Here is a 461373-nt window from a genome sequence, read left to right on the forward strand (position 1 = left end):
TGCAGCAGGTATCCGTTGGCACCATGGACCTGCACGCCGTCAAACCCTGCGGTGATCGCGTTCTCCGCAGCCTGTGCGAAGCCTTCCACAATCTCTGGGATCTCCTCCGCCTCCAGTGCGTGCGGCACCGGGTGCTCCTGCTTGCCTTCAGGGGTGCGGATCTCCCCTGGTGCAGCGATCGCGCTGGGAGCGACGACCCTCCCGGTGCCGGTGAGGAGCCCGTGGGAGATGCGTCCGCCGTGCATGATCTGCAGCACGATGGTGCCGCCGGCGGCGTGGACGGCGTCGGTGACCTGCCGCCAGCCGTCGATGTGCGACTGGGTCTCGATGCCGGGCTGGCCGGTCCAGGTGCGGCCCTCCCGCACGGGCCAGGTCCCCTCGGCGATGATCATCCCCAGCGAGGCGCGCTGGGCGTAGTGCTCCACCTGCAGCGCAGTGGGGACCCCGTCGTCGTCGGCGCGAAGCCGGGTGAGCGGGGCCATGACGACTCGGTTGCGCAGCTCCAGCGCGCCGAGGGAGAGGGCGGAGAAGAGCTTCTCCTGGACGGCGAGGTGCATCAGCACGGTCCTTTCACCGAGACGGTTCGTTCCAGAAACCGGCAACGACGACGGCGGCGCGTTGATTCCTGCGCGTGCCAGACCTCACAGCCTGCCCCGGACTGGGCCCCGCCGCGCTGCCCCTCCTCAGCCCTCACCACCCGTTGAGATGGTGTGTTTCGGCCTCAATGGAGCCTCAGAGGGCCCAGTTCCGGCCGAAACACACCATCTCACCTCGGGAAAGGGCTCAGGCCAGGCTGATCGCCGTCCAGGACACAGGCTCCAAGCGGATGGTCAGCGCACCGTCGGACAGCTCGGCCTGGGCGTCACGCAGCCCGACGCGGTCAGGCTGCTCGAGGGTGTTCTTCGCGGAGAGGTCCTCGTCCCAGAGGGTGACGGCCTCAGCGATGGAGCTGCGCTCCAGGCCGGCGATGTCCACGGTGACCTCCACAGCCTCGCGGCTGCGGTTGAGCAGGAAGATCGCGGAGCTGTCGTCGCCGTCGGTGGCCACGCAGTCCACGGCGGAGCTCTGTCCGTAGACAGCGGACTCCACCGTCTCGGCGATGACCTCGGGACGCAGCACGCGCCCCTGGGCCAGCCGGGACGTCACAGAGAACGGGAAGAAGGTGGTCTGCCTCCAGGCCGGGCCACCCGGCTCGGTCATGATCGGGGCGATCACATTGACCAGCTGCGCCAGGGAGGCGGAGCGGACACGGTCATGCCGCTCCAGAAGGGTCATCAGCAGGGAGCCGAAGACGACGGCGTCGGCCACCGAGTAGACGTCCTCCAGCTGTCGCGGGGCGATCCGCCATTCATCGTTGACCTCGTCGGATGCCTGGTGCTCGTCCAGGTACCAGATGTTCCACTCGTCGAAGGAGATCATGATGGTCTTGTCAGACTTGCGGCGGTGCTTGACGTGGTCCGCGGTGGCGACCACCGTGTCGATGAAGTACCGCATGTCCTGCGCGGAGGCCAGGTAGGAGTCGAGGTCCCCGTTGCGCTCCTGGTAGTAGGCGTGAGCGGAGATGAAGTCCACGTGGTCGTAGGACTCCTCCAGCACGGTGCGCTCCCACTCGCCGAAGGTCGGCATGGAGGATCCAGAGGAGCCGCACACGACCAGCTGCAGGTCTCGCTGGGCGGACTTCATGGCCTGACCGGTGCGCGCGGCGATCTTGCCGTAGTCCTCGGCGGTCATGTAGCCCGTCTGCCAGGGGCCGTCCATCTCGTTGCCCAGGCACCACATGGTCACGTCCCAGGGCTCCGGGTAGCCGTGCTCGGTGCGCAGGTCGCTCAACGCGGTGCCGGAGGGGTGGTTGGTGTACTCGAGAAGGTCCAGGGCCTCCTGGATGCCGCGGGTGCCGAGGTTGACCGCGAGCATCAGCTCGCTGTCGAGCTGTTTGAGCCAGGTGGCGAACTCGTTCAGGCCCACCTGGTTGGTCTCCAGGGCGTGCCAGGCGAGGTCCCGGCGGACTGGGCGCTGATCGCGCGGGCCGACGCCGTCCTCCCAGCGGTAGCCGGAGACGAAGTTGCCGCCGGGATAGCGGATGGTGCTCACACCCAGCTCCTTGACCAGGGCGGTGACGTCCTTACGGAAACCGAGCTCGTCGGCCTCCGCGTGGCCGGGCTCGAAGATGCCGTCGTAGACATGGCGGCCGAGGTGCTCCACGAATCCACCGAAGATGCGGCGGTCCAGGGGCGCGACGACGGCGTCGGGGTCGATGCGGATGCTGGCGGAGGTCATGAGGTCCTTCCTGAGGGTCTGGTCAGCGCGTTACATCGTTGGAATTGATTTCAACGTTGAAATGCGGCTGAAGATATGGTGACCTGATTCACCCTTGGACGTCAAGGGGAGGACCGCAGAGGACCGGCGGGCACAACCGCCGCTCGGTGCCTCCACCTTCAGGCGCTGGACTCCCTGGACACCACGCGATAGCTGGTGGTGTGCTGCCGCCGCGGTGCACGCTCGGTGCCGGAGAGTCGCTCCTCGATGCGTTCGAGGAGCACCTGGACCGCCGTCTGAGCGATCTCCATCCGCCCCGGATCCACCGAGGACAGCGTGGGAGCCGTGTACCTGGTCTCCTCGAGGTCGTCGAAGCCGATGACCCTGACGTCGCCGGGGATGCCCAGGCCGGCATCCTGCAGGGCACGCATGGCTCCCAAGGCGAGGGTGTCGTTCATGCCGAAGACGCCGTCCACCTCCACCCCGGAGGCGAGCAGCTCGCGCATCGCCTCCGCGCCGTCGTGACGGTGCCACAGCCCCACGTAGGCGACCAGCTCCTCGTCCAGCGGCAGTCCCGCAGCCTGCAGAGCCTGCTGATATCCGCGCAGCCGCAGGGCGGCCGAGCCCTGATCCTCGTCCCGGTGGGCGCCGATGACGGCGATCCGGCGGCAGCCGGTGTCGATGAGGTGCGCCGTGGCGGCGCGCGCGGCGGCGACGTTGTCCATCACCACATGATCACAGGGGCCGTCGAAGATCCGCTCACCCAGCAGGACCAGCGGGTAGTCGACGTCGAGGAGGCCGACATCGGCCTGGGAGAGCGCCAGCGGGCTGAAGATCAGACCATCGGTCAGCTGCAGGCGCGGGCTGCGCAGCAGCTCACGCTCCGAGGAGACCTCCGCGCCGGTCTGCTCGATCAGCACGGTGTGCCCCCGCTCCTTGGCCTCGGTGATCACCGAATCGGCGAGCTCCGCGAAGTAGGGCAGCCGAACCTCCGGAAGCGCGAGACCGATGACCCCGGAGCGGCCGCTTCGCAGGCTGCGGGCGGAGAGGTTGGGCCGGTACCCCAGCTCATCGATGGCCGCCTGCACCACCTCCCGTGTGGAGTCCTTCACGTACTGCCGCTCATGCACCACGTTGGACACCGTCTTGATCGAGACTCCGGCGCGTTGGGCGACGTCGCGCAGTGTGACGGCCATGTGCTCCCTCCTGGGCCCGCCTCAGCACTCCTGAGACCGGCGTGAGACCACCGTACAACGCCGCGGGTCCGACGCTCGGATCACCGGGGGTCAGGCTGCCCGCCGTCCGGAGCCAGGAGGTGCGTCACTCGACCTGGAACTCGATCCGGTGGTGCCCCGTGGCGGCGTTGGGGATGGGATCTCTGCGCTCGCCGATCTGCAGGTCCCCGGAGACGGAGGTCGCCCGCACGGTCACGGCGTGCCTGCCGGGCTCCACACCGTCGAGAGGCAGACGCCACTGCCGCCACGTGTCCACCGTAACCTCGGCGGCCAGTTCGACCTCCTGCCAGTCGCCGTCGTCGACCCTGACCTCCACTGCGGCGACCCCGTCGTGCTGCGCCCAGGCGGTGCCGGCGACGACGACCTCGTCGTGGGGCACCGTGGCCAAGGGACGCGGCACGTCGATGCGTGAGGCGACGAGGACCGGACCCTTCTCGTCCCAGCCGCGATCGGTCCAGTAGGCGGTGTCCTGGTCGAAACGGGTGAGGTGGAGCTCCACGACCCATTTCGTCGCCGAGACATACCCGTAGAGGCCCGGTACGACCAGCCGCGCCGGGAAGCCGTGCTGCCTTGGCAGAGGCTCGCCGTTCATCCCCACCGCCAGAAGCGAGGCACGCTCATCGGTGAGCGCCTCCAGCGGTGTCGACGCGGTGAAGCCGTCGACGGATCGGGAGAGCACCATGTCCGCCTCAGGCAGGGGGCGCGCCCGGGCCAGCAGATCCCGCACGGGGAACCCCAGCCAGGTGGCGGTGCCCAGCAGGTCACCGCCGACAGGGTTGGAGACGCAGGTCAGCGTGACGTGATGCTCCTCCAGCGGCAGGTCAAGCAGCTCGCTCATGTCGAGGCTGACCTCCTCCTCCACCATGCCGGTGATCCGGAGGCTCCATTCCCCGGGCTCCAGCTCCGGGACCACCAACGCGGTGTCGATGCGGTAGAAGTCATCGTTGGGGGTGATGAACGGCGGAACCCCGTCGACGTCGACCGAAGCGGCGGCGGGGATCGGGGATGCCGCACGGGCAGGCTGCGGCAGGACCAGCTCGACCAGCCGCTCCCCCACCCCTCGGCCGAAGGCTCCGATGGATCGTCCGACGGCGAAGCAGGTGATGGCCAAGGCGGTGGCCCCGGAGGCGGCCGCCAGGAAAGCCCGCCTCGAACCGGGGCGGGAACCCGGCCACGGACCACTATGCGGCTCAGGATGAGGCTCACTATGGGGATCAGCATCGGGATCAGCATGCGGCTCTGGAGCCGGGTGCTCGGCTGCGGCGCCGCTCCCGGCGAGCCTCCAGAGGCCCAGCAGAGCGGCCAGCCCGACAGCGGCTCCCAGGAGTCCGGGGAGCAGATCACCAGCACCGGTCTCCGGCCGGCGGGCCACTGCCACCAGCAGCACCGCCGCGACACCGAGGAACACCCCGGAGGCGATCAGCGGACGACGCCGGCCGATCGCACCGATTCCTGCCGCGGCCGCCGCTCCGACCAGCCCCATACCCAAGAACAGCACAGGCTTGTTCAACGGGCCCAGCACCGAGATCGCCATCTCCTGGACCGCCGGCGGGGCGAACTCGATGACGGTGGACCCCAGTGCGACCAGCGGAGAGGCCGCCGGCAGGAAGAACCGGGCGACCACGTCCCCGATCGCGAGGAGCAGGGCTGCGGCGAGCACTCCGGCGACTGCGTGCCGCCGGAGCCCCCATGTCCTTCTCAGCAGGGCTGTATCCATGCTCTGTGTTCGGAGCCCTCCCGGGTTTGGATGGCCCCGCGGAGCTGCCAGGACCTCACAGCTCGGCCACGACCAACGGATCCGAGGTCGGTTCCTCCGAGCCGCCCTCGGGCTCCACGGTGATGCCGAACGCGGCATCAGCGGAGAACGGACGGCCGGAGATCACAGCCGGGCCCTCAGCAGTCATCAGGCCGGCGTCATGGGCGCCGTCCTGGTCGATGATCCACATCTGCAGGTCCTCGCCCTCGGCCGGATCATCCATGTCATGCGGAGTGACCAGGATCAGCTGCTCGGCGACCGAGAAGGAGACGGTCACGCTGGAGCCGTCACCCACCTCAACGTGCCGCGCCTCCAGATCCGGGGCGCCCAGAAGCTGCTCCGAATGCTCCTGTTCGGAGCCGAGTCCGGCCACGGTCTCCCGCAGCTGCTCGTTCTCCGCATGGATGCGCAGCGCCGTCCCTCCCAGGACCGCACAGAGGAGCAGGAGCAGCGAGGCCGCCAGGGCGAAGTAGAGCGCCGGACCGTTCCGCCGCGCTCGGGGACGACGGTCGGCATCGGGGCGCGGCTCAGTGGCGGGCGCGACGTCCTGCGCGGCAGCATCCGCGGATGGGCGCGGACCGGGGATGGCCAGGATGGCACGGGCCGCCTCCTCGGATGGTGCCACCTGGTCGTCGTCGGCGGCCACCAGCGCCATGGTCTCCTCGAAGTCCGCGACCTCACGGGCGAACCCGGCATCGTCCTGCAGGAGCTGCTCGGCCTGGGCGATCTCCTCGACGTCCAGGCCACCGAGCACATACCCTGCGGCGAGATACTCTCGATCAGCGTGCATCGGTCACCCCCAGTGAACTCCGTAGACGTCGCATGCCGTCCCTGATCCTCGTCTTGACGGTGCCCAGGGGGACGCCGAGATGGTCTGCGATCTCGACGTGCGTCATGCCGCGATAGTAGGCGAGCGCGATGGCCCGCGCCTGCTCCTCCGGCAGTCCCTTGACGGCTCGGGCCGCCCGGGCTGATTCGATGTTCTCCAACGCCTCGTGCTGCACGTCCGGAGCCGTCTCATGGAGCTGCCGCTCCCCATGGGCGGTGTCTCGTACGCGCTGCGCGCTGACCGAGCGTACCCGGTCGATCGCCCGCCGACGAGAGATGGTCACGAGCCAGGCGCGGCCGCTGCCACGGGACGATTCGAAGCGGGTGCAGTCCTCCCACACCTCGGCGAAGACGTCCTGCAGGACCTCTTCGGCCAGCGCGCGGCTGCGCACGATCCGCAGGATGACGGCCAGGAGCACGGATCCCTGGCTCCGGAAGAGCTCTTCGAACGCCCGCGTGTCTCCGGCCGCCGTGCGCACGAGCAGCTCGCCGCAGGGGTCGGGGCCGGCCGAGGGAGGGTTCGGCCCCCTCCGCGTCGGCCTGTCTTCGGGTTCGAGCATGCCATAAGCATGCCAGGTCAGCGCGCAGACAGGAACTGCTACCCCAGTCCGCCCCGCCTCTCCCCCACTGCGAACCCGCTGTGGGGGAAGCCTGAGACGACGACGGCGCCCGGGCGGAGGCCCCGCAGGACCACCTGCCCGGGCGCCGAAGCGACCTCGGAGCTGAGGAACCTCAGGGTCCCTCTCGAAGGCGCCTCATCACTGCTCGGCCATCTCCGGCATGAGCACCCCGTCGATCATGTAGACCGTGGCGTTGGAGGTCTGCACCCCGCCGCACACCAGACCGGCGTCGTCGAACATGAGGTCCTCGCCCTCGCCGGTGATCTCCACGATGTCGCCGTTGACGGTCTCGTGCTCACCGGCGATCTCATCGGGGCTCAGCTGACCGGGAATCACGTGGTACGTGAGCACCGAGGTCAGCGCGTCGGCATCCTCGGCCAGGGCGTTCAGGTCATCCTCGGGAACATCGGCGAAGGCGTCGTCAACAGGTGCCAGGACGGTGAACTCGTCACCGTTGAGGGTGTCGACCAGGTCCACGTCGGAGTTCAGCTCGCCGGACACCGCTGCGGTCAGCGTGGTGAGCATCGGGTTGTTAGAGGCTGCGGTGGCCACCGGGTCCTGGGCCATGCCCTCCACCGACCCGTCGCCGTCAGGCACCTGCTCGGCATAGTCGCCGCAGGAGGCCCCGACCAGCTCAGCGGCCGGGTCCGCGTCCTCGTCCATGTCCGCGTCCTCGTCCATGTCTTCGTCGGCCTCCTCCTCGGCCGTGGCGTCGTCTTCCGTGTCCTCGTCGGTCTCGGTCACGCCCTCGTCCTGGGTGGTCTCCTCCTGCTCCTCTTCCGGGGCCCCGTCCTCAGTGGTGTCACCGGCACAGGCGGTGAGCCCGAGAAGGGCGATCGCTCCGATCCCCAGGGCGGCGGAGGCGGTGGACTTCATCTGAGTCTTCATGGCTGGTCTCCTCGTAGTCGTGCGTCTCGCCGAGGATCGTCCTCGACCTGCCGACCGGGCCGTCCTCGGCCCGACCGTCACAGAAGATTCGGAGCGGACGCCGAGACGGATTGGACACATCTGGCCAGAGCCGATCAGATCTCAGATCCGAGAGTCCCCCTCCAGGTGCAGGAGCAGGGCGTCGCGGACGAAGACGGCGCTCTCGCGCCCGCCATAGGTGGCGGCGAACCGTTCGTCATCCACGTACATGTGCGCCAGGCATTCCAGATAGCGACGCCGGTCCGCGGGGTCCTGGGACTCCATCGGGGTGCCGGGCATCTGGCGCAGCCAGGCGACCTGCTCGGCGGCCAGCGCCTGACCGCGCTCGCCCCGCGGGTCGCCGTCGTCGGCCGCGGCCTGCGTCCAGCGCGTGATGAGGTCCTCAGCCTCCCGCGTGAGCTCCACCTGCTCCTGATAGGTCTTGGACTTCCACCACTCGTCGCTGCGACGGTGCGACGCCTCACCCCAGCGCTCGATCACTTCATCTTTGTACTGCGCGTTGAAGCCGTCCATCATCGCCTCCATCCTCGGGGAGCGCCCGTCGCTGCGGGCCTCCAGGGTGTGCCGCACGGCGCGGATCTGCGCGCCGAGCCTCTCCTGCTCCGCCTCGAGCCTCTCGACGAGGCGCTCCAGACGGTGGACCTCCGTGCCGGGCTGCGCCACGGTGTCCCGGATCTCCGGCAGGGCCATCCCCAGGTCTCGCAGGACGAGGATCTGCTGAAGCCGGGCGACGGCCTCGGCGTCGTAGTGACGCCTGCCGTCCGACCCCGTACGAGTCGGCACCAGGAGCCCGATCGCGTCGTAGTGACGCAGCGTGCGGCTGCTCACCCCTGCCCGTCGGGAGAGCTCCTGGATGCTCCATTCACGGTCTGTCATGTCCATAGGCTCCACGCTAGAGGTTGACGTCACGTCAACGTCAAGGGAAGCGCCTGCGAGCAAACCTTACATCTGTAATGTTTCGTGCTACGCTGGTGATCGTCCAGCCGCCCGGGCGCCGCCCACGGCTCGACAGGACGGCCCTGTGCCCTGCGCCGCCGATCTGCCCCAGGCGGCACGAACCAAAACTGACACCGCTGCGCCCGCCGTCCCGCGCAGCGATCGAAAGGTGAGGGACGATGTCCTCGCAGCTGACCGCGAGCGTCCAGACCCAGAACTCCGCACCACGAGCCGGTGCACGCGGCTGGCTCGGACTGGCCACTCTCGTGCTCCCCGTGGTGCTCATCTCCGTCGACATGACGGTGCTCGGCTTCGCCGTCCCGCATCTGAGCGAGGACCTGGCGCCCACCAGCGGCCAGCTGCTGTGGATCGTCGACATCTACGCCTTCATGCTGGCCGGCCTGCTCATCACGATGGGCTCCCTCGGTGACAGGATCGGCCGACGCCGGCTGCTGATGATCGGCACCGCCGGCTTCGGCCTGGCCTCGGCCTTCGCCGCCTTCAGCATCAGCGCCGAGATGCTGATCGCCGCCCGTGCCCTGCTGGGCCTGGCCGGCGCGACGCTGATGCCCTCCACGCTCTCCCTGATCCGGAACCTGTTCCCGGACTCACGGCAGCGCACGCTGGCGATCGCCATCTGGGCCTCCGCCTTCTCCGCGGGTGCGGCCCTGGGACCGATCATCGGCGGAATCCTGCTGGAGCACTTCTTCTGGGGTTCGGTCTTCCTGATCAACCTGCCGGTGGTCGCCCTGATTCTGGTCGCCATGCCGTTTCTGGTCACCGAGTCTCGCGATCCGAACCCGGGGCGCCTGGACCTGATGAGCGTGCTGCTCTCCCTGACCGGCATGATCAGTGCGGTCTTCGGCGTCAAGAAGCTCGCCGAGGGACGCGTCGAGGTCCTGCCGATCGCCGCTCTGGCGGTGGGCGTCGCACTGCTGGTGATCTTCGTCCGACGCCAGCGCACCCTGGATCATCCGCTGCTGGACCTCGAGCTGTTCTCCCGGCGCCGGTTCCGCGCCGGCGTGAGCGCCAATTTCATGCTGGTCTTCGCCATGGTCGGGTCGATGTTCTTCCTGCCCCAGCTGCTGCAGCTGGGCTACGGCATGTCCCCGCTGCAGGCCTCGGTGGCCCTGGTCCCTGGCCTGGTGATCTCCGTGATCGCGAGCTTCATCGTGATCCCGATCGCCCGCGCCACCTCGTTGCGCACCGTGATCGTCGGAGGCATCCTCATCGCCGCCTCGGGCTACGCGGTGCTGATGCTCACACCGGTCGAGACCGGCTGGGGCTTCGTGATGGTCTCGTTCTTCCTCATCGGTCTGGGCGTGGGCCTGGCGGAGACCATGACCAACGACGCCGTGCTCAGCTCAGCTCCTCCGCATCGCGCCGGGGCGGCATCGGCGGTCTCGGAGACCTCCTATGAGCTCGGGGGCGCGCTCGGCGTGGCCGTGCTGGGCAGCGTGCTGGCCTCCGGCTACCGCGGCGGCATCGAGCACGTCGACGGGGTGCCCGCCGGCACCATGGACGCCGCCTCCCAGACCCTGGGGGCCGCCCACGCGGCCTCCGAGCAGCTCGGAGGCGTCGCAGGGGATGCGCTCATGGACGCCGCACGTGAGGCCTTCGTCAGCAGTGTGCACCTGACGAGCGGGATCGCGGTGGCGATCGTCGTCGCCGCAGCCGTCATGGTGTTCCTCATGCTCCGCGGCGACAGCGAGCCCGGCGCCGACAAGGCCTGAGACCCAGGCGTCCGGCCACGATGGCGGTGAACCTCATGTCACCGAGAACGACACCGGCCCCCCGGATTCGCGCGAGGCGATTCCGGGGGGCCGGTGCTTCTGATGGTTCAGCTCACCGCCGGCGCGCAGAGCGCGTCACGGTCAGAGATGAGAGCTGGGGATCAGACGGGGCGGATGTTCTCAGCCTGCAGACCCTTGGGGCCGCGAGCCGTCTCGAACTCCACCTTCTGGTTCTCCTCGAGGGTGCGGAACCCGGAGGACTGAATCGCGCTGAAGTGCGCGAACACGTCGTCCGAGCCGTCGTCGGGTGCGATGAACCCGTAACCCTTCTCAGCGTTGAACCATTTCACGGTGCCAGTGGCCATTGTGTTTCCCTTACTTTCCTACGATGCACCGAATCTCACGATGCGTTTCCCGAGCCCGACCAGGCCGGACGGGCACGGAGTTCAATGAAGGCCACGGACTATCGAGAGTCTTGCTGTCCTTACATTCAGCGGGCGCATCGATACTCGATGTAGGAGCCGTCGAAGCACCCGCACATGCTTCAGCCTACGCCATCACCACCGAAGAGTCGACAGCAACGCCATCTTCACGTGAATCTGGTCCATCCTCGTGCGGTTCGAACCGGACCATCATCGCCTTGAATCCGGGCGTATTGGACTCTCTGGCCACCAGATCCCGATGCACCAGCGCGTTGGCCTCCGGGTAATACGCGGCCACGCAGCCGCGCACGGTCGGGTAGGCGACCAGACGGAACCGCGGGGCCCGGCGCTCCTCCCCCCGGAACATGGAGACGACGTCGACCAGGTCCCGATCCGCGAATCCGCTCTCGGCGAGGTCCTCCGGGTGGATGAGGATCACCCGACGCCCCCCGGAGATGCCGCGGTACCGGTCGTCCAGCCCGTAGAAGGTGGTGTTGTACTGGTCATGGGAGCGCATGGTCTGCAGCACCAGATAGCCCTCAGGAGGCTCCAGATACTCCAGATCCCGCACGGAGAACGCGGCACGCCCGTCGGCCGTGGCGAAGCTCCGGTGGTCCCGCGGCGGATTGGGGAGCACGAAGCCGTACTTCTGCCGCACCCGTCGGTTGAAGTCCTCCGTGCCGGGGATCACCCGGGAGGCATGGTCGCGGATGACGTCGTAGTCCTCGGCCATGGCCCTCCAGTCCACCTGGTGGTCCCGGCCCAGAATCGCCTCAGCCATGCGGGCGATGATCACCGGCTCGGCCAGCAGATGGTCCGAGACCGGCTCCAGACGCCCCTGGGTGGAGCTCACCACCGACATCGAGTTCTCCACGGAGAGGATCTGTGCCCCACCGGGGTGTTTGTCATCCCGGTCGGAGCGGCCCAGGGTGGGCAGGATGATCGAGGTCCGCCCATGCACCACATGGGACCGGTTGGGCTTGGTGGAGATGTGCACGGTCAGCCCGGTGCGGCGCAGCGCCTGCGCCATCAGTGCAGTGTCCGAGTTCGCCATCGCCAGGTTCCCGCCCAGAGAGACGAAGACGTCCGCCCGCCCGGCGGCCATGGCCGTCATCGCATCGGTGGAGTCGCAGCCGTGCTCCCGCGGGGAGGTGATACCGAACTCGGCGTCCAGTGCCGCGAGGAACTCCTCCCGGGGCTTCTCCCAGATGCCGAAGGTGCGGTCCCCCTGGACGTTGGAGTGGCCGCGCACCGGGCAGGCGCCGGCGCCGGGCTTGCCGAAGTTGCCCTGGAGCAGGAGCAAGTTGACGATCTCACGGATGGTGTCCACCGAATGCGGCTGCTGCGTGATGCCCAGCGCCCAGCAGAAGATGGTGGCCTTCGAACGGGCCATCAGACCGGCGATGTGCTCGATCTCCTCCCGACTGAGCCCGGTGGCCCGCTCGGTGACCTCCCAGTCGAGCTCGGCGCGGGCCTCGCGGTACTCCTCGAACCCGGAGGTGGAGGATTCGATGAAGCTCGGGTCCAGCACCGTGCCGGGCTGCTCCTCCTCCGCCTGGATGAGCAGATGCCCCAGCGCCTGGAAGAGCGCCTGATCCCCGCCGACCTTGATCTGCAGGTACTCGTCGGAGATGCGGTCCCCGCCGCCGACCAGTCCCTGCGGCGTCTGCGGATCCTTGAACGTGAGCAGCCCCGCCTCGGGCAGCGGATTCACGGCGACGACCTTGCCGCCGTTCTTGCGGCAGTCCGCCAGGGAGCCGAGCATGCGCGGGTGGTTCGTGCCCGGGTTCTGCCCCACCACGAAGATCAGCTCGGCCTGCTCCAGGTCTTCCAGGGTGACGGTGCCCTTGCCGATCCCGATGGTCGGGCTCATCGCCGTCCCGGAGGACTCGTGGCACATGTTGGAGCAGTCCGGCAGGTTGTTCGTGCCCAGCGAGCGGGCGAGCAGCTGGTACATGAACGCGGTCTCGTTGGCGGTGCGCCCGGAGGTGTAGAAGACGCAGCGCTCCGGCGTCGTGGCCTGCACGTGCTCGGCGATGGTGCGGAAGGCCTCGCCCCAGCCGATCGGCCGATAGTGGGTCTCTCCCTCGCGGATGATCATCGGGTGCGTGATGCGCCCGGACTGACCCAGCCAGTATTCGGTCTTCTGCTCCAGCTCGGCGATGGAATGCTCGGCCCACCACTCAGGAGTGACGACCCGCTGGGTGTTCTCCTCGGCGAGCGCCTTCGCGCCGTTCTCGCAAAACTCCAGCTTCTTGCGGTGCCCGGTGGTGGACTCCGGCCAGGCGCAGCCGGGGCAGTCCACGCCGTCGGGCTGGTTGACCCGGAGGAACGACCGCGCGGTGCGGCTCATCCCTCCCTGGTGCAGACCACGCTCGAAGGAGACGGCGACGGCCTTCAGGCCGGCCGCGGCGCGTTTCGGGCCACTGACGGTGAGGTCATCCTCGTCGATGTCCTCGAACTCCACCCGGTGGCCGTGGATCTGGTCCTCGCCACCCTTCTCCGTGCGGCGGGAGGTGCCGCTGTGACGCCCATTGATGAGTCCCATGTCTCCATTCTGGCAGAAGCGCACCCGGCTGTGACACTCCTCACGGGAATCGTCGGCAGGAGGTTCATCACCCCTGGTCAGACCGTGGCTGGGGCCAGGTCGCTGAGTCGCTCCGGGTGGGTGTAGATGTTGATGCTGTCGCGTCGGGAGAAGCCCGCCAGCGTGATGCCGGCCCGTTCCGCGAGGTCCACGGCCATCGACGACGGCGCCCCCACCGCTGCGAGCAGCTCGACGCCGGCGAGCGCGGCCTTCTGGACCAGCTCGAAGGAGGCCCGTCCGGAGACCTGCAGGGCGGTGCCGACCAGCGGGAACCGGCCCTCCATCAATGCCCACCCGACCACTTTGTCCACGGCGTTGTGCCGACCGACGTCCTCACGCAGGCACAGCAACGTGCCGTCTGCGTCGAAGAGCCCGGCGGCATGGACCCCGCCGGTGCGGTCGAAGATGCGCTGACTCTCGCGCAGCGTGTCCGGCAGGGTGAGCAGGTCCCCCACGGTGAGGCTCAGCTGCGGCCCTGCCGCCGGAGCCGGAGGCAGCGCCTTCTCCACGGCGTCGATGCTGGTGGTGCCGCAGATCCCGCAAGCCGAGGTGGTGAGCACCTGACGGTGCTGGCCGATGGACAGCCGCGCGACGCGTGGATCCAGGGAGGCGTCGATGACGTTGTAGGTCTGCTGTCCGTCCGGGCCGGTGCCCGCGCAGTAGCGCAGGCCACGCAGCTCCTCGGCGACGACCACCAGCCCCTCGGAGACGAGGAACCCGGCCGCCAGCTCGAAGTCATGGCCCGGGGTGCGCATGGTCACGGTGAAGGGCTCCCCGCCGAGCCGCAGCTCCAGCGGCTCCTCCACGGCGACGACGTCCCCGCGGTTGCGGACCGCCCCGTCGCGGCCCACCCGCATGATCCGGTGTCTCTGGGTCAGCCGTCCCATCATGTGCTCCTTCTGCTGAGCGGTGTGCTTCCAGCCTGCCACGCCAGCGGCAGGACCTCCACCGTCGCGCCCGCCTCCAGCCCGCCGGGCGGGACGAGGGCGAAGGCGTCGGCAGAGGCCAGCCCGCGCATCATATGGGGCTTGTCATGTCCGACCGGGCCCACGCCGTCGTCGTGGAGCTCCACCGGCAGCAGCCGCAGGCCGCGCCGAGCACCCTCCAAAGGCTGCGAGGAGGTGCTGCGAGGCAGGCCGACGGCGGCCTCGGCGGGCACCCCGCGCAGCGCGTCGAGAGCCACCTGGCCGAGGGCGGCGAGAGCAGCGAAGCCGGCCAGCGGGTTGCCGGGCAGACCCAGCACGAGCGTGCCGCCGACCCGGGCGAGGACTGCGGGATGGCCGGGGCGCATGTCCACCGAGTCCACCAGCGGCTCCGCTCCGAGGTCCTGCAGCGCCGCCCGCAGCGCGTCAGCCTCGGAGCGGGCGGTGCCACCGGTGGTGAGCACCAGCCCCACACCGTCAGCGATCGCCTCCCGCAGCCGCCGGGTGAGCGCCGAGGCGTCGTCACCCACCCGATGCACTCCCGCCATGCGCCCGCCCATGGCGGCGACGGCGGCGGGAACGGAGATCTCGAAGGCGTCTCGGACCTGGCCGGGGCCCGGCAGCCCAGAGGTGATGACCTCCTCCCCGGTGCAGATCAGTCGCACGCGCGGGAGGGGGTGGATGAGGACGGTGTCGTGACCGGCGACGGCGGCCATCGCGGCACGCGCAGGGGTCAGCCGCTCACCGGAGCTCAGCAGGACCTCTCCGTCGGCGGCTTCCGAGCCGGACGGGCGCAGATGGCGGCCGGGTTCGACGTCCTCGCTGCCAGGGTCGGCGTGCAGCAGCCTGTGCCCGTCGCTGCCCTGGTCCAGTCGGGCGTGTTCGCTGCGCAGCACCGAAGTGGTGCCCGCGGGGATCGGTGAACCGGTGACGACCGCGACCGCCTCTCCATCCTCGAGGGCGGGGCGCGGGTCGACAGGGCTCAGCGCAGTCCGTTCGCTTGACCCAGGGCCCGAGGGCGCTTCGTCGTGGGGGCGCCAGGGGCCTTCGCCGCGGATCGCCCAGCCGTCCATGGCGGAGGTCGCCGCATGCGGGATCGACTGCAGTGCGTGCACCGGCGCCGCCAGCAGGGCGCCATGTGCCGCGTCCAGCGGCGTGTCGACGCCTGGTCCACACAGCGCGGCGGCGGCCTCGGCCGCGCGGCGGCGAGCGTCGGAGAGCGGGGTGAGGCTCATCAGCCCTCGGCGCGGGCGCGACGCTCCAGCAGATTCTCGGCCACACGGGTGGCCGCGCGGGATGCGCGGGTGAAGTCAGCCTGTCCTGAGCCCTCGGCCAGGCCGGTGACGTATCCGATGAGGAAGGTCGTCACCGGGGCCGCAGGGCGGACCACGGTGTGCGCGGCCGTGCCCGCCAGGCTCAGCACGGCGTCGACGTCGATCTGCACTCCCTCGATCTCGAGGTGGTGGGCGAGCTCCTCGACCCACAGCTCGATGGACTCTCGGGTGATCTCCTGCTCGGATCGTTCAGCCATGGCCTCAGCATCTCACAGGCGCAGCTCCGGATCGGTGCCCGCCGGCGGAAGAGACACCCCATGGCGGCGGGCGTCCACCGCGGTGTCCACGTCGACGCCGAGCCCCTCCGGCAGGAGCGGCCTCACCACGGTTCCGGCGCCGGGAGCCTCCATCCCTTCGAGCAGCCAGCGGACGGGTCGCCCGACCTCCTCCCCCGGGACCAGGGAGAGCACCCGGCGACGCAGCGGCTCTGCCTCCACAGCGGCGGTGAGCATCTGCTCCCGACCCTCCTGGTCCTGCGGGATCAGAGTCCCATCCGCAGGCAGGTGGTCAAGCAGCCAGTCCAGGACGGGGCCGGGGTCGAGGGTGTCCACGGACAGCAGCAGCACGTGCTGCGGGCGGTGTGCGTCGGGAACCGATGCCCGGGCCTCCAGGGCGCGCACCCCGGCGCAGAGCGCCGCGGCGGGTCCGGAGTAGGGCGGGTCCTCACGGACGAGGTCGACACCTTCGGGAAGACTCGCACGCAGCCGGTCCGGTCCGACGACGACGGTCTCGATGCCACGGATCTCCAGAGCATCGGCCCAGGCCGTGATCAGGGGGACGCCGAGGTGGGTGAGCAGACCCTTCTGGACGCCGCCGAGACGACTGCCACGTCCGCCGGCCAGCAGGACCGCCGCCGTCGTCGTCGCAGCATCCTCAGGCGGCATGTTCCAGGAACGGCACCCACAGTTCGTGGGGCGCGTCGAGCTCGTGGGGAAGCCAGGCGTGATGAGCCGGGGGCTGCGGGGTCGTGCCCAGAGTCCAGCCGAGCTCATCGAGGGTCCTGTCACCCTTGGTGATGTTGCAGGTGCCGCAGCAGGCCACCAGGTTTTCCCAGCTGGAGTCTCCCCCGCGCGAGCGGGGGATCACATGGTCCACGGTCCCGGCCGGCCGGGAGCAGTAGGCGCAGCGTCGCTGATCGCGGCGCAGGATGCTGCGGCGCGAGGGCGCGCTGGGACCGCGCCGGACCACGCGCACGTAACGGTGGAGGAGAATGACCGCCGGGCGGGGCACCAGCGCAGTGGGCGAGGCGATCGGCGTGCCGTCCTCAGCAAGGATGCTGGCCTTGCCATGCATGACCAGCACTGCGGCGCGGCGGGAGGACACGACACCCAGGGGCTCGTAGCCGGCGTTGAGCACCAATGAGCGCATCGCGATCCCTCCGTACGTCCTGTGGCAGTACGGATCAGCGCCGCGGGGCGCCGTTCCGCGCCTGTACAGCCCTCAATATAGACGCTGAAGCGCCCTGAGCACACCATATGACGCGAATCACACCCAGTCAGCGGCATGGAGACCGCCCCACAGCATCGCAGACGACACGAGCCGTGGCTGCGCTCCGAATGTCTCGGAGTGCAACCACGGCTCGTGTGCAGCGCGTGCTAAGTGGCGATCAGCGCAGCGTCAGGTAGTAGTTCGTGGTGTTGCCCGTACGCTCGGCGCCGTAGAGGATGGTGCCGGTGCTGGGGTTCTGCGCACCGATCATCTGGCCGTTGCCGACATAGATCGACACGTGGCCGCCGCCGTTCTGGACGACCAGGTCGCCCGGCTGCGGGTTGCTGGTCTGCGTGAACTGGCCGGAGCCGCGGATGGCCGCAGTGCTGGACGGAATGCTGTGGCCCGCCTGGGCGTATGCCCAGGAGACGAAGCCGGAGCAGTCCCAGCCGCCCGGTCCCTTGCCGCCCCACACGTAGGGGGTGCCGACGCCGGAGTAGGCCGCGGAGACGACCCCGCCCAGGGAACCGGAGGACTCGACGGGAGCCTCCTCCTGAGCGGATGCCAGCTCCACCTCGGTGGTGCTCTCCTGCGAGGGCTCCTGAGTCTCAGCCTCCTGCTGGGGGGCCGGAGCCTCCTCCTGCTGAGGAGCCTCCTCCTGCTGCTGCTCCGGCTCGGGAGCAGCCTCCGGCTGAGGCTCTGGCTCCGGCTGTGCCTGCTGCGGGCTGAGCTCGGCCACGCGGGCGGCCAGCGCAGCGTGGTCCAGGATGCCGTTGTCGTCGACGAAGGTGCCGTCAGCGAAGAGCTGCTCGAAGAGAGCCTCGGCAGAGACACCCTCCAGCTCGGCAAGCTGCTCGACCAGGCCGCGCGTGCCGGGCAGGTAGTCGCTGAGCCCGTGGCTCAGGGCGACGGACTGCGTCTCGGTCTCGGGCGTCGACTCCGGAGCGGACTCCGAGCCCACTGCCGGACGGTCGAAGCTCAGCTCGACGCTGGGCGCCGCCGTGACGGTGACGGCGGAGTTGTTGCTGGCGCGCTCGACGGCCAGGTCGGACTGGGCCACCTGCTGAGTGGTGACCTCACGACCCTGCGAGTCCGCGGCGCTTCCCACGCTGGCGTTGGCTGCGGCACCGGTGGAGACCACCAGGCCGGTCGCTGCGACGGCAACTGCTGCTCCACGGCCGAAGGTGCCGGCGTTGTGGACCACAGCTCGCGCCAGGGACGCCTGACGACGCCGGTCACGGCGCGAGACACTCGTCATGTTGTCTGTCACTTGTTGAAAACCTCTCCCTGTGTCGGCGGGGCCTGCCTGCGTAGAGTCCGAAGCCGGGGAAGCTTCATATCCAGGTCCATACATGACCGCGTGCCCCGCCCTCTGCCGTGCGGTAGTTGTCGAACGGCTCCGGTCAGCGGCAGAGATGGTTCATCTGACCAGAGGCGCACCGGGCATTCGGACAGTCGCCCGGGCACGTCACCGACCGTATAACAGATCGGTATAAATGTCACGCTCAGGTCACGATGACCGCTCGTCCGGTCACGGCAGGACCACGTCGCGGCCCCTGCCGACCCAGGTCTTCTTGAGGGAACTGCAGGTCAAAGCGCAATCGAAGGAGCACCCCGGACGATTCGGCGCAAAATCACGATCCGTGACATCTCTGCGTGATGATCCGTGACACACCCGTGATGCAGAGGGCCTCCGCGGCCTCGACGCCACACGCCCGCCGTCGGCCGAGGCGTCAGCGCAGGGTGACGAAGATGTGCTGGGCGACCTCCAGCGGGATCTCCACCTCAAGGCCCTCGATGTCGTCGTGGGACACGGTGAGCGTCGTGTACGCCTGGTCCACCTCGCCCAGCTCGACGTCGGCTCCCGGGCGCAGACCGGCCTCGAGCAGCTGCTCGAGCACCTCGGGCTCCACCTGGATGGACTCGGCGAGACGCTGCACCCTCCAGGAGGAGGGGGCGTCGCCGTCGGCGGTGCGGTCCTCCGCGGCCCGGCGCAGCGTCACCAGCTGCTGGGCGGTGGGCGCGGACCTGTGGGGGACCCCGAGCTGCTCCAGCCCGGGGATCGGGTTGCCATAGGGGGACTCGACGGGGTCATCCAGGATCTCGACCAGGCGCCGCTCCACACGCTCGCTCATCACGTGCTCCCAGCGGCAGGCCTCCTCATGGATGTAGGGCCACTCCAGCCCGATCACGTCGGAGAGCAGCCGCTCGGCCAGCCGGTGCTTGCGCATGACCCGCACGGCGAGCTCGCGGCCGCCGTCGGTCAGCTGCAGATGGCGGTCCTCGGTGAGCACCACGAGCCCGTCACGCTCCAGCCGGGCGACCGTCTGCGAGACAGTGGGGCCGGAGTGCTCGAGCCGCTCGGCGATGCGCGCACGCAGCGGGACGATGCCCTCCTCCTCCAGATCCAGGATGGTGCGCAGGTACATCTCGGTGGTGTCGATGAGATCGGTCAACGATGACTCTCTTTCCTCTGCCCGGCCGGAGGGGGAGCCCCCGCACTTGATACCGTGATGCTCGGCATCCCCACAACACCCCCAGCATAGTGGCTGCCCCTGTCACAGGTGCTGACGATGTGAGCCTGTCCACACCTGTCCTGGCCGCCGCGCGTCCCAGAAGTCGAGGAGATCCCCCATGTCCGCTGAGCGCGTGACCATCCCCGCCGAGCTGCTTCCCGCTGACGGTCGCTTCGGCGCCGGTCCGTCCAAAGTGCGTCCCGAGCAGATCGCCGCACTGTCCGCGGCCGGCCGAGACCTGCTCGGCACCTCCCACCGGCAGGCCCCGGTGAAGAACCTGGTGGGCCGGGTCCGCCAGGGGCTCGCCGAGCTGTTCCAGGCACCCGAGGAGCACGAGGTGATCCTCGGGGTCGGCGGCTCCACTGCCTTCTGGGACGTGGCCGGCTTCGGCCTGGTGGACTCCCGGGCCCAGCATCTCTCCTTCGGGGAGTTCGGCTCCAAGTTCGCCAAGGCCACCGACAGGGCCCCTCACTTGAAGCCCTCCTCGATCCTCACCGCCGAGCCCGGCACCCGACCGACCGCGCAGGCGGAGGCCGGCGTCGACGTCTACGCCTGGCCGCACAACGAGACCTCCACCGGGGTGGCCGCCCCGGTGCGCCGCGTGGACGGAGCCGACGACGGCGCCCTCGTCCTGGTCGACGGCACCTCGGCGGCCGGCGGTCTCGCCGTCGACGTCGCCGAGACCGACGCCTACTACTTCGGACCGCAGAAGAACTTCGCCTCCGACGGCGGCCTGTGGCTGGCGATCATGTCCCCGGCCGCGCTCGAGCGGGCCGAGCGGATCGCCGCGCAGCGCTGGATCCCGGACTTCCTGAGCCTGACCACCGCGATCGACAACTCCCGCAAGGACCAGACCTACAACACTCCGGCGCTGGCCACCCTGGTGACGCTGGCCGAGCAGGTCGACTGGCTCAACGGCGCCGGCGGGCTGGACTTCGCCACCGCGCGCACCGCGGACTCAGCCTCTCGGGTGTACTCCTGGGCGGAGGCGCATGAGCTGGCGACCCCGTTCGTCCAGCGCACCGAGGACCGCTCGAACGTCATCGTCACCGTGGACTTCGAGGACTCGGTGGACGCCGCCGAGGTCGCGAAGACGCTGCGCGCGAACGGCGTGGTCGACGTCGAGCCCTACCGCAAGCTGGGCCGCAACCAGCTGCGCATCGCCACGTTCGTGGCGATCGAGCCCGACGACGTGACCCGGCTGCTGCGTTCGATCGACTTCGTGCTGGAGCAGCAAGGGCGCTGAGGCTCGATCGCTGAGCTGCGGACGGAGGCGGCTCAGCCGCCGGCGGATTCGGCCGCCGCCTCCTCCGCCGCCATCTGCTTCTTCTCCTGCTCGTCCATGCGCTCGGCCCAGGGGACCCAGGCCGGAGCGAGCAGCGAGTCGTTGCCGGGCAGCAGGCCGACCTCGCAGACCGTCACCTTCTTCACGCGTGGGGCTCGGGCGACCGCCACGAACCACTCCCAGCCGTGATATCCGGGCTTGACGGCGGCGAAGCGGTGGGTGTGCAGCCGGTCCTCCTCCGCCGTGACGGAGAGGTGCTCACCGACCTGCTCGTCCGGGGCGATCTCGCGCAGCGCCTCACGGGCGAGGTCGACGGCCTCGCTGAGCACGGCATCCTTCTTCGGCATGGTGACCTCCGGAACTGTCTGAAGCGGGTGGGCTGGGTGCGGGTCAGGCGTCGAAGTCGTCGGCCACGCGGCGCAGCAGCGCAGCGATCTTCTTCGACTGGGCGGACTGCGGGTACCGGCCCTTGCGCAGGTTGCCGGTGGTGGACTCCAGCAGGTTCACCAGGTCCTGGACCACCGAAGCCATCTCCTCCGCGGGCTTACGGGTGGCACGCACCACCGAGGGAGCCTCGTCCAGGATGCGCACCGAGAGTGCCTGCTTGCCGCGGCGCCCGTCAGCGATGCCGTACTCCATCCGAGTGCCGGCCTTCACATTGGAGACGCCGGCGGGCAGCGCCGTGGAGTGCAGGAAGACCTCCTGGCCGTCGTCGGAGGTCAGAAATCCGAAGCCCTTCTCGGCGTCGAACCACTTCACTTTCCCGGTTGGCACGTTCCTCTACCTCGTCCTTGAATAGATCTGGATCTCTGGGGTCGAGCGAGATCACGACGGCGCCTGCGGCGTCTCACCCGGGGAGGCCAGGCCTCCGCAGGGTCGTCCGGCGTCCGGCGACACCCTGCGGCATCGCCTCGCGCGTCATCTCGACTGTCCTCCAGAGTACCTGGGGCACGCGGTGGAGATAGAATCGCTTCCATGTCCACCACCCCCGCACATGCGGCCGCCCGGGCCGTCCTGTTCCTGGGCGTGGCGATCACCGCCGCCGCCTTCGTGGCTCTCGCACTGATCCTCGGCCTCTACTTCGCCCAGGCCGATCCGCACCCGGCCCTGTACTTCACGGCACTGTGGGGCTTCCCGCTGGGCTTCGCGCTGATGATCGCCCACGTGCTGCAGGCGATGGGCCGCCGCCGTCGCCGCCGCGCCATCACGGCCGACTGAGGATGCCTGACGCGCAGCTCGGCCTCGCCGCCCTGGCCCGACGTCTCGCCGCCCGCGACGACGCCGACCTGGCATCCCTGTTGCAGGCCCGTCCGGACCTGGTCCACCCGGCTCCGGGGGACTTCACCGGGCTGGCGGTGCGCGCCCAGTCGGACATGAGCCTGCGGCACTGCCTGCAGCGCCTGGATGCGGGCACGCTCTCGGTGCTCGGCACGCTCGCCGCCCGACGCCCGCTGACGCTCCCCGCCGAAGCGCTGGACCCCGTCCTGGAGCGTCTTCAGCGGCTGGGGCTGATCTTCCCCGACGACGACGGCGCCTCCCCCGCCCCGCCGAGCTCCCGCAGCTTCTCCGTGCCCGGCAGCCTCCCGGGCGTGATGGCAGGGCTGCACCTCGAGCTCACCTCCCCGGTGCTGGAGCCTCCCCGGGCCTCCTCCGCGGCGATCCCTGCGTCACTGGTCCGCAACGCGGCCCTGTCCGCGGTGGCCGAGCTGCTCGCCGAGGTGGGTGACCTGCTCTCCGCCCTGGAGGCCGAGCCGGCGGCGACCCTGCGCACCGGCGGCGTGGGGATGCGCGAGCTGCGCCGGCTCACCACCGTCCGCAGCGGCGCCCAGCGGCCCGCTGATGCGGACATCGGCGAGACCGGCTGGCTGCTGGAGCTCGCCGCGGCCGCCGGCCTGGTCGAGCTCGACGTCGACGCCGACCGCTGGCGACTGACGCCGACCGCACGTCGCTGGCGACGCGCCCCGCGTCACCGGCAGCATCAGCTGCTTGTCTCCGGCTGGCTGCTGGCACCGCGATCCCCTCTGCTGCTGCGCGGCCCTCACCCCACCGCCCGGCTCGCGCCGGCGCTCACCCCGGAGCGGCAGCGCGGCGACGCACCCGCCCTGCGCGCCCGGGTGCTGGCCACCGCCGCCGAGCTCGCCGCACAGGCACCCGCCGCTCCGGCGCTGTACACCCTGGCCCTGCCCGACGACGACGAGCCCGGGCCGCAGGCCCTCACCGGTGCGCTGATCGACCGCATGACCTGGGACCGTCCGGTGCTGATCACCCGCGTCCGTGGCGTGCTGCCGCCGCTGGTCCGTGAGGCCGAACGCCTGGGGCTGTTCGCCGCCGGCACCCTCTCGGAGGCCGGAGGCCTGCTGGCCCCGCAGGAGGGGACCGGCATCGCGGCGGGTGAGGAGCCGGCGGCGCGCCGGCTGGCGCGCACCGCCGAGCATCTGGCCGATGCTCTGCCCCCGCAGGTGGACCGCATCCACGTCCAGTCCGACCTGACGGCGGTGGCGGTGGGCGCCCTGGCCCCGGAGGTCGCCGCAGGCCTGGAGGCGATCGCCGAGAAGGAGACCCGCGGCGGGGTGCCGACTTTCCGCTTCACCGCCGATTCGCTGCGCCGCGGCATCTCCGCCGGCTGGACGGCCGAACGGATCCAGCAGTTCCTGACCTCGCACAGCCTCTCCGAGGTGCCGTCCTCGCTCTCCACGCTGGTCGACGATGCCGCCCGCACCTGGTACGGGGTGACCATCGGCTCAGCCGGCAGCTGGCTGCTCGAGCGTGACCCGCAGCGTCGGGCCGAGCTGCTCGGGCACCCCGCGCTGCGCGCACTGGGGCTGCGTGAGCTCACGGCGGAAGTGCTGGTCTGCGACGTCGACGCCGAGCGGCTCGCCCGGGCACTGGGCGGCCTCGGGCTGGAGACCCGCAGCGCCGACGAGCCCGGGGCTCCCGGACCCTCGGAGCAGGCTCGCGCCTCGGCCCGGCTGGAGGACGACCTGGCCGAGGCGGCCGAGGCCTGGACCCTGCCGCAGTCCCCCTGGCAGCAGACCCCTGTGCGCACCGTCTCCGCCCAGGAGGCGGACCCGCAGCTGGTCTCCCGCACGGTGACGGGTCTCCGCTCCGGGGCCGGCTCCCGTGCCGGGGCCGCGCTGGCCGGGGGCCCGGAGGACCGCGTCGCGGGCGACGAGCTGGAAGCAGGTGCGGTGGCCGGCTCCGACGTGATGAGCCTGCTGCGTGCCGCGGTGCGGTCTCGCCACCCGGTGTGGCTGCGCCGGGTGGACGCCGAGGGCCGAGAGCACGTGCTCTCGGGGCTGCCCACGGGGCTGAACGCCGGGCGGGTGCGGCTGCGCCAGCTCGAGGGCGGGGGCGAGTCCGTGCTCCTGGTCCATCGGATCACCGCTGTGCGACTTCTGGAGAACACGAGCGACGGAGAGGAGCCCCGATGAGCGGACCGCTGATCGTCCAGTCTGACAAGACGATCCTGCTGGAGGTGGGCCATGACCAGGCCGACGCGGCCCGCCGCGCGGTGGCCGCCTTCGCGGATCTGGAGCGCGCCCCCGAGCATGTCCACACCTACCGGGTCACCCCGCTGGGCCTGTGGAACGCCCGCGCCGCCGGCATCGATGCCGAGACCGTGGTGGACACGCTCCTGGAGTTCTCGCGGTTCCCGGTGCCGCACTCTCTGCTGGTGGACATCGCCGAGACGATGAGCCGCTACGGGCGGATCCGCCTGGAGAAGGACCCCCAGCATGGGCTGGTGCTCCGTGGCCAGGACCCGGCGGTCCTCGAGGAGGTCGCGGGCGCCAAGACCGTGACTCCGCTGCTGGGCCCGCAGATCGACGAGAGCACCGTGGGAGTGCACGGCCAGGCACGCGGCGAGCTGAAGCAGGAGCTGGTCCGTCTCGGGTGGCCGGCTGAGGATCTGGCGGGGTTCGTGGACGGCACCGCCCACCCGATCGCCCTGGTGCAGGAGGACTGGGCGCTGCGCCCGTATCAGCAGGAGGCGGTGGAGAGCTTCTGGGCGTCGGGCTCGGGCGTGGTCGTGCTGCCCTGTGGAGCGGGCAAGACGCTGGTGGGAGCCGCGGTGATGGCCACCTCGGCGACCATCACGCTGATCCTGGTGAACTCCACAGTGGCCGCCCGGCAGTGGAAGGATGAGCTGCTGCGCCGCACCACTCTGCAGGAGCACGAGATCGGCGAGTACTCCGGTGACCGCAAGGAGGTCCGGCCGGTCACCATCGCGACCTACCAGGTGCTGGCGGTCAGGCGCGGTGAGCTCTACCCCCACCTGGAGCTGCTCGACGGCCACGACTGGGGCCTGATCATCTACGACGAGGTCCACCTGCTGCCTGCCCCGATCTTTCGCCGCACGGCAGACCTGCAGGCCCGCCGACGGCTGGGGCTGACCGCCACTCTGGTGCGCGAGGACGGCCGGGAGCGAGAGGTCTTCTCGCTGATCGGGCCCAAGCGCTACGACACCCCCTGGAAGCAGATGGAGGCCCAGGGGTGGATAGCACCGGCCCAGTGCGTCGAGATCCGGGTGGATCTCCCCCGGGGCGAACGGATGACCTATGCCTCGGCCACTGACCGTGAGCGGCACCGGCTGGCGGCCGGCACCGGCGCCAAGGACGACGTCGTCGCGCGCCTGGTGGCCCGGCACCGGCACCGCGGGGAGCAGATCCTGGTCATCGGGCAGTTCGTGGAGCAGCTGACGGGCCTCGGGGAACGTCTGGACGCTCCGGTGCTGACGGGGACGACGTCGACCGCGCAGCGCCAGCGCCGCTTCGACGAGTTCCGCCGCGGGGAGCTGGACGTGCTGGTGGTCTCGAAGATCGCGAACTTCTCCATCGACCTGCCGCAGGCCTCGGTGGCGATCCAGGTCTCCGGGACCTTCGGCTCCCGGCAGGAGGAGGCGCAGCGTCTGGGCAGGCTGCTGCGTCCGGGCGCGCAGGACATGGAGAAGCGGGCACACTTCTACTCGATCGTCGCCCGGGACACCGTGGACATGGACTATGCGGCCAGACGTCAGCGCTTCCTGTCCGAGCAGGGCTACGGGTACACGATCCTCGACGGCACCGATATCGTCTGAGGCGCCCTGGACCGTGACAGGAAGGGCACCGGGAACCCATACTGGGCACACAGCACATGTCCAGCTGACTCCCAGACAACGGAGGGACACTAGCGCCGTGACTGACAAGACTCCCGAAGCCAAGCTGCTCGTCGTCGACGACGAGCCCAACATCCGCGAGCTGCTCGCCACCTCTCTGCGCTTCGCCGGATTCGAGGTCGCTGCGGCCTCGAACGGAAGGGAAGCACTGGACACCGCCGAGGAGTTCCACCCGGATCTCGCCGTGCTGGACGTGATGCTGCCGGACATGGACGGCTTCACGGTGACCCGCCGCCTGCGCGCGGCGGGGAAACACTTCCCTGTGCTGTTCCTCACCGCACGGGACGACACCGATGACAAGATCACCGGTCTCACCGTCGGCGGCGACGACTACGTCACCAAGCCGTTCTCCCTGGACGAGGTGGTCGCCCGCATCCGCGCGGTGCTGCGCCGCACCGCCCCGTACCAGGACGAGGACGCCGTCATGGTCATCGACAACCTGGAGCTCGACGACGACGCCCACGAGGTCCGGCGCGACGGCGAGATGGTGGACCTCTCCCCCACCGAGTTCAAGCTGCTGCGCTACCTGATGATGAACCCGAACCGGGTGCTCTCCAAGCAGCAGATCCTGGACCATGTCTGGGAGTACAACTTCAACGGGGACGCCTCGATCGTGGAGTCCTACATCTCCTACCTGCGCCGGAAGATCGACTCGGGCGCCGACGGAGCCCCCATGATTCAGACCAAACGCGGCGTGGGCTACGTGCTGCAGACCTGGGAGCGGAGGCAGCGCTCCCAGGGCCTGTCCCACTGAGCCTGAGGCATGGCGTTCACCCCGGTCCGTTCGGTCGCCCGCAAGTGGCGCAGCGCGTCTCTGCGCACCCAGCTGGTCTTCATCATCTCCGGCCTGCTGCTCCTCACCCTGGCGGTGACGACGTTCGTCTCGGCCTCGCTCTTCCGCCAGGAGCTGCTGCGCAACCTGGACGAGGATCTGTACACCAACCGGAACAACATCTCGATGTACCTCACCGAGATGGGCTCCGAGCCGGAGGACCGGGCCAACGCGCTGGCGATCCTGCGCTTCTACGGAGTGCTGCTGACCAACGACGGCGAGCCGCTGGAGTACAGCGCCACGCACCGTCGGGTGGAGGGCCAGGACCTGCCGGACATCCCGCAGCTGACCGCCGAGGACGTGCTGGCCCAGGCCGGACAGTCCTTCGAGGTGGCGGGGACCGTGGAGGGCTCGCGGGGCTGGCGGGTGCAGGTCTACCGGCTGGAGTCCGGAGAGGCCTCCCTGGCGATCGCCCTGCCCCTGGAGGACGTGGACACCTCTGTGGAGCGTGCGACGTTCCTGGTGGCCACGATCGGCCTGCTGGCCACCCTGGGGGCCTCTACGATCGCCTATGCGGTGGTGACCCGCGCGTTCCGGCCGCTGTTCCGTGTGGAGAAGACGGCTGCGGCGATCGCCGGCGGGGACTTCTCCCAACGTGTGGAGACCACCGCTCCCCCGGAGACGGAGATCGGCCGGCTCTCCGGCTCGCTGAACGTGATGCTGGAGCATATCGAGGAGGCCTTCCGCGCGAAGACGGCCTCCGAGCAGAAGATGCGGCAGTTCATCCAGGACGCCTCCCATGAGCTGCGCACTCCGCTGGTGACGATCCGCGGGTTCTCGGAGCTGTACCGCCAGGGCGGCGTCAGCGACAACCCGGAGGCCGTGGGGGCGGCGATGAGCCGCATCGAGTCTGAGGCCAAACGCATGGGCCAGCTGGTGGAGGACATGCTCACGCTGGCCCGGCTGGACGAACAGCGTCCGCTGCAGCTGGCTCCGGTGGATCTCAACCTCATCGCCCATGACACCGCCATGGACATGGGCGTCAACGCCCCGGACCGCATGGTGCAGGTGGTCGGCCTCGACGGCGGGGGCCCGACGTCGGCCCCCGTGCTCGGCGACGAGGGGCGGATCCGCCAGATCGTGACCAACCTGGTCACCAATGCGCTGCGCTACACCCCGGAGGGCTCCCCGATCGAACTGGTGGTGGGCACGGAGAGCCTGGTCGCCGGGCGCACTGACTCGGTGCTGCAGGTCCGCGACCACGGTGACGGCATCTCCGAGGAGGAGGCCGCGCGGATCTTCGAACGGTTCTATCGGGCGGACAACTCCCGCGGCCGGGAGACCGGCGGCACCGGACTCGGCCTGGCCATCGTGGCGGCGATCGCCGCCCAGCATGACGGCACGGTCCGTCATCAGCAGACCTCCGGCGGTGGGGCCACGATGACCCTGCGGCTGCCGATGGTGGAGCCCAGCGACCAGTCCGACCATGAGTCCGACGTCGAGGAGCATGAGCTCGCGGAGCTGGAGGGCGGGGCTGTTCCTCCACAGCACCGCCCACACGACGGCGACACTCCCGGTCTCTCCACAGATCGCTGATCGACCGCGGCGCCAGGGCCGGGCCCCTTCTAGCGTGGACAGCGTCCCGCACATCGACGGAAGGAGCCAGATCATGGCAGTGCTGCAGATCGACACCATGGACCTGATGGCCAAGAGCCAGACCGTGGAGTCCACCCTGACCCGCATCCAGACCGACGTGAACTCGATGGAGTCCCAGTTGCGTCAGCTGCAGGAGTCCTGGAAGGGCTCGGCCTCCACCGCGTTCCAGGAGGTCCTGACCCAGTGGCGCAGCACCCAGCTGCAGGTGGAGCAGTCGCTGGCCAGCGTCCGCCAGGCGATGGCCTCGGCCTCCTCGCAGTATGAGGAGACGGAGTCGGCCAACACCCGCATGTTCGGCCGCTGAGCATGGCTCGGCAGGCTCGCTGACCCTCCCCCCCTAGCGCGCGTCCCCCGCCATGACGAAGGCCCCGCAGGCAGATGCCTGCGGGGCCTTCGTCATGCTCAGCGGAAAGAGCAGGACATGATCACATCATGCCGCCCATGCCGCCCATCGGGTCCATGCCCTCGGCGCCCGCGCCGGCCGGGTTCTTCTCCGGCTTGTCGGCGACGACGGCCTCGGTGGTGAGGAAGAGGCTGGCGATGGAGGCAGCGTTCTGCAGGGCAGAACGGGTCACCTTCACCGGGTCGTTGACGCCGGCGGCCAGCAGGTCCTCGTACTCGCCGGTGGCGGCGTTGAGGCCGACACCGTCCGCGAGGCCCTTGACCTTCTCCGCAACCACGCCGGGCTCGAGGCCGGCGTTGAGTGCGATCTGCTTCAGCGGAGACTCGACGGCCACCTTGACGATGTTCGCACCGGTGGCCTCGTCACCCTCCAGGGAGAGAGTGGCGAAGGCGCGGGCACCGGCCTGGATCAGGGCGGCGCCACCGCCGGCGACGATACCCTCGTCCACGGCGGCCTTGGCGTTGCGCACAGCGTCCTCAATGCGGTGCTTGCGCTCCTTGAGCTCGACCTCGGTGGCGGCACCGGCCTTGATGACGGCCACGCCGCCGGCCAGCTTCGCCAGGCGCTCCTGGAGCTTCTCGCGGTCATAGTCCGAGTCGCTGTTCTCGATCTCGGCCTTGATCTGGGAGACGCGACCGGCGATCTCGTCGGCGTCGCCGGCACCCTCGACGATGGTGGTCTCGTCCTTGGTGATGACCACCTTGCGGGCGGTGCCCAGCAGGTCGAGAGTGGTGTTCTCCAGCTTGAGGCCGACCTCCTCGGCGATGACCTGGCCACCGGTGAGGATGGCGATGTCGGCCAGCATGGCCTTGCGACGGTCACCGAAACCGGGGGCCTTGACAGCCACCGACTTGAAAGTGCCCTTGAGCTTGTTGACCACCAGGGCCGCCAGGGCTTCACCCTCGACGTCCTCGGAGATGACCAGCAGCGGCTTGCCGGACTGCATGACCTGCTCCAGGATGCCGATGACGTCCTTGACCGAGGAGATCTTGGAGTTGACGATCAGGATGTACGGGTCCTCGAGGACGGCTTCCTGACGCTCCGCGTCGGTGACGAAGTAGCCGGAGAGGTAGCCCTTGTCGAAGCGCATACCCTCGGTGAGCTCGAGCTCGAGGCCGAAGGTGTTGGACTCCTCGACGGTGATGACACCTTCCTTGCCCACCTTGTCCAGGGCTTCGGCGATGAGCTCGCCGATCTGGATGTCAGCGGCGGAGATCGACGCGGTGGCGGCGATCTGCTCCTTGGTCTCGATCTCCTTGGCGGAGGTGAAGAGCTCTGCGGTGACCGCCTCGACGGCCTTGTCGATGCCGCGCTTCAGACCCATCGGGTCGGCACCGGCGGCGACGTTGCGCAGGCCCTCCTTGACCAGGGCCTGAGCCAGCACGGTCGCGGTGGTGGTTCCGTCACCGGCGACGTCGTCGGTCTTCTTGGCGACCTCCTTGACCAGCTCGGCGCCGATCTTCTCGTAGGGGTCCTCCAGCTCGATCTCCTTGGCGATCGAGACGCCGTCGTTGGTGATGGTGGGGGCGCCCCACTGCTTCTCCAGCACGACGTTGCGGCCGCGGGGGCCCAAGGTGACCTTGACGGCGTCGGCGAGGATGTTCAGGCCCCGCTCGAGGCCGCGGCGGGCCTCTTCGTCGAATGCAATGGTCTTAGCCATATCGGCACGTGTCCTTCCTGGACTGCGGGTGATGATGATTCAGACGTGTTCGCGTCAATCGGGTCGAACCTTGAGAGGTGCCCGCGACGGACGGCCACGCCCCCGCGTCACCGGGGTCGTAGGAAAATTGGCCTCACCTGTTCAGGTTCATCCCACTCGCCGCCGCAGGAGGCTGCTCCCGAGATCGGGCTGGCAGTCTCTGGGGGAGAGTGCTAGCTCAATATTTAGCACTCAGAGCAGGCGAGTGCAAACCCTTTCGAGTGCCCCGGGGAGCCTCTGCGCCCCGCATCCGCGGGCCTTCTGCACCGTGACCGGCCTCCGCTGATCTCACTCGGCGAAATCGGGCCCGACCACCACGGCCACGGAGGACCATGCTCCGCTCTCCTCGACCTGTTCGATGCCGAGGTTCTCCGCGAGGTCCTGGGCGTGGGCCTCGGCGTTCGGCGGATAGTAGATCACGGGAGTGTCGACGTCGTCGTAGGTCCACTCCGCCGCGTAGGTGACGTTGTAGTCCAGCTCCGTGAGCTGCTCGGCGATGTCGTCCTCCAGGCCGGCCGGGCCTCCGTAATTGAGGATCTGCACCGGGGACTCGGTGTCGGCGGCAGCCTCCGTGGGCTGGCCGCCGCCCTGCTCCGTGTCCTCCTCGCCGTCCTCGGCCCCGTCCTCCCCGTTCTCTTCGCCGTCCTCGGGGGCCTCACCCTGCTCCTGATCACCGGTGCCGGCCTCGGGGGAGTCCTCACGCAGGGTGGGCAGCACGAAGTAGCTGGCGACGCCCACCAGCAGCGCCAGCACGGCGAACAGACCGATCCACTTCAGGCCGCCTCCGCCGCGGGAGGAGCCGGCCGCGGCCGTCGGGGCGCGGTGCTTGCCCGCCTCGCCCTGCTGGTACGGGGGAACGTCGTCGAACTCATCGTGCGGGAACTTGCTCATGATGTGGAGATCCTCAGGCTCTGCGCATGCTGCGGACGGACGGTGGGGCGGGCCGCGATGCCCTGCCGGGGGCTCATCGGCGCGAGGCCCGAGCCCGCTGCCGCGCCTCGCGCTGACGGCGCAGACGCTTGACGAGCATGGGGTCGTGCACGAGGGCGGCTTCGGAATCGATGAGCTGGTTGAGCAGCTGGTAGTAGGCGACCGCAGAGATCTGCAGCTCGTCGCTGATCGCCTGGTCCTTGGCGCCGGCGTACTTCCACCATTGGCGTTCCATGGCCAGGATCTGCTTCTGCTGTTCGCTCAGCTGGCCGGCCATGCCGGCCGCGGCGTCGACTGCGTCAGAGGTGACGGTGTCGGCCGAGCTGGCAGAGCTCATCGATGCCTCCTGATGTCGACTCGGACCGGTGCGTCCGGACCGCTGTTCCTGCGCCCATCCTAAGGCCCGGGGACGGCACGACGGCGCATATGGCCCCTTGTGTGTTCGCCGCCACGGCAGCCGGAGCGGCCCGGCAGGGAGCGGAATGCCGGCGAAGATGTCTAGGGTGGTGGGTCATGGACCTCTCCGCGGACCTCATCGCACCTCTGGAACCTGGATGGCGACGGGCGCTGGCCCCGCAGCAGGAGCAGTTCGCCCGCCTGCAGGAGGAGCTCACCCGCCGCCGGGACGCCGGTGAGCACATCCTGCCCGCCCCCGCATCCGTGCTGCGCGCCTTCCGGCAGCCCTTCGACCAGGTCAAGGTGCTGGTGCTGGGCCAGGACCCCTACCCCACTCCCGGGCACCCGATCGGGATGTCCTTCGCCGTGGCCCCCGACGTGCGGCCGCTGCCGCGCAGCCTGCAGAACATCTTCCGTGAGCTCCACGAGGATCTCGGGATCGGGCCGGCGCCCCACGGGGACCTCTCCGCCTGGTCTGCGCAGGGGGTGCTGATGCTCAACAGGGTGCTCACCGTGACAGCGGGCAGCCCCGGCTCGCACCACGGCATCGGCTGGGAAGAGATCACCGAGGCCGCGATCCGCGCCCTGGCGGCGCGCGGGACACCGCTGGTCTCGATCCTCTGGGGCGCCGACGCCCGGCGCATGCAGCCGCTGTGCGAGGCCGGGGACCACACCGCCGCGATCACCAGCCCGCACCCCTCCCCGCTGTCCGCGCACCGGGGCTTCTTCGGCTCTCAGCCGTTCTCCCGGACGAACGAGGCGCTGCAACGTCTGGGCGCAGCACCGGTGGACTGGCGGCTGGCCCCGGCCTGAACCTCAGCGGCGGCGGCCGCGGGAGCGCTCGTTGGACTGCAGCCCGGCGGTGATCGGCCGCATCAGTACGTCACCGAGCACGATGCCCGAGGCGATGCCCAGAATGATGATCAGCGCGCTGAACAGCTCGGTCAGCCCGCCCATCATGGAGGCCACCAGATTGGTGTCCGGGTTCTCGAGGGCGATCTGGTACATGCCGCGGAACACCATGAGCCCCGGCAGCATGAACATCATGCCCGGCACAGCGATGACCAGCTGCGGGGCCCCCATTCGCAGCGCCACCACTCGTCCCAGCGCCCCCACCACGGTGGCCCCGAGGATCGGAGTCATCCGCTCCCCCAGTCCGATCGACTCACCGGCGTAGAAGAGCAGGAACCCCAGCGCGGAGACCAGCCCCGTGGGCAGCAGCATCTTCCACCGGGCCTGCTCGACGACGGCGGCGGCCATCGCGGCCACGAAGACGATCGCCACCAGGACGGCGGGATGATAGATGCGGGTCAGCCCCACGGCGATCTCCATCTGCGGGGCGCCGAGCAGGTCTGCCAGCACCACGCCGGCCATGATGCCCGCCGTCATGCCGGCGAAGGCGATCATCGCCGAGACCAGTCGCCCCGCTGAGGTGAGCGGGAAGCCGTTGATCGCATCCTGGATGGCGGAGACCACCCGGGCCGAGGGCAGCAGGATCATCAGCCCGCCGGCGACGACCATCGACGGGGTGATCGGGACCCCCAGCATGAACGCCCCCATGGCGATGAAGGTGGCCACGAAGCCCCCGGTGGCCAGGGTGAAGAACTCCGGAACCCTCCACACCGCGAGCTGACGGTTGATGCCCAGCACCACCAGGGTGGCAGCGAATCCGATCGAAGCGTCCAGAATCGGTGCCCCCAGGAAGCTGGCGAACAGGCTCGCGAAGACGGCACCGGCCAAGGTGACCATCCACCGCGGATACGGCTTGGGCTCCCGCGTGATCTCCTGGAGTCGCTCCGCAGACTCGGTGCGGGTCAGCCGCCCAGAGATGATGTCGGTCACGAGCTCGTGCACGGCGGCGAGCGCCTTGTAGTTCCGGGACCAGGACCGCACCACACGCACTCGCGAGTATGGGATCTTGTCATCGGGTGCCCAGTTGAGGCTGATCGACTGGTTGGTGATGTCGACGTCGGTGTTCTTCATCCCGAAGGCGGCGGTGACCGCGATGATCGAGGTCTCCACCTCCAGCGCGCCGGCCCCGTAGCGGAAGAGGGCCTCGCCGAGGTCCAGCACGAAGGCGATGGTGGCGAGCTCGTCGGAGTCCACCGGCTGCTCGGCCTGCCGGGGGTTCGCGTACGGGGTGCCGGCCAGGTGGTCCACCAGCGGGACGGACTGGGTGTGGGTGGTCTCGAGGCGCATGATGCGGCGCAGCACATCCTGCGGGCGCACCTTCTGCTCGAAGACGGAGCGGTCGAACAGCGGGGCGCGCCGAAGCGGCCCGGGGAGCTTCGCACCGGTGGGGCGCAGCACCGAACGCCGCCGGATCGGCTCACTGAGCGGCGAGACGGCCACCTCGTACGGGTCCGCCACAGGGGTCCGGTCGGTCGGGATCTGCGGGCCCAGCGCCTCGGTCTGTGCCCAGTCGCCGGAGGGCGTCCATTCGCCTGCGGCCAGCTCATCGGGCTGACGGTCGGCGGGAGGCTCGCGGAGCGCGGCGAAGCTGTGCGTGTGCGGGCGCGGGATCGGGGAGGTCGGCGAGGTGGCGGAGCCGACGTCGTGCTGGCCCGAATGCTGGCCCGGATGCTGGCCGGGGTCGGGTAGGTCCGCCGCCGGGGTGTCGTAGAAGGCGTCAGGGACGTACTCGTGACGCACTGCCTCGGCCTCGGCCTGGGCGGCCTCCTCCTGAGCACGTTCGACGGCCTCGGTGTCGAACTCCTCCCACTCCAGAGTGGCCTCCGCCTCACGGGCGGCCTGCCAGGACGAGGCGATGCTGCCGGTCAGGGCACGCATGAAGCCGGTGGAGGTGTCCTCGACGTCACCGTCGGCGGTGGGTCGGACCACCGGGATGAGGGTCACCTCGGCGTCCGGCTCGGAGATGACGGGGTCGATGGCCTCGACGGCGGCGTCGGCGGCCACCTGGCCCCCGGTGTGCTCCTGGCGTCGAGTCTCCTCGGCAGTCATTGACCCTCCCTCCGGGTGCGTCGTGGCGTCTCTCAATCTACGAGGCGCGGCCGCGCCTCGATGGTGGCATGGGGACTCGGATCAGCTGCCGGCGTCGAGCCCGCGGCGGGGGATGGGACAGCTCCGCCCCGCCGGAGGCTGGCCATGCAGGCCGCATCCCGACAGGGCGGTGACGTGTGGAGTGGTGGATCCGAATGGACTCGAACCATCGACCTCTCGCGTGTGAAGCGAGCGCTCTAACCATCTGAGCTACGGATCCGGGGCGACCACGCGGGCATGAAATCTGCCTGCGAGCGCCAGAAAAGATTAGCACCTCGGGTGCTGATTCGGAAAACCGATGGCCGAACTCAGGCCAGGGCCTCCTCGAGGGGAGTCTCGCCGTCGTAGAAGTTGACGGTCCGGCGCACCACCGCGCCGGCGGTCAGCACGTGGGTGATCGCCTCGGCCACGTTCTCCCGCGACGTGCCGACCTCTTCCCGCGCAGGCTGACGCCCATCGATCAGTCCGGCGCCGTCGACCACCTGCAGTGCGCGTGTGGCCGGCTCCCGGGTGAGCGAGCCCGGCCCGAGGATCGTCCAGTCCAGGCCGGTACCGCGCAGGTGGGCGTCGGCGTGATGCTTGGCTTCGGCATAGGGATAGAAGGAGCTGGACCGATCCAGGGTGTCCACATCGGTCTCGGCGCGCACATACGAGACCATCACATAGCGGCTCACTCCGGCCTTCTCGGCGGCGTCCATGGTTCGCACGGCCGCGTCTCGGTCCACGGCCCTGGTGCGATCCGGATTGCCGCCGCCGGCACCCGCGGCGAAGACCACCGCTGCGGCCCCGGAGAAGGTCTCGGCCAGCTGATCGACGTCAGCCTGCTCGATGTCCAGCACCACCGGATTCGCGCCTGCCGCGTCGATGTCGTCGCGCTGGCCGGGATCCCGGATCAGCGAGTCGACGCTCCAGCCGGCCGCCGCCAGCTTCGGTGCGGCGAGCAGCGCCACCTTGCCGTGGCCGCCCACGATGACGACGCGCTTGTTCTCTGCCATGACAGTCTCCTTCGGTTCGCCTCGATGCTCCCCGGTGCCGAGCTCCGCGCCCTGCACCCTCGTGAGGGCACAACGCCTGAAGCAGCCTGCTATTCCTGGGCAGCGCGACGGGCCTCGTTCGATGAATCGAACGACTGGTACTATATGGCGAACGAATGGAGGTGCCCGTGACCACGAAGGACCATCACGCGCTGCTGGCACAGATCGCCGCCGCTGTCCGGGAGGAGCGCCTGCGCGCAGGCCTGTCGCTCAGTGAACTGGCTCGCAGAGTGGGCATCTCGAAGTCCACAGTGTCCCAGCTGGAGACCGCCCAGGGGAATCCGAGCGTGGAGACGCTGTGGTCGATCGCCTCCACGCTGGGCATCCCCTTCGCGCGCCTGGTCGCCGCCCCCAGCCCTCGGCCGCAGATCATCCGCGCCGATGAGCGCGCCGCAGTGCCCTCCGCCACGGCGGACTTCCACGCCGCCCTCCTCCACAGCGGAAGCTCTCCGGCGCAGCGCGATCTCTATGTGGTGAGCCTGGAGCCCGGTGAGGTCCGAGAGGCAGAACCGCACCCGCCGGGCTCGACCGAGCATGTGCTCATCAGCTCCGGACGCGTCCGCCTGGGGCCCGCCGACGCCCCCTTCCTCCTCCATCCCGGCGACTACGCCGTCTTCCCCGGGGACACCCCGCACTCCTACGAGGCGCTCACCCCCGGCGCATGGTTCACCCTGCTCATGGAGCACCCCTCAGCAGAGCCCCGCTGGGGCGGCCACCGATGACCGCCTCCTCCGATCGCCAAGCACTTGGGCGCTCCCGCCTGACCCCCGCCACCCGCACGGGGCTCTCAATCGCCGCCGCCGTCTCCCTCTACGGCATCTCCTTCGGCGCCTTGTCCGTGGCCTCCGGCCTGACTCTGTGGCAGACCGTGGCACTGTCGGCGCTGCTGTTCTCCGGCGGCTCGCAGTTCGCGTTCATCGGGGTCCTCGCGGCCGGAGGGACCGGCGCCGCCGCGCTGGGCGCCTCGACCCTGCTGAGCGCGCGCAACACGATCTATGCGGTGCAGATGAAGGCGATGTTCGACCCGACCGGCTGGCGGCGGCTGGTCAGCGCCCAGCTGACCATCGATGAGTCCGCCGCCAATGCGATGAGCCAGACCGATCCGGCGGAGCGCCGCCGCGGATTCTGGGTCACCGGGATCGCCGTCTACCTCGGCTGGAACCTGGCGACGGTGGTCGGCGCCCTGCTGGGCGACTTCGTGGCCGAACCGGAGGCACTGGGGCTCGACGGCGCGGTCGTCGCCGCCTTCCTGGGGCTGCTGTGGCCGCGGCTGCGCGCGCGTGAGCCGTGGGCGTTGGCGGTGCTGGCCGCCCTGGTGACGGTGCTGACCATGCCGCTGCTGCCGGCCGGAGTCCCGGTGCTGCTGGCAGCCGTCGTCGCAGCGGCCTGGGGACTGCTCTGGCGACCCCGGTCCTCCGGGACGAGGACCGAAGTCCCCACCGCGGAGGCCGAGGGGGCCCGCCGATGACGCTCTGGACATGGGTGCTGATCGCCTGTGCTGCGGTGTACCTGACGAAGATCGCCGGCTATCTGGTGCCGGGCTCCTGGTTGGAGCACCCTCTGGTGGGGCGCATCTCCGGACTGATGACCGTGGCGCTGCTGGCCTCCCTGGTGGCGATGAACACCGCCTCCGGCGACGACGGCGTCGTCCTCGACGCCCGCCTCGGCGCCCTGGCGGCCGCCGCCGTCGCCCTGCTGCTGCGGGCCCCGTTCCTCGTGGTGGTTCTCGCCGGAGCAGGTGCGGCCGCCGGCCTGCGCGCCTTCGGTCTGGGCTGAGCCGGACAGGCTCGACGACACGTTACGTCAGACGCGTATTGCGTAATCCAGGACCTGACTGTAAGGTTGTCCTCACTTGGGTGCGACAGGGGCCCGCTCGGTGCGGGCGGGCCCCGCTTCCCACCCAGGGAGACCAGACACGACGCAGCACACGGCCGCACCAGACGGCGGCCGGACCTCACGCAGACACAGAGACGCCGGGCTCGGCAGGGATGATCAGTGCATCCCTGCCGAGCCCGGCGTCTCGTGCTGTGCGGCGCCGGTCAGCGCCACCCCGTCAGCGCGTGGTGGACGTGGCGGCCTCCTCCTGGCCGGAACGACCTTCGTCGGCGCCCTCGGCATCAGGCTCCGCGACGGGGTCGGACTCACCGGCCGGGGTGGCACGCAGCGTCAGCCCCAGCAGAAGAGTGCCCACGCTCATCGCGGCGGCAGTGCGGAAGGCGGTGCGGAAGCCCTCTACGGCGGCGGCTTCCGGGTCCAGGCCGTTCGACGCCGCGGCGGCGGCGCCCAGCCCCATCACGGTGACCAGCAGTGCGGTTCCGACGGCGGCGGCCAGCTGCTGCAGGGTGTTGAGCACTGCCGAGCCGTGCGAATACAGCGGCTGCGGCAGCGGGTTCATCGCCGTGGTGAAGGCCGGAGTGAACAGGCAGGCCAGGCCGAAGCTGAGCACCAGGTGCAGCGTCAGCACGGACCACACGCTGCTGTCCGGGCCGAGCAGGCTCATCAGGAACAGGGCCACGATCAGCAGCGCCGCGCCCGGGACCACCAGGGGCTTCGGGCCGATGCGGTCGTAGAGCCGACCGACGATCGGGGCCAGCAGCGCCATGAGCACACCGCCTGGCAGCATCAGCAGACCGGTCGTCAAGGTGTCCAGGCCGCGGACCTGCTGGAGGAACAGCGGCAGCATGATGATCGCACCGAAGAGGGCGATCATCATCAGCAGCATCATCAGCAGGGAGCGGGTGAACATCGTGTACCGGAACGGCTGGAGGTTCAGCAACGGGTTGCCGCCCTTCTGCAGGCGCAGCTGCAGCCATGTGAAGGCCGCCAGGAACAGCACCCCGATCACGAGCACCACGAGGGCGACGACGTCGACGCCGGCCTCCGCGGCCTCATCCACGCCCGCTCCCTCGCCGTGGCCGCCGCCCAGCTGGCTAATGCCGTAGACGACGCCGGAGAATCCGGGCACGGAGAGCAGCAGGGACGGCACGGAGAGCCCTCCGCCCTTGACCCCCGGGGAGTCGTCCAGGCGAGGCCGGCCCAGCACCATGGCGGCCAGGGCGATGGGCAGGATGAGGAGGAACAGGAAGCGCCAGTCGGCGATGTGCAGGATGAGCCCGGACAGCGCGGGCCCGGTGGCCGGGGCCACGGAGATGACGATGGAGATGTTCCCCATGACCACGCCGCGGCGCTGCAGCGGCACCAGGGTCAGCGTGGTGGTCATCAGCAGCGGCAGCATCATCGCCGTGCCGGCGGCCTGGATGATGCGGCCCACCAGCAGCATCGGGAAGCCGAAGGCGGCCGCGGCGATCGCGGTGCCGGCACAGAAGAGCACCAGGGAGATGGTGAACACCGCACGCAGGCTGAACCGCTGCATCAGGTAGCCGGTGGTGGGGATGATCGTGGCCAGGGTGAGCATGAAGGCGGTGGTCAGCCATTGGATGGTGGTCTCGTCGACCTGGAACTCGACCATGAGCGGCTGCAGCGCCACGTTCATGATGGTCTCGTTGAGGATCATGATGAACGCGGCCAGGAGCAGCGCACCGATGGTGAGCTTGTCCCCCCTGGGCATCTTGGGCGCCTCGACCCCGACAGAGGAGGCGGACGGTGGTGTGGGATGAGCGCTCATGGATACTCCGGAGACGATGACGGCCCTGCACCTCCCGATGCGAGGAGCACGGGCGTGACAGGGCTGGGCGGGCTGATTGATCAGGCGGCGACATCGCCCGCGCTGTGCTGAGGACGTGTCGGCCGCACGACATTCCCGCAGCGACGACGCCGACCGGGCAGGAATGCGCACTAGTTCGCTTCAGCCAACCGGCGGCCGAGCGGAAGTATTCCCCCGCAACGAAAAAATGTGGCGCCCCGCTGTGGCGAGTCCGGCACCGCACTGAGGGCGATGCCGGGCAGACGTGGAGCCCCCTGCCGGGTTCGAACCGACGACCTGCTGTTTACAAGACAGCTGCTCTACCAGCTGAGCTAAGGAGGCGTGGCGCCGAAGCGCCGGAGGCCCATCCTACCGGCGGACCTCCCTGAGTGACCAGTTGGTGGTCGGGCGGCCTCGCGGGCGGACGGCTGACGCCCGCCCGCGGGCCACGGGATCAGGACTCGTCGTCAGCGTCCTCGTCTTCTGCATCCTGATCGTCGCCGTCCTCACCGATGGCGGCTTCGACGAACTCACGGAAGCCCATCTCGGACGCGCCCCAGTCCTGGTCGTCCAGGTAGACGGTCGGGGTGCCCTGAACACCGTGGCCGGTGGCCTGGCGTGAGGTGTAGGTGACGAACGGACGGTAGGTGCCGTCCTCCACGCAGGACTCGATGTCGACGTCGTAGGCCTCGGCCCTCGCCACGAGCTCGTCGTTGGACAGCTCACCCTGCGGCTGGTGGCCGACGACCTCGGCAAGATAGTCGAGGTAGTTCTCCGGAGACTCCTCGGCTATGCAGACCGTGGCGTTGGCCGCCCGCGAGGAGTAGTTGGTGTTGGAGTTGCCGTCCAGGAAGCCGACCATGCGGTACTCGACGGTGATCTCACCGGCATCGGCCCATTCCTTGATCTGCTCCCCATGCTGATTCTCGAAGCTGGCGCAGTGCACGCAGTTCGCGTCGGCATAGACGATCAGATGCGGGGGCTCCCCGTCCTCCCCCGGCTCCACACCGAGGGGCAGCTCGGAATCAGATTCGGGCACTTCCGAGGCGTCGATCGTGCCGAGGTCGTCACCGTCGACGATCTCCGTGGCAGAGGTCAGCGTGATGCCTCCCTGCTCGTTCGCAGACGCCGGGGCCGGGCCCTCCGTCGCGGCGACGCGATCCTCGCCGGAGCGCTGGTTGACGATGAAGAGGGTGAGCGCCAGCACGACGACGAGCGCCACGACCACCACGCCGACGCGCAGCAGCACGGAGGTCCGACGCTGCTTGGCCTCCTCCTCCTGCTGGATCCGGCGGGCCTTGTCGCGGGCGTTGCCGCCCGAGGTCTGGGGGTTCTGAGCCATCAAGTCTCCGAAAGTGTCGTCAGGGGGATCCTCTGGCGGATCCGACGGGCAGAGTCTCATCCAGGGTAATCCCTCCCGGCTGGGTGTTTCCTGAAGGTCCGGCACACGACCGCGGCGCGTCAGGTCCGCACGCGGAGCCGGGAGTTCGACCTTCCTCACATTCCGGCCCGCCGGTGCGATGCTCCGGGTAGAGTTGCGAGACAACTGATGCGACGGGCGTCACAGGCCGATGCCGCCACGGACGCCGTCCTCGAGAGGAAAGGGGTTGGCGCTGATGCCTCAGCAGAGCGGATACGACTTCGTCGTGGTGGCCAACAGACTGGCCGTCGACAGGGTCACCACCGAGGACGGCGGAACAGGGTGGCGCCGATCTCCCGGCGGCCTGGTCACGGCACTGGCCCCGATCATGGCCCAGTCCGACGGCGCCTGGGTCGGCTGGCACGGCGCCGCAGACGAGCCCCTGGAGGCCTTCGACCACCAGGGCATGCACCTGGTCCCGGTGCCGCTGAGCGAGCAGGAGGTGGAGGACTACTACGAGGGATTCTCCAACGCCACCCTGTGGCCGCTGTACCACGACGTGATCGCCCGCCCCGCGTTCCATCGACACTGGTTCGAGGCCTACCGCCGGGTGAACCGTCGATTCGCGGAGGCCGCCGCCGACGTCGCCGCCCAGGGCGCGACCGTGTGGGTCCAGGACTATCAGCTGCAGCTGGTCCCGGCGATGCTCCGTGAGCTCCGCCCTGATGTGAAGATCGGCTTCTTCAACCACATCCCCTTCCCCCCGCCGGGCCTCTTCTCCCAGCTGCCGTGGCGCCACTCGGTGCTGCGCGGACTGCTCGGGGCGGACCTGATCGGCTTCCAGCGAGAGTCCGATGCGCGGAACTTCCAGCGGGTGGTCCGCCACCGGCTCGGCTACTACATCAAATCGGACCAGGTCTTCGTGCCCCTGGATGCGCCGGGACCCGGTGAGGACGCTTCGGTCAACGGCCTCCATGCAGACCCGGCCCGCGGCACCGCACCGCGGCAGCTCACCGCGCCGACCGAGGGCGGATTCCGGGTCGCCGAGGCCAAGGCCTTCCCCATCTCGATCGACACCGACAAGATCGTCGAGCTCTCCGAACGTCCGGACATCATCGCCCGCTCCCAACAGATCCGCCGCGAACTGGGCGAGCCGGACACCATCTTCCTGGGCGTGGACCGCCTGGACTACACCAAGGGCATCCGCCACCGACTCAAGGCCTATGAGGAGCTGCTGCGCGACGGCAAGCTCACGGTCGGAGAGGCCTGCCTGGTGCAGGTGGCCAGCCCCTCCCGGGAGGGAGTGGCCTCCTACCAGCGGTTGCGTGAGGACATCGAGGGGGCGGTGGGGCGGATCAACGGGGAGTACGACACCCTGGCCCACACGGCCATCCGGTATCTGCACCACTCCTACCCGGTGGAGGAGATGGTGGCCCTCTACCTGGCGGCCGACGTCATGCTGGTCACTGCGCTGCGTGACGGCATGAACCTGGTCGCCAAGGAGTATGTGGCCGCACGGAAGTCCGGGCAGGGGGTGCTGGTGCTCTCCGAGTTCACCGGCGCCGCCGACCAGCTGCGCCAGGCGCTCCTGATCAACCCCCACGACGTCGATGAGCTCAAGGCCGCCATCGTCAAGGCCGCCACGATCGACCCCGAGGACGCGCGCCGACGGATGCGCAGCCTGAGGCGTCAGGTGGTCTCCAACAACGTGCAGCGCTGGGCCGAGGAATTCCTCGATCGCCTGGCGGCGCAGCCCTGATCAGGAGATACTCGTCCCATGACCACTGACCACGTCCCTCAGGACGCCTCCGTGGCACCCCTGCTCGATGACGATCTGCTCGCCGCCCTGCGAGGCTTCGCCGCGCTGCCCCGGCTGCTGGTGTGCTTGGACTTCGACGGCTGCGTCTCCGAGCTGGTGGCTGATGCCTCCGAGGCCCGCCCCGTGCCGGCCAATGCGGAGGCAATCCGACGGCTGGCGGGGCTCGACGGCGTCCGCGTCGCCTATGTCTCAGGCCGTCCGCTGGAGTCTCTCCGGGAGCTGGCGGCCCCGCCGTCGGGAGCCCTGCTGATCGGCTCCCACGGCGCGGAGCGCGACGTCGCAGACCTGGCCCCGCACAGCCGTGGACTGACGCTGACCCCGGGCCAGCAGGCCGCACGGCGCGAGCTCCTGGAGGTCTTCGAGTCCATCGCCGCCGGCGCCGAGGGCGCCTGGGTGGAGCACAAGCCCGCGGGAGCGGCCATCCATGTGCGCAAGGTCCCCGACGCCGGCGAGGCCGAGCAGGTGCTCGTGGAGTCCCGTGCCGCCGTCGCGACCCTGGACGAGGTGCACCCCAAGGAGGGCAAGATGGTCCTGGAGGCCGTCGTCGTGCAGGCGGACAAGGGCGAGGGCATCAGTGAGCTGCGCCGGTTGGTCTCCCCGGATGCGGTGCTCTTCGCCGGCGACGACGTCACCGACGAGTTCGGCTTCGCGGTGCTGGCCGGGGATGACCTCGGCGTGAAGGTCGGCGAGGGCGAAACCCGCGCCGCACACCGGATCGAGGCTCCGGCGCAGCTGGCCGCGGTGCTGAACACGATCGCTGAGGCCCGCGAGGCCCGAGATGAGGAGCAGCAGTGAGCCCAGCACCAGGCCTGAGCCTGACCGCCTCCGGCACGATCCCCCAGGAGCTGCTTGACCTGCCCTGGCATCTGCCGCTGGTCGAGTGGCCCGAGCATGTCATCGCCGCGCTGCCGCGAGGCATCTCCCGACACATCGTGCGGTTCGCCTATCTGGGCGGCTCGGTGATCGCGATCAAGGAGACCTCCGAACGGGCCGCCCGGCATGAGTACCGGATGCTGCGGCAGCTGGGACGCCTCGGCGCACCGTGTGTGAAGCCGGTGGCGGAGGTGACCGGGCGCTCCCGAGAGGACGGCACGGAGCTGTCCCCCGCGCTGATCACCCGGCATCTGCGCTTCTCGCTGCCCTACCGTGCGGTGTTCAACCAGATGATGCGCAAGGAGACGCTGCACCGGCTCATCGACGCGCAGGCGCTGCTGATGGTGGAGCTGCACCTGATCGGCTTCTACTGGGGCGACGTCTCCTTGTCGAACACGCTGTTCCGACGCGACGCCGGCAAGTTCGCCGCCTACCTGGTGGACGCCGAGACCGGGGAGATCCATCCGACGCTCTCCGTCGGGCAGCGCGAATATGACCTGGAGCTGGCGCAGGTGAACATCGCCGGCGAGCTGATGGACCTCATGGAGGGCGGCATGGTGGACGAGGAGGTCGACCCAATCGCCACCAGCCACCAGTTCATCGACTCCTACCGCGGCCTGTGGCAGGAGCTCACCGGGGACACGGCTTTCAAACCGGATCAGCAGTGGCTCATCGAGGAGCGGATCCGGCGGCTCAACGAGCTGGGCTTCGACGTCGAGGAGTATGACATCCGCTCGGCGAGCGCGGAGGAGAAGCTGCTGCTGCGCCCCAAGGTGGTGGACCCGGGACATCACCAGCGCCGCCTGATGAACCTCACCGGCCTGGACGTCCAGGAGAACCAGGCCCGCCGGCTGCTCGGCGCGATCGACGCCTACCGGGCGCAGACGGATCCGCATGGGGACGAGTCCATCGCCGCGCACATGTGGACCCAGGAGGTCTTCCAGCCGATGATCCGGCAGATCCCGCGGGAGCTGCGCGACAAGCTGGAGCCCGCAGAGATCATGCACCAGATGATCGACCACCGGTGGAAGCTCTCGGAGCGGGAGGGCCGCGACGTCGAGCTGACGGACGCGCTGCCCAGCTTCATCGAGGAGGAGCTGCGCGGCAAACGCGACGAGGCGATCCTGATGATCAACCCGCCCACCGATGTGATCGAGCAGCTGGAGCGCAGCGAGCGGGATGATGACGACGACGGCCCGGTCAGCGAGGACGACTCCGTCTGGGCGGCGGACCCGGAACCGTGATTATCCATATATCGGATGACATTTTCCGCATCACGATAGACTGGTGCGGTCCCTGACCCCTTCACGAGGAGACCTCATCACCATGCTGCAGGTCGGCCAGCAGGCCCCCACCTTCACTCTGTCCGACGCCCACGGCCACCAGGTCAGCTCGGCCGACTACGCCGGCCGTCACCTGGTCGTCTACTTCTACCCCAGGGCCTCCACCCCCGGCTGCACCACCCAGGCCTGCGACTTCCGCGACAACCTGGCCTCGCTTGAGGCGGCCGGCTACGCCGTCGTCGGGATCTCTCCCGATGAGCCGGAGGCGCTGCGTGAGTTCAGCGACGCCGAGCAGCTGACCTTCCCCCTGCTCTCCGACGTCGGCCAGGCGGTGGCCCGGGCCTACGGCACCTACGGGACCAAGACCCTGGGCGAACGCACCATGAAGGGCACACTGCGCTCCACCTTCGTCATCGACCCCGAGGGCCGGCTCTCCCACGCCGCCTACGACGTCAAGGCCCAGGGCCACGTCGCCGAGCTGCGCAGCACCCTCGGCGTCTGACCCGGGCACACGGACTGCGGGATCACAGACGGCGGGGCCCCGACCAGATCTGGTCGGGGCCCCGCCGTCTGTGCCGGCGCTGAGCACCGGCGAGCTCAGAGCCGGGAGCTCAGGCTCCTGCCGGCTTCGCGCCCACCCGGCTGATCAGCCGCCCGCGCGGGGTCTCGAAGTCGATCTGCTCACCGCGCAGCAGGGTCGTCTCCACGACGCCGACCAGATCACGGCCGTCATAGGCACTGACCTTGTTGCGGTGCCAGAGGCTGTCGACCTCCACGCTCCAGGACTGCTCCGGGGAGAAGATCACCATGTCCGCGCTCATCCCCTCGGCCAGACGGCCCTTGTCCGACAGCCCGGCCAGGTCCGCCGGCGCGGAGGACATCCAGCCCACCACCTGCTCCAGCTCCAGGCCGCGGGCCTTCGCCTCGCTCCAGACCAGCGGCAGCCCCAGCTGCAGGGAGGAGATCCCTCCCCAGGCGGCGCCGAAGTCGCCGACGTCGAGCAGCTTCAGCTCCGCGGTCGAGGGCGAGTGGTCCGAGACCACGCAGTCGATGAGCCCTTCGCGCAGACCCTCCCAGAGCGCATGCTGGTTGGAGGCTTCCCGGATCGGCGGACAGCACTTATGGGTGGTGGCGCCGTCGCCGATCTCCTCGGCAGCCAGGACCAGGTAGTGCGGGCAGGTCTCCACGGTCAGCTTCACCCCCTCGGCTCGGGCCTGCCGGATCTCCGGCAGGGCGTCGGCCGAGGAGAGGTGCAGGATGTGCGCCCGGGCTCCGGTGCGCCGGGCGGCGTCGATGACCGCGCGGATGGCGACGTTCTCCGCCTCCCGGGGCCGGGAACGTAGGAAGTCCTCATACCGGCGGCCCTGAGCCCCGGGCGCCTGGGCCAGGGTGTCGTGATCTTCGGCGTGGACGATCATCATCGATCCCAGCTCCGCCAGGATCGCCATGTCCGCCTCCATCTCCGCCGGCTCCAGGGGCGGGAACTCCTCGACCCCGGAGTCCTCCAGGAAGCATTTGAAGCCGAAGACTCCGCGCTCGTGCAGGGGACGCAGCTGCTCGCCGTTGCCGGGCACCGCCCCGCCCCAGAAGCCCACATCCACGTGGGCGGAGGCAGCGGCGGCGGCCTGCTTGATCTCAAGCGCCTCCGGGTCCACCGTCGGCGGGATCGAGTTCAGCGGCATGTCCACGATCGTGGTGACCCCGCCGGCCGCGGCGGCACGGGTGGCCGAGGCGAATCCCTCCCACTCGGTCCGGCCCGGCTCGTTGACGTGGACGTGGGTGTCCACCAGGCCGGGGAGCAGCACCTGCCCCTCTCTCAGCTCACGTGTCTGCCGCCCCTGCAGCCCGGTGCCGTACGGGGCCAGGGCGGTGATCGTCCCGTCGTCGACGCCGATCTCCACGGCCTGCCATCCCTCGGGCAGCAGGGCCCTCCGGGCTGTCACCACGAGTTCATGGACCATGTCTGTGTCTTTCCTCTCTGGCTTCAGCGTGCCGGCCGGTCGGCCCGGCGGCGGCGTCCTGCGGGGTCGATCGCGAGACGACTTCCCACAGTGTGCAGCAGGTCACGCGCCTGCGTCATGGATTCTCTCTCATCGGCGGCCAGATCGCGCAACGCCCAGACCTGCTCCAGTCCGGCCGCCGCCCACTGATCCCTGTCCAGGCTGTTGCGTCCGCAGACCGCGATCACCGGCACCCCGTGGCGGGAGGCGCAGGCGGCCACCCCGACGGGCACCTTGCCCGCCAGGGACTGGGTGTCGAGGCTGCCCTCACCGGTGATCACCAGATCGGCGGAGGCGATCGTCGCCTCGAGCCCGACCAGGTCCATCACCACCTCCACCCCCGGGCGACGTGCAGCCCTGAGCAGGCCCAGCGCGGCGAAGCCGACACCGCCGGCCGCTCCGGCACCCGGCTGGTCCGCGGCCGCGACGACTCGCTCCGAGGCGGCGGCGCCCCCGCGCCGATAGGCGGCCTCGGCGAGGATCGGCACAGCGGATCGCAGCGCGGCAGCGGCCTGCCGCACCTGTCGCTCATCCAGGCCTTTCTGGGGCCCGAAGACCTCTGCGGCGCCTCGCGGGCCGATGAGCGGCGAGTCGACGTCGGCGGCGATGACCAGGCGCACCCGGCCCAGCCGTGGATCGAGGCCGCTCAGGTCTGCTGCGGCGAGCCCGGCCAGCCCGGCCGCACCGTCGGGGATCCGCCGGCCTGCTCGGTCCAGCAGCCGGGCCCCGAGCGCCGAGAGCATGCCTGCCCCGGCATCGGTGCAGGCACTGCCTCCCAGAGCCAGCACCACTTCCCGGGCCCCGCGGTCCAGCGCCGCGCGCAGCAGCTCCCCGGTGCCTCGGCTGGTCGCCCGGAGGGGGTCGGCGCACGGGTCCATGTCCCCCAGCCCGGAGGCCTCGGCCAGCTCCACCAGAGCCACCGGCCCGGCGTCACCGGGGCGGGTGCCCAGTCTGGCGCCCACCGGCCGGCCGTCCGGGCCGGTGACCTCCAGCACCTCGATCGTCCAGTCCCCGGCCGCACCACCCTCCGCGACCGCGTCGAGCGTCCCCTCTCCGCCGTCCGCCATCGGCACCTGCTCGATGACGTCCCCCGAACCCTGCTCACGTAAGCCTGCGGCCAGCGCGGCGGCCACCTCCCGGGCGGACACCGACCCCTTGAACGTGTCCGGCGCGATCACGATCCTCTCGCCGACGCCCCCGGCTGACATCTGAGCCATCGAGTCACTCGGAGACCACGAGCGGGGTCAGCGACGTCGGGGCGTCCTCGGAGCTCTCCGCCAGGGGCTCGAACTCGTTGACTGCGTCCAGGGCGGCGCCCATGGAGATGTTGGTGACCCGCTCGAGGATGACCTCGACGACCACCGGCACCTGATGCTCCTCGGCCTGCCGCACCGCGTCCTCCAGGGCGCCGCGGATATCCTCCGGGTCCTCCACCCGGACCGCCTGGCAGCCGAGTCCCTTCGCCACCGCCACGTGATCCACTCCGTAGCCGGCGCTCTCCCCGGTGGCGTTGATGTTGTCGAAGGCCAGCGAGACCTCATAGTCCATCTCGAAGGGCCGCTGCGCCTGACGGATCAGCCCCAGGTAGGAGTTGTTGACCACCACGTGGACATAGGGCAGACGGTGCTGAGCGCCCACCGCCAGCTCTTCGACCATGAACTGGAAGTCATAGTCGCCCGAGAGCGCGACGACGGTTGTGTCCGGGCGCGCCCGCACCACACCCAGCGCGGCCGGCCCGGTCCAGCCCAGGGGCCCCGCCTGGCCGGCGTTGATCCAGGAACGCGGGTGGTAGGCGTGAAGCATCTGCGCACCGGCGATCTGGCTGAGCCCGATCGTGGTCACATAGGTGACGTCCCTGCCGAAGACCGCGTTCATCTCCTGGTAGACCCGCTGCGGCTTGATCGGCCGCTCGGTGAAGTTCGTCTTGCGGTGCATCGTGCCCTTGCGGGCGGCGCAGGCGCGGGCCCAGGTCGAGAAGTCCGGGAGTCGGTCCTTCCGCGCCCGGGCCGCCTCAAGGAGCGCGGCGATCGCCGCGCCGGCGTCGGAGACCACGCTGTAGTCCGGCGCGAAGACCCGGCCGATCTGCGTGGGCTCGATGTCGATGTGGATGAACCTCCGACCGCGCCGGTAGGTCTCCAGGTCTCCGGTGTGCCGGTTGGCCCATCGGTTGCCGATGCCCAGAACCAGGTCAGACTCCAGGAAGCTGGCGTTGCCGTAGCGGGTGTGGGTCTGGATCCCGACCATCCCCGCCATCAACGGGTGATCGTCAGGGATCGCGCCCCAGGCCATCAACGTGGGAGTGACCGGGATGTCGAGCAGCTCGGCGAGCTCGACCAGCTGGTCGGTGGCGTCGGCGTTGACGATGCCGCCACCGGCGACGATGATCGGGCGCTCCGCCTCGGCGATCATGTCCAGCACCCGGTCGGCCTGGGCGCGGGTGGCCGCCGGACCCACGACCGGCAGCGGCTCGTAGGTGTCGATGTCGAACTCGATCTCGGCCTGCTGGACGTCCACCGGCAGATCGATGAGCACCGGGCCGGGGCGCGCGGAGCGCATCAGCTGGAAGGCCTTCTGGAAGGTTCCGGGGACCTGGGCGGCCTCCAGCACCGTCTTGGCCATCTTCGTCAGGGGTGCGGCGATGGAGGCGATGTCCACCGCCTGGAAGTCCTCCTTGTCCAGGACGGCCACCGGGGCCTGACCGGTGATGCACAGGATCGGCTGGGAGTCCGCCTGGGCGGCGTAGAGTCCGGTGATCATGTCGGTGCCGGCCGGGCCGGAGGTCCCCAGGCAGACGCCGATGTTGCCGGCGGCGGCTCGGGTGTATCCGTCGGCCATGTGGGACGCCCCCTCCACGTGACGGGCCAGCGTGTGCCGGATCCCTCCGTGGGCCCGCAGGGCCGAATAGAGCGGATTGATCGCCGCTCCGGGGAGCCCGAAGGCTTCGGTGGCTCCTTCCTTCTCCAGGATCAGGGCGACCGCATCAACAGCGCGCATCCTCGTCATGGCGCTTCTCCTTCATCTCGTCGTGTCTGGTGAGGCGGTCCGAACTCCGGGCCGCCGAATCTGGGCGGCGGCGTCACCGGGCTGAGGGGTCCGACGATCCGCCGGAGAGCTCCTCCAGGACGGTGAGCAGCCCGGAGTGGTCCAGCCCGCCGTCGCCCCGCTGCACGGTGGAGGCGATCAGCTGCGCCACGGTGGAGGCCAGCGGCGTCACGACGCCGGCCTCGCGGGCGGCCGCGGTGACGATCCCCATGTCCTTGTGATGCAGGTTCAGCCGGAAGCCGGGTTCGAAGGCGCGGTCCAGCATCTTCTGGCCCTTCTGGTCCAGGACCTTGGAGCCGGCCAGCCCGCCGCCGAGCACTGTCAGCGCGGAGTCGGTGTCCACGCCGTAGGCCTCGAGGAACAGGACGGCCTCGGCGAGCAGCCCGATGTTGCCGGCGACGATGAGCTGGTTGGCCGCCTTGACGGTCTGCCCGGAGCCGGAGGGGCCCACCAGCACGATGGTCTTCCCGACCCCCTCGAGGACGTCACGGACGGCGTCGAACTCCTCCTGCTCCCCGCCGACCATGATGGAGAGCACACCGTCTATCGCGCCCTGCTCCCCGCCGGAGACCGGGGCGTCCAGCGGCTTGAGCCCTGCCTCGCGGGCCTTCTGCGCGACCTCGGCGGCCACGTCGGGGCGGATGGTGGAGTGGTCGATCCAGGTGGCCCCGGGCTGGGCGTGGGCGAGGACGCCGTCCTCCCCCAGCATCACCGACTCCACGTCCGGGGAGTCCGGCACCATGGTGATGATGACCTCGGCGTCACGGACCGCCTCAGCCACAGACGACGCCGCGGTCCCGCCGGCCTGCGCGAGCTCCTGGCTCTTCTCGGGCGAACGGTTGAAGCCGGCCACGGTGTGTCCGGCGGCGACGAGGTTCTTGGCCATGGGCAGTCCCATGATTCCCAGGCCGATGAATGCGATCTTCGTGCTCATGTCCTCTGGTCCTCTCGTGTGGGGCGGTCGCCTCAGACCGATCCCGGTGTCTGTGTGCTGCGTGGGCAGCTGGTCAGCGGCTCGCGTCCGCAGCAGGGGCGGTGGCCGCGAGCCAGTCGAAGGCGGTCGCGGTGTCCTGCTTGTACTCCAGGGCCACCGAGCCGGGATAGCCGAGCTCACGGCTGCGGTCGATCCACGCCTGCAGGGGGAGCGCACCGGTGCCGGGGGCTCCGCGGCCGGGTGCGTCGGCGATCTGGATGTGGCCGAAGGACGCGGCGTGGGCCTCGATGACGGCGGCGACGTCGTCGCCGTTGACCGCCAGGTGGTAGAAGTCGGCCAGCAGAGCGACGTTCTGTGCACCGGCGGCGCGGGCCGCCTCGACCACGGCGAGCGCCTCGACGGCCGTCTTCAGCGGGTACCCCTCGGCGCCGGAGACCGGCTCCACGAGCACCACGCCCTCGATGACGGCGACGGCCTCGGCGGCGTGGACCAGGTTCTTCACGGCGAGCGCGTCCTGGGCCTGCTCGTCCTGCCCGTCCTGCCGCAGTCCGTAGAGGGCGTTGAAGGCTCGGCAGCCGGTGCGGCGGCCGATCTCGACGACGACCTCGACGTTGCGCTCGAACTCGTCCTGGCGGCCGAGGACGGAGACCATCCCGCGATCGCCCTGAGCCATGTCGCCGGCCCAGAAGTTCAGCCCGGCCAGGGAGACCCCGGCCTCGTCCAACGAGGCCACGAACGCATCGACCTCGGCCCCGGAAGGCGCGGGGTCACCGTCGAAGGGCCACCAGAACTCCACCGCGGTGAAGCCTCGGTCAGCTGCGGCGCGGGCCCTCTCCAGCACGGGCAGCTCGGTGAGCAGCGTGGAGCAGTTCAGCACGTAGGACTGCGGGGAACGGTGATCGGATGTGCCAGTCATCTGGTCCTCCTGTCGGTGGGCGGATGCGTGGCGAAGCTCCCGTCACCACGCCGCATGATTCCGTAAAGCGGAAACATGAATCCATCTTGTGGAAGATCAGCGTACGACGCCGCGGAAGGTCTCGTCAACGCCCAGGCCCACCGAGATCCTGCATGCACCCCAGAATCCCGGGTGCCCGAAGCCGACACGACGACGCATGGACTGCCGGAGGGCGAGCTTGACGGAACGTCTGTGATCGGGGTTACACTCATTCACGATGCGGAATATCGATGCCATATCCCGAAATAGTTCCGCATTGCGAAAAGCCACGCAGGACGCCGGGCGCAGCGGAGGACTGCCCCGCCATGACCTGGGTGCGGCCGCCACGGGCCGCACCCCGCCCCAGAGAGGCAGAATGAGGTGAGCTCCACCATGAAGAAGGCCACTGGTGACAGCGTGAAGAAACGCCGATCCATCCCCGCCGGCTCAGACCGGCCAGAAGACGAATGGCTCCCGATCAGCAAGCTGCTGACCTTCGGCCTGCAGCATGTGCTGACGATGTACGGCGGCATCATCGCCGTCCCCCTGATCATCGGCAGCGCGGCCGGGCTCCCCGCCGAGCAGACGGCGCTGCTGGTCACCGCCAGCCTCTTCATCGGCGGTCTGGCGACCGTCCTGCAGAGCGTCGGGCTCCCGATGCTCGGCTCGAAGCTGCCGATCGTGCAGGGCGTGTCCTTCGCCGCCGTCGGCACTATGCTGGCGATCCTCACCGGCCCCGGAGGCGACCTGAACACCGTCTTCGGCGCGATCATCGCCGCCAGCGTGATCGGCTTCATCATCGCGCCGTTCTTCGCCCGCATCATCCGGTTCTTCCCACCTGTGGTCACCGGCGTGGTCATCACCGCCATCGGGCTCACCCTCATCCCCGTGGCCGCCAACTGGTCGATGGGAGGCGACGCCGAGACCGACGACTACGGCTCACTCGCCAACATCGGCCTGGCCTTCCTCACCCTGGCCATCATCCTGCTCTTCTCCAAGGTCGGCTCCGCCACGCTGTCCCGCCTCTCGATCCTGCTGGGACTTGTCGTGGGCACCGCAGTGGCGGCCGCGCTGGGAATGGCCGACTTCTCCGACGTCGGCGGCGGCAGCGCCTGGGTGGCCGCGCCCTCGTTCCTGGGCTTCGGAGTCCCGACCTTCGACCTGGCCGCGATCATCTCCATGACGATCGTGATCCTGGTGATCAAGACCGAGACGGCCGCTGACATCATCGCCATCGGCGAGATCATCGACACACCGGTGGACCGTCGCCGCATCGCCAACGGCCTGCGTGCCGACATGCTCTCCTCCGCCGTCGCCCCGCTGTTCGGCTCCTTCACCCAGTCCGCCTTCGCACAGAACGTCGGTCTGGTGGCGCTGACCGGCGTGAAGAGCCGGTTCGTGGTGGCCGGCGGCGGCATCATCATGGTCGCCCTGGGCCTGCTGCCGATCCTCGGGCAGGTGATCGCCGCCATCCCCATGCCGGTCCTCGGCGGAGCCGGCATCGTCCTCTTCGGCACGGTGGCGGGCTCCGGGATCCGCAACCTGAAGAGCGTGTCCTACGAAGGGAACATGAATCTGATCATCGTCTCGGCCTCCCTGGCCTTCGCGATGATCCCTGTGGTGCGCGAGGACTTCTACCACGCCTTCCCCTCCTGGTTCCAGACCATCTTCCACTCGGGCATCTCCTCCGCCGCGATCATGGCTGTGCTCCTGAACCTGCTGTTCAACGAGCTGAAGCTGGGCAACTCGGAGAACCCCTCCGTCTTCGCGGCGAAGCCGATCCGCATCCTGTCCCCCACCGACCTGCGGGACCTCCGAGAGGGCGACGTGTACATCGACGGCCGATTCGTGGACTGCGACGGGGAGGAGATCCCCCTCGTGCCCGAGGACAAGGTCGAGGAGGTCCGAGACGCCATCGACCGAGGCGAGGTCACCGACACCAGTCAGGTGCAGATGATCATCGCCGGCCAGGATCCCCGCCAGGCGGCCGACCCCCGTGAACGGGAGCCCGACGCCGATGCGGAGCCCGGCAGTCCCGCGGAGCCCCAGGCACCGGCCGGCGTCCACAACGGGCAGCCACCGCGCTGACCGCCGTGCCCCGTCGGCACAGTGACAGAGAGGACCCCTGGACGCTTCTGCGGAGGCGTCCAGGGGCCCTCTCTCCTGCTGGAGCGCAGCCGACGTCCTGGACGCACCCCGCGACCCATCCCCACGCGCGGCCGAAACTCCCCGTGGGAATGCGTTCCCCCACCCCTGGGGAGCGGAAGAATCGGCCGAACGTCGCACCCAGCACGCTGCGACGGGCACGTGGGGCCGGGGCAGCGAGGTCGCACCTGACACGTCGCGCACACGACGACGCCGCCACAGTCCGGGACTGTGGCGGCGTCGTCGTGTGCGGTCGGCCCCGCCGATCAGCAGGATCGTCACCGGGGCCTCATCCGGGTCGGCTCAGAGCACGACCTGACGGTTGACGTCCTTGTAGAGCAGGTAGCGGAACGGGCCGGGCCCGCCCGCGTAGCAGGCCTGCGGGCAGAAGGCCCGCAGCGAGAGATAGTCGCCCTCCTGGACCTCGACCCAGTCGGTGTTCAGCCGATACACGGCCTTGCCTTCGAGCACGTAGAGCCCGTGCTCCATCTCGTGGGTCTCGGCGAAGGGGATCGAGGCGCCCGGCTCGAAGGTCACGATGTTGACATGCATGTCATAGGCCAGGTCCTGCGGGTCGAGGATGCGCGTGGTGCGCCACCGCCCGTCGGTGTCCGGCATCGGGCTCGGCTCGATCTCCTGCTCCTGGCCCACCACGGGCCGGGGGGTGTGCCCGGCGAGCGCCTGGTGGCGTTTGCGGATCCAGTGCAGCCGGGCGGCCTCCTCCCCGACGGAGCGGAGCGACCACTGCTCCCCCGCCGGGACGAAGCCGTATCCTCCCGGAGTCAGTCGGTGAGCCTCTCCGGCGATCACCAGCTCCACCTCTCCCTCCATGAGGAAGAGGAATCCTTCGACCTCGGGCTGCGGCTCGGGGGCATCGGATCCGCCGCCGGGGGCGACCTCCAGGATGGTCTGGGAGAAGGTCACCGCCCCGCCGGCCACCGGACGGTGCAGCACCCACGAGCGGGTGTCCCGCCACTCAGGGAGCACTGTGGTGACGATGTCGCGCAGGACTCCCCGCGGGATCACCGTATAGGCCTCGGTGACCATCGCGCGGTCGGTGAGGAGATCGGTCTGCGGCGGGTGGCCGCCGTGCGGCGCGTAGTAGGGGGTCCTGCTGGTCGTCATCGTTCAGCTCCTCTGTGGTCTTCTCGACGTGTCTTCATCATGCACCGGCCGCGGGCCGCTCGGCCCTTCTGGTGGGCCGACCGGCTCGCCTCACGCAGGTCGCCCGGTGCGGGCGAGGCTCGCCAGGCCCACGGCGTCGAGGCCGGTGGCCGCGACGACGTCGTCCGGCGTGACGGCCCCGCAGGTCAGCCCGCGCTGCAGATACCCTGCCAGCGCCTTCGCCGTCGCCGGCTCATCCAGCACGGCACCGGACTCCCCGGCCACATAGTCGCGGATGCGTCGGGCCGCGGCCTCGAATCCCTCCCGATAGAACAGGAAGGTCGCCAGAAAGCGCGTGGGCAGCTGGTGGGGGTGAAGGTCCCAGCCCTGATATATCCCGCGCTGCAGGTGCCGCCGTACGAGCCGACTGTGCAGGTCCCAGGCCGCGAACACGCTCTCGGCCTCGCCCACGGGGAGGATGTTGGTGGACCCGTCCGAGACATGGACTCCGGTCTCGGCGGCGGCCAACAGCATCTGCTGCTTGGCGAAGTCCGCGACCGGATGGTCCATGGACTGGTGCGCCGCGGCGATGCCCAACGAGGCGGAGTAGTCATAGGTCCCGTAGTGCAGGGAGGTCACCCTCCCCTCACCGGCGTGCACGGCCGCGGCCAGCGGGACGGTGCCGTCGGCGCCGAGGATCAGCTGCGGAGTCTCCACCTGGACCTCGAAGCCGATCCGGCCCGGCGGCAGTCCCAGGCCCTCCTCGAGGGCACCGGCCGCCAGCACCATGGCCCGCACCTGGTCCGCCGAGGTCACCTTCGGCAGGGTCAGCACCAGTCCCTCGGGAAGGCCGCCGGCGGCGTGCAGCTCGGTCAGGAACAGGTCCAGGGTGCGCAGCCCTCGACGGCGGGAGTCCGCCTCCAGGCATCGGAACCGGATGCCGATCCAGGCCGGTGCGACCCCGTCGGTCAGCGCCCGGGCCACCTGATGCGCGGACTGCACTGCCCAGGCGTCCTCCTCGGCGTCGTCGCGGAGGCCGAATCCGTCCTCGAAGTCGAGCCGGAGGTCCTCGATCGGCTCGTGCCGCAGCTTGGCAGTGACCACCCCGGCGAGGCCGGCGACGTCGCCGGCCAGCCCGATCCCGACCGTCCCGCCCGCCTGCTGGATGACCCGCTGGGCCAGCTGCTCCATGCCGCCGTGGGCCTCGACGGCGTCCAGGGCCTGGGAGCCCCAGTCTGCTGAAAGCGCGGGGGTCCACGCATCGGCCGGGACGTAGACGGTGTGCACGGGCTGTCGCACACCGCGGTCACCGGGATAGAGCCGCTCGAGAGCCTGGTCCGCGTCCTGCAGGAGCTCGTCGACGGCGCGGTGGAGCTCGGCGCCGAACACGGGGTGTCGGCTCATCGGTGCGCCTCCGCTCCGACGAGCGCCTCAGCAGCCCCGTTCCGGCTCGCGGTCTGCGCAGCGGCGGTCGCGGCGACCGCCTCGGCGACGTTGCTCGCCACTCGGGGGTCGAAGACCGAGGGGATGATGTAGCCCGGATTGAGCTCGTCGTCGCCGAGGGTCCCAGCGATCGCCTCCGCGGCGGCACGCAGCATCTCGTCGGTGATGTCGTGGCACTGTGCGTCGAGCAGGCCGCGGAAGAAACCGGGGAAGGCCAGCACGTTGTTGATCTGGTTGGGGTAGTCGCTGCGTCCTGTCGCGATGACCGCAGCGGTCCGGCCGGCGGCCACCGGGTCGACCTCGGGGTCAGGGTTGGACATGGCGAACACGATCGACTCGTCGGCCATGGCCGCGACGTCGTTCCCGTCGAGCAGGTTCGGCGCGGAGACCCCGATGAAGACGTCGGCGTCGACCACGGCCTCCTTCAGCGTCCCGCTGACCCCGCGCGGGTTGGTGTGCTCGGCGAGCCAGGCACGGTGCGGGTCGGAGTGGGTGCCGGCAGGGCTGAGCACCCCGTCGCGGCCGCAGACGACGACGTCGTGCGCTCCGGCAGCGAGCAGCAGCTTCACGATGGCGTGGCCGGCGGCACCGGCGCCGGAGACCACGATCCGCACCTCCCCCATGTCCTTGTCCACGACCTTCAGGGCGTTGGTCAGCGCCGCCAGAGTGACGATGGCGGTGCCGTGCTGGTCATCGTGGAAGACGGGGATGTCCAGCTCCTCGCGCAGGCGGGCTTCGATCTCGAAGCAGCGCGGAGCGGAGATGTCTTCCAGGTTGATCCCGCCGTAGGCCGGCGCGATGGCCTTGCAGACGGCGATGATCTCCTCGGTGTCCTGGGTGTCGAGCGCGACGGGCCAGGCGTCGACGCCGGCGAACTGCTTGAACAGCACGGCCTTGCCCTCCATGACGGGCATCGCGGCCTCAGGACCGATGTTGCCCAGGCCCAGGACTGCGGAGCCGTCGGTGACGACCGCGACGGTGTTGCGCTTGATGGTGAGCCGCCGGGCGTCCTCGGGGTTCTCGGCGATGGCCTGGCAGACGCGAGCCACTCCGGGGGTGTAGGCACGGGAGAGGTCGTCGCGGTTCTTCAACGTCACCTTGGAGACGGATTCGAGCTTGCCTCCCAGGTGCAGCAGGAAGGTGCGGTCCGAGCTCTTCTGCATCTCCACTCCCTCGAGTGCGGCCAGCGCGCCGCCGATCTCTTCAGCGTGGTCGACCCCCCGGGTGTCGCAGGAGACGTCGACGACGAGCCCTCCGCGGGTCGATTCGATGACGTCCAGAGCCGTCAGGGCAGCGCCCCACTCAGCGACGACGGCGGCGAGATCGGTGGACGCGGTGAAGCTGGCGGGCGTGGAGACGCGGTACGTGATGGAGTACCCGGGGCTGGGGGTTGCCATGGCTCTGCCTTTCGGTCGATATTCCGCAATGCGGACTACTTTGTCTACTATACGAAACTTTGGGCGTCGCGTCGACAGCCTCCCTCTCCCTGTGCCCTCCCGTGCCTGATCAGGCTTGGAGCCGACTACACTCAAGGGCGAGAGGGTCGCAGGCTGATGCTGCGGCCGGAGGAGGACTGACCGCGACATGGAAGGCCCCGAGACCATGACCACCGATCCCGCGGAGGCTCCGGACGCCGTCGAGAAGGACAGCACCGCACGCCGGCCCACCAAGGGTGGCGTCCAGTCCGTGGAGCGCACCTTCGACCTCCTCTCGGTCATCGCGGCCTCCGGAGGGCAGACGACGCTCAGCGAGCTGGCCGTCGCCGTCAACCTGCCGATGCCGACGATCCACCGCCTGCTCAAGACGCTGCTCGGCCTCGGCATCGTCCGCCAGCTCCCCGATCGAGGGTACGCCCTCGGCCCGGGGCTGATCCGCCTGGGCGACCTGGCGAGCCGCCAGCTGGGCGCGGTGGCACGCCCCCATCTGCGCACACTCGTGGACGAGCTCGGCGAGAGCGCCAACGTCGCCACCCTCGACGGCGACATGGTCGTCTACGTGGACCAGGTCCCCTCCCCACACCAGATGCGCATGTTCACTGAGGTCGGACGCCGCGCCCACACCCATGACACCGGCGTGGGCAAGGCCATCCTGGCCACCCTTGAGGCCGACCAGGTGCGCCGGATCGTGACGACGGCAGGGATGCCCGCCCACACCGAGCACAGCATCACCACCCCCGAGGCGCTCGAGGACGAGCTGCACACCATCCGGACTCAGGGCTATTCCGTGGACGAGCAGGAGCAGGAGCTCGGCGTCCGCTGCTTCGCCGTGTCCGTGCCGGAGGCGCCCGCACCGCTGGCCATCTCCGTCTCTGGCCCCACAAGCCGAGTGGACACGGCCTTCGCCGATCGCGCAGTACCCCTGCTGCGCCAGGTCGCCGCACGGATCTCCCGGGAACTGCGCAGCTCCTAGCGGGTGACGACGGCCGGCCGCACACCCGCACAGAGCCGCGGCGAGGCGATGCCCCTGGTTCACCGACCCTTGACTCGACCCACCTCACTGGCGATACTGATATCACTCCGTGGAAGCATTTTTCCGTATTGTGGACTTCCTGGGGGATCACTCAGAGCCGAAGGAGCGTGTCATGGGTGCTCACCGACCGACCGACGACGCACGGCCCCTCCCTCTCCCCTCACCGGCCGCCGAGGACGACGCCGCGTGGGACTTCGAGGGCGGGGACGACCCGGACTTCTTCATCCCGCCTCGACCTCTCGCGGAGACGCCCCTGATCTGCAGGATCCCGGGGCTCGGCAGCAGACTGCCGCAGTGCCGCTGACTCTGGTTCAGGGACACAGAGAAGGGGCCGCCATCCCGTCAGGACGGCGGCCCCTTCGCTGTGAGGCAGCGGCAGAAGCTCACCGGAGCGGCTGCCGCTGTTCAGTGGTGGTGGTGTGGTTCAGGCGTCTCCACCAGTGCTTCCAGTACTGCCCGCATTGACATCAGCAAGGCGATACTTGCGGATCGCGTCCTCAGGGACCCCGGCATCGATCTGGCCCTGCTGGACCAGCATCTGCAGCCCACGAATCACCATGGAATGAGCATCAATCCGGAAATGCCTGCGCGCGGCAGCCCGGGTATCAGAGATCCCGAAATCATCAGCACCTAGCGTGGCGAAGTCATGAGGCAGGAACTGCCGGATCTGGTCCGGGACCTGAGTAGAGAAATCAGTAGTCGCGATGATCGGACCCCGCGCCCCAGCCAGCTGCCGGGCCACAAAGGGCTCCCCAGGCTCACGATCGGGATCCAGCATCGCTGATTCCTGGACCCGCAGAGCCTCACGACGCAGCTCATTCCAAGAGGTCACCGACCACACATCAGCCCCGACACCCCAATCAGTGGCCAAGAGCCGCTGAGCCTCCAACGCCCACGGCACCGCCACCCCCGAGGCCAGCAGCTGAACCACCGGACCCTGATCAGCCGGACCCTCCGGGTCTTGGTTGTTGAGGTGTTCTCCCAGCCCGGCCGATTCCGCAGTGGCCAATCGATAGATGCCCCCGATGACACCTTCAACATCGAGGTCCTCAGGTTCGGGCAGATGAGTGACCGGCTCGTTATAGACCGTGAGGTAATACATCAGGTCATGATCACCGTCATGATCGCCATACATCTCGAAGAGTCCATGTTCGATGATATGAGCGATCTCGTAGCCAAAGGCTGGATCATAATGCTTCACCGCGGGATTGGTCCCGGCCAGGATCGGGGAATGCCCATCCAGATGCTGCAGCCCTTCCCCTGCCAGAGTGGTCCGACCCGCGGTCGCACCGATGATGAATCCTCTGGTCAACTGATCCGCTGCCGCCCAGAACGAGTCCCCAGTGCGCTGGAAGCCGAACATCGAATAGAACACATAGACCGGGATCATCGGCTCCCCATGAGTGGCATAAGAAGTCCCTGCCGCAGTGAACGCCGCAGTAGCACCGGCCTCATTGATCCCGGGATGAAGCATCTGACCCTGGGCAGACTCCTTATAGGCCAGCATCAGCTCACGATCCACTGCCAGATAGTTCTGCCCCTTGGGGTTATAGATCTTCGCGGTGGGGAAGAAGGAATCCATCCCGAAGGTCCTGGACTCATCGGGCACGATCGGCACGATCCGAGCCCCGATGTTCTTATCACGCATCAGATCCTTGAGCAGCCGCACAAAAGCCATCGTGGTCGCAGCCTGCTGCTTGCCCGAGCCCTTCTTAGCCTGGGCATATGCCTTCTCCCCGGGCAGCTCCAGAGTGTTCTTAGCCACCCTGCGTGCCGGCAGAGGCCCACCCAGAGCAGCCCGACGAGCCCGCAGATAGGTGATCTCCTCAGAGTCCTCACCAGGATGGTAATAGGGCACCTGATAGGGATCAGCCTCGATCTGTTCATCACTGATCGGGATCCGCAGGGTATCGCGGAAACGCTTGAGGTCCTCGATGGTCAGCTTCTTCATCTGATGGGTGGCATTACGACCCTCGAAGCTAGGACCCAGCCCATAGCCCTTGACCGTCTGGGCCAGGATCACCGTGGGCTTACCGCTGGTCTGCACTGCGGCCTGATAGGCCGAGTAGACCTTCTGATAATCATGACCACCACGCTTGAGTCCCCAGATGTCATCATCGGAGAGATCAGCGACCATCTCTTTGGTCTTGGCCGAACGCCCGAAGAAATGCTCCCGCACGAAGGACCCAGACTCGGCCTTATAGGTCTGATAGTCCCCATCCAGGGTCTCGTTCATGATCCGGACCAGCTCGCCATCCTCATCAGCGGCCAGCAGATCATCCCATTCCCGACCCCAGAGGACCTTGATCACGTTCCAGCCCGCACCCCGGAAGAAGGCCTCCAGCTCCTGGACGATCTTGCCATTGCCACGCACCGGACCATCGAGGCGCTGCAGATTGCAGTTGATCACGAAATGCAGGTTATCCAGCTTCTCATTGGCCGCGTGCTGCAACAGCCCCCGGGACTCGGGCTCGTCCATCTCGCCATCACCGAGGAAGGCCCACACGTTCTGATCACTGGTGTCTTTGATGCCTCGATGTTCCAGATACCGGTTGAACTGGGCCTGATAGATCGCGTTCATCGGTCCGATGCCCATCGAGACCGTGGGGAACTGCCAGAAATCAGGCATCAGCCGTGGATGCGGATACGAGCTCAGCCCCTCTGGGGCCTTAGAGATCTCTTGACGGAATCCATCCAGCTGCGCCTGACTCAGCCGACCCTCCAGATAGGCCCGGGCATAGTTGCCCGGCGAGGAATGGCCCTGGAAGAAGACCTGGTCCCCACCCCCGGGATGATCCGCGCCCCGGAAGAAATGATTGAACCCGACTTCATAGAGCGTCGCTGCTCCGGCATAGGAGGAGATATGCCCACCCACTGCTACACCATCACGCTGAGCACGATGGACCATCACCGCAGCATTCCAGCGCAGAATCCGGCGGAACCTGCGCTCGATGGCTTCATCACCAGGAAACTCTGGCTCCTGATCCACCGGGATCGTGTTCACATAATCAGTAGTGGTCACCATCGGGACCTCGATGGACTTCGCCCCTGCCCGCTGCAGCAGAGTCCGGATGATGTATTCCGCTCGCTCGGTGCCATGAGCCTGGACCAACTGATCAAAAGACTCCAACCATTCCTGAGTCTCTTCAGGATCACGATCCGGAAGCTGATTGGTCAGACCACTGCGAATATGCGAGATCTCTTCACCAGCGCTCACAAGCACCTCTCTCAAAAATCGAAGGACAACGCCGACACGCTGGAGCCGCAGCGATCAGCTCGGTGCGAGGCCAGTCGCCGGCGTCGCACATGGTGACGGCCCGGAAGGCGCCCACCCAGCACCCTCCGGGCCGTCATCCCGGCGGAGGCAGCACGGTCTCGCCCGCCCCCGTCAGGTTCAGCAGTATCCCGCGATGCCCGCCCAGGCGGACGGCGAGTCCGCCACGTCGTCGCGGGCCACAGTGGCTTCGATGAGGCCATAGGGGCGGTCGGCGGCGTAGAACACCTCGTTCGGGTTCTCCAGGCCGAACCGCTCGAGGTCATAGGCGAAGTGGTGCTTGTTCGGACAGGAGAACCGGATCTCCGCGATCTCCGGCACCTCCGCGAGGACCCGCTCCCCCATCTGGTACAGCGTGTGCTGCAACGCGTAGGAGTAGTGGTCGGTGAAGGTCGAGAGGATGATCTTCTTGACCTTCACGTACGTCGCCTCGAAGTCGACGCCGGTGGTGGTGGAGTATCGCCACCGCGTGGCGATGTCGGTGGCCAGGATCCGATCCTCCGTCTCAGGGAGGGTCGTGTACTGGTCCTTGGGATAGCCCACGAAACCGGACTCGGTGGTCTTCAGGACGGTGAGTCCGTGGAAGCCCGAGAGCAGGTGGTCCTGATCTCCCTCACGCTGGAGGACCGCAGTGCGCACCTCAGGCGCCGAACGGTAGAAGGAGTGGTCGTGGTCCTCGATCCTGGACCAGCCGTACTCCTCGGCCGCCCAGCGCCCCCCGGTGACCCAGTCGAACTCGGAGGTGAAGTGGTCGGCCAGAGCGAGCAGGAACTGCTCCGGCGATCTGATGCCCACCTCCTTGGCCTTGGCGAAGATGGTGTTCTTCTGGGTGTCGGTCGCCACCACATGCCCGTTGTCTCCTCGGGTGTGGGCAGCGTCGAAGTCTCCCCGCAGCTGTGAGGTGACGTTGAGGTCCCTCAGCTCGTGACGGGCCGTGTCCCGATAGACACGCACTACGCGGTTCTCCGCCTTGCCGTACTGGTTGGACGAGAGCCTCACTGCACTCATGGTCGCCTCCTTGTGATCGAGATGCCTGTTCGGCAGCCGCCGGTTCCCGCAGGTCGCCGCCGACTGGCGACACCCGGCGTCCCCGACTCCTGGGTCAGCTGCCGCGGTAGGTGGAATAGGCGAACGGGCTCAGCAGCAGCGGGATGTGATAGTGCTTCTCCCCCGCCTGGACGGTGAAGTCCACCGTCACGACGGGATGGAAGCTCTGCTGCCCCCGTGCTGTGAAATAGTCTCCCGTTCCGAAGGTGACCCGGTAGGCACCGGGCTCCAGGGTCTCTGGTCCGAGGTCCCCGACGCGGCCGTCATCATCGGTGATCCCGGTGGCCAGCTGCTCGCCGTCGGGGGTCAGCAGCTGGATCTCCACGCCGCGGGCGGGGACGCCCGCAGTGGCGTCCAGGACGTGGGCGGTGATATAGCTCATCGGAGGAGTCCTTCCAGTCTCAGGGCGGCGATCTGTTCGAGCTGCTCTCCGGCGATCTCGAGTTCCTCGGCGGAGTCGAGCTGGAGTCGGCGTTCCAGCTCGGCGAGGATCTCTTCGTGGCTGCGCCCCGCGGCGCGGATGAGGAAGACGCGGCCGAAGCGCTGCTCGTAGGCGAGGTTGCCGGCGGCGAGACGCTGCTCGACACTGGCGTCAGCCTCACCCAGTCCGGCCTGCTCACGGCGGGAGAACTCCGCTTCTGCGGATTCGGCCTGGGTGCGTTCGCCGATGCGGGGGTGATCGGCCAAGGCCTGATCGATCTCGCCGGGCGTGAGAGGGTGCGCAGCGTGGTGCGCCGCCTCCACGGCAGCGTCCACGGAGGGGAAGGGCCTAGCCTCGAGCAGGCGCTCGATCCATCGTGCGACGTTGAGGCATGAACGCAGCTGCGCCCTGGCCTGCTCATCGGGCGCCGAGTTGAATTCCGCCAGGGCCACGCTCATCGCCTCCATATTCCACATCGTGGATAGACTATTCCGTCTAGTGCAAGTGTGGCCTGCGCCTCAGGAGAATGTCAAGTGGCGAAGAGAGCGCCCCTTGCCTCCCCCGTGAGTCCACAATCTGGACAGTAGTTTTCGTTACGTGGATACTAAGGGGTACAACGGAATCGGAGACACCGTAGAGCGCAGAGGAGCAGCTCGCATGACGATCACCATCACAGAGCCGTACATGGTTGACGGAGCCACGGAGATCCTCTCCGACGAGGCGCTTGCCTTCGTCGAGGAGCTCCATCGCCGCTTCGTCGGCACCCGGGATGGGCTGCTGGAGGCTCGCCGCACTGCCCAGCGGGATGCCGCGGCATCCGGGCGGCTCGACTTCCTGCCCGACACTCAGGAGATCCGCGACGGCGACTGGACCGTCGCCGAGCACCCCGACTCCCTGCAGGATCGCCGCGTGGAGATCACCGGCCCTCCGGCACCGGCCAAGATGGCCATCAACGCCCTCAACTCCGGCGCGAAGGTCTGGCTCGCCTGCCTGGAGGACGCTCTGTCCCCCACCTGGTTCAACCTGGTGGACGCCCAGAAGAACCTCTACGAGGCGGCGCGCGGCACCCTGCGGTTCACCTCCCCCGAAGGCAAGGAGTACACCCTCCGCGACGACGTGACCCTGCCCACCGTCGTCGTGCGGCCCCGAGGCTGGCATCTGCCTGAGAAGCACCTCCAGATCGACGGCTCCCCTGCCGTGGGGGCGCTGGTGGACTTCGGACTGCACTTCTTCCACAACGCGAAGCTGCTCCACGATCAGGGTGCCGGACCCTACTACTACCTGCCGAAGATCGAGCACCACCAGGAGGCCAAGCTCTGGGACGACGTGTTCAGCTTCGCCGAGGAGCGCCTGGCCCTGCCGCACGGCAGTGTGAGGGCGACCGTGCTGATCGAGACCATCCCGGCGGGGTTCCAGATGGACGAGATCCTCTACGCACTCCGTGATCACGCATCGGGCCTCAACGCCGGCCGCTGGGACTACCTGTTCTCCCTCATCAAGTACTTCCGCGCCTCCGGTCATGAGTTCGTACTGCCGGACCGCGCCGAGGTGGGGATGACCCAGCCGTTCATGCGCGCCTACACCGAGCTGCTGGTCAAGACCTGCCACCGCCGGGGCGCCTTCGCCATGGGTGGCATGGCGGCGTTCATCCCGAACCGCCGCGAGCCCGACGTCACGCAGAAGGCCATCGGCAAGGTCCGTGACGACAAGTCCCGCGAGGCCGGCGATGGCTTCGACGGCTCCTGGGTGGCGCATCCCGACCTGGTGGAGATCTGCCGGGAGGAGTTCGACAAGGTCCTCGGCGACAGGCCCAACCAGGTGGACCGCCAGCGCGACGACGTCCAGGTGAGCCCCGAGGATCTGCTCGCGGTGGAGAAGGCCGAAGGCGATGTCACTGAGGCTGGCGTGCGCATGAACCTCTATGTGGCGGTCTACTACACGGCGATCTGGCTCTCCGGCAACGGGGCGGTGGCGATCCACAACCTCATGGAGGACGCCGCCACCGCGGAGATCTCCCGATCGCAGGTGTGGCAGCAGATCCGCAACAGCACCGTCACCGCAGACACCGGGGTCACCGTGACCGCAGAGCTGGTGGAGCGGCTGCTCGGCGAGGAGGTGGAACGGCTGCGCGGAGAGATCGGTGATGCCGACACCTTCGCCAAGTACTTCGAGCCCGCCGCCGGCGTCGTGCGTGAGCTGGTGCTCGACGCCGACCACTATGAGGACTTCCTCACGACGCCGGCCTACGAACTGCTGGACTGACTCCGTCCGGTCTGCTCAGCGCGCGATCTCACACAGGAGGCGCAGCCCCTCGTCATAGAGGGCTGCGCCTCCTGTCGTGTCCGGCCCCTGGCTCGGAGATTCCTGGGCGGCATGCAGCAGGGTGGCGTTCTGTTCGGCCGCGACAGCACCCAGGGCGAAGCGCATGAGGATATGTGCCCGCTGATCCGCCGACTCCTGTGTCAGGCCGCGCTCCTGGAGGCGGGTGCTCAGCGCGGGCACGGGGGGCAGGTCTGGATCCAGTCCGAAGGCGATGAGCATCAGATCCCCTCCATCCCGGATGGGCAGCACCGCGCGCCGGAAGCTGCGCATCAGGTCTTCGGCGGACGTGCTCTCTGCCGGGGCGGCGAGTGGGGCGAGGATCTCGGCGGCCACTCGAGCCAGAAGCTGCTGCTTATTGGGCACGTGATAGTAGAGCGCGCCAGGCCGCACGTCGAGCTCAGAGGCCAGCCGACGCATCGAGACGTCCTGGAGTCCGTACTCGAGCAGCAGACGCTGAGCGGCCTGGACGATGACGGGGGCTGAGAGCGGCATGGCGGAGTCTCCGGGTCCGGGACGGCTCAGAGGCCGTGATCGCGGAAAAGCTTCTCGTCGGGATCGGTGAGGGACTCTTCCAGCAGCCACCGGTTGGTGCGCAGAGCCTGCAGATTCTTCGCGACGACGGTGTCCCGCGTCTTGGCCACAGCTTCTGCCAACAGCCCGATCTGCTCCTTGAACTCCCCGGCGTGGGTGGGCTTGGCACTGTCCGGAAGCTCCAGGAACAGCTCGAGGGTGCGCGGCAGATGGCGGGTGATGGTCCGGCGCACGGCGTCCTGCTGCTCGGGCAGGCGTTCGAGGGTGGACCATCGGTCCACGATCTCCTCCAGACCCACGACCATCATGCGAAGCTGCCCCTGGGTAGAGGGCGGAAGCTTCGCGGCCCTGCTGCGAATCGTGGACTCCAGCTCTGCCAGGGATTCACGCAGCGAGCTCTGGTCATCGCTCAGGAGGCGGGTGCGCCGCTGCGAGGACTGGGCCATGCCGCTCATGGTCCCGTAGGTGGCGGCGGCTCCTGCTCCCCCGAACACGACACCGGCCAGCACAGCCCAGGCATTGGGCAGCATGATGATCAGAAGCGCGGTGAAGAGCAGGACGAAGACGCTCGCAGAGACGGCCACCTGGGCACGTCGACGGCGGTCCTCTCCCCCAGCCGGCGGGCCGATCATCTCGGAGCCGATGGCTTCCTCCTCCTCGTCGGGGATCGTCCGTGGAGTCCAGCATATCCAGAGACGACAAAGGGGCCCGATCTGGCGATCGAGCCCCTCATCTGGTGGTCGGGGTGACAGGATTTGAACCTGCGACCTCCTCGTCCCGAACGAGGCGCGCTACCAAGCTGCGCCACACCCCGGTGCTCTGCGACAAGCCGACACGCGACTTTCACAGGAGACCATACTAGCCAAGACGCCCACCACCTGCCAAAACGGCATAGTGAAGCTGCCAGGACTGGACACAGCTGACGCCCGTCACGTCGGCGCCATTGCCGTCGTGCGGGCGTCAGCTCTGTGAAGTGGTGTCCGGCGGTGACCTACTCTCCCACACACTCCCGTGTGCAGTACCATCGGCGCTGTGGGTCTTAGCTTCCGGGTTCGGGATGGGACCGGGCGTTTCCCCCACGCTATGACCGCCGTAACTCTCTCAACCCAACCACACACCACCACAAGCATGGCGTATGACGGGTAAACCTGTTACGAAACACTGTTCAATTCTCACCACCCACCCACACCACAACAAACATCGTCCATGTGGGGGGGGTAGGGCTTATTGGTCAGGGACCGCCTAGTGGACGCGAGCACGCTAGTGTTCTCAAATGATTCTTGCAGAGCACCCATACCAGACACACGAAGCATGCGTATCAAGTATGTAGGTGGTGTAAGTGGTCGGCTTATTAGTACCGGTCAGCTTCACACGTCTTTAGTCCGTGCTTCCACATCCGGCCTATCAACCCAGTAGTCTAGCTGGGAGCCTTCACACCTCAAGGGTGATGGAGATCTTATCTTGAAGCCGGCTTCCCGCTTAGATGCTTTCAGCGGTTATCCATCCCGAACGTAGCTAATCAGCGGTGCACTTGGCAGTACAACTGACACACCAGAGGTTCGTCCGTCCCGGTCCTCTCGTACTAAGGACAGACCTTCTCAAATCTCCAACGCGCGCAGCGGATAGGGACCGAACTGTCTCACGACGTTCTAAACCCAGCTCGCGTACCGCTTTAATGGGCGAACAGCCCAACCCTTGGGACCAACTCCAGCCCCAGGATGCGACGAGCCGACATCGAGGTGCCAAACCATGCCGTCGATATGGACTCTTGGGCAGGATCAGCCTGTTATCCCCGAGGTACCTTTTATCCGTTGAGCGACGGCCCTTCCACACGGTGCCGCCGGATCACTAGTCCCAACTTTCGTTCCTGCTCGAGATGCCTCTCTCACAGTCAAGCTCCCTTGTGCACTTACACTCGACACCTGATTGCCAACCAGGCTGAGGGAACCTTTGGGCGCCTCCGTTACTCTTTGGGAGGCAACCGCCCCAGTTAAACTACCCACCAGGCACTGTCCCTGGACCCGATCAGGGCCCGAAGTTAGATGCCTAACAACACCAGAGTGGTATTTCAACGATGACTCCACGATCACTAGCGTGACCGCTTCACAGTCTCCCACCTATCCTACACAAGTGATGTCAAACACCAATACCAAGCTATAGTAAAGGTCTCGGGGTCTTTCCGTCCTGCTGCGCGTAACGAGCATCTTTACTCGTAATGCAATTTCGCCGAGTTCACGGTTGAGACAGCGGGGAAGTCGTTACTCCATTCGTGCAGGTCGGAACTTACCCGACAAGGAATTTCGCTACCTTAGGATGGTTATAGTTACCACCGCCGTTTACTGGGGCTTAAATTCTCCGCTTCGACCCCAAAGGGTCTAACAGGTCCTCTTAACCTTCCAGCACCGGGCAGGAGTCAGTCCGTATACATCGTCTTACGACTTCGCACGGACCTGTGTTTTTAGTAAACAGTCGCTTCCCCCTGGTCTCTGCGGCCCCAACCCGCCTCCCCGCAGCAAGTGCGGTTCACGAGTGAGGCCCCCCTTCTCCCGAAGTTACGGGGGCATTTTGCCGAGTTCCTTAACCGTGATTCTCTCGATCGCCTTGGTATTCTCTACCTGACCACCTGTGTCGGTTTGGGGTACGGGCGGCTAGAACCTCGCGTCGATGCTTTTCTCGGCAGCATAGGATCACCGGATCCCCACCCAAATGGTGGGGCCCATCAAATCTCACCCTTCACGGCCCCCGGATTTACCTAGGAACCAGGCTACATTCTTAGACCTAGACAACCATCGCTAGGCCCGGCTACCTTCCTGCGTCACACCTGTTAATACGCTTGGCTCCCCGGTTCAGGTCCCACGCTCCCCATACACGCAGACTCAAAGAGCCTGTCCAGTATGGTTCGGGTGGTTAGTATCACCAGTTCACCATGGGCGGTTCTTCGCCGGTACGGGAATATCAACCCGTTGTCCATCGACTACGCCTGTCGGCCTCGCCTTAGGTCCCGACTAACCCAGGGCAGATTAGCTTGACCCTGGAACCCTTGGTCATTCGGCGGACACGTTTCTCACGTGTCTTTCGCTACTCATGCCTGCATTCTCACTCGAACACGCTCCACCACAGGCTTCCGCCGCAGCTTCACCGCTGTGTTCGACGCTCCCCTACCCAACCCTCACCACAAGGATGAGAATTGCCACGGTTTCGGCGGTGTGCTTGAGCCCCGCTACATTGTCGGCGCGGAATCACTTGACCAGTGAGCTATTACGCACTCTTTCAAGGATGGCTGCTTCTAAGCCAACCTCCTGGTTGTCTAAGCAACTCCACATCCTTTCCCACTTAGCACACGCTTAGGGGCCTTAACCGGTGGTCTGGGCTGTTTCCCTCTCGACCATGAAGCTTATCCCCCACAGTCTCACTGCTGCGCTCTCACTTACCGGTATTCGGAGTTTAGCTGACGTCAGTAACCTTGTAGGGCCCATCGGCCATCCAGTAGCTCTACCTCCGGCAAGAAACACGCAACGCTGCACCTAAATGCATTTCGGGGAGAACCAGCTATAACAGAGTTTGATTGGCCTTTCACCCCTACCCACAGCTCATCCCCCCAGTTTTCAACCTAGGTGGGTTCGGTCCTCCACGCGCTCTTACACGCGCTTCAACCTGGCCATGGGTAGATCACTCCGCTTCGGGTCTAGACCCAGCGACTCAAACGCCCTATTCAGACTCGCTTTCGCTACGGCTGCCCCACACGGGTTAACCTCGCCACTGAGCACTAACTCGCAGGCTCATTCTTCAAAAGGCACGCCATCACACACCCAAAGGCATGCTCTGACGGCTTGTAGGCACATGGTTTCAGGTACTATTTCACTCCCCTCCCGGGGTACTTTTCACCATTCCCTCACGGTACTGATTCACTATCGGTCAGCAGGGAGTATTCAGGCTTACCAGGTGGTCCTGGCTGATTCACACAAGATTCCTCGAGCCTCGTGCTACTCGGGATACACTCACAGGCCGGCGGAACGCATTACGACTACGGGACTCACACCCTCTCCGGTCACGCACTCAACACGTGTTCGTCTATACGCCCGCACCTCAACCCCCAGGACTGGTAGACCCTGGACGGAATGTCCCACAACCCCGCGCACGCAACCCCTACCAGGTATCACACGCACACGGTTTAGCCCCATCCGCTTTCGCTCGCCACTACTCACGGAATCACTCTTGTTTTCTCTTCCTGTCGGTACTGAGATGTTTCACTTCCCGACGTTCCCTCCAACCGGTCTATACATTCAACCGGCGGTCACACACCATAACAGCATGCGGGGTTTCCCCATTCGGAAATCCTGGCTTCAACGCTCGGTTATCAGCTCCACCAGGCTTATCGCAGATTCCCACGTCCTTCATCGGCTCCTGCTGCCAAGGCATCCACCATGCGCCCTTTAACACTTACACCCACCAACACCCTACAAAAGGCATTGGCAGACAAAATACTCTACCAAGGACAACACAACACGCCACCACTCACAACGAGCGATGACCATGCGATGCTTGACCACGTTTCACATTAAGAAACAAAGATGCTCGCGTCCACTATGCAGTTCCCAAACAACAAACCCCACCACCATCACCACACACCCGCAGAGCACAAGAGGCTCCGAAGAGCCCCTGTGACCACGTTGCGCATGCGGCTACCTGCAGCCAGGGCAACAGATCCAGAAACACCAGACCCCAACCGATCACCAACCAGCGACCGATAACGAGGGCCTGTTGTCCCAGGACCCAACAGTGTGCCAAGCACCATAACCACCAGAACCAGTCCCGACGTTCCCACAACCACCCTCCCCCCTCACGGAGGAAAAGCTTCATGCGTACTTATCAGGACCGACACAGCGACCATGATGACTGAATGTTGATATTCCACCCTTGAGCAAACCACCAGCTGAACGACTGCCAGCATCAGATGGCGGACCCGAACTCGGGTCCAGCTCCTTAGAAAGGAGGTGATCCAGCCGCACCTTCCGGTACGGCTACCTTGTTACGACTTAGTCCCAATCGCCAGTCCCACCTTCGACCACTCCCCCCGGTAAACCGGTTGGGCCGTGGGCTTCGGGTGTTACCAACTTTCGTGACTTGACGGGCGGTGTGTACAAGGCCCGGGAACGTATTCACCGCAGCGTTGCTGATCTGCGATTACTAGCGACTCCAACTTCACGAAGTCGAGTTGCAGACTTCGATCCGAACTGAGACCGGCTTTTAGGGATTAGCTCCACCTCACAGTATCGCAACCCATTGTACCGGCCATTGTAGCATGCGTGAAGCCCAAGACATAAGGGGCATGATGATTTGACGTCGTCCCCACCTTCCTCCGAGTTGACCCCGGCAGTCTCCCATGAGTCCCCACCATCACGTGCTGGCAACATAGGATAGGGGTTGCGCTCGTTGCGGGACTTAACCCAACATCTCACGACACGAGCTGACGACAACCATGCACCACCTGTGAACCAGCCCCGAAGGGAAACTACATCTCTGCAGCGATCCGGTCCATGTCAAGCCTTGGTAAGGTTCTTCGCGTTGCATCGAATTAATCCGCATGCTCCGCCGCTTGTGCGGGCCCCCGTCAATTCCTTTGAGTTTTAGCCTTGCGGCCGTACTCCCCAGGCGGGGCACTTAATGCGTTAGCTACGGCGCGGAAAACGTGGAATGTCCCCCACACCTAGTGCCCAACGTTTACGGCATGGACTACCAGGGTATCTAATCCTGTTCGCTCCCCATGCTTTCGCTCCTCAGCGTCAGTAACAGCCCAGAGACCTGCCTTCGCCATCGGTGTTCCTCCTGATATCTGCGCATTTCACCGCTACACCAGGAATTCCAGTCTCCCCTACTGCACTCTAGCCTGCCCGTACCCACTGCACACCCGGGGTTAAGCCCCGGGCTTTCACAGCAGACGCGACAAGCCGCCTACGAGCTCTTTACGCCCAATAATTCCGGATAACGCTCGCGCCCTACGTATTACCGCGGCTGCTGGCACGTAGTTAGCCGGCGCTTCTTCTGCAGGTACCGTCACAATAAAGCTTCTTCCCTGCTGAAAGCGGTTTACAACCCGAAGGCCGTCATCCCGCACGCGGCGTCGCTGCATCAGGCTTGCGCCCATTGTGCAATATTCCCCACTGCTGCCTCCCGTAGGAGTCTGGGCCGTGTCTCAGTCCCAGTGTGGCCGGTCACCCTCTCAGGCCGGCTACCCGTCATCGCCACGGTGGGCTTCTACCCCACCGTCTAGCTGATAGGCCGCGAGTCCATCCAAGACCGATAAAATCTTTCCACCAGCACCCCATGCGGGGACTGGTCGCATCCGGTATTAGACCCAGTTTCCCAGGCTTATCCCAGAGTCAAGGGCAGGTTACTCACGTGATACTCACCCGTTCGCCACTAATCCACCCGTGCAAGCACGGGCTTCATCGTTCGACTTGCATGTGTTAAGCACGCCGCCAGCGTTCATCCTGAGCCAGGATCAAACTCTCCATCAAAAAATGAGAAGAAACCAGAACACACACCGCACCAGTCCCCAAGACACTGATGGACGATCATGCCGGAAAAACACGATCACCACAGCATCCCTCACAGGAACCAGCCAGGCATGCGATCCAGATAAAACGATCCTTAGCTGATACGTGACACCACCACGGGGGTGGCAGCATCACGCCAACCAAATAATCAATACTTTGGTATCAACAAACTTGGCACACTATTGAGTTCTCAAACAACAGGCGCTCCCGGCACCACCGGAAGAAAACCACTTACCTAGAATATCATATCATATTCTGTGTTCTTAGTTTTCGTTTCCGGATCGCTCCGAAGCAACTTTTCCATCCTAGAACATTTCGTTTCCGGCTGTCAAACCCGGTCCCGATCCATCCTCTGGACGGCAACTTCTCTATCTTACCTGGCCGATCCTGCCTTGTCAAAACCACTCTGTGCGAGCTATTCGATCCAGCAGCATGACCTCAAGGACTTCGAAGTCTGCGCCTGGCCTCTCGGCTGTGCCGGTCACCCTGGCGCGGAATGAAACTCTAGCACCATCTCTGAGCGAATGTAAACTTCGCGTGAAGTCGGCCTCGGATCCTTCTCCTGACTGGGATCCAGGCGGTTCGAGCCCTTTGTCCTCGGGCTCTGTCCCATGTCTCTGCGCTCACATCTTGACGATGGCCTTCGGCCCTCAGAAGGACCGGCCAGCACTCAACTTCACCGGAGACGATTCCCTCGCGCCCACCTCACCCCTCAAGGGTGACCACGTATTAGGACTCAGCCTGCAGAAGCATCGAAGGTCGGAAGACCCACTGTCCCTGCCAGCGAGAGAAGAGCTCGAGCGCCTCCGCGAGCATGGCCGCACGGAAGAACACCGAATCGATCGCGGTGACATCGGCGTCGCTCTGCCGGTACCCCTCCAGGAACACCTCGGAGACGTCCTCGTACCACTGCCCCAAGTTCACCGGGCCGGCCTCGGAAGTCTTCCCTGCGGCGGGGTCCTCACTGGCCACCTCCATGACCAGATTCGCGAAGGACATCAACATGGTGACCACATCGCGAAGCGGCAGAGCATGATCGGACATCCCACCGTCCTCGTTGAAGATCCAGCGCTCCTCGTCACCTCCGGCCTGATGCGCATGTGCCAGGCCCAGCCCACCATGGACGCGCTGCAGCATCATCGGTTCGTCGACCTCGCGCAGCTGAGACCGCATCACGTCGATGACCTCACTCATGTCCGTGCGCTCGTCATCGTCGAACTCCTCGCGCACCTGCTCCCACTGCTCACCGAGCGCGGCCTTGGCGTTGCCGGACATCTCCCTGAGCTGATCGCGGGTCTGCGGGTGCGCGCCGAAGGCACCGGCGAGATCCGCATGGAATGTTCCCAGAGCAAGGCCCATCTGGCGGGCCAGACGTTTGAAGGTCTTCCCCTCGGTCATCGCCCTCTTCGCCAGGCTTCTGCCGTCGGGCGCCTGTCCGGTCGCATCACGGATGATCGCCAGGTCCCCGGTGATCCAGGTCTCCTCGCCGCCGTCTGCCAGAGCTGCCGCCCGGTCCTCCCAGGAACAGCTGACGATCCCCAGCACCTGCGAGATCGACGTCGCGTGGGCATCGGTCAGGGTCAGGGCGGTGTCCAGCTCCACGCCCCGTTCCGCGTGCGGCCGCCGCTGGAACTCGACCACCACACGCTGATCCAGGCGTGCGTCCTCGGCCACACCCTCCGGAGTGATCATAGTTCGCGTGACGGGGCGCAGCTTCGACTCGCTCGCGGTCCGCCGGAGCTGCACCGTGAAAGGTGCCCACTGGTCGAAGCCGCCGTAGGCCTCCCCGCGCGACCGACCGTTGCGACTGCCCTGGCGCCGTCGTGCCATCTCCAGCCAGGCCGCGAGGAATGCACGGTCCCGGGCGCCGTCGTAGAGCCAGACCTCATCACCGTGGGCCGCGGTCAGGCGTCCGATGAAGGCGTTCTTGCCCGCCAGCGCGGACGGGCGACTGCGGACAGCCACCGGCACCGCGACCCGGTCACGATGCCTCTCCCGGCGGCTGGCGACGTGGTCCACGTCGAAGATGTGCATCTCGAGGAAGAGCTGGGGGTCGGAATCCCCCGCAGGAGTGGGAAGGCGAAGTCCACCGACACGAGTCAGGCTGCGACGGCCGCGACGAGCCGGGAACCAGGGCTGATGGACCAACCAGCTCTCCATGACCTCCAGAAAGCCAGGCTGTTCCTCGCCGCGCACTCGCGTCATCCACGCCTCCTCCGCCACTGATCCGACTGCCGCTCTGCGTCTTCTCCGACGGTACCGCAGGACGCCGGCGATCCGGCGCTGATCCGACCCATCAGCCGTGAATCGCTCCGGCGGACCGCCAGAGAGACGGGATCACCCCTGACTGCGGCGGAGCCTCGCCACTTCATAGAGCGAGATCCCCACGGCCATGGAGGCGTTGAGAGACTCCGTGGAGGAGGCGATGGGGATCGAGACGATCTGATCGCAGGTCTCCCTGACCAGGCGCGAAAGCCCTCGACCCTCGGAGCCGACCACCAGCACGAGGGGTTCCCCCGCGAGTGCGAGCCCCGGCAGATCCACATCACCGTCACCGTCCAGCCCCAGCACGAAGTACCCCTGCGCCTTCGCCTCACGCAGCGCGACGGTCAGGTTCGTCGCCCGGGCGACCGGAATGCGCGCGGCGGCCCCGGCAGAGGTCTTCCAGGCGGTGGCCGTCACCCCGGCACTGCGCCGTTCGGGGACGAGCACGCCATCGGCGTCGAAGGCCGACGCCGCACGCAGGATCGCCCCCAGATTGCGGGGGTCCGTGATGGAGTCACAGGCGACCAGCAGCGGCTGATGCGGGATGTGGCCCTTCTGCGCCTTCTGCAGGAGAGACTCGATGAGCTCCACGGCGTCGGCGTAGTCATAGGGCTCCAGGACCAGAGCGATGCCCTGATGCACGGCGTCGCCGGTGGTGTTGTCCAGCTGACGACGCGAGACCTCCTTGATGCGCACGCCCTGCTCCGCGGCATGGCCCAGCGCCTCACGGACCCGCCCATCGGAGTCGACGTCGGTGGCCACGTGCATCTCTCGAGCGGGGACACGCTCCACGAGTGCCTCCAGCACCGCGTTGCGTCCGGCCACGACATCATCGGTGCCGTGACCTGAGCCCCGGCGCCCCCTCGAATGCTGCCCCTGCTGCTTCGACTGGGCGCGCTCGGCCAGCATCTTCTGCCGGTGCGCCTTGTGGTAGACGCGGTCCTCAGCCTTGGGAGTCGGGCCCTTGCCTTCGAGCTTCCGACGGCCCTGCCCGCCGGAGCCTGCGCTGGCCCCCTTCTTCTGCTTCTTCCGCACTGCGGCGGAACGGGGGCGAGAATCCTTAGCCATGAACGGCCTCCTTCTGGGACGCGCGAGTCAGCACCCAACGGGCGCCGTCGCGGGAGTCCTCGATCTGCACGCCGACCTCGGTCAGCTGGTCACGGATGGCATCCGCACGGGCAAAGTCCTTCTGCGCCTTGGCCTCGGCCCGCTCCGCGAGAAGCGTCTCCACCAGAGAGGACAGCGCCGCGTGGGCCGGGCCGCCTTCCGCAGCCTCCGGCTCGGGAACATCCAGGAGTCCCAGGACCGAGCTCATCGCGGCGACCTCCTGCGCCCGGGCGGTGGCCGCCTCGCCGTCCCCTGAGTCCAAGGCCGTGTTGCCGGCGCGGACCGTCTCATGGAGCACGGCCAGGGCGGCCGGGACGTTGAGGTCGTCATCCATGGCGGCGGTGAACGCCTGCGGCACGATGCCCTCATGGGTGATGCCCGCTCCTCCATCGGCACGCGCCAGGAAGGTCTCCACACGTTCGACCGCGGCCTCCGCCTCGACGAGGGAGCTCGGGCGGTAGTCCAGCTGGGAGCGGTACTGCGCCTGGCCCAGGAAGTACCGGACCGCCACCGGCCGGGCCGCGGCGAGCATCTCCTCCGGGGAGACCGTGTTGCCGAGGGACTTCGACATCTTCTCGCCCTGAAAGGTCACCATGCCGTTGTGCAGCCAGTATCGAGCGAAGCCGTCACCGGCGGCCGCAGACTGGGCGAGCTCGTTCTCGTGGTGCGGGAAACGCAGGTCCAGCCCGCCGCCATGGATGTCAAAGGTGGAGCCCAGGTACTTGGTGGACATCGCCGAGCACTCCAGGTGCCAGCCTGGACGGCCTCGGCCCCAGGGCGAGTCCCAGGAGGCCGTCTCCGGCTCACCGTCCTTGTGGCCCTTCCACAGTGCGAAGTCCCGCGGATCACGCTTGCCGCGCGGATCGGCGTCGGGCGCATCCTGCATGTCCTCCACCCGCTGCCGGGTCAGCTCCCCATAGGAGGGCCAGGACCGGACGTCGAAGTAGACGTCGCCGGAGCCGTCGGCCGCCGGATAGGCGTGCCCGGCGTCCAGGAGCCGCTGGACCAGGGTGAACATCTCGGTCATATGACCGGTCGCACGGGGCTCATAGCGCGGACGGCGCACCCCGAGGGCGTCATAGGCCTCATGGAATGCCTGCTCGAAGCGGTAGGCCAGGGCGAACCACGGCTCCTGCTCCGGGTAGTCCGGCTCCGCCGCGAAGTCAGGTGCAAAGGAGGCCGCCGACTTCTCCAGGATCTTGTCATCGATGTCGGTGACATTGCGGACCGAGAGGACGTCGTAGCCGCTGTGCTCGAGCCAGCGGACCAGGATGTCGAAGGCGACGGCGGAGCGCACATGTCCCACATGGGGGCGACCCTGGACGGTGGCGCCACAGTAGTACAGCGAGACCCGGCCCTCTTCGAGAGGCTCGAAGTCGCGGACGGTCGCCGTCTTGGTGTCATAGAGTCGCAGTGCCACGGGGAAAGCCTATCCGACCTGTGCCGTCAGGGTCCGTGCCCCTTCGTGCCGGGGGATCAGCACTGCGGTGGCGGTGGCCAGCACACCCTCGCCGCGGCCGGTGAATCCCAGCCCGTCCGACGTGGTCGCGCTCAGCGCCACCGGAGCTCCTGCCGCCTCAGTCAGCACCCGTTGGGCCTCCACGCGCCGCGGGCCGAACTTGGGCCGTTTGGCCACGAACTGCACGGAGATGCTGCCGATCTCGAAACCGGCATCCCGGACGATGCGGGCAGCCTCCTGCAGCAGCCGGGCTCCGGAGGCGCCTTCCAGCTCGGGGCGATCCGTGCCCAGAGTGTCCGCGCCGAAATGCACGCCCAGGTCTCCGACCCCCGCCGCGCTGAACAGCGCGTCGCAGGCTGCATGGGCCACGGCGTCACCGTCAGAATGACCGGTCAGCCCCTGCTCGCCCGGCCAGTGCAGTCCGGCCAGCCACATCTCGCGCGGTTCGGAGGCCGGGGCGACGGCGTGGACGTCGTGGCCGATGCCCACCCGCGGGGTGAGCACCATCGGGACACCCGGCCCCGTCTCAGCAGGGGCGGGCGCCGACACCGGCGCGAGGTCATCGTGAGCAGCTCCCGACGCCTCGGCGACAAGAGCCTCCGCGGCGAGCAGATCCGCAGGCGTGGTGATCTTCAGGGCCCGCGCATCCCCCGGCACCACGACGACGTCGACCCCGAGAGCCTCGGCGATCATCGCCTCATCAGTCAGTGCCTCGGCCTCTGCGTCAGCGATGTCCCCCAGGTGGGCGAAGGCCCGCTGCAGGAACGCCAGAGTGAACCCCTGCGGAGTCTGGACCGCGCGCAGCTCAGCGCGCGGCACGGTCTCGCGAACCTGCTCAGCCTGCAGCTCGACGCCTGCAGCGCGGGACTCCGTCTCCTCGACAGGAAGGACCCGCTTGATCGTGTCGGTGACCGGGAGCGCGGGCACTACGGCCTCCGAGCCCGCCTCGACCTGGCGGGCGACCCGGTGGGCGACATCCCCAGGGGTCAGCGGACGCGCGGCGTCGTGGACCAGCACCGTCAGCCTCTCCGCATCCCAGCCGTGCCGGCGGGCATGGTCGGTGACGGCGTCCATGCCCCGCGCCACCGAGACCGGTCGTGAGCTCCCGCCTTCGCAGACCACGACCTCCACCCCGGTCCGGCGAGCATGATCGGCGCCGAGGGCGGCGAGCTTCTCACGCGCCTCCGGCTCTCCGGGGAGCACCAGCACCAGCAGCTCGAGCTCCAGTCCGGGCGCGGCCTGGGGGCTCATCGCCTCCAGGGCGTGCGCCAGCAGGGGGCGTCCGCCGAGGTCCACGAGTGCCTTCGGCATCCCCTGCCCCAGACGCTGTCCGCTCCCGGCCGCCACCACGACGAGCGCCCGGTGCTGTTCAGCATCCGGGCGCTTCGTCTCAGCCGGTGCGACCTGGGGCCCCACCTGATGATTCACCTGTTCTGTGCCTCGCTGTGTGTTCGGGGCCGCAGGGTCATTTCTTCGCGGACGCCGGCTCGGCGTCCTTGGGCTTCGGAGCTTCGTCCAGGACGTCATCCAGAAGCTTCTCAGCCGCATCCTCCTCGAGCTTCTTCGCCAGTGCCAGCTCCGAGACCAGGATCTGCCGTGCCTTGGCCAGCATCCGCTTCTCTCCAGCGGAGAGGCCTCGATCGTTCTCCCGACGCCACAGGTCTCGAACGACCTCGGCGACCTTGTTCACGTCGCCGGAGGCCAGCTTCTCCAGGTTGGCCTTGTACCGACGCGACCAGTTCGTCGGCTCCTCGGTGTACTCAGCCCGCAGGACGTCGAAGACGTGCTCGAGGCCCTCCTTGCCGACCACATCCCGCACGCCGACCAGGTCGACGTTCTCTGCAGGAACCTCGATGGTCAGGTCACCCTGGGAGACTCGGAGCTTCAGATACATCTTCTCCTCGCCCCGGATCGTGCGCATCTTGACTTCCTCGATGGTCGCCGCGCCGTGGTGCGGGTATACAACTGTCTCGCCGACCTCAAAAATCATGTAATTGTTCCCCTTTCCCGCAGACAAGTTTATCACGGATCACACATGAGACAGCGTGTCGAAGCACACCTCTGTCGTCACGCGGCATAAGGTATGCCGCCGCAGTTCTTCGACAACGTGTAGAATCGCCGCAGACACCCGCCCACCGCGCGGGCCCGAGGTTGACGTCGATCTCGGGCCAGGTCAGCACCCTCCCCGGGGCGCCGACCCCCTTGTCCCCGCGCGGTCACCCTGCGGCGTGACGACTCCTGGCTCGGTCTGCGATGACGTAGTCTGGAATCGATCACCGTCGCACCGACATCGTGAGGAGACTCTCGACGTGAAGCTCGCCCCCTCCCAGGTCCGCCGTGCGGCCACGGCCTCCCTGGCGGCCATCGCCGTCATCGGCGTCACCGGCTGCAGCGCCGTCAACTATCAGGCGACCACGCACCAGTACTCCGGCTCCGACGGCGTGCGCGCGGAGATCGACGACGTGAAGTTCCGCCACATCGCCTTCGTGGGCGCCGAGGCAGGCTCGCCCGCCCGTGCCATCGGCACGGTGAACAACGGCGGCACCGAGGACGTCGAGATCGCGATCAGCGCCGACGGAGAGTCCCACTCCTTCACCGTCCCGGCCGGCGACGCCGTCTCCCTGGAGCACGATGAGGAGTTCATCATCGAGAACTTCCGCGGCGCCCCGGGCGACGTGCACGAGATCACCGTGAGCGTGGACGGAGAGGGCAAGGAGGTCGGCGCCTCCGTGCTCGACGGCGTCCTTCCCGAGTACCGCGCCCTGCTCCCCGACGGCTACGACGAGGCCGTGGTGGAGCACCTCGAGCACGGCCCCGACACCTGGGGCAGCGGCGCCGCGCACCACGACCCGGACGACGACGGCCACTGACCCGCCACCGGACGGAGCACGCCGCCACGACGGCCCAGACACCAGGGAGGGCCCAGCCGATCATCGGCTGGGCCCTCCCTGGTGTCTGGGCACTGTTCAGGCCTTCAGGGCCTCACCCAGCAGACGGCGCAGGCGCACCGGATCCACTCGCCAGAAGTCGCGCACCTGGCCGTCGATCCGCAGCACCGGGATCTCCTCGGCATGACGCGCCAACGTCTCGGGGTCCTCGGTCAGATCCACCTCCACAGGCTGGACGCCGAACTCCGCGCACACCTCGACGGTGACCGCCACAGCCTCCTCACACAGGTGACACCCCTGCTTGGTGAGCACCTCGACGAGCACCGACCGGTCGTGCTGCTGCCCCGGGGACGTCTTCTGGACCATCCAGTCCTCCTGCCACGATGAACGGATCTGCCGCGACTGCGCGCGGCGGGTACGGTCGGTCCGGAACCCTCTCAGGCCCGGACTGACATGCGTCGGAGACGACAAGACCCCGGGAGCGAAATCGCTGCCGGGGTCCATGTCAGCTCAGCGGAGCTCACTTCTTGTTGCGCCGCTGGTGACGAGTCTTGCGCAGGCGCTTGCGGTGCTTCTTCTTCGCCATACGCTTGCGGCGCTTCTTGATCACTGAGCCCATAGGGTGCAGATCCTTGTCTGTCGGTGAATAGTCGAAAGGTCTCGGAACAGTGTAGCGGTTCCGGGGCCCATGACTGGAATCGAGGGCAGCGCCCGGCCCTCAGTCGAACCAGGGGTCCAGGCCGTAGAGCGGGAAGAGCTCCCGGCGCGTCTGCATCACCGCGCGGTCCACCGCATCCGAGGGGTCGTAGCCCAGCTCCCAGGACCGCCACCACAGCTCGGCGTCGTCGTTCATCCGCTCCGGGGCCTCCACCCCGCAGGTGCGCCGGACATGCTCGCGCCACGGCTCCGGGACCAGGGTGCGCAGGGGAATCGGGTCCCCGGCGGCGATCGCCGTCAGATGGGTCCAGCTGCGCGGCACCACCCGGTGCACCGAGTATCCGCCGCCTCCGGTGGCGATCCAGCGGTCCCCACAGGCCTCCTCGGCCAGCTGAGCGATGTCGAGGGCCAGCTGCCGCTGCCCGTCGATGCTCAGCCGCAGATCCGTCAGCGGGTCTTCCTCATGGGTGTCACAGCCGTGCTGGGACACCATGGCATCGGGTTCGAAGGCCCGCACCAGCGCCGGGACCACCGCATGGAAGGCCCGCAGCCAGCCGGCGTCACCGGTCTGCGGCGGCAGCGCCACGTTCACCACGGTGCCCTCTGCGCTGGTGCCGTCCGGGGCCCGTCCGCCGATCTCTGCGGGGAATCCCGTGCCCGGATACAGCGAGACGCCGGTCTGGTGCAGTGAGATCGTCATGACCCGGGGATCGTCGTAGAAGATGTCCTGAGTGCCGTCCCCATGGTGGGCGTCCACGTCAAGGTAGACCACCTTGGACAGCCCTCCGTCCAGCAGCCGCTGGGTCGCGACGGCGGCGTCGTTGTACACGCAGAACCCTCCGGCCCTGGCGCGCGCCGCATGATGCAGGCCCCCGGCGAAGTTCACTGCGTGCACCGCCTCCCCGGCGAGGATCGCCTCGGCGCATTCCAGACTCCCCTGCGCGATGCGGGCGGCCCCGAGATGCATCTCCGGGAAGACCGGAGTGTCCTCGGTGCCCAGTCCGTGCACCGCGGAGGCCTGTCCACCGGAGGCGGCGGTCTTCACCGCGTCGACGTAGCCGGCGTCGTGCACGCTGAGCAGGGTCTCGTCCTCAGCGATGCCCGGGGAGATCATCCGGACCAGAGGATCATCGAGGATCCCGAACTCCCGACACAGCCGCTGGGTCAGGTCCAGCCGCACGGGATCCATCGGGTGGGTAGCGTGGAAGCGGTACTCCAGCAGCGCCGGATCCCAGACCACGGCGGTGGGCACGGCAGCTCGGAACGAGGTCGGCGTCACACCGCGAGCCTACGCCAGGGGCACCCGGCCCGGCGATCCGGGACGGGATGTGTCACGCTCAGGCGCTCTCTGCGAAATGCTCCAGCTTCGTGACGTCACCGGAGACGATGATGGTGTCCCCCGGAGAGACCAGGGTGTCCGGCTGAGCATAGACGAACTCGCGGCCCGGGGACTTCACCCCCACCACGTTCACGCCATGGCGGCGTCGCGGCTGGCACTGGTCGATGGTCTTGCCCTGCAGGTCCTTCGGGGGGCGCATCTTGACGATGGCGAAGTCGTCGTCGAACTTGATGAAGTCCATCATCTGCCCGGACACCAGGTGCGCCGCACGCACCCCGGCGTCATGCTCCGGGTAGATCACATGGTGGCAGCCGATCCGTTTGAGGATCTTCCCATGGGTCGGGTTGATGGCCTTGGCCCAGACATGCTTCACACCCAGGTCGACCAGGTTCACAGCGATCAGCACCGAGGACTCGATGGAGGTACCCACCCCCACCACCGCCGAGTCGAACTCGTCGGCACCGATCTGGCGCAGCGCCTCGATGTCGGTCGCATCGGCCTCCAGGACATGGGTCAGAGTGTCCGAGTACTTCTGCACCAGCCCGCGGTGCCGCTCGACGGCCAGCACCTCCTTGCCCTGCGCGATGAGCTGCTCGGCCAGGGCTATGCCGAACCTGCCCAGCCCGACGACCAGGACCGGTCGGTTACGTTGTTGGCGGCGATCACCCAAGGATCGGCCTCCCCTCCGGATAGCGGTAGCGCGTGCTGCGCTGACGCACGGTCAGCGCAGCCGCGAATGAAATGATGCCCACACGGCCGGCGAACATCAAGGCGGCGAGGATGTACAGGCCCGAGGGCGGCAGCTCCGAGGTCAGCCCTGAGGTCAGCCCCACCGTCCCGAACGCCGATATCGACTCATACAACGGCCGCTCCATGTCCAGCCCTGAGATGCTCATCAGCGCCAGCGTGGAGAGGAGCACCATGGTCGCACCCATCGCCACCACAGAGACTGCCACACGGACCGTCGAGGACGGGATGGTCCGGGCATGCGCCACCGATTCCTTGTGCCCCCGCGCCTCAGCCAGGAACGCCAGCCAGATCACCGCGATGGTGGTGACCTTGATGCCGCCTGCCGTGGACACCGAGCCCCCACCGGCGAACATCAGGGCGTCGGAGATGAGCATGGTGGTGGAGTTCTCCTCGTTGGAGGTCACCACCGAGAACCCTCCGGAACGCATGTTCACCGAGGCGAACAGCGAGCTCTGCAACTTCTCCCACATCGGCATGTCACCGATCGTGGCGTTGTTGTTCCACTCCATGAACGCGTAGATCGCCGCCCCCGCCACCATCAGCAGCGTGGTGACCTCCACGGTGAGCTTGGCGTGGATGTTCCAGCTGCGGAAGTGCCAGCGGAAGCGCCACAGCACATAGAGCACCGGGAAGCCCAGGCTGCCCAGGAAGACACCGATCATGATCGTCCACACCGAGATGGGGTCATAGCCGATGCCGGCCAGGCCGTCAGAATGGATCACGAATCCGGCGTTGTTGAACGCGGAGATGGCATAGAAGACCCCGTGCCAGAGGCCGGTGAGCACGTCACCCTCGATGGCGATCAGCCGCGGCACCAGCACCGCGGCCAGCGCCGCCTCGATCGCCAGAGAGATGATGATGACGATGCGGATCAGACTGGCGACCTCGCCGAGCTGGTCAGTCTTCCAGCCCTCCTGCGCCACCAGCTTGGTGCGCACGCCCAAGCTCCGCGAGACGCTGGCTGCCAGCACCGACGCCACCGTGAGGATCCCCAGCCCGCCGAGCTGGATGGCCACGATGATGATGATCTGCCCGGCCAGGGACCAGTGGTCCGCGGTGTTGACCGGGGTCAGCCCTGTCACCGAGACGGCGGAGGTCGCCACGAACAGCGCCTCGGGCAACGACGCGGACCGTCCGCTGGAGGTCGCCCACGGCAGCATGAGCAGGGAGGTGAAGACGGCGATCGCGAAGGCGAAGATCAGCAGCGCCGCGCGCGCCGGGGAAGCCCCGGCGATGCCCTTGAGCCAGCCCACGAAATCGGTCCGCAGGCCTCCCCCGGCCTGCGGCTGTGCGTCCCTCTTCATGGGTGAAAGCCTAGACCTGTTCGTTCAGTTCCGCGGTCATCTCTGCGGAGCGGTGCGCGCTGGCCTTCACTGCCGCCACCACTGCGGCGGCGACGCCGTGTTCGTCCAGCCGACCGATGGCCCGCTCGGTGGTGCCGTTGGGCGAGCAGACGGCCTTCCGCAGCGCCGCAGCGTCGGCCGCTCCGGTGTCATGGTTCTCCACCAGCATCCGGCCTGCCCCGTGGACCGTGTGGGCGGCCAGGTCGGCGGCCAGGGCAGGGTCCAGTCCGAGCTCGACCCCGGCGGCCGCCATGTGCTCGGCCAGATAGAAGGCATAGGCCGGCCCCGAACCGGAGATGCCGGTGAGGGCGTCGATCTGCGCCTCCTCGATCACGTGGACGGCACCGCAGGCCTCCAGCAGGCCCTGGACTGCGGCGACCTGCTGCTCCGTAGCATGGGCGCCGGGCACCAGCCCGACGACGCCGATCCCCACCGAGAGCGGTGTGTTCGGCATCGAGCGGATCACCGGCTGGTCCGCGCGCAGGGCCCCCTGGATCATCTGCAGGTCCACAGCGGCGGCCACCGAGACCACCACCGCCTCGGGCTTCACCGCCTCGCGGATCTCCTCGCACAGCGCCACGATCCCATGCGGCTTCACGCCCAGGAAGACGACGTCGGCCTCGGCCACCGCACGCCGGTTCGCCTCGGCGTCATCCTCCTCCGCGAGCACGGTGATGCCGTGCTGCTCGGCCCGCACCTGCGCGGAGGCCGCCGATCGGGAGGTCGCGACGACATGGTCACGGGCCACTCCCGAGGCGAGGAAGCCGGCCAGGATGGCTCCATTCATAGAACCGAGTCCGAGCATGGCGATGCGCATCAATGGGTCTCCTCATCCGTGTCATGGGCACTCCCCGAGACCTCGGCCCGGGACGCCCCTCGTGCCAGGTGGTGCCGGGCGAACTCCAGAGATTCTGCCAGCCATCGTTCCTTCTCGCCCACCTGCTTCGCTCCGCGGGTGGCCACCTCGACCGCGACGACGCCCCGGAAGCCCTCGCCGTCGGCGAAGTCCGGAGAGGCGATGAGCTCCAAGGTCTCGGCCACCGGCTGCTCCCCGTGGCCCGGGATGAGGTGATCGTCCTTGAACCCGTTGGACCAGCCGTCGGTGAGGTGGACGTGCTTGAGCCGACCGCCGAGCCGTCGGCAGGACTCCAGGGAGTCCGCCTCCGCCGTGGCCGCATGGGAGAAGTCCCAGGTCACATGGGGGTAGTTCTGATCCACCGGGTCCCAGTGCGGCAGGTACATCGCGGCAGTCCGTCCGCCGGCCCTCCACGGGTACATGTTCTCCACCGCGAAGCGGACGCCGGTGTCCTCCTCCAGCGTGGCGATGCCTTCGGCGAAACGCTCCGCGTAGCCCGCCTGCCAGCGGAAGGGCGGATGCGCCACCACCGTGTCGCACCCGACGGCGGCCGCGAGCTTGGCGCTGCGCCGCAGCTTCTCCCAGGCAGAGCCCCATACCTGCTGGGTGAGGAGCAGCGTCGGCGCGTGGATCGCCGTCACCGGCAGCCCGAAGCGCCAGGAGAGCTCGTTGAGCACCGCAGACTGCTGGGTCTCGGCGCGATGTGTGACCATCACCTCCATGGCGTCGTAGCCGAGGTCCTCCGCGATGGAGAATCCCTCGGCCACCCCGAGCGGGTAAATCGAGGAGGTCGACAGGGCCACCGGAATGCGATGCTCAGCGGTGGGCATGCTCGACCGCCGCTCGTGAGGCCGCGACGTCATCCCGCCTCGGCCGGTTCAGTTCACGGGCGAGGTCCACATGCCCCACTCCGGGAGCATGGGAGACCTCCACCGCGTTCTCCCGCACCAGCGCGTCCAGCCGACGCAGGATGAGCCCCTCGCGCAGGGCCCAGGGACAGATCTGCAGCTCCTCGACGCCGAACGCCCGCATCGCCGTCTCGGCCACCAGAGCTCCTGCGAAGACCTGCCGGGCACGGATCGTGGAGACGCCGGGCAGCTCCGCCCGCTCGGCCGCGCTCATCAGCCCCAGCCGCTTGACCAGCGCCTTGAGATCCTTGTGCGTCAGGACACGCGGTTCGTACGGACCGGCCGCCGAGGGGGCCGCGCCGGTCATCCGGGCCAGGGAGCGGAACGTCTTGGAGGTGGCGAGCACTTCGGTGTGCGAGTTGGGCGTCGGGAACTCCAGACGGGCCGCCTCGACCTCCTCCCGCACATAGGTCTTCAGCGCCTTGATCTGATCCTTGGTGGGCGGATCATCAGGCAGCCAGTCTCGCGTCAGCCGACCGGCCCCCAGCGGCACCGACATCGCGGAGGTGGGCAGCTCGTCCTGCCCGTAGGCGATCTCGAAGGAGCCGCCGCCGATGTCGAAGTTCAGGATGTGCCCCGCGCTCCACCCGCGCCAGCGGCGCGCCGCCAGGAAGGTCATCGCTGACTCCTGGGCACCGGTGAGCTCCATGAGCTCCACATCGGTCTGCGCGGCCACCCGGGCCAGCACCTCGTCTCCGTTGGTGGCCTCCCGGATCGCCGAGGTGCAGAACGACAGCAGGTCCTCGGCCCGATGACGGGCCGCGAAGCGGGCGGCCTCATCGATGAAGCCGATCAGCTCCTCCTGCCCCTGAACGGTGATCGCACCGTCGGAGTCCAGATGCCTGACCAGGGAGAGCGGGCGCTTGTGCGAGGCGAAGGCCTCCGGCTTGGCCCCGATATGGGCGTCCACCAGAAGCAGATGGACAGTGTTGGAACCGATGTCGAGCACGCCCAGACGCATGGTCCCCTACTTCCCCGAACCGGCGGTGGCCGCCTTCTTGGTGGAGGCCTTCTTCGCTGAGGAGCTCTTCTTCGCCGACGAGGCCTTCGAGCCGGAGCCCGCCGTGCGACCGCCCTTCTTCGCCGGCGCCTTGGCCCGCTTCTCGGCCAACAGCTCGAAGGCCCGATCCTTGGTCAGCGACTCCACCGAGGTGCCCCGCGGGACCGTCATGTTGGTCTCGCCGTCGGTGACATAGGGCCCGAAACGACCGTCCTTGACCACGACGGGCTTCTCCGACGTCGGGTCCTGCCCGAACTCGGCCAGCGGCTTCGCCGCCTGACGCCGTCCACGCTGCTTGGGCTGGGCATAGATCGCCTGGGCCTGCTCCAGCGTGACCGTGAACAGCTGCTCCTCGGACTCCAGCGAGCGAGAGTCGGTGCCCTTCTTCAGGTACGGGCCGAATCGGCCGTTCTGCGCGGTGATCTCCTCGCCGTCGGCGTCGACGCCGACCACCCGCGGCAGCGAGAGCAGCTTCAGCGCATCCTCCAGCGTCACCGTCTCCAGGGACATGTCCTTGAGCAGCGAGCCGGTGCGCGGCTTCACCTTCGCCGGCTTCTTCTTCGGCTTGGGCTTGCCGTTCTTGTAATACTCGGTCGGCTGCGCGTCCATGTGCGCCTGGACCTGCTCCTCGGTCATCTCCTCGACGACCTCAGTCACATAGGGGCCGTAGCGACCGTCCTTGGCGACGATCTCCCGGCCTGTCTCCGGATCATGGCCGAGCACCCGTCCAGAATGCTGGGCCTGCTCGAAGAGTTCCTCAGCGCGTGCGGCAGTCAGCTCGTCCGGGGCCAGCTCCTCCGGGATGTTCGCCCGCAGCGGCTGTGCCGCCTCGTCGCCCTCAGCGGCCGGACGCTCCAGATAGGGTCCGTAGCGACCCACTCGCAGCGTGACGCCCTCGGCGATCTCCATGGAGTTGATCGCCCGGGCGTCGATCTCGCCGAGGTTGTCGACGACATGTCGCAGGCCCTCTACGCCGCTGTCGGCACCGAAGTAGAAGCCCTGCAGCCAGGCCTCACGCTCGATCTCCCCGCGGGCGATCTGGTCCAGGTCGTCCTCCATCCGGGCGGTGAAGTCGTAGTCCACGTAGCGACCGAAGTGCTCCTCCAGCAGACGGATCACCGAGAAGGCGGTCCAGGAGGGCACCAGTGCGGAGCCGCGCTTCGTGACATAGCCACGGTCCATGATGGTGGAGATGGTGGGCGCATAGGTGGAGGGGCGGCCGATCTCCCGCTTCTCGAGCTCTGCGACGATGCTCGCCTCCGTATAGCGAGCCGGCGGTGTGGTCTCGTGCCCCTTGGCCCGGACGTCCTCGCCGGTGATGGACTCGCCCTTCTCCAGCTTCGGCAGGCGCTTGTCCCCGGATCCGGAGGCGTCGTCCTTCTCCTCGCCGTCACCGGCGGTCTTCTCCCGGATCTCCTCATAGGCGGCGAAGAAGCCCGGAAAGGTGATGACCGTGCCGGAGGCACCGAAGGTGGCCCTGCGCCCGTCCACGGCCTGCCCGGTGAGCCGCACTGAGGCGGTGAAGCCCTTGGCGTCGGCCATCTGCGAAGCGACCGTGCGCTTCCAGACCAGCTCGTAGAGGCGGAACTCCTCCTTGGACAGCTCCCCGGCCACCTGGCCGGGCGTGCGGAAGTGGTCACCGGCCGGGCGGATGGCCTCGTGTGCCTCCTGGGCCGAGTCGCTCTTCTTCGCGTAGTGGCGCGGCTTCTCCGGCACCGACTCCGGCCCGTACAGCTCGGCGGCCTGACGACGCGCGGCGGTGATCGCCTCCGTGGACAGCGTCACCGAGTCGGTACGCATATAGGTGATGTAGCCGTTCTCGTACAGCCGCTGGGCCACCTGCATGGTGACCTTGGAGGAGAAGCGCAGGCGCCGGGAGGCCTCCTGCTGCAGCGTGGAGGTGGTGAACGCCGGTGAAGGACGGCGGCTGTAGGGCTTCTCCTCGAGGGAGTCGACCTCGAAACTGGCCTTCGTCAGACCCTCGGCCAGCGACTCTGCCGCCTCTCGGTCCAGCACCGTGACCTCGGACTTCGAGCGGGTGGACTTCAGCTGCCCTCGATCATCGAAGTCGGAGCCGGAGGCCACGCGGGCGCCGTCGACGGCATACAGCTTCGCGGAGAAGGACTCGTCACCCTCCGTGGTGAAGGTGCCCGAGAGGTCCCAGTAGGAGGCTGGGATGAACGCCATGCGCTCGCGCTCACGTTCCACGACCAGGCGGGTGGCCACCGACTGCACACGGCCCGCGGAGAGTCCGCGGCCGATCTTGCGCCACAGCACCGGCGAGATCTCATAGCCGTAGAGGCGGTCCAGGATCCGACGGGTCTCCTGTGCGTCGACCAGGTCCTCGTCGATCTGGCGGACGTTGTCCAGGGCCCGGGTGATGCCCTCTCTGGTGATCTCGGTGAAGGTCATCCGGTAGACCGGGACCTTGGGCTTGAGCACCTCGAGCAGGTGCCACGCGATGGCCTCGCCCTCGCGGTCGGCGTCCGTGGCGAGATAGAGCTCGCTGGCCTCCTTGAGCGCGCGCTTGAGCTCGGCGACCTTCTTCTTCTTCGACTCGGAGATCACGTAATAGGGCTCGAACCCGCCCTCCGGATTGACCGCGAACTTCCCGAACGGACCCTTCTTCATCTCCGCAGGAAGGTCCGAGGGCTGCGGCAGGTCACGGATGTGTCCGGCCGAGGCGTCGACGATGAAGTCGTCACCCAGGTACTTGGCGATCGACCTGCTCTTGGCGGGCGACTCGACGATCACCAGCTTCTTGCCTGCTGCGGCCTTGGGGGGCACTGCTCTCCTCGACGTCGGGTTGGGTGGGCGGCGGTGCTCAATATATCAGTGCCCCGGATCGGTGCCCCCGCCCCCGTCCAGGGCCCCTCCGGCCTACGGGGACGAGGCGTCGGCCGGAGCGACGGGGGAAGCACCGAACTCAGGTGCCGCCCCGGAGTGTCCCCCGGAATCTGCCCCGGTGTCTTCCCCGGCATCTTCCCCGGCGTCTTCCGCGGCGTCTTCCCCGGAGCCCGCCTGGGCAGGCGTCGCGGCGGCGGAACGGACAGGCTCCTCGATGGCGGAGACGAAATAGTGCAGCCGCATGTCCGGGTCCTCCTCGGGATGCTCGTTGCAGGCCTGCTCGTACTCGGCCACCAACGCATACAGACGCTGTTTGAACTCCTGGGCCCGATCCCCGTCCAGCGAGAGGATCCCCGAAGAGAGGATCGGATGCAGCTCTTCCGAAGAGGGGCCGCGCTGCTCGCGGCGCAGGATCTCGTCACTGATGCGCCGTTGCAGCGACTTGATCTGCGCGTTCGCATAGGCGTTCTTGGCATGCGCCGAGGAGTCGAAGCCCGAGATCCGCAGCCGCCGGGCGGCCGCCTGCCAGTAGCGGTTCCTGCCGTCGCCGTGGCGTTCCACGCGGCGGATGTAGCCGTACTTCTCCAGGGCCCGCAGGTGGTAGCTCATCGCGGAGGGGGTGACGTCGCACTGCTCGGCCAGCTCAGTGGCCGTATAGACCCGGTGGGTGCCGAAGAGCTCGTCCAGGGCCGTCAGACGCGCCTCATGGGCGAGCGCCCGGATCGCCTGCACATCCTTGATGACGACCGCGGGCGGCAGATCAGCATGGTCGTGCCCTGCCTCCGGGGCAGGCGCACCCGTCGACACGTCGTCCTGATCTGCGAATGCGGCGCGAGGTGACATGCAGGAAGTCTAGACGAGCAGATGTGACGCACACATCACGGGACGTCACGGAACACCCCTGGACCACCTGTGAGGAGCGGCGGATCGACACGGCCGACCCTCTCGGGAGCACCCTCAGAAACGCCCCGCGCCCTCCCCAGACGCCTCGGTCAGGAACCCGTCCACATAAAGGTCCCGGATCTCGCCGCGCAGACCGGCGGTGAGCTCGGCGACGTCGACCGTGCCGTCGTCGAGCAGCGCACCCACTGCGGTGATCAGCTGCCCCACGGCGAACTCGCCATCGGCCGCCCCCAGCACCCCCGCCGCCCCGGAGGAGACCGGCCGGATGCGACGCAGCCCTCCGCCCTGCCGGGCGAGGATGACCTCCGGATCGGCGGCGCCGAAACGCTGGTGCCGCTCTTCGGTGACATCTTCGGCGACGACGAGCCTGAGGTCCAGCACGGCGTCCGGCTCCCGCGCCACGGCGAGCGCACGCTGGGTGGTGCACCCCAGCGCCGGGCCCAGCGGCTGGTCGACCGGGTGGGTGATCTCCTCCGCCCGGCACCAGGTCACCGAGGAGGAGCCATCGTCGCCCACCTCCGGACGATGCAGCCAGACCATGCCGAAGCCCACGGCGGAGACACCCCGGGCGGCGAAGTCCTCCACATAGTCGGAGTACCGGCCGCGGTAGTCGTCGAGATCTCGCTGCTCGGAGGCGTCGCGAAGCCATGTCTCCGCGTAGCCGGGGCCGTCCTGCAGATCCCGTTGGATGAACCAGGCGTCCAGTCCGGCCTCCTCTGCCCAGCGACGCGGCCGCTGCTGCCAGTCGACCTCGCCGTGGACCTCCCAGTTGCCCAGCATCTGGGCCGTCCCGCCGGGTGCCAGCACCGCCGGAAGCCCAGCGACCAGCTCTGCCATCAGCTCGTCCCCGGTGCGGCCTCCGTCGCGATAGGTATACCGCTCCCCCACCCTGGCCTCGGTGGCGCGCGGGGTGATGACGAACGGCGGATTGGAGACGACCAGGTCGAAGCGCTCGTCGGCCACCGGCTCCAGGAGGCTGCCCTCACGCAGCTCCACGCGAGCGTCCAACCGAGCGGGGTCCAGCCTCAGCGCCTCGGCGTTGAGCAGCAGGTTGAAGCGGGCGAAGCCCAGCGCACGCGAGGAGATGTCGGTGGCGACCACATGCTCGGCGTGGTCCAGCAGCTGGAAGAGCTGGATGCCGCAGCCGGTGCCGATGTCCAGGGCCCGCCGCACGGGCCGCCGGTGAGTGATCGAGGCCAGTGTCAGACTGGCCTGCCCGATCCCGAGCACATGCTCGGCAGGCAGCGCGCCGTCCACCTGATGCGAGGACAGATCAGAGGCGACCCAGAGGTCCTCGGTCGAGGACCCGCCCGCCACCTGGAAGGGGCGCAGGTCCACCGACGGCCGACACAGCGGACCGTCCCGGTGGGCCAGGCCCAGCCGGACCAGCCCCGCGGCACCGACGCCGGGCAGCGCAGAGTCGACGACGACGGCGGGCACCTCCACGTCCAGCAGCCACAGCGCGGCCAGCACCGCCCCGGGATCCGGCCGCTGAGCGGCGAGCAGCCGACCCACCTGCAGCTGCCCCGGGGCGATCTGCTCCCGACTCAGGGCCGCCACCGCGTCCTCGCCGAGCAGCTCGGCCACGTGCAGGTTGGTGAAGCCGGCGGCGAGCAGGTCGCCGCGCAGCGCGGCCACCAGGTCCAGATCTGCGGAGGAGGGGGCGGGCAGCGCCGCGGCGGACTCGCGGGACAGGCGGGGCATCGGTGTCAGGACCTCTCCAGGGGCACGGGAGCAGGGAGCTGCGAGGGCCGGGAGAGCCGGTCCTCACACGCCGCGCAGCGGGTCGTCTCAGGGATGTGGCGGCAGTCCTCGCAGTACAGCTGAAGAGTCGAGCAGCCGCGGTCGAGGCAGTTGTGGAGGGTGCTGGTGGGAGCCGCACAGCGCGTGCACTCTCCCACGGTGACGGAGTCCTGGCTGAATCGGGTGTTCATCCGCCCGTCGAACACGTACAGCTCGCCCTCCCAGAGGCCGGAGTCCCCGTAGGTCTCCCCGTAGCGCACGATGCCGCCGTCGAGCTGGTAGACCTCTTCGAAACCGCGGTTGCGCATCAGCGAGGAGAGCACCTCGCAGCGGATGCCCCCGGTGCAGTAGGTGACCACCGGCTGGTCCTTCAGATGGTCGTACTTGCCGGAGTCCAGCTCTGCGACGAAGTCTCGCGTGGTCTCGGTCTCCGGGACCACGGCGTCCTTGAACCGGCCGATCCGGGCCTCCACCGCATTGCGTCCGTCGAAGAAGGCGACCTCCACACCCTCGGCCCGGCGAGCGTCGACCAGCTCATGGACCTCATGCGGCGTCAGGTGCTGACCCCCGCCGATCACCCCGGACTCATCGACCTGCACCTCGTCCGGGACGCCGAAGGCGACCAGCTCCGGGCGGACCTTCACCGAGAGCCGGGGAAAGTCCTCTGCGCCGCCGTCGGACCATTTGAACTCCATGTCCCGGAACGGGCCGTAGGTGCGGGTCTGCTTCACATACTGCTTCACCGCGGAGAGCTCGCCGCCGACCGTGCCGTTGAGACCATGGGGAGACACGATGATGCGCCCCTTGAGCCCCAGTTCGCGGCACAGGGTGTGCTGCCACAGCCGCACGGCCTCAGGATCCGAGAGCGGGGTGAAGGTGTAGTAGAGGACGATCCGGGAGATGCTCACGGCAACCCAGGATACCGATCGGAGAGGCCTCCATCGGCGCAACTTTATGAACTCGTTGCCTCATCCCCTCCCACGGGCAGGCGTTTTATTCATATAGTCGTGACATGACTTCCGAGCTGAACGACGCACTCGTCCGCACCTGGGTGACCGGCTGGGCCAGGACCCACGACTATGACGTGGACCATGCCGGGTCGGTCCACTCGGCCCTGCGCTCCGGCGACTCGGATGAATGGGAGTACGTCCTGTACGCCCCGGACGAGGCCGACCTGCAGAAGGTCATCGCCGAGGTCACCAAGAGTCCCCGACGCCTGCTCACGCTGATCGCTGAGCCTGGCGACGTGCGCCTGAAGGACTCTCTGAACGGCCTGGAGCGGATCAGCGACGAGGAGAAGCTGATGGCCGTCGACATGGACACCCAGGACGTCGAGGACCCCATCACACCCGAGGGCTACTCCACGACCCGCGACGACCACGACGGGTGGACGCTGTTCACGGTCCTCGACGGCGACACCGTCGCCGCCCGGGGCCGCGTCGCCATCGTCGACGAGCACGCCATCCTCGACCGGATCTACACCAACCCCTCCCATCGGCGGCAGGGACTGGGCACCTTCGTGACCCGCGCGCTGGTGGCCATCGCACTGGAGGACGACGTCGAGGTCGGCCTGCTGGTCGCCAACGCCGAAGGCCTGGAGCTCTATGAGTACTTGGGCTGGACGCTGCTGGGCGACGTGTACGTCTACGGCTCGCCCGACAGTGACCGCACCCGCCCCTCGCACTCCCAGTTCGACGATCTCAAAGGCCAGGCCTGAGCAGCGGAGTCCGTCTCCGCGCCTCCGCACGACGTCCACCGACCGAGGGCCGTGCCCCCGCCGTTCCGCCCGCTCCGGGCGGTCTCCCCGGCAGGGACGCGGCCCTCAGCCGTGTCCGGGGAGACCCTGGATGACCAGCGCTGAACATAATCTTCCGCTGCGCTGATCATTCCTGTATTGTCATCGGCACTGCCACGACAGATTCATGCGCACGGCCGGTCCGTGCGCACGGCCGGACATGCGAGGCCTCGCCTCGGCCGCTCCTTCACGTGGCAGCTTCACGTCCCATGACTGAAAGGAGCGGTGATGACCGCCCACCCCTCGTTCACTGACCGTCTCGACGACGGACCGGTGATCTGCGCCGAAGGCTTCCTCTTCGAGCTGGAGCGCCGCGGATATCTCTCCGCCGGGGAGTTCGTCCCCGAGGTCGCCCTGGAGCATCCCGAGGCACTGCGCTCCCTGCACGTGGACTTCCAACGCGCCGGCTCGGACATCGTCGAGGCCTTCACCTACAACGGACACCGCGAGAAGATGCGGGTGATCGGCAAGGAGGAGCTGCTCGAACCGCTGAACCGAGCTGCCCTGCAGATCGCCCGCGAGGTGGCCGACGCCCGCCCAGGGGACCTCGTGGCCGGCAACATCTCCAACTCCAACATCTGGGATCCCGCTGACGCGGCGAAGCAGGCCGAGGTCCGGGCCATGTTCGAGGAGATGGTCGGCTGGGCCGCCGATGAGGGCGCCGACCTGATCGTCGGGGAGACCTTCTACTATGCCGGCGAGGCGCTGGCCGCCCTGGAGATCGCCCGCTCCGCCGAGCTGCCGGTGGTACTCACCCTGGCGCCGATGGCCTTCGAGGAGATGGCCGACGGCCTGGGCGTGGTGGAGACCTGCCAGCGCCTGGAGCAGGCGGGAGCCGACGTCGTCGGGCTCAACTGTTTCCGCGGGCCGGAGACCATGATGCCCTGGCTGCGGCAGATCCGGGCGGCTGTGTCCTGCCACGTGGGTGCGCTGCCGATCCCCTACCGGACCACCGAGTCGGAACCCACGTTCTTCAACCTCTCCGACGACAGCGCGGCCGTTCCCTCCCCCCACGGACGGACCTTCCCCACCGCACTGGACCCGCTGTTCACCAACCGCTACGAGATCGGCGCCTTCGCAGCGGAGGCCCACGCGCTCGGGATCAACTACCTGGGCGTGTGCTGCGGCGCCGCTCCGATGCACATCCGTCAGGTGGCCGAGGCGGTGGGGCGGACCACGGAAGCCAGCCGGTACTCGGAACGGATGGAGAACCACTTCATGTACGGCTCGCACGACCGGCTCCCGGGGCACATCGCGGAGCTCGGCTCCCGCGCCTGACGGGGCACGCCGGAGGACAGCGGCGGGGCGAGTACCCTGGCGGGATGACCCGCCCCGCAGCCGATCCCGCCGTCGATCCGTTCGCGCTGCTGCGCCGCGCCGGGCTGCCCTCCACGGTCAGCGAGTCCGGCCCGCTCCGTCATGTGCACACGCTGCCGGCCCGAGGGGAATCCCTCGCCGACTGGCCCGGATGGACCCCGCCGGCGCTTCGCGAGGGCTACGCCGCCGCTGGGATCGACCACCTCTACACCCATCAGGCGACCGCCGCGGAGGCGCTGCACGCCGGTGAACATACGATCCTGGCCACCGGCACCGCATCCGGCAAGTCGCTGGGCACCCAGCTGCCCGGGCTGGCCTCCGTGCTCGCCGAGGGCGGCACAGTGCTCTACCTGTCCCCCACCAAGGCGCTGGCCGCCGACCAGCTCGACGCGCTCACCGACCTGGCACGCCAGGTGGACCACGCCCTGGACTCTCCGGAGAACTCCGACCCGGCGCTGCGCCCCACCGACGGCGGAATCCGCCCGGCCGCCTACGACGGCGACACCGACCCCGAGGAGCGCCGCTGGGTGCGCCAGCACGCCAACGTGGTGCTGACCAACCCAGACATGCTCAACATCGGGATCCTCCCCAACCACCGGGCCTGGGCACGGTTCCTGTCCCGCCTGCGGCTGGTCATCATCGACGAGGCGCACAGCTGCCGCGGGATCTTCGGCTCCCACGTGGCGCTGCTGCTGCGTCGGCTGCGCCGGGTGGTGAGCCACTATCGGCACGGAGCCGAGCCCGTGTTCGCCGGCGCCTCGGCCACCAGCGGTGATCCGGCGTCATCGTTCGCCCGACTCATCGGCGTGCCCGCCGACCAGGTCACCGCCGTGATGCAGGACGGGTCCCCGCACGGCGCCGTCGACTGCTACCTGTGGGAGTCCACGCTCTCTGAACAGACCGGCGACAGCGGCGCCCCACTCAAGCGCAGCCTCACCGTGGAGGCCGCCGATGTGCTCACCGACCTCATGGTGGCCGGACACCGCACCCTGGCGTTCATCAAGTCCCGCCGCGGGGCGGAGACCATCGCCCGCATCGCCGCCGACAGCCTCGCCGAGATCGACGCGGACCTGATCGGCCGGGTGGCCGCCTACCGGTCCGGGTATCTGAAGGAGGAGCGTCGCGAGCTCGAGGATGCGCTGCGCGACGGCCGACTGTTGGGCGTGGCCTCCACTCCGGCTCTGGAGCTGGGCATCGACATCTCTGGGCTGGACGCGGTGATCATCGCCGGCTGGCCCGGGACCCGGGCCTCCTTCTTCCAACAGCTGGGACGAGCGGGCCGCTCCGGACAGCGCGGTGTCGCATTCTTCATCGCCGGGGACGATCCCTTGGACTCCTACCTGCTGGAGCACCCCGAGACGATCTTCGAGACCCGGGTGGAGGACGCCGTCATCGACCCCTCCAACCCGCATGTGGCGGCCCCGCACCTGCTGGCCGCCGCCCAGGAGCTTCCCCTGACCCTGGCCGACGTCGAGCTGTTCGAACCCGGTCGGTGGCTGATCGACGCGCTCACCGAGCAGGGACACCTGCGGCGTCGGCCGCGAGGCTGGTTCTTCGCCCACGACGACGCCTCCGCGGCCGGCTGGGTGCGGCTGCGCTCCGACGGGGGCGGGCCCTATACGATCGTCGACGCCGAGGACGGCTCGGTGATCGGTGACATGGGTGCCGCCCAGGCCCAGCCGCAGGCGCACCCGGGAGCGGTGTACGTCCACCAGGGACGGACGTTCATCGTGGAGGACCTCGCCCTGGACGACGGCGTGGTGCTCGTGTCCCGGGCCTCGCCGCCGTACTACACCCAGGCCCGGGAGACGACCTCGATCGAGGTGCTGGAGACCTCCTCCTCGGAGACCTGGGGGCGGTTCGAGCTGCACTTCGGGCAGGTGGAGGTGACCTCCGCCGTCGTCGGATTCCAACGGAAGGCGCTGGGCAGCTCCGAGGTGCTCTCCGACGAGCCGCTGGAGCTGCCGCCGTCGAGGCTGCAGACCGAGGCCGTGTGGATCACCGTCCCGGAGACCGCTCTCGCCGCCGCCGGCGTGGTGCCCGAGCACGTGCCCGGGGCGCTGCACGCCGCGGAGCACGCGATGATCGGGCTGCTGCCGCTGATCGCCTCCTCGGACCGCTGGGACATCGGCGGCGTCTCCACCGCCCTGCACGCCGACACCCAGCTGCCCACGATCTTCGTCTACGACGGCCACCCCGGCGGGGCAGGATTCGCCGAACGCGGACACACCGCCGCCTCTGCGTGGATCGCCGCGACCGCCCAGACCATCCGCGGCTGCGGCTGTGACTCCGGATGCCCCTCCTGCGTGCAGTCGCCGAAGTGCGGCAACCGGAACTCGCCCCTGGAGAAGATCTCCGCCCTGCATCTGCTCGAGGCCCTGCTGGCGGCCGCACCCTGAGAAGCACCCGCCCCGGAGACCAGTTGGCTCCGCGGTATGGGCCCTTATCCAGCGGAATTCCGTCTGATAAGGGCCCATACCGCAGAGCCAACGTTGAGGATGGGTGGAGAGTTCTCAGATCATTCGCAGAGGTTCAGCTCCGAGTCTTCCAGGGTGAGGTTCTCCGCCACGATGTTCTCTCCGCAGGGGCTCTCATTGATCGCGGTGTCCCGCAGCAGCAGGTTCTGGAAGGTGATGTCCGAGGTGTTGGCGAACTCGCTGCGCGCCGAGATGCGGATGTCGCCCGGGCCCTCGACCACGCCCTGATCGGTGGCCAGGGTGATGTTGTGGCAGTTCTCGATCAGCATCGCGTTGGAGCCGGTGTCGCGGATCTCCAGCTTCTCGATCTCCACCCCGCCGGACTCGGAGACGCAGAAGAATCCGCGGCCGCCGCCGTCGGCGATCAGCTCGCCCACCCGGATGTTGGTGGGGTACTCACCGTCGATCTGCCCGTTGCGGTTGGCGGTGCGGAAGGTGGCGTAGCCGGTGCCGGCGGCCGCGCCGTCGCCGACGACGCGTTCGATGTCGGCGTTGACGGTGTCGTTGAGCAGCAGCCCGGCATAGCCGGTGTCCACCGCGGTGACGGTGCCGACGGTCAGCCCGTCCACCCCGTAGGTCTCCACGCCGTGGGACTCGGTGCCCGAGACGTAGACGTCATCGATGGTGATGTTCCGTGCTTCTCGGACGAAGTCGTCGTCGCGGCTGTCGATGCGCATCCCGTGGCCGCCGGAGAGCTGCAGGTCCATCTGGCCGAAGTACACATCCGAGGAGGTGCGCAGGTAGACGCCGAAGTTCGGGTTGCCGGTGACGGACAGGAACGGCACGGAGACGTCCTCGGCGTGCCGGATCCGCACCACGCCGACATGCTCCTCGTAGCTGAAGTTCGACTCGTTGCCGGCCACGTGGATGGTCCCGCAGACCGAGAAGGACGTGTGGCTGGGCAGGTCGACCGCCGCATCGGCGGGCATAGTGCCCGAGCCGCGCACCACCACGGACTCCTGCTCGGTGCGACCCTCGGAGAGGCTGTCGACGGCGGCCTGCATGGCGTCGACCATGGCATAGCTCTGGTGGACGGTCTCCCCGCCGTTCATGGCCCGCCAGGTGTCGCCGTTGCGGAGCACCGTGGCGTCGGCGCCGTCCACGGAGCACTCCTCGAACGGGTTCCCGTTGCTTCCCCGCGCGGTGACCGGGGTCAGCAGGGGCTCGGGCTGCTCGGAGATGCCTCCGGCGTTGACCGCGAGGACCGTGTAGTAGTGGTTCACCTCGCTGGCGCCCTCGGCCGTGTAGCTGGTGCCGGTGGTCTCCGCGACCCGCTCGAAGCCGCGATCCGCGTTCAGCGAGCGATAGACGTGGTACTCCCACGCGGCGTCGTCACCGGTCCAGCTGATGGTGGTGCCCCGCGGGTTGGCCCGCTCCAGCCGCAGGTCCTGAGGGGCCGCGGGCGCCTCCACCGACGGGTCGACGACAGCGACCGTGTGGGCCTCGCTGTGTCCCGACTCCACCCCGGCGGCGCTGGTCTGGGTCACCACATAGTCGTAGGAGTAGCCGAGCTCGACGGCCTCGTCGGTGAGGCTGACGGTCTCGGTGGTGCCGACGGACTCGTATTCGCCGGCTCCGGCGTCGGAGCGATAGAGCGTGTACTCCGCGGCCCCCTCGGTGGGCTCCCAGGACAGGGTGGCAGAGGGCGGCTGGGTGCTCACCTCGTCGGCGTGAAGCCCGGAGGGCGGGGCGACCTGGGAGACCTCCACACCGTTGATGCGTCCGTCGCTGAAGACCTCGAGGACCAGCGAACCGTCCTCAACCGTGGTGTACACGCTGTGCTCAGCGAACTCACCGGAGCCGCGCGGCTGCAGACTGCCCTGATCCTCTCCCTGGACAGTCAGCTGGGTGTTGTTCGAGGCGATCTGGTCCCCTGAGATCACGGTGACGTGGTAGTCACCGTCGGGCAGATCCACCTGGAACTGCTCCCCGCCGGCCAGGACGAAGTTGCGGCGGACGTCGTCCGGAGCGCCGCGGTCCCGGCAGGCGGCCGGGGCGCTGAGTCCGAAGCCGGTGTCGACGTCGTAGAGCGTGGAGGCGGTGACCTCGAGGCTGCCCTCAGCGACCGGGTCCCCGGCGCAGCCGAAGTCGAAGGCCAGCACCTCACCGGGCGGGATGCCGTCGGACGGCGAGTAGGCGGTCTGGGTGGTGACCGTCTCGGTGGCGACTGCCTGGGTAGGGTCGCTGGGGCTCTGGTCGGTCGGGGTCGGGCTGGTCTGGGCGGCGCTGGAGGCGGCGCTGGAGGCGGCGCCCAGCGGTGCGAGCAGGGCCAGTGCGGCTGCCGTCGCGAGTGTGCTGCGGCGTCTGGTGCGAGACCGCGCTCCTCGAGACCTCGGAGGTCGGACAGGGGTCGTCGACATGCTCATCTCCCTCAGTGAGTGATTCGTGCGAGTGATTCAGATCACGTATTGAAACGTTGCAATAGAACCTACGGAATGCGCTCGCCACCCACAAGCTCGATGCGCGATGGGCATCACCGAGGGCTTCCCCGCACGTCAACGTCATCAAGTCCCACCCCGGCCGGGCCGATGTCGCATGATGGCCGCCGCTCCCCACAGACGAGGAGGGCCCCTGCACCAGACGGTGCAGGGGCCCTCCTCGTCAGCGGCTGAGAGTCAGAACGCCGGGGCGACCTCGCCGTCGGGCCAGGTCTCCTCGATGTAGTCGCGGACATCGTCGGAGTGCAGCAGCTCGTCGAGCTTCTGCAGGTTCTCATCGTCCTCGGTGCCCTCACGCACCGCCAGGAAGTTGGCGTATGGGCTACCCTCCGGGTCCTCGACCAGCAGGCTGTCCTGGGTCGGAGAGAGCCCGATCTCGAGGGCGTTGTTGCCGTTGATCACCGAGGCGTCGACGTCGTCCAGAGTGCGGGCCAACGAGGCGGCGTCAGCCTCGATGAACTCGAAGTCATGCGGATTCTCGGCGACGTCGTTGATGGTCGCCTCGGCCGGGTCGACACCCTCGGCGAGCTCGATCAGGTCGGCGTCAGCCAGCATCGCCAGAGCGCGGCCCTGATTGGAGGGGTCGTTGTTGACCCCGATCTGACCACCCTCGGGCAGCTCCTCGAGGGTGTCATGCCGCTCGGAGAACAGCGCGAAGGGCTCCACGTGGACGCCCTCATAGTGGGCCAGCTCGTAGCCCTGCCCCTCCACCTCGGACTCGAACCACGGCTGGTGCTGGAAGTAATTGGCGTCCAGCTCCCCGGCGACCAGCGCCGGGTTCGGCTCGGTGTAGTCCTGGTACTCGACGACGTCGAGGGCGAGGCCGGCGTCGGCGGCCAGCTCCTCATCGATGAAGCGCAGGATGTCGCCCTGCGGGACTGGGGAGACCCCGACCGTCAGAGTGGTGGTGCCGTCCTCGTTCTCGGTCCCGATGGGGAATTCGTCGTCGGCGAAGAGACCGCAGCCGGTCAGCGCGAGGGCGGAGACGCCGACGACGGCCGCCGCGGTGGAGAGACGCAGGGTGCGTCCGGAGTGTGCAAATGCCATGGATGTGCCTTTCTGGATGCGAGTAGAACGTGCAGAGTCAGGGTCAGCGGTGGTCGATGCCCCGGGCGATGCGGTCTCCGGCCCACTGGATCACCGCGACGATGATCACCAGCAGCACCACACAGGCGATCATGGTGTCGCCCTCGTACCGCTGGTAGCCATAGTTGTAGGCGAGCGCACCAAGCCCGCCGCCGCCGATCGCACCGGCCATGGCCGTGTAGCTGATCAGGGCGACCACGGTGACGGTGAATCCGCCGACGATGCCGGGCAGGCCCTCACGGACCTGGACCTGGCGGGTGATGTGGCCGGAGGAGGCACCCATCATCTTCACCGCTTCCACCTTGCCGGCGGAGACCTCCCGAAGCGCGTTCTCCACCAGCCGGGCGAAGAACGGGATCGCTCCGATGGACAGCGGCACGACGGCGGCCTGCCAGCCCAGCGCGGTGCCCACGATGAAGCGGGTCAACGGGATGAGGGAGATCATCAGCACGATGAACGGGATCGAGCGTCCGATGTCCACGACGAGGCTCACCACCCGGTAGACGGGCGCGTTCGGGGTGAGGCCCTTGGGGCCCAGATTATGGAGGAGGATCCCCAGGGGGAGGCCGAAGATCGCCACGATGATCGCGGTGGCACCGGTCATGAAGAGCGTCTCCAGGATCGCGGCGGGCAGCTGGTTGTGGAAGACCGGGTTGTCCAGGAACCGACCGGAGGCGAGAGGCATCGCGCCGTTCAGGGTGGCTGCGGTGGTGCTCACTGATTCTCCTCCTGCTGCTCGGCGCGGACGTCGTCCTCTTCATGGGCGGCCCGCTCGGCCTCTATCTCTGCTCCGGTGGTCACCTCGGCATGGATCCCGTTCTCCCGCAGCACCCCGGCGATCTGCTCCGCCTCGGTGCGAGTCTTCGGAGTGATGTGCAGACGGCCGACCTGACGACCCTGGATGGTCTCGATGGTGCCGGCCTCGACCCGTGCGTGCAGCCCGCGGGAGGACAGCAGCGCGAAGAGCTGGCCGACGTCGGCCACGTGGCTTCCCTCAGCCATGAGCACCTCCACCAGGGTGGCCCCGGGCTGCAGCGCCGCGGTCGGGGGCAGGGAGATCAGCTCCTTGGACAGCGAGGAACCGGTGTCCTGGATGACGTCGAGCAGCGCCCCGGTGCGCTCGATGCGCCCCTCGGAGAGCAGCGAGACGGAGTCACAGATCTCCCGGACCACCGACATCTCGTGGGTGATGATGATGACGGTGATCCCGAGGCGGTCGCGGAGACGGCGGATCAGGTCGAGGATCTGGCGAGTGGTGCCGGAGTCCAGTGCGGAGGTCGGCTCGTCACAGAGGAGCACCCGAGGCTCGGCGGCGAGGGCGCGGGCGATGCCCACGCGCTGCTTCTGCCCGCCGGAGAGCTGAGCGGGGTGGTTGCGGCGGCGGTCGGTGAGCCCGACCAGGTCCAGCAGCTCCTCCACCCGGCGCTTCCGCTCCTTGGCAGGCACCCCGGCGATCTCCAGCGGGTGGGAGATGTTCCTCTCCGCCGTCCGCGAGTCCAGCAGGTTGTGGTGCTGGAAGACCATGCCGATGCTGCGGCGGGCCTTCATCAGCTGGCCCCCACGGGCCTGGCCGAGGTCGACGCCGTCGACGCTGATGCTCCCCGAGGTGGCGGGGTCCAGGCCCGTCAGGCAACGGATCAGCGTTGACTTGCCGGCGCCGGAGCGGCCGACGATGCCGTGGATCTCTGCGTCGGGGATGGTCAGGTTCACCTTGTCGAGCGCGGTCACCCCGCCGGGGTAGACCTTGCTGACCTGCGTCAGTTCGATCATGCGGACTCCATGGGTCTGGGCGTGGGCGGACCGCCCTTGTGAGGCAGGAAGATCCACCCGGGGCGATGCGCTGCGGCATTCCCCGGTTTCTGGGCATGGGGGCGCCTCCGGGCCCAGGTCATGGGCCCACGGCGGCGCTGATGAGATGGAGTGGAGGTGGGAGCGGGCAGGACACCTGGCTGTGCCGGCCGCAGTCGTTCCTTTCGTCGCTGCTCTTGCCCGTTCCATCCAGTGCTGGGGACCAGCGAGAACGGGCCGCTTCTGTCGATCCGGACCACCCGTGAACATGGGGTTGGTGAGTGACCTGTGCTGGATCGGTCAGAGACGCGAAGTCTCCGGGTCACTGCTCGTGAAGCACTCCCAGCCTAGCCGAGGGGGCGGACACCGTCATGCTCGGCGCCGCGCCGTCGTCGCGCCGCGTCACAGATGATGTGCGGATCACAGCCGCCTGGCCGAACAGATCGTCCCCGGGACGCGACGGCAGGTGCGACTGGCGGCGGGTGCGACTGGCGCGCCGCTCCTCCACAGGCCCGCCGATGCGGCCGGGACACGCGCAGCTGTCCACAGAGCGCAGTGCGGGCATGGCCTTGGCCCTGGCCGGCGAGCAGGATCGACTCATCGCCCGGATCCCCGGGCGGCGCATCGAACCGCAGGACAGTGGAAGGACTGATCGCCATGCTCTCCGTCACCACCCGCCCCGTACCCCTCTCCCCCACCCCGGTACTGCCCGCCGCAGCGGACGGGATCACCGATGAGGCTCGCCCCTCGGGCGTGGAGGAGATGCTCCGCGATCTGCACCACGAGGAGGAGGGGCTCGCGACCGCAGAGTACGGGATCGTGATGCTGGCCGCCGTCGGCTTCGCCGGGCTGCTGGTGGTGGTGCTCTCCTCCGGTGAGGTCCGGGAGATGCTCGCCGGGATCGTCCAGCGGGCGCTGACCCTCTGACCATGCCTGCCGAGGAACAGATCGTGGCAGCTCCGGAAGGGCCAGCTCCCTCTGTCCGCGGGCAGCAGAGGAGGGTCCGTCGGAGTCCTCTCGCCGACGAACGCAGGGCCGAGGACGGCGGGGTCAGCGCAGAGTTCGCGGCTGCGCTGCCCGCCGTGGTCCTCGTGCTGGGCCTGCTGCTCAGCCTCGGCATGCATGCGGCCGCGCAGGTCTCCCTCGAAGGGGGTGCCCGTGCGGCCGCACGCGAGCTGGCCCGCGGGGAGTCGGAGTCCTCCGCCGTGGAGGCCGCGCAACGGATCTCCGGAGAATCCATCCACGTCGCGACCGCCTCCGAGGGGGAGTACGCCCGGGTGACGCTGACTCGCCAGGTGCGGCTCCTGGGACTGGTGGAGATCTCGGCCGAACAGACGGCCGCCGCTGTGGCCCGCGTGGAACAGCCTGCCCCCAGGCCGCCCTCCGGACGCTCCGCGCAGGGAGATCGGTCATGAGCGGCGCCCCCTTCCGTGAGGAACGCGGCTCCGGCACCGTGCTGGTCCTCGCCATGATTGCGGCATTGGTGATGCTCATCGGCGTGGTCCATGTGCTGGGAACAGCGGCGGTCGCAGCGGCGCAGGCCGCCCGCGGCGCAGACCTGGCCGCATTGGCCGGTGCGGACGCCGCCCGAGGCCTCACCCCCGGGGACCCCTGCACGGTCGCCGAGGCGGTGGCCGAGCGCAACGTGACCCGTCTGGACAGCTGTCAGGTCACCGGGCGGGACGGCACCGAGGTCTTCGTCAGCGTCAGTGTCGGCGTGCCGGTGCTCCCCGCGTCGCTGAGCGGGGAGCACCGGGGGCCATGGGAGGCCGCCCGCACCGCACGGGCCGGGCCACCCTCGACGGCAGAAATGTGACCCCGGCGACAGTGCACGCGCATAGAATGTCGACCATGAGGATAGAGGTCCTGGGCCCCATCGGGCTGCGGGCCTCCACGGGGGAGACGGTGGAGGTCCCCGAACGCAAGGTCCGTGCGCTGCTGGCCGCGCTCACCGCCGACCTCGGAGACGCCGTCCCCTCCGACACCCTCATCGAGCGCGTGTGGGGCGCCGACCTCCCCGCCCACCCGATTCGGGTGCTGCAGGCAAAGCTCTCGCAGCTGCGCTCCGTCCTGGATACAGCGCATCCCGGCGGACGAGCTCTGCTGAGCAGCGGCCCCGGAGGCCACCGGCTCGCCACCTGCCTCGATCGGACGCCCCACGTCGAGCCCTCCCGGCACGGGCCAGGGACCGACGCTCCCGACCAGGAGGAAGCACCTCCGGAGAGCTCTGAGATCCGGCTCGAGGTCGACGCTGAACACCTCCGCACTCTACTCTCGGCGGCCCGCGACCATGACGATCCGGCGGAGAGGGCTCCACTGCTCCGTGAAGCACTGGGCCTCTGGCGCGGTGAGCCCTACGCCGAGCTTCGTGACGCAGCATGGCTCGCCCCGACCATCCAGCAGCTGCGAGAGCTGCGCCTGGATGCCACGGAGATGCTCGGCGCCGTCCTCCTGGACCGGCACGAACCGCAGCAGGCCTCAGAGGTGCTGCTGCCGGCGTTCGCCCAGAACCCGCTGCGGGCCGAGCTCTGCCGACTGCTGATGCTGGCCCTGCATCGAGCACGCCGCCAGCCCGATGCGCTTGGGGTGTTCTCACGGCACCACCGGCACCTGGTGGAGGAGCTCGGAGCCGACCCCGATCAGGACACGGCCGCCCTCCACATCCGGATCCTCCAGCAGGACCCTTCCCTGCACAGCCCTGGCTCCGTGCAGGCAGGCTCAGCGTCCGACCTCCGCCCTTCTGACGCACCGACCGCTCACGCGCGGAGGGTCCTTCCGACCTTCGCCTCCAGCTTCCTGGGCCGCTCTCAGGAGCTGCGTGAGGTGGACCGTCGGCTCCAGCAGGGACCGCTGACCACGATCCTGGGCGTCGGCGGAGTGGGCAAGACCCGCCTGGCGGTCCGGGCCGCCGAGAGATTCATCGAGCACTCCGGCCACCCAGCACGATTCATCGACCTCACCAGCCTCGACCCCGAACCCCCAGCCATGGAGGAACCACCGGGAGATCCGGCCCTCGGCGACAACCGGGTCGCCCGCGCCATCGCCGAGGGCATGGGGCTCACCGTGCCCCGCCGCGAGGCTCCGGGCCTGCTGTCCCAGCTCGTGACGGCTCTCCAGGCGAGTCCAGGACTCCTGGTGCTGGACAACTGCGAGCACGTCGTGGGCCAGACCGCAGCCGTCGCCGAGGCGCTGCTGGCCGACGGTGCCTCGCTGCGCATCCTCGCCACCAGTCGCGAGCCCCTCGGCCTGCCCGGCGAACAGCGCATCCCCCTCGACCCTCTGCCGATGGCCGGGACGGTGGAGAGCGCCGTCGAGTTCTTCCTCACCCGAGCCCGGGAGGTCAGACCGGACCTCCCGGACGATCCGGCGGTCAGAGCATCCGCCGCTGAGCTGTGCCGTCGCCTGGACGGGCTGCCGCTGGCCCTGGAGCTGGCCGCCGCGCAGACCGGGGCGCTGGACCTCGACACGCTGCTCGCACGGATCAACGACCGACTCGATCTGTTGCGCCGCCCCGGACGCGGTGCGCCCCGCCGCCAGCAGACCCTTCGCGGAATGCTGGACTGGAGCTGGTCCCTGCTCGACGAGCCCGAGCAGATCCTGCTGCGGCGCTTGGCGGTGCACCCGGTCTCCTGGACGTTGGAGACCATCGAATCGATCTGTGCCGATGCCCCAGGGGATCCGTTGCGCTGCGGACAGGTCATGCCGACACTGATCAGCCTGGTCGAACGCAGCCTGGTGGTCGCCGAGGACGGCGACCACGGGCGGCGGTACCATCTGCTGGAATCCGTCTCTGCCTACGCCGCGGAGAAGCTGCACGAATCCGGGGAACGTGAGCACCTCGCCCTGATCCACCTGCGGCATTGGCGGGACGAAGTCGCCTGCGCCCAGGAGCACCTCTTCTCCGCCCACGCCAGAGACTGGGTGGTGCGCCTGCAGCAGGAGCGGACCCACATCATCCACGCCTTCGACGAGGCCGTGGAACAGGAGCGGGGTGACGACGCCGTCGGACTGGCCAATTCCTGGTTCTGGCATCGATGGATGACCGGCGCCGTCGTCGGACTGGGCGCGGAGCTGCGACGTGCCACGGACTGTCCCGGCCCGCGGGACGCCGCCCATGCCCAGGTGCAGCTCCTCGCGGAGATCACCGACGCTCGACGACCGGACCTCCATGGACGCATCCTGCGCGCCCTGGACGAGTTCTGCTCGCTGGAGGGCGGCGGTCCGCCCTTCCAACCCGCGGCCGAGGTTCGCCTGGCCCGCATGCAGGTCCAGTGGTTCGCCGCCACAGCGTTCCTGGCCTCCCGAAAGCGCCGGCCGCTGGGACGTCGACTGGCTGATGAGGCCGTAGAGCATCTGGTCGACGCTGGGGACCTCCGCGGCGCGGCCTTCGCCTCGACCCAGCGCGACTGGTTCCTCCTCGACGCCGGGGAGGCCGCCGTCGGGATGCCTGGACACCACGACGCGGAGCAGATCCTCCGCGCCCACGGAGATGCCTACGGACTCATCCAGATCCTCGGCATGAAGCACCTCCAGGCTGAGCGCGACGACGACCGAGGCGCCTCCGCCGCCGCTGCCCAGGAAGCCGCCGCACTGGCCCGAGAGCTCGGAGCCCTCGGCGAGGAGTCCTACTGGGAGACCGTGCGCGGCCTCCATGCACTCACCGACGCTGATCCGTCCGCCGCCCGAGCGCATCTGCAGCGAGCCCAGATGCTGAGCCTGCACTGCGGCTTCGGAGCCGAGGCCGCCTTCGCCGAACTCGCACTGGCCGAGCTCGCCGATCACGAGGGCGACGCCGCACAGGCTGCCCGGCACCGCTCCAAGGTCTCCTCACGGGCCCCCGAGAGGTGGGTCCGCCGGGTGTTGGAGGCGACGACGCCGGACGTCCGACCCTCAGACCGGCAGCGCCCTCTCAGCCCTTGAACCGGCGGCCGAACACCACGATGCCCACGGCCGTGAGCAGGACCACCAGGGAGAAGACCAGGTATCCGGCCTGAGTCGCCGCGGTGAGGCCGGCGTCGGCTGCATGGAGCAGAGCGTCAGCATCGGAGGCCTCCAATCCCACGGCCGCCGCCGGGGCCGCGCCGAAGCTCTCCCCGGCGGCGTCGACGACCTCAGGGTCCAGACCCCCCGGGGCCGCGCTCCCCAGCACGGTGCGATGGATCATCAGAGCACCGGCACCCATCAGCGCGATCGACGCGGCGCCCCCCAGGCTCGCCGCGACGTCCTGCAGCGCCGTGGCGGGCCCGGTCTTCTCCACCGGGGCGGCCCCGATGAGCCGCTGGGAGAGCAGCGTGATGTACGGGGCGACCATGAGCATCGTCACCGCCAGCAGCGCGGCGAGTTCGATCACTCCGCTCTCAGGCAGGCGCAGGGCCAGCACCAGCCCCGCAGCTCCGGCGATCCCGAGCAGCAGCCCGCCTGTCGCCCGACCGCCACGGGCGACCAGCGGCGCGGCCGCGGTGCCCACTGTGGCTGCGATCGCCGGAGCCAGCAGCACCAACCCGGCCTCCCAGGGGCTCAGTCCACGTACCATCTGGAGGTGCTGCGCCATGAGCATGTCGACGAACGTCGTGCCCAGCATCAGGAGGAAGAGCACCACCAGGAGCACGGAGAACACCCGGCTCCGGAACAGGGCGAGATCCAGCAACGGATGAGCCGTGCGTGCCTGGCGCCGCAGGAACACCAGCGTCAGGAGCGTCCCCAGCACCGTCGAGAGCACGGCGATCATGTCGGGACCGGATGCGGCGATCTCCTGCATCCCGTAGACCAGGGCGAGGATCGCCGCCACGGAGAGCAGCACGCTGGCCAGGTCGATGCGGACCGTTGCGTCCGCGTGGTTGCGGGGAAGCAGCAGCGGTCCGCCCAGCAGCAGGACCGCGGCGATGGGCACGTTGATGAGGAACACCGCACCCCACCAGAAGTGCTCCAGGATGAAGCCGCCCAACGGCGGGCCCGCGGCCATGCCTCCGGTGAACGCCGCCATGAACAGGGCGAAGGCGATCCCGTACTGCCGCTCATCCTGGAAGGTGGTCCGAATCATCACCAGCCCTGCAGGCGTGAACGCGGCGGCTCCGACGCCGAGCACGGCCCGGGCGAGGATGAGCATCTCCGCATCGGCCGCGAAGGCCGCCGTCAGCGACGCGAGACCGTAGGCGGCCACCGCCCACAGCAGGAGCCGTCGAGCACCGATCCGCCGGGTCAGCAGCCCGAAGGTGATCATGGTGGCCGCCGTGAGGAACTCCCCGATATGCAGGATCCACAGCGACTGGGAACCCGTGGGAGCAAGATCAGCACTGATCGCCGGCATCGCCAGGTACAGAGCGGTGACGTCGGTGGCGAGCATGAACAGCGGAACCACCATGATCGTGAGCCCGAGCCACTGCCGCACTGTGGCCTTCGGCGCCCGAGCCCCGCCTCCGGTGTGGCGTTCCCCCGTGACCGCGGTGCTCATTCGGCGATCCCCGCCGGGTACTCGCGCCGGGCCCGAGACTCCTTCAGAGAGAGCGCCCACCAGGTCAGCTGATCGAGCATCTTGTGCGCCCACCGACCCATCCGTTCGGCGTCGACGGCGCGCCCATCGTGGTCGAAGCGCTCCCAGAACCTCTGGAGCACGACCGCGTCACGCAGCGGGACCGCGTTGAACTCCACGAAGACGCCACGCAGGTGCTCGATGGGAGGGAAAGCCCCGAAGTGGCCGCCATAGGCGACGAAGCCGACCGGCTTCAGGCTCCACTCGGAGTAGAACCAGTCGATGGCTGTCTTGAGCACCGACGCGTAGCTACGGTTGTAGGTCGGCGTCACCACGACGAAGGCGTCGGCGCGCACCAGCCGACGTCCCAAGGCTGCGACGTCCTCGGGAAGCGCCGCATCCGGATCATTCCCTCCAAGTCCCGGCGGCAGATCGAACCCGGCCAGGTCGACGAGGTCGACGTCGAACCCGGCGTGCTTCTCCGCCTCCCGGGCGAACCAGGAGGCGGGGGTGGGCCCGAACCGGTCCGGGCGGGTGCTGCCGATGATGACGACCAGCCGCGGCCGCTCCTCGACGGTCTCGACGGCGTCGACGGTGCCACCAGGAGCGGCCTGAGGGCCTGTGGTCTCAGTGCTCGCAGTCATGGGATCCTCCTTCTCGGTGTGGATGGGTGAGGCCGCACGTGGTGTCGTGCGGCTCATCTGCGAGCGTGACGGACACCCGCTCCGAGAGTGCTCCGGTGATGCTCCGTGGATGCTCCGGCGGCGTCGAATCCCAGGCCTTCCGCCCCGTGCGACCGTCCAGTACCCTGCTGACCAGGAGGTTCCATGAACCATGCAGAGACCGACCGCCGGCCCAGCAGTCAGGTGTGGAGCGAAGCCACGGCCAGCCGGTACGACGACACGCTCGGCTGGATGGGCACCTCGGAGGCGGTGGAGCCTGTGGTGGACGCCTTGGCGAGACTCGCCGGGAGCGGGCGAGCCTTGGAGTTCGCCGTGGGCACCGGCCGGATCGCGGTGCCCCTCGCGGCCCGAGGCGTGCCGGTGGAGGGCATTGAGCTCTCGGCCCCTATGGTCGAGAAGCTGCGCACCAAGGCCGACGCCGGGACCGTGCCCGTGACACTCGGGGACATGGCCACGACGCGGGTGCCCGGGGAGTTCTCGCTGGTCTACTTGGTCTACAACACGATTTCGAACCTGTTGACGCAGCAGGAGCAGGTGGAGTGCTTCCGCAATGCGGCCCGGCATCTCATCCCGGGTGGTCGCTTCGTAATCGAGCTCGGGGTCCCGCCGCTGCGCCGCCTGCCGCCGGGCCAGCTGGCATGCCCCTTCGAGGTGACCGAGGAGCATCTGGGCTTCGACGTCGTCGACCCGGTCACGCAGCGGCTGACATCGCACCACCACTGGCCTGCCCGCGGTGTGCACGGGCAGAGCGAACATCGCTACATCTGGCCGGCTGAATGCGATCTGATGGCTCAGATGGCAGGACTCGCACCCGAGCACCGGGCCGCGGACTGGCACGGTTCCGAGTTCACCGCCGAGTCGGACTCGCATGTCTCCGTGTGGCGCCGACCGGCACCGAGCTGAACGGGGCACCTCACGCTCCCGCCCGTCACATGGTGGGCCCAGCTGCTGAGGCGGTGGACCTGTTCTCCCCTGCACGGCACGGGCTACCGTACCCCCGAAAGGGGTGCCCGATGACCGACCGTGAGCAGCGGACCGAGGAGTTCATCGAGCTGCGCCCTCTGCTGTTCTCCATCGCCTATCGGATCCTGGGCAGCGCCGCGGAGGCGGAGGACGTCGTGCAGGAGGCATGGCTTCGCTATGCGAGCGCCGACGCCGTCGTCGAAGCGCCTCGAGCATTCCTCACCACGGTGGTCACCCGGCTGGCCGTGGACGTGCTGCGTTCAGCCCGGGCGCGTCGGGAGCAGTATGTGGGGCAGTGGCTTCCGGAGCCGATCCTCACGGATGACCCTGACGGCCCCGAGGCCCGGGCCGAACTCACCGAGTCCATCTCCATGGCGTCGCTGCTGCTTCTGGAGAGGCTCACTCCGCTGGAGCGTGCGGTGTTCGTGCTGCGTGAGGTCTTCGACGTCGACTACGCCGAGATCGCCGAGGCCGTGGAGCGTTCCGAGGACGCCTGCCGACAGCTCGCGAGCCGCGCTCGGCGTCACATGGCCCGGCAGCGTCCGCGGTTCGACGCCGACCAGCACGATCGTCAGGCGCTGACCGAGAGGTTCATGGCCGCCTTCCGGGAGGGCGACGTGGAGGGGCTGCGGAGGCTGCTCGCCGCCGAGGTGACCATGGTCGGCGACGGCGGGGGGAAGGCTCCGTCGTTGCCCCGCCCGGTCGCCGGTCGGGAGAAGGTCGCGAGCCTGTTGGCTTCGGTCGGCCCGCCGATGGTCTCCATCGGGGTGACGCTGCAGCTGCGCGAGGTCAACGGGGCGCCGGGCCTGATCACCCGCGCCGAGGAGGGAACGATCGTCAATGTGGTGGTAATCGAGGTCGTCGACGGACACATCCAGACCATCCGGTCCATCAGCAATCCCGACAAGCTGAGGCATCTGGGCGCGGTCAGCGACATCTGGCGGCTGAAGGACGAATTCCAGAAGGCCCGCCGCGCCGCGCGTGAGGAGAGCGACACGTCCACCTGATCCTGCGGGCCCCGTCGGTTCAGGTGCCCGGATGTCCTGATGTCCTGATGTCACAGATGAGGTCATGTCACAGACCAGGTCCTCCTCTCGTCCTCAGAGGTGACAGGCGGCAGTCTCCCCGCCGCACCGCATCTGGGAGGACATCATGAAGACCACCGCTGACCGCAGCCTCAAGACCTCGCCCCGCTCTCTGCTGAGGGAAGGAACCCTCCTCGTGCTGGCCGCGACCCTGCTGAACCTCGGTCTCTACGCCGCCGCCCGGGGACTCGGGGCGACCATGCTGCTGGACCCGCCGGCTCAGGAGCCGAATCATCTCATCGTCTGGTTCGACGTGGCGTGGAAGACCGCCCTGCCGCTGATGCTGGGAGTCGCCGTCCTCGGACTGGTGCGCCGCTCACACTTCGGGCTGACAGCTCTGCTGATCGCCGTGCTGGTGATCTTCGTGCCGACCAGCGTCGTGCCGGCGGTGGTCGCCCATGACGCGATCACCAGCACCACGCTGCTGCTGTTCCATCTGCTGCCCACCGCGGGATTCGCCGTCCTGGCCCTGCGCGTCCGGCAGACTCAGCCCGAGACCATGCCCCGGGCGGAGCGGAGCGTCTCCACATAGTCACGGTGCCTGGCCGCGTCGTCACCGGGGATCAGGCCGTTGAGCTCAAGGCTGACCAGGCCGTGGGCCAGCGCCCAGATCCGCAGGGCGGCCTGCTCGGCGGAGCCTCGATCATCTGGAACGCCCAGCGCCCTGGCGACGGCGGCCCGCAGCACGAGGAAGGTCGGCGAGACCGGGGTGGCGGGACGGTCGAACGTCTCGTCCAGAGCATCGAACATGATGCGGTAGAAGTGCGGATCGGCCAGGGCGAACTCCCGGTAGGCGACCCCCAGGGCGAGCAGGTCTGCACCGGGGTCCGCAGTGTGGGAGACGTCGGCCAGCGCATCGCCGAATCGACGGAACCCTTCCTCCACCACAGCCTGGATGAGTGCGTTCCGGCCACCGAAGAGGGAGTAGACGGCGGCGGTGGTGGTCTGCGCGCTGCCGGCGACCCCTCGCAGAGAGAGTCCCTGCGGTCCGGAGGAGGCGATGACGTGGGAGGCCTCCTCCAGCAGTCGAGTCCTCAGCGACTCGTCATGGGTTCGGGGGCGGGCCATGGGGAGGAGTCTACTCTTGACACGAGGTTTTCTCACACCGTTATATAACAGTGTCACAGAACGTCGCCGTCGCCCATGGGTGCACCATGAATGGAGTCGACCATGCTCGACCTCTCCCCCGCCGCGCAGACCACCGCAGGCATCGTCATGCTCGCTGCGATCACCGTGGCCTTCGGTGGACACTTCCTCACCAAGGTGGTCCGGGGCCACGTTCCCGCCACGGATTTCCAGGTCTCCTTCTTCCGCGCTGGCCATGCACACGCCGGCGTCCTGATCATCCTGGGGCTGATCTGCGTACTGTTCGCCGAGACCACGAGCCTGCCCGGGGGCTGGCAGTGGCTCGCCCGGTCCGGGGTGCTCGTGGCGGCCATCCTCATGCCCGCCGGCTTCTTCCTCTCAGCTGCCGGGGCGGGGCGCACTGAGCCGAACCGACTGATCGTCCTGCTGTGGGTCGGCGCCACATTCCTGGTGGCCGGGCTCGCCACGCTCGGCATAGGGCTGCTGATCAGCTGACCCCACGGGCTGCGCCGCCGAGTGCCGCACCAGCACCGGACCGTGACCGGTGACCCGAGCCCCGCCGCTGACTACGCTGGGCCCATGGACACCACCTTGCCGCTCTACGACGACGCCGGACTCTCCCGGGTGCTGTGCGTGGTCGCACACCCCGATGACCTCGAATACGGGGCCTCCGCCGCCGTCGCCCGCTGGACCGCCCGAGGAGCCAAGGTCTCCTACCTGCTGCTGACCGCCGGCGAGGCAGGCATGCGGTCCCGCGATCCGGAGGAGGTCGCCGCACTGCGCAGCGCCGAGCAGCGGCGGGCCTGTGACATCGTCGGCGTCGAGGACCTGGTGATCCTCGATCTGCCCGACGGCATGCTGCAGGCAGACCTGGACACCCGACGCCTGATCGCCCGTCGGATCCGGCAGGTCCGCCCTGACGTCGTCGTCACCCAGCCGTGGGAGCTGAAGGTGGGGTGGGGGCTGAACCATGCGGACCACCGGGCCGCCGGCATCGCCGTCGTGGACGCTGTGCGCGACGCGGACAACCCCTGGGTGTTCCGCGAACTGCTCGAGCAGGAGCGGCTGGAGCCCTGGGGCGCGAAGGAGCTGATCGTCGTGGGCGCCGAACCCACTCACCTGGTGGACGTCACCGGGGAACCGCTGGAGAAGGGCATCGCCTCGCTGCAGGCCCACCAGGAGTACCTTGCGGAGCTGGGCGGGGACTTCGACGTGCGCGGGATGCTGGAGGGGTTCACCGCCGAGCTGGGAGCCTCCGCCGGCGTCGACGGCATCACCCACGCTCTCGGGGTGGCCGTCCACCCGATGGACTGAGGCCTGCCTCTGGTGCCGGCGCCGCTTCCGGGAACCGGACCCTTCGACGAGCCATCAGAAGCTCCCCGATCAGCGGCGGGATCAGGAAGAAGATCGCACTCACTGCCCCGAAGGCCACCCAGACGAGCAGCCCCACGTCGGGGTCGAGGATCCCCCGCGCGCGCCCGTCCACCCAGACCAGCGTGGCGGCCAGGCAGCCCCCGGCGAGCGACCAGGCGGACAGCCTTCTTCCTTCGGCCGCGAGGACGAGGGCCACCAGCATAGGTGGAAGCGTCAGTCCGAACTCGTAGCCGCTGAGGATGTACGCCACATAGGAGCCCGCGCAGAGGAGCGCCGCCGCCCTCGGTGCACGGGACAGGCCGAGCAGCGGCAGACAGCCTGCACCCAGCAGCAGCCACACCCCGACGTCGGGCTCCCGCGTGGCTCCCCAGCCTTCACCGAGAGCCACCGGGGAGCCGGAGAGGCTGCCGAGGAACGCCCCGAGCTCGAGGAGGATCGCCACCGGGACGCCGACCCTGAGCAGCACCGACGCCCGTCTCACCAGATCACCGCCGTCACGACGGCGAGCAGACCCAGGGCGCCGGCGGCAAGATCGGGCACCGCGGAGCGGACCTTGCGCCGCGAGGCCGTGGCCAGCACGACGGCGGCCGTCAGGAGAAGGGCATTCATGAGCAGTCCACCTCAGCATGGGAAGCAACAGTGAGTGAGTATTCACTCACCTTGGGTGAGACCCAGTATGCTGATCCCATGAGGAGAAGTCCAGACCAGGGCCCCCGACCGTCGGCCCGGGAACGCATCCTCGATGCGGCCGCCGACGTCATGCGCACGGACGGGTTGGCACGGGCGACCACCAAACGGATCGCGGGCGCAGCCTCCTGCTCCGAGGCCCTGCTGTACAAGCACTTCCCCGAGAAGCAGGACATCTTCCTCGCCGTCCTGCAGGAGCGATCCCCACGCCTGCCTCCGCTGGGGGAGGCCGCGGGCGCAGGCGAGGTCCGCGACATCCTCACGGCGATCACCGCTCGGCTGATCGCCTTCTACGCCCTGAACTTTCCCATGGCCGCCGCCCTGTTCGGCGACCATGCCCTGCTGACCGCCCATCGCGCCGCGCTGGAGACACGCGGGGCCGGGCCCCAGGCGCCGTCGTCGTCGATCACCGCCCACCTCCAGGAGGAGATCGCCCGGGGCCGGGTCTCTGCCACCTGCGACGCTGACGCCACCGCTCGGCTCCTCACCGGAGCTGCACTGCACGAAGGCTTCCTCGCCGGCTACACGGGCACACCAGTCGACGATGCTGAGGGCCTCGCGGCGCGGCTCGTGGACTCGCTCGCCCTCTGACGCCGCAGGGGCCCTCGCTGCCGCACAGCGCCGCACCGGCTGTGGTGAGATGGAGCCATGACCGATGCCACCCCCGGCCTGGACGACCTGCCTGCCCCTGTGCGGCGGCTGATGGACGGAGCCACCGCGTCCCTCGTGTGGACCAACGAGCTCGGCGGGCGGACCTTCCGGCTGGAGGACGGAGGCCGGACCCGGTACCTGAAGTGGCAGCGGCGCGCCGGGCTGACGACGCGGCAGCTGGCCGACGTCGACCTGGTCGAGGAGGCACGCCGTCTCGGCTGGGCCGGCCGATTCCTCGACGTGCCGCAGGTGCTGGCCTGCGGATCCGAGGACGACGGCGCCTGGCTGCTCACGGACGGGATCGAGGCGGAGAACCCGTTGGCCCAGCGGTGGCGGACCGATCCTCTCCTCGCGGTGCCGGCGATCGCCCGCGGACTGCGACGACTCCACGACACGCTGCCTGTAGCCCGGTGTCCATTCACCTGCCGCTGGCTCGACGGGCGGCTTGCCGACTCCCCTGAGCCGGAGCGCCTCGTGGTCTGCCACGGTGATCCCTGCGTCCCGAACACCCTGCTCGACGACCACGGCGACGCCGTCGCCCACGTGGACCTGGGAGGACTCGGTGTGGCCGACCGATGGGCTGACCTGGCGATCGCGAGCATGAGCATCGGCTGGGACATCAACTTCGGCCCCGGCCACGAGGAGCTGTTCTTCCAGGCATACGGGGTGGAGCCGGACCGGGAGCGGATCAGCTTCTACCGGAGACTGTGGGAGGGCTGACCGCCCTCGGGAGACTGACGACACCTGGAGTCCGCGTCCCCGGTAGACGACAATCGTTCCACGAGACCCCACGCTGGAGGAGCACGACGATGCCCGACGCCCGTGTGACCGTAAGCCTCAGCTCCCGCCTCGGTCCCGCCTTCACCGTGGCGGGCGCCGCCCTGGGCGGGGTGGCGGCCATGCTGATCCGCCCGACCACCAGCTGGATGATGGATCGGTTGGACGGCTCGCCTGCTCCGCTGCGGCTGCTCGACCAGCTGCCGCTGTCCTGGTCGGTGCCGCTGCTGGCCGTGCTGGGGGCCGTCGCCGGGTTCCTGATCTACGCGGCGTGGAACCACGACGTCGGCACCGTGACCGTGGATGCCCAGACGGTGACGGTGGACCAGAAGACGGGCGCCGCCGTCTTCCGGCATGCAGAGATCTCCGACGCGTTCCTCGACAAGGATGACCTGGTCCTGCTGGCCCGAGATTCCCGCGAGCTCTCCCGCACACCCTCCGAGAACGGGCTCGCCTCCGAGCTGAAGGAGGCCTTCGGCATGTTCGGGCTGCCCTGGTCAGGGACCACGGACCCTCGGGACGTCGAGTTCCACCCCTGGGTGGATCGCAGCAGAGAGCTGGACGCCGAGCTGCACACGATGCTGCGGGAGCGCCGCCGCGCGCTCGCAGACGGCCGGAGCGGGGAGGCAGAGTCACTGCGCGACCAGTTGACCGCCCACGGCGTCATCGTGCGCGATCGGGACGGGGCCCAGCAGATCCGGATCCTGCCGGACTGAGCCACACCCGCGGCGGCGGAGCACAGCGGTCAGGCACAGTCGGGGATCAGACCACCGGTCCACGGTGACCGATGCTGTGCGCGAAGTCGGCGCCCCAGGCGTCCATGGCGGCCACGATCGGGTCCAGACTGCGCCCGAACGAGGTCAGGGAGTACTCGACCTTGGGAGGGACCTCGGCGTAGACCTCGCGGTGCACGACACCGTCCTCCTCGAGCTCACGCAGCTGACGGGTGAGCGTCTTGCGGTTCGCCTCCGGCACCCGTCGGCCCAGCTCGCCGAAGCGGAGCGGGCCATCGGACAGCTGCTTGACGAGGGTGAGCTTCCAGGTGCCGCCGAGGACCGAGACGGCGACCTCGACGGGACAGACCTCCATGGCTCGCCGGACGGGGAGTCGCATCGCATTCTCCAGTTCTCCTCGGGCCTGGCCCACAGGGACAAAAATCTCCGTACTATCGCTCCCTACCCTAGCGAAGCAGACTGGTCTCATGAAGACTTCCTGGGACTCACCGACCTCAGCCCCGGCCTCGCGCACCGTGCTGTGGGTGAGCGCCCACCCGGAGCCCGACTCGCTCAACGGGCGGCTGCGCCGCGATGGCATCGCCGCGCTTCACCGACAGGGCCACACGGTGGTCGAATCTGACCTGTACGCGATGGGCTGGGATCCGGTGATCCGCCCGGAGAACCTGGACCGGCGCGGTCGGGTCTCCCCCACCCGCGTCTCCGCCGCTGGGCGACGGGCGCAGCTGGAGGACGCCCAGCCGGATGATGTCGCCGCAGAACAGCTCAAGCTTCGCCGGGCAGATGCCGTCATCGTGCAGTTCCCGCTGTGGTGGTACGGCATGCCGGCGATCCTGAAGGGTTGGTTCGACCGGGTGTTCGTCTCCGGATTCGCCTTCGGCACGGATCCGCACACGGGGCGTCGGCTGCGCTTCGAGCAGGGGCCCTTCCGGGGTGCGCGGGCCCTGACCGTCATCACGCTGGGGGACCGACCGGCGTCGATCGGACCCCGTGGCAAGAGCGGCGAGCTCCACGAGCTGCTCTTCGGACTGCTCCACGGAACCTTCGCCTACACGGGGATGGAACCGCTGGTGCCGTGGGCCCTGCCGAGCGCGGACTTCACCGATGCGGACTCCCACGCACGGGCCCGGTGTTCGCTGCGCGACCGGCTCGTGCGTCTGTTCGACGAGGAGCCGCTGCGCTATCGGGAACAGTTCACCGGAGACTACACGGACCAGTGGGAGCTGCAGCCCGAGGTGCTTCCTGGGCAGACAGGGCTCTCGGTGCATCTGCGGTGATGCGGCCCGAGGTGGGTGCAGCCCGGGGTTCCCGTCCGGCCCGATCAGCGGCATGCTGATCACATGCGGCTGTTCGTGTCCCTGACTCCACCGGACCACGTGCTGAAGCACCTCGACGGCGCTCTGGACTCGGTCCGGACCATGACTTCCCCGGAGTCCGGCAAGGGCCCCCCGGCGCTGCGGTGGGTGCCCGATGAGCTGCGCCACATCACCCTGGCGTTCTATGGGGAGATGCCCGCGGGCACCGTCGACGAGCTGATCGCCGGTCTGACCCTGGAACTGGCCACGCATCCACCGTTGGACCTGCGGCTTCGCGGGGCCGGGGTGTTCTCCTCTCGCACCCTCTGGGCCGGGGTGCAGGACCAGGCTCCTTCGACCCACAGTCGCCGAAACGGCCCGCTGGTCGATCTCATGATCGCCTGCGAGCTGGCCGGCCGAACGGCCGGCTCGAGTCTGTCACGGCACGAGCGACGCCGCGCCCACCTCACCCTGGCCCGGGCACGGGGGCGTGTCGGAGCGGACCGCCGCCACCGCGGGGGAGCCCGGCATCGGGGAGAGCGGGGCCACCGAGGAGAAACGGGACATCATCGACCGGCCGCGCCGGGGGCCGCGGTGCAGCTGCGTCAGTTCGCCGAGGCACTCGCTGTCTACGAAGGCCCGGTGTGGACCGCCGGCGAGGCCCATCTGATGCGTTCCGAGCTCGGCGCCGGGCCGGGTGGCGGGCCGCAGCACCGGTCCTTGGCGGTTCTTCCACTCACAGGCTGAACACCTGCGGCAGCAGACCCAGCACCACGGGGATGACGCCGAGCAGGATGAACGCCGGCAGGAAACAGGCCCCCAGCGGCAGCACCATCTTGACCCCAAGCTCCTCGGCACGTCGCTCTGCCGCATGACGACGCCGACGGCGCAGCTGACGTGCGCCGACCTGCAGAAGCTCCGCCGTCGGTGCTCCGGTGGCATGGGCGAAGGACAGCTGAGCGCCGAGTTCGGCAAGCTCCCCCGACTGCCCCGCCCAGGCCTGCTCCCAGTCTGCCCCGGCGACCAGCGACCGATGCACCGCCGCCAGCGGTGCCGCGCCAGGAATAGTGCGGGCCAGCCTGTCCAGGGCCGCCTCGATGCCGACGCCGGCGGTGAGCAGGGCAGCCGTGAGATCCAGCAGCATCGCAGCATCAGCCTCCCCGGGGGCCTCCCCGGCATCCATTGCAGACGCCGTGCCCGCTCCGCGGGTCGGGCCAGGGGCGATGGTGGCTCCATGTCCGCGACCGTGACGGTGAACAGGGCCGCTGCCCGAGCCTCGCCGCCGGCGGCGGCCCTGCACCCGGTCGGTGTCTCGGTGCTCTGACCACGGCCGCCGGGGACGGACCACGAGCAGCGGCGATGCTCGGGGCACCAGCAGGAGGACGGCCACGGCGGCCAGCAGGATGCCTGCAGTCAGAGGGCCCAGTGTCCCCTGCACGTTCGTCGACCATTCACCCATCGCCGGCCACCGCCCGGATCATCCCTCGGCTCCACCACACGCCGGCCAGCATGAGCGCCGCGCCCGCGCTCAGGCAGAAGAGTCCAGCGGGTGAGCCGAACAGCACCCCGAGCACATCGGCGCCGATGAGCTGGCCGACGAGCAGCCCACCCACCGGCAGCGCGGCCAACACCACCTGGGTGAGGCGCGGTCCGGCCACTGCGGAGCTGATCGCGGCGGCGACCTCGCCGTCGTCGTCGAGGGTGGAGGCGAGTTCCTCGGCCAGTCTGGACAGCGGCGCCCCGGTGTCCTCTGAGAGCCGGAGCAGCCCGGCCAGCCGGCTGGCCACGCGCAGCAGCCGCGCATCGTCGCGCCGGGATCCTGCCGGGGACGCAGAGCCTGAGACAGACCCCGAGCCCCAGGGCCACGCAGCCAGGTGGTCGAGCGCAGGCCTGCGGGGAGCACCGGTCCGGTGGAGGCGCAGAGCGCCGGTCCACAACGCCCTCGGCCCGATGAACCGCCTGAGCGGGCCGGCGGCGTCGAGCCGTTCGCGCAGTTCCGCCGTGAACCGGTCCAGCCCGTCGGCGGCACCTCTCCCGGCCCGATCCGCAGCGGCGGCGCGGGCACACAGCTGTGCCAGAGGATGCTCCATCGGGAGGTGCTCCACAGCGCCTCGCCGGGGGTTGGCCACCGAGGCGCCCTGGCCCTGTGCGGCCCACTGGTGCGCCAGATCCGCCCAGACCTGGCCGGGGCCGCGTCCCGACTGCAGCAGCGCCGACAGCTGGCGGAGCAGCATCGCCGCATCCCGAGTCACCCCGGCACCACGACCGCCGTCGATTCCGAGCATCCGCAGGGCGCGCCGGCGCGCGCCCTCGCGGCGAGCGCGCGGCATGGGCAGGGCAGTCTCCCGCTGGTCCGCGCCGCCCCGGATCGGCCCGCCCCGGATCAGTCCGCCGACGGCCGGTTCCGAGGACGGGCCTGCGAAGCCCCGACGCTGGCCTCTCCGGGGAGATCCGGAGACCAGCAGCAGCATCGCCGCCACGCCGAGCACTCCGGCGGAGAGGACGAGCAGCGCCATGTGCGTCATGATCCGTCCCTCCACGTCTGGCAGGCCGATCCCCCGCGTTCCGCCTGCCCGCTGCGCTCGGTGATCCCGGCACGGACCTTCAGCTCCTCCCAGGCGGGGCCCTGGGGGCCCACGGCGTCGTCCACCAGTGCAGGTTCCATGTGCAGGCGCCCCTCCCGGTGCCGGACCACAGATGCCGCCACGGGCATGCGTCGACCACCCCGCCGCTCCACGTGGATGACCACGTCCAGGGCGGCGGCGGCCTGCAGAGCCACCGACTCCGGCGCCATGCCGCCGAGCGCCCCCATCGCCGCCAACCGGGCGGGCACCGCTTCCGGGGAATTGGCGTGCACGGTCCCCGCGGCCCCCTGGTGCCCGGTGTTCATCGCCGCCAGGAAGTCTCGCAGCTCGGCGCCCCGGCATTCCCCGACGATGAGTCGGTCCGGCCGCATCCGCAGGGTCTGCCGGACCAGCTCGCCCATCTCGATCCGGCCGGCGCCTTCGACGTTGCCGGCTCGGCCCTGCAGGTGCACCACGTGCGGGTGGTCCGGCAGCATCTCGGTGGTGTCCTCCACCACGATGATCCTCTCGCCCGAGGGACAGGTGCCCAGCATCGCGGCGAGCAGGCTGGTCTTGCCGGAGCCGGTCGCCCCGGAGATCAGCACGTTCATGCGTTTCTCCACGATCCCGCGGATCAGGGCCAGCCACTGGTCACGAGCCGCCCACTGGCGGGCCAGGTCCTCTAGCCCAGCCTGGGCGCCTCGGGCGACACGCACGGAGATCAGAGTTCCTTCCACCGCCACCGGGGGGACCACGGCATGGATGCGGCAGGGGCCCAGCCGTCCGTCGGCACAGGGGTGGCCTTCGTCCAGGCGTCCGCCGGAGAGCGAGATGAGCCTCCTGGCCAGGCCACGCGCCTGCTCCTCGGATTCCAGACGCACTCCGGTGTCGGTCAGCCCGCCGGTCCCGTCGATCCATATGCGCCGCCGCCCGTCCACCAGGACGTCGGTCACGTCAGGCTGATCCACGAATCGCTGCAGCGGCCCCAGTCCCACCAGTTCATCCCGCAGGGAGGTCACCAGTCGGCGCGTGGTCTCGGCCCCCAGCGCCCGCCCGGAGGTGCGTACCACCTCGGCGATGCGCGCCGCGGTAAGCGGTTCCGTGCCGGCGGTCAGCTCCTCGCGCAGCCGTGCCAGCACCTCGTCGACGTCGTCCCGGAGCACGCCGGGCCGCTCAGCCATCCCGCTCACCGTCGCTGACCAGCCCGGCCGCCTCGACCAATGCGCCGGCGAAGGCCGCACCGCGTCGGCTGCGGAGAAGCTCATAGGCCTCCGCAAGCTCCCCGCTGCGGCGCAGCCAGCGCTGCTCAGCCAACTCGGCCGCGACCCGAAGCCCCAGCCGACGACCCACCTCCTTCGGAGTGATCCCGCCACGCGAAGTCCCATTGACCACCACGGACCAGTCGACGTCGTGACCTTGCAGCGGAAGCTCACCCACCGCTGCCACACCCCGCGGAGACGGTTCCGTGACCAGCAGCCCTGCCTCAGGCGGGCCTCCCAAGACGTCCAGGACGCCGACTCGACGTCCGGCGTCGACCACGACAAGGTCCACGGCACGACGCGCGGCGACGACCACCGCCGAGACAGCGGTCGGCACCGCGTCGTCCTCGGCAGGTTCCCCGGTGATCAGCGAGATGCCGTCCACTTCGGCGAGCGCTCCTGTCAGCTGGGCGGCGGAGAGGGGCCCATCCATGCGATCCAGCTCCTGCCAGTCCAGGGCGGCCGCCGCGCCGACCAGCGTCCCGGTCCGGCGAGCCTGGTCCCGGAGGGCGCGAAGCCCACTGCCGGCGTCCGGGTCGGCGTCCAGCAGCAGGACCCTCAGCCCACGAGCAGCGGCCTCGGCGGCCGTCAGATAGGCCACCGTGGAAGCACCTGCTCCTCCCACGGCGCCGAGCACCGCAAGCACCCGTCCGGGGAGTCGGTCCATCACCAGGGAGGCGAGGTGATCGGTGAGCCACTGCTCCCCCTGCGGCATCGGCACGGGCCGCAGCTGGGGATGCCGAGCCGCCAGCTCCCACAGGTCAGGATGCCCGGCACGCACCTCGCCCGGACGGACCGGAGCATAGGCAGGCCCTGCCTCCGGCGCCTCGATCGAGACCAGCAGGACCTCGCCGCGCCACGTCTCCGGCGGAGGCGCATCCGGACCGCAGAGCACCGCCGCCCAGCTCTCGGCTGAGATGGGAGCCTCACTCCAGATGGAGCAGACGTGCAGACGCGCTCCGACGACGGCCGCCATCAGGGCGACATCGTCTCGGATGTCCTGCTGAGCGGTGACCAGCAGCAGCTCCGGATCCTCTGCCTCCGCGGGAAGCAGGGAGAGGGCGGACCGGCTGAGATCAGGGGGACGGGGCGGCATGGCTCAAGCCTCGTCGACCGAGACCACCCGGACCAGGGGGCCTGCGGCGCCTGTGGAGAGCCGGGTGTGTCGGAGGATCTGTGGAGGAACGGCACCTGCGGCGGCGGCCCCTGCCGGCAGATCAGAACAGCGGCTGGTACTCCCGCGGGTCCACGCTGGCCTCCTGGTCCCAGGGTTCCTCCCAGCCGAGCCGGCTGAGGATCCGGTCCAGCAGGATCCCGGTGAAGCCCCAGATCAGCGTGCCGCCTACCAGGAAGGCCGGAGCACGATGAGTGATCCCGTGGCGATGGATCACCGAGGTGCTGCGATTGACCGGGTCCACCAGCTGAGGCACCGGCACGCGGATCACCGCTTCCACCTCGCCGACCTGCGGGACCAGGACTCCCGTCTCCCGGACCACCCCGACCACCGGAGTGACCATGAATCCGCTGACCGGCACGGGAGCCGGCGGAAGCTGCCCGATGACCTCCACCCGTGAGGGCTCCAGGCCGATCTCCTCGTGGGCCTCCCGCAGCGCGGCGGCCGTCGGGTCAGCGTCGAAGGCCTCGACGGCTCCACCGGGGAACGCCACCTGCCCGGGGTGCTTGGCGAGGCTGCGGGAACGCTCGGTGACCAGCACGTAGGGTGGCGCGACGTCGCCGGCCCCCGCAGCCGCCGTCCCGGCACCACCGCTCGGCCCCAGACAGAAGAGCACCAGCACTGCCGCTTCCCGCCCCTCGCCGGGGAGCATCGCCGGCTCGGCCGGCGGCGTCGTGGCCGGCTCGGGTGTCCACCACCAGCCTCCCAGCTCGGCCACCTCCGGCCATTTCACGGCATATTCGCCCGCGGAGGCCACGAGCCGGCTCAGCTCATCGACCACCGACGCGTGCACACCAGACTCATGCACTGAGCGGATGCCCTTCATCACGCAGCTGCCGGCGGGTCCACCCGGCGCGCATCTTCTCCAGCAGCTCTTCCCTGCCAGGGGCGAGCTCATACTTCAGCAGCTCGCGGGCCGCCTGCGGCTCCACCTCGCCGACCCCGTAGGACGGGCACCATCGGGCGATGGGGCAGGCGCCGCAGGCCGGGCGTCGGGAATGGCAGACCCGGCGTCCGTGGAAGACCAGTCGGTGAGAGAGCATCGTCCAGTCCTTGGGCTCGAAGAGCTCGGCGACGTCACGCTCCACCTTGACCGGGTCCTCCTGGTCCGTCATCCCCAGACGGCGGGCCAGCCGCCCGAAGTGAGTGTCCACGGTCAGGCCTGGTGTGCCGAAGGCGTTGCCCAGCACCACGAACGCGGTCTTGCGGCCCACTCCGGGCAGCTTGACCAGGGCGTCCAGTCGGCCGGGCACCGTGCCGTCGTGCTCCTCCACCAGCGCCTGGGACAGGCCCAGCAGGGAACGGGCCTTGGCGCGGTAGAAGCCGGTCGGACGGATCAGCTCGGAGAGCTCCCGCTCATCGGCCACCGCCATGGCGTGGGCGTCGGGGAAGCGCGAGAACAACGACGGCGTCACCTGGTTCACCCGCACATCGGTGGTCTGGGCGGAGAGCACCGTGGCGACCAGCAGCTCGAAGGGGTTCTCGAAATCCAGCTCCGCCACGGCGTAGGGGTAGGTCTCGCCCAGCACCCGGTTGATCTTCCGCACGCGGCGAGTGGTCGCCAGCGGGGTCTCCTCGCGCATCATCGAGGCCATTCTACGGGTGCCTCGGCAGGCGCGAGGGAGCCGTCCGGGAAACCGCTCGTCGCAGAATACCTACCGCTCATCACGACCGCTCGTGAAAAACTCCAGGTCAGCATGCTGTGTGCTGTGTCATACGGTGAGTGACACCTCGCCCTGGGCGCCCGCCGCGCGGTATTGTGATCGGCGACACAGGAAGGTGTCGGACGGCGTCGCGCGCACCGGCCGACCCGGGGGTCACCGGGCGGCACACCGCGTTGCGACGCACCTGGAGCACCCTAGGAGGACAGCGCATGACCCCCACTCCCCCGGCAGACAACCAGCTGGACAGCATGCTCAAGGAGAACCGCTCGTTCCCGCCGAGCGAAGACTTCGCCGCGAACGCCGTGGCTACGGCAGACCGTTATGAGAAGGCACAGGCAGACCGTCTCGGATACTGGGCCGAGCAGGCACGCTCCGTGCTGAGCTGGGACACCGACTTCAGCGAGACCCTCGACTGGTCCGAGGCCCCCTTCGCGAAGTGGTTCGTCGGCGGCGAGGTCAATGCGGCCTACAACGCCGTGGACCGCCATGTGGAGGCCGGCGTCGGGGACCGCGTGGCGATCCACTTCGAAGGCGAGCCCGGCGACACGCGCTCCATCACCTACGCGGAGCTCAAAGATGACGTCTCCCGCGCGGCCAACGCCTTCGAGTCCCTCGGCGTGGCCAAGGGCGACCGAGTGGCCATCTACATGCCGATGATCCCCGAGACCATCGTGACCATGCTGGCCTGCGCCCGCATCGGCGCCATCCACTCGGTGGTCTTCGGCGGATTCTCCTCCGACGCGCTGCGCTCGCGCATCGACGACGCCGAGGCCAAGCTCGTGGTCACCGCCGACGGATCCTACCGCCGAGGCAAGCCCTCGACTCTGAAGCCGGCCGTGGACGAGGCCCTCGCCGCCCCCGGCCACACCGTGGAGAACGTGGTGGTGGTCCGCCGCAACGGCGAGGACACCGCGTTCCACGAGATCGACACCTGGTGGCATGATCTGGTGCCGCAGCAGTCGCCCGAGCACCACTACGTGCCCCACGACTCCGAGCACCCGCTGTTCATCCTCTACACCTCCGGCACCACCGGGAAGCCCAAGGGCATCCTGCACACCACCGGGGGCTACCTCACCCAGACCGCGGTGACCCACCGGGACAGCTTCGACCTGAAGCCGGAGACCGACGTCTACTGGTGCACCGCCGACGTCGGCTGGGTCACCGGGCACTCCTACATCGTCTACGGGCCGCTGATCAACGGCGCGACCCAGGTGGTCTACGAAGGCACCCCGGACTCTCCGCACAAGGGCCGACTCTGGGAGCTCGTGCAGAAGTACAGGGTCACCCAGTTCTACACCGCACCCACGTTGATCCGGACCTGCATGAAGTGGGGCCGGGAGATCCCCGACCAGTACGACCTCTCCAGCCTGCGGGTGCTCGGCACCGTGGGTGAGGCCATCAACCCCGAGGCCTGGATGTGGTACCGCGAGGTCATCGGGGCGAACAACGGCCCCGGGAACGCACCGAAGGAGCACCCCGCCCCGATCGTGGACACCTGGTGGCAGACGGAGACCGGTGCCCACATGATCGCCCCACTGCCGGGCGTGACCGCGACGAAGCCCGGCTCCGCCCAGGCAGGGGTGCCCGGCGTGGAGATCGGCGTCGTCGACGAGATGGGCACCCCGCTGGGCAGGGGCGAGGCCGGCCTGCTGGTCGTCAAGGAACCGTGGCCCGCCATGCTGCGCGGCATCTGGAAGAACCCGGAGCGGTACCAGGAGACCTACTGGTCACGGTTCGGGGACGTCTACTTCGCCGGTGACGGCGCCCGCACCGATGACGACGGGGACATCTGGCTGATGGGCCGGGTGGACGACGTCATGAACGTCTCCGGCCACCGACTCTCCACTACGGAGATCGAATCTGCGCTGGTCTCTCACGAGGCGGTGGCCGAGGCTGCCGTGGTGGGCGCGAAGGATGCCACCACCGGTGAGGCGGTGGTCGCGTTCGTCATCCTGCGCGGCGACGCCGAGGGCGGTGACCCCGCGCAGACGGAACAGGAGCTGCGCACCCACGTGGGCAAGGAGATCGGCCCGATCGCCAAGCCGCGCAATGTGCTGGTGGTCCCGGAGCTGCCGAAGACCCGCTCCGGGAAGATCATGCGTCGGCTGCTCAAGGACGTCGCCGAGGGCCGCGAGGCTGGTGACGCCTCCACATTGGCCGACCCGTCGGTGATGCTGCAGATCGCGGAGGACATGCGCGCCAAGCACGGCGCCGCTACCTGAGCCTCAGCTGCGAGGCTCGCGGAATGCGGGTCGCAGGGTCAGGGGCCGTGCTGCTCAGCCGCCGCGCGCGATGCGCACCGCAAGACTGAGCAGCGCGGCGGCGTCGGCCTGGGTGCCCGCGAGATGGGGTGCCGGCGGCGCATCAGGTGGACGGCGCGTCGGGCCGCCGTCGAGGTGAACTCACCGTCGTCGAAGACCGCCGGGCCCCACCGACAGAATGCGGGCATCCTCGAGGGGCCGCTCGGAGGGCCAGTGCAGCTCGTCCAGCGGATCGATCTCCTGCTCGAACCGGGTGAACCAGCTGCCGCCGACGATACCCTGCTCCATGAGCCCGCGGGCCACCAGCCGGGCGACCGCCAGTGCCCCGGCGGCCTGGAGGTGGGTGTCGTCCTGGGCCCCGTCCGGGTGCTGCGGGTGGCTCCCGGGGGCCAGATGCATGAAATGCTCCAGGGTTCCCTCGGGGCCGAGTTGCTGCCACAGCGCCTTCGAGGAGGCGGTGAGATCGATCAGCGGGACCTCCAGCGTCTCGGCGAGCTCCCGCATGGCACGCGGGTATGCGCCGTGGGTGTCACGGGCCCGGCCGGCGTCGTCGAAGCGTCGGCGCTCCACGGGAGTCACCAGCACCGGGGTGCCGCCCTGCTCGCAGGCACCGTCCACATATCGGGTCAGGTACTCCCGATACGTGGTGTCGGGGTTCGTGCCGCGATCTGGGTCCTCCGTCTTGGAGTCGTTGTGGCCGAAGGAGATGAGCAGCACGTCCCCGGGCTGCATGAGGTCCAGGACGACATCGAACTTGCCGGCATCGTGGAAGCTCTTGGACGAGGCCCCCGACCACGCGTAGTCGAAGGTCCGTGCACCTCGTCCCATGAGCAGCGGCAGCGCCTGGCCCCAGCCGGCCCGAGGTCGGATTGCGTGCTCGTACACCGAGGCTGTCGAATCTCCGACGACGAAGACCACCGGGCCGCGGCCCTCAGGAGGGTCGGTGGGGGACATGGTCGAGTCTCCTCTGCGAACTCAGCGGCGGCACCGGCGGCGACTCCGCACCGGGTCCGCGACGTACGCCACTGCCTGTGACGTCTCGACAAGCTATCGGGATTCGGCCGCGTATGGCAGAGGTCATGCTGGATGGGCACAGCATGAGTCGCGTCAGGACTCAACGGCGCCGTCAGGCTCACATCCCGCCAGCCGTTAGGCTGAGGGCACCGGGCTGGGCAGGGCCTCGTCCTGCTGACCGGCCCGGCGCCTGACCGTGCGCGCCTCCCGCTGCGCACGCCACCCTTGAAGAGGAGCCGAAGATGAGTGCAGAGACCAGCGCCTCCGCCGAGACCGGTGCCGCTTCCGGCGCCGGACGTCTGCTGATCGTCAACGGGCCGAACCTGAACCTGTTGGGCACCCGCGAGCCGGAGATCTACGGTGCCGAGACCCTCGAGGACATCCACGAGCTCTGCAGGACCTCCGCCGCGGAGCTCGGCTTCGCCGTCGACGTCGTGCAGTCCAACCATGAGGGCGAGCTGGTGGACGCGATCCAGGCAGCCCGCGGAACGGCCGCGGGCATCGTGATCAACCCGGCCGCCTACACACACACCTCGGTGGCCATCGCCGACGCGCTGCGGGCGGTGGGACTGCCCCTGGTGGAGGTGCACCTGTCCAACGTGCACGCCCGCGAGGAGTTCCGCCGCCACTCCTACGTCTCCCCTCTGGCGCAGGCCGTGATCGCCGGCGCCGGAGTGCGCGGCTACAGGTTCGCGATCGAGCTGCTGGCCACGACGCTCCGCCGCTGACCGGGGCTCAGCGCTCCACGCATTGCCCGGTGGAGACCGTCTCGGTGTAGGCGTCCGGGCCGGTCAGCACCTCGCCGGCCTCCTCTGCGGTGAGCGCGAAGCCGACCGAGCTGCCCTCCATCGCGCGGGCGAAGACCACTCCGACGACGTCGCCGTCGCCGTCGATCAGCGGCCCGCCGGAGTTGCCCTGCCGGACGTCGGCGTTGAGCTGGTAGATCTCCAGCGCGGCGGGGGCGCTGCCGTAGATGTTGTTGACCTGTGAGACGTCGCGGGCCTGGACCACTGCCGTCCCCGCCTGGAACGGACCTCCGGCGGGGTAGCCCATCACGAAGCCGGAGTCGCCGGCGTCGAGGGGATCGCCGACCTCCAGGGGCGCGGCGTCCACGGGGTCCACAGCGAGCAGCGCGAGGTCCTCGGAGGCGTCGAAGTGCACCACCCGGGCCGAGACCACCTGCCCGTCACGAAGCTCCACGGTCGGCTCCACCACACCTGCCACCACATGCGCGTTGGTCACCACGCGGGTGGGTGAGACGACGAAGCCGGAGCCGGACTGACTCAGCCCGCACTGGTCGGCGACGCCGGTGATCCTCGCCACCGACTGGGAGGCGCGCTCGGCGTCTCCGCTGAGGTCCTGCGCGTCCGGGGTCTCGTCGCTCTCGGGCACCAGGGTCTGGGTGAGCTCGGGGATGTCCGACTCCATGACCGTGCTGCGGATCTGTGCGATCCACGCCTCAGCGCGCTCGGGCATCACCGAGGTGATGCCCATCAGCACCGAGGACTGCCGCATGTGCTGGTTCACCTGGGGGAACCCCATGGCGCTGATGGAGAGCGAGAGCGCGGCGATGACGACCACGGCGACGACGGCGTTGAGCGCCCCGCCGATCAGTGATCCCAGGGTGCGCAGCGCCGGTGAGCGGAACATCCGCTGCACCTCGGCGCCCGCGGTGGTGCCGAGCGCGTGGCCGGCGACGACCAGTACGATCGCGGCGGCGATCACCGCGATGATGCGCCACAGCGGGTCGGGGACCCACCCGGCGACCAGGGGGATCGCGAAGAACGCGGCGACGGCTCCCACCAGGAACCCGGCGATGCCGCCGACGGTGATCCAGATTCCCTTGTGCAGGCCGGCGATCAGGAATCCGAGGAGCACGAGCACCAGGATCACATCGAGCAGGGTGACACCCATCTCTGGGCTCCTCTCAGCAGGGGCTGGGCGGCAGCCACCAGGATGACACACCGGCCTGACAGGGCCTGGATGCGCGCTCGGAGCCGCGCCGAGGCTATCCTGGACGTTTCCCAGTTCGCCCCTGACCTGATACTTTCTTACCAGCGAGAAAGCATGCATCTCGGAGAGGAAGAACGGAAGACCATGGATCTTGAAGTACTGCGTCGCGCACCTCTGTTCGCGACTGTCGACGACGACGTCTTCGCCGCGCTGACCGCGGAACTCTCCGAGGTGGACCTTGCGCGTGGGAGTTCCATCTTCCACGAGGGTGATCAGGGCGACCAGCTCTATTTCATCATCTCGGGCAAGATCAAGCTCGGCCGCACCACTCCGGACGGCCGCGAGAACCTGCTGGCCGTGCTCGGCCCGGGGGAGATCTTCGGCGAGATGGCGCTGTTCAACCCCGCACCGCGCACAGCCACTGCCACGGCCGTCTCCGAGACCCGCCTGGCGGGCCTGCGGCACGAGAGCCTGCGCGAGATCATCACCTCCACCCCGGAGGTCTCGGTGCAGCTGCTCCAGGCCCTGGCCAAGCGCCTGACCCGCACCAACGAGTCGCTGGCCGACCTGGTCTTCTCCGACGTGCCCGGCCGTGTGGCCAAGGCCCTGCTGGACCTGGCGGACCGTTTCGGACGTCCGGCTCCGGACGGCGTGCTCGTCGCCCATGAGCTCACCCAGGAGGAGCTGGCCCAGCTGGTCGGCGCCTCCCGGGAGACGGTGAACAAGGCGCTGGCCGAGTTCGTCCAGCGCGGTTGGCTGCGTCTGGAGGCACGCGCCGTCGTGATCCTCGACATCCAACGCATCCGCCAGCGCTCCCGCTGACCACAGCGCCGAGGCTGCCGACGAAGAAGGGGACCGGATGATTCCGGTCCCCTTCTTCGTGCCTGATGTGTCTTCGCCCCTGACGTGCATGCCTCAAGGGCTCAGGACGGTTCAGCGGAAGTGCGCGATGACGTCCACCTCGACCGGAGTGTCCAGCGGCAGGACGGCGACGCCGACGGCGCTGCGGGCATGCTGACCGAGGTCGCCGAATGCCTGCCCGAACAGCTCGGAGGCACCGTTGAGCACCTTGGGCTGCCCGGTGAAGCTCGGGTCCGAGGCCACGAAGCCTCCGACCTTCGCGATACGCGTGATGCGGTCGAGATCACCCACGGCGTGCTTGAGCGCCGCAAGGCAGTTCAACGCACACTGGCGGGCGAGGTCGTGGGCCTGCTCCGCGGTGACCTCAGCGCCGACCTTCCCGGTGAACGGCAGCTCGCCGTCCACCAGGGGCAGCTGGCCGGCGGTGTAGACCACACCGTCGGCGACGACGGCGGGCTGGTAGGCGGCCACGGGAGGGACCACCTCGGGGACTCTGAGTCCGAGGTCGGCCAGCCGGGCTTCCACAGTGCTGGTGGTCTCAGCCATGGGTCAGCTCCTCTCAGCCGTTCTTCGCACGCTTGAGATAGGCCACAGGCGCATTGCCGTCCGGACCGGGCAGCACGGTGACGAGCTCCCAGCCGTCCTCGCCCCACTGGTCCAGGATGGCCTTGGTGTTGTGGATGATGAGCGGAATGGTCGCGTATTCCCACTGGGTCACTGAAGTCATGCGTCCAGCCTATCCTCCAGCATCCGTCCAGGGACGGAATTGACCATCCCGGCTACCATGGAGCCTATGGCGCCACGTAAGTCTCCCCTCTTCGACACTGCCACCACACTCGGCAAGATCATGTCCTTCCTGGGTGTGAGTGCGCTGTGCGGTGTGCTGGCCGCGGGACTCATCTTCCCCCTGGCTGCGACCGGCGGTGCGGCAGCGACTGCCGGCTCGCAGATGCTGGAGGAGCTCCCGGCTGAACTGCTGGAGGAGCCCCTGAGCGTGCCCTCGAAGATCCTGGCCGAGGACGGCACGGAGCTTGCGCAGTTCTACGCCGAGAATCGCAAGCCGGTCGGCATCGAGGACATCTCCGGGCCGATGCGTGACGCGATCATCGCCATCGAGGACGAGCGCTTCTACGAACATGGTGGTGTGGACGCCCGCGGTCTGAGCCGCGCGATGGTCCACAACGTCACCTCGGACTCGCAGCAGGGCGCTTCCACGATCACCCAGCAGTACGTGAACAACGTGCTCATCAACGCGCAGTCGCTCCGCGGGGAACGCACCACCATCTCCGGTACGAAGACCTACGCGGACAAGCTGCGCGAGATGAAGCTCTCCGTCTCCATCGAGCAGGAGATGACCAAGGACGAGATCCTCGAGGGCTATCTGAACATCGTGCTCTTCGGCGGCCGCAACTACGGCGTCGAGGCCGCCGCCCAGGCCTACTGGAGCGTCCCCGCCGCCGAGCTGGACATCGCCCAGGCCGCCACGCTCGCAGGCCTGGTGCAGAACCCCAACGGCTATAACCCCCTGGTGAACCCGGACGCGGCGGAGAGCCGCCGCAACACCGTGCTCTCGGCGATGCTCCGCAACGACTACATCACCCAGGAGGAGTACGACGAGGCCGTCGAGTCCGACCTGGGCCTCGATCCCGACCCGGAGAACGCCGGGTGTTACCACGCCGAGATGGGCAACTACTTCTGCGACTACGTCGTGGAGGCCTACCTCAGCAACTCGGACATCGCCCCGACCCGCGAGGCGCGCCAGCAGCTGCTCGAGCGCGGCGGGCTGCAGATCACCACCACCCTGGATCCTGACGCCCAGGAAGTCGCCGAGGAGGAGACGCGGAACGCAGTCCCAGCCGGTGACCCCTCAGGTGCCGCGTCGTCGCTGGTGTCAGTGGAGCCGGGCACAGGCAACATCAAGACCATGGCGCAGAACTCCGAGTACGGACCCGAGGACGACGGCGGCGTGCTCGTCAACTACAGCTCCGACTTCACCTTCGGCGGCAGCCGGGGCTTCCAGGGAGGCTCGACGCTCAAGCCGTTCGTGGCCGCAGCCTGGCTGGAGGACGGCAACTCGATGTCCGACATGATCGATGCAGGGCACGGAGAGTATCCGGCCTACACCTCATGGGACGCCACCTGCCTGGACAACGGGATCGCACGCAACACCGACCCCTGGGACCCGGCGAACGTCATCCGCGACATGCACCGGGAGATGACGGTGGACTATGGCCTGTACTGGTCCATCAACACCGCCACCGTGGCGACCGCCCATGAGCTCGACCTGTGTGACATCACGGATCTGATGACCCGCGTGGGGTACCGCAACGCCTACGACGGCTCGGAGCTGAACCCCGCCAACCCGTCCTTCGTCCTGGGCGCCTACGACGTCTCCCCGCTGGTGCAGGCCAACGCCTATGCGACCCTGGCCAACGACGGCGAGTACTGCCGTCCGCGGGCGATCACCGAGATCACCGACACCAGCGGCAACACCTACGAAGTCCCGGAGGCGACCTGCGAGCAGGTCATCGATGAGGAGGTCGTGGCCGAACTCAACGAGACCCTGATCCGCATCGCCGAGGACCGGACCGCCGACGGCGACCCGGAGTTCCCCATGGCGGGCAAGACCGGTACGAACAACACGGAGACCTCGACCTGGTTCATCGGATACTCCCGAGGGCTCTCCACCGCCAGCTGGGTCGGCAACCCCGAAGGCTCCCATGAGAGGTACTCGCTGAACGGCCAGACCATCGGAGGCGTGCTCTTCGAGGACGTCTGGGGCTCGCTCATCGCCGGACCGCTGTGGCTGGACTACATGAACCGAGTGGCCCCGGACTACTCCACCGACGAGTTCCCCGAGCCGGAGGACTCCCCCTGGGAGAACCCGGAGTCCTCGGACCGCTACTCCTGGGAGAACGACGGACGGGAGACCGGTGGAGAAAGCTCAGACAGCGATGACGTCCCGGACGTGGACGACGGAGATGCCGGGGACGACGATGACGACTCGGACTCCGGCTCGGACTCTGACTCCGACTCGGATTCCGACTCGGACGACGACTGAGCAGGGCGCCGCTGATGAGCCCGTCGACGCCTGAGGCGACCCTGCCCTCCGCGCTGCGCGTTCTCAGCAGATTCGGCCCCGGCGCGGCCGCAGCCGGCGCCGTCCTCGGCGTCGGCCTGGCGGGCTATGCGAATCGAGTAGGCCTGACCCGGTTCACCACTCGGTACGAGCAGCTGGAGATCCTGCAGGCCGGCCGCGGGCCGCTGCGGATCCTCCACATCTCAGACATCCACTATGTGCCTGGGCAGCAGAAGAAGTTTGCCTGGCTGCAGTCGCTGGCGGACCTGCAGCCGGACCTGGTGGTCAACACCGGGGACAACCTCTCCCACCCGGATGCGGTGGACGAGGTGCTGGAGGCGCTGGGGCCGCTGCTCCGGTTCCCCGGGGTGTTCGTACCGGGTTCGAACGACTACTACGCGCCCCGGCTGAAGAACCCGCTGGCCTATCTGGTGGCTCCCTCACGGCACAGCGAGGACCGCCCGGAGCTGCCGTGGCGCCGACTCTTCGCCGGCTTCAACGCCTCGGGCTGGGTGAGTCTGCGCAATCGCCACCACGCGATGACGCTCGGCCCGCATGCGGTGCTGATGAGCGGAGTGGACGACCCGCACATCGATCGAGACAGCTTCGCCGGGTGGCCCCGCGGAGTGGCCTCGCACCGGTCACTGCGACTCGGGGTCGCGCACGCGCCGCTCTCACGGGTGCTCAGCCGCTTCGCCGACACCGGGGCGGATCTGATCCTCTCCGGGCACACCCATGGCGGCCAGGTCTGTCTGCCGGGGGGACGGGCGCTGACCACCAACTGTGACCTGCCGACCGCCCAGGCCAAAGGGCTCTCCACGGTCACCTCCGCCACCGGGCGCGACGTGCCGTTGCACGTCTCGGCCGGTATCGGCACCTCGGCCACCGCACCGGTGCGCTTCAACTGCCCGCCTGAGGCGACGGTGCTCGACCTCTTCCCCCAACGCTGATCTGCCCCGTCCTCCCCCGGCGCGCGAGGTTCCGGGAACGACGGCGTCGCAGGTCCGAGCGATGCGGAAGCGTCTGTCACCGTCCAGGAGTAGGATGTGTCACACGGGCACTCCTGACGCGCGCTTGTTCTGCGAGGAACGGGACCACGCGCGGATCGACGGGAATGGATACGACGTCGCCAGCGCTGGGAGAAGCACCGGCGACATCGACCTCGCGGCGCCGACCCAGGCCACAGGGTGCGACGCAAAAACGCTCGCGGCGTCGGCCTCCGCCGTGAGCCAGGACCGCCTGCTGCTGCGCCCACGGGCGCACCCGAGCGGACCGACCGTGACGCCGTCGTCCTTGCCGCCATGGAGCGCAGCCCGCCACGGGGACAGTGCTGCGCCGCTGAAGTCGCCCGCGCACCACAGCGCCCCAGTCCCAGGAATGCTCCGCACGCGGAGGGTTCCAACGCCGACCTCCGTAGACTAGGATCAGTTGCCCGATGCAACGACAATCACGAGACCTGGAATCTGAGAGTTCCACACGCCGCCGCACCCTCTGGCAGGCGCTGGGGCGCCTCAATCCATACCTGCAGGGCATCCGCCTGCGCTGGACCCTGGGCCTGCTCTCCGCAGTCGGAGCAGGCATCGTGGCACTCACCATCCCTCAGGTGCTGCAGGTGCTGGTGAACTCCGTGCTCGCCGAGGGAGCGGAGACCGCCGCCGTCTGGACGGCGGCCGGAGTCATCCTCGCCCTGGGCATGCTGGAGGCGTTCCTGTTCTTCCTGCGTCGGTTCTTCGTGCTGCCGCCGGCCTCCGACGCCGAGAGCGCCATGCGCACCCGACTCTTCGAGAAGCTGCAGCACCTGCCGGCCTCCTTCCACTCAGCCTGGGGTGCCGGCCAACTCCAGTCCCGCGCCATCGCAGACCTGAATCTGCTGCGCCGCTGGTTCGCCTTCGGCTCCATCATGTTCGTCTCCTCGGTGATCAGCGTGATCGTCGGGTTCGCCCTCATGATGCGGCTCTCCCCGCTGCTGACCGTGGTCTTCCTCGCCGCAGCGATCCCGATCATCGTCTACGGGCCCACGTTCCGCACCCGGTTCGTGCACTACTCCCGGCGCGCCCAGGACCAGGCGGGCGACGTCGCCACCTCGGTGGAGGAGTCGGTGCACGGCATCCGGGTGCTCAAGGCCTTCGGCCGCGGCGAGCATGCGCTGAAGGGCTTCGTCCGCCAGGCCGACCGGCTGCGCGGCACCGAGGTCGCCAAGGCACGCACCCTGGCCCGATTCCTGCTGGTGATGATCACCCTGCCGGAGACCGTGCTGGGCATCTGCCTGCTCATCGGCCTGTGGCAGGTCGCCCACGAGGACACCACCGGGGTCACCGTCGGCGCCCTCGCGGCGTTCTTCGCCACCGCAGCAGTGCTCAAAGGCCCCATCGAAGGTGTCGGCATGCTGCTGGGCATGACCTTCACCGCGAAGACCGCCATCGACCGGCATGCCGACGTGATGGACACGACGAACACCATCACCTCCCCGGCGGAGCCGATCCGCGCCCCGGAGCACGGCACACTGGAGCTCGACGACGTCCACTTCCGCTACCCGGACGCCAAGCCCCATGAGCGTGACCAGATCGACGGCGTCAGCCTGCGCATCGAGCACGGAGAGACCATGGCGCTGGTGTCCCACACCGGCGGCGGGACCTCCACACTGCTGAACCTCATCCCCCGGCTCTACGACGTCACCTCCGGCACGGTGCGGATCGACGGCGTCGACGTGCGAGACTTCGACCTGGCCGACCTGCGCTCGCGGATCGCCGTGGCCTTCGAGGACCCCACACTGTTCTCCTCCTCGGTGCGGGCCAACGTGCTGTTGGGAACCGCCCACGACCGTGACGAGGACGACCCGCAGCACCCCGACCGGGACGGCGCTCCTCGTCCGGATCAGCTCGAGGAGGTGCTGGCCCGCGCCCTGCGCACCGCCGACGCCGAGTTCGTCGAGGACCTGCCCGGCGGCGTCGACACCGCCATCGGCGAGGAAGGGCTCAGCCTCTCCGGCGGCCAGCGTCAGCGCCTCGCGCTGGCCCGCGCCATCGCCGCCGCACCCTCGGTGCTGCTGCTCGACGACCCGCTCTCCGCCCTGGACGTGCGGACAGAGGAACGCGTCACCCACCGACTGCGAGAGGTCCTCGAAGGCACCACCACCCTCATCGTGGCCCACCGCCCCTCCACGGTGGCGATGGCCGACAGAGTGGCGCTGCTCCATGAGGGTCGGATCGCCGACGTCGGCACCCACGACGAACTGCTGACCCGTTCCGCCCTGTACCGGGATGTGATGAGCACGAGCCCTGAAGCTGAGGAGATCATGGACTCGATCCCTGCCGAGCAGAGCGCGATCCCTGCCGAGCAGAGCGCGATCCCTGCCGAGCAGAGCGCGATCCCTGCCGAGCAGAGGACGGACGACACCGAGGCAGACACCACCGGTGACACCGGTTCCATGGAGGAGGTGAGCACCCGTGGCTGAGACCCCCCGGAACGGACGCCGCGGCCCCGCCCGCCGCAATGAGCAGGTGCCGGACTTCGACGTCGACCCCGTCGCCGCGACGACCCGCACCAGCGTGCCCGAGGCGATCCGCCATGGCAGCTTCTCCCCGTCAGACCCGCGCTTCGACCATCTGCGGGGAACCGCCGGTGAAGAACAGATCGACATGGACAAGGAGGAGCGGAAGTTCATCCGACGCCGCTCCTGGAAGCTGCTGGTCCACCTCTCCCGAGGGGTCCGGCTGAAGCTGCTGATCACCGCACTGTTCGTGATGGTCGCCCAGGCCGCACAGGCCGCCACCCCGCTGATCATCGCCTGGGCCATCGACTGGGGCCTGCCCCGGATGATTGACGGCCAGACCTCCGGGATGATCCTGCCCGGGGTCAGCTATGTGGCCGCGGCAGTGATCGCCGGGGTGCTGACCTGGGCCTACACCCGGATGACGGCCGAGGTGTCGCAGCAGATGCTGTTCACCCTCCGCGGCGAGGTCTTCCGCAAGACCCAGCATCTGAGCCTGGACTTCCACGAGGACTACACCTCCGGGAAGGTCATCTCCCGGCAGACCTCCGACCTGGAGTCCCTGCGCGAGCTGCTCGACCAGGGCATCAGCTCGCTGGTCTCCGGCCTCATGTTCATGTCCTTCACCGCGATCTCCATCGTCATCCTCGACTGGCGCTCCGGGCTTCTGCTGGTCGCCGCGGCGGTGCCGATCGTGTTTCTGGGCCGCTGGTACCAACGCCGCTCCGAGGTCGCCTATCGGCAGACCCGCATCTCCTCGGCGCGGATGATCGTCCACTTCGTGGAGACCATGACCGGCATCCGCGCCGTGCAGGCCTTCCGCCGCGAGACCTCCCGCTCCCGGCAGTACGACCGGCTGGCGAGGAACTACCGCAACGACATGGTCCGTTCCCTGGGGCTCTTCGGCATCCTGCAGCCCGCGCTGCTGGCGCTGGGCAACCTCACCGTGGCCGCGGTGCTCGTCTGGGGCGGGTTCCGCGTGCTGCAGGGCGATCTGGAGGTCGGGGTTCTCGTGGCCCTGCTGCTGGCCACCAAGCGCGTCTTCCAGCCGCTGGACATGATCGCCATGTTCTACAACGCGCTGCAGTCCGCCACCGCCGCCTTGGAGAAGGTCTCCGGGCTGCTGGAGGAGAAGCCCACGATCACCGAGGACCCGGAGCCGGAGCATCTCGACGAGTCCCGCGGCGAGGTGGAGTTCTCCCAGGCGGAGTTCCGCTACTCCGCAGAGGGCCCGGTGGTGCTGCACGAGATGGACCTGCACATCCCGGCCGGACAGACCGTCGCCGTCGTCGGGCGCACCGGGGCCGGCAAGTCCACTCTGGTCAAGCTGCTGGCCCGCTTCTACGACGTCACCGCAGGGTCCCTGACCCTCGACGGCGTCGACGTGCGGAAGCTCGCCGTGGCCGACCATCACCGGCACGTGGCCATGGTGACCCAGGAGGCCTTCCTGTTCTCGGGGACGATCACCGAGAACATCGCGCTCGGCCGTCCGGAGGCCCCGCAGGAGGAGGTCGTCGCCGCGGCTCGCGCAGTGGGCGCCCACGCGTTCATCATGGACCTGCCCGAAGGCTACGAGACCGACGTGAACAAGCGCGGCGGTCGGCTCTCCGCCGGTCAGCGGCAGCTGATCTCCTTCGCCCGGGCGTTCCTCGCCGACCCGGCGGTGCTGATCCTGGACGAGGCGACGTCGTCGCTGGACCTGCCCAGCGAGCAGCTGGTCCAGCAGGGCCTGCAGCGGCTGCTGGGCCACCGCACGGCGCTGATCATCGCGCACCGGCTCTCCACTGTGGCGATCGCCGACCGTGTGCTGGTGGTGGACGAGGGCCGCGTGGTGGAGGACGGCTCCCCGGCCGAACTCATCGCCGACGGCGGCTACTACGCCAAGCTGCACGCCGCGTGGGAGGCCACGATGGGTTCGCCCAACTGACGCCTGGGGAACCCTCGTCGAGATGGTGAGTTTCCGCCCGAACTGGGCCCGTCAGATGGCCATTCGGGCGGAAACGCACCATCTCAACGGGCTCAGGGAGCGGCTCAGACTCACACCAGGGGCAGCACCTCAGTCAGATCCGCGCGGATCCCGGAGGCCGATACCCGGCCGGCGGCACGCGCTTCGGACCATCTCAGCCGGCCGGTGGCCAGCTCCAGCCAGGTGCGGGCGTCCAGCTCCACCACGTTGGGCGGCGTGCCGCGGGTGTGCGTCGGACCCTCGAGGCACTGGGTGACCCCGAAGGGCGGCACCCGGACCTCCACCGAGTTCCCCGGCACCCGCTCCGCCAGCTCCTCCAGGAGATGGCGCACCGCCGTGGCCAGGGTGCGGCGGTCGACGTCCTCCGGCGATGCGGCCCAGCGATCCAGCGCGGAGGCGCCTGCCTCGGCGGTGATGCGTCGTCGTGCCATGTCAGCTCGTCTCCGTGATCTGATCTCCCCCGGGTCCAGCCCGTGCTCAGAGCCGCTCGAGCACCGTGTGGGACAGCCGGATGCTGCCCACCTGGGCGTCGTCGACCCCTCCGGTGATCGGACGGATGATCTTCTTGAGCACCGCCCCCAGAGAGTCGACGTCGATGACGTCATGGGCGGCGAGCAGGCTCAGCGCCACCAGGTTGTTGGCCCGCTGGCTGCCGTCCAGGGTCTTCACCGCCACCGTGGTGCCGTCCGGAGCACCGATGACCAGCACCCCTTCGGCGCCGAGCTTGGCGAGCAGCCCCAGCTCCTCCATCACCACGGTGTTGACCTCGCCGCGGCCGTGGACCGCCCACGGATAGTCGAGCATCGCCTGGGAGACGGTGAAGGCGTGGACCTCTGCGTCACGACGGGAGGTGGCGGAGGCGATCTTGGAGAATCCACGCGCCAGGCCGGTGAGGCTCATCGACGGCGCCGGGGCGCCGCAGCCGTCCGTGCCGATGACTCCAGGGGTCTCTTCGCAGTACTCCTCCAGCACGGCCATCACCGCCTGCTGCATGGGGTGCCGGGCCTCGGTATAGGTCGCCAGCCGCCAGCCCTGCGTGCGGGTGGCGGCGAGGAAGGCGGCGTGCTTGCCGGAGCAGTTGAACGCCAGCGGGGTCTTCTCCCGGCCGGCGGCGATGTGGTCCACCAGGTCCCGTTCCCGGGAGGGGTAGGCCGCCGGGCAGCGCAGGTGCGACTCGTCGAGCTTCTCCTCGGCGAGCACCCCTGCGGCGACCTCCTGGTGCCGGCGGGACCCGTTGTGGGAGCCGCAGGCCAGTGCTACGGCCTCCTGGGAGATCAGCGCACCGGAGCGAAGGGAGGCGATGGCCTGGAACGGCTTGAGCGTGGAGCGTGGGAAGATCGGCCGCTGCGGGGCGCCCAGGGACTCGAGCACGGTGCCATCGGGACCGAGCAGCACCGCTGAGCCGATGTGCCGCGATTCCACGGCCCCGGCCCGGGTCACCCAGGCCAGCTCTGCCGACTCTGCGGCGGCCGCGGTGTGCGGAGCCGGAGTGTCCGGAGCGGGGGCTGCGAGGGAGGCGGCGGATGCGGTGCGGGCGGTGCGGAGGTGGTCGGCGCTCATGCGGCCAGTCTAGGGCGGCGGAAGGCGCCATGCCGTAGGCTTGACGACCGTGAAGGTACTTGTTGTGGGGCCGGGAGGCCGCGAGCACGCCATTGTCCGAGCACTCCTGCGTGACGACTCCGTCACCGATGTCGAGGCGGCCCCGGGCAACGCCGGGATCGCGCAGGATGTCCCCTGCCACCCGGTGGACGCCTCCGACGGCGAGGCCGTCGCCCAGCTGGTCACCGACCACGGCTATGACCTCGTCGTCGTCGGCCCGGAGGCTCCGTTGGCCGCCGGAGTCGCCGACGCCGTCCGCGAGGCCGGGGTGCCGGTCTTCGGCCCTTCCGGCGCGGCCGCCCAGCTGGAGGCCTCGAAGGCCTTCGCCAAAGAGGTCATGGAGGCCGCTCACGTGCCCACCGCGGGCGCGGTGCACGCCACCGAACTCACCGCCGCCGAGGTCGGCCTGGACCGTTTCGGCGCTCCCTACGTGGTCAAGGACGACGGCCTGGCCGCCGGGAAGGGCGTGGTGGTCACCTCAGACCGCGACGCCGCCCTCGCCCACGCTCAGGCCTGCTTCGAGGCCGGCGGATCCGTGGTGATCGAGGAGTTCCTCGACGGTCCGGAGGTCTCGCTGTTCGTGCTCTCCGACGGCGAGCACCTGGTCCCGCTGAGCCCCGCCCAGGACTTCAAGCGCATCTTCGACGGCGACGCCGGCCCCAACACGGGCGGCATGGGCGCCTACACGCCGCTGGACTGGCTGACCGGCTACACCGAGACCCACGACGACGGCGCCACGCGCGACTTCGTGGCCACGGTGATGGACCGCGTCGCCCGCCCCACCGTGGCCGAGATGGCCCGCCGCGGAACCCCATTCGTCGGCGTGCTGTACTGCGGCCTGGCCGTGACCTCCCGCGGGGTGCGCGTGGTGGAGTTCAACGTGCGCTTCGGGGACCCCGAGACCCAGGCCGTGCTCGAACGGCTCGCCACCCCGCTGGGCCGGCTGCTGCTGGACTGCGCCACCGGCTCGCTGGGGGCGGACCGCGAGCTGGACTGGCGTGACGGCTACGCGGTCGACGTCGTCATGGCCGCCGAGAACTACCCGGACGCCCCGCGCAAGGGCGATGTCATCTCCGGCCTGGACGCCGCGGAGGACCTCGACGGCGTGGCCGTGCTGCACGCCGGCACGGGCCGGGACGAGCAGGGGCGGCTGCTCTCCGCCGGCGGGCGTGTCCTGGCCGTGGTCGGCACCGGCTCCACGCTGGCCGAGGCCGTGCAGCGCTCCTACGCGGGCGTGGACCGCATCGGCTGGCAGGGCGCCCAGCACCGCACCGACATCGCCGCCAAGGCTCTGGCCGGGGACATCCGTGTGCACGCCCAGCTGCCCGGCTGGACCCACGCCGTCTCCGGGAAGGTCCGGGACCTCTACCGCCCCGCCCCCGGCTCCGCCTGGGACGGGCAGGACGTGGTGCTGGTGGTCGCCAGCGACCGGATCAGCGCCTACGACCACGTGCTCTCCACCCCCATTCCGGACAAGGGCCGCGTGCTCACCCAGCTGAGCCTGTGGTGGTTCGAACGGTTGCGCGAGGCCGGAGTGGCCACCCATGTGGTCTCCACCGAGGTGCCCCAGGCGGTGGCCGGCCGGGCGATGATCTGCCGCGATCTCCAGATGGTCGAGGCCGAATGCATCGCCCGCGGCTACCTCACCGGCTCTGGGCTGGCCGAGTACCGTGGATCCGGCACCGTCACCGGCATCCCATTGCCCGAGGGGCTCACCGACGGCTCCCGTCTCCCGGAGCCGATCTTCACCCCCTCGTCCAAGGCCGAGCAGGGCGGACACGACGTCAACATCAGCTTCGCGGAGCTCTCTGCGTCGGTCGGCGAGGAGCTGGCCGACCAGCTGCGCGAGGCCACGCTGCGGGTCTACCGCCTGGCCGAGCAGACCTGCCGCGAGGCCGGCGTCGTCCTGGCTGACACCAAGCTGGAGTTCGGCCACGACCGCGCCACCGGCGAGCTGGTGCTCGGCGACGAGGTGCTGACCCCTGACTCCTCCCGGTTCTGGCCGGCCGAGTCCTGGGAGCCGGGCACGGCCCAGCCCTCCTTCGACAAGCAGTTCGTGCGGGACTGGCTGACCTCGTCCGCCTCCGGCTGGGAGCGCGGCTCGGGCATCGCCCCGCCGGCGCTGCCCGAGGACGTCGTCGCCGCCACCCGCGAGCGCTACCTGGACGCCTACCGGCGGATCACCGGCGAGGAGCTGGGGCAGCGGACCTCCGGCGCCTGAGCACGCCGGACCGACCGCAGCCCGCGCGCGTTCTTCCGCCCCGTGCAGAGCCAGTAGACTGGAGTCCATGTCCTCCAGCGAGCAGCACCGTCGGGTGATGGTCCGCCCCACACCCCGGCTCGTCCCGTTCCTCGTGGCCGGTGTGGTCGTGGCGTTCGTGGCCGCCGTCGTCGTGGTCCTGGTGTCCGGCTCGGCGGAGGACTACACCGTGGCCGGGAACATCGGCTATCTGACCTTTGCGCTCTCCCTGCCGGGTCTGGCGCTTGCCGCCCTGTCCTGGCTGCTCCTCGAGCGCCGTTCGCGCCGGCTGACTCGCACGTATCGCGCAGTCCCCGCTGACCCCGCCCCCTCCGAGAGGACCGACGAGAATGGCCCGCGCTGACGGTCGCCTGAACTTCAATCTGCTCGACGACGACGCCGCCCCGCAGGACGAATGCGGCGTCTTCGGTGTCTGGGCCCCCGGCGAGGAGGTCGCGAAGCTCGCCTACTACGGCCTCTACGCCCTCCAGCACCGTGGACAGGAATCGGCCGGCATCGCCGCCTCCGACGGCAGCAGCATCCGCATCTACAAGGACATCGGCCTGGTCTCCCAGGTGTTCGACGAGTCCACCCTCACCGCTCTGAACGGCCACATCGCCCTCGGTCACTGCCGCTACTCCACCACCGGAGGCGGGCAGTGGTCCAACGGCCAGCCGACCCTCGGAGAGACCCCGCACGGCACCGTGGCCCTCGGACACAACGGCAACCTGACCAACTCCGCGGAGCTCTACGACAGGCTCGTGGAGCGCAACGGCGGGGTGACGCCGTCGTTCGGCGAGCTCGCCCAGGGCAACACCACCGACACCGCGCTGGTGACCGCACTGCTGAAGGACGAGGAGGGCGACAGTCTCGAGGAGCAGGCGATGGCGCTGCTCCCCACGCTGAAAGGTGCGTTCTGCCTGGTGTTCATGACCGAGAACACCCTCTACGCGGCGCGCGACCCGCAGGGCGTGCGCCCGCTGGTGCTGGGCCGGCTGGAGCGCGGCTGGGTGGTCGCCTCGGAGCAGTCGGCGCTGGCCACCGTGGGCGCCTCGGTCATCCGTGAGATCGAGCCCGGCGAGTTCATCGCCATCGACGCCGACGGCGTCCGTTCCCAGCGATTCGCCGCTGAGAAGCCGGCCCGTTGCGTCTTCGAGTACGTCTACCTGGCCCGGCCGGACGCCAACATCAACGGCCGCTCGGTCTATGAGTCCCGGGTCGAGATGGGACGCCAGCTGGCCCGGGAGGACACCCACGACGCCGAGATCGTCATCCCGGTGCCGGAGTCCGGGACGCCGGCCGCGGTGGGATACGCCGAGGCCTCCGGCCTGCCCTTCGCCCAGGGCTTCATCAAGAACGCCTATGTCGGACGCACCTTCATCCAGCCCTCACAGACGCTGCGCCAGCTGGGCATCCGGCTGAAGCTCAACGTGCAGGAGCATGTGGTGCGGGACAAGCGGGTGGTGGTGGTGGACGATTCGATCGTGCGCGGCAACACGCAGCGGGCGATCGTGCGCATGCTCAAGGAGGCGGGCGCGAAGGAGGTCCATGTGAAGATCTCCTCCCCGCCGATCAAATGGCCGTGCTTCTACGGGATCGACTTCGCCACCCGGGCAGAGCTGATCGCCAACGGAGCCAGCATGGACGAGATCCGGCAGGCCGTGGGGGCCGACTCGCTGTCCTACATCTCGGAGGCGGGCATGATCGCCGCCACCGAGCAGCCCCGCTCCACGCTGTGCACCGCCTGCTTCTCGGGCGAGTATCCGATCGAGCTGCCGCCGTCGAACCGTCGCGGCAAGCTGCTGCTAGAGCAGCCGGAGCTGCCGGGCATGGACCCCTCCGCAGCCTCTGCGTGCGAGCCGGGTCCGGATGCAGAGTTCGACATCGACGACCAGTCCCTTGCGGAGGCCACTTCATGACCGATCAGCCGGCACCGATCACCTATGCATCCTCCGGGGTCGACGTCGAGGCGGGAGACCGCGCCGTCGAGCTGATGAAGGCTCATATCGAGGCGACACACACGCCCGCCGTGATGGGCGGCGTCGGCGGTTTCGCGGGACTCTACGACGCGTCGGCGCTGAAGGCGCTGCCGCGGCCGCTGCTGGCCACCTCCACCGACGGGGTGGGCACCAAGGTCGCGATCGCCCAGGCGATGGACGTCCACGACACGATCGGCTTCGACCTGGTCGGCATGGTGGTCGACGACATCGTGGTCATGGGTGCCGAGCCGCTGTTCATGACCGACTACATCGCCACCGGCAAGGTGGAGCCGGCGCGCATCGCCGCCGTGGTCTCCGGGATCGCGAAGGCCTGTGCGGAGGCCGGCACCGCGCTGGTGGGCGGGGAGACCGCTGAGCATCCGGGCCTGCTGGCCGAGGATGAGTACGACGTCGCCGGGGCCGCCACCGGCGTGGTGGACGCCTCTGCAGTGCTGGGCCCGGAGCGGGTCCGCGCCGGAGACGTGGTGATCGGCATGGCCTCCTCTGGCATCCATTCCAACGGATACTCTCTGGTGCGCCGCGTGGTGTCCTCAGCCGGCTGGGGCTACGAGCGCGAGGTGCCCGAGTTCGGACGCACGCTGGGCGAGGAGCTGCTGGAGCCGACCCGCCTGTACACCACGCCCTGCCTGGACCTGGTGAAGGCGCTCAACGGCGACCCGGCTCAGGGCGAGCTGCCCGCGGACCTGCCGGTGCGCGGGTTCAGCCACGTCACCGGTGGCGGCCTGGCCGCGAACCTGGCCCGGGTGCTGCCGGCCGGCCTGATGGCGACGGTGGAGCGCTCCACCTGGTCCTGGCCGGCCGTGTTCTCCGTGGTGGCCGAGCTGGGGCGCGTGCCCCAGGCGGACTTGGAGCGCACCCTGAACCTGGGTGTGGGGATGGTGACCGTGGTGGCCCCGGAGAAGGCCGTCGAGGCCCTCACGCAGCTGAGCGCCTCGGGCCAGACGGCCTGGGTGATGGGCGAGGTCACCGAGTACTCCCCCGAGGACGTCGCTGGTGCCGGCGAGGACTTCGTCCAGGGCGCCAAGGGCGTCGACGGCGGCGGCGTGCTGCTCACCGGCGCCTACGCCTCCTGATCACCCCCCACCCCCCATCGAGTGGGGGAATCCACGACAGCTAAGCCGCTCGTGAGGCGATTTAGCTGTAGTGGATTCCCCCACTCGATGCGTGTCAGCGGGACTGGCCCGCCGTAAACCTCGCGACGCGCTCCTGGGCCTCGAGGCGGCGGGCCTCGGCGAGACGCTCGTAGACGCCGTCGTCGACGTTGCCCCGGTAGACCGCGTAGAACACCAGGGTCAGGACGTAGAACACCGTGACACCCGGCAAGGACAACCAGCGATCCCAGCCGTCGAGGGGCCCGCTGGTGGCGCGGCTCAGGAACGCGATGAGCTGCGCCGAGGCGATGAACAGACACGCCCCCACCTGAAACTTCACCTGTCCCGGTGAGACCGCGGCCGTGCCCAGGCCCCACCGGCGCCAGCCGCTCAGCCCGAGCCGGGCGGCGTCGTGCTCGGAGAGCCGGTGCCGCACCTCCTGCGGGGTCAGACGGGCCCCGGTGTGATTCAGTTCGACCATGACCAACCTCTCCCCGTCGTCGACGACGCCGACCCTCGCCGTGGGATCCATGGCGCCCTTGCTGTCACGCGTCAGCCTATCGGTGAGGGCAGGTCATGACCAGGGGTCGCCCTCATCGCCCTCGCCGCACCGTGGACTTCCTCCCGCGTGAGGCCTAAAGTGACATGCACCACGTCACCTGCGGCCTGCTCGGCAGCCTCGCCGCTCGACAGCGCCACGCCGGTGACCGCCGCATCCCGAGGCGCAGGAGGGCGACATGAGTGACACCCGGCAGATCCCCGAGTCATTCCACACCGGCCAGGCCCTTCTCCTCGCCTCCGTGGCAGCGCTGGGCGGCTTCCTGTTCGGATTCGACACAGCGGTTGTCAACGGGACGGTCACCGCGGTCCGTGAGGGATTCGGACTCAGCGCCGGGTTGACCGGCTTCGTGGTGTCCTCGGCCCTGCTGGGCTGCGTGGTGGGCGCGTTCACCGCAGGCCGCCTGGCGGATCGCATCGGCCGCGTCCGGGTCATGCTGATCGCCGCCTCGCTGTTCCTGGTCAGTGCGGTCGGCTGCACCTTCGCCGTCGGCGCCGCAGACCTGATCGTCTGGCGGGTCATCGGCGGCCTCGGCGTCGGCACCGCCTCGGTGATCGCCCCCGCCTACATTGCCGAGATCTCCCCGGCGCAGATCCGTGGCCGCCTCGGCTCCATGCAGCAGCTGGCCATCGTCACCGGGATCTTTGTGGCCCTGCTGTGCAACGCGTGGCTCGCCGGGCTCTCCGGAGGAGCCGCGGAGCAGCTATGGTTCGGGCTGGAGACCTGGCGCTGGATGTTCTTCGCCGAGGTGGTGCCGGCGCTGGCCTACGGCGCGTTCGCCCTGATGATCCCCGAGTCGCCGCGATTCCTCGTGAAGAAGGGTTCACCGGCCAAGGCGCGCGAAGTCCTCAGCCGGGTGCTCGAGACCGGCATCGACCAGCGGATCGAGGAGATCCGACAGTCCCTGGGCACCGAGGCCCGCACCCGCCTGAAGCACCTGCGCGGCCCGGCACTCGGTCTCCTGCCGATCGTCTGGGTGGGCATCCTGCTCTCCACGTTCCAGCAGTTCGTGGGCATCAACGTGATCTTCTACTACTCCTCCACCCTGTGGCAGGCGGTCGGCTTCACCGAAGCCGATGCGCTCGCACAGACCGTCATCACCGGCGTGACCAACATCGTGGTCACCATCATCGCGATCGCCCTGGTGGACAAGATCGGTCGTCGTCGGCTGCTGATGATCGGCTCCACCGGCATGACGCTCACCCTGGGCCTGCTGGCATGGATCTTCGCCACCGCTCCGGTGGTGGAGGCAGCCGACGGAACGCTCACCCCGCAGCTGACCGACACCGGCGGAGTCGTGGCCCTGCTGGCCGCCAACGGGTTCGTGGTCTTCTTCGGCATGTCCTGGGGCCCGGCGGTGTGGGTGCTGCTGGGCGAGATGTTCAACAACCGGATCCGCGCCACTGCGCTCGGCATCGCCGCGGCCGCCCAGTGGATGGCCAACTTCACCATCTCCACCACCTTCCCAGCCCTAGCTGACATGAGCCTCGGCGTCGCCTACGGCTTCTACACCACCTGTGCGGCGATCTCCCTGTTCTTCGTCATCAGGTTCGTCCCGGAGACCAAGGGCAAGCAGCTCGAAGACATGGAGTAGCTCGTGCACCCAAACACCCCTCGAGCGCGCCTCAGCCACCCGTCGAGTGGGGGATTCCGCTACGGCTAACTCGCCCATGAGGACTGTTAGCCGTAGCGGAATCCCCCACTCGACGCATATCGGGGTGCCGCCTGAGCAGGGCAAGCAGCTCGAGGACATGACGTGAGGCGCTGAGGCGGCGCAGGACGACGGGGGGCTGACCTGAGGACGGCACCATGGCGCCCTGGGCGGTGATCGACGTCGCCAGCGGCACCCGGTCGGGATGACCACGTTCATGCACATCGACGCCCGCACTCCGCGCCTCGAGATCGGCTCCACCTGGCTGCTCTGCGCCGGACCCAACGCACCGGCGTCAACGCGCCTATGAAGCGCCTCCTGCTGGCCCGGGTCTTCGAGGATCTGGGGCGCCTGGCGGTGGAGTTCCGGACGCACTTCCACAATCGTCAGTCGCGTGCCGCCCTCGAACGCCTCGGGGCGAAGCAGGACGGGTGCTGCACCAGCCGGATCAGCCGAGGATCGACTCCACGGTGTCCACCGCGGCGGGCACCAGGGAGACCACCAGCAGACCCGCCATGACCAGGTTGAACATCCGCAGATGCGCCGGCTTGGAGATCAGCCGCCCCGCACCGACACCCATCAGCGTCCAGGTCACGGTGCAGGGGGTGCCGAAGATCAGGAACACCGCGCCGATCACCAGCACTTCGACGGTGAAGGACTCCCAGTGCCCCGTATAGGCGGCGATCGCGCCCACCGCCATCGTCCAGGCCTTGGGGTTGACGAACTGGAACAGCGCCAGCTGCAGGAACGACGGCGGCCGGGCACCGTGGCGCACGGACAGGTCCGTGGGCCCGGAGGCGATCTTCCACGCCAGGTACAGCAGGTAGGCGATGCCGATCGGACGCAGCACGTCGAGGATCACCGGCCACTGCGCCAGCGCCTGCCCCAGCCCGAGTCCGACGAGCACCACCATCACCGGGAAGCCGATGTTCACGCCGACGATCGCCGGTACTGTGCGGCGCAGGCCGTAGGTCGCGCCGGAGGCCATGGCGATCGTGTTGTTCGGTCCGGGAGTCCCCGCCGTCGCCAGGGCGAAGAGGATCAGGGAGAGGATGGTCACCCGGACGAGCCTAGCGCGCGCCGTGCCGACGATGCCGCGCGTGCCGCCGACGCCCGGATTCTGAGACTCCGTGCGGGGTCCCGGATCCCTCGCACCACCTGCCGTCATCCCCGAAGGGCTGCGGTGCGGCCGGTATCATCAGGGAAGTGACCACTCGACCCCAGCACCCCGGGCCCCGCGGAGCGCAGCAGCTGACTGTGCATCCGATCAGCGCCGACGAGCACGCAGCGTTCCTGGCGCAGCACCCGACCGCCTCTTTCCTGCAGAACCCCCGGTGGCCGCAGGTGAAGACAGACTGGCGCGGAGAGTCCTTGGGCGCCTTCGACGGTGACCGGCTGGTGGCCGCCACCCTGGTGCTCCACCGCCGTCTGCCTCTCCCTTCCGCCGTCCCGGTGCTGGGCCGCAAAAGCCTCGCCTATCTGGCCGAAGGTCCGGTCTTCGACGCCGAGGAGGTCGCGCTCAGCGCTCTGCTTCCGGCGATCGTGGACCACCTGAAGGGTCAGGGCGCCTTCCTCATCCGCATGGGCCTGCCCGGGGTGACCCGCCGCTGGGCCGCCCAGGACGTCCGCCGCGCGCTGGCCGCCGGGGAGCACACGGTGATCTCCGAGCTGGAGCCCCTGCAGGTTGACGACGGCGCCGTCGCGGTCCGCGCCGAGCTGGAGGGCCTGGGCTGGGAGCCCCCGCAGGAGTCTGAGGAGTTCGAGGCCGGGCAGCCGCAGTTCCAGGCCCGCATCCCGCTGACCGACGAGGAGGGCGGCCCGCTTGACGTCGACGCCGTCCTGGCGCGGATGGACCAAACCTCACGACGGCAGACCCGCAAGTCCACGCGCTCGGAGCTGGTCATCACGACCGGGGGTGAGGAGGACCTCCCCGCCTGGCAGGCGCTCTATGCGGAGACCGCTGAGCGGGACGACTTCACCGGCCGCCCGCTGAGCTACTTCCAGCGGATGTTCCGGGAGCTCAACGCCGCCGAGGACACCGAGTGCACCCTGTACTTCGCCCACCACGAGGACGCGCTGCTCGCCGCAGCGATCTACGTACGGCAGGGGAAGTTCGCCTGGTATGTGTACGGTGCCTCCTCCTCCCAGGAGCGCAAGCGCTACGCCCCGCGAGCCCTGCAGCTGCGCCAGATCGAGGATGCCCTGGCCGCCGGATGCCGGTGGTATGACCTCGGCGGGCTCAGCCCTTCGCTGGATCCCGAGTACCCGCTGGCCGGGCTCACTCGCTTCAAGACGACCATGGGCGCCGACGTGGTGCAGACCTACGGCGAGTGGGACTACCCGGTGAACCGCCTGCTGACCAGGGCGTTCACCCTCTACATGGCTCGCCGCTGAAGCGCAGGCCAAGCGTCCCGCCGACCCCGTCAGGGTGATCTCGGCCTCCCACCCCTGCCCACCGAACCATACATCCAGTACAGTTTGATGTCATGGCGACCGCATCCCTCCCCCTGGTGGACCCCGGGCCCGTTCCTCAGCTCTCCCGCTGGCAGCGCTGGACCGTGCTCGTCATCGTCTCCTCCGCCCTGCTGCTCATCACCTTGGACAACACCGTCCTGTACACCGCGCTGCCCCGGCTGACCGAGGATCTGGGCGCCTCGACCTCCCAATCCCTGTGGATCATCAACGCCTACCCGCTGGTCATCGCCGGCCTGCTTCCCGGCTCCGGCGCGCTGGGTGACCGGCTCGGCCATAAGCGGCTCTTCCAGTACGGGCTGGTCATCTTCGGAGTCGCCTCGCTGGCCGCCGCCTTCTCCCTCACCCCAGAGGCTCTGATCGCCGCCCGCGCATTCCTGGCCGTGGGAGCGGCTGCGATGATGCCGGCCACCCTGGCGCTGATCCGGGTGAGCTTCCCGATGGAGAAGGAACGCAACCTGGCGATCGCCGTCTGGGCCTCGGTCTCCGTGGTGGGCATGGCCATCGGTCCGATCGTCGGCGGACTGCTGCTCGAGCGGTTCTGGTGGGGCTCGGTGTTCCTGATCAACGTGCCCATCGCCGTGGCCGGGTCCCTGGCGATCATCCTGGCCGGACCGCGCAACCTCACCAACCCGGCCAAGCGCTGGGACGGCCTCTCCTCCGCCCAGGTGATGATCGGACTGACGGCCGCCGTGCTGGCCATCAAGTCCCTGGCCGAGGACGGGGTCGATTGGCTGCTGGTCATCGGCTCGGCACTGGTCGCCGTCGTCGCGCTCACCGTGTTCGGGCGGCGCCAGGCACGGCTGGAGGAGCCCCTGATCGACTTCACGATCTTCCGCAACCGAGCCTTCGCCGCCGGTGTGGCCGCCGCCGGCGCCAGCATCTTCGCGATCATGGGCACTCAGCTCGCCAGCACCCAGCGCTTCCAGCTGGTCGAGGGCTACACCCCGCTGCAGGCAGGACTGCTCGTCTCGGCGATCGCCGTCGGGGCGCTGCCCATGGCGCTGATCGGTGGAGCGATCCTGCACCGCACGGGCCTGCTCGTGCTGATCTCCGGAGGGCTGTCCGTGGCGGCGCTGGGAGCAGGAGTCTCGGTCGCCGGAGCCGCGCAGGACATGCTCTCCGTGCTGGTGCTGGGATTGCTGATCATGGGAGTAGGCCTGGGCGGTTCGATCTCCGTGGCCTCCACCGCGATCATGGGCAATGTGCCGCCGCGCCGGGCAGGGATGGCCGCATCGATCGAGGAGGTCTCCTACGAATTCGGCGGCCTGGTGGCCGTCGCCACCCTGGGCAGCCTGCTGAACTTCGCCTACTTCCGCTTCCTCACCCTGCCCGCCGGGGCAGACCGCTTCACCGGGGCCAGTCCCACTGAGGCGCTGACCAGCGGGGAGGGCGACGTCGTCGCAGCGGCCTCCCAGGCGATGGACAGCTCCTTCCTCGTGGTGCTGGCCGCAGTGACGGCGGTGCTGGCCGCCGGCACTCTGATCACCGGTTCGCTGCTGCGCCGGCACCTGCCCGGCACCGCCTCCCAGGCGTACCCTGGGAACCACTGAGCAGATGCGCCGACCCGGGCACTCAGCCTGCAGCCCCCGCCCGGGCCGAGCCGAGCGGCGGGCTGCCACGGGCCGCTAGGCTGGGGCATCATGCGACAGTCCAAACGCACCGAGATCCTGCACGCCGCCCAGCACATCGTCCAGCGTGACGGCGTCACGGCGATCACCTATGAATCGGTGGCCGCCGAGGCCGGCCTGACCAAGGGCGGACTGCTCTATCACTTCCCGTCCCGGGAGGACATGCTCCTGGCCCTGCATGAGCACGTCGCGGGCCAGTGGGAGGCCTGCATGGAGTCTGAGGCGGGGGCTCCCTACGAGGAGCTCACGCCGGGGCAGCGGCTCGACGCCTACATCCGCGCGTCACAGAACCCCGACCGGGCGGAGCTGCTGCTGATGCTCGAGTCCGCCGGGGATCCCGCCGCCCAGGCGGCCTGGGACACGGTGCACGATCGGTGGTCGCCTCCGCCGCCCCGTGGCACGCCCGACGACGCCGACGTGCCGGGCCGCGCGGCCGGCGTCGACCCGGACCTGCTGCCGTTCCTGGCACGGCTGGCCGCGGACGGACTGTGGTTCTATGAGGCGCTGGCTCCCGGGCATTTCACCGAGGCGCAGCGGTCCACGATCGTGGAGGCGATCATCCGGCTGGGCGCCGGGGAGCACACGCAGACCTGACCGGCAGCTCACCTCAGCGCGGCGTCGAGACTCTCCAGCGCAGGGGCGATCCGCGTCCGCCACCGCCAGTCGGCCTTCGCGTCGGCACGGGACGGCCCGCCGTTGATGATGCCGATCGGTCGCCCCGCCCGGTGCATCTGCAGGGCGATCTTGAAGCCGCTCATCACCGCCATCGAGGAACCGACCACCAGGAGTCCGGAGGACCGCTCCACGAGCTCGTCCACCAGGACCTTGCGCTCAGCAGGCACGCCCTCGCCGAAATAGACGACGTCGGGCTTCAGCCGGGTGGACCCGCAGACCAGGCAGCCGACCATGTGGAAGCGCCGGATCCAGGAGTCCTCGAGGGCGACGTCGCCGTCGGGATTGACGTTCTCCGCGGCCTGGAGGGCCTCCTCAGCGTAGCCGGGGTTGGCCTCCTCCAGGCGGGTGTCCAGGTGTCGGCGCTCCTCCCGGTTTCCGCAGGTCAGGCAGGCCACGGTGGCGAGATCGCCGTGCAGCGGGATCAGCGGAGACTCCACCCCGACCTCATGGTGGGCCAGGGCGTGGAGGCCGTCCACGTTCTGGGTGACCAGCCCGGAGAGCGTGCCCCACCGCTGCCAGCCGGCGAGCAGATGGTGCGCCGAGTTCGGCGTGGCACTGTCCATATGCCGCCAGCCGACGAAGCTGCGCGCCCAGTACCGGTGGCGGGCGCCCTCGTCGTGCAGGAACTCCTGGTACGTCATCGGCCGGTGACGGTGCAGGGACCCCTGAGGGCCGCGATAGTCGGGTATGCCGGAGTCGGTGGAGACTCCGGCGCCGGTGACGGCGAGCACCCCGCCGACGCGCAGCATCTGCAGGATGCCGGCCTGGGCTGCCTCCCCGGCCTGCGGAGGCGCGGTGTCTTCGACGACGCGCTCGATGGACCGCAGCGCGGCCCGGTGGGCGTTGGCCACGGGGATGGTGAAGGCCGGGGAATCGGTGGCGGGGCGCATCTCCTGTGCGCCGAGGCCTCCGGCGGACTCCTCGGACACAGCAGAATCCGACCCGGCGGTCATCGCCGGATCGGATTCACTGCTGCTTGTGACGGCCTGAGTGCTGGCGGGAGCAGTGCGTCCCTGCTCCACGGTCTCAGCGGCCGTAGCGTTCCGAGAGGTCGTCGTAGCCGTACGACTCATCCTCCGGTTCGGGTGAGGTGGCTTCCTCGGCGGGGATTTCACCACGCGACTGAGCCAGCTCTCGCTCGAGAGCTGACAGGTCGGTGTTCGGGGTGAAGTACTTGATCTCCCGCGCCTGCTTCGTTGCTTTCGCCTTCTGACGGCCGCGCCCCATGAGCGAGACCCCCTCTGTCTTCTCAGGTCCTCGCGATGCCGGGCAGGGTGCAACGCGGGAGTATCTCTGCGATCTACTGGTTCGTGTACCTAGGTTAACATGATTGGGAACGGTGCGTCGCACGTCCGCCCAGGGCGAAGTCCTCCAGGATGCCCCGCCCTGCGGTGCTCTGTGCGCCCGAATGGTCCAGTTCGCGGGGTGCTGTGCCTGTCCGACGCCCCCCGGATGCTCGTCGTCGACCTTCGCCGACGGCGCCGTGGGCATCCGGATGGGACGGACATCACCTTCGCCTGCGCTCCACCAGGACGCCGTTCGACATGTCCCGCCGATCCCGCCACGACGCGCACAGGAGCACCGCCGCAGTGGAAGACAGCACTGAGTCGCCCGACCATTCCTCAGGTGAGCCCTCCGGACCTCTCCCCCCGACGCGCCGATCGCGCCGCGAGGCCCGACGTCGGGCTGACCGGAGGACCACCGCAGCGGAGCCCGACGCCCGCGAGGGAGCGACGGCCCGCGAGGGAGCGACGGCGGAACCCCCCGAGGACTCCCCGGAGGAGATCTCCCCGGACGACTCCGGCCACCTGGAGTCCTTCGACGTCCGGGAGACCGCGAATCGTGATCCCCGACGCCCGAACGTGCTGCCCTTCGTCCTCGCCGGCGGACTCGTCGTGCTAGTCACCCTGTCCCTTTTGTGGTGGTTCCTCTTCCGAGACGAGCCGGCCGAGCTGCCGGAGACTGTCGCCGAGCGCGAGGAGGATCCCGGCATCGACGGCGTGATCCTGCGGGACGCCGAGCCGGACCAGTGGCTGGCCGGCGACTGCCTGACTGGCTTCCAACCGCAGGACGAGTCCGCCCCGGCCACGATCATCGAGTGCGGACACAGCTATGACGTCCAGGTGATCCACTGGGAGGATCTGGAGGTCGGCGAGTACCCGGGTGACGAGGACATCTCAGAACGGGCGCACATGACCTGCGAGGACAACGGGCAGCTGGACCAGGACGCCGTGGACGCCGTGGACTTCGAGCTGCAGGTCCGCATCTCCCACCCGACCGAGTCGACCTGGCGCCGCGAGGGCGACCGGCGGATCAACTGCCTGCTGCAGCCGGCCAGCGGAGTCACCATGACGGGGAACTTCGTGGTGGACCCCGAGGAGCACTCCTCCGCCGACGACGCCGAGGACGCCGAGCCCGGCACTGAGGACGAGGCCCCCGACGCGGACGCTGATGCCGATGCCACGGAGGGTGACTGAGCAGGTCGTCCAGAGACGCACCCGCCCGATCAGGACCCCACGATGACCTCGTGGGCCTGACGCCGCGCGGCGTCCTCCATCATGTCCTGCACGCCCTCCCGCCAGGGCGTGACCGGGGCGCGGACCAGGAGCTCCTCGCTGGGGACCAGGGTGCAGGGACGTCGCCAGATCGGCCTGAGCCTGGCGAGTTCCAGGATCGTCCGGCTGATCAGCCCCGTCGCCCGGAGCACCACGTGCGGCAGCACCACAGGTGCCCGGTGCGCTCGACCCACGACGTCGGCGGCGTGCTCCGCCACCTGGCGCAGCGTCGGAGCCTGCGACGGCGCGATGAGGAGCCGGTGGGGGCTCTTCCCGAGCAGCTCCTGCGCATCTGCCCCCGCCGCGATCATGGCCCGGCTGAGGTCGGCGATCTCGGTCACCGCATGGGCGACGTCGGGGTCGGCGGGGATGATGGCTCGACGACCTGCTGCCACGCGCTCAGTGATGAGCAGGCGCACCACGCTGCTGCTCGGCTCGGCGTCTGCGCCGATGAGATCTCCTGCCAGGATGCTGATCACCCGCGCCGAGTGTGCGGCTCGCGCCTCCAGCAGCTCCCGCCGCACCCGCCCTTTGTCCTCGACCGGGGCGTAGGCGGAGTCCTCCTTCAGCACTTCCGCGTCCCCGGCGAAGGCGTAGGTGGACTCCGGGAAGACCACCACGGCACCGCTCTCGGCCGCCGCCTCGAGGACCGCCTGCTCCATCCGCGGCAGCTCCGAAGCCCAGGCTCGTGAGTCATAGCGGGTGTGGAAGCAGGCGAAGATGACCTCAGCACCTGCGGCGGCGGACGCGATGTCCGCACGTCTCGCGGCATCGCCGATCACATGATGAGCACCTTCGGGCATCGCCGCCCGGGCGGACCGCGTCACCACCACCGTCTCGACACCTCGGGCCAGCAGATCGGCGGTCACTCGCGAACCGATCTGGCCATGGCCGACCACCACTGCTCTACGCATCCTGGGACCTCTCGTCGTCGCATGAAGAGAGCACTGCTCTCGTTTGATCGAGAGCCTAGCTGACCGACGCTCCAAAGACAAGATCAGTGCTCTTTTTAGTGACTGGTGACCTCTCTCGTCACTGCCTCTCTCCCACGAGCATGACGCTCTCCGAGAGGTTGATAGGATCGCCGCATGCCGCCCGACGCCGCCCGCCTGACCCCACGGGAGAAGAGCCGTCGGGACACCGAGGCCGCCGTCCTGGAGATCGCGAACAGGCAGCTCGACTCCGAGGGGCCCCATGGGCTTTCCCTGCGCGCGGTGGCCCGTGAACTCGGCGTGGTCTCGAGCGCCGTCTATCGCTACGTCCGCAGCCGGGACGAGCTGCTGACCCTGCTGATCACAGACGCCTACGAGGGTCTCGCCGACGACGTCGAGGCCGCCCTGGCGCGCGAGGGCGACACCCTGGAGGTCCTGGCGGTGACGATGCTCCACTGGTCACGCCGCTTTCCGCAGCGCTGGGCCCTGATCCACGGATCACCGGTGGAGGGCTATCGCGCTCCCGAGGAGACGGTCCCTCCCGGCACTCGAACTGCCGTGCAGGCGGCACGCCTGGTCGCTGAGCTCCACGACCAGACGCCCCACCGGCAGCTCTCCGATGCCGCAGGATCGCACCCCGCCGCCACCTGGCTGGTCGGAGAGCTCGAGGAGCTCGGACTGACCATCTCGCCGCAGGCCGCGCTGCGTGCCGTCTCTGTCTGGGCCGGCCTCCTGGGAATGGTCAACATCCTGCGCTTCGGCCAACTCGGCCCGGGCAGTGCCGACGTCGAGGACGACCTGATGCGCGCCCATGTCCTCCGGCTGACCACCTGAGACCGCTCACGACCTGACCCGCACCCTGGAGAACCCCATGAGCACCAGCACCGCAACCCCTGCCTCTCTGCCCGAGCTGCGCTGGTGCTCCGCCTCGCTGGGCGAGCTGGGCTCCGTGGTGGTGGTCCATTCCCCCGAAGACGACACCATCCGTGCGGCGAGCCTGGCACGCCCGGAAGGAGCAGAGCCCGAGGTCGCCGCGATCGGCCGCGCCCTGGAGCAGATGATGGATCACCTGGAAGCAGCGGCCCCGGAGACCGCGGACCGGGAGATGAATCCGCTGCCCACCGACTGTGGCGTCGTCGCCGAGGCGGTGGCCGCCTATGTCCAGGGTCAGCATGAGGCCTTCGACGACGTCGCCGTCGTCCAGCCCGGCTCCGCGTATCGGCAGCAGGTGTGGGCCGCCCTGCGCGAGGTGCCGGCCGGGGAGACGGTCTCCTATGCGGAGCTGGCCCAGATGGCGGGTCGGCCGCTGGCACACCGCGCGGCGGCGAGCGCCTGCGCCCACAACCTGGTGGCCTTCGCCATCCCCTGCCACCGGGTGATCAGGGCCGACGGCTCCATCGGCGGCTACGGCTTCGGCGGCGTGGGCACCAAGCGCAGACTGCTCGCCCGCGAGGGGATCCACCTCTGATCCATCCCCCCTCGACGTCGAGTGGCCACGAATCACGGCATCTCACCCCCGACGACGGCGTGTCATCGGGCAGACGCCGCGATTCGTGGCCACTCGGTGGTCCAGGCGACGAGAATCAGGTCTTCTTCGTCACGGTGAGTCCATGCACCGTGTGCTCCTCCAGGGAGAGCTCCTGACGGTCGACCAGGACCGTGTCACCATCCTCGACCTCGCCGCCCAGCAGCCGCTTGGCGAGCTGATCCCCGATCTCGCGCTGCACCAGCCGGCGCAGCGGGCGCGCCCCGTAGGCGGGGTCGTAGCCGGTGAAGGCCAGCCACTCGCGGGCCGGGTCGGTTACCTCCAGGACGAGCCGGCGGGAGGCCATCCGCTCCTGCAGAGAACCGATCTGCAGATCCACGATGCTGGCCAGCTGCTCCATGGAGAGCGGATCGAACATCACGATGTCATCGAGCCGGTTGAGGAACTCGGGCTTGAAGGAGCGATTGACCACCTCCATGACGGCCCGGTGCTGGGCGTCGGCGTCCAGACTCTGGTCCACCAGGAACTGGGAGCCCAGGTTGGAGGTCAGGATCAGCACCACGTTGCGGAAGTCCACGGTGCGCCCCTGGCCATCGGTGAGGCGGCCGTCGTCGAGCACCTGCAGCAGGATGTCGAAGACCTGCGTGTGGGCCTTCTCCACCTCGTCGAGCAGCACCACCGAGTAGGGACGTCGGCGCACCGCCTCGGTGAGCTGACCGCCTTCGTCGAAGCCGACGTAGCCGGGAGGCGCACCGACCAGCCGGGCCACCGAGTGCTTCTCCGAGTATTCGGACATGTCGATGCGGATCATCGAGCGCTCGTCGTCAAAGAGGAACTCCGCCAGGGCCTTGGCCAACTCGGTCTTGCCCACGCCGGTGGGCCCCAGGAACAGGAAGGAACCGGTGGGTCGGTCCGGGTCGGCGACTCCGGTGCGTGCCCGCCGGACGGCGTCGGAGACACTGGCCACGGCCCGGTGCTGGCCGATCAGCCGCGAGCCGATCAGCTCCTCCATCTGGAGCAGCTTCTGCGTCTCACCCTGCATCAGCCTCCCGGCGGGGATCCCCGTCCAGGCGGAGATGACCTCGGCGACGCCGTCGGCGTCGACCCCTTCTGACACCATCCGGGAGCGCTGCCCTCCTGCGGAACTCTCCTGCTCCTCGGCGTCGGCAAGCTTCTGCTCGAGCTGCGGGATCTCACCGTAGAGCAGCCGGGAGGCCTCGGCGAGATCCCCCTCCCGCTGGGCCTTCTCCGCCTGGCTGCGCAGGTCGTCGAGCTGGACCCGCAGCTCACCGGAGCGGTTGAGCTCGGTCTTCTCGACCTCCCATCGGGCGGTCAGCTCAGCGAGGTCCTCCTTCTTGTCGGCGAGGTCCGCGCGCAGCACCTGGAGGCGTTCGGCGGAGCCGGCGTCGGTCTCCTCAGCGAGGGCCATCTCCTCCATGGTGAGCCGGTCCACCACGCGGCGCAGCTCATCGATCTCCACCGGCGCGGAGTCGATCTCCATGCGCAGCCGAGAGGCGGCCTCGTCGATCAGGTCGATGGCCTTGTCCGGCAGCTGCCGGCCGGTGATGTACCGATCTGACAGGGAGGCGGCGGCGACCAGCGCGTTGTCCGCGATGGCCACCTTGTGGTGGGCCTCGTAGCGCTCCTTGAGCCCGCGCAGGATGCCGATGGTGTCCTCCACCGAGGGCTCCCCCACGTAGACCTGCTGGAAGCGGCGCTCCAGGGCGGCGTCGGACTCCACGTTCTCCCGGTACTCGTCCAGGGTGGTCGCACCGATGAGCCGCAGCTCCCCGCGGGCCAGCATCGGCTTGAGCATGTTGCCCGCATCCATGGAGCCCTCGGAGGCTCCGGCGCCGACCACGGTGTGGATCTCGTCGATGAAGGTGACGATCCCGCCCTCGGCGGACTTGATCTCCTCCAGCACGGCCTTGAGCCGCTCCTCGAACTCCCCGCGGTATTTGGCCCCGGCGATCATCGCACCCAGGTCCAGGGAGATCAGCGTCTTGTCCCGCAGCGACTCGGGGACGTCACCGGCGACCATGCGCTGGGCCAGGCCCTCGACGACGGCGGTCTTGCCGACCCCGGGCTCACCGATGAGCACCGGGTTGTTCTTGGTGCGGCGGGAGAGCACCTGCACCACGCGCCGGATCTCGGAATCGCGGCCGATGACCGGGTCCAGTTTGCCGGAACGGGCGATCTCGGTGAGGTCCGTGCCGAACTTCTCCAGCGACTGGAAGGTGTTCTCCGGATCCGGGGTGGTGACCTTGCGGTCGCCCCGGAGTCCGGGCAGCTCGGCCTTCAGCGGCTCGGGACCGGCTCCGGCCTCGGCGAGCGCCCGGCCCGAGGGTCCGGCGTCGGCGGCGACCCCGAGCAGGAGGTGTTCGGTGGAGACGAACTCGTCGCCCATCTGCTCGGCCTCGGCCTGGGCGGCCTTGATGACGGCGAGACCCGCCTGGGAGAACTGCGGGGCCGCGACGGCGTCGCCGCTGGTGGCCGGCAGCTGCCTGATGGCGGCGGAGGCCCGGGTGGAGATGGCCTCGGGGTCCGCGCCGGCGGCCTTGAGCAGCGCGACGGCGACAGACTCCCTCTGGTCCATCAGGGCCTTGAGGATGTGAGCAGGTTCGATCTGCGGGTTGCCTGCGGTGTTGGCGTTCATCGCGGCCGCGGAGACGGCTTCCTGCGACTTGGTGGTGAGCTTGACGTCCATGGGGTGAAGGCTCCTTTCTCAGCGCCTCGGCGGTCCCTCGCCTGTAGTACATCAGGTCCGGCGAGCCCTGTCATGCAAACTTGAGTCAATGATACTCAAGTTTGGTCGGCAGGCACATATTCCCCTCACTCCACGCCAGCTCGAAAATCCATCATGTCGAGGGGCCACGCACTGTCACCCGCTCCCCGCCGCAGTCTCGGAACCCGACTTTCTACCGCCACCATGTCAAGCGACGCACAAGCGGCCTTAACCTCGACTTCATCGACCTACGAATGAGCGATCGATCCGCATCATTGATTATCGGATCAGGATCATGGCGATGAAGCTGCTGTTCGGTGGCCATGATTGCGCTACGCACGAGTCGCCCCAGCGGCAGAACGTAGAATGCAAGTCTCTGCAATCCTGATGGCATCAGGGCCATCCAATGTCGACGACCAGAAACTGCACGAACAAATGAATCAATGAGATCCTGTCCATCTTCCGTTTCTCGCATCTCCCTGGAAAAACTCAGTCTCAGATGAGCATATGTATCACCTCTCCGGCACTGCTCTGCACGTAGCGTTACGCCTAAAGCAATAATGCAATCCTGCCGGTCGAACATATTGAATTCGATAATCTGCCTACGATTCATCTCCGCAGCTGAACGATGAGGAATGCTGAAGAAATCGCCCGCATAGCCCTGCACCTGGGCCGACACCTGGGCCGAACCGCGACGCTCTCGGTTCGCAAGCCAGATTATCGATGCATAATGCCTTGCCGCGTCAGGACCTAGCAGGTCATAGGCATCCTGAGCACTCCAGCTGCCCCTGACAAGCGACTCGCCCGCGAATCCTAGGAAGTGAGCCATGGGGCCAATGGACAGGCGGGCTTCCGCGGCAGCATCTATTCCTTCAAGCGAAGAGTCTAGACGCCTCGATATATGCCTTGCATACTCCCTTTCCGAGTCAGAAGCGTATGCATAATGATATTCTGAATCATAAATAATCATCAACAGTATATTCCAGGCCTCCCGATGCTCTGACCAGAGTTTCCTCATCTCAGCAATGAAGACCTCCCGGGCATGTCTATCCCTGCGCCATGAAACCAGTAGGGCAGCCGCCGCAACTCCCAGCGACAAGAATCCAACAAGACCGTACTCAATCTCCGCACCCATGAATTCATTGTATGGCACGACCGCCTTCTGCGGCCGGCGCGCTGTCGGGTCCTTCGGCCTGGTCACAGTGCGCAGCCGCATGTACCTGCTGGCCACTCGCTCCGGCACCGATCGGACGTACCGCGTCTCGCGGATCCTGGACGCCGAGGAGCTCTCGGAACCCGCGCAGCGCCCGGAGACGGTCGATCTGGACCACATCTGGCGCAGACGCAGCGAGCAGTTCCTCTCTGGAGGCGACCACTTCCCGGTCACGGTCCGTGTCCATCCGGGGCGACGGGAGGAGCTGGTCGACACCGCCCTTGCCGTCCGGGCGGAACAGCGCATCAGCGGCGACTGGGCGCACCTGGAGGTCATCTTCCAGGACCTGCGCCATGCGGAATGGGCACTGTGGCAGCTCGGCCTCGACGCCGAGGCCCTCGCTCCGGCCTCTCTGCGCGACGCCCTGGGAGAGCGCGCCGCCACCCTCGCCGCCCGCTATCGCGGCAGGGGTTGATCAGCGGCGTGGGACGAGAGTCCGGTCAGCACCGGTGAGGTGCCTCAACCACCGTGGGGCCTCAAAGACCCAGTCCTGCCTGAGCCGCTGCGCCACGGCGTAGATCAGGAGCGGACCGATGACTCCGATCACGGTGGGCCCCACCACGTGGATCCAGAGGGCATCGATGCCCATCGTGCTCAGCGCGATGCGCGTGCCAGCCGTGAAGAACACATGAGCGACGAATATCACCAGCGACCGTTGCCCGATCCGCGCCAGCCACTGCATGGTGGATCCCGTCCGGGCCAGCAGAAGCGAGAGGGCGAGGATCGACACGACGCCGGCCAATGAGCCGAGAGCCCCGAGCGTCACGCTCGACACGGAGCGGATATTCCCATAGGCAGTGGGCGGGGTGCCCAGCAGCGTCGCACCGAGGACCACCCACACGGCGCCGGCCACGAGCAGAACCACAACAGCGTGGCTGACGAGGATCCCCTTCATCCAGCCGAGCAGCCGCCGACCGGTCAACACCACCCCGGAGAAGAAGAAGATCGTCAGCGCGAGACCCTCCCCGCCGAGGATGTTCCAGTTCAGCCCCCACACCGCCAGAGAGCCGGCCCCGGCCAGCCCCCATGTCGCGGCGGCGGCCCTGCGGCTGCGCCACGGCCGCGTCGCGGCAGTGAGCAGCATCATCAGGACGAGCCACCCGAAGAACCAGAACTGCTCCTTCGGTTCCCAGATCCTCAGGAGCTCCACGGGCGACACCGGGTCGTTGACCGCGGAGCCCACCGCGATCTTCATCAGCAGCTGCAGAGTCGACCACAGCGTGTAGAGCCACAGGAAGGTGACCGTGCGGGCGCGGGCGTAGTACCAGGGCCCGTCGCGGCGCATACCGCCGGCCACGAACAGTCCGGCCACGAAGGCGAAGACCGACAGGTGCGACATGTAGATGACGGAGTCGACCCGAGTCAGCAGAGGATCCTGCACCAGCCCCGCCGGCTCCAGCGCGCGCCACACGTGCCCGACCACGATGAGGATGATGGCCAGTGCCTTCGCGATGTCGAGGGTGGCGTCGCGCACCGGCGGGGATGGGTCTGGACTCACATCTCAAGGAAACACAGGAGGCCCCGTCTCACAAGGGTTCCGGCCCGTGATTCACCCTCGCCCCGATCCGGAGGACCGCAGAACGCATCACCGCGCACAACGCTCCCTCTCGTACCTCGCTCCAGCAGGAGCCGCGACTCTCGCCGCCGGCGGACGGGACGCTGCCGCCTCCTCCCCACTCTCGGCCCGGTATCGTTCCGTCGCCGGCTGACGCACGGACGGTGCTCGACGAGGCCCGACTGCGTCCTGAACACGCCCTGATTCGGCGGTGCTGAGAACAATCAGCCCAGCCCCCAAGGCGAAGGCTGCGTAGAGGAATGCTCCGAGCCCGAGGGCGGCGTCGACTCCAGGACCGTAGATGGCGGCCGCCGAGGCACCGGACCCCGTGCCGGAGCCCTGGCCGATGACACCGTGGTGGATGGCAAGGGTCCCCAGTGCGGCGATGCCCGTGCCGGCGCCGAGCGCGAAGGAGGTCTCCTGGATGGCACCGGCGTCAGCGGTGCGACTCTCAGGGGCAGTGCTCATGATCGCGTTCGCCGCAATGGCCATGATGATCCCCGAGCCCAGCCCCAGGATGACCAACGCGGCAAGCTCCCCGGCCGCATCCAGAGTGGCCAGCAGCAGGAACCCTCCGGCGGCCAGGACCAGCCCTGCGGTGATGATGCGTTGTTGGCTGGACCACCGGAGCAGCAGAGGGCCGAGGAGTCCGCCGGCGGCGCTGGACACGGCGAGGGGGATCAGCGCGACGCCGGCCTGGACCGCAGTGAGCCCCTCGATGACCTGGTATCGCTGGGTGAGCAGGTACAGCGCACCGTTGAACACGCCCAGGGTGGCCGCAATGACCGCCGCAGAGGCTCCCAACAGAGGGTTGGTCAGCAGGCTCACGTCGAGGAAGGGCCGCGGCAGGTGCGTCTGCCGCAGCACGAACATCACCGCTGCCGCGGCACCTGCCGCCAGGGCCGCGAGGCTGAGCCACAGGGGCAGCTGGGGCTGAGCCATGGCTTTCAGCCCTGCGATGACCAGACCCACCGCGAGGCCCGACAGCGCCGCGCTGATGCCGTCCAAGCTGGGCGGATCCGGATTCTTCGAGTCCTGCAGCACGAGCAGGGCCGCGATGAGGCAGAACGCCAGCACCGGGACATTGATCCAGAAGACCCACCTCCAGTGGGCCAGCTCGACAAGTCCGCCGCCCAGGAGGGGCCCCAGCGCCGAGCCGGTGCTGAATGCGGTGACCCAGACCCCGTAGGCCAGTGCCCGCAGGCGCACCCCGGGGAAGCTCACCCGGATGATGGCCACGGTGCCGGCGATCAGCAGCGCCGCACCGACACCTTGACCGATGCGCCCCGCGATGACCAGCTCGCCGGTCGGCGCGAACCCGACGATCATGGCGCTGAGGATGGCGATGACCAGCCCCAGTACATAGATGCGTCGGCGTCCGAACCGATCGGCGGCGACCGCGCTGAGCACAAGGGCCACCCCCGCGGCCAGCGGGTAGACATCGGCGACCCACAGGGAGGTGGCCGCACTCAGAGAGAGCTCCTCGGCCAACTCCGGCAGGGCGACGACGACCTTGGTCATGTCCGTGCCGCCCACGAGCATCACCGCACCGAGCACCAGCAGGGTGCCCAGGAGATGGCGGCCGAGGGGGTGTGCGCGAGCCTGCGTCATGGGAGCGTCCTTCGATGTCGTCGGATCAGAGGCCATACCTCCGTTCTACGGGGAGCAGATCATTGCCGTCCAGGTTCATTTTTGACGTGGAATCATGCACGATAGGTACATGATTGATTCCAGACTCCAACTGCTCATCGCAGTGTGCGAGCACGGCACGGTCACCGCCGCGGCCGAGGCGCTGTATCGGACACCATCAGGGGTCTCCAGGCAGCTCAAGGAACTGGCCCAGGAACTGGACGTCGACCTGCTGGAGCGTCATGGCAGACGCGTGAGACTCACCCCGGCCGGCCGACGCCTGGTGACCCATGCCCGTACCCTCAATGCGCAGTGGGAGACAGCGCTGGGCGATGTCACCGCAGCAGCCAGAGAGCTCTGCGGACCGATCAGCATCGGCGGTTTCCCCACAGCGATCTCCGCGATCATCACACCCGCACTGATCCGGCTGAGAGCACGGCACCACCAGCTGCGGCCGATCGTCAAGGAGATCTACTCGCGTCAGCTGATCGCCGCGCTGGAGTCCGGGACCATCGATCTGGGGCTCTTCGTCGCCGACGAGTCCACCAGCCACCTCACGGACAGCCACATCGACGTCACCGGCCTGCTCGACGACCCGATCGACCTCCTGGTCCCGAGAGACCACCGCTTCGCCGCCGCCGGTGAGATCCAGCTCGAGGAGGCGGCGCAGGAGGACTGGATCACCGGTCACCCGCACCAGGACGCCTATACCGAGCTGCTGAGCGCCACACGGGCCGTCGGCTACGCGCCCCGGGTGGCCCACTTCGCCCAGGAGCTGACCGCCACCACGGCGCTGGTGGCCGCCGGAGCGGGCATCGCCGCCGTCCCCAGGATCGCGATGACCATCCCTCACCCGCACGTGGTGCAGATCCCGCTGAGCGGTGCGCAGGTACCGCGACGCAGGGTCATGCTCGCGCAACGCCGCGGATCCGCCCAGAACCCCCGCATCGCCGCCGCGATCACCGCCCTGGAGCATCACACCGGATCCTCGGAGCCGGCCGAGGGGCCTCCTACAATGAATCCGTGACGCGCACCACTGAAGGACCCAATGCCTCCGCCGCACGTCCCCACAGGCTCGGCACCTGGCTCCCTCCCGCCCTGGCACTCGGGCTGGCCGGCAGCTCGGTGGGGATCGGCGCCGTCGGCTACGAGCGCGTCACCGCCGAGCCGGAGGCCGAGGTCTCCTTCCTCGTGGAGGACGACCTCCCCTACGGGATCACCCAGGAGACGGTGGAGGCCGCCGCGGAGGGCCGGGTGGCCAGCTACGAGCCGTTCACAGTGCGAGTGGTGGAGCGCGAGCTCGCGTGGGACGAATACATGCACGGCGAGATCGAGGACGCCGAGATGATCCTCTCCGTGGGTGACGACCCGGAGGATCCGGACCTGGTGCTCGCCGACGCCACCCGCGTGGGCATCAGCGGCCTCGACTCCGACGATCGCTACACGGTGGCCTCCACGGTGCGCGAGACCTTCGTCAACAACCGCACCATCGGCCACGGACCCAACGCGGTGGTCGGGGCGGCGCTGACGGCGGCGGACATGCACTTCGACGAGGGCGGCCGCTCCCCGGCGACGTGGGTTTCGGCGGCCGCGCTGCCGCTGCTGGCCGGCGTGGCGATCATGTTCCTGTGGGTCCGCTCACGCGGCCTCGAACGGCAGCGCCTGCGACGCCTCTCCCGGGCGAAGCTCCGCCTGGCCCGCGTGGTGCTGGAGCTCGACGTCCTGGAGCTGCGCTTCGAAACCGCCCGGGCCGCTCTGAGCAGTGCCGGCGACGCCGTCGCAACCGACTCCTTGGCCGCACTGGAGGCCGACTGGGACCGCATCCGGCAGGACAGTCTGCGACTGGCCCGCCGGGAGCAGGAGCTGGAGTACGCCTGGCTGGGCGGCCCGGCTCCCCGCGAATCCTCCGGCGAGCCTGTCGACGGAGCCCCGGCGTGGTCCGACCTGGAACAGTTCGAGGAGCAGACAGCCCAGCTGCAGCGACGGGCCGACGCCCTGGCTGCCGCCTCGGAGCTGCGCGCCGGGCACGCCGGCTCCGGCTCGGTGTTGGACCGGCTGGCGCTGCCGCTGCTGCAGTCGGTGGACGAGGTGCTCACCCAGCGGAGCCGGCTCGTCGGCATCGCCGGTGACGGCACCGGCGAGACTCTGGACCGTCTCCGCAGTGCCCGTGACGAGCTCCTAGCCCTGAACCAGGAGGCCGCGACGATCCCCGCGAGGAGCGGCGGTGACGACGGCGACGACGGTGCGCGGCTGGTCGCCGAGCACGCGGATCTGCTGGAGAGGTGGGAGGCGGCGGAGCGGCGCATCGTCGGCGCCTGCACCGCGCTGAGCGGGGCTCTGAAGACCCATCGCCGTGAGGGCCACCCGGGGAGGAAGGCGCTCCGCCGTGCCGCGGAGGAGCGGGTCCGCCGTCGCGTGCAGGCCAGCTCCGCAGGCGCCACCGACTCCCTGGACGAACTGCGCGCCACGCTGGGACTGAAGCACGGCGCCGCGGGCGGGCCGATGTGGTCCGCCGAACGGGTCCTGGCCGCCGTGGCCCACACCGACCTCTCCGCAGGGCCATCGACAGGCGGCATCAGCGAGGAAGGCTGGCAGGCCGTGGTCGCCACCGTCGGCGTGATCCTCCCAGTGGCGGCAGGGCTGCTCACCGGATGGGCCGCCGTCGAGCGCGCCGACGTCAACACCGCCTTCGGCCGGTCCCTGCAAGGCGACCAGCCGCTGGCCGCCCTGGACGTCGTCGGCGACCCCGGCGCCGTCCCGGAGTTCGAGGAGCCCTCCGACCTCCGACCCTCCAACCAGGATTCCCTGACCCTGGAGTACGTGCGGGAGTCCATGGCGCGCACCGTCGAGTTCGATGAGGACGCGGCACTGCTGCCGGACCACCTTGAGCTGCATGTGGCGCTGCTGCCTGCCGATGACTACATCAGCTACACCCCGCGGGCGGATCACGACTACCGCATCGACATCGACTACTGGGACATCGTGGACGCCCACGCGCGGATCAAGGAGGAGGTCGGCGCCGAGGACCCCGAGGTCATCGACCCCGCCACCGGGGAGGTGGCCTTGGGCCACGGGATCCTGCCGGTCTGGTTGCTGGACGAGGCGACCTTCGCGGTGGGCTACACGATGACCGGAGAGATCAGCTCGGGCGTGGACAGCCGCCTGGGCACCTACTCCTTCCGCGCCACGGACCTGCTGGTGTCCGGCACCGGCGACTTCGAGATCACCCTGGGCGACCAGGTGGCCAACACCCTGCAGGACCTGGGCCGCGCCATGGAGTACAACCACCAGGAGTCGGTGAAGGTGGACACCACCTCCCTGTTCTGGCTCGTGGCGGTCGCCGTGTGGACCGGGGCCCAGACGCTGCTGATGATCGGCGTCGCCGTCGTCGAGGCCGGTCGTCGTGGGATCGGGACCCGCCGGGTGCGCCGTCAGCTTGCCGGGCTGCGCGGGCGCCTCGACGACCTCGCCCTCGGCCTGGACCTCTCCCGCCTGGACATGGTCGCCGTGCTCGGCGCCGACTCCGCCACCGACGGTCGCGCCGAACAGGCCGACCAGCGCCTCCACGAGGCCGGCCTGGTCACCGCCTGGCGCGAGGTCCAGGCCCTGGAGCGCCTGCCACGCCGGGAACAGCGCGGCGCGGACTGGGAATCCCGGGTCACACACGTGGAGAAACTCATCGACACCCTCGCCGCCCGCGAGACCGACGTCGCTACCCGCGCCGAAGAGCTGCTGCGCACCCAGCGCGACGGGTGAGCCGCCTCACCGGCCGAGCATGTCCAGGGCCGCCGAGGCGATCGAGTCCTCGTCGATGCCGTGCAGCCGGTGCATCTCCGCCATGGTGCCGGCCTGCCCGAACGCGGTGACCCCCAGCGTGTGGGTCTCATCGCCGCGCACTCCGGCCAGGAACGCGAGCGTATGCGGGTGGGCATCCATCACCGTGACCAGCGGCCGGGGATGCGCCGCGGGGAACAGCGTCTCCAGGATCGCCGAGCGCGGCGTCGCGGCCACCTCACGGCGGGCCCGCAACGCCCGGAACAGCAGGCTTGGGCTGGTCACGCACACCACCCCGGCGCGCACACCGTGCCCGGCCAGAGTCTCGGCGGCCGCGCACACCTCGGTCATGATCGCGCCGGCCCCCACCAGGGTGACGTCGTCCTCAGCGGCAGGATGCGCGGAGAGCCGGTACCCGCCGGCCACCACCTGCTCTCGACGACGACGGCGCAGCAGCTCGTCCTCCGGCACCTTCGCCAAGGACTGCTCCACCGGACGGGTGGACAGCCGCAGATAGGCGGAGCCGCCGTCGGGGTCCAGCAGGTCTCGCATGGCCTCGAGCATCACCCATTCCACGTCCTGGGCGAAGGCGGGCTCCCAGCTGGTCAGCCCGGGGATCTCCAGGGTCGCCGAGGGTGTGTTGATGGACTGATGCGCCCCGCCCTCCGGCGCCAGGGTCACCCCGGACGGCGTGCCGACCATGAGGGAGCGGCCTCCCGCGTAGAGGCCGAAGGTCCACGGCTCCAGCGCCCGGTTGATGAAGGGGTCATAGAGCACCCCGATGGGGATCAGCGGCTGACCCCAGCGCTCACCGGTGAGCCCCAGCTCGCCGGCCAGGCTGACCAGGTTGACCTCGGCGATCCCGAGCTCGATGTGCTGGCCCTGCGGCTTCTCCTGCCACTTGAGCAGCCGCTCCCTGTCATCCGAGAACCAGTCATGCCTCCCGGCCAGGGACCACACCCCAGTCTTGTTGATCCACCCGCCCAGGTTGGTGGAGCTGGCGACGTCGGGGCTGACGGTGACCACCCGATCCGTCACCTCAGGAGCTGCGCGGCGCAGGTCGGAGAGGAACCGACCCAGAGAGGCCTGGGTGGAGGTCACCGCCTTCGGGCTCCAGCCGAGCTCGGCAGGGACGGTCGGGGGCACGGCCGGGGTGAAACGCTCCCGGCGCAGCCGCCGGGCGACCTCCGCACACAGCTGACCGGCCGCAGTGTCCTCGGGGAACCGGACCCACGGGTCCTGAAGCGAGGTGCCGGAGGCCTCGGCGAGCTCCTGCATCTGCTCCTCGGTGAGCTGCGCGGCGTGGTTGTTCGGGTGCCCTTCGGTGGCCAGGCCGCGGCCCTTGATCGTGTATGCGAACACCACGGTGGGCCGCGTGTCGTCGATCGCGGCGAAAGCCGACTGCAGCTCCTGAAGGTCATGGCCTCCGAGGTCGCGCACGAGCTCGGCGAGCGCGCCGTCGTCGTGACCGGCGAGCAGCTCGGTCAGCGCGGCGGCGTGCTGCGCGGTGCAGCCGCGCAGCAGACGGTCGCGGATCTCCGCAGGGTGGGCGCGCAGGATCCGTTGGTACTCCTCGTTGGGCATAGTGCGCATGCGCTGTTCGAGCACCTCGCCGCCGGGGCGGGAGAAGGTCTCCTGGAGCCGTCGGCCCCACGGGCACGTGATGACCTGCCAGTCGGCGGCGGCGAACATCCCGCGCAGCCGCTGGATCTGCGAGTCCGGGATGACGCGGTCCAGGGACTGGCGATTGAGGTCCACAATCCACACGACCTCACCCAGCTGGCGCACCTCGGGGTCGATGATGGCCTCCCACACCGCCCCCTCGTCCATCTCAGCGTCGCCGAGCAGCGAGTAGAAGCGGCCGGCCGGAGGGGTGTCCTCGATGCGGCTGGCCAGGTAGCGGTGGGACAGGGCCGCCCAGATGGGCGCGGTGGCACCGATGCCGACCGACCCGGTGGAGAAGTCCACGGTGTCCGGGTCCTTGGACCGGGAGGGATAGGGCTGCAGCCCGCCCAGGGAGCGCAGCCGGGTCAGGTAGGAGGCGTCGAGGTCGCCGAGCAAGTAGTTGATGGCGTGCAGCACCGGAGAGGCATGCGGCTTCACCGAGACACGGTCCCGGCTGGTCAACTGGGAGAACCACAGGGCCGTCATGATGCCGACCATCGAGGCCGAGGAGGACTGATGCCCACCGACCTTGAGCCCGTCGGCGTTCTCCCGCCCGCGGTTGGCGGCGTCGATGATGCCGGTGGCCAGCCACAGCACGCGCTGGGCGATCTCATCGAGCACGGTGGCGTCGGCGGAGGAGGAGGCCCGCAGGGGTCGCGAGTTCGTCGTCGGCGGGTCGTACTGGTGCGAGGTCTCGAACTGCCGGTCCTCGTCCATCGGGTGCGTCGTCATCGGTCTGTGGTCCACGTCACCGATCCTCCCCGATCAGCGCCGGAGACACCAGCGCACGGGCCAGGTCAGCGATCAGATCCTCCGGGGACTCCAGCCCGATGGAGAGCCGGACGACATCGGCATCGGGTTTCGCCTCGGCGGCCACGGGCCGGTGGGTCAGCGCCGCCGGATGCTGGATCAGGGAGTCGACTCCGCCCAAGGAGACCGCGTGGGTGAACAGCGACACGTCGCCGGTCAGCCGCTCGGCGGCCGCGTAGCCGCCGCGAAGCCGGATCGAGATCATCGCACCGGTGCCGTGCATCTGCCTCCCGAGCACCCCAGTGGGATCGCCGTGGAGCCCCGGGTAACAGACTTCGGCGACGGCGTCGTGGCCGGTGAGCCAGTCCACGATCCGGCGGGCGGAGTCCTGCTGCGCGCGCATCCGCACCGGCAGCGTGGCCAGCCCCCGGTGGAACAGATAGGCGGCCAGCGGGTGCAGGATCCCGCCGGTGATGGCACGGACCTGCCGCAGGCGGGCCGCGATCTTCTCCGAGCAGGCCACCACGCCGCCGACGGCGTCCCCGTGGCCGCCGAGGTATTTGGTGGCGCTGTGCAGGCTCAGCGCGGCCCCGTGATCCAGCGGATTCTGCAGCACGGGCGTGGCGAAGGTGTTGTCCACCAGGACCGGAACTCCGGCCCCCTGGGCGACGACAGCGGCAATGTCCACCAGCTCCAGGGTCGGGTTGGCCGGAGTCTCCAGCATAATGAGGCCCGTGTCCGGCCGGATCGCGGCGGCTACCTCGTCTGCGGCACAGAAGCTGACCTCGGTGCCCACCATCCCGGAGGCCAGCAGGTGATCGGTGCCGCCGTAGAGCGGGCGGACCGCCACCACATGCGGCTTCTGCTGGCCCAGGCACAGCGCCAGCACCGAGGCGGTGACGGCGGCCATCCCGGAGGAGAACGCCACTCCGGCCTCGGCGTGCTCCATGGTGGCCAGAGCGTCTTCGAAGCGCGCCACGGTGGGGTTCCAGAGCCGCGCGTAGACCGCGCTGCCGCCGTCGGGCACCGCGCCCCCGGAGGCCAGCGCCTCATAGGAGAGCCCACCGGACTCGATGCCGGGCAGCGGGTTCGTGGTGGAGAGATCCAGGGGCAGGGCGTGGACGCCCAGGCCGGCGAGGTCGTCGCGACCGGCGTGCACCGCGGCAGTGTCCAGGCTATGTGATTCGCGTCTCATGAGTCATGATGATTGCTGAGGACACAGTCATCAGCAAGACATCTTGCTGACATGCCCATTGATCACGAGAGATGCTGCGTTCTCGGCATAATGGACGAACGGAAGGAGGGGTCATGTCGTCGAGTCGACAACTCACGCCGGAGACCCTGGACGGGCTCGATCACGCCGTCATCGCCGCACTCAGCGCCGCCCCGGAGCTGACCAACAAGGCGCTGGCGTCCCGGCTCAGCGTGGCAGAGTCCACCTGCGCGTACCGACGACGGCGGCTTCGCAACGCGGGCACCATCGGCCCTCCGCGACTGGACCTGGACCATGCCCAGCTGGGTTATACCCTCCAAGCCGTCATCACGGTGTACATGAGCAGCCACTCGCGGGAGGCGGTGGACCAGTTCCTGGACAGCATGGTCTCCACGGCCCATGTGCTGCAGGTGGTGCACCTGACCGGGCGGGCGGACTTCATGCTCACCGTGGCGGTGCGCAGCGCAGAGGAGCTGAAGAACTTCGTGCTGGACCACATCACGGTCCACCCGGCGATCCGCAACACGGAGACCCACATCGTGTTCGACTCCCGGCGCGGGACCTGGATCCCCGAAGCGCCGTGAGCGGGTGCCCGATCAGCCGTCGTCGGGACCCAGTCCGAAGCGGATCGGCTGACGAGAGACGACCATAGTGGAGACCACCAGGTCGTAGGAGGTGACCACCAGCTCCTCGATCAGCTCGGCGGTCACGCCCGGCCCTTCGGCCACGGAGATCCAGTGCCGCTTGTTCATGTGATAGCCGGGGCGGATGCTGGGGAACTCCTCGCGCAGCACCTCGGAGGCGTCGGGCTGGGCCTTCAGGGTGATGATCGGCTCCCCGGTGACGTCGGTGGCCATGAGGAAGACCTTCTCCCGGACCTTGTAGACGTCGTGCTCCTCCCCGAACGGGTGGGTGCACGTGGCCCAGGGCAGCTGCCGGGCGGCGGCCGCGGCCACCTGTTGGATGCGTGCTCCGCTCAGGGTCTCCTCCATGCCTCCACTGTAGGGGCATGGGGGCCGACAGGAACCTCAGGCAGGCTGCTTCAGACCGATCACGACGCCGGCAGGGTCGGAGGCGTATCCGACGCGACCCACCCCGGGGAGGTCGTGGACCTCTCCGGCCGCCGCGCCGCCGGCCTCTGTGACGGCGGCGAGGGCGGCGTCGATGTCCTCGACCTCGATCCACATGATGGTGTGCTGGCTCTGGTAGTCGCTGCTCATGATGGCGGCGTCGATCCCTGAGCCGTCCCCGGTCTCGGCCGTGAGGTAGTCCGGGATGAACGGCGAGGCTGTGGTGCGCCAGCCGAAGGCTCGGGCGTAGAAGTCAGCGGTCGCCTGCGGCGCCGCACTGGTCAGTTCGACGTGGATGATGTGTCCCATGCGTTCAGCCTAGGGAGGCGAACGCCGGATGCATTGGACGAATCGGTCAGCGCAGGGGTTCAGCCCGGACGGGCCATCAGCCGGGCGATCCCGTCATAGGTGTCCCGGAACGTCGAGGCCGTCATGCCGGTGAACCGGGAGAACTCTCGCGAGGCGTGGGACTGGTCGGCGTAGCCGGCCAGCGCCGCCATCAGGGCCGCGGGCTCGCCGGAGGCGTCGACCACGAGCCGGTCGGTGAACGCCCGGTGCCGCATGACCTGGATGTACTGCTTCGGGGAGAGACCGATCCCGCGGCGGAACGCCCGGTACAGGGTGGACGCCGAGACCCCGAGCCCACGGTGGAGCTGATGCACCTCGACGCCCGAAGGATCGGCGTCGATGCGCTCCGTGGCCGCGGCCAGCAGCTCCTGATGCGGCACTCTGGCCGGCAGGAAGGCCCGCAGCCAACCGTCCAGCGTGCTCGCAGGGTCTTCGACCAACCCGGACTTCTCGGGCAGCGGACCCAGCGCGTGCTCCACCTGGACCGCCCGCCCCCCAGTCAGGTGCGGGAAGAGCGCCCGCCCGCCCCAGGGCGTGCATTGGACACCCACGTAGTGCGACGCGCCCTCCTGCTCGATCACCAGCGGCTCCGTGCCCACCGGCAGAAAGACGTCGGCGTTGGGCTCGGCCACGCCGCCCACGGCCCTCCTCGTGCCCGGGGACCCCAGGCAGAACTGCACGGTGGCACGGCCGTTGGGCACGAGCACGGCACGCAGCGGCCCAGGGGGTGCCGGAGCGATCACCGACCAGTAGTGCTCGACGACGCCCGCCAGCGAGTCGTCCGGAGAACAGCGCCTGTAGTCCACCACAGGCCGCAGTCCACCACGCCTCCACCCCACAGGGAAGGAGCCTCGGCTGGTTCCGCACCCTGTGTGTGAGTTCGCACCCCCAACGTTGAGGGTGCGATCTCACACACAGGGTGCACCGGGATGGCAGGTCGGGTGAACGGGTCTGGGGCGGGCCGGTCAGCGGCGGTGACGCTGCACTCCACGGACGTAGGTGCTGCGCACCTGTGTACTCAGCAGGACCTCCGGGGCCTCCTGGCGCGGGTCGGCGTCGAGCACCAGGAAGTTCGCCTCCAGCCCGGGCCGGATCCGTCCGCGCAGGCGCTCCATCTCTCCGGCCCATGCTCCCCCTGCGGTGAGCGCGGTCAGCGCCTCCTCCGGGGTGAAGGCCCGCTCCGGGTGATACGGCGGCAGCTCGGGAGACATCGCGGAGCCGCCGGTCAGGGCGATGTAGAGGTTCGGCAGCGCCTCATGCGGCGCGGTCGGCGCGTCGGTGCCCAGGGTGAGGGCCACTCCGGCGTCGCGGACCTGCTTCCAGGGGAAACCCTCCTCGCTGCGGTGGTCTCCGAGCACGGACTTCCAGTTGTCCATGATCGCCGGGTCGCAGTGCACCGGCTGCATGGAGGCGGTCACTCCGAGGCGGGCCATGCGCCCGATGGTCTCCTCGGTGACGGTCTCCAGGTGCTCCACACGGTGGCGCCGGGGGTGCCGCCGCCTCGCGCAGTCCTCCAGCAGGTCGAGGGCGATCTCACTGGTGCGGTCCCCGATGGCGTGCATCGCGATCTGCAGCCCGGCCTCGTCGGCCGCCTGCGCCACCGGACGCAGCCGCTCGGCGCTCCAGATCGGGTCACAGTTCGTCCCGTCTGCGTAGGGGACCCGCATGGTCGCCGTGCAGGCGTCGATGACGCCGTCCATGATGAACTTCACCCCGGCGATCCGGAACCACTCCGCCTCGGGCCCGACGGCGATCTCCTGCTGCAGGGCCACGATCTCCTCGATCCCGGCCAGATCCGCCACGGTGTCCGCTCCGGGCTCGATGATCATATGCGCGGTGACCGGGAACGGCAGTCCGCCGTCACGGGCGATCAGGGCACGGATCGCGGCGACGTCGGCCTGGTTCATGGCCATGTCGGTCACCGTGGTCACCCCCGACTCCAGATAGGCCTCGAAGGCGAGCTCGAGGAAACGGACCTGGTCCTCCGGCGTGCTGAGGCTCTCCAGAAAGTTCCGGGCGTACTGCCGCCCGGCGGTCTCGTAGAGCATGCCGGTCGCGCGCCCCTCGGCGTCGCGGGCGATGCGCCCACCCACTGGGTCCTGGCTGTGGGCGTCGATGCCCATCTCTTCCAGCGCCGCGGTGTTGACCCACACCGAGTGCAGATCGTTGGCATCTAGATACACCGGCACATCCGGGAGCGCCTCATCGAGCATCGCCGCGGTGGGGTGCTCGCCCCCGACGGCGTCGAAGAGCCAGCTCGCACCCAGGATCCGCGGCGCCCCAGGGTCGGCCCGGTGGGCGGCGAGCAGCCGTTGCCGAATCTCCTCCAGCGTCCGGCAGTCGCGCAGCTGGACTTTGCCCACGGCCTCCCCGAACGTGGTCAGGTGCGTGTGGGAGTCGATGATGCCGGGCCCGACGAACCGTCCGCCGAGGTCCACCTCGGTGACCTCCCCACCCTCGGCGGCGACGTCGGCCCGCACCTGATCCAGAGGGCCCACGTGGGTGAACCGGCCCGCGGAGACAGTGAAGGCCTCCGCCTGAGCACCGGCGGAGCCGGCGTCGTCGGCGGTGAAGATCGTGGCGTTGCGGTAGATCGTGGTGACCATGGTGGGTGAGGCTCCTCGTGGCTCAGGTGAGATAGGTGGTCAGGCGACATGGGCGGTCAGGCGCGTGCGGGAGAGCAGGACGTAGCTGCCGGCGGCGATCACGAGCCCGGCCGGAATGGACAGGTCCAGTCCCGTGACCGCGGCCACCGGACCCACATAGACGTCGCTGTTGAGGCACATCGCGGAGGCGACGCCGCCCAGCACCAGGCTCAACAGCCCAGCCAGGTTCCAGCCCTTCCGGTACCAGAAGGTGCTCGACGGCGAGGCGTCCAGAAGGTCCACGCCGTCGTACCGGCCACGGCGCATCAGCACGTCGGCGACGAAGACCGCCATGAGCGGCCCGGCGGCGACCACGATGACCTGAAGCATCTGGGAGACCGCCGTGGTGAAGTCGTAGATCGCCACGGAGACGATGGTCAGAACGGTGCCGATGACGGCGATGATCAGCGCCGAGGGGATCCGGCGGATCGGGATGCCCAAGGCCTGCAGGGCCATCGAGGCGCTGTAGGTGGTCATCGCGTTCAGGGCAATGGCCGCCACGATCACCGCGATGGTGAACAGTGGGAAGAACCAGCCGGGCAGTCCGGCGTCGAAGGCACCCATGGGGTCCAGGACCATGTCGAATCCGGCCCCGGTGGCGATCAGCGCCCCGACCGAGGTGAAGACGATGCCGGGCAGCGCGCCGCCGAGCGCGGTGGCGGCGGCCACCCGCCAGCCGGGTGTCGCCTTCGGCAGGTAGCGGGCCATATCAGGGCTGTTGATGAAGGACACCGGCGTGGAGACCAGCATGGTGAAGCCGATGGTCATCATCATGGCCAGCTGCATGCCGCCCAGCGGCTCCGCCGGGGCGTGGCTGAAGTCGAAGTGCGGGATCATGAACAGCGAGGTGATCACGAACATGACCACCAGGAAGTTGGTGATGTACGGGTAGGTCTTCAGGATCAGCCCGTGCCCGTAGACGGCCACCAGGACGGTGAGCCCGGAGACCACCAACACGACGACGACACCGAGGGTCGCCGTCTGCGCCAGGCCCATCCGGCCCAGAAGACCGAGCCCGTTGATGGAGGCCGCGGACCAGGTCAACGAGAGGTAGACGGCGGCCAGCAGCCAGCCGTAGAGGCCCACGACGAGCCTGTTGCCCAGCACCCCGTACATGGCGCGGCTGATGACGGAGCCGGACGTGCCGGCGGCCGGGCCGCTGACCGCGATGATGCCGGTGAGGATCCATCCCACGGAGGCCGCGGCGATGACGATGAACGCCTGGACCAGGGAGAGGCCCAGCACCGCGATCATCACGGCACCCATGGTGAAGGTCAGGAAGCTGGCGTTGGGCGCGGCCCAGACCCAGAAGAGGGCTCCGGGGCGTCCACGGCGGCTCGACTCGTCGATGAGCTCGATGCCTCGGGTCTCCGGCTGGGTGGGGGTTCCGGACTCGGCCGAACGGGCTGCGCCGGCGCTGGTCGCGGCCGGTCCGAGCCGGGTCTCCGGCTCCTCGACGGGTGTGGCGGGCATGGGATGCCTTTCGGTGGGCGGTGCGGGACAGGCCGCGAGCTCCGCCCGATGGCGGAGAGCGGCTCGACGGCGGCGTGGGAGGTCAAGGGGACGCCCGCCCGACGATGCCCGGGCGGGCGGGTCAGGCGGCGGCCGCCGCGCCATTGAGGCGGCCGCCATATGTGACCTGCGTCATGCGTCAGGCCTCACAATATGACTGTCGTTCATTTAATGCAAGAGGGCCACCTGCCCGGAGCCTGGCATCCCCCTCGGCCCACGCCCTCAGCTCCGCACCCTCGCCCGCCTCTGCGCCCCTCCTACGATCCTGCGACGGCTGAGTCCCTCGCATGGTTAAGTGGGCACATGCCTGCGCGGATCATCTCCATCGGGACGGCGCTGCCGGAGACCTCGGCGCCGCAGCCGGATCTGCGCGCCTTCTTCGCCGGGCAGCCCGGCGCGGACCGACTCACGCGCCGCCTCATCGGGGGCGCCTTCGACGCGTCGGGGATCGAGACGCGGCACACCGTGCTGGAGGGCCTTGCCGGCTCGCCCGACGGGGTGTTCATCGCTGAGGACGGCACGCTGCTGTCACCCACGACCGGCGTCCGCAACGACCTCTACCGGAGTGCCGCGCCTCCGCTGGCCGCGACAGCCGCCCGCGACGCCCTGACCCGCGGCGCCGTCGCCGCCGATCAGATCACCCACGTGATCACGGTGTCCTGCACCGGGTTCTTCGCTCCCGGCCTCGACTACCACCTCGTGCGTGATCTCGGCCTGTCCGAGGACGTCGAACGCACTCACCTGGGCTTCATGGGCTGCTCGGCGGCGCTGCCGGCGCTGCGCCTGGCCTCGCAGATCGCCGAGGGACGCCCCCGCGCCGTCGTCCTGGTCGTGTGCCTGGAGCTGTGCTCGCTCCACGTCCGCGAGACCTCGGACCCGGAGCAGGTGGTGGCGGCCTCCGTGTTCGCCGACGGGGCGGCCGCGGCGCTGGTCACCGCCGGCGACATCCCCGGCGACCCGGGCGGGCTGGTCCTGGACCGTTTCGCCACTGCGCTGACCAGGGAGGGCGAGTCGGACATGTCCTGGACCATCGGGGACCATGGCTTCCAGATGACGCTCTCGGCCGAGGTCCCGCGGATCATCGGACGCGAGATCCGTGACGCCGTGGACCGGTTCCTCGGCGACGATCCCCCTCCGGGCATCTGGGCGGTCCACCCCGGCGGGCGCAGCGTCCTCGATCGGGTCGAGACGGGACTCGGGCTGGAGCCCGCGGCCCTGCACGCCTCCCGTGCGGTGCTGAGGGACTGCGGCAACATGTCCAGCGCGACGATCCTGTTCATCCTGCGACGGTTGCTGGAGGACCCGGCCGTCGAGGGGCCGATCGCCGCCCTCGCCTTCGGACCGGGCCTGACCGTGGAGTCCGCGCTGATGCACAGGAAGAGGTGACACCTTCCCCGATGGACCTCTCGCGACGCGATGACCTGCTGCGCGAACTCATGGACGATCCCGACTGCGACCCCGAGCGGCTGCACGCGACACTTCGCCGCTTCGGGATCGTCAACCGTGTGGTCTCCGGCTGGGACACCGTCTACCGCAGACATCTCCGTCCGGTGCTGGCCGGCCTGGGCCGACCGGCTCGGGTGCTCGATCTCGGCTCGGGCGGCGGGGACGTCATCGCGCGCCTGGCCGGCCTGGCGGTCCGGGACCGCCTCGCCGTGCACTGGACAGGAGCCGATCCGGACCCCCGGGCGCACCGGGCGGCATGCGCACGGGAGGTCCCCGGAGCCACGTTCGTCTGCGCCGACGCCGAGACCCTCCTCTCCCGAGGCGAGGCCTTCGACGTCGTGATCTCCAACCATGTGCTCCACCACCTGGAGGCGCCCGAGCTGGTCGAGTTCACCGGCGCCTCCCGGGCGCTCTCCTCCGGCGTGGTGCTGCACAATGACATCGCCCGGAGCCGGCGGGCCTACTGGCTCTACGCCGCCGGCATCACCCCGCTGGCCCCAGGGACGTTCCTGCGGGTGGACGGGCTGCGCTCGATCCGCCGCAGCCACCGGCGCGAGGAGCTCGCGACCCACCTGGGGCCGGAGTGGACCGTCACCTCGCCGGCACCGTTCCGGCTGCTCGCCGAGGCGTCGGGCCATGCCTGAGGTGATCGTCGTCGGCGCCGGTCCCGTGGGACTGTTGATGGCCGGTGAGCTGCGGCGTCACGGAGTCGACGTCGAGCTCCTCGAACAGCGCGCGGAGCCGAGCCCCGGCACCCGTGCCATCGGCGTGCACCCGCCGGTGCTCACCGCCCTGGAGGGCTCCGGGGTCACGGAGGGCCTCTTGGAGCACGCCGTGCGGGTCGGCCACGGGCAGGCGCGCTCACGCGGGCGCCTGCTCGGCACTGTGCGCTTCGACCAACTCTCGGCGCGCTTCCCCTTCGTCGCGACGCTCCCCCAGGCCGCCACCGAGGCGGTCCTCGCGCGCTCAGCGCCGGAGCCGGTGCGCGGGGTCCGGGTCACCGGCCTGACTCCCGTCGGCGATGCCGTGCAGCTGAGCACCGACGCCGGGGAGCGGCACGCCCCGCTGGTCGTCCTCGCTGGAGGAGCCCGCTCACGGAGCCTCGTGCACCCGGAGCTGCAGCCACACACCTACCCCGACCGCTATCTGATGACCGATGCAGAGGTGCCCGACGACGGCTCCCGCGCCACCGCCGTGGTGCACCTCGCGGAGACCGGCGTGCTGGAGTCCTTCCCCCTCCCCGCCGGGCGCCGACGGTTCGTCGCCTGGGATCCTCCGGGCGCGGCGCAGGATGCGCCCGCACGTCTGGACCGCATGAAGCAGGCGCTGATCGACCGCGGAGCTGCCACCGACGGCAAAGCCGCCTTCGGTGAGATCACCGTCGGCGAGGTCACCGGCTTCGGGGTGCGGCGCATGGTGGCGCCGACCATGCGACAGGGACGGATGCTCGTCGTCGGCGACGCCGCCCATGAGGTCAGCCCCATCGGGGGTCAGGGCATGAATCTGGGACTGCTCGACGCCGTCGCCTTGGCCCCGCTGCTGGCCGCCTGGCTCCGCACCGGCGTCCCTCCGGAGGCCGCTCTGCGACGCTGGGAACTCTCGCGGATCCGTTCGGCCCGCCGCGCGGCCCTGCTCGCCGGGGTGAATCTGCGCCTCGGCCGCCCTGCGCCCCCGGCACTGGACGCTCTGCGGCGCTGCGGCCTGCAGGGGATGCTGGGCCCGGGCGTCGGCGGACTCTTCACCCGCGCCTACGCCATGGGATTCGACTCCGGAGCCAGAGCGTGGAACAGGCCTCCTGCGCGCCACTGATCAGCAGGTCACCCGGGCAGGTCATGTCAGGTCCCGAGCGAGTGACCGGAGGCCACCAGCTGCGCGGCCAGCAGCAGGGCGGCGAGCATGACGAGGCGGAAGAGCACCCGACCCGAGGATCCTGCCCGCGCGAGCACCAGGCTGACCAGCACGACCGCGACGACGAGGACGAGCACCACCCAGCCGATCGCGGTGACTTCGGGGATGCTCCCGCCGGGGGGCCCGAGTGTGGCGGAGGCCGCGCCCAGCAGCACCGAGGCCGCCGCCAGCCGGACGGAGGCCTTCGGCCCCAGCCGATGGGGCGTGCCGCGGACCCCGGTGCGGGCATCGTCGTCCAGGTCGGGGAGCACGTTCGTCAGATGCAGCGCCGCGCCCAGCGCGCCGCCGGCGAGCCACGCCCAGCCGGGGGCGAGCTGCGGATCCACGGCCGCCAGGGTGGCCAGCGAGGGAAAGCACCCGAAGGCAAGGACGTAGGGCGCGATGGACAGCGGCCCCGTCTTCAGCCCGGCGTTGTAGGACCATCCGCACACCAGCACCACGGCGTGGGCGCCGGCGAGCCCCACGCCGAGGGGAGCCGACAGTCCCAGGGCGAGCAGGGCCAGCACGACGGCGGCGGTCCATGCGGTGCGCAGAGCGACCTCCCCGCAGGCGATCGGCTTGTCCGTCCGCCCCACGGCACGGTCGCGCTCGGCGTCGATGGCGTCATTGGAGATCCCGATCGAGAGCTGCCCCGAGAACACCGCCGCGGCGAGCAGCAGGATGCGCCAGATCTCCAGCCCTGAGGCGAGTGCCAGCGCGGCCGCCAGGGTCGTGACGACGAGCGTCGGGCCGGGGTGAGAGGACCGCCACAGGCCAGCGATCGACCTCAGCACCGGACCCATCACAGGACTCCTCACCGGACTCATCACGGTGCCAGTGTCTCACTCACCTCTCCAGCGTGGTGGACAGCGCCTGCTCCTTCACGAAGAGCAGGAACCCCGTGGCCAGGAGCGCCAGCGGCACCAGCGCGAGGAACAGCGGCATCAGGGCGTCGTTGTAGGACTCCACCACCAGGGTGTGGACCGGCTCGGGCAGCTCGCCGACCAGCGCGGGTGTCAGCGAGCTGGCTCCGCCCTCTCCGACGGCGTCGGCAGACAGTTTTCCGGAGAGGGACTGGGTGAGCCGGGTGGCGAAGAGCGAACCGATCACCGCCGATCCCAGGGTGGCGCCCACCTGCCGGAAGTAGTTCTGCCCGGCGGTGGCGGTGCCCACGAAGCGCAGGGCGAAGGAGTTCTGCGCCACCAGCGTCAGCAGCTGCATGGTGGCGCCCAGACCCAGACCCATCACACCCAGGTACAGGCAGACGAGCACGACGGGCGAGTCGGCATGGACAGTGGAGAGCAGACCGAGCCCGGCGGCGGTGATCACGCTGCCGATGATCATGAAGTGCCTGTACCGGCCGGTCAGTGTGACCCGACGCCCCACGACGATCGAAGTGATCAGCAGGGTGCCCATCATCGGGATCATCAGCAGCCCGGCCTCGGCGGGACTGTAGCCGGTGACCATCTGCAGATAGGTGGGCATATAGCCCAGGGCACCGAACATCGCCACGCCGGTGATCAGCCCGGCGGCCATCGTGAGGTTGAAGTTGCGATTGCGGAACAGCATCAGTGGCATGACCGGCTCAGCAGCCCGCGACTCCACCCAGATGAACAGCCCGGAGGCGACCAGGGCGAGTGCGATCAGCGAGAGGATCACCGGTGAAGTCCAGGCGAAGTCGCCGCCGCCCCACGTCGCCACGAGCACGACGGCGGTGGTGACACCGCCCAGCAGCGCCATCCCCCAGTAGTCGATGCGGCCGTTCTCGGCACGCGGATGCCGGGGCAGCTTCAGCAGCAGGGCGATCCCGAGCAGGGCGAGCACTCCCAGGGGCACGTTCATCCAGAGGGTCCAGCGCCAGCCCGGTCCGTCGGTCAGCCAGCCGCCCAGCAGCGGCCCCGCCACCGAGGAGAAGGCGAACACCCCGCCCATCACGCCCATGTAGCGGCCACGCTCCCGTGCAGGGACGACGTCGGCGATGGTCGCCTGGGAGAGGATCATCAGGCCGCCGCCGCCGATGCCCTGCACCACGCGGGCTGCGATGAGCACGTCCATGGACGGAGCGGCGCCGGCCAGCGCGGAGCCGAGGACGAACACCACGATGGCGATCAGGAAGAGCGGCTTGCGGCCGAACATGTCACCGAGCTTGCCGTAGACCGGCATCATGATGGTCGAGGCCAGGATGAAGGCGGTGATCACCCAGGCCATGTGCTCGACCCCGTGCAGCTCTCCGACGATGGTCGGCAGGGCGGTGGCGAGCACGGTCTGGCTCAGCGAGGCCATGAGCATCGCGATCATCAGCGCGGTGAAGATCAGGACCAGGCCGCGCCCTCGGGGAAGAGGGACGTCCGGGGTCGGCGTGGCGTGCCTCTGCTGCGCGGTGGAGTCGGGGGTTTTCATCGTGTGGTGTCGACGACCTCTCGGAACATGGCGATGGACTCGTCGAGGAACTCACGCGGGTCCTCGGCGGAGGATTCTTGGTATCGGTGGAAGGCGTACTTGGCGATGACGCCGGAGAGCATGAGCAGCGCCTCGAGACGGGCCCCGTCACCGGGAGCGGCCAGCGCGACATCGTCACCGTCCTCCACGCGGGCCTGGATGACTTCCGCGACGATCCGCTCCACCTCGGAGAGCAGGCGGAGCACGCGCCTCTGCAGGCTGGGATGTTCACCGATGATGCGGCGACGCTGCGGGGATGTGGCCTCCGGGATCGCGGTGCGCACCACGGCCACGAAGAGGTGCACCACGCGGGTCAGCTCGTCCTCGTCCGAGGTGCGGAAGCGCTCGATGTCGCCCTCGGAGACCTCGGGGGTCCGGGTGCCGAGGATCGCATCCTCCTTGGTGGGGAAATAGTTGAAGAAGGTGCGTCGTGAGACGCCGGCCCGGGCGGCGATGGCCTCCACCGCGGCCTCCTGCGGCCCCTCCTCCCAGGCGATCGCGTGGGCGGCCTCGTGGACGGCGTTCCAGGTGTCGAGGCGATTGCGCTCGCGTTGAGAGATCGTTGATTCGTGCACGCGTCCACTATATGCACGAGTGCAATATTGCACCAGTGCAAGGCGTTGTCTGGTCGATCACATGCTCTCCGTCTCCTGTTCATCAGCTGGTCACAGGCCGTGAAGATCGGCTCCTTAGGGTTCTGTGCGGCAGAGAAGTCATTCCACGATGAAGGAGAAGCATGTCCCCTCGGCACCCCCGCCTCACCCGCGGCCTGAGCCTCGCCGCAGCCGTCGTCCTCGGAACCGCCGCTCTGGGCGTCACCACACCTGCGGCCACGGCCGGGGTCGGCGCCCCCGCCCCACTCAGCGCGTCCGAGGCCGAGCAGGGGCCGAAGAACGTCATCTACATGGTCGGCGACGGCATGGGCTACAACCACCTGGCGGCGACCAACCTCTACGAGACCGGCCAGACCCGGTACCAGGTCGAGGGCGACGCGGACCCCGAGGTCCTCGAGGAGCTTCCCGGCGAGGCCGTGCAGACCTACGAGGACTGGGACCTCCTGGCCCTGAGCACCTACGCCGCCGGCGGCGAGTATGACCCCCAGGCCGCCTGGTCCGACCATGACTGGGTGCAGACCGGTGCCACCGACTCCGCCGCGGCGGGCACCGCGATGGCCACCGGGAAGAAGACCGACAACGGCGTCATCGGCCTGGATGCGGACGGGGAGTCCGTCGAGAACCTCTCCGAGCGCGCCGTCGAGACCGGCCGCTCCGCCGGCGTCGTCTCTTCCGTGCCCTTCAGCCACGCCACTCCGGCCGCCTGGGCCGCGCACAACGAGTCCCGGAACAACTATCACGAGATCGCCGAAGAGATGATCGACTCCGACCTCGACGTCATCTTCGGCGCGGGGCACCCCTACTACGATGACGACAGCAAGAAGCTCAAGGACCCCGAGTTCACCTACGTGACCGAGGAGGACTACGAGCGGCTCTCCTCAGGCGAGACCGAGTTCGACTTCGCCGACAAGGACTCCGACTTCGCCAAGTACGCCCGCGGCAAGCAGCAGCATCTGCCCGACCGGGCCTTCGGCATCGCCCAGGTGGCCTCCACCCTGCAGCAGGGCCGCTCCGGCGAGTCCGAGCAGCCCTATGACGTGAAGCAGAACAAGGTGGTCGACCTGCCGACCATGTCGCAGGCCGCGCTGAACATCCTCGGGCAGAACGACGACGGCTTCCACCTGATGATCGAGGGCGGCGCCATCGACTGGGCGGGCCACGCCAACGACACCGCGCGCGACATCGAGGAGGTCCAGGACTTCAACGACGCCGTGGACGCCGTCATCGAGTGGGTCGAGACCGAGTCCTCCTGGGACGAGACCCTGATGATCGTGACCTCCGACCACGAGACGGGATACCTGGCCGGCCCCGATGACCAGCCCGACTTCACCCCCATGACCGGCGAGGCGGGTCAGCTGCCTGAGCTCGGATGGTACTCCGGCAACCACACCAACCAGGTGGTGCCCTTCTTCTTCCGCGGCGCCGGCTCCGAGGCGTTCCACGAGGAGATCGTCGGCACCGACCCGGTGCGCGGCGACTATGTGGACAACACGGTGGTGGCCGACGTCCTCATGGACGGGTTCTGGGCGCTGGAGGACTGACGCCTCACTCCCGCACACACACGTTGGCTCCGCGGTTCGGGCCCTTATCAGCGCCGATCGCGCGTCATAAGGGCCCGAACCGCGGAGCCAACTGTGGGTGGTGACCGATCAGAGCGCGCGGAACCAGAACCGCAGGGTCCGCGCCTGGGGCCGCAGCATCGCGGTGGGCCAGACATCGGGACCGCAGGCCCGGGATCCGAGTCCGTGCTGGGCGGCATCCAGGTAGAGATGGGTGACCCCCGAGTCCGGCAGCTCGTGCGGATGGGCCGCGGCGGTGATCTCGTGGGCCGAGTGCCGGCTCAGTGTGAACCCGGGACGACGCCCTGCGGCATCCGGCTCGGCGATCACCTGCAGCCAGTCCTTCCCTCCGCGGCGCAGCACCAGCTCACGCAGTCCGGGCCGATGGCCTGATTCCTGAGGGCGGGCATAGTCGACGGTCAGCTCGTCGATCGCGGCGGAGAAGCGCCCCGTGCGCACCGACCGGCGGGTGTCCGGGTAGGAGTCGTGCGGACCGAGCCCGAACCATGAGGCCCCGTCCACGTCTCCGGGCAGCTGCAGGTGCAGACCCAGACGCGGCCAGACGTCATCCCATGCCCGGTTGGGGACCATGATGACCTCGCAGAGGGCCTCGACGACGCCGTCCTCGGCCCGCTCGGCCGTCCAGGTCTCGGTGACGTCCAGCGCGGCCCGGGACTGTGCGGCCGAGACCCGACGCCGCACCGTCACCGCCTGCTCGCCGGCGTCCACCGACTCGATCCGGCGCACCAGCCGGTCCAGTCCGGCCCGCCGCCAGCGGTCCGCCGCGGAGACGTGCCGCTCCTCATCGGCGCGGTAGTCGAAGGCGTCCACCGCGTCATAGTTCGGCCCGGAGGCGCCTTCGTCGTTGTCCGTGGGCGCGCGCCACAGCTCCACCTCCGGGCCGACGACGGCAGCTCCGGCCAGCTCACGCAGCCGGGGCCCGTCGAGCACGGCCGGGGAGTCCGCGAGCGCCGCGGGGCTCCGCCCGGTCCCCACGATCAGCCGGGGCCGCCCGGCAGGGGCCACAGACCCCACCGGCAGGGCCCACTGCGCACGAGCCACCGCGTGCCCGGCGGGAGCCCAGGCGGTCGCGTGGGCCAGGACCACGCTCAACGTCAGGTGCAGCTCCGGAGCGCCGGAATCCTGCAGCAGCTCAGCCTGCCTGGCAGCCTCCTCCAGGGTCAGCACCGCCTGCCCTCCGGCGGCCACCGGGGCGCCGTCGTCGTCGCTCAACGGCAGCTCGCCCTCCGCCGCGGGCCGCCCGTCCCGCTCCGCGGCCCAGCGCAGCCACAGGTCCGAGGTGTCCGCGGCGAACCGCCGGCTGCGGATCCGCACCTGCCCCGGGGCCTCCCCCGGGGTCAGCAGAATCGGCTGCTCCACGGCGGCATACTCGGCGAGCCCCGGGGTGGGGGTGTGGTCGGAGAGCACCATGCCGTCCATCACGAAGTTGCCGTCATGGACCACCTCGCCGAAGTCTCCTCCGTAGCCGAAGTACTCCGCACCCTCGTCCGCCTGCGTGCGGATGCCGTGATCCCGCCACTCCCAGATGAATCCGCCGTGGAGACGCTCATAGCGGTCCACCATCTCCCGGTAGGCGTCCAGGGCGCCGGGGCCGTTGCCCATGGCGTGGGCGTATTCGCAGTGGATGAACGGCTTGGTGCGCTGGCGGGCGGACTCGGCCACCGAGCAGCCCAGCAGCGGGGTGAGGTCGTCATCGCGGGCGATGGACTCGGTCTCCGGGACCTTCGCGTACATCCTCGAGTACACGTCGGTGTACTCGCCGGCGTAGTCGCCCTCGTAGTGCACGGGCCGCCCGGGGTCGCGGCGGTGGACCCACTCGGCCATGGCCGCCAGGTTCTGTCCGGTGCCGGATTCGTTGCCCAGCGACCACAGCACGATCGAGGGGTGGTTCTTGTCCCGCTCGACGGTGCGGGCGATGCGGTCCAGATAGGCTTCGCGCCAGCGCGGATCGTCACTGGGGTTGTCCACCCAGCCGCCGGCCTCGAAGCCGTGGGTCTCCAGGTCACATTCCAGCACCACCCAGAGGCCGTACTCGTCGGCGAGGTCCAGCAGCCGCGGATGCGGCGGGTAGTGGCTGGTGCGGATGGCATTGACGTTGTGCCGCTTCATCAGCGCCAGGTCCTCACGGGCGTGCGCCTCATCGAACACTCGCCCCCGGTCCGGATGGGTCTCGTGTCGGTTCATCCCGGAGAAGGTCACCGGCCGGCCGTTGACCAGGAACCGGTCGCCGTCGATCTCCACCCGGCGGAACCCGGTCCGCAGCCGCAGCGTCTCGGCCGCGCTGGAGACCGCGACCTCATAGAGCTCGGGCTCCTCGGGGGACCACGGACGCACGCCCTGGCCGTCACCGCCGACGACGACCGCCCCCACCTCCCGGGCGGAGCCCCAGGTGACGTCCACACCCAGGTCGGGGATCTGCAGACGGACCGGGTAGGAGCCGTCCTCGGCGGTGATCTCCGGGATCACAGCGCCGCGGCCGGTGACGGAGTCGTAGTCGGTGGTGAGCCAGATGTCGTCGATGCCGCCCTCGGGCCGATGCAGCAAGGTGACCTCGCGGAAGATCCCAGGCATCCACCACTGGTCCTGGTCCTCCAGATAGCTGCCGGAGGAGAACTGCACCACCCGCACCGCCACCGTGTTGGTGCCGGCGACGACGGCGTCGGTGACGTCGAACTCATGGGCCAGCCGGGAGCCGAAGGCCTCCCCGATCCGATGCCCGTTCACCCAGAGCTGCAGGAAGGACTCCACGCCGTCGAAACGCAGCAGCACCCGCCCGGAATCGAGCCAGGACTGCGGAACCTCGATCTGCCGACGGTGGTCGCCGGTGGGGTTCTCATCGGGCACATGCGGCGGCTCCACCGGGAAGGGGTACTGCACGTTGGTGTAGGCGGGCTCGCCGTAGCGGCCGTCGAGCACCCAGTGGCAGGGCAGCTCGAGGGTGTCCCAGCCGGCGTCGTCGTAGTCCGGGGCGGCGAAGGCTCCGGGAGCTTCGTCACCGATCACGCCGTGCCCGCCGGGAGTGCCGGGCACCGCCGGGGAGAGCCGGAAACGCCACGGCCCGCTGAGGTCGATCCTCGCAGCGTCGCTGGCCTCCACCAGCCAGGAGCGTGGGGCCTCCAGCGCTCCTGCCCCTGGTCGGTGCGAGGTGTGGCCCAGCGGCGCGGAGGCCATGCCGGCTGCGCCGGGCCGAACGGCTGCGTCGGTGGGGTGGACGGTGGGGGCAAGGGTCATTTCACAGCACCTTCGGTCAGGCCGCCGCGCCAGAAGCGCTGCAGCACGATCATCGCGATGGCCAGCGGGATGACAGAGAGCAGCACCCCGCCGGTGGTCAGTTCGTAGAACTCGGGCAGTCGGTCGGTCTGGCTGCGCCAGTGGTTGAGTCCCAGAGTGATGGGGAAGAGCCGATCGTCGGTGAGCATCACCAACGGCAGGAAGTAGTTGTTCCAGATGCCCACCAGCTGGAAGAGGAACACCGTCACCAGGGCGGGGACCATGATCCGCAGCCCGATGAGGTGGAAGATCCGGATCTCTCCCAGCCCGTCGAGCCGAGCGGCCTCGACCAATGAGGGGTCCACGGTGGCGTCGGCATAGATCCGGCACAGGAAGAGACCGAAGGGCGAGACCAGCGAGGGGATCAGCACGCTCCAGTAGGTGTTGACCATGCCCATCTGGCTGAACAGCAGGAACAGCGGCAGGGCCGTGGCGGTGCCGGGGACCAGCACTCCGCCCAGCACCAAGCCGAAGATGAGGTTGCGGCCCCGGAACATGTACTTGGAGAGCGCGTAGCCGGCCGCGGCGGCCAGGTAGGTGGCGATCAGCGAACCGACCCCTGCATAGAGCAGCGAGTTCCCCAGCCAGCGGATGAAGACGCCCCCGTCGAAGCTGAGCACCTGGGCGAGGTTGCTGAACAGCGCGACGTTCTCCGCGAAGAGGAACCCGTGGGTGCCGAAGAGATCGTCGGTGGTCTTCGACGCCGCCACCACCACCCAGTACACAGGCACCAGGAAATACAGGGCGACGATGGTCAGCAGGCCGGTGACGATGATCGTCCGGGCCCCGCGGGCCCGACCGCCCGGGGCGGGGACCCGGCGGGCGGCGCCGTCGGAGCTCGTCTCAGGCCGACCGTTCCCGACGACGGCGTCAGGCCCGGAGCCCGAGGTCCGGGTCTCGGCGGTGCCGGCGGTGGGGGTCATCGCGAGCTCCTGTTCGTCAGGCGGAGGAAGCCGAAGGAGAGCACGAAGGCGACCAGGGCGATCAGCACGGCCTGGGCGGCAGCCACCGTGTAGTCGTTGTAGGCGAAGGCCGTGGTGTAGGCCGAGAGGTTCGGGGTGTACTGGGAGTCGATGGACGGAGCCACCTGGGCCAGCAGCTGGGGCTCCGCGAAGAGCTGGAGCGTCCCGATGATGGAGAAGACGGTGGTCAGCATCAGTGCCGGGCGGATCAGCGGCAGCTGGATGCTCCAGGCCAGCCGGGCCGGGCCGGCGCCGTCGACCCGGGCCGCCTCATAGAGGTCCTGGGGGATGGACTTCAGCTGGGCGATGATGATCAGCATGTTGTAGCCGGTGTAGGTCCAGGTGACGATGTTCGCGATGGACCACAGCACGGTGTTCGCCCCGAGGAAGTCGATCTCCAGCCCGAACCACGCGTGCGCGGTGTCCACTATCGGGCTGAGCCCGGGCACATAGAGGAAGGACCACAGGATGGTGGCCAGCACCCCGGGGACGCCGTAGGGCAGGAAGTAAGCGGCCCGGAAGAAGCCGGGCCAGCGGGCCGACGCCGATTCCAGCATCAGTGCCAGCACGGTGGCCAGGGTGATCATGATCGGCACCTGCACGACGCCGAACAGCAGCATCCGCCCGATGGAGGCGACGAACGCGCCGTCGCCCAGCGCCTGCCGGTAGTTCTCGAACCAGGCGAAGGTGCTGGTCACACCCTCCTCACCGAAGAGGCCGTCGCGCTCGACCATCGTGAAGCTCTGCCCGAGCGCCATCAGGATCGGCATCACGAACGTGAAGATGAACAGCAGCAGGAACGGGGCGACCAGGATCCAGGGGGCAACCGTGGTGGGGGCGATCCGGCGTCCGGCGGACACGGCGGTGGGGCGCGTACTCATCTCTGCGCCCTCCGAACGGTCAGGCCCTTGTTCCGGAAGACCTCGATGGTGGCCGCCTCGGCGCGGACCACTGCGTCCACGAGGGACGCTCCACCGGCCTTCCGCCGGAACTCATCGGCCAGGATGTTGAAGGTCTGCTGGGTGGTAGGCCACCACTGCCAGTCCGGGTTCTGGTCCGCGGCGGCCGGCTCGAAGATCTCCGTGTTGTAGGACTGGCCGCCGAAGAACTCGCTGGATCCTTCACGTGGGGTGCCGATGTGATCCGGGTTGGTGGACCAACCGATGCCGCTGTTCTCGATGAGCCCGTCGATGCCCTCGGCGCTGGAGTTGAGCCAGACGGCGAACTCCATGGCCTCCTGCGGATGAGCACTGTTGGCCAGCACGGCGGTGGATGAGCCGCCCAGATGGGAGGAGCCATGGCCCGTGGGCCAGGTGGGCAGCGGTGCCACCCGCCACTGGCCCTCGGCTCCGGAGACTCCGGCGAGCAGGGCGTCGCCCCAGCTGGCGGAGACCAGGGAGGCGATCTGGTCGTCCGCCGCGGCGGCGAACCAGCCCGGGGAGAAGGCCTGGTTCTGGGTGGTGACGAGGTCGGCGTCGACGACGCCGTCGAAGAACCGGGCGACCTCCAGGGTGGACTCACCGGCCATGTCGATGACCCAACCGTCCTCCTCGGCCTGGAACCAGGTGGCCCCGGCCTGCATGGCGTGGGCGGCGAAGACCGACGTGTCGGCCAGCGGGAAGGCGTCCATGTACCGGCCGGTCTGGCGGATCTCCGCGGCGATGTCCGCCCATTCCTCCCAGGTGGCCGGCGGCTCGGCGCCGACCTCGTCGAAATGGTCGGGACGGTAATACATGGCGGTGGGGCCGGAGTCCTGGGGGATGCCGTAGACGCCGTCGGCGAAACTGACCTGACCCCAGAGCGTGGGGTCGAAGCGGTCCGCATGCTGATCGACGCCGTAGCGACGCAGATCCACCAGGCCGTTGACCATCATGAACTCGGGGATGCTGCGCAGCTCCACCTGGGCGAGGTCCGGTCCGGCTCCGGCGGCGAGCGCGCTGTACAACTTCTGGTAGCCGCCGTCGTTTCCGCCCGGGATCCAGGCGATCTCGACCTGGATGTGGGGGTTCTGCTCGTTCCAGATGTCAGCGACGATCTGGAGGTCCTTGAGCCAGGCCCAACAGGTCAGGGTGACGGTCTCCCCGACGCCTGCGGCGGGGATGGTGGGCTCAGCGTTGACCGAGGTGGTGCCCGGCACCGCGCATCCTGCCAGGGCCATCGCGCCGGCACCCAGCCCGAGGCCGCCGCGGAGCAGCTGGCGTCGGGAGAACGAGGTCATCGTCGGTCACCTCACTGTGTCGGCACTCGGTGCCTGAACGCACCGTGTGCAGTCACCTTTTCCAACATCTACGAACATTCTCGACCAACTATCAACGAGAGCCGACGGTGTGTCAAGGACCACACTTCGGTCCGGTCAGCGTCTCACCGGGCGCCTCACAGCGCGGCCCGGACCCTGGCAGACTGGGGAGATGCGCATCGCCCTGCTGCAGGACACTGCCGTCCCGCTCGACATCAACCACAACATCTCGCTGATCGCGCGCGCTGCCGAGCGCGCCCGCTCCGCCGGCGCCGAGCTGCTGGTGACCCCGGAGCTCTTCGCCACCGGCTACGCCCCGGCCATGATCCGCGAGCACGTCAGCAGCGAGACCGTGATCTCCGCTCGCGAGCGCCTCGCCGACATCGCGCGACAATCGCAGATCGCCCTGGTGCACAGCCTGCCCGGTGACGGCCCGGCCGACGCCCGTCCGATCCAGGGCACCCTGATCTCCGCGTCGGGTGAGACCCTTTCCGCCCACACCAAGGTCCATCTCTTCGGACCTGAGGAGAAGGCCTCCTTCATCCCCGGGCAGGACGCACCCCCGGTGGTGGAGTTCGGCGGCCTGACCCTGGGCCTGCTGGTCTGCTACGACGTCGAGTTCCCGGAGATGGTGCGCGAGGTCGCCCGCCGCGGCGCCGACGTCGTGCTCGTGCCCACAGCACTGGCTGGCGGCTTCACCGGAGTGACCAGCACCTTGATCCCCGCCCGCGCCCTGGAGAACCAGCTGACGGTCGCCTATTCGAACCACTCCGGGGAGGAGGCCGGGCTGGTCTTCGACGGCGCCAGCGTGGTCGCCGGACCCGACGGCGCGGTGCTCGCCTCCGCGGGCGCCGGCCCGGAGCTGGTCCTCGCCGAGGCGGGGCCCGCGGAGGGCGGACGCGCTCCGGAGGAGTCCCCCGACGGACCTTGGTACCTGCAGGACCGCCGGCCTGGGCTCTATCGCCGCTGGGCCGACGCCTGAGCCTGGCCTCCAGACCCTCGACAGCCGACAGAATCATCCCGGGGATACGCCTCCGGGATGATGAACTGCGCCTCAGGGTCCACCAGGATGAGCACCATGGAGACCATCACCCTTCTTGAACTGGCCCACCACGGCACCTTCGCGAACGCCGCCGTGCCGATGATGCCCGAGGACAGCTTCTACGGCCGCCTCCACACCTGGACGGAGACCCTGCACCCGACCTGGCAGTGGCTCGGGCTGATCCTCATCTCGGCGATTCCCTTCGTGGAGTCCTACGGGGGCGGTTTCCTCGGCGTGCTCGCCGGAGTGCACCCGGCCGTGGCGATCAGCGCCGCCGTCATCGGGAACATGATCTCTCTGGTCCTGGTGGTCTACCTGGCGCACTGGATCCGCGGCTCGGTGCTCAAGCGGCGGAACCCTGAGGCCGTGGATCCGCGCAAGAGCGCCAAGCGGGAACGCGTGATCCGCATCTTCGACAAGTTCGGGGTGCCGGGCGTCTCGATTCTGGGCCCCCTGGCCCTGCCCTCACAGATCACCGCACCCCTGATGGTGTCGGTCGGAGCCTCTCGGAACGCAGTGATGGGCTGGATGCTGGTCTCAGTGGTCCTCTGGGGCGCTGGCTTCGGCCTGCTCGGACTGGGCTTCCTGCAGCTCCTGGCCTGAGCCCCTCGCCTGAGCCCGGAGGGCCGGCACGGCACCCGGCCCCGTGGCGCGTCAGCGCTGCTCCTCGTCCCGCGGGTACCGCTGCCGCTCACGAGTGCCCTGCGTCAGGTTCCGCAGATCGGAGTCATCGTCGAAGTTGGACCCGATCGCCCCGGCGAACGTTCCCAGGGAGGCTGCCAGCCAGGCGATGTCGCGGTAGTTGGAGAAGGCAGGCTCGACCTCCAGGCTCTCCGCCATGTACCCCGGCTCGATCAGCACCAGCGATATGACCAGCACCCCGAGGTAGAGCACGACGTACAGCGAGATCACGCTGACCAGCAGGCTGATCACTGTGGAGGCGTTGTACACCACAGCCAGCCTCTTGCCGCCGACCGAGGCGGGGTGGTCCCAGAGCCGGTTCCGCAGCATCAGCCACATCGTCAGGAACAGGATGCCGGACACCGTGATGATCGCCAGCCGCCAGCCCGGCAGATGGATAGCCATGTCCCAGATGGAGTCGTAGAAGATGCCGAAGGCACCGGTGGCACAGCCGGCGGCGAACACGCCGGAGAGCCGGGGCAGGGAGAGGAGCGGCTCATTATTGGCCACCATGCCCAGGGCCATCCAGGTCCGTCCGGGGAACGGCCTTCCCGGCGCGATGTAGACCGTTCTGGTGTCCTCCTGAGTCTCCACGCGGGCGAGCGGGCAGCCGTGTGCCCGCGCCTCGTCCAGGGACTCATACATCAGCGCGTCCACGGCGCGGCTGACCTCACGGCGCAACCCTCGCATCACCGCCACCGGACCCAGCGCGGCCACGGAGATCACCGCCAGATGGGACTCGAAGTCCATCTCCATGGCCTTCGCGCGGCTGCCGTTCACCCGCGGGATCTCCGTGACCACCACCGTGATGTCACTGCCGTCCTCACGCGCCCAACGTTGAATCTCCTCGAGGTCCAGAATGCCGTCCTCCTGCAGCGGCAGCAGGATCTGCTGGTGGGTGACCTCGCTGTTCTCTCGCCAGCTGGGGTCGTCCTCGAGCAGCTTTCTCACCAGCAGCGAGGCCCGGCCCGGATCGGAGTAGATCGCGACGGTCCGCTCGACCCGCCGCTCGCCGGTGGGCGCGCCGTCGTCGGGTTCGGGCCGGTATTCCTCGCTCTGCCCCTGGTTCTCAGTGTCCGGCTCGTCCTGCTGGCCCTCAGTGCCGCGCTCCGAGACACCCTTTGGCGTCCGCTCTGACATGTCCACCTCCTGATGGAGACCCGCCTGATGGTCCACCCCACGAGCCTAGCCAGAGGTCCGGCGAATGTCGCGCCCTCCCCGCACCGACCAGAGAGATCTCCGGAGGACGGCCGGCAGCGACCAGGGCCTCACTCCCCCAGCGCCTCCAGCACCAGGGGCCTGACCCTGGTTCCGTAGAGCTCCACGGCCTGCATCATGTGCTCATGGGAGAGAGAGCCGTTGCCGTACTTCATACCGAATCGCGAAGCACCCAGGAGCTTCTGCGTGGTGATGATCTTCTCCGCCACGGTCTCCGGGGAGCCCACGTAGAGCGAGCCGTGGGCGACCTCCTGTTCGAACTGGTCCCGCCCTGGCCGCCCGGTCCCCCAGCCGCGCTCGGCACCGATGGTCGCCATCGAGTCTGCCCAGGAAGGGTAGAAGATCTCGCGGGCCTGCTCGTCGGTCTCGGCCACGAAGCCGTGGGAGTGCACCGCGATCCGCCGGGCGCCGTCGTGCCCGAACTCGCGCAGCGCCCGGTGGTAGAGCTCCACCAGCGGGGCGAAGCGACCCGGGGCGCCGCCGATGATCGCCAGCTCGAGGCCGACGCCGAGCCTCGCTGCCCGCACCACCGACCCCGGGGTCCCACCGACGGCGATCCAGGTGGGTAGGCCGAACTCATGCTCGGTGGTGGGGAAGATCCGCTGGGACGTCAGCCCGGCCCGTGTGGTCCCGCTCCAGGTGACCGCCTTCTCCTGGCGCAGTTCGGTGAACAGCTCGGCCTTCTCGTCGAAGAGCTTCTCGTAGTCGGAGAGGTCGTAGCCGAAGAGCGGGTAGGACTCGATGAACGAGCCGCGGCCCAGCGAGACCTCTGCGCGGCCTCCGGTGAGACCGTCGATGGTGGCGAATCGCTGGTAGACGCGGACCGGATCGTCGGAGGAGAGCACGGTCACCGCGGAGATGAGCTTCATCCGTTCCGTGGTGGAGCCGATGGCGGAGAGCACGACGTCGGGGGCTGAGATCGCGTAGTCAGGTCGGTGATGCTCCCCGATCCCGAAGACGTCGACGCCGACCCGGTCGGCCAGCTGCGCCTCGGCGAGGACATGGCGCAAGACCTCCGGATGGGAGAGCCGACGGTCGCCGTCGGGGGTCGAGGTGACGTCGCCGAAGGTGTGCAGGCCCAGCTCGAACTGCGGGCTGTGGCGCTCGGTGCTGATGGCGGAGCGCTCGGCGCTGGGGCCTGCGCTGGTACTGGGGCTGAGACTCATGTCGGGGTCAACCGCAGAGGCCGCCGCACCATTCCTTGAAATTTGAAATTCATGATCGACGGATGCCCTGATCCCCGGAATCGTCGATGTGCCCGCCGACCAGGTATAGTGGGAGACCTTGCGAACTCTTCATGGGTTCCCTGCGTCGCCAGGACGCCTCGCCCTCTGGAGCCGAACCGGCCCACGGCCCTGATGCCTCTCTCACGGCGACCGAGAGCACCGACCGGTGCTCCCGCCACTCAGCCAGTCCTGGCACTCGACGCCCCCGTGGCCCCGAGCCGCCCCCTGGCGCCATGAAAGGCCCTGTCACAGCTTTGTCACACACCACCTTCACCGAACTCGGCGTGCCCGCACCCATCGTCAAGACGCTGGCCGCGGACGGCAAGTTCACCGCTTTCCCGATCCAGCAGGACACTCTGCCCGACACGCTGACCGGCCGCGACGTGCTCGGTCGCGGCAAGACCGGCTCCGGCAAGACGCTGGCCTTCGCCATTCCGATGATCGCCCGTCTCGGAGAGTCCGACGGCGCCCGCCGCCGTGCTCGCCGACCCCGCGGGCTGGTGCTGGCTCCCACCCGTGAGCTGGCCACCCAGATCGACGCGGTCCTGCAGCCGCTGGCCGCCGCCTATGGCATGCGCACCACCACCATCTACGGCGGCATCAGCCAGAAGCGCCAGGTCGACGCGCTCAACGGCGGCGTGGACATCGTCGTCGCCTGCCCCGGACGCCTGGAGGACCTGCTGCAGCAGCAGGCGCTCAGCCTGGACGCCGTGGAGGTCACCGTCCTGGACGAGGCCGACCACATGGCCGACCTCGGCTTCCTGCCGGGCGTGACCCGGATCCTGAAGAAGACTCCGGAGCACGGCCAGCGGATGTTCTTCTCCGCCACGCTGGACAACGGCGTGGACAAGCTGGTGCGCCAGTTCCTCCACAACGAGATCCTGCACTCGGTGGACGACCCCACCTCGCACGTCTCGGCGATGACCCACCACGTCTTCGAGGTGGACCCGGACGACAAGAAGACCCTGGTCCAGCAGCTGGCCTCCGGCACCGGCCGACGGATCCTGTTCACCCGCACCAAGCACCAGGCGAAGAAGCTCGCCAAGCAGCTCACCTCGCAGGGCGTCCCCGCCGTGGACCTGCACGGCAACCTGTCGCAGAACCAGCGGGACCGCAACCTGGCCTCCTTCGGGCAGGGCGGGGTGCGCGTGCTGGTGGCCACCGACGTCGCCGCCCGCGGCGTCCACGTGGACGGCATCGAGCTGGTGGTGCACGTGGACCCGCCTGCTGAGCACAAGGCCTACCTGCACCGCTCCGGCCGCACGGCCCGCGCCGGCAGCGCCGGTGACGTGGTCACTGTGATGCTGCCTGAGCAGCGCCGGGACACGCAGACCCTGCTGAAGAAGGCCGCCATCAAGGTCACTCCGCAGGCGGTCTCCCCGAACTCGGAGGCCGTGTCTGCGCTGGTGGGCGAGGTGGCCGAGCACGTCGAGCCACAGGCCCACCCGCAGGGCGGCGGCCAGCAGCCCTCTCGCCGCGGCGGCGGTTCGAACAACGCAGGGCGCGGTCGTGGCCGATCCGGCGGCGGCTCCGGCCGCGGCCCCGCACGGGGTGGCCGGCGCGACGGCGGAACCCGCGGCGGCGACGCCGACTCGCGCGGCAGCCGCGGGCAGGGCTCGACCCGCCGCAGCGCAGCACCGCAGCGCTCGGAGTCGGGCCCCGCGTCCCGTCCCGCCGCTGCTCGCCGCGGTCCGCGCCGGGCCAGCGCCCCGGCCGGCACTCCCGGCTCGCGCTGACCCCTCCCCTCCCGCGACCAGCTCGCGGACATCGGCTCCGGAGTGCGGGCCCTTGTGACGGCGATTCCTGCCGCCATCAGAGCCCACACTCCGGAGCCGATCTGTTCCTGGGCCGGCCTCTCACCTCATCCGGGTGGCCGCACGACGCACCGCATCAGTGAGGCGGTCCAGCGCAGGGGTCCCGGTGGTCCAGCGCTGCCAGTGCAGATGCGCCTCCGTGGGTCCGATCTCCTCCACCAGCGTCAGATCCGGGTGCTCACCCTCCATCAGCCCCTCAGGCATCATCCCCTCGGGGATCATCCCCCAGCCCAGCCCGTGCGCCACCGCGGCGTTGTAGGCCTCCACCGAGGGGATCAGATGCGTCACCCGCGGGGCGGTGACCCCGAGCCGGCGCAGCCCGGTGCGCTGCAGGGAGTCCCGGATGCTGTAGTCCACCTGCGGCACACGCTCCCACGTGATGGCGCCGTCGGCGTCCCGGTGGCGGTCCAGCAGCTCCGAGCTCGCCACCGGCCAGTAGCGCATGGTCCCCAGCGCGGTGGCCCGACATCCGGACACCGGAGCCGGGGTCTCGGCCACGGCGGCCGCCACCGTCCCGTTGCGGAGCAGCTCATGGGAGTGTTCCTGATCTTCAGCGTGCAGGTGCAGTTCGACGTCGTCCCAGGTCGCGGCCTCCTGCAGCACACGTTGGAACCAGGTGAACAGCGAGTCGGCGTTCACCGCGACCGAGAGCGTCACCACCTCGGAGGCCCCCCCGCGGAAGCCCAGGCTGCGCCGCGCCTCGTCCTCGAGCAGCATCATCTGTCGGGCGGTGCGCAGCAGCGCGGACCCAGCCTCAGTGGGCTGCACCGGGATGGTGCGGGTCAGCAGCACCTGGCCCACCTCCTTCTCGAGAGCCTTGATCCGCTGGGAGAAGGCCGAGCCGGAGATCCCCAGCAGCGCGGAGGCGGCTTCGAAAGTTCCCTCATCGACGGCCAGCACGAAGGCCCGGAGGTGATCGGTGTTCATGGGATTCGATGATACGCCTCACATCTGAAGCAGATCTTCAGATGATGAAGGATTCTGCGCTGGTGCGGACGCCGATCTCCCGGGAGCATGGAAGCCATGACCGTGCTGCTGACTGGATTCCTCACCTGCCTCGCCCTCATCGTCGCGATCGGCCCGCAGAGCGCCTGGCTCCTGCGCCAGGGGCTGCTGCGCGATCGCGTGGGCCTGGCGGTGCTGTGCTGCGTGGTCGGCGACCTGCTGCTGATCGGGCTGGGCACCGCAGGGGTCGGCGCGGTCCTGGAGCACGCACCCTGGCTGCTCCAAGTGCTGCGCTGGGCCGGTGTCGCCTATCTGCTGTGGTTCGCCTGGCGGTCCTTCGCCTCCGCGGCCAAGGTCCGTACGGGCCTGGACGTCGAGGACGACCCCTCCACCGCCCCCGAGTCCGTCCAGGGTGCCGGGGAGCACGACGACGACACCCTCCCCTCCGGCGAGCCAGGGACCACCACCGCCACTCTGCCGCGCGTGCAGACCCGGCCGAGCACTTACCGGTCCCGGACGCTGAGCACCGTGGGCGCCGTCGTCGGGACGGGGCTGACGGTCAGCGTGCTGAACCCGCACGCCTGGGTGGACACCATGGTGGTGCTGGGCACCATGGCGAACTCCTTCGGCGCGGAGAAGTGGTTCTTCGCCGCCGGCGCGCTGGGCGCCTCCTGCCTGTGGTTCGCCCTGCTGGGCTACGGCGGCTCAGCGCTGGCCGGGCTGCTGAACCGGCCCCGCACCTGGCAGGTCATCGACGCCGGCGTCGGCGTGACCATGCTGGTGGTGGCGGGCCTGCTGGCCTTCGGCGGCTGAGCATCGATGCCACCACACCGCCCCCTGTCGCGACTCACCGGCGTCGAGGCGGCACGAACTCTTCCCGCACAGGCTGCGGGAGCCGCGCCACGGCGTACCGGACGGTGACCCGCTGGAGCCGCTCCCCATGCTCCCGCAGGAACGCCACGAGTCTCTCCTGGTCGATCTTTCCCACCTCACGCAGGGCGGTGCCGACCGGTTGAGAGACTCTCTCCGAGGTCTCCCCGGCAAGGCGCGCGGCCAGGTGCAACGCATCATCGAGCTCCCCTTGGCGGACCATCCAGAAGGTCGCGGTGACGGCGGTGCGGCGGCGCATGGGGTCAGCCGAATCAGCCAGCTCCTCGAGCAGCTTCCGGCGGGCCTCAGGGCCCAGCCCTTCCATCAGATACCGGCCGACGACGCGCGGGGCCGCGCGGTCCACCAGGTCCCATACGCTGAGCTGGTCATGGTGATCGAGGTAGAGGTCGGCGAGCTCCTCCCGCTGTCCCTGGTCGAGCCTGCGGCGGGCCCGGAAGTCCAGGATGCTCACCCCGACCATCCGCCGCTCGTAGTCCGGGCAGCGGAGCAGCTCGGGGACGAGGCCACGAGGTGACTCCAGGCGTTTCTCCCACCTGGCGGCCAGGTCGAAGACCTCACGCATCCGTACCCCGAGGGCCTCTAGGCCCTCCGGCAGGCGGCGGCGGATCCTGATCCGCTCGGCCTCATCGGCGCCGGCACACAGCTCGGAGAGGATCTGCGCGGCCTGATCCGCCGCTGCTCCCCTACCGTCCTCCGGCATGGCCCTTCCTTCCCTCCTGGTGCCTCATCCGAGTGCGCGCAGCACCGCCTGGGCGGCATTGTGTCCGTTCATCCCGTGCGCCCCTCCGCCGGGCGGAGTGGAGGAGGAGCACAGCCAGATCCCTTCGGTCCCGGTGCGGTAGGGCTGCAGGGAGAGTGCCGGCCGAGCCACGAACTGGCGCACCGTGGGCATCCCGCCGCTGATCGTCCCACCCACCAGGTTCGCGTTCATCGACTCGAGATCCTGCGGGGTCCACGCCTGGCGGGCGAGCACGGCCTCCCGGAACCCGGGAGCGTTTACGGCGATCTCCGCGTCGATCAGCTCAGCCGCCCGCTGCGCGGCGGGACCCTCGAGCCCATGAGGCACGTGCGCGTAGGCCCAGACGACGCTCTGCCCGGCCGGAGCACGGGAGTCATCGGCGGCGCTGGGCTGGGTGAGCAGCACATAGGGTCGCCCGGAGAGCACTCCGCGGGCGGCTGCGGCCTCGGAGGCACTGATCTGTGCATGCGAACCGCCCAGGTGGACGGTGCCGGCACGCGCGGTGTCCGGATGGGCCCAGGGGATGGTTCCGTCGATCAGGTAGTCGACCTTCACGATCGCGGGCCCATAGGTCCAGCGCCGCAGCGCGTGCCGGTAGCGCGAAGGCAGCTCGAGCCCGTCGAGCCGGAGAAGCTGGGTCGGGGTCAGATCGCACAGCACGACATCGACAGCCTCCTCCGCGACGACGGCACGCCCGCCGCCGGGCCCCCGCCGGCGCCCGCTGATCAGGTGAGTGCGCCGGAGCCGGCCCGGGGCACGCCGCACACCCGTGACCTCGAAGCCGGTCTCGATCCGGCCCCCGTGGTGCTCCAGCTCCCCGGTCAGCGCATCGACGATCGCCTGGGAGCCGCCGCGCGCCACGGGCCAGCCGGTGGCATGGCCGGCCGCGCCGAAGAGCACCCCGAAGGCCGCGGTCAGCGGATGGGAGAACGGCACTGTGGAATGGGCAGCCATGCCGGCGAACAGGGCCCGGGCCCGGGGGGTGCGGAAGAGGCGGGCGGCGACGTCGGCCGGCCAAGCTCCGCGCAGACCCAGCCGAGCCAGCGCCGCCCCACGAGCCACCACGGAGTCCTCGCTCCGGTGCCCGAAGGTCCGCAGCGGCGGCGCCATGGCCGCCCGACGGACCTCCTCCCAGTGGGCGACGACCGGGCCGATGAGGCGGCGCCAGGCGTCGTGATCGACCCCCAGCTCAGCGGCGGTCTGCTCCAGGGAGGAGTGCAGTAGGGCAGGAGGCTCGTCGTCGAGGGTATGGGCGGCAGGGATCTCCGGATGCGCCCAGCTCAGGCCGCGCTCGGCCAGACGCAGATCCTCGAAGGCCGGGGAGCCGACGCCGAAGGGGTGCACGCTGGCGCCGAGGTCACTGATGACGCCGTCGCCGAGGACCTCGGCCGAGCGCAGAGCTCCGCCAGGGGCGTCGGCCGTCTCGTAGACCGTGACCTCCCATCCCGCGCGCGCCAGCACGCAAGCGGCGGTGAGCCCGTTCGGCCCGGAGCCGACGACGGCGGCACGATGGCCGGCCATCTCAGGCGCCCTCCCCGGATTCAGCGTCGGCCGCCTCCGGCTCCACCGGGCTGGAGGTGCCGCCCGTCAGGCGCACGAGCTCGGCGAAACTGGTGCGGAAGACCGTCCTCGGGTGGCCTGCCGCCGCCCAGACCTCATCATGGGCGGCCAGTGCCGTGTCCACGTAGGTGCGCACCGGGGAAGGGTGCCCGACCGGGGCGACCCCGCCGATGGTCTGCCCCGTCGCCTGCTTGACCACATCCTTGGAGGCACGGCCGATGGTCCCTCCCAGCTGCGCACCCAGCCAGGCGGTGTCCACCCGGTGCGCCCCAGAGGTGAGCACCAGGACGGGAGCGTCGTCGAGCAGGAAGATCAGGGAGTTGGCGATCTGTCCGACCCCGATGCCCAGGGCCTCCGCGGCGGACTGCGCGGTGGTGGCCGCGCCGTCGAGCCAGCGAACCTCAGGCTCGATGCCGAGCCGCCGCAGCTCGACGGCCACCTTCTCCACCGCAGGATGGGAAGGCATCGTCGCAGCGGTGGCCGTCACGCCGTGTGGGGAGGTGTCTGCCATGTTCCCAGCGTAGTCGGGGCCTCGGACGGATACGACCACCCGTTCTCAGCCGCGGCCTCGCCGAGGGCACCCGCCTCCCGCCGGAGTCACGGGATCACCGCGTCCGGACGGTTCTCCATCGCAGCGCGGTTCACCGAGGCGATGCTCCAGGCGGTCTCGCGCGGGGAGACGCCCACCCGGTCGGCTTCAGCCAGCAGCCGTGCCACCTTCGCGCGCATCTCCAGGTGAAGCCGCTCGAACGAGTCCCGTGGATCGGTGCCGACCTCGCCGAAGAGCATCCACCAGGCCCAGGCCGCGGCGCCGGTGTTGGCCACCACGTCGGGAATCACCATCACTCCGCGCCGGGCGAGCAGCTCCTCGGCCTCCCTGGTCACTCCCGTGTTCGCAGCCTCCACGATCACCGAGGCGACCACATCTCCGGCGTTCTCCGGGCGGATCGCATAGGAGATGGCCGCCGGGACCAGGATGTCGGCGTCTGCCGCCAACACTGCATCCCGTGGCAGCAGGGTCACATGCGCGGGGACCCCTTCCCGATCGATCACGCCGTAGTCGTCCCTCAGGTCCAGCAGGGCGGGCACATCGAGGCCGGCCGGGTCGTACAGGGTGCCGCTGACATCCGCCATGGCCACGACTCGGGCTCCTGCCGCGTGGAGATAGTAAGCGGCCGCTCCACCCATCGTCCCCACGCCCTGCACCGCCACATCGGTCGCCCCACGGCTCCAGCCGCGGTGCTGCACGACGCCCAGGCATGCCTCGGCCACACCGTAGCCGCCGATGACGTCGCTCAGGACGCAGCCGTCCTCGGTGCGGATCTCCAGGCCCGCACGCACTCGCTCCAGAGTGGCGCCCGGGTCGATGGAACGCTGGATCGCGGCATGGAAGCTCTGTCCCAGGCCGGCGGCGGCGAAGGCCTCATCGATGCGCTGCTGGGTCACGCCCAGGTCCTCCGCGGTGACCCAGTGAGCGTCGAGCCACGGCTTCATCTCCGTGAAGAAGCGGCCCAGCACGCCGGGCGCACGGGGATCCGTGGGATCGAAGTCGATGCCACCTTTGGCTCCTCCCACCGGGAGGCCGAAGACCGCCGTCTTCGCGGCCATTCCGCGGGCCAGATCCTCCACTTCGCCCAGTGTGCAGCCCTGGCGCATCCGGGTGCCTCCGGTGGCCAGGCCGGCCGTCAGCGAATGGACCACCAGGTAGCCCTCGGCCCCCGTCTCGGGGTCCGTCCAGAGCACCCGCCGGTAGGGCTCGGCATCCCGTGGCGCTCGGCCGATGCCGCGGTCGAGGACTGGGTTGCCATCATCTGCGGGGTTCTGCCACCGCGTATCGAGAGTCGTCACCACGATCACCTCCAGGTCAGCCGATGAGATCCACTGGGTCGGGCTCCGCCGCTGGAGCGGTCCTGCACCCGTTCTCTCACTCTGAGGCGTGGCCGATGCCCCCGTCCATACCCTTCACGTGCGGGTTCATGCACAGGACCGTTCAGTTCTCCTGCACTGCCGCCCTCGACCGCGTGCCCTCACCTCAGCGGTGTCGAGAATCGGTGTCGAGAGTCGGTGTGCAGAAAGGCCTCATGACGACCCTGTGCCGGTACTCTGATCCCCATGGAACTGTCTCTGCGTCGACTGCGGATGCTGCGTGAGCTGCATCGGCGGGGGACGGTCACGGGAGTGGCGGCCAGCCTGCACTACAGCCCTTCAGCGGTCTCCCAGCAGCTGGCGCAGCTGGAGCGTGAAGTGGGTGCCTCGTTGTTCGAACGGCTGGGGCGCCGGATTCGGCTCACCGAGCTGGGGGTGCTGCTCACAGAGCATGCTGACGAGATCCTCGGGGCGGTCGAACGCGCCGAGATGGCTCTCGAACGCGCGCAGGACGGCGTCGTCTCGCGCCTGAAGGCAGGGGTGTGGGCATCGGTCGCCTCAGGTCTCCTCCCGATGGCGTTGACCCGTCTGGCGCAGGAGCATCCCGGCATCGAGGTGCGCACCACCGAATTGGCACCGGAGGACACGGCGAACGCGGTGCTCGACGGCGCCCTCGACTTCTCCTTCGTGATCGAGTACTCCGACTATGCGATTCCGTGGGACCCGGCGCTCGCCCGAGAGGTGATCGCCGTGGAGCGCCTCCACGCCGCCGTGGCGGCAGGCACCTGCCCCGAGTCCCCGGTCTCCCTCGCCGCCTTCGCGGAGCAGCCCTGGGTGCTGGCGGGTCCGACGTCGCATTTCGGGCGGGCGATCCGCCTCGCCTGCCGTCGGCACGGCTTCGAGCCCAGGATCGTGCACCAGGTCGAGGAGCAGGCGACGGCGCTGGCCATGGTGAACGGAGGGCTCGGCGTCACACTGGCCTCAGACCTGGTGCTCAACACCGTCCCCGAGGGTGTCGAGGTGATCCCGCTGACCGAACCGGTGCTCCGGACCGTCTCCATCGCCCACCGCAGCGCCCACCCCACTCGGCGGCCGCTGGAACTGGTGATCGACGCCGTCAGGGCGGCCGCGGCTGAACGCGGCCTCGCCGCGGGGTCCGCGCTTCCGTAGAGTCGCCCCCATGAGCTCACCGGAGAACCAGACGTCCCCGCGATCGACCGGATCACGCCTTCCGGTGATCGCCTCGCTGATCGCCCTGGGAACCGTGTTCTGGATGCCTCACTTCGCTCTCACCGTGGCACTGGGCACTCTGCTGATCTGCGGGCTCAGCTGGAAGGACGGCTCCCGCCAGCTGCTCGTCGGGTCCCTCATCGCCAGTGGTCTGGCGCTCCTGATCGCCACGGCCCGCTTCAGCGGACTGCTCCCCTGACTGAGCCCTCCCCTGACTCAGCCCTCCCCGGACCATTCCTCCTCCTGCCAGTCGTCGCCGGACCAAGGCTCGGCCTCCGCGCGGCCCCGCCGGCGCGATTCCTGCTCTGCGGCCGCCTGGCTGTACACCTGAGCGACGACGGCGGCGATGTTGCGGATGAACACGATCAGCCAGGCGAACAGGATCGCGGCACCGATGAGCTCCAGGGAGGTCAGGTTGTAGTAGCCGATGGGCCGCCACAGGCTCGCCGCGAAGATCAGAACCCCGGCGGAGAGCATGCTGAGCAGGAAGAACGCCCGTGGGAACCCAGGGAGCCAGTACGGCATCCCCACCAGCAGCATCAGGAAGAACAGCCCGAACAGCGCGGTGAACGTCGCATGGATCTCGTTGTGCAGGTTCACTGGGACCAGCCCGACGCCGACCAGCGAGACGCCCATGCCGATCATTCCCGTGCGCACCACCCCGATGCGTGGTGAGCGGAAATGTCGTCTGACCGCATGCCGCAGCGGCATGGTCCTGGGCACCCGGCCCTGGGCGGCACGGCGCAGGTCACGTTCGGACCGGAGCCGTCGGAGGTGCCGACGGCGCACGTGCTCGGCCCAGATCTGCAGATCCCGGGTGATGAAGGCAGTCAGCGTGGTGATGATCAGTCCGGAGACCACCAGCGTGGTGTTGAAGGTCCAGAAGGAGGTCAGTCCGGCCTGCCCGGTCCCCAGCTCGGAGAACATCACGTGCCACCAGAACGGGTTCTCCGCGAAGAGCATCGAGACCAGCACTCCGGAGGCCATGAAGACTCCCAGAAGGGTGGACAGCGAGAACGCGTTGATCCGCGCTCCCGAGTTGAAGCTGAAGTAGGCGGCCACCGCCCCGCCTATCGCCAGCAGCACGGAGCCGGCGATGTAGTCCACGGTCAGACCGACGAAGGCCTCCTGGAAGACCCGGAAGATCCCCAGCGCCCCCATCACCGCGATGGAGGAGTGCACCACCAGCAGCGCCACCGTGTCCATCAGCTGCCGGATCCGAGGCCTCTCCCCCAGCCAGATGTTCGCCATCCGCGTGTTCAGCGAGAAGCCCAGCAGGAACGCCAGCCCGGCGGTCACTCCGCCGACGATCGCGCCGAAGAACTGGATGGATCCGTCCCCGGCCAGCGCCGGCCGCTCCCCGGGAAACACCACCAGACCGAAAACCAGCCCCAGGGCACCGCCGAGGATCGCGCTCCAGATCGCCCGCGATTCGATGAGGACCTGCAGCCGGGCCTGCGACTCGAGCTGCTCAGGCGTCGTGATGGCCGGGTGGGCGGCCTCCTCGGAGGCGGCGAAGGCGGCCAGTCGTCGAGCCGCCCCATGGGTGGGGGTGATGTCGGTGACGTCAGGGGCCTTCCCGCGGACGCCGACGCCGTCGTCGTCCAGGCTCACCTGCCACCTGCGTGACCCTGCCATGTTCGCCTCGACCCTCCCGACCTTCTCGACCTTCTCGACGCATGTGCTGTGCTCCAGATTCGCCCGCCCGCTCCGCCGATGCAACTGCGGCCGACGAGGATGACCTCACCCAGATCCATCTCCTGTCCGCTCAGCCAGGTTCGCCGTAGACTGACGCCATGAGCCAGACCCCCGAACCTGTGGACCGCGGAACCCACGTGATCGCCCGGAGGATCCGCGTCGAGGCCTCCGCCGAGGAGCTCTACACGATCATCGCGAACCCGCACAGGCATCACGAACTCGACGGATCCGGCACCGTGCGCACATCCGCGATCGGCCCGAGGGAGCTGCGCCTCGGGGACCGGTTCCGCGTGGACATGCGCAAGTACAGCATCCCCTATGCGTTGACCATGGTCACCACCGCCGCCGAGCCCCATCGAGTCGTGGAGTGGCGCCACCCGGGCGGACACCGCTGGCGGTGGGAGCTCCAGCCCGAGGACGCCGCGACGGTGGTCACCGAGAGCTACGACTACACGGGCCAGCCGGCACCGATGCGGCGGCTGCTCGAGCTCGTCGGCGCCCACCGGGACAATGGGAAGGGGATCGCCGCGTCGCTGCAGCGCGTCCATGATCGCTTCGCGAGGACCTGAGACGGAGGGCTCTGCAGCGCCACACGAGAGGTGCGGATCGCCTCAGGACCGAAAGATCTGAAGGTCGTTTCCTGAGGCAACCATGCGAAAACCTCAGGAACAAGGTGACAGTTCCATCACTTTCAGCCCGTGAGACGTTCATCTCGTTACACTGAGAGGACCCGTTGCACCAGGTGCCGAGGCCGCCGTTTCCGGCCTCCGCACCCTTTCACCTTGTCAGGAGACACTGCATGTTCCACGCAGAGATCAACCGTACCCTGACGGCGGCCGTCAATCTCATGAACACCTCCGAGGGACGTCACAGCGCCAAGCCGGCCTCCGATCAGCTGACCAGCATCGAGAGCCTGCGCAAGTACCTCACCTCCCAGGACTCTGAGCTGAAGTGGCCGTCGTCGAACCTCGACCGTGCACAGGTCGACAAGGTTCGCGAACTGCGCGCCCTCCTCCACCAGATCTGGGGCGCCGCCCCGATCACCAGCACCGAACCGGTGGAGAGGATCAACGCGCTGCTCGAGGGTGTGGGCACGCGTGTGGTCCGCACCTCCGGCGGCGAGGAGCCGCAGTTCCGCTCCGTGCCGATCCCTGTGAGCACCCAGCTCGCCGACGTGATGACTGCCGTCGTCGCCGACGCCCTGCAGTTCATGGTGGTCAATGACGAGACCGGCCGCATGCGCACCTGTCGGGGTGACGACTGTGACGCCGTGATCGTCGATCTCACCCGGAACCGCTCCAAGCTGTTCTGCGACTTCGGCAACTGTGCCAACCGCGCTCACGTGCGGGCCTACCGCGCCCGCCAGGCCGCCCTGCGCGAGGCGGGGCGCCGGGCGCTGGCCGGCGACGGAGCGTCCGAGGCCAAGGACAAGCTCACGAAGCCCAGCGCAGCGGAGAAGGCGGCGCAGATCGAAGAGCCGACCTCCGAGTCTGCGATCGCCGCCAAGGAGTTCCGGGACCGGATGCGCGACGAGCTCCTGGAGAAGCGCGACAAGAAGGACAAGAAGTCCAAGAAGAAGAAGGACAAGAAGAAGGCGAAGAAGTGACCCCCTGAGGGTCACCCGCCGCTGTTGAGCTGGTGAGTTTCCGCCCGAATGCGAGCGTTTCGACGCGTATTCCGGCGGAAACTCACCAGCTCAACGCGTCTCTGGAGGGAGTCAGTCCTCGGCGCGGCCGTAACGGGGCTCTCCACCCTCGGCCTCGCGCGCCTCCTCGGCCTTCCGCCGGGCAGCCTCGGCGCGACGTGCAGCCACCTGTGCGCGGTAGAGCTCCTCGGAGTTCCGGTTGACCCCAGCTCCTGTGGAGAGGTCCTCGGGGTTCTCCCGCGAGGCCAGCTGGAGCATCGAGACCACCAGCAGCGAGATGATGAACACCAGGCCGAAGGCGATGAGCCCCAGGTCCACGCGGGCCGGGTTGTCGGTGCCGCCGGAGGCGGAGATCAAGGTGACGAAGCCGGCGACGAACGCCAGGGCCGCGGAGAAGATCAACGGAGCCTTGACCGACTCGATCAGCGAGCGGCGCTCCTTCTTGTCCTCTGCCACAGGGCTCCTCGTTCCTCGTCAGATGGAATGCTGTTCAGGCCGACTCCGATGCCGACGCCCAGCCATTCTACGCCGTGTAGTAGATCGGGTGCGAGTCCGGATCAGTCGCGTTCCCTGCGGGCCTCATGGACCAGTCCGGCGCCGCTGATCATCAGCAGCACGGCCATGATGATCACTCCCATCCCGGCGATGCCCAGGATGCCATGCACGTCCAGCTGCATGCCCACCAGCAGACTGACACCGGTGAGGGTGCCGACCGCACCCAACAGCACCTGGTCACGGGAGGGCACGAACTCGCGCCGCCCCCGGATCCCGGACACCAGCTCGGCGACGCCCATAGCGACGAAACCGACTCCGGCGATGACGGCGGCGGCCGTCGTCGTCCCCACGAACACCGTGGCGAGACCGGAGAGCACCCAGACCGCCGCACCCAGGGCCAGGGGTCCACGCACCACAGCGGGGACGACCTCCTCATCCTTGGCGTAGTCCCAGACGGCGGTGGCGCCGAGCACGAAGTAGGCGGCCACGGAGACCTTCAGCAGGGTCAGGGTCTCGTCCTGCCAGAAGATCGTGACGACGGCGAAGACGACCGTGATGACCGCGCGGAGCCAGACGGGCCGGATCAGCGCTTCGGCGGTGGGGGCGGGGATTCTCTTCACTGGCACGCAGGCGAGTCTACTCGCTCCACCGGGGCCGTTCAGGACTCAGCGAGACTCCCCGCCGATCATCCATCGGTCGCTGGCCGTCCGCAGACCCAGGGTCAGTGCGCGGGCGCCGATGAACACCACCGCGTAGCCGATCCACAGCCACACCACGGCCTCCACACCAGTCAGGCCGCGGGAGGCGATCCACCACAGGGCGGGGAGGTACAGGGCCAGGTTCACGAGTCCGGCGATCGCGAGGTATCTCACATCCCCGGCGCCCATGAGCACCCCGTCGAGCACGAACACATAGCCGGAGATCGGCTGCGCCAGGGCCACCACGAACAGCGCGGCGGTGATCATCGAGGCCACCTGTGGATCCGGGGTGAACAGGCCGGCCCCGAAGGGCGCAAGCACGGCGATGAGCGCCCCGGTGATCACTCCGAAGCCCAGGCCCCAGAGGATCATGAGGCGGGTCAGTCTGCGGGCGACGTCGAGCCTCTCGGCACCCAGCTCCTTGCCGATGAGCGCCTGAGCGGCGATCGCCAGGGCGTCGAGCACGAAGGCCAGCGTGGAGAACACGACGAAGGTCACCTGATGGGCGGCCAGGGTGTCCGCGCCGAGATCGGTGGCTACCAGCACCGTGGCGACGATGGCGGCACGCAGACTCACGGTGCGCAGCATCATCCAGGAGCCGATGGAGAAGGACCGCCGCAGGCCGATCGGGTCCACGCCCAGGGGCACGCCCTGGGCACGCAGCCGCGGGAGGATGATGACCAGGTAGACGGCGGCCATGCCCCACTGGGCGATGGAGGTGCCCACTGCCGCGCCGGTGACCCCGAGCCCCACCGGATGCACCAGCACCAGGTTCAGGACGATGTTGGCTCCGAAGCCGGCGCCGGCGACGATCAGCGGAGTCGTGGTGTCCTGCATGCCGCGCAGCACCCCAGTGGCGGCGAAGACCAGCAGGATCGCCGGGACCCCCGGCATGGACCACAGCAGGTAGTCCCAGGCGTGGGAGTGCATCGCGCCGTCGCTGCCCATGGCGCCCAGCAGCCGCTCTCCGAAGGCGACGCCGGCGGCGGCCAGCACCGCACCGAGGATCAGCGAGAGCCAGAGCCCGTCACGTCCGGCGGCCAGCGCCTTGGCCATGCGCCCGGCCCCCACGTAGCGGGCGACGGTCGGGGTGGTGGAGTAGGCCAGGAAGATCATCAGCCCGGTGACGGTGTGCATCACGGTGATGCCCAGCGCGGCCCCGGCGAGCTCGTCCACGCCGAGTCGGCCGATGATGGCCGTGTCGGCCAGCAGGAACAGCGGCTCGGCCACCAGCGCCCCCAGGGCGGGGACCGCCAGGGCGAGGATCTGCCGCGGCAGCGGACGTGGATCGGTGGTGGGTGCGCTCATCGATCGTGATCGAACCGCGAGTCAGGGCGCGGCATTCCCCCGGGCACGGTCACAGCAGCCCCAGCGGGCCGGCCAGGGCTCGGGCTGCGGCCAGGATGACTCCGTAGGGTTCGATCCCCTCGAGGTCCTCCAAGAGAGGTGCCAGCCAGTACTGCAAGGTCACGGCCATGCAGTTGTTGAACGCGTGCAGGAGCCACACGAACAGCAGAGATCGGCCGGAGAAGATGTAGGCCAGGGTGAAGACGATCGACATGGTCAGATACGGCACGACAGTCATCAGCACGGCCTGCAGGTCTCCGGCGAACAGCTCGCTGGAGACATGCAGGAAGGCGAAGGGCACCACCGAGATCACGGCGCAGAACCAGATGTTCAGGTGCCGTGAGAGCTTGCCGATCAGCAGGTGCCGAAAGATGTACTCCTCCACCAGGGGCGCCAGCAGACCCAGCACAAGCAGGGCGGCCCAGAACGGGGCAGCCTGAAGCATCGCCTCGATGCCGGCCTGATTCGCGCTGACATCCTGCTCAGCTCCGGTCAGCGCCATGACCAGAGCCATCAGCAGGACGTTGACTCCGACGATGGCCACCCAGAGCCCGGGGATGAGGAAGAGCTTCAGCCACGCGAGGGCATGATGCGTGAAGACCACCAGCGAACGCCACAGCGCCTTGCCCGCGACGGCAAGGATCAGCACGGTGAGGGCCCCGAACGTCAACCCGCTGATGAGGAACTCCAGCCGCGCCTCCTCCGGGGTGAGGCTGATCTCCTCGGCTGGGGAGAAGAGCATGAGAGAGACCAGGCTCACACCCACGACGAGGACGAGATAGGGCACCACCGGGAGCAGGTCCCACCAGAGGAAGCGTCCGGGCCGCGAGTCGGGCTGGCGCCAGACTCCCCGCGAATAGCGGTCCTTGGGGTCCGGGAGGGGCTGGACCCGAGGCTGCGGCACGGGAGCCGGCATCTGCGCGTACGGGCCCTGCGCGTACGGGCCCGGCCACTGAGGATGGGATGCGTAGGGCCCCGGTCGCTGCGGCGAGTTCGGAGGAACATGACCGGCGGGAGGATGACCGTAGAGATGCGGCGCCTGTGGCTGACCATACGGGTGGTCGTACTGGTGCGGCTGGGGGACGGGCTGTGCTGGCTGGTCCCAGCCCGGCTGTCCCTGGCCCTCAGGCTCCTGCGGAGGTGTGCTCATATCGCCCCACCCTAAGAGATGCGGCTGACGCCCACGTCAGCCTCAAGACGTAGTGTGCCGCCGATTCAACCCCGTGCGATGCCGGCGTCGTCATGAGCAACGATGTCGTGAACGTCCCACACGGCTGTGACGAGCGCCCCGCGGGTGATCGGACGACGGCGACGGGCCCGAACCGCGCACTGTCATTCACCCCTGAGCAGGGCCCCAGGCCGGTCCGGCACCGGGCGTCGGCCAGGCCCCCTGCTCGCGACGCCGTCGTCGTCGGATCACCGCCACGATGATGCCGGCGACGAGCAGCCCCAGGCCGATAGTGCCGGCGGCGATGCCGCCGAAGACGCTGCCCAGCACCCCGAACACCCCGCCCATGAGACCCACGAAGTCACCGCCCGGGGCGATCACGATGAACGACTCCCCCTCGGCGACCTGCCCGGGGTCGGCGAACGCCTCGATCTCGACGGTGTGCAGGCCGGACTCATGCGCCGTGTAGCTGTACTGTCCGACGGCGTCGGTGCCGCCCATCGAGGCGGTGGAGCTGATCTGTGCCGGTCCCATGGTGCGCGACTCCCCGCTGGGCGCCGTCACCTCCGGCACGTCGGCCAGTCGCGGAGTGCTCGAGCCCGAGGGCGAGGCCACATAGAGCAGGTAGCTCTCGTCCGCGTCGAGCTGGACCTCCACGGTGATCGGAGGCTCTCCGCTGAACACGGCATCGGATCCCGGCCCGCCGTTCCGGTCCAGGACTCCGAGGGGCACCGTCTGGGTGAACATCAGCGCCGCCATCACGAAAAGCCCCACCGCACCGGCCAGCAGCACGCTTCCGAGGACGATGAGCACCATGGGCAGCGGCCCGCGGGTCGGCTTCGGTGCCGGTGCGCTGTAGAGCGGATACTGGAATGGCTGTGCATACCCCGACTGCGAGGGCCCGTACGGGGGCTGCCCATGGGGCAGCGACCCGTGCGGCTGACCCGGCTGGCCCTCTGGTGGCTGCGTCATGACCGTCCCCTCTCGCCCGCCCTGGGAGCTGTCGATCCTACCCAGACAGGTCAGAGCGAACCAGGGTCGGCGCCCGCGACGCCGGGGATCAGCCGGCGCTGATCAGCGGACTCGGCGAGAGCAGCGTCGCATTGCGCAGATCCCGCAGCCGACGCGCCTTCTCAGCGATCGCGTGGTCCTCATCGGTGATCGGCTGCCAGGAGGTGATGTGACGGGCCGCGCCGGCCCCATCGGGGGCGACCATCACCGGCAACCCATAGGCGACCACCTCAGGGTGCTTCTCCCAGCGTGCCCCGGCACGGACCCGCACCAGCACGTGCATGGACTTCGAGCCGGTGAGCACCAGCCGCGCATCGACCTCCACCAGGTCTCCGGTGGTGATCGGGCGGTAGAACCGCACACCTCCGGTGAGGACGGCGGCGACGTCGCAGCCGCTGTACCGCTCGGCGCAGATCTCGGCCGCCAGGTCGATCCACTTCATCACTGCGCCGCCGCGGATCTTCCCGTCCGGGTACTTCTCCTCCGTCTCGGCCAGGAAGCGCAGGGTCAGCTCCTCCGAGGTGCCCATGTCCTCCGGCATGGAGCTGATGGTCTCCTCCACCTGCCGCCGGAAGACCATCCGCTGAGTGGCGTCCACGGAGCGTCGGCGCTCCAGCTCGGAGCTGGGCTCGAAGGGAGGCACGGGCACGGCCTCACCGTCCTCGCCGACGGCCACATAGATCATGTAGCACTCAGTGCACACCAGCCAGCCCTCCTCGGCGTGCTGGATGAGCACCCGGGTCTGGATGTGCACAGAGGTGCGCCCGGTGTGCACCACCCGGGCCTGCACGCTGACCGGAGTGTCACGCGGCACTGGCTTGGTGAAATGCATGTTTCCGACGTAGGAGGTCACGCAGGCCGTGCGGGTCCAGGAGGCCGCGCAGGCGTAGGCGGTCTTGTCGATCCAGTCCACGATGACGCCGCCGGCCACCGTGGTCTCCTTGGAGGTCCCCTTGACCTCTCGGAATGTCAGTTCGATCGTGCTGCGCCGCGCCATGCCATGACGCTAGCATCACCGGCGCCACGGCGGGAGGGGACGCCCTGGCATCGGCCTGCGCTGCGCGCCGCCAGCGCCCCCACTCCGAATGTGACCAGAGACCCAGGGACATATATCCTGCTGACCCTGTGGCCGGATCCCCGAACCTGCTTAGGATGGATCCGAGCCAAGACCAGCCCGGCGTCCGTGAGACGCCGCCGAGGCACCAGGCCCTGCGTGGGCACATGCCGCCGGTACGGCACGAGGAAGACCTCAGCTCAGCATCACGACCCCAGCATCGGCCCCTGCCCGCCGACTCTCCGTCCTGAACGCCGACCTGATCACCCTGCCCCCACAGTCCACGCGAGGTATCCATGCACCCGTTCGAGAACCCCTTCCGGCACAGCGCCGAGGCCAAGCGCCACGCGCTGCGCCATTTCCGTGCCATCCTCTTCGACATGGACGGCGTCGTCACCGACACTGCGGGAGTCCACGCCAACGCCTGGAAGGAGCTCTTCGACACCGCTCTGGGGGAGATCACCGGGGAGCCGCAGCCGGAGTTCACCGACGAGGACTACCTCAACTTCGTCGACGGCCGTCCGCGCGAGGACGGCGTGCGCACCTTCCTGCAGGCCCGCAACGTCTTCGTGCCCGAGGGCGAGCCCGGCGACACGGCCGACCAGCTCACCGTCAACGGCCTGGCCGCCCGCAAGCAAGGCTTCTTCGAGACCGTGCTGGCCCGCGACGGCGTCGAGGTCTTCGAGACCACGGTGGAACTGGTGCACCAGCTGCGCGAGGACGGGATCCCCACGGCGCTGGTCACCTCCTCGCGCAACGGCCGCGACGTGCTCGAGGTCGCCGGACTGCTCGACGCCTTCTCCGTGATCGTCGACGGCACCGACGCGCTGGAGATGTCCCTGCCCGGCAAGCCGAACCCGGCCATGTTCCTGCAGGCCTCGAAGCTGATGCGCGTGGAGCCCCAGGACTCCATCGTCATCGAGGACGCCGCCTCCGGGGTGCAGGCCGGGAATCGCGGGAACTACGGGATGGTCCTGGGGCTCAACCGCGGGGACGACCCGCACCGGCTGAAGGAGGCCGGGGCGGACGTCGTCGTCACCGACCTGGCCATGATGAATCTGGCCACCCGCACCACCAAGCCCTTCGACCCTGACTGGGTGCTCGCCTACGACGACTTCGACCCCAAGGAGGAGCCCACCAGGGAGGCGCTGTGCACCCTGGCCAACGGCTACTGGGGCACGCGCGGCTCGGTGCCGGGCACCGCCGCCGACGCCACCCACTACCCGGGCACCTACCTCGCCGGCGTCTTCAACCGGCTCGAGACCGACATCATGGGCAGGACGGTGGAGACCGAGCACATGGTCAACGCCCCGGACTGGACCTCCCTGCAGGTCACCCCGGAGGCCGGAAACCTGCTGGTGCCCGGCTCGCCCGAGCTGATCGACTACCGCCAGGAGCTGGACATGCGCCGCGGGCTGCTCACCCGCGTGGCCCGCTACCAGGACCTCCACGGTCGCCGCACCCGGGTGACCACCCGTCAGTTCCAGTCCATGGCCGGCGTGCAGCTGGCCGCACTGGAGATGGAGATCGAGGCGGAGAACTGGTCCGGCAACGTCACTGTGCGCTCGATGATCGACGGCCGGGTCGCCAACCGCAACGTCGCCGCCGACCGCGAGCTCGCCGGCCACCACCTCGACCCGGTGGACTCCCGGGAGATCGACGGCGAGACGGTGCTGTTGGAGACCATGACCAACCAGTCGCAGGTGCGCCTCGCCATCGCCACCCGCACCTCGGTGATCTCCGACGGAGGCAGCAGCCCGATGCGTCGGCCGGTCTCCGAGGGCGAGCTCGTCGCCGGACACGACATCTCCGTGAGCCTGGAGGCCGGCCGGCAGATCAAGCTGGAGAAGATCGCCGCCGTCGCGAACTCCCACGACCACGCGATCTCCACTGTGTGGCACTCGGCGGTCAAGCGGGTGCAGCGGGCCTCCTGCTTCCGCACTCTGCTGACGTACCACGAGGAGATGTGGGGCGTGCTGTGGCATCGCTTCGCCGTCTCCATCGGCTCCAGGAGCTCCCGCCAGCAGATGGCGCTGAACCTGCACACGTTCCACGTGCTGCAGACCGCCTTCGGCGCCCGGCGCGACCTCGACGCCGGCGTCGGCGCCCGGGGCCTGCACGGCGAGGGGTACCGGGGCCACCTGTTCTGGGACGAGATGTTCGTCTACCCGATGCTGACGCTGCGCCGCCCGGAGCTGACCCGTGGGCTGCTGATGTACCGCTTCCACCGCCTCGGGGAAGCCCGGGCCATGGCGCGCGCCGAGGGCCATGCCGGAGCGATGTTCCCTTGGCAGGCCGGCTCCGACGGACGCGAGGAGACGCCCACCGAACTGTGGAACCCTCGCTCCCAGATGTGGATGCCGGACAACTCCCACCGGCAGCGGCATGTCTCCCTGGCGATCGCCTATTCGGTGCTGCAGTACTTCGAGACCACGCAGGACTACACGTTCCTGGCCGACAACGGCGCGGAGATGCTGGTGGAGATCAGCCGCTTCTTCGTCTCGCTGACCTCCTACGACGCCGAGGCGGACCGGTACGACATCGACGGTGTCATGGGCCCTGACGAGTACCACGACGGCTACCCGGACTCCCCGGGCTCGGGCCTGCGGAACAACGCCTACACCAACGTGCTGACCTCCTGGATGCTGCGGCACACCGCCCGCCTGGTCCGCGAGCTCGACTCCCGGGACGACCCGCTGTCCGAATGGCTGGACATCTTCGAGGACGAGCTGGACCACTGGGAGCACATCTCCCGGAGGATGCGCGTGCCGTTCCACGAGGACGGCGTCATCAGCCAGTTCGACGGCTACGAGGACCTGCTGGAGTTCGATTGGGAGGGATACAAAGCCAAGTACGGCAACATCGGCCGGCTGGACCTGATCCTGCAGGCCGAAGGCGATGCGACCAATCGGTACAAGCTCTCCAAGCAGGCCGACGTGCTGATGCTGTGCTACCTCTTCTCCTCCGAGGAGCTCATCGACATCATGGGGCACATGGGCTACGAGGTACCGATCGAGGACTTCGGCAAGACCATCGAGTATTACCTGGCCCGCTCATCCCACGGCTCGACGCTCTCCCGCCTGGTGCATGGCTGGGTGGCCGCACGCTTCGACCGCTCCGGTTCCTGGAACCTGTTCAAGGAGGCGTTGGAGGCCGACCTCTCCGACACCCAGGGCGGCACCACCCGCGAGGGCATCCACCTGGGGGCGATGGCCGGAACCGTGGACATGGTGCTGCGCTGCTACGCCGGCGTCGAGACCCGTGCCGACGCTCTGTGGCTCCACCCGCTGCTTCCCGACGAGCTGCCGGAGGCCACCTTCCGGATGCGGTACCGCAATCAGCCCATCGTGGTGCACATGGACCACGAGAACGTCACCCTGACGCTGTCCGGGGGTTCGGCCGAGCCGATCGACGTCAACGTGGAGGGCAAGCGCAAGCAGCTCAGCCCCGGTGAGGTCTGGACCGTGCCCCTGGAGCACCAGGCCCGGGTCTACGCGAAGACCTGAGTCTCAGCCGATCCCGAGGTTCAGCGTCATGAAGACGCTGTGCGGGTCCTCGGTGTAGTCACCGAATGGCGGGCATTCGGCGAAGCCGTGCCGAGCGTAGAGGCGGCGGGCGGGGGCGAAGTGGTCCTCCGTGCCGGTCTCCAGGCTCAGCCGGCGGATCCCCCGCGCCCGGGCCTCGGTGATGAGGTGCTCCAGCATGGCGGTGGCCACCCCGCGCCCCCGGGCGACGACGGCGGTGCGCATCGCCTTGATCTCGGCCTCCCCGGACTCATGCCCGGCGAGCGCGCCGCAGCCGAGCAGCTCGCCCTGGTCCCAGGCGGTCCAGAACGTCACGCCCGCGGTGCGCAGGTCCTCCACCCCGAGGGCGTGCACGCTCTCGGGCGGGGAGGTCTCGTGCATCTCGCGCAGGTGCTCGGCGATCAGGGACTGGACCTCCGGCGCGCTGAGGTCATCGGTGCGGATCTGCATGGCACCAGTGTGCGCCGTCGAGGGTTTCACACGCGTTTCACAGGTGCTGCACTCCTTCTCCGCCCCTCCATGATCCACCAGAATTGACAACTAGCTAGATTATCTAGTCAAATAGGCGGCATGGAGAAGCCATGACCCAGCCGCCCGCCCCCGGCGGGCCCCGGACCGAGGTGCTGCGCACCCTCGAGGCCGTGCAGGTGCTCAGCGACTCCATGGAGCGCATGCACAACACCCTCAAGGGCCCCATGGAGATGAACCCCTCAGACGTGGCCGCGCTGCGGATGCTGGTGATCCGCGAGCGTCAGGGGCAGCCGGTCACGCCTCAGGACATCGCGCGCCACCTGCAGATCTCCACGGCCTCGGCCACCGTGCTGGTCGATCGGCTGGTGGACGCCGGCCACGCGCGGCGGCGCCCCCACCCCCGTGACCGTCGCTCCCGTGTCGTGGAACTCACCGACCTGGCTCGCCGCTCCTTCCAGCACCACTTCGGCGCACGACTGGCCGCCATGCGAGAGGTCATCGACGCTCGCGACGACGAGGAGCTCCAGCTCATCGCCGAGTTCCTCACCGCACTGGCGGACTCGATGGTCGCCCCGTTGCCGGAAGCCACCACAGCCCCACCCCAGGAGAACTCATGACGGCACACCCCACGGACACTGCCACACGCCGGCCAGGCCTGGCCGCCCAGCTCCTCGCACTTCTGGTGCTCCTCGCCATCCCGGTGGGAGTGGGGTTCCTGGGCAGCGCCCTGACCTCCGAGCAGGTCGACGGCTGGTACGCCCAGGCCGACGTCGCCCCATGGAACCCGCCGAACTGGGTCTTCGGACCCGTGTGGACGGTGCTCTACCTGATGATGGGACTCGCAGCCTGGCTGGTATGGCGGGAACGTGCCGCCCCCGGACGCTCCCGCGCCCTGAGCCTCTTCGCAGTCCAGCTGGTGCTCAACGGCCTGTGGACCCCGATCTTCTTCGGCGCATACCCGCTCTGGGGCTCCGCGGCGCTGTGGCTGGCCTTCGCCGTCATCGTGGCGATGATCGCCGCCGTCGGGCTGACAGTGCAGGCGTTCCGCCGCGTGCACGGCCTGGCCTCCGTGCTGCTGCTGCCGTATCTGGTGTGGATCCTCTACGCGTCCACGCTGAACCTCTACATCGCGGTCATGAACTGACCCCTCTTCCCTCTCCATCCCGACCTTCCCCACACAGAACAGGGCCTTCGATGCTGCACGCCGCCGATCCCTCCCGCCTCTCCCACCGTTCCCGCTGGGGTCGACGGCTGCTCCTGCCGGTGGTCCTCGTCCTGGCCTGGCTGGCGTGGACCGGTGCTGGCGGCCCCACGTTCGGGGCGATCTCCGAGGTCACCACCGATGACCAGGCCACCTTCCTCCCGGCCGATGCCGAGTCCACCAGAGCCGCTGAGCTCCGGGAGCAGTTCGCCGACTCCGATGCTGTGCCGGCCACGGTCATCGCAGAGCACGACGGCGGCACCTCCGGTTCGCTGGACGAGGCCGCCATGGGCGAGGCCGCTGAGTTGGTGTCCACCCTCGAGGGGTTGGACGGGGTGACCGACGTCATCGGGCCGGTGCCTGCGGAGGACTCCGGCGCGGTGCAGCTGATCGTACTGCTGGCCGAGGACGCCGTCGACGACGGCGCAGTGGACGCTCTGCGCGCCACCGTCGCCGGGGAGCTGGACGAGGCGGCGTGGTCGGCCCATGTCACGGGCCCGGCGGCACTGTCCACCGATCTCTCCGAAGCCTTCGCCGGCATCGACGGGATGCTCCTGCTGGTGGCGGTGGCCGCGGTGTTCCTGATCCTGATCGTGGTCTACCGCTCACCGTTCCTCCCCCTGCTGGTGCTGCTCTCCTCAGTGGGGGCGCTGTGCGCGGCGATCACCGTGGTCTACCTGATGGCTCGACTGGAGTGGATCCAGCTCAACGGCCAGGTGCAGGGGATCCTGTCGATCCTGGTGATCGGTGCGGCCACGGACTACTCGCTGCTGCTGGTGGCCCGCTACCGGGAGGAGCTGCTGCGTGCAGCTGACCGGCACGCCGCCCTGTGGACCGCCCTGAAGCGCTCCACTCCACCGATTTTGGCTTCCGGAGGCACGGTGGCCGTCGCGCTGATGTGCCTGCTCTTCTCGGATCTGAACTCCAACCGCGCGCTCGGCCCGGTGGCCGCGGCGGGCATCGTCTTCGCCATGGTCGCCACGCTGAGTTTCCTGCCCGCGCTGCTCGCCCTGACCGGCAGACGCGTCTTCTGGCCGCGAGTCCCCCTCCCCGAGGGTCTTCACGCCGACGACACCGCCGCCGAGCAGACCCCCTCCCGGGGGGTGTGGGCCCGGGTGGCCACGTGGGTGGGCGCCCACCCCCGCCCGATCTGGGTGGTCGTCACCCTGGTGCTCCTGGTGGGCGCGGCCGGCGTGACCCAGCTGCGCGCCGACGGCATCGACCAGTCCGAGGTGGTGCTGGGCGAGACGGACACCAAGGCCGGCCAGACCATGCTGGAGAAGCACTTCGACGCGGGCATCGGTGCCCCCACGGAGATCTTCGTCCCGACGGCGGAGGCCGATCGGGCGCTCGAGCTGGTCGCCGGCGTCGAGGGAGTGGCCGAGGCCCACCTGGTGGACGCCGACGGCGCTCCCGCCGGGGATCTCGCGGAGGCCCAGGAGGTGGACGGGCAGGTGGAGATCTCCGCGACCCTGGACTCAGCCGCCGACTCCTCTGAGGCCGAGTCCGCCGTCGTCGCGCTGCGCGACCAGCTGGACGCCCTGGAGGGGGAGGCTTTGGTGGGCGGCACCACCGCCACTCAGCTGGACACCAACACCACGGCTCAGCGGGACCTGATGGTGATCATCCCGATCGTGCTGGTCGCGATCCTGGTGATCCTCATGGTGCTGCTGCGCTCCGTGGTGGCGCCGGTGATTCTGGTGGTCGCCACCGTTTTGTCCTATCTGACCGCACTGGGAGTCTCCGCGCTGGTGTTCAACCACCTGTTCGGCTTCCCCGGAGCGGACCCCACGGTCCCGCTGTTCGGCTTCATGTTCCTGGTGGCCCTCGGCGTCGACTACACCATCTTCCTGATGACCCGTGCTCGCGAGGAGGCTCTGCGGGGGGACTCTCGTGAGGGCCTGCTTCATGCCCTGGTCGTCACCGGCGGGGTGATCACCTCGGCCGGACTGGTGCTCGCGGCGACCTTCGCCGCCCTGGCCGTGCTGCCACTGATGTTCATGGTGCAGCTGGCTTTCCTGGTCGCCCTCGGCGTGCTGATCGACACGTTCGTCGTGCGGACCTTGCTGGTGCCGGCGATCGGCGTGGAGCTGGGCCGACGGATGTGGTGGCCCTCCCGACTGGCTCAGCCGGCGATCGCCCGCAGCACCACGTACAGCACAGAAGGGCCGAGCAGACACCCCACACCCGTGTAGAAGGTGGCGGTCATCGCCCCATAGGGCACCAGCCGCTTGTCGGTGGCGGCCAGCCCACCGGCCACCCCGGAGGTCGTGCCCATCAGCCCGCCGTAGGCCATCGCCGACTTGGGGTTGTTCAGCCCGATGAACGGTGCGATCAACGGCGTGCCGACCATGACCACCACGGCCTTGACCAGCCCGGCCGCCACAGAGAGCGCGATGACGTCCGAGCTGGCGCCCACGGCCGTGCCGGTCACCGGTCCGACGATGTAGGTCGCCGCTCCGGAGCCGATGGTCGCCATGGACTCCGGGTCTGTATAGCCGAAGGCCGCGGCGACAGCGGCCCCGACCGCGAACGAGACCAGCACGCCCAGGATGATGGAGAGCGCCCCGGCCAGTCCTGCACGCTTGATCTCCTGGAGGTCCACCCCATAGGCGGTAGAGACGATGGCGAAATCCCGCAGCATCGCCCCACCCATCAGCCCGAGCCCGCTGAAGATGGCGATGTCGGCCATCCCGGCCTCGCCGCCGGTGACGGAGCCTCCCCACCAGGCCAGCACCAGCCCCAGCATGATCGCGATCGCGCTGCCCTGCAGACGCCCACGGGTCATGGTCTTCGACAGCCAGCCGGAGACCATCATGAGCCCGCCGATGACCACGAAGGCCACCAGAAGGTCGTTGCGCTCGAAGACGGAGACGATCAGATCCATCTCAGACCTCCTGCTTCTCGGCCTCGGTGAGCGGGGGCAATGGCTCGGCCCGCTCCCCGACCCTGGAGAGCACCGGCACGAGGGCCGCACCGGCCGCGAGCGCCCCCAGCCCAGCGAGGATGGCCATCGGACCGCCGGCCAGGGCCTCGACCACGTTCTGCGTGGATGCCATGGCGATGACGATGGGGATGTACATCGCGGACCAGAACAGCACCCCCTGTTCGGAGGCGGGCGGGAACTTCCCGCTGCGCCGCAGCTTGTCGGTGACCAGCACCAGCATGATCATGGCGAAGCCGACTCCGCCGACGTTCGCCTCGACGCCGACGACGACGCCGAGCGCCTCACCGACGAGCATGCCGACCAGCATGCACAGCGCCAGCGCTGCCACTCCATAGAGGACCATGGTCTTCTCCTGTATCGTGGTTCCGCTTCTGTCCGGTTCCGCATCGAGTGGCCGAGAATCACGGCATCTCAGGCCCCGACACGGCGTGTCGGAGGGAAGATGCCGTCAGGTGTGGCCACTCGATCAGGCGGTGAAGAGCTCCGCGTACCGCTTCCGCAGCTCGGCCTTCTGCACCTTGCCCATCACATTGCGCGGCAGGGCGTCGACGATCTCGACGGCCCGCGGCTGCTTGAACCGCGCCAGATCATCGCTGATCGCGGCGAGGATCCCCTGCGGCTCGGGGGAGCTCCCGGGCTGGGGCACGACGACGGCCACCACGGTCTCCCCGAAGTCAGAGTGGGGCACGCCGATCACCGCCGACTCGGCGACTCCGTCGACGGCGTCGATGAGTTCCTCGATCTCCTTGGGGTAGATGTTGTAGCCTCCGGAGATCACCAGGTCCTTGTCCCGGCCCACGATGCACAGGTACCCGTCCTCGTCGATGCGCCCGAGGTCCCCGGTGATGAAGAAGCCGTCCTCGCGGAACTCGGAGGCGGTCTTCTCCGGCATCCGCCAGTACTCGGCGAACACGTTGGGGCCACGGACCTCCACCAGGCCGACCTCTCCGTCCGGGACCTCGGCGCCGGTCTCCCGCTCGGTGATGCGGATCTGGACTCCGGGGAAGGGACGGCCCACGGTGCCGGGCTTGCGGGCGCCGTCGTAGGGGTTGGTCGTGTTCATGCCCGTCTCGGTCATCCCGTAGCGCTCCAGGATGGCGTGACCGGTGGCGGCTTCGAATGCCTCGTGGTCCGCGGCCAGCAGCGGCGCCGAGCCGGAGACGAAGAGTCGCATCGCGGCGCAGGTCTGGGGAGTGAGCCGGTCCGACTTCAGCAGCCGTGTGTAGAAGGTCGGGACCCCCATCAGCACCGTGGAGGTGGGCATCAGGTCAAGGATCGCCTCGGCGTCGAACGTCGGCAGCCAGTGCATGGAGGCTCCCGCCACCAGCGTCATGTTGGCGGCCACGAAGAGCCCATGGATGTGGAAGATCGGCAGAGCGTGGATGAGCCTGTCCTGATCGGTGTACCGCCATGCCTCCAGCAGCGCCTGGCAGTTGGAGGCCAGGTTGCCGTGAGTCAGCACCGCACCCTTGGAGCGGCCCGTGGTGCCTGAGGTGTAGAGGATCGAGGCGGGCGTGTCGGCGTCAGGCTGGAAGGACTCATCAGCGGTGGTCTCCGAGGAGAGCAGCGTGCCCTCCCCGCCGGCGCCGAGGGTCTCGATCACCAGCGCGACCTCCCCCGCACGGTCTCCCCCGCCGGTCCGGGCGGCATGTTCCTGCTGGCGCTCCGGGGAGCAGACCAGCACGCGGGGCTCGGCGTCACCGAGGAAGTAGTCCATCTCCTTGCCGGTGTAGGCGGTGTTCAGCGGCAGGAAGATCCCGCCGACGCGCAGGACGGCCAGGTACAGGGCCAGCGCTTCCGGAGACTTCTCCACCTGGGCGGCGACGCGGTCACCGGGCTCGACGCCGTCAGCGAGCAGCCGGGCCGCGATGCGCCGCACCGTGTGCTCGGTCTCCGCATAGGTGAGGGTGCCGCCGTCGGGCAGGTGGAAGAGCACCTTGTCCGGCTGGCGGGCCGCCTGGGCCTCGAAGGAGCGGTGGATCGGGGTGAAGGCGTCGGCCATGGAGGCAGGTCCTCTCGGGTCGTCTGGGCGGGTGGCCTCGGGGCGAGTCGTGTCTGGGCGGGTGGCGTCGGCGAGCTCGGCGAGCGGACCGTCCACCGCCACGCGACGGTGGCGCACGAAGTCCTCGTGGCGCCGCTCCAACTCATCGGGCTCATAGCGGTAGGTGATCATCGCTCCGTAGGACTGGGCGAGGGCGGCGGCCGAATCGTGGGCAGGCCAGTGCAGCTGCCAGGCCGCCGCACCGTTGCCCAGGTGGAACCGGGCCACCGGGTCCACCGGTCTGCCGTCCGCACGACGCTCCTCGGTGATGTACCGAGTCAGGGCCGGCAGCAGTCGCTCGCGCAGTGCGGCCTCTGCGCCGTCCTCGCCCGAAACCTCCGCAAGCGGGCTCTCCTCGACCGCCGCGGCCAGATCGATGGCCAGCTTCAGCAGCTCCGGGTCGTCCTGGGACTCCAGCCAGCGGCGGAATCCCGGGATCGGCGAGAGCGTCACGAACTGCTCCAGGTGCGGCAGCTGCTGATTGACCTGTTCGATGACCTGCTTGATGAGGAAGCTGCCGAAGGAGATCCCGGCCAGCCCCTCCAGCGCATTGTTGATCGAGTACAGCGCCGCAGTGTCGGCCCTGGCCGGGTTCAGCGCCGGACCGGAGTCCAGCAGCGGCCCCACACGACGAGGGATGCCGTCCACCAGGGCGACCTCCACGAAGATCAGCGGCACCTCCCCGGTGGCGGGGTGGAAGAACGCGTAGCAGCGGCGATCCCGGGGCTGCAGGCGGCGTCGCAGCTCGGCGCGGTCAGCCATCGGGTGGACCTTCTCGAAGCGCAGCAGGTGCTGGTGGAGCTCCTTGGGGGAATCCCAGGTGATCTCCTCCATGCGCAGGAAGCCCCGATTGAACCAGGAGACCAGCAGATGGCGGAAGTCGTGGTCCAGCGGACGCAGCTCGGGATGGGCGGGCAGCAGCCGGCGCAGATCGGCACGCATGTCCACCAGCGCGCGGGTGGCGTCCGGAGCGTGGTTCATCCGACGCAGCAGCTGCTGCCGGGCCGGTTCGACGACGTCGAACAGCTGGGTCAGCGCCTGCTGGCGGTCCTGCCCCACGGCCTGCTCCCACTGCTGATAGGCGGCGCGGACGGCGTCGTCGTCGGCCCCGTGGGCCTCCACCACGTGGGTGAAGAAGACGAGCCGGGCGGCGTCGTCGAGCTGGCGATAGGCCTGCAGCCCACGGGCGGCGACGGCGCGCAGCGAGGCCTCGCCGATGTCGCTCATCAGCACCTCGCAGGCGGCGATGAGCTGGTCCAGCGGTGGAGCCTCGGGTTCGGGGTGAGCGTCGCCGCGGCGGCGTCGCAGGATGCGGAAAAGGTCCGCGAGCAGCCAGCCGTCGTGCCGTGCCATGCCGTTCCTCCCTCGGAGGGTCGTGGAGTTGTACATCATCAGCCGTGATGTATATAACAGGGACTATAGGGCATGAACGTGATCCGCGCCACACCCGAGGGTTCGGATAATCTGGACGACGGAGGTGCCATGGTCCGGATCCCCGAATCACAGCGTGTGCGCGATGCCCTGGAGAACGCGATCGTCGAAGGACTCCACCGTCCCGGCGAGCGCCTCGACCCGACGCGCCTGGAGCAGGAGTTCGGCTGCTCGCGCACGCCGGTCCGCGAGGCGCTGCAGGCCCTGGAACGTTCCGGCCTGGTGCAGATCCGCCCCAAGCAAGGCACCTATGTCACCGAGCTGAGCATCTCCGAACTCGCCGAGCGATTCGAGGTGATGGCCGAGCTGGAGGGCATGGCCGCACGGCTCTCCTCGCGACGGATCGAGCAGGATGCCCTCGAGGCCCTCGATGCGGCTGTCCAGGAATGCGAGAAGCACGCCCTGGCCGGCGACGCCGACGGCTACTACTACGCCAACGCCCGCTTCCACGGGATCGTCTACGACTCCTGCGGCAACGAGTACCTGCGCCAGCAGGCCCATGCCCTCAAACGGGCCCTGCAGCCCTATCGGCGCCTCCAGCTGCGCGTCCCGGACCGCATGCGTCGCTCGCTGGCCGAGCATCGGCGCATCGCCGAGGCCGTGCGCGCCGGCGATGCCGAGACCGCGGAGGACGCCGCCCGGGACCATGTCCTGGTGCAGGTCAGAGAGTTCAGCCAGCTGGTGCGGACCTGGCGGCACCTCAGCGCCTCCCCGGAGTGACCAGGAACGACGACGCCCCTCCCCGACCCCAGCCCGACCCACGGAAGGTGTGACGATGTCCGACCGCAGCACCCTCGCCCGCACCCTGAACTCCCTCGACGGACGCGGCTACGCCGGCTACAAGCAGCTGCGCGGCGCCCACGACCTCAGCGCGGACGATCTGGACGCCGATGATCTGGCCGGCGTCCGGCTGGTGGTGGACCACGTCCAGGTGGATCCCTACGCACCGCCGTCGCTGATGCGCGTGCAGGTGGATCGGAGGACCGCAGCGCTGCCGGAGGACCTCCTCGAGGACGCGCGAGGCCGCACCGCCGTCGCCGACTTCCTCACCCGCCGGATCGCCGAGGCCGTGAAGCGGCTCTCCCCTACCCAGCCTGGAGACGGGTCGATCGGCATCGGCCGGCCCGGACAGCAGGTGATCGAGCGGACCAGCGTGGTGATCGGCGAGCACGACGTCGAGGCGCGCCTGCACGTGGCGCTGCCCGCCTCCGGACGGCGCATCCGTGGGCGGGCGGCGGCCCGGCTGCTCACCGAGACCCTGCCGCGGATCGTGGAGTCCACGCTGCGGCATGAGGCTCTCGAGGCCGAGGCCCTGCGGGAGCATGTGGCCCTGCACCGGGACCAGCAGCAGCTGCGCCACCAGCTTGCCGAGGTCGGATTGGTGGCCTTCGTCGGCGACGGAGCCGTGCTGCCGCGACGCTCCGGCGACTCTGACCTCCCGCTGGCGGCATCCGACGCCGTGCCGTTCCGCTCGCCCGAGTCGCTGCGGGTGAGCTTCACCCTGCCCAGCGGCCGACAGGTCACCGGGATGGGCATCCCAGAGGGAATCACCGTGATCATCGGCGGCGGGTACCACGGGAAGTCGACCCTGTTGCGCGCGATCGAGCGGGGCGTGCACCCGCACCTGGGCGGCGACGGACGAGAATGGGTGGTCACCCGACCCGACACGGTCGCGATCCGGGCAGAGGACGGTCGAGCGGTGACGGGGGTGGACATCTCTCCGTTCATCGGGGCGCTGCCCTCAGGAACCGACACCCGCCGGTTCTCCACCACCAACGCCTCCGGCTCCACCTCGCAGGCCGCCGCCCTGGTCGAGGCGGTCGAGGCGCAGGCCGATGCGCTGCTGATCGATGAGGACACCTCGGCGACGAACTTCATGATCCGCGACGACCGGATGCGCCGGCTCATCCCTGCTGAGCAGGAGCCGATCACCCCGTTCGTGGACCGCATCCGCCCGCTGCATGCGGAGCGCGGCGTGTCCACGATCCTGGTGGCCGGCGGGTCCGGGGCCTTCTTCGACGTCGCGGACCACGTGATCGCCCTGGACTCCTATGTGCCCCGTGACGTCACCGATCAGGCCCGGGCGCTGGCCGACCCGGGGGCGGGAGCCGCCGAGGACGCCGTGTTCGCACCTACGGCACCGCGCGTGCCGGCGCCGGACTCGCCCCGGGGAGGCCGTGAGCCGGGCACAGGAGGTCGGGGCGGGCGCCCGAAGCCGGCGCGAGCACGCGGACGAGCGGTGGTCCAGCAGGGGAAGCAGGACATCGATCTCTCGGCGGTCTCCCAGCTGGTGGACCCCCTGCAGACCTCGGCTCTGGCCCACGCGCTGGACCGGGCGTCCGAGCTGGCCGACGGACGGCGCAGCGTGGCCGAGATCGTCGAGGAGCTGATCCGCCGGATGGACGCTGACGGCCTGGACGCGCTGTCCCCGCATGGCGGGCATCCCGGCGCGATGGCCCGGCCGCGGCGACATGAGTTCCACGCCGCGCTGAACCGGCACCGGGGCCTGCGGCTGGTCTGAGCGTCCCCGCGGCGTTCAGGGCGCGACGACGGCCTTGAGCGCCTGCGGGTCGCGTCCGGCCAGCGTCAGCGCCTCCTCGGTCTCGTCGAGGCGGAATCGATGGGTGATGACCGGACGGACGTCGACGCCGCCGCTGGAGATGAGCTCCAGGGCCGCGGGGTAGCAGTTGGCATACCGGAAGACGCCGCTGATGCTCAGCTCACGGCCCTGCAGTGCGAAGACCTCCAGCGGGAGGGTCTGCGCGCCCATGCCGATCACCACGGCACGACCGGCGCGCGCCAGGGAGCGCACGCCGGCGGCGAAGGCCGGGGCCGCGCCGGAGCATTCGAAGAGGACGTCATGCTCGCCGGGGATCTCGGCGCCGCCGGGGACGGTCTGGAAGCCGAGATCGTCGGCGATGGCGAGGCGGTGCTCGTTGAGATCCGTGAGCGTGACGCTGCGCGCTCCGAAGGCGCGGGCGGCCTGCGCGGCGAAGAGCCCCACCGGTCCGGCGCCGGTGATCAGCACCCTGTCTCCGACGCTGACACCGGCCTTGCGGCAGGCCCAGACTCCCACGGAGACGGGCTCAGCCATCGCGGCCTGCTCCGCGTCGAGGATCTCCGGTGCCGGGTGGGCGAACTGGGCATCGAGGGTGACATATCGGGCGATGGATCCGTCCACCGGCGGAGTAGCGAAGAACTTCACCTCGGGGCAGAGGTTGTACCGGCCCTCGCGGCACTCGCCGCAGCCCTTGCAGGGGATCCCGGGCTCCAGTGCGACGAGCTGATCGAGACGCGCCGGGTCGACGTCGTCGCCGACTCCGACCACCCGACCGGCCGACTCATGCCCGATCACCATGGGGCTGGTGAGCACGAAGTCTCCGATGCGACCGTGCTCGTAGTAGTGGACGTCGGAGCCGCAGATCCCGACGGCGCCGATCTCCACCAGTACCTCGTGGGGCGCCGGGCTCGGGACGGCGCGCTCCTCGATCCGCACGTCATGGACGCCGTGCAGGACGGCGGCGGGATTCCGCCCCTCCGGGATGCTCTGCGGGGAGGATGGCGTGGCGAGGGGCATGGACATGGTGGAACTCCGTTCATCGGGCGGCGCGCCCCGGGCGAAGGGCGAGGCAGGTGATCCCATCCTACGACCCTTAATGACGCACGGTAAGACTTAATAGGCGCCTGACCCCAGAACCGGTCAGCAGAGACGCTTCACCCTGGACCTCGACGACCCGAGCATGTTTAGGGTGAGACGTCACGCGCACTCCGGTGAGGCGCGGAAGCAGGCCCAGCCTGCGGCCGCGGGTCCACCCTGACGCGACACGATGCAAGGAGGATGATCTGCCGTGCAGCTCACCCCGATCAAGCACCTGTTCGATCACGACGCGCCCTTCAGCACCGTCTACCTGGAGAGCCGCTCCCCCGCCGAGGACGCCGAGCATCAGCTTCGGCTGCGCTGGGACGACCTGCGGGGACGCCTGGAGGAGGACGGCGCTCCTGTCGACTCTCTGGAGGCGCTGGACTCAGCGATCCTCGCCGGCGGCGAGAACCTCACCCAGGTCCATGCCGAAGGACGGGTGCTGGTCGCCGACGCCGGATCCGTCCTGTTCGACGAACCCTGGGACGCCACCCTCGGCCGGGGCGACTCGGCGCACGTCGGCCCATCCCCCGCCCTGGGCGACTACGTCCGCGAACGCGCCGGGTCGTCCCTGCTGCTGGTCGCGGTCGCGGACCAGGAAGGGGCCGTGCTGCGTCGAGTGACCGTGGCGGAGGGCCTGAGCGCCGAGCCCGAGGCCGAGAAGGAGGTCGAGGGTGCTGGCGACGGCTCGGTCCACAAGCCGCGTGAGGGCGCGCTCTCCCACCGGCAGATCCAACGTCGGGCCGACGAGGTCGTCAAGCAGAACGCCCGCAGCGTCGCCGAGCATGTGGAGCGCCTGGCGACACGGTGGCGCCCAGACGCCCTGGTCCTCGCCGGGGAGATCCAGGGCCGCACCGCGCTGGCCGAGGAGCTTCCGGCCTCATTGGGGGAGATCACGCACGTCGCCGAGCGCGGAGGCATCGGAGACGACGCCGCCGAGGAGGCCCTGAGCGAGGACCTTCGGCTCATCACCCGGCGGCTCTCCGCGGGCCGGGCCCAGGACCAGACATCCCGCTTCGAGCAGGCCCGGGCGGAGAACCGCGTGGCGGAGGGCACCGAGGCCGTCCGCCTCTCCGCGCAGATGGGCGGGGTGGACACCTTGATGCTGCAGGCCGAGCGACCCGCGCGGGACGAGGACGAGCTGATCGCCGCGGCGGCCCGCGTCGACGCGGACGTCGCCGTGACTCAGACCGAGCTTCCCGATGGGGCGGCGGCGATCCTGCGCTTCGAGGCACCTGCCGAGGTTGCCCGGGCCTGATCGCCCCGGCCGCGGGTGACTGCCGACTGAGCTCCGTTCAGGAGCTCAGTCGGAGGGAGAACGTGCCTGGCGCACGGAAGGGCACCCACACCACGACTCCCTCGGGAGTCGGCATCCGCCCGCCCATGTAGGAGTACTCCTCGCCGCTGTCGAAGTCCACCTCCCCGGGGTGCGACTCGACACCCTCGAACTCCACCCCCAGGCTGTCCCCTCCGACACGATGCCGGATCCCGCCTGAGCGAAGCAGGAATGCCGCGGAGGCCTCAGGCGGCGCCTCCTGCAGCTCGTCGTGCTCGCCGTCGAACTCGAGTTCGCCCTCATCGGAGAACACCAGCTGGGCGACCACGAGCGTCTGCGGCGAGGCGCTCTCCACGGAGAGCGTCCACCCGCCGTCGGCGGGCGTGAGGTCGAAGGTGGCCTCGTAGCGGACTTCGGCGAGGTCACGGGCGCTGAAACTCATCGCCGAGTGGAACCGCCCGTCGTCCTCGAGATCGTACATACCGTCGGAACGCAGATCGGGGCGCCGAGTGATCGGTTGGTGATAGCCGGTGCGGTGCGAAGCGGACATCTGCCAGCCCCTGCCCGTCTGGACGAGGTCCACCGGCCGCAGCGGCCCCATGGAGAAGAATCGCGGCGAGATCCGCAGCGAGGTCAGCTCGGCCGCCCCGCGGCGATATCGCAGGAAGGTCGGATTGGTGGAGAGCCCGGAGGCGGTGCGGCGGAACTGCGGATGATCGCTGCCTGCGAAGCAGGTCAGCGCCCCTGCCTCGTCGGGGACCCGGATGAGCCCGGAGGACTCGCGCAGGTCCAGCAGCTCCGCGACCTGCCGGTCCGCCCCCTCGGGCAGCGTCTGGGCGAGTGCGGGCCGAGCCAGCACGTCGGCGTAGAAGTCACCGAGGTCGGCGGGGCCCTGTGCGAGGACCTCTTCGGCCCGACGAGCGAGCACGGCGTCGTCGTCGCGCAGGGCGAACTCGCGGTACTGCAGCAGATAGAGCCAGTCCTCACGGACGCGCCACTGGTCCTGCCGTCGGGAGTGGATCGTCTCCACGTGTCCGTCCGGATCAGTGAGGTCCACGGTGACCTTGAGATTCGCTCGCACCATGTCCAGGAGGGCGCCGTCGTCGGTGTGCTCGGCGATGCGCAGCAGCGAGGGGTTGACCACCTCGGAGGAATACTGGGAGGAGCGCTCCGAGTACTGGCCGTCTCCGTAGACGTCGATGCCTTCGGCGAGCCACTCATCGGCTCGTTCGACCAGCATCGGATCCGGCCACTGGTCGTTCACCGCCAGGAGCGCGCCGGCCACCTCCCACCGGTGGTTGGAGGTGTGCACCCCGCCGCCGTGAGCCTCGACCACGGCGGCGGCCACCGAGGGGACCAGCTCGTCGAGCCGAGCACCGAGCGGAGCGAGGCGGTCGCCCTCGGCGGCGTCGACCAGCTTCTTCACGGTCACCAGGTCCACCAGGGAGAAGCAGGAGTCCGGAGGAGACTCGAGGTTGTTGCCGGCGTCGAAGAGCCCGACCCCCGTCTGCAGTCCCTGGACGTGCTCCAGGAGCTCCTCGGCCGAGTTCAGGACCGACTGCTCGCCGTGATGAGCGGAGTCCTCTCCCGCGAAGGCCGCCACGAGCTTCTTGACCTCTCGGACGCACCATCGAGCGTCGGGCGACCCTGAGAGGAACTCCTGCACCGAGGCGGCGTCGGCGAGGATCCGGGCATCATTGTGCTCCGCGAGCGCCTGGAGGACCGCCCGGTCGACGCTCTCGTCTCCGAGCCCGATGTCCGGCAGCGGCTCGAACGGCACGGCGCTGCCGGGCGGGCCCTGCCGCACCAGAGCGCCCGCTCCGAGCGCCACTGCACTGCTCACCCCGAGAAACGACCGTCGACTCAGCCCCATGACGCCCCCCTGCACCGTGTTGTCCCATTTGTCCTGACACACTAAGTGTGATCGGTCACATAGACAAGAGGGACGACGGCGTGCTCAGCGCAACAGGTCGGAGGCCACCGTCTCGCGGAGGATCTCCGAGGTGCCGCCGAAGATCGTCATCAGCCGCACCGCCAGATAGGCCTGCGCCACCGGATACTCGAGGATGTAGCCGTAGCCGCCGTGCAGCTGCAGGCACTCGTCGATGATCTCCTTGGCGCGCTCGGTGGCCCACATCTTCGCCTTGGAGGCGGCGACGACGTCGAGCTCTCCGGCGTCGAACCGCTCCACCGCGGCGGCCACGTAGCGCTGGGTGACCTCCAGGGAGACCTGCAGCTCAGCGAGCCGGAACCTGGTGTTCTGGTACTCGGCCACGGGGCGGTCGAAGGTCCTGCGCTCCTGGACGTAGGTCATCGTCTGGTCCAGCACCGCGGCGGCGACGACGGCGGCCGAGGTCGCCACGGCCAGCCTGCCCTGGGGCAGGATCGCCTTGGCGATCTGCAGGCCCTGGCCCTCCTCACCGATGAGGTTCGCCACAGGGACGCGCACATCCGAGAAGAACAGCTCGGCGGTGTCGGAGGCCTTCAACCCCATCTTGTCGAGCTGATTGCCCACCTGGTAGCCGGGGTTGCCCTCCTTCTCCACGAGGAACAGGCTGAAGGATCCCCTGCCACCACGCTGCTTGACGTCGGAGCCGTCGGTGCGGGCGAGCACCAGCGCGCCGTCGCCGGAGATACCGTTGCCGATGAAGGTCTTCTGCCCGTTGAGCACCCAATCCTCGCCCTCCCGGACGGCCTTGGTCCGGACTCCGCGGAGGTCGGAGCCGGCGCCGGGTTCGGTGAACGCCACCGAGGCGATGAAGGAGGCGTCCATGAACCTCGGCAGCCAGGTCTGCTGCTGCGCGGCGCTGCCGAAGCCCCGCAGCGCCGGCAGCACCCAGTCGTCGTGGAGGTGCAGCGCCAGGGCTAGGCCAAGAGCGTCGGCGCGGGCGAGCTCCTCATCGATGACCATGCGGAACCGGTAGTCCTCCAGCCCCATTCCGCCGTGGTCCTCCCCCACGGCCAGGCCGAGCAGACCGTTCTCCGCGGCCGCCTCCCAGACGCCTCGGTCCATGATGTGCTCGGCGTCCCAGCGCCGATAGTGCGGGGTCACTTCACGGGTGACGAACTCACGCACCACCTCACGGAACTCCTCGTGGATCTCCTCGTAGAAGCCGGGGAACATGGGGGTCCTTTCAGATCAGTCAGGTCATCAGCAGATCTGGGCATGTGTGCTGGGCAGGCACGACCGGACATGGTCACCGGCCCGGAGCTGATTCTCTCATTCTCCGGGCTGGCGCACGCGGGTGGCGTCGTAGCGGGACATGATCCGGCGGGCCTGGAGCACCACGGCGGCGTCGACCATCTCCCCGCGGAAGGTGAAGGCGCCCACCGCGTGCGGCTCGGTCACCGGAGTGCCGTCGTCGTGGGCGCCGGCTTGGTGACGGAACACCGCCAGCAGAGCCTTGGCCCACTCCACCGCCTCGGCCGCCGGGGTGTAGGCGCGGCGCACGGGCTCCACCTGGTTCGGGTGGATGCAGGCTTTGGCGATGAAGCCGCTCGCGCAGGCGTCCTCCGCCTCGACGGCCACCCGCTTGGTGTCCCTGAAGTCGGTGTGGATGGCGTCCACCGCCGGAACCCCAGCGGCGCCCGCGGCCACCAGCACGCTGTGGCGGATGTGGCGGATGACTTCACGGTAGGTGCCGTCCGGCTTCCGGGAGGTGGTGCCGCCGAGCCCGGCGATCATGTCCTCGGGCCCCCAGAACAGAGCCTCCACAGCCGGGTGGGAGGCGATGCGCAGTGCGTTGAGCACTCCGACGGGACCCTCGATCTGCGGGATGATCCCCACCTCGGGAAGCGTGGCCGCGATGCGGTCCAGCAAGTCGACGTCGTCGGCCTTGGGCGCGACGACGTGGCGCACCGGCGTCTCCACGAGGGCCGCGAGGTCGGCGTCGCGGTCCTGCGGGGCGCGGGAGTTGATCCGGACCATGGTCAGCGCGGGGTCCAGGGCGGGGACGGCGTCTGTGCCGCCGGTCAGCGCGGCGACGACGGCGGCGCGGGCCGCGGCCTTCTCCGCGGGGGTGACGGCGTCTTCGAGGTCCACGATGACGGCATCGGCGCGATCGGCAGCCTTGCCGAATCGGTCGGGCCGGCTGCCGGGGCAGAACAGCAGGGCGGGTCCCAGCGGGAACGGGGGCTGCGCGGTGGCGGTGCGCGGCATGGGTGTCCTCCAGGCGGGGTCGGAGTCTCGACGTCAGATGAGGCCCGTCCTACCGTACGCCTGTTCGGCCTCTGCCCCGCTCACCCCCGCCGGTCCGTTGCCCGCTGCCCGCAGCCCGCCGGCCCGCTGCCCATCGAGTGGGCAATTTGTCGGATGCTGACGCGCTTCACCAGCCTCGTCATCCCATCAAATCGACCACTCGATGCGGTCGGAAGGGCGACCCACGTGCCCGAGGCTGCATGCCGAGGCCGCCGACAACTTTGGTAGTGAGCCTCACCTCTCGACGCTTTTCGTGGCACCATGGCTGAGATGCCTGCTGGCGGGGGACGCCCGACCCGCCTCGGCGGCACCGACGCTGCGACGGCCCCACCCGGCTCCGGCCGGGCGCTGCGGCCCGCGGCATCAGACCTGTTCTGAACACGCACTGAGAGTGAGGCGAGGTCAGCCCCATGCCTGAATCGGCAGCTGGAACCCCCCTGCACATCATCACCCTGGTCAAATGGGTGCCGGACTCCCAGCTGGAGCGACGGTTCACCGAAGAGCGGCGCATCGACCGCTCCGAAGGCATCCTGAGCGAACTGGACGAGTACCCGCTCGAGGCTGCTCTGCAGATCAAGGAGGCCGCCGACCGCGAGGTGCGGGTCTCCGCCCTGACCGTGGGCCCCGCCGGGGCGGCCACCGCGGCCAAGAAGGCGCTGCAGATCGGTGCCGACGACGCCTTCCTGCTCAGCGACGACTCCCTGGTGGGCGCTGACCTCGCAGGCACCTCCACCGCGCTGGCGGCAGCGATCGAACACGTGCGTGCCGACGGAGACACCGACGGCGAGCACCTGGTCATCACCGGCATGGCCTCCGAGGACGGCGAGTCCGGGGCCGTGCCGGCCCAGCTGGCGGAGCGGCTCGGTCTGAACCTGGTCACACAGGCCACCGCCCTCTCGCTCGAGGAGGGTCGCCTGGTGGTCACTCGCGCCTCTGCCACAGAGCAGCAGCGTCTGGCGGCGGCGCTGCCGGCCGTCGTCTCGGTCACCGATCAGGCCAATGACCCCCGATACCCCAATTTCAAGGCCATCATGGCGGCCAAGAAGAAGCCGCTGACCTCGTGGAGCCTGGCCGACGTCGGCCTCGGCGCCGCGGCGGTGGCCTCGAAGGCTACCGTGCTGACCACCGATGCGCGCCCGCCCCGCACCGCCGGGGAGATCATCACCGATGAGGGCGACGCGGGCCTCAAGATCGTGGAATTCCTGGCGAAGGAGCGTGTGCTGTGAGTGCTGTGCTGGTGTTCTTCGAATCTCTGTCCGAGCAGCTGACCACGTCCCAGCAGGAGCTGCTGACCCTGGCCGGAACACTCGGCGACGTGCATGTCGTCACCGGCACCGAGGGCGCGGCAGCCGCCGAGGTCGTCACGGTCCAGAGTGTGGAGTCCGTCTACAGCGGTGAGACCGAGATCCTCGCCCCGGACCCGGCCCTGGTGGACCTGTTGGAGACCGCCGTGCAGGAGACCTCCGCCTCCGTGATCCTCTCGCCGGACACCGCCGACGCCACCGACGCGCTGGCCCGCCTGGCGGTGCGGCTGGACACCGGGATCATCACCGACGCCGTGGGCATCGATGCCCAACGTCGGGTCACCAAATCCGTGCTGGCCGGTTCCTACACGACCACTGCACAGGTGGATGAGGGCCGCCCTCTGGTGGCCACGGTGAAGCCGAACTCGGTGCAGGCCTCGATCGTGGCGGGCCACCCTCCGGAGGTCGTGTCCCTGCCGGTGGGCCCCTCCCTGACCGCGGATGGCGCGGCGAACGGCGGCGTGGAGGTCCTCGAGCGGACTCCGCTGGAGGCCTCGGAGCGCCCCGCACTGACCGAGGCGCGCGTCGTCGTGGCCGGGGGCCGCGGTGTGGACGGGAACTTCGGCCCTCTCGAGGAGCTGGCCGACGAGCTCGGTGCCGCAGTGGGCGCCTCACGCGCCGCCACCGACGCCGGCTGGATCGACCATGCCGCGCAGGTGGGTCAGACCGGTGTGACCGTGTCACCACAGCTCTACGTCTCCGCGGGCATCTCCGGGGCGATCCAGCAGCGCGCAGGCATGCAGACCGCCCAGACCATCGTGGCGATCAACAAGGACGAAGACGCCCCGGTGTTCGAGATCGCCGACTTCGGCGTGGTGGGAGATCTGTTCGAGGTGGTGCCGCAGATCGTGGAGGAGCTGCGCCGCCGCAAGGCATGAGGGAACCCTGACCCATGGTCCACGACGCTGAGGCGGCCGAGCGCCGCGAGATGGAGCAGCATCCTGACGTCCGGGGGATCCGCATCCTCCGATTCCTGGGGCCCGGGCTGCTGGTCGCGATGGCCGGCGTGGGCACCAGCCACCTGGTCACCGCCCCACTGGCCGGTGCGCACTTCGAGTTCGCACTCCTCTGGGTCCTCCCGGTGGCCTTCCTGTTCAAATGGCAGGGATTCGAGCTGGCCATGCGATACACCGCCGCCACCGGCGAGTCCATCCTCGCGGCCTACACCCGCATTCCGGGGCCGAAGAACTGGGCGGTCTGGGCGGTGCTGCTGGCCACCGTCATCATCGGATGCACCGCCGTCGGCGCGATCGTCGCGGCCGCGGCAGCCGTGCTGTGGGCCGCGTTCGGAGTCGGCTCTCTGCTCTTCTACGGCATCGTGCTGTCGCTGCTGGCCGTCGGGCTTCTCCTCGCCGGCAAGTATCGCGGACTGGAGATGGTCAACAAGGTGCTGGCCGTCATCCTCGTCATCGGCACCGTCGTCGCGTTCGTCATCGGCGGCGTCCGGGCCGAGGCCTGGGGCCACCTGCTGCTCCCGGCCATCCCGGCCGGTTCCGCACTGCTCGTCGCCGGACTCATGGGCTGGATGCCGACGGACCTGAGCGTCGGCGTCTGGGCCTCGCTGTGGATGAAGAACAAGCGACGGGGCATGGTGCGGGTCCGTGAAGTCCTCGGGCCGCAGGCGGTGGAGAACACTCCGGCGGAGGTCCGCCCCTATGCCGACGCCTGGTTCAAGGCTTCCCTCTATGACTTCCGGCTCGGACACATCGTGTCCTGGATCATGGCGACGATGTATCTCCTGCTGGGAGCGATGATCCTCTTCACGCGTGCGGAGAAGCCCGAGGGCGCAGGCACGATCCTCGCCATCTCGAACATCTTCACGAACACGGTCGGCCCCTGGATGTTCCCGGTCTTCATCGCGGGAGCGTCCGCCGCACTGTTCTCCACCGTGCTGATCATCTTCGACGGGTTCCCGCGCACCTTCGCCGCCTCCCTCACGGCGCTGGTCGAGCCCCGTGCGGACCGACCGTGGTGGACCGAACGGACGCTGATGCGGCTCATGATGGGCGTCATGGTGGTGTGCTCGATCATCGCGCTGACCGTCTTCCCGAACCCTGCCTTCCTGGTGCCCGCGGCAGGGGCCGTCTCCTTCGCGATCAGTCCGGTGCTGTTCGCGGTCAACCTCTACGTGGCGCTGAAGTTCATTCCGGCACGATACCGGCCCAGCAGATTCGTCATCGTCTGGAGTTGGATCAGCATCGTCGCCCTGACTCTGCTCACCCTGTGGATCATCCCGCAGTCGCTGGGCTGGCTCTAGGCCGCCCCAAGCAGCCAGGCGACCAGCAGCACCACCGGCAGCCCCAGCATCGAACTGGCGAAGGTGACATCCTTGGCCACAGTGATGGGCATGCCGTGGTGCATCCCGAAGACGATCACGTTCTGCGCGGTGGGCAGCGCGGCCATCGCGACGACGCCCACCAGCTCGGAGCCCTCCAGCCCCAGCCCGGGACCCGCGAACACCCAGGCGATGACCGGCATCACCACCACCTTGCAGACGGTTCCCACGACGCCGTCGAGCCTGCGCTCCTGCACGGTGAAGGGCCGTTCCTGCCACAGCGCCATGCCGAAGACCAGCAGCATCAGCGGGATGGACGCCTCTCCGAGCATCCGCACCGGCTCCCAGATCGAGTCGGGCGGCCGCAGGTCCAGCAGGGACAGCACCGCCCCGATCAGCACCCCCACCGTGACCGGGTTCAGCATGGAGCCCAGGATGGTGCGGGCTCGCGACTCAGCGCCCGAAGAGCCCAGCAGCCCGAAGAGGGCGAGGTACAGCGGTGCGAGCACCAGCAGCTGCGCCAGCAGCACGGAGACCACGGGCCCGGTGGTTCCGACCATGTACAGGGCGATCGGCACTCCGATGTTGCCGGCATTCACATAGGAGCTGGCCATCGCACCCACGGCCACCTCAGCCCCGGTGCGCGGCCGCCCCGGAGTCTGCGACTGGCTGCGCCGTCGACGACGCAGGGCGAGGAGTCCGTAGACCGTGAAGACTGCGGCGGTCGCCCCGGCGATGGCCAGGGCGAGCGGCGCGTACAGCCCGGCGACCAGACGCACGTCGGTCTGCGTCACCAGCACCACCATCAGGCACGGGTTGGTGATGTAGTAGACGAGCGGCGTCACTCCGCGCTGGATGGCCCTGGCCTTCTCCGGGGCGAGCACGGCCGTGCCTGCGCCGATGAGCACCAGCACTGCCACCACGCTGAAGCCGAGGAGAACGCCTTCCACACACCCTGCCTATGTCATCGTCGGCGCCGTATGCGACGGCCTGCTCTCAGGCTCTGAGCTCGTCGCTCGGCTCAAGATCCTGCTCACCGCACCAGGCATGGGCGTTTCGGGTCAAATTCCCACCCCGGGAGGAGGAACTGCATCGCCGCGGCGTCATCACGGGCGCCCAGCGCTTCCCGCAGGTACAGCTCGTGGGCCTCCTGCAGCCGGCTCCGATCCAGTTCGACGCCGAGTCCCGGCTTCTCGGGCACGGCGATGGCGCCGTCGCGGATCTGCAGGGGCTCACGCGTGATGCCTTCACCGTCCTGCCAGATCCAGTGGGTGTCCAGGGCGGTGATCTCGCCCGGAGCGGCCGCCCCGACCTGAGTGAACATGGCCAGGGAGATGTCGAAGTGATTGTTGGAGTGGGAGCCCCAGGTGAGGCCGAAGTCGTGGCAGAGCTGGGCGACGCGCACGGAGCCGCCCATGGTCCAGAAGTGCGGATCAGCCAGCGGGATGTCCACCGCGTTCCCGCGGACCGCGCTGGTCATCTCCCGCCAGTCGGTGGCGCACATGTTGGTCGCCGTGCGCAGTCCGGTGGCCCGCTTGAACTCGGCCATCACCTCACGGGAGGAGAAGCGCCCCTCGGCACCGCAGGGGTCCTCTGCATAGGCCACCACGCCCTGCATACGTCGGCCGTACCGGATCGCCTCCTCCAGCAGCCAGCCGCCGTTGGGGTCCAGCGTGATCCGCGCCTCGGGGAACTCTTCGTGCAGGGCGGTGACGACGTCGACCTCCTCATCCCCGGAGAGCACTCCGCCCTTGAGCTTGAAGTCCTGGAAGCCGTAGCGCTCCTGGGCGGCCCGGGCGAGCTCGAGGACACCTTCGGCGTCCATGGCCTTCTCGCGGCGCCTCCGCTCCCAGGCATCGGCCCCCTCCGATTCACGACGATAGGGAAGGTCCGCGGAGTCGGGGTCTCCGATGAAGAACAGATAGCCCAGCATGGGGACGCTGGTCCGCTGCTGCCCCTCCCCGAGCAGCTCGGCCACGGGCACACCCAGGTGCTGACCGTGCAGATCGAGCAGGGCCGACTCCAGCCCGGTGACGGCATGGACCGCGGTGCGCAGGTCGTAGGTCTGCAGGCCGCGGCCACCAGCGTCGAGCTCGGCGAAGTCCGCGGCGACCTCCCGCAGCGCCGAGCGGAACTCGCCGACTGGTCGGCCCTTCAGACGCTCCCCTCCCTCACGGAGGGTGCTGGTGATCTTCTCCCCGCCGGGAACCTCTCCGAGGCCCGTGCGGCCGTCCTCGTCGGTGAGGATGACGACGTTTCGGGTGAAGAACGGCCCGTGCGCCCCGGAGAGGTTGAGCAGCATCGAATCGTGTCCGGCGACCGGGACGACCTCGACGTCAGTGATGCGAGGGGTGGTTCCTGCCATGGGTGTCTCCTCTCAGACGGCCGCTGCGTCGAGTCCGGGCCGGGTGGTCATGTCAGAGCTGGCGATGAGCGCCTCCCTCATCGGTGCGGCGTCGAGGATGAGGGCCTCCAGCTGCGCCTGCTCCTGGGCATCGAGGTCACGCAGCGGTGGGCGGACGGGTCCGGCATCGCGGCCGACGGCGCGCAGTCCAGCCTTGATGATGGAGACGCCGTGGCCCTTCTCCCGGTCCCGTATCTCAAGATACGGGAGGACGAAGGCGTCCAGGGCGCCCTGGACGGCCTCGTGATCCTGGCGGCGCACGGCGGAGTAGAAGCCGAGTGCGAACTCCGGGACGAAGTTGAACATCGCCGAGGAGTACGTGCTCACGCCCATCTGCAGCAGCGGCAGCGCGAAGGTCTCAGCAGTGGGCAGCCCACCGAGGTAGAACAGCCGATCCCCGTTGACGGAACGCACCGTGGCCAGATGCTCGAGATCCCCGATGCCGTCTTTGAACCCGATGAGATTCTCATGCGTCGCGGCGAGGCGGGCCACGGTCTGAGCAGAGTATCGGGCGTTGGCCCGGTGGTAGACGATGACGCCGAGACGGGTGGCTCTCAGCACCGCAGAGACATGGGCCTCGAGTCCTGCTTGGGAGGCTTCGGTGAGGTACGGGGGCATCAGCAGGATCCCGTCTGCGCCCAGCTGCTCAGCCTGGCGGGCCATCTCCACGGCCTGGGCGGTGTTTCCGGCCGCGGAGCTGATCACCGGGACTCCGGCGCTCACCGCCTGCACGGCCGCGGCGGTGACCTCGGCGTGCTCAGCGAGCGAGAGGGAGAACCCCTCGCCGGTGCCGCCGGCGACGAAGAGTCCCGCGACGTCGTAGCTGGACTGCCACTGCAGGTGTTCGATCAGGGCGGGTCGATCCACCGCGAGATCCGCGGAGAAGGGGGTGACAGGGAAGGAGAGCAGACCGTCTGCAAGGGTCTGGGCGAGCTCTGCCGGCATAGGACGAGACATTGACGCAACTTCCACGAGAGTGTGTGAGCGGTTTCACGCTAGGGAGGATTATCGATGCTTGTCCAAGAGGCAGAACACATATGTCGATGCATCTCGCGCATCGTGCTGTCAGACATGAGATCTACCTGTAGAACAACTTCCGCTCCAGTGCTGGGAAGAAGCGCTTTCCAGGCTCCGCCTGATCTCAGCGCCTCACCGGAACGATACTCCTGACGCATCACTCCATACGCGTTGCAGTTTGGACAGGTATCACTGAACTTCTCTACGCTCAGATCATCGGGCCGCATGTGGCACCGCTCACAACGTCTTCCTGGCGGGATCCAGACACACACCACCCCTCGCCTCCCGGTCCAGGCGCCGACTCACACGCACCCCAGATCTCTCTCCCGAAGGAGACACCATGCAGACTGCCGCTCGTCCCCGTCGCACCCTGACGGCCGCCCTCACCGCCGCGGGCCTGGCCCTGAGCCTCTCCGCCTGCGGCGGCGTCACCGACGGCACCGACGACGCCGACGGCTTCCCCGACGGCCCCATCACGCTGACCGTCGGGCAGGACGCCGGCGGCAGCACCGACCTCATCGCACGGGCCGTGGCCAACGGGTCCCAGGATTCCCTGGGCGTGGCCATGCCGGTGGAGAACCAGCCCGGGGCCAACGGCGCCATCGCCACCCAGCAGGTGGCTGACCAGAGTCCCGACGGCTACGACCTGGTGCTGCTCAACGCCTCGCTGATCACGATCACCTCGCTGATCGCCGCTGAAGACGAAGAGGTCGACCTGGATGAGCTCGACGTCCTGATGGGCCTCTCCCGTGATGACTATGTGATGGTGGCCCATGCCGACACGGGCTACGAGACTCTCGAGGACGTGGCTGCAGAGAGCGGCGACGTCTCCTACGGCACCGCAGGCATCGGCACCGGCTCACAGCTGGCCCAGCTGCTGCTCTTCGGCGAGGCTGACATCGAGGGCAACGAAGTGCCCTTCGACGGTGGCGGCCCCGCACTGACCGCGCTGATGGGCGGACAGGTCGACGTGGCGACGGTGCAGGTCGCCGAGGCGATGCCGCAGATCGAGGCCGGGACGGTGAACCCGGTCGTCGTCTTCTCCGATGAGCGTCTCGACTTCCTTCCCGAGACGCCGACGGCACTCGAGGAGGGGTACGACATCCCCGTCGCGCAGTACCGGGCCGTCGCGATGCCGGCAGGGGCCTCCGACGAGGTCAAGGCCACCTTGGAGGACGGCTTCCAGGAGATCGTCGACACGGAGGAGTACCAGCAGTTCAACGAGGACAACTACCTCACCCCCGTCGAGATCTCCGGTGACGAGGTCGAGGAGCAGTGGAACGAGCTGGCCGAGACCTACCGCCAGCTGGTCGAGGACAACGACATCGACCTCGGAGGCACAGAATGACCCCCGCCGACACCTCGGGAGGCCCCCTGCCTCGCAGCGCTCCCCGTGCTCGCCCCGCACGCCGTCTGCTCGCCCCGATGACCGCCCTCGGCCTGGCGTCCGCGCTGGCCGCCTGCGGCGGAGTCACCGACGGCGGCGGCGACTCGGAGGACTTCCCGCAGGAACCCGTCCGCATGACCGTCGGCTACGACGCCGGCGGCCCGGCCGACGTGATCGCCCGTGCGCTGGCGGAAGGCTCTCAGGACTCCTTCGGCGTGGCCATGCCGGTGGAGAACCAGCCCGGCGCCAACGGTGCACTGGCGGTCAAGGACATCGCTGGCCGGGACGCGGACGGCTACGAGCTGACCCTGCTCAACGCCTCGCTGATGACCATCACCCCGTTGGCCGTCTCTGACGAGGAGGCGGTCAGCTGGGACGAGGTCGACGTCGTGATGAGCCTCGTACAGAACGACTATGTGCTCATCGCCACCGAAGACAGCGACATCGACACCCTCGGCGACATGGTCGAGGCCGAGGAGCCGATCACCTACGGCACCACAGGAGTCGGCACCGGCAGCCAGCTCGCCCAGCTGGCGCTCTTCGGGGAGGCCGGGATCGACGGCACCGAAGTGCCCTTCGACTCGGGCCCGCCCGCCCTGACCGCCGTGATGGGAGGCCAGGTGGAGGTCGGCACCGTACACATCGGCGACGCCATGCCGCAGATCCTGGCCGGCACGGTCAAGCCGATCCTGATCTTCTCCGAGGAGCGTAACGAGCACCTCCCTGATACTCCCACCGCAGCGGAGGAGGGACACGACATCCCGGTGACCCAGTACAGCGCCGTGGGGCTGCCCGCGGGGGCCGACGACGATGTCGTCGCGACCCTGCAGGAGGGCTTCCAGGAGATCGTCCAGACCGATGACTGGCAGGATTTCCTGGACTCGAACTACCTGGTGCGCGCCGAGTCCCCCGGTGATGAGGTCGAGCAGGAGTGGGCGGAGCTGGGAGAGCGCTACGCCGAGTTCGCCGAGGAGTACGACATCGACCTCGGAGGCGAGGACTGATGGCCGCAGCGGTGGGCAGCAAGGCCGCCGTCCAGGTCACCGGCTCCGCCGCCGCCGAGGAATCACCTCGCGCGGGGCGGCTGGCCAACCTGCTCTGCGGGGCCGCCGTGGCCGGGATCGGCGTGGCCGCCCTGTGGGCGGCCATGGAGCTGGGGCTGGGCTCGCTGACGCAGCCGCGCGCCGGCACGTGGCCGGGGATCGTCTCCGCCCTGCTGATTCTGGTGGGCGTGCTCATCATGACGCGCGCCGCCACCTACGACGACGCCGAGCGCATCACCTCTCGTGCGGTGGGTGTGCTGATCGGGGTCGCGAGCCTGGTGGCCATGGGCCAGCTGATCCCGCAGATCGGCTTCGAAGTGCCGTCGTTCCTGCTGCTCGTCTTCTGGATGAGCGTGCTGGGCAAGGAGAGGCTGCGCCTCTCCGTGCCTCTCTCGGCGATCACCGTCCTCGCCTTCTATCTGATCTTCATCACAGGCCTGAGCGTGCCGCTGCCGCGGCTGTTCTGAGCCCTTCCCCGGGTGCGCCACCCGCACCCCGTCGTCTCGAAAGGCTGACGCCCCATGGACCTCACCCCGGTCATCGAAGGCTTCCAGGTCGTGCTGCAGCCGGAGAACTTCCTCTTCTGCCTGCTGGGCGTGCTCGTCGGCATGGTCATCGGCGTGCTGCCCGGCCTCGGGCCCGCCGCGACCATCGCGATCCTGCTGCCGCTGACCTATGGCATGGAGCCGGTCACCGCGATCATCATGCTGGCCGGCATCTTCTACGGCGCCATCTACGGGGGAACCGTCACCGCCGTGCTGCTCAAACTGCCCGGCGAGACCTCGTCGGCGATCACCGCCCTGGACGGCTATCCGCTGGCACAGCAGGGCCATGCGGGCAAGGCGCTGGGCATCGGCGCCATCGCGTCCTTCGCCGGCGGGACGGTGTCCATCGTGGTGCTGACCCTGGTGGCCCCGACGATCGCCGGCTACGCACTGCGCTTCGGTCCTCCCGAATACGCCGCGCTGACCCTGCTGGGCATCCTGCTGGTGGCGACCATCAGCAGCGGCACCATGCTCAAGGCTCTGGCCGCCGCGGCCGCTGGCCTGCTGCTGGCCACTGTGGGCCGCGACGGGTTCACCGGGGAGCTGCGTTACACGGCGGGAAGCCTCGAGCTCACCGACGGTCTGCAGTTCGTGCCGATCGCGATGGGCGTGTTCGGACTCGCTGAGATCCTCTACAGCCTGGAGCGGCGCCACATCGATCCCGGGAAGCCGATCAAGGTCAAGAAGGTGCTGCCCACCGGTGCCGACCTGAAGCAGTCCGCCGGTCCGATCGGCCGCGGTGGTCTCCTGGGCTTCCTGCTCGGCATTCTTCCCGGCGGTGGCGCGACCGTCTCGGCCATGGCCTCCTACGGGATCGAGAAGCGACTGGCCAAGGATCCTCGGCGCTTCGGCCGTGGCGCCATCGAAGGCGTGGCCGGTCCGGAGACCGCCAACAATGCGGCGGCGACGTCGTCCTTCATCCCGCTGCTGACTCTTGGCATCCCCGCCAACGCCACCATGGCGGTCATGTTCGGGGCGCTGCTGATCCAGGGCATCACCCCCGGCCCGCAGCTGGTGGAGACCAATCCTGACCTGTTCTGGGGCGTCATCAACTCCATGTACATCGGCAATCTGATCCTGCTGATCCTCGCGATTCCCCTGATCGGGGTGTTCGTCCGGATCCTGCACGTGCGCCCGACGATCCTGGCCCCGATCACCGTGCTGATCGTCTGCATCGGCGCCTACACCATCAACAACCGGATCTTCGAGGTCATGGTGGTCATCGTCTTCGGGGTGCTGGGCTACCTGATGAAGAAGTTCGGCTTCGACCCGGCCCCTCTGGTGCTGGCCTTCGTGCTGGGGTCCCTGCTCGAGGACAACTTCCGTCGCTCCCTGCTCATGTTCTCCGGCGACGTCACCCAGGTGGCCGGCCGGCCCATTGCGATGACGCTGCTGGTGCTCTTCGTCATCGTGGTGCTGCTGCCGCTGGTGCTGAAGGTGATCAAGCGGCGGCGTCCTGATCTGCTGGCCGTCCCGGGCGACGAGCAGACCGCGCCCGACGCCCACCACGTTGACCACCGGCCGTGATCATCGCGGCACCAGCCGCTGCAGCTGGGTGACGTGCTTGGGCTCGAGCTCCTCCACGCTGGAGACCTCCAGCAGCTTCATGGTGCGCTCCACCTGCTCGCTGAGGATCTCGATCATGCGGTCGACGCCGGCCCGCCCACCGGCCATCAGGCCGTACAGGTAGGCACGGCCCACGAAGGTGAACTTCGCGCCCATGGCCAGGGCGGAGACGATGTCGGCGCCGTTCATGATGCCGGTGTCCATGGTGACCTCGAGGTCGTCCCCGACCTCACGGGCCACCTCGGGCAGGAGGTGGAACGGGATCGGGGCGCGGTCGAGCTGGCGACCACCGTGGTTGGAGAGCACGACGCCGTCCACGCCCAGATCGGCGAGCTTCGTCGAGTCCTCCACGTTCTGCACGCCTTTGACCACGATCTTGCCGGGGAACAGCTCACGGATGACCTTCAGGTCCTCGAAGCTGATCGAGGGGTCCATGGCCGAATCCAGCAGCTCCCCCACCGTGCCGCCGGTGGAGGACAGTGAGGCGAACTCCAGCGGAGGAGTGGTGAGGAAGTCGATCCACCACCAGGGCCGCGGGATCGCGTTGACCACGGTCCCCAGGCTCAGCTGCGGAGGGATCGAGAACCCGTTGCGCTTGTCCCTCAGCCGGGCCCCGGCGACCGGAGTGTCCACGGTGAAGAACAGGGTGTCGAACTCGGCGGCAGCGGCGCGCTCCACCAGGCCGTAGGAGATCTCCCGCTGCTTCATCACGTAGAGCTGGAACCAGTTGCGCCCCAGCGGGTTGGCCGCCTTGACGTCCTCGATGGACGAGGTGCCCAGGGTCGACAGCGTGAACGGGATGCCCGCGGCGCCTGCGGCCGAGGCGCCGGCGATCTCCCCCTCGGTCTGCATCAGCCGGGTGAATCCGGTGGGGGCGATGCCGAAGGGCTGGGCGGAGAGACCCCCGAAGATCGTGGTGGAGGTGTCCACCGTGGAGACGTCGCGCAGGATGGAGGGGCTGAACTCCACATCCTCGAAGGCCTGGCGGGCGCGCCGCAGGGACAGCTCACCTTCAGCGGCGCCGTCGGTGTAGTCGAAGGCCGCCTTCGGGGTGCGTCGCTTCGCGATCTTCCGCAGATCCTCGATGGTCAGCGCGGCGCTGAGCCGCCGGCGACTCGCATTGAAGTCGAACTTCTTGAACTGCATCAGCGGCGCGAGGTCGCGAGGCTTGGGGAGGCGGCGCTCAACCATGGGGCTCCTTCGTCATCTGGTGATGCTGCTGCGCATCACGGTACATCCAACGTCTGATGGGACGGATTCAGCGTCGGGGCCGGTAGGTGACCGGCGAGTGGCTGCGGGTGATCAGCTCCCGCAGGTCCTCCAGCTCTCCGCTCAGCGTGCCGGCGGTGCGGGCCTGGATGAGCAGGTTGCCGATCGCAGTGGCCTCCACGGGACCTGCGACGACGTCGCGCCCGCTGCGGTCCGCGGTGGCCTGGCAGAGCAGTGCATTCAGCGACCCGCCGCCGACCATGTGGACGACGTCGACCCTCCGCTCGGCCAGCCGGGCGGCGTCGTCCAGGGCGCGGGCGAAACCGGCGGCGATGGACTCCACCAGGCAGCGCACCAGCGCCGGCTTCGAGGCCGGTGTCGGCGCATCATGTTCGGTGCACCAGGCGCCGACCCGGGCGGGCATGTCTCCCGGCGGCACGAAGCGCTCGTCCTGCACGTCGATGATCACCACATCGGCCTCCGGCACCTGCTCAGCGGCCTCCAGCAGCGTCGGCAGGTCCTGGGCACGGCCGGTCTCCCGTTCCCAGGTGCGCAGCGTCTCGGAGAGCAGCCAGGTGCCCATCACGTTGGTGAGGAACCGGAACCGGCCGTCCACGCCGCCCTCGTTGGTGAAGTTGGCCTCGCGACTGGCATCGGTGACCACCGCCTGCTCCAGCTCGAGACCCACCAGCCCCCACGTGCCGCAGGAGATGTAGGCCGCATCCGGGGTGGACAGCGGGGTGCCGACGATCGCACTGGCGGTGTCATGGGAACCGACGAGGGTGACCGGCAGGCGCTGACCGCCCAGGAAGGGCGTCAGCTCGTCACGGGTCTCCCCCAGGGTGGTGCCGGGAGCGGCGATCTCCGGGAACAGTCCCCGTGCCAGGCCGAGCCTCTCCATCAGCTCCAGGTCCCAGTTCTGGGTGTCCACGTTCACCAGCCCGGTGGTGGAGGCGTTGGTGGCCTCCGCCCGGGCCTCACCGGTGAGCCACTGGCCCAGCAGATCAGGGACCAGCAGGGCTTGTTCCACGGCGGCGGCAGCCGGTCCGGTGAGCAGCTCGTCGGCGGCCAGCTGGTACAGCGTGTTGAACGGCAGGAACTGCAGGCCGTTGCGCCGGTACAGCTCGGCGAAGGGCACCCGCCGGTGCACCGCCTGGACCCCGGCGGCGGTACGACCGTCCCGATAATGGAAGGGAGCACCCAGCAGCGAGAGCCCTCCCGGTGCTGAGCTGTTCGTGCCGGCTGTGCGGGCCAGCAGGCCGTAGTCCACCGCCCAGGAATCGATCCCCACCGAGGTGATGCCCCCGTCGTCCTCGGCGGCGCGCACCGCCTCTCCGAGCCCGGTCAGGGCATGGCCGAACAGGCCCAGCAGGTTCCAGCGCAGCCCGTCGGGCAGGTGGACCGGTCCGTTGGCGAAGCGGGCCGCCTCGGTCAGCTCCAGGGTGTCCGGGCCGACCCGCCCGAGGACCACGCGCCCGCTGGAGGCGCCGAGGTCCACCGCGGCGTGCTGGGTGACCGGACGCGTCGTCGTCGTGCTCATATCTCTGGACTCCGGTTCAGCGCAGGAAGGCGGCCGCGACGCCGGCATCGACCGGCACGTGCAGCCCGGTGGTGTGGGACAGGTCCGAGCTGACCAGCGCAAAGGCCGCGTTGGCGACGTTCTCCGGGAGCACTTCGCGCTTGAGGATGGTGCGCTGGGCGTAGAACCTGCCCAGGTCCTTCTCCTCGATGCCGTAGGTCTTGGCACGGTTGGCGCCCCAGCCGGAGGAGAAGATGCCCGAACCCTGGACCACTCCGTCGGGGTTGATGCCGTTGACGCGGATCTGGTGCTCCCCGAGCTCGGCGGCCAGCAGGCGCACCTGATGGGCTTGGTCGGCCTTGGTCGCGGAGTAGGCGATGTTGTTCGGTCCGGCGAAGACGCTGTTCTTCGAGGAGATGTAGAGGATGTCTCCACCCAGTCCCTGCTCGATGAGTGCCTTGGCGGCGGTCTTGGAGACCAGGAAGGAGCCCTTGGCCATCACGTCGTGCTGCAGGTCCCAGTCCCTGGCGGTGGTCTCCAGCAGCGACTTGCTCAGGGACAGCCCGGCGTTGTTGACCACCAGGTCCAGGCCCCCGAAGGCCAGCAGGGTCTCTTCGATCGCCGCCTGCACCGCGTTCTCGTCGGAGACGTCCGCGGCGATGCCCACCGCCTTGTCGGGGCCGCCGAACTCCGCGGCGACCTCCTGGGCCTTCTCCAGGTTCAGGTCCGCGATGGCGACGACGGCGCCCTCGGCCACCAGACGTGCGGCGATGGCCTTGCCGATGCCCGACGCCGCCCCGGTGACCAGCGCGATGCGGGTGGCCAGCGGCTTGGGCTTCGGCATCCGCTGCAGCTTGGCCTCCTCCAGCGCCCAGTACTCGATGCGGAACTTCTCCCGCTCATCGATGGGCGCATAGGTGGACAGCCCTTCGGCGCCGCGCATCACGTTGATCGCGTTGAGGTAGAACTCCCCGGCGACCCGGGCGGTCTGCTTGTCCTTGCCGAAGGAGAACATGCCCACACCGGGGATGAGGATGATGGCGGGGTCCGCGCCGCGGATGGCGGGGCTGTCAGCGTCGGCGTGACGGTCGTAGTAGGCCTGGTAGTCCGCGCGATAGGCCTCGTGCAGCTCCAGCAGCCGGGCCTTGGCGTCCTCCACGGAGGCGTCGGCGGGCATGTCGAGGACCAGCGGCTTGACCTTGGTGCGCAGGAAGTGGTCCGGGCAGGAGGTGCCCATCTCTGCCAGCCGCGGATGCTCGGCGTGGCCGAGGAAGTCCAGGACGACGTCGTCGTCGGTGAAGTGGCCGACCTGCGGCCGGTCCGCACTGGCGATGGCGCGGATGGTCGGCATCAGAGCGGCGGCCTTGGCACGCCGCTCGGCTGACGGCAGCGCGCCGTAGCCGTCCAGAGCCGGGCCGAAGGGCTCGGGCCGGGAGTGCTTCTCGACGTACTCGGCGGCGGTGTCGATGATCCACAGCGAGTTCTTCTCAGACTCCTCGGAGGTCTCACCCCAGGCGGTGATGCCGTGGCCGCCGAGGATGCAGCCGATGGCCTGCGGGTTCTTCTCCTTGATCTCCGCGATGTCCAGACCCAGCTGGAAGCCGGGACGGCGCCAGGGCACCCAGACGACCTTCTCGCCGAAGATGGTCCTGGTCAGCTCCTCGCCGTCAGCGGCGGTGGCGATGGCGATGCCCGAATCCGGGTGCAGGTGGTCCACGTGGGCGGCGTCGACCAGTCCGTGCATCGCGGTGTCGATCGAGGGCGCGGCCCCGCCCTTGCCGTGCAGGCAGTAGTCGAACCCGGCGACCATCTCGTCCTCACGCTCCACGCCGGGGTAGGTGCCGACCATGGCCCGCATGCGGTCCAGGCGCAGCGTGGCCAGGCCGGTCTCCTTCAGCGTGCCGAGGTCCCCGCCGGAGCCCTTGACCCAGAGCAGCTCGACCTCCTCGCCGGTGACCGGGTCGGTGTCAACGCCCTTAGCAGAGGTGTTGCCGCCGGCGTAGTTGGTGTTCTTCGGGTCGGCTCCGAGCCGGTTGGAGCGGGTGATCAGGTCAGCGACGGTGGGGTTCGTCATGGGAGATCCTTCGGTGTCTCGGGAGTGGTCAGACGGTGCGCAGCATCCGGGCGGCGAACCAGTCGATCGTCTGCTCGGCGGCGGGGCCCTCATCGGGCCGGTTGAGGTGTCCGTGCCGGACACCCTGGGCCATGTGGATTTCGACGTCGACGCCGGCTTCGCGCAGCGCCGCGGCGTAGGCCTCGGCGGAGACCCGCAGCTCGTCCACCTCGCCGGTGACGATCGTCGTCGGCGGGTGGCCGGTGAGCTCTGCGACGGTGGCGGTGCCGGGTACCGCGCCCACAGGTGCGTCATCGACGGTGCCGCCGAGGTAGTTCTCGTACATGCGTCGCACTGGTTCCGCACCGAACCTGTCGGCCTCCGGGTCGGCGTCTAGCAGGGCGCGCAGCTCTGCCGGGGTGGGCGGCTGCACGGCGTGCAGGGTGGGGTAGGCGAGGATCAGCTGGGCAGGCTGGTGGCCCGCCTCGTTCCCGCCACCATCGTGCCCTGATCGGCGCAGCCGGGTCAGCGCGACGCCGGCAGCCAGGTTCCCACCGGCGCTGGCCCCACCGAGGCTCACCTGGTCGGGGGCCGCACCGAGGTCGGCGGCACGTGTGCGGGTCCAGTCGAAGGCGGCGGCGAGCTCCTCGCCGGGCACGGGGTAGTGCACACCGGCCTCAGGGCCAGCCTGAGCCAGGTCTCCGGCGTCGAGCTCATGGAGGGCCGGCGCCAGCCGATAGCCCACCGAGACCACCGGGATGCCGCGGGCGGCCAGAGAACGGGCGACCCAGTCGGCCTCGGCCATCTCCACGTCACCGTAGGCGAATCCGCCTCCGTGCGCCCAGACCAGCGCGGGCCCCGGGCGGGCCGGCGCAGCATCCTGCCCGCGGTAGAGACGCACCGGCAGCGGTCCGTGCGGGCCGTCCAGCACGTGGTCCTGCGTCCCGACGGCGTCGAGCTCGGCGACGACGGTCCGGTGCATCAGGCTCCCCAGCCCACCTGGGTGCCGCCCACGCGCTCGGCCTCGATCGTCTCCTGGTGGCCGGATTCGGCGTAGGCCTGCATCGGATGGGCCGGCAGGCCGCGGGCCTCGCGCCAGGAGGCGAGGTCGGCGCGGACATCAGTGTAGAAGGCGTCCATGAAGATCTCGTGGGCGCCGAGCACGTCGCCCTCCTGCTGCGCGGCCTCGAGGGACTCGCGATCGACCAGCAGTGCGCGGGCGGTCATCTCCTGGACGTTGAGCACGCTGCGGATCTGACCGGGGATCTTCTTCTCCACGTTGTGGCACTGGTCGAGCATGAACGCCACCTCAGAGTCCGGACCGTAGCCGCCGCCGCGGATGACCTCGAAGAGGATCCGGAAGAGCTGGAAGGGATCGGCCGCGCCGACGATGAGATCGTCATCGGCGTAGAAGCGAGAGTTGAAGTCGAAGGAGCCGAGCTTCCCCAGGCGCAGGAGCTGGGCGACGATGAACTCGATGTTGGTGCCCGGCGCGTGGTGGCCGGTGTCCAGGCAGACGCTGGCGTTCTCCCCCAGGGCCTGCACATGGGCCAGCGCGGTGCCCCAGTCCGGGACATCGGTGTGGTAGAACGCCGGCTCGAAGAACTTGTACTCCAGCACCAGGCGCTGGTCGCCGCTGAGCTGGGCGTAGATGGCCTGCAGGGAGTCCGCCAGGCGGTCCTGGCGGCCGCGGATGTCAGCCTGACCGGGGTAGTTGGAGCCGTCGGCCAGCCAGATCTTCAGGTCACGGGAACCCGTGGCACCCATGACCTCGACACACTCCAGGTGGTGGTCGATGGCCTTCTGCCGGATGGTCGGATCGTGGTGGGTCAGACCGCCGAACTTGTAGTCGTCGTCCTGGAAGGTGTTGGAGTTGATGGTCCCCAGCTCCACGCCCAGATCATTCGCGTAGACCCGCAGGGCGGCGAAGTCCTCGACGAGGTCCCAGGGGATGTGCAGGGCGACCTTCGGCGCCAGACCGGTGAATCGGTGCACGGCAGCAGCGTCGGCGATCTTCTCCTCCACTGTGCGGGGGGTGCCGGGAGTGCCGAACACCTTGAAGCGGGTGCCGGAGTTGCCGTAGGCCCAGGAGGGCACCTCGATCGCCTGGTGCTCCAGCTGCGGAGCGATCTCTGCGAAGGTCGTCATGGTCCTCTGTCCTGCTCGTAGTAAATCGTTTCAATCTCTGCAGGCATCGTATGACGATGCTCACAGACGTGTCAACTGCCCGTCCGCTCCGCGTTCTACCCCGCACGATCACCTCGGCCATACCGGATCCGGCATCACCGAGGCGGTCCGGCAGCGCAGCGGGCAGCATGACTAGGCCTTCGGCAGGCTCACCACGTCCAACCGGCTGCTCTGCGGGTACTTCTCGTAGGGCAGATCACGATTCTCCGGCAGACTCTCCCAGCGGAGGACATGACCCCCGTGGACAGCCTCCTTGCCGCGGCCCTTCTGGAGATTGACCTGCAGCCCGGGGAAGTCTCCGCGCACCTCGGCGAGACCACCGGGCCAGGGCGGCGCGGGGATCTCCACCAGCGGCCGCAGATCCCGATCCATCATGATGCTGCGCTGCTCGCCGAAGACGCGGAGGTCGACCCGCACCCGACCGTCGGGCTGCGCTCGCGAGCCGAGCAGCTGCACCTCGAAGATCAGCGTCCCCTGCCCGCCGAAATCCCAGCGACGCTGCCAGTCGGTGAGCTGATGGACCTCCCAGGGGCCCGCCGAGTCCCCGGCGGGCTCCGCACGGGCGGGTCGGGCGACCCAGATCTGGGAGAAGCCGTCGTCGTCGTATTTGTGAAAGGTCACGTGGACCTGACCCTCGGCGTCGAAGCCGAGCCGGGCGTTGCCGTTCAGCAGACCCGCTCGCGCCGGGACGGGATCCACCACGTGACCGGCTCCGTAGGTGAACGGAGCCTCCAGCGGACGGCCATGGGCATCGGTCCAGGTGAGCAGGTCCTCGCTGCGCGCATAGGAGAGCAGGGAGTTCGTGGCGGCGTCGGGGGTCTCGCGCCACATCCAGAGCAGATGGAAGGCCCCGTCGGGCCCCAGCTCGGGCCCCTGGAAGTAGGCGCTCCAGGGGCCCTCGCCGTTCTGGGCTGAGCCGTCGAAGAGCGGCGCGTCCACGAGCCGCCGCCAGCTCCGGGAGGGTTCGTCGTAGACGTCGACGTAGGTGACGCCGTCGCCGGAGCCGCCGTCGCGATGGCTGAAGGCCAGCCGCCCGTCCTGAAGCGTGAGGAACTCCGGATAGGTCACGGACTGCTCGGTGGCGGAGTCCACGAGGTGGTCATGCCGCGTGAGAGTGGTGACGTCGCCGGGCACCTGCGTGCGGAAGTAGACCATGGGGTCGTTGTGCATGTTGCCGGAGACATGCAGGTGGCCGCCGCGATCCAGGCCCAGGGAGATGTGGTTGTGGGAGTCCCAGCCGAGGGTCTCGTCGAGGACCCGATGCGTCCAGGCGGAGTGCTCGGCCCCCGAGACGCCCAGGGTCCGGTGGGCCACGGCGAGCCGCCGCTCGGCGTTCCACCAGCCCACGTATTGGTCCGCCCCCTCAGTCAGCAGGTCGAACCCGACGTGCATCCCGGCCCACGCACGTCCGACCGGCACGCTCTCGACAGCCTCCATCCACCTCTCCTGCCGCATCGCCGCGCCCTACCGCGCTCGCTCCGCCAGCACCGTGGCGCTCTGCGGCCCACCGGCCTTCTCCTGATGGATGACCTGCGGCATCCGTGACACCCAGAACCAGCCGATGAGCCCGGCGGTGAGCAGCACTCCGGCGATGCAGTAGAAGAACAGCGTGACGCTCTGCTCGATGATCAGGGGCGTCACCAGCGCCGCACCTGCGGCCACCGCACGGGTGAAGGCGATGGCGACACCCTGGGCGGCGCTGCGGTATTCGGTCGGGAAGATCTCCTGGGACCAGATCTTGAACATCGGCTCCCCCGAGGGCTGCTGGGCGAACCAGAAGAGCGCGGCCATCAGGAAGACCGTCGCCGTGCTCACGCCCAGCATCCCCGGCAGCACCCAGGCCGCCACGGCCAGGACAGTGCCGAGGAGGAACAGCGGCATGCGCAGCGGCGTGTCGCTGAACCGCATGACCAGGAAGGTGCCGCCGAGACCGATCACGACGGCGATGACGTTCAGCAACGAGGCGGTGGAGACTGTGGCACCTCCGACGTCGGTGAAGAGATAGATGGCGTACTGTCCGTTGGAGTTCGCGGCGATGTTCTGGATGCCGTAGAACAGCGAGACCCCGATCAGCGCCCACAGGTACGTGGGCCCGAAGAGCACCTTCAGGCTCGCCTTGTCGATGGAGCCGGTGCGGACGGCCTCCCGCTTCTGCTGCCACATCTCCGACTCAGGCAGGCGCCAGCGCAGGATGAGCACGACGACGGCGACGACGAGCAGGTGCGCATACATCAGCCGCGCCCCGTCGGCCCCCATGTCGCCGACGAAGATCCCGATCACGTTGACGATGGGGATCACGATCATCCACAGCGCGTGGGAGAGCGTGACGAACTTGCCCTCCTCACCGTCGGGCGCGGACTCGGCGATCATCGCCAGGGCCGACGGCAGATCCGCCCCCGAGGAGAAGCCGAGCAGCAGGATGCCGACGTACAGCCAGCCCGCATCGGGGGCGAAGACCATGATGCCGGCGGCGAGGATGTAGAGGAACAGCGTCAGGGTGAAGACCCGCCGGCGGCCGAAGCGGTCGGCGAGCGGGCCGCCGATCAGCGCGCCGACGGCGATCATCGCGGTCAGCAGAGCTGAGAGCTGACCGTACTGAAACTCAGCGAAGCCGAACTCTTCGCGATACAGCACCAGAGCGGTGCCGGTGGTGACGATGGCGCCGGCGTCCATATAGGAGGCCATGCCGGCCACACCGGCCGTCCACCAGGCTCGACGACGCTGTACGGGGTTGAGTGAGTCAGACATCGGCTGCCCCTTCTGCAGGGAGGTCGGAGAGGCACGTGATCAGCCCCATGACGGGGATCACGTGATCGAACACACTCAGGGTAGGAGAAATTGAATCGATTCACAAGGAGCCCAGGTCGGCTTGTCCTCCGCAGGCATCACGCGATGCCCAGACGGTACGGCCGACCTCGCATTTCTGCCTTGTGGTGAAACAAACCGCCGGATACTGTGGCTCGCACCTGGCCCCTCTGCTTCGCACCAGCCTGAGGGGCGCCCCCCGGCTCCGCCACCAGACCGGCATCCTGTGAACGCGAGAACAGGGCTCGCAGTCAGGGATCACCCGTGTGGCAAGCCCACCCGTTCCCATGATGAGGACCCCATGACACGCACATCCCGCCCGCATCGCACGCTCCACCTGACCGCCGCACTGGGCGTCAGCGCGGCCCTGACGCTCTCCGCCTGCGGATCGCCCGACGAGGGATCCCTCCGCTTCGCCTGGTGGGGCAGCACCGAGCGCAACCAGCTCACCCAGGAGGCCCTCGAGGCCTTCGAGGCCGAGACCGGACTCAGCGTCTCCGGGGAGTCCTCCGACACCGCCGGGCACTTCGACCGCCTGGCCACAGCTGTCGCAGGCGGCGACGCCCCCGACGTCTTCACCCTCGGCGGCGCCTACCCGGGAGAGTATGCCGACCGCGGCGCCCTGCTGGACCTGGACACCGTCAGCGACCGTCTCGACCTGGGCACGCTCGACGAGAGCGCGCTGGAGAACGGGCAGATCGACGGCACCCAGTACGCCCTCTCCACAGGAAGCAACGCGCTGGCGGTCATCGTCAACCCCGCGCTCCTCGAAGAGGCCGGCGCCGAGAGGCCGGACCCGCAGACCTGGACCTGGGAGGACTTCGAGGAGATCGCCGAGCAGGTGGCCGAGAACACCGACGCCTACGGGGCGGACGGCTTCGACCACGACACGGTGGAGGTCTTCGCACGCCAGCACGGCGAACCCCTCTACACCGAGGAGGGTCAGGTCGGCGTCACCCAGGACGCCCTCGAGGACATGCTGACCCGCATGCAGGACATGGTCGACACCGGCGCCGCACCGCCGGCCAGTGTCATCACCGAGCAGGAGGGCGCCGCGCCCGAGGAGACCCTGCTGGCCACCGGGCAGGTCGCGATGACGATCGACTGGAGCAACTTCCTCTCCACCTTCTCGCAGTCCGTGGGCGAGGAGCTCGAGCTGTGGCCGCTGCCCGGCGAGGCGGAGACCCCCGGCGTGTGGCAGCAGTCCTCGCAGTTCTACGCGATCTCCGCCGACACCGAGGACTCGGAGGCCGCCGCCGAGCTGATCGACTTCCTGGTGAACTCCCCTGCCGCAGTGGAGATCATGGGCCTGGAGCGTGGAGTGCCGGACAACCCGGAGATGCGCGAGATCCTCAGCGGCTCACTCGACGAGGACCAGCAGGCCGAGGTGGACTACATCGAGGAGGTTGCCGAGCGCGAGACGGCGCAGCGGTGGATCGGCCCGGCCGGATCCACCGCGATCGAGGACATCACTCCGCGAATCATCGATCTGCTGCTGCACCAGGGCGTGACCCCGTCGGACGCCGCCGAGCAGTGGCTGGACGAGGCTCGCGCCGCCGTCGGGGAGTGAGCGCAGGCACTGACGACGACGGCGTCAGCCGGCGCCGCCGCCGTCAGCCGGCGCCGCCGCCGTCGGCCGTGGCGAGCTGGTCCTCCAGGTGGAAGACCTCCTTCAGCTCCAGGAAGCCGGTGTCCGGGCGGGCGCCTTCGAGGTCGACGAAGAACTCCCCCATCTCGGCCTGCCACCGGGCATTGACCTCTTCGGCCTCCATGGCCGCCTGCGCCTCCTCGAGGGACTCGACCTCGACATAGCCGATGAGCAGGCCGTCTTCGCGCAGGAACAGTGAGTAGTTGTGCCAGCCGGAGCGCTTGAGCGCACGGAGCATGTCCGGCCACACGGCGGCGTGCCTCTCGGCGTACTCCTCGATCCGCTCGGGCTTCACCTGCAGCTGGAAGCAGACGCGACGCATGTGGTCCTCCTCAGATGAGATTCACGTGAGGTGAATCGTTTCACTTCTGAGGCGGAAACTCCAGAGAAAGTTCGAGTGGCCACAAATGACGGCACCTGCTGTCGGGATACGGCGTGTCACCGGGCGAATGACGTCATATGTGGCCACTCGATCTCAAGGACGAGGCCTCAGGCTTTCTCCGCGACGAGCTCGAGCAGCGTGCGGTTGAAGGCCTCGAGGTCATTCGGAGTCCGCGAGGTGACGAGGCCGCCGTCGACGACGACCTCCTCGTCCACCCACTCGGCGCCGGCATTGGTCAGGTCGGTGCGCAGCGCCGCGTAGCTGGTCATCCTGCGGCCGGAGACCTGACCGATCTCGGTGAGGATCCAGGGGCCGTGACAGATCGCCGCGACCGGCTTTGATTCGCTGAAGAAGCCGGAGACGAACTCCTGGGCCTTCTCGTCGATGCGAAGCGCATCGGCATTCAGAGTGCCTCCGGGCAGCACCAGGGCATCGAAGTCAGCCGCGCTGACGGTGCCGAGCTGATGGTCGACGTCGAAGTGGTCGGCATGCTCCCAGTCCCCCTTCATGGCCTGCAGGGAGCTCTCCTTCGGAGACACGATCTTCGGAGTGCCGCCGGCCCGACGGATCGCGGCGATCGGCTCGGTGAGCTCGGGGAGCTCCACGCCGTCGGTCACCAGCAGGGCGATGGTCCTGCCGTCGATCGAGACGTCCGTGCGTGCAGCGGACTCAGTGTGGTGAGTCATCGGTGAACTCCTCTCATCGGGGTCTCCCTCCGCACTGTGTGTCGGCGCAGGAAGGAATCAGCAGATTCATCCGTGCAGAACACGCACACCCGGAGCACTGTTCCCGGAAGCGAGAACTCCGAGGCAGATGATCCCCTCATGTGCCGGTCGGCGCTGCCCTGTGAGGCCCGGCACCTAAGGACTTGAGCCTCAGCCCAGGATGTCTTCGCGCCGGTCCCGCAGATAGGGGTTCTTCCGGCGCGAATCCGCCAACACCGACGCGCTGATCCGGCCGATCAGCAGCTCTTCCCCTGAGTCGGCCGAGGCGACTGGGGCTCCGTCGGGTCCGGCGATCAGGCTCAGCCCGTTGTACCGGAACTCTGCATCTGCACCGGTGTAGTTCGCGTAAGCCACATACATCTGGTTCTCCAGGGCACGGGCGGGCACCAGCAGCCGGGAGACCGCCTCGAAGCCGACCATGTTCGCCGTGGGCACCACCAGCAGGTCCGCTCCGGCCAGCGCCAGCCGGCGCGCGATCTCGGGGAACTCCACGTCATAGCAGATCGCCAGGCCGATCCCCCAGCCGTGCCACTCCACTACGGCCCTCGCCGCCACTTCCGACGTCGGCCCAGCCGAGCCCAGCTCGGCCCGGTCGAACTGTTGCGCATCGACGTCGCCGAAGAGGTGCAGCTTCCGCCAGCGGAGCAGCTCGCGGCCACTCTCATCGATGAATGCCGCGCTGTTGAACACCTGATCGCCGTCGCGCTCGGGGAATCCGTGACAGATCGCCACACCGTGTCTCCGCGCGATCTCCGCCATCCGCGCCAGCGCCGACCCACCCGCTGCTTCCGCGAGCGCCTCCACCGCCTTCCGGCCGATCGCGTAGCCGCTCAGGTGCATCTCCGGCAGCAGAAGCAGATCGGCCCCCGCCTCCGCCGCCTCGGCGGCGAGCCGGTGAGTGCGTGTCAGCGCGGCGGCGACGACGTCACCGGGTGCGTCGAGACCCTGCCGGGACGCATCAATCGGGGGCACCTGCGCCAGCGCCACTGTCAGCGTCTCCGCCGGACGCTCCGGGGGTCCCTCGTTCCGTTCCGTCATCTCAGCCCGTCATTCCGGCAGCCGCACGGGCCGCAGCTGGTCATAGACGTCCCCGGGCCCGGGGTTCTCCACCGGACTGGCTCCGCCGAAGTGGGCCATGATCCCCCAGACGGCGTTGAGCGCGGTCTGCACCGCACCTTCCGCCCAGGCCGGGGTGAAGGAGATGTCGTCCCCGGCCAGGAACATCCCTCGCTCGTGCTCGGGAAGGTCCCGCTGGACGAAGTGCGAGTACATGCGCTCGTTGTACCGGTAATGCCCCGGCAGGGCTCCCTTGAACGCCCCCAGGAAGTAAGGGTCGTTCTCCCAGGAGACGGTGATCGGCTCCCCCACCACGTGGGAGCGGATGTCCACGTCCGGGTAGATCCGGCTCAGGGCGTCCAGGGCGAGGTCCACGCGTCGTTGCACGGGATGCGGGAGCATCTTCAGGGCGTCGCTCATCCAGGAGTAGCTCAGGCAGATCACCCCAGGCAGGTCCGGGCCGTCGTCGAAGAGGTAGGTCCCGCGGGTGAGCCGGTCGGTCAGCGTCATGCTCATCGCCTCACGGCCGGTCTCCGGGTCCAGATCCCGCCAGAACGGGCGGTCCACCATGACGAAGGTCTTCGCCGACTGCATGTAGCGGGTGCGGTCCAGGGCCATCCACAGGTCCTGAGAGAGCAGCTCCTCCTCGACCTCCACCTGAGTCGTCAGCAGCCAGGACTGGCAGGTCGCCAGCACTGCGTCATACCGCCGCTCCTCGCCCGAGGAGTCGACGACGGCGAACCGCCCGTCCGCGGCACGGGAGACCCTGGTCACCGCCCCGCGGGGGGCGCCGTCGTGCAGGTCCGCCAGCGAGGTGCCGGCCCGCCAGTGCGCCGCGTCATCCACCGGCCGGGTCCAGATCCCACGGGGCACCTGTTCGACTCCGCCCCGGATGAGGTGCTGGTCGTCGTCGAACTCGCAGACCGCGACGCGGAGGATCTCCAGCATGGTGTTGGGGAAGTCGGAGTCCCAGCCGCCGGTGCCGAACCCCACCTGGCCGAAGACCTCCCGATGCCGGAAGGAGAGTCGCGAGAACTCCGCCGAGGAGGCGATGAACTCGTAGAAGCTGTGGTCGTCCCAGGCGGGCACCAGCTCGTCCCAGATCCTTTTGACCGCGGCGGAGTCGCGACGACGCATGGCCTCCTGCAGCGCGTTCAGGTGCAGCACGGAATCCAGGGCGCCGTCCCAGGCCTGCGCGATCTCCTGGAACAGCGCTGGCAGGTCCTCCAGGGTCCGGGCGTACCAGGACCGCCCACCCAGCTCGATGACAGTGCTGCCGGCGGCCTCGGTCAGGGGATTGGGGAAAGGGGCGGTCTTCAGCCCGAGCAGGTCCACGTAGTGGAAGAACGCGGCCGAGGAGCGGGGGAACCGCATCCCGCCCAGCTCGGCGATCACCTGAGAGTCCTCCTGCCCGGGGACGCGGAACGGTTCCGAGCGCAGCCGGCCGCCCAGCCTTTCGGCCTCGTGGACCACGGGACGCAGTCCCAGGCGCATCAGCTCATAAGCGGCCACCAGTCCGGCGATGCCCCCGCCGATGATCGCGACCTCTCGCCCGTGAGCAGAGGGCGGCACACTGCCCAGCCCTGCGGAGTGCTCCAGCCACCGATCGTAGGAGAAGGGAAAGTCGGGCCCGAAGGCCGTCAACCGGTGCGGCGTCTGCGTCATCGCATCCTCTCTGGTCCGTCGACGTGATGCTAGCAACACTGCATGCATCACACCATGCCGAGGGGGCATCCGTCGTCGCCTTCGGCCGCAACGGGCTCGTCATGGGTATCCTGTCCCCATGGCAATGGCTCAAGTGCGGGACGTCGCGGCGCATGCCGGTGTCTCGCCGGCCACGGTGTCCAACGCCCTGAATCACCCGGAGAAGGTCTCCTCGGCCACCCGCGAACGTGTGCTGAGCGCCATCGACGAGCTGGGCTACGTGCGCAACGACGCCGCGCGGCAGCTGCGCCAGCAGCAGAACCGCGCAGTGGGGATGATCGTGCTCGACGTCGCCAACCCGTTCTTCGCCGACGTCGCCTCCGGCGCGGAGAAGGGCCTGGTCGAGATGAAGCGCCCCCTGCTGCTGGGCAACTCCAGCCAGGACGGCGAGCGCGAGCTGGCCCATCTGCGGCTCTTCGAGGAGCAGCGCGTCTCCGGGCTGCTGATCTCTCCGGTGGGTGATGTCCTGCCCCGGCTCCGGCGGATCAAGGAGCGCGGGACAGCAGTGGTGATCGTGGACCGCAAGTCCGGGGCCGACGAGTTCTCCTCGGTCTCCACCGATGACCACCTCGGCGGCCGCCTCGCCGCCGAGCACCTGATCACCCAGGGGCGCCGCCGCATCGCGGTGATCGGCGGCCCGCTGAACATCCGGCAGGTGGCCCACCGCTACGCGGGCGCCGAAGCGGCGGCCAAAGAGCACGACGGCGTCAGCGTCAAGATGTACGACACCGGCGCCATGGACGTGGAGTCCGGACGCCAGGCGACCCAGGGGCTGCTGGCGCTGCCCGCCGCCGAACGCCCGGACGCGATCTTCGCGACCAACGACTTGGTGGCCCTGGGGGTGCTGCAGGAGCTGGCGCGCGCCGCGGTGAAGGTGCCTGAGGACATCGCCCTGATCGGCTACGACGACATCCAGTTCGCCGCGTCGGCGACCGTGCCGATCAGCTCGGTGCGGCAGCCGGCGGCGGAGATGGGCCAGCGGGCGGCCGAGCTGCTCGTCGCAGCCATCGAGGACCCGGAGGTCCCGGTCCAACACCCGGTGTTCACCCCCACCCTGGTGCCCCGCCAGTCCACCGTCGGCGCCTGAGGCCCACCGACCTCCGACGGCGTCAGCCGAGGATGCCGGCGATGTAGCCGATGAAGATCAGCAGGAGCACCGCTACCAGCACCGTCACGATCGCGATGACGGGCTTCGACCTGGGCGGCCTCGGCGGCGCGGATTCGGGCTGCGTGTCGGCGGTGCTCCCGGAATCGGGCGGCGTCTCACCGGGCGGCACTCCTCCGCCGGGTTCGAGACCTGTGGCATCCTCAGGCTGCGGGCCAGGGTCGCCCTGGGGCGACGTCGATCGTGAGGTCACGGTCGATCCTCCATCCTGATCGGGCGGCCCCACGGGACTCTCCGAGGGCTCGGCTGTCCCCATCCAGCCTACGCGGCGGCGCCGTGGCACGTCACGGAATCTGCGCCTGCGCTGCGCATCACACGATGCCGAACCAACAGTAGTCATACAAGTCTCGCACTTATACGATCACTGTCATGGCCTACTCCCCTGATGCGATCCGGCACATCCGCCTCTCCACCGCCACCCTCCCGCTGCCCACCCCCATCTCCGACGCCAAGGTCTTCACCGGCCGGCAGAAGCCGATGACCGAGGTCGTCTTCCTCTTCGCCGAGATCACCACCGCGCAGGGCCACCAGGGCGTGGGGTTCTCCTACTCCAAGCGCGCCGGCGGTCCCGCCCAGTACGCACACGCCAAGGAGGTCGCTGAGAACGTCATCGGCGAGGACCCCCATGACATCGCCAAGCTCTACGACAAGCTTCTCTGGGCCGGCGCCTCCGTGGGGCGCTCCGGAGTCGCCACCCAGGCGCTGGCTGCGATCGACATCGCCCTCTACGACCTCAAGGCGAGGCGCGCCGACCTCCCGCTGGCCAAGCTCCTCGGCGCCCACCGGGACTCGGTGCGGACCTACAACACCTCCGGAGGCTTCCTCCACGCCACCGTCGAGGAGATCACCGCACGGGCCGACCAGTCACGGGCGGAGGGCATCGGCGGCATCAAGATCAAGGTCGGACTGCCTGATACGGCGGAGGACCTGCGCCGGGTCACCGCGGTCCGCGAGCACCTCGGCCCCGAGGTGCCGCTGATGGTGGACGCCAACCAGCAGTGGGACCGCGCCACCGCGCTGCGCATGGGCCGCCGGCTCGAGGAGTTCGACCTCATCTGGATCGAGGAGCCCCTGGACGCCTACGACGCCGAGGGCCACGCCGCCCTGACCACCGCCCTGGACACCCCCATCGCCACCGGGGAGATGCTCGCCTCGGTGACCGAGCACCAGCGGCTCATCGACGCGCGCTCCTGCGACATCATCCAGCCCGACGCCCCGCGCGTGGGGGGCATCACCCAGTTCCTGCGGCTCTCCGCCCTGGCCCATCACGCCGGACTCGGCCTGGCTCCGCACTTCGCGATGGAGATCCATCTGCACCTGGCCGCGGCCTACCCGACCGAGCCCTGGGTGGAGCACTTCGACTGGCTGGACCCGCTCTTCGAGGAGCGCCTGGAGATCCGCGAGGGCCGCATGCTGGTGCCGGACCGTCCCGGGCTGGGCATCACGCTCACCGAGCAGGCCCGATCATGGACCACCGAATCCGTGGAGTTCGGCACCCGCTGAGCCGCCCATCCGCCGTCGTCAGGCAGAATCTGGACATGAGCATCAACCGCACCACCGCACTGACCGAGCATCTGCGTCGACGGATCCTCGACGGCGAGATCGCCGTGGGCGAGAAGCTGCCCTCCGAGGCGCAGCTGATCACGGAGCACAAGGTCAGCCGCACTGTGGTGCGCGAGGCACTGGGCCGCCTGCAGATCGCCGGGCTCATCCGGACGCGCCGCGGAGCAGGCAGCTTCGCCCTGACTCCGCCGGCCGAGCACCGTCATGACGCCCCACCGCCGCCCCACACTCCGGAGGAGCGCGCCACGCTGATCGAGTATCGGATGGCGCTGGAGTGCGAGGCCGCAGCCCTGGCCGCCCGGCGGCGCAGTCCCGCCCAGCTGGAGAACCTGCGGGCCGCACTCGAGGCCTTCGCCCAGGGCGCCGACCACCCCGCCACCGCAGTGGAGCAGGACTTCATGTTCCACCGCGAGATCGCCGCCGCCTCGGGGAACCCGCACCTGCTCTCCGCCGTCGAGCAGCTGGGCCCGTCGATGATCGCCATGCCGCGTCCTCGACTGGAGACCACCCACGACGACGCCTCCCGCCCGCTGGCCGAGCACCAAGCGGTGCTCGACGCCGTCGCCGAGGGCGACCCGACCGCCGCCTCGGCGGCGATGCGCAGCCACCTCTCAGCCTCGCGGCGCCGGGTGCTCGCGGACTGAGCACCATGCCATGCCCCTTGGGCATCACCGCCGCCCCACCTTGAACAGCTGTGACCTGCATGACACCATGATGCTCGGAAGGGATCACACTTCCCCCAACCGATACTTGGAGTGCATGGTGTTCACGCTGGACCAGATACGCAGCTTCGTGGCGGTCGCGGAGGAGCTGCACTTCGGCCACGCCGCCGAGCGGCTCAACATGACCCAGCCGCCGCTGAGTCGCCAGATCCAGAAGCTGGAGAAGACCGTCGGGGTGCAGCTCATCGAGCGGGACAACCGCAAGGTCGCCCTGACCACCGCCGGCAAGGCCTTCCTGACAGATGCCCGCAAGCTGCTGATCGCCTCCGAGCAGGCCCCGCTGACCGCCCGGCGCATCGCTCGCGGCCAGGCCGGGGTGCTTCGCATCGGATTCACCGCCGCCTCCGGGTTCTCCGTGCTGGGCAGCCTGCTCGCCACGCTGGCCGAGCAGCTGCCCGACGTCGACATCGACCTGCGTGAGCAGGTCACCCGCGAACAGGTCGACTCCCTGGCCAACGGCGAGCTCGACCTCGGCCTCGCCCGCCCGCCCATCGACCATGAGCACTTCGAGTCCCGGCTCCTGCAGTCCGAGGCGCTGCAGCTGGCGGTCCCGGAGGACCATCCGCTGGCCGCGCTGAACCGTCCGGTCTCCGGAGAGGACCTCCAGGACGTCCCGCTGATCATGTACTCCCCCACCAAGGCGAGGTACTTCTACGACCTGGCCATCCGCAACGTGCCCATCCAGCACGGCAACGTGGTCCACACGGTCAGCCAGATCCTCACCATGGTCTCGCTGGTGGCCGCCGGCCGCGGCGTGGCCTTCGTCCCCGAGTCCGCCCAGCGGCTCGGGGTCGCCGGGGTGAAGCACCTGCAGCTGGCCGACCAGACCGACGACGTCCAGCTGCATGCGATCTGGCGCCGGGGCCAGCGCAACCCCGCCCTGCTGCGCCTGCTCTCCGCACTCGATCACCAGGAGTGAACCTGCCGAGCATGACTGGGCCACCTGTCATACCTGCACGACATAAACCCATACAAAAGCGGCCTTGGACGCCCACCCGAGGACGTTCCTACAGTGAGAGACAAGGCTCGCTCGCGGGGTCCACCGCGCCTGAGCAGTCATTCCCGGCGGCCCGCGCTCGGCCCCAGCCTCACCATCGGAAGGTCCCCCGTGTCCCAGCACCCAGTCCAGCAGTTCACACCCCAGGAACTCGCCGATCACCTCAAGGACGGCCTGCTCTCCTTCCCCGTCACGGCCTTCACCCCGGACCTCGCCGTCGACGAGGACCGCTACCGCGAGCACCTCACCTGGCAGGCTCGTCAGGGCGTGGCCGGGCTGTTCGCCGCCGGCGGCACCGGTGAGGGGTTCAGCCTCTCCCCCGAGGAGAACGCGCGAGTCTCGCGGATGGCCGTGGAGGAGGCCGGTGCACACGTGCCGGTGCTCGGCTCCGCCGGCGGCTCCACCGCCCAGGCCGTGGAGAACGCCCGCGCCGCCGAGGCCGCCGGGTGCCAGGGCCTGCTGCTGCTGCCGCCTTACCTCACCGAATGCGACCAGCAGGGCCTGCAGGCTCACGTCGACGCCGTCTGCGCCGCCACGACCATCGGGGTGATCGTCTACAACCGGGCCAACGCCGTCTACGGCCCCGAGACCGTGGCCCGGCTCTCCGAAAAGCACGAGAACTTCATCGGGTTCAAGGACGCCACGGGAGACATCGAGGCCGTCACCCGGGTCGTCGCCACCAACGGCGACCGGCTCTTCTACCTGGGCGGGCTGCCCACTGCGGAGACCTTCGCCCTGCCGATGCTGCAGCTGGGGATGAGCACCTATTCCTCAGCCATGTACAACTTCGTCCCGGAGTTCGCCCTGGAGTTCTATGCGGACGTGCGCCGCCAGGACCGCTCCGCCGTCACCGAGAAGCTCACCCGATTCGTGCTGCCCTACCTGGACATCCGCGACCGGGTGAAGGGTTACGGCGTCTCCATCGTCAAGGGCGGGCTCAAGGCCGTCGGACGCGACGCCGGCCCGGTGCGACCACCGCTGCAGGACCTCGCCGAGCAGGACCTGCAGGACCTCATCGACCTCATCGATGCCGCAGGGATCCGCCCGCAGAGCCCCTCCCCGGCACTGTCCGCCGTCTGAGACCATCACTGACAGACCCGCACAGCACCATCCGCCCCGCACCGACCAGGAGCTGAGCATGACCACACAGACCACCGCATCCACCCTCACCGGACAGTCCCTCATCGCCGGACGCCCGGTGACCGGCACCGACCGCACCGTGCACGGCTTCGACCCGTCCACCGACGAACCCCTGGAGCCGGGATACCCGCTCATCGACGAGGCGCAGCTGGCCCAGGCCACCAGCGCGGCGGCCGAGGCGTACCAGAGCTTCTCCCAGCTGGAGCCGGAGACCCACGCGGCCTTCCTGGAGAAGATCGCCTCCAGCATCGACGCCCTCGGCCCGGAGATCACCGCCCGGGCCATGGCCGAGACGGGCCTGCCCGAGGCCCGCCTGGTGGGCGAGCGCGGCCGCACCGTCAACCAGCTGCGCCTCTTCGCCGCCGTCGTGCGTCAGGGTGACTTCCGCGGCGCGCGTCTGGACAGCCCGAACCCGGACCGCACCCCGCTGCCGAAGCCTGATCTGCGCCAGCGCAGGATCCCGCTGGGGCCGGTGGCGGTCTTCGGCGCCTCCAACTTCCCGCTGGCCTTCTCCACCGCCGGCGGCGACACCGCTTCCGCGCTGGCCGCCGGCTGCCCGGTGGTCTTCAAGGCCCACAACGCCCACCCGGGCACCTCGGAGCTGGTGGGCCGCGCCATCACCGAGGCCGTGGCCGCCTTCGACCTGCACCCCGGTGTGTTCTCGCTGATCTACGGCGCCGGCGCCTCCATCGGACAGTCGCTGGCCTCCGACCCCGCCATCCAGGCCGTGGGCTTCACCGGCTCGCGGGCCGCCGGGGTCTCCCTCATGAAGGCCGCCGCGGCGCGCGAGGTGCCGATCCCGGTCTACGCGGAGATGAGCTCCATCAACCCGGTGTTCTTCTTCGACGGCGCCCTCAGCGGCGACGCCGGGGACCTGCGCGGACGGGCCCAGGCCTATCTGACCTCGGTGACCGGCTCCTCGGGGCAGCTCTGCACCGCCCCCGGCCTGGTGTTCGTGCCCACCGGTGAGGCCGGTGACGCCTTCCTGGCCGCCGTCGGCGAGGCCGCCGGCGACTTCGGCGGGCAGACCATGCTGACGAAGTCCATCGCCGACTCCTGGAACGCCGGGGTGGAGCAGCTGGGCGGCCAGGCCGGCGTCGAACTGGTGGGCCGCGGCTCCCAGGGTGCCGGCGAGAACGCCCCCGCCCCGGTGGTGTTCAGCGCCTCCACCGCGCAGTTCCTGGACAACCCGGTGCTGCACGAGGAGGTCTTCGGCGCGGCCTCCCTGGTGGTGCGCTACGACGGCGTCGAGGACCTGGTGGCGGCGGCCTCGGCGCTCGAGGGCCAGCTGACCGCGACCCTGCACATCACCGAGGCCGACCACGAGACCGCCCGGGCCCTGGTCCCGGTGCTGGAGCAGCGAGTCGGGCGCATCCTCGCCAACGGGTGGCCCACCGGCGTCGAGGTCGGCCACGCGATGGTCCACGGCGGCCCGTTCCCCGCCACCTCAGACTCCCGGACCACCAGCGTCGGCACCCTGGCGATCGAACGCTTCCTGCGCCCGGTGGCCTACCAGAACCTCCCTGAAGAGCTGCTGCCCGCCCCCGTGCAGGCCGCCAACCCGTGGGGGCTGAACCGCCGCATCGACGGCGACATCCAGCTCGACGGCTGAGGCTCGCCACAGCCCTCTACACACAGAAGCGCCGGGCCGGTCCGGAGAGGGACCGACCCGGCGCTTCCGCGTGCTCGGCAGACCTGGGACTCAGCGGATCAGAAGCTCTCCTGGCCCTGCGGGTTCAGCTCCTGCAGGTCCGTCCGGGCGTCGCCGTCGATCGAGTCGTCCAGCTGGAACGTGTCGAAGCCGATGGACAGGTCGGAGGAGTACACGAAACCGTTGTAGTAGTACGAGGACCACGTGCCGCCGTCGCTGATGCCCTCACCACGATCGAACCAGGCGACCTCCTCCGGGTTCGCGGAATCGGTGAAGTCGAAGACCGAGATGCCGCCCTGATACCAGGACTGCACCATCAGGTCTCGACCCTGGACCGGGATCAGCGACCCGTTGTGGGCCACACAGTTCTCGTTCTCAGAGTTGATGCGCGGGATCTTGTAGTACGAGGCGAACTCCAGCTCGCCGTCGACGATGTCGTAGATGGCGTTGGCACCGAGGGTCTCTCCGAACTCCTCGGTGCAGGTGGCCCAGCCGCCTCCTCCGAGCTCGTCGGTGAAGACGACCTTGCTGGCGTCGTTGTTGAACGTCGCTGAGTGCCAGAACGCGAAGTTCTCGACGTCGCGCACCTGGCTGATGACCTCAGGGTTCTCCCGGTCCGAGATGTCCATGAGGATGCCGTCGCCCATGCAGGCACCGGCGGCCAGGTCATGCTCGATATAGGTCGTGATGTCGTGGCAGCCGCTGGTCTCGGTGTAGCCGCCGCGATCGTCACCCTCATAGCCGCCGTCGGGGAAGAGCACCGGCTCGGAGGTCACCTTGGCGGCGTGCGGGGCGTTGACGGGGATCTTGACCACGGAGATCAGGTCATGCGGCGGCTGACAGTTCGCCAGCGCCGGGTTCGGCGAGTAGGACGAGACATAGACGTAGAGGACGTTGCCGTGCTTCGCCGGCGCCAGGGAGTTGGTGTGGGAGCCGCACTTGGTCTCCACGGCCTTGACGTACTCCGGCTCAGCAGGGTCGCTGATGTCGAAGACCCGCAGACCCTCCCAGTAGTCCTGCGTGTCTCCGGTGCGGTCGGCGCCGCAGGTGTCATCCTCCATGCGCGCGTCCACCGAGAGGATCAGGATGTCCTTGTAGACGGAGACGTCGTTCTGCGGACCCGGGCAGTGGACCTGCACCAGCTGCTCGGGGTTCGCCGGGTCAGCGAGGTCGTAGACAGTGAACCCGTCGTAGTTGCCCACATAGGCGTAGTCGCCCTGGAAGGCGATGTCGGAGCCGGTGGACTGCAGCGGACCGTTCTTCGGGATGTTGCTCAGGTGCTCCATGTTGTGGCTGGCCACCTCGCCGGACCCGACGTCGGGCTCTCCGGAGGTGCTCTGCTCGCCGTCGAGCTCCTGGTCCTCCAGCTCGCTGAACCGCTCGACCATCGCGTCCTCGTCGAACGCCTCCTCGCTGACCTCCTCCTCGCTGAAGAACTCCTCGTGAGAGACGTCCTCCGGGGTGAAGGACCGCTCCTCGGGACTGGCCACAGAGATCGGGGCGGTCAGAGTCATGACAGTGCCTGCGAGCAGGAGCGACATGGCCACTCCTGCGGCGGATCTCGCCTTGCTTCGGGTGATTTCTTGAAGACGCACGGGCGTCCACACCTCCTCGGTTGGATACCTGTAGTATTGCGAATCACATGACTCAGGTCTAGAGATTCTGAATATGTGGTTCGTATGAGCAAGCACCGACCGAGAGGCTCCTTAGTGAGATCCTTCACCGTCGTTCGGGCAGGTCAGCGCGACTCGCCCTCCTATCCGGTGTCATATCTGAGGCGATCGATGAGTCTGATCGCCGCCGCCCTGGCGGGCCTGATGGCCGTCTCCGCCTGCTCGCCGGAAGCCCAGGATTCGGAGGATTCCCCCACGCCGTCCTCGGCGGTGCTGATGCCGGAGAATCCCGGTGACGAGGCCGAACGAGTGGAGCCTGAGGACTACGACGGTGCACAGGGCGTCACGGATGAGTGGAATGACCTGGATGCCGAGTACATGACCATGATGATCGCCCACCACGCCCAGGCCATGGAGATGACGGGCCTGGTCCCGGACCGGGCGGACTCCGAGCAGCTGAAGACCTTCGCCGAGCGGATGCACCTGGCCCAGAAGGGCGAGATCGGCTACATGGCGGACTGGCTGGAGGAGCGCGAACTCCCTGTGCCGCAGGAGGCCCGAGACGTGGCCGAGGGCAGGACCCCGTCCCAGGAGGACCACGGACACGGACACGACCACGCCACGATGCCCGGCATGCTCAGCACGGAGGAGATGACCGCGCTGCGGCAGACCGAAGGCGAGGAGTTCGACATGCTCTTCCTGGAGGGCATGATCGCCCACCATGAAGGCGCGCTGGAGATGAGCGAGGGCGTGCAGGCCGAGGGCTACGACCTGGCCACCCAGGAACTGGCGGAACACGTCCACTCGGACCAGACCGCGGAGATCTCCAGGCTGAAGCAGCTGCTGGACGAACTCTGAGGCTAGAGCCGATAGTCGGACGTCAGCTCGATCAGCGGAGCAGAGAGATAGATCTCCACAATCTCTTCTGAGAGCAACAATGGGTGCAGCTCATGGAGACCCTGGCTCGCTGTCAGCGGCAGTCGCGTGGCGGTGCCGGAACCTCAGCGACCCTCCGCAACGACGGCGACCTCCCCTGCTCGCACAGTCAGCTCACCGGGCACCTCGGCTCCGGTGATCAGTTCGCGACCGTGGGCGGCGACGACGGCGTCCTGCTCCGTGTGGTTGAGCACGAAGAGGTACGCCCCTCCATCCTCGCCGTGGCGGCGCACCACCTCGACGTCCTCCGGCGCCTCGGCCTCGGCGGCCACCCCGGCCTCCTCCAGAACGGCGTCGACCAGCTGGCGCAGCGTGGCAGCGTCGGGGCGGGTGCCCACGTACCAGGCGGCGCCGGCGCCGAGAGGACGCCTCGTCACCGCCGGATGCCCGGCCAGCGGCCCCTCGGTCCAGCTGCGCACTGCCGTGGCACCCTGGTCCAGCACCAGATGCGTCTTCTCCGCCCAGAACTCGCCGCGCCCGCCGTCGTCGAGAGCGTGGGAGTCCCGCCCCTGCAACGTCCAGAACTCCTCGGTGCGGATGCCCAGCAGCTCGCGGAACGCCCCGGGGTACCCGCCGAGGCGGACGGCGTCGTGCTCGTCGACGATCCCGCTGAAGAAGGTGATCAGCACTGAGGCCCCGGCCTCTGCGGCGTCGGCCAGCGCCTGGGCGTGCTCGTCGCGCACCAGGTACAGCGAGGGCACCACGATCGCGCGATACCCGCTGAGGTCCGCCGAGGGATGGACGACGTCGACCGTCACCCCCGCCTGCCACAGGGCGCGGTACCAGTGCATGACCTCCGCCGGATAGGAGAAGTCATTGCGCGGATGGGAGTCCAGCTCGGAGGCCCACCAGGCCTCATAGTCGAAGAGGACGGCCGTCTGCGCACGCACTGTGGATCCCCGCACCGGCTCCAGCGCCTGCAGGATCTCGCCGAGCCGCACGGTGGTGCGGAAGACGTCAGTGTCGGCGCCGGCGTGCGGCACCATCGCCGAGTGGTACTTCTCCGCGCCGGCGGCGGACTGCCGCCACTGGAAGAACATCACCGCATCCGCACCGCGGGCCACATGGGACAGCGAGTCACGCAGCATCTCATCCGGCGACTTGGTCCGGTTGTGCAGCTGCCAGTTCACCGCACTGGTGGAGTGCTCCATGAGCATCCACGGTCGGCCGTCGGCCACGCCGCGGGTCAGGTCCGCGCTGAAGGCCAGCTCGATGTGCCGCTCGTCGTCATCGGCGATCGTGTAATGGTCGGTGGCGATGACATCCATGTCCGCCGCCCAGGCGAAGTAGTCCATGTGCTTGGACCGCGTGGTGCACATGAAGTTGGTGGTCACCGGGACAGCAGGGGTCAGCTCTCGCAGGATGGCCTTCATGTCCCGGAAGTAGGCCAGCAGCTCGTCGGAGGAGTACCGGTGGAAGTCCAGGTTCTGCGTGGGGTTGACGAACATCGGCGCCTTGCGGGGCGGCAGGATCTCGTCGAAGCTGCTGTAGCGCTGGGACCAGAACGCCGTGCCCCAGGCGCGGTTGAGCTCCTCGACGGTGCCGTATCGGGCCTCGAGCCAGGAGCGGAACGCCGCGGCGGCGTCGTCGGAGAAGTCATGGGCGTTGTGGCAGCCCAGCTCGTTGTCCACATGCCACAGCGCCAGGGCAGGGTGGGCGGCGTAGCGCTCGGCGACCGCCCTGGTCATCCGCAGCGCATAGTCGCGGAAGACCGGGGAGGAGATCGAATAGGCCTGCCGGGCTCCGGGCCATAGCGTCGAGCCGTCGGCGTCCTGAGGCAGGATCTCAGGGTGCCGGTGGGTCAGCCACGGCGGCGGGGAAGCGGTGGCGGTGGCCAGCGCCACAGAGACGCCTCGGGCGTGGAGACGGTCCAGGACGTCGTCGAGCCAGCCCCAGTCATACTCGCCCTCGCGGGGTTCGAGCATCGCCCAGGAGAAGATGCCGACGCTGACCAGGTTCACCCCGGCCTGCCCCATCAGCTCCACATCCTCGAGCTGGACCTCCAAGGGCCACTGCTCAGGGTTGTAGTCACCGCCGAAGGCCAGGCCGGGGACGGCGGGCCAGTCGAGCGAGGTTGCGTCCGGGGCGATGGTGTGGGCGGTGGCGTCGTGCTCCGAGGCGGTCATGCGTCTCATCTCCTGATGGTGGGGCCGGATGTGCATCAGTCCCCGTCTTCTTCGCTTGTCCCCGTGGAGTTCCACGGGGACAAGCGAAGACGACGGGGACGAAACGCCTGATCAGCAAGGACAGGTCAGCGCGGAAGGGTCAGCGCAGCTCGGTCTCCATCTCGGAGATCATCTGCGCAGCGGCGTCCTGCGGGGACTGACGCTCGAAGAACACCTCGAGCTCGTAGCGCTGCAGGATCTCCTGCATCGCCGAGAAGCCCATGGCCGGAACCGGCTCCGGTTCGCCGATCTCGTCGTCGATGTCCTCGATGAACTCGGCCGAGGTCAGATCCGCACCCTCGATCTGCCCCATGACGGCCTCCCGGACGTCCAGGTTGGTGGGCAGGCCACGGTCGGTGAGGTTGGCCTCGCCGGCCTCCTCGGAGTTGATCATGAAGTCGACGAACTGCTGTGCCTCCTCCGGGTGGTCGGTGGTGGCCGCCACCGACATCAGCATCGTGGACTTGTACCACATGCCATTGTCTTCGGCACCCCCGGTGTGGGACGGCATGCGCAGCGGCACCAGCTCGGTGCCGGCGGCGCCGGACATCGCGGAGAGCTGGTTGGTCCACCACATGCCCATCGCGACCTCGCCCGAGGCGGTCATGGACTCGTCCGGACCGGGAGTCTGGTCCTCGGCGATGACGGAGGCGCCCGGGTAGCCGCCCTCCTCCATGAGCTCCAGGAGGTGCTCGAAGTACTCGGCGGCGTCATCCTCGGTGAAACCGAGCTCACCGTCGTCGGTGGTCAGGTGCTTGTCCTGCTGGCGGAGCCAGATCTGCAGGTCGGCAGGCTGACCGGGGCCGGTGGCGCCATAGACGCCGTCGACGTTCTCCGAGATGGTGGAGGTGATCTCCAGGTAGTCGTCCCAGGTCCAGGTGGAGTCATCGGGCATGTCCACCCCGGCCTCCTCGAAGATCTCCGGGTTGGCCATGAGCACCATGGCGTTGATGCCGGTGGTGATGCCGATCAGCCCGTCCTCGGTGCGGCCGTTCTCCAGGACGTCCTGGTCCAGGGCGGAGGTGTCGACCTGATCCAGGTCCAACAGGGCGCCACGGTCGGCGTACTCGCGCAGATAGGCGTCGTCCATCTGGATGATGTCCGGCATGTCTGTGGCGGCGGTCTGGGTGGCCAGCTGATCCCAGTAGCCGGACCAGTCGCCGAACTCGGCGGAGACGGAGATGTCGGGGTTCTGCTCCTCGAAGGCGTCGATGATCTCCTGGGTGGCCTGGTGGCGAGAGTCCGAGCCCCACCAGGCGAAGCGGAGCTCGACGTCGCCGCCGTCGTCACCGCCTCCTCCGCAGGAGGAGAGGGTCAGGGCGCCGACGGTGGCGGCCGCTGCGAGGGTGGCGAAGCGGCCGGTGCGGCCGGTCATGCGCGAACGGGGGCTGGGCATGGGGGAGAACTCCATCTGAGGATGCTGACAGGGGCGCCCCGATCCCGGGGCGTTGAAACGATTTTCTCTCACGATAGATGTGACCGCACTCACCTGTCAACGCAGGCGGGAAAGCGCAGTCCAACTTTCTCCGTCACCGCACCCGCAGTCCGCCTGAGACCTCCTCGAGCTCGATGAAGACCGCCCGCTCCTCCGGCGTCCGGTTCGGAGTGTGCAGGGTCAGCAGCAGGCGGCCGTCCAGAGCCCGGAAGATCATCCCGTGGCCGCCGTCGGCCTCGTAGAGGGGATGCGGCTCATGCCGCCACGGACCTCTCACGGTCCCTGACTCCGAGACCGCCACCCCTTGGGCGTAGCGGCCGCCGCGGAAGCTGGCCCACAGCATCAGCAGAGCACCGTCAGCGGTGCGATGCAGGAAGGGCCCGTCCGTGACATGACCGCTGCCGTGTCGCCTCGAGTGCACCGGCTCGGACCAGGGAGCCTCGGAGGCGGCGAACAGTAGGACCGGCTCGCCGTCGGCGGCCCGGAGGTCCTCGGTCAGCGGCACCGCGCAGATGGTCCCGTCGCCGACCTGGACCCATTCGTGGCAGAACACCATCCAGGGCCGGCCAGCCTGATCCACATGGAGGGTCCCGTCCAGGCATTCCCAGTCAGGCGGGGTGACCGGCCCGTCGCTGTGCGGCACATAGGGGCCCTCCGGCCGGTCGGCGACCAGGATCGCGGTGCCGCGGCGACTGATCGCAGCACCCGGACCGGAACTCGGCCCGAAGGTCGCGAACATGAACCAGCGCCCGCGGTGCTCATGGACCTCGGGCGCCCAGTACTCTGTCTGCGACCAGAAGCCCTCCGGCGCGCGGAACGCCGGCTCCGGGCCCTCCCAGTCGTGCAGATCGGCGGAGGTGTAGACGTCGAAGCCGGTGGCCCGCCCCTTCCAGATGTCGGCGTCGGTGGAGCCGAAGAGCAGGTGCCGGCCTCGGGCGGGATCGGGCAGCACATACGGGTCACGGATCTGGATGTCCTGGATGCTCAGCACGGGCCCATCACCGCCCGTGCCGCGGCGCGATGAACTCGGGCCCGCCACGGTCGACGACGACGCCGGCCTCCCAGCGGATGCGCTCATCCGGGGCCACCGTCAGCTCCTCGGTGCCGCCTCCGGGAGCACCGGGGCCGTCCAGCCGTCCGGTCACCGGATGCGGGGCCACACCGACGACGGCGGTCACCGCGCCGAGGCCGTCGAGCTCCACCCGCCAGCCACGAGGGATGCTCAGGTGCTCGACGCCCTCGCGCAGCAGCACCGTGCCGACGTCATCGGAGAGCGCCTCCCACGCGGTGCCGGCCACGCGGCGCGAACAGGCCACCGCCTGCGCGGCCGCACCGTGGTCCAGCCGGGTGGGCGCCAGCGAGGTGACCGCGAACCCACCGAGGGGCAGCGGCAGGACCCCGCAGAGCCGCTCCACGGCGTCGAGCATCCACAGCACCGCAGGCGAGTAGCCCGAGGTGTAGCCGGCCTCCCCGCTCCAGGGGTCCAGGCACTGCGGGAAGCTCTCGGCCACGGCCAGCGCGGTGAGCACCGGCCGGGTGACCACGGCGAGCTCGGCGGGGCGGCCGTGGTGTTCGAAGGCGTGCGGGGCGCGGATCATGGTCAGGAAGTTCACCGGCCCGCCCCAGGAGTTGCGGGTGTGGTCGGCGTCGAACCGGGGGTCGTCCATGGCCAGGGAGGTGAACCCGTAGTGGGCGAGGAACCGGGCGGTGTTGAACAGGTGACGACGCAGCGCCTCGGCGAAGAGATCGCCGTCGCCGACCTCGCAGGCGAGCACGCGCAGCAGCACGTCGCCGAGCACCCGCACCGGCTCGCCGGTGGCATCGAGGTCGTAGAAGGTGCCGTCCTCGGAGTTCCAGCACTGGGCGAACAGCGCCTCGAGGCTGGTGCGCGCCGCCTGCCGCCACGGCTCAGGGTCCTCTCCGAGCTCCTCGGCGATGAGCGCCAGATACGCCCGCTGGCAGGCGACGTTCGCCGTGAGGTCCGGTGCCACATAGGGCACCCCGGGCGCTTCGGGGTCGCAGCGGGAGGCCTCGCCGTCCAGGCAGCGGTCCGGAGCGAACCAGAACCGCGGGGAGAGGTCGTGGCCGGTGTCGAAGGTGCAGAACGCCTCGACGCCTCCAGTGCCGCGGGTGTTCCGATGGCGGGCCAGCCAGTCGTCGTTGCGGCTCATCGCCGCGTACATGCGGCGCAGCCAGGTGGCGTCTGCTCCGGCGCCCGGGCCGGCCTCCGCACCGTGCAGCCGATGGTGGGTCCACACGGACCGTGCCAGCGGAGTGACGATCTGGATCTGGCTGAAGGCCGGGCCGTCCTGGGTGACCTTGTACGGGATGAGCCCGTCCTCGCGCTGATGCTCGGCCCAGAGGCTGAAGGTGTCGGTGGCCACCTCCGGGACGAACCGTGAGAGCACCTCCGCACTGATGGTACCGGTGGACTCGATCCAGGCGCCGTCGTAGGCCCCGCCCTCATGCAGCACCGGCACCCCGCGCTGATCACGGATGCAGGCGTCCAGCTCGAGCATCGCCTGCTCCCAGCGCCGCTGCAGCGGACCGCCGACGGCGGCGAACCCCGCCCCGGTCTGAGCCAGCCCGCCGGCCAGCGTGGAGCTCAGAAGGGAGCGATCAGGCGAGCGGAGGCGGGTGAGCGCCTCGGTCAGCCCGGGACGCAGGGCCTGGTCAGCATGGTCTCGACGTGCCGAGTGGTCACTCAAGGACGCCCTCCATCTCCCGATACACGCTCTCCGCGGCCTCCTGCGGACTGAGCCGCTCGAAATACAACTCGTCCTCGTAGCGCATCATGATCTCCTGCAGCGAGGAGAAGCCCAGCGCCGGGATGGGCTCAGGGCCGGCGATGTCGTCCTCGATCTCCTCGATGAAGTCCGCGGAGACCAGGTCCTGACCCTCGATCGCCTCCAGCACGGCCTCCCGCACCTCCTGGTTGGCCGGCAGGCCACGGTCGGTGAGGCCCAAGAGGCCGGCGTCGACGTCGTTGACCATGAAGTCGATGAAGAGCTGCGCCTCCTCCGGGTGCTCGGTCTGTGCGGAGGCGGAGAGGAACATGGAGGACTTGTACCAGTGGCCGCTGTCCTCGGCCCTGCCCGTCTGGCTCGGAAATCGCAGCAGCTCCATGTCGACTCCGGCCGACTCGGAGATGCCTGCCAGGGAGCTGGTCCACATCGGCGCCAGGGCCACTCGACCGGTATGGATGAGCTGCTGCTCAGGGTCCGCCCCGCGGTTCTCCGCCATCACGCCGGCGACGGGCATCGCCCCGGCGTGCATGAGCTCCAGCCAATACTCGTAGTACTCGGTGAGGTCCCCGACGTCGAAGCCGAGCTCGCCGTCGTCGGTGGTGAGGTGCTTGTCCTGCTGCCGCAGCCACACCTGGAACCCTCCGGGCTCATTGGTCTCGTTGGTGCCGTAGGCGTCGTCGAGATTCGCGCTGAGCTCCTCGGTGATCTCGGCGAAGTCCTCCCAGGTCCAGGTCGTGTCATCCGGGATGTCCACCCCCGCCTCCTCGAAGAGCTCCGGGTTGGCGCCCAGGGCCAGCGAGTTGATGCCGGTGGTGATCCCGAACAGCCCCTCCTCGGTGCGACCGTTGTCCACCGAGTCCTGGTCGATGCCCGAGGTGTCCACCTCGGTGAGGTCCAGCAGGGCACCGCGATCCGCGTACTCGCGCAGGTACTTGTCATCCATCTGGATGATGTCCGGGGCGTCACCGCCTGCGGTCTGGGTGGCCAGCAGCTCCCAGTGCCCGCCGAAGTCCGAGTAGGTGCCCTCGATGCTGATATGCGGGTGCTGCTCCTCGAAGGCATCGATGATCGCCTCCGACTGCTCCACCCGCAGCCCGCTGCCCCACCAGGTGAAACGCAGCTCGATCTCCTCATCGGCGGAGCCGTCGGCACCGCCAGCGTCGGCGTCGGAGGAGCAAGCAGTCAGCGCCAGTGCGGCCACGACGGCGAGCGCGGCCGTGGTGCGAGCAGCGGGGCGTGAAGCGGTCCGAGACAGGGGGCGATCGGATGCGCAGGGGATGCTGGACAGGGGCCTGGCCATGGCGGGAGCCTTCCGGAAGGGTGCCGTCCGATGATGGGCGACACGCTGATTTAATCGTTTCATGAGACTATTTGTGACCCGCTTCACCGGTCAACGCCCAGGGCCATGTCAGTGCGACATGAAGTCATACCGGCGGCGATACCCCGACGGAGAAGTGCCGACGTCGCGCTTGAAATGCACATAGAAGCTGCTCTGCGAAGAGAACCCGGACGCGTGGGCGACGTCGGCGGCCGACCAGTCGGTGGTCAGCAGCAGCCGCTTCGCCTCGGCCAGCCGACACATGGTCAGATACTCGGCGACCGTCATGCCCAGCACCTTCTTGAACACGCCCATCGCATAGGTGGGCGAGAGGTGGACCGCACCGGCGGCGTCGGAGACCGAGACCGGAAGCCGGTGATGCGCGGCCAGGTAGCGGGCCATGGCCACGGCGTGCTCGGCCGCACCCTGCCCGGAGTGCGCCGCACCCTCAGGCTCCTGCGGCGCCCCGCACGTCCCGCCCGACGCACCCGCCGCCGCCCCGGACCTGCGATGGCCGGCGAGCACGCGCCGCACCAGCGCCTGCGCTTCGAGCAGGGCGATCTCGGCGTCGTCGCCGGCCAGCTCGGTGCGCCAGACTTCGAAGAGGTCCACCACGCGGACCGGGACCTCCTGAAGCGGGACCACCACCGGACGCATCCGCAGCAGCGTGCCGATCTCCTGCTCACCCAGACCCCAGCCGAGCACCGTGCTCAGGGGCAGATGCACCCAACAGACGTCCGCTTCGCCCGGATCGATGAGCCGATGCGGGAAGGCGGCCCAGAACAGCGCGATCTCGCCCGGGCCGATGGAGATCCGCCGCCCGCCGAGCAGGTAGTCCAGCCTGCCGCGGACCACGATGTTGATCTCGAGATCATCATGACGGTGGGCGCGCTCCATGGCCGGAGGCCGCCCGCGGCGGACCCAGATGGCCGGTGGGATGTCCTGCACGTCGAGCATGCCGAGTGTGTCCTGAATCACTCGGTCCACCCTACCCGGAGAGGAGGATCCGGGAAATTCTCCCGACTTCGACGGAGGCTCCTTCAGCATCGGCAGGCCTACTGTGACTTTCATGACCTACGTCACAGCCGAAGCTCCCGCCCCTGCCCTCGACGACCACGCACCCGCCGGACCCCGGATCGCCATCATCGGCGCCGGCGGGTTCGTCTTCCCCTTCCGCCTCATCGGCGATCTCATCAGCTTCCCCGCACTGCGCGGCGCCACCCTCGCCCTGATGGACATCGACCCCGGCCGACTCGACCGCGTGGCCACCGCCGCCCGGCGACTCGTCGACCATCACGGCTTCCCCACCGTCGTCGAGCAGACCACTGACCGCCGCGAAGCCCTGCGCGACGCCGACGTCGTCATCATCACGTTCCAAGTGGGCGGCATCGACTCCTACCGGCACGACGTCGAGATCCCGCGGCGCCACGGCATCGACCAGGCCGTGGGAGACACCCTGGGCCCCGGCGGAGTGTTCCGCTTCCTGCGCTCCGTGACCGCCTACGAGGCGATCGCCGAGGACGCAGTGGAGCTGTGCCCGGACGCGCAGTTCATCAACTACGCCAACCCCATGGCCATGGCCACCGCCTATCTGAACGCCAGAGGACTGCGCACCGTGGGACTGTGCCACAGTGTGCAGGGCACCACCCGGATGCTGGCCCGCACCCTCGGAGTGCCCTATGACGAGGTGACCTTCACCAGCGCCGGCATCAACCACCAGGCCTGGATCCTCTCCTTCCGCCGCGGGGACGAAGACCTCTACCCGCGGCTGCGGGACGTCATGGGCGGCCGGCATCAGCGCGGCCGGGCGGCGTCATCCCTCACCGCCGACGACGGCGACCACAGCGGCGAGGCCGAGGCGGCCAGCGACTACGAGGGCGGCAACGAGCAGGTCCGCACCGCGATCATGCAGACCTTCGGGCATTTCCAGACCGAGTCCAGCCACCACGCCTCCGAGTACCTGCCCTATTTCCGCAAGAACCCCGAGCTGGTGGAGGAGTACATCCCCAGTCGCTGGGACTACTTCGAGATCTGCGCCGCCCACGACGCGTCCGGGGACCTCGGCGACCAGCTGGCCGAGCTCAAGGCGGAGCTGAAGCCTTCGCTGGAGTACGGGGCGATCATCGTCAACTCGATGATCACCGGAGAGCCGGCCGTGGTGCACGGCAACGTGCCCAACAGCGACGCCGGCTTCGCCCCCGGCGCGCAGGGCTCGGTCATCACCAACCTGCCGGCCGCAGCCTGCGTGGAGGTGGCCTGCCTGGTGGACGGCGCCGGTCTGCGCCCGACCCGATTCGGCGACCTGCCCCCGCAGCTGGCCGCGGTGAACCGGACCAACGTCAACGTGCAGGAGCTCGCCGTGCGCGCCGCGCTGGAGGGATCACGCGAACACGTGCATCACGCCGTCGCCCTGGACCCGCTCACCGCCGCGCTGCTCACCGTGGAGGAGATCCACCAGATGACCGAGGAGCTGCTCGACGCGCATGCGGAGCTGCTGCCGGAGACGCTGCGGAGCTGAGCGATGCCCCTGCACCGAGAAGGACGGACGCGATCATCGACAGGGGGTCATGGACCGACCCGGCGGCGGTTCATCGCGCTCGCCGGCATCTCCGCAGCCGGCGCCCTGGCCGCCTGCACCGGCGAACCCACCGGGACGACCCACCTGAGACTCTCGTCCTGGAACATCCCTCTGGACCTCGAGTCCTACCAGCAGATGGCCGACGAGTTCGTCGCCGACCACCCCGGGACCTCCGTCGCCGTCGAGGTGACCACCGGTCAGTTCCACCAGTGGTTCATCACCCGGCTGGCAGCCGACCTGGCCCCGGACATCATCCGCATCACGCCCCAGCAGATCGGACGATACGCCGCCAACGGCAGCCTGGTGGACCTCTCCTCGGCGATCCCAGGCAGCTATCGGCAGGACTACTCGGACGCGTTCTGGGCCATCGGGGACCGGGAGGACGGCCTCTACGGCGTCTTCCAGCACACCGACAACTTCATCACCTACTACAGGCATGACGTGATGGAGACGATCGGCGTCACCCCGCCGGGAAGGCTCCAGGACGCCTGGACGTGGCAGGAGTTCCTCGAGATCGCCGAGGAGGCCAGGAAGGTCACCGGCGGCTACGGGTTCGGCTACGGCTGGACAGGGCCAGAGACCGCCTACCGGTGGATGCCTCTCATCCACCAGAACGGCGGCACGTTCCTGGGCGACGACGGCGAGACACCTTCCATGGACACGCCGGAGGCGATCGAGGCGCTCTCGTTCGGGCGGCGCTGGTACGCCGACGGACTGGTCTCCCCGGGGAACATGGCCAAGTCCGGTGGCGGGGACGTCGCACGGAACCTCTTCCTGACCGGCCAGATCGGCCTCATGCTCAACAACCCGGAGTCCATCGCTCAGCTGGACGAGGAGATGCCGGACGAGTGGGGCACCACGTACATGATCAGGAACTCCCAGGAGGCCTCCGACCTCGGAGGAAACGCATTGGCCGTCACACGCTCGTCCAAGCACCCTGAGCTCGCGGCCGAGCTGGTCGCCCACATCACGAGTCGCGAGAAGGTCATCACGTTCTGCCAGCACGGGAACTGGCTCCCCGCACGCGCCTCGCTCGACGCCGATGACATCGGATACTCCGCCCACCCGGAGACGATGCAGCGGTTCATCGACCAGGGCTCGACCATCCCGATCGAGATGGTCCGCGCCCAGACAGGGCGCTTCTTCAGCTCCCTGAACGCCGTATTCGCCGACTTCCTCGACCTGTGCTTCCTCGGTGAGCTCTCACCGGACGAGACGGCCCGACAGATGATGGAGGCGATGGAGAGTGTCACTGATCAGTGAAGCCCCCCGGCGGACCCCCGGACGCCCGGCGGACCAAGAGTCCGTCCCCGCTGGCCGATCCGGCCGAGCAGGCCGCCCAAAGCAGCTCCGACGACGCCGACCTCGCACCACGGCCCCCTACGTGTTCATCGCCCCGGCGGCGGTGCTGTTCCTGACCTTCGCGCTGCTGCCGATCATCATCGCGGTGACGCTCAGCTTCCAGGAGACCACGGCACTCGGAGGCGGTGACTGGGTGGGCCTGGACAACTACGCGACGATGACGCAGGACCGCCTCCTGATGACCGCGCTGACGAACACGCTCGTGTTCACCGTCGGAACCGTCCCGACCTCCATGGGGATCGGACTGGCGCTCGCCGTCGCGCTCAACCGAAACCTCCCGGGACGATCGATCCTCCGAGCCGCGTTCTTCGTCCCGATGGTCGCCGCCGGCGTCGTGGTCGGCGTCGTGATGTCCTGGATATTCCATGGCGACTACGGGGTCGTCAACAACCTCCTCGCAGCTCTCGGAGGCGACCGGGCACCCTGGCTCACCTCGCCGCAGCTGGCCATGTTCACGCTCATCGCCGTCGTCGTCTGGACGCGCATCGGATTCTGCATGGTGATCTATCTGGGCGCCCTGCAGTCGGTGCCCACCGAGCTCCAGGAGGCCGCGACGGTGGACGGGGCGTCCGCCTGGACCCGCTTCCGCAGCATCACCTGGCCCCTGCTCGGCCCGACGACCTGGATCCTCCTCATCCTGAACGTGGTGTTCTCCATCCAGGCCTTTGACGTCATCTACGTCATGACAGGAGGCGGGCCCGGATTCTCCACGACAGTGCTGATCCAGTACATCTTCCGGTCGGCATTCGCCGACGCCCGCATGGGATACGCCGCGGCACTCGGCCTGCTCCTCGTGGCGATCCTCCTGGTGTTCACCGTCCTGAGACAACGTGCCGCACGACGCGCAGAGGAGATCGCATGAGAACCGGCGACCCCAGAACCAGCCGTCGCAGACGCCGCTGGGCCCTGACGGCAGCCCTGACGGCGCTGGCCGTCGTCATGGTGTTCCCCATCTACTGGATGGCCGTCACCGCCTTCACGCCTGGGGGACAGTCCCAGTCCCAGGAGCCCTACCTGTGGCCCACGGAGTCCACCACGCAGAACTTCACCGAGGTCTTCACCGAGCAACCCGTCTGGCAGTGGCTCGGGAACTCGCTGTTCATCGCAGGGCTGGGCACCGCACTCAGCGTCTGTGTCTCCCTGGGAGCCGGCTACGCCCTCGCGAAGTTCCGCTTCTGGGGTCGGGGCGTCATCTACGCGTCCTTCCTGGTGACGATCATGATGCCCATCCAGGTGACGCTGGTCCCCGCCTTCCTCATCGTCGCCCGCATGGGCCTGGTCGACTCTCCGTGGGCGGTGATCCTGCCGACCCTGTTCGACGTCGTCGGCATCTTCATCGCCAGGCAGTACATGCTCGGCCTTCCCGACGCGCTGTTGGAAGCCGCGAGGCTCGACGGCGCCGGCGAGTTCACGACGTTCATGAAGGTGGTGCTGCCCACCTGCGGACCTCTGGTCGGCGTGCTGGTCATCCTCGGCTTCATGACCCGATGGAACGACTTCCTCTGGCCCCTGGTGGTGCTGCAGGGCAATGAGAACCTCACCGTGCCGGTGGGACTGTCCACGCTGACCAACAATCCTGCCTTCAGCTCCCCGTGGGGTGCGGTGATGGCCGTGGCCACGGTGACGGTCCTGCCGCTGCTGGCGGTGTTCCTGATCTTCCAACGGCAGTTCGTCCAGGGGATCGCCAACACCGGGATCAAGTGAGGGTCGCTCATCCGGAGCTGAGCGGGACCGGCTCCGGGCGCTTCACCGTGGTGGTCATGACGACGGCGCGGCCCGACTCGGCAGAGGCCAGCAACCCCTCCATGACCTCCAGCACGTGGAGGCCCAGTTCGCCCTGGGACCGGCCCTTCCGGGGGTCCCCGTCCCAGGCGCCGGACCAGAGCAGGTCAGCGATCCCGTACCCCCGGGAGGCTCCCCGGTAACCGGCGGAGACCGGCAGCTCCTGCCACGGGGCTCCTCTGCGGGCCAGGGAGACCGTTCCGTCGAAGTGGTTCGGGTCCGGCACCGCCAGCGCCCCCTCCGTGCCCTGGATCTCGATCGGCGCCGCGTGGGTGGCGGCGCCGTCGAAGCTCATCACCACAGTGGAGACGGCGCCGCCGGCGTGGACGAGGGCCCCGGTGACGTGGCTCGGCGTCGTCACCGGGATGCGCTCGCCGGTGCGTGGACCGGAACCGATGATGCGTTCGTCCCGCAGGGCGCTGGCCGCGCCGATCACCTGCTGCACCGGCCCCAGCAGGGTGACCAGGGCGGTGAGGTAGTAGGGGCCCATGTCCATCAGGGGCCCGCCGCCGGGCTGGTAGTAGAAGTCCGGGTTCGGGTGCCAGGCCTCGTGCCCGGGGATGATCAGCGTGGCCGTGGCGCTCGTCGGGGTGCCGATGCGGCCGGCGTCGAGCGCGGCACGGGCGGTCTGCACGCCGCTGCCCAGCACGGTGTCCGGGGCGCTGCCAATCACCACCTGCGCCCGGCGCGCCTGGTTGAGCACCTCGCGCCCGGCCGCGACGTCGGCCGCGAAGGGCTTCTCCACGTACACACCCTTGCCCGCGCGGATCGCCGCCGAGGACACCTGGGCATGGGCCTGAGGGACCGTCAGATTGAGCACGACGTCGACGTCGGCACGGCCGAGCAGCCCGTCCAGGTCCTCCGTCACCGCGCCGTGGGCGGTGGCCACCGCCTCGGCCCGGCTCAGGTCCAGGTCGGCGACGGCCGTGAGCTCGAGAGCGTCCAGTCGACTGATGGTCTTCAGGTACTGGCCGCTGATGTTCCCCGCACCGACCATGCCGATGCGCACGCGGCCGCCCTTCCCGTTCACCGGCTGGCCCACAGCATCCCCCGCTCAATGATGGTGCGCACACTGGGGTGCTCCAGGACCTCCACCCGATGGCCGGGGGTGGAGACGAAGATCCTCCCCTTCCCCCACCGGCGGGTCCAGATCGCCGGATTCACATGGGGGCGCTCCCACTCATCGAAGCTGCGGCGCGGCAGGGTGGTGGTGGCCAGCACGTCGATCAGGTCGTCATGGAGCACCCAGTACTGTTCGGTGACCAGCTCGAAGCTCTCCAGGCCGCGGGTGATCGGGTGGTCCTGCGCCTCAGGCAGGATGTCCACGCGGTAGGGGATGTAGAAGTCCGACTGCTCCCCGGTGCGTTCGGCCGGGGGCACGGGCGGATGGTGGGCGAACTGCCCGCCGATGAGCTGCAGGTAGGCGTCGCTGCTCCGATACGAGTCCGCGATGCCTCCGTGCCAGCCGGCCAGCCCGGCACCTGCGGCGACGGCGGCCCGCAGCCCCTGGACCTGGTCCTTCTCGATGGTGGACATGGTCATGCACTGCACGATCAGGTCCACCCCGGACATCGTGTCCTCCTCGGCGTACACCGCCGGGGAGTCGTGCACCTGGCAGTCGTAGCCGTTCTGCCTCAGGAACGGCAGGAAGAGCTCGGTGGCCTCCACAGGCTGGTGGCCCTCCCAGCCGCCCCGGACGATGAGCGCTCTCTTGGTCATGGTGTCTCCTCTGGGAATCCTCGGCCGCCGCGTCAGCGGGCCACGGGCGTGTAGCGGCTGGCATCAGCCGCGCTGGCCTCCACCGCATGGAGGACTCGCTGCACGTCCAGCGCCTCCTGGAAGTCCGGCCGGGCAGGCTCCTCCGTGTCCAGGGCGGTGAGCACATCGGCCACCTGGTGGACGAAGAGGTCCCCGTAGCCCAGTCCGTGCCCGACAGGCCACCAGTGGTCCGTGTACGGGTGGACGGCGTCGGTGACATGGATGGTGCGGAACCCCTGGGCCTCTTGGGGGTCCCCGCCGTCGAAGTACTCGAGCTGGTTCATCCGCTCGAAGTCGAAGGCCACCGATCCCTTGCTGCCGTTGATCTCCAGGCGGTTGGCGTTGCGTCGGCCGAGCGCGAACCGGGTGGCCTCGAAGACTCCGACGGCCCCGCCGGAGAATCGAGCGGTGAAGGCGGCGGCGTCGTCGACGGTGACCGGGCCCCGCTCCCCGGACAGGTCCCCCGCGCCTCCGAGCCCCTGGGATGAGCCGGAGACCGGACGGGAGGTCACGAAGGTGTGCATCAGTGCTGAGACACCCTCGATGTGCTGGCCGCTGACCCATTGCGCGGCGTCGACGGAGTGGGCGCCGATGTCGCCCAGCGCCCCGCTGCCCGCGGTCTCCTTGTCCAGCCTCCAGGTCAGCGGGGCATCGGCGTCGGAGAGCCAGTCCTGCAGGTATTGGGCCCGGACGTGTCGAATCTCCCCGAGACGACCCTCCTCCACGAAGCGTCGGGCCAGCGCCAGGGCGGGGGTGCGGCGGTAGCTGAATCCGCAGAAGGTGCGGACCCCGCGCTGGGCGGCCTGGGCCGCGGCGGCCGCCATCGATTCCGCCTCGGCCACGGAGTTCGCCAGCGGCTTCTCGCAGAGCACGTGCTTGCCGGCGGCCAGCGCCGCCTCGGCGATCGCCGCATGGGTGTCTCCGGGAGTGCAGATGTCGACGACGTCGATGTCCGGCCGGGTCACGGCGGACCGCCAGTCGGTCGCGATCTCGGGGATGCCCAGGCGGTCGGCGGCAGCCTGGGTGCGTGCCTCGTCCCGCCCGACGAGCAGCGTGGCCTCGGGCTGCCGGGGCAGATCGAAGAAGCGCGGCGCCGTGCGCCACGCATGGGCGTGGGCGGCACCCATGAAGGCATGACCGATGATGGCGATCCGCACTGGTTCGGGCACTCTGGACTCCTGATGAAAATACGTACAGTGGCGAAACTAACTCTATCGATACATCGGCCGCCCCACCAGGCCTTGACATGCAAGTAAGCTCTTGCCTAATCTCTGGTGGCATGGCCGACGTCTTCAAAGCCCTCGCCGACCCCACGCGCCGGGCGATACTCGACGGACTCACGGAGAACGAGGAGCAGACGCTGTTCGAGATCTGTTCGCGGCTCTACGCGACCCAGCGGCTGAGCTCCTCGCGACAGGCGATCTCCCAGCACATCTCCGTACTCGAGGAGTCCGGCCTGGTGGAGACCTCCCGCCGGGGCCGCTACAAGCTCCACCGCATCAACACGGCGCCGCTGGAGCCGATCGTGACGCGCTGGCTGCGACCGACAACGCCGGCCCCGACTGCCGACACGCCAGAGACACCCCCACCCACACCCGAGGAGAACCCCTGATGAGACTCCACCAGTTCAGCGTCCTGGTCGACGACCAAGACACGGCACGCACGTTCTACACCGAGATCCTGGGCTTCCAGGTGCGCCATGACATTCCGATGGGCGAGGCGCGGTGGCTGACCGTCGTCTCTCCGGAGGACCCCGACGGCACCGAGCTGGTCCTCGAGCCCAGCATGCATCCGGCCGTCCCTCCCTTCAAGGAAGCCCTGGTGGCCGACGGCATCCCCTTCACGTCCTTCGCCGTGGACGACGTCCACGCGGAGCACGCGCGCCTCACCGGCCTGGGCGTGGCGTTCACCCAACCCCCGATGGACGTCGGCCCGGCCATCATGGCGGTGCTGGACGACACCTGCGGCAATCTCATCCAGCTCCTCCAGCACAAGACGTGAACACCCACCGCGGGCTCACAGCACCCTGCGGGCCCCGTCGGCCGGGGGCGCCCGGAAGACCGCAGGGGCGCTGAAGCCGGCCTCGGCGAAGGCGGCCGTCACGGCCTCCTCGACCTGTTGGTGCACGCCCAGCGGTGCCAGGGCGATCACACAGCCGCCGAAGCCCCCACCGGTGATCCGGGCGCCGAGCACCCCGGCGCCGGAGACGACGTCGAACGCCAGGTCGATCTCTGGGACGGTCACCTCGTAGTCGTCCCGCAAGGAGAGATGGGAGCCACGCATCCGCTCCCCCACGGCGGCGAGGTCTCCGTCGCGCAGCAGCGCCACGGCCTCGGAGACCCGGCGATTCTCGGTGATGACATGCCGGGCACGACGCCGCAGCGTCTCATCGGTCAGCGGTGCCAGCAGCTCCGCCACCTCAGTCTCGGTGTCGCTGAGCTCCCGCAGGGACGTCACGCCGAGCGCGTCCGCGGCCTCCTCACACTGCCGACGGCGCTCGGCGTACTCGCCGTCCACCAGCCGGTGCGGGGCGCGGGTGTCGATCACCAGCACCTCTGCGTCGCCCGTCGGCGCCAACGGCACCAGGGTCGGCGTCAGCGAGCGCGTGTCGAAGAGCACCGCATGCCCGGCCTCGCCGAGCATCGAGATCATCTGATCCATCAGCCCGCAGGGCATGCCGACGAAGTCGTTCTCCACCCGCTGGGCGATGCGCGCCAGCGCCAGCGGCTCCAGCACGGTACCGGAAAGCTCGACGACGGCCAACCCCACCGAGCACTCCAGCGCCGCCGAGGAGGACAGCCCGGCCCCGTGCGGCACCGTCGAGTCGATCAGCAGATCCACGCCGACGACGGCGACGTCGGCCTCGCGCAGGCCCCAGCACATGCCGGCCACATAGGCGGCCCAACCGTCCACACTGCCCGGGCGCAGGCCCTCCAGGGCGAACTCCGCAGTCTCCTCGGTGAAGAGCGAATGCACCCGTACCTGGCCGTCGCTGCGCCGACGAGCGGCCACATAGGTGGACTGCGGAAGGGCGAAGGGCAGCACGAAACCCTCGTTGTAGTCCGTGTGCTCGCCGATCAGGTTCACCCGGCCTGGTGCGGCCCAGACGCCGTCGGGATCCTGGCCGAAGACCTCCCGGAAGCCGCTCTGCAGCGCCTGTGCCCGGACGCGGTCGTCCTGCTGGTTCACGTCGTCCCTCCCGATTCGCGCAGCCGCTGAGCGATCTGCTCCGGCGGAATGTCATTGATGAACACGCCCACCCCGGACTCCGAGCCGGCCAGATACTTGAGCTTGTTCTCCGCCCGGCGGATGGAGAACAGCTGCAGGTGGAGGCGGAAGTCCGTGTCCCCGGCAGAGGCGGGCGCCTGCTGCCAGCCCGAGATGTAGGGCAGGGCCGTGCCGAAGAGCCGGTCCCCGCGCTGCAGGATGTCCAGGTAGAGGGCGGCGAAGTCATCGCGCTCGGCATCGGAGAGCTCCGGGAGGGTGCGCACCGCCCGGTGGGGCATGAGGTGGATCTCCACCGGCCAGCGCGCCCAAGCGGGCACGAACGCCGTCCAGTGCTCGGTGCGGGAGATGATGCGCTCCCCCGCAGCCTGCTCAGCGGCCAGAGTCCGGGCGAAGAGGTCCTCCCCGGTGGCCTTCCGCGTGGCCCGCGCGGACTCGAGCATCCGGGCGGTGCGCGGGGTGGGGAAGGGGTACCCGTAGATCTGCCCGTGCGGGTGATGCAGCGTCACGCCGATCTCCTCGCCCCGGTTCTCGAAGCAGTAGACCTGATCCACTTCGGGCAGCGCCAGCAGCGCGGCGGTGCGATCCGCCCAGGCGTCGACGACGGTGCGCAGCCTGCGCGGATCCAGCTGGGCCAGCGAGGTGGTGTGCTCCGGGGTGAAGCAGACGACCTCGCAGCGTCCCGCCCCCGGGTGCCGCAGCGCGGTGAGGTCCTCCCCGGCGGCGAGCGCCTGCTCGGGTTTGTCCAGCGGCAGCTCCGGGCCTCCGGCCAGCGAGGGGAACCGATTCTCGAAGACGACGACGTCATAGTCGTCCTGCGGGATCTCGGTGGCCCGCTCGTCGGTGGTCGGGCACAGCGGGCACAGGGCCGTGGCCGGCTTGTGCGTGCGGTGCTGGCGCGCCGCGGCCACCGCCACCCATTCCCCCAGGTAGGCGTCCCAGCGCAGCTCGGAGCCTCCGTCGGGGCGGACGATGTCTCGGGTGTCGTGAACGGTTCGGGTGCGGGGTACGTCGTCGTAGAAGAAGATCTCGCGGCCGTCGGCGAGGGTGGCCTGGGTTCTGTTCACCGGTGCTCTCTCCTGAGTGGGCGGGGTCCGACGAGGATGACCTCGTCGATGTGGTCGCGCAGGGCGGCGGCCGCCTCCTCGGAGAGGGCGTCGTCGAGGATGACGGTGTCGACGTCGGCCAGTTCGGCGAAGGTGGAGATGCCCAGCACCCCCCACTTGCTGTGGTCCGCCAGGACGATCCGGCGCTGGGCGGTGGCGAGCAGCGCCCGGTTGGTCTCGGCCTCGAGGAAGTTGGGGGTGGTGAACCCCTCCGGAACGGCGACCCCGTGGGCGCCCAGGAAGGCCAGGTCGACATGCAGGGTGCGCAGCGAGGCCGCCGCCAGGGGGCCCACCAGGGCGTCTGAGGGAGTGCGGACTCCGCCGGTGAGGATCACCGTGCGGTCCGGCCGGGGGTCGGCCTGGAAGACGTCGGAGATGCGCGTGGAGTTGGTGACCACGGTGAGGTCCTCCACGGCGCGCAGCCGGCGGGCCAGCGCCCAGGTGGTGGTGCCGGCAGAGAGCGCCACGGACGTGCCGGGCTGGACCAGCTGGGCTGCTTCGTCGGCCACGGACGCCTTCTCCGCCTCCATCTGCACCGACTTGACCTCGAAGCCGGGCTCCTCGGTGCGGCGCGTCTGACTGAGCACGGCGCCGCCGTGGACCTTGACGACCAGGCCACGTCCGGCGAGCGCGTCGAGGTCACGCCGGATGGTCATGTCGGAGACGCCGAACTGATCCACCAGTTCGGTGACGCTGACGGCTCCTCGGCTCTGGACGATCTCGGTGATGCGGGTCTGACGCTGAGCTGCCAGCATATGGGGCCTCACTGGGTCGAGTAACGCGTATCACAGCTATTGAACCATCACATTCAAACATGAATCAACACGAACGCGACAGTTCAGCCCGTGACCACCACCCGTTCGCGTCGGATGAGCCGGGCCGACCGCACCACGACGCCGTCCTCCACCTCCCGTACGGACGGATGGACCCACACGCCCGATGCGGCGCACCAGGGCAGCAGCTCCAGGGTCAGCGAGCCGCGCCGGAGCTCCTCCCGCCACGGAGTCAGGTCCATCTCCCACTCCCGGCCATGCCAGAAGTGGTCGCTGATCAGCCGGTCCCCCAGTCGAGCACGGCCGACGTCGCCGGTCCAGTCCACGCGCAGGAGCAGCTGCCCGGACCCTTGGTCCTCGTCCTCCAGATGCTCCTCGGGGATCGACAGCTCCACGACGGCGGCGCCGCTGAAGTCCGCGGGAGCCGCGAGCCTCTCCTCCGGGCCTCCCACCCTGGGCTGCGGGGCCGTCGCCGGCAGGACCAGACTGCGACACAGCACCTCCTGCTGCCCCGCTCGCGGCGCGGACACCAGCCGACGCCGCCACCGCGGCGAGGTGCCGGCGCCCTGCCAGACGTCGAGCGTCACCTCGGGCTCCTCGGTGTGGACCACCAGCCGGGTCGCGGCGGGGCGCACCGAATCAGCGTGCACCGGCTCAGCGTGCACCGGGGCGGAGCAGAGCACCATCGACTCCCGGCCGTCCACGGGCAGCACGGCGAGCTGGTCGGCGGTGGCCTCGTCGAGGATCAGCAGGCGGACGCTCCCGCAGGTCAGCAGGACCTCCGGACCGGGGTCGGCGGTCAGCTCGACGAACGTGTCGCCGTCGTCGGTGCCGGTGGCACGGCACGGACCGGAGACCTCCACCGCCCCGGCGAGCAGCAGCTGCACCGGGATACCGCGCCGCGCCGTGAGCACGACGACGGCGCCGCCCTCCTCCTCGCGGCGGGTCAGCAGCTCCGCGGTGGCGCTGACCAGCCGGGTGCGCTCGTCCAGCGGCAGGTTCACCGGCCACACGGTGGAGATGCCGGCCGGCAGATCCACCGGCTCATGGGGCACCAGCTGGGAGGCGTCCAGCCCCTGCTCGGGACCGAGGCGCAGCTGCAGGGCGGGCTGAGGGTCGAGGTGGCCGTCGGGGACGTAGGTGCTGAGGAAGAGGTAGCCGGAGTCGCCGTCGGAGCGGACCGCCCAGCGCAGGCTGTGCGGGTCCTCGGCGGACCCGCCTCCGACCCGGCTGCGCATCGCGGCCAGCCGGTGCCCGTCTGCGGCGAGCCACAGGTGTTGGCGCCGCAGCATCTCGTAGTGCGGACGGATGCGGCCGTGCTCCCCGATGGGTGCACCGAAGTCGTAGCTGATCTGCGGGACGTCGTTGGGGTAGCCGGTGGCCTGGGACTCCTGCTCGCCGTCGGGATGCGCGGCTCCGCCCCCGAACGGGTTGCTGCCGCCGGCGTACATGTAGAAGCCCTGCCACACGGAACCGCTGCCGATGGTGGCCAGGGCGAGGGCGGCCACGTCCTCCCCGCTGACCAGGGGGCGTCGGTGATAGGCCACGTGCATGCCGCCGCCGAGCTCACAGGTGAGGAAGGGGGTCTGCGGGTCCGGGGACTGCGGAGCAGTGGGGAGCGGTGCCGCGGACGGTGAGACCGACGTGGCCTCGGCGGCCAGTGCCCGGGCGACGTCGTCGCCGACGCCGAGATCATCGCGGACCTCCTCATAGTGAAAGTGGACCCGGCAGAACGACGGCCATGCGGCCAGCGAATCCGCCCAGAACCCGTCCGCGTAGCCGCTGCACACCGGCAGCAGGCTCTCGGGCAGGCGGGCGCCGCCCCATCCGGTGGCGGTCCACAGCGGGACCTGCAGCCCCAGCTCCTCAGCCATGGTCCGGAGGGTGGCCAGATGCTCGGGCTGATCTGCCAGCTCGTTCTCGATCTGAGCGGCGATGACCGGGCCGCCGTCGTCGTGGGTCAGCCCCTCCAGCTGGGCGACGATCTGCGCGTAGAAGGCGCGCACCCGCCCCAGATACTCCGGATGGTCGCGCCGGGTGGGGACTCCCGAACCCACCAGCCAGTCCGGGAAGCCGCCGTGGCGCACCTCTCCATGGGACCAGGGGCCCAGGCGGACGACGACCTCGAGCCCGTGGGCCGCCGCACGGCGGATGAAGCCCCTCAGGTCACGGGGCCCGGACCAGTCGAACTCCCCGGGACGAGGCTCATGGTGTCTCCAGAAGACGTAGGTCGCCACCGAGGTCAGCCCGCCGGCGCGGGCCAGGCCCAGCACGTCCGACCAGCGCTCCGGGGAGATGCGGCTGTAGTGGATCTCCCCGGTGACGGGGAACCAGGGCACACCGTCCCGGGCGATCCAGCGCGGGGTGACGGTGATGTCGGCGGGCGGGTTCATGCTCCTCCTGGTGCTGGGTCCTGCTCGTGCTGGGTCCTGCTGGTGCTGGCCGGGCATGCGAGCAGGGCGGCCCCTCTGCTGAGGGACCACCCTGAAGGCTCATCCGAACCCTGACCCGCATTCGCGCTCTCGACCGAGCCGAGGCGCCTGATCAGCGCAGCTCGGCCTCCATCTCGGAGATCATGTTCTCCGCCGCGTCCTCGGGCGACTGACGGTCGAAGAACACCTCCATCTCGTAGCGGTAGATGATGTCCTGCAGGCCGGAGAAGCCGAGCGACGGCACCGGCTCCGGTCCGGCCAGCTCATCCTCGATCTCCTCGATGAACTCGGCGGAGGTCAGGTCCGGACCCTCCAGCTCGGGCAGGATGGCCTCGCGCACCGAGTTGTTGCCCGGCAGGCCGCGGTCCACCAGGTTCAGCAGCCCGGCCTCCTCGGAGTTGACGAAGTAGTCGATGAACAGCTGCGCCTCCTCCGGGTGGTCGGTGGTGGCCGAGGCCGACATCAGCATCGAGGACTTGTACCACATGCCGTTGTCCTCCGCGCTGCCGGTGCTGCTGGGGAACCGCAGCAGCTCCAGGTCCACGCCGGAGGCCTCGGAGAGCCCGTTGATCTGGTTGGTCCACCACGGGGCCATGGCCACCTGGCCGGTGCCCAGCAGGGACTGGTCCGGGCCGCTGGACTGGTTCTCCGACATCACCGCGGCCGAGGGAATGCCCTCGTCCACCAGGTCCAGGTAGTACTGGAAGTACTCGGCGGCGTCGTCGGCGTCGAAGCCCAGCTCGCCCTCGTCGGTGGTCATGTGCTGGTCCTGCTGGCGCAGCCAGATCTGGAAGCCGCCGGGCTCGTTGGGGTCATTGGTGCCGTAGCCGTCGTCGAGGTTCTCGCTCAGCTCGGCGCTGATCTCGGCGAAGTCGTCCCAGGTCCACGTGGTGTCGTCCGGAATCTCGACGCCGGCTTCGTCGAAGAGCTCCGGGTTGGCGATCAGCGCCAGGGAGTTGATGCCGGTGGTGATGCCGAACAGACCGTCCTCGGTGCGGCCGTTGTCCACGGAGTCCTGGTCGAACTCGGAGACGTCGACGTCGCTGAGGTCCAGCAAGGCTCCGCGGTCCGCGTACTCGCGCAGGTACTTGTCGTCCATCTGGATGATGTCGGGCATCTCTCCGCCGGCGGACTGGGTGGCCAGCTGGTCCCAGTAGCCGGACCAGTCGCCGTACTCGGCGGAGATCGAGATGTGCGGGTGCTCCTCCTCGAAGGCGTCGATGATCTCCTGGGTGGTCTGGTGGCGTGAGTCCGAGCCCCACCAGGTGAAGCGCAGCTGGACGTCCTCGTCTCCACCCGCCTCACCCCCTCCTCCGCCGTCGGCGTCGCCGCCGCAGGCCGTCAGGGCCACGGCGGACAGGGACGTCACGGCCACAATCCTGGAAAGTCGCGTGAAGTTCTTCATAGGTTCCTCATTCATCGAACGGTACGGTGCGAAGCCCCGCCGGCCACGGTCGATGTGAAATGTGATCAGCATCACTCAGCAAGCGGTTTCCATGACTGTAGGGCGGCGGCTGACAGCGCGTCAACGACGTTCCACCGGTTCACCATTGCCGCTTCGACATGCAGTGATTCACTACGCGTATGAACAACGCCGCTCAACTGAGCATTCGTGCATCACTGAGTCGGAGGGGGACGTCACCCTGAAAACTCGGGCCGACCTACAGAGGCCTCTGACCTGGACCTCTGCGGTGCGGGAGCGAGGACCGCTCACACCTGGCGGCCGATGAGCAGCCCGTCGAACTCCTGAGCGAAGAGCTCGGCCGAGGCGCGCATGCGGCACACCATCTGGGCGCCGTCGCCGACATGGACGAGCAGCTGGATCTGCGCGAGCCAGTCCCCTACGACGTGCGCGTGAACGGAGAGCGTATTCCCGTCGATCCAGGCTCCGGAGGTGTGCGTCTCGTAGCCGTAGCCGGGCAGATCATGCCGCGCGTGCCCGCCAAACCGATAGGGGAACCTCAGGCGTCTCCCGTCCGCGGTGCGCAGCGTCAGCTCGCCGAGATCCCCGGTGGAGCGGATCTCCAGGCCGACGAGCTCCTCCCCGGCCCCAAGCGCCTCGGACTGCCTGCCGGGCCCGGTCTCGAGGGCGAAGCTGGCGCGGTAGGTGCCGGCGTCATGGGCGAGCCCCATCGGCAGCGGGGCCCCGGAGACCCAGGCGAGCTCGCGTGGGGCGGTGACGTCGTCGGGACTCTCCAGCAGCGGAGCCGGACCGTCGGCCACGGGACCCGAAGCCCCTTCGCGGACCTCACCCGGGGCTGCCCCGACCTGTTCCGCGAGCGGATCGAGCAGCTCGCCCCACAGCGCGTCGTGGAGGAGCTGAGCGTCGGATTCGATGTGCTGGTTGTCCCCGGTCACGACGACGGCGGCCTCCAACCAGGGCACCACGAGCATGATCTGCCCGCCCATCCCCCAGGCGGCGAAGCTGTTCCGGCGGCATCGCCAGAACTGGTGGCCGTAGCCCAGCTGCGCCTCCGGGTGGGCGAAGCCGCCGGCGACGGTGGGCGTCTGCACACTGGTGGCGGCGCGCAGAAACTCCCCGGAGATCACCTGCCTTCCGCCCGCGCGGCCCTGCTGCAGGCAGAGCTGGGCGATGCGGGCGAGGTCCCGTGGAGTGGCCAGCAGCCCGGAGCCGCCGTGGGCGACCCCGGCCGGGTTCTCGGCGACCTCTCGCCAAGTGGGGTGGTGGTCGAAGGCCTCTGAGGGGAGCCCCAGGGGGCTCCTCAGGGCGCGCAGCGGAGCCTCCAAGCCCAGATGCCGGCCGATCCGCTCGGCGAAGAACTCCTCGAAGGGCAGCCCGGTGAGCCGCTCCACCAGCGCGGTGAGCACCAGGGTGGCCGAGGTGTCATAGGCGAACACCGTCCCCGGCGGACGGCTGGGCGGCACGGTGAAGAAGGTGCGCACCCAGTCCGGGTCCGACACCTGGGCGTAGGTGTTCTGCCCATGGGCCGTGCGCATGCTCAGCAGGTCCTCCACACGCATCGCCCGCACCCAGGGGTGTGCCCGGGGACGATGCTCAGGGAAGTGGTCCACCAGGAGATCGTCCAGAGCGAGGGCGCCGTCGTCGATCAGGGCACCGACGGCGAGGGACACCAGCGACTTCCCCGCCGAGTACAGCCGATGCGGCCGCTCGGGACCGTAGGGGAGCCAGTAGGTCTCGTGCCGGAGCCGCCCCTGGTGGACCGCCAGGAGCGAGTGCATGACCAGCCCGTGGGCCTGCAGCCGCGGGATCAGGTGCCCCTCGACCCGCTGACGGAACCAGTCCGCCGTCGGGGACTGCGGTCGGTGCGGCATGGGGACTCCTGGGACAGAGGCGGGGTCTCTCGTGCCGCTCAGCGCAGCGTCTTCTCGAACCACTGGGCGGTGGCGGCCAGCGGCACGGAGATCTCAGGGATGTCCGGGTACCAGGCGCGCTCCCACTCCAGGGAGATCCATCCCGAGCCGCCAGTCAGCAGCCGGCCGATCTCCTCCAGGGGCAGGTCCCCCTCACCGGTGACGGCAGGCTTCCAGTCCTGGGCCATGGAGGCGTCCTTGACCTGCACATAGTGCACCCGCCCACCCAGCAGACTGGCAGTCGTGGAGGGCTCCTCGCCGTTGATGAACGGATGCAGGATATCCCAGAGCACCCCGACGCGCGGGTCCTCGCCGAAGGGGGCGAGCAGCTCGAGGACGTCCTCGGCGGTGGGGTGGGAGTCGTGGGTCTCCACCAGGAGCTGGACGCCGGTGGACGTGAGGTCCTCCAGCACGGCCTCGATCCGTCGGTGCGCCGCCTGCCGCCCGGCGTGCGTGCCGCCGGGGAAGACCCGCACGGACGGTGCGCCCATCACCTCCGCCAGCCGGATCAGGGCCCCCAGCTCCTCGATGACGGCGTCGTCGTCCTCCTCGGTGCCGCCGCAGACCCGCACGTAGCCGGCCAGGCAGGAGATCTCCAGCCCTGCGTCGGTGACATGCCGGGCGGCGTCCCGGGCGGCGCCGTCGCCCATCCCGAGGGTCACCTCCTCGTCGGGGTGCACGCGAAGCTCGACACCGTCGCAGCCGTGGTCGAGCGCGGTACGCACCGACTCCACCACCGGACGGCCGGGCATTCCCAGGGTGCTGACGCTGAGCTTCCAGCTCATGATCCCTCGCCTCCTTCGTGCCGGCTGACCTCCGCCGGGTCGAAGCGCACCGTGGTGAGCACGTCCTCGTCGGCCCAGCGGAAGGACACTCCCTCGGAGGTCACGGTCAGGTCCACCACGCCGACGGCGGAGTCTCCGGCAGCACCGGCACCACCGACGTCGGCTGTCCGGCAAGTGTCACCGCCAGCCTCACCTGCGGCAAGGCCTGATGACTCGGCCGCGGGCACGCGGCCGCGCAGCTGCGCCCGGGACACCAGCACCGAAGAGCCGCTCACCCCGGCGCGCAGGCACGGGATCTCGCACCATTCGGCGAAGGCGGTGCCCGCCGGGGAGGTCAGCTGCTCGTGGGCCTCCCAGCCGTGGAGCCCTTCCAGCGTGGAGGTCAGTTCACCACCGGGGGGCACCGCCCAGCCGGTGTGCTGGACCTCCATCGGGAAGCACGCCCCGAGGATCCGATCGATGCGGACCTCCTCGGCCCCGCGGGCGACCACATAGGACTCCAGGCGCAGCCCCGGCATGGCCACCGATCCGCCCGGGAAGATGGGCCGGTGCCAGGAGGCCGCCCAGGCCCAGCCTCCACCGCCGCCGGCTCCCAGCGGGTGCAGACGGCACCGTGCGCTGCTGCGCCCGCGGAAGCGCAGCGCCACATGGTTGTCCGGCACGTCGCCACGCGGCGTCGGGCCGGTGGCGGTGGAGTAGGCCAGTCGGGAGTACAGCGGATCTTCTCTGCCGGCGTCCTCGGCCTGATGGGGCCGCAGGTGGTCGCTGCCGTGGTTGTGCACCCGGACGATGCCGTCCTCGCGGGTGGCCTGGACGGCCCAGCCGGTGGAGGTCATGCCGAAGGCGACGTCGTGATGATCCAGCGGCCGCTCCCCTTCGGCTGCGCTCCACAGCGGAGCATCGGCGGGCAGCAGCAGCCCGATCAGTGACTTGGTGGCCCACAGCGGGGAGGCCGGTCCCGAGTAAGGCTGGACCGTGGCAGGGTGCGAGCCGTGCCAGCCGAGGCTGAGCAGCCCGTGGTCGGTGAAGGCCCCCCGGTCCAGGAAGTACTTCAGCGTGGAGTTCAGCAGCCGCTTGGACTCCCCCGGGGGCATCGGAGTGTCTCCGGTGACCGCGCCGAGGGCGACGGCGGCGCCGGCTGCGAAGCGGTAGGTCATCGACCGGCCCTGGAAGAGCGGAGCCCCGTCAGCGCCGAAAAGGTGCCGATACTCCTGGAGGAACTCCTCCAGCCGGGTGCCGTGGATCCCGGATTCGCCGCGCAGGTGGGCGTCCAGCACCGGATAGAGATGCAGCGCCCAGCCGTTGTAGTGGTCGAAGGCCTGACCGTCGCCGTCGGTGTACCAGCCCTGGCCCCTGTCCCAGGTCTCCAGCAGGTGCAGGGCCCGTTCCTGGGCGGCGGCGGTGAGCTCGTCCCCGCGTCCCACGGACTCCAGGAACCCGGCCACCGAGTAGGGGAACAGGTACCAGTTGTTGGGCGCCGGCACCGAGGTGATGGCCCCGCGCAGCCAGGTCTCCACAGAGTCCTGGACGTCCTCGTCGAGCTGATCCCACAACCAGGGGCGGGTCAGCCGCAGGGACAGCGCGACGGAGGCGGACTCCACCATGGGCTGTCCCTGCACATCATGATCCCGGATGGTCAGCCACGGCTCGGCCCCGCGGACTCCGGCCGCTGCCGTCCCGGCTCGCAGACCCTCTGCATAGCGTTCCAGCCAGCCGTGCGGGTCAGCGCCGTCGGCGCCACGGACCCGGAAGGCAGCCGCCAGCATGGAGCGGGCGAACCCCTCGAGCCCGTCGGATCGGACCCCGCTGCGCGAGGCCCGGCCAGGAAGGTTCAGGTGCGCCCGGCCCGGGCTGGCCCAGCGCCAGGCCGAACCGACGAGGTGGTCGGCCATGGCCTCCCAATGGGCGCGGGTGTACCCGGTGTACGGGCTGGCGTCGCGGTCCTCCTCCGGGAAGAGGATCCCGGATCCGGGCAGGGTGGCTCCTGGCTGGACGACATGCGCTCCACCTGAGGTCATCGCGGGTCTCACCTTTCACTCGTCTGCTTCCATTCGTCTCATGTCAGGAGGCCCGACCGGAAGGCCCCGCCCCCCGACCCCGACCCGGTTGAGATGGTGTGTTTCGGCCGGAAAGACGCCCCCACGAGCGGAGTTCGGGCGGAAACTCACCGGCTCAACGAGAGGGCGGCTCACTCCACCCGCAGGCGCGGGACGGCCAGCAGCCCGGAGGCGACGTCGGCGAGCGCGAGCTCCAAAGCCTGCATGCCGAATCGGCGTCCGTGATGGGCGCGGGCGGTCTCCACCATGCGGGGCAGCCCCTCGTCGGCGGCGAGCCGATGGCTGGTGACGTTGGCGACCTCCACGCTCAGCTCATGCTCCTGGCCCGGGGTGACCAGGTCGGTGAGGTCCAGACGGTAGGGCGGCCTCCAGACCGTGCCGGCCCGGCGACCGTCCACACGGACCACGGCGATCACCCCCACAGGGGGCTCCACCTCGGCGCGGAAGGAGGCCTCCATGAGGCCGTTGGAGGCAGGGTCGACCAGCTGGTGAGGTGCGGCCTCCCCGAAGTCCAGGATGACCTGCCGGCTCCCATCGGGGACGCTGATCCGGGTGGTGTACTCGGCGGCGCCGGAGTACATCTGCCGGCCATCGATCTGCTCCCACTGGTGCGGCGGGGTGACCTCGGCGGCCGCGTCCTCGTCCGGGAAGCGCACCTGCCAGGTCTCCAGCTCGACGACGGCGCCGGCCGGAATTTCGGCGGCCTCACGGAAGGACACCGGAGGAAGCGCCCGGGGCGCCTCCTCGCCGTGCTGGATCAGCACAGCGGACTCATAGGCCTCCAGGCGCAGATCCAGGTGCCTGGACCCGTGGAGCGGCAGCGCATGGAATCCCAGCACCTGCCCCGTCTCGGGATCCCAGCGCTCCAGCACGTCCCCGGAGGGGGCTCGCTCGGCGTCGTCCCGGAACCTCAGCCGCACCTCAGCCGGCTCTGAACCGGTGTTGGCCACGAAGTGCACCCGGAGGCCTCCTCCCCCGGACCCGTCCCTCTCGAGCTGCCGGGTGGTCACGGCCACAGAGTCGTTGGGTGAGCCATCCCCCCTGCTCAGGCTCACCGGACCGGTCACCCCGCGGGCGGCCTCGGCGGCGGAGTCCACGGCCACACCCAGATGCGCCTGGCCGCCGAGGTCCAGCACGGCGCCTCCGGCCTCGAGCACCGACCTCAGCCAGGCACGGGTACGCTCCGGGATGTCCCGGGCATAAGGAAGCACCACCACAGGGAACCGCGTGGGCTCCAGGCGGTCGACGGCGTCGTCGTCGAAGAGGTCATAGTCCGCCCCGGTGGTGCGCAGGGCATGGGGCAGCTCGTCTCCGATGTGCCGCCGGGTCTCCTTGTAGAGGTCGGTGCGACCGGCCGCCGCGAAGCCGGCGTAGACGTCCCGGGCGGGCACATAGACCCCGACGTCGGAGAGCCGGCTTCCCTGCCGCATGAGCCAGGAGAGCCGGTGGATCGTGCCCCACAGGGCCGGGGCGGCCGCCCACCACGTGTTGCGATCATCGAGCGCCCCGGAGGCGTAGAAGACCCGACCCAGGGTGCCGTCCTCCGGCCGCGGAGAGTTCGGCCAGCCGTGACCGATGAAGTGGTTGATCCCCATCAGCAGGTGATCCTGGGCCTCGGCGAGGATGTCCAGCGGCGTGGAGCGGTACGAGGGCGAATGCGTCCAGGTCCACGCCTCGGAGGACACGACCTGCTGACCGTAGATCTGCCCGGCGGAGCTGGCCCACCGGCAGGCGGTCACCACGTCCCAGCCCCAGCCTTCGCCCTCGAAACGGTCCGCATGGCGGTAGGAGCTCACGGTCGCCGCGGGGACGCCGTAGCCCTGGATGCGGAAGGGCACGCCCCGTGAGCGTGCCCAGTCGCCGAAGACCCGGATGAAGTTCTCCTCCAGCAGCTCGGTGACGGTGCGGTGATGGTCGGCGCGGAACGCGGCGCCGCCCTGCCCGGGCAGCGTGAGCCGCCAGAGGTGAGGCAGGACGTCGTAGCCACGCCGAGCCCTGAACTCCTGAGGGAAGGACGGCGTCCAGTCGGCGTCGTAGACCTCGAGGCTGTCGCAGAAGACAGTGCCTAGGCGCTCGGCCCCCACCGCGTCGACCAGCGGCTCGGCCACGGCGGCGATGTGCGCCCGTGCGGCCTCGGCCGAGAGGTGGTCCAGCGCCCAGCCCTCGGCACCGACGGCCGCACGCTTGAGCGACTGGCGGGTCAGCCGGGAGACAGCCAGGAGCACCACCCGTGGACCCCGTCCGGCGGGGATGATGAGCTCCTCGCCGTCGATCTCGAGCGGGCTGAAGGACTCCGGGGTCTCGTGGGCGGTGCCGTCTCCGATGTAGCCGGCGATGAACTCGTCGCCGGGCCAGATGGCAGGGATCGGCAGCCGATGCTCTCCCATCGGGACCTCTTCATGGGTCCAGCTGAGCTTCCGTGCCCCGGTGGTCTCGTCCACGTGCGGGCCGCCGTAGGGCCACCCGGAGCCGAGGGTGACGTCGAAGCGCAGCCCTCGCTCCTCGGCCGCCTCGGCGGCGTGCCGCAGATCGGCCAGGAAGGTCTCGGAGAGAAAGCGGTCGGTGGTCTCGCTGAGCGGGTACACGACGGCGACCTCCACACCTCCGATCCCGGCCTCGCGCATCCTGTCCAGGTCCCGGACCAGATCCTCCCGGGCGACGTCGGGCCCGAACCACCACCAGCGCATCATCGGGCGTGCGGCGGGGTCCGGGGCGCGGAACCCCTCCAAGAGCTCGGCGCGAGCGGCGGGGGTCGACGTCGTGCTGCGCGGATCTGGGGCGGCGGCCGGGGTCATGAGGGGCTTCCCTTCGGGAGTGGGGGTCGGGTGTGCGGACGTGTTGGAGGGGACGACCTCGCACCAGGGCCGTCCCCTCCAAGAAACCCCGTGGGGTCTCCGTCGCCGGGCGGATCACAGGGACCCGACGACGCGCCTGTGGGGCGGGCGGCTGACGCCCGCCGGATCTCAGCCGAGCGTGGACTCGAACTCGGCGTGCATGGCCTCTGCGGCCTCGGCCGGGGTCATCCGTTCGAAGAACACCTCCGCCTCGTACCGGTGGATGACGTCAGCCAGCTGCCCGAAGCCGGTGGCAGGCACCGGTGCGGGCTCTCCGAGCTCGTCCTCGATCTCATCCATGAACTCGGCGGCGGCCGCGTTGGCCTCGTCCATGGTGTCCATCAGCTGGGGCCGGATCTCGGTGTTGGCTGAGAGTCCGCGGTCTGTCATGTTGATCTCCGCCGAGCGCAGATCGTTGACGAAGAAGTCCAGGAACTCCACCACCTCCTCCGGATGATCGGTGCTGGAGGAGGCCGAGACCATGCCGGTGTTGTACCACTGCTGGGCATCGGCGACGTCCCCGGTGGGGCTGGGCAGCCGCAGCAGCTCGAGCTCCTCCCCGCCGGCGTCCTGCAGCGCGCCGAGGAGGTTGGTCCAGCTGAACGCCATCGCGGCACCGCCGGACGCCTCCAGGGACTGGTCCTGCGGAGCGGTGAGCTCCTCCACCATGACCTCCGCCGGAGGGTAGGCCCCTGCTCGGCGCAGCTCATCGACGTAGCTCAGATAGTCCTCCAGGTGCTGGACCTCCACACCGAGCTCACCGTCGGCGTCAGTCAGCTGCACACCCTGCTGACGGACCCACGCCTGCAGCGACTGCGGCTCAGCCGGCCCGGAGGCACCGTAGACGCCGTCGAGGCTCTCGGTGATCTCCGTGGCGATGTCCGCGAAGTCCTCCCAGGTCCAGGTGGTGTCGTCCGGCATCTCCACCCCGGCCTCCTCGAAGAGCCGCGGATTGACCACCACCGCCACCGCGTTCACCCCTGAGGCGAGTCCGTAGTACTCGCCGTCGATGCTGCCCGACTCGACGATGTCCTCGGGCATGGCGCTGAGATCGACGTCGGAGAGGTCCAGCAGTGCGCCGCGCTCCCCGTATTCACGCAGGTACGGGGCGTCCATCTGGAAGATGTCCGGAGCCTCGCCGCCGGCGGCCTGGGTGGCCAGCTGATCCCAGAAGCCGTCCCAGTCGTTGTACTCGATGACGACCTCGATGTGCGGATGCTCCTCCTCGAAGACCTCGATGATCTCCTCGGTGTTCTGCACCCGGGTGTCCGAGCCCCAGAAGGCGAAGCGCAGGGTGACATCCTCGTCCTCACCGTCACCGCCACCACCTCCGCCGCCGCAGGCCGTCAGGCCCAGGGCGGCGACAAGCGCCGCACCGGTCAGGCGTGCCGTACGTGTGCTCATGTCTCTCCTTCTGATGGTCGGCCTGCCGTGCGAGTCGGGCTGCCGCGCGGGGCGGGCTCAGCTCACTCGAGGATGCGGTTCGCGGCGTCCACGAAGGACTCGCCGGCTTCATCGGCGTCCATACGGCCGAAGAAGACGTCCTGGCTGCGCAGCGAGAGCTCGTCCGAGATGCCGGTGAAGCCGACCGGCGGCATCGGCTCGGCGGAGGTGATCTCGCCCCCGAGGGCGTCCACCAGCTCGGCGACCACGAGATCCTGACCGTCGACCTCCTCGACGACGGCTTCGCGCACCTCCTCGTTGGAGGGCAGGCCACGGTCCATGAGGTTGTGCATGCCGGCGTCCACCGAGTTGATGAAGTGGTCGATGAACAGCTGAGCCTCCTCCGGATGGTCCGTGCCGGAGGTGGCGCCCATCAGCATCGTGTTCTTGAACCAGAGGCCGTTGTCCTCAGCCTGACCCGTGGGGCTCGGGAAGCGCAGCGGGACCAGCTCCACTCCGGATGCCTCGGTCAGCGCCGGCAGCTGGTTGGTCCAGGACATGCCCATGGCGGACCGATGCGTGGCGATCAGCGAGTCCTCCATGACGGCCGACTCCTCCTCCGCCATCTCGGAGGCGCTGGGCAGCGCCCCCTCCTCGACGAGCTCCTCGAGGAAGGCGAAGTACTCCGCGGCGTCGTCGGCCTCGATGCCGAGCTGACCGTCCTCGGTGAAGAGACCCTTGTCCTGCTGCCGCAGCCAGACCATGAGTGTCTGGGCGATGGGATTGTTGGTGCCGTAGGCCCCAGTCTCCTCCTGGATGGTGGAGGAGACGTCGATGAATTCCTCCCAGGTCCACGTGGTGTCATCGGGCATCTCTACCCCGGCCTCCTCGAAGAGCTCCGGGTTGGCCATCATGACCAGCGCATTCACGCCCGTGGGAATGGCGTACTGGACCCCTTCGGACTGGCCGCCCTCCACGATGGTGGGGTCGATGCCGGAGGTGTCGACGTCGGTGAGCTCCAGCAGCGCCCCGCGGTCCGCGTACTCACGGATGAACTCGTCGTCGAGCTGGACGACGTCAGGGGCGTCCCCGGAGGCCACCTGGGTGGCGAGAGTGTCCTGGTAGCCGGTCCAGTCGTTGAACTCTCCGTCGATGGTGATGTGCGGGTGCTCTTCGGTGAAGTCGTCGATGATCGCCTCGGTGTTGGCGTGGCGGTGGTCAGAGCCCCACCAGGCCACGCGCAGGTGGACCTCTTCGACGTCTCCTGCGCCGTCGGCGCCACCTTCGTCGCCGCCGCAGGCGGTGAGGGCCACAGCGCCGATCACTGCTGCTGCTGAGAGTCTGGCCAGCTTCGTGTGCTTCATGTGCGTCCCCTGGTGTGTGCGGTGAGGTGCGGAGCGGGGGCCCTGCGAAGCATGTGCCGCGCGGCCGCCGTCATCAATGGAACGATTCAACTGTGCGCTCCGCCCTGAGTGATGAGAGTGACACCAGGCTAGGATGTGACGCACGGCACAGTCAATAAAACGATTCATATCCATGATGCGGATCCCGCATGGAACGATGCGGCCACGAGATGATCGCCGGGGTGCCGCCTCGCAGCGGCACCCCGGAGAGGCTCAGCCGTGGACCGGGTGATCCACCACGCCCCGACCCTGTCCCTGGCCCGGGTTCTCTCCGGGGCCATGGCCCCGGCCGTTGTTGCTGCCTGGACCGCGCGGCGGCGCGCCGACGCCGTCCTCCCCACCCTCGGAGCCGCTGCCGACCTCCGGCAGCAGCTCGATGATCGTGGGCTCCTCGATGGCGCCGATGCGGGCACCAGTGCCCTCGGGGGCGACGTCGGTCAGCTCCAGCAGACCGTGCATCTGCACCGAGCCGTCCTCGCCGATCTCGGGGCGGATGTCGTCGACGTCCATGGACTCGAACCAGTCCTCGGCCACCGCGGCCGGGCGGGAGTCGTCCTCGCCGGCGCGTTGCCCGTCGAAGTAGTTGCTCGGGTCCTGCAGCAGCCAGGTGTCCTCCTGGTCCAGCTGCAGCGAGTCCTCACGGCTGCCCCGCCAGGACAGCGCACCAGTGATCTCATAGGCGGTCTCCGCCGCGTTGGTGTGCAGCTGGATGCCGGACCCAGACATCTCCTCGGAGACCATCCCGTTGCCTACCGTGGTCACCTCCTCCAGACGGACGTCCGGCCCAGAGTTGGAGGTGACCCCGTGGGAGAGGTTGTTGTAGGAGACAGAATTGCGCAGCAGGTGGTCACCCGGCATGGACTCGCCGCCCAGCTTGAAGCCGTTTCCCTGCCGCAGCACGTCCAGACCCTCCTCCTTGAGCCAGCCGTTGTTGTAGGCCACGGAGTCCTCGATGGTCACCGTGCCGATCGAGCCAGTGGTGGACTTCGCGTAGAGGTCGTAGCCGTCGTCGATATTGTGGTGCGAGATGGTGTGACGGAACACGTTGCCTTCTCCCACCGTGAGCTTCGCGGCGAAGCCGTCGGCGTCGTTGACGTTGGGGTCGGCATTGTTGTGTGACTCCGAGGAGACCACCAGGTTGTGCAAGGGCCACATCTCAAAAGGCTCGTGGCCGTTGCCGGAGATCTGCAGTCCGGTGTCCCCGTTGTGGTGGGTCTCGATCCGCTCGATCACATTGTGGTGGCCCTGGATGAGCAGCGGCTTCTGATAGCCCCGGGACCGGGTGATCTCCAGGTCATGGAGGTGCCAGTGGTCGCCGCGCAGCACCAGGCCGCCGCTGGAAGACTCCGAAAGGTCCAGGGTGGCCCGGCCGTGGGGCGAGGACATCAGTGTGATGGGCTCCTCCGCGGTGCCGTCGCGGCCCCGCTCGACGACGATCGCCTCCTGGGGCTGATACGTACCCTCGGCCAGCACGATCTGCTGACCCGGCTGGGCGTAGGCGACGGCGGTGGGCAGGTCCAGCGGGCCCGCCTGGGTCCCGTCGCCGTCGGCATCGCCGTCCGGGGCCACGTGGAGGGACTCCCCCGGGTCGCCGAAGCGTGCCACATGGAAGCTCAGCTCCAGCTCCACCGGATCCGTGGAGGCCAGCTCCTCCCAGTCCTCATAGTGCGGCTGCTCCTCGTCCGGGGTGAGCCGGGCGGTGAAGGAGTTGTCGCCGGACTCCAGGCCGCCGAGCGGCACCCGCTCGCGCTGGCCGGGCTCGAGGTCCACCGTCTCGGTGACCTCCTCGCCGTCCTCGTCGAGGATGACAGCCTCGCCGTAGGCGTCGGCGAGCAGCGGCACCTCGATCTCGGAGTGCGGGGTGGTGCTCGTGATGTCCGTACTCAGCGTCGGTGTCACCTGCTCGGTGGGACGCTCCAGCGGATCCTCGTCGTCGTCCGGGTGGATGGTGGTGAAGCTCCAGTCGGTGACGGCGGTGCGGATGTTGCGCGCGGTGAACAGCCCCACGTAGTAGCGCTCGTCGTCCTGGACCAGCAGCATGTCCGGGTCATAGCTGATGGACTCGAGCTCCTCGCCGTCGCGATGCCAGATCGCGTGGAAGCCGGTGTTGGACTTCCGCAGGGTCAGCTCGTAGACGTCGCCGGCTTCGAAGCGCGGCGGGTTCGCGTTGTCTCCCTCGACCAGCCCGTCCTTGTGGTGCCAGTCGAAGGCACGGGAGTCGCTCATGTCCCGGTCGGAGGAGTTCTGAGTGGAAGACTCCGTGTAGCCGTGGACGACCTTCCCGCCGGGAGTGCCGTAGCGGGTGCCGGTCTCACCGTCCAGGCTGGTATGGAACTTGGCGATCTGGGTGCCGGCGGAGTTGAAGTAGCGGGCTGCGCCGGAGTCAGGGATGAAGTCGTCGACGGCGATGAGCCCGAAGCCGGATTGGTTGTCCTTCTGCGCAGCCTCCTCCACCTCGAAGGTGGCCTCGAGGGTGAAATTCTCGGCCTCCGGGTCGATCTCCGTGTAGTGATACCAGAAGCCGTCCTCGGAGTCAGCGACCTTGCCACTGTTGCCGACGGCGTCAAAGGTCAGCGTGCCGTCGTCGTGCTCTGTCACCTCACCGCCGGAGCCGACCCCGGCATGGGCGGTGTGCCATCGCTCAACCTCCTCAGGGCCAGTGGAGGCCTCGGGCGATGCGGTGGCGCCGGCCATACTGGTGGCCAGCAGCGCGGAGGCAGTGAGCAGCGCCAACGAGGCGCGGCGACGTGTGGAGTGCATGGATCCCCTCATGGAACGGGCAGAGCGACTCCATGACCCTATGTGTGAGGTGTGTCACGCCTCAATGGGCGAGAGGTCATTCCACAGTGCCGGTTCGACATGCGACGATACGGCTCGGGAATGAACCTGAGCACCCGCCTAGCGCAGCTCGCCCTCCATCTCGCCGACCATCGCCTCGGCAGCCTCGGCCGGGGACATCCGCTCGAAGAGCACCTCGTCCTGATAGCGGTAGAGGATCTGCTGGAAGGCCGATCCACCCATCGCCGGCACCGGCTCCGAGGGGCCGAGCTCACCCTCGATCTGGTCGATGTACTCAGCCATGGCCAGCTGAGGGCCCTCGAGCTCCTCCGTGACGGTCTGCCGGATCTCGTTGTTCGGCGGGATGCCGCGCTCCGCCATGTCGATCAGCGCAGCCTCCTCAGAGTTCACGAAGAAGTCGATGAACAGCTGCACCTCCTCGGGATGATCCGTGGCAGCGCTGCCGGAGAGGAACATGGAGGATTTGTACCAGGGCGCGGCGTCCTCAGCATCGCCGGTGTGGCTCGGGAAGCGCAGCAGCTCCAGCTCCGTGCCAGTCGACTCGGAGAGCGCCACCGACTGGTTCGACCACCAGGCGCGCATGGCGACCTCCCCGGCAGTGGTCAGCGACTGGTCCGGACCGACACCCTGGTCCTCCGCGAGCGCCGAGGCCGCAGGCGTAGCCCCGGCGTCCAGCAGTTCCGCGATGTACTCGAAATAGCTCTCGGCATCCTCGACGTCGAAACCGAGCTCACCCTCGTCATTGCTCAGATGTCCGCCCTGCTGGCGCGCCCAGGTCTGGAATCCGCCGGTCTCGTCGAAGCCGCCGGCACCCCAGGCGCCGTCGAGGTCCTCACTGAGCTCCACGGCGATGTCCCGGTAGTCGTCCCAGGTCCAGGTGGCGTCGTCGGGCATCTCCACGCCTGCCTCGTCGAAGAGGTCCGGGTTGGCCAGGATGGTGAAGGCGTTGATGCCGATGGTGATCCCATAGAGACCCCCTTCGGTGCGCCCGTTGTCCACGACCGTGTCGTCCATCTGCGAGGTGTCGACCTGGTCCAGGTCCAGCAGCGATCCACGGTCCGCGTATTCGCGCAGGTAGAGCTCGTCCATCTGGATGATGTCCGGGGAGTCTGCGGCGGCGGTCTGGGTGGCGAGCTGGTCCCAGTACCCGTCCCAGTCGCCGAAGTCACCACTGATGGTGATGTCCGGGTGCTCCTCCTCGAAGGCATCGATGATCTCCTGGGTGTTCTGGTGGCGCGCATCGGAGCCCCACCAGACGAAGCGCAGGGTGACCTCATCGTCGTCGCCACCCCCTCCTCCCCCGCAGGCGGTGAGCGCCAGAGCGGCGGCAAGCCCGGCGGTCAGGGCAGAGGCCCCGCGACGTCGGCGCGGCTGCAGCGTCCAGGCAGGTCTGGCGGCGGAACGGCGGTGTTCCATGGTGTCCCCCTATGGTGTGATCGTTCACCTTGTCCTGACAATCTAGGGTGACATGTCTCACAGGTCAATGATGGTGCCGCAGCCCAACTATCCCCGAAGAGATGTGGGAGAGTCCCGGATATGCTGGCCACGATCTCCGTCAACGTGCCGAGGAGTCCACATGAGTCGTCGCCCCACCGGTCGGCCGACGGTCTGGCAGGTCGCAGAGCGCGCGGGCGTGTCCGCTCAGACCGTGTCGCGCTACCTCCGGCGCGACGGCGGCTTTCGCACACGAACCGCCGAAAGCATCGAGGCTGCCATCACCGAGCTGGGCTACCGCCCGAACCTGGTGGCCCGATCCATGCGAACTCGTCTGACAGGCGTCCTCGCCCTGGTCATGCCCCCGCGGATCCAAGCCGTCCCCACGCGCTCCGTGATGGCGGCCGCCGACGTGGCACACCAGGCCGGATTCGCCCTGGAGATCACCCTGACCGAGGGGGCCCCGGAAGACCGGGCGCGCGTCGTGGAGGATCTCGTGGACTCAGGCCGCGTCGAGGGGGTCCTGTCGTTCGGCTCCATCTCAGGCCTCGCAAGCCATGGCCCGACGGCGACCTCCTGCGCGCTGCACATATTCGACCACTTCGATGCCGACTTCCGCGGCCAGGGCCCGCTGGCTGACAGCACATTGGTCGGGGGCATCATCGAACACCTGGCCGAACTCGGGCACCGCCGATTCATCCACCTGGCGGGCCCCCAGGAGTGGACCACCGCTGCCTCGCGACGACGCGCCTATGACGAAGCGATCGCTGCGCTCGGCCTGACATCGCGTGGCGTCAAGGAATGCGGATGGTCTGTCACCTCAGGCCATCAGGCGATGACCTCACTTCTGGACCTGGACGCGACGGCCGTCGTCTCAGCCAGCGACCACATCGCGATCGGCGCCATTCGGGCAGCCTGGGAAGCAGGCTTGAGCACTCCCGAGGATCTCAGCGTCACGGGATGGGACGACCTTGACGTCAGCCACGCCCTCGTCCCTTCCTTGACGACAGTGGCCGTCGACAGAGAAGCTCAGGGTCGATTCGCGATGCAGGCACTCCTGTCCCGCGTCACAGGGAGACCATGCCCCGAGGAGCCGCAGGAGATCAATGAGCTGATTATCCGCGAGTCAACAGGACCCGCGCCCTCCTGAGCGACCGATCTCTCCCGGGGACTGCGAGCATGTGGATCATGCAGGTCACGAGAGCTGAGCAGAGGCTTCTTCGACCAATGAACGCCCAGCCTCATCGGGGCTCAGCCGACCAAAGATGACCTCGAGCTCATATCTCGCCAACACTGAACTGAAATCAGACCCACCCTCTGGCGTGATCGGCTCCGGTCGGCCAAGGTCCGACTCGATTCCGTCGATATAGTCGAGCGTCTCAGCAGCCATACCGCTGAGATCCTCCGCGACCAGCTCGCGCATCTCCTGGTTCGGCGGGATACCGCGCTCCACTCCCACGATTTCCGCTGCGGATTCTGAATTGACGAAGAAGTCGATGAAGTCCTGCACCTGCTCAGGATGATCTGTGCCGGCGGACGCCGAGAGGTACATCGACGATTTGTACCAGGGCTCGGCATCCGCGGCGTCGCCGGTGAAGCTCGGGTACCTCAAGATCTCCAGGTCACGATCCGCAGCGGCGGACAGGGCCACAGCCTCGTTGCTCCACCACGTGGAGATCGCCTGCTGACCCGTAGCCGCAAGGGACTGCTCCATCGTGCTCCCCGCGTTCTCCTGGATGAGTTCAGCCGGGGGCAAGACTCCGTCATCCATGAGGGCCTGGAAGTACTGGAAATATCCGCTGGCGTCCGAGGCCTCAAAGCCAAGCTCTCCCGCGTCCGTGGCCACGCTCTTTCCTTGTTGACGCATCCACGTCTGGAAGGCACCCATGCCACCTGGGATGGAGGTCCCCCAGGCATCCTCGTGCTGCTCGGTGATCTGCGCGGAGATGGACGCGTAGTCCTCCCAGGTCCATGTCATGGGATCGGGAAGCTCGACCCCCGCCTCCTCGAAGACCTGCGGGTCGGCGACGAGCACCTGGGCGTTGATCCCCATGGTGACGGCGAACTGCTGGCCGTCTACCTTCCCGTTCTCTACGGCCGCCTCGTCATGCTTGGTCAGATCGATGCCCTCAAGCTCCAGCAGGGAGCCGCGATCTGCGTACTCACGCAGGTACTGTTCATCCATCTGGATGATGTCCGGAGCCTGGCCTCCCGCCGTCTGGGTGGCCAGCTGATCCCAGTGATCGTCGAACCCGCCATACTCAGCACTGATCGAGACCCCCGGATTCTCCTCCTCATAGGCTTCGATAACCTCTTCCGTGAGGGCATGACGCGTATCCGAACCCCACCAGAGGAAGCGGAGCTCCACATCCCCCTCCTCACCTTCGGAGTTTCCGCACCCAGCCACCAACAGGGCGGTCACGGCAACGATCGTCACGCCTAGTCCATGGGTCGTAGTCTTCATGCCGCCACCTTTCACCAGGCCTGCCTTCTGCGCCTTGCGAAAGCAAACGTTATCGATAACATTAGGACGCCGTCACGCTATATGAGATCTTGATCACACGTCAATGCATGGACGCGTAAGGATCGAGGGCTCGAAAGCGGGGGCCCGTCCCGCCGGCTCTGACGAGCAACTTGGGGCCCACGAGGCGTCAGAAGTCCCGGAACATCCTGCGGTGCACGCGGCCGGGGCCGGGGCTCAGTCCAGCCGAGTGGAATCGCGCAGAACGGGCGTGCCCTCCACGACCATGCGGCGCTCCGCCTCGCCGTTGTTGAGCGTCATCGATGCCGTCATGCGGCCGATCTCCTCCAGCGGCAGCCGCACCGTGGTGATCGAGGGGAACTGGTCGCCCAGCGTGGGGATGTCGTCGAAACCGGCCAGCGCGACGTCGTCGGGAACTCGCAGACCCGCCGCCCGGATCGCAGCCATCGCGCCCAGCGCCATGACGTCGTTGACGCAGAACACGCACAGCGGCGCCGACGAGGACGCCACAACGCCGGAGCTGATCAGCTCACTCATCATGAAGTAGCCGCCGTCGCGGGTGAAAGTGCCCTCACGGACCACCTCAGGGACGACGCCGGCCGACTTCAGCTTGGCCAGGAACCCTGCCGAGCGCTGAGCGGAGGTGGAGAGCTCAGCCTCGCCGCCGAGCACCGCGAACCGCCGATGTCCGAGCTTCAGCAGCTCCGCGGCCAGGGCGGCGGCCCCGCCCTCGTTGTCGATCTGCACGCCCCCGGCACTGGGAAAGGGCTGGCCGATCATGGCAACCTTGCCGCCGTTGTCCTGATAGGTCTCCAGGACCTTCTGCAGCAGCGCGTCGTCCTGCGTACCCCGGGAACCCGCAAGAAGTATCGCGTCAGTCCGATAAGACATGAAAGCACGGACAGCTTCGATCTCGGCGGCGGCCTCGCGCTCAGTGGAGGCCAGCATGAGCTGCACCCCGGTGCCGGCCAGGCCACGCTGTGCGCCGCGGGCGATCGAGGAGAAGTACGGGTCCGCGATGTCATGGACGATCAGCCCCATGAGCCCTGCCGAGGATCGGGCAAGCGCTTGCGCCTGCGCATTGGGGAAGTACCCGAGCTCCTCGGCCGCAGCACGCACGCGGTCGGCGATCTCAGGCTTGGGCCGGCGCGTGGATCCGTTGAGAACACGCGAGGCCGTGGACTGGGAGACCCCTGCGGCTTTGGCCACATCAGCCAGGCGGACAGCCATCTGACGCTCCTACTGTGACAGTTGACACACACTTTCCCTCGATACTACCGTGGAAAGCGCATTCCGACCTCATCGGCCCGCCACCACCTTCAAGGAGCCCCGATCCCATGACCGAGCCCCGCGTCCTCCGCATCGCCATGAACGGCATCACCGGCCGGATGGGCTACCGCCAGCACCTGCTGCGGTCCATCCTCCCGATCCGCGACCAGGGCGGCATCACACTGCCCGACGGCTCCCAGGTGACCGTCGAGCCGATCCTCATCGGCCGCAACGAGGCCAAGATCAAGGAGCTCGCCGCCACGCACGACGTCGAGCACTTCACGACCGACCTCGACGGCGCCATCAACGACCCCTCCATCGACATCGTCTTCGACGCCTCGATGACCTCCCTGCGCTACGCGACGCTCTCCAAGGCCATCTCCGCCGGCAAGCACGTCTTCACGGAGAAGCCCACCGCCGAGAGCCTCGAGGAGGCCGTGGCCCTCGCATCCCAGGCCAAGTCCGCCGGCATCACCGCCGGCGTCGTGCATGACAAGCTCTACCTCCCCGGCCTGGTCAAGCTGCGCCGCCTGGTGGAGGAGGGCTTCTTCGGCCGCATCCTCTCGCTGCGCGGCGAGTTCGGCTACTGGGTCTTCGAGGGAGACCACCAGCCCGCCCAGCGACCCTCCTGGAACTACCGCCTGGCCGACGGCGGCTCCATGACCACGGACATGTACTGCCACTGGAACTACGTGCTCGAGGGCATCATCGGCAAGGTCAAGTCCGTGACCTCCAAGACCGCCACCCACATCCCGAAGCGCTGGGACGAGAACGACAAGCCCTATGACGCTGACGCCGACGACGCCGCCTACGGCATCTTCGAGCTGGAGACCCCCGAGGGCGACGAGGTCGTCGGCCAGATCAACTCCTCCTGGGCCGTGCGCGTGTACCGCGACGAGCTCGTCGAGTTCCAGATCGACGGCACGCACGGCTCCGCCGTCGCCGGGCTGAACAAGTGCGTGGCCCAGCAGCGCGCCCACACCCCGAAGCCCGTGTGGAACCCCGACCTGCCCGTCACCGAGTCCTTCCGGGACCAGTGGATGGAGGTGCCCGCCAACGCCGAGCTGGACAACGGTTTCAAGCTGCAGTGGGAGGAGTTCCTCGCCGACGTCGTCGCCGGCCGTGAGCACCGCTTCGGCCTGCTCTCCGCCGCCCGCGGCGTCCAGCTGGCCGAGCTCGGGCTGCAGTCCGCCGCCGAACGCCGCACCATCGACATTCCGGAGATCACCCTGTGAGCACCCTCAGCACCGAGACCCCCGTGGCGAACGCGCAGGCCGCCGGCCTGCCCACGCTGACCCTGCCCACCCTCGAGGGCGGCACCGCCGAGTACACGATGACTGGCCAGGCCGACTCCTCGCTGGGCCCTTTCACTCGCCCTGAGAAGCCGCTGACCTCCCGGAAGGTCTATGCGGCCGCCCACGTGGTGCCGGTGATGACCGCCGACAACACCCCCGGCTCCCCCGCCCAGCTGGACTGGGACGCCACCCTCGCCTACCGCCATGAGCTGTGGTCCTACGGGCTCGGCGTCGCCGACGCCATGGACACCGCCCAGCGCGGCATGGGCCTGGACTTCGAGGCCACCAAGGAGCTGATCCGCCGGTCCGCCGCCGAGGCCGCCTCGGTCGTCGACGCCGGCACCTACCCCGCCCTGGCCGGTCGCACCGTGCGCGACCTGGTCGCCTGCGGGGCCGGCACCGACCAGCTCGACCCCACCACGGTGGAGCCCGGCGAGGCCGGGGTCAAAGCCGTGCTGGACGCCTATCTGGAGCAGCTGGAGGTCGTCGAGGCCTCCGGGGCGAAAGTGATCCTCATGGCTTCCCGCGCCCTGGCGAAGGTCGCCTCCAGCCCCGAGGACTACCTGGGCATCTACTCCCATCTGCTCCAGGCGGCCCAGCAGCCGGTGATCCTGCACTGGCTGGGTCCGATGTTCGACCCGGCCCTGGCCGGCTACTGGGGCTCCGACGACGTCGCCGCCGCCACCGAGACGTTCCTGACCCTGATCCGGCAGAACCCGGCGAAGGTCGACGGCGTCAAGGTGTCACTGCTCGACGCCGACCACGAGACCCAGCTGCGCGCCGCGCTGCCCGAGGGGGTGCGGCTCTACACCGGGGACGACTTCAACTATCCGGAGCTGATCGACGGCGACGAGACCGCCTACTCGGATGCGCTGCTGGGCATCTTCGCCGCCATCTACCCAGCGGCCTCAACAGCCCTGCAGGCCTACGACGCCGGCGACGCCGCCCGCGGCCGGGCGATCCTGGACTCCACCCGGGAGCTGGGCAAGCACATCTTCTCCGCGCCCACGCTCTACTACAAGACCGGCATCGCCTTCCTCTCTTGGCTCAACGGGCACCAGGCCGGCTTCCAGCTGGTCGGGGGCCTGCACTCGGGACGCTCGCTGCCGCATCTGGCGCACACCTTCGTGCTCGCCGATCAGGCCGGCCTGCTGACCGACCCGCAGCTCGCCGCCGAGCGGATGACCACGCTGCTGAAGACTGGAGGCGTCTCATGAGCTTCGACCTGTCACTGAACACCGGCACCACCCCGAAGCTGTCCCTGCAGGAGGCGGTCGACGCCGTCGCCGCGGCCGGCCTGCGGCACATCGGCCCCTGGCGGCACCTGCTCGAGCAGGCCGGAGGGGCGGAGAAGGCCGCGCAGATCATCTCCGGCGCTGGCCTGACCGCCACCACGCTCTGCCGCGGCGGCTTCCTCACCCCGGCCGATGCCGAAGGCCGGTCCGCCGCGCTGGAGTCCAATCGGGCGGCGATCCGTGAGGCCGCGACGATCGGCACCCGTGAGCTGATCATGGTCGTCGGGGGGCTCCCCTCGGCCGCGCACCTGCTCGGCGGGACGGGAGACCGCGCCGACAGGTCCGTGGTGGACGCCCGAGCCCGGGTGGCCGACGGGATCGCCGAGCTGGTGCCCTATGCCGCCGAGCACGACGTCCGCCTGGTGCTGGAGCCCCTGCATCCGATGTATGCCGCCGATCGCGCGGTGCTCTCCACCCTGGGCGAGGCACTCGAGATCGCAGCGCCGCACCCGGCCGAGACGGTCGGCGTCGTGGTCGACACCTTCCATGTGTGGTGGGACCCGCAGCTTCAGCAGCAGATCGCCCGCGCCGGCCGCGAGGGTCGGCTGGCGAGCTACCAGGTGTGTGATTTCAACCTGCCGATCGCCGATGACGCGCTGAAGTCCCGCGGGATGATGGGCGACGGTCATGTGGACTTCCCGACGATCTCCCGCTGGGTGGCCGACGCCGGGTACACGGGGCCGGTCGAGGTGGAGATCTTCAACCGCGAGATCAACGACCAGGACGCCGCGGTGACCCTGGAGACCATGAAGGAGCGCTACGCCGAGCTGGTGAAACCGTTCCTGAGGGCCGCGTCCGCAGACGCCTCCTCTGCACCCACCTCATCCGCCACCGTCTGACCACCCCATCCGTCGAGTGGCCATGAATCACGGAACCTCCTGCCTGACACGCCGTGTCGGGAGGGCAGATACCGCGATCCGTGGCCACTCGATGCGTCTGTCACTCCAAGGAGAGCCATGACTGCTGAAGGAACCACCCCGACGTCGGTGCTGCTGGTGGGCCTGGACGGCTTCGGCCGCCAGCATCTGCGGAACCTGAGGCGGCTCTCCGAGCTGGGCCGGGCCAGGCTGATCGCCGGCGCCAGCTACAGCGACCCCGGGCCCGAGGTCCGCGGGGACATCCCGGTCCATAAGACCCTCGCCGAGGCACGCGAGGCCGGGCACCGTCCCGACGTCGTGATCATCTCCACCCCGATCAACACGCATCATGACCTGGCGCTGGAAGCCCTGGCGATGGGCGCCGACGTGCTGCTGGAGAAACCCCCGACGGCGACCTTCGCCCAGTTCGAGGACCTGCTCGCCGCGGCGGAGCGTGCCGGACGGCGGGTGCAGGTGGGCTTCCAGTCCATCGGCTCCCACGCCCTGCCCGCCCTGGAAGAGCTTCTCAGCACCCCCGAGGCCCCCGGCGGCATCGGTGAGCTGCGCGCCGTCGGCGCCACCGGGCTCTGGCTGCGCCGAGAGGCCTACTACGCTCGGGCTCCCTGGGCGGGCCGCCGCGTGCTCGACGGAGTCCAGGTGGTCGACGGCGTGGTCACCAATCCGCTGGCCCACGCGGTGCGCACGGCCCTGCACATCGCCGGGGCCCGCGACACCGACGACGTCGCCGGACTCGCCACCGAGCTGCACCACGCCCACCGCATCGAGGCCGATGACACGTCGATCGTCTCGCTGCGCACCACCGCCGGAATCCCGGTGACCGCCGCGCTGACACTCTGCGCTCCGGAAGACCACCGGCCGCCGTGGGTGACGATCTACGGCACCGAGGGGCAGGCGCAGCTCTACTACACGGAGGATCGCCTCGAGATCACGCCCAACCGCGAGGCTCCGTTCAACGCGGGCGAGGCCGGACGTCCGCGCACAGTGGAGTTCGCCCGCACCGACCTGCTGGAGAACCTCCTGGACGTGCGCGAGGGCAGGGCCGAGGCGCTGCTCTCCCCGCTGCGCGAGGCCGGGGCGTTCATGCGGGTGCTGGAGGCGGTGCGCACGGCGGAGGACCCGGCACCGATCGAGGAGCGGCATGTGCAGCAGGTGGACTCCGGGCCCGAGAGGCACCCGGTGATCCCGCACATCGAGGACTACCTCGCCCGCGCGGTGAAGGCTCCTTCGACCTTCTCTTCGCTCGGCGCCCCCTGGGCCGCTTCCGCCGCCGCCAGCGGTGAGCTGAGCCTGCCCGGAGGCCCGACGATCGCCCAGCTCCGCACCGGGGAGGACATCTCCCCCACTGACTCCCCGCGCCCCTTCCTGGACCAGGTGCGGACCCGGGCCGGCGTCGTCGTCACCGACCAGCAGCCGCTGGACCACACCTGGCATCTCGGCGTGAACGTGGCCCTGCAGGACGTGGACGGCACCAACTTCTGGGGCGGACGCACCTACGTGCGCTCCGCAGGCCGCTACATCTGGCGCGACGACCACGGCCGCATCCTCACCCGCGCGGAGCAGATCGACGACGTCGACGACGGCCAGCGGCTGACCCAGCAGCTGGAGTGGCTCGACCGCTCCGGGGAGGCGCTGCTTCGCGAGGAGCGGACCGTCACCGTGACCGCCCGGGACGAAAGCGCCTGGGAGCTCGACGTCGCCTTCGCTCTCACGCCTGCGGTGGAGCGGCCCGTCTCGCTGGGGAGTCCGGGCTCCAACGGTCGGGTGGGCGGCGGCTACGGCGGCTTCTTCTGGCGGCTGCCCGCGCTGGCGGACGCGCAGATCTTCACGGCGGAGGCCTCCGGAGAGGAGGCTGTGCACGGCAGCGTCAGCGACTGGCTGGCGGTCTCCGGGCGGTTCGGTTCCGTGCACGGCCCGGGCGACGCGACGTTGGTGCTGGTCTCCACGGACGAGGACCCCTGGTTCGTGCGGCACGCCGGCTACCCCGGTGTGGGCATGTCCCTGGCCTGGGACTCCCCGGTGCTGGCCGCTCCGGATGAGCCGGTGGCACGCCGGGTGCGGGTCGCCGTCGTCGACGGCCTGCTGGACCGTGCGGAGGCCGCCGCACTGGGGAGCGGACTGTCGGCAGAGCTGACCGCGACCCGCATCTCACGATGACTCCGCACTGTGGGCCCTTGTGATCGCTGATCGTCGCTCATCAGGGCCCACACCGCGGAGGCAACGCCGATCACATCGACCACGAGGAGAAGCATGACCCCTGAGCAGGAGTTCCACGCGAAGCACGCCCGTCTGACAGGCATCCTCGAGGAGGCCGGGGCCGACGCCCTCGTGCTCTCCACCGCGGGCTCGCTGTCCTGGCTGCTCGCAGGGGCACGGGTCCACATCAGCCTGGCGGGCCCACCGATCCTGCGCGCGGTGGTGCACCGTGACGGGGTCGCGGTGGGGGTGTTCAGCAACGAGTCGGCACGCATCCGCGAGGAGGAGCTGTCACCTCTGGTTTCACTCCTCGACGACGGTACGGTGAGCCTCCATGAGCTGGACTGGTACGCCGACGTCGACGACGTCCGCGCCTGGCTCCCGCAGGCCGCCGGCTGGACGCTCACCGGCGAGTCCGCCGCCGCCCTGCCGCTGCGCAGCGCCCGCGCCTCGCTGCTCGAGGTGGAGGTGGAGCGCTACCGCGCGCTGTGCCGGGCCTCCGCCGAGGCGCTGACCGATGTGCTCGGCGAGGTCACCCCGGAGACGACCGAGCGGCAGCTGGCCGCGGCCCTGGCGCCACGGATCATCGAGGCCGGGGCGGATCCCGTGGTGCTGCTGGTCAACGGGGAGTCCCGGGCGGTGCACCGCCACCCGCTGCCCACCGATGCGCCGCTGGGCCGCCGGGCGATGGCTGTGGTGTGCGCGCGTCGGCAGGGCCTGATCGCCAATGTGACCCGCTGGGTCGGGTTCGGCGACGTCGTCGCCGGAGAGGAGGAGATGGACGCCCGCATCCTCTCCGTGGAGGCCGAGGCCTTCGCGGCGCTGAGCCCGGGCGCCCGGCTGGAGTCTGTGCTCGACACCCTCAAGGAGTCCTATGTGCGCCACGGCTTCGCCGCCGATGAATGGACGAAGCATCATCAGGGTGGGGCCGCCGGCTATGAAGGCCGTGACCCACGCGTCTTCCCCGGGGTCCCGGACCTGATCCATGAGAATCAGGCCTTCGCCTGGAACCCGACCGGCTGGGACCGGCAGCTCGGCCTCGGGGCGAAGGTGGAGGACACCGTGGTGCTGCGCGCCGGGACCGACGGGAGCCGGATCGACGTGCTCAGCGTAGACGAGCGCTGGCCCACCGTCGAGGTGGCCGGCATCGCCCGCCCTGCGGTGCTGCGCCGCTGAGCCTGACCGGCCCCGGATGGGGCGGCGGCGCGGCCAGGGGCAGCTCGGTCGACATCCCACGATGCCGGACCGACACCGTCGATCCCAGCCCTGGCCCTTGACGGTCCCCAGGAGTCTCACTAACGTCGTGGTCCAACACCTCTGAGAAACCGGTTTCTCAGCACCATGACGCGGATGGAGACCATCATGTTCACCCCCATCACCCGCCCCGCCCCTCGGGGTCCACGCGCTGCGGCCCTCGGCCTCGCCGCCGCCGTCGTCGGGCTGACCGCCTGCGGCGACGGCGGAGCCACGCAGGGGTCCGACGATGACGTCACCCTGGAGTTCGCCTTCTGGGGATCCGACTATCGGCTGCAGCTCACCGAGGAGATCATCGAGACCTTCGAGGCCGCCCACCCGGGGATCACCGTGGAGGCCGCCTATGGCGACTCCGGCTACTGGGACCAGATGGCCACCCGCACCGCAGCCGGGGACATGCCCGACATCGTGCAGATGGACGACAAGTATCTGCGCGAATACGCCGACCGTGACGCGCTGATGGAGCTCTCCGCCGTGGACGTCGACGGCCTGGACCCGGACATCGTGGACAACGGCCGCACCGAGGACGGCCTCTACGGCGTGACCATCGGCATCAACTCCTTCGCCCTGGTGGCCAATCCGGACCTCTTCGACGAGGCCGGAGTGGACATGCCGGACGACTCCAGCTGGACCTGGGACGACTACCGGGACATCACCGTGGAGCTCAGCGAGAACCTCGACGACGGCTGGGGCGCGGTCTCGCTGAACCAGCCCGGCGCCTTCCAGGTGTGGCTGCGGCAGCACGGCGCCAACCTGACCACCGAGGACGGCGAGCTCGGCTTCGACGAGGAGCTCGCCACCGACTACTTCCAGTACTTCCGCGACCTCATGGACGACGGCGGCATGCCCCCGGCCGATGCGCTGTCGGAGGACATGGAGCTGGGCCCGGAGCAGTCCCAGGCCGGGCTCGGACACGCCGCGCTGAGCGGCTGGTGGACCAACGAGCTGCCCACCCTGGCCAACGCGAGCGGCGCCGAGATGGAGCTGCTGCGCTTCCCGTCCGAGACCGGACAGGCCGAGGACCACGGCATGTGGTTCAAGTCCTCCATGCTGCTCTCCGCCTCCTCCGACACCGAGCACCCCGAGGAGGTCCAGGCGTTCATCGAGCACTTCATCAGCTCCGAGGACGCCGGCCTGATCTCCCTGACGGACCGCGGCCTGCCGGCCGATGAGAACGTCCGCGCCGCGGTGCTGGACGAGCTCGAGGGCGCGGACGCGCGCTCTGCGGAGTTCGTCCAGGACATCGAACCGGAGCTCGGCGAGCCGGAGCCGGTGCCCGCCATCGGGTTCTCCACGATGCGCGAGACGCTCTTCCGCTACGAGTCCGAGGTCTACTTCGACCGCCTGACCCCGCAGGAGGCAGCCGCGGAGATGATGGCCGAGATGGAGTCCTCCCTGCAGTGACCCACCGATCCGGGGCGGGCGCCTGAGCGGTGCGTCCCGTCCCTGGGCCGCCCCTCTGGTGCGAGAGGGGCGGCCCGCCCCCCCCGTCAGCTTGAGCCAGCGACCCCGGCAGAGAAGGACCCGATGGACCACCCCCACCTGATGACCTCGTCCCCCGCGCCCTCCACCACGGCCGACCCGAGCACCACCCGGTCCGGGGCGACGTACTCCAATCCGATCCTCGACGCCGACTGGCCGGATCCGGACGCCATCCGGGTCGGCGAGGACTACTGGATGGTCGCCTCCAGCTTCAACCGGGCGCCGGGGCTTCCCGTGCTGCACTCCCGGGACCTCGTGAACTGGGAGCATGTGACCAACGCACTGCTGGCCGTGCCGCCGGCACCGCACTTCGCCGTGCCTCGCCACGGTCAGGGCGTCTGGGCACCGAGCCTGCGCCACCACGACGGCGTCTTCCACATCGTCCACCCGGACCCGGACCACGGCATCTTCGTCACCTCCGCGACGGACCCGCGGGGGCCGTGGAGCACCCCGCATCTGCTGCTGAGGGGCCGCGGGCTCATCGATCCGTGCCCAGTGTGGCACGAGGATGGCAGCGCCCACCTGGTCTTCGGCTGGGCGCGGAGCCGCGCCGGGGTGAAGAACCGGATCAGCCTGGTGGAGGTGGATCCGCAGCTGCGTGGACCGTTGGACGACGCCCGGGTCATCATCGACGGCGACGCCATACCCGACTGCACCACGCTGGAAGGCCCCAAGATCTACCGCCGGGACGGCTGGCACTGGATCTTCGCGCCCGCCGGCGGGGTCGCCACCGGCTGGCAGTACGTGTTCCGCTCCCGGGACATCGCTGGCCCGTATGAGCACCGCATCGTCCTGGAGCAGCATGACACCGACGTCAACGGTCCGCACCAGGGCGCCTGGGTCACCACCCCGTCCGGCGAGGACTGGTTCCTGCACTTCCAGGACCGCGGTCCCTTCGGCCGGGTGGTCCACCTGCAGCCGATGCGCTGGGGCGACGACGGATGGCCCCGCCTGGGCGAGCCGGTGGACGAGATCAGCGGCCGCCCCGTGCGTCGGTACGCGCTGCCTCATCCGCCATCGCCCGCCGGGGACGCATCCGGTGCGCCGTCGCAGCGCGAACCGTCCCGCAGCGACGGGTTCCGCAGCACCGTACTCGCCCCTCGCTGGCACTGGCAGGCCAACCCGCAGCCACACTGGATCCACGTTCGGGGGGATGGCACGATCGACCTCGCCGCCCTGCCGGCCTCCAGCGACGACCTGCGCCAGCACGGCGCTGTGCTGGGCCAGCAGCTGCCGGGCCGGGCCAGCAGCTGGACGACGCGTCTCCATCTGACCGGGGCTGTCCCCGGCGCGCAGGCAGGCCTGACCCTGCTCGGAAGCACCTATGCCTGGATCGGCCTGGAGCAGAGGCCGGACGGCACCTGGTTGACCTGCCGCACGGGCGACGACGCCGGCGAGAACGTGGTGCACGAGGAGCCGGTCTCCTCCGCAGTGGAGCTGAGCATGGCCCACGACGACGACGCCCGAGCCACCTTCCGCTGGCGGCACCACCCGCAGGACGACTGGCACGACGTCTCCCCCGGCTTCACCGCCACCAAGGGACGGTGGATCGGGTCTGAGGTCGGGCTCTTCGCACGGTGCGTCTCCGGTGCTCAGGCCGGTGCGTCGATGCCGTCCGGTCCTGCGGACGGAGGCACGGCTCCCCGTGACGCCCGCGGTGTATTCTCTGCCGTGACGGTCTGTATGGACGGCAGGAGAGTGTGATGGGACGGGTGCTGAAGGACGGCCCGAAGATCGGCGAGGTCGCCGTGGCTGCGGGCGTCTCTCGGGCCACCGTCTCCCGAGTCATGAACGGCCAGGACACTGTCGCCCCGGACATCGCCGACCGCGTGAGGGAGGCCGCCGCGCAGCTGAACTACCGCCCCAGCACCCTGGCCCGCAGCCTCTCCCTGGGGCGCTCCAGCACAGTAGCCGTCGTCGTGCCGGATCTGCGCAACCCGATGTTCCACCAGGTGCTGCGCGGCGTCATGGACGCCTCCGAGGCGCAGGGCTACCGCACCCTGGTGGCCGAGACTGCGGACCGCACCGCCGATGAGGCCACCCTCGCCCAGGAGGCCCGGACCCGCTGCGATGCGCTCATCCTGGTGAACCCGCGCATGCCGCAGCAGACCCTGGATGAGCTGCTGCCCCAGCTGCGCCCCGTGGTGCTGGTCAATCGCACCAGTTCCCACGCGGACATCCCCAGCCTGGTGATCGACCACGCCCAGGGGATCCATCGGCTGGTGGAGCATCTCACCAGCCTGGGCCACCGGCACCTCGCCTATCTGGGCGGGCCCGACGGCAGTCTCTCCGACATCCCCCGCCGGGAGGCCCTGGAGACCTCGCTGACCCGCCACCCCGATCTGCGGATCGACCAGCTGCCGGGCGGGGCGACCATCGACGCGGGATTCGAGGCAGCCGAGCAGGTGCTGGCCTCGGAAGCCACTGCCGTGGTGGCGTTCAACGATCTGACCGCCTTCGGGCTGCTGGCTCGCCTCAACGAGTCCGGGGTGAGGGTGCCGGACGGCCTCTCGGTCACCGGCTTCGACGACATCGAGCTCGCCCGCTATGCGAATCCGGCGCTGACGACCGTCAACGTGCCGCATGCGGAGCTGGGACGCCGGGCCTGGCAGCTGCTGGCCGAGGCCATTGCCGCCGCTTCAGGCAGCACAGCTCCGGGGACGGGGCGGGGCACCGCACCGGAGACGTTCACCCCGGAGCTCACGGTGCGCACCAGCACCGGCCCGGTGCCGCCGGCCCGGGAGCTCACCGCCCCCTCCACCGATCTCTCCGGCACCGCGCACCGGCCCGCTCGTGGATCTGCGGGCGACGACGACGGGGCCCGCTGGTCCCGGCGCGGCGCAGGCTGGCAGCTGCGGCTCGGTGAGCTGGTCCTCGCGCACAGCATGGGCGGGGAGCGGATGCCGACAGTCCACAGCCCTCGACCCCATCTGCACCCGGTGCGGAGTCTGCGTGGGCGGCTGCTGACGGACCGCAGCCCGGATGACCACCGGCATCATTACGGCGTCTCCATGACGATCCCTGATGTGGACGGCACCACCTACTGGGGCGGTCGCACCTTCGACGCCGACCACGGCCCGATGCTGTTGCCGAACCATGGACACCAGCATGTGGAGCACATGGAGACTCTCCACGGAGGGGCCACGCTGCACCAGCAGATCCGCTGGATCGACCAGGACCAGCGCCTCCAGCTGCAGGAAAGCCGGGAGATCACCGGGACCGGGATGGCGGAGACGGAGGCCTGGGCAATGCGCTGGTCCTCCCTGCTGCGGGCGGAGCGGCCGCTGACCATCGCCAGCCCGGCGGTCCGGGGCCGCCCGGGTGCCGGCTATGGAGGCTTCTTCTGGCGCCTGGCCTCCGGCGCGGAGGTGGAGGTGATGAACTCCGAAGGGGTTCAGGACGTCCATGGGACACCCGCCCGGTGGGTCTCGGTGGCGGTCCGCCACGACGAGCGCTGGGCGAGCCTGGTACTGGCCCAGCAGTCCGAGGACCCGTCGCCCTGGTTCGTGCGGGCCTCCGACTACATCGGGCTCGGTCCGGCCCTGGCCTGGGACGTCCCGCTGACGCTGGCCGCCGGTCAGGTGCACCCGGTGGAGCTGCTCGCCGTCGTGGTGGATCGACGGGTCGGCGCCGGCGAGGTGGACCGTCTGCTGGAGCTCGGTGAAGGCCGGGTGCGGGCTGCCCGGAGCGCCTGATCATCCGGGCCGGGAGCGGCGTCAGCAGGACCATCGGTGCTGGCCCCGCACGCTCTCAGCCGCGCCGCAGCTCCAGGGTCAGCGGCTCCTCCCCCAGCTCCACGGTGCGGCTCGGCGCCCCGTCGGCGTGCCGCCAGCCGGTTCCGGCCGTGAACTCCAGCCACCGTGACGTCCAGGCCGCCTGGGACCCGGGGCGACGGCGCAGCGTCGCGCGGGCGTGCCCCGGGTCCCAGGCGAGTTCCTCGAGGATGAGCCCTTCCGGTCCGCACAGACCGCTGACGGCGCCGGTGGACCACCTCTGGGGCAGCGCCGGCAGCAGCACGGCCTGGCCGGGCCGGCTGGTCAGCAGCATCGCGGCGACGACGGCCGGGAAACCCCCCGAGGCATCAGCGTTGAGGATGGATGACGGGTCGTGGGTGGACATCATGCTGGGGTGCCAGTGCTGCTGGGCGAGCGTGTGCACGATCCTCAGCGCCAACTCGGCCTCGCCGAGGCGGGCCGCCACCACACCGAGCTCGCACAGGCCGAAGGCCATCTGCATGCTCTCCGGCGGGTCCGACTCGCGGTAGGTGAGCCGCTGCCGCACCGTGGTCAGGGCGGCCGCCCGCATCTGCGGGGTGTCGAAGGCCTCGTCCCCCTCGGCTCCGAAGGCGTACAGGTGGGAGGCGTGCCGATGGTGCGGCTCATCAGGGAAGCCGGGATGCGCCCACTCGGCCAGCGCGCCGGCGGGGGTCAGCATCGGCGCCGGGAGGCTCTCCCGCAGCCGAGCCCAACGCCGGGCATGCGTCTCATCGCCGACCAGCCGCCCGATCCGGGTCGCCACGACGGCGGCGTCGCGGATCGCAGCGATGTCGGAGGTGGCGTCCACGGCCAGCGGGTTCGGCGCCCGGTGCGGGGTGTTCTCCGGCGAGTAGCTGGGCACCAGATGGACGGTGCCGTCGTGGTGGTGCACGGCGGTCTCGCAGCAGCGCATCACCTCCTGGGCGAAGGACCACAGCCACGGCAGCAGGGTGGTGTCTCCGGTCGCCGAGAACAGGTCCCAGCCCTGCCGCAGCACCCAGGGCCCGCAGCCGATCCAGAAGAGGTGAGGAAATTCCACGGAGAAGTGGGTGGAATGCCCGTGGGTGCTCAGCCGAGCGGGCAGCAGCAGCCCCTCGGCGCCGAGGACCCGGCGCGCATTCTCTCGGAAATCCGGCAGGTGGCGGGAGATCAGTCGCAGCAGACTCCATCGCAGCTCCGGCATGCCGGTGGAGATCATCGAGGCGGTCGCCCCCAGCGTGACGTTGCCGTTGAGCGTATAGTCCCCGGACCAGGCGGGAGACCGCGTGCCCTGCCACAGGCCCGTCAGGTTCGGCGGCAGCACCCCGGTGGAGGAGATGATCGTATGCCGAGAGGCCGCGTAGACCAGCTCCACCAGGGCATCTTCGGCTGCGGGCTCGCCCTGGCGGGCGGCGGCGAGCAGCTCCTCGGTGGACCGATCGGTCCAAGAATGCTCCGCGGCCTCGTGCCGCACCCCGAGGCTGAACCGGCTGCGCGCTGCCAGCACCTCCCGCGGCGTCGACAGGCATGAGGCGTTCGCGCCCAGGAGGGGGTCATGGGCCGGCGCCCCCTCCACCGTCACATGGAGCCGCAGCACGGTCTCGACTCCGGGCCGCAGGGGCAGCCGCGCGACGACGGCGCCGTCGCCGTGCCGCTCGGCCTCCGGCAAGGGGCCCACTGTCGTCTCCGCCGTCTCATGAGCTGTCCGCTCGGCGCCGACGCGCAATCGTGCCTGCCCCTCGTCAAGGAAAACGTGGGACCGCATCTGAGCGGCGGGGCCCTCTGTGGACGAATCCCCGCCCCCCTCCGAGAGTCGCAGTCCGAGCTCGCCCGAAGCCTGGGAGCTGAGCGTGAGGAGGACGCTCTGCTGACCGTGGTGCGGCTGCATCCGCAGCGTCTGCCGGCCTCGACGGGCGTCCTCCCAGCTGATCTCGGCGACGCCGGTGCTCAGATCCACGTGCCGTCGTCGGCTGCCCGGCACGGGTGCGGCCTCCGGATCGGTGATCGTCAGCCGTGCCGCCGGAACGAAGGGATCCGTCCAGATCAGGGACCCGTCCGGGCTGTGCTCGGCGGCCGCGGCGGCCAGCAGATCACCGGCTCTCGCGGCGTCACCCTCCATCATCGCCTGCCGCATGCCCGGAAGTCGGGACCGCAGATCCGGCGCCGGACCGCGCGGATTGACCGGGAGGAAGAACTCCTCATGGGTGAGGTCCACCCGGTGCTCCCCGGGAGCCCCGTGCAGGAGGGCGCCCACCCGGCCGGTGCCCACCGGGATGCCATGCTCCCAGTCCTCTCCGGCGGAGATGCTGGTGAACGTGGCAGGGGGCGGAGATGGCGCGACCATCCGATTCCTCTCAGCTGAGGGTGATACCCCTGGCAGGACGGGCCGTCACGCCAGGATCACTTCAGGCCTGTGGTGGCGATGCCCTTGACCAGGTATTTCTGACCCATGATGAAGAATGCCACGATCGGAAGCAAGGACACCACTGACATCGCGAACATCGGACCCCACGCGGACTGACCTTCGGCATCCATGAACTGCCGCAGAGCCAGCGGCACGGTGTAGAGGTTGGGATCGGTGATGTAGATGAGCGGGGAGAAGAACTCGTTCCAGGTGCTGATGAAGGTGAAGATCGCCGTCGTGGCGAAGGCGGGCACGCACAGCGGGGCGATGATCTGGAAGAAGATCCGGAAGGGACCGCAGCCGTCGATCCGGGCGGCGTCGTCGAGCTCCTTGGGCAGGGCCCTCATGAACTGGACCATCAGGAAGATGAAGAAGGCGTTCGAGGCCAGGAAGTTCGGCACCACCAGCGGCAGGTAGGTGTTCAGCCAGCCGAGCTCGGAGAAGATGATGTACTGCGGGATCAGCAGCACATGGCCGGGCAGCATCAGGGTGATCAGCGCGAGTCCGAAGAAGAACCGCCGTCCCGGGAACTCGAGACGGGCGAAGGCGTAGGCGGCCAGAGCCGAGCTGACCACGGTGCCCACGATGCTGAGGCTGACCACGATCGCCGAGTTGACGATGTAGTGCCCGAAGGGGTGCTGCAGCGAGTTCCAGCCGTCCGCGTAGTTCTCGAACCGCCACTCCGAGGGCCACAGCCCCTGCTCGGTGAAGATGTTGGCATCCGGCTTCACCGAGCTGGAGAGCATCCACAGCAACGGGTACATCATCAGCAGCGCGACGCCGCACAGGATCACATGCCTCAGGAACCTCCGCTGGGCGGTGTCCTGGGCGTCCACCGGGCCCGGATCGAGGTCCCCGGAGTCGCGTCGAGACCGCTGTCTCCGGGTCAGTGCACGGGCCGCCGTCGGGGTGGCCGTGGTGGTGGGGATGGCCATCTCAAGCCTGCTTTCTGTCAGTTCTCGTAATAGACCCAGTACTTCTGCGCGATGAAGTTCACCGCGGTGAACGCGGCGATGATCACCAGCAGCAGCCAGGCCATGGCTGAGGCGTAACCCATGTTGAAGCGGCTGAAGCCCTCGATGTAGAGGTTCAGGTTGTAGAAGAGCGTGGAGCCGGCCGGCCCTCCGGAGCCGTTGGAGAGGACGTAGCCCTGGGTGAAGGTCTGCAGCGTCCCGATGGTGGCCAGCACCAGGTTGAAGAAGATGATCGGGCTGATCAGCGGCAACGTGATGGACCGGAACTGCCGCCACCGGGTGGCACCGTCGACGGCGGCGGCCTCGTAGTACATGGTGGGGACCTGTCGCAGCGAGGCGAGAAAGATCACCATGGGGGCGCCGAAGGTCCAGACATTGAGGATGATCAGCACGCTCAGCGCCGTGCTGGGGTCAGAGACCCACGCCGGACCGTCGATTCCGAACCAGCCCAGGAAGGTGTTCACGATCCCCCGGGTGCCGAAGATCTGCCGCCACAGCATGACGATGGCGACGCTGCCGCCCAACAGCGAGGGCAAGTAGTACACGGCTCGGTAGAGCGGAAGTCCCCGCAGGCCTCGGTTCAGCGCGAGCGCCACCCCGAGAGCCGCGATCAGCGACAGCGGCACCGAGACCAGCGTGTAGGTGAAGGTCACGATCAGCGACTGGCCCACCCGCGGATCCCGGAAGAGCTCGATGAAGTTCTCGAGGCCCACCCAGCTGGGCGGGGTGAGCAGGTCATAGTCCGTGAACCCCAGGTACAGGGACGCACCGAAGGGCACGATCGTGAACAGCATCCCGAGGAACCAGGGCAGCAGGAAGATGTATCCGGCCCACTGGATCGGGCGGCGCCGTCGTCGGGTCCTTCGCTGCGGCGACGGCGCCGGCCGCGCCTCGTCGGACGCCCGCTGAGGGGCCTCGGTCGCCATCACCGCCATGTCAGACTCCTCCCCCTCGATGCCCGGATCATGCCAGCCCCATGGCGCTGTCGGCCGTCTCGCGAAGTCGGGCGGCGGCCTCCTGCGGCGTCAGCCGACCGAACTGGACCTCTTCGTCGACCTCGGTCAGCATGTCCTGCACTGCCGAACCTCCCGCCGGGTCCGGCCGGGACTCGGGCAGATCCTCCTCGGACAGGTCCATGAGGTACTGCATGGACTCCTGGTCGGCCTCGCTGAGGGAGTCGGCGATCTCCTCGGCGACGGCTTCGCTGCAGGGCAGGCCCCGGGTGACCCCGACGGCGGCGTTGCCCTCGGCGTCGTTGACGATGAAGTTGAGAAGGTCCAGCGCGCCTTCGACGTTCGGGGCCTCGGCACCGATGGACCAGTACATGGCTGTGTCGATCGACATCCCACGACGCACAGACTGCACCTCGCCCGGGAAGCGGCAGAGCTGCAGCGGACCATCGACGACCTCGCCGTGGACCTCGAGGTTGTTGGTGGGGATGACCTGCCCGGCCACCCGGCCCGCCGCGATGGCGGACTCGGCGGCCGAGCTGCCGGTCACGTCGAGGAATCCTGCCGGCGGAAGTCCCCCACTCTCGCGCTGCTCCACGGACATCTCGAACCACGCGGCCAACGTCTCCTCGCTGGCGCCGAAGAGGCCGTCCTCGGTATAGAGGTCCTCCCCGGCCTGCCGCACCCAGACCACCAGGTTCTGGATGGTGGCGAAGGAGAGGTCGACTCCGTAGACCTCGTCGCCCCCGGACCGTGCGGCTTCGGTGATCTCCCGGCTGAAGTCCCAGAGATCGTCCCAGGACCAGGTCAGGTGATCGGGGACTTCGGCCCCGTAGCTGCCCGCCAGGTCCGTGTTGATGATGAACCCGACCGTGTTGAGGCCGGCAGGGATGCCGTAGAGGTCATCGCCGACGCGTCCCAGGGGGTACGTGTCTGGCACATCGCTCAGGTCCAGGACGTCGAGGTGGTCATTGAGGTTGAGCAGCGTCCCGCGGTCCGCGTACTCCCGGAGGCCGTCACGACGCTGGTTCATGATGTCGGGGATGTCTCCGGCGGCGAACCGTGTCGCCATGCGGTCCTGGTAGGGCCCGGAGTCCGCGTAGTCGGTGACGATGGTGACGTCGGAGTGACGGCCCCGGTAGACGTCGAGCATGGCTTCGGTCTGCTCGGACCGTGCCGCATCGCCCCACCAGATCATGTTGATCGAGTCGGCAGCTCCGCCCGCGGAGGCGCTGCCGCCCCCGAACCGATCGCAGCCGGCGAGGGTCAGCGCGGCCGCACCTCCCATTCCGAGGTTGAGAAGTGTGCGTCGGGAGAGCCCCGAGCGCGCCGTGTGTCGCCGATCCTGTTCCATGCAGACCTCCTTGTCGCTGGGGACGGATCCCCGCCACACCGGCTAGAAACCGGTTTCTCACTGTGAGTGAGCGTCACGATACTCTGTGATTCAGAACACTTTCAACAGGTCGCAGGGGCCTGGATCATGCCCGTTGTATGTCCCTCCATGCCCAGCGCGCATGAACCCGGCACGGCCTGGGGACCGAGAGACCCACCCCACCCACTCCCGCGACAACGCGTCCTCGACTACGCTGAACACGTCACATCGCGCAGTCCCATGAAGGAGCACACCATGTCAGGTCCGATCATCGTCGGCGTCGACGGCAGCCCCACGGCCCGCAAGGCCGCGGAGAAGGCCCGCGCCCTCGCCATCAAGCTGAACGCCCCGCTGCATGTGGTCTCGGCCTACGCCGACGACCGCACCGAGGTCGTCAGCAGCGGATCGGACCAGTGGGTCGTCTCCGACGCTGACAACGCCCGCTACATCGCCGAGAAGGTCGCCGAGACCCTCAAGGCGCCCGAGGCGGAGATCCTGCCCCGCTCGGTGCACGGCAAGCCTGCCGATGCGCTGATCGGCTATGCGGAGAAGGTCGACGCCGACATCATCGTCGTCGGCAACCAGCGCATGCGCGGCGTGAGCCGAGTGCTGGGCAGCGTGGCCAACTCGGTCTCGCACAACGCCACCTGCGACGTCTACATCGCCAACACCTACGCCGACTGACGCCCCGCGTCACCACCAGCGCGACGACGGCCCCGGCAGTGATCTGCCGGGGCCGTCGCGCTGCGCCGTGCTTCCACCCCTAATCCGGCAGGCGCAGCCCATTACGCAGTGCGTGCAGGGAATCGCGTGATGCCTGATCGGTCCTGGACCCTGGAGGAGCCCCGATCTACGGTCGAGAAACCGGTTTCTCAGTGATTCCGGTCACATCAAGGTACTGATTCTCGCCGGAAAGGCCCCAGATGCCCCTGCCCGCCCCTGAACCTCAGATCAGACCATCGGCACGACGCCGAGCTCGGCGGTCCGCCGCCGCGGCGCTGCTGACGACCACCATGCTCGCGAGCGCCGGCCTGGCCCCTGTTCAGGCCGCGCCGTCGCCGGCGGCCCCGGCGCCGTCACACTCCCCCTCCGCCGCACTCTCCGCGGAAGACCAGCTGGCCCGGGAGACGCTCTCCCCCGGTGACGGCTGGGCCTCGGCCGAAGGCGGCACCACCGGCGGTGCGGAAGCCGCGGAGATCATCGAGGTCTCCAGCCGAGCCGAGCTCGTGGACGCCGTCGCCGGCGACGAGCCCAAGATCGTGCGGGTCACCGAAGACATCCACGCCGATGAGGCCGACGACGGCTCCCTCATGACCTGCGAGGACTACCAGCGCGACGGCTACACCTGGGAGGGCTATCTGGAGGCCTTCGACCCCGAGCATTGGGAGGACGCCGCCGAGGGCCCGCTCGAAGAGGCGCGCCGCGCCTCCCACCAGGCGCAGGGAGAGCAGATCCGCCTGCTGCTGGGAGCCAACACCACGCTGATCGGCGCCGAGGACACCAGGCTCACCGGGTTCCAGGTGGAGCTCTCGGAGGTGGACAACGTCATCGTGCGGAACCTGCGCATCTCCGACCCCTACGACTGCTTCCCGCAGTGGAAGGGCGATGAATGGGACGTCGAATGGGACAACGTGACGCTCTCGGGCGCCACCCACGTCTGGCTCGACCACCTGACGCTCGACGGCGGCGAGACCGCCCACGCTGAGCAGCCGGAGGTCTTCGGCCAGCAGGTCCATCGGCATGACGGGATGCTGGACATCGTCCGCGAGTCTGATCTGGTGACCGTGTCCTGGGGCCGGTTCGCCGGACACGACAAGGCGATGCTCTTCGGCAACGGCGATGACAGGATCACCGACCGTGGCACCCTGCGTGTCACCATGCACCACAACGAGTTCGTCGACCTCGTCCAACGCGCCCCGAGGGTCCGCTTCGGCCAGGTCCACGTCTACAACAACCTCTACCGTGCCACCGACTCGTCCCCGTACCTGTACTCCTGGGGCGTGGGCGTGGAGTCCAGCATCACGGCCCGGAACAACGCCTTCGAGCTCGCCGACGACGTCGCGGCGGCGGACATCATCCACGCCTGGGGCGGCGAGGGGATCGTGGAGGAGGGCACCCGAATCAACGGCGAGCCCGTCGACGTGCTGGGCGCCTACAACGAGGCACACCCGGAGTCGCCGCTGAGCGATGAGATCGCGGGCGAGGCAGGCCCGCACGGCGTGGTCCAGACCGCGGAGCGCGCCGCTGCGGCCGTCGAGGAGCACGCCGGGGCGAACCTCACCCCGGAGTGGACCGACCCCACCGATCCGGTCGCCGCCGGCGAGCAGGTCCTGGAGCGCATCAAGGCTCCGGACACCACCACGGAGGCCGGTCCCGTCTGGTCGCCCACACCCACCGGATTCGCCGCTTCCCCCACCGACGACTTCCCTCAGGGGACCACAGGCGGAACCGGCGGCCCTGCCGTGACCGTGAAGGACTCCGATGAGCTCGCGCACTGGGCCGGACTCGAGGAGCCGGTGACGATCTTCATCCACGGCGCCATCGAGGTCGAGGAGCTCGGAGAGATGATCCGGGTGGCCGGCGACAAGACGATCGTGGGGCTGAACTCCCGCGCTGCGCTCGTCGGCGGCGGGTTCTCCCTGGACGAGGTGCAGAACGTGATCATCCGCAACCTGCGCATCCGCGACTCCTACGTCCCCGGAGATTGGGACGGCAAGGACAACGACAACGACGGCGTCCGCGTGGACACCTCCTCCCATGTGTGGCTGGACCACGTCGACTTCACCCGGATCGGTGACGGCGAGGCGGACCTGCGCAAGGACTCCACCGCCATGACGCTGTCCTGGAACATCTTCCGGGACCACAACAAGGCCATCGGAGTGGGCTGGACGGACAATGTGGAGACCACCCTGACCATGCACCACAACTGGTTCTCCAACTCCTATCAACGCAACGCGAGCATCGACAACGTCGCCGCCGGCCACCTGTACAACAACCTCGTGGAGGGCTTCGGCCAGTACGGGACCATGTCCCGGGGGGCCGCGCAGCTGGTGATCGAGAACAGCGTCTACGCCCATGGCGAGGACCCTGTGGTCGCCAAGGACCCGGAGTCCCAGGTCGACCTCCGCGGCAACAGCTTCACCGACGCCCGCGGGCGCCGGGACGACACCGGCCCGACCTTCGAGCCCACCGATCACTACGACTACACCGCGGATCCCGTGGATGACGTGCGGCGCATCGTCACCGCAGACGCGGGCCCGCTCGGCGCGCCGGAGAAGGTCAGCCGGACGGTGACCGTGGCCTTGGACGGCAGCGGCGACTACGGATCGATCGGTGCCGCCGTCGGCGCCGCCTGGCGCGCAAACCGGCCTGTGGACATCGACATCAAGCCGGGCGTCTACGAGGAGGTCGTACGGATCTGGCCCGGCATGGAGGGCATCACCCTGCGCGGCGCCACCGGTGATCCGGAGGACGTCGTGATCTCCTACGACCTGGCCGCCGGACAGGAGAAGTTCTACGGCGGCACGTTCGGCCTCACCGGCTCCCCCACGGTGGCGGTGCTCGCGGAGGACGTCACCCTGCAGAGCCTGACGATCGAGAACGCCTATGACGAGGAGGAGCACGGCCCCAGCCAGGCGGTGACGCTGCGCACCGCCGCTGATCGGGTGATCCTCGACGATGTGCGGCTGCTGGGGAACCAGGACACGTTCCTGGCCGACACGCCGTCGCGCGATGAGAGCGCCCGGGTCTACATGCGGGATTCGTACCTGGAGGGCGATGTGGACTTCCTCTTCGGCGGGGCCACCGCCGTCGTCGAGAATTCCCAGATCCACTCGCTGGACCGGGGTGACGAACTGAACAACGGCTACGTCGGCGCACCGGCCACCCACCCGGGATCGCCGGGCTTCCTGATCCTGCACAGCACCTTCACCTCGGACGCGGCCGAGGGCACCGTGCACCTGGGACGGCCCTGGCACCCCAGCAGCAACCCGGACGTGGAGCCGTCGATGATCGTGCGCGATTCCGAGCTGGGGGCCCATATCGCCACGCCGGCCTGGGCGGACATGGGCGGCCACTCGTGGGAGGAGAGCCTGCTGGCCGAGTACGGCAACGCCGGTCCGGGTGCCGTGCCCGAGGGTGAGACCTGGGACGGTCGACCGCAGCTGACCGAGGTGGAAGCCTCCGAGCACACGCGCGAGACGTATCTCAGCGGCGAAGACCGCTGGCGCCCCTGGCGCTGACGGCGTCACCCTATGGTGTGACGTCTCGGGTCATGCGGTCTTCCACTGTGTATCCCCTTCTTGTGCGTCTGTCCTCGTGACGTTCCACGGGGACAGACGAACAAGACGGGGACAGATCAGGAGACCGGCTCACTCACCAGCTCGGTGCGCCAGCTCCGCCTAGGCTCCCAGCCGAGCACCCGGCGGGCCTTCTCGATGGAGAACGCCGGAGCATCCCCCGTGAGATCCCCGGCCAGATGCGCCAGGGCGGGGAAGTGCTCCGGGATCAGCTCGGCGAGCGGCCGCCGGGCCAGCGCATCCCTGGCTCCGACGAAGAACACCGAGCCGTTCTCCACCTGGTCGATCTTCGCCAACAGCGTCAGCAGGAAGTCGGTGACGTCTCGGGCATCCACATAGTTGAACATCGCCACCGCGGAGAGCGCCGGGTCGTCGAGCCGTTCGGCCAGCGTGTGGCCCTGCTGGGTGGGAGCGCCCTCCCACTCCTCGGGCGCGATCACGTAGCAGGGCCGGAAGGAGACGAACGTGACCTCATCCGTCTGCTGGGCGAACATCGCGGCCACCTGCTCGGCCACATGCTTGCTCAGACCGTAGGCATGCCACGGCTGCGGCGGCACGTCCTCATCCAGAGGCAGACGCGGCGGCACCCAGCCGGCGGGAGATCCGTATCCCATGATCGAAGGACTGGAGGCGATCACGACCTTCGTGGCCCCGGAGGCCACGGCCGCAGCGGTCACATTGTGCGCGATCCCCGCGTTGGTCTTGAGGATCACGTCCTCGGGAGCGCTGAAGGGCACGGCGATGGCGGCCAGCGAGACCACCGCAGTCGGTGCCAGCTCCTCGAAGAGCTCCCGCGTGGCCTCAGCATCGAGCAGGTCGATGCTGCGATACGCCACCCCGTCAGTGGGCTCCTCGGGCAGCGCGCGGTCCACGCTGATGATCTCGTGCTCGGTGGCGGCGAAGCCTGCCACCACGCTGCGGCCCAGGCGGCCGGAGCCGCCGGTGACGATGATGCGTTCGGCCATCGGAGGCCTCCTGTGCTCTGCTCGAGTGTCAGTTCGCGACGGCGGCGGCGCCGGCCGCCTCGGAGAGGCCCAGGTCGACGTCGGCCGCCCGGACCGGGCCGCCGCTCTCCAGGGACGTGTTGCCGCACACGCCCACGATGATCGCCTGGATGCCGTCGACCAGCCCTGCCGGGCGCTTGTACGGATCCTCGCCGGGACCGTTGAAGATGTCGGCCAGCAGCAGCCCGTCGCCGCCGCCGTGGGACCCTTCGCCCTGGACGATCTCGATCTCCTGAGCCTCGCCCCAGTGCCGCTGCAGCACCAGGCGCTCCCCCTTGGAACGGAGCGCTCCGGACTGGCCGTCGTCCGAGACCGAGGGGTCCACCGGGGCCCCGCCCTCAGCCGGGAGCACGGCGGCCCGCTCGACCACCTCGAGCTCCAGCCGACCCTCGGTGCCGTTGACGGCCACCTGGTAGCCCTCCCAGGGCGCGTGGGCGTTGAGCGAGTAGTTCAGCACCGCGCCGCGGGCGTAGTCCACGATCAGCGCGAGGTTGTCCTCGATGGTGATGCCCTCGCCGAAGACGTCCTGGTCACGGATATAGCCGTCGTGGTGCTCGTTGTCGAGGTAGAGCTTCTGCAGCTTCTCGTCACTGCGCAGGTCCAGCGCGAAGGGGTCCTGCTCGGAGCCCTCACGGGTGCCGCGCTCAGCAGGAGCGATGCCCCGAGCCGCGGCGTTCTCCGCTCCGTAGAACTTCAGTCCCCCGGAGGCGTAGACGCGTGCCGGGACGTCGGCGAGCCACCAGTTGACCAGGTCGAAGTGGTGGGAGGCCTTGTGGATCAGCAGGCCACCGGAGTTCTTCTTGTTCCGGTGCCAGCGGCGGAAGTAGTCGGCGCCGTGGACGGTGTCGAGCACCCAGGTGAAGTCGATCGAGGTGACTTCCCCGATCTTCCCGTCGAGGATGGCGGCCTTCAGCGCGGTGTTGCGCGGAGAGTACCGGTAGTTGAAGGTCACGATGACCTCGCGCCCGGTGGCCTCCACGGTCCGGGCGATCCGCGCACTGGAGTCTGCGTCCACGGTCAGCGGCTTCTCCACGACGACGTCGGCGCCCGCCTCCAGGGACTCAACGATGTAGTCCGCGTGAGTGAAGTCAGGGCTGGTGATGATGACTCGATCGATGCCCTCGGCCTGGATGCGGGTGGTCAGCTCAGCAGGGTCGAAGGTCGCGATCTCCGCGCCGTGGACCTCCGCGATGCGCTGCTGGTGGTAGGCCGCGCGGCCAGGATTGGTGTCGGCCAGTCCGACGAGCTCGGCGACGTCGGCGTGGGGCCCGTGGATCGCGTCGATGTACATCTGGCAGCGGCTGCCCATGCCGATGATCGCGTAGCGGGTTCGTGTGTTCTCAGTGCTCACGGGGGAGCCAGCTCCTTCTGCGGTGTGCGCTGGGGATGTCCTCCCCAACAGTCTTGTCGTGTCGGCAGGGAATGAGAAGGCGTGCTCTCATGCTTTCCGTGGATCGCAGGTGTTCCGTCGGGGTATCTCACCCTGAGACGCCGACGACGGCCGCCCGCCGCGGGGAGCGGCGGACGACCGTCGTACGGACGGTGCGGCACGGACCTACTTGATGCCGGTGGTGGCCATGCCCTTGATGAGGAACCGCTGACCGAAGAGGAAGATCAGGAACAGCGGCAGGATCGAGATGATCGACATCGCGAACATGCCTCCCCAGTTCGACTCGCCGGTGGAGTCGATGAAGGCTCGCAACGCCAGTGGCACCGTGTACATGTCCGGCGAGGTCAGGAAGATCAGCTGGCTGAAGAAGTCGTTCCACGTCCACATGAAGGTGAAGATCGTGGTGGTCGCCAGGGCGGGGACCATCAGCGGCAGGATCACCTGGAAGAAGATCCGGATGTGACCGGCGCCGTCGATGCGGGCGGCCTCGTCCAGGTCCTTCGGGATGCCGCGGATGAACTGCACCATCAGGAAGATGAAGAACGAGTCCGTGGCGAGGATCTTGGGCACGATCAGCGGCAGGAACGTGTTCACCCAGCCGAGGTTCGAGAACAGGATGTATTGCGGAATGATCACCACGTGCACCGGCAGCATGATGGTCAGCAGCATCGCCGCGAACATCGGGACCTTGAACTTGAAGTCCAGGCGGGCGAACGCGTAGGCCGCCATCGAGCAGGCGATGAGGTTCGCCAGGATCGAGGCGAAGACGACGATCGCCGAGTTCCACAGGAAGTGGCTGAACGGATGGCTCAGCGCGTTCCAGCCCTGGACGTAGTTGTTGAACTCCAGGGTCGTGAGCAGGATCCCCGGCTCCCGGAAGATCGCCTCGTTGGGGCGCAGCGAGGAGACCAGCATCCACAGCAACGGATAGATCATCGCCAACGAGGCGAGGATCATCAGGATGTGCTTGACGGTGGCCTTGACCGCCCGCTGGGTCGGCGTCGTCGACTTCATCGGCGCCCGGTCCTCGGAGGTGAGGGAGCTCGCCCCGGCCAGGGCCGCTGTCGCGTCGGCCTTCTGGGCTTCGGCGCGGCTCTTTGCCGGCGCGCCGGACGGTGTGGTCGTCGTGGAATCAGTCATCGTAGTGCACCCAATACTTGGAGAGCCAGAAGTTGACGGCGGTGATCGAGGCGATGATCAGCACCAGGAGCCAGGCCATGGCTGAGGCGTAGCCCATGTCGAAGCGGCCGAAGCCCTGCTGGTAGAGGTACAGCGTGTAGAACAGCGTGGAGTCCGCCGGGCCGCCGGAGCCGCCCGAGACGATGAACGCCTGCGTGAAGTTCTGGAACGCGCCGATCAGCTGCAGCACGAGGTTGAAGAAGATGATCGGGGTCAGCAGCGGGATGGTGATCGCGAAGAACTGCTTGAACCGGCTGGCGCCGTCGATCGAGGCGGCCTCGTAGTACATGTCCGGGATCTGCCGGAGACCGGCCAGGAAGATCACCATCGGGGCACCGAAGGTCCACACGTGGAGGATGATCAGGGTGCCCAGCGCGGTGTCCGGGCTGGAGACCCAGCCCTGACCCTCGATCCCGACCATGGCCAGCAGCTGGTTGATCAGGCCCGAGTGACCGAAGATCTGGCGCCACAGCACCGCGATCGCCACGGAGGAGCCCAACATGGACGGCAGGTAGAAGACGGAGCGGTAGAACGACAGGCCTCGCATGCCACGGTCCAGCAGCATGGCGATCGCCAACGAGACCGCGAGCTGGATCGGCACTCCGACGAACACATAGGTGAAGGTCACCTGGAGGGAGTTGTGCAGTCGATCATCCCCGAGCATCCGGGTGATGTTCTCCATGCCGATCCACTCGGGCGACTGGAGCAGGTTGTAGTTCGTGAAGGCCAGGTACAGGGACGCGGCCATCGGGAACAGGGTGATGCCGATCAGACCGATGGTCCACGGCAGCAGGAACAGGTGACCTGCCTTGTTCTCCTTGTGCTTCCGCTTGCGCCCCCCTGCGGGGCCCTTCTTGAGCTGCTGGAGCTCGGCGACGACGCTCATGGCGCCGCCTTCCGACCCACGGCGGGACGGTGCTCCGCGCCGGGATCGATGCTCTGCATCTGGGACAGCATCGCTGCCTCCTCGAAACTTTGGGAAATCGCTTTCCGTGTACGTGCTGTCCACGGTAAGTGAGGCCACATTGTGAGGTCAAGCACACCGATCGCTGTGAACACAGGCTGAACGGCAGTCGCCGGGCTCACGGACGCCACGGACACTCTCCGACCGCGCGAACATCCCCGGAAAACCGGGGAACGCCAATTGAATCGTTTTTTTCCATGTCATCTGGGTATCAATCCATGCATCCTCACCCGTGGACGGCATCATGAGACCCCACTAGGCTCGGAGACGCAGCCCACGACGACCTCACCGAAGGCCCGCGCGGACTCACCCGCTCCACTGACTCCTCTGCTCACCCGCCCGTTCCGCCCCCCCCCCCACCCAGGAGAGAGATGGCCGAGAGTCTCCCCACCGTCGCAGGCATCGAGCTGCTGCTGACCTCCATGCCGTTCTCCGCCGCGCGCCGGGTGATCGGCGAGGAGTCGATCGACGAGTACAACGCCTCCTCCCACACCTTCACCCAGATGGAGTCCCTTCTGGTGAAGCTCACCGACTCCGATGGCGCCGTGGGATGGGGCGAGGCGTTCGGCCACCGGAGCAATCCGGCCACCTGGGCCGCGCTGGAGGGCATCGTCGCCCCGTTCCACCTCGGACGCCCCGCCGATCCGGCGACCGTCCGTCGAGATGCGGAATACGCGTTCCACGCATTCGGGCGCACGGGACCGGTGCATTTCGCCCTCTCCGCGGTGGACATCGCCCTGTGGGACCTGGCTGCCCAGCGTGCCGGGATGCCGCTGCGCCACCTCCTGACCCCGCAGCCCCGGGACACCATCGACTGCTATGCCTCCCTGGTCCACTACGGGGATGACCCGGTGGAGGTCGCCCACCACATCTCGCGAGCTCAGGAGGCCGGCTACGCCTCCTTCAAGCTGCACGAGTCCTCCCCCGAGGCCGTCGCGGCGGCCCGCGCCCAGGCCGGCCCGGAGGCAGGCCTGATGACTGACGTGAACTGCCGCTGGAATGAGTCCGAGGCCTCCGCGGCGCTGGAAGCCTTCGCCCCCGCAGATCTGCTCTGGCTGGAGGAGCCCGTGTTCCCCCCGGATGACACCGCCGCCCTCGCCCGGCTCAACGCCCGGCATGGCAGGATCTCCGCCGGGGAGAACGCCTCGGGGGTCCAGGGGATGGTGGAGCAGATGCGCGCCGGGGCTGTGGACTACGCTCAGCCCAGCGTGGGAAAGATCGGCGGGATCTCGGCGATGCGTGAGGTCCTCGCCGCCGGGGAGGAGACCGGAGTCGCCGTCGTCCCGCACTGCTTCTACTACGGGCCGGCGCTGAACGCCTCCGCGGAGCTGATCGCCACCCTCGGCGAGGAGGTGCGCCTGGAAGTGCCGTTCCTGCAGTGGCCGCAGCGACTGCACAGCCTGCACGGGGCCGGGCCGCGGATCACTCTCGGCGATGCCCCCGGGCTCGGCTTCGTCCCAGATGAGCGGGTGCTGAGCGAACACCTGGTGCGCCGGGCTGTGGTCCAGTCGTCGTAGAGTCATCAGCATGAGCCACCTCACAGCAGCACCGCGCATCGTCTGCGTCCCCGATTCGTTCAAGGGCTCCGCCAGCGCCGCCGAAGCTGCGGCAGCACTGGCCCGAGGCGCCCGGCAGGTCTTCCCCCAAGCGGAGATCATCGAGCTGCCCTTCGCCGACGGCGGCGAGGGCACCTTGGAGGCGCTGCTGGCGGTCTGGGGGCAGGAGGCCGAGCAGATCGAGGTGGTCGACGCCATCGGCCGCCCCGGCACCGCCCTGGTGGGCCGCTCGGCTGACGGCCGCACCGCGGTCCTCGAAGCAGCCCAGGGCAACGGCCTGCCTCAGGTCAGCGACGTGCCGCTGCAGCCCGGCCGGGCCGACACCTACGGAGTGGGGCTCATCGCAAGGCACCTCCTGGACAGCGGCCCTGAGGACGAGGAGCTGGCGGTGGGCGCCCGGGTGGAGGAGGTCCTCCTCTGCATCGGCGGTTCGGCCAGCACTGACGGGGGCACTGGACTCCTCCGCGCCCTGGGCGTGGAGTTCCTCGACGCCTCCGGCGCACCCGTGGCCCCCGGCGGACAGGGGCTGGCCCAGATCGCCTCGGTGGACACCACGGGGCTGCACCCTCGGGCCGCCGCGGTGCGCTGGAGGATCGCCGTGGACGTGGACAACCCGCTCACCGGCGCACGCGGCGCGGCCGCGGTGTTCGGCCCGCAGAAGGGCGCGGACGACGACGCCGTCGCGGCGCTCGACGCCGGGCTCTCCCACCTGGCCGTGGTGCTCGCCGCACACACCGGAGTCCCTGCAGAGCAGTACCGTCAGGCCCCGGGCTTCGGCGCGGCCGGCGGCATCCCGGTGGGGATGGTGAGCCTGCTCGACGCCGAGGTGGTGCCAGGCTCACAGATGGTCGGCGAGGCCGTGGGACTGGCTGAGACGCTGGCCGAGGCGGACATCGTGCTCACCGGGGAGGGCTCGCTGGATTCCCAGTCCCTGGGCGGGAAGGTGGTGGAGGCGGTGCGACGTCACGCGCCGCGGGCCGCCGCCGTCGTCGTCGTCGCCGGGACCGTGAAGCTCAGCGCGGCCGAATGCCGGCAGGCGGGGCTGACGGGGGCGTTCTCCATCGCCCCCGGCGCAGCCGCCCTGGAGGAGCTGCTGGAGCGGGCTCCGGAGCTGATCGAACAGAGCGCCGCCCAGGCCTGCGGACTGCTGGCCCACGGGGCGGGCTGACGCTCTTCTCAGGAGTGCTGCTCCACCCAGGTGGTCAGGGCGTCCATGTATTTGGCCGCCCGGCGGACCAGTGCCGCGTCGGCACCGTCCTCAGTGAAGGTGTCCCCGGTGACCTGCACGGCCATCAGCGGGGTCCCCATGAGCTTCACCCCGAGCAGGGGCAGGAAGCTGCGCAGCTGGGTCTGGCCGTTGATCGTGCCGAACCGACTCGGCGAGGCCCCCGCGATCCCCATCGGCGTGCCGGCCAGCACGCCCTGCTTCGGGGGCCGGGTGAGGATGTCGAGGGCGTTCTTCACCGGAGCGGGAAAGCTCTGGTTGTGCTCGGGGCTGACCAGCAGCAGACCGTCGACGGCGGCAGCCTCCTTTTTGAAGGCGGCCATCTCTTCAGGGAACTCCGCGTCAAGGTGCCGGTCATAGAGCGGCAGCGGCCGGATGTCGATCTCCATCAGCTCCGCGCGCTCGGGCGCCTGGGCCACAAGAAGCTCGGCGAGCTTCCTGTTCACCGAGTCCTCCGCGAAGCTGCCGACGATGTACCCGATCCGCACCATGGATGATCCTCCTCTGTCGGTGACGTGACTGACCTGGCCAGTCTCACATGACTGGCGCCACCGAGGAGAGCGGCATCTGGTGCGGACGGCCCCTCAGAGCCAGCGGAAGTCCGCCGAGCCGCCGACCCTCCAGCGCCTGGCCGTCTGCTCGGCCTCGAATCGCAGGTAGGCCTGCTCACGGGCGCGGGCGCGTCTGATCTCGCGGGCCAGCGCCCGACGACGCCGACGCCCCTCGCACCGCGTCTCTGGCGTCTCTGGCGTCTCTGGCGTCTCTGGCGTTTCAGGCGACCGGGACGGCACCGTCGACGTCTCCCGCCGGGGGTCGGGGGTCGGTGATATGCATCCGGCCTGTGGGTCTGCCGTGGACTCTCTCCGCATGGTTTCCGTCATGGAACTCACGCTACGGAGCAATGAGGTCAGATCCTGTCCTCAACCGGAGACAACACAGGGCGTCAACCGCGGGGCTTCATCCGTGCGGTCGGCAGCGCCGGGGCCGGCAGCGGCGCATCCTGGCCGGGCGGGAAGTCACCGAACTGCGGAAATGGGAGGCCGTCCTCATACGTCGCATCGGCGAGCGCCTCACGCAGCTCTCCCTGCAGAGGTGCCCCGAGTGCGGCATCCGCCCGCAGGCTCATCGGCGACCCCGGCGAGGGCTGCTCGAAACCCATCTCCGCCTGGTAGGCGGCCCGGTACGCGGCGACCTCCTCGTGGGATCGGCCTACGAAGTTCCACCACATGACGATCTGCTCATCCAGTGGCTCCCCGCCGATCAGCAGCGCCAGCACCGGCTCCGCACCGGCCTCGACCCGCAGCACGGTGGGACCGGCTCCGACCACGCCCAGATGGTCGGCTGGGATGTCGGCTCCGTGGAGGCGCACCGCGCCGCGGACCGAAAGCAGCCCGTGCTCATGACCGGGGGGCACCTCGATGTCCAGCACCGCCCCGGGCTCCAGTCGCAGCTCCGCGCCGGTCAGCGGGATATAGGTGCGCGCCGGGGAGCGGCTGCCCAGCAGCTCACCGAGGAAGACCTTCGCCTCCCAGCCTTCACCGGCGACGGTCTCCGGACGGTGCGCATCCAGGGAGGGCTCCACGAAGCGGTGCTCGTCCGGGAAGGCGTACCAGAGCTGCGCGCCGTGCAGCATCGTGGTGTCCGCCGCGGAGTGCTCGGAGTGACTGATGCCGCGGCCGGCGTTCATCAGGGCCAGCTCACCGGGCCGGACGGTGGCCCAATGTCCGGCGGAGTCGAGGTGGTCGATGCGCCCGGAGAAGAGCCAGGAGACGGTGGCCAGGCCGGTGTGCGGGTGGCGGGGGATGCGCATGGGCCCGGACTCGGTGACATCATGCGGTCCGAAGAAGTCCAGGAAGCACCAGGCACCGACCAGTGAGCGGGCGCGCTGGGGCAGAGTGCGGCGCACATTCATCGCCCGGGGACCACCCAGGGGGACATCGCGGGGCTCGAGCACCTCCACGCCCGTGTCAGCCACCGCGACGCCGTCCCGCAGCCCTCCGGAAGCCTGGGAACCGTTGACGCAGAGCTGCTCCTGCGGGTCACGCTCAGTGTTGCTCATGATGCCCCCTCCGCAGACCGGGAGATCCGGCCGTTTCAAATTTGAATGACACGTCCGTCTCCACTCTATCCAACCCCTCAAGGCGAGGGGAGTGCCAGGGCCCTTCGCCCTTCCCCAGGCTCCGACGTCGGCCGGCGGATCTCTCATCCTGCTCTCACCTTCAGCGCGCATTCTGGATGTCATGTGGAAACGAGTCCTCGTGGTCCTCGGTGCGGTCACGCTCATCGGCGCCGCACTGCTGGGTGTGCGCGCCTTCCAGCTGGCCACGGAACCGGCCAGCCTGCCCACTGAGATCCTCGACGTCGAGCGTCGACTCGATCCTTCCCGCTCGGTGACGGACGACCAAGCCCACCGGGAGCCGGGGGACCCTCCTTCCGCACCCGAAGCCTCCCCCTCCCCTTCTCCCGAGCAGCCCGAGGTGGCCGAGCAGACCCCGGCGGAGCAGTCCCAGATTCCCCAGCCGGCGCCCCAGTGGGACGACGATGACTGGGACGACGACGACTGGGACGACGACGACTGGGACGACGACTGGGACGACGACGACTGGGACGACGATGACGACGACTGAGCCTGTCCCGCCCGCCGCCGGCCCCCGGCTCAAGCTGGTGACCTGGAGCCTGCTGATCAGCGCCCTCGCCCTGGGCGCGACCCTGGTGGCCGGGCGCACCGTACTGCTGGTGCAGGTGGGCCAGCAGGCCGATGAGACCATCACCCAGGAGGTGCAGTCCTTCATCGGCTTCGTCGAGGGCTCTCACCACATCGGCAACGGCGAGGAGGAGCAGTTCGCCTCCGAGGCCGAGCTGATGCGCAGCTTCCTGGCCCGGCAGACGCCGGAAAGCCACGAGGCGCTGATCGCCCTCTCCGACGGAGAAGTGATGCTTCTGGACAATGCGCGGCACGACGCCGGCCTCCGCTTCGCCGAGTCAGAGACCGCCATGGACGCCGTGCTCTCCGCCGAGGCCAGCTCCGGGGCCCTGCACACCGACGGCTTCGGAGAGGTCCGTTGGGGCCGGGTGACCACCGACCAGGATGGAGCGTTCCTGGTCCTGCACTTCACCACCCCGGCCGAGGCTGACGTGCAGACCACCACCGCCACCTTCGCCCGGCTCGGCGCCGCGTCCCTGCTCCTGGCGGCGACCCTGGCCTGGCTCACCTCCCGCTGGAACGGCACACCGCCGGCGCAGCGGTCCACCACCGTGGAGGCACAGGTACCGAGACGCTCGGATCCCCTGCCCCCTCCCCCGGACATCCACCCGCAGGCCACGACTGCGGCCCGGCTGCTGCTGGGGGTCCAGCGCGAGGCCGCTGTGACACACCCTCAGCGGCGGTTCCTGCTCGCCACGGAACCCCTCCAGAACCCTGACGTCGTCGAGACGGCCCTCCGGAGTGAGGCGTCGGTCGTCCGGGTGCTCGGAGAGCTCGCCCAGATCGAGGCAGAGGTCGACGCCGACGCCGTCCACACCGGCATGCTGGCGCTGGTCGACCATGCACTGGGCACCGAGAGCAGCCGCTCCACAGCACCCGTGGACGCCGCCGTGGTCCTCACCGCCGGCACAGTGGCCGCGCAGCAGGATTCACCGAGCAGACTGCGGCTGACGGTCCGCAGCCTCACTCCACAGACCCCCGACCCGGAGCCCGGCGCGACGGCGGCCGTCCCCGCCGGACGCGCCACGACGACCCGACTCAGCCACACTGCGATCAGCAGCGCGGAGGCTGCCCGCCCGTCCCCATCGGGCGCCTTCGGCAGCTGGGAGATGGCCGAGCAGGTCGCCGCTGCCCACCAGGGATGGTGCTGGCGGGACTCCGGGTCGGGCCCGACCACGAGGATCGGCATGGATCTGCCGCTCTCCGCGTCCGACGCGGCGGGCGCTGCCGCTGGGCTTGGGGCTGATGCAGGGGCCATGTAGCCTCTCATGATCATGGGACGGACGCGCGACGACGGCACCGAGGGCGGGCCACGGCGTGGCCGTCGGGTGACCATCTCAGACGTCGCCCACCACGCCGGAGTCTCGACGGCGGCGGTCTCGAAGGTGCTCCGCTCGGCCTATGGGGTCAGTGATGAGATGCGGCAGAAGGTCCGCGCCTCCGTCCAGGAGCTGGGCTACCGGCCGCATGCCGGCGCTCGGGCCATGCGCGGCCGCTCCTACACGATCGGCGTGATGCTGCTAGACCTCGCCGCGCAGTTCCAGCCCGAGATCGTCCAGGGCATCAGCGCCCATCTCGCGGACACCCCCTACCAGGAGATCCTCATCACCGGGGGCATAGATCCCGAGCGGCAGAAGCGCGCGATCGAGGCCCTGACTGATCGCCAGGTGGACGGGCTGATCGTCATCACCCCCAGCATGGAGCCGGAGTGGCTGGAGGACCTCGGCCGACGGCTTCCGTTGGTGACGGTGGCACGGCATGGAGGCTCCCAGCACTTCGACTCCGTGGTCACCGACGACCATCTGGGTGCCCGGCTGGTGGTCGACCACCTCGCCGCGCTCGGCCATGAGCGGATCATGCACATCACCGCCCCCATCGAGGGCCTGCAGCGTCCCTCGGTGCTCTCCCAGACCCCTCGCCTGGACGGCTACCTGGACGCCATGGCCCGCCACGGGCTGACTCCGCAGGTGATCGAGTCCGACTATTCCGAGGCAGGCGGCCACACCGCGACGCTCCAGGCGCTGCGCGGTGCGGCACCGCCCAGCGCCATCTTCGCCGGTGCGGACGGCAGCGCGCTGGGCGCGCTGCGGGCCGCGGAGGAACTCGGCGTCGACGTCCCGCGCGACCTCTCCGTGGTGGGCTTCGACAACACCTTCGTCTCCGGCATCGGCCGCATCTCGCTGAGCACCGTGGATCAGGACGGCGCCACCACCGGAGCGATCAGCGCGGATCTGCTGCTGCAGCGCCTCGGTGGCCGATCCGAGCCGATGCGTCGGGTGATCGTGCCCGAGCTGGTGACGCGCGGGACCAGCGCCCCACCCCGCTGACCTGGACATTCTCCAGCGCGCCCCACGTACCTGATGAAACGATTCATGTCGCATTTTGTAAAACGTTCTACATGCTCGTACGCTGGGTGATCACGCACACGTGACCAACCTCACCGGGTGACATCTCGCACCCGCTCCTCCAGGAGTTCCCCATGCCACTGACTACCATGACCCCTGAGCGTCGCCGCGCCTGGTGGACCGCCGGCGTCGCCGGCATGGCGTCGTACCTCGACGCCGGCGCGATCGTCACCACCGGCACCGCCCTGGTGCTCTATCAGGACGAGCTCGGCATCACCTCGGGCCAGTTCGGCCAGCTCTCCGCCCTGCTGATGGTCATGATCGGTATCGGCGCCCTGATCGGCGGCAATCTCTCCGACCGCTTCGGCCGCCGCCGGGTCTTCACCCTGACGATCATGATGTACGCGGTCGGGGCGCTGGTCCTCGTCGCCGCCCCCGGCGTAGAGGCGCTCTACGTGGGGATCCTGCTGCTGGGCTTCGCCTCCGGCGCGGACCTGCCGCCGTCGCTGGCGATGATCGCCGAGTCCGCCCCGGAGAACGACGAGGGCAAGATGGTCGCCTTCTCCCATGTGCTGTGGATGATCGCCATCCCCGTGGTGAGCGTCTTCGGCATCATCGTCGGGGACATGGGGGCCACCGGTGCCCGCATCATGTACGGGCACCTGCTGGTCGTGGCGCTGATCGTGCTCGCGCTGCGCATGCGGCTGCCCGAATCCCCCCTCTGGATGCGTCGGCAGGTCGCAGTGCAGACCGGCACCGTGGACCGCTCCAGCCTCAAGGACCTGTTCTCCCGCCGGTGGCTGCCCGCACTCACCGGTGTCGCGCTGTTCTACGCGATCACCAACATCGCGGCCAACACGAACGGCCAGTTCTCCACCTACATGTATGTCAACGTGGCCGGCGCCGATGTCTCCACCGCCTCCGCGATGAGCCTGGTCGGCCTGGCCTGCAGCATTGCGGCCTCGCTGTTCCTGATGCGGATCGTGGACACCCGGTACCGGATGCTCGGCTTCGCGCTGGGCACCGTGACCGCCGTGATCGCCTGCCTCGTCCCGGCCGTGGTCGGCGTCTCCATCCTGGCGCTGGTGCTCTTCGGCGTGGTCTACGGCATCGCGGGGATCGTCTCCGGAGAACCGATGTTCAAGGTGTGGTCCCAGGAGCTGATCCCCACCGCGCACCGCAGCACCGCCCAGGGCATCAGCATCGCCTTCGCGCGGGTGGTGGCCGCCGGCGTGGGCCTCTTCACCCCGCTGATCCTGGACCAGTCCGCCGAACTGATGTTCCTCTTCCTGGCCGCGGTGATCCTGGTGGCCGGACTCATCGGGTTCTTCTGGGTGGCGCGCCGCCCGAAGGTCCTGCAGTCTGAGAAGGACGCCGACACCCCGGCCGCAGATGCCTCCAGCCATGATCTCCGGCCTGCCACCTCCAACGCGCCGACCATCCACAGCTGACCCTAAGCGTCGCTGATCCCCCCCCCAGACGCCGCCGACCCCACCGATCGCGAGGACCTCATGACCCAGCACACCACCGACACACGCACAGCCCCCGCGCCGGGTGAAGGGGCCCGCCCCGCCGCCGGGCTTCCGCCGCTGACCACCCGCGCCATCACTCCGGCCGCCCCACTGGACTCGGCCCCACGGTTCCGGAAGATGTTCACCCTGGAGGCCGGCCACGGCGAGGTCCTGCGGGCCACTCTGCGGGCGAGTGCGCTGGGCGTCTACGAGGCCCAGCTCGACGGCGTCCCGGTCAGCGAGGACGTGCTGGCCCCCGGCTGGTCCAGCTACGAGTGGAGGCTGCGGTACCAGACCTATGACATCACCGCCGAGCTGCAGGGCTCCGCGGACGTCCGCCACGAGCATGTGCTGAGCGCCACCGTGGGCAACGGCTGGTACCTGGGCCAGCTCGGCTGGCAGGAGCGCCGGAGGCTCTACGGCGAGCACCGCGGGCTGATCATGCAGCTGGACGTGGAGTACGACGACGGCCACATCCAGTCCGTCGCCACCGACGAGTCCTGGTCCGCCTCCGGATCCGAGATCCTCTCCGACGACCTCTACGACGGGCAGACCATCGACGCACGCAGACGCGGGGAGGACCCCACCGAGGTCCCGGTGCGCACCCTCGGTTTCGACGCCGAGCTGGTGGAGCCGACCGGCCCGCCGGTGCGCCGCCAGCAGGAGATTCCCCCGCAGCGCATCTGGACCTCCCCGAGCGGGAAGACCCTGGTGGACTTCGGGCAGAACCTGGTCGGCTGGCTCCGACTGTCCGCCTCGGGGGCCCGCGGGGAGACCATCACCGTGAAGCATGCCGAGGTGCTCGAGCAGGACGAGCTGGGCACCCGTCCGCTGCGGCACGCTGATGCCACCGACCGCTTCGTCCTCTCCGGCGGCGAGGACACCTTCGAGCCCACGTTCACGTTCCACGGGTTCCGCTATGCCGAGGTGACCGGCTACCCCGGCGAGCTGTCCGCAGACGCGCTGACCGCCGTCGTCGTGCACTCCGAGATGCCGCGCACCGGGACCTTCCGCACCTCGCACCAGCTGGTGAACCGGCTGCACGAGAATGTGGTGTGGGGACTGCGCGGGAACTTCCTGGACGTGCCCACCGACTGCCCGCAGCGCGACGAGCGGCTGGGCTGGACCGGTGACATCGCCGTCTTCGCACCGGCGGCGGCGCATCTGTACGACGTTCACGGCTTCCTGGCGGACTGGCTGCAAGACCTCGACGCCGAGCAGCGGGCAGCCGCCGGGTTCGTGCCCTATGTGGTGCCGGATGCCTTGAAGTACCAGGACATGCCGGAGGAGTTCCAGCCCGTGGAGTCGGCCGCCATCTGGTCCGATGCGGCGGTGTGGGTGCCGTGGGCGCTGTGGGAGGCCTCCGGGGAGGCCGACGTCCTGGCCGCCCAGTACGACTCGATGACCGCGCATCTGCGCCGCGTGGAGTCCCGGCTCTCGCCGACCGGGCTGTGGGATCAGGACTTTCAGTTCGGCGACTGGCTGGACCCTGACGCCTCACCCCACGAGCCCTGGAACGCCAAGGCCGACCGTGCGGTGGTGGCCACTGCCTGCGTGGTCCGCACCGCCCGCATGGTCGCCGAGACGGCACAGATCCTGGGCCGCGACGACGATGCCGCCACCTTCCGTGCACTGGCCGATCGCGTTCAGGCCGCGTACCTGGAGCACTATGTGGACGCCGAGGGGCGCATCCGCTCGGACTCCACCACCGTCTACACCCTGGCGATCGTCTTCGACCTGCTGGACGAGACACGGCGTGCCGCCGCCGGCGAGCGCCTGGCCGAGCTGGTGCGCCAGGCGAAGTTCCGGGTGTCCACCGGCTTCGCCGGCACTCCGTACATCACCGAGGCTCTGAGCAGCACCGGGCACACCGAGGAGGCCTACGGACTGCTGCTGGAGACCGGCTGCCCGTCCTGGCTGTACCCGGTGACCATGGGTGCCACCACCATCTGGGAGCGCTGGGACTCCATGCTGCCGGACGGGACCATCAACCCTGGAGAGATGACCAGCTTCAACCACTACGCGCTGGGGTCAGTGGCCGCCTGGATGCATCGGGTGGTCGGCGGCCTGGCTCCGGCGGAACCGGGCTATGCGCGGGTGCGGGTGGCCCCGCAGCCTCCCGTCGGGGTCTTCGCCGAGGAGATCACCTGGGCGGAGACCACGCAGCAGACGCCCCATGGGCTGGTCACAGTGGCCTGGCGGCGCGAGGGGCAGGCGCTGGTGCTGACGGTGGAGCTCCCGGAGGGGGTCGAGGCCGATGTCGACGTCTCCTCCACGTTCCCCGGCGCGGAGACGCAGGTGATCGGCGCGGGGAGGCACGAGCTGCGGTTCGGCTGAGCGGAGGCGATCACCAGTCGTGGATGGTGCCGTCGGCGAGGCGGTTGTACGGCAGGTAGGCCTGCTCGTACGGATACTTGCCCGCCTCGTCGACGTCGAGCTCGACGCCGAGGCCGGGCTTGGTGCCCGGGTGCAGCAGCCCGTTCTCCCACGTGTACGACTGGTGGAACACCTCGTTCGTCTTGGCACCGTGCTGCATGTACTCCTGGATCCCAAAGTTGTGGATCGCGAGCCCCACGTGCGCCTGGGCGGCCATACCGACCGGCGAGATGTCGGTCGGGCCGTGGAAGCCCGACTTCACCTGGTACATGGCGGCGTAGTCCATCGTCTTCTTCAGCGGCGTGATGCCGCCCATGTGCGTGACGGCGCCACGCATGTAGTCGATGAGCTGCTCGCGGATGAGGTCCTTGAAGTCCCAGATCGTGTTGAAGACCTCTCCGATGGCGAGCGGCGTCGTCGTGTGCTGGCGCACGAGTCGCAGCGACTCCTGGTTCTCGGCGGGCGTGCAGTCCTCGAGCCAGAACAGGTCGTACGGCTCGAGCTCCTTGCCGAGCTTCGCCGCCTGGATCGGCGTCAGGCGGTGATGCCCGTCGTGCAGGAGCGGGATCTCGGGGCCGAACTCGTTCCGCACCGCCTCGAACACTCCGGGGAGGTGCCTGAGGTACGCCCGCGTGTCCCAGTCCTCCTGCACGGGGAGGGCCCCACGGCGAGCGGGCTCGTGGTCATAGCGGGCCTCTCCTCCGCCCGCGTCGGCGGACTGTGACGCGATCCCGTAGATGGCCTTCAGCCCTGGGACGCCCGTCTGGATCCGGATCGCCCGGTATCCCTCGTCGAGGTGCTCGCGCACGGAGTCGAACAGCTCGGGCAGCTCCTTGCCAGAGGCATGCCCGTACGCCAGCAGCCCCTGGCGGGAGGCCCCTCCGAGCAGCTGGTAGACGGGAAGCCCGGCCGCTTTGCCCTTGAGGTCCCAGAGGGCCATGTCCACTGCGGCGACCGCCGCCATGGTGACCGGTCCGCGCCGCCAATAGGCGGAGCGATAGAGAAACTGCCAGGTGTCCTCGATGCGATGGGCATCGCGCCCCAGGAGCAGCGGCACCACGTGCTCCTTCAGATAGGCGACCACGGCGAGCTCGCGTCCGTTGAGGGTAGCGTCACCGAGCCCGGTGAGACCGTCCTCGGTGGTGAGCTTCAACGTCACGAAGTTCCGGTCCGGACTGGTGACGATGACCTCGGCCTTGTCGATGCGCATGGTCGGTTCCGCTCCTCATGTCATGGGGCATGTCCTGGGGCGTGGGCGCGGCAGACCTACGGGCACGCCTGGGTGACACCACGGTACTACGTGACAGAAGACACAGGCTTCTCGACGCTGACCGCGGCAAGACCCGGCGGGCCTCCGACCCCGTGGGCGTTGTCCGGCAGGCCGGCGCGTCAGCAGTCACCGGCCTGGTGTCACGACGACGGCGGCCCGCCTCCCCGAGTGGGGAAGCGGGCCGCCGTCGTGCAGAGGGTCGGTCAGTCGTCGCTGACGACGACCTTGACCTCGATGTTCCCACGCGTGGCGTTGGAGTACGGGCACACCTCGTGGGCCTTGTCGGCCAGCTTCTGCGCCTCGTCCTGCGGCAGGTTGGGCACGACGACCTCGAGGGTGACCCCGAGACCGAAGCCGCCCTCGGGCAGCTTGCCGATGCCGACCTTGGCACCCACGGAGGAGTCGCCCAGCTCGGCCTTCTCCTGGCCGGCGACCAGCTGCAGGGCACCGTGGAAGCAGGCGGCGTACCCTGCGGCGAAGAGCTGCTCCGGGTTGGCTCCTTCACCCGATCCGCCCATGGCCTGCGGTGCGGCCAGGGCGAGGTCGATGCGGCCGTCGTCGGTCCGGGTGTGGCCGTTGCGTCCAGCTCCGGCAGCGATGGCCTCTGCGGTGTACAGGGTCTCCATTGGTGATGTCCTCTCAGTCGACGATCAGTCCACCCTCAGCCCAACACATCGTCCTGGGCTTGGCCAGGGGTTTCGCTGCGTATTCGCTCAGAGCTGTCATCTGTTCAGCCGGCCCTCCCCCGGTGCTGCGTCATGTCGCCCCGTCATGTCGCCCCGTCATGTCGCCCCGTCATGTCGCCACGGCGGTGCGCCCCGATGCCGCGCGGGGGCCTCTCGGCAGGCAGAATAGGGGACCATGCATTCCGACGACGTCGCCCGCCTCGAGCCCGGACACCAGCGCGAGATCAGCGAGGGGTTGCACGCCCGGTTCGCTGAGCAGTTCGGGCGGCGGGCCGACGGCGTCTGGTTCGCCCCGGGGCGCGCGAACCTCAACGGCGAGCACGTGGACTTCCACGGGGGCCACTGCCTGCCGATGGCGCTGGCGCACGGCACCTATGTGGCCGCCGCCCCCCGGGAGGACGGCCTGCTGCGGCTGCGGACCCTGGACCCCGGGCTCGACGACGGGATCCAGACGGTGAGCATCGCGGCGATCGACGCCCTGGTGCGCGCCGACGCCGGCGAGGGCAGCGCCGGGGAGGCACCGCCCATCACGGATGTGCACTCGATCGTGCCGGGGGTGACCTCCGGCTGGACCCACTACGTGGCCGGAACCCTGTGGGCGCTGCAGCAGCTGGGCGGAGAGCTCCCGGAGCTGGCGGTGCGTCAGGGCTTCGGTGCGGACCTGCTGATCTCCTCCACGCTGCCGATCGGCGGCGGACTGTCCTCCTCGGCGGCGCTGGAGTGCTCGGCGATGCTGGCGTTCGTGGCACTGGCCACCCCGCTGGGGGAGCAGAATCCAGGCCCGGCACTGGGTGCGGCTCTGGACGATGCGCTGCGCGCCCGTCTTGCGGCGGCCTGCATGCGGGCCGAGGTGGAGGTGGTCGGCGCCGGCACCGGAGGCCTGGATCAGACGGTGAGCCTGCGCGGACGAGCCGATCATCTGGTCTCCCTGGACTGCCGGAACTTCTCTGTGGAGCACCGGCCCACCTCGCGGCTCCTGGGGGAGCACACGTTCCTGGCGATCGACACCCAGCAGGCGCACTGGCTGGGCGATGGTCAGTTCGACGACCGGCGCGCCGACTCCGAGGCGGCGATGCGCCTGCTCGGGGCGGACCAGCTGCGGGACGTGCTCCCGGAGAGCCCGCACCCCGGTGACGTCGACGCCGGCCTGGCCCGGTTCGACACGCTGACCGGCGGCGCAGAGGCGATCGAGGGTCGCCGCACCTCCGCATGTCGGAGGCGGCTGCGCCATGCGCTGACCGAGATGCTGCGCTCCGAGCAGCTGGACCGGATCCTGGGCGACGAGAAGCTGGAACCCAGTGCCGGGGCGCAGCAGGTCGGGCACATCCTGGATGCCGGCCACGCCTCCATGCGCGACGACGCCCAGGTCTCCTTTCCCGCGGCGGATGCGATCGTGGAGTCCGCCCGTGCCGCCGGGGCGCTGGGCGCCCGGCTGATCGGCGGCGGATTCGGCGGCTCCGTCCTGGTGCTGGTCCCGAGGAGCCGAGAGGACGACGTCGTACAGGCTGTGCACCGGATGTGCGTGGAGCAGGGATTCACCGCCCCGAGGTTCCTGCACGTGGCGCCGTCCGCGGCGGCACGCCCGGTGGGGTGATCTCGGTGCGGGCCGGGACATTGCGCCCTCTGGTCCGCACTCCATCGAGCCAGCCCGTCCGCAGGAATCTTGGGGGCCTCCGCGCACTGATGCCGGGGAGCGCCGTCTCAGCCTGACGCAGCGTCCGGTCCCATACGATCCCGGGTCTACTGCACGTGCTCCAAAGTTCACCCTCGACTCATGGACGAGCCACCTGGCTTTCATGGGGCCTCAGCAGAATGGCGCAGGTGCGGGAACGCTCCCGCACTTGCACCGTGCTCGCACCACCACTCTTGCTGAGGAGAGAATTTCCGATGACACTCCGTCCCCGCGTCACCGGTCGGGCCTTGCCCGCCGTCGCCACCACCCTTGCAGGACTCTTCGCGCTCAGTGCGTGCGGAACTGACGACGCCGCCGCGGAGGGAGAAGCCGGCGGCACCCTCGTGGTGTACACGAACTCCGACGGCGAAGGTCGCGGCGACTGGCTCACCGAGCGCGCCGAAGAGGACGGCATGGACATCGAGATCGTGGGCATCGGCGGTGGTGACCTGACCGACCGGCTGATGGCGGAGGCTGGAAACCCGGTGGCCGACGTCGTCTTCGGCCTCAACCACGTGTTCTTCTCCCAGCTCGTCGAGAACGACGTGGTCGCCCCGTACACCCCATCCTGGTCCGAGGACGTGGCGTCGCCCGAACTGGGCGATCCTTCCGGGGACGGGAACTTCTGGCCCGTGGTGCAGCAGGGCATCCCGCTGGTCTACGCCCTTGATGCGGTCGATCCAGAGAGCGCCCCCACCGACTGGCTCGATCTCTGGGAAGACCCCCAGTGGCATGGCCGCTACGAAACCGTCGCTGACCTCGGCGGCGCCACCACGCAGATGGTGATCTCCGGGATCCTGGACCGCTACCAGGACCCCAACGGTGAGCTCGGCGTCTCCGCGGAGGGCTGGAAGCAGATCGAGATGTACTTCGACCACGGAGACCCGGCCGTTCCCGAAACGGACCTCTGGCTGCGCATGGCCGAGGGGGAGGTCGATATGGGCCAGCAGCCCGGCACCTCTAGCCTCGCGAACCGCGAAGAGGAATACGGCATCGAAGTCGGCCTGGTCGAGCCTGAGATGGGCATCCCCTTCGCCGTGGAGCAGGTCGCCGTGGTCAACGGCACCGACCAGGAGGCCCGGGCCCAGGAGTTCATCGACTGGTTCGGCAGCGCCGAGACCCAGTCCGCATGGTCCGAGGAGTTCGGCTCCATGCCGGCAGTCCAGGGCGCCATCGACGAGGCGGACCCGGAGATCGTGGAGCTGCACGAAGATCTCCGGCAGCAGGACATCGACTGGGACTTCGTCGGCGAGAACCTGCCGTCCTGGATCGAGAAGATCGAGCTCGAGTACCTGCCGTGATCCACTACGAAGACATCGAAGTCAGCTTCGGAGACTTCACGGCGATTCCCGCACTGAACCTCGACGTGGCCGAGGGGGAGTTCTTCACCCTCCTCGGCCCTTCGGGATGCGGAAAGACGACGGCCCTGCGCGCGCTGGCCGGCTTCGTGCAGCCCTCACGAGGTGAGATCTACGTTGACGGCAGGCCGGTGAGTCGGCTGCCCAGTGATAAGCGCGGCGTGGGCATGGTGTTTCAGAACTATGCCCTCTTCCCCTCCATGACGGTCTGGGAGAACATCGCCTTCGGACTGAGGCTGCGCAGGCACAGCGCGGCGGAACGCCGTGAACTGGTGGCCGAGGTCGCCGAGCGAGTGGATCTGAGCGCCGAGCAGCTTCAGAAGCACCCTTCCGAGCTCTCTGGCGGGCAGCAGCAGCGCGTCGCCATCGCCCGCGCCCTGGTGCTGCGCCCGAAGATCCTGCTGCTCGACGAGCCGCTGTCCAACCTGGATGCGAAGCTGCGCCATCAGCTGCGCGCCCAGCTCAAGGAGCTTCAGTCTGAATTCGGGATCACCACGCTCTACGTCACCCACGATCAGGATGAAGCCCTGACCATGTCGGACCGGATCGCCGTCTTCAACGCGGGACGAGTCGAACAGGTCGGCACTCCGGAGGAGATCTACGACCACTCGGCCAACGAGTTCGTCTGCCGGTTCATCGGCGCGGCCACTCAGCTCTCCGGCAAGCTCGCTGCCGACCTGGGGCACGAGGTCACCAGCTCGTGCTTCCTGCGGCTCGAAAAGCCCCTGCTCGAGACGCCCGGAGCCCCGCTTCTCCCGGTCTACCGCCGGATCAGCGCCGTCGTGCAGTCCCTTGCCTATCACGGCACGCACACGATCTACACGGTGGAGGCCCGCGGGACGGCGTTGAAGATCCTGGTGCGCGAGGACGGCGGGGGCAAGGCCGGCCCGGGAGATGAGGTCGAGGTCGGCGTCAATCCTGAGCATGTCCTCGCCTACCCCTCGGCAGGCGTCTCATGACCACCTCCGTGTCCACGATGCTCCGCTCCCCCTTCGCCGTCATCACCCTGGTGGTGCTGACCTGGTTCACCGTAGTGCTGCTGCTCTGGCCCAACCTGAACCTGCTCATCGAGACGTTCTTCCCTGACGGCACGTTCTCCGGACGTGCGGTGGAACGCCTGATGTCCTCCGAGCGTGCCATGCGGTCGCTGCTGAACTCGGTCGCGTTGGCCGTGGCGTTGGCGATCAGCACCAATGTCGTGGGCATCTTTCTGGTACTGGTCACCAGCTACTTCAAGATCTTCGGGTCCCGCGTGCTGTGGCTGGGTTACGCCACCACGCTGATCTACGGCGGCATCGTCTTGGCCGCCGGGTTCAAGTTCGTCTACGGACGAGACGGAATAGTCACCGGAATCCTGCTGCGCTTCCACCCCGAGCTGGATCGTGACTGGTTCACCGGCTTCTTCGCGGTCCTGATCGTCATGACCCTCGCGACGACGACGAACCACCTGCTGTTCCTCTCCTCGGCCATCGCCAAAGTCGATCAGCAGACGGTGGAGGCCGCGAAGAACCTCGGCGCGAGCCAATGGACCATCCTGCGACGGGTGGTGCTGCCCACCGTGAAGCCGATGATCTTCGCGATCACCATCCTGAGCTTCCTGACCGGCCTCGGCGCGCTGTCGGCTCCGATCGTCCTGGGTGGCCGGGATTTCCAGACGATCACCCCGATGATCCTCTCCTTCGCAGGGTCCCCGGCTTCCCGTGACCTGGCCGCGCTGCTCGCCATCGTGCTGGGTCTGGCGACGATCGCCATGCTGGTGTTCCTGACCCGCATGGAAGCAGGGGGGACCTACTTCTCACTGTCGAAGGTGGCCACACCGCTGGCGAAGCAGAAGATCCAGAGCCGGGCGGCGAATGTGGTGGTGCATCTGGCCGCGTACGTGATCTTCCTGTTCTACCTGACGCCGTTCCTGCTGATCATCCTCTACTCCTTCGTGGACTCCTACAGCATCCAGACCAGCTCGTTCGCCATCGAGAACATGTCACTCGCGAACTATGAGCGGGTCCTGACCCAGCGCCGTGCACTCCAGCCCTTCCTGATCTCCATCCTCTACAGCGCGGCCGCAGCAGGTGTCGCCGTCGTCGGGCTGCTGCTGGTGACGCGGGTGCTGGTCCGGCACCGCAACTGGATCTCCATCGGCTTCGAGTATCTGCTGCACGTGCCGTGGCTGCTGCCGGGTGCGATGATCGCACTGGGCCTGATCATGAGCTACGACCAGCCCAGTCCGCTGATCGGCAACAACGTGCTCACCGGCACGGTGTGGATACTGGGCATCGCGTTCGTCGTCATCAAGGTCCCGTTCACGCTGCGGCTCCTGAAGGCATCCTTTTCCTCCATCAACCATTCCCTGGAGGAGGCCGCCGTGCTGATGGGTGCCAGCACCTGGACGATCTTCCGCCGGATCCTGCTTCCCGCGGTCCTTCCGGTCGCTGCGGCCGTCTTCGCGTTGAACTTCATCTCGCTGCTCGATGACTACGACACGGCGATCTTCCTGGCGCACCCGCTGTATCAGCCCCTGGGACCCGTCATCCACGCCAATGCGGAATCCACCACGGATCTCGACGCCCGAGCCAACACGTTCGTCTACACGGTGCTGCTGATGATCATCTCCACGGCGGCGATGTGGCTCGCCTATGGCGGGGCCACCCGCCGCCGGCGGAGGAGGCGCAGACCAGCGGTGGTCCCCGCCGCCCCGGTGACGCTCAGCTCCAGCACCAAAGGGCCCCTATGAGAAACACGATGGCGACGCTGCGCGCTGACGCGGGGATGCTGATCATGGCTCACCGCGGCACTGCGGTGGGGTCGATCACCGAGAACACAGTGGCAGCGGTGCATGCGGCGCTGCGCTCGGGTGCCGACATGGTGGAGATCGACATCGTCGCGTCCACCGATGGTGACTTCTTCTGCTTCCACGACGGCGCGGAATCACGCCTGTTCGGACAGGAACTCAACATCGTGGATCTGTCCGGCCGAGAGATCCGTCAGCTTCGGTACATCCATACCGATCGGACGAACCGCTCCGCCCCGGTGGCATCCCTTGCGGATGTTCTTCACCACCTGCCACCGAGGGCGGTGCTCAACATCGACCGGTCGTGGCGCTGGTGGGACACGCTCCTGCCGTGGTTGGAGGAGTGGGAGGTGGCGCATCAGCTGACGCTCAAGTGCTGGGCGAAGGATGACTCCTCAGTCGACACGCTCCGCCGCCAGGGGCCGCAGCTCCCGTTCATCCCCATCTGCGAGAGTCTGGACCAGGCCCACGCCATGGTGGCCGATCCGCGGCTGAACACAGTGGGCGTGGAGCTGCTGGCAAGAACCCCGGACCACCCGGCACTGGACCGAGAAGCCGTCTCCGAGCTCAAGGCGCTGCGCCCCACGGACGACCCCTTGCTGGTCATGATCAACTCCGAGGTTCTCCGTGACGGCGTGCCGCTCTTCGCCGGCCATGATGATGAGAGTGCTGTGCTCATCTCACCGCACACAGCCTGGGGGCCTCTTTTCGACCTGGGGGTGGACATCATCCAGACAGACTGGCCATGGGTGCTCCGGGACTACCGAGCGTGGAGGGCCGATCATGCCGACTGAACTCTGGGGATCCCCCACGGTGGAAGACGTGGCCCGAGTGGCAGGCGTGTCGAAGTCGACCGTCTCGCGCGCACTCCTCGGCCGCGACCGAGTGTCTGAGGCCACTCAGCAGAAGGTGCGGGCCGCCGCCGCACGCCTGGGCTACGTTCCCAATGTGCTCGCCGCCGAACTCGCGAACCACACCTCCTCGACCGTGGGGCTGCTGCTGCGAGACGCCTCCAACCCCGCCTACGGGCTGATGTTCACCAGGCTGCATGAGGAGGCCCGTGCCGCAGGGCTTCGCGTCCTCTCCTCCACCATCCGACCCGGGCCGGGGGACCGTGCGGCCGAAGAGATCTCCACCCTGCACTGGATGATGGGGCTGAAGGTCTCCGGGCTGATCGTCGCCACCGGCGGGGTGGCCAGCGAAGAGCTCCGCCCCTTTCACGCCCAGATACCGATCATCCGGGCCGGCAGGCCTGAACCCACCGGTCAGGTGCACGCGGTCTCCTACGATGAGCGGCTCGCGGCTCGCGCGCTCACGGACCATGTCCTCGTCCATGGTCACCGTCAGGTCGCGGTCCTCACCCCACCCGAGGAGATCTCCTACCCCGAGCACGTGCGGGCGACGTCGATGACGGAGTTCCTGCGTGCGCACGGGGCGACGGTCACTGTCATCCCCGTGGATCGACTGGAGCGGGGACTCACCCGCACGGTGCAGCTGGTGGGCGACCGTGACGTCAGCGCGGTGATGTGCCCTTCCGACATCCGCCAGCTGGAGGTGATCAGGGTCCTGGACGACGCCGGGTTCAGCGTGCCTGAGGACGCCTCGGTCACCGGGTGCGACGGCATCATGCCCGGACTCGACGTCATGGGACTCACCAGCTACCGAATCGGGGTGGAGGTGCTGGCCGAACGCGTCATCGCGAACCTGTCCCGCCTTCTGGAAGCAGGCGGGTGGTCCGCTGGAATCGAACCACGACGTGCCCTTGACGCCCGAGACACCAGTGGCGCACAGGACATGCGCAGCCTGTACGCCACCGAGAAGGTCCACGAACTGATCCCCGGCGCGCTGATCCCCGGCCGCACCGTGGCCGCTCCCCTGAGCAGGTGAGCGCTGCGGGAACCACTCCTCCCCTGTCCACCGCCCCTGTCCACCGCCCTTGTCCACCGCTCCTGTCCACCGCCCCTGTCTGCCGAACACCGCTGAACAATCCCGTCTCCCTCTCAACGCCTCCTGTGAAAGGTCTCACCATGTCACTTCGCGCCGCCGAGTACCCGCACCCGCACCACACCTTGGTCCATCTCTCGGACACCCACTTCGTCACCCCTGGGGAGCTGCTCTCCGGCACCGGTCATCCGCGCGACCGACTGAAGGAGATCCTGACCTCGCTCGTCGCCGCGGAGATCAGGCCCGCAGCGCTGATCATCACCGGAGACTTGGCGGATCGCGGTGAAGCTTCCGCCTACCGGGAGTTGAGATCGGTTCTCACTCCGGCAGCCGAGCAGATGGGAACCGAGATCGCGTGGGTCATGGGAAACCACGATCACCGGGAGACCGTTCGGCGAGAGCTGCTCGACGCACCGGCCAGCGACGCGCCGTATGACACCACGGTGATGATCGGGGGGCTGCGCCTGATCATTCTCGATTCCACCGTCCCGGGGAAGCATCACGGGGAGCTCAGCGAGGAGCAGCTGGTGTGGCTCGCAGAGGTCCTGCGTGAGCCGGCGCCCGAGGGAAGCATCCTCGCCATGCATCACCCGCCGCTGCCGTGTGTGCAGGACCTCGCCGTCACAGTGGAGCTGCGCGAGCAGCAGCTGTTGGCCGAGGTCGTGCGGGGCACCGACCTTCGAGCGATCCTGGCCGGTCACCTGCACTATTCGACCACCGCGACGTTCGCCGGGATCCCGGTGTCTGTGGCCGGGGCGACGTCGTGCACCCAGGACCTCTTCACGCCCCGCCGCGGCACTCGCGCTCGTGACGCCGCCCAGGGACTGAACCTCGTCCATGTGTATGACCACACGATCATGCATACCGTGGTGCCCATGGCCGGTGGGGTCACGGTGGGTCGCGACGTCGACGCAGCAGGCACCGCCCGGCTGTTGGCGGAGGATGAGGTCTATATCCCGTCCCGGGCCCGGTGAGCAGGACCGCGCACGAAGACGGGGCTCCCTCGCATCTCGGGGGGAGGCCGGCCGACTCGCAGGATCAGTCCCGCGCGATCCCAGTCAGGTCGAGAGACTCGCTGAAGTGGCAGGCGGCGCGGCGGCCGCCGTCGGGCTCTCCCAGCTCCGGACGCTGGGAGGTGCAGGGCTCGGCCTGGGCATGCGGGCACCGGGTGACGAACAGGCACCCGTCGGGGGCGTCCTTCGGATACGGCACCTCGTCGCTGGTGGCACGCTCTGTCGTCCGCCGGACGAAGGTGGGGTCCGGGACGGGCACCGAGTGCAGCAGGGTCTGGGTGTAGGGATGCTTCGGCTCACGGTAGAGCTCCGCAGTCTCCGCCTCCTCGGCGATGCGTCCCAGGTACATGACGTTGACCTGGTCGGCCACATGCTCCACCACCGAGAGGTCGTGCGAGACGAACAGGTAAGTCAGACCCAGCTCCTCCTGCAGGTCCACCAAGAGGTTGAGGATCTGCGCCCGGACGGAGACGTCCAGGGCGGAGACGGGCTCATCGGCGATGACCAGCCGGGGGTCCGTGATCAGCGCCCGGGCGATGTTCAGCCGCTGCCGCTGGCCGCCGGAGAACGCGTGGGGGTACCGGGGCATGTATTCCGGGCGGATCCCCACCTTCTTCAGCATCTCAGCGACCCGGTCCTCCAGCGTGCTGCCTGAGGCGAGACCGTTCACCAGCAGCGGCTCCCCGACGATCTGCTTCACCGTCATCCGGGGGTTCAGCGAGGAGAACGGGTCCTGGAAGATGGTGCGGATCTGGGTGCGATACTTCCGCAGCCGCTTGCCCGTGATCTGCGCCAGATCGGTCTGGCTGCCGTCCACCTCCCGGAAGAGGATCTGCCCGTCGGTGGGGTCCGCCAGCCGCGCGATGCAGCGGCCCAGCGTGGTCTTGCCGCAGCCGGACTCCCCCACCAGCCCCAGGGTCTGCCCCGCAGGGATGTCCAGGTCGACGCCGTCCACTGCACGGACCTCCCCAGTCGCTCGGCGGAACATCCCTCCGCCGATCGGGAAGTGCTTGGTGAGACCCCGGACCTGCAGCAGCGGGCCCGTCGCGGCTCCCGTCCCGACGTCCTCGCCCGGCCGGGACTGGATCTCCACCGGCACCCGCGTGCGGACGCCGGACCGCGCCACTGCGTCTGCCGAGACGTCGGCGGCGGACGGTGCCTCCTCCACGGCGTCAGGGATCCCTCCCGGGCCGTCGGCGTGGCTGTAGAGGTGGCAGCGCACCTCCTGGCCTTCCCCCACAACGCTGGAGTCCGGCATGTCGACGTCGCAGACCCCGGGCATCGCGAAGTCGCAACGCGTCCGGAACCGACACCCGGAAGGCATGTTCTGCGGGTGCGGCACCATGCCACGCACGGTCCGCAGCCGCGGGCGCTCCCCGCCGTCGCGCAGCTTCGGTATCGAGTCCAGCAGCGCCCGGGTGTAGGGGTGCCGCGGGGCGGAGAAGATCTGCTCCACCGTGCCGCGCTCCACCACCTGGCCCAGGTACATGACGACGACGTCGTCGGCCATCTCCGCCACCACCCCGAGATCATGGGTGATGAACATCATCGCCATCTGGTTCTCCGCCTGCACATCCTTCAGCAGGTCGAGGATGCGGGCCTGGGTGGTGACGTCCAGGGCGGTGGTGGGCTCATCGGCGATGAGCAGGGCCGGGTCGCAGGACAGCGCGATGGCGACCATCACCCGCTGACACATCCCGCCGGAGAGCTGGAACGGGTAGACGTCCATCCGCTGCTCGGGCTGCGGGATGCCCACCCGACGCAGCAGCTCCAAGGCCATCTTCCGCGCCTCATCCTTGGGGACCTCCCGGTGCAGCCTGATCGCCTCGATCAGGTGCGCCCCGACGGTGTACATCGGGGACAGCGAGGACATCGGCTCCTGGAAGATCATGCCGATCTGCCCGCCGCGCACCTGCCGGATCGGCTCCCCGTCAGGGTCGAGCGCGGCGAGGTCCACCGCCTCCGCACCCTGGGGGCGCCAATGCATCTCCCCTTCGACGATCCGGCCCGGCGGGTCGATCAGCTGCATCACCGACCGTGCCGTCATCGACTTGCCGCAGCCCGACTCGCCCACCACGCACAGAGTGCGTCCGGGGTGGACCTCCAGGTCGACGCCGTCCACAGCCTTGACCGTGCCGTCCGGGGTCTCGAACTGGGTGCGCAGCCCGCTGATCTCGAGCAGCGGGAGGTCACCGTGATGCGGCCCCTCCTCCTCGAGGTCACGCTGATCAGCTGGGGCGATGGTCTGACTCATGGTCTGTGCCTCCTGGTCGCTCCCGCCGCCCCGGGCCGAGGGCCCGACGGCGAGAGACGTCAGTTCTTGTACGGGTCAGCGGCGTCACGGAGACCGTCACCGAAGAAGTTCATCGCCAGCACGGTCACCACCACCGGGATCCCGGGGATCAGGATCCACGGGGCCGTGGAGACCGCGCGGATGTTCTGCGCCTCCTGCAGCAGCACGCCCCAGGACACGGTCGGCGGCTGCAGCCCCAGTCCGATGAAGGACAGCGCCGTCTCCGCCAGGATGATCGTCGGGATCGACAGGGACAGGTTGGCGATGATGTGGCTGGTGAAGGACGGCAGCATATGTCGGAACATCACCCGCCCGCCGCCGGCCCCGTCGGCGATCGCCGCGGTGACGTAGTCCTCGTTGCGCACTGCGAAGAACTTCCCGCGCACTTCTCGGGCCATGCCCACCCAGCCCACCAGGGAGATCACCACCGTCAGGGCGAAATACCGTTGGACCGGTGACCAAGAGTCCGGCACAGCGGCGAAGAGCGCCATCCACAGCGGGATCGTGGGGATGGACATGATCAGTTCGATCAGCCGCTGGATCGCGTTGTCAATGCGTCCGCCGAAGTAGCCGGAGATGCCTCCCAGCACCACGCCGAGACCCAGGGACAGCAGCACCCCGACCAGGCCGATGGACATCGAGATCGTGGTGCCGTGGATGATGCGGGAGAGCACGTCTCGGCCGTTGGCGTCCGCTCCCATGAGGTACATCGGTGGCCCGTCGGCGTCCACCGGGCCGATCAGGTGCCGGTCCCAGGGGATGAACCCGAACAGCTCATACTCCTCACCCTGGACGAACATTCCGATCGGGACGTGCTGCTCCTCGTCGAGCTCGAAGGTCAGGGCCAGAGTGTCCGGGTCCTGCTCCAGGCTGTACCCGTGCACATGCGGACTGAAGGACCCCTCGTCGAAGAGCTGGACGGTCTGCGGCGGCGCGTAGGTGTAGTCGGAGTTGTGGTAGGTCCCGGAGTAGGGAGCCAGGAAAGGGGCGAAGACCGCCACCAGGTAGATCAGCAGCGTGATGCCGCCGCAGAACATCGCCAGCTTGTGGCGCTTGAACCCCCACCAGATGAGCTTCCACTGCGAGGCCAGAGCGACGTCGGGAGTGTCGGTGTCGGGCCGGTCCGTCTCGGGCGCCGTCGTGGCGGGTGCGGGGAGCTTGCTCTCCCCGCCGGGTGAGAACGGCTGGGTCATCGCGTCCTCGCTTCCTGGTCGGAGGGGTTCAGCGGTGTGGTCTGTGGCAGCATGACGGCCTCCTGATCAGTACCTGAGCCGGACGCGGGGATCCAGCCAGGCCAGTGCGAGGTCGGAGATCAACGTCCCGATGACCACCAGGACGGCGGAGATGAGCAGCACCGAGCCGGCCAGGTACATGTCCTGGGCCATCAGGGCCCGCAGCATCATCGGGCCGGTGGTGTTGAGGTTGAGCACCTGGGAGGTGATCGCGTCGGCCGCGATGAGCCCGGGCAGGATCCACCCGATCGTGGAGAAGAAGGGGTTCATCGCCACCCGCACGGGGTACTTGATGGTCAGCCAGCGTCGCGGCAGTCCGCGGGCTCGTGCGGCCACCACATAGGGCTTGCGCAGTTCGTCGAGCAGGTTGGCGCGCAGGATGCGGATGTTTCCCGCCGTGCCGGCCGTGCCCCAGATGACGATCGGGATCCACAGATGGGCCAGCAGGTCCATGGCCCGCCCGAAGCTCCACGGGGCGTCTCGATACTCCGGCGAGAACAGCCCGCCGACGCTCTGTCCGAAGACGGTCAGAGAGACCCACATCAGCACCAGAGCGATCAGGAAGTTGGGGATCGCCAATCCCAGGTACCCGAGGAAGGTGAACGTGTAGTCCCCCACGGAGTACTGCTTCATGGCGGAGTAGACGCCGATGGGGAAGGACACCGCCCAGATGAACAGCAGCGTCAGCACCGACAGCAGCAGCGTCAGCGGCAGGCGCTCGGCCAGCAGGTCGGCCACTGGCCGGCCATAGTCGAAGGACTCCCCGAAGTCCCCCTGGAAGACGATGCTGGAGATCCACATCCAATACTGGACCCAGACCGACTCGTCCAGGCCGTAGCGGGCTCGCAGGCGGTCCATCTCCCGGGCTGCGAGGGAGCCGTCGCCCTGCTCGGCGAGCTGGGCCTGCACAGTGGTGAGGTAGTCGCCGGGCGGCAGCTGGATCACCACGAAGCAGATCACCGAGATCAGCCACAGTGTGGGGATGAGGATGAGGATCCGACGGGTGAGGTACCTCAGCATGGCTGACACCTCCGGAGGGGCGCTCGATCACGACTCACATCTGCTCCCTGGCGCTCAGCGGTCGAAGAACCAGGTCGGGATGTCCACCGGCCCCGGGGTGAGGTGCAGCCAGGAGTCGGGGAAGCTCTCGACGACGTTGCGCAGATCGTTCTTCACGATGCCGTAGCCGTCAGTCGGCAGCGCGATGCCGATGGCGTAGAACTCCTCCTTGGCGATCTCGAGGATCTCCCGGAAGATCTCTTTCTGCTCCTCCTCATCCGGCTCCAGGGGGATCTCCCGGGCCAGCTCCATCTGACGTTTGGTGGCCTCCGGAGGCTCCTCCGCCGAATCCCCCTCGCCGCGGCTCTCGTACCAGTCCGCCCACCGCACCGCATAGTTCGACTCGTTCCCGTTCGGGAAGTACCAGCGCGGCTCGAGCATCTCCACATGCAGCCCGCCGTCTCCGGCCCAGATGCTGGCGTCGAACTCGTTGGCCTCAGGGGTCTTGCGGTCGTAGAAGAGGGTCCGCTCGAGCGTGTTCACCCGGGCGTCGACTCCCACGTCCTCCCAGAACCGGGTGACCATGTCTGCGGCGGAGGTCCACTCCGGGAACAACGTGGTGACGTCGATGGTGAACCGCAGCCGCTCGCCGCTGGGGAGGAGGCGGAAGCCGTCGGAGTCGCGCTCGGTGAGGCCGGCGTCGTCGAGGTGCTGCTCGGCCAGGTCGACGTCGAATTCGGTGTACTGGGTGGCGAACTCCTCGTCGTAGAACTCGGAGTCGGGGTGCGGGGCGGCCTGCCAAGGCTCCCCCTGCCGTTGGTAGACGGTGTCGATGATCTCCTGCCGGTCGATCGCATGCGACAGACCGATCCGGAAGTCCTTGTTCTGGAAGACCTCGCGAAGCTCCTCATCACTGTGGTTGAGGTTCAGCGCGATGATCATCCGGTTCATGGCGGTGGACTCCACCGTCACGAAGTCGAAGCCGCCCTCCTCCCGCGCCTCGGCGAGCACCGGTCGGTTGGCGTCCTGATTGAAGTGCCGGGAGTGGAAGTCCAGCTCTCCGTTGACCGCCTTGAGCAGCATGACCTCCTCCTCCTGGACGACCTCGAACTCCAGTCGGTCGATGAAGGGCAGCTGGGCGCCGTCGCTGTCGACCTTCCAGTAGTAGGGGTTGCGCTCGGCGACCACCACGTTGCCCTCGTTGAGCTGGTTGGTGATCACCCAGGCGTAGAGGACGGGCTTCTCCGGGTTGTTCCACCAGTGGAGGCGGTCCTCCCAGTGGTCGATCCAGGAACCGAAGCCGGCCTCGTCGGCGAGCTCCTCGGCCCCGTCGTTGAGGTGGGGCAGGAAGTCCTCGAGGTAGTGCTTGGGGAAGAACAGCAAGTTGGTGGCCCACCAGGTGGCCGAGCGGGAGGCTTCCTCGATGACGCCGCCCTTCGGCTCGGGGTAGGTGAGCCTGACGGTGTAGTCGTCGATCCGCTCGGCCACGCAGGGCTCGTTGTTCACGGCGAGCCAGCCGGGCGGGTTCGCGTTGAGCTCCTCGTTGAAGTAGACGTCCTCGAGGGCGAACATGACGTCGTCGGAGGTCACGGGCTCACCGTCCGACCAGCGCATGCCTTCACGCATGTGGATGGTGTACTCGTCGCCGGCGTCGTTCATCTCGATGTCCTTGAACGTCCCCGGAAGTCCGCTCTCGGCCAGGCTGGCGTCCACCCGCAGCATCGGCTCGAAGGCGATCATCCGCTCCAACCAGGGGTCATCTCCCTGACCCAGCACCGCCCCCTGATAGATCCCCCCGTAGACGCCGAACTCCGGCGCCTCGACGACGAGCCGGTCCGCCTCGATCGGCAGCCTCTCCTCCAACGGAGGCAGCTCGCCGTTCTCGACCATCTCAGTGAGCATCGGGGCTTCCTTGGGGCGACCTTCGGGAGGAGTGGAGTAGTCGGTGTCACCGTCGGTGCCGGTGTCGGCGTCGGCTCCGCAGGCGGCCAGCGACAGGGTCAGCAGACCGGCTCCGCCCCCGGTGATCAGCAGCGATCGGCGGGAGACCCCTTGCACCTCAGGGGATTCGTGAGTGATGGACATTCCGGACTCCTCTCCAACGGGATGGGATGGACCTCGGCGGAGAAGCCAGGAACACCCGCAATGCGTGTGATGCACGTCTCATTAGACCGATTTATCGCCAAATGTAACATGGATCACACGTTTATGCGTGTTGGAATCTGTGGAAATGTCAGGAAATTGACAGGTGAGACTCAGGCGAACTCCAGGTGGCCGAGGAGGCGGTCCTGGTCAGAACGTGACAGCATGCCGATATGGGAGTCCCCGACACGTCCGCCGAGATACTCGTCCGCGAGGTCCGCGGAGACGACCTCCCCGCGTTCCTGGCCGCCCGCCCGGACGCACCGAGCATGGGACCGTATCTGCTGCGACAGAGAACCAACGGAATCGGCACCGGGCTCGTCGCGCTCGACGGCGAGACCCTGGTGGGCTCGCTGGAGCTGTGCTGGACCTGGCCGCCCGAGGTGCGGAACCTGCACGTCGTCGAAGCACGGCGCATGCAGGGCATCGGCACCGCGCTGCTGGCTGCCGCCGAGGCGGCCGTGCGGCATCGCGGCTCCCAGGAGGGCGAGGAGGAGCTGGTCCTCCAGCTGCACGTGGGGGAGGGCAATCCCTCAGCCCGGCGGCTCTACGAACGTCTGGGCTATCGGCCCACCGGCCAGCGCACCTCCACCAGGTATTCGTCCCTTGACGACGACGGCACCACTCGCACTGCCACGGAGATCGACGAACTGCTGGTCACACACCTCGGCCGCTGAGCGTGCCGTGCACGTCAGCGGCCGAGGCACATGCGGACCGAGCTCAGTTCCTGTTCTCGACCCGATGCGTGTAGGGGTTGTACTGAGGCCTCTGATAGGCGAGCTCGCCACCCTGACGTCCACCGAACGGACGCCCGTGATCAGCGAACTCCGCCCGGATGTACACCAGACGCCAGGGGCCCATGTCGATCCTCGACCCCGTGCGAAGAGTCACCGGAGCTCCGTGGGACCCGCTCACACTGCCGCCGGCGGCGCCACGACGCGAGAGCAGGTACTCGTCGAACTCATCATGGATGACTTCGGCATGGAAGGGCTCAAGCCCGGCCAGCCGCAGGTCACAGGTCTCGTCGCTGCCGATGACGGTCCTGTCACCGACGAGGTTGAACTCCATCAGAGGGCCGGGGCCGGAACCGTCGTCCTTGACCATCACGAGCCGGGGACGGCCGGAACCGGGGGCGCTGTGGGTGGTGGTCACGCGTCGCCGGATCCTCCGGCTGAACGTCGGGACCGGCGGCCAGGGGGTCGCCGGGGGCAGCATCGCCGGCGATGCGCTGCCGGCCGGCGGACTGGAGAGCATGCTCTTCGCCGCGGCGGTCAGGGAACCCAGGCGGATGTGCCTGGATCTGGTCACCACGCGCTGCAGCACGGGAGCATCGACGTCCCCGATGCTCAGGAGCTCACCGTCCGGGCCGGAGATGGTGGCCGAGACACCCATCTCGGCCAGCTCGTCGGCGAAGGCCTTCAGCATCCGCACCGCCCCGGGGGTCGGCTTCTCCAGCAGTCCGGGTGCATCGGTGTGGACCTGCACGTGGGTGCCGTCGGCAGTCACCGTGCCGCTGAGCGAGCTGCTTTCGACGCCGTCCTGATCGACCTCGCGGCAGCTGAAGCTGATGTCTATGTCGAGATGCATCACATCACCTGTCCCGGTGCGGCCGGCTCAGCGGTTCTCGTCATCACTGGTGGTGACGCGCAGAGTCCCGTTGAACTTCCAGATGGCACGCGGGGCGTCCGGGCCGATGTCCCGGGGCACCTCGACCGTCATGTCCACGAGCTCATAGTTCACCGCGGCACCGCGTCCGGTCAGATAGGCCCACATCTCCTGGCCCAGATCTGCCCAGTTGCCGATCTCATGCGGTTCGTTGCCCTGCGGGTTCGGCTCCTGTGACGTCGTGGGGTCTGCCATGGAATTCTCCTCGCTGGTCAAGAACGGCTCCGTCGGCCCGGAATGAGATTCGGATGACCGGTTCTGTAGTCCAGACAATACTCAACCCGTGATGACATGGGAATACCCTGACGTCGCTCATCGCCGGGAGCGCGTGAAGGCGGAGAGCCCAGTGATCTCGCGTCCGACGATCAGCGCCTGCATGGAGTCGGTCCCCTCATAGGTGGAGACCACCTCCATGTCGGTCAGGTGCCGGGCGATCTGATTCTCGAGCAGGAGCCCGTTGCCCGCGAGGATGTCGCGGGCCGTCCGGCACATGCTCAACGCCTTGCGCGACGTCGTCATCTTCACCAGCGAGGCCTGCGGGCCGGTCAGCCGGCCGCCCTCCGCCAGGTCGGCCATGCGCAGGCACATCAGCTGCATGGAGACCAAGTCGGAGAGCATGGTGGCCAGCTTCTCCTGGACCAGCTGGTATCCCCCGATCGGCGCCCCGAACTGCTCCCGCTCCTGGGCGTAGCGGGCAGCGATCTCGAAGGCCGCCATCCCGTGTCCGAGAGCCTCCCAGGAGGCGCCGCCGCGCGTCGCGGCGAGCACCCGGTTCACCCCCGAGAAGTCCTCACAGTGCTCCAGGCGGTTCTCCGCCGGGACGCGCAGATCCTCGATGACGATGTCGGCCTGGTTGATGGCACGCTTGCCGATCTTGCCCGTGATGACCTCCGGCCGATAGCCGGAGGGCCAGCTGCCGTCCTCCTGCCGCTCGACCACGAAGGCCTTGACCTGACCATCCTCCTCATCCCTGGCGTAGACCACCACGACGTCGGCGGCGTGCCCGTTGCCGATCCAGCGCTTATGTCCGTTCAACAGCCAGCCATCCCCCTCACGCCGAGCACGGGTCTCCAGGGACACGGAGTCCGAGCCGTGCGCGGGCTCGGTGAGGGCGAACGCCCCGGTACGTTCCAGCCGCGCCATCGAGGGCAGCCACCGGTCGTGCTGCTCCTGGTTGCCGAGCATGTAGATGCTGCCCATGCCCAAGGAGGAATGGACGCCGAGGAAGGTGTTCACCGAGCCGTCGATGCGTCCCATCTCGCGCGCGACGAGGCCGGCCGCCCGGCGGGAGAGCCCCGGGCATCCGTGGCCCTGGATGAACCCTCCGACCACCCCGAGGTCGGCCAGGCCGGGAAGCACCGAGACCGGGAACTCGGCCCGCTCCCAGTGCTCGTCGATCACCGGGGCGATCTCCCGCAGTCCGAAATCCCGGACCCTGTCGCGGAGGGCGAGCTCCTCGGTCGCGAAGTCACGATCGAGATCGAAGAAGTCCAGAGCGGCCGGGACATCGATCGCGCTGCGCTGAGTCATGGTGTCAGTCATAGAGGAAGCTCCTTCGGTGTGCAGTCACCCTGCTGCGGGGGTCCGGGGCGTGGCGCCGTCGTCTGCGGAATTCTCGTCAGGGATCAGCGCGGCAGCGAGCGCCTCCCGCATCTCGGCGCCGATCGGCGTCGGCTGACCGGTCTCGGCGTCGACATGGACCATCACGGAGCGGCCCGTGGCACACGCCTGCCCGCGCTGAAGAAGGTCATGGTGGACTACGAACGAGGTGCGCCCGATCCGCGAGATCCAGACGTGGGCGGTCGTCGCCTCCCCATAGAGCAGGGGGTGCAGGTAGTCCACAGTCAGGGACCGCACCAGGCGAGGACCCTGAGGCGCCTGGCGGAACCACACGGCCGAGGCCTGGAGCCGCGCCTCCTCGAACAGGGTGACGACCTTTGCATTGTTCACGTGGGCGTTGAGGTCCTGGTCCGACCACCGCAGCGGCATCGGGCAGACGAACGCTCTGCCAGGTCGCGTCACGACTCTCCCGCAGGCTTCCCAGGAAGCCCGGGGTTCTCCGGAGCATGCCCGTGTTGCCCCCGCCGTTCGGCCAGCCAGGCCAGGACCGACTCCTGGTCCTCCCCCAGCGTGGGAGGCTGCTTGGGGTAGCTCGCAGGGGTCCGGCTGTAGCTCACCGGGTGCTTGATCGTGGGCACCGCCGCGTCGCCGCGTCCGGTCTCGACCACGGGCTCCAGGCCCAGGGAGGCCGCGAATTCGACACCTTCGTCGATGCCGAGGATCGGCGAGCACGGCACACCCTCTGCTTGGAGAGCATCGAACCACTCCTGGGCGGTCCCCTCGGCGAGCGCCTCGACGAGCTGGGGACGCAGCTCGTCCCGGTGGCGGTTCCGGGCCTCCATCGTCGCGAATCGGGGGTCGGCTGCGAGCTCAGGGAGCCCCAGTCGGGAGACCAACCGGGAGAACTGTCGGTCGTTGCCGATGCAGACGATCAGTTCACGGTCCTTCGCGGGGAACGGCCCGTAGGGGTAGAGGCTGGGATGGTCGTTTCCGAGCCTGCGAGGCACGTTTCCGCAGGCGGCATAGCCGGTGGTCTGGTTGACCAGACCGGAGAGCGCCGATGACAGCAGGTCGAGCGCGAGATGCTGACCCACCCCTGACACCTCCCGCTCCCGGAGCGCCCCGAGGATGCCCACCGCGGCATGGAGCCCGGTGATGACGTCGAACATCGCCACTCCGGCACGCTGAGGGCTGCCCTCGGGATCTCCGGTGACAGACATGAATCCGGAGACCCCCTGGGCGAGGAGGTCGTAGCCGGGCATCGTCCGTCCGCCCTCCGTGCCGAAGCCAGTGATGCTCACGTGGACCAGCTCGGGCCAGCGCCGGGCCACGGTCTCGGCGTCGAGGCCGAACTTCTCCAGGCCGCCGGGCTTGAAGTTCTCCACGAACACGTCTGCGGCGGAGAGGAGCTCCTGGGCGGTGCGCAGATCCTCGGCGTCCTTGAGGTCCAGGACGAGGGAGTGCTTGTTCCGGTTCACGGCCAGGTAGTAGGTGCTGACGCCGTCGCGGTGCGGCGGGATCCACTGCCGGGTGTCATCCCCGCCGGGACCCTCCACCTTGATGACGGTCGCACCCATGTCGGCCAGCAGCATGGTGCAGTACGGCCCGGCCAGCACTCGGGAGAAGTCGGCGATGACGACACCCGCGAGCGGCCCTGTCGGCGTGGACTGTGACATCGGCCAGCTCGACGGCTCCGGCTGGCGCGGATCATGCTGACCCGAGTCGTGTGCGCCCGCCTCGATGTCTTCAGCAGAGAGTGTCATCGCGTCTCCCAGTCCTCGGAGTTCTGTGTTTTGCACCACACAATCACGCCGATTATGCTTTGTCCAAGACAAATTCTTCGTACCTCTCATACCAATGACGCAATAATCGTGGTCTCGGCGACCAGGAGGAGGGACCGTGGAGGTCCATCAGGCGCGCGCGTTCCTCACAGTCGCTGAGGAGCTGCACTTCGGCCGGGCAGCGTCCCGGCTGAAGATGGCCCAACCGCCGCTGAGCCGGCTCATCAAACAGCTCGAGAGGTCACTGGGGACGGAGCTCTTCGAACGCAGCACCCGCCATGTGGCCCTGTCCTCTGCCGGCCGGGCCCTCCTCGAGCCAGCCCGCAGGCTCGTCGAGGCCTCGGAGGAGGCCGAACAGGCGGTGCGCAATGCGCTCACCGGGGAGACCGGCCGGGTCCGGGTGGGCTTCGCCGGAGCCTCGATCAACAGGAAGGTCGGCGAGCTGGCGCGGCAGGTCCGCGCAGCCCGACCCGGGCTGATGCTGGAGCTCTACAGCTCCCAGTTCTCCCACCTGGGGCTGGAGCGGGTGCTGGACGGCTCCCTGGACCTGGTGATCGGCCGGTGGGACTTCCTGCCCGCCGAGGTCGACTCTGCCGTCATCGCCCTGGAGGAGGTGATGGTCGTCCTGCCGGCCTCGCACCCGCTGGCCTCCCAGTCCGCGGTGGACATGAAGGACCTCTCCGATGAACCGTGGATCACCCTTCCGGGGGGCGTAGGGGCCGCGCTGCAGAACCGCCTGAACTCCCTCGCCATGGCCGCAGGCTTCGTGCCTCGGGTCGTCCAGACCGCCCCCGACTCTTGGACTCAGGTCGTGCTCGTCGGCGCCCAGATGGGGTGCGGGATCAGCCTCGACTCCGTGCGTGACAACGTCTCCTCGGACGGCGTCGCGTTCTCCTCCATCACCTCGGAGGATCGCCCGCTCGAAGTGCGGATGATCTGGCGTCACGCGGACGACAACCCCGCCCTGCGCGCCGTCATCGAGATCGCCGAGGCGATGTTCCCCGACCCCCGCACGGAGGAATCCCCCAGCACGCAGCCGTGAGGGCTCATGGGTAGCTGTACCAGCCGCGGCCGCTCTTCCTGCCGTACCGGCCGGCTTCATAGAGATCGGTGATCATCGGGTGGGGCAGGCTCTCAGGGTCTCCTGTCTGCTCGTACTCCGCCTGCCGGATCATGTGCACCACATCGACGCCCACCAGGTCCATGAGCTCGAAGGGGCCCATGGGGTGGCGCAGTGCGGTGCGTGCCGCGGCGTCGATGTCCTCGAAGTCGGCCACACCCTGGTCCAGCAGGCTCAGCGCCTCCTGACGGATGGCGTTCAGCAGCCGGTTCGCGACGAAGCCGGGGATCTCCTTCCGCAGCGTCACCAGCGTCTTGCCCAGAGCCCGTGTGAACGCGGCGGCGCGCTCCATGGTCTCCGGCGACGTCTGCGGGTGCGGGACCAGCTCCACACACTCCATCACCAGCGCGGGGTTGAAGAAGTGCAGGTTGCAGACCCTCTCGGGGTGCTCCACGGCATCAGCCACCCGGGAGGAGACGATGTTGGAGGAGTTCGTCGCCAGGATGGTGCCGGGGTCACAGACGGCGTCCAGTTCGCTGAAGATGCGGCGCTTGATCGTCAGGTCCTCCACGGCGGCCTCGATGACGATGTCGCTGGCGGCCGCGGCGGCATCGCGGTCCGTCGTAGTCCCGAGGCGCTCCCAGGCCGCGGAGACCTGCGCCCGGGAGCGCCTCCCCTTCTCGACATCGCGGTCGAAGCGTCGGCGGAGCTGCTCGGCGGCGGCGTCGAGCTGCTCCTGAGCGATGTCGACCAGGTGTGTGCGGAAGCCGGCGAGCGCGGCGACCGCCGCGATCTGGGACCCCATGGTGCCGGCCCCCACCACGGTGACCGTCTCGATCCCTGCGGCGTCGGCCGGCGTCGTGCTCTCCTCGGTGGTGCTCTCCTCGGTCTGTGCTCTCACGTCTGGTCTCCTCCTCGGTCTTCTCGGCCCTGCGGGGCAGGTCGTGCTGGCTGCACCACGTGATGCGTCGTGTAGTCGGGGCGACGCTTCTCCTGGAAGGCGGAGGTGCCTTCGGCACGTTCCCCGGTGCTGTAGAGCACGGACTGGGCGAGCCGCTCCAGAAGCATGCCGGTGGCGGCGTCGGCGTCGAGGCCGTGCCGGATGATCGTGGTGGCCAGCTGGACGGCGAGCGGGCCGCGGGCCATGATCTGCTCCGCCACGCTGCGGGCCTCGTCGAGCAGCGCCTCCGGAGCGACGACGCCGGTCACCAGGCCCGCCTGTAGGGCCTGGTCCGCATCCAGGCGCCGCCCGGTGAGGATCATCTCGGTGGCGCGACCGGCGCCGATGAGACGAGCCAGCCGCTGGGTGCCTCCCGCGGCCGGGATGATCCCCAGTCCCGTCTCGGGAAGGGCGAAGCGGGCCGCGGTGGAGGCCACCCGAATGTCGCAGGCGAGGGCGAGCTCGAGACCGCCCCCGAACGCGTAGCCGTTGACGGCGGCGATCGTCGGCTTCTCGACGGACTCCACCGCGTCGTAGAGGCGCTGCATCGCCGCGCGCAGACCGTCCTCCGGCACACGGCGGGCGAGTTCCCTGATGTCGGCGCCGGCGACGAAGGCCTTGTCCCCGGCACCGGTGAAGATGATGGTCCGGACGGAGTCGTCCCATCGAAGCTCCTCCAGCGCGTCCGCCAGCTGAGCCAGCACGTCGCTGTCGAGAGCGTTGCGCACCTCGGGGCGGTCCACGGTGATGGTGCCGATCCCGCCGTCGATGCTCAGCGTCAGGGCCCCGGCCCGGCGGTGCTCATCGTGCCTGCTCTGGTGATCCATGGATGATTCCCTCTGCTCCCTGGTGTCGACATCAGTGTGCTGCGAAGTCATCGTGCTCCTTCCGTGAAGGTCTCGGGCCCACCGTGGCGAGGCGTGTCGTCTTCGGGGTTCTGGTCGGCCGACGGGGTCAGCTGGTCCTGCCCGCGGCGGAGGTGCGCCACGGCGACGACCCCGACGACGACGGCGAGTCCCGGAAGGGCGAGCGCACTGTCACTCAGAAAGAGCATGAACCCGCCCGCGCCCAGCAGCAGCCGCACCGGCAGGCTGATCCGGCGCTCGACCCCGACCAGCCATCCGCCGATCGCGCAGGCGATGGCGTAGACGGCGACCAGGCTGGCCAACAGGGCCAGGGCGACGTCCACGAAGCCTGCCTGAGCCACCAGTGCCGGGTTCAGCACGAAGCCGAACGGGACCACGTACTTCACCGCGCCGAGCTTCATCGCAGAGATGCAGGTGGCCATGGGGCTGGACCGGGCGATCCCCGCTGCGGCGAACGCGGCGAGCCCCACCGGAGGCGTGATGTAAGAGACGGAGGCCCAGTAGATGACGAAAAGGTGGGCCGCGATGGGGTCCACCCCCAGGGCGGTGACCGCGGGGACCATGACGATGGCCAGGAACACGTACGCGGCGGAGATCGTGAGCCCCATGCCCAGGATGAAGCAGACCACAGCGCTGGCGATGAGGATCAGCAGCAGGTTGTCACCGACCACGGCCACCAGGTCACGGGAGAGTGAGAGAGCCACTCCGGTGGCGGAGAGGCCTCCGAGGAACAGTCCGACGCCGGCGATGATGGCGATGATCTGGGCCAGCGTCTTGCCGACGTCGAGGACCATCGCCAGCCATTCGCGAGGTCCGAAGTTCAGTCCGGGCTTGATGAGGGCGATGATCAGGAGCACGCCCACCACCCAGTAGGGCACCTGGGACTCGGAGCCGGAGGTGAACAGCATCAGAGTGAGCAGTCCGAGCGCACCCAGGTACGGCCAGCCGGCCAGCAGCGATGCTCCCAGGCGTGGCAGCAGGTTCCGAGGGGTGCCCGTCAGCCCTTGCTGGGCGGCGTAGCCGTCGATCTGCAGGAAGATTCCGAAGAAGTACAGCAGCGCCGGGATGGACGCAGCGATGAGGATCTCCGTGTAGGGGACCCCTACGAAGGAGACCATGAGGAAGGCGGCGGTGCCCATGATCGGCGGGGTGATGGACCCGCCGGAGGAGGCGGTGGCCTCGATGCCTCCAGCCATGCGTGCGCTGAACCCCGCGCGCTTCATCGCCGGGATGGTCATCGGCCCGGTGGTGAGGACGTTCGAGACGGCAGAGCCGCTCATCATACCCATGGCCGCGGAGCTGGCCACCGTCACCTTCGCCGATCCACCGCGGTAGCGACCGAAGAGCGCCATGGAGAGCCCATGGAAGAAGTCAGCGCCGCCGGTGTGCTGCAGCACGACGCCGAACAGCAGGAATCCCACGAGTATGGAGCCTGCCGTCTGCAGCGGCAGTCCCAGGATGCTCTCGGCCCCCATGGCGTGGATCTGCGCGATGGTCGGCAGGTCGTAGGCGATGCCTTGGAGGATGCCGACGGGGATCCCCTCAGCGACCAGCGGGTAGAGGGAGAACGCGAGGGCCAGCACGGCGACGATCCATCCGGCCGCTCGGCGCAGGGCCTCCAGGACGATCCCCCAGAGCACGAAGCTCAGGACGGTGGCCGTCGTCGGGGCCACGAACTCCCACCCGTACTCGTGGATGTCGACGCCGTGATAGGCGAACCACAGGCAGCAGGCGGCGAAGACGCCCAGCACGATGACGTCGTACCAGGGCACGCCCGCCGTGGCCGCCTCCGTTGGCCCGGTCTGCGCCGTGCGTGCTGCACGGGCGGGCCAGAGGATGAAGACGATGGGCAGGAAGCAGGCGATCAGCAGGTAGAGGAACGCGTTGGTCAGGACCGCGAGGCCTCCCACGTTCCAGAAGAACACCTGGTTCATGGTCAGCAGGATTCCGGCCAGGGTCAGCAGGGTCACGACGACGGTCCACGGGGGCGTCAGCCGCGGGTTGCGACGCACGGCGCTGAGCACGCTGCGCGCGTCCAGCGCGCCCGCCTCCCGCTGCGACTCGTCCACGGCACGGCTGTCGAGATTCGTGGTGGTCATGCCTGGCCTCCCTCGTCGATGTCCTGGACCTCCGGGAGGGCCGGCAGGTTCTCGCGCTTCCAGTCCTTCCAGCGGCGGGCGGCATCGTCGTCGCCTGCGTGGCTCTCCCAGAAACCGGGCCACGCGTCGGTGAGCAGGCCCTCGCGGTCCAGCAGCGCCTGGTTGCGCCGCTGGAGATCCTCGGTCCAGCGGCCGATGTCTCGGAAGTATTCGACGGAGCCCTCGTGGAAGGGCACCACGAGCGGGTCCAGGAGCACGTTCTCCGGGCCGAAGCTCTCCGCATCCGGTGTGGCGTCGCGGAAATGCTCGAAGTGCTCGTCGATGCCGCGGACCAGCTCCGAGACCTCCTCGGCGGGGCGGTCCGCCAGGGTCGTGAGCGGGATGGAGTACTCCATGTTGACCGCCGTCTCCCCGTCCTCCATGCCTGCCCCGGTGAACTCCCCGGGCCGAACCATGGGGGCGAGCTCCTCCCAAGTCTCATAGCGGGAGGAGTCGTCTCCACCGAGATCCAGCCATCTCACCTCGTGCTGTGAGGCGAGCTCCTCGATGTTGGAGCCGACGACGTTCTGGTAGAGCGCATCGAGGTGTCCGGTGCGCAGCGCGTCGATCTGTTCGCCGTAGGTGAGATCCACCGGCACCACATCGCTTCCGGTCAGACCGCCGTAGTTCAGGATCGCCTCCAGCTTGCGGTTCATGGAGGTGCTCGCGACCAGTCGCGGGTATCGCACCCCCTCAAGATCACTGACGGTCTCGATCCCGCTGTCGGCAAGGACCAGGACGCCGTAGTTCCCCGGCGGTGACCACACCTGCCGGATCGGCTGGGGTCCCCACTGCTCGGAGGCGAACTCATCGTCCCCCTCAAAGGCGTAGTAGTACTCGTCTCCTGCCCTGGCGTACTGGGCCGTCCCGTTGATGACCGGCGCCAGGCGGCCGATGCCGGTGTCGGAGGTCATCAGGCGCACCTGCACGCCCATGTGGCCGGTGAGCGTGTTCGCCACGGCGGCGAGATCGTTGTACGTGCCGGTGCCGACGCCGTAGGTGGACCAGACCAGCTGGCGCGGAAGGCGGGAAGCCCGGGCGGGCGGAGGAGCGCATCCGCTCAGAGCGGTCAGGACGGCCATGCCGGAGGCGGCGGTGGCGGCGGACATGAAGCTGCGGCGGGTCAAGCTCGTCGGCATGTGACCTCCTGAAGATGGCGTGTGCTGGCGGGTGACCGACGCGAGGTCGCTGGGGAACGGCGCCAGGAAAGAAGGGGCGGGCGGGGTGGAGCCGGACTCGACGAGCCGCGAGGCTCATCGGCGGTGCGTCCCTCCATTCATACCTGCACTGTGTGATCTCCGACACTCTCGAGGCTCTTTATTCCTCTATTCGCATGAGTCGGGATCGATGCGCGCAACGCGTCGAGGAAACCGCGCCAGATCAACGCCCAGCGGGCTCCCGACTGCAGCCGGGGCCCCGGCAGAGCGGTATCGGGCGCCCAGACGCCGCGCACGCACGTTGCCAAACGGACGCCGGGCTGGTTACGTGTTCCGAGTCACGGCGTAGTGGGAAGGAGCCCCATGTTCAACCTCGCACTGGCGGCCTCCCACGCCGCCACGATCCATCCGAGCCGGACCGCCGTCGTGACGCCGGACGGTTCACTGACGTTCGCCGAGCTCGACGCGCAGATCAGCCGTGCGGCTCGTGGGCTCCAGTCCGCCGGCATGCGACCAGGCGACACGGTGGCTCTGCACCTGCCCACCTCGGCGGCGTTTGTCATCTGCTTCTACGCCGCACTGCGGGCCGGCCTGATCGCGGCCCCCGTGGCCCCCTACGCGGCACCCCGAGAGCTGCGGCATGCCCTGGAGATCTCCGCGTCCCAAGCACTGATCACCGCCTCCGCGGACCCGCCCGAGGGCTGCGACGGCGTTCCCGTCATGGACTGCGAAACGCTGGTGGCACGAGGAGCAGACGGACGCTCGGATCCGTTCGTCGCCCGCTCCCCCGAGGACGTGGCTGCAGTGATCTTCACCTCCGGGACGACCGGAGCCGCCAAGGCGGCGAAGCTGACGCATTGGAACCTATGGATGAGCTGCACGGCACTGTCGGCACGCACCTCACCCACCTCGGAGGACGTCGTGCTCGCGTGCCTTCCGCTGCACCACGTGTTCGGCATGTCCGGCCTGATGAACGCGTCGTTGGCCTGGGGCATGACCCTGGTGCTGAGGCCGCGGTTCGACGCGGCAGAGGCCCTGGATCTCATCGCGAAGCACCGGGTCACCCGGTTCTCCGGGGTTCCCACGATGTTCATGGACATGATCAGGGAGGGCGCCCAGGGGCGGGACCTCTCCAGCCTGCGCCATGTGACCTCCGGCGGCGCGGCCCTGCCGCCCGGGGTGCTTGAGGACTTCGAGGAGATGATCCCCAGCGCGACTCTGCTGGAAGGCTATGGCGCCTCCGAGACGACGTCGTCGATCTGCGTGAACTCCAGCCGGGAACGCCGCCGTCTCGGCTCCGTGGGGACGCCCTCCTGGGGGACCCGAGTCCGAGTCGTCGCCGAGGACGGCGCTCTGCTGCCGGCGGGACCCGAGCACATCGGTGAGCTCCAGGTGTCGGGGCCGACCGTCTTCGCCGGCTACGCCGACGACCCCGAGGCGACCGCGGCGGCCTTCGACGGCGAGTGGCTGCGCACCGGCGACGTCGCCTGGATCGATGCCGACCAGTACGTCCATCTGGTGGACCGACGCTCCAGCCTGATCATCCGCGGCGGGCTGAACGTCTATCCCGCCGAGGTGGAGCAGGTGCTCTCCCAGCACACCGCCGTTCAGGAGGCCGTGGTGCTCGGCCAGCCGCATGAGAGGCTCGGCGAGGAGATCGCGGCACTGATCGTCCCCGGCAGGCCGCTCGGCGAGCTCACCGGTGAGCACCGTGCGCAGCTCGTGGAGCATCTCGACCACCACGCGCGCGAGCACCTGGCCGCCTACAAGCGGCCGCGCCTCATCCGCTTCGTCGACTCGCTGCCTCGCACCCCTTCCGGCAAGATCCTCCGCCCCGCCGCCCGAGATCTGCTCGCCGAGCAGCTCTCTGACGTCGACTGACCTCCACTGACTCGCACCCATCCCTCGACAAGGAGACCCCATGCCCGCTGAGCAGCCGACCCCCACCCGACGCCGCACCGACCTGATGGCGATCGAGAGCCAGCTCTCGGCCGAGGAGATCGGCATCCGGGACCGGGTCGCGGAGTTCGTGGATCGCCGCATCCGGCCGCACATCGCCCGCTGGTACGAGGAGGCGGTGCTGCCCACGGAGCTGTTCGGGGAGATGGCTGAGCTGGGGCTGTTCGGGATGCACCTGACCGGCTACGGCTGTGCCGGACGCAGCGCCACGGAGTACGGGCTGGCCATGCAGGAGCTGGAGGCCGGGGACTCGGGGATCCGCACGGTGGTCTCGGTGCAGGGCTCGCTGGCGATGTCGGCCATCCACAAGCACGGCTCCGAAGAGCAGAAGCAGCAGTGGCTGCCAGGCATGGCCGCCGGGGAGATGATCGGCTGCTTCGGACTGACGGAGCCGACCGCAGGCTCGGACCCGGGCGCCATGGCCACCCGGGCTCGCCGGGAGGGGGACGAGTGGGTGCTGGCCGGCTCCAAGCGCTGGATCGGTCTGGCCACCATCGCTGATGTGGCGATCATCTGGGCGAAGGTCCCGGCCGCAGAGTCCGAGGCCGCCGTCGAGGGCGAGCACCGCACCAGCCCCGACGACGCCGGTGAGGTGGTGCGCGGGTTCATCGTCCCCACTGACACGCCGGGCTTCCGGGCCGAGGTGATCGGGCAGAAGCTCTCCATGCGCGCGTCGCTGCAGTGCGACATCACCCTCGAGGAGGTCCGACTGCCCGCCGAGGCGATCCTCCCGAAGAATCCCGGGCTGCGCGGCCCCTTCGGCTGCCTCTCGGAGGCACGGTACGGCATTGCCTGGGGCGCGATGGGCGCCGCCCGAGACGCCCTGGAGGCCGCCCTGGACTACGCCGCAGAGCGCCAGCAGTTCGGACGCCCACTCTCCGGCTACCAGCTGACCCAGAAGAAGTTCACGGACATGGCCCTGGAGCTCACCAAGGGGCAGCTGCTGGCCCTGCAGCTGGGTCGTGCGAAGGACGCTGGGACGCTGGAGAACCACATGATCTCGGTGGGCAAGCTGAACAACTGCCGGGCCGCCATCGAGATCTGCCGAGAGGCACGCACCATCTTCGGCGGCAACGGCATCACCGCCGAGCACTCCCCGCTGCGGCACGCCAACAACCTGGAGTCGGTCCGCACCTATGAGGGCACCGACGAGGTCCACACGCTGATCATCGGGCAGCGGCTCACCGGGGAGGCCGCCTTCCGCTGAGCGACGCGGGGCAGCGGCCGGCCACTCGGTCCGCCATGACCCGTCAGCTCCGGAGGAAGTCCTCGACCGTGGCGGCTAGGAGGTAGGCTCCCTCGATCACGGCTCGATCTGCGGCCGGGGACACCGCTGCCTGCGCGAACTCCTTCTGATGGTTGACCGCGGGCAGCGAGTCGATGGACAGATAGGGGTGTATCGCACGGGTGACCAGCGAAACGTTCCCCATGTCAGTGGAGGCGGTGTTCATCCCGCCTCCCACCGATTCCTCGCGGTCCATGTCTCGTCCCACGGTCTGCGCGTTGACGGCGAAGAGGTCCGCGAGCTCGGCGTCATTGCGAAACTCGGAGTAGCGCGGGCTCGTCTCCACCACCTCCATGGAGGCTCCCGCGGCGAGCGCGCCTGCCTCGAAGCAGCCACGCACTCTCTCGAAGGTGGCCTCCAGCTCGTCGAGATCAGCGGCCCTGACATACCAGGAACCACGGCAATGGTCTGGGATCACGTTCGGAGCCGAACCAGCCTCCCGGACGATGCCATGCACTCTGGTGCTCGCGGGCAGCTGCTGCCGGAGCAGCCCGATCGCCACTTGAGCGACGGTCATCGCATCCGCGGCGTTCGTCCCCAGGTGAGGATAGGCCGCGGCATGTGCCGCGAAGCCCGTGTAGACGACGTCGAAGTGAGCCACCGCGAACGGGCGTGCATACAAGGAGTTCGCCGGGCCGGGGTGCACCATGAGCGCCGCCTCGAGATGGTCGAAGGCCCCGTCCTCGATGAGATGGATCTTTCCTCCGCCACCCTCCTCGGCCGGAGTGCCGATCACTTCCACCGTCGCATCCAGCTCGCCGGCGAGGTCCCGCAGCGCCGCCGCGGCCCCGACCGCGGCGGCGGCAATGATGTTGTGCCCGCACGCGTGGCCGATCCCCTCGAGCGCGTCGTATTCGGCGATGAACCCCACATGGCGGCTCCCGGTCCCCAACCGGGCACGGAAGGCGGTGTCCAGCTTCCCGAAGGGCATCTCGATCTGAAATCCCAGCTCGCGGAGCATCTCGGATATCCGCTCTGCTGAACGGAACTCCTGCCAGCGGATCTCCGGGGCGGCATGCAGGCCATGGCTCAGGCCCACCAGCTCCTTCCCGATCGCATTGACAGCACGGGCCGTCTGCCGGCGAGCAGCCGGGAGCTCATCCTCCGAGATCTGGTGGAGCCTCTCGCCCGCACTCATCGAAGGTCTCCGGCCACGCCGAAGCCAGGAGCTTCATCAGGGTTCAGGGCCCGAGTCCTGTAGTCGTCCTTCACCGGTTCCCACAGGGACCAGAGACGCAGCAGCTCCGCGACCGGGTCGTCGGCGTCGTCGACCCGCAGGTCCGTCGTGGCCCATGAGACGTCGTCGATCACCTTGAGGCCCGCCGAGCGCACCGGACCAGCTTCTCCACCGGCCGCGAGCGCAGCCTGCAGCCCGGCCATCAGTCGGGCCTCGAGGCTGCTGCCGCGGTCTGCGTGGTACGCCTCCACCATGGCGTCGACGGTGTCGGCAGAGGCCAGCAGGTTCCCCGCCGCCACCGCAGCATCTGCCGATGCCCAATGGTTGATCCCCAGGGAGTTCTCACCTGAGTGATGAGCCGTCCGGCCCTCATCGTCCACCACGGAGAGCTGCCGATAGTCTGCGAACGGCTCCTCCTGAAGCGTCCTGCTCAGAGCATCCTCACTGCCGAGCCCCTGCTCAAGACGGTCGAGGATGGCGGGCCCCAACCCCGGGTTCGTCACGTTCTGACTGGCGACGACCCCCACCCCACGGCGCAGATGAATGCAACGGGAGGCGACAGCGGGCGACGAGGAACATACGACCATCCCGAATGAGCCGGACTCGGGATCCCTTGCTGCAAGCGAAAACGTCATGGCATCTCCTGTGAAGAGTCGGTTCAGAGCACTGCGGTGGCGTCGATCTCCACGAGCCACTCGGGCCGGGCCAGGGCCTCGACCACCAGCCCGGTGGAGACGGGATGGACGCCCCTCAGGTATCTGCCCATGACCCGGTAGACGGTCTCCCGGTACCGGATGTCCGTGAGGTAGACCGTCACCTTGACGATGTCTTCGATCGATCCGCCGGCTTCGGTCACCAGCAGCGAGATGTTCTCCATGGCCTGCACCGTCTGTGCTTCGACATCTCCGATGCCGACGGACTCCCTGGTCTCCAGGTCCTGCGCGACCTGGCCACGCAGGTAGACGACGCCGTTGGCGACGACGGCTTGGCAGAGATCGTTGTCCAGGTTCTGCTCTGGATAGGTGTCCTTGGTGTTGAACGGTCGAATACGCGTGTGCTTCATCGCTGTCATTTCCTTCTCATGCTCTCTGTGAAAGGGCGGGGATCGGCAGGGCACGGTCTATGTGGATCGCAGAGCACCCCCGAGAACAGCCGGCCGGAGGTTATCGACCGCGGTCTCATGGTCCAGGTAGCCCTGCTGGATCATGATGTGATCGGCGATGTGCTTGGCGTCATGCCAGACTCCCCAGATGAAGCTCGACCCCCTGCTCGACTGCCAGGGGAGACCCAGGAAGTAGATCCCTGGCTCCGCTGCGACTCCTCGCTGATGACGGGGCCTGCCGTCGTGGTCGAACGCATCGACCTTCAGCCAGCTGTAGTCGACGCGGAACCCGGTGGCCCACACCACGGAGGTGATGCCGGCGTCGTCGACCTCCAGCTCCAGGATCGGGTCTGTGAGGCATCCGGGCTCCGGGCGCAGCTCACGCGCCTCCGGCTCTTCGGGCAGATCGAGGCCGTTTCTCTCGACGTAGGCGTCGGCCTCATCGAGAAGGGAGAGGTAGTTGGCATCGCCATCGGCGATGTTGCTCCTCAGGTCCTCGGCGAAATGCAGTCTTCCCTCGGCGAACGATTGAGTCCGCCCGACAAGCGTGATGCCGTCGGCGGCCAGGGCGCGGAAGTCGACGGTCTGACCTCCGTGTGCCCCGCTGACAGCGATCGTGACGTGCTCGGATCCGCTCGGTGGAGCGGAAGCCGCCCACTTGTTGAGCACGCCGAGCCACCAGACGAAGTCCCGCCCACGGTAGCTCCGTGGAGGCCTGTCGTGCGGGCCGACGGACAGGTAGACCTGGCGTCCGGCTCTCCGGAGCTCATCGGCGATCTGCACACCTGAGGACCCTGCCCCGACCACCAGCACCGCCCCCGCCGGCAGCTGCTCAGGGCGTCGATAGGAGCTGGAATGGAGCTGCTGCAGCCCCACCTCCGCGGGAAGGAGATCCGGAACGACACCCTTCTGAAAGGGCCCGGTCGCAGCGACGACGTATCGGGCCTCGATCGCACCCTCTGAGGTCTGCACGTGAAAGCCGGGCCTCCCGGCGTTCTTCCGGACCGAGGTGACCTCGACCCCGCACCGAACCGGCGCGTCGATCATGTCGGCATACGAGACGAAGTAGTCGGCCACCTGTTCCTTGGACGCGAAGGCATCGCCGGAGATGCCGTCGAACTCCCGACCGGGGAAGCGGTCATGCCACGCCGGCCCGTTGGCCACCAGCGAGTCCCAGCGCTCGGAGCGCCAGCGCTCAGCGATGCGGCTCCTCTCCAGCACGAGATGAGGAATCCCCCGAGCACCCAGGTGCTCGCTGATGGCGATCCCCGCCTGACCGGCGCCGACGACGAGCACCTCAGTCTGTTCGTATGACATCCCTCGCCCTCTCACTCTTGTGACACTGCCTGGTGAGACCCATCATCAGCGGCCTTCCGCATCACTTCAAACATCGAGAAGGCATGCACTGCATAAGATCAATGGAAGAATTGCGACCAGCCGCAGCTTTCCCAATCGCCCAGGGGGCACGCATGCCACGGCCACAGAACGAACTGACGCTGTCGCAGATCCGATACTTCGTGCGCGCCGCGGAGCTCGGCTCCATGACGGAGGCCGCCGGAGAGCTGTTCGTCGCCCAATCAGCCATCTCCACCGCGATCTCGCACCTGGAGGCGTCCCTGGGGTGCAAGCTGCTGGTGAGACAACGCTCCCGAGGGGTCGTGCTCACCGAACAGGGACGAAGCTTCTACACCCGCGCCATGAGTGTCCTGCATGGGTTGGACGACGCGGTGGACTCGGTCCGCCCTGAGCAGCTCTCCGGCTGGCTCACCGCGGGATGCTTCACGACGCTTGCACCCTTCTGGCTGCCGGAGGTCTACGACGCGCTGACCTCCAAGTACTCCGACCTCACAGTCCGCATCAGGGAGGTCACAGCCGATCAGATCCACCCGCTCCTGCTGCGCAGAGAGCTGGAGATCGCGCTGACCTACAGCTTCGACTACGGCAGAGAGGTGACCTTCGAGCCCATCTGCGAGGCTCCGATCTACGCGGCCGTCGCCGACGCCTCCCCGCTCGCCGCACGCGAGAGCATCACCCTGGAGGAGCTGGCCGATGAGCCCCTCATCCTCCTCGACCTGGGGAAGAGCACCAACTACTTCCTGTCGATCTTTCGCGAAGCACGCCTGCAGCCACAGGTGCATCAACGCTTCGAGAGCTTCGAGGTCGTCCGTTCCATGGTGGCTCGGGGCCACGGGTACACCCTCCTGAACCAGCGCCCGGCCCATGACCTGACCAACGACGGCGGCCGAATCGCGCGGCTCAGGATCGACGGCGCTCGATCCCTTCTGCAGATCGGACTGGCCTACCGGTCCGGTGAAGCACTCTCCAGGAAGGGCCAGGCCTTCGCGGACGAATGCAGGCGCATCTTCTCCGACGACTAGCGCGTGCACTGGGTGCGCTGCATCACGTCTCGTGATGCGCATCCTCGTTTTTCACTCATTGAATACCCTCCCTCATCGGTAAAGACTGGGCGCCATCCAGAACCACCGCTTGCACTGCGGCGCCGCTGACGGCACCTCAGCGCCCGATGAGGAGGATCGTGTGCGAACCAGACCCTACACACTCAAGACAAAAGTGATGTGGACACTTATCGTCACTTTGCTGGCGCTCTCCCAGTTTCCGGGAGTTCTCTTCTTCCATGATGTCGCCGAACCCAGAATCTTCGGCATGCCGTTCATCTATGGATACATCATCATCATCTGGGCGCTCCTCTGCGGTGTCCTCCTCTGGGCGTACCTGGCCCGCTGGGGCCGCCCCACACCCGCCGGAACGACCACTGACGACACTCAGAAGGGCGTGGATCGATGAATACCCAGGAGATTCTCGGAATCGCGGCCATCGGCGGCGCCCTGGCGATTCCGCTGGTCATCGGGCTGCTCGCCTCCCTGAAGGCGCGACCCACGACCAGCGACTACTTCGTCCAGGGGCGGGCGATGGGACCGATCGCCCTCTTCTTCACCGTGCAGGCCACGTGGTGGAGCGCCTTCGCCTTCCTCGGCTCCAATGCGAACTTCTACCTCTACGGTCCGGCATACTGGACAGCCGTCATCTTCAATGTCTTCTTCGGAATCATGTATTACTGGATCGGCAAGAAAGTCTGGTTCCACGGCAAACGAGGAAACTATCTCACGGCTCGCGATTTCTTCGTCGATCTCTATCGTTCACCGGGACTGGCCACCTTCATCGCCGTGATCCTGCTGGTCTTCTCCCTGCCTCATCTTCAGATCCAGCTGACCGGTGGGGCCTACCTCATCGACGTGGCCTCCGGAGGGACCATCCCCTTCTGGGTGGGCGGCCTGCTCTTCTACACCGTCATCATCGCCTATGTCTGGGCAGGCGGGCTTCGCGCCATCGCCTGGACTGACATCTTCTACGGAGTCGGGATCTTCTTCGGACTCATCGCCGCGGGCGTCTACATTCTGGGCGAAGTGGGCGGAATGGGCACCATGTTCGATCAGATCGAGCAGGTCCGCCCCGAGAATCTCATCCTCGGGGACGGGATGTGGATGTACTGGATCGCATTGGCCATCATCACACCGATCGGTGCTCTGATGACGCCCCAGCTCTGGACACGCATGTATGCGGCGAAGAGCCCTCGCCCGTTCGACCTGATGCCGTTCCTGCTGGGTCTCGTGGCGATCGCCTACATCGGTGCCATGGTGATCGGCAATTCAGCGGTGCTCCTCGAGCCCGACGTCGAGCAGCCGGACCATGTGCTTCCGATCATGCTCCTGGAGCATGCGCCGCTGCTGCTCGCGCTGCTCGTGATCGCTGCCGGCGCCGGCGCTGCGATGTCCACGGCGAACTCACAGGTCCACGCCATGGCGGCCAGCTACACCATCGACTTCCACGGTCGGTACTTCCAGAAGGACCTGCCCGAACGAAAGCGCATCTGGGTCGGACGCTGGGCGATCCTGGCCTTCTGCGCCATCGCCTATGTGATGGCCCTCTACATTCCGGGCCTGCTGATCGCCATCGGCCTGGTCGCCTACGCCGGCCTGGCCCAGGTGATCGTCCCGACGGTGGGCGCACTCTTCTGGCGCCGCGCCAGCGTCGCAGGCGCGACCTCCGGTCTGATCGTGGGCATCACCACGCTCGTACTGTTCACGGTCTTCCCGGCGCTGGTCCCCGGGCCGTTCAGCGTCCACGGTGCCGGCCTGCTGTCACTCCTGCTGAACGTGGTCGTCTTCATCAGCGTCAGCCTCCTGACGAAGCCGAGGAGCTCCGAGCTCCTCCTCAAGATCCGCCGTCGCCAGCAGGACTTCGAGGAGGAGCGCTGGGATGACGCCCCGGCGGCACCGGAGACGTCGTCAGCGGCAGACGTGAGCACCACCCGCTGACACGTCGCACGGGGCTCCCCGGGCACCGCCCAGGGGAGCCCCGTGCCTCGTCCCCGCGACGGAGCCGAGGCCTGAGGCATGAGGACCGAGGAAGGGCGCAGTCATGCATACCACCCGAACAGAGCGGGACCTGCTGGGCACCCTGCCCATCCCCGCCCAGAACTACTACGGGGTGCACACCACCCGCGCAGCCGAGAACTTCCGGATCAGCGGCACCCCCATCTCCGCCTATCCGGGTCTCATCAACGCACTCGCGGCCGTGAAGCAGGCAGCTGCCCACGCGAACCGTTCCCTGGGGGTGCTCAGTCCGGAACGCGCCGACGCCATCTGGGACGCATGCTCCCAGATCCGGGACGGGAAGTTCCATGACCAGTTCATCGTGGACGTCTTCCAGGGTGGGGCGGGCACCTCGACCAATATGAACGCCAACGAGGTGATCGCCAATGTGGCCCTCGAACGGATGGGATTCAGCAAGGGCGCCTACGAGAACCTGCATCCTCTTGACCACGTGAACCTCGGCCAGAGCACCAATGACGTGTATCCCACTGCACTGAAGATCGCTCTCCTGGGCGAGCTTCGCCTGCTCCGCCATGCCATGCAGGATCTCGTGGAGACCTTCCGCCGGAAGTCAGAGGAGTTCTCCCCTGTGCTGAAGATGGGCAGGACCCAGCTGCAGGATGCCGTTCCGATGACCCTCGGACAGGAGTTCTTCACCTACGCCGTCATGCTCGAGGAAGACCGCAGCAGACTGGTGGAAGCCATGGACCTGCTCACCGAGATCAATCTCGGCGGAACCGCCATCGGGACCGGCCTCAACACCCATCCCGCCTATGCAGAGCTCGTGCGCTCGAAGCTCTCCGAGCTGCTGTCCACAGAACTCCGCACCGCAGAGAACCTCATCGAAGCCACCCAGGACGCCGGCGCCTTCGTCCAGCTCTCGGGTGTGCTGAAGCGGGTCGCCGTCAAGCTCTCGAAGACCTGCAGCGACCTTCGCCTGACCTCATCAGGCCCCCGAGCGGGGCTGAACGAGATCAACCTTCCCCCCGTGCAGGCGGGATCCAGCATCATGCCGGGAAAGGTCAATCCGGTGATACCTGAGGTCGTCAACCAGGTGGCCTACGAGGTCATCGGCAACGATGTGACGGTGACCCTGGCGGCAGAGGGCGGGCAGCTCCAGCTCAACGCCTTCGAGCCGGTGATCGCGATCAGCCTGCTCCGTTCACTGACGCACCTCACAGCGGCCTGCCGGACCCTCGATGAGAAGTGCGTGCAGGGGATCACGGCCAACCAGGAGGAGCTCCACGACACAGTCCATCGATCGATCGGACTCGTGACAGTCCTGTGCCCGTACATCGGGTACGCCCAGGCGTCGCTCGTCGCCCAGGAGGCCCTGCTCTCCGGGCGCACCATCACGGAGACGGTCCTCGACAAGGGCCTGATGAGCAGAGAGGCCCTCGACGAGCTGCTCGTTCCGCGGAATCTCACCGGCCCGTTCACCGATCACGATCTCATCCCCGCTTCAGCACCGCCAGCGGAATCCGCCACCGGTAGCGCAGCGCCAGGAGCCGCAGGGTGAGCACCAGCATCGCCACCGCCACGGCACTGACGGCGTTGAAGAGGCCGCCCTCCAGCAGCAGGGCGGTCGCCCCGGCGCCCAGGAAGGCCGGGGCGGCGTAGACACCGTGGGGGTTGAAGATCTGCGGCACCTCGTTGGCGACGACGTCACGCAGGGCTCCTCCGCCGACGGCGGTGGTGACCCCCAGGAGCACGGTGGCGATCGGATTCAGCCCAGCCTCATGGGCGATGCTCGCTCCCATGACACAGAACAGCGAGAGGCCCAGCGCGTCGAAGACCAGCAGCGTCCGGCGCAGCCTGTCCTCATGGATGAGCCGCACGAAGACCGCCAGCACGGCCAGCGCCACGGGCACGAGGTACTGCGGGGCAGCGAAGGCGTTGGGAACCCCAGTGTTCAGCACCAGGTCCCGGATGACGCCGCCGCCGAGTCCAGCGAGGCTGGCCAGCAGCAGGGAGCCGACCAGGTCGAAGCCCTTCCGCACAGCCAGCAGCGCCCCAGAGACGGCGAAGGCGAAGGTGCCCACCAGCTCCAGCACGAGCACCATCACGGTCACTGACATCCCTGCTCCTCCTCAGTCATCCTGGGGCATCGCTCGGTCCACGTGCGAGTTCCATGACCATAAGACTGCCATGCCAGGGCTCCCAGGGACGGGCAGGTCGGGGCGGTGTCAGGTATCGAAAGGGATGACCGCCAAGTCATCTGGCACGAGGAACTCGCCCGAGTACCCTGCAGCCGCCACCCGCTCCCAGGCTATGGCGCCGGAGCCGGGTACCAGGTGATGCAGGGCAAGGCGCCGCGCCCCCGCCTCACGGGCCACGCGGACTGCGTCGACGACCGACGTGTGGGACTTGTAGTGATGCGCCAAGGAGGCGCGTGACGTCTCATCGTGCTTATCCCGGTACATCGATTCCATGAAGTCGAAGTCGATGGCCTCGTGAAGCACGAGTCCCGCGTCCCGGCTCAGCCGGACCATATTGGGCGTGTAGGTCGTGTCACCGGAGACGCACACCGATCCCTCTGCCGTGTCGAAGCGGAAGGCGAAGGCCGGGGCGACCGGCGGATGCTCCACGAGCGTGGCCGTGACGACCACTGACTCGTCCCGGTAGATCTCGAAGCCCTCCGTCGCCGGCACCGGATTCTCGTTGGGGTGGAACTGCAGAGCATCGGGGATATCGATGTCCTGCGCATCGAAGATGGCCATCGGCGAGGGCCTCAAGGCGTCGATGATCCGATCGTTGAGGTCTGTCGCCGCCGCCTCCATCAATCGCAGGAACATCTCCGCAGTGCCCGGCGTGGGACTGTGTGGAGCCATCGGATCCGGCTCGACGCTGGCCAGCGGAGACACCGGCGGCAGAGCCCCCCGGTTGCCCGGGCCGATGATCGGCACAGGTCGGCCGATCCTGTCCTGGAGCTCAAAGAGCCCGAACAGGGCCAGAGTGTTGAGGTCCACCGTGTGATCCGAGTGCAGGTGCGTGAGGAAGATGCCCTTGAGTCTGCTCATCTCGAGCCCGGCCTTCTCCATCTGACGGCCGACGCCATGGCCGCAGTCCACCAGGTAGAAGCCGTCGTCGACGACGATGGCCGTGGCGATTCCGGTGCGCGCAGAGTTGCGCCAGAATCGCGGCCCACCGGCCGTCCCCAGTGTGATCACGTGGTGTCCACGCCGCTCCGTCAGTCCGCTCACGGGTCTCCGCTCCCATCTGTCCGCATGTCGCCGATCGGCGCCTGTCTCGTGGGTCCAGTCTGATCGGGCGCGGCCATAGTGGAAAGCGAATTAAAGTCATGACAGACTTCACTTCACGTTAGGTCACAGCGTGACTAGCTCTGCCCCCAGGAGACGCCGTGCCGGAGATCACCGTTCGCCAGCTGGAGTACTTCCTCGCCGTCGTCGACCACGGCTCGATCAGCGCCGCGGCACGGCAGCTGCACATCAGCCAGGCGGCCATCTCCGTCGCGATCCGGCAGCTGGAGAAGGGCCTCAACGCGGAGCTGCTGAACCGGGCCCCCGCACGCCGAGCACTGCCCACACCGGCCGGCCAGGCCCTCCTGCCCCACGCTCGGCGTGTCACGACAGCTATCTCGGATGCCACGGAGGCGGTCAGCAACGACCACTCCGAGATCCGTGGCGTGCTGCGCGTCGTGAGCTCGATGACCGTGTCCCCTCATGTGCTGCCGAGGCTGGTGGCACATTTCACGGCCGAGCACCCCGCCGTGGAGGTCACCATCGCCGAGGCCACTGTCCCAGAGATCCATCAGGTGCTCCGGAGCGGACAGGCCGACCTGGGCTTCGTCTATGCACGACAGTCCGCCGAGGACCTCGACGAGACGCTGATCGGCACGAACCAGCACCACGTGATGGTCCATGCGGAACACCCGCTCGCCGGTCGCCCCGGCATCCTTCTCCGCGAGCTCATCCATGAGCCGATGATCATGGTGGACATTCCGCCGAGCGTCGAGCGCGTCACCCAGATCATCACGGATCTCGGGCTGCGGCCCAGAGTGCAGTGGTCGTCGTCGAACTTCGAGACGGTCCGCTCCCTCGTGGGGCACGGGCTCGGCTGGGCGTTCGTGAACGTGACTCCCCGAACCGAGGTCACCTACGACGGTCGAAAGGTCGCCTACGTGCCGATCCTCGACGACATTCCGGCGAACCCCATCATCGCGCTCACGGCCCCCTCCGAGGAGCTGCCCGCGCGCGTGCGGGAGGCTCTGCGGCACCTGCAGGACCAAAAGGTGTGACGTCAACCGTCGTGTCGGGGATCAGTTCCCGGTCGCAGCTGCGCCTCGTCCTCTGGGCGGGACTCGCCCTCTGTGCCTGGGTGAATTCCCGAGCCCGTCTCCGCGTCCTTGCCCTGCGCACGCTCGGCCTCTTGGAACTGGTCGATGGTGGGGCGCATGCTCTTCCGGCGGGAATCCACCACGGTCCAGACGATCGCTGCTAGCAGCAGCGTCATCAGCACCAGGGGGATCGGACGGGACAGGAAGATCATGAACGATCCGTCCGAGAGCACCATCGAGCGCCGGAAGTGCTCCTCCAGCAGCGGCCCCAGGATGAAGCCCAGCACGAAGGGCCCCAGCCCGAAGTTGAAGGTGCGCAGGACATATCCGACGATGCCGAAGATCACCGCGAGCAGCACGTCGAACATCGAGTTCCGCACCGAGTACACGCCGGCCACGGCGACCATCAGGATGATCGGCGCCATGACGCCGCCCGGGATGCGCAGCAGCCTCACGAAGAGACCGATCAGCGGCAGGTTGAGGATCAGCAGCAGGATGTTGCCGACGTACATGGAGGCGATGACGCCCCAGAAGACGTCCGGGTGCTCGTCGATGAGCTGCGGGCCCGGCGTGATGTTGTGCAGCAGCAGCGCACCGAAGATCAGGGCGAGGACCGGATTCGGGGGCACGCCCAAGGTCAGGAGCGGGAGGAAGGAAGAGTTCGACGAAGAGTTGTCGGCGGTCTCCGTGGCGGCCAGGCCGTCCATCGCACCTTTGCCGAACTTCTCCGGATGGCGGGAGAACCGCCGCTCGGCCCCATACGCCACCACCGCGGAGATCGTCCCGCCCCCTCCGGGGATGATGCCGATGAAGAATCCGATGATCGAGGACCGCAGGATCGCCATCCGCGTCATCAGCCAGTCCGCGCGCGTCGGGAGGACCCTGCCGATCGCCGATCGCGCCAGGCCTCCGTAGAAGCCCTGCTGGGCGTTGTAGAGGATCTCTCCGATGCCGAACAGCCCCACCGCGACGGCGACGATGCTGACGCCTGCCGTCAGCTCGAAGCTGCCATAGGTCAGACGCGGATCGGCCGTGGTCGGGTCCAGCCCGATCGTGGCGACGATCACTCCCAGCGCGGCCGAGACGATCGCCTTGACTTTCGACCCCGAACCGAGGAACACGATCATGAGCAGCCCCATCGCGGCCAGGACGAACATGTCCGGACTACCGACCGACTTGGCCACCCCGGCCAGTGTCGGGGCGAGGAAGGACAGCCCGATGATGGCCACCGTGCCTCCGAGGAACGAACCGATCGCCGTGATCCCCAGCGCGGGCCCGGCGCGTCCCTGCTGGGCCAGCGGATACCCGTCGAAGGTGGTCACCACCGCGGAGGCATCACCCGGGAGGCGCAGCAGGATGGCGGGGATCCGACCCCCGTACATGGATCCGTAGTAGATGCCGGCGAGCATCATCACGGCGCCGGCGGGGTCGAGCGAGAAGGTCAGAGGGAGCAGCAGGGCGATGGTCGCCACCGGCCCGAGCCCCGGGATCAGGCCGATCAGCGTGCCCACCGTGACGCCGATGAGGACGAAGAGCAGATTCTCGGGCTGGAACGCCACGCTGAATCCGTGCCCCAGCCCCGCGAGGATGTCGGTCATGGGATCAGTCACTTCTCTCAGATGGATCAGAACGGACGGAGGTTGACCCCGAGGGCCAGGGCGAAGAGCGCGTAGACGGCGGCGGGCGCGATCACCGCGATCAGGATCGACGTCCGCCACCTCATGCGTGCCACGAAGCGCGCCACGATCAGCATCACGGGAACCCCTGCCCCGATCAGGCCCAGCCAGTCATAGGCGGGGACGAAGAGCAGGAGCGGGCCGGCCACGAGGGCGACCCGGGTCAGCTCAGACCGATTCGGCGGATGGAACCGGTGCCGGGTGGCCAGCAGCAGCGGAATGGCCGCCACCACCAGCAGCGCGTTGAGGAAGGGCCAGAGGCCCGGCCCCGGCCTGGCGATGGAGCCGAGGCCCAGCTGGACCGAGGGGATGATGACGACGGCGGCCAGGACCGCCAGCACCATCGGCGACCACCAGTCGACGGGTCCGGGTTCATCCAGCTGGGGAGTCCCCTCGTAATCATCGAGGTGCTCGCGCAAGGGTTCCTGCTCCTGAGAAGATCGAGAACTCCACGCCACCATCAGAGTCACTGAGCCTCGAGGCCCAGGTCCTCGAAGAGCGACCGGAACCGTTCCAGCTCGGTCGGCATGTACTCGCCGAACCAGGCTTCTCCCTCGACGTCAGGGACCGCACCGCCGGACTGTTCCACGAACTCCACGAACTCGTCGGACCCGACGACGGCGGTCGACGCCGCGGCCAGCTCGTCGTAGACCTCCTGGGGCGTGTCAGCCGGCACCACGAGGGCCTGGGAACCGGCCGTCTGCAGCTCTTCGAACCCCAACTCGCCGAGTGTCGGGACCTCCTCATCGAGAGCCTCGGGGACGTAGTCGGTACTGATGGCCAGGATGCGAAGCTCCCCGGAGCGGACTCGCGGCAGGGCACTGGTGATGTCCTGGACGCCCCAGTCGACATCACCATTGACGAGCGCGGGCAATGCGGGGGCGCCGCCTGGGAAGGTCGCCACCTCCGCGTCCAGGCCGTAGCTCTGGACGATGCCTTCTCCGATCAGGTGAGTCTGGTGACCCTCGCCGAAGGCTGAGTAGGTCATCCGGTCGTCGACGCCTTCAAGGTCCTCGAAGCTCTCCAACGGCGAGTCATCGGGGACCACGATCACGAATGCGTTCTCAGCGACGGCCTCCACGGAACGGAAATCCTCGATGCCGTAGGAGACGTCCTGCTGAAGCAGCACCGACGTGAAGGCACCGGTCGGGGCGAAGAGCAGCGTGTGGCCGTCGGCGGCCGCATTCGCGGCCTCCGTCGCGGCGATGGCGCCGCCTCCGCCTTCCCGGTTGACCACCAGCACGTTCGCATCGAGCTCTGCCTCAAGCCCCTCGGCGAACTTGCGCGCAGTGGCGTCGTTGTGGCCCCCCGCCGCGAACCCGACGAGAAGCTCCACGTTTTGGGAGGGGTAGTCAGAGCCGTCTCCGCCCTGCGGCCCGCAGGCCGTCAGGGCCAGCACGGTCAGAACCGCCCAAGGGGCGAAGAGTGCACTGCGGATCCTCATCTTGTCCTCCACGGGTCATCGGTGCAGAAGTGTGGTGCACTTCATAATGACAGTGGATGGGACATCACAAAACGATAAGTTGATTATGAATGACCTCACGGATCGTTATGTCTAGCAGCTCGGTCCTCGCCAGATGCGCCGCCAGACACGACACGCCCCCGCTCAGCTGCGGCGGGCCTGACGCTCGCGGTGCTGGTCCCGGCTGGTCTGGGCATGGTCGACCACCAGGCGCCCCACCAGCTCTTCGTCTCGGGAGGCGAGCGCCTCGAACAGGCCGCGGTGCTCCTGGGTGACCACCAGCAGGTCGTCGTGCTGGCTGAGCATCCAGCGGACTCGGCTCTGGATGGTGCCCCACAGCTCCTGGAGGTGGGTGTTGTCGGCCAGCTCCACCACGGTGGAGTGGAAGGCAGCGGCCGAGCGGTGGGCGGTCACGGCGTCGCCGGCCTGGGCCGCGGCCTCTCCGTCGACGAGGACGCGTTCGAGTCGCGCAAGCCCGGCGGCGTCGTGGCGCCGGGCCGCCGACGTGAAGGCGAGAGTGTCCAGGGAGGTGCGCACCTCCTCAAGTTCGCGGACGTCCCTCTCGGTGAACTCGCGCACGATGGCCCAGGTCCTGGGACGAGGCGTGATGAGACCCTCGGCGGCCAGCAGGCGCAGGCCCTCCCGGACAGGCACGCGGCTCACGCCGAGCTCTGCGGCGAGATCGCGCTCGACGAGCCTGCTTCCGGGCGACCGTTCACCGTCGATGATCTGCTCGCGCAGCCGCGTGGCCACGCGCGTCGTCTCGGACTCTCTGTTCTCTGGCTCGGCCATGGGTCTCATTGTTCCACTCCCCGTCTGCGGAGCCCGTCTCCGGGATGCTCGCCTCCGCGCTGGTCGTGATCCCCTCTGACTCACCCGGCGGCGGCCCGTCGGGGAGCACCTCGTCGTCCAGGGAGTCGGGCGAGGACGCCCACCAGGCGACGACGGCCATGGCCAGGGCCAGCACGATCAGTCCGACCAGCGGCACGGTCCAGGTGGCAGTGCGCTCCAGGACCACCCCGATGGCCAACGGGCCGAGAGCGGCGAAGACGTAGCCGCCGGACTGTATGAAGCCCGAGGCACGGGCAGTGACCTCCGGGTCCCGGGTGCGAGCGGTGATCAGCGCCAGCGCCGAGGGGAAGGAGAATCCGCCGATCGCCAGGAAGATCGCCCACAGCCACGGCGTGGTGGTGGGAGCGACCAGCAGACCGGTGTAGCCGACGGCGGATATCAGCCCGTAGCCGATGAGCACGCTGCGCACATGCCACCGGCGCACCACGATCTGCGGGGCGATGAAGCCTCCCGGGATGCCTCCGGCGACGATGATCGCCACCATGGCGCCGGCAGCGACCGAGTCCAGGCCGGCGTCGCGGTAGATCCGGGCCAGCCAGCCGAAGTGCGTATAGGCGTGGAGGGACTGCAGCCCGAAGTAGAGCAACAGGATCCAGGCACCGGACGAGGCCGTGATGCGGCCGACGGCCCTGGAGGCGCCGTGGTTCTGGGTGGAGGCAGCCGGCACGCCGCCCAGGTGCCGCAGGGCGGCCCAGATGATGAGGGCGATGAGCGGCAGCCCCGCCCACACTCCCAGGCCCAGACGCCAGCCGCCGACGTGCTCGGCCAGGGGTGCGGTGAGCAGAGCCGGCACGGAGGCGCCGAGCCCCAACCCCACCATGAAGACGGTCACTGAGACTGCCTGGCGGTCAGGGAAACGCACTTTGGCAAAGACGGGGAGCACCACGTTTCCCATGGCCATGCCGGCGAGCGAGAGCGTGGTGAACCCCGCGAAGCCCCACCAGCTGTCCACCAGCACCCGCAGCCCCAGCCCGGTGCCGATGGCCGCCGCACAGATGGCCAGCGACCAGAACAGCCCCAGCCGGCGCAGCAGCAGGAAGGAGATCGCACCGAAGACCACGAAAGCGGCCCCGGGCAGCGCGGTGAGCAGCCCTGACTGCCACCCCTGGAGCGCGAAGGCCGCCTCGACGTCGGCCAGCACGGGGCCCAGCGACGTCGCGGCGGGGCGCAGACACACGGCCAGCAGCGCCAGGGCGAGGACGGCGAGGGCCGTCGCGCCCCGTCCGGGCTGCGCGTCAGTTCTCATGCCCGCCTCCTGATCCTGTCACCTCAATATCGTGCCACCCCTGTTTGGTATACCGTAATACCTGGACGTGATTTCTCCCACTCCCCCGGCAAGTCGCCCGAGACTGACTCTGTCAGCTCCACCGACGCCGTCGAGGCCCGATACCACCCGACCATCCAGGAGACTGCGGATGACCACCCGATTCACCGACGTCAGGCTCTTTCCGCGCACCCCCGACGAACCCGCCGTGGACCTCACCGTCCAGGACGGGCGCATCGCGGAGATCACCCCGGCCGGGACCACCCCCACCCCTGACGGCGCGGAGATCGTCGACGGCGGTGGCCGTGTGCTGCTTCCCGCCCTGGGAGACGTCCACTCCCACCTGGACTCGAACCGCCTCGGGCAGACCTTCCTGCCCCACACAGCGGACGGCACGCTGCACGGCTACATCATGAACGACCGCCGCAAGTGGCGCGACGGCGAGCGCAGCGTAGCCGACCAGGCCTCCTACGCGCTGGCACAGATCATCGCCTCCGGCGGGGTGCGCGTCCGTTCCCACGCCCAGGTGGACTCCGACTGCGGCCTGGAGCGGTTCCACGGAGTGCAGGAGGGGCTGTCCCGGTATGCCGACATCATCGACCATCAGATCGTGGCCTTTCCCCAGGCCGGCATCCAGCGGGAGGCCGGCGTCGTCGACCTGCTCGACCAGGCACTGGCCGAGGGCGGGGACCTGGTGGGCGGGTTGGACCCCGTCCTCTACGACCGTGACCCGGCCTCTCACCTCAACGTGGTGTTCGGGCTGTGCGAGAAGCACGGCGTGGGCGCGGACATCCATCTGCACGAGTCCGGCACCGCCGGCATCTTCTCGATGGAGGAGATCGCCCGCCGGACCCAGGAGCTGGGCCTGCAGGGCAAGGTGACCATCTCCCACGCCTTCGCCCTGCACACCAATCCGGAGAAGGAGGTGGCCCGCGTGGTGGAGCTGCTCGCCGAGGCAGGCGTCTCACTGACCACGGTTGCGCCCTCCATCGGCTCCCTGCCCCAGGGTCTGTTGCGCGAGCACCGGATGGCGATCGGCCTGGGCGAGGACGGGCAGCGCGACCACTGGAGCCCCTACGGCGACGGCGACCTGCTGCGCCGGACCTGGCAGCTGTCCTTCACCAACGGCTTCCGGCGAGACGCCGACGTCGAGGCCTGCGTGGACATCGCTTCCCGCGGCGGGGCGATGGTCATGGCCGGACAGCGCCCCGAGGGCGTGAGCCTGCTCGACGACGCCGAGTTCGGCCTCGCCGTCGGAGCGCCCGCCCATTTCATCCTGCTTCCGGCCGACACGGTCACCGCCGCCGTGATGGACTGCCCGACCGCACGAGACGTCTATTCCGCCGGCCGGCTGGTGGCCTCCGGCGGCGACCTGATCGGAGGAGTCCGCTGATGATCACCCGCATCCGCGCCCGCTTCGTCATCGGCTACGCCGACGGCGACCACTGCCTGATACCCGACGGCGAGCTCGTCCACGACGACGCCGAGATCCTCTTCGTGGGCCGCGACTGGCCCGGCACACCTGACCGGGAGATCGACGCCGGCCACGCCGTCATCTCCCCCGGCTTCATCGACCTCAACGCGCTGGCCGACATCGACCACGCCCTGTTCGACTGCTGGCCCGACGCCTCTCGGCTGCTGGGTCTGGCCTGGTCCGAGCAGTACCTGCACGATCACGGGCCGCGCTTCACTCGGGCCCAGGAGAAGTTCCGGCGCGAATTCGCGATCAGCCAGCTGATCCGCAACGGCATCACCACGATGATGCCGATCGCCGCCGAGACCTACAAGGAATGGTGTGAGGACTACCAGGACATGGCCGACACCGCTGAGGCGGTGGAGGCGCTGGGCATCCGTGCCTATTTGGGGCCCAGCTACCGGACCCATGTGCCCTACACCGACGGCACGCAGATGCTGCTGCACCGGGACGAGCGGAAGGGCCTGGAGGGACTGGACGACGCCGTGCGGTTCATCCAGGACTACGACGGCGCCGCAGGCGGGCTGATCCGCGGGGCGCTGCTGCCGGCACGCATCGAGACTCAGACGGAGCAGACGCTGCGGCTCACCCGGCAGGCGGCCGATGATCTGGACGTGCCGATCCGCCTGCACGCCGCCCAGGGGCTGCAGGAGAACCGGGAGATGATCGCCCGGACCGGGCACAGATCACTGCCGCACCTGGCAGAGATCGGCTTCCTCGGCGAGCGCACGTTCATTCCGCATGCCTGGACCCTCCCGGGACACCTGCACATGCCTGAGGAGCTCTGCCGACCCGAGCACGGGGCGGGCGGGGACAGCATCGATGATCTGGCGCTGCTGGCCGAGTCCGGGACCTCGGTGATCTTCTGCCCGATCCCCAGCGGGCACTACGGCTCCGCGATGGACAGCTACGAGTCCTACCGGAAGCGCGGAGTGCGGGTGGTGATCGGCACCGATTCGGCGCCGCCGAACATGATCCGAGCCCTGGATCTGGCGATGACCATGACCAAGACGCTGACCGGCCGAGGCCCAGCCGCCCAGCCGCATGACCTGTTCCGCTCGGCCACCTTGGATCCCGCTCGAGCACTCGGCCGGGAGGACCTCGGTCGGCTCGCCCCGGGTGCGCAGGCGGACTACTTCGTCATGGATCTGACCGGTACCCATGTGGGGCCCCATGCGGATCCGGTCCGCACCCTGGTGATGAACGGCGACGGCCGGGACATCACCCGCGTGGTGGTGGCCGGCCGGACGATCGTCGAGGACGGGGAGATCCTCACCGTCGACGACGGCGACTACCGGCCTCGCGCTCAGGAGTTCCTGGATCAGTACATCGCCTCCCACACGGTCAGCGACCATGCTGGGCGGAGCCTGGAGGAGCTGCAGCCCCCGAGCTTCCCCATCCGATGAGCCGGCGGGCGGCTGACGCAGCCGCGGACAGGGCCACCGGCAGCCCTCACCTTCTCACTCTGTGAAACGCCTCACAGCAGCTATTGACGTACATCACACTGCTCCTTATGGTTTTGGTATACCAATTCACGCGGGAGGCTTGAATGCAGACCACTGGGCACCACACCGAGGCGGCATCGGAGGCCGCCGCCGTCGACCCTCCGCACCAGAGGCACTCGCGCCGCTCCTGGATGTGGGCCATGGGACTCGGCGTCGGCGTCTCCGCCGCAGCCGTGCTGATCGGCACCTACGAGCTCACCATCGGCCTAGCCGCCATCGTGCTGTTCCCCCTGCTGTGGGCAGTGCTGATCGGCGCCGTCGTCGGACTCCAGCCCTGGCGCCCGGTCACCGGACCCACACGAGCCGTCAGCGAACTGCTGATCCGTGTCGGCATCGTCGTCTTCCTCGCCCTGCTGGGCACCGGCATCGGACCGTCCCTGCCGGACCTGGTGGACATCGGCCCCGCCATCGCCCTGCAGGAGCTGGGCAACGCGTTCGGCACCGTCATCATCGGCATCCCGGTGGCCGTAGCCATGGGCATGGGACGCGTGGCCATCGGCGCGACCTGGTCGGCCAACCGTGAGTCCTACCTGGCCTACGCGATCGACAAGTGGGGCGTCCGGGCGCCGGAATACCAGGGCGTGTTCGGCGTCTGGCTGCTGGGCACCGTCTTCGGTGCGGCCTTCATCTCACTGATCGCCGGCATCACCGGCGGCCTGGAGATCTTCGACCCGCGCGCTCTCGCCCTGGCCTGCGGCCTCGGCTCCGCGTCCATGATGCTCGGCGGCGCCGGCTCGCTGACCGTGCTCTACCCCGAGATGGCTGGCGAGATCATGGCCCTGGCCGCGATCTCCAACCTGGTCACCAACATCGTGGGCTTCTACATGGGTGTCTACGTGGTGCTGCCCTTCGCCCGTTGGTTCTACCGGGTCTGGGTGAAGATCCTCCGCAAGGAGGAGACCGACGCGCGCAGCATCGCCGCCGATCCGGTCCCCGTCGCGGAGGAGGGCTCCGCGCGGACGAAGAAGCCGCAGGACCCGCCTCCTCCGAAGACCATCGCCGCCTGGGTGGCCGCCTTCATCTTCACCGGCGTGGCCGGGCTGCTGATCAACTGGCAGGGCACCGGCGAGCTGAGCCTGACCGGCATCATCGGCATCACGATGGTCACCGGACTCTCTGTGCTGGCCTTCCTCCTGGCCCGCGTCGTGCGGGCGGTCCCGGCAAGCATCTGGGTGCTGGCCATGGCGACCCTGGCTTCCGCGCCGTTCTTCCCCGGTTCGGAGTTCCTGGTCGGGATGACCGAGAACCTCGACGTGCTGCTGGTGGGACTTCCGCAGATCGCCCTGCTGGGGCTGAGCCTGGGTCGCGACATCGACGGCCTGAAGAGGATGAGCTGGAAAGTCGTGCTGATCGGCTTCCTCACCTTGGCGTCCGCCTATCTCGCGGCCGCCGTCGTCGCGCAGCTCGTCCTCCCGGGAGTCTGACCCGACAGCAGGCCACCCCTCCCCTGACTCATCAGTCGCCCAGAGACATCGACTGGGCGATATGACCGGAGAGCGGGCCCTTCGGCCCGGGAGATCCCGTCATATCGCCCAGTCGATGTGTTGAGGGGGCGAGTCCTCGACTCAGAGATGAGTCTCGACGTCGGCGTCCTCGCGGAGGTCCTCGACGTGGGCCTGGGCGGCCTCATTCTGCTTCTGGGTGGTGAGCTCCTGCTCGAGCTCGTCACGCACTTCCTCGAACTCCGGCATCTCGGCCTCTTCACCCTCAGCGCCCTCAGGGGCCTGCTGGGCGGAAGCCTCGTCGTAGTAGTCGCGGAGCTCCTCCTCGGAGGGCTCCTCGACGTCGAGGTCCTCGAGCCGCTGGTCGATGAGCACCTGGTCGTGGGCATCCTCGCGGAGCTTCTCCTCGCTCATGCCCTGCTCCTCATAGGCCTGGATGAGGTCCTCCACAGACTCCATGCCGCCGGTCTCGGCGGTGGTCTCGAGCAGCTCCTCGACGTCGTCCTCACCGGCCTCGAAACCGGCGTCCTCGGCGTCCTGGATCAGCAGCTCGTTGGCGATCATGGACTCCAGGGACTGCTCCTTCAGCGCGTCCTCGTCCACCTCCTCGCCCGACATCTGGGACTGCATGGCCATCTGCTGGAACTGGTTCTCATAGAGGGTGGTGAACTCCTCACCGGAGAGCTCCTCCCCGTTGACCTCGGCGACCACCTCGGGGATGTCGGACGTGTCGGGCTCGGGCATCTCACCCTCGGGCCCAGCCTCTCCCTCGGCCCCGCCATCACCTTCGGCTCCCTGCTCAGCGTCGGCGGGGTTCTCCGTCTCGGCGCCATCCGCGCCCTCCTCGGGCGCATCGCCGCAGCCGGCGACACCGAGCAGCACGCCGGCCAGGGCAAAGCTTGTCAGCAGTTTCTTCGACATGACAAGCACCTCCTAATTCGTGGACGAGCGCGCAACGTAGCACACGGCCCACAACAGGAGGACCAGTCCTCGTACAGCTCGCGCTCAGGCCCAGAGCACCGCGACCACGCCCAGCACACCCAGCGCCAGGACGGCGCCGGTGGTGGAGAACACCGCGAGGACGTCGGCCTCCACCTGCTCGGCCTCCACTCCCAGGGACTGGCGCCGGTAGCGGACCCGCTGGGTGAAGTAGATGCCGGCCGCCACGGCCGCGCAGACCAGTGTCAGCAGCATCGTCCACAGGCCGTAGTGCGGCATCCAGCGCAGGAAGACGGCACCGACCAGGGCGAAGAGCATCATGGTGCGCCCCCAGGAGAGCACGGTCCGTTCCGGCTGGAGACCTGGGTCGCCGTGCAGCGCAGCGGTGGTCCGAGCCATCAGCTGAAGACCACCAGGAGGATCACCACCGCCATCGCCACCCCGGAGGCGAAGCTCAGCACCGGGATGATCAGCGGCATGGGCAGCGGGCGGCGGAGCCGCAGGCTGCGCTCCACATGCAGCCAGCGGGCGGCCGCACCGAGGCTGATCAGCAGCCCCACCCCGATGGTGAGGACCGAGATGATGGTCCGGTAAGGGTCCGCAAAGACGTCGGCGGCGAAGGCCTCGAGCGCGATCCCACCGGCCAGGAACGCCAGCGCGGTGCGGATCCAGGCCAGGAACGTCCGCTCATTGGCCAGGGTGAACCGAGGGTCGGGCTCCTCGCCCTGCGCCAGCAGCTTCGAGGCCACCCACCCGCGATCAGCAGACTCCGCCATACGCTCCTCCTCTGCGCCGATGCCGGCTCCTGTCACAACGCCACGAGTCTGCCATGTCGGCGGCTCTGCCGTTCCACCGTAGCCTCCGGAGCCCACACGAGGTTCAGCCTCCGCGGATGCGCCGGCCCCGGGCGACCAGCACCCCGGAGAGGACCACACAGCCGGTGTAGGTGCTGGCCGCAGCGATCCACCCGGCCTGGAATCCGCCGGTCGCGCCGATGAGCAGCCCCATCACCAAAGGGCCCAGGGTGAAGCCGGCGAACATCCCTGCCGTGGCGATCCCGCTGGCCGAGGCCATCCTCTCCGCAGGGATGCTGCGCAGCAGCGCCCCCATGATCACCACGGAGACCCCGAGCGCGGAGGCGCCATGCAGGGCGACAGCGAGCCAGAGCAGCACCGCCCAGCCGGTGATGCCGGCGGCCAGGAAGGTCCCGGCCCCGGTGAGCGCCATCATCGACAGCACCAGCAGCAGCTTCGGAGCGGAGGCGCCCATGGACATGACGCGGCCCCAGCCCACTCGTGCGGCCACGCCGATCGCTCCGGCCGCGGCAGCCGTCAGCCCTCCGGCCAGCAGGCTGAACTCCAGCTCTCGGACCGCGAAGAGCGGCAGGTACACGTTGGTGGCCTGCACCCCGAGACCGTTGAGGAAGCCGAAGAACGTCAACGCCCAGACGACCCCGGGCAATCGGGGGTGCGACATCGGCGTCGCGGACTCCTTCAGCGGGCCAGGCTCCGGCCCCGGCCCCGGCCCCGGCGACGTGTCCATCGTCCGGTCCGTGGCCGGCGACACGGCCAGCGGAGGGACCTGGCGCAGCACGTGCAGCGTGAGCGCCATCAGCCCCAGGGCGAGCAGCACGCCCAGCAGAGAGGCTCCGCGCCAGCCGATCCACACCGCCACTGCAGGGAAGGCCAGGCTGGCGGTGAGCTGGCTGGCCTGAACCCCGGACTGTTTGATGCCGGCCCAGCCGATCCGCCGCCGGGCAGGCACCCTCTGGAGCAGGATCCTGTTGGTCACCCCGTTGGGGAAGGACTGTGCGAGCCCGGAGATCCCGGCGGCCACCAGCACCAGCATGTAGCCGCCGGGGACCGCAGCCAGGCCCAGTGCGGCGGCGGCGAGCAGGAAGATCAGGCACATCAGCACCCGGTCGGACAGCCGGTCGGAGAGTCTTGCCAGGGACGCGTTGCCCACGGCCGCGGAGGCGAAACAGACGGTGGCGAAGAGCCCGAACTGGGCCTCGGTGATCCCCAGGTCGGCGATCACCAGGTCGCTGGTGGCGCTGAGTCCGTAGATCAGCACCGGCCCGATGCCCACGGCACCCAACAGGGCGGCCAGCAGTCCGGCCCCCGGGCCTCTGCCCTGCGGCGTTGCGCCGGCCTCCTGCTCGCGCCCGCTCATGCGCACCTCCTGAGACGTCTTCGCACCTGATCAGGGTACGCCGGGCCGCGTCAGGACGATCACTCAGACACCGCGGCGCCTCAGAACGGGTATCGGGCGATCTCCGGGCGCAGGGTCAGCCACTGGAGCTCTGTGAAGGACTCGATGTTCGCGGCCGCGCCTCCCACCCGGCTCCCGTTGCCCGAGTCGCCGACGCCGCCGAAGGGGGCATAGGCCTCATCGGAGACAGTCTGCTCGTTGATGTGGATCTTCCCGGAGGCGAGCTGGTCGGCGATCCGCATGGCCGCGCCGACGTCGCCCAGGATGGAGGCGGAGAGCCCGTAGGCGCTGCCGTTGGCCAGGGAGATGGCCTCCTCCTCGGTGCGGAACCGCATCACCGGGGCCACGGGCCCGAAGATCTCCTGCGCCCAGGCGGGGCTCTCCTCGGTCAGGTCGGTGAGCACTGTGGGACGGTAGAACGGTCCGTCATGGGTGCCGCCCGCCACCACGCGGCCGCCGCCGAGCACCGTCTCCTGGACGATGGAGTCCACCCGCTTGAGCTGGTTCTCATCGATGATCGGTCCCAGGGCCACCTGCTCCCGGGCCGGGTCGCCCACCGGCAGTCCGTCGGCCTTCGCGGCGAGCCGCTCCAGGTAGTCATCGTGGATGTCCTCATGGACCAGGTGCCGCCCAGTGGTCATGCAGATCTGCCCCTGGTGCATGAAGGAGCCGAAGGCCGCCGCGGAGACCGCCCTGTCCAAGTCCGCCTCGGGCAGCACGATCATCGCGTTGTTGCCGCCCAGCTCCAGATGCGGCCGCTTCAGCAGCCGGGCGCAGGTCTCCCCGATGCTGCGGCCGGCCTCCGTGGAACCGGTGAAGGCCACCACGCGCACCTCCGAGGCCTCGACGACGGCGGCTCCGGTCTCGCGGCCGCCGGGCAGCAGGTGCAGCAGTCCCTCGGGCAGTCCGGCCTCCTCGAAGATACGGGCCAGCACCACACCCCCGGAGACGGAGGTGCGCGGGTCGGGCTTGAGCAGCACGGCGTTGCCCAGCGCCAACGCCGGCGCCACGGACCGGATGGAGAGGATCAGCGGGAAGTTGAACGGCGCGATCACGGAGACCACCCCGGCGGGCCGGCGTCGGGCTTGGGACCAGCGGTCCTCGTCGGTGGCCAGCACCTCACCGTGCGGGTGGGTGGGCAGGGCGGCCGCCTCGTGGCACTCGTCGGCGGCGATCTTGGCCTCCAGCCCGCCCTTCGGCGGGATGGCGCCGGTCTCTGAGACGATCCAGGAGCGGATCTCCTCGGCGTGCTCCTCGAAGAGCCGTCCGGCCCGGCGCAGCACGGCGGCCCGCTCCCGAGGGGGTCGGGCGGCCCAGTCCTTCTGCGCCGCGGCGGCCGCGCGGGAGGCGGCGAGCACATCCTCCCGGGAGGCCGCCCCTACGGTGCCCAACGTCTCTCCGGTGGCAGGCTCCCGGACGGTGATCGTGCCGTCAGAGCCCTCCGTCCAGCGCGTGGAGTGGATCTTGCCCGTCCAGGTGGTGGAGTCCAGCAGCGTCATCGGTGCCTCTTTCGTGGTGGTCTGTCCGGTGGTGGGTTCTCTGGTGGTCAGGTGGTCAGACCTCGGCCCAGCCGGTGTACGAGTCGGCGAAGTAGGACTGCCCGTGGACTGATCCGGTGATGGCCTGGAACTCTCCGCGGCGTCGCTGGTGGGCGAAGGCGTCTTCACCGGGCCGGCGGTGCAGCAGGTTGGTGGCCCACCAGGAGAAGTTCTGGGCCTTCCACACCCGGTCCAGCGCCGTGGCAGAGTAGCGCCGCAACGGCGCGGTGAGGTCGGCAGGGCCACCTCCTGCCGAGCCGTCGCCACGGGCAGGCCCGCTCCGCAGGCCGGTGAGGAACTCCTCGATGCGCGGCACCAGGGCCCGCACGTCGGAGAAGGCGAGGTTGAGCCCCTTGGCACCGGTGGGCGGCACGGTGTGCCCGGCGTCGCCGGCCAAGACGAGCCGCCCGTAGGTCAGCGGGTCGCACACATAGGAGCGGAAGGGCAGCACCGTCTTGTCGATGATCCGTCCGCGTTTCAGCGCCACCACGTCCTCGCCACCAAGGACCTGCTGGATGTGCTCGAAGATGGCGTCGTCGCTCCAGTCCTCGGGGTCGGTGTCGGGGTCGCACTGGAAGTACATGCGGGTGATGTCCTCATTGCGCTGGGAGATCAGCGCGAAGCCGACTTCGGAGTTCGCATAGATCAGCTCTGGGGCGGTGGGCGGTGCCTCACAGAGGATCCCGAACCAGGCGAACGGATAGCTGGTGAAGTAGTCGGTGCGGACGTCGTCGGGGATGAGCTTCCGGCTCATGGACCGGGATCCGTCGGCGCCGACGATCAGCTCCGCCTCGATCCGCCGCGGCTCGCCGGCGGCATCCGCGAAGGTGATCGCCGGGGTGTCGCCCTCGAGCCCCTCGACGGCGACGCCGTCCACCTCCCAGTGGATCTCGCCGCCCTCGGCCTGCCAGGCGGTCGCCAGATCATGGAAGACCTCATTCTGCGGGTAGAGCCACACCGAACGGCCCACCAGGGCCTGGAAGTCGATGCGGTGCTGGACCCCGTCGAAGCTGAGCACCGTGCCCTCGTGCTCGTGACCCTCGGTCAGCACCCGGGAGCCGATCTCGGCGTCGACGAGCATGTCCACCGTGGGGGCCTCGAGGATGCCGGCCCGCTGAGTGGCACGGATGGTCTCCTGGCTGCGGCGTTCGACGACGGCGGCGCTGATCCCGCGGCGCTTGAGCAGCAGCGCCGTCATCAGGCCGGCTGGCCCGCCGCCCACGATGCCGACGTCGACTCGGCTGGTGTGCTCGGTCATCTGATCTCCTCCGGCGGCGTGACGGTCCTCCTGCACAAGTGTGTCGCCGGTCATGCGCCGACTCCATGATCATGTCATTGAATGGGAATCACCGGGGGTACGAGCTACGCTCACTCCATGGCCAACTCACCCAGCGGCGACGCCGTCCTGGACCGCGTGATGCGGCTGTTCGCCGCCCTGGAGGAGCAGCCGTCCCAGACCCCCGGCGACCTCGTTGCCGCCGCACGCCTGCCCCGGACCACCGGATACCGGCTCATCCGGGAGCTGCGCACACGCGGTCTGCTGGCGCTGACCGACGGCGGGGAGATCGTCGTCGGACGCCGGGTGTGGGAGATCGCCCAGCACGCCCCCATCCACCGGGAGCTGCGCACCGCGGCGCTGCCGTACATGCAGGACGTCAACGCGGTGGTCCGGCAGACCACCCAGCTCTCGGTCCTCGCCGACGACGGTGCACTGATCGTGGAGCGGCTCTCTCGACACGGTGCTGTGGCCAACCCGGCGGAGGTGGCGACCACCATGCCGGCGCATCTGACCTCCATGGGACACGTGCTGCTGGCCTTCGCACCTCAGCGCACCGCCGAGCGCTGGTGGGCCGAGCACGGGGACCGTGCGGAGGCGGCCCGGCCGGAACTGCGCCGGGAGCTCGCCGAGGCCCGCCGGCGGGGTCATGGCCTGCTCGTGGGCGTCATCAACACCGAGACCGCAGGGCTCTCCGTGCCGGTGCTGGATCCTCGCGGACGCGCACTGGCCGCGCTGACCGTCGTCGTACCACGGGACTCGCCCGAGATCCCGCAGTTCCTCATGGCGCTGCAGACTGCCGCCCGCGGCATCAGCCGGGCCATGCCCCAACCGACTGTGCCATTGAATGAGACACCCGTGGTGCGGTCCCCGCAGAGCCCCGCAGACTGAGGACGCACCCGTCCCCACCGGCATCCAGAGGGAGCGTCCGGTCTCACCTGCGAAGGAGCGGATCCATGGCGGAGAAGCCCACCGATCCGGATGCGGCGGCGGCCTCCCAGGAGGAGATCGACGCCGAGATCGCCCAGGTCCACCGCGACTACGAGTCGCGCAAGGCCACCGACGGGGAGGAGACCAGCGCCCGGCTGAACTTTCCGCCCTACCGCAGCTCGCTGCTGCGCCACCCCACCAAATCCCTGCACCACGCCGACCCCGAGGAGATCGAGCTCCACAGCCCGGCCTTCGGTCACCAGGACGTCTCCCCGCTGGAAGCGGACCTGACCATCCAGCACCACGGTGAGCCCATCGGCGAGCGCATCGTCGTCACCGGACGGGTGCTCGACGGCGACGGTCGCCCGGTGGCGAACCAGCTGATCGAGATGTGGCAGGCCAATGCGGCCGGCCGCTATATGCACAAGAGGGACCAGCACCCCGCCCCGCTGGACCCCAACTTCACAGGAGTCGGACGTGCGCTGACCGGCCCGAACGGCGAGTACACGTTCACCACCATCAAGCCCGCGCCCTACCCGTGGAAGAACCACCACAACGCCTGGCGCTCGGCGCATCTGCACTTCTCGATGTTCGGCACCGACTTCACCCAGCGGATCGTCACGCAGATGTACTTCCCCGGGGACCCGATCTTCGACCTGGACCCCATCTACCAGTCCATCACCGACCCCAAGGCGCGCGACCGTCTGGTGGCCGAGTACGACCACTCGGTGTCTCAGCACGAGTGGAACACCGGCTACCGCTGGGACATCGTCCTCTCCGGCAGCAACCGCACCTGGTCCGAGCAGGAGGAGCACTGACCATGGCCCGCACCCCCGGCGACCTCACCCCCATCCCCGCCCAGACGGTGGGCCCCTTCTTCGGCTTCGCGCTGCCCTACGAGGGCGGGCCGGACTTGGTGGACCGCTCCCACCGGCAGGCGGTACGGCTGCACGGCACCGTCTACGACGGCGACGGCATCCCCGTCCCGGACGCGCTGATCGAGATCTGGCAGCCCGACGGCGAGGGACGTATCCCCGCTGAACCGGGCTCCCTGCACCGTGACGGCCACACCTTCACCGGGTGGGGCCGGGCCGCCGTGGACGCAGTGGGTCACTACAGCTTCACCACCGTGGAGCCGGGCGCGACGTCGGCCGGTGCGGCACCGTTCGTCCTGGTCACGGTCTTCGCCCGCGGACTGATGGACCGACTCTTCACCCGCACGTACCTGCCGGAGCACACCGACGCCCTGGCCGCCGACCCCCTGCTGGCCTCCGTGCCGGAGAACCGACGCCACACCCTGATCGCCGCCCGCGACGACGACGGCGGCCTGCGCTTCGACATCCGGTTCCAGGGCCAGGACGAGACGGTCTTCCTGAGCTACCCGAACACCCCGCAGGTCACCGGCCCGGTGGACTGAGCCGAGACGCAGACTGAGACGATGGTGTCCATGACCTCCCCTCCCAAGCACCTTCCTGCGGCGCCGACCGGGCAGCACGGCCTGCTGAACCCAGCCTGGGCCGGGACCGCCGCGGCGTCGATGACCTCCGATGCCGCCGTCGTCGCCGCGCTGTTAGAGGTGGAAGCCGCCTGGGGCGAGGTGCTGGCCGAGGCGGAACTCGCTCCTGCGCAGAGCGCGGACGCACTGCGGGAGCTGAGCCGGGACGAGGCAGCACATCCGGACCCGGCCGTGCTGGCCGAGGCCGCCACCGGCGGCGGCAATCCGGTGATCCCGCTGCTGGCCGAGCTGCGCCGACTGCTGGCCGAGCGCGGGATCTCGGATGCCGCGCTGCATCGCGGGGCCACGAGCCAGGACGTGCTCGACACCGCCCTGATGCTGGTGGTGCGCCGGGTGATCGACCAGGTCGTGACGGATCTGCTGCGTACCGGGGAGGCGCTGAGCCGATTGGCGGACGCCCACCGGGAGACGCTCGCCGTCGCCCGGTCGCTGACCCAGCCCGCTATGCCCACCGTCTTCGGACTGCGCGCCGCCCAATGGCTGGAGGCGCTCACCGACGCCGCCGAGAGCCTGCACGCCGCCGCCGGCGCCGCACCCCTGCAGTGGGGCGGGGCCGTCGGGACCCAGGCCGCGCTCGTGGAGCTCGCCGGCTCTCCCGCCCGGGCCGAGGTGCTGACCGCCCGGCTGGCCGAGACCCTGGGCCTGGCGCTCCCGGCGATGCCCTGGCACACCCGACGTCGCCCGGTGCTGCAGGCGGCCACCGCCGCCGCCGAGGCCCTGGCCGCGCTGGGCACGCTGGCCTCCGACGTGCTCACCCTGCAGCGCCCAGAGATCGGAGAGCTGCGTGAGCCCACCGCCCCGGGGCGGGGAGGTTCCTCGGCGATGCCCCAGAAGCAGAATCCGGTGCTCTCGGTGCTGATCCGCTCCGCCGCGCTGGCCGGGCCCGGACACCTGGCCACACTCCACCAGGCCGCCGGCGCCGCAGTGGACGAACGGCCCGACGGCGCCTGGCACGCCGAATGGCCAGCCCTGACCGAGCTGCTGCGCCTCACCGGGGGTGCCGCAGCCCGGGCCGCGGAGCTGTGCGAGGGCCTTCAGGTCTTCCCCGCGGCGATGCGTCAGAATCTGGACACCGCGGGCCCGGGAGTGCTCGGCGAACGCCTCCTGGCCCGACTGGGCGAAGCCCACCCGGGCGGACCGGCTGGGCTGAAGGCGCTGCTGGCGGAGGCAGGACACGGCGATATCGACCTGACCGCCCGGCTGCGGCAGGAGCTCCCGGCCGAGACGATCAGCGACGACGAGCTGACCGAGACGCTGGACCCCCACCGATACGTGGGCCGCTCGGCCCAGCTCATCGACGCCGCACAGGCCCGGTTCGGCGAGCTGCGGGCAGGGCTCGCCCCCTGACGCCACTGCCCCGATGCCTCGGCGTCGCACCACCCGCCACACACCACAGACCAACCGGCCACCACTGGGAGTTCCGATGACGCATCCGCGCAGCGCCCTCACCCTCACCCTCACCCTGCTCGCCGGCCGCACCGAGGACCTCTCCTCCGGCAGGCGCCCGCTGCTGCTGGTGGGACCCTCCCTGGGCACGAGTGTCTCGGCCCTCTGGGGCCCTGCCCTGCCGTGGTTGGACGAGCGGTTCGTCGTCATCGGCTGGGACCTGCCGGGCCACGGCGCGGGGCAGCCCTCCGCCGGACCTTTCACCTTGGAGGATCTGGCCGACGGCGTGGAGGAGGCCCTGGCGGGAGTGGTCGCTGAGCACGGGCTGCCGACGTCGACCCCGGTGCTGGCCGCCGGGGTGTCCATCGGCGGGGCCACCTCGCTGACGCTGGCCCAGCGGCCGGAGACCCGCATCGACCGGCTGGCCGCGATCTGCACGGCGGCCCGCATCGGCACCCCGCAGAGCTGGACCGAGCGGGCCGAGCTCGTGGCCCAGGCGGGCACCCCCACGATCGTAGAGGGCTCGGCCCAGCGATGGTTCGCCCCCGGGTTCATGGCCGAGCACCCCCGGGTGGCCACCAACCTGCTGCAGTCCCTGCAGCACGCCGACCGCCACAGTTACGCCCACGCCTGCCACGCCCTGGGCACCCATGACCTCACCGGCCGGCTGGGCCGGTTCGCCCGTCCTCTGCTGGTGGTCAACGGCGCCGAGGACACCGTGTGTCCGCCGGCGGATGCCGCGGCGATCGCCGACGGCGCGGCGGCAGGCTCCGTACCGGTGCGGGCGGTGACACTTCCCGGCGTCGCACACCTGGCCCCCGCCGAGGCCCCCGAGGCCACGGCCCGACTTCTGGAGGAGCTGCTCGATGGCTGACCCCCGCCCCACTCCCGCTGAAGACCCTTATGCCGCCGGCATGGAGGTGCGCCGCGAGGTGCTCTCCGATGCACATGTGGACCGCGCCGAGGCGAAGAAGGACGCCTTCACCGAAGACTTCCAGGAGCTGATCACCCGTTACGCCTGGGGCGGCATCTGGACCCGCCCGGGCCTGCCGCGCACCACACGCTCGGCCATCACGCTGACCGCCATGATCGCCGGCGGCTACTGGGAGGAGCTGGAGATGCACATCCGCGCCGCCCTGCGCAACGGCATGACCGCATCCGAGATCAAAGAGGTCTTCCTGCAGGCGGCGATCTACTGCTCCGTGCCTGCGGCCAACGTCGCCTTCGGCATCGGCCAGCGGGTCATCGCCGAGGAGCTCGGCGACACACCCCCGACCTGATGCATCGAAAGGTCGATTCGACTGGATCTTGAGGTCCCGAGACCCCTGGAATCCAGTCGAATCGACCAGTCGATGCAAGCTGGGCCGCGGAGCCGATCCCTCGGGCCCACGAAGAGCGCACCGTCGCAGCCCGGCTGGAGAGGTTTCCGCCGGAGAGCCACGACCGGATCGTGGCCTACAAGACCTTCGCCTATGAGGAGCTCATCGCCCGGGGGAGGCCGAGATCGCCTGAGCACGGCGCGGCCTGGAACTTATCGACTCCCTTCCGGCCGAGGAGAGGAGACCTCACACGCCTGAGGCGACCTCGAACGGCACGCCCAGCCGCCGCCGCAGCTCCTCCACGGTGATCCCGTGGGCCTCGCGCAGCACCAGCCGGACGCTCCCGTCCGCGCGGCGGTCCAGCAGGAACACCCCGTGGTCCGTGTACACTCGGGTCACGCAGCCCAGCCCCGTCACCGGATAGGTGCACTCCGGCACCAGCTTCGGGGAGCCGTCCTTGGCGAAGAGCGTCATCATCACGAAGACCTGCTTCGCGCCCGCGGCCAGGTCCATGGCGCCACCGACGGCGGGGATCGCCTCCGGGGCCCCGGTGGACCAGTTGGCCAGGTCGCCGGCGGCGGAGACCTGGAAGGCGCCCAGCACACAGACGTCCAGGTGCCCGCCACGCATCATGGCGAAGGAGTCGGCGTGGTGGAAGTAGCTGGCCCCAGGCAGTTCGGTGACAGGAATCTTCCCGGCGTTGATGAGATCATGGTCCACATCCTCGCCGTGAGCCTGCGCCCCCATGCCGAGCATGCCGTTCTCGGTGTGCAGGACTACGCCCCTCTCCGGAGTCAGGTGGTCCGCGACCAGGGTGGGCTGCCCGATGCCGAGATTCACATAGGATCCCGGGGCGATGTCGGAGGCGATGAGCCGGGCGAGGTCGTCCCGGCCCAGGCGGGCCGAGGACTGCGTGCCGGTGGTCTGCTGCGCGGTCATGCGATCTCCTTCAGGGCGGCCTCGCCGGAGGCGGTCGGGATGACGGTGACGGTGTTCACGTGGATGCCCGGGGTGATCACATGCTCGGGATCGATGCCGCCCACAGGGACGAGCTCATCCACCTGGACGACGGTGCGGGCCGCGGCTGCGGCCATGACCGGCCCGAAGTTCCGGGCTGTCTTCCGGTAGACCAGGTTGCCGGCCTCGTCGGCGCGCAGCGCCTTGATGAGCGCGATGTCCCCGGGCAGCGGCTGCTCCAGCACATAGCCGCGTCCGTCGATGACGCGGGTCTCCTTGCCCTCAGCCAGAACGGTGCCGTACCCGGTGGGGGTGAAGAATCCCCCGATGCCGGCGCCGGCGGCACGCAATCGCTCGGCCAGGTTCCCCTGCGGCACGAGCTCCAGCTCGATCTCCCCCGCCCGGTATGCCTCATCGAAGTGCCAGGAGTCTGACTGCCGGGGGAAGGAACAGATCATCTTGGCCACGCGGCGCTCCTTGATCAGCAGTGCGAGCCCGGCGTCGGCCTGACCGGCGTTGTTGTTCACCACGGTCAAGTCGCGTGCGCCGGAATCCAGCAGCGCGTCGATCAGCTCCATCGGCTGCCCCGGGTTGCCGAACCCTCCCAGCAGCACCGTGGATCCGTCCAGCACCTGGCCCACCGCCTCGGCGGCATCCTCCGCGATCGTGATCATCCTCGTCCTCCTCCATCAGCGTTCTCCAGCACAGCTCAGTCAGCGCGCTCCAGCACAGCTCAGTCAGCGCGCTCCAGCACGACAGCGATCCCCTGCCCGACGCCGATGCACAGCGCCGCCACGCCCCACCGGACGCCCTCGGCCTGCATACGGCGAGCCAGCGTGGCCAGCACCCGAGTGCCGGAAGCGCCCAGCGGATGCCCGATGGAGATGGCGCCGCCCCAGGCGTTGACGATCGCCGGGTCATGCTCCGTCCCGAAGCCCCAAGCGTCCAGGCAGGCCAGGGACTGGGCGGCGAAGGCCTCGTTGAGCTCCACGGCGCCGACGTCGGCCCAGCCGATCCCGGCCCGCGCCAGCGCGCGGCCTGCCGCCTCCACCGGGGCATAGCCGAAGAACTGCGGTTCATTCGCGGCGGTGCCCCAGCCCGCCATGCGCGCCTGCGGGGCCAGACCCAGCAGTTCGCCGCCGCGGGCGGAGCCCAGCCAGGCGGCCGAGGCGCCGTCGCTCATGGGTGAGGCGTTGCCGGCGGTCACTGTACCGTCGTCACGCCGAAAGACCGTCTTCAGCCCGGCCAGCGACTCGGGAGTCACGCCGTCGCGGATGGTCTCGTCCCGGGGAAGGCCCACTCCGGGGACCTCGACGACCATCTCGGCATAGCGACCCTCAGACCAGGCCTGGCCCGCACGGGCGTGGGATTCGGCGGCGAAGGCGTCCTGCCGTTCACGGCTGATGCCGTGGCGCTCGCGCAGCTGCTCGGTGGCCTCCCCCAGGGAGACGGTCCACTCGGCGGGCATCCGGTCGTTCACCAGCCGCCAGCCCAGAGTGGTGTTGACGGCTTCGAGGTTCTTCAGCGGAAAGGGCCGGTCCGTCTTGGGCAGCACCCACGGCGCCCGGGACATGGACTCCACGCCACCGGTGAGCACGACGTCAGTCTCCCCCAGCGCGATCTGCCGCGCACCGGAGATCGCCGCGTCCAGCGAGGAGCCGCACAGCCGATTGACGGTGCTGGCCGGCACCTCCACAGGGAGACCCGCCAACAGCCACGCCATGCGGGCGACGTTGCGGTTCTCCTCCCCCGCGCCGTTGGCGTTTCCCAGGATCACCTCGCCCACGACATCTCCGGCCGCGGCAGGATCGAGCTTCGGAGCCCGGCCTACCAGAGCACTGATGACCAACTGCGCGAGGTCATCGGGACGCTGCCCGGCCAGGGCTCCGCCGACCTTGCCGAAGGGCGTCCGCACGCCGTCGTAGACGAAGACATCCTTCATGACGTCCTCCATGAGAGCTCCTGCCCGCGTCCACCCATCTTCGAATGTTCGCTATGCGTACTTGTGTTCGCTATACGTTGCTAGCATAGCGGCGGCACACGCACTGGACCAGCCCTGAGCGGAAAATGGACAGCGAGATTCTCGATACGCTCAGAATCATGGAAGACGACCGCGCAATGTCCCCGACCTCCTCGGAATCCCCTGACAAGGAGGAGTTCGTCAGGTCGCTGGCCAACGGGCTCAAAGTGCTCGAGTCCTTCGCCGAGGCCGAGGACCCGATGACGCTCTCCGACGTCGCCCGGCGCACCGGGCTCTCCCGGGCTGCCGCCCGGCGCATGCTCAAGACGTTGGTCCATCTGGACTACGCCAGCACCGACGGCCGGCTCTTCGTGCTCACACCGAAGGTGCTCAGTCTCGGCGTCGGCTTCTGGTCCGGCAACGGGCTGCACGACGTGCTGCAGCCGCTGCTGCGCACCCTGGCCTCCGAGCTGAACGAATCATGCTCAGCCTCGGTGCTGGTGGGTGAGGAGATCGTCTACATCGCGCGGGCGCACACCCGCCGCATCATGCGCATGGACCTCGACGTCGGCACGCGCCTGCCGGCCTTCGCCACCTCCATGGGTCGCGTGCTCCTCGGAGGCATGGACGAGGACGCACGACGCCGACTCCTCGACCACGCGGAACGGCCCCAGCTCACCCCCGTCACCCGCACCGAGGTCGACGAGCTTCTGGAGATCATCAGCACGGCCCAGCGGGCAGGATGGACTCTCGTCGACCAGGAGCTCGAGACCGGGCTGCGCTCGGTCTCCGCCCCGGTGATCCATCCGGAACGAGGCGTGGTCGCGGCGATCAACGTGTCAGTCTCCGCGGGGCTGGAGACGCCTGAGCAGACGCGCGACCGCGTCCTGCCTCCCCTGCGGCGTGCCGCGGAGGAGGCAGGACGCTCAGTCGCCGTCTGGGAACGCAGCACGGGGCGCCCCGTGCGCGACTAGGCCCGGGCACCAGGCCCGGTCACCCCACTTCGCCGGTCACCCCGTCCTGCCGGGCAGCCTCGATCACAGCGGCCGCCACGTCCGCTGCCACACGCTCGTCAAGCGGCGAGGGCACGATGTAGTCGGGGCTGAGGTCCTCCCCCACGGTGTCGGCGATCGCGGTGGCCGCGGCGACCTTCATCGCCGAGGTGATCCGTCGGGCACCAGCGTCGAGCGCCCCGCGGAAGATCCCGGGAAAGGCCAGCACATTGTTGATCTGGTTCGGGAAGTCGGAACGCCCAGTGGCGACGACGGCGGCATGCCGGGCGGCGACCTCGGGCATGATCTCCGGGTCGGGGTTGGACAGGGCGAAGACGATGGAGTCCGGCGCCATCCGCGCCACCGCCTCCTCCGGGACCTTCGACGAGGACACCCCGACGAACACGTCGGCCCCGTCGAGCGCCTCCGAGATCCCCCCGATGACGCTCTCCCGGTTCGTGAAACCGGCCACCCGGGCCTTCACGGCGTTGAGGTCGTCGCGATCCCGGTGGACGGTCCCCTGCGAGTCGGTGAGGATGATGTCGCCGATCCCTGCCTCGTGCAGGATGTCGGCCACCGCGATGCCGGCCGCTCCGGCTCCGGCGATGACCACCCGCGTGTCGGCGAAGCTGCGCCCGGTGAGCCGAGCGGCGTTGGTCAGCGCGGCGAGCACCACCACGGCGGTGCCGTGCTGGTCATCATGCATCACCGGGCAGTCGAGGGCCTCGATGAGCTTCTGCTCCAGCTCGAAGCAGCGCGGAGCGACCACATCCTCGAGGTTGACGGCCCCGAAGCTGGGCCGCAGCCGGACCATGGTCTCCACGATCTCGTCCACGTCGGTGGTGTCGATGACCAGCGGAATCGAGTTCAGCCCGCCGAACTCCCGGAAGAGCGCGGACTTGCCCTCCATGACCGGCAGCGAGGCGGCGGCCCCGATGTTCCCCAGCCCCAGCACGGCGGTGCCGTCGGAGAGCACCACGACGAGCCGGGAGGCCCAGGTGTGGGTGGCGTGTGCGGCGGGGTCCTCGTGGATCGCCCGGGAGACCTTGGCGACCCCGGGGGTGTACGCGATGGACAGCGCCCGCTTCGAATCCAGCAGCATGGTGGTCTCGACGGTGAGCTTGCCGCCCTCGTGGGAGGTGAAGACCTCGTCGTCGGTGATGGGCGCGGTCGTGTCGGTGGTGGACATCAGTGGTGACTCCTGGAAAGCGTCTGATCAGGTCGGCACGGCGCATCGCGGATCCCGCGGGAGCGTCCACACGTCGTCGGGTGGACCGTGCGCTCCGGCCGTTCGCTGCAGTGCGCGCCGAGGTCATCGGCATCTGCACCGTCGCAGTGGTCAGTACTTTCTTTAGACCGTGCAGGCCAGGGTACGGCACGCCGGCGTCGGCACGTGAGCGTCGGTCCATCCAGTGGACGTCCAGCGCACATCTCTGACAGGGGCGCCCCCTGTCCGGCGACGCATGTGCGCGGCCGACCGACCTGGTCACCTCGAGCCCTCCCGTCTACTCTTCGATCCATGACGATCTCACCTGACAGCGGCCGGCGACGGCTCTCCGCCGCCGAGCTCGACGGCGATGCGGCCAGGATGGCCCGGCGTCGCCGGAGGTCGGGGGTCGGAGTCGGCGTGGTGCTCTCTCTGCTGGTGGGCTATCCGGTGTTCCACATGCACTTCCTGGCGCTGGTCAGCTACGGGATGGGCCGCCCGTGGGGCGGCTGGCTCCTGGGCGCGTTCCTGCTGGCCTGCCTGCCGGCCACCTCCGCGGTGACGGTGGGCACCGGCAGTCTGCGTCGTGGTCTTCTGCACGGGCTCTGGACCGGCGCGACGATCTCTGTGCTGGCGGTGGGAGGACTCATCCTGGTGATCGGCTGACCGCCACCCCCGCCCCAGGCCCACCCGAAAGAATGCATGTTTCTCAGCACGTCAGGTCTTCGCCAGATCGATGTCCGGCTCTGCTACGTTGATCACAATGCCTGCCTCAGACACCCAGCCGCCGCAGGGCATCGATGGTGCCCGCGCCGCGGCTGACGCCCCTGTCCGTCGACGCCGTCCGACCGGCGCCGACGTCGCCGCGCGCGCCAACGTCTCCCGCGCCACCGTCAGCTTCGTGCTGAACAACACCCCCGGCCAGACCATCTCCGAGGAGACCCGGCGCGGCGTGCTCAACGCCGCGGAGGAGCTCGGCTACCACCCCAACCGGAATGCCAAGTCTCTGGCCTCGGGAAAGTCCACGAATCTGGTGTGCGTGGTGCCGCGCACACAGCTGGGCGAGCCGGCCACCGCACTGATCGGCATGCTCACCGCCGAGCTGAGTCGACGCGGCTACTCCATGGCGGTGCACTTCGAGTCCTCGGACCACGGCGCGCTCACCGCACTGGTCCAGGACCTCGCCCCGCAGATGATCTTTCCGCTCTTCGGAGCCTTGCCGGGGTGGATCGATGAGGAGGCCGCCGACGGCACCACGCTGATGGCGGCCACCCAGCTGCCTGCGAACACTCGCGACGCCGGCGCCGCCGCCCAGGTGGAGCACCTGGCGCGGGCCGGCCACTCCCGTATCGGCTATGTGGGTACGGCCAGCCCGGTCGCCGGCGAGATCTCCGCATGGCGTGCCGCCACGGCCGAACGCATCGCCGAGGGACTCGGGCTGCAGATTCCGGTGGTGACCTCCGTCGCCGTCGACGGCTCCGACGCGGTCGAGGCGGTCCGCAAGGCCCGCGAGGCTGGTGTGACGGCGCTCTGCGCCTTCAGCGACAACATCGCGATCATGCTGATGGCCACGCTGCAGGACGAAGGCATCGCCTGCCCCGAGGACATCGCCATCGTCGGCTATGACGACGTCTCGTTGGCCGAGTGGTCCCGTCCGCGACTGACCACGGTCCACTGGGACGAGTCGGTGATCGCCTCGCTGATCGCCGACGCCGTCATCGCGGCCGTCGACGACGCCCCACAGCGCCCCGCCGCCGAGCAGATCGCCTCCGGCGACGATGTGGTGATGATCGGCAAGGCCGAGGTCATCGTGCGCGAGTCCGCCTGAAGCCCTGAACCCATGAGTGCCGGACCTCTGGACAACCGGCCCGCGAGCGGGGCACCGCTGGTGCTCCTCACCGGTTTCGAACCCTTCGGCGGGATGGACCACAATCCCTCCTGGGACGTGGTCACCGCAGTAGCCGCACGCGCCGCAGCAGGTCAGTCCTCCCTCCCGGGAGCGCCCGAGGTCCGCCCGCTGTGCCTGCCGGTGGCCTTTGGTCAGGCGCCTCGGCTGCTCGACGAGGCGGTGGAGGCCGCCGTCGTCGAGGGCAGGCCCCCGGCCGCCGTCCTCGCCCTGGGTCTGGCTGCCGGAACCGACGTGGTGCGGCTGGAACGGGTGGGGGTGAATCTGCGCGATGCGCGGATCCCCGACAACGCCGGCGCCCAGCCGGCCGATGAGCCCGTGGTCGAGGGCGGCGACGGCGCGCTGTTCTCCACTCTGCGGCTCAAGGCCGCCCACACACGGATCAGCGCGGCGAACATCCCGGTGCAGCTCTCGCTGAGCGCCGGAAGCTTCGTCTGCAACGACGTCCTCTACTCCCTCCTGCACGGTCTGCGGGTGCGCGGCCTGGAGATCCCTGGAGGGTTCGTCCATGTCCCTGACCTGCGGGACCCGCTGGCTCCGGTGCGCCTGGAGGGGGCGGTGGAGGCCGTGGAGATCCTGCTGGAGGAGGCGCTGCACGGCGGCGCCGACGTGGCGACCCCCGGCGGGACTCTGCACTGAGCCGGGCGGAGACGCCACCCCTGGGGGATGTCACCGCCGGAGCCTACTGTGGGACCACGTCCTCATGACCCGATACGGACCAGCAGGAGGCCCCGATGCACACTCCCGAGCACACTCTGAGCACCAGCACCCGCGAGGGTCGCTTCGTCGTCGTCTTCGACACCGCCGACCTCCACGTCCGGGATCAGGAAGCCCCGGGTCTGCTCCGCGCAGAGGGTCTCTCCACCGACACCTACTTCTCCCGACTGGGCATCGCCGTGGTCGACGGGGAGGACGAACGCCTGGAGGCCTTCCGGAGCCGCTGCCGGGATCGCCGCCGTCCCGTCCGGGTGCTGCCCGAACGGATCTACCACGTGCTGGGTCCCGCGACGCCGGCCCGGCCTGCCGAGCATTCAGGCTCTTTCACCGACACCGCGGACCTGACCTGGGGCCTGCAGGCGGTGCGCGCCGTCGAGTCGGGGCACACCGGGGCCGGGGTCCGGGTGGCGGTGTTGGACACCGGCTTCGACCTCGAGCACCCCGACTTCACCGATCGCGGCGTGACCGCCGAGTCCTTCATCGAGGGTGAGACCGCCCAGGACGGCCACGGGCACGGCACCCACTGCATCGGCACCGTGGGCGGTCCGCGCAGCCGCGAGGCCGGCCCGGGCTACGGTGTGGCGCCGGAGGCGGAGATCTTCTCCGGGAAGGTGCTCGGCGACGACGGCTCAGGCTCCGACACCTCCATCCTGGCCGGGATCGACTGGGCCCTGCGCCATGACTGCGACCTGATCTCGATGTCCCTGGGCGCTGACATCCCGGAGGTGCACCCGCCCTACGTGGCCGCCGGGCGGCGTGCCCTGGAACAGGGCGCGCTGATCATCGCCGCAGCGGGCAACAACGCACGGCGCAGCGCCGGGGAGGACGGGTTCGTCGGAGCGCCGGCGAACAGCCCCTTCGTCATGGCTGTGGGTGCCCTGGACTCGGAGCTGGGGGTCGCGGACTTCTCGGCCCGCACGCTGCCGGGACGGGGCGGACAGGTCGACGTCGCCGCCCCGGGGGTGGATGTGCTCTCCTCCTGGATCGGGGACGAGCAGCACCGGACCATCAGCGGGACCTCCATGGCCACGCCTCATGTCGCAGGTGTCGCCGCGCTCCTCGCCGAGGCCACCGGCTTCCGGTCGCGTGAACTGTGGGCCGAGATCGTCCAGGAGGCGGTGCGGCTGGAGCAGCCCTCCGTCGACGTCGGATCAGGGCTCTCCGTGGCGCCGCCGGCAGACGATGCCGGCTGACCCGGGACAGACCGGGGAGCAGGCCTGTCTGCATTCCGGGTCGGAGGACTACCCTGGCGGCATGCAGTCCCACCGTGAAGAGAGCATCGGCTGGATCATCACGGTCGATGAGAAGAGCGCGACACACCTGGATGACGTCGTCGTGGAGCTCCAGGCCGCCGGCCTGCGGGTCAACCGTGTGCTCACCTCGCTGGGAATGATCAACGGCCGTGCCCGCGAGGACCAATGGGAGACCCTCGCCGCCGTCGACGGAGTGGTGTCGGTGGACCGCGAGCAGGAGCACCGGATCAGCCCTCCCGACGCGGACGTGCAGTGACCCAGACTCGACGGCCTACCCACACTGGCGCGCGATAGGCTTGTCTGCCGTGACCACCCGCAGAAAGTCCCGCAGCGCCGCACCCCCGGGACGGACGTCGACACGGACGAGGGACCGGGCTCAGAAGCGACCTTCGAACCGCTCGGCGCCCCGCTCATCCGGCCGTTCCGCCAGGGACCATGGGACGGCGGCGAAGTCTCGACGTCGGACGGGAGGAACCTGGGGCCGGTACCTGTGGGCCCTGGTCACCTCCGTAGTGATCGCCGCGCTGCTCTTCGAGTTCACCATGCTGTGGACCATCGGGGTCGGGTTCTACATGCTCGCCCTGCGCGAGTTCACCGGCCTGTGGTTCCTCGTCGGAGGCTACGCGCTGGCCTGCGTACCGGCCGCCTTCGGGCTGCTGATCGCCACCGGTCAGTTCTGGCGCAGTCTCACCCATGCCCTGTGGATCGGGCTGGTCTACGGCCTGCTCGGATTCTTCCTTCTGGACCGCATCCTCGGCGCACTGTGATCCTGCGCCCTGTCGGCGTGACGCAGAGAGGCCACCTGCACCGCCCGTCTGGCGGCGCAGATGGCCCCTCTGGCCCCTCCCTCAGGCAGGTGGGCCGCCGACTCAGGCGGCCACCATGCCATGCGGGTCGATGACGAACTTCCGGGCCGCGCCGTCGTCGAACTCCTGATACCCGCGCGGGGCATCGTCGAGGCCGATGGCGGTGGCGTTGACGGCCTTCGCGATCTGCGCGCGGTCATGGAGGATCAGGTTCATCAGCTTCCGGTTGTACTGCTTCACCGGGCACTGTCCTGTCATGAACGAGTGCGACTTCGCCCAGCCCAGTCCCAGTCGGACGCCCAGAGTGCCTTCCTTGGCCGCGTCGTCGACCGCACCGGGATCCCCGGTGACGTAGAGCCCGGGGATGCCGATCCCCGCACCGGCACGGGCCACGGTCATGCAGTCGTTGAGCACGGTGGCCGGCGCCTCTCCGGCCCCGGAGCCGTGGCCGCGGGCCTCGAAGCCGACGGCGTCGACAGCGGCGTCGACCTCTGGCTCTCCGACGACCTCGGCGATCTTGTCGGTCAGTTCACCCTCGGTGCTCAGATCGATGCCGACGCAGCCGAAGCTCTCGGCCTGGGTGAGCCGACCGGGAACCATGTCTCCGACCATGACCACCGCGGCGCCCAGCAGCTGGGCGGCGTGGGCGGCGGCGAGACCCACCGGCCCGGCGCCGGCCACGTAGACGGTGGACCCGGTGGTGACTCCGGCCGTGTAGGCGCCGTGATAGCCGGTCGGGAAGATGTCGGAGAGCATCGTGAGGTCCAGGATCTTCTCCAGCGCCTGGTCCCGGTCCGGGAACTTCAGCAGGTTGAAGTCCGCATAGGGGATCATCACGTACTCCGCCTGACCACCGATCCAGCCACCCATGTCGACGTAGCCGTAGGCGGCGCCGGCGCGGGCCGGGTTCACGTTGAGGCAGATGCCGGTCTTGCCCTCGTCGCACATGCGGCAGCGGCCGCAGGCGATGTTGAAGGGCACAGAACAGATGTCTCCTTCGTTGACGAAGAGCACATCCTCCCCGGCTTCGACGACCTCGCCGGTGATCTCATGCCCGAGGGTCTGCCCCTGGGGCGCGGTGGTGCGGCCGCGGACCATGTGCTGGTCCGATCCACAGATGTTGGTGGTGACGATCTTCAGGATGGCGGCGTGGGGCGCCTTCTTCGTGATTCCGAAGTGGTCCGCCACCTCCTGGGGGACTTCCAGGGAGGGGTAGTCGACGGACTCGACCGCCACCTCTCCGGGGGACTTGTAGACGACGACTCTGTTCGAACTCATGGTGGGGCTCCTGATGACACAAGGTAGGTGGTGTGGATCACATGCCACTCCTCACCATGGGGGCTCCGCCCCCGGGTGACAACAGTTCGCCGGCCTGGGTCCGGTGCGGCTCAGCCGACGGCCGGGGTGAGCTCTCCGACGTCGACCCAGCGGCTCAGCACGCGGGCGATGCCTTCGTCGTCATGGCTGGCTGTCACGATGTCAGCGGCCTCCTGCGCCTCAGGGATGGCGTTGCCCATGGCCACCCCGATGCCCGCCGCGCGCAGCATCGTCACGTCGTTGCCGTTGTCACCGAAGGCCATCGTCTCCGCCGGTTCGATCCCCTGGGTCCGGCAGAAGTCCAGCAGTGCGGTGGACTTGTCGACGCCGGCGCCGGTGGCCTCCAGGTAGATCGGCGAGGAGTAGCTCAGCTCGATCCGGTCAGCGAAGCGTTCCCGCAGCTCGACCTCCAGGATCTCCAGCTGCGGGCGCGGCGCGCAGTAGAGGACCTTGGTGGGCTCAATGCCCGGTGCCGTGATGTCCTCGACTACCCGGAGGGTCAGCCCATTGCCGCCGGCCTCGTGGACGGCCTGCGGGTCGCCGTCGTCGGCGACGACCAGCTCGTCGTCGTGGGGAAGCATCATCAGCGCTCCGTGACGCACCCCGGTGGCGATCAGCGGCCGGGCGACATTCTCAGGGACGGGGTGGCGGGCGAGCGTGCGGCCGGTGGCCTGGTCCACGACCACCGAACCGTTGAGGCCGGCGAAGATCAGATCAGTCCCGAGTCCGCAGCGCTCGGCGAGTCCCCGCAGCCCGGGGATGGGCCGCCCGGAGGCGAGCATGATTCGAGTGCCTGCGGCACGCAGGCCGGCGAACGCCCGCAGCGTGCCGGGCTGGGGCCGCTTGGTGGAGTCGAACAGGGTCCCATCGATGTCGAAGGCCACCAGCCGGGGCAGGGCGGTGTCCGACAGGACAGTACTGAAGGGGGCGGGGTTGGAGGGGGCGGGGCGCTCGTCGGTCGTCACAGCCGTGATCCTATCGGAGACCCTCCTGCCCTCGTCCGTCTGCAGCCGGGTGGGCCAGATCAGCGAGGAGTGTTCCTGGCCGCCAGGTCCTGGCCGCGCTCGTGCAGGAACCCGCGCAGCTCGGCTGGCTCATGCACCTCCACTCCGGGCACTCCGAGCAGCTGGGCTCCGACGATCTCCAGCGCCTCGGTCATCAGGCTGACCTCCAACCGTGTCCCACCGCCGGGGTCGGCGCTCGTCCCTGCGGTCCGCCGGGCCTCCTCCAGCGCGGCGTCGATCTGTGTCCCGGGAAGGGCCGCTCGCAGGGTCTGCGCGGAAGACTGCGGGATGGACACACACACCGGGAGGCTGTTCACGGAGCGCTCGAACCGTGTCTGCGAGCGCTGCCAGTGATCAGCCAAGGAGAAATCCGCCGGACGCCAGGCCTGTTCCTCGTGGACGGTCGCGTCCGTCATGCGGGAGACCCGGTAAGTGCGCACCGATCGTCGGTGGGCGGCGATCAGGTACCAGCGGTCGGTCTTCAGCACCAGGCCCAGGGGATCCAGACGTCGGCTCACCGGTTCACCGGGTCGGCCGGGACGCTCATAGCGGATGCTCAGCCGACGCCCCGTCCACACCGCATCGGCCACCGTAGGCAGCGCAGGCGGCCGCTCCGGTTCTGCGAACCATCGGTGGTGGTCGATGTGGAAGCGTTCCACCGCCGACTCGCCCATCGCCTGCGGCGCCCCCGGGCTGGAGACCATCTTCGCCCGGGCGGTCTCGAACTCCGTGTGCATCCCCAGCTCGCGGGAACCGGCCTGGCCCAGCAGCAGCGCCTGGACCTCGGCGGCCATCATCCCGGTCAGCGGGGAACGCCAGCCCTCCACCAGCCCCACTCCGCCGGCCGGTCCCGTGCGGGTCCACACCGGCACCCCCATGTCCTGCAGGGCGACCAGGTCCCGCTGGATGGTGCGGGCTGAAACCCCGAGGGGTGCGGCCAGGTCAGCGACGGTGCTCCGCCGCACCCTGGTCAGCTCCAGCAGCAGGGCCACCAGCCGCGAGGTGCGCATGGGCAGATCCTAGATGGTGATCGTGCTCATTGGCGACATCCAGTGTCGCCAATGAGTGGCACGCTCGGTGGAGACAGCCCCACCACCAGGAGGACACGATGACCGACAGCACCAGGCACGACCACGCCAAGCCCGATTCCACACCCGATCCCACCGGCACCCGATCCTTGGAAGGGAGGGTCGCCCTGGTCGCGGGGGCGACCCGCGGGGCAGGCCGCGCCATCGCCCGCCAGCTGGGACGAGCCGGCGCCGTCGTCTACTGCACGGGACGCTCCACCGCGCAGACGCCCTCCGACTACGGGCGTCCGGAGACCATCGAGGAGACCGCGGAGCTCATCACTGGTACGGGCGGCACTGCGCATGCCGTCGTCGTGGACCATCTCGACGTCGAGGCGGTGCGGGCCCTGGTGGCGCGCATCGACAGCGAGCAGGGCAGGTTGGACATCCTGGTCAACGACATCGGTGGAGAAGCCTATGTCCAGTTCGAGACCCGGCTGTGGGAGTACGACCTCGACGCCGGACGGCGTCTGTTCGACACGGCGCTGCTGACGCACCTGAACACCAGTCACAGCGCCCTGGGCCTGCTGACCAGGAATCCCGGCGGACTGGTGGTGGAGGTGACCGACGGGACCCGCGCCTACAACGCCTCCCACTACCGGGAGACGGTGTTCCTGGACCTGGCGAAGACGGGGGTGGACCGGCTGGCCTTCGCCGAGGGCCACGAGCTCGCCGCGCACGGAGGCACCGCCGTCTCGGTCTCACCGGGGTGGCTGCGCTCGGAGATGATGCTGGACCATTTCGGCGTCACCGAGCAGGACTGGCGACAGGCCGCCGAGGCCAACCGCGGGAGGACCGACACCGTCCCGCCCTACGAGTTCGTGATCTCCGAGACTCCGGAGATGCTCGCCCGAGGCATCGCCGCGCTGGCCGCGGATCCGAACCGGGCGGTCTGGAACACCCGCTCAACCAGCTCCTTCGAACTGGCCACCCACTACGCACTCACCGACGTGGACGGCTCCCGGCCTGACTCCTGGAGCTTCATCACCGCGATGGAGGACACCCCCGTGGAGGAGATCGACGTCGACGACTACCGCTGAGGGTGAGCCATCACCACGTGTGTCCTGTATAGGCTGGAACACAGACCACCCCGATCAGCCGCACGCCCCTGCCAGGCAGAACGGAGGCGATATGCCCATTCCCCCGGAGGAGATCGACGCGGCCGACGCTCTCGTGCGCGAGCGTGTCACCATCACGCCATTCTGGGAAGTGGCCTCTTGGCCAGGCTTATCGACCCTGGCGGAATGGTCATCCGACCCGTCCGTGGCTCAGGTCGATCACCTGTCTGAGTCTGAGGCTGTCGTGATCTCCGTGCGAACCGCCCACCACCAGGACAGCACACGTGTCCTAAAGCGGATGCACGCACGGTCACTCATGCAGCGCGGCGATGTTCCCTACCAAGAGACCCGAGTCGGAATCCCAGAGGCATCCCGCGCCACCACCCTCAGCGTGGACGGGCAGTACTTCGAGGCGCAGCACTGGGCCGACGCGGACTCATGGTGGCTCGCCGTCGACCTGACCGATGGCACTGCCGTCGTCGTCGGGGGTGCGATCCAGATGCCTGTCGCCAGGGAACTTCGGGCCGTCACCGAGATCGAGCCGTTGCTGACGGCCCGGCGCGAGCGCCTGCTGCGGCACCAGGACTGATCAGCACCGTCACGGGAGACGTGGTGATGGCTGAACCTGCCTCGTCGGTTGCAAGGCATCCGAGGCTGATACAGAATCCGGCAGCATGATCGATAGATGCCTGTGGTCGATGTGACCATGACTCTCATGACAGACCACTCGGGAGAGCACGACCGTCGTTCACAGGCACGGAGAGCCCTGGATTGACCGACCCGCCCCGACGGCACCCGCGCATCCAGCACCATCCCCTTACGCGCTCAGCGACGGGGCGGCTCACCGGAGGATGACGGGTATTCCCTCCTGTGACGCACGGTCTCCACGATGAAGTACGTCGTAGGTCCGAGGATCGGCACGCCCAGAATGACCAGAGCCCACAGGGCACCTCGCGGCGGGCGGTGCCGGGTCTGGACCAGCACCATGAGGGCGGCGAGTGCCAGCGCCCCGGCCACCAGCAGACCCCACCGCAACCACCACGGGGCCGCGGCACCACCCGAGGCGACATCGGCGGTCAGCGAGAGGATCCACACTGAGTGCTCCATGATCAGTCAAGCGTAGAGCCGTCGCCTCCCCGGTGCCCAGGATGCCTGAACACGGAGCACGCGGAAACCCGGCGCCCTTGCGTCAGCCCGGATATGCTCCGGAGAAGAGCGCAGGACCACGTGGAGAAGAGAGGCCCGCCATGAGGACATCGAAGAATCCCGGCCAGGTCGCCCGAAGGGTCTTCCTCTGGTCGATGATCGCGTCATTCACGCTCGCCGCAGGTGCCGGCATCCTGGCGCTGCTCGGACTCAGCCTCGACGACACCGGTGGTCAGGTGCTGCTGACCACGGTGGTGGTGGGTCTCTACAGTCTGGCCATGCTCTGCTGCGCGGCAGTGTTCGGGCGTCCCGAGCGTCTGGTGGGCATCATCGGCGTCGCGGTGGCGGCGCTCAGCATGTTGTGGTCCCTGGTGATGGTCTGGTCGGAGAGCAGCTGGATCTGGGACGCCTACGAGGTGCTGCTCACCGGCATCACGCTGACCATCGCTGCCAGCTTCCTGTGCCTCATGCTGACGATGGCCTCATATCGAGACGCCGTGATCCGCTGGATGCTCGGGGCGGCCGCCGGGCTCATCACCCTGGCCTCCGTCCTGACCGTGGTGCTGATCTGGTGGGAGACCTGGGAGAGCGAGACCTTCGGACGGTTCTACGGAATCGTGCTGATCCTGGCGGTGCTGACCGGCGTGGTCACACCTCTGCTCTCGGCGCTGCGCCGCCGGGCCGCACCAGGGGCGTCTGAGCCCTCGACGACGGCGCCGCAGGCCCCTGCACGGCCGACCGGCGTCGACCCGCAGACGGCCGCCGCCCTGCAGGCCGAGGCCCAGCATCGAGGCATCACCGTCGCTCAGCTGGTCGCCCCGTTGCTGGAGCACAGGAACCGGCCTCCCACGGAGTGAGCCGGGCACCATAGGGCCCAGGGAACCCCCTGTGCCACGCTGGTGCTGTGACGTCCCCGGATGAACTCTACGCGCGCGTGTTTCGTCGGCACGCCCATCCCGTCAGCGCCTGGTCCCGGCTGATCAGCACGCCCTTACTGATGGTGCCCCTGTGGACTCGGCGGTGGTGGCTGTATCTGCCCATCGGGGCGTGGTTCGCCGTGAACCCCGTGATGAGCCCACCGGCTGACGACTCGACGTCCTTCGCCACACGGGCGATCCTGGGCGAGGAGGCCTGGACCCGGGACCCCACCTCTGACCTGCGGGCCCTCGCGCTGGGCGGCATCGCGAGCGCCTCGCTCGCAGGTGCCATGGTCGCCAGCTATCACCATAGACGGATCCCCGCCGTCGTCGGCACCGGCTTCTACATGGCGCTGACGCTGGAGCAGTGGAAGCTGTGGGCGGGCCGGTTCGCGCGGGGCGCACGTCCACCGACCCCCTGACTCGGCACCGGCCCGACCGTCGCTCAGGGATGCTGCTAGATGTCCTGGGCCATGTCCTGGAAGCGGGCGTAGTGGCCCTGGAAGGCGACCACGATGTCCCGGGTGGGGCCGTTACGGTTCTTCGCGACGATGATGTCAGCCTCCCCGGCGCGCGGGGACTCCTTGTCATAGACCTCTTCACGGTGCAGCAGCAGCACCATGTCGGCGTCCTGCTCGATGGAGCCGGACTCACGCAGGTCAGAGACCTGGGGGCGCTTGTCGGTGCGCTGTTCGGAGCCACGGTTCAGCTGGGACAGGGCGACGATCGGGACGTCGAGCTCCTTGGCCAGCAGCTTCAGGGTTCGGGAGAACTCGCTGACCTCCTGCTGACGGGACTCCACACGCTTGCCGGAGCTGAGCAGCTGCAGGTAGTCCAGCACGATGAGCTTCAAGTTGTGCCGCTGCTTGAGCCGGCGAGCCTTCGCCCGGATCTCCATCAGCGACATGTTGGGGGAGTCGTCGATGAACAGCGGCACCTCGTTGAGCTTGTCCACCGCCAGGGACATCTTGTCCCAGTCGTCATCGCGGATGTCGCCCTTGCGCAGATCCTGGAACTGAATCTTGGCCTCGGCGGAGAGCAGACGCATGGCGATCTCGTTGCGCCCCATCTCCAGGGAGAAGAACGCAGACGTCATCCCGTGCCCCACGGAGGCGGCACGGGCGAAGTCCAGCGCCAGGGTCGACTTTCCCATCGCGGGACGCGCGGCGACGATGATCATCTGCCCGCCGTGGAACCCGTGGGTGAGGTCGTCCAGATCCCGGAAGCCGGTCGGGATGCCGGTCAGCCCGCCGTCGTGGCTGGCGTTGGTCTCGATCTCGTCGATGGTGGGGACCAGCACCTCGGAGAGCGCCACATAGTCCTCGCTCTGCCGGTTCTCCGCGACGCTGTAGATCTCCGACTGCGCCTGGTTGACGATCGCCTCGACCTCACCGTCGGCGGTGTGGCCCATCTGCGCGATCTTGGTGCCGGCCTCCACCAGACGGCGCAGGATGGCACGCTCGTGGACGATCTCCGCATAGAACGAGGCGTTGGCCGCCGTCGGGACCGACTGGGCCAGATTGTGCAGATAGGCGGGGCCGCCCACCCGCTGCAGCTCCTGCCGTTTGGTCAGATGGTCGGAGATGGTGACGACGTCGGCGGGCTCACCCCGCCCGTAGAGGTCCACGATCGCGTCGTAGATCAGCTCGTGGGCAGGACGGTAGAAGTCTTGACCCCGCAGCACCTCGACGACGTCGGCGATCGCGTCCTTCGAGAGCATCATCCCGCCCAGCACCGACTGCTCGGCCACCAGGTCCTGCGGCGGCGTGCGCGACTCAGCCGCCGGCGGGGCGTCATAGGCTTCCAAGCTCACCGGGGATCCTCCAAGGGGGTGATCGTTCTGAGGACAGGGTGTCGGGCCTGCGTGGAGACCCATACGTGCAGCAGCTGAGCGGGTGCAGCCTCAGCGGGGGTCGGCAGAGACCATCTTCTCACCCTCAGCTGACAGCCCAGCCCGCGCCGTCGAGCCGGGCCCTGAATCCGGCTCCACCCCGGCCGCCGGGTGCGCCGCCACATGCGCGGCGGTCCGCACGGGCCAGGTGGCCAGCTCCTGCGGCGTGGCGGCGATGCTCAGCGTGGAGTCGGGGATCAGCCGGTGCAGCGCCTCAGCGGTGGCCACGGGATGAGAGGGGTCGTCCACCCAGGCGAGAATCTGTGTGGGCACCTGCAGGCGGGAGATCTCCTCGGGTGCGGGCAGATCGGTCAGCGCCGCGCCCCGGAAGATCGAGGGCAGCAGCTCCTGGCTGACCGCGGGCACTCGTTCCCGGGACCGGTCCGCCAGCGCGGGAGGGGGCAGCACCTGGGCGCCGATGCGCACGAAGGCCCCGATGCCGGAGTCCTCCACCAGCTGCGCGGAGCGGCGGTAGTTCCCGGCCTGGGCCGCCCGGGTCTCCCAGGCGGTCGGCGGGACCAGCAGGGTCAGCGTGGCGAAGCGACGGGGCGCGGAGAGCGCCGCGTGCAGCAGCGTGGCCGCACCCATGGACGGGCCGGCAGCATGAACCTGTTCCCCGGGTGCGAGGGCATCGAGCAGGGCCAGCAGATCTCCAGCCAGGCGAGGCCACCGGTAGTCCTCGGCGACCTTGCGGCCGGTGGAACCGCCGTGCCCGCGGGCGTCATAGCGCAGCACGCGCATCGACTCGAGGCGGCCGGTCATGTCCAAGCCGACGCGGTGCTCACGGGAGCCGCAGGAGGTCAGACCGTGCAGCTGGACGAAGGTTCCCGCCGGTGAGGAGTCTGCGGCGCTGAGCTCATAGGAGATCGCCGCTCCGTCGGTCCGGAATATGTCCACTGCTCCGGTGTCACCTCGCTGTCATCCTGGATCCCCGCCGGGGTCCCGGACGGGAAGGTATCCCCCTAGACTACGCCTATGCGGCTGACCAACGTCTCCCGGATGGACACCCTGACGGGCAGACTCTCCAGCTACTCGGTGACGGTCTCGCCCGCCGAGGGTGACCCCCTGCCGATCTCCTTCGACCAGAACCGCCATGTCAGCCTCGGGTCGCGACCGGGGTCATGGATGGCTGCCGCCTTCTTCCTGGACCATCCTGCGGCCCGGGAGGAGGTCGCCGAAGCCTGGCATGCGGTCATCGCCAGGCACGGCACATTACGCACCGTGTTCAGCTGGAAGCCTGGGGCCGACGCCGCGTCGGACCTCGGCAGCAGCCGGCGCCGCCCTCCCGTGAAGGAGGGCCGGGGCGGAGGACCGGAGACGGACCTGAACCTGGACCCGGTGCACATCAGCCCCGGGGCATGGGAGGTGCTGAGCCCGGTCAGCGTCCCCCTCGAGTCGGGGATCAGTCTGCGTGCCCACCCGGAGTCCCCGCCGGCCTACCCCGCCCCGCCGGCCTCCCCCGGCCTGCCGGTCGAGGTCGGTTCCCCGGTGTTGACCGCTGAGGAGGTCCGCACCGCGCTGCGCGCCCATTTCGACTCCGTCTGCGACCCTCTCGCCGCACCCTCGCACCGCCTCTGCGTCGTGGAGCCCGCGGGAGGCTCGCCCCCGCAGGTGATCATCGGTGTCGACCACGCCCATGTGGACGCCTGGTCGCTGCTGGTGATCATCCGCGACCTCACCACCTGCCTCGCCGACCTGCAGACAGGAAGACCGCCAGGACGGGAGCTGCCCACCGCTGAGCCCTTCTCCGCACACACCGAGGTGCTGGAGGACCGGCCCGCCCCGCCCGCATCGCTGGTGGACCGCTGGCAGCAGATCCTCGCCGCCGGCGGGGGCGTGATGCCGCAGTTCCCACTGCCGCTGGGGGACCTCTCTGTGCCCAGGCCGGAGGTGGTGGAGGTCCGCGATGTGCTCGACCCCGCCGAGCTGGCAGCCGTGGAGGCCCACGCCACCGCCCACGGGGTGCGGCTGATCTCGGTGGCGGTCTCGGTGATGACCGCACTCTTCGCCGAGCTCGGCGGGCAACCCCTGCGCACCGTCTTCCCCGTCCACTCCCGGGAGGAGCCGCGCTGGTTCGACTCGGTGGGATGGTTCATCACCAACGCGGTGCTGGAGAACGACGACCCCTCCCTGGAGGCCAGCCACCGGGCGGTCAAGGAGGCGATCAGGCTGGGCAGCCAGCCGTTGGCCCCGATCATGCGCCCCTACGGCGGGATGCCCGCAGAGCCCGGGATGTTCGCGATGTCTTGGCTGGACCATCGCAGGCTGCCCATCGCCGTCGACGACGCCCTGCGCCCACAGCATGTCAGCGCGGTCATCCGCACCGACGGCGTGATGATCTGGTTCGTGATCAACGAGACCGGGCTGCATCTGCGCTGCCGCTACCCTGACACCCCCGAGGCCCGCATCACGATGGCGCACTGGCTCGACGCCGTCGTCGAGAGACTGCGCAGACCCGTCCACGACGACCCCACGGAGACCACCTGATGCACTCCCCCATTCCGGACTACCTGCTCGAGGTGCTGGAGTCCTGCGCCCAGGACCGCTCCGGGGAACTGGCCGACTACATCCCGGAACTGGCCTCCGCCGACGCGGACCGGCATGCCCTCGCGCTGGGCACCACCGACGGCGTCTCCTACTCCGCCGGGGACGCGGAGGCGCAGTTCACCATCCAGTCGGTCTCCAAGCCCTTCGTCTATGCTCTGGCCATCGACGACATCGGCCTGGAGGCGGTCCGCGCACGTGTCGGCGTCGAACCCTCGGGAGAGGCGTTCAACGAGCTCTCCCTGGAGGGCGGCACCGGGCGTCCGCTGAACCCGATGATCAACGCCGGAGCGATCGCCACCCACCAGCTGGTGAGCACCGAGGGCTGTGAGCCGCTCGACGACGGCGCTCCGGAGCGCCTCGCCCGCACAGAGTCGGTGCGTGCCCGCACCGGGCGGGTGCTCGCCGGGCTCTCGGCCTTCGCCGGCCGGGAGCTGCACATCGACTACTCGGTCGCGGAGTCGGAGTTCGAGGAGAGCTACCGCAACCGGGCGATCGCAAACATGCTGCGCACCCACGACATCATCGGCGGCGAGCCCACCGAAGCGGTGCGCGGCTACATCGACCAGTGCGCGGTGCTGGTGACCGTCCGGGACCTGGCCCTGATGGCCGCGACCCTGGCCGGCGGCGGCGTGCACCCGGTGACCGGGACTCAGGTGGTCTCAGCCGCCGCCGCACGGCAGACGCTCTCGGTGATGGCCACCTGTGGGATGTACGACGGGTCCGGCCGCTGGCTGGCTCGAATCGGCATCCCCGCGAAGTCCGGGGTCTCCGGTGCGATCATCGGGGTGCTTCCCGGACAGGTGGGGATCGCCAGCTTCGCACCTCGCCTGGACAGCGAGGGCAACAGCGTCCAAGGCGTGGAGATGTTCGAGCGGCTCTCCCAGGACATGGGCCTGCACCTGATGAGCGCCGAGCAGCCTGCCGCGGCGGCGGTGCGCGGCATCACGCGCGAGGAGGGTCCCGCCGGAGCTGCGACCACCAGGGTCGCCCTGCAGGGAGCGCTGCGCTTCACCGGGGCGGAGCGCGTGCTGCGCGAAGTCGTCGCCGTCGATGCCGATCACGGACTGGCCGAGACCGTGGTGCTGGACCTGACCCAGGTGCAGGGGCTCTCCTCCACCGCCGTGCGCATGCTGCGCGAGCTCATCCGGCGCCTGGAGCTCGACGGGCACACGGTGCCGCTGGAGGACCCCGGCGGCCTGCTCGAGGACCGCTGATAGCGCGCTGAGGCGGCTCAGCTCTCCGCGGCCTCCGCGCTCTTCTTCCTCCCACCGGGGATCGGGTCGCCGCCCGCAGCCCGGCGGCGGACCAGCGACCCATGCGTGGGCGGCTCCGGGGTCCCCTCCGGGGCCCGAGCGGCGACCTCCTGGCGCAGCACCGGCACGACCTCCTCGCCGAGCAGCTCGACCTGCTCCAGCACGGTCTCCAGCGGCAGGCCGGCGTGGTCGATGAGGAACAGCTGGCGCTGATAGTCACCGGCGTACTCGCGGAAGCTGAGGGTCTTCTCGATGACCTGCTCCGGGCTGCCCACAGTCAACGGCGTCATCTCGGTGAACTCCTCCAGAGACGGACCCCCGCCGTAGACCGGCGCGTGGTCGAAGTAGGGGCGGAACTCACGCACGGCGTCCTGGGAGTTCCTGCGCATGAAGACCTGCCCGCCCAGACCCACGATGGCCTGCTCGGCGGTGCCGTGGCCGTAGTGCTCGTAGCGCTCCCGGTAGAGGTCCACCATGCGGCCGGTGTGCTCCTTGTTCCAGAAGATGTTGTTGTGGAAGAAGCCGTCACCGTAGTAGGCCGCCTGCTCGGCGATCTCCGGGCTGCGGATGGACCCGTGCCAGACGAACGGGGCGACGTCGTCGAGCGGCCGCGGCGTGGAGGTGAAGTTCTGCAGCGGGGTGCGGTAGCGGCCCTGCCAGTCGACCTCGGTCTCGCGCCAGAGCTGGTGCAGCAGCGCGTAGTTCTCCACGGCCAGCGGGATCCCGGAGCGGATGTCCTTGCCGAACCACGGGTAGACGGGGCCGGTGTTCCCGCGTCCCAGGGTGAGATCCACCCGACCTTCGGCGAGGTGCTGCACATAGGCGTAGTCCTCGGCCAGACGCACCGGGTCCGTGGTGGTGATCAGGGTGGTGGCGGTGGAGAGCAGGATGTGATCGGTCTGCGCGGCGAGGTGCCCCATGAGGATGGGCGGATTCGCGGGGGCGACGAACGGCGGGTTGTGGTGCTGTCCGATGGCGAAGACGTCGAGGCCCACCTCTTCAGCCTTTCTGGCGATCTCCACTGTGGCTCTGATGCGCTCGTGCTCGGTGGGGGTGCGGCCGGTGGTGGGGTCGGGCGTGACGTCACCGATGCTGAATATGCCGAACTGCATGTCCGCTCCTTGGAGTCTGAGGCACTGCTGCCGCGGAAGATGGGGAGAGAACGTCACCCATCATTTCAAAATTGAATCACTTGCGCCGAGTGCAACTGCTCGAGCCTCCACGCTATTCCACACTGCCCGGGGCGGGGCACCCTGGCCTGACCAGCCGAGCCGTCGGCAGGGCCGGCGACCCGCTCATCTGTGAGGAGATGATCGGCAGACGTCCCTGACCTGCGGCGACATGGAGCAGCCCTCTCGCGGCGTCGATCCTGCTGTGGAGATCCTGTGGATAACTGTGGGCGACACCCGCTATACACCCTGGAGCAGACCCGCGGCAAGCCTTGGATCAGCCCAAGAGATCGCTCTCGAAAAAAGTTGAATCCACAGGTGTGTCGCTACATCGCTCCAGGTCCAAGCGCTTTTGCTGAGGGTTGTGGATAACTATCCACAGGGTTTCCCCCAGATTGTGCACAGGACACGCCGCGCACTCCACATGTTATCCACAGCCCGAGCGGTCGGGGGTATTGCTACTCGCCGGAAGTCACCATATGGTGTGAGGCGTCCCCCACTCGCCGGGCGGGTATTGGCTGGCATCGCCTGCGCACATCCGTCCACCTGCTGATGGGCCGAACTGATCGGATTCGAGCATCGGGCCGGGAGGAGCTTCGCGGTCGGCTCGGGTTCACCACAGCCCGGACAATCAGCATCGGGTCCGCCTCACACGCGGATCCGGAGATGACGGCAGCATCGTCATCAGGCGAGTGAGTGACGGCGGTCGCCTGCGGGCGACCTGCGGCATGCAGCTCGACGACGACGGCGGATCCCCGCCGACGTCTCGATGCGTCCGTCCGGGGATCGGGCGAGAACTGCATCGGATCGCCGGGAGACCGGCGCAGGGAAGGGAATCACGGCACTGAGGCCGGGAGACCTGCTGGACGGCCCGCCTCGCGGGGCCGGACGGCGCTGGGGACCGGTCTTGTCGTCGTCGTGATTCTGCCGTTCCCCGGCGATCCGATCAGCACGTCGCCGCTCGGCTCGGCCATGTCTCGCCCCCGAGGCCCGGAACCCCCTGCAGATCTCGGTGCCCCGTCACTCAGCATGGGGCTCGCCGTGCACGGCACACCAGGGCCGCTGCCGGCCACCACGCGCCCTCCCCTCAGCGAGAGCTTTCCCCAGACCTCGGACATGCAAGAGGGCCCCGGGAGATCTCTCTCCCGGGGCCCTCTCACTGTCTTGTGCCGAAGAGCTGGGCCCGTCGGCGATCGACGTCGGCAGGGCAGCTCAGTGGATGAGGCCCGGCTGCGCCGATGCGCGAGTCACTTTCCTGCGACGACCTGCAGGTCGATCGAGGCGGTGACGTCAGAGTGCAGCTTCACCGTGGCAGCGTAGCTGCCGACGGCCTTGATCCGCTCGGGGATCTCGACGGTGCGCTTGTCGATGGAGCCCAGACCGGCGGCCTCGACGGCCTCTGCGATCTGTGCGGCGCCGACGGTGCCGAACAGGCGACCGGACTCGCCGGTCTTCACGCTGACCTTCACCGGCTGCGACTGCAGCTTCTCGGCGACGGCCTGCGCCTCCTCGACAGTGGCGATCTCACGAGACTTCCGTGCTGCGCGGATGCGCTCCACGTCCTTCTCGCCACCCTTGGTCCACGCCAGGGCGTAGCCGCGCGGAAGCAGGTAGTTGCGCGCGTAGCCGTCCTTGACGTCGACGATGTCGCCCGCAGCACCCAGACCGGACACTTCCTGAGTCAGGATGAGCTTTGCCATAGATGAGTTCCTTTCCTTCCCAGACAGCCTGGATCAGCCGCGACCCGCGCCGGAGTACGGCAGCAGGGCCATCTCACGAGCATTCTTGATCGCCTGGGCGATCTTGCGCTGCTCCTGGACGGACACGCCGGTCACCCGGCGAGCACGGATCTTGCCTCGGTCGGAGATGAACTTCCGCAGCAGGGCGGTGTCCTTGTAGTCAATGACCTTGATGTCAGCAGCCTTCAGCGGGTTCGCCTTGGGCTTCGGCTTCTTGAGTTCAGCCTTTGCCATCGTGGTGCTCCTTCTTCAGATCGGAGCCCGCAGGTGCTTCCTGCGGGATGGTGAACAGGATTAAGTGGTGAGCCTGCCTCAGAAAGGAGGCTCGTTGCTGTCAGGAGTGTCCCAGCCGCCACCGGAGGGCTGTCCGCCCCACGGGTCAGAGGAGCCGCCGGAGGGCTGCTGGCCGCCACCGCCGCCGAAGGAGTCTCCCCCTCCGCCGAAGCCGCCACCGGCAGCAGCGCCACCGCCGAAGCCTGCACCGCCACCACCGCTGGAGAAGCCGCCGCCGCCTCCGCCGCCGCGGCTCTGACGCTGCACGCTCGCCGTGGCGAAGCGCAGCGAGGGGCCGATCTCGTCGACGTCGAGCTCCCAGGAGGTGCGACGCTCGCCCTCCTTGGTCTCGAAGGAGCGGGCCTTCAAACGGCCCTGGGCGACCACACGCATCCCCTTGGTCAGCGACTCTGCGGCGTTCTCCGCAGCCTCCCGCCAGAGGGAGCACCGGACGAAGAGCGTCTCGCCGTCCTTCCACTCATTCGCCTGACGGTCGAAGAATCGCGGCGTGGAGGCGATGCTGAAGTTCGCCACGGCTGCACCCGAGGGGGTGAAGCGCAGCTCCGGGTCAGCAGTCAGGTTCCCGACAACGGTGATGATGGTCTCGCCGGCCATATACAGCTCCTATGGTTCATGCCTGACAGGGTTCGGGCCTCGCGGCCCGTCCACCAGAGGATCAGCTGATGCGCTGGTCCTCAGGACGGATGATCTTGGTGCGCATGATCGTCTCGTTCAGGCGCAGCAGTCGGTCGAGCTCGGCAGCCGAGTCCGGGGTGGAGTGGAAGTTCACGACGGCGTAGATCGCCTCGTTCTTCTTCTTGATCTCGTAAGACAGGCGACGACGTCCCCAGACGTCGATCTCCTCGACGGAGCCGCCGTCCTTCTTGACGATCTCCATGTACTTGCCGAGAGTCGGCTCCACAGTGCGCTCATCCACCTCGGGGTCGACGAGCACCATCAGTTCGTAGTGACGCATATGTGAACCCACCTCCTTCGGTCTTGCGGTCACGGGCTTTCCGTAACAGGAGGTTCATTGCGTGCGTGTCTGCGCAGGTCAGCTCGGAGGGCGGGGATCCCGGCCTCCACCCGCAGGCGGGCACACTGAACGAGCGTCAGACAACCTGCACCATGTTACCGGTTCCGCGCCTCCGAGACTAACCGGCTCCGATGACAGGTGGAAGAGCCTGTGTCGCGCCCCCGGCTGCGGCCCTGGCCTCGCTCACTCCGGGCTCACACCGTCAGCTCGGCGGTGAAGAAGGCCGCCGCCGCGTCACGCAGGTGGGCGACGTCGTCGACCCCGCACATCTCGCGGGCCGAATGCATGGACAGCAGCGGGATCCCGACGTCGACGGTGCGGATCCCCAGCCGGGTGGCGGTGATGGGGCCGATCGTCGACCCGCAGGGGACATCGTTGTGGGAGACGAACTCCTGACTGGGGATGTCCGCGGCCCGGCAGACCTGCGCCCACATGGCCGCCCCCGGGGCGTCAGTGGTGTAGCGCTGGTTGGCGTTGATCTTCAGCAGCGGCCCTGCGTTGGGCAGCGGACGGTTGGCCGGGTCGTGACGCTCCGCATAGTTGGGGTGCACTGCGTGGCCAGCGTCGGAGGAGAGGTGCCAGGAGGCGGCAAAGGCCTGCGCGCGCTGCCCCGCCGTCGCCCCCAGCCCCTCGTAGATGCGGTCCAGCACCTCCTCCAGGAACGGCCCTGCGGCCCCGGAGCGGGAAGCCGAGCCGAGCTCCTCATGGTCGAACGCGGCCAGCATAGGGATGACTGCACCATCGGCGGCCTCGGCGGCCTCGGCGGCGATCTGCTCCAGAGCGGCGAGACCGGCCTGCACCGAGGAGAGGTTGTCCAGCCGACCGGAAGCGAGGAACTCCCCGGCGCCCCGGCGCCCTGCCCCGAAACGGGCCGGAGCCTGGGCATCGGCGACCACGAGGTCGTATCCGTCCACCTGCTCCGGATCCACTCCGGCCACCTCGGCGACCACAGCGAGCACATCCGTCTCCGCGGCGGCCTCCGGGGACCCGGCCAGCCCCAGAATGGGTGCGGTGTGGGTCTGCTTGCCGAGTGTGAGCCCGTCGTTGACCTTCCGGTCCAGGTGGATGGCCAGCTGCGGGATGCGCGCCACCGGGCCGGTCGCGGCCAGGTGGGTGGCGCCGTCGCGGGTGACCAGCCGGCCCGCCAGCCGCAGCTCCCGGTCCAGCCAGGAATTCAGGAGCGGGCCCCCGTACACCTCCACACCGGCCTGCACCCAACCGTGGCTGATGACCGTGGACTTCGGCTTCAGCTTGAATCCGGGGGAATCCGTGTGAGCGCCCAGGATCCGAAGCGGGGTGGCCGCCGTCGCGCCCTGCGGGATGATCCAGGCCAGCACGGCCCCGTCCCGGACCACGACGTGACGTCCGGGCGTCACGGGCCAGTCCTGGTGCTCGCCGAGCTGGGTGAACCCGGCCTCCACGAGACGCTGGGCCGCCACGGACGCCGCATGGTACGACGACGGCGAGGCGCTCACATAGGAGGCGAGGTCCTCGATGAGCTCGTCTCCGGTGAGCGGGGAACTGGTGAGGGTGTCGGAGGTCTCAGGCATGGCTTCATCCTACTGATCGGTCAGCTGACACCACGCGGGGGCGGCTCAGTGCGGCACGGGCGACCCCGGCGTAAAGTCGTCAGGTGACACTCGACACCGCCGTCGACACGACCGAGGAGCAGCCATGAACACGGTGCACGTGACGATCCTGATCCTGTATCTGGTGGGCCTCGTCGCCACCGGCCTCTGGTTCAGCCGCACGAAGAAGATCTCGACCGGCGATGACTTCATCTTCGCCGGGCGGCAGCTGCCCACGATCGTCATGGTGGGCACGCTGGTGGCCACTTGGGTCGGCTCCGGAACCATCATCGGCGGCGCGAGCTTCGTCTACAGCTACGGCCCCCTGGCCTCCCTCATCTTCTTCGCCGGGACCCCGCTGGGCATCCTGGTCCTCTATGCCCTCGCTCGCAGGATCCGTGTGTCAGGCTCCTACACGGTCCCGCAGATCCTGGAGATGCGGTTCGGCATCTCGGTGCGGATGCTGGCCGCGGCCATCACGATCCTCGCCTACGTCGGGATCGTGGCCTACCAGTTCACCGGCGGCGGCAGCATCATCTCCCTGGTCACCGGGCTGACTCCGGGCCAAGGAGCGATCATCGCCACGCTGATCATCACCTTCCTCGCCCTGGGCGGCGGCCTGAAGTCAGTGGCCTGGTCAGACTTCTTCTCTGCGGCGATCATCGTCACCGGGCTGCTCATCGCCGTACCGATCGTGCTGGGTCGCACCGATGGATTCACCGGATGGTGGGAGGACCTGCCGACGGAGGCCACCACCCTCTCCGGCGGGCTCAGCGCCCTGGCCCTGCTGGGCTACTTCCTGCCGACCTTCCTGCTGATCATCGCCGATCAGAACATGTACCAGCGGCTCGGCGCCTCGCGTGACCCGGCCTCGGCCCGGCGGGCGATGGCGGGCATGTTCTTCGCCTCCTTCCTGATCTACTTCCCGGTGATCGTGCTGGCCACCGCGGCGATCACCCTGATGCCCGATGCGGAGCCCGGCGACGCGGTCCTGGGCCTCGCCTCGGCCGGCCTCATGCCGACGGTGCTCGGCGGACTGATCCTCGCCAGTGCGCTGGCCTTCATCATCACCACCGGCTCCAGCTTCCTGCTCTCGGTGGGCAGCAACATCGTCTATGACGGATTCGCACGCTTCACCCGCGGTGGGCTCTCCGACCGGAGCAGGCTCCTCATCCACCGGATCACCATCCTGGTGATCGCCGCCCTGGCGTACGTGCTGGGCACGTTCTTCCCCACGGTGCTGGAGCTGCAGATGTACTCCTACACCGTCTACGGGGTCGCACTGGTTCCGCCGCTGATGGCCGCCTTCTTCTGGCGGCGCGCCACCACCGCCGGGGTGCTGAGCTCCATGATCCTCGGCGTGATCGTCACCATCCTCTGGGAGCAGCTGGCGGACAGTGAGCTCAACGCCGTGATCGTCTCCCTGCCGGTGGCGGTCATCGCCCTGCTGGTGGTGAGCCTGCTGACCACCCCGCGTGCGGAGGCTCTGCCGGATGAACTCGCCGAACCCGACCCGGAGATCGACCCGCAGAAGGAGCGCTGACCCATGCCGGAGATACCCGGAGCCCGCACCGGCGACGAACCGCTGGTCATCCGCGAGGCGACGGTGGCCGACGTCGCCACCGGGACCCTCACGGAGTCTCAGACCCTGGTGATCGCCGACGGGGTGATCCAGGAGGTCGGAGCCTCTCCCGCCGTGCCCTCCGCGGCTCGGGAGATCTCGGCCGGGGGACGCGTGGTGATCCCCGGGCTCGTCGACGCCCATGTGCACGTCCTCGCCGGGACCGCGGACCTCTTCCGGCAGGCCGAGGAGTCCCCGTTCTATGTGGGAGCCCAAGGCTCACAGGTCATGCGCTCCATGCTCGCGCGGGGCTTCACCACGGTTCGCGACGTCGGCGGCGCCGACCACGGAGTGAGCCGGGCCGTGGCCGAGGGGCTCTGGGAGGGGCCCCGCGTGGTCTTCGGCGGCCGGGCACTCTCGCCCACCGGGGGCCATGGTGACGGACGTGCGCCCAGCCGCTTCGCCACCGATGACACCTGCTGCGACATCGGCCTGGTCTGCGACGGTGAGCCGGAGGTGCGGCGCGCGGCGCGCCATCAGCTGCGCACCGGCGCTCATCATGTCAAGGTCATGCTCTCCGGAGGGGTGGCCTCCCCGACGGACCGCGTCGACTCCGTGCAGTTCAGCGACGCCGAGATCAGTGCCGTGGTGGATGAGGCGCAGGCGGCGAACCGCTATGTGGCCGGCCACGCCTACACGGCCCGTGCGGTGAATCGCGGGCTGCGGCTGGGCGTGCGCAGCATCGAGCACGGCAACCTCATCGACGACGAGTCCGTGGAGCTGTTCCGTGCGCACGACGCCTATCTGGTGCCGACCTTGGTCACCTATGACCGGCTGAAAGCCGAGGGGGCCGCCGCGGGGCTCCCCCGCGCGAGCCAGGAGAAGGTCGACGTCGTCCTCGAGGCCGGCCTGCGTGCGCTGGAGCGAGCCTGGCGCGGCGGGGTGAACATCGTCTTCGGCACGGACCTGCTGGGTGCCATGCATCCGCACCAGAGCGCAGAGTTCCGCATCCGTGCGGAGGTCATGCCCGCCCGCGACGTCCTGCTCTCGGCGACCGTCACCGCCGCCCGGCTGCTCGGGATGGAGGGCCAGATCGGGGTGATCGCGCCCGGAGCTGCGGCGGACCTGCTGGTGGTGGACGGAGACCCGCTGGAGGATGCCGCGGTCCTGGCTGATCCGTCCCGGCACCTGCGGACGGTGGTGCAGGCAGGCCGAGTCGTGAGCTCCTCGCTGCCCTGACCTCGCCCTCAGGCTCGGGGCGCCGCCCGGGTCAGCCGACCAGTCCCGCCTGGTACACGTAGACCACCGCCTGGACGCGGTCGCGCAGCTGCAGCTTGGTGAGGATGCGCCGCACATGGGTCTTGACCGTGGCCTCCGAGAGGAAGAAGCGGCCGGCGATCTCCGCATTGGACAGGCCCTCGGCGACGGCGAAGAGCACCTCGGTCTCGCGATGGGTGAGAGGCTCGCGCACCACTCCGTCCTGAAGCGCCGCGGCGATGCGTTCTCCGCTGGGCAGGGCCGCCGTCTCCGCCGGCCCGGGTGCCGCCGCTGCGGTGCGGCGGGCAGGCGGTGCGGCGGGAAGCTCTCCGGAGCGAGTCCGGGTGGCCGGATCCGTCTGCTCCTGGGGCCGGTGCACATAGGTCTCCAGCAGCCGCTGGGTGATGCGCGGCGCGACGACGGCGTCCCCCTCGGCGACCACACGCACCGCGTGGACCAGGTCCTCCGGTGCCACGTCCTTGAGCAGGAACGCGCTCGCTCCAGCCTGCAGGCCGGAGAACGCGTACTCGTCCAGGTCGAAGGTGGTCAGGATGATGACGCGCGCACAGGGGTGGTCCGCGACGATCCGGCCGGTGGCCTCGATGCCGTCCATGCGGGGCATGCGCACGTCCATCAGCACCACCTCGGGCAGCTGCTCCTGCGGCAGGCTGTTCATCAGCTCCAGGGCCTCGACGCCGTCAGCGGCCTCCGCGACGACCTCCACGTCCGGCTCGCCTTCGAGGATCAGCCGGAATCCCATGCGCAGCAGGTGCTGATCGTCCACCAGCATCACCCGGATCGGCCCGGTGCGCACCTCAGCCCGTTCCTCGGTCCGTTCCCCTCGGTGCTCGAGCGCGTCAGTGCGTCGCGCGGCGTCCTCGTCCATCGTCTCCCTCATCTCCGTCGTCTCCCTCATCGCGGCACGTGCTCCCCCGTCGTCCCACGCCATTCCCGCATGACTGCGGCGTCAGGGTCCAGAGCCCTCAGCCGGTGCCTCGCCCCGCCGACGTCGGCTGCGGGGGCTCCAGCACAGCCCGCACCGTCCAGCCGCGGTGCCGTCCCGGTCCAGCGTAGACGGAGCCGCTGAAGAACGCGGCGCGTTCATTCATCCCACGGATGCCCTGCCCCGAGCCCACGGACTCCACCCGGCTCCCCACCGCCTGCGAGAGACCGTCATCGGTGACCGTGATGATCACCTGTCCCGCTCGGGTGATGCCCAGTGCCGCCTGATGGTCCTCCTCAAGGCCTTCGGCCCGCAGTGCCTCGGCCTCCTCCTCGGAGCTGCCCGGCCGATGCTCGATCCGCACCTGGACCGCGGTGACCTGTCTCCCGTAGCGCAGCACGTTGGTCAGCGACTCCTGGATGATCCGGTGCACGGTCAGTCCGAAGGCGACGTCGTCGGGCAGCGGCGGCCCCTGGGTGGTCACAGTCAGCGGCATCCCCGCCCGGCGGAACCCCTCGTAGAGCTCCTCCAGCGACTCGCGTGCCGGCCGGAGGGCGCGGTCGACGCCGTCCCCCTGCCGAAGCACCCCGATCACGCGCCGCATGTCCGCCAACGCGGTCCGACCGGTGCTGGACACTTCGCCGAGCACCTCAGCCGCCCGCTCCGGATCCCGCCGGACCACGACCCTGGCGCCGTCGGCCAGTGAGATCATCACCGACAGCGAATGCGCCACCACATCGTGCATCTCCCGGGCGATCCGGTTCCGCTCGGCCACCTGCGCGAGCTCATGGCTGCGGCTGGCCCATTCGAGGACCTCCCGCTCGTGGCTGCGACCACGGCGCACCGCAGCTCCGATGCCGCCGGAGATACCTACCGAGAGAGCCATGATGATCACCATGGGGATCAGCAGCTCATGGGGACTGGATCCATTGTTGAAGATCTCCTCCAGGTAGGCGAAGTCGTATCTCTCCAACCAGGCGTCGGCGCGCAGCAGCGGCAGATACGCCACCACGGTGCCTGCGACCCCGACCACCAGCCCTCTGACCAGACCGCGATGCAGGCCCACGCAGTAGATGGCAAAACACAGGCCCACCATCTGCGCCCCCTGCCACGGGTAGACGAAGATCCCGGCCGTCTCACCGAGGACCACCGCGGCGGCGATCCCCACGGGCCAGCGATGTCGAAACAGCAGCGCCGCTGCGATCACGGCCTGGACTGCACCCAGCCACCAGGCGTCAGCTCCCATGTCGATGAAGGCGCCGGGCAGGCTCCAGGCCGAGAGGAACACGTAGATGGCCGAGACGATGAGGTTCATCGTCCGTGGGTGCCGGCGAAGCCAGCCGCGCATCCCCCGGCGCCGGACGATGCCCAGATCCTGCCAACCCGGTGGCTGCTGTCCTCCGGCCGGTGTCCCCGTCGATGGCGCCGTCGTACTCATGCCACGAGCCTACTGGCCTGCCCGGTCATTCTGACCGCCCCGAGTTCAGGCGTCCCTGCGGCGGAAAAGGAGCCCACCCGTCACAGTCATGACCGCCGTCCAGGCACCCATCCCCACACCGGCGGCGAAAGAGCCGATCCCATCCCTGGGGGCCGGGCCCGGGACGGTGAAACTGCTCATCAGGTTCGCGAACTGCCACCGGTAGAGCGTCATGACCAGCTCGGACTCCTCGGTGACTGACACCAGGATCTCCATGGCCATAGGCAGCACGAACAGCAGGATCGCCAACGTGACGATCCCTCCGGCAGTGCTGCGCAGGATGGCACCGAGTCCGAAGCCGACCAGACCGGCCAGAACCACTCCCGCCCAATGGGTGATGAGCCGGTGCCAGGTCTCGGTAGCTGTGAAGTCCGGGGTGAGACCGTGCGTGGCCGCAAAGGGCAGCGCGACCGCGAGGATCCCGACGATCATCAGTGCGGCCAGTACCCCCAGCACCACGGCGGTGGCCAGCACCTTGGCGGTGTAGAGCACCACCCGGCGGGGCACCGCAGAGAGCGACGAGCGGACTGATCCGCTGGCGTGCTCGGAGGTGATAGCGATGACCCCGATGCAGCCGAGGAGGATGACGGCGAAGTAGAGGCCGGTCAGCGGGGTCTCGAGGGCCATGTCCCGCAACGCCGCCTCGGGCAGTCCCGCCCCGGGGTCCTCCTGCTGCCAGCTGATCATGCTGTTCAGGCTGGCCCCGGACATCCAGGCGAAGAGCAGCACCAGCACCAGAGCGCTGGCGCCGAGCCACCAGGTGGCGCGCAGCCAGACGAGCTTCTGCAGTTCGGAGCGCAGCACACGAAGGAAGCTCAGTCCGCTCAAGGCAGGGTCGACCTCGAACCGGCGCTGCGGCTCCGTGGCGGTGCAGGTGTTGAGGCGTAGCCCCGGCGCACCCTGGGGATGGCCGACGCTCGAGGATCCAGTCTCAGGAGTCATGTCAGCGCCCTTCTTCATGGTCGGGTCCGTTCGGCGCCTCGTCAGGGGCGAGGGAGACCGTGCCGGAGCTCTCGAGCCCGCCGCTGCGGTGCTCGACGGCGTCATGTGTGAGTCGCAGGTAGGAATCCTCCAGCGAGCTCCGCAGCGGCGTGAGCTCGTGCAGCACCGCTCCGATGTCACGGGCGCGGCGACCGATGCTGCGGGCGTCGAGCCCGGTGACCTCGAACGTCTCGGCATCGTGCCCGGTGACCGTGACCTCGGCAGCCGAGAGGGAGTTCATCAGATCAGCGGCGTCTTCGGTGCGCACCAGTACGCGGGACTCCCCTGCGGCGTCGATGAAGTCCTGCAGGGGCATATCGGCCAGGATCCGGCCGCGGCCGAGCACGATCAGGTGGTCGGCGGTCTGGGCCATCTCAGACATCAGGTGGGAGGAGAGCAGCACGGTGCGGCCCTCGGCGGCGAGCTGACGGGTCAGCTGCCGCACCCAACGGACGCCCTCAGGGTCTAGGCCGTTGACCGGTTCGTCGAGGATCAGTGTGGCGGGATCGCCGAGCAGCGCGGCGGCGATGCCGAGCCGCTGATTCATACCCAGCGAGTAGCTCTTGACGCGGCGGCCGTCAACTGAGCCCAGCCCGGTCATCTCGATCACCTCGTCCACACGCTGTCGGCCGATGCCGTGGGTGCTGGCGAGGAGGCGCAGGTGCTGCCGCCCCGTGCGTCCGGGATGGGTGGCGCCGGCGTCGAGCACAGCCCCGGCCTGACGCAGCGGCGCATCATGCTGGGAGAAAGGGAGACCGTTGACGGTGATCGTCCCGGAGGTGGGGCGGTCCAGGCCCATGGCCAGGCGCATGGTGGTGGACTTCCCGGCCCCGTTGGGGCCGAGAAATCCGGTGACCTTCCCGGGCGCAGCAGTGAAGCTGATGCCGTCTACGGCGGTCCGGGGCCGGGAGGTGCCGGCGCCGTAGGTCTTGCTCAGGTCCTCGGCGGTGATCATGACTCTCCGATCGGTGGTCGCGATGCCCCTCACTCTACGGAGCCGCAACCGCGCGACGCTTCAGCCTGTGGGGGTATCTTGTGTCGACCAGATCGTCGACCAGACCCGTCACGTCATCCTTCAGAAGGAGACGCGGCCCGCTCCTCTGCCATCCTGACGATGGCCCCGTCGCGAGGCATGCCGTCGAGCGCCGTGCTCCCAGGCTCCTGAGCGTGCTTCCTCCAGGACGGGTCCAGGCCCTCCACCTGACATCCCTGCCACGTCATGGGCAGCCCGGCAGCAGCGTCGAAGGAGGCCCGGTCCATGAGGTGCACGTGCAGATGCGGCTCGGTGGAGTTGCCCGTGTTCCCGACCGCGGCGATGACCTGGCCCGCCACGACTTCCTCTCCCACCTGGACACGTGACGAGCCACGCTTCAGGTGGGCGTAGGCGGCGAAGGTGCCGTCATGGTGACTGATCACGATGCGATTTCCGATCACGGCACGGTATCCACCGACCAGCTCACGGAGGAACCCACCCAGGAGGATCATCCACAGCATGGCCTGCCAGGTGTTGCGGGCACGCTGGTCCCGCTGCCCGTCCGACGTCTGGACCACGACTCCCTGCGCCACAGCGTGGACCGGCTCCCCGAAGCACGTGAAGTCTTCCGGACGGCTCCCTCGCAGAGCCCGTCGGGGCGACACTGGGTTCTGCGGTGTGACCATGTCCGGTCCCACTGTGGGATGGGAGAGGTCCACCGCGTAGCGCTGCCCCCGGGTCGTCGTCCCGTGGCTCGGGACCTTCTGCCCGGGGCTGTTGTGGACCATCCATCTGCCCCGGACCGGAGCGTCGACGATCAACGGCTCCTGGGACTCGGTGGCGGGCGCCACCCTGTACAGCAGATAGGCCAGCAGGATCCAGGCGATGACACCGAGAACCCACCACAGCCCGCTGGGTGGCGTGATGATCCCTGTCAGATCCGCAGCGATCACCAGGACACCCAGACACATCATCACTCGCCACAGTGCCCGCAAGCGGGCCACGATCCTCAGCACTGCCACCCTCCCATGGTCTCTTCCCCAGCATCACAGGCCGCACAGCGCGGATGCCTGCTCCTCGACTCCCCGCATGGCCGAGTTCCTGGTCAGGAGGGCCAGGCGCCTGAGGAGCTCTGCATCATCGTGTGCAGGCTGCACACCCTGCCGTCTGACGCGAGACGTCCGACATCGAAGACAGCGAGCGTCGGCCCGCCTCCCCGCCTCCGCTCCGGAGTCATCGTGTAGCGTGCGGCGAAACGCCGACCCTGACGCAGGACGTCGTGGACCTCCACGGAATGACTGAGCCCCTTCTTGCGGGCCCGTCTGATCGCCGCCACCATGTCAGAGCGGTGTTTGAGGGTCCTGTTGATCCTGACGTCGGCACCGGGCGTGTGGAACGTCTCGAAGACGTCGTCGGCAGCGACCGATTCGTCCGAGACGAGCCGGTTGTACTCGTGCAGATACGTGGCGATGTCGTCCCCGGGTGTGCCCGGCAGGGCGTTCAGCGGAGCATCAGCCACCGCACCCTCCACCTCCACCATAGGATCCCGCGGCTCACCCCAGATGTAGCCGCTGCGTGAGACAGATGCCGAACCGGAGATGCGACCGTCATCTCCGAGCCGATGAAACTCGATGTGCTCGGTCTCCATGCGCAACTCCCAGAGGACCCCGGAGAGAATCGCGTATCGGACGGCCAGCCGGTCTCCTTCGACCACCGCATCACGGATCTGCAGGACGTACGGAGACTCTCGAAGTCGCCATTGACGCAGCTGCTTGACTCGCCGGGCGCGCGCGATCGGCTTCTGATTCATGACATGCACAGCATCCGGTGTGTGACAGCTGTCCCAGATATCCTCGACCGGCTCCGATCCGTCGAAGCTCCTGTCGATGAACCAACGCACGAATCCGGCGGGATCCTGCCTCAGGATCGGGGGCTTCGCGGACTGCATGCTCGTCTCCTCCATCGTCGGTCTCCTCCCTACCGGTCTCCGATGCGACCGATGCCGCGGGCTGTCACTCACTGGACGCCGCTGGCTTGCAGCTGCTGCTCTGCCAGCCGGCGATAGACCTCATCCGACTCCATCAGCTCTGCGTGAGTCCCGATCGCGCGCACAGCTCCTCGGTCGAGCACGATGATCCGATCGGCCCGGAGCACTGTGGAGATCCTGTGGGCGATGGTGACGACCGCACGTTGCTGGGCCGCATCGATGACCGCGTCACGGAGCGCCGCCTCGGTGTCACTGTCGAGGTGGGCAGTCACCTCATCGAGGAGCACCACCTCAGGCTGCTGCAGGAGGGTGCGGGCGATGGCCAGACGCTGCCGCTGCCCGCCGGAGAGGCCGAGGCCTCGTTCCCCCAGCTCCGTATCGAGCCCTTGCGGCAGAGACTCGACGAAGTCCTTGAGGCTGGACAGCCGCAGGACCTCCTCGATCTGCCGGTCTTCCGCTTCCGGACGAGCATAGACCAGGTTCTCTCGGATGGTCCCGCGCAGCAGAGGAGCGTCCTGCTCCACATAGCCGACCTTGGTCCTGAGCTGATCCAAGGACATGTCGGCGACATCGACGCCGCTCACGCTCACCGCGCCCCGGTCAGCGCGATGGAATCGTTCGACTAGCTGGAAGAGACTCGTCTTCCCGGCGCCGGACGGTCCGACGATGGCGGTGAGCCCTGTGCGAGGCACGGAGAAGGTCACATCGCGAAGTGCTGGCGACCCGTCCTCGTAGGAGAACCACACACTCTCGAACGCGACCGCTGCGTCCACCATCTCGACACGGGTGCTGTCCTCAGCTGCTCCGGCTGCCTGCGGTTCTTCCTCCTGCGGCAGCTCGGCCAGCTCCGTGATGCGCTGGACTGCGGCCCGGCCCTGTTGGATCTGCCCCAGCGCCAGGAAGAGCATCACCAGCGGGGACACCAGGTAGAAGAGGTACATGACGAATGCGGTCAGATCGGCTGCGTGCAGCTCACCGGTCGTCACACGGGCCATCCCCCACGCGATGACGACCGCCAGCGAGAGCTGGGTGCCTACGTTCATCGCGGGCTGCAGCAGCGCTCCGAGAGCGGTCACGCGGATCCCGCTCTGACGAGCTGAGTCCGCCAGACCTTCGAGGCGCTCTGTCTCACGCGCCTCGGCCCGGGATGCCTTCACCGTGGTGATGGCCCCGAGCACGCGCTGCAGGCCCGACCCGAAGGCACTGGTGTCCGTTCGGTTGACCAGGGACGCGACCCTCACCTGACGAGCGATCACCAACGAGACGAGGCTGGCTGCTCCGAGGCAGATGAGGGTCGCCACCAGCAGCTGCCAGTCGATCCACGCCATGAAGATGACACCGCCCACCACCATGAAGAGGGAACTCACCAGCTGGGCGAGTGCTTGGGTGATCACCATGCACGCCAAGGTGGTGTCACCGACCATGCGGGTGAAGATGTCTCCGGACTCCATCCGTTGGAAGGCGGCGACCCTGCTGCGCAGCAGACGCCCCGCCAGAAGGTTCCGCACATCGAACACGATGTTTTCGCCGGCGCGTCCGATGAGGTAAGCGTTCGCCGCCGACATGGCGGCATCGAGGATGAACAGGCCGACGATCCAGAGGATGGGCCCGGAGATGGAGTCCCCCTCCGCAACGGCCCTGATGAGGATGCCGACGAACAGCGGCTGGGCGAGGGAGGCGGCCGCACCCACGAGTCCGGCGGCGATGCCTGCGAGGAGGAGGGCCCGGTGTCCGGAGATGATCCGCACAAGGTTCATGACGGCTTGCGGTACGTCGCGATGAACATCAGGGATTGCTCCGCATAGGGACTGCGAAGTGGGTCAGACCACGAACCGTCCGGCTCCAGGCCAGCGAGGTGCGCATAGGCGTCGGTGTCCTCGGGCGTGATCAGCCGGAGGACCTCGGTGCCGATCCTATGCGTTCCATCCGCTTCGAACCAGATCTGCGAACAGTGCCAGAGATCATCGGGCAGCAGGGTCGCGTGAGTCTGGAGACCTGTGTTGCGCTCCGGGTAGGGGAAGAAGAGCGTCGTCCTCGTCTTTCCTTCATGCAGGCCCACACATCCCGGACGGTTGTGTGCTTCGAGGACGAGACGGCCACCAGGAATCAGCAGGTCGGCGGCGCGCTGGACCGCCTGCTGCTGCTCTTCCCGAGACAGCACCAGGGACAGTGCCGAGCACACGATGTAGATGAGACCGAATCGCCGATGGTCGGTGTAGGTGCGCATGTCCCCGTAGCGGGGGACCACGAGATCCTCCCCGCACTCCTCTTGCAGGGCGTCGAGCATCAGGCTGGAGCTGTCAACGCCCACGACCTGCCCGACCCGTCTGGCCAGAGGGACCGCGATGCGCCCGGTGCCGACACCGAGCTCAAGCGTTCCACTGGCAGGATCTGGGTGCTGGCCCGCGAGGAACTCCGCCAGCACCTCCGCCGACTCGTCCTTGCGGAAGACCCGGTCGTACCAGCCCTCGAACTGTTCGGCGTAGCCTGTGTCCTGCACAGTCATCGAGTCTCGTCCTTTCTCCGTCGTATTGATCGGGCATGGTGGGGCGTCCTCAGGCGACGGGGACGAGTCTGCGTTCATCAGCGCCGTCCATTCCCACATAGGGCGAGACGAAGAGGATCTCAGGCTCCTCGTCAGGGTCATGGCCGCTCGCCCGCACCATGGATATCTGGAATCCCTTGATGCGGCCGAGGTCATCGGACCTCTCGGCGATCTCTCGGCGGATGAAGTTCACCAGCAGGCGGTAGGACGCGGTGACCTTGATGACCTCGAAACCCTTGTCCATCCTCTGGAGGATCTCGCTGCACACGTCGAACACCGCCTTCTCGCCCCTGCGCGTGGCGAACCAGAACGCCTGGTGCATCCGTCGATCAGCGATGAGCTCGATGCTCTGCCACCTCGACGTCTCACCGTCGACGTCCAGCGTCCGGAAGAGGTAGTGATAGTCGTGGGTCGCCGGGTTGGGTGCGAAGAACTTCCAGTTGGGCAGCACGGAGAAGTGGTCTCGGAGCTGGAGCCGATTGAAGACGGGATTGGGATGCTGGGTCGCGACGGTGGCGACGAGAAGGGCGGAACCCGCGATCCGCGCTGCCGCACCACGCCCTGTGAACAGCGCCCTGCACTGAGCTGCGACGTTCATCCGAGCACCTCGACCTTCCTCGTGTCATGGCCATCGGTCCGTGCGAGATCCACATCCGAATCTGCCGACGGCTCCATGAGATCAACGTGTCGGGAGCGCTGGAGATGGGCGATGATGACGTCTGCGACAAGGTGCGCGTGCCGCGCATTGGTCAACATGCTGTCGTGGTCCGTTCCGGGGATGACGCGCAGCTCACTGGACGGATCATCATGGGTCCTCACCAACTCCTCGTACATCGCCAGCTGCTCGGCATCCTGATCGACCGTATTCTGGGCTGCGACGACGACACCGCACGCAGCGATGGGGTCGACGTCGGCGGAGTGACTGCGGAAGTCCTTCTCCACCGCACGCCACTCTCGGGATGCCGCACTCCACAACCGAGCATCGGAGTATTGGGCGAAGACCTTGTCACGATACGCCGGCGGGAGACTGTCCAGCCACCGGGGTCGGCTCATCAGGATCCCCGTTCCCAGGCGCAGCGCCCAGGTCGCCGTCGTGAGCGCACCGTGGAGGTTCCGCGCGCCCAGGTCCTGTGCTTCTGAGCGTTGGAGCTCAGCAGGATGGGACGGGTCCAGGTACACCAGAGCCTCGAGAGTCTCGGGATCCATCTCGGAGGCAGCGCGCCGGATGATCTCACCACCCAACGAATGCCCCACCAGGGCGACCTTCCGACCGCTTGGGGCCGTCACCGCATGGCAGAGGTCGAGGAGGTCGTCCACTGACTCCTGAAGCGTGTAGTCGGCACGGGATCTCCGCCGACTGCCTGCATACCCGGCTCGCGCATAGACGATCAGACCGCAGTCCGTCTCTGTGACGATCTTCTCGCTGATCCAGGCGAAGTGTTCGGCGGTCGCGGCAAGACCCGCGACGAAGATCACGATGGGGGACTCTCCATCAGGCGTGCCTCCAGACTCGAACTGGAGCTCGTTGCCGTGGCGCGTGGTGATCCTGCGGGATGTCCCCCATCCCTGAAGCGTCTTGAGCCGCTTCTGCACGGCCACTGTCCCGGCGACAGCCGCGGAGACCCCTAGGGCCACCAGGGCTGCGGGGACCATGCGGTCGTCCCTGCCAGCGATGACGGGATGGGACCTGGGAGTCGAGGTATAGGCGACGAAGGGATGCATCGAGGGGAATGCCGTCATGAACCGTCCCAGTCCCATGACGAAGCCGTTGGCGACGTGGAAGGATGCCGCAGAGGCCAAGAACGGTCGCGCAAACCGTCCACCTGCCACGTAGACGAGGGGAAACAGACACTCCATGGCGAGAACCCCGTGCTGGATCATCGTGGAGGCCCGCGGATGCTGCTTGGAGAATCTGTAGACCTTCTCGAAGCCATAGGTCTTGGTCCGCATGACTCCAGGCAGGGCTTCGCCGCTGCGCCACTTGTCACCCAGCAGCTTCACCCAGCCCGACGCGGCGTAGGAGAGGTTGGCCTGGATCGCCACATACCAGAGCAGCGCATCCTGAGTCTGGGGGGACGAGCTCAGACGAGCCGCACCCGTGGCTGACTGCACCAGAAGAGAGACCTGGTCGGACCCGTCGGTGCCGAATCGGTGTCGGGGATAGAGGATGGCGGTGATGCCGCTGAGCGCCAGGTTGCCTGCGCCGCGCCATCGACTGTTCCCGGGCAGCATCATCGCGATGCTCACGGCCGCCCGGGTCACGTGGAGTCCCACGGTGACCCGACGGTCTCCGACCAGATCCAACACACACCGGAACATCGGATTGTCGACTGCTTCCTCCTCCCTCATGATCTCCCAGTCATTCAGCCCACCCTTCTCAAGGTGGCGACGCTGGCTGAGGTACTCCAGGGACGACGTCAGAGTCGTCGCGGCGACCAGGCGTTCGGAGATGCCGAGCGCACGATCACGAGATACGGGGATCGGGCTGAAGACAGCGGAGACCAGTTTCCGGGCCAGATTCACGGGGTGGTCCTTGCGGTAAAGGGGTTCGATGGAGAAGAGGCCTCCGGGACACAGAAGCTCTGCATCCCGGAGACCTCAGGACGGGCCGGCTCATGCACAACCCAGCGTGGGACCGAATGCGTCCGGTGAGTCAGCCGTTGGCGCCGGCGTGCTCACGTCCCAGGTCATAGGCCTGAAGTGTGATCCACGCGTACCCGGCAGCGCCGGCGAAGGCTGCGGGCGTCGCCATGACCGGCCCCAGCTTGGCACCGGACATGCGACTGTCCTCGGTCAATGCGGACTCGGTCTCGCTCTCCAGCTTCTCCTCAATGCGGGCGATCATGTCGTCCTCTCTGAAATCATCGTGATCCGGTTGATGAGCCTGGCGACCAGCCCGTCAGCAGGGCCTCGGACACATGTCCGGCACTGTGTCGACGGTCGGTCACGACCAGGTCAGTTGACCGTGCGGCCCACGGTGTAGGCGACGCCCACACCGGTGACTCCCGCAGCCGCGGCTCCCACGACCTTCTTCCCGGCGAGGGCCGCCACCACCGCGGCGGGTGTCGCCATGACCGGCGTCCCCTCCCGACGGAAGCCTTCGGTGAGTGATCCCAGTTCCTGCTCGTTCATGAATGCGGCGATGTTTTCTGACATAACTCTCCCCAATCTTATTCAGCAGACTTGACATAATCGAGAGGCCACCGAACGGCCCGTCGATCACGAATGACGCTACAGACGCGTTCAGTTCCCGCCAAGACTAATGCGCGTATTTT

General features: G+C 69.0%; 392 protein-coding genes, 3 tRNA genes and 3 rRNA genes (1 of these 398 cut by a window edge). 158 read left to right on the top strand and 240 right to left on the bottom strand.

Features of this window, described 5'->3' with window-relative positions; translation table 11 throughout:
* The 8 genes from HNR09_RS05085 to HNR09_RS05120 all read right to left on the bottom strand — a co-directional run.
* Positions 1-557 carry the 5' portion of an alkene reductase gene (locus tag HNR09_RS05085; RefSeq protein WP_179541055.1) on the bottom strand. It extends 535 nt beyond the left edge of the window, so 557 of the gene's 1092 nt are visible here — the first part of the coding sequence; it begins with the start codon at positions 555-557; its stop codon lies beyond the left edge, outside the window.
* A gap of 226 nt (positions 558-783) precedes the next feature.
* Complete coding sequence (gene arfA / locus HNR09_RS05090; RefSeq protein ID WP_179541056.1) at positions 784-2277, bottom strand: arabinosylfuranosidase ArfA; 1494 nt, start codon at positions 2275-2277, stop codon at positions 784-786.
* A gap of 158 nt (positions 2278-2435) precedes the next feature.
* Positions 2436-3452 carry a LacI family DNA-binding transcriptional regulator gene (locus HNR09_RS05095; RefSeq protein WP_179541057.1) on the bottom strand — a complete coding sequence of 339 codons (1017 nt, stop codon included), beginning with the start codon at positions 3450-3452 and terminating at the stop codon, positions 2436-2438.
* Between the two features lie 124 nt (positions 3453-3576).
* A complete protein-coding gene (locus HNR09_RS05100) occupies positions 3577-5208 on the bottom strand; it encodes a molybdopterin-dependent oxidoreductase (protein WP_179541058.1) in 1632 nt (543 codons plus the stop codon).
* Positions 5209-5263: 55 nt separating this feature from the next.
* A complete protein-coding gene (locus tag HNR09_RS05105; RefSeq protein WP_179541059.1) occupies positions 5264-6037 on the bottom strand; it encodes an anti-sigma factor in 774 nt (257 codons plus the stop codon).
* On the bottom strand, positions 6027-6635 hold the full coding sequence (locus HNR09_RS05110) for a sigma-70 family RNA polymerase sigma factor (protein WP_179541060.1): 609 nt from the start codon (positions 6633-6635) through the stop codon (positions 6027-6029). Before HNR09_RS05110 ends, HNR09_RS05105 begins: the two co-directional genes overlap by 11 nt.
* A 198-nt stretch (positions 6636-6833) precedes the next feature.
* Entirely contained in the window at positions 6834-7583 is a 750-nt protein-coding gene (locus HNR09_RS05115; protein ID WP_179541061.1) for a fasciclin domain-containing protein, read from the bottom strand.
* A gap of 141 nt (positions 7584-7724) precedes the next feature.
* Entirely contained in the window at positions 7725-8498 is a 774-nt protein-coding gene (locus HNR09_RS05120) for a MerR family transcriptional regulator (RefSeq protein WP_179541062.1), read from the bottom strand.
* Positions 8499-8737: 239 nt separating this feature from the next.
* Here HNR09_RS05120 and HNR09_RS05125 point away from each other — a divergent pair, with 239 nt between their 5' ends.
* Positions 8738-10291, top strand: coding sequence for an MFS transporter (locus tag HNR09_RS05125; RefSeq protein WP_179541063.1), 1554 nt, complete (start codon positions 8738-8740; stop codon positions 10289-10291).
* 161 nt (positions 10292-10452) lie between these two features.
* Here HNR09_RS05125 and HNR09_RS05130 read toward each other — a convergent pair whose 3' ends face one another.
* From HNR09_RS05130 to HNR09_RS05170, 9 genes are all read right to left on the bottom strand, one after another.
* On the bottom strand, positions 10453-10656 hold the full coding sequence (locus tag HNR09_RS05130) for a cold-shock protein (protein WP_179541064.1): 204 nt from the start codon (positions 10654-10656) through the stop codon (positions 10453-10455).
* A gap of 184 nt (positions 10657-10840) precedes the next feature.
* Positions 10841-13261 carry an FdhF/YdeP family oxidoreductase gene (locus HNR09_RS05135; protein WP_179541065.1) on the bottom strand — a complete coding sequence of 807 codons (2421 nt, stop codon included), beginning with the start codon at positions 13259-13261 and terminating at the stop codon, positions 10841-10843.
* A gap of 77 nt (positions 13262-13338) precedes the next feature.
* Complete coding sequence (gene fdhD, locus HNR09_RS05140) at positions 13339-14187, bottom strand: formate dehydrogenase accessory sulfurtransferase FdhD (protein WP_179543028.1); 849 nt, start codon at positions 14185-14187, stop codon at positions 13339-13341.
* Complete coding sequence (locus HNR09_RS05145; protein WP_179541066.1) at positions 14187-15458, bottom strand: molybdopterin molybdotransferase MoeA; 1272 nt, start codon at positions 15456-15458, stop codon at positions 14187-14189. Before HNR09_RS05145 ends, fdhD begins: the two co-directional genes overlap by 1 nt.
* The gene (locus tag HNR09_RS05150) at positions 15458-15754 is read right to left on the bottom strand and encodes a DUF6457 domain-containing protein (protein ID WP_179541067.1); all 297 of its coding nucleotides are present in this window, start codon (positions 15752-15754) and stop codon (positions 15458-15460) included. The genes HNR09_RS05145 and HNR09_RS05150 overlap by 1 nt, the downstream gene beginning before the upstream one ends.
* A gap of 12 nt (positions 15755-15766) precedes the next feature.
* The gene (locus HNR09_RS05155) at positions 15767-16441 is read right to left on the bottom strand and encodes an NTP transferase domain-containing protein (RefSeq protein ID WP_179541068.1); all 675 of its coding nucleotides are present in this window, start codon (positions 16439-16441) and stop codon (positions 15767-15769) included.
* A complete protein-coding gene (locus tag HNR09_RS05160) occupies positions 16431-16925 on the bottom strand; it encodes an HNH endonuclease (RefSeq protein ID WP_179541069.1) in 495 nt (164 codons plus the stop codon). The genes HNR09_RS05155 and HNR09_RS05160 overlap by 11 nt, the downstream gene beginning before the upstream one ends.
* Positions 16926-17163: 238 nt before the next feature.
* A complete protein-coding gene (locus HNR09_RS05165; protein WP_179541070.1) occupies positions 17164-18243 on the bottom strand; it encodes a C40 family peptidase in 1080 nt (359 codons plus the stop codon).
* Positions 18244-18718: 475 nt separating this feature from the next.
* Positions 18719-19441 (bottom strand): iron-dependent transcriptional repressor DtxR, encoded by a 723-nt coding sequence (locus HNR09_RS05170; RefSeq protein WP_179541071.1) that lies wholly within the window; start codon positions 19439-19441, stop codon positions 18719-18721.
* Between the two features lie 178 nt (positions 19442-19619).
* Between HNR09_RS05170 and serC the strand changes: the two genes are divergently transcribed.
* Positions 19620-20747, top strand: coding sequence for a phosphoserine transaminase (gene serC, locus HNR09_RS05175; RefSeq protein ID WP_179541072.1), 1128 nt, complete (start codon positions 19620-19622; stop codon positions 20745-20747).
* Positions 20748-20779: 32 nt separating this feature from the next.
* Here the strand turns inward: serC and HNR09_RS05180 are convergent, their stop codons facing one another.
* Both HNR09_RS05180 and HNR09_RS05185 read right to left on the bottom strand, forming a co-directional pair.
* Positions 20780-21133: a DUF3027 domain-containing protein gene (locus HNR09_RS05180; protein ID WP_179541073.1), complete on the bottom strand. Its 354-nt coding sequence runs from the start codon at positions 21131-21133 to the stop codon at positions 20780-20782.
* Between the two features lie 43 nt (positions 21134-21176).
* Positions 21177-21560: a cold shock domain-containing protein gene (locus tag HNR09_RS05185; RefSeq protein ID WP_179541074.1), complete on the bottom strand. Its 384-nt coding sequence runs from the start codon at positions 21558-21560 to the stop codon at positions 21177-21179.
* Positions 21561-21761: 201 nt separating this feature from the next.
* Between HNR09_RS05185 and HNR09_RS05190 the strand changes: the two genes are divergently transcribed.
* The 6 genes from HNR09_RS05190 to HNR09_RS05215 all read left to right on the top strand — a co-directional run bounded on the left by HNR09_RS05190 (position 21762) and on the right by HNR09_RS05215 (position 28670).
* Complete coding sequence (locus tag HNR09_RS05190) at positions 21762-22004, top strand: hypothetical protein (protein ID WP_179541075.1); 243 nt, start codon at positions 21762-21764, stop codon at positions 22002-22004.
* 2 nt (positions 22005-22006) lie between these two features.
* A complete protein-coding gene (locus HNR09_RS05195) occupies positions 22007-24217 on the top strand; it encodes a helicase-associated domain-containing protein (protein ID WP_179541076.1) in 2211 nt (736 codons plus the stop codon).
* Positions 24214-25860: a DNA repair helicase XPB gene (locus HNR09_RS05200; protein WP_179541077.1), complete on the top strand. Its 1647-nt coding sequence runs from the start codon at positions 24214-24216 to the stop codon at positions 25858-25860. The genes HNR09_RS05195 and HNR09_RS05200 overlap by 4 nt, the downstream gene beginning before the upstream one ends.
* Before the next feature lie 97 nt (positions 25861-25957).
* Positions 25958-26692 carry a response regulator gene (locus tag HNR09_RS05205; protein WP_179541078.1) on the top strand — a complete coding sequence of 245 codons (735 nt, stop codon included), beginning with the start codon at positions 25958-25960 and terminating at the stop codon, positions 26690-26692.
* Positions 26693-26701: 9 nt separating this feature from the next.
* Positions 26702-28306, top strand: a complete 1605-nt coding sequence (locus tag HNR09_RS05210; RefSeq protein WP_179541079.1) for a sensor histidine kinase — start codon at positions 26702-26704, stop codon at positions 28304-28306.
* A 73-nt stretch (positions 28307-28379) separates the two neighbouring features.
* A complete protein-coding gene (locus HNR09_RS05215) occupies positions 28380-28670 on the top strand; it encodes a WXG100 family type VII secretion target (protein WP_179541080.1) in 291 nt (96 codons plus the stop codon).
* A gap of 121 nt (positions 28671-28791) precedes the next feature.
* Here the strand turns inward: HNR09_RS05215 and groL are convergent, their stop codons facing one another.
* From groL to HNR09_RS05230, 3 genes are all read right to left on the bottom strand, one after another.
* Positions 28792-30429, bottom strand: a complete 1638-nt coding sequence (groL, locus tag HNR09_RS05220; RefSeq protein ID WP_179541081.1) for a chaperonin GroEL — start codon at positions 30427-30429, stop codon at positions 28792-28794.
* Between the two features lie 327 nt (positions 30430-30756).
* Complete coding sequence (locus tag HNR09_RS05225) at positions 30757-31359, bottom strand: LytR C-terminal domain-containing protein (RefSeq protein WP_179541082.1); 603 nt, start codon at positions 31357-31359, stop codon at positions 30757-30759.
* A 73-nt stretch (positions 31360-31432) separates the two neighbouring features.
* Entirely contained in the window at positions 31433-31675 is a 243-nt protein-coding gene (locus HNR09_RS05230; protein WP_246349142.1) for a DUF3263 domain-containing protein, read from the bottom strand.
* A gap of 236 nt (positions 31676-31911) precedes the next feature.
* Here HNR09_RS05230 and HNR09_RS05235 point away from each other — a divergent pair, with 236 nt between their 5' ends.
* A complete protein-coding gene (locus HNR09_RS05235) occupies positions 31912-32607 on the top strand; it encodes a uracil-DNA glycosylase (protein ID WP_179541084.1) in 696 nt (231 codons plus the stop codon).
* A gap of 3 nt (positions 32608-32610) precedes the next feature.
* Here the strand turns inward: HNR09_RS05235 and HNR09_RS05240 are convergent, their stop codons facing one another.
* The 3 genes from HNR09_RS05240 to HNR09_RS05250 form a co-directional block, all read right to left on the bottom strand.
* Complete coding sequence (locus HNR09_RS05240; protein ID WP_179541085.1) at positions 32611-34755, bottom strand: threonine/serine exporter family protein; 2145 nt, start codon at positions 34753-34755, stop codon at positions 32611-32613.
* 182 nt (positions 34756-34937) lie between these two features.
* A tRNA-Val gene (locus HNR09_RS05245) sits at positions 34938-35014 on the bottom strand.
* Positions 35015-35102: 88 nt separating this feature from the next.
* On the bottom strand, positions 35103-35789 hold the full coding sequence (locus tag HNR09_RS05250; RefSeq protein WP_179541086.1) for an NAD(P)H-binding protein: 687 nt from the start codon (positions 35787-35789) through the stop codon (positions 35103-35105).
* 167 nt (positions 35790-35956) lie between these two features.
* On the opposite strand from HNR09_RS05250, the gene HNR09_RS05255 reads away from it, so the two are divergent.
* Genes HNR09_RS05255 through HNR09_RS05265 form a run of 3 tightly spaced genes read left to right on the top strand, consistent with a single transcriptional unit; the run spans position 35957 to position 37604 of the window.
* Positions 35957-36550: a helix-turn-helix domain-containing protein gene (locus HNR09_RS05255; protein ID WP_343047456.1), complete on the top strand. Its 594-nt coding sequence runs from the start codon at positions 35957-35959 to the stop codon at positions 36548-36550.
* A complete protein-coding gene (locus tag HNR09_RS05260) occupies positions 36547-37296 on the top strand; it encodes an AzlC family ABC transporter permease (RefSeq protein ID WP_179541088.1) in 750 nt (249 codons plus the stop codon). The genes HNR09_RS05255 and HNR09_RS05260 overlap by 4 nt, the downstream gene beginning before the upstream one ends.
* Positions 37293-37604: an AzlD domain-containing protein gene (locus HNR09_RS05265; protein ID WP_179541089.1), complete on the top strand. Its 312-nt coding sequence runs from the start codon at positions 37293-37295 to the stop codon at positions 37602-37604. Before HNR09_RS05260 ends, HNR09_RS05265 begins: the two co-directional genes overlap by 4 nt.
* 277 nt (positions 37605-37881) lie before the next feature.
* Here HNR09_RS05265 and HNR09_RS05270 read toward each other — a convergent pair whose 3' ends face one another.
* From HNR09_RS05270 to HNR09_RS05280, 3 genes are all read right to left on the bottom strand, one after another.
* Positions 37882-39453, bottom strand: a complete 1572-nt coding sequence (locus HNR09_RS05270; RefSeq protein WP_179541090.1) for a DHA2 family efflux MFS transporter permease subunit — start codon at positions 39451-39453, stop codon at positions 37882-37884.
* A 284-nt stretch (positions 39454-39737) separates the two neighbouring features.
* Positions 39738-39813, bottom strand: a tRNA-Thr gene (locus tag HNR09_RS05275).
* 112 nt (positions 39814-39925) lie between these two features.
* The gene (locus HNR09_RS05280) at positions 39926-40813 is read right to left on the bottom strand and encodes a DsbA family protein (RefSeq protein ID WP_179541091.1); all 888 of its coding nucleotides are present in this window, start codon (positions 40811-40813) and stop codon (positions 39926-39928) included.
* A 274-nt stretch (positions 40814-41087) separates the two neighbouring features.
* On the opposite strand from HNR09_RS05280, the gene HNR09_RS05285 reads away from it, so the two are divergent.
* From HNR09_RS05285 to bcp, 4 genes are all read left to right on the top strand, one after another.
* The gene (locus HNR09_RS05285; protein ID WP_179541092.1) at positions 41088-42590 is read left to right on the top strand and encodes an alpha,alpha-trehalose-phosphate synthase (UDP-forming); all 1503 of its coding nucleotides are present in this window, start codon (positions 41088-41090) and stop codon (positions 42588-42590) included.
* Positions 42591-42608: 18 nt separating this feature from the next.
* Positions 42609-43445: a trehalose-phosphatase gene (gene otsB, locus HNR09_RS05290; protein WP_179541093.1), complete on the top strand. Its 837-nt coding sequence runs from the start codon at positions 42609-42611 to the stop codon at positions 43443-43445.
* Positions 43442-44767, top strand: coding sequence for a DUF4032 domain-containing protein (locus tag HNR09_RS05295; RefSeq protein WP_179541094.1), 1326 nt, complete (start codon positions 43442-43444; stop codon positions 44765-44767). The genes otsB and HNR09_RS05295 overlap by 4 nt, the downstream gene beginning before the upstream one ends.
* Before the next feature lie 82 nt (positions 44768-44849).
* Positions 44850-45308, top strand: a complete 459-nt coding sequence (gene bcp / locus HNR09_RS05300) for a thioredoxin-dependent thiol peroxidase (protein ID WP_179541095.1) — start codon at positions 44850-44852, stop codon at positions 45306-45308.
* Positions 45309-45417: 109 nt separating this feature from the next.
* Here the strand turns inward: bcp and allB are convergent, their stop codons facing one another.
* The 5 genes from allB to HNR09_RS05325 form a co-directional block, all read right to left on the bottom strand.
* Positions 45418-46767, bottom strand: coding sequence for an allantoinase AllB (gene allB / locus HNR09_RS05305; RefSeq protein WP_179541096.1), 1350 nt, complete (start codon positions 46765-46767; stop codon positions 45418-45420).
* Positions 46768-46790: 23 nt separating this feature from the next.
* Positions 46791-48023, bottom strand: coding sequence for a glycerate kinase (locus HNR09_RS05310; RefSeq protein WP_246348730.1), 1233 nt, complete (start codon positions 48021-48023; stop codon positions 46791-46793).
* 4 nt (positions 48024-48027) lie between these two features.
* Complete coding sequence (gcl, locus tag HNR09_RS05315; RefSeq protein WP_179541097.1) at positions 48028-49809, bottom strand: glyoxylate carboligase; 1782 nt, start codon at positions 49807-49809, stop codon at positions 48028-48030.
* Between the two features lie 73 nt (positions 49810-49882).
* Entirely contained in the window at positions 49883-50818 is a 936-nt protein-coding gene (locus HNR09_RS05320) for a 2-hydroxy-3-oxopropionate reductase (protein ID WP_281366385.1), read from the bottom strand.
* A gap of 37 nt (positions 50819-50855) precedes the next feature.
* Complete coding sequence (locus HNR09_RS05325; protein ID WP_179541099.1) at positions 50856-51698, bottom strand: hydroxypyruvate isomerase family protein; 843 nt, start codon at positions 51696-51698, stop codon at positions 50856-50858.
* 411 nt (positions 51699-52109) lie between these two features.
* Between HNR09_RS05325 and HNR09_RS05330 the strand changes: the two genes are divergently transcribed.
* Positions 52110-53804 carry a nucleobase:cation symporter-2 family protein gene (locus HNR09_RS05330; protein WP_179541100.1) on the top strand — a complete coding sequence of 565 codons (1695 nt, stop codon included), beginning with the start codon at positions 52110-52112 and terminating at the stop codon, positions 53802-53804.
* Between the two features lie 360 nt (positions 53805-54164).
* Here the strand turns inward: HNR09_RS05330 and HNR09_RS05335 are convergent, their stop codons facing one another.
* The 3 genes from HNR09_RS05335 to HNR09_RS05345 form a co-directional block, all read right to left on the bottom strand.
* On the bottom strand, positions 54165-54986 hold the full coding sequence (locus HNR09_RS05335) for a bifunctional allantoicase/(S)-ureidoglycine aminohydrolase (RefSeq protein ID WP_179541101.1): 822 nt from the start codon (positions 54984-54986) through the stop codon (positions 54165-54167).
* Between the two features lie 90 nt (positions 54987-55076).
* On the bottom strand, positions 55077-56369 hold the full coding sequence (locus HNR09_RS05340) for a DUF6986 family protein (protein ID WP_179541102.1): 1293 nt from the start codon (positions 56367-56369) through the stop codon (positions 55077-55079).
* Entirely contained in the window at positions 56366-57805 is a 1440-nt protein-coding gene (locus HNR09_RS05345; protein WP_179541103.1) for an NAD-dependent malic enzyme, read from the bottom strand. The genes HNR09_RS05340 and HNR09_RS05345 overlap by 4 nt, the downstream gene beginning before the upstream one ends.
* A 187-nt stretch (positions 57806-57992) precedes the next feature.
* On the opposite strand from HNR09_RS05345, the gene HNR09_RS05350 reads away from it, so the two are divergent.
* Both HNR09_RS05350 and HNR09_RS05355 read left to right on the top strand, forming a co-directional pair.
* Entirely contained in the window at positions 57993-58817 is an 825-nt protein-coding gene (locus tag HNR09_RS05350) for an IclR family transcriptional regulator (protein WP_246348731.1), read from the top strand.
* A 172-nt stretch (positions 58818-58989) separates the two neighbouring features.
* The gene (locus HNR09_RS05355; protein ID WP_179541104.1) at positions 58990-59181 is read left to right on the top strand and encodes a hypothetical protein; all 192 of its coding nucleotides are present in this window, start codon (positions 58990-58992) and stop codon (positions 59179-59181) included.
* Between the two features lie 120 nt (positions 59182-59301).
* Here HNR09_RS05355 and aceE read toward each other — a convergent pair whose 3' ends face one another.
* From aceE to uraD, 4 genes are all read right to left on the bottom strand, one after another.
* Positions 59302-62094 (bottom strand): pyruvate dehydrogenase (acetyl-transferring), homodimeric type, encoded by a 2793-nt coding sequence (gene aceE / locus HNR09_RS05360; RefSeq protein ID WP_179541105.1) that lies wholly within the window; start codon positions 62092-62094, stop codon positions 59302-59304.
* A 177-nt stretch (positions 62095-62271) separates the two neighbouring features.
* Positions 62272-63159, bottom strand: a complete 888-nt coding sequence (pucL, locus tag HNR09_RS05365; RefSeq protein ID WP_179541106.1) for a factor-independent urate hydroxylase — start codon at positions 63157-63159, stop codon at positions 62272-62274.
* Positions 63160-63253: 94 nt separating this feature from the next.
* Positions 63254-63580, bottom strand: a complete 327-nt coding sequence (uraH, locus tag HNR09_RS05370; RefSeq protein ID WP_179541107.1) for a hydroxyisourate hydrolase — start codon at positions 63578-63580, stop codon at positions 63254-63256.
* Entirely contained in the window at positions 63577-64086 is a 510-nt protein-coding gene (uraD, locus tag HNR09_RS05375; RefSeq protein ID WP_246348732.1) for a 2-oxo-4-hydroxy-4-carboxy-5-ureidoimidazoline decarboxylase, read from the bottom strand. The genes uraH and uraD overlap by 4 nt, the downstream gene beginning before the upstream one ends.
* 190 nt (positions 64087-64276) lie before the next feature.
* On the opposite strand from uraD, the gene aceB reads away from it, so the two are divergent.
* On the top strand, positions 64277-65881 hold the full coding sequence (gene aceB, locus HNR09_RS05380) for a malate synthase A (protein WP_179541108.1): 1605 nt from the start codon (positions 64277-64279) through the stop codon (positions 65879-65881).
* A gap of 15 nt (positions 65882-65896) precedes the next feature.
* On the opposite strand, the gene HNR09_RS05385 is transcribed toward aceB, so the two are convergent.
* From HNR09_RS05385 to HNR09_RS05435, 11 genes are all read right to left on the bottom strand, one after another.
* A complete protein-coding gene (locus tag HNR09_RS05385) occupies positions 65897-66433 on the bottom strand; it encodes a TetR family transcriptional regulator (RefSeq protein WP_179541109.1) in 537 nt (178 codons plus the stop codon).
* Between the two features lie 26 nt (positions 66434-66459).
* Positions 66460-67104, bottom strand: a complete 645-nt coding sequence (locus HNR09_RS05390) for a hypothetical protein (protein WP_179541110.1) — start codon at positions 67102-67104, stop codon at positions 66460-66462.
* A gap of 105 nt (positions 67105-67209) precedes the next feature.
* A tRNA-Pro gene (locus HNR09_RS05395) sits at positions 67210-67286 on the bottom strand.
* Between the two features lie 164 nt (positions 67287-67450).
* A 5S ribosomal RNA gene (gene rrf, locus HNR09_RS05400) occupies positions 67451-67567 on the bottom strand.
* Between the two features lie 236 nt (positions 67568-67803).
* Positions 67804-70918, bottom strand: a 23S ribosomal RNA gene (locus tag HNR09_RS05405).
* 541 nt (positions 70919-71459) lie between these two features.
* Positions 71460-72990, bottom strand: a 16S ribosomal RNA gene (locus HNR09_RS05410).
* The 16S, 23S and 5S rRNA genes sit together here with 1 tRNA gene alongside, the layout of an rRNA operon.
* 768 nt (positions 72991-73758) lie before the next feature.
* Entirely contained in the window at positions 73759-75234 is a 1476-nt protein-coding gene (locus HNR09_RS05415) for a maltokinase N-terminal cap-like domain-containing protein (RefSeq protein ID WP_179541111.1), read from the bottom strand.
* Positions 75235-75366: 132 nt separating this feature from the next.
* The gene (rlmB, locus tag HNR09_RS05420) at positions 75367-76362 is read right to left on the bottom strand and encodes a 23S rRNA (guanosine(2251)-2'-O)-methyltransferase RlmB (RefSeq protein WP_179541112.1); all 996 of its coding nucleotides are present in this window, start codon (positions 76360-76362) and stop codon (positions 75367-75369) included.
* On the bottom strand, positions 76355-77821 hold the full coding sequence (cysS, locus tag HNR09_RS05425) for a cysteine--tRNA ligase (RefSeq protein ID WP_179541113.1): 1467 nt from the start codon (positions 77819-77821) through the stop codon (positions 76355-76357). Before cysS ends, rlmB begins: the two co-directional genes overlap by 8 nt.
* A 9-nt stretch (positions 77822-77830) precedes the next feature.
* Entirely contained in the window at positions 77831-79276 is a 1446-nt protein-coding gene (ispF, locus tag HNR09_RS05430; RefSeq protein WP_425488287.1) for a 2-C-methyl-D-erythritol 2,4-cyclodiphosphate synthase, read from the bottom strand.
* Positions 79277-79325: 49 nt separating this feature from the next.
* Entirely contained in the window at positions 79326-79850 is a 525-nt protein-coding gene (locus HNR09_RS05435) for a CarD family transcriptional regulator (RefSeq protein ID WP_179541115.1), read from the bottom strand.
* A gap of 319 nt (positions 79851-80169) precedes the next feature.
* Between HNR09_RS05435 and HNR09_RS05440 the strand changes: the two genes are divergently transcribed.
* Positions 80170-80730 carry a hypothetical protein gene (locus HNR09_RS05440; protein WP_179541116.1) on the top strand — a complete coding sequence of 187 codons (561 nt, stop codon included), beginning with the start codon at positions 80170-80172 and terminating at the stop codon, positions 80728-80730.
* A 96-nt stretch (positions 80731-80826) separates the two neighbouring features.
* On the opposite strand, the gene HNR09_RS05445 is transcribed toward HNR09_RS05440, so the two are convergent.
* The 12 genes from HNR09_RS05445 to trhO form a co-directional block, all read right to left on the bottom strand.
* The gene (locus HNR09_RS05445; protein ID WP_179541117.1) at positions 80827-81114 is read right to left on the bottom strand and encodes a glutaredoxin family protein; all 288 of its coding nucleotides are present in this window, start codon (positions 81112-81114) and stop codon (positions 80827-80829) included.
* A 154-nt stretch (positions 81115-81268) separates the two neighbouring features.
* Positions 81269-81367 carry a 30S ribosomal protein bS22 gene (locus HNR09_RS05450; RefSeq protein ID WP_081652675.1) on the bottom strand — a complete coding sequence of 33 codons (99 nt, stop codon included), beginning with the start codon at positions 81365-81367 and terminating at the stop codon, positions 81269-81271.
* A 99-nt stretch (positions 81368-81466) separates the two neighbouring features.
* On the bottom strand, positions 81467-82684 hold the full coding sequence (locus HNR09_RS05455; RefSeq protein WP_378938828.1) for an acetoin utilization protein AcuC: 1218 nt from the start codon (positions 82682-82684) through the stop codon (positions 81467-81469).
* Positions 82685-82742: 58 nt separating this feature from the next.
* Positions 82743-83414, bottom strand: coding sequence for a potassium channel family protein (locus HNR09_RS05460; protein WP_179541118.1), 672 nt, complete (start codon positions 83412-83414; stop codon positions 82743-82745).
* On the bottom strand, positions 83407-84798 hold the full coding sequence (locus HNR09_RS05465; protein WP_218881889.1) for a TrkH family potassium uptake protein: 1392 nt from the start codon (positions 84796-84798) through the stop codon (positions 83407-83409). The genes HNR09_RS05460 and HNR09_RS05465 overlap by 8 nt, the downstream gene beginning before the upstream one ends.
* A gap of 10 nt (positions 84799-84808) precedes the next feature.
* The gene (gene proC, locus HNR09_RS05470; RefSeq protein ID WP_179541119.1) at positions 84809-85654 is read right to left on the bottom strand and encodes a pyrroline-5-carboxylate reductase; all 846 of its coding nucleotides are present in this window, start codon (positions 85652-85654) and stop codon (positions 84809-84811) included.
* Positions 85654-86523 carry a sugar phosphate isomerase/epimerase family protein gene (locus HNR09_RS05475; RefSeq protein WP_179541120.1) on the bottom strand — a complete coding sequence of 290 codons (870 nt, stop codon included), beginning with the start codon at positions 86521-86523 and terminating at the stop codon, positions 85654-85656. The genes proC and HNR09_RS05475 overlap by 1 nt, the downstream gene beginning before the upstream one ends.
* A complete protein-coding gene (locus HNR09_RS05480; RefSeq protein WP_179541121.1) occupies positions 86510-87562 on the bottom strand; it encodes a Ppx/GppA family phosphatase in 1053 nt (350 codons plus the stop codon). The genes HNR09_RS05475 and HNR09_RS05480 overlap by 14 nt, the downstream gene beginning before the upstream one ends.
* A gap of 6 nt (positions 87563-87568) precedes the next feature.
* Positions 87569-90388, bottom strand: a complete 2820-nt coding sequence (topA, locus tag HNR09_RS05485) for a type I DNA topoisomerase (RefSeq protein WP_179541122.1) — start codon at positions 90386-90388, stop codon at positions 87569-87571.
* A 93-nt stretch (positions 90389-90481) separates the two neighbouring features.
* Complete coding sequence (locus tag HNR09_RS05490; protein WP_179541123.1) at positions 90482-91291, bottom strand: winged helix-turn-helix domain-containing protein; 810 nt, start codon at positions 91289-91291, stop codon at positions 90482-90484.
* 114 nt (positions 91292-91405) lie between these two features.
* Positions 91406-93055, bottom strand: coding sequence for a DUF7059 domain-containing protein (locus tag HNR09_RS05495; protein WP_179541124.1), 1650 nt, complete (start codon positions 93053-93055; stop codon positions 91406-91408).
* Between the two features lie 5 nt (positions 93056-93060).
* Complete coding sequence (trhO, locus tag HNR09_RS05500; RefSeq protein WP_179541125.1) at positions 93061-94002, bottom strand: oxygen-dependent tRNA uridine(34) hydroxylase TrhO; 942 nt, start codon at positions 94000-94002, stop codon at positions 93061-93063.
* A 104-nt stretch (positions 94003-94106) separates the two neighbouring features.
* Between trhO and HNR09_RS05505 the strand changes: the two genes are divergently transcribed.
* From HNR09_RS05505 to HNR09_RS05515, 3 genes are all read left to right on the top strand, one after another.
* Positions 94107-94811 carry a GNAT family N-acetyltransferase gene (locus HNR09_RS05505; protein ID WP_179541126.1) on the top strand — a complete coding sequence of 235 codons (705 nt, stop codon included), beginning with the start codon at positions 94107-94109 and terminating at the stop codon, positions 94809-94811.
* A 306-nt stretch (positions 94812-95117) separates the two neighbouring features.
* Positions 95118-96167: a homocysteine S-methyltransferase family protein gene (locus HNR09_RS05510; RefSeq protein ID WP_179541127.1), complete on the top strand. Its 1050-nt coding sequence runs from the start codon at positions 95118-95120 to the stop codon at positions 96165-96167.
* A gap of 44 nt (positions 96168-96211) precedes the next feature.
* On the top strand, positions 96212-98605 hold the full coding sequence (locus tag HNR09_RS05515) for a DEAD/DEAH box helicase (RefSeq protein WP_179541128.1): 2394 nt from the start codon (positions 96212-96214) through the stop codon (positions 98603-98605).
* 119 nt (positions 98606-98724) lie between these two features.
* On the opposite strand, the gene HNR09_RS05520 is transcribed toward HNR09_RS05515, so the two are convergent.
* The 4 genes from HNR09_RS05520 to HNR09_RS05535 form a co-directional block, all read right to left on the bottom strand.
* Entirely contained in the window at positions 98725-101043 is a 2319-nt protein-coding gene (locus HNR09_RS05520; RefSeq protein ID WP_179541129.1) for a fibronectin type III domain-containing protein, read from the bottom strand.
* 255 nt (positions 101044-101298) lie between these two features.
* Positions 101299-102168: a MetQ/NlpA family ABC transporter substrate-binding protein gene (locus HNR09_RS05525; RefSeq protein ID WP_179541130.1), complete on the bottom strand. Its 870-nt coding sequence runs from the start codon at positions 102166-102168 to the stop codon at positions 101299-101301.
* 43 nt (positions 102169-102211) lie between these two features.
* Positions 102212-102892 (bottom strand): methionine ABC transporter permease, encoded by a 681-nt coding sequence (locus tag HNR09_RS05530; protein ID WP_179543034.1) that lies wholly within the window; start codon positions 102890-102892, stop codon positions 102212-102214.
* 29 nt (positions 102893-102921) lie between these two features.
* Entirely contained in the window at positions 102922-103977 is a 1056-nt protein-coding gene (locus tag HNR09_RS05535; protein WP_179541131.1) for a methionine ABC transporter ATP-binding protein, read from the bottom strand.
* A 675-nt stretch (positions 103978-104652) separates the two neighbouring features.
* Between HNR09_RS05535 and HNR09_RS05540 the strand changes: the two genes are divergently transcribed.
* The 4 genes from HNR09_RS05540 to HNR09_RS05555 are packed head-to-tail and all read left to right on the top strand — an operon-like array spanning position 104653 to position 108915.
* On the top strand, positions 104653-104922 hold the full coding sequence (locus tag HNR09_RS05540; protein WP_179541132.1) for a DUF4244 domain-containing protein: 270 nt from the start codon (positions 104653-104655) through the stop codon (positions 104920-104922).
* A 2-nt stretch (positions 104923-104924) separates the two neighbouring features.
* Entirely contained in the window at positions 104925-105410 is a 486-nt protein-coding gene (locus HNR09_RS05545) for a TadE family type IV pilus minor pilin (protein ID WP_179541133.1), read from the top strand.
* A complete protein-coding gene (locus HNR09_RS05550; RefSeq protein ID WP_179541134.1) occupies positions 105407-105811 on the top strand; it encodes an Rv3654c family TadE-like protein in 405 nt (134 codons plus the stop codon). The genes HNR09_RS05545 and HNR09_RS05550 overlap by 4 nt, the downstream gene beginning before the upstream one ends.
* Positions 105812-105846: 35 nt before the next feature.
* Positions 105847-108915: an AfsR/SARP family transcriptional regulator gene (locus tag HNR09_RS05555; RefSeq protein ID WP_179541135.1), complete on the top strand. Its 3069-nt coding sequence runs from the start codon at positions 105847-105849 to the stop codon at positions 108913-108915.
* Here HNR09_RS05555 and HNR09_RS05560 read toward each other — a convergent pair.
* Both HNR09_RS05560 and HNR09_RS05565 read right to left on the bottom strand, forming a co-directional pair.
* On the bottom strand, positions 108905-110446 hold the full coding sequence (locus tag HNR09_RS05560; protein WP_179541136.1) for an MFS transporter: 1542 nt from the start codon (positions 110444-110446) through the stop codon (positions 108905-108907). The genes HNR09_RS05555 and HNR09_RS05560 overlap by 11 nt on opposite strands.
* The gene (locus tag HNR09_RS05565; protein WP_179541137.1) at positions 110443-111108 is read right to left on the bottom strand and encodes an NADPH-dependent FMN reductase; all 666 of its coding nucleotides are present in this window, start codon (positions 111106-111108) and stop codon (positions 110443-110445) included. Before HNR09_RS05565 ends, HNR09_RS05560 begins: the two co-directional genes overlap by 4 nt.
* Before the next feature lie 183 nt (positions 111109-111291).
* On the opposite strand from HNR09_RS05565, the gene HNR09_RS05570 reads away from it, so the two are divergent.
* The 3 genes from HNR09_RS05570 to HNR09_RS05580 all read left to right on the top strand — a co-directional run bounded on the left by HNR09_RS05570 (position 111292) and on the right by HNR09_RS05580 (position 113727).
* Positions 111292-112050, top strand: a complete 759-nt coding sequence (locus HNR09_RS05570) for a class I SAM-dependent DNA methyltransferase (protein WP_179541138.1) — start codon at positions 111292-111294, stop codon at positions 112048-112050.
* Between the two features lie 110 nt (positions 112051-112160).
* Positions 112161-113117 (top strand): RNA polymerase sigma-70 factor, encoded by a 957-nt coding sequence (locus tag HNR09_RS05575; RefSeq protein ID WP_179541139.1) that lies wholly within the window; start codon positions 112161-112163, stop codon positions 113115-113117.
* A 145-nt stretch (positions 113118-113262) separates the two neighbouring features.
* Positions 113263-113727: a DUF6069 family protein gene (locus HNR09_RS05580; protein WP_179541140.1), complete on the top strand. Its 465-nt coding sequence runs from the start codon at positions 113263-113265 to the stop codon at positions 113725-113727.
* On the opposite strand, the gene HNR09_RS05585 is transcribed toward HNR09_RS05580, so the two are convergent.
* Complete coding sequence (locus tag HNR09_RS05585; protein WP_179541141.1) at positions 113682-114263, bottom strand: TetR/AcrR family transcriptional regulator; 582 nt, start codon at positions 114261-114263, stop codon at positions 113682-113684. The genes HNR09_RS05580 and HNR09_RS05585 overlap by 46 nt on opposite strands.
* A 102-nt stretch (positions 114264-114365) precedes the next feature.
* On the opposite strand from HNR09_RS05585, the gene HNR09_RS05590 reads away from it, so the two are divergent.
* Together HNR09_RS05590 and HNR09_RS05595 are read left to right on the top strand one after the other, a co-directional pair.
* Positions 114366-114776 carry a hypothetical protein gene (locus HNR09_RS05590; RefSeq protein WP_179541142.1) on the top strand — a complete coding sequence of 137 codons (411 nt, stop codon included), beginning with the start codon at positions 114366-114368 and terminating at the stop codon, positions 114774-114776.
* A gap of 84 nt (positions 114777-114860) precedes the next feature.
* Complete coding sequence (locus HNR09_RS05595; protein ID WP_179541143.1) at positions 114861-115595, top strand: PIG-L deacetylase family protein; 735 nt, start codon at positions 114861-114863, stop codon at positions 115593-115595.
* Here HNR09_RS05595 and HNR09_RS05600 read toward each other — a convergent pair.
* Both HNR09_RS05600 and HNR09_RS16335 read right to left on the bottom strand, forming a co-directional pair.
* Positions 115555-116136: a hypothetical protein gene (locus tag HNR09_RS05600; protein ID WP_179541144.1), complete on the bottom strand. Its 582-nt coding sequence runs from the start codon at positions 116134-116136 to the stop codon at positions 115555-115557. The genes HNR09_RS05595 and HNR09_RS05600 overlap by 41 nt on opposite strands.
* Positions 116133-116264 (bottom strand): hypothetical protein, encoded by a 132-nt coding sequence (locus HNR09_RS16335; protein ID WP_281366340.1) that lies wholly within the window; start codon positions 116262-116264, stop codon positions 116133-116135. Before HNR09_RS16335 ends, HNR09_RS05600 begins: the two co-directional genes overlap by 4 nt.
* A 78-nt stretch (positions 116265-116342) precedes the next feature.
* Here HNR09_RS16335 and HNR09_RS05605 point away from each other — a divergent pair, with 78 nt between their 5' ends.
* The 3 genes from HNR09_RS05605 (at position 116343) to HNR09_RS05615 (ending at position 118486) form a co-directional block, all read left to right on the top strand.
* A complete protein-coding gene (locus HNR09_RS05605; protein ID WP_179541145.1) occupies positions 116343-116933 on the top strand; it encodes a TetR/AcrR family transcriptional regulator in 591 nt (196 codons plus the stop codon).
* A gap of 57 nt (positions 116934-116990) precedes the next feature.
* Positions 116991-117713 carry an aminoglycoside 3'-phosphotransferase gene (locus tag HNR09_RS05610; RefSeq protein WP_179541146.1) on the top strand — a complete coding sequence of 241 codons (723 nt, stop codon included), beginning with the start codon at positions 116991-116993 and terminating at the stop codon, positions 117711-117713.
* 89 nt (positions 117714-117802) lie between these two features.
* Positions 117803-118486, top strand: a complete 684-nt coding sequence (locus HNR09_RS05615; protein ID WP_179541147.1) for a YqeB family protein — start codon at positions 117803-117805, stop codon at positions 118484-118486.
* Between the two features lie 46 nt (positions 118487-118532).
* On the opposite strand, the gene HNR09_RS05620 is transcribed toward HNR09_RS05615, so the two are convergent.
* On the bottom strand, positions 118533-118883 hold the full coding sequence (locus tag HNR09_RS05620; RefSeq protein ID WP_179541148.1) for a winged helix-turn-helix transcriptional regulator: 351 nt from the start codon (positions 118881-118883) through the stop codon (positions 118533-118535).
* Positions 118884-118971: 88 nt separating this feature from the next.
* Between HNR09_RS05620 and HNR09_RS05625 the strand changes: the two genes are divergently transcribed.
* Entirely contained in the window at positions 118972-119781 is an 810-nt protein-coding gene (locus HNR09_RS05625) for an NAD(P)H-dependent oxidoreductase (protein WP_179541149.1), read from the top strand.
* Positions 119782-119844: 63 nt separating this feature from the next.
* Positions 119845-120546, top strand: coding sequence for a 2'-5' RNA ligase family protein (locus HNR09_RS05630; RefSeq protein ID WP_179541150.1), 702 nt, complete (start codon positions 119845-119847; stop codon positions 120544-120546).
* Here the strand turns inward: HNR09_RS05630 and HNR09_RS05635 are convergent.
* The 6 genes from HNR09_RS05635 to nth all read right to left on the bottom strand — a co-directional run bounded on the left by HNR09_RS05635 (position 120536) and on the right by nth (position 126391).
* Positions 120536-120982, bottom strand: coding sequence for a type II secretion system F family protein (locus HNR09_RS05635; protein WP_179541151.1), 447 nt, complete (start codon positions 120980-120982; stop codon positions 120536-120538). The genes HNR09_RS05630 and HNR09_RS05635 overlap by 11 nt on opposite strands.
* A gap of 268 nt (positions 120983-121250) precedes the next feature.
* Entirely contained in the window at positions 121251-122324 is a 1074-nt protein-coding gene (locus tag HNR09_RS05640) for a type II secretion system F family protein (RefSeq protein ID WP_179541152.1), read from the bottom strand.
* On the bottom strand, positions 122321-123544 hold the full coding sequence (locus HNR09_RS05645; protein ID WP_179541153.1) for a TadA family conjugal transfer-associated ATPase: 1224 nt from the start codon (positions 123542-123544) through the stop codon (positions 122321-122323). The genes HNR09_RS05640 and HNR09_RS05645 overlap by 4 nt, the downstream gene beginning before the upstream one ends.
* On the bottom strand, positions 123537-124718 hold the full coding sequence (locus HNR09_RS05650) for a CpaE-like family protein (protein WP_179541154.1): 1182 nt from the start codon (positions 124716-124718) through the stop codon (positions 123537-123539). Before HNR09_RS05650 ends, HNR09_RS05645 begins: the two co-directional genes overlap by 8 nt.
* Positions 124719-124839: 121 nt before the next feature.
* The gene (locus HNR09_RS05655) at positions 124840-125589 is read right to left on the bottom strand and encodes an NUDIX domain-containing protein (protein ID WP_179541155.1); all 750 of its coding nucleotides are present in this window, start codon (positions 125587-125589) and stop codon (positions 124840-124842) included.
* Between the two features lie 7 nt (positions 125590-125596).
* Positions 125597-126391: an endonuclease III gene (gene nth / locus HNR09_RS05660; RefSeq protein WP_179541156.1), complete on the bottom strand. Its 795-nt coding sequence runs from the start codon at positions 126389-126391 to the stop codon at positions 125597-125599.
* A 278-nt stretch (positions 126392-126669) separates the two neighbouring features.
* On the opposite strand from nth, the gene acs reads away from it, so the two are divergent.
* Complete coding sequence (gene acs, locus HNR09_RS05665; RefSeq protein ID WP_179541157.1) at positions 126670-128682, top strand: acetate--CoA ligase; 2013 nt, start codon at positions 126670-126672, stop codon at positions 128680-128682.
* 180 nt (positions 128683-128862) lie between these two features.
* Here the strand turns inward: acs and HNR09_RS05670 are convergent, their stop codons facing one another.
* Positions 128863-129675 carry a rhamnogalacturonan acetylesterase gene (locus HNR09_RS05670; RefSeq protein WP_179541158.1) on the bottom strand — a complete coding sequence of 271 codons (813 nt, stop codon included), beginning with the start codon at positions 129673-129675 and terminating at the stop codon, positions 128863-128865.
* 302 nt (positions 129676-129977) lie between these two features.
* On the opposite strand from HNR09_RS05670, the gene aroQ reads away from it, so the two are divergent.
* Positions 129978-130463, top strand: coding sequence for a type II 3-dehydroquinate dehydratase (gene aroQ / locus HNR09_RS05675; RefSeq protein ID WP_179541159.1), 486 nt, complete (start codon positions 129978-129980; stop codon positions 130461-130463).
* A gap of 7 nt (positions 130464-130470) precedes the next feature.
* Here aroQ and HNR09_RS05680 read toward each other — a convergent pair whose 3' ends face one another.
* Positions 130471-131649: a MarP family serine protease gene (locus tag HNR09_RS05680; RefSeq protein ID WP_179541160.1), complete on the bottom strand. Its 1179-nt coding sequence runs from the start codon at positions 131647-131649 to the stop codon at positions 130471-130473.
* 183 nt (positions 131650-131832) lie between these two features.
* Between HNR09_RS05680 and HNR09_RS05685 the strand changes: the two genes are divergently transcribed.
* The gene (locus HNR09_RS05685) at positions 131833-132510 is read left to right on the top strand and encodes a Crp/Fnr family transcriptional regulator (RefSeq protein WP_179541161.1); all 678 of its coding nucleotides are present in this window, start codon (positions 131833-131835) and stop codon (positions 132508-132510) included.
* A 111-nt stretch (positions 132511-132621) separates the two neighbouring features.
* Here HNR09_RS05685 and HNR09_RS05690 read toward each other — a convergent pair whose 3' ends face one another.
* Both HNR09_RS05690 and sp36 read right to left on the bottom strand, forming a co-directional pair.
* Positions 132622-133095: a RidA family protein gene (locus HNR09_RS05690; RefSeq protein ID WP_179541162.1), complete on the bottom strand. Its 474-nt coding sequence runs from the start codon at positions 133093-133095 to the stop codon at positions 132622-132624.
* A 13-nt stretch (positions 133096-133108) separates the two neighbouring features.
* The gene (gene sp36, locus HNR09_RS05695) at positions 133109-133276 is read right to left on the bottom strand and encodes a Sp36 family protein (protein ID WP_179541163.1); all 168 of its coding nucleotides are present in this window, start codon (positions 133274-133276) and stop codon (positions 133109-133111) included.
* A 66-nt stretch (positions 133277-133342) separates the two neighbouring features.
* On the opposite strand from sp36, the gene HNR09_RS05700 reads away from it, so the two are divergent.
* The 4 genes from HNR09_RS05700 to HNR09_RS05715 all read left to right on the top strand — a co-directional run bounded on the left by HNR09_RS05700 (position 133343) and on the right by HNR09_RS05715 (position 141045).
* Positions 133343-135610, top strand: coding sequence for a transglycosylase domain-containing protein (locus HNR09_RS05700; RefSeq protein ID WP_179541164.1), 2268 nt, complete (start codon positions 133343-133345; stop codon positions 135608-135610).
* Between the two features lie 14 nt (positions 135611-135624).
* Positions 135625-136578 (top strand): metallophosphoesterase, encoded by a 954-nt coding sequence (locus tag HNR09_RS05705; protein WP_179541165.1) that lies wholly within the window; start codon positions 135625-135627, stop codon positions 136576-136578.
* A 485-nt stretch (positions 136579-137063) separates the two neighbouring features.
* A complete protein-coding gene (locus HNR09_RS05710; protein WP_179541166.1) occupies positions 137064-139082 on the top strand; it encodes an ABC transporter ATP-binding protein in 2019 nt (672 codons plus the stop codon).
* A gap of 184 nt (positions 139083-139266) precedes the next feature.
* On the top strand, positions 139267-141045 hold the full coding sequence (locus HNR09_RS05715) for an ABC transporter ATP-binding protein (RefSeq protein ID WP_179543035.1): 1779 nt from the start codon (positions 139267-139269) through the stop codon (positions 141043-141045).
* A gap of 110 nt (positions 141046-141155) precedes the next feature.
* Here the strand turns inward: HNR09_RS05715 and HNR09_RS05720 are convergent, their stop codons facing one another.
* Together HNR09_RS05720 and HNR09_RS05725 are read right to left on the bottom strand one after the other, a co-directional pair.
* Complete coding sequence (locus HNR09_RS05720; protein ID WP_179541167.1) at positions 141156-141515, bottom strand: sterol carrier family protein; 360 nt, start codon at positions 141513-141515, stop codon at positions 141156-141158.
* A gap of 46 nt (positions 141516-141561) precedes the next feature.
* Complete coding sequence (locus HNR09_RS05725; protein ID WP_179541168.1) at positions 141562-142644, bottom strand: asparaginase; 1083 nt, start codon at positions 142642-142644, stop codon at positions 141562-141564.
* Between the two features lie 49 nt (positions 142645-142693).
* Between HNR09_RS05725 and purD the strand changes: the two genes are divergently transcribed.
* The 4 genes from purD to purM all read left to right on the top strand — a co-directional run bounded on the left by purD (position 142694) and on the right by purM (position 147995).
* Complete coding sequence (purD, locus tag HNR09_RS05730) at positions 142694-144904, top strand: phosphoribosylamine--glycine ligase (RefSeq protein ID WP_179541169.1); 2211 nt, start codon at positions 142694-142696, stop codon at positions 144902-144904.
* A 67-nt stretch (positions 144905-144971) separates the two neighbouring features.
* On the top strand, positions 144972-145286 hold the full coding sequence (locus HNR09_RS05735; protein ID WP_179541170.1) for a hypothetical protein: 315 nt from the start codon (positions 144972-144974) through the stop codon (positions 145284-145286).
* Entirely contained in the window at positions 145273-146841 is a 1569-nt protein-coding gene (purF, locus tag HNR09_RS05740; RefSeq protein ID WP_179541171.1) for an amidophosphoribosyltransferase, read from the top strand. The genes HNR09_RS05735 and purF overlap by 14 nt, the downstream gene beginning before the upstream one ends.
* Positions 146838-147995 carry a phosphoribosylformylglycinamidine cyclo-ligase gene (purM, locus tag HNR09_RS05745; protein ID WP_179541172.1) on the top strand — a complete coding sequence of 386 codons (1158 nt, stop codon included), beginning with the start codon at positions 146838-146840 and terminating at the stop codon, positions 147993-147995. Before purF ends, purM begins: the two co-directional genes overlap by 4 nt.
* A 94-nt stretch (positions 147996-148089) precedes the next feature.
* Here the strand turns inward: purM and HNR09_RS05750 are convergent, their stop codons facing one another.
* Entirely contained in the window at positions 148090-148545 is a 456-nt protein-coding gene (locus HNR09_RS05750) for a hypothetical protein (protein ID WP_179541173.1), read from the bottom strand.
* A 205-nt stretch (positions 148546-148750) separates the two neighbouring features.
* Here HNR09_RS05750 and HNR09_RS05755 point away from each other — a divergent pair, with 205 nt between their 5' ends.
* Entirely contained in the window at positions 148751-150166 is a 1416-nt protein-coding gene (locus HNR09_RS05755; protein ID WP_179541174.1) for a sugar porter family MFS transporter, read from the top strand.
* A 505-nt stretch (positions 150167-150671) separates the two neighbouring features.
* Here HNR09_RS05755 and HNR09_RS05760 read toward each other — a convergent pair.
* Complete coding sequence (locus HNR09_RS05760; RefSeq protein WP_218881892.1) at positions 150672-151283, bottom strand: LysE family translocator; 612 nt, start codon at positions 151281-151283, stop codon at positions 150672-150674.
* A 146-nt stretch (positions 151284-151429) separates the two neighbouring features.
* Here HNR09_RS05760 and HNR09_RS05765 point away from each other — a divergent pair, with 146 nt between their 5' ends.
* From HNR09_RS05765 to HNR09_RS05775, 3 genes are all read left to right on the top strand, one after another.
* The gene (locus HNR09_RS05765; RefSeq protein ID WP_343047458.1) at positions 151430-152617 is read left to right on the top strand and encodes a lipid II:glycine glycyltransferase FemX; all 1188 of its coding nucleotides are present in this window, start codon (positions 151430-151432) and stop codon (positions 152615-152617) included.
* A 92-nt stretch (positions 152618-152709) separates the two neighbouring features.
* Entirely contained in the window at positions 152710-154248 is a 1539-nt protein-coding gene (locus tag HNR09_RS05770) for an MFS transporter (RefSeq protein WP_179541176.1), read from the top strand.
* A gap of 90 nt (positions 154249-154338) precedes the next feature.
* Positions 154339-154920, top strand: coding sequence for a TetR/AcrR family transcriptional regulator (locus tag HNR09_RS05775; RefSeq protein WP_179541177.1), 582 nt, complete (start codon positions 154339-154341; stop codon positions 154918-154920).
* An 8-nt stretch (positions 154921-154928) separates the two neighbouring features.
* Here HNR09_RS05775 and HNR09_RS05780 read toward each other — a convergent pair whose 3' ends face one another.
* Both HNR09_RS05780 and HNR09_RS05785 read right to left on the bottom strand, forming a co-directional pair.
* Positions 154929-155891 (bottom strand): Sir2 family NAD-dependent protein deacetylase, encoded by a 963-nt coding sequence (locus HNR09_RS05780; RefSeq protein WP_179543037.1) that lies wholly within the window; start codon positions 155889-155891, stop codon positions 154929-154931.
* 136 nt (positions 155892-156027) lie between these two features.
* Positions 156028-156228 (bottom strand): DUF3073 domain-containing protein, encoded by a 201-nt coding sequence (locus HNR09_RS05785; RefSeq protein WP_179541178.1) that lies wholly within the window; start codon positions 156226-156228, stop codon positions 156028-156030.
* Positions 156229-156545: 317 nt separating this feature from the next.
* Here HNR09_RS05785 and HNR09_RS05790 point away from each other — a divergent pair, with 317 nt between their 5' ends.
* The gene (locus tag HNR09_RS05790) at positions 156546-157478 is read left to right on the top strand and encodes a hypothetical protein (RefSeq protein WP_179541179.1); all 933 of its coding nucleotides are present in this window, start codon (positions 156546-156548) and stop codon (positions 157476-157478) included.
* 29 nt (positions 157479-157507) lie between these two features.
* On the opposite strand, the gene HNR09_RS05795 is transcribed toward HNR09_RS05790, so the two are convergent.
* Positions 157508-158470 (bottom strand): NAD(P)H-binding protein, encoded by a 963-nt coding sequence (locus HNR09_RS05795; RefSeq protein ID WP_179541180.1) that lies wholly within the window; start codon positions 158468-158470, stop codon positions 157508-157510.
* Between the two features lie 174 nt (positions 158471-158644).
* Here HNR09_RS05795 and HNR09_RS05800 point away from each other — a divergent pair, with 174 nt between their 5' ends.
* Both HNR09_RS05800 and HNR09_RS05805 read left to right on the top strand, forming a co-directional pair.
* Positions 158645-159322: a TetR/AcrR family transcriptional regulator gene (locus tag HNR09_RS05800; protein WP_179541181.1), complete on the top strand. Its 678-nt coding sequence runs from the start codon at positions 158645-158647 to the stop codon at positions 159320-159322.
* Positions 159323-159359: 37 nt separating this feature from the next.
* Positions 159360-159956: a methylated-DNA--[protein]-cysteine S-methyltransferase gene (locus tag HNR09_RS05805; RefSeq protein WP_179541182.1), complete on the top strand. Its 597-nt coding sequence runs from the start codon at positions 159360-159362 to the stop codon at positions 159954-159956.
* 115 nt (positions 159957-160071) lie between these two features.
* Here HNR09_RS05805 and clpB read toward each other — a convergent pair whose 3' ends face one another.
* A complete protein-coding gene (gene clpB, locus HNR09_RS05810; protein WP_179541183.1) occupies positions 160072-162681 on the bottom strand; it encodes an ATP-dependent chaperone ClpB in 2610 nt (869 codons plus the stop codon).
* Positions 162682-162892: 211 nt separating this feature from the next.
* Positions 162893-163834, bottom strand: a complete 942-nt coding sequence (locus HNR09_RS05815; protein ID WP_179540181.1) for a hypothetical protein — start codon at positions 163832-163834, stop codon at positions 162893-162895.
* Between HNR09_RS05815 and HNR09_RS05820 the strand changes: the two genes are divergently transcribed.
* Positions 163833-164327 (top strand): helix-turn-helix transcriptional regulator, encoded by a 495-nt coding sequence (locus HNR09_RS05820; RefSeq protein ID WP_246348736.1) that lies wholly within the window; start codon positions 163833-163835, stop codon positions 164325-164327. The two genes, HNR09_RS05815 and HNR09_RS05820, sit on opposite strands and share 2 nt — an antisense overlap.
* On the opposite strand, the gene HNR09_RS05825 is transcribed toward HNR09_RS05820, so the two are convergent.
* Both HNR09_RS05825 and HNR09_RS05830 read right to left on the bottom strand, forming a co-directional pair.
* Positions 164328-165410 (bottom strand): acyltransferase family protein, encoded by a 1083-nt coding sequence (locus HNR09_RS05825; protein WP_179541185.1) that lies wholly within the window; start codon positions 165408-165410, stop codon positions 164328-164330.
* An 87-nt stretch (positions 165411-165497) separates the two neighbouring features.
* Positions 165498-167078 carry an MFS transporter gene (locus tag HNR09_RS05830; protein ID WP_179541186.1) on the bottom strand — a complete coding sequence of 527 codons (1581 nt, stop codon included), beginning with the start codon at positions 167076-167078 and terminating at the stop codon, positions 165498-165500.
* Positions 167079-167187: 109 nt separating this feature from the next.
* Between HNR09_RS05830 and HNR09_RS05835 the strand changes: the two genes are divergently transcribed.
* Together HNR09_RS05835 and HNR09_RS05840 are read left to right on the top strand one after the other, a co-directional pair.
* Positions 167188-168123 (top strand): LysR family transcriptional regulator, encoded by a 936-nt coding sequence (locus HNR09_RS05835; RefSeq protein ID WP_179541187.1) that lies wholly within the window; start codon positions 167188-167190, stop codon positions 168121-168123.
* Positions 168120-170852 (top strand): hypothetical protein, encoded by a 2733-nt coding sequence (locus HNR09_RS05840; RefSeq protein ID WP_179541188.1) that lies wholly within the window; start codon positions 168120-168122, stop codon positions 170850-170852. Before HNR09_RS05835 ends, HNR09_RS05840 begins: the two co-directional genes overlap by 4 nt.
* Positions 170853-170858: 6 nt before the next feature.
* Here the strand turns inward: HNR09_RS05840 and HNR09_RS05845 are convergent, their stop codons facing one another.
* Positions 170859-173252, bottom strand: coding sequence for a transketolase-like TK C-terminal-containing protein (locus tag HNR09_RS05845; RefSeq protein ID WP_218882057.1), 2394 nt, complete (start codon positions 173250-173252; stop codon positions 170859-170861).
* A gap of 31 nt (positions 173253-173283) precedes the next feature.
* Positions 173284-174480: a trans-sulfuration enzyme family protein gene (locus HNR09_RS05850; protein WP_179541189.1), complete on the bottom strand. Its 1197-nt coding sequence runs from the start codon at positions 174478-174480 to the stop codon at positions 173284-173286.
* A gap of 113 nt (positions 174481-174593) precedes the next feature.
* On the opposite strand from HNR09_RS05850, the gene HNR09_RS05855 reads away from it, so the two are divergent.
* Complete coding sequence (locus HNR09_RS05855; RefSeq protein WP_179541190.1) at positions 174594-175082, top strand: Lrp/AsnC family transcriptional regulator; 489 nt, start codon at positions 174594-174596, stop codon at positions 175080-175082.
* A 12-nt stretch (positions 175083-175094) separates the two neighbouring features.
* On the opposite strand, the gene HNR09_RS05860 is transcribed toward HNR09_RS05855, so the two are convergent.
* The 5 genes from HNR09_RS05860 to HNR09_RS05880 all read right to left on the bottom strand — a co-directional run bounded on the left by HNR09_RS05860 (position 175095) and on the right by HNR09_RS05880 (position 180034).
* Positions 175095-175490 carry an MmcQ/YjbR family DNA-binding protein gene (locus tag HNR09_RS05860; RefSeq protein ID WP_179541191.1) on the bottom strand — a complete coding sequence of 132 codons (396 nt, stop codon included), beginning with the start codon at positions 175488-175490 and terminating at the stop codon, positions 175095-175097.
* Positions 175491-175526: 36 nt separating this feature from the next.
* The gene (locus tag HNR09_RS05865) at positions 175527-175877 is read right to left on the bottom strand and encodes a VOC family protein (protein ID WP_179541192.1); all 351 of its coding nucleotides are present in this window, start codon (positions 175875-175877) and stop codon (positions 175527-175529) included.
* Between the two features lie 59 nt (positions 175878-175936).
* Positions 175937-176725, bottom strand: a complete 789-nt coding sequence (locus HNR09_RS16465) for a helix-turn-helix domain-containing protein (RefSeq protein WP_179541193.1) — start codon at positions 176723-176725, stop codon at positions 175937-175939.
* Positions 176726-176881: 156 nt separating this feature from the next.
* Positions 176882-178522 carry an amidohydrolase gene (locus tag HNR09_RS05875; protein WP_179541194.1) on the bottom strand — a complete coding sequence of 547 codons (1641 nt, stop codon included), beginning with the start codon at positions 178520-178522 and terminating at the stop codon, positions 176882-176884.
* 39 nt (positions 178523-178561) lie between these two features.
* Positions 178562-180034: a purine-cytosine permease family protein gene (locus HNR09_RS05880; RefSeq protein WP_179541195.1), complete on the bottom strand. Its 1473-nt coding sequence runs from the start codon at positions 180032-180034 to the stop codon at positions 178562-178564.
* A 342-nt stretch (positions 180035-180376) separates the two neighbouring features.
* Between HNR09_RS05880 and HNR09_RS05885 the strand changes: the two genes are divergently transcribed.
* From HNR09_RS05885 to HNR09_RS05895, 3 genes are read left to right on the top strand one after another with little or no spacing between them, the layout of a single operon-like run.
* A complete protein-coding gene (locus HNR09_RS05885; protein WP_179541196.1) occupies positions 180377-181459 on the top strand; it encodes a type III polyketide synthase in 1083 nt (360 codons plus the stop codon).
* A gap of 11 nt (positions 181460-181470) precedes the next feature.
* Entirely contained in the window at positions 181471-182163 is a 693-nt protein-coding gene (locus HNR09_RS05890) for a methyltransferase domain-containing protein (RefSeq protein ID WP_179541197.1), read from the top strand.
* Entirely contained in the window at positions 182156-183328 is a 1173-nt protein-coding gene (locus tag HNR09_RS05895) for an FAD-dependent oxidoreductase (protein WP_179541198.1), read from the top strand. The genes HNR09_RS05890 and HNR09_RS05895 overlap by 8 nt, the downstream gene beginning before the upstream one ends.
* Positions 183329-183354: 26 nt before the next feature.
* Here the strand turns inward: HNR09_RS05895 and HNR09_RS05900 are convergent, their stop codons facing one another.
* The 3 genes from HNR09_RS05900 to HNR09_RS05910 are packed head-to-tail and all read right to left on the bottom strand — an operon-like array spanning position 183355 to position 186420.
* The gene (locus HNR09_RS05900; RefSeq protein ID WP_246348739.1) at positions 183355-184209 is read right to left on the bottom strand and encodes a UbiA family prenyltransferase; all 855 of its coding nucleotides are present in this window, start codon (positions 184207-184209) and stop codon (positions 183355-183357) included.
* 43 nt (positions 184210-184252) lie between these two features.
* Entirely contained in the window at positions 184253-185806 is a 1554-nt protein-coding gene (locus tag HNR09_RS05905; protein ID WP_179541199.1) for an MDR family MFS transporter, read from the bottom strand.
* Entirely contained in the window at positions 185803-186420 is a 618-nt protein-coding gene (locus HNR09_RS05910) for a TetR family transcriptional regulator (RefSeq protein ID WP_179541200.1), read from the bottom strand. The genes HNR09_RS05905 and HNR09_RS05910 overlap by 4 nt, the downstream gene beginning before the upstream one ends.
* A 161-nt stretch (positions 186421-186581) precedes the next feature.
* Here HNR09_RS05910 and HNR09_RS05915 point away from each other — a divergent pair, with 161 nt between their 5' ends.
* Complete coding sequence (locus tag HNR09_RS05915) at positions 186582-188000, top strand: alkaline phosphatase (protein WP_179541201.1); 1419 nt, start codon at positions 186582-186584, stop codon at positions 187998-188000.
* Between the two features lie 108 nt (positions 188001-188108).
* Here HNR09_RS05915 and HNR09_RS05920 read toward each other — a convergent pair whose 3' ends face one another.
* The 4 genes from HNR09_RS05920 to HNR09_RS05935 are packed head-to-tail and all read right to left on the bottom strand — an operon-like array spanning position 188109 to position 194489.
* Entirely contained in the window at positions 188109-191210 is a 3102-nt protein-coding gene (locus HNR09_RS05920; protein WP_179543040.1) for a glycoside hydrolase family 2 TIM barrel-domain containing protein, read from the bottom strand.
* A 56-nt stretch (positions 191211-191266) separates the two neighbouring features.
* Positions 191267-192232 (bottom strand): carbohydrate ABC transporter permease, encoded by a 966-nt coding sequence (locus tag HNR09_RS05925; protein WP_179541202.1) that lies wholly within the window; start codon positions 192230-192232, stop codon positions 191267-191269.
* Positions 192229-193152, bottom strand: a complete 924-nt coding sequence (locus HNR09_RS05930; protein WP_179541203.1) for a carbohydrate ABC transporter permease — start codon at positions 193150-193152, stop codon at positions 192229-192231. The genes HNR09_RS05925 and HNR09_RS05930 overlap by 4 nt, the downstream gene beginning before the upstream one ends.
* A complete protein-coding gene (locus HNR09_RS05935) occupies positions 193149-194489 on the bottom strand; it encodes an extracellular solute-binding protein (RefSeq protein ID WP_179541204.1) in 1341 nt (446 codons plus the stop codon). The genes HNR09_RS05930 and HNR09_RS05935 overlap by 4 nt, the downstream gene beginning before the upstream one ends.
* Positions 194490-194679: 190 nt before the next feature.
* On the opposite strand from HNR09_RS05935, the gene HNR09_RS05940 reads away from it, so the two are divergent.
* Both HNR09_RS05940 and HNR09_RS05945 read left to right on the top strand, forming a co-directional pair.
* Entirely contained in the window at positions 194680-195489 is an 810-nt protein-coding gene (locus HNR09_RS05940; protein WP_179541205.1) for a nitrilase-related carbon-nitrogen hydrolase, read from the top strand.
* 96 nt (positions 195490-195585) lie between these two features.
* Positions 195586-196152, top strand: coding sequence for a small multi-drug export protein (locus HNR09_RS05945; RefSeq protein ID WP_246348741.1), 567 nt, complete (start codon positions 195586-195588; stop codon positions 196150-196152).
* A gap of 51 nt (positions 196153-196203) precedes the next feature.
* Here the strand turns inward: HNR09_RS05945 and HNR09_RS05950 are convergent, their stop codons facing one another.
* Both HNR09_RS05950 and HNR09_RS05955 read right to left on the bottom strand, forming a co-directional pair.
* Complete coding sequence (locus tag HNR09_RS05950; RefSeq protein ID WP_179541206.1) at positions 196204-197370, bottom strand: hypothetical protein; 1167 nt, start codon at positions 197368-197370, stop codon at positions 196204-196206.
* 128 nt (positions 197371-197498) lie between these two features.
* Complete coding sequence (locus HNR09_RS05955) at positions 197499-198614, bottom strand: LLM class flavin-dependent oxidoreductase (RefSeq protein WP_179541207.1); 1116 nt, start codon at positions 198612-198614, stop codon at positions 197499-197501.
* A 314-nt stretch (positions 198615-198928) separates the two neighbouring features.
* Here HNR09_RS05955 and HNR09_RS05960 point away from each other — a divergent pair, with 314 nt between their 5' ends.
* Positions 198929-200410: a DEAD/DEAH box helicase gene (locus HNR09_RS05960; RefSeq protein WP_246348742.1), complete on the top strand. Its 1482-nt coding sequence runs from the start codon at positions 198929-198931 to the stop codon at positions 200408-200410.
* Between the two features lie 120 nt (positions 200411-200530).
* On the opposite strand, the gene HNR09_RS05965 is transcribed toward HNR09_RS05960, so the two are convergent.
* Positions 200531-201415 carry an ArgP/LysG family DNA-binding transcriptional regulator gene (locus HNR09_RS05965; RefSeq protein WP_179541209.1) on the bottom strand — a complete coding sequence of 295 codons (885 nt, stop codon included), beginning with the start codon at positions 201413-201415 and terminating at the stop codon, positions 200531-200533.
* Between the two features lie 96 nt (positions 201416-201511).
* Here HNR09_RS05965 and HNR09_RS05970 point away from each other — a divergent pair, with 96 nt between their 5' ends.
* Positions 201512-202246 (top strand): LysE/ArgO family amino acid transporter, encoded by a 735-nt coding sequence (locus HNR09_RS05970; protein ID WP_179541210.1) that lies wholly within the window; start codon positions 201512-201514, stop codon positions 202244-202246.
* 34 nt (positions 202247-202280) lie between these two features.
* On the opposite strand, the gene HNR09_RS05975 is transcribed toward HNR09_RS05970, so the two are convergent.
* From HNR09_RS05975 to HNR09_RS05990, 4 genes are all read right to left on the bottom strand, one after another.
* On the bottom strand, positions 202281-203024 hold the full coding sequence (locus tag HNR09_RS05975) for a DNA alkylation repair protein (protein WP_179541211.1): 744 nt from the start codon (positions 203022-203024) through the stop codon (positions 202281-202283).
* A gap of 24 nt (positions 203025-203048) precedes the next feature.
* Positions 203049-204584 (bottom strand): phytoene desaturase family protein, encoded by a 1536-nt coding sequence (locus HNR09_RS05980; RefSeq protein WP_179541212.1) that lies wholly within the window; start codon positions 204582-204584, stop codon positions 203049-203051.
* A 1-nt stretch (position 204585) separates the two neighbouring features.
* Complete coding sequence (locus HNR09_RS05985) at positions 204586-205089, bottom strand: YbaK/EbsC family protein (RefSeq protein WP_179543042.1); 504 nt, start codon at positions 205087-205089, stop codon at positions 204586-204588.
* A 131-nt stretch (positions 205090-205220) separates the two neighbouring features.
* Positions 205221-206471, bottom strand: coding sequence for a Glu/Leu/Phe/Val family dehydrogenase (locus tag HNR09_RS05990; protein ID WP_343047460.1), 1251 nt, complete (start codon positions 206469-206471; stop codon positions 205221-205223).
* Positions 206472-206735: 264 nt separating this feature from the next.
* On the opposite strand from HNR09_RS05990, the gene HNR09_RS05995 reads away from it, so the two are divergent.
* Both HNR09_RS05995 and HNR09_RS06000 read left to right on the top strand, forming a co-directional pair.
* Positions 206736-207659: a LysR family transcriptional regulator gene (locus HNR09_RS05995; RefSeq protein ID WP_179541213.1), complete on the top strand. Its 924-nt coding sequence runs from the start codon at positions 206736-206738 to the stop codon at positions 207657-207659.
* A gap of 10 nt (positions 207660-207669) precedes the next feature.
* Positions 207670-207918 carry a hypothetical protein gene (locus HNR09_RS06000; protein ID WP_179541214.1) on the top strand — a complete coding sequence of 83 codons (249 nt, stop codon included), beginning with the start codon at positions 207670-207672 and terminating at the stop codon, positions 207916-207918.
* A gap of 17 nt (positions 207919-207935) precedes the next feature.
* Here the strand turns inward: HNR09_RS06000 and HNR09_RS06005 are convergent, their stop codons facing one another.
* Complete coding sequence (locus tag HNR09_RS06005) at positions 207936-209357, bottom strand: hypothetical protein (protein ID WP_179541215.1); 1422 nt, start codon at positions 209355-209357, stop codon at positions 207936-207938.
* Between the two features lie 158 nt (positions 209358-209515).
* Here HNR09_RS06005 and HNR09_RS06010 point away from each other — a divergent pair, with 158 nt between their 5' ends.
* Both HNR09_RS06010 and HNR09_RS06015 read left to right on the top strand, forming a co-directional pair.
* A complete protein-coding gene (locus HNR09_RS06010) occupies positions 209516-209986 on the top strand; it encodes an SRPBCC family protein (RefSeq protein ID WP_179541216.1) in 471 nt (156 codons plus the stop codon).
* Positions 209987-210216: 230 nt separating this feature from the next.
* A complete protein-coding gene (locus HNR09_RS06015; RefSeq protein ID WP_246348743.1) occupies positions 210217-211023 on the top strand; it encodes a CGNR zinc finger domain-containing protein in 807 nt (268 codons plus the stop codon).
* 111 nt (positions 211024-211134) lie between these two features.
* Here HNR09_RS06015 and HNR09_RS06020 read toward each other — a convergent pair whose 3' ends face one another.
* From HNR09_RS06020 to HNR09_RS06045, 6 genes are all read right to left on the bottom strand, one after another.
* Positions 211135-211518, bottom strand: a complete 384-nt coding sequence (locus tag HNR09_RS06020) for a hypothetical protein (RefSeq protein WP_179541217.1) — start codon at positions 211516-211518, stop codon at positions 211135-211137.
* A gap of 101 nt (positions 211519-211619) precedes the next feature.
* Positions 211620-212183, bottom strand: coding sequence for a DUF308 domain-containing protein (locus HNR09_RS06025; protein ID WP_179541218.1), 564 nt, complete (start codon positions 212181-212183; stop codon positions 211620-211622).
* 39 nt (positions 212184-212222) lie between these two features.
* On the bottom strand, positions 212223-213563 hold the full coding sequence (locus HNR09_RS06030; RefSeq protein ID WP_179541219.1) for an MATE family efflux transporter: 1341 nt from the start codon (positions 213561-213563) through the stop codon (positions 212223-212225).
* A 49-nt stretch (positions 213564-213612) separates the two neighbouring features.
* Positions 213613-214752, bottom strand: coding sequence for a CPBP family intramembrane glutamic endopeptidase (locus HNR09_RS06035; protein WP_179541220.1), 1140 nt, complete (start codon positions 214750-214752; stop codon positions 213613-213615).
* A gap of 186 nt (positions 214753-214938) precedes the next feature.
* Entirely contained in the window at positions 214939-215742 is an 804-nt protein-coding gene (locus tag HNR09_RS06040) for a hypothetical protein (RefSeq protein WP_179541221.1), read from the bottom strand.
* A gap of 88 nt (positions 215743-215830) precedes the next feature.
* Positions 215831-216778 (bottom strand): acyl-CoA thioesterase, encoded by a 948-nt coding sequence (locus HNR09_RS06045; RefSeq protein WP_179541222.1) that lies wholly within the window; start codon positions 216776-216778, stop codon positions 215831-215833.
* Positions 216779-217131: 353 nt separating this feature from the next.
* On the opposite strand from HNR09_RS06045, the gene HNR09_RS06050 reads away from it, so the two are divergent.
* On the top strand, positions 217132-220341 hold the full coding sequence (locus HNR09_RS06050; RefSeq protein WP_179541223.1) for a beta-phosphoglucomutase family hydrolase: 3210 nt from the start codon (positions 217132-217134) through the stop codon (positions 220339-220341).
* 3 nt (positions 220342-220344) lie between these two features.
* Here HNR09_RS06050 and HNR09_RS06055 read toward each other — a convergent pair whose 3' ends face one another.
* Positions 220345-220809 carry a GNAT family N-acetyltransferase gene (locus HNR09_RS06055; protein ID WP_179541224.1) on the bottom strand — a complete coding sequence of 155 codons (465 nt, stop codon included), beginning with the start codon at positions 220807-220809 and terminating at the stop codon, positions 220345-220347.
* 131 nt (positions 220810-220940) lie between these two features.
* Here HNR09_RS06055 and HNR09_RS06060 point away from each other — a divergent pair, with 131 nt between their 5' ends.
* From HNR09_RS06060 to HNR09_RS06070, 3 genes are read left to right on the top strand one after another with little or no spacing between them, the layout of a single operon-like run.
* Positions 220941-221447, top strand: coding sequence for a MarR family winged helix-turn-helix transcriptional regulator (locus HNR09_RS06060; protein WP_179541225.1), 507 nt, complete (start codon positions 220941-220943; stop codon positions 221445-221447).
* On the top strand, positions 221444-221974 hold the full coding sequence (locus tag HNR09_RS06065) for a TspO/MBR family protein (protein ID WP_179541226.1): 531 nt from the start codon (positions 221444-221446) through the stop codon (positions 221972-221974). The genes HNR09_RS06060 and HNR09_RS06065 overlap by 4 nt, the downstream gene beginning before the upstream one ends.
* 50 nt (positions 221975-222024) lie before the next feature.
* Positions 222025-224226 (top strand): MMPL family transporter, encoded by a 2202-nt coding sequence (locus tag HNR09_RS06070; RefSeq protein WP_179541227.1) that lies wholly within the window; start codon positions 222025-222027, stop codon positions 224224-224226.
* On the opposite strand, the gene madM is transcribed toward HNR09_RS06070, so the two are convergent.
* From madM to HNR09_RS06085, 3 genes are all read right to left on the bottom strand, one after another.
* Entirely contained in the window at positions 224157-224918 is a 762-nt protein-coding gene (gene madM / locus HNR09_RS06075; RefSeq protein ID WP_179541228.1) for a malonate transporter subunit MadM, read from the bottom strand. The two genes, HNR09_RS06070 and madM, sit on opposite strands and share 70 nt — an antisense overlap.
* A gap of 1 nt (position 224919) precedes the next feature.
* Positions 224920-225321 carry a malonate transporter subunit MadL gene (gene madL, locus HNR09_RS06080; protein ID WP_179541229.1) on the bottom strand — a complete coding sequence of 134 codons (402 nt, stop codon included), beginning with the start codon at positions 225319-225321 and terminating at the stop codon, positions 224920-224922.
* 123 nt (positions 225322-225444) lie between these two features.
* The gene (locus tag HNR09_RS06085) at positions 225445-228372 is read right to left on the bottom strand and encodes an AMP-binding protein (RefSeq protein WP_179541230.1); all 2928 of its coding nucleotides are present in this window, start codon (positions 228370-228372) and stop codon (positions 225445-225447) included.
* Positions 228373-228444: 72 nt separating this feature from the next.
* Between HNR09_RS06085 and HNR09_RS06090 the strand changes: the two genes are divergently transcribed.
* Positions 228445-229170, top strand: coding sequence for a GntR family transcriptional regulator (locus tag HNR09_RS06090; protein ID WP_246348744.1), 726 nt, complete (start codon positions 228445-228447; stop codon positions 229168-229170).
* A 55-nt stretch (positions 229171-229225) separates the two neighbouring features.
* Positions 229226-230971, top strand: coding sequence for an ABC-ATPase domain-containing protein (locus tag HNR09_RS06095; RefSeq protein ID WP_179541231.1), 1746 nt, complete (start codon positions 229226-229228; stop codon positions 230969-230971).
* A gap of 15 nt (positions 230972-230986) precedes the next feature.
* Here the strand turns inward: HNR09_RS06095 and HNR09_RS06100 are convergent, their stop codons facing one another.
* Positions 230987-232033: an NAD(P)-dependent alcohol dehydrogenase gene (locus HNR09_RS06100; RefSeq protein ID WP_246348745.1), complete on the bottom strand. Its 1047-nt coding sequence runs from the start codon at positions 232031-232033 to the stop codon at positions 230987-230989.
* A gap of 265 nt (positions 232034-232298) precedes the next feature.
* On the opposite strand from HNR09_RS06100, the gene HNR09_RS16470 reads away from it, so the two are divergent.
* Entirely contained in the window at positions 232299-233348 is a 1050-nt protein-coding gene (locus HNR09_RS16470) for a baeRF2 domain-containing protein (protein ID WP_179541232.1), read from the top strand.
* A gap of 37 nt (positions 233349-233385) precedes the next feature.
* On the opposite strand, the gene HNR09_RS06110 is transcribed toward HNR09_RS16470, so the two are convergent.
* The 3 genes from HNR09_RS06110 to HNR09_RS06120 form a co-directional block, all read right to left on the bottom strand.
* Complete coding sequence (locus HNR09_RS06110) at positions 233386-235209, bottom strand: hypothetical protein (protein ID WP_179541233.1); 1824 nt, start codon at positions 235207-235209, stop codon at positions 233386-233388.
* A 114-nt stretch (positions 235210-235323) separates the two neighbouring features.
* Complete coding sequence (locus tag HNR09_RS06115) at positions 235324-236490, bottom strand: acyl-CoA dehydrogenase family protein (RefSeq protein ID WP_179541234.1); 1167 nt, start codon at positions 236488-236490, stop codon at positions 235324-235326.
* Between the two features lie 96 nt (positions 236491-236586).
* On the bottom strand, positions 236587-237525 hold the full coding sequence (locus HNR09_RS06120; RefSeq protein ID WP_179541235.1) for an HpcH/HpaI aldolase/citrate lyase family protein: 939 nt from the start codon (positions 237523-237525) through the stop codon (positions 236587-236589).
* A 449-nt stretch (positions 237526-237974) separates the two neighbouring features.
* Between HNR09_RS06120 and HNR09_RS06125 the strand changes: the two genes are divergently transcribed.
* From HNR09_RS06125 to HNR09_RS06135, 3 genes are read left to right on the top strand one after another with little or no spacing between them, the layout of a single operon-like run.
* The gene (locus tag HNR09_RS06125; RefSeq protein WP_179541236.1) at positions 237975-238790 is read left to right on the top strand and encodes an electron transfer flavoprotein subunit beta/FixA family protein; all 816 of its coding nucleotides are present in this window, start codon (positions 237975-237977) and stop codon (positions 238788-238790) included.
* The gene (locus tag HNR09_RS06130) at positions 238787-239746 is read left to right on the top strand and encodes an FAD-binding protein (RefSeq protein ID WP_179541237.1); all 960 of its coding nucleotides are present in this window, start codon (positions 238787-238789) and stop codon (positions 239744-239746) included. The genes HNR09_RS06125 and HNR09_RS06130 overlap by 4 nt, the downstream gene beginning before the upstream one ends.
* Positions 239747-239760: 14 nt before the next feature.
* Positions 239761-241125: an Nramp family divalent metal transporter gene (locus HNR09_RS06135; protein ID WP_179541238.1), complete on the top strand. Its 1365-nt coding sequence runs from the start codon at positions 239761-239763 to the stop codon at positions 241123-241125.
* Here the strand turns inward: HNR09_RS06135 and HNR09_RS06140 are convergent.
* The 3 genes from HNR09_RS06140 to kdgD form a co-directional block, all read right to left on the bottom strand.
* Positions 241122-242093 carry an AEC family transporter gene (locus HNR09_RS06140; RefSeq protein ID WP_179541239.1) on the bottom strand — a complete coding sequence of 324 codons (972 nt, stop codon included), beginning with the start codon at positions 242091-242093 and terminating at the stop codon, positions 241122-241124. The two genes, HNR09_RS06135 and HNR09_RS06140, sit on opposite strands and share 4 nt — an antisense overlap.
* An 83-nt stretch (positions 242094-242176) precedes the next feature.
* A complete protein-coding gene (locus tag HNR09_RS06145; protein WP_179541240.1) occupies positions 242177-243508 on the bottom strand; it encodes an enolase C-terminal domain-like protein in 1332 nt (443 codons plus the stop codon).
* Positions 243509-243520: 12 nt separating this feature from the next.
* The gene (gene kdgD / locus HNR09_RS06150; RefSeq protein ID WP_179541241.1) at positions 243521-244504 is read right to left on the bottom strand and encodes a 5-dehydro-4-deoxyglucarate dehydratase; all 984 of its coding nucleotides are present in this window, start codon (positions 244502-244504) and stop codon (positions 243521-243523) included.
* 400 nt (positions 244505-244904) lie between these two features.
* Here kdgD and HNR09_RS06155 point away from each other — a divergent pair, with 400 nt between their 5' ends.
* Genes HNR09_RS06155 through HNR09_RS06170 form a run of 4 tightly spaced genes read left to right on the top strand, consistent with a single transcriptional unit; the run spans position 244905 to position 249066 of the window.
* Positions 244905-245912, top strand: a complete 1008-nt coding sequence (locus tag HNR09_RS06155) for a tripartite tricarboxylate transporter substrate binding protein (protein ID WP_179541242.1) — start codon at positions 244905-244907, stop codon at positions 245910-245912.
* A complete protein-coding gene (locus HNR09_RS06160; RefSeq protein ID WP_246348746.1) occupies positions 245909-246955 on the top strand; it encodes a tripartite tricarboxylate transporter substrate binding protein in 1047 nt (348 codons plus the stop codon). Before HNR09_RS06155 ends, HNR09_RS06160 begins: the two co-directional genes overlap by 4 nt.
* Entirely contained in the window at positions 246955-247461 is a 507-nt protein-coding gene (locus HNR09_RS06165; protein WP_179541243.1) for a tripartite tricarboxylate transporter TctB family protein, read from the top strand. Before HNR09_RS06160 ends, HNR09_RS06165 begins: the two co-directional genes overlap by 1 nt.
* A 54-nt stretch (positions 247462-247515) precedes the next feature.
* Entirely contained in the window at positions 247516-249066 is a 1551-nt protein-coding gene (locus HNR09_RS06170) for a tripartite tricarboxylate transporter permease (protein ID WP_179541244.1), read from the top strand.
* Here the strand turns inward: HNR09_RS06170 and HNR09_RS06175 are convergent, their stop codons facing one another.
* From HNR09_RS06175 to HNR09_RS06205, 7 genes are all read right to left on the bottom strand, one after another.
* Entirely contained in the window at positions 249067-250296 is a 1230-nt protein-coding gene (locus tag HNR09_RS06175) for an alpha-hydroxy acid oxidase (RefSeq protein ID WP_179541245.1), read from the bottom strand.
* 67 nt (positions 250297-250363) lie between these two features.
* Positions 250364-251854 (bottom strand): rhamnulokinase, encoded by a 1491-nt coding sequence (locus tag HNR09_RS06180; protein WP_179541246.1) that lies wholly within the window; start codon positions 251852-251854, stop codon positions 250364-250366.
* Positions 251855-251870: 16 nt separating this feature from the next.
* A complete protein-coding gene (locus HNR09_RS06185) occupies positions 251871-253907 on the bottom strand; it encodes a bifunctional aldolase/short-chain dehydrogenase (protein ID WP_179541247.1) in 2037 nt (678 codons plus the stop codon).
* 28 nt (positions 253908-253935) lie between these two features.
* Positions 253936-254868 (bottom strand): alpha/beta hydrolase, encoded by a 933-nt coding sequence (locus HNR09_RS06190; RefSeq protein ID WP_179541248.1) that lies wholly within the window; start codon positions 254866-254868, stop codon positions 253936-253938.
* Complete coding sequence (gene rhaI, locus HNR09_RS06195; protein WP_179541249.1) at positions 254868-256034, bottom strand: L-rhamnose isomerase; 1167 nt, start codon at positions 256032-256034, stop codon at positions 254868-254870. The genes HNR09_RS06190 and rhaI overlap by 1 nt, the downstream gene beginning before the upstream one ends.
* A gap of 171 nt (positions 256035-256205) precedes the next feature.
* Positions 256206-257510 (bottom strand): BNR repeat-containing protein, encoded by a 1305-nt coding sequence (locus tag HNR09_RS06200; RefSeq protein WP_179541250.1) that lies wholly within the window; start codon positions 257508-257510, stop codon positions 256206-256208.
* Positions 257511-257537: 27 nt separating this feature from the next.
* A complete protein-coding gene (locus tag HNR09_RS06205; RefSeq protein ID WP_179541251.1) occupies positions 257538-258821 on the bottom strand; it encodes an MFS transporter in 1284 nt (427 codons plus the stop codon).
* A 358-nt stretch (positions 258822-259179) separates the two neighbouring features.
* Here HNR09_RS06205 and HNR09_RS06210 point away from each other — a divergent pair, with 358 nt between their 5' ends.
* On the top strand, positions 259180-260448 hold the full coding sequence (locus HNR09_RS06210) for an ABC transporter substrate-binding protein (RefSeq protein ID WP_179541252.1): 1269 nt from the start codon (positions 259180-259182) through the stop codon (positions 260446-260448).
* A 43-nt stretch (positions 260449-260491) separates the two neighbouring features.
* Here the strand turns inward: HNR09_RS06210 and HNR09_RS06215 are convergent, their stop codons facing one another.
* The 4 genes from HNR09_RS06215 to HNR09_RS06230 form a co-directional block, all read right to left on the bottom strand.
* Complete coding sequence (locus tag HNR09_RS06215; RefSeq protein ID WP_179541253.1) at positions 260492-260848, bottom strand: L-rhamnose mutarotase; 357 nt, start codon at positions 260846-260848, stop codon at positions 260492-260494.
* Positions 260849-261015: 167 nt separating this feature from the next.
* Positions 261016-261594 carry a type 1 glutamine amidotransferase domain-containing protein gene (locus tag HNR09_RS06220; protein WP_179541254.1) on the bottom strand — a complete coding sequence of 193 codons (579 nt, stop codon included), beginning with the start codon at positions 261592-261594 and terminating at the stop codon, positions 261016-261018.
* A gap of 189 nt (positions 261595-261783) precedes the next feature.
* Positions 261784-262671 carry a carbon-nitrogen hydrolase family protein gene (locus HNR09_RS06225; protein ID WP_179541255.1) on the bottom strand — a complete coding sequence of 296 codons (888 nt, stop codon included), beginning with the start codon at positions 262669-262671 and terminating at the stop codon, positions 261784-261786.
* Between the two features lie 9 nt (positions 262672-262680).
* The gene (locus HNR09_RS06230) at positions 262681-264354 is read right to left on the bottom strand and encodes a flavin monoamine oxidase family protein (RefSeq protein ID WP_179541256.1); all 1674 of its coding nucleotides are present in this window, start codon (positions 264352-264354) and stop codon (positions 262681-262683) included.
* 118 nt (positions 264355-264472) lie between these two features.
* On the opposite strand from HNR09_RS06230, the gene HNR09_RS06235 reads away from it, so the two are divergent.
* Positions 264473-265480 (top strand): LacI family DNA-binding transcriptional regulator, encoded by a 1008-nt coding sequence (locus HNR09_RS06235; protein WP_343047461.1) that lies wholly within the window; start codon positions 264473-264475, stop codon positions 265478-265480.
* 22 nt (positions 265481-265502) lie between these two features.
* On the opposite strand, the gene HNR09_RS06240 is transcribed toward HNR09_RS06235, so the two are convergent.
* Positions 265503-265751, bottom strand: a complete 249-nt coding sequence (locus HNR09_RS06240; protein WP_179541257.1) for a DUF6480 family protein — start codon at positions 265749-265751, stop codon at positions 265503-265505.
* Between the two features lie 176 nt (positions 265752-265927).
* On the opposite strand from HNR09_RS06240, the gene HNR09_RS06245 reads away from it, so the two are divergent.
* The 5 genes from HNR09_RS06245 (at position 265928) to HNR09_RS06265 (ending at position 271592) form a co-directional block, all read left to right on the top strand.
* Positions 265928-267061, top strand: coding sequence for an L-talarate/galactarate dehydratase (locus tag HNR09_RS06245; RefSeq protein ID WP_179541258.1), 1134 nt, complete (start codon positions 265928-265930; stop codon positions 267059-267061).
* Between the two features lie 35 nt (positions 267062-267096).
* Positions 267097-267765, top strand: a complete 669-nt coding sequence (locus HNR09_RS06250) for a FadR/GntR family transcriptional regulator (RefSeq protein ID WP_179541259.1) — start codon at positions 267097-267099, stop codon at positions 267763-267765.
* 118 nt (positions 267766-267883) lie between these two features.
* The gene (locus tag HNR09_RS06255) at positions 267884-268762 is read left to right on the top strand and encodes a LysR substrate-binding domain-containing protein (RefSeq protein WP_179543049.1); all 879 of its coding nucleotides are present in this window, start codon (positions 267884-267886) and stop codon (positions 268760-268762) included.
* 189 nt (positions 268763-268951) lie between these two features.
* Positions 268952-269920 (top strand): 5-dehydro-4-deoxyglucarate dehydratase, encoded by a 969-nt coding sequence (locus HNR09_RS06260; RefSeq protein ID WP_179541260.1) that lies wholly within the window; start codon positions 268952-268954, stop codon positions 269918-269920.
* 58 nt (positions 269921-269978) lie between these two features.
* Positions 269979-271592 (top strand): aldehyde dehydrogenase (NADP(+)), encoded by a 1614-nt coding sequence (locus HNR09_RS06265; RefSeq protein WP_179541261.1) that lies wholly within the window; start codon positions 269979-269981, stop codon positions 271590-271592.
* A 98-nt stretch (positions 271593-271690) separates the two neighbouring features.
* Here the strand turns inward: HNR09_RS06265 and HNR09_RS06270 are convergent, their stop codons facing one another.
* Positions 271691-273172, bottom strand: a complete 1482-nt coding sequence (locus tag HNR09_RS06270; protein WP_246348747.1) for an LVIVD repeat-containing protein — start codon at positions 273170-273172, stop codon at positions 271691-271693.
* Positions 273173-273415: 243 nt separating this feature from the next.
* Between HNR09_RS06270 and HNR09_RS06275 the strand changes: the two genes are divergently transcribed.
* Positions 273416-274102, top strand: coding sequence for a DUF305 domain-containing protein (locus HNR09_RS06275; RefSeq protein WP_179541262.1), 687 nt, complete (start codon positions 273416-273418; stop codon positions 274100-274102).
* 143 nt (positions 274103-274245) lie between these two features.
* On the opposite strand, the gene HNR09_RS06280 is transcribed toward HNR09_RS06275, so the two are convergent.
* From HNR09_RS06280 to HNR09_RS06305, 6 genes are all read right to left on the bottom strand, one after another.
* Positions 274246-276315, bottom strand: a complete 2070-nt coding sequence (locus HNR09_RS06280) for a beta-galactosidase (protein ID WP_246348748.1) — start codon at positions 276313-276315, stop codon at positions 274246-274248.
* A gap of 130 nt (positions 276316-276445) precedes the next feature.
* Positions 276446-277756, bottom strand: a complete 1311-nt coding sequence (locus HNR09_RS06285; RefSeq protein ID WP_246348749.1) for an ABC transporter substrate-binding protein — start codon at positions 277754-277756, stop codon at positions 276446-276448.
* Positions 277757-277874: 118 nt separating this feature from the next.
* Entirely contained in the window at positions 277875-278771 is an 897-nt protein-coding gene (locus HNR09_RS06290; RefSeq protein WP_343047462.1) for a glycoside hydrolase family 43 protein, read from the bottom strand.
* Positions 278772-278778: 7 nt separating this feature from the next.
* On the bottom strand, positions 278779-280488 hold the full coding sequence (locus tag HNR09_RS06295; RefSeq protein WP_179541264.1) for an MGH1-like glycoside hydrolase domain-containing protein: 1710 nt from the start codon (positions 280486-280488) through the stop codon (positions 278779-278781).
* The gene (locus HNR09_RS06300) at positions 280481-281827 is read right to left on the bottom strand and encodes an ABC transporter substrate-binding protein (protein ID WP_179541265.1); all 1347 of its coding nucleotides are present in this window, start codon (positions 281825-281827) and stop codon (positions 280481-280483) included. Before HNR09_RS06300 ends, HNR09_RS06295 begins: the two co-directional genes overlap by 8 nt.
* Before the next feature lie 108 nt (positions 281828-281935).
* A complete protein-coding gene (locus tag HNR09_RS06305) occupies positions 281936-282823 on the bottom strand; it encodes a helix-turn-helix domain-containing protein (RefSeq protein ID WP_179541266.1) in 888 nt (295 codons plus the stop codon).
* 91 nt (positions 282824-282914) lie between these two features.
* On the opposite strand from HNR09_RS06305, the gene melA reads away from it, so the two are divergent.
* The 4 genes from melA (at position 282915) to HNR09_RS06325 (ending at position 287489) form a co-directional block, all read left to right on the top strand.
* Complete coding sequence (melA, locus tag HNR09_RS06310; protein ID WP_179541267.1) at positions 282915-284363, top strand: alpha-galactosidase; 1449 nt, start codon at positions 282915-282917, stop codon at positions 284361-284363.
* Between the two features lie 3 nt (positions 284364-284366).
* Complete coding sequence (locus HNR09_RS06315) at positions 284367-285686, top strand: ABC transporter substrate-binding protein (protein WP_179541268.1); 1320 nt, start codon at positions 284367-284369, stop codon at positions 285684-285686.
* A gap of 121 nt (positions 285687-285807) precedes the next feature.
* Positions 285808-286647 (top strand): carbohydrate ABC transporter permease, encoded by an 840-nt coding sequence (locus HNR09_RS06320; protein WP_343047463.1) that lies wholly within the window; start codon positions 285808-285810, stop codon positions 286645-286647.
* The gene (locus tag HNR09_RS06325; RefSeq protein WP_179541269.1) at positions 286644-287489 is read left to right on the top strand and encodes a carbohydrate ABC transporter permease; all 846 of its coding nucleotides are present in this window, start codon (positions 286644-286646) and stop codon (positions 287487-287489) included. The genes HNR09_RS06320 and HNR09_RS06325 overlap by 4 nt, the downstream gene beginning before the upstream one ends.
* A gap of 7 nt (positions 287490-287496) precedes the next feature.
* On the opposite strand, the gene HNR09_RS06330 is transcribed toward HNR09_RS06325, so the two are convergent.
* From HNR09_RS06330 to HNR09_RS06340, 3 genes are read right to left on the bottom strand one after another with little or no spacing between them, the layout of a single operon-like run.
* Positions 287497-288564 (bottom strand): Gfo/Idh/MocA family protein, encoded by a 1068-nt coding sequence (locus tag HNR09_RS06330; RefSeq protein ID WP_179543054.1) that lies wholly within the window; start codon positions 288562-288564, stop codon positions 287497-287499.
* A gap of 29 nt (positions 288565-288593) precedes the next feature.
* Positions 288594-289286: a ThuA domain-containing protein gene (locus tag HNR09_RS06335; RefSeq protein ID WP_179541270.1), complete on the bottom strand. Its 693-nt coding sequence runs from the start codon at positions 289284-289286 to the stop codon at positions 288594-288596.
* Between the two features lie 32 nt (positions 289287-289318).
* Complete coding sequence (locus tag HNR09_RS06340; protein ID WP_179541271.1) at positions 289319-290494, bottom strand: Gfo/Idh/MocA family protein; 1176 nt, start codon at positions 290492-290494, stop codon at positions 289319-289321.
* 110 nt (positions 290495-290604) lie between these two features.
* Here HNR09_RS06340 and HNR09_RS06345 point away from each other — a divergent pair, with 110 nt between their 5' ends.
* A complete protein-coding gene (locus tag HNR09_RS06345; RefSeq protein ID WP_179541272.1) occupies positions 290605-290937 on the top strand; it encodes an ArsR/SmtB family transcription factor in 333 nt (110 codons plus the stop codon).
* Positions 290937-291326, top strand: coding sequence for a VOC family protein (locus tag HNR09_RS06350; protein WP_179541273.1), 390 nt, complete (start codon positions 290937-290939; stop codon positions 291324-291326). The genes HNR09_RS06345 and HNR09_RS06350 overlap by 1 nt, the downstream gene beginning before the upstream one ends.
* Positions 291327-291341: 15 nt before the next feature.
* On the opposite strand, the gene galK is transcribed toward HNR09_RS06350, so the two are convergent.
* The 13 genes from galK to HNR09_RS06415 all read right to left on the bottom strand — a co-directional run bounded on the left by galK (position 291342) and on the right by HNR09_RS06415 (position 312871).
* A complete protein-coding gene (galK, locus tag HNR09_RS06355) occupies positions 291342-292514 on the bottom strand; it encodes a galactokinase (RefSeq protein ID WP_343047464.1) in 1173 nt (390 codons plus the stop codon).
* Positions 292511-293617 carry a galactose-1-phosphate uridylyltransferase gene (galT, locus tag HNR09_RS06360; RefSeq protein ID WP_179541274.1) on the bottom strand — a complete coding sequence of 369 codons (1107 nt, stop codon included), beginning with the start codon at positions 293615-293617 and terminating at the stop codon, positions 292511-292513. The genes galK and galT overlap by 4 nt, the downstream gene beginning before the upstream one ends.
* Positions 293614-294411 (bottom strand): DeoR/GlpR family DNA-binding transcription regulator, encoded by a 798-nt coding sequence (locus tag HNR09_RS06365; RefSeq protein WP_179541275.1) that lies wholly within the window; start codon positions 294409-294411, stop codon positions 293614-293616. Before HNR09_RS06365 ends, galT begins: the two co-directional genes overlap by 4 nt.
* A gap of 83 nt (positions 294412-294494) precedes the next feature.
* Positions 294495-296822: a beta-galactosidase gene (locus tag HNR09_RS06370; RefSeq protein ID WP_179541276.1), complete on the bottom strand. Its 2328-nt coding sequence runs from the start codon at positions 296820-296822 to the stop codon at positions 294495-294497.
* 151 nt (positions 296823-296973) lie between these two features.
* A complete protein-coding gene (locus HNR09_RS06375) occupies positions 296974-298230 on the bottom strand; it encodes an ABC transporter substrate-binding protein (protein ID WP_343047465.1) in 1257 nt (418 codons plus the stop codon).
* 341 nt (positions 298231-298571) lie between these two features.
* A complete protein-coding gene (locus HNR09_RS06380; protein WP_179541278.1) occupies positions 298572-300155 on the bottom strand; it encodes a serine hydrolase domain-containing protein in 1584 nt (527 codons plus the stop codon).
* 38 nt (positions 300156-300193) lie between these two features.
* Positions 300194-300979 (bottom strand): sugar phosphate isomerase/epimerase family protein, encoded by a 786-nt coding sequence (locus HNR09_RS06385; RefSeq protein ID WP_179541279.1) that lies wholly within the window; start codon positions 300977-300979, stop codon positions 300194-300196.
* Positions 300976-302997 carry a DUF2264 domain-containing protein gene (locus tag HNR09_RS06390; protein ID WP_179541280.1) on the bottom strand — a complete coding sequence of 674 codons (2022 nt, stop codon included), beginning with the start codon at positions 302995-302997 and terminating at the stop codon, positions 300976-300978. The genes HNR09_RS06385 and HNR09_RS06390 overlap by 4 nt, the downstream gene beginning before the upstream one ends.
* A 170-nt stretch (positions 302998-303167) precedes the next feature.
* On the bottom strand, positions 303168-305831 hold the full coding sequence (locus HNR09_RS06395; protein ID WP_179541281.1) for a glycosyl hydrolase: 2664 nt from the start codon (positions 305829-305831) through the stop codon (positions 303168-303170).
* A gap of 168 nt (positions 305832-305999) precedes the next feature.
* Positions 306000-307274, bottom strand: a complete 1275-nt coding sequence (locus HNR09_RS06400) for an ABC transporter substrate-binding protein (RefSeq protein WP_179541282.1) — start codon at positions 307272-307274, stop codon at positions 306000-306002.
* Between the two features lie 62 nt (positions 307275-307336).
* The gene (locus HNR09_RS06405) at positions 307337-308617 is read right to left on the bottom strand and encodes an ABC transporter substrate-binding protein (protein WP_179541283.1); all 1281 of its coding nucleotides are present in this window, start codon (positions 308615-308617) and stop codon (positions 307337-307339) included.
* A 252-nt stretch (positions 308618-308869) separates the two neighbouring features.
* Positions 308870-311416, bottom strand: a complete 2547-nt coding sequence (locus HNR09_RS06410) for a polysaccharide lyase domain-containing protein (protein ID WP_179541284.1) — start codon at positions 311414-311416, stop codon at positions 308870-308872.
* Between the two features lie 138 nt (positions 311417-311554).
* Positions 311555-312871 carry an ABC transporter substrate-binding protein gene (locus HNR09_RS06415; protein WP_179541285.1) on the bottom strand — a complete coding sequence of 439 codons (1317 nt, stop codon included), beginning with the start codon at positions 312869-312871 and terminating at the stop codon, positions 311555-311557.
* 160 nt (positions 312872-313031) lie between these two features.
* On the opposite strand from HNR09_RS06415, the gene HNR09_RS06420 reads away from it, so the two are divergent.
* Positions 313032-314039 (top strand): LacI family DNA-binding transcriptional regulator, encoded by a 1008-nt coding sequence (locus HNR09_RS06420; RefSeq protein ID WP_179541286.1) that lies wholly within the window; start codon positions 313032-313034, stop codon positions 314037-314039.
* Positions 314040-314084: 45 nt separating this feature from the next.
* On the opposite strand, the gene HNR09_RS06425 is transcribed toward HNR09_RS06420, so the two are convergent.
* Positions 314085-315353, bottom strand: a complete 1269-nt coding sequence (locus tag HNR09_RS06425) for an ABC transporter substrate-binding protein (protein WP_179541287.1) — start codon at positions 315351-315353, stop codon at positions 314085-314087.
* 234 nt (positions 315354-315587) lie between these two features.
* On the bottom strand, positions 315588-316601 hold the full coding sequence (locus HNR09_RS06430; protein WP_179541288.1) for a LacI family DNA-binding transcriptional regulator: 1014 nt from the start codon (positions 316599-316601) through the stop codon (positions 315588-315590).
* A gap of 107 nt (positions 316602-316708) precedes the next feature.
* Here HNR09_RS06430 and HNR09_RS06435 point away from each other — a divergent pair, with 107 nt between their 5' ends.
* The 8 genes from HNR09_RS06435 to HNR09_RS06470 all read left to right on the top strand — a co-directional run bounded on the left by HNR09_RS06435 (position 316709) and on the right by HNR09_RS06470 (position 328732).
* A complete protein-coding gene (locus tag HNR09_RS06435; RefSeq protein ID WP_179541289.1) occupies positions 316709-317875 on the top strand; it encodes a Gfo/Idh/MocA family protein in 1167 nt (388 codons plus the stop codon).
* Between the two features lie 47 nt (positions 317876-317922).
* Positions 317923-319152 (top strand): dihydrodipicolinate synthase family protein, encoded by a 1230-nt coding sequence (locus HNR09_RS06440; RefSeq protein WP_179543056.1) that lies wholly within the window; start codon positions 317923-317925, stop codon positions 319150-319152.
* On the top strand, positions 319149-320069 hold the full coding sequence (locus HNR09_RS06445; RefSeq protein WP_179541290.1) for a sugar phosphate isomerase/epimerase family protein: 921 nt from the start codon (positions 319149-319151) through the stop codon (positions 320067-320069). Before HNR09_RS06440 ends, HNR09_RS06445 begins: the two co-directional genes overlap by 4 nt.
* 117 nt (positions 320070-320186) lie before the next feature.
* Positions 320187-322262 carry a DUF6807 family protein gene (locus HNR09_RS06450; protein ID WP_179541291.1) on the top strand — a complete coding sequence of 692 codons (2076 nt, stop codon included), beginning with the start codon at positions 320187-320189 and terminating at the stop codon, positions 322260-322262.
* A 93-nt stretch (positions 322263-322355) separates the two neighbouring features.
* Positions 322356-323477 carry a M24 family metallopeptidase gene (locus HNR09_RS06455; protein ID WP_179541292.1) on the top strand — a complete coding sequence of 374 codons (1122 nt, stop codon included), beginning with the start codon at positions 322356-322358 and terminating at the stop codon, positions 323475-323477.
* Between the two features lie 186 nt (positions 323478-323663).
* On the top strand, positions 323664-324959 hold the full coding sequence (locus tag HNR09_RS06460) for an ABC transporter substrate-binding protein (RefSeq protein WP_179541293.1): 1296 nt from the start codon (positions 323664-323666) through the stop codon (positions 324957-324959).
* 123 nt (positions 324960-325082) lie between these two features.
* Positions 325083-326741 (top strand): glycoside hydrolase family 43 protein, encoded by a 1659-nt coding sequence (locus HNR09_RS06465; RefSeq protein ID WP_218881895.1) that lies wholly within the window; start codon positions 325083-325085, stop codon positions 326739-326741.
* Positions 326741-328732 carry a DUF6807 family protein gene (locus HNR09_RS06470; protein ID WP_179541294.1) on the top strand — a complete coding sequence of 664 codons (1992 nt, stop codon included), beginning with the start codon at positions 326741-326743 and terminating at the stop codon, positions 328730-328732. The genes HNR09_RS06465 and HNR09_RS06470 overlap by 1 nt, the downstream gene beginning before the upstream one ends.
* A gap of 55 nt (positions 328733-328787) precedes the next feature.
* Here HNR09_RS06470 and HNR09_RS06475 read toward each other — a convergent pair whose 3' ends face one another.
* From HNR09_RS06475 to HNR09_RS06490, 4 genes are read right to left on the bottom strand one after another with little or no spacing between them, the layout of a single operon-like run.
* Positions 328788-331115, bottom strand: coding sequence for a glycosyl hydrolase family 95 catalytic domain-containing protein (locus HNR09_RS06475; RefSeq protein ID WP_179541295.1), 2328 nt, complete (start codon positions 331113-331115; stop codon positions 328788-328790).
* Between the two features lie 56 nt (positions 331116-331171).
* On the bottom strand, positions 331172-332110 hold the full coding sequence (locus HNR09_RS06480; RefSeq protein WP_179541296.1) for a carbohydrate ABC transporter permease: 939 nt from the start codon (positions 332108-332110) through the stop codon (positions 331172-331174).
* A gap of 17 nt (positions 332111-332127) precedes the next feature.
* Positions 332128-333084, bottom strand: a complete 957-nt coding sequence (locus HNR09_RS06485) for a carbohydrate ABC transporter permease (RefSeq protein WP_179541297.1) — start codon at positions 333082-333084, stop codon at positions 332128-332130.
* Between the two features lie 28 nt (positions 333085-333112).
* Positions 333113-334453, bottom strand: coding sequence for an ABC transporter substrate-binding protein (locus HNR09_RS06490; protein WP_179541298.1), 1341 nt, complete (start codon positions 334451-334453; stop codon positions 333113-333115).
* A 273-nt stretch (positions 334454-334726) separates the two neighbouring features.
* Between HNR09_RS06490 and HNR09_RS06495 the strand changes: the two genes are divergently transcribed.
* Positions 334727-335155: a universal stress protein gene (locus tag HNR09_RS06495; protein ID WP_179541299.1), complete on the top strand. Its 429-nt coding sequence runs from the start codon at positions 334727-334729 to the stop codon at positions 335153-335155.
* A 239-nt stretch (positions 335156-335394) separates the two neighbouring features.
* Complete coding sequence (locus HNR09_RS06500; RefSeq protein WP_179541300.1) at positions 335395-338712, top strand: pectinesterase family protein; 3318 nt, start codon at positions 335395-335397, stop codon at positions 338710-338712.
* Between the two features lie 116 nt (positions 338713-338828).
* Here the strand turns inward: HNR09_RS06500 and HNR09_RS06505 are convergent, their stop codons facing one another.
* From HNR09_RS06505 to HNR09_RS06520, 4 genes are all read right to left on the bottom strand, one after another.
* On the bottom strand, positions 338829-339734 hold the full coding sequence (locus HNR09_RS06505) for an NAD-dependent epimerase/dehydratase family protein (RefSeq protein WP_179541301.1): 906 nt from the start codon (positions 339732-339734) through the stop codon (positions 338829-338831).
* 28 nt (positions 339735-339762) lie between these two features.
* Positions 339763-341124 carry a Gfo/Idh/MocA family oxidoreductase gene (locus tag HNR09_RS06510; RefSeq protein WP_179541302.1) on the bottom strand — a complete coding sequence of 454 codons (1362 nt, stop codon included), beginning with the start codon at positions 341122-341124 and terminating at the stop codon, positions 339763-339765.
* Positions 341125-341328: 204 nt separating this feature from the next.
* On the bottom strand, positions 341329-342177 hold the full coding sequence (locus tag HNR09_RS06515) for a carbohydrate ABC transporter permease (RefSeq protein WP_179543058.1): 849 nt from the start codon (positions 342175-342177) through the stop codon (positions 341329-341331).
* Between the two features lie 118 nt (positions 342178-342295).
* Entirely contained in the window at positions 342296-343228 is a 933-nt protein-coding gene (locus HNR09_RS06520; protein ID WP_179541303.1) for a carbohydrate ABC transporter permease, read from the bottom strand.
* 449 nt (positions 343229-343677) lie between these two features.
* Between HNR09_RS06520 and HNR09_RS06525 the strand changes: the two genes are divergently transcribed.
* Both HNR09_RS06525 and HNR09_RS06530 read left to right on the top strand, forming a co-directional pair.
* Complete coding sequence (locus HNR09_RS06525) at positions 343678-344823, top strand: mandelate racemase/muconate lactonizing enzyme family protein (protein WP_179541304.1); 1146 nt, start codon at positions 343678-343680, stop codon at positions 344821-344823.
* Between the two features lie 10 nt (positions 344824-344833).
* On the top strand, positions 344834-346030 hold the full coding sequence (locus tag HNR09_RS06530) for a glycerate kinase (protein ID WP_179541305.1): 1197 nt from the start codon (positions 344834-344836) through the stop codon (positions 346028-346030).
* 8 nt (positions 346031-346038) lie between these two features.
* On the opposite strand, the gene HNR09_RS06535 is transcribed toward HNR09_RS06530, so the two are convergent.
* Positions 346039-346578 (bottom strand): NADPH-dependent FMN reductase, encoded by a 540-nt coding sequence (locus HNR09_RS06535; protein ID WP_179541306.1) that lies wholly within the window; start codon positions 346576-346578, stop codon positions 346039-346041.
* Between the two features lie 452 nt (positions 346579-347030).
* Positions 347031-348146, bottom strand: coding sequence for a pirin family protein (locus tag HNR09_RS06540; RefSeq protein ID WP_179541307.1), 1116 nt, complete (start codon positions 348144-348146; stop codon positions 347031-347033).
* 181 nt (positions 348147-348327) lie between these two features.
* Between HNR09_RS06540 and HNR09_RS06545 the strand changes: the two genes are divergently transcribed.
* From HNR09_RS06545 to HNR09_RS06565, 5 genes are all read left to right on the top strand, one after another.
* On the top strand, positions 348328-348714 hold the full coding sequence (locus HNR09_RS06545) for a hypothetical protein (protein ID WP_179541308.1): 387 nt from the start codon (positions 348328-348330) through the stop codon (positions 348712-348714).
* On the top strand, positions 348701-350053 hold the full coding sequence (locus HNR09_RS06550) for a hypothetical protein (protein ID WP_179540182.1): 1353 nt from the start codon (positions 348701-348703) through the stop codon (positions 350051-350053). Before HNR09_RS06545 ends, HNR09_RS06550 begins: the two co-directional genes overlap by 14 nt.
* A 12-nt stretch (positions 350054-350065) precedes the next feature.
* Complete coding sequence (locus tag HNR09_RS06555) at positions 350066-351118, top strand: LacI family DNA-binding transcriptional regulator (protein WP_179541309.1); 1053 nt, start codon at positions 350066-350068, stop codon at positions 351116-351118.
* Positions 351119-351270: 152 nt separating this feature from the next.
* Positions 351271-352587: an MFS transporter gene (locus HNR09_RS06560; protein WP_179541310.1), complete on the top strand. Its 1317-nt coding sequence runs from the start codon at positions 351271-351273 to the stop codon at positions 352585-352587.
* 60 nt (positions 352588-352647) lie between these two features.
* Complete coding sequence (locus tag HNR09_RS06565) at positions 352648-354984, top strand: family 78 glycoside hydrolase catalytic domain (RefSeq protein WP_179541311.1); 2337 nt, start codon at positions 352648-352650, stop codon at positions 354982-354984.
* A 10-nt stretch (positions 354985-354994) separates the two neighbouring features.
* Here the strand turns inward: HNR09_RS06565 and manD are convergent, their stop codons facing one another.
* Both manD and HNR09_RS06575 read right to left on the bottom strand, forming a co-directional pair.
* Complete coding sequence (gene manD / locus HNR09_RS06570; protein ID WP_179541312.1) at positions 354995-356233, bottom strand: D-mannonate dehydratase ManD; 1239 nt, start codon at positions 356231-356233, stop codon at positions 354995-354997.
* Between the two features lie 263 nt (positions 356234-356496).
* The gene (locus tag HNR09_RS06575) at positions 356497-356919 is read right to left on the bottom strand and encodes an organic hydroperoxide resistance protein (RefSeq protein WP_179541313.1); all 423 of its coding nucleotides are present in this window, start codon (positions 356917-356919) and stop codon (positions 356497-356499) included.
* A gap of 235 nt (positions 356920-357154) precedes the next feature.
* Between HNR09_RS06575 and HNR09_RS06580 the strand changes: the two genes are divergently transcribed.
* From HNR09_RS06580 to HNR09_RS06610, 7 genes are all read left to right on the top strand, one after another.
* Positions 357155-358573, top strand: a complete 1419-nt coding sequence (locus HNR09_RS06580) for a galactokinase (RefSeq protein ID WP_179541314.1) — start codon at positions 357155-357157, stop codon at positions 358571-358573.
* A 293-nt stretch (positions 358574-358866) separates the two neighbouring features.
* Positions 358867-359952 carry an extracellular solute-binding protein gene (locus HNR09_RS06585; protein ID WP_179541315.1) on the top strand — a complete coding sequence of 362 codons (1086 nt, stop codon included), beginning with the start codon at positions 358867-358869 and terminating at the stop codon, positions 359950-359952.
* Positions 359949-360968: an ATP-binding cassette domain-containing protein gene (locus HNR09_RS06590; RefSeq protein ID WP_179541316.1), complete on the top strand. Its 1020-nt coding sequence runs from the start codon at positions 359949-359951 to the stop codon at positions 360966-360968. The genes HNR09_RS06585 and HNR09_RS06590 overlap by 4 nt, the downstream gene beginning before the upstream one ends.
* A complete protein-coding gene (locus HNR09_RS06595; protein ID WP_179541317.1) occupies positions 360965-362740 on the top strand; it encodes an ABC transporter permease in 1776 nt (591 codons plus the stop codon). The genes HNR09_RS06590 and HNR09_RS06595 overlap by 4 nt, the downstream gene beginning before the upstream one ends.
* Positions 362737-363591: a glycerophosphodiester phosphodiesterase family protein gene (locus HNR09_RS06600; protein WP_179541318.1), complete on the top strand. Its 855-nt coding sequence runs from the start codon at positions 362737-362739 to the stop codon at positions 363589-363591. Before HNR09_RS06595 ends, HNR09_RS06600 begins: the two co-directional genes overlap by 4 nt.
* Positions 363581-364684: a LacI family DNA-binding transcriptional regulator gene (locus HNR09_RS06605; RefSeq protein ID WP_179541319.1), complete on the top strand. Its 1104-nt coding sequence runs from the start codon at positions 363581-363583 to the stop codon at positions 364682-364684. Before HNR09_RS06600 ends, HNR09_RS06605 begins: the two co-directional genes overlap by 11 nt.
* A gap of 140 nt (positions 364685-364824) precedes the next feature.
* A complete protein-coding gene (locus tag HNR09_RS06610; RefSeq protein ID WP_179541320.1) occupies positions 364825-365715 on the top strand; it encodes a metallophosphoesterase in 891 nt (296 codons plus the stop codon).
* A 64-nt stretch (positions 365716-365779) separates the two neighbouring features.
* Here the strand turns inward: HNR09_RS06610 and HNR09_RS16105 are convergent, their stop codons facing one another.
* The 4 genes from HNR09_RS16105 to HNR09_RS06630 form a co-directional block, all read right to left on the bottom strand.
* Complete coding sequence (locus tag HNR09_RS16105; protein ID WP_179541321.1) at positions 365780-368008, bottom strand: ABC transporter ATP-binding protein; 2229 nt, start codon at positions 368006-368008, stop codon at positions 365780-365782.
* Between the two features lie 59 nt (positions 368009-368067).
* Positions 368068-369240 (bottom strand): ABC transporter permease, encoded by a 1173-nt coding sequence (locus tag HNR09_RS06620; protein WP_179541322.1) that lies wholly within the window; start codon positions 369238-369240, stop codon positions 368068-368070.
* A 66-nt stretch (positions 369241-369306) separates the two neighbouring features.
* Positions 369307-370299 carry an ABC transporter permease gene (locus HNR09_RS06625; protein ID WP_179541323.1) on the bottom strand — a complete coding sequence of 331 codons (993 nt, stop codon included), beginning with the start codon at positions 370297-370299 and terminating at the stop codon, positions 369307-369309.
* Between the two features lie 54 nt (positions 370300-370353).
* A complete protein-coding gene (locus HNR09_RS06630; RefSeq protein ID WP_179541324.1) occupies positions 370354-372363 on the bottom strand; it encodes an ABC transporter substrate-binding protein in 2010 nt (669 codons plus the stop codon).
* 230 nt (positions 372364-372593) lie between these two features.
* On the opposite strand from HNR09_RS06630, the gene HNR09_RS06635 reads away from it, so the two are divergent.
* Positions 372594-373097: a GNAT family N-acetyltransferase gene (locus tag HNR09_RS06635; RefSeq protein ID WP_179541325.1), complete on the top strand. Its 504-nt coding sequence runs from the start codon at positions 372594-372596 to the stop codon at positions 373095-373097.
* A 43-nt stretch (positions 373098-373140) separates the two neighbouring features.
* On the opposite strand, the gene HNR09_RS15935 is transcribed toward HNR09_RS06635, so the two are convergent.
* The 5 genes from HNR09_RS15935 to HNR09_RS06660 form a co-directional block, all read right to left on the bottom strand.
* The gene (locus tag HNR09_RS15935; protein ID WP_218881896.1) at positions 373141-374007 is read right to left on the bottom strand and encodes an FHA domain-containing protein; all 867 of its coding nucleotides are present in this window, start codon (positions 374005-374007) and stop codon (positions 373141-373143) included.
* A gap of 27 nt (positions 374008-374034) precedes the next feature.
* Complete coding sequence (locus HNR09_RS06645; RefSeq protein WP_218881897.1) at positions 374035-374280, bottom strand: hypothetical protein; 246 nt, start codon at positions 374278-374280, stop codon at positions 374035-374037.
* A 117-nt stretch (positions 374281-374397) separates the two neighbouring features.
* On the bottom strand, positions 374398-375627 hold the full coding sequence (locus tag HNR09_RS06650; RefSeq protein WP_179541326.1) for an acyl-CoA dehydrogenase family protein: 1230 nt from the start codon (positions 375625-375627) through the stop codon (positions 374398-374400).
* Positions 375628-375651: 24 nt separating this feature from the next.
* Positions 375652-376107: an acyl-CoA thioesterase gene (locus tag HNR09_RS06655; protein ID WP_343047466.1), complete on the bottom strand. Its 456-nt coding sequence runs from the start codon at positions 376105-376107 to the stop codon at positions 375652-375654.
* A complete protein-coding gene (locus HNR09_RS06660; protein WP_343047467.1) occupies positions 376104-377408 on the bottom strand; it encodes a CaiB/BaiF CoA transferase family protein in 1305 nt (434 codons plus the stop codon). The genes HNR09_RS06655 and HNR09_RS06660 overlap by 4 nt, the downstream gene beginning before the upstream one ends.
* 136 nt (positions 377409-377544) lie before the next feature.
* Here HNR09_RS06660 and HNR09_RS06665 point away from each other — a divergent pair, with 136 nt between their 5' ends.
* Positions 377545-378468 carry a LysR substrate-binding domain-containing protein gene (locus HNR09_RS06665; RefSeq protein ID WP_179541327.1) on the top strand — a complete coding sequence of 308 codons (924 nt, stop codon included), beginning with the start codon at positions 377545-377547 and terminating at the stop codon, positions 378466-378468.
* 4 nt (positions 378469-378472) lie between these two features.
* Here HNR09_RS06665 and HNR09_RS06670 read toward each other — a convergent pair whose 3' ends face one another.
* The 4 genes from HNR09_RS06670 to HNR09_RS06685 are packed head-to-tail and all read right to left on the bottom strand — an operon-like array spanning position 378473 to position 383569.
* Complete coding sequence (locus HNR09_RS06670) at positions 378473-379387, bottom strand: 3-hydroxyacyl-CoA dehydrogenase family protein (RefSeq protein WP_343047468.1); 915 nt, start codon at positions 379385-379387, stop codon at positions 378473-378475.
* A complete protein-coding gene (locus HNR09_RS06675) occupies positions 379384-380253 on the bottom strand; it encodes an enoyl-CoA hydratase/isomerase family protein (RefSeq protein WP_179541328.1) in 870 nt (289 codons plus the stop codon). The genes HNR09_RS06670 and HNR09_RS06675 overlap by 4 nt, the downstream gene beginning before the upstream one ends.
* Before the next feature lie 47 nt (positions 380254-380300).
* Positions 380301-382391: a TRAP transporter permease gene (locus HNR09_RS06680; protein WP_179541329.1), complete on the bottom strand. Its 2091-nt coding sequence runs from the start codon at positions 382389-382391 to the stop codon at positions 380301-380303.
* Entirely contained in the window at positions 382388-383569 is a 1182-nt protein-coding gene (locus HNR09_RS06685; protein WP_179541330.1) for a TAXI family TRAP transporter solute-binding subunit, read from the bottom strand. Before HNR09_RS06685 ends, HNR09_RS06680 begins: the two co-directional genes overlap by 4 nt.
* 381 nt (positions 383570-383950) lie before the next feature.
* Here HNR09_RS06685 and HNR09_RS06690 point away from each other — a divergent pair, with 381 nt between their 5' ends.
* Positions 383951-385468, top strand: coding sequence for a class I adenylate-forming enzyme family protein (locus tag HNR09_RS06690; protein WP_179541331.1), 1518 nt, complete (start codon positions 383951-383953; stop codon positions 385466-385468).
* A 40-nt stretch (positions 385469-385508) separates the two neighbouring features.
* Positions 385509-386753 carry an acyl-CoA dehydrogenase family protein gene (locus HNR09_RS06695; RefSeq protein WP_179541332.1) on the top strand — a complete coding sequence of 415 codons (1245 nt, stop codon included), beginning with the start codon at positions 385509-385511 and terminating at the stop codon, positions 386751-386753.
* Between the two features lie 43 nt (positions 386754-386796).
* Here the strand turns inward: HNR09_RS06695 and HNR09_RS06700 are convergent, their stop codons facing one another.
* From HNR09_RS06700 to HNR09_RS06715, 4 genes are read right to left on the bottom strand one after another with little or no spacing between them, the layout of a single operon-like run.
* On the bottom strand, positions 386797-387969 hold the full coding sequence (locus HNR09_RS06700) for a M20 family metallopeptidase (RefSeq protein ID WP_179541333.1): 1173 nt from the start codon (positions 387967-387969) through the stop codon (positions 386797-386799).
* Positions 387966-388643 (bottom strand): DUF1028 domain-containing protein, encoded by a 678-nt coding sequence (locus HNR09_RS06705; protein WP_179541334.1) that lies wholly within the window; start codon positions 388641-388643, stop codon positions 387966-387968. Before HNR09_RS06705 ends, HNR09_RS06700 begins: the two co-directional genes overlap by 4 nt.
* A gap of 23 nt (positions 388644-388666) precedes the next feature.
* Entirely contained in the window at positions 388667-389071 is a 405-nt protein-coding gene (locus tag HNR09_RS06710) for a RidA family protein (protein ID WP_179541335.1), read from the bottom strand.
* A 57-nt stretch (positions 389072-389128) separates the two neighbouring features.
* Entirely contained in the window at positions 389129-390427 is a 1299-nt protein-coding gene (locus HNR09_RS06715; protein ID WP_179541336.1) for a flavin-containing monooxygenase, read from the bottom strand.
* Between the two features lie 152 nt (positions 390428-390579).
* Here HNR09_RS06715 and HNR09_RS06720 point away from each other — a divergent pair, with 152 nt between their 5' ends.
* The 4 genes from HNR09_RS06720 (at position 390580) to HNR09_RS06735 (ending at position 395023) form a co-directional block, all read left to right on the top strand.
* The gene (locus HNR09_RS06720; protein WP_179541337.1) at positions 390580-391488 is read left to right on the top strand and encodes a LysR family transcriptional regulator; all 909 of its coding nucleotides are present in this window, start codon (positions 390580-390582) and stop codon (positions 391486-391488) included.
* A gap of 193 nt (positions 391489-391681) precedes the next feature.
* Positions 391682-391915 carry a hypothetical protein gene (locus tag HNR09_RS06725; RefSeq protein WP_179541338.1) on the top strand — a complete coding sequence of 78 codons (234 nt, stop codon included), beginning with the start codon at positions 391682-391684 and terminating at the stop codon, positions 391913-391915.
* The gene (locus HNR09_RS06730; RefSeq protein WP_179541339.1) at positions 391912-393447 is read left to right on the top strand and encodes a sodium:solute symporter family protein; all 1536 of its coding nucleotides are present in this window, start codon (positions 391912-391914) and stop codon (positions 393445-393447) included. The genes HNR09_RS06725 and HNR09_RS06730 overlap by 4 nt, the downstream gene beginning before the upstream one ends.
* A 103-nt stretch (positions 393448-393550) precedes the next feature.
* Entirely contained in the window at positions 393551-395023 is a 1473-nt protein-coding gene (locus HNR09_RS06735) for an aspartate ammonia-lyase (protein WP_179541340.1), read from the top strand.
* Here HNR09_RS06735 and HNR09_RS06740 read toward each other — a convergent pair.
* Both HNR09_RS06740 and HNR09_RS06745 read right to left on the bottom strand, forming a co-directional pair.
* Positions 394956-395582: a trimeric intracellular cation channel family protein gene (locus HNR09_RS06740; protein ID WP_179541341.1), complete on the bottom strand. Its 627-nt coding sequence runs from the start codon at positions 395580-395582 to the stop codon at positions 394956-394958. The genes HNR09_RS06735 and HNR09_RS06740 overlap by 68 nt on opposite strands.
* A 108-nt stretch (positions 395583-395690) precedes the next feature.
* Positions 395691-396707 carry an MBL fold metallo-hydrolase gene (locus tag HNR09_RS06745; RefSeq protein WP_343047469.1) on the bottom strand — a complete coding sequence of 339 codons (1017 nt, stop codon included), beginning with the start codon at positions 396705-396707 and terminating at the stop codon, positions 395691-395693.
* 158 nt (positions 396708-396865) lie between these two features.
* Here HNR09_RS06745 and HNR09_RS06750 point away from each other — a divergent pair, with 158 nt between their 5' ends.
* On the top strand, positions 396866-397762 hold the full coding sequence (locus HNR09_RS06750) for a LysR substrate-binding domain-containing protein (RefSeq protein WP_179541342.1): 897 nt from the start codon (positions 396866-396868) through the stop codon (positions 397760-397762).
* 2 nt (positions 397763-397764) lie between these two features.
* Here HNR09_RS06750 and HNR09_RS06755 read toward each other — a convergent pair whose 3' ends face one another.
* From HNR09_RS06755 to HNR09_RS06775, 5 genes are all read right to left on the bottom strand, one after another.
* Positions 397765-399399, bottom strand: a complete 1635-nt coding sequence (locus HNR09_RS06755; protein ID WP_179541343.1) for a tripartite tricarboxylate transporter permease — start codon at positions 399397-399399, stop codon at positions 397765-397767.
* 26 nt (positions 399400-399425) lie between these two features.
* Positions 399426-399896, bottom strand: coding sequence for a tripartite tricarboxylate transporter TctB family protein (locus HNR09_RS06760; protein ID WP_179541344.1), 471 nt, complete (start codon positions 399894-399896; stop codon positions 399426-399428).
* Between the two features lie 47 nt (positions 399897-399943).
* Positions 399944-400921 (bottom strand): Bug family tripartite tricarboxylate transporter substrate binding protein, encoded by a 978-nt coding sequence (locus HNR09_RS06765; RefSeq protein ID WP_179541345.1) that lies wholly within the window; start codon positions 400919-400921, stop codon positions 399944-399946.
* Between the two features lie 162 nt (positions 400922-401083).
* Positions 401084-401731 carry a GntR family transcriptional regulator gene (locus HNR09_RS06770; protein WP_179541346.1) on the bottom strand — a complete coding sequence of 216 codons (648 nt, stop codon included), beginning with the start codon at positions 401729-401731 and terminating at the stop codon, positions 401084-401086.
* Complete coding sequence (locus HNR09_RS06775) at positions 401655-403037, bottom strand: MFS transporter (RefSeq protein ID WP_179541347.1); 1383 nt, start codon at positions 403035-403037, stop codon at positions 401655-401657. Before HNR09_RS06775 ends, HNR09_RS06770 begins: the two co-directional genes overlap by 77 nt.
* A gap of 169 nt (positions 403038-403206) precedes the next feature.
* Between HNR09_RS06775 and HNR09_RS06780 the strand changes: the two genes are divergently transcribed.
* The 3 genes from HNR09_RS06780 to HNR09_RS06790 all read left to right on the top strand — a co-directional run bounded on the left by HNR09_RS06780 (position 403207) and on the right by HNR09_RS06790 (position 407458).
* A complete protein-coding gene (locus tag HNR09_RS06780) occupies positions 403207-404448 on the top strand; it encodes an amidohydrolase family protein (RefSeq protein ID WP_179541348.1) in 1242 nt (413 codons plus the stop codon).
* Complete coding sequence (locus tag HNR09_RS06785) at positions 404448-405935, top strand: chlorohydrolase family protein (protein WP_179541349.1); 1488 nt, start codon at positions 404448-404450, stop codon at positions 405933-405935. Before HNR09_RS06780 ends, HNR09_RS06785 begins: the two co-directional genes overlap by 1 nt.
* A gap of 143 nt (positions 405936-406078) precedes the next feature.
* On the top strand, positions 406079-407458 hold the full coding sequence (locus tag HNR09_RS06790; RefSeq protein WP_246348750.1) for a DUF3100 domain-containing protein: 1380 nt from the start codon (positions 406079-406081) through the stop codon (positions 407456-407458).
* A 141-nt stretch (positions 407459-407599) separates the two neighbouring features.
* Here the strand turns inward: HNR09_RS06790 and HNR09_RS06795 are convergent, their stop codons facing one another.
* The 6 genes from HNR09_RS06795 to HNR09_RS06820 form a co-directional block, all read right to left on the bottom strand.
* The gene (locus HNR09_RS06795; RefSeq protein ID WP_179541350.1) at positions 407600-408397 is read right to left on the bottom strand and encodes a SurA N-terminal domain-containing protein; all 798 of its coding nucleotides are present in this window, start codon (positions 408395-408397) and stop codon (positions 407600-407602) included.
* Between the two features lie 84 nt (positions 408398-408481).
* On the bottom strand, positions 408482-408814 hold the full coding sequence (locus HNR09_RS06800; RefSeq protein WP_179541351.1) for a DUF202 domain-containing protein: 333 nt from the start codon (positions 408812-408814) through the stop codon (positions 408482-408484).
* A complete protein-coding gene (locus HNR09_RS06805; protein ID WP_179541352.1) occupies positions 408814-409191 on the bottom strand; it encodes a YidH family protein in 378 nt (125 codons plus the stop codon). Before HNR09_RS06805 ends, HNR09_RS06800 begins: the two co-directional genes overlap by 1 nt.
* A 103-nt stretch (positions 409192-409294) precedes the next feature.
* The gene (locus tag HNR09_RS06810) at positions 409295-410587 is read right to left on the bottom strand and encodes an MFS transporter (protein WP_179541353.1); all 1293 of its coding nucleotides are present in this window, start codon (positions 410585-410587) and stop codon (positions 409295-409297) included.
* 80 nt (positions 410588-410667) lie between these two features.
* A complete protein-coding gene (locus tag HNR09_RS06815) occupies positions 410668-412125 on the bottom strand; it encodes a benzaldehyde dehydrogenase (RefSeq protein ID WP_179541354.1) in 1458 nt (485 codons plus the stop codon).
* 55 nt (positions 412126-412180) lie between these two features.
* The gene (locus tag HNR09_RS06820; protein WP_179541355.1) at positions 412181-413422 is read right to left on the bottom strand and encodes a 4-hydroxybenzoate 3-monooxygenase; all 1242 of its coding nucleotides are present in this window, start codon (positions 413420-413422) and stop codon (positions 412181-412183) included.
* 117 nt (positions 413423-413539) lie between these two features.
* Between HNR09_RS06820 and HNR09_RS06825 the strand changes: the two genes are divergently transcribed.
* The 6 genes from HNR09_RS06825 to pcaC all read left to right on the top strand — a co-directional run bounded on the left by HNR09_RS06825 (position 413540) and on the right by pcaC (position 418552).
* Entirely contained in the window at positions 413540-414331 is a 792-nt protein-coding gene (locus HNR09_RS06825) for an IclR family transcriptional regulator (RefSeq protein ID WP_179541356.1), read from the top strand.
* Between the two features lie 65 nt (positions 414332-414396).
* The gene (gene pcaH, locus HNR09_RS06830; protein ID WP_179541357.1) at positions 414397-415188 is read left to right on the top strand and encodes a protocatechuate 3,4-dioxygenase subunit beta; all 792 of its coding nucleotides are present in this window, start codon (positions 414397-414399) and stop codon (positions 415186-415188) included.
* 2 nt (positions 415189-415190) lie between these two features.
* Complete coding sequence (pcaG, locus tag HNR09_RS06835) at positions 415191-415787, top strand: protocatechuate 3,4-dioxygenase subunit alpha (RefSeq protein WP_179541358.1); 597 nt, start codon at positions 415191-415193, stop codon at positions 415785-415787.
* Positions 415788-415817: 30 nt separating this feature from the next.
* Positions 415818-417233 (top strand): lyase family protein, encoded by a 1416-nt coding sequence (locus HNR09_RS06840; RefSeq protein WP_179541359.1) that lies wholly within the window; start codon positions 415818-415820, stop codon positions 417231-417233.
* Positions 417234-417309: 76 nt separating this feature from the next.
* Positions 417310-418146, top strand: coding sequence for an alpha/beta fold hydrolase (locus HNR09_RS06845; protein WP_179541360.1), 837 nt, complete (start codon positions 417310-417312; stop codon positions 418144-418146).
* The gene (pcaC, locus tag HNR09_RS06850; protein WP_179541361.1) at positions 418139-418552 is read left to right on the top strand and encodes a 4-carboxymuconolactone decarboxylase; all 414 of its coding nucleotides are present in this window, start codon (positions 418139-418141) and stop codon (positions 418550-418552) included. Before HNR09_RS06845 ends, pcaC begins: the two co-directional genes overlap by 8 nt.
* Positions 418553-418837: 285 nt before the next feature.
* Here pcaC and HNR09_RS06855 read toward each other — a convergent pair whose 3' ends face one another.
* From HNR09_RS06855 to HNR09_RS06865, 3 genes are read right to left on the bottom strand one after another with little or no spacing between them, the layout of a single operon-like run.
* Complete coding sequence (locus tag HNR09_RS06855) at positions 418838-419530, bottom strand: 3-oxoacid CoA-transferase subunit B (protein WP_179541362.1); 693 nt, start codon at positions 419528-419530, stop codon at positions 418838-418840.
* Positions 419527-420222 carry a 3-oxoacid CoA-transferase subunit A gene (locus tag HNR09_RS06860; protein ID WP_179541363.1) on the bottom strand — a complete coding sequence of 232 codons (696 nt, stop codon included), beginning with the start codon at positions 420220-420222 and terminating at the stop codon, positions 419527-419529. The genes HNR09_RS06855 and HNR09_RS06860 overlap by 4 nt, the downstream gene beginning before the upstream one ends.
* 59 nt (positions 420223-420281) lie before the next feature.
* Positions 420282-421490 (bottom strand): thiolase family protein, encoded by a 1209-nt coding sequence (locus HNR09_RS06865; RefSeq protein WP_179543066.1) that lies wholly within the window; start codon positions 421488-421490, stop codon positions 420282-420284.
* A 158-nt stretch (positions 421491-421648) separates the two neighbouring features.
* Between HNR09_RS06865 and HNR09_RS06870 the strand changes: the two genes are divergently transcribed.
* On the top strand, positions 421649-422482 hold the full coding sequence (locus HNR09_RS06870) for an IclR family transcriptional regulator domain-containing protein (protein ID WP_246348752.1): 834 nt from the start codon (positions 421649-421651) through the stop codon (positions 422480-422482).
* Between the two features lie 19 nt (positions 422483-422501).
* Here HNR09_RS06870 and HNR09_RS06875 read toward each other — a convergent pair whose 3' ends face one another.
* A complete protein-coding gene (locus HNR09_RS06875) occupies positions 422502-423689 on the bottom strand; it encodes an NAD(P)-dependent malic enzyme (RefSeq protein WP_179541364.1) in 1188 nt (395 codons plus the stop codon).
* 330 nt (positions 423690-424019) lie between these two features.
* Between HNR09_RS06875 and HNR09_RS06880 the strand changes: the two genes are divergently transcribed.
* From HNR09_RS06880 to HNR09_RS06905, 6 genes are all read left to right on the top strand, one after another.
* Positions 424020-424373: a hypothetical protein gene (locus HNR09_RS06880; RefSeq protein ID WP_179541365.1), complete on the top strand. Its 354-nt coding sequence runs from the start codon at positions 424020-424022 to the stop codon at positions 424371-424373.
* A 97-nt stretch (positions 424374-424470) separates the two neighbouring features.
* On the top strand, positions 424471-425535 hold the full coding sequence (locus tag HNR09_RS06885) for a LacI family DNA-binding transcriptional regulator (protein ID WP_179541366.1): 1065 nt from the start codon (positions 424471-424473) through the stop codon (positions 425533-425535).
* 12 nt (positions 425536-425547) lie between these two features.
* Positions 425548-426252 carry a pyroglutamyl-peptidase I gene (locus HNR09_RS06890; protein WP_179541367.1) on the top strand — a complete coding sequence of 235 codons (705 nt, stop codon included), beginning with the start codon at positions 425548-425550 and terminating at the stop codon, positions 426250-426252.
* Positions 426253-426347: 95 nt separating this feature from the next.
* Positions 426348-427523, top strand: coding sequence for a S8 family serine peptidase (locus HNR09_RS06895; RefSeq protein ID WP_179541368.1), 1176 nt, complete (start codon positions 426348-426350; stop codon positions 427521-427523).
* Positions 427524-427584: 61 nt separating this feature from the next.
* Positions 427585-427839 carry a hypothetical protein gene (locus HNR09_RS06900; RefSeq protein WP_179541369.1) on the top strand — a complete coding sequence of 85 codons (255 nt, stop codon included), beginning with the start codon at positions 427585-427587 and terminating at the stop codon, positions 427837-427839.
* A 49-nt stretch (positions 427840-427888) separates the two neighbouring features.
* A complete protein-coding gene (locus tag HNR09_RS06905) occupies positions 427889-428350 on the top strand; it encodes a hypothetical protein (RefSeq protein ID WP_179541370.1) in 462 nt (153 codons plus the stop codon).
* A 102-nt stretch (positions 428351-428452) separates the two neighbouring features.
* On the opposite strand, the gene fdhA is transcribed toward HNR09_RS06905, so the two are convergent.
* The 3 genes from fdhA to HNR09_RS06920 all read right to left on the bottom strand — a co-directional run bounded on the left by fdhA (position 428453) and on the right by HNR09_RS06920 (position 431720).
* The gene (fdhA, locus tag HNR09_RS06910; RefSeq protein ID WP_179541371.1) at positions 428453-429667 is read right to left on the bottom strand and encodes a formaldehyde dehydrogenase, glutathione-independent; all 1215 of its coding nucleotides are present in this window, start codon (positions 429665-429667) and stop codon (positions 428453-428455) included.
* 110 nt (positions 429668-429777) lie between these two features.
* Positions 429778-430671: an HAD family hydrolase gene (locus tag HNR09_RS06915; protein WP_343047470.1), complete on the bottom strand. Its 894-nt coding sequence runs from the start codon at positions 430669-430671 to the stop codon at positions 429778-429780.
* A gap of 59 nt (positions 430672-430730) precedes the next feature.
* Positions 430731-431720: a helix-turn-helix transcriptional regulator gene (locus HNR09_RS06920; RefSeq protein ID WP_179541372.1), complete on the bottom strand. Its 990-nt coding sequence runs from the start codon at positions 431718-431720 to the stop codon at positions 430731-430733.
* Between the two features lie 98 nt (positions 431721-431818).
* On the opposite strand from HNR09_RS06920, the gene HNR09_RS06925 reads away from it, so the two are divergent.
* Positions 431819-432817, top strand: coding sequence for an SDR family oxidoreductase (locus HNR09_RS06925; protein WP_179541373.1), 999 nt, complete (start codon positions 431819-431821; stop codon positions 432815-432817).
* A gap of 316 nt (positions 432818-433133) precedes the next feature.
* Positions 433134-433424 (top strand): hypothetical protein, encoded by a 291-nt coding sequence (locus HNR09_RS06930; protein WP_179541374.1) that lies wholly within the window; start codon positions 433134-433136, stop codon positions 433422-433424.
* A 236-nt stretch (positions 433425-433660) separates the two neighbouring features.
* Here the strand turns inward: HNR09_RS06930 and HNR09_RS06935 are convergent, their stop codons facing one another.
* Entirely contained in the window at positions 433661-433942 is a 282-nt protein-coding gene (locus tag HNR09_RS06935) for a PLDc N-terminal domain-containing protein (RefSeq protein WP_179541375.1), read from the bottom strand.
* A 140-nt stretch (positions 433943-434082) separates the two neighbouring features.
* On the opposite strand from HNR09_RS06935, the gene HNR09_RS06940 reads away from it, so the two are divergent.
* Both HNR09_RS06940 and HNR09_RS06945 read left to right on the top strand, forming a co-directional pair.
* Positions 434083-434838 (top strand): hypothetical protein, encoded by a 756-nt coding sequence (locus HNR09_RS06940; RefSeq protein WP_179541376.1) that lies wholly within the window; start codon positions 434083-434085, stop codon positions 434836-434838.
* 47 nt (positions 434839-434885) lie between these two features.
* Positions 434886-435320, top strand: a complete 435-nt coding sequence (locus HNR09_RS06945) for a DUF6653 family protein (protein ID WP_179541377.1) — start codon at positions 434886-434888, stop codon at positions 435318-435320.
* 35 nt (positions 435321-435355) lie between these two features.
* Here HNR09_RS06945 and dnaB read toward each other — a convergent pair whose 3' ends face one another.
* Together dnaB and HNR09_RS06955 are read right to left on the bottom strand one after the other, a co-directional pair.
* Entirely contained in the window at positions 435356-436705 is a 1350-nt protein-coding gene (gene dnaB / locus HNR09_RS06950) for a replicative DNA helicase (RefSeq protein ID WP_179543069.1), read from the bottom strand.
* 96 nt (positions 436706-436801) lie between these two features.
* Positions 436802-437686 carry an alpha/beta fold hydrolase gene (locus HNR09_RS06955; RefSeq protein ID WP_343047471.1) on the bottom strand — a complete coding sequence of 295 codons (885 nt, stop codon included), beginning with the start codon at positions 437684-437686 and terminating at the stop codon, positions 436802-436804.
* 78 nt (positions 437687-437764) lie between these two features.
* Here HNR09_RS06955 and HNR09_RS06960 point away from each other — a divergent pair, with 78 nt between their 5' ends.
* On the top strand, positions 437765-439276 hold the full coding sequence (locus HNR09_RS06960) for a condensation domain-containing protein (protein WP_179541378.1): 1512 nt from the start codon (positions 437765-437767) through the stop codon (positions 439274-439276).
* A complete protein-coding gene (locus tag HNR09_RS06965; RefSeq protein WP_179541379.1) occupies positions 439276-440550 on the top strand; it encodes a glutaminase in 1275 nt (424 codons plus the stop codon). Before HNR09_RS06960 ends, HNR09_RS06965 begins: the two co-directional genes overlap by 1 nt.
* A gap of 17 nt (positions 440551-440567) precedes the next feature.
* Here the strand turns inward: HNR09_RS06965 and HNR09_RS06970 are convergent, their stop codons facing one another.
* The 6 genes from HNR09_RS06970 to HNR09_RS06995 form a co-directional block, all read right to left on the bottom strand.
* A complete protein-coding gene (locus HNR09_RS06970) occupies positions 440568-441701 on the bottom strand; it encodes an LLM class flavin-dependent oxidoreductase (RefSeq protein WP_179541380.1) in 1134 nt (377 codons plus the stop codon).
* Positions 441702-443005: 1304 nt separating this feature from the next.
* Positions 443006-443458 (bottom strand): 50S ribosomal protein L9, encoded by a 453-nt coding sequence (rplI, locus tag HNR09_RS06975; RefSeq protein ID WP_179541381.1) that lies wholly within the window; start codon positions 443456-443458, stop codon positions 443006-443008.
* A gap of 33 nt (positions 443459-443491) precedes the next feature.
* Positions 443492-443731 (bottom strand): 30S ribosomal protein S18, encoded by a 240-nt coding sequence (rpsR, locus tag HNR09_RS06980; protein WP_070159044.1) that lies wholly within the window; start codon positions 443729-443731, stop codon positions 443492-443494.
* A gap of 78 nt (positions 443732-443809) precedes the next feature.
* On the bottom strand, positions 443810-444385 hold the full coding sequence (locus tag HNR09_RS06985; RefSeq protein ID WP_179541382.1) for a single-stranded DNA-binding protein: 576 nt from the start codon (positions 444383-444385) through the stop codon (positions 443810-443812).
* A gap of 61 nt (positions 444386-444446) precedes the next feature.
* A complete protein-coding gene (gene rpsF / locus HNR09_RS06990) occupies positions 444447-444746 on the bottom strand; it encodes a 30S ribosomal protein S6 (RefSeq protein ID WP_179541383.1) in 300 nt (99 codons plus the stop codon).
* A 254-nt stretch (positions 444747-445000) separates the two neighbouring features.
* Positions 445001-446356 carry a M18 family aminopeptidase gene (locus tag HNR09_RS06995; RefSeq protein ID WP_179541384.1) on the bottom strand — a complete coding sequence of 452 codons (1356 nt, stop codon included), beginning with the start codon at positions 446354-446356 and terminating at the stop codon, positions 445001-445003.
* Positions 446357-446480: 124 nt separating this feature from the next.
* Between HNR09_RS06995 and HNR09_RS07000 the strand changes: the two genes are divergently transcribed.
* Together HNR09_RS07000 and HNR09_RS07005 are read left to right on the top strand one after the other, a co-directional pair.
* On the top strand, positions 446481-447917 hold the full coding sequence (locus HNR09_RS07000; protein ID WP_179541385.1) for a sodium:solute symporter family protein: 1437 nt from the start codon (positions 446481-446483) through the stop codon (positions 447915-447917).
* 3 nt (positions 447918-447920) lie between these two features.
* Positions 447921-449174, top strand: a complete 1254-nt coding sequence (locus tag HNR09_RS07005) for a metal-dependent hydrolase family protein (RefSeq protein WP_179541386.1) — start codon at positions 447921-447923, stop codon at positions 449172-449174.
* A 31-nt stretch (positions 449175-449205) separates the two neighbouring features.
* Here the strand turns inward: HNR09_RS07005 and HNR09_RS07010 are convergent, their stop codons facing one another.
* The 12 genes from HNR09_RS07010 to HNR09_RS07065 all read right to left on the bottom strand — a co-directional run bounded on the left by HNR09_RS07010 (position 449206) and on the right by HNR09_RS07065 (position 461254).
* Positions 449206-449982 (bottom strand): response regulator transcription factor, encoded by a 777-nt coding sequence (locus HNR09_RS07010; protein ID WP_246349165.1) that lies wholly within the window; start codon positions 449980-449982, stop codon positions 449206-449208.
* 193 nt (positions 449983-450175) lie between these two features.
* The gene (locus tag HNR09_RS07015) at positions 450176-451573 is read right to left on the bottom strand and encodes a sensor histidine kinase (protein ID WP_179541387.1); all 1398 of its coding nucleotides are present in this window, start codon (positions 451571-451573) and stop codon (positions 450176-450178) included.
* Positions 451574-451618: 45 nt separating this feature from the next.
* On the bottom strand, positions 451619-452554 hold the full coding sequence (locus HNR09_RS07020) for an ABC-2 transporter permease (protein ID WP_179541388.1): 936 nt from the start codon (positions 452552-452554) through the stop codon (positions 451619-451621).
* A gap of 1 nt (position 452555) precedes the next feature.
* Positions 452556-453548: an ABC transporter ATP-binding protein gene (locus HNR09_RS07025; protein WP_179541389.1), complete on the bottom strand. Its 993-nt coding sequence runs from the start codon at positions 453546-453548 to the stop codon at positions 452556-452558.
* A gap of 113 nt (positions 453549-453661) precedes the next feature.
* Entirely contained in the window at positions 453662-454588 is a 927-nt protein-coding gene (locus HNR09_RS07030) for a peptidoglycan DD-metalloendopeptidase family protein (RefSeq protein WP_179541390.1), read from the bottom strand.
* Positions 454589-454671: 83 nt separating this feature from the next.
* Positions 454672-455529 carry a nuclear transport factor 2 family protein gene (locus tag HNR09_RS07035; RefSeq protein ID WP_179541391.1) on the bottom strand — a complete coding sequence of 286 codons (858 nt, stop codon included), beginning with the start codon at positions 455527-455529 and terminating at the stop codon, positions 454672-454674.
* A gap of 53 nt (positions 455530-455582) precedes the next feature.
* Positions 455583-457310, bottom strand: a complete 1728-nt coding sequence (locus tag HNR09_RS07040) for an ABC transporter ATP-binding protein (protein WP_179541392.1) — start codon at positions 457308-457310, stop codon at positions 455583-455585.
* Positions 457307-458059: a class I SAM-dependent DNA methyltransferase gene (locus HNR09_RS07045; protein WP_179541393.1), complete on the bottom strand. Its 753-nt coding sequence runs from the start codon at positions 458057-458059 to the stop codon at positions 457307-457309. The genes HNR09_RS07040 and HNR09_RS07045 overlap by 4 nt, the downstream gene beginning before the upstream one ends.
* A gap of 49 nt (positions 458060-458108) precedes the next feature.
* Entirely contained in the window at positions 458109-458696 is a 588-nt protein-coding gene (locus tag HNR09_RS07050) for a hypothetical protein (RefSeq protein ID WP_179541394.1), read from the bottom strand.
* Positions 458693-460621: an alpha/beta fold hydrolase gene (locus HNR09_RS07055; protein WP_179541395.1), complete on the bottom strand. Its 1929-nt coding sequence runs from the start codon at positions 460619-460621 to the stop codon at positions 458693-458695. The genes HNR09_RS07050 and HNR09_RS07055 overlap by 4 nt, the downstream gene beginning before the upstream one ends.
* A gap of 130 nt (positions 460622-460751) precedes the next feature.
* Complete coding sequence (locus tag HNR09_RS07060) at positions 460752-460943, bottom strand: hypothetical protein (protein ID WP_179541396.1); 192 nt, start codon at positions 460941-460943, stop codon at positions 460752-460754.
* 110 nt (positions 460944-461053) lie between these two features.
* The gene (locus HNR09_RS07065) at positions 461054-461254 is read right to left on the bottom strand and encodes a hypothetical protein (RefSeq protein ID WP_179541397.1); all 201 of its coding nucleotides are present in this window, start codon (positions 461252-461254) and stop codon (positions 461054-461056) included.
* Positions 461255-461373 lie beyond the last annotated feature (119 nt).

The organism is Nesterenkonia xinjiangensis, assembly GCF_013410745.1.
Taxonomy (GTDB): Bacteria; Actinomycetota; Actinomycetes; order Actinomycetales; family Micrococcaceae; genus Nesterenkonia; species Nesterenkonia xinjiangensis.

Coding starts and splice junctions, on each gene's coding strand:
- arfA (WP_179541056.1), bottom strand. CDS start 2,277: ATGACCTCCGCCAGCATCCGCATCGACCCCGACGCCGTCGTCGCGCCC.
- HNR09_RS05095 (WP_179541057.1), bottom strand. CDS start 3,452: ATGGCCGTCACACTGCGCGACGTCGCCCAACGCGCCGGAGTCTCGATC.
- HNR09_RS05100 (WP_179541058.1), bottom strand. CDS start 5,208: ATGGATACAGCCCTGCTGAGAAGGACATGGGGGCTCCGGCGGCACGCA.
- HNR09_RS05105 (WP_179541059.1), bottom strand. CDS start 6,037: ATGCACGCTGATCGAGAGTATCTCGCCGCAGGGTATGTGCTCGGTGGC.
- HNR09_RS05110 (WP_179541060.1), bottom strand. CDS start 6,635: ATGCTCGAACCCGAAGACAGGCCGACGCGGAGGGGGCCGAACCCTCCC.
- HNR09_RS05115 (WP_179541061.1), bottom strand. CDS start 7,583: ATGAAGACTCAGATGAAGTCCACCGCCTCCGCCGCCCTGGGGATCGGA.
- HNR09_RS05120 (WP_179541062.1), bottom strand. CDS start 8,498: ATGACAGACCGTGAATGGAGCATCCAGGAGCTCTCCCGACGGGCAGGG.
- HNR09_RS05125 (WP_179541063.1), top strand. CDS start 8,738: ATGTCCTCGCAGCTGACCGCGAGCGTCCAGACCCAGAACTCCGCACCA.
- HNR09_RS05130 (WP_179541064.1), bottom strand. CDS start 10,656: ATGGCCACTGGCACCGTGAAATGGTTCAACGCTGAGAAGGGTTACGGG.
- HNR09_RS05135 (WP_179541065.1), bottom strand. CDS start 13,261: ATGGGACTCATCAATGGGCGTCACAGCGGCACCTCCCGCCGCACGGAG.
- fdhD (WP_179543028.1), bottom strand. CDS start 14,187: ATGGGACGGCTGACCCAGAGACACCGGATCATGCGGGTGGGCCGCGAC.
- HNR09_RS05145 (WP_179541066.1), bottom strand. CDS start 15,458: ATGAGCCTCACCCCGCTCTCCGACGCTCGCCGCCGCGCGGCCGAGGCC.
- HNR09_RS05150 (WP_179541067.1), bottom strand. CDS start 15,754: ATGGCTGAACGATCCGAGCAGGAGATCACCCGAGAGTCCATCGAGCTG.
- HNR09_RS05155 (WP_179541068.1), bottom strand. CDS start 16,441: ATGCCGCCTGAGGATGCTGCGACGACGACGGCGGCGGTCCTGCTGGCC.
- HNR09_RS05160 (WP_179541069.1), bottom strand. CDS start 16,925: ATGCGCTCATTGGTGCTCAACGCCGGCTACGAGCCCCTGGGTGTCGTG.
- HNR09_RS05165 (WP_179541070.1), bottom strand. CDS start 18,243: ATGACGAGTGTCTCGCGCCGTGACCGGCGTCGTCAGGCGTCCCTGGCG.
- serC (WP_179541072.1), top strand. CDS start 19,620: ATGTCCGCTGAGCGCGTGACCATCCCCGCCGAGCTGCTTCCCGCTGAC.
- HNR09_RS05180 (WP_179541073.1), bottom strand. CDS start 21,133: ATGCCGAAGAAGGATGCCGTGCTCAGCGAGGCCGTCGACCTCGCCCGT.
- HNR09_RS05190 (WP_179541075.1), top strand. CDS start 21,762: ATGTCCACCACCCCCGCACATGCGGCCGCCCGGGCCGTCCTGTTCCTG.
- HNR09_RS05195 (WP_179541076.1), top strand. CDS start 22,007: ATGCCTGACGCGCAGCTCGGCCTCGCCGCCCTGGCCCGACGTCTCGCC.
- HNR09_RS05200 (WP_179541077.1), top strand. CDS start 24,214: ATGAGCGGACCGCTGATCGTCCAGTCTGACAAGACGATCCTGCTGGAG.
- HNR09_RS05210 (WP_179541079.1), top strand. CDS start 26,702: ATGGCGTTCACCCCGGTCCGTTCGGTCGCCCGCAAGTGGCGCAGCGCG.
- HNR09_RS05215 (WP_179541080.1), top strand. CDS start 28,380: ATGGCAGTGCTGCAGATCGACACCATGGACCTGATGGCCAAGAGCCAG.
- groL (WP_179541081.1), bottom strand. CDS start 30,429: ATGGCTAAGACCATTGCATTCGACGAAGAGGCCCGCCGCGGCCTCGAG.
- HNR09_RS05225 (WP_179541082.1), bottom strand. CDS start 31,359: ATGAGCAAGTTCCCGCACGATGAGTTCGACGACGTTCCCCCGTACCAG.
- HNR09_RS05230 (WP_246349142.1), bottom strand. CDS start 31,675: ATGGCCGGCCAGCTGAGCGAACAGCAGAAGCAGATCCTGGCCATGGAA.
- HNR09_RS05235 (WP_179541084.1), top strand. CDS start 31,912: ATGGACCTCTCCGCGGACCTCATCGCACCTCTGGAACCTGGATGGCGA.
- HNR09_RS05240 (WP_179541085.1), bottom strand. CDS start 34,755: ATGACTGCCGAGGAGACTCGACGCCAGGAGCACACCGGGGGCCAGGTG.
- HNR09_RS05250 (WP_179541086.1), bottom strand. CDS start 35,789: ATGGCAGAGAACAAGCGCGTCGTCATCGTGGGCGGCCACGGCAAGGTG.
- HNR09_RS05260 (WP_179541088.1), top strand. CDS start 36,547: ATGACCGCCTCCTCCGATCGCCAAGCACTTGGGCGCTCCCGCCTGACC.
- HNR09_RS05265 (WP_179541089.1), top strand. CDS start 37,293: ATGACGCTCTGGACATGGGTGCTGATCGCCTGTGCTGCGGTGTACCTG.
- HNR09_RS05270 (WP_179541090.1), bottom strand. CDS start 39,453: ATGAGCGCTCATCCCACACCACCGTCCGCCTCCTCTGTCGGGGTCGAG.
- HNR09_RS05280 (WP_179541091.1), bottom strand. CDS start 40,813: ATGGCTCAGAACCCCCAGACCTCGGGCGGCAACGCCCGCGACAAGGCC.
- HNR09_RS05285 (WP_179541092.1), top strand. CDS start 41,088: ATGCCTCAGCAGAGCGGATACGACTTCGTCGTGGTGGCCAACAGACTG.
- otsB (WP_179541093.1), top strand. CDS start 42,609: ATGACCACTGACCACGTCCCTCAGGACGCCTCCGTGGCACCCCTGCTC.
- bcp (WP_179541095.1), top strand. CDS start 44,850: ATGCTGCAGGTCGGCCAGCAGGCCCCCACCTTCACTCTGTCCGACGCC.
- allB (WP_179541096.1), bottom strand. CDS start 46,767: ATGGTCCATGAACTCGTGGTGACAGCCCGGAGGGCCCTGCTGCCCGAG.
- HNR09_RS05310 (WP_246348730.1), bottom strand. CDS start 48,023: ATGGCTCAGATGTCAGCCGGGGGCGTCGGCGAGAGGATCGTGATCGCG.
- gcl (WP_179541097.1), bottom strand. CDS start 49,809: ATGACGAGGATGCGCGCTGTTGATGCGGTCGCCCTGATCCTGGAGAAG.
- HNR09_RS05325 (WP_179541099.1), bottom strand. CDS start 51,698: ATGACTGGCACATCCGATCACCGTTCCCCGCAGTCCTACGTGCTGAAC.
- HNR09_RS05330 (WP_179541100.1), top strand. CDS start 52,110: ATGAAGAAGGCCACTGGTGACAGCGTGAAGAAACGCCGATCCATCCCC.
- HNR09_RS05335 (WP_179541101.1), bottom strand. CDS start 54,986: ATGACGACCAGCAGGACCCCCTACTACGCGCCGCACGGCGGCCACCCG.
- HNR09_RS05340 (WP_179541102.1), bottom strand. CDS start 56,369: ATGAGCCGACACCCCGTGTTCGGCGCCGAGCTCCACCGCGCCGTCGAC.
- HNR09_RS05345 (WP_179541103.1), bottom strand. CDS start 57,805: ATGGCAACCCCCAGCCCCGGGTACTCCATCACGTACCGCGTCTCCACG.
- HNR09_RS05350 (WP_246348731.1), top strand. CDS start 57,993: ATGGAAGGCCCCGAGACCATGACCACCGATCCCGCGGAGGCTCCGGAC.
- HNR09_RS05355 (WP_179541104.1), top strand. CDS start 58,990: ATGGGTGCTCACCGACCGACCGACGACGCACGGCCCCTCCCTCTCCCC.
- pucL (WP_179541106.1), bottom strand. CDS start 63,159: ATGAGTGCAGTGAGGCTCTCGTCCAACCAGTACGGCAAGGCGGAGAAC.
- uraH (WP_179541107.1), bottom strand. CDS start 63,580: ATGAGCTATATCACCGCCCACGTCCTGGACGCCACTGCGGGCGTCCCC.
- uraD (WP_246348732.1), bottom strand. CDS start 64,086: ATGGAGGCGATGAGCGTGGCCCTGGCGGAATTCAACTCGGCGCCCGAT.
- aceB (WP_179541108.1), top strand. CDS start 64,277: ATGACGATCACCATCACAGAGCCGTACATGGTTGACGGAGCCACGGAG.
- HNR09_RS05385 (WP_179541109.1), bottom strand. CDS start 66,433: ATGCCGCTCTCAGCCCCCGTCATCGTCCAGGCCGCTCAGCGTCTGCTG.
- HNR09_RS05390 (WP_179541110.1), bottom strand. CDS start 67,104: ATGATCGGCCCGCCGGCTGGGGGAGAGGACCGCCGTCGACGTGCCCAG.
- HNR09_RS05415 (WP_179541111.1), bottom strand. CDS start 75,234: ATGACGCGAGTGCGCGGCGAGGAACAGCCTGGCTTTCTGGAGGTCATG.
- rlmB (WP_179541112.1), bottom strand. CDS start 76,362: ATGGCTAAGGATTCTCGCCCCCGTTCCGCCGCAGTGCGGAAGAAGCAG.
- HNR09_RS05435 (WP_179541115.1), bottom strand. CDS start 79,850: ATGATTTTTGAGGTCGGCGAGACAGTTGTATACCCGCACCACGGCGCG.
- HNR09_RS05445 (WP_179541117.1), bottom strand. CDS start 81,114: ATGGTCCAGAAGACGTCCCCGGGGCAGCAGCACGACCGGTCGGTGCTC.
- HNR09_RS05450 (WP_081652675.1), bottom strand. CDS start 81,367: ATGGGCTCAGTGATCAAGAAGCGCCGCAAGCGTATGGCGAAGAAGAAG.
- HNR09_RS05465 (WP_218881889.1), bottom strand. CDS start 84,798: ATGAAGAGGGACGCACAGCCGCAGGCCGGGGGAGGCCTGCGGACCGAT.
- proC (WP_179541119.1), bottom strand. CDS start 85,654: ATGCGCATCGCCATGCTCGGACTCGGTTCTATGAATGGAGCCATCCTG.
- HNR09_RS05475 (WP_179541120.1), bottom strand. CDS start 86,523: ATGCCCACCGCTGAGCATCGCATTCCGGTGGCCCTGTCGACCTCCTCG.
- HNR09_RS05480 (WP_179541121.1), bottom strand. CDS start 87,562: ATGCGTCTGGGCGTGCTCGACATCGGTTCCAACACTGTCCATCTGCTT.
- HNR09_RS05490 (WP_179541123.1), bottom strand. CDS start 91,291: ATGTCACCTCGCGCCGCATTCGCAGATCAGGACGACGTGTCGACGGGT.
- HNR09_RS05495 (WP_179541124.1), bottom strand. CDS start 93,055: ATGCCCCGCCTGTCCCGCGAGTCCGCCGCGGCGCTGCCCGCCCCCTCC.
- HNR09_RS05505 (WP_179541126.1), top strand. CDS start 94,107: ATGACTTCCGAGCTGAACGACGCACTCGTCCGCACCTGGGTGACCGGC.
- HNR09_RS05510 (WP_179541127.1), top strand. CDS start 95,118: ATGACCGCCCACCCCTCGTTCACTGACCGTCTCGACGACGGACCGGTG.
- HNR09_RS05515 (WP_179541128.1), top strand. CDS start 96,212: ATGACCCGCCCCGCAGCCGATCCCGCCGTCGATCCGTTCGCGCTGCTG.
- HNR09_RS05520 (WP_179541129.1), bottom strand. CDS start 101,043: ATGTCGACGACCCCTGTCCGACCTCCGAGGTCTCGAGGAGCGCGGTCT.
- HNR09_RS05525 (WP_179541130.1), bottom strand. CDS start 102,168: ATGGCATTTGCACACTCCGGACGCACCCTGCGTCTCTCCACCGCGGCG.
- HNR09_RS05530 (WP_179543034.1), bottom strand. CDS start 102,892: ATGCCTCTCGCCTCCGGTCGGTTCCTGGACAACCCGGTCTTCCACAAC.
- HNR09_RS05535 (WP_179541131.1), bottom strand. CDS start 103,977: ATGATCGAACTGACGCAGGTCAGCAAGGTCTACCCCGGCGGGGTGACC.
- HNR09_RS05540 (WP_179541132.1), top strand. CDS start 104,653: ATGCTCTCCGTCACCACCCGCCCCGTACCCCTCTCCCCCACCCCGGTA.
- HNR09_RS05545 (WP_179541133.1), top strand. CDS start 104,925: ATGCCTGCCGAGGAACAGATCGTGGCAGCTCCGGAAGGGCCAGCTCCC.
- HNR09_RS05550 (WP_179541134.1), top strand. CDS start 105,407: ATGAGCGGCGCCCCCTTCCGTGAGGAACGCGGCTCCGGCACCGTGCTG.
- HNR09_RS05555 (WP_179541135.1), top strand. CDS start 105,847: ATGAGGATAGAGGTCCTGGGCCCCATCGGGCTGCGGGCCTCCACGGGG.
- HNR09_RS05560 (WP_179541136.1), bottom strand. CDS start 110,446: ATGAGCACCGCGGTCACGGGGGAACGCCACACCGGAGGCGGGGCTCGG.
- HNR09_RS05565 (WP_179541137.1), bottom strand. CDS start 111,108: ATGACTGCGAGCACTGAGACCACAGGCCCTCAGGCCGCTCCTGGTGGC.
- HNR09_RS05570 (WP_179541138.1), top strand. CDS start 111,292: ATGAACCATGCAGAGACCGACCGCCGGCCCAGCAGTCAGGTGTGGAGC.
- HNR09_RS05575 (WP_179541139.1), top strand. CDS start 112,161: ATGACCGACCGTGAGCAGCGGACCGAGGAGTTCATCGAGCTGCGCCCT.
- HNR09_RS05580 (WP_179541140.1), top strand. CDS start 113,263: ATGAAGACCACCGCTGACCGCAGCCTCAAGACCTCGCCCCGCTCTCTG.
- HNR09_RS05585 (WP_179541141.1), bottom strand. CDS start 114,263: ATGGCCCGCCCCCGAACCCATGACGAGTCGCTGAGGACTCGACTGCTG.
- HNR09_RS05590 (WP_179541142.1), top strand. CDS start 114,366: ATGCTCGACCTCTCCCCCGCCGCGCAGACCACCGCAGGCATCGTCATG.
- HNR09_RS05595 (WP_179541143.1), top strand. CDS start 114,861: ATGGACACCACCTTGCCGCTCTACGACGACGCCGGACTCTCCCGGGTG.
- HNR09_RS16335 (WP_281366340.1), bottom strand. CDS start 116,264: ATGAATGCCCTTCTCCTGACGGCCGCCGTCGTGCTGGCCACGGCCTCG.
- HNR09_RS05605 (WP_179541145.1), top strand. CDS start 116,343: ATGAGGAGAAGTCCAGACCAGGGCCCCCGACCGTCGGCCCGGGAACGC.
- HNR09_RS05610 (WP_179541146.1), top strand. CDS start 116,991: ATGACCGATGCCACCCCCGGCCTGGACGACCTGCCTGCCCCTGTGCGG.
- HNR09_RS05615 (WP_179541147.1), top strand. CDS start 117,803: ATGCCCGACGCCCGTGTGACCGTAAGCCTCAGCTCCCGCCTCGGTCCC.
- HNR09_RS05620 (WP_179541148.1), bottom strand. CDS start 118,883: ATGCGACTCCCCGTCCGGCGAGCCATGGAGGTCTGTCCCGTCGAGGTC.
- HNR09_RS05625 (WP_179541149.1), top strand. CDS start 118,972: ATGAAGACTTCCTGGGACTCACCGACCTCAGCCCCGGCCTCGCGCACC.
- HNR09_RS05630 (WP_179541150.1), top strand. CDS start 119,845: ATGCGGCTGTTCGTGTCCCTGACTCCACCGGACCACGTGCTGAAGCAC.
- HNR09_RS05635 (WP_179541151.1), bottom strand. CDS start 120,982: ATGGATGCCGGGGAGGCCCCCGGGGAGGCTGATGCTGCGATGCTGCTG.
- HNR09_RS05640 (WP_179541152.1), bottom strand. CDS start 122,324: ATGACGCACATGGCGCTGCTCGTCCTCTCCGCCGGAGTGCTCGGCGTG.
- HNR09_RS05645 (WP_179541153.1), bottom strand. CDS start 123,544: ATGGCTGAGCGGCCCGGCGTGCTCCGGGACGACGTCGACGAGGTGCTG.
- HNR09_RS05650 (WP_179541154.1), bottom strand. CDS start 124,718: ATGCCGCCCCGTCCCCCTGATCTCAGCCGGTCCGCCCTCTCCCTGCTT.
- nth (WP_179541156.1), bottom strand. CDS start 126,391: ATGGCCTCGATGATGCGCGAGGAGACCCCGCTGGCGACCACTCGCCGC.
- acs (WP_179541157.1), top strand. CDS start 126,670: ATGACCCCCACTCCCCCGGCAGACAACCAGCTGGACAGCATGCTCAAG.
- HNR09_RS05670 (WP_179541158.1), bottom strand. CDS start 129,675: ATGTCCCCCACCGACCCTCCTGAGGGCCGCGGCCCGGTGGTCTTCGTC.
- aroQ (WP_179541159.1), top strand. CDS start 129,978: ATGAGTGCAGAGACCAGCGCCTCCGCCGAGACCGGTGCCGCTTCCGGC.
- HNR09_RS05680 (WP_179541160.1), bottom strand. CDS start 131,649: ATGGGTGTCACCCTGCTCGATGTGATCCTGGTGCTCGTGCTCCTCGGA.
- HNR09_RS05685 (WP_179541161.1), top strand. CDS start 131,833: ATGGATCTTGAAGTACTGCGTCGCGCACCTCTGTTCGCGACTGTCGAC.
- HNR09_RS05690 (WP_179541162.1), bottom strand. CDS start 133,095: ATGGCTGAGACCACCAGCACTGTGGAAGCCCGGCTGGCCGACCTCGGA.
- sp36 (WP_179541163.1), bottom strand. CDS start 133,276: ATGACTTCAGTGACCCAGTGGGAATACGCGACCATTCCGCTCATCATC.
- HNR09_RS05700 (WP_179541164.1), top strand. CDS start 133,343: ATGGCGCCACGTAAGTCTCCCCTCTTCGACACTGCCACCACACTCGGC.
- HNR09_RS05705 (WP_179541165.1), top strand. CDS start 135,625: ATGAGCCCGTCGACGCCTGAGGCGACCCTGCCCTCCGCGCTGCGCGTT.
- HNR09_RS05710 (WP_179541166.1), top strand. CDS start 137,064: ATGCAACGACAATCACGAGACCTGGAATCTGAGAGTTCCACACGCCGC.
- HNR09_RS05715 (WP_179543035.1), top strand. CDS start 139,267: ATGGACAAGGAGGAGCGGAAGTTCATCCGACGCCGCTCCTGGAAGCTG.
- HNR09_RS05720 (WP_179541167.1), bottom strand. CDS start 141,515: ATGGCACGACGACGCATCACCGCCGAGGCAGGCGCCTCCGCGCTGGAT.
- HNR09_RS05725 (WP_179541168.1), bottom strand. CDS start 142,644: ATGAGCGCCGACCACCTCCGCACCGCCCGCACCGCATCCGCCGCCTCC.
- HNR09_RS05735 (WP_179541170.1), top strand. CDS start 144,972: ATGTCCTCCAGCGAGCAGCACCGTCGGGTGATGGTCCGCCCCACACCC.
- purF (WP_179541171.1), top strand. CDS start 145,273: ATGGCCCGCGCTGACGGTCGCCTGAACTTCAATCTGCTCGACGACGAC.
- purM (WP_179541172.1), top strand. CDS start 146,838: ATGACCGATCAGCCGGCACCGATCACCTATGCATCCTCCGGGGTCGAC.
- HNR09_RS05750 (WP_179541173.1), bottom strand. CDS start 148,545: ATGGATCCCACGGCGAGGGTCGGCGTCGTCGACGACGGGGAGAGGTTG.
- HNR09_RS05755 (WP_179541174.1), top strand. CDS start 148,751: ATGAGTGACACCCGGCAGATCCCCGAGTCATTCCACACCGGCCAGGCC.
- HNR09_RS05770 (WP_179541176.1), top strand. CDS start 152,710: ATGGCGACCGCATCCCTCCCCCTGGTGGACCCCGGGCCCGTTCCTCAG.
- HNR09_RS05775 (WP_179541177.1), top strand. CDS start 154,339: ATGCGACAGTCCAAACGCACCGAGATCCTGCACGCCGCCCAGCACATC.
- HNR09_RS05780 (WP_179543037.1), bottom strand. CDS start 155,891: ATGCGCCCCGCCACCGATTCCCCGGCCTTCACCATCCCCGTGGCCAAC.
- HNR09_RS05785 (WP_179541178.1), bottom strand. CDS start 156,228: ATGGGGCGCGGCCGTCAGAAGGCGAAAGCAACGAAGCAGGCGCGGGAG.
- HNR09_RS05790 (WP_179541179.1), top strand. CDS start 156,546: ATGTCCCGCCGATCCCGCCACGACGCGCACAGGAGCACCGCCGCAGTG.
- HNR09_RS05795 (WP_179541180.1), bottom strand. CDS start 158,470: ATGCGTAGAGCAGTGGTGGTCGGCCATGGCCAGATCGGTTCGCGAGTG.
- HNR09_RS05800 (WP_179541181.1), top strand. CDS start 158,645: ATGCCGCCCGACGCCGCCCGCCTGACCCCACGGGAGAAGAGCCGTCGG.
- HNR09_RS05805 (WP_179541182.1), top strand. CDS start 159,360: ATGAGCACCAGCACCGCAACCCCTGCCTCTCTGCCCGAGCTGCGCTGG.
- clpB (WP_179541183.1), bottom strand. CDS start 162,681: ATGGACGTCAAGCTCACCACCAAGTCGCAGGAAGCCGTCTCCGCGGCC.
- HNR09_RS05820 (WP_246348736.1), top strand. CDS start 163,833: ATGAATTCATTGTATGGCACGACCGCCTTCTGCGGCCGGCGCGCTGTC.
- HNR09_RS05815 (WP_179540181.1), bottom strand. CDS start 163,834: ATGGGTGCGGAGATTGAGTACGGTCTTGTTGGATTCTTGTCGCTGGGA.
- HNR09_RS05830 (WP_179541186.1), bottom strand. CDS start 167,078: ATGACGCAGGCTCGCGCACACCCCCTCGGCCGCCATCTCCTGGGCACC.
- HNR09_RS05835 (WP_179541187.1), top strand. CDS start 167,188: ATGATTGATTCCAGACTCCAACTGCTCATCGCAGTGTGCGAGCACGGC.
- HNR09_RS05845 (WP_218882057.1), bottom strand. CDS start 173,252: ATGGACGAGGACCGGCAGTTCGAGACCTCGCACCAGTACGACCCGCCG.
- HNR09_RS05850 (WP_179541189.1), bottom strand. CDS start 174,480: ATGAGACGCGAATCACATAGCCTGGACACTGCCGCGGTGCACGCCGGT.
- HNR09_RS05855 (WP_179541190.1), top strand. CDS start 174,594: ATGTCGTCGAGTCGACAACTCACGCCGGAGACCCTGGACGGGCTCGAT.
- HNR09_RS05860 (WP_179541191.1), bottom strand. CDS start 175,490: ATGGAGGAGACCCTGAGCGGAGCACGCATCCAACAGGTGGCCGCGGCC.
- HNR09_RS05865 (WP_179541192.1), bottom strand. CDS start 175,877: ATGGGACACATCATCCACGTCGAACTGACCAGTGCGGCGCCGCAGGCG.
- HNR09_RS05875 (WP_179541194.1), bottom strand. CDS start 178,522: ATGGTCACCACGATCTACCGCAACGCCACGATCTTCACCGCCGACGAC.
- HNR09_RS05880 (WP_179541195.1), bottom strand. CDS start 180,034: ATGCCCGCCACACCCGTCGAGGAGCCGGAGACCCGGCTCGGACCGGCC.
- HNR09_RS05885 (WP_179541196.1), top strand. CDS start 180,377: ATGCCTGCGCGGATCATCTCCATCGGGACGGCGCTGCCGGAGACCTCG.
- HNR09_RS05890 (WP_179541197.1), top strand. CDS start 181,471: ATGGACCTCTCGCGACGCGATGACCTGCTGCGCGAACTCATGGACGAT.
- HNR09_RS05895 (WP_179541198.1), top strand. CDS start 182,156: ATGCCTGAGGTGATCGTCGTCGGCGCCGGTCCCGTGGGACTGTTGATG.
- HNR09_RS05900 (WP_246348739.1), bottom strand. CDS start 184,209: ATGGGTCCGGTGCTGAGGTCGATCGCTGGCCTGTGGCGGTCCTCTCAC.
- HNR09_RS05905 (WP_179541199.1), bottom strand. CDS start 185,806: ATGAAAACCCCCGACTCCACCGCGCAGCAGAGGCACGCCACGCCGACC.
- HNR09_RS05915 (WP_179541201.1), top strand. CDS start 186,582: ATGTCCCCTCGGCACCCCCGCCTCACCCGCGGCCTGAGCCTCGCCGCA.
- HNR09_RS05920 (WP_179543040.1), bottom strand. CDS start 191,210: ATGGCCTCCGCGCCGCTGGGCCACACCTCGCACCGACCAGGGGCAGGA.
- HNR09_RS05925 (WP_179541202.1), bottom strand. CDS start 192,232: ATGACCCCCACCGCCGGCACCGCCGAGACCCGGACCTCGGGCTCCGGG.
- HNR09_RS05930 (WP_179541203.1), bottom strand. CDS start 193,152: ATGAGTACGCGCCCCACCGCCGTGTCCGCCGGACGCCGGATCGCCCCC.
- HNR09_RS05935 (WP_179541204.1), bottom strand. CDS start 194,489: ATGACCTCGTTCTCCCGACGCCAGCTGCTCCGCGGCGGCCTCGGGCTG.
- HNR09_RS05940 (WP_179541205.1), top strand. CDS start 194,680: ATGCGCATCGCCCTGCTGCAGGACACTGCCGTCCCGCTCGACATCAAC.
- HNR09_RS05945 (WP_246348741.1), top strand. CDS start 195,586: ATGGAGACCATCACCCTTCTTGAACTGGCCCACCACGGCACCTTCGCG.
- HNR09_RS05950 (WP_179541206.1), bottom strand. CDS start 197,370: ATGTCAGAGCGGACGCCAAAGGGTGTCTCGGAGCGCGGCACTGAGGGC.
- HNR09_RS05955 (WP_179541207.1), bottom strand. CDS start 198,614: ATGAGTCTCAGCCCCAGTACCAGCGCAGGCCCCAGCGCCGAGCGCTCC.
- HNR09_RS05965 (WP_179541209.1), bottom strand. CDS start 201,415: ATGAACACCGATCACCTCCGGGCCTTCGTGCTGGCCGTCGATGAGGGA.
- HNR09_RS05970 (WP_179541210.1), top strand. CDS start 201,512: ATGACCGTGCTGCTGACTGGATTCCTCACCTGCCTCGCCCTCATCGTC.
- HNR09_RS05975 (WP_179541211.1), bottom strand. CDS start 203,024: ATGCCGGAGGACGGTAGGGGAGCAGCGGCGGATCAGGCCGCGCAGATC.
- HNR09_RS05980 (WP_179541212.1), bottom strand. CDS start 204,584: ATGGCCGGCCATCGTGCCGCCGTCGTCGGCTCCGGGCCGAACGGGCTC.
- HNR09_RS05985 (WP_179543042.1), bottom strand. CDS start 205,089: ATGCCTTCCCATCCTGCGGTGGAGAAGGTGGCCGTCGAGCTGCGGCGG.
- HNR09_RS05995 (WP_179541213.1), top strand. CDS start 206,736: ATGGAACTGTCTCTGCGTCGACTGCGGATGCTGCGTGAGCTGCATCGG.
- HNR09_RS06000 (WP_179541214.1), top strand. CDS start 207,670: ATGAGCTCACCGGAGAACCAGACGTCCCCGCGATCGACCGGATCACGC.
- HNR09_RS06005 (WP_179541215.1), bottom strand. CDS start 209,357: ATGGCAGGGTCACGCAGGTGGCAGGTGAGCCTGGACGACGACGGCGTC.
- HNR09_RS06010 (WP_179541216.1), top strand. CDS start 209,516: ATGAGCCAGACCCCCGAACCTGTGGACCGCGGAACCCACGTGATCGCC.
- HNR09_RS06015 (WP_246348743.1), top strand. CDS start 210,217: ATGTTCCACGCAGAGATCAACCGTACCCTGACGGCGGCCGTCAATCTC.
- HNR09_RS06030 (WP_179541219.1), bottom strand. CDS start 213,563: ATGAGCGCACCCACCACCGATCCACGTCCGCTGCCGCGGCAGATCCTC.
- HNR09_RS06035 (WP_179541220.1), bottom strand. CDS start 214,752: ATGAGCACACCTCCGCAGGAGCCTGAGGGCCAGGGACAGCCGGGCTGG.
- HNR09_RS06040 (WP_179541221.1), bottom strand. CDS start 215,742: ATGACGCAGCCACCAGAGGGCCAGCCGGGTCAGCCGCACGGGTCGCTG.
- HNR09_RS06045 (WP_179541222.1), bottom strand. CDS start 216,778: ATGGCGCGGCGCAGCACGATCGAACTGACATTCCGAGAGGTCAAGGGG.
- HNR09_RS06050 (WP_179541223.1), top strand. CDS start 217,132: ATGCACCCGTTCGAGAACCCCTTCCGGCACAGCGCCGAGGCCAAGCGC.
- HNR09_RS06055 (WP_179541224.1), bottom strand. CDS start 220,809: ATGCAGATCCGCACCGATGACCTCAGCGCGCCGGAGGTCCAGTCCCTG.
- HNR09_RS06060 (WP_179541225.1), top strand. CDS start 220,941: ATGACCCAGCCGCCCGCCCCCGGCGGGCCCCGGACCGAGGTGCTGCGC.
- HNR09_RS06065 (WP_179541226.1), top strand. CDS start 221,444: ATGACGGCACACCCCACGGACACTGCCACACGCCGGCCAGGCCTGGCC.
- HNR09_RS06070 (WP_179541227.1), top strand. CDS start 222,025: ATGCTGCACGCCGCCGATCCCTCCCGCCTCTCCCACCGTTCCCGCTGG.
- madM (WP_179541228.1), bottom strand. CDS start 224,918: ATGGATCTGATCGTCTCCGTCTTCGAGCGCAACGACCTTCTGGTGGCC.
- madL (WP_179541229.1), bottom strand. CDS start 225,321: ATGGTCCTCTATGGAGTGGCAGCGCTGGCGCTGTGCATGCTGGTCGGC.
- HNR09_RS06085 (WP_179541230.1), bottom strand. CDS start 228,372: ATGGCACGGCACGACGGCTGGCTGCTCGCGGACCTTTTCCGCATCCTG.
- HNR09_RS06090 (WP_246348744.1), top strand. CDS start 228,445: ATGAACGTGATCCGCGCCACACCCGAGGGTTCGGATAATCTGGACGAC.
- HNR09_RS06095 (WP_179541231.1), top strand. CDS start 229,226: ATGTCCGACCGCAGCACCCTCGCCCGCACCCTGAACTCCCTCGACGGA.
- HNR09_RS06100 (WP_246348745.1), bottom strand. CDS start 232,033: ATGTCCATGCCCCTCGCCACGCCATCCTCCCCGCAGAGCATCCCGGAG.
- HNR09_RS06115 (WP_179541234.1), bottom strand. CDS start 236,490: ATGTTCCCCGGCTTCTACGAGGAGATCCACGAGGAGTTCCGTGAGGTG.
- HNR09_RS06120 (WP_179541235.1), bottom strand. CDS start 237,525: ATGCCGCGCACCGCCACCGCGCAGCCCCCGTTCCCGCTGGGACCCGCC.
- HNR09_RS06125 (WP_179541236.1), top strand. CDS start 237,975: ATGCCTGAATCGGCAGCTGGAACCCCCCTGCACATCATCACCCTGGTC.
- HNR09_RS06135 (WP_179541238.1), top strand. CDS start 239,761: ATGGTCCACGACGCTGAGGCGGCCGAGCGCCGCGAGATGGAGCAGCAT.
- HNR09_RS06145 (WP_179541240.1), bottom strand. CDS start 243,508: ATGGCAGGAACCACCCCTCGCATCACTGACGTCGAGGTCGTCCCGGTC.
- kdgD (WP_179541241.1), bottom strand. CDS start 244,504: ATGTCTCGTCCTATGCCGGCAGAGCTCGCCCAGACCCTTGCAGACGGT.
- HNR09_RS06155 (WP_179541242.1), top strand. CDS start 244,905: ATGCAGACTGCCGCTCGTCCCCGTCGCACCCTGACGGCCGCCCTCACC.
- HNR09_RS06160 (WP_246348746.1), top strand. CDS start 245,909: ATGACCCCCGCCGACACCTCGGGAGGCCCCCTGCCTCGCAGCGCTCCC.
- HNR09_RS06165 (WP_179541243.1), top strand. CDS start 246,955: ATGGCCGCAGCGGTGGGCAGCAAGGCCGCCGTCCAGGTCACCGGCTCC.
- HNR09_RS06170 (WP_179541244.1), top strand. CDS start 247,516: ATGGACCTCACCCCGGTCATCGAAGGCTTCCAGGTCGTGCTGCAGCCG.
- HNR09_RS06175 (WP_179541245.1), bottom strand. CDS start 250,296: ATGGTTGAGCGCCGCCTCCCCAAGCCTCGCGACCTCGCGCCGCTGATG.
- HNR09_RS06180 (WP_179541246.1), bottom strand. CDS start 251,854: ATGAGCACGACGACGACGCGTCCGGTCACCCAGCACGCCGCGGTGGAC.
- HNR09_RS06185 (WP_179541247.1), bottom strand. CDS start 253,907: ATGACGAACCCCACCGTCGCTGACCTGATCACCCGCTCCAACCGGCTC.
- HNR09_RS06190 (WP_179541248.1), bottom strand. CDS start 254,868: ATGCACCGGACCGTCGTCGCCGAGCTCGACGCCGTCGGGACGCAGGAC.
- rhaI (WP_179541249.1), bottom strand. CDS start 256,034: ATGACGACCTTCGCAGAGATCGCTCCGCAGCTGGAGCACCAGGCGATC.
- HNR09_RS06200 (WP_179541250.1), bottom strand. CDS start 257,510: ATGGAGGCTGTCGAGAGCGTGCCGGTCGGACGTGCGTGGGCCGGGATG.
- HNR09_RS06205 (WP_179541251.1), bottom strand. CDS start 258,821: ATGTCTGACTCACTCAACCCCGTACAGCGTCGTCGAGCCTGGTGGACG.
- HNR09_RS06210 (WP_179541252.1), top strand. CDS start 259,180: ATGACACGCACATCCCGCCCGCATCGCACGCTCCACCTGACCGCCGCA.
- HNR09_RS06215 (WP_179541253.1), bottom strand. CDS start 260,848: ATGCGTCGCGTCTGCTTCCAGCTGCAGGTGAAGCCCGAGCGGATCGAG.
- HNR09_RS06220 (WP_179541254.1), bottom strand. CDS start 261,594: ATGACTCACCACACTGAGTCCGCTGCACGCACGGACGTCTCGATCGAC.
- HNR09_RS06225 (WP_179541255.1), bottom strand. CDS start 262,671: ATGACGGAACGGAACGAGGGACCCCCGGAGCGTCCGGCGGAGACGCTG.
- HNR09_RS06230 (WP_179541256.1), bottom strand. CDS start 264,354: ATGACGCAGACGCCGCACCGGTTGACGGCCTTCGGGCCCGACTTTCCC.
- HNR09_RS06235 (WP_343047461.1), top strand. CDS start 264,473: ATGGCAATGGCTCAAGTGCGGGACGTCGCGGCGCATGCCGGTGTCTCG.
- HNR09_RS06245 (WP_179541258.1), top strand. CDS start 265,928: ATGGCCTACTCCCCTGATGCGATCCGGCACATCCGCCTCTCCACCGCC.
- HNR09_RS06250 (WP_179541259.1), top strand. CDS start 267,097: ATGAGCATCAACCGCACCACCGCACTGACCGAGCATCTGCGTCGACGG.
- HNR09_RS06265 (WP_179541261.1), top strand. CDS start 269,979: ATGACCACACAGACCACCGCATCCACCCTCACCGGACAGTCCCTCATC.
- HNR09_RS06270 (WP_246348747.1), bottom strand. CDS start 273,172: ATGTCGCTCCTGCTCGCAGGCACTGTCATGACTCTGACCGCCCCGATC.
- HNR09_RS06275 (WP_179541262.1), top strand. CDS start 273,416: ATGAGTCTGATCGCCGCCGCCCTGGCGGGCCTGATGGCCGTCTCCGCC.
- HNR09_RS06280 (WP_246348748.1), bottom strand. CDS start 276,315: ATGAGACGCATGACCGCCTCGGAGCACGACGCCACCGCCCACACCATC.
- HNR09_RS06285 (WP_246348749.1), bottom strand. CDS start 277,756: ATGGAGTTCTCCCCCATGCCCAGCCCCCGTTCGCGCATGACCGGCCGC.
- HNR09_RS06300 (WP_179541265.1), bottom strand. CDS start 281,827: ATGGCCAGGCCCCTGTCCAGCATCCCCTGCGCATCCGATCGCCCCCTG.
- melA (WP_179541267.1), top strand. CDS start 282,915: ATGACCTACGTCACAGCCGAAGCTCCCGCCCCTGCCCTCGACGACCAC.
- HNR09_RS06315 (WP_179541268.1), top strand. CDS start 284,367: ATGCCCCTGCACCGAGAAGGACGGACGCGATCATCGACAGGGGGTCAT.
- HNR09_RS06325 (WP_179541269.1), top strand. CDS start 286,644: ATGAGAACCGGCGACCCCAGAACCAGCCGTCGCAGACGCCGCTGGGCC.
- HNR09_RS06330 (WP_179543054.1), bottom strand. CDS start 288,564: ATGGTCGGTGCGGGGAACATCAGCGGCCAGTACCTGAAGACCATCAGT.
- HNR09_RS06335 (WP_179541270.1), bottom strand. CDS start 289,286: ATGACCAAGAGAGCGCTCATCGTCCGGGGCGGCTGGGAGGGCCACCAG.
- HNR09_RS06345 (WP_179541272.1), top strand. CDS start 290,605: ATGGCCGACGTCTTCAAAGCCCTCGCCGACCCCACGCGCCGGGCGATA.
- HNR09_RS06350 (WP_179541273.1), top strand. CDS start 290,937: ATGAGACTCCACCAGTTCAGCGTCCTGGTCGACGACCAAGACACGGCA.
- HNR09_RS06365 (WP_179541275.1), bottom strand. CDS start 294,411: ATGCTGGCAGCTCAGCGTCAGACCCGCATCACCGAGATCGTCCAGAGC.
- HNR09_RS06370 (WP_179541276.1), bottom strand. CDS start 296,822: ATGAACCCGCCCGCCGACATCACCGTCACCCCGCGCTGGATCGCCCGG.
- HNR09_RS06380 (WP_179541278.1), bottom strand. CDS start 300,155: ATGCCGCACCGACCGCAGTCCCCGACGGCGGACTGGTTCCGTCAGCGG.
- HNR09_RS06385 (WP_179541279.1), bottom strand. CDS start 300,979: ATGAGCTGGAAGCTCAGCGTCAGCACCCTGGGAATGCCCGGCCGTCCG.
- HNR09_RS06390 (WP_179541280.1), bottom strand. CDS start 302,997: ATGACCTCAGGTGGAGCGCATGTCGTCCAGCCAGGAGCCACCCTGCCC.
- HNR09_RS06395 (WP_179541281.1), bottom strand. CDS start 305,831: ATGACCCCGGCCGCCGCCCCAGATCCGCGCAGCACGACGTCGACCCCC.
- HNR09_RS06400 (WP_179541282.1), bottom strand. CDS start 307,274: ATGAGCACACGTACGGCACGCCTGACCGGTGCGGCGCTTGTCGCCGCC.
- HNR09_RS06405 (WP_179541283.1), bottom strand. CDS start 308,617: ATGAAGCACACGAAGCTGGCCAGACTCTCAGCAGCAGCAGTGATCGGC.
- HNR09_RS06410 (WP_179541284.1), bottom strand. CDS start 311,416: ATGCACTCCACACGTCGCCGCGCCTCGTTGGCGCTGCTCACTGCCTCC.
- HNR09_RS06415 (WP_179541285.1), bottom strand. CDS start 312,871: ATGGAACACCGCCGTTCCGCCGCCAGACCTGCCTGGACGCTGCAGCCG.
- HNR09_RS06420 (WP_179541286.1), top strand. CDS start 313,032: ATGAGTCGTCGCCCCACCGGTCGGCCGACGGTCTGGCAGGTCGCAGAG.
- HNR09_RS06425 (WP_179541287.1), bottom strand. CDS start 315,353: ATGAAGACTACGACCCATGGACTAGGCGTGACGATCGTTGCCGTGACC.
- HNR09_RS06430 (WP_179541288.1), bottom strand. CDS start 316,601: ATGGCTGTCCGCCTGGCTGATGTGGCCAAAGCCGCAGGGGTCTCCCAG.
- HNR09_RS06435 (WP_179541289.1), top strand. CDS start 316,709: ATGACCGAGCCCCGCGTCCTCCGCATCGCCATGAACGGCATCACCGGC.
- HNR09_RS06445 (WP_179541290.1), top strand. CDS start 319,149: ATGAGCTTCGACCTGTCACTGAACACCGGCACCACCCCGAAGCTGTCC.
- HNR09_RS06450 (WP_179541291.1), top strand. CDS start 320,187: ATGACTGCTGAAGGAACCACCCCGACGTCGGTGCTGCTGGTGGGCCTG.
- HNR09_RS06455 (WP_179541292.1), top strand. CDS start 322,356: ATGACCCCTGAGCAGGAGTTCCACGCGAAGCACGCCCGTCTGACAGGC.
- HNR09_RS06460 (WP_179541293.1), top strand. CDS start 323,664: ATGTTCACCCCCATCACCCGCCCCGCCCCTCGGGGTCCACGCGCTGCG.
- HNR09_RS06465 (WP_218881895.1), top strand. CDS start 325,083: ATGGACCACCCCCACCTGATGACCTCGTCCCCCGCGCCCTCCACCACG.
- HNR09_RS06470 (WP_179541294.1), top strand. CDS start 326,741: ATGGGACGGGTGCTGAAGGACGGCCCGAAGATCGGCGAGGTCGCCGTG.
- HNR09_RS06475 (WP_179541295.1), bottom strand. CDS start 331,115: ATGGTCGCGCCATCTCCGCCCCCTGCCACGTTCACCAGCATCTCCGCC.
- HNR09_RS06480 (WP_179541296.1), bottom strand. CDS start 332,110: ATGGCCATCCCCACCACCACGGCCACCCCGACGGCGGCCCGTGCACTG.
- HNR09_RS06485 (WP_179541297.1), bottom strand. CDS start 333,084: ATGGCGGTGATGGCGACCGAGGCCCCTCAGCGGGCGTCCGACGAGGCG.
- HNR09_RS06490 (WP_179541298.1), bottom strand. CDS start 334,453: ATGGAACAGGATCGGCGACACACGGCGCGCTCGGGGCTCTCCCGACGC.
- HNR09_RS06495 (WP_179541299.1), top strand. CDS start 334,727: ATGTCAGGTCCGATCATCGTCGGCGTCGACGGCAGCCCCACGGCCCGC.
- HNR09_RS06500 (WP_179541300.1), top strand. CDS start 335,395: ATGCCCCTGCCCGCCCCTGAACCTCAGATCAGACCATCGGCACGACGC.
- HNR09_RS06505 (WP_179541301.1), bottom strand. CDS start 339,734: ATGGCCGAACGCATCATCGTCACCGGCGGCTCCGGCCGCCTGGGCCGC.
- HNR09_RS06515 (WP_179543058.1), bottom strand. CDS start 342,177: ATGAAGTCGACGACGCCGACCCAGCGGGCGGTCAAGGCCACCGTCAAG.
- HNR09_RS06520 (WP_179541303.1), bottom strand. CDS start 343,228: ATGAGCGTCGTCGCCGAGCTCCAGCAGCTCAAGAAGGGCCCCGCAGGG.
- HNR09_RS06525 (WP_179541304.1), top strand. CDS start 343,678: ATGGCCGAGAGTCTCCCCACCGTCGCAGGCATCGAGCTGCTGCTGACC.
- HNR09_RS06530 (WP_179541305.1), top strand. CDS start 344,834: ATGAGCCACCTCACAGCAGCACCGCGCATCGTCTGCGTCCCCGATTCG.
- HNR09_RS06535 (WP_179541306.1), bottom strand. CDS start 346,578: ATGGTGCGGATCGGGTACATCGTCGGCAGCTTCGCGGAGGACTCGGTG.
- HNR09_RS06540 (WP_179541307.1), bottom strand. CDS start 348,146: ATGAGCAACACTGAGCGTGACCCGCAGGAGCAGCTCTGCGTCAACGGT.
- HNR09_RS06545 (WP_179541308.1), top strand. CDS start 348,328: ATGTGGAAACGAGTCCTCGTGGTCCTCGGTGCGGTCACGCTCATCGGC.
- HNR09_RS06550 (WP_179540182.1), top strand. CDS start 348,701: ATGACGACGACTGAGCCTGTCCCGCCCGCCGCCGGCCCCCGGCTCAAG.
- HNR09_RS06555 (WP_179541309.1), top strand. CDS start 350,066: ATGGGACGGACGCGCGACGACGGCACCGAGGGCGGGCCACGGCGTGGC.
- HNR09_RS06560 (WP_179541310.1), top strand. CDS start 351,271: ATGCCACTGACTACCATGACCCCTGAGCGTCGCCGCGCCTGGTGGACC.
- HNR09_RS06565 (WP_179541311.1), top strand. CDS start 352,648: ATGACCCAGCACACCACCGACACACGCACAGCCCCCGCGCCGGGTGAA.
- manD (WP_179541312.1), bottom strand. CDS start 356,233: ATGCGCATCGACAAGGCCGAGGTCATCGTCACCAGTCCGGACCGGAAC.
- HNR09_RS06575 (WP_179541313.1), bottom strand. CDS start 356,919: ATGGAGACCCTGTACACCGCAGAGGCCATCGCTGCCGGAGCTGGACGC.
- HNR09_RS06580 (WP_179541314.1), top strand. CDS start 357,155: ATGCATTCCGACGACGTCGCCCGCCTCGAGCCCGGACACCAGCGCGAG.
- HNR09_RS06585 (WP_179541315.1), top strand. CDS start 358,867: ATGACACTCCGTCCCCGCGTCACCGGTCGGGCCTTGCCCGCCGTCGCC.
- HNR09_RS06595 (WP_179541317.1), top strand. CDS start 360,965: ATGACCACCTCCGTGTCCACGATGCTCCGCTCCCCCTTCGCCGTCATC.
- HNR09_RS06600 (WP_179541318.1), top strand. CDS start 362,737: ATGAGAAACACGATGGCGACGCTGCGCGCTGACGCGGGGATGCTGATC.
- HNR09_RS06605 (WP_179541319.1), top strand. CDS start 363,581: ATGCCGACTGAACTCTGGGGATCCCCCACGGTGGAAGACGTGGCCCGA.
- HNR09_RS06610 (WP_179541320.1), top strand. CDS start 364,825: ATGTCACTTCGCGCCGCCGAGTACCCGCACCCGCACCACACCTTGGTC.
- HNR09_RS16105 (WP_179541321.1), bottom strand. CDS start 368,008: ATGAGTCAGACCATCGCCCCAGCTGATCAGCGTGACCTCGAGGAGGAG.
- HNR09_RS06620 (WP_179541322.1), bottom strand. CDS start 369,240: ATGACCCAGCCGTTCTCACCCGGCGGGGAGAGCAAGCTCCCCGCACCC.
- HNR09_RS06625 (WP_179541323.1), bottom strand. CDS start 370,299: ATGCTGAGGTACCTCACCCGTCGGATCCTCATCCTCATCCCCACACTG.
- HNR09_RS06630 (WP_179541324.1), bottom strand. CDS start 372,363: ATGTCCATCACTCACGAATCCCCTGAGGTGCAAGGGGTCTCCCGCCGA.
- HNR09_RS06635 (WP_179541325.1), top strand. CDS start 372,594: ATGGGAGTCCCCGACACGTCCGCCGAGATACTCGTCCGCGAGGTCCGC.
- HNR09_RS15935 (WP_218881896.1), bottom strand. CDS start 374,007: ATGCATCTCGACATAGACATCAGCTTCAGCTGCCGCGAGGTCGATCAG.
- HNR09_RS06645 (WP_218881897.1), bottom strand. CDS start 374,280: ATGGCAGACCCCACGACGTCACAGGAGCCGAACCCGCAGGGCAACGAA.
- HNR09_RS06650 (WP_179541326.1), bottom strand. CDS start 375,627: ATGACTGACACCATGACTCAGCGCAGCGCGATCGATGTCCCGGCCGCT.
- HNR09_RS06660 (WP_343047467.1), bottom strand. CDS start 377,408: ATGACACTCTCTGCTGAAGACATCGAGGCGGGCGCACACGACTCGGGT.
- HNR09_RS06675 (WP_179541328.1), bottom strand. CDS start 380,253: ATGGATCACCAGAGCAGGCACGATGAGCACCGCCGGGCCGGGGCCCTG.
- HNR09_RS06680 (WP_179541329.1), bottom strand. CDS start 382,391: ATGACCACCACGAATCTCGACAGCCGTGCCGTGGACGAGTCGCAGCGG.
- HNR09_RS06685 (WP_179541330.1), bottom strand. CDS start 383,569: ATGCCGACGAGCTTGACCCGCCGCAGCTTCATGTCCGCCGCCACCGCC.
- HNR09_RS06690 (WP_179541331.1), top strand. CDS start 383,951: ATGTTCAACCTCGCACTGGCGGCCTCCCACGCCGCCACGATCCATCCG.
- HNR09_RS06695 (WP_179541332.1), top strand. CDS start 385,509: ATGCCCGCTGAGCAGCCGACCCCCACCCGACGCCGCACCGACCTGATG.
- HNR09_RS06700 (WP_179541333.1), bottom strand. CDS start 387,969: ATGAGTGCGGGCGAGAGGCTCCACCAGATCTCGGAGGATGAGCTCCCG.
- HNR09_RS06705 (WP_179541334.1), bottom strand. CDS start 388,643: ATGACGTTTTCGCTTGCAGCAAGGGATCCCGAGTCCGGCTCATTCGGG.
- HNR09_RS06710 (WP_179541335.1), bottom strand. CDS start 389,071: ATGAAGCACACGCGTATTCGACCGTTCAACACCAAGGACACCTATCCA.
- HNR09_RS06715 (WP_179541336.1), bottom strand. CDS start 390,427: ATGTCATACGAACAGACTGAGGTGCTCGTCGTCGGCGCCGGTCAGGCG.
- HNR09_RS06720 (WP_179541337.1), top strand. CDS start 390,580: ATGCCACGGCCACAGAACGAACTGACGCTGTCGCAGATCCGATACTTC.
- HNR09_RS06730 (WP_179541339.1), top strand. CDS start 391,912: ATGAATACCCAGGAGATTCTCGGAATCGCGGCCATCGGCGGCGCCCTG.
- HNR09_RS06735 (WP_179541340.1), top strand. CDS start 393,551: ATGCATACCACCCGAACAGAGCGGGACCTGCTGGGCACCCTGCCCATC.
- HNR09_RS06740 (WP_179541341.1), bottom strand. CDS start 395,582: ATGTCAGTGACCGTGATGGTGCTCGTGCTGGAGCTGGTGGGCACCTTC.
- HNR09_RS06755 (WP_179541343.1), bottom strand. CDS start 399,399: ATGACCGACATCCTCGCGGGGCTGGGGCACGGATTCAGCGTGGCGTTC.
- HNR09_RS06765 (WP_179541345.1), bottom strand. CDS start 400,921: ATGAGGATCCGCAGTGCACTCTTCGCCCCTTGGGCGGTTCTGACCGTG.
- HNR09_RS06770 (WP_179541346.1), bottom strand. CDS start 401,731: ATGGCCGAGCCAGAGAACAGAGAGTCCGAGACGACGCGCGTGGCCACG.
- HNR09_RS06775 (WP_179541347.1), bottom strand. CDS start 403,037: ATGAGAACTGACGCGCAGCCCGGACGGGGCGCGACGGCCCTCGCCGTC.
- HNR09_RS06780 (WP_179541348.1), top strand. CDS start 403,207: ATGACCACCCGATTCACCGACGTCAGGCTCTTTCCGCGCACCCCCGAC.
- HNR09_RS06785 (WP_179541349.1), top strand. CDS start 404,448: ATGATCACCCGCATCCGCGCCCGCTTCGTCATCGGCTACGCCGACGGC.
- HNR09_RS06790 (WP_246348750.1), top strand. CDS start 406,079: ATGCAGACCACTGGGCACCACACCGAGGCGGCATCGGAGGCCGCCGCC.
- HNR09_RS06795 (WP_179541350.1), bottom strand. CDS start 408,397: ATGTCGAAGAAACTGCTGACAAGCTTTGCCCTGGCCGGCGTGCTGCTC.
- HNR09_RS06800 (WP_179541351.1), bottom strand. CDS start 408,814: ATGGCTCGGACCACCGCTGCGCTGCACGGCGACCCAGGTCTCCAGCCG.
- HNR09_RS06805 (WP_179541352.1), bottom strand. CDS start 409,191: ATGGCGGAGTCTGCTGATCGCGGGTGGGTGGCCTCGAAGCTGCTGGCG.
- HNR09_RS06810 (WP_179541353.1), bottom strand. CDS start 410,587: ATGAGCGGGCGCGAGCAGGAGGCCGGCGCAACGCCGCAGGGCAGAGGC.
- HNR09_RS06815 (WP_179541354.1), bottom strand. CDS start 412,125: ATGACGCTGCTGGACTCCACCACCTGGACGGGCAAGATCCACTCCACG.
- HNR09_RS06820 (WP_179541355.1), bottom strand. CDS start 413,422: ATGACCGAGCACACCAGCCGAGTCGACGTCGGCATCGTGGGCGGCGGG.
- HNR09_RS06825 (WP_179541356.1), top strand. CDS start 413,540: ATGGCCAACTCACCCAGCGGCGACGCCGTCCTGGACCGCGTGATGCGG.
- pcaH (WP_179541357.1), top strand. CDS start 414,397: ATGGCGGAGAAGCCCACCGATCCGGATGCGGCGGCGGCCTCCCAGGAG.
- pcaG (WP_179541358.1), top strand. CDS start 415,191: ATGGCCCGCACCCCCGGCGACCTCACCCCCATCCCCGCCCAGACGGTG.
- HNR09_RS06840 (WP_179541359.1), top strand. CDS start 415,818: ATGACCTCCCCTCCCAAGCACCTTCCTGCGGCGCCGACCGGGCAGCAC.
- HNR09_RS06845 (WP_179541360.1), top strand. CDS start 417,310: ATGACGCATCCGCGCAGCGCCCTCACCCTCACCCTCACCCTGCTCGCC.
- pcaC (WP_179541361.1), top strand. CDS start 418,139: ATGGCTGACCCCCGCCCCACTCCCGCTGAAGACCCTTATGCCGCCGGC.
- HNR09_RS06855 (WP_179541362.1), bottom strand. CDS start 419,530: ATGACCGCGCAGCAGACCACCGGCACGCAGTCCTCGGCCCGCCTGGGC.
- HNR09_RS06860 (WP_179541363.1), bottom strand. CDS start 420,222: ATGATCACGATCGCGGAGGATGCCGCCGAGGCGGTGGGCCAGGTGCTG.
- HNR09_RS06865 (WP_179543066.1), bottom strand. CDS start 421,490: ATGAAGGATGTCTTCGTCTACGACGGCGTGCGGACGCCCTTCGGCAAG.
- HNR09_RS06870 (WP_246348752.1), top strand. CDS start 421,649: ATGGAAGACGACCGCGCAATGTCCCCGACCTCCTCGGAATCCCCTGAC.
- HNR09_RS06875 (WP_179541364.1), bottom strand. CDS start 423,689: ATGTCCACCACCGACACGACCGCGCCCATCACCGACGACGAGGTCTTC.
- HNR09_RS06880 (WP_179541365.1), top strand. CDS start 424,020: ATGACGATCTCACCTGACAGCGGCCGGCGACGGCTCTCCGCCGCCGAG.
- HNR09_RS06885 (WP_179541366.1), top strand. CDS start 424,471: ATGCCTGCCTCAGACACCCAGCCGCCGCAGGGCATCGATGGTGCCCGC.
- HNR09_RS06890 (WP_179541367.1), top strand. CDS start 425,548: ATGAGTGCCGGACCTCTGGACAACCGGCCCGCGAGCGGGGCACCGCTG.
- HNR09_RS06895 (WP_179541368.1), top strand. CDS start 426,348: ATGCACACTCCCGAGCACACTCTGAGCACCAGCACCCGCGAGGGTCGC.
- HNR09_RS06900 (WP_179541369.1), top strand. CDS start 427,585: ATGCAGTCCCACCGTGAAGAGAGCATCGGCTGGATCATCACGGTCGAT.
- fdhA (WP_179541371.1), bottom strand. CDS start 429,667: ATGAGTTCGAACAGAGTCGTCGTCTACAAGTCCCCCGGAGAGGTGGCG.
- HNR09_RS06920 (WP_179541372.1), bottom strand. CDS start 431,720: ATGCGCACCTCGCGGCTGGTGGCCCTGCTGCTGGAGCTGACCAGGGTG.
- HNR09_RS06925 (WP_179541373.1), top strand. CDS start 431,819: ATGACCGACAGCACCAGGCACGACCACGCCAAGCCCGATTCCACACCC.
- HNR09_RS06930 (WP_179541374.1), top strand. CDS start 433,134: ATGCACGCACGGTCACTCATGCAGCGCGGCGATGTTCCCTACCAAGAG.
- HNR09_RS06935 (WP_179541375.1), bottom strand. CDS start 433,942: ATGGAGCACTCAGTGTGGATCCTCTCGCTGACCGCCGATGTCGCCTCG.
- HNR09_RS06940 (WP_179541376.1), top strand. CDS start 434,083: ATGAGGACATCGAAGAATCCCGGCCAGGTCGCCCGAAGGGTCTTCCTC.
- HNR09_RS06960 (WP_179541378.1), top strand. CDS start 437,765: ATGCGGCTGACCAACGTCTCCCGGATGGACACCCTGACGGGCAGACTC.
- HNR09_RS06965 (WP_179541379.1), top strand. CDS start 439,276: ATGCACTCCCCCATTCCGGACTACCTGCTCGAGGTGCTGGAGTCCTGC.
- HNR09_RS06970 (WP_179541380.1), bottom strand. CDS start 441,701: ATGCAGTTCGGCATATTCAGCATCGGTGACGTCACGCCCGACCCCACC.
- rplI (WP_179541381.1), bottom strand. CDS start 443,458: ATGGCAAAGCTCATCCTGACTCAGGAAGTGTCCGGTCTGGGTGCTGCG.
- rpsR (WP_070159044.1), bottom strand. CDS start 443,731: ATGGCAAAGGCTGAACTCAAGAAGCCGAAGCCCAAGGCGAACCCGCTG.
- HNR09_RS06985 (WP_179541382.1), bottom strand. CDS start 444,385: ATGGCCGGCGAGACCATCATCACCGTTGTCGGGAACCTGACTGCTGAC.
- rpsF (WP_179541383.1), bottom strand. CDS start 444,746: ATGCGTCACTACGAACTGATGGTGCTCGTCGACCCCGAGGTGGATGAG.
- HNR09_RS06995 (WP_179541384.1), bottom strand. CDS start 446,356: ATGCCTGAGACCTCCGACACCCTCACCAGTTCCCCGCTCACCGGAGAC.
- HNR09_RS07000 (WP_179541385.1), top strand. CDS start 446,481: ATGAACACGGTGCACGTGACGATCCTGATCCTGTATCTGGTGGGCCTC.
- HNR09_RS07005 (WP_179541386.1), top strand. CDS start 447,921: ATGCCGGAGATACCCGGAGCCCGCACCGGCGACGAACCGCTGGTCATC.
- HNR09_RS07010 (WP_246349165.1), bottom strand. CDS start 449,982: ATGCTGGTGGACGATCAGCACCTGCTGCGCATGGGATTCCGGCTGATC.
- HNR09_RS07015 (WP_179541387.1), bottom strand. CDS start 451,573: ATGAGTACGACGGCGCCATCGACGGGGACACCGGCCGGAGGACAGCAG.
- HNR09_RS07020 (WP_179541388.1), bottom strand. CDS start 452,554: ATGACTCCTGAGACTGGATCCTCGAGCGTCGGCCATCCCCAGGGTGCG.
- HNR09_RS07025 (WP_179541389.1), bottom strand. CDS start 453,548: ATGATCACCGCCGAGGACCTGAGCAAGACCTACGGCGCCGGCACCTCC.
- HNR09_RS07035 (WP_179541391.1), bottom strand. CDS start 455,529: ATGGAGGAGACGAGCATGCAGTCCGCGAAGCCCCCGATCCTGAGGCAG.
- HNR09_RS07040 (WP_179541392.1), bottom strand. CDS start 457,310: ATGAACCTTGTGCGGATCATCTCCGGACACCGGGCCCTCCTCCTCGCA.
- HNR09_RS07045 (WP_179541393.1), bottom strand. CDS start 458,059: ATGACTGTGCAGGACACAGGCTACGCCGAACAGTTCGAGGGCTGGTAC.
- HNR09_RS07050 (WP_179541394.1), bottom strand. CDS start 458,696: ATGAACGTCGCAGCTCAGTGCAGGGCGCTGTTCACAGGGCGTGGTGCG.
- HNR09_RS07060 (WP_179541396.1), bottom strand. CDS start 460,943: ATGATCGCCCGCATTGAGGAGAAGCTGGAGAGCGAGACCGAGTCCGCA.
- HNR09_RS07065 (WP_179541397.1), bottom strand. CDS start 461,254: ATGTCAGAAAACATCGCCGCATTCATGAACGAGCAGGAACTGGGATCA.